Source organism: Candidatus Nanosynbacter sp. TM7-008 (genome assembly GCF_022828245.2).
GTDB lineage: Bacteria > Patescibacteriota > Saccharimonadia > Saccharimonadales > Saccharimonadaceae > Nanosynbacter.
Genome location: NZ_CP157587.1, coordinates 345,532 through 727,700 on the forward strand (window position 1 = coordinate 345,532; position 382,169 = coordinate 727,700).

General features: G+C 43.2%; 393 protein-coding genes, 27 tRNA genes and 6 pseudogenes (1 of these 426 running past the window's edge). 116 read left to right on the top strand and 310 right to left on the bottom strand.

From position 1 onward, the window contains the following. The 3 genes and pseudogenes from LRM48_RS01820 to LRM48_RS01830 all read right to left on the bottom strand — a co-directional run. Positions 1 to 232 carry the 5' portion of a WhiB family transcriptional regulator gene (locus LRM48_RS01820; protein ID WP_243812416.1) on the bottom strand. 95 nt of this gene lie to the left of the window's left edge, so only the first 232 of its 327 coding nucleotides appear in the window; its start codon is at positions 230 to 232; its stop codon lies beyond the left edge, outside the window. A gap of 173 nt (positions 233 to 405) precedes the next feature. Continuing rightward, the gene (locus tag LRM48_RS01825; RefSeq protein WP_243812415.1) at positions 406 to 576 is read right to left on the bottom strand and encodes an LPXTG cell wall anchor domain-containing protein; all 171 of its coding nucleotides are present in this window, start codon (positions 574 to 576) and stop codon (positions 406 to 408) included. A gap of 831 nt (positions 577 to 1,407) precedes the next feature. Further along, positions 1,408 to 1,644, bottom strand: a pseudogene (locus tag LRM48_RS01830) (Ig-like domain-containing protein); the annotation flags it as partial. Between the two features lie 100 nt (positions 1,645 to 1,744). On the opposite strand from LRM48_RS01830, the gene LRM48_RS01835 reads away from it, so the two are divergent. Then, positions 1,745 to 1,999 carry a hypothetical protein gene (locus tag LRM48_RS01835; RefSeq protein WP_243812414.1) on the top strand — a complete coding sequence of 85 codons (255 nt, stop codon included), beginning with the start codon at positions 1,745 to 1,747 and terminating at the stop codon, positions 1,997 to 1,999. A gap of 201 nt (positions 2,000 to 2,200) precedes the next feature. Here the strand turns inward: LRM48_RS01835 and rplA are convergent, their stop codons facing one another. Further along, complete coding sequence (rplA, locus tag LRM48_RS01840; protein WP_129634984.1) at positions 2,201 to 2,887, bottom strand: 50S ribosomal protein L1; 687 nt, start codon at positions 2,885 to 2,887, stop codon at positions 2,201 to 2,203. A gap of 470 nt (positions 2,888 to 3,357) precedes the next feature. Between rplA and LRM48_RS01845 the strand changes: the two genes are divergently transcribed. After that, positions 3,358 to 3,858, top strand: coding sequence for a hypothetical protein (locus LRM48_RS01845; protein WP_243812413.1), 501 nt, complete (start codon positions 3,358 to 3,360; stop codon positions 3,856 to 3,858). Between the two features lie 33 nt (positions 3,859 to 3,891). Then, entirely contained in the window at positions 3,892 to 5,172 is a 1,281-nt protein-coding gene (eno, locus tag LRM48_RS01850) for a phosphopyruvate hydratase (protein WP_129637412.1), read from the top strand. Between the two features lie 74 nt (positions 5,173 to 5,246). On the opposite strand, the gene LRM48_RS01855 is transcribed toward eno, so the two are convergent. The 8 genes from LRM48_RS01855 to LRM48_RS01890 all read right to left on the bottom strand — a co-directional run bounded on the left by LRM48_RS01855 (position 5,247) and on the right by LRM48_RS01890 (position 9,932). After that, the gene (locus LRM48_RS01855; protein ID WP_243812412.1) at positions 5,247 to 5,804 is read right to left on the bottom strand and encodes an L-threonylcarbamoyladenylate synthase; all 558 of its coding nucleotides are present in this window, start codon (positions 5,802 to 5,804) and stop codon (positions 5,247 to 5,249) included. A 59-nt stretch (positions 5,805 to 5,863) separates the two neighbouring features. Beyond that, positions 5,864 to 6,289, bottom strand: coding sequence for a 50S ribosomal protein L11 (rplK, locus tag LRM48_RS01860; protein WP_129632624.1), 426 nt, complete (start codon positions 6,287 to 6,289; stop codon positions 5,864 to 5,866). Positions 6,290 to 6,355: 66 nt separating this feature from the next. Then, positions 6,356 to 6,901 (bottom strand): transcription termination/antitermination protein NusG, encoded by a 546-nt coding sequence (gene nusG / locus LRM48_RS01865; RefSeq protein WP_129632621.1) that lies wholly within the window; start codon positions 6,899 to 6,901, stop codon positions 6,356 to 6,358. 10 nt (positions 6,902 to 6,911) lie between these two features. Continuing rightward, positions 6,912 to 7,241 (bottom strand): preprotein translocase subunit SecE, encoded by a 330-nt coding sequence (gene secE, locus LRM48_RS01870; protein WP_243812411.1) that lies wholly within the window; start codon positions 7,239 to 7,241, stop codon positions 6,912 to 6,914. A gap of 89 nt (positions 7,242 to 7,330) precedes the next feature. After that, positions 7,331 to 8,527: an ATP-binding protein gene (locus LRM48_RS01875; protein ID WP_243812410.1), complete on the bottom strand. Its 1,197-nt coding sequence runs from the start codon at positions 8,525 to 8,527 to the stop codon at positions 7,331 to 7,333. A 30-nt stretch (positions 8,528 to 8,557) separates the two neighbouring features. Next, positions 8,558 to 9,250 (bottom strand): YgjP-like metallopeptidase domain-containing protein, encoded by a 693-nt coding sequence (locus LRM48_RS01880; RefSeq protein ID WP_243812409.1) that lies wholly within the window; start codon positions 9,248 to 9,250, stop codon positions 8,558 to 8,560. Between the two features lie 2 nt (positions 9,251 to 9,252). Further along, positions 9,253 to 9,795: an AAA family ATPase gene (locus LRM48_RS01885; protein WP_129744334.1), complete on the bottom strand. Its 543-nt coding sequence runs from the start codon at positions 9,793 to 9,795 to the stop codon at positions 9,253 to 9,255. Positions 9,796 to 9,855: 60 nt separating this feature from the next. Beyond that, positions 9,856 to 9,932: transfer RNA gene (locus LRM48_RS01890), tRNA-Trp, on the bottom strand. Between the two features lie 126 nt (positions 9,933 to 10,058). Between LRM48_RS01890 and LRM48_RS01895 the strand changes: the two genes are divergently transcribed. Beyond that, positions 10,059 to 11,261, top strand: a complete 1,203-nt coding sequence (locus tag LRM48_RS01895; RefSeq protein ID WP_243812408.1) for a glycosyltransferase family 4 protein — start codon at positions 10,059 to 10,061, stop codon at positions 11,259 to 11,261. Continuing rightward, the gene (locus tag LRM48_RS01900; RefSeq protein WP_243812407.1) at positions 11,258 to 12,460 is read left to right on the top strand and encodes a glycoside hydrolase family 57 protein; all 1,203 of its coding nucleotides are present in this window, start codon (positions 11,258 to 11,260) and stop codon (positions 12,458 to 12,460) included. The genes LRM48_RS01895 and LRM48_RS01900 overlap by 4 nt, the downstream gene beginning before the upstream one ends. 66 nt (positions 12,461 to 12,526) lie before the next feature. Here the strand turns inward: LRM48_RS01900 and rpmG are convergent, their stop codons facing one another. After that, complete coding sequence (gene rpmG / locus LRM48_RS01905) at positions 12,527 to 12,745, bottom strand: 50S ribosomal protein L33 (RefSeq protein WP_129632843.1); 219 nt, start codon at positions 12,743 to 12,745, stop codon at positions 12,527 to 12,529. 454 nt (positions 12,746 to 13,199) lie between these two features. Between rpmG and dcm the strand changes: the two genes are divergently transcribed. Both dcm and LRM48_RS01915 read left to right on the top strand, forming a co-directional pair. Further along, entirely contained in the window at positions 13,200 to 14,186 is a 987-nt protein-coding gene (dcm, locus tag LRM48_RS01910) for a DNA (cytosine-5-)-methyltransferase (protein ID WP_243812406.1), read from the top strand. Positions 14,187 to 14,198: 12 nt separating this feature from the next. Beyond that, the gene (locus LRM48_RS01915; RefSeq protein WP_243812405.1) at positions 14,199 to 14,993 is read left to right on the top strand and encodes a hypothetical protein; all 795 of its coding nucleotides are present in this window, start codon (positions 14,199 to 14,201) and stop codon (positions 14,991 to 14,993) included. Positions 14,994 to 14,997: 4 nt separating this feature from the next. On the opposite strand, the gene LRM48_RS01920 is transcribed toward LRM48_RS01915, so the two are convergent. The 22 genes from LRM48_RS01920 to infA form a co-directional block, all read right to left on the bottom strand. Next, on the bottom strand, positions 14,998 to 15,288 hold the full coding sequence (locus LRM48_RS01920) for a hypothetical protein (RefSeq protein WP_243812404.1): 291 nt from the start codon (positions 15,286 to 15,288) through the stop codon (positions 14,998 to 15,000). Continuing rightward, entirely contained in the window at positions 15,243 to 16,286 is a 1,044-nt protein-coding gene (locus tag LRM48_RS01925) for a DNA cytosine methyltransferase (RefSeq protein ID WP_243812403.1), read from the bottom strand. Before LRM48_RS01925 ends, LRM48_RS01920 begins: the two co-directional genes overlap by 46 nt. A gap of 610 nt (positions 16,287 to 16,896) precedes the next feature. Then, positions 16,897 to 16,972 (bottom strand) — tRNA-Thr (locus tag LRM48_RS01930). A 47-nt stretch (positions 16,973 to 17,019) separates the two neighbouring features. Beyond that, the gene (locus LRM48_RS01935; RefSeq protein WP_243812402.1) at positions 17,020 to 17,307 is read right to left on the bottom strand and encodes a hypothetical protein; all 288 of its coding nucleotides are present in this window, start codon (positions 17,305 to 17,307) and stop codon (positions 17,020 to 17,022) included. A 91-nt stretch (positions 17,308 to 17,398) separates the two neighbouring features. Further along, positions 17,399 to 17,483 (bottom strand) — tRNA-Tyr (locus LRM48_RS01940). A 6-nt stretch (positions 17,484 to 17,489) separates the two neighbouring features. Next, positions 17,490 to 17,566, bottom strand: a tRNA-Thr gene (locus LRM48_RS01945). Between the two features lie 43 nt (positions 17,567 to 17,609). Next, the gene (locus LRM48_RS01950) at positions 17,610 to 18,293 is read right to left on the bottom strand and encodes a tetratricopeptide repeat protein (RefSeq protein ID WP_243812401.1); all 684 of its coding nucleotides are present in this window, start codon (positions 18,291 to 18,293) and stop codon (positions 17,610 to 17,612) included. A 10-nt stretch (positions 18,294 to 18,303) separates the two neighbouring features. Then, complete coding sequence (locus LRM48_RS01955; RefSeq protein ID WP_243812400.1) at positions 18,304 to 19,113, bottom strand: AAA family ATPase; 810 nt, start codon at positions 19,111 to 19,113, stop codon at positions 18,304 to 18,306. Next, positions 19,114 to 20,259, bottom strand: coding sequence for an RluA family pseudouridine synthase (locus LRM48_RS01960; protein WP_243812399.1), 1,146 nt, complete (start codon positions 20,257 to 20,259; stop codon positions 19,114 to 19,116). Positions 20,260 to 20,271: 12 nt separating this feature from the next. After that, a complete protein-coding gene (gene trpS / locus LRM48_RS01965; protein ID WP_243812398.1) occupies positions 20,272 to 21,411 on the bottom strand; it encodes a tryptophan--tRNA ligase in 1,140 nt (379 codons plus the stop codon). A gap of 67 nt (positions 21,412 to 21,478) precedes the next feature. Further along, positions 21,479 to 21,775: a hypothetical protein gene (locus LRM48_RS01970; RefSeq protein ID WP_243812397.1), complete on the bottom strand. Its 297-nt coding sequence runs from the start codon at positions 21,773 to 21,775 to the stop codon at positions 21,479 to 21,481. Positions 21,776 to 21,808: 33 nt separating this feature from the next. Then, positions 21,809 to 22,384, bottom strand: coding sequence for a class IV adenylate cyclase (gene cyaB / locus LRM48_RS01975; protein ID WP_243812396.1), 576 nt, complete (start codon positions 22,382 to 22,384; stop codon positions 21,809 to 21,811). Beyond that, positions 22,381 to 23,244 carry an alpha/beta fold hydrolase gene (locus tag LRM48_RS01980; RefSeq protein ID WP_243812395.1) on the bottom strand — a complete coding sequence of 288 codons (864 nt, stop codon included), beginning with the start codon at positions 23,242 to 23,244 and terminating at the stop codon, positions 22,381 to 22,383. The genes cyaB (LRM48_RS01975) and LRM48_RS01980 overlap by 4 nt, the downstream gene beginning before the upstream one ends. Before the next feature lie 70 nt (positions 23,245 to 23,314). Continuing rightward, positions 23,315 to 23,713 (bottom strand): 30S ribosomal protein S9, encoded by a 399-nt coding sequence (rpsI, locus tag LRM48_RS01985; RefSeq protein ID WP_129632884.1) that lies wholly within the window; start codon positions 23,711 to 23,713, stop codon positions 23,315 to 23,317. A gap of 1 nt (position 23,714) precedes the next feature. Then, positions 23,715 to 24,146: a 50S ribosomal protein L13 gene (gene rplM / locus LRM48_RS01990; RefSeq protein WP_129632888.1), complete on the bottom strand. Its 432-nt coding sequence runs from the start codon at positions 24,144 to 24,146 to the stop codon at positions 23,715 to 23,717. Between the two features lies 1 nt (position 24,147). Continuing rightward, complete coding sequence (gene rplQ / locus LRM48_RS01995; protein WP_129636875.1) at positions 24,148 to 24,534, bottom strand: 50S ribosomal protein L17; 387 nt, start codon at positions 24,532 to 24,534, stop codon at positions 24,148 to 24,150. 2 nt (positions 24,535 to 24,536) lie between these two features. After that, positions 24,537 to 25,460 carry a DNA-directed RNA polymerase subunit alpha gene (locus LRM48_RS02000; RefSeq protein ID WP_129632893.1) on the bottom strand — a complete coding sequence of 308 codons (924 nt, stop codon included), beginning with the start codon at positions 25,458 to 25,460 and terminating at the stop codon, positions 24,537 to 24,539. 21 nt (positions 25,461 to 25,481) lie between these two features. Next, positions 25,482 to 26,102, bottom strand: a complete 621-nt coding sequence (gene rpsD, locus LRM48_RS02005) for a 30S ribosomal protein S4 (protein ID WP_129632896.1) — start codon at positions 26,100 to 26,102, stop codon at positions 25,482 to 25,484. A 2-nt stretch (positions 26,103 to 26,104) separates the two neighbouring features. Further along, a complete protein-coding gene (gene rpsK, locus LRM48_RS02010; protein ID WP_129632899.1) occupies positions 26,105 to 26,494 on the bottom strand; it encodes a 30S ribosomal protein S11 in 390 nt (129 codons plus the stop codon). 15 nt (positions 26,495 to 26,509) lie between these two features. After that, positions 26,510 to 26,896 (bottom strand): 30S ribosomal protein S13, encoded by a 387-nt coding sequence (gene rpsM, locus LRM48_RS02015; protein ID WP_129632902.1) that lies wholly within the window; start codon positions 26,894 to 26,896, stop codon positions 26,510 to 26,512. 2 nt (positions 26,897 to 26,898) lie between these two features. Then, entirely contained in the window at positions 26,899 to 27,015 is a 117-nt protein-coding gene (rpmJ, locus tag LRM48_RS02020; RefSeq protein ID WP_129637195.1) for a 50S ribosomal protein L36, read from the bottom strand. Between the two features lie 54 nt (positions 27,016 to 27,069). Beyond that, positions 27,070 to 27,312, bottom strand: a complete 243-nt coding sequence (gene infA, locus LRM48_RS02025) for a translation initiation factor IF-1 (RefSeq protein WP_243812394.1) — start codon at positions 27,310 to 27,312, stop codon at positions 27,070 to 27,072. A 105-nt stretch (positions 27,313 to 27,417) separates the two neighbouring features. Between infA and LRM48_RS02030 the strand changes: the two genes are divergently transcribed. Further along, positions 27,418 to 27,993: a hypothetical protein gene (locus LRM48_RS02030; protein WP_243812393.1), complete on the top strand. Its 576-nt coding sequence runs from the start codon at positions 27,418 to 27,420 to the stop codon at positions 27,991 to 27,993. A 51-nt stretch (positions 27,994 to 28,044) separates the two neighbouring features. Here LRM48_RS02030 and secY read toward each other — a convergent pair whose 3' ends face one another. Beyond that, positions 28,045 to 29,520 (bottom strand): preprotein translocase subunit SecY, encoded by a 1,476-nt coding sequence (secY, locus tag LRM48_RS02035; RefSeq protein ID WP_243812392.1) that lies wholly within the window; start codon positions 29,518 to 29,520, stop codon positions 28,045 to 28,047. A gap of 136 nt (positions 29,521 to 29,656) precedes the next feature. On the opposite strand from secY, the gene LRM48_RS02040 reads away from it, so the two are divergent. After that, positions 29,657 to 30,370 carry an OmpA family protein gene (locus tag LRM48_RS02040; RefSeq protein ID WP_129744666.1) on the top strand — a complete coding sequence of 238 codons (714 nt, stop codon included), beginning with the start codon at positions 29,657 to 29,659 and terminating at the stop codon, positions 30,368 to 30,370. 66 nt (positions 30,371 to 30,436) lie between these two features. Here the strand turns inward: LRM48_RS02040 and rplO are convergent, their stop codons facing one another. The 6 genes and pseudogenes from rplO to LRM48_RS02070 form a co-directional block, all read right to left on the bottom strand. Beyond that, the gene (gene rplO, locus LRM48_RS02045; protein ID WP_243812391.1) at positions 30,437 to 30,910 is read right to left on the bottom strand and encodes a 50S ribosomal protein L15; all 474 of its coding nucleotides are present in this window, start codon (positions 30,908 to 30,910) and stop codon (positions 30,437 to 30,439) included. A 65-nt stretch (positions 30,911 to 30,975) separates the two neighbouring features. Then, positions 30,976 to 31,500: pseudogene (rpsE, locus tag LRM48_RS02050) on the bottom strand (30S ribosomal protein S5); the annotation flags it as partial. Between the two features lies 1 nt (position 31,501). Beyond that, positions 31,502 to 31,852, bottom strand: coding sequence for a 50S ribosomal protein L18 (gene rplR / locus LRM48_RS02055; protein WP_129745349.1), 351 nt, complete (start codon positions 31,850 to 31,852; stop codon positions 31,502 to 31,504). A gap of 2 nt (positions 31,853 to 31,854) precedes the next feature. Beyond that, a complete protein-coding gene (gene rplF, locus LRM48_RS02060; protein ID WP_129632941.1) occupies positions 31,855 to 32,388 on the bottom strand; it encodes a 50S ribosomal protein L6 in 534 nt (177 codons plus the stop codon). 91 nt (positions 32,389 to 32,479) lie between these two features. Further along, positions 32,480 to 32,941, bottom strand: coding sequence for a hypothetical protein (locus LRM48_RS02065; RefSeq protein WP_426303667.1), 462 nt, complete (start codon positions 32,939 to 32,941; stop codon positions 32,480 to 32,482). A gap of 132 nt (positions 32,942 to 33,073) precedes the next feature. Then, positions 33,074 to 33,628, bottom strand: a complete 555-nt coding sequence (locus LRM48_RS02070) for a hypothetical protein (protein WP_243812389.1) — start codon at positions 33,626 to 33,628, stop codon at positions 33,074 to 33,076. A 78-nt stretch (positions 33,629 to 33,706) separates the two neighbouring features. On the opposite strand from LRM48_RS02070, the gene LRM48_RS02075 reads away from it, so the two are divergent. After that, positions 33,707 to 34,354, top strand: coding sequence for a non-canonical purine NTP pyrophosphatase (locus LRM48_RS02075; protein ID WP_243812388.1), 648 nt, complete (start codon positions 33,707 to 33,709; stop codon positions 34,352 to 34,354). Here LRM48_RS02075 and LRM48_RS02080 read toward each other — a convergent pair. The 26 genes from LRM48_RS02080 to LRM48_RS02205 all read right to left on the bottom strand — a co-directional run bounded on the left by LRM48_RS02080 (position 34,317) and on the right by LRM48_RS02205 (position 51,462). Then, the gene (locus tag LRM48_RS02080) at positions 34,317 to 34,856 is read right to left on the bottom strand and encodes an NUDIX hydrolase (RefSeq protein ID WP_243812387.1); all 540 of its coding nucleotides are present in this window, start codon (positions 34,854 to 34,856) and stop codon (positions 34,317 to 34,319) included. The two genes, LRM48_RS02075 and LRM48_RS02080, sit on opposite strands and share 38 nt — an antisense overlap. A 164-nt stretch (positions 34,857 to 35,020) precedes the next feature. Continuing rightward, positions 35,021 to 35,356, bottom strand: coding sequence for an NUDIX hydrolase (locus LRM48_RS02085; protein ID WP_243812386.1), 336 nt, complete (start codon positions 35,354 to 35,356; stop codon positions 35,021 to 35,023). 154 nt (positions 35,357 to 35,510) lie between these two features. Continuing rightward, the gene (locus tag LRM48_RS02090) at positions 35,511 to 36,251 is read right to left on the bottom strand and encodes a uracil-DNA glycosylase family protein (protein WP_243812385.1); all 741 of its coding nucleotides are present in this window, start codon (positions 36,249 to 36,251) and stop codon (positions 35,511 to 35,513) included. A 230-nt stretch (positions 36,252 to 36,481) separates the two neighbouring features. Next, entirely contained in the window at positions 36,482 to 37,219 is a 738-nt protein-coding gene (locus LRM48_RS02095; RefSeq protein WP_243812384.1) for an alpha/beta hydrolase, read from the bottom strand. Between the two features lie 95 nt (positions 37,220 to 37,314). Then, a complete protein-coding gene (rpsH, locus tag LRM48_RS02100; protein WP_243812383.1) occupies positions 37,315 to 37,710 on the bottom strand; it encodes a 30S ribosomal protein S8 in 396 nt (131 codons plus the stop codon). A gap of 26 nt (positions 37,711 to 37,736) precedes the next feature. Next, on the bottom strand, positions 37,737 to 38,006 hold the full coding sequence (gene rpsN, locus LRM48_RS02105) for a 30S ribosomal protein S14 (protein ID WP_129630942.1): 270 nt from the start codon (positions 38,004 to 38,006) through the stop codon (positions 37,737 to 37,739). After that, positions 38,006 to 38,590, bottom strand: coding sequence for a 50S ribosomal protein L5 (rplE, locus tag LRM48_RS02110; protein WP_243809347.1), 585 nt, complete (start codon positions 38,588 to 38,590; stop codon positions 38,006 to 38,008). The genes rpsN and rplE overlap by 1 nt, the downstream gene beginning before the upstream one ends. Continuing rightward, a complete protein-coding gene (gene rplX, locus LRM48_RS02115) occupies positions 38,590 to 38,910 on the bottom strand; it encodes a 50S ribosomal protein L24 (RefSeq protein ID WP_243812382.1) in 321 nt (106 codons plus the stop codon). The genes rplE and rplX overlap by 1 nt, the downstream gene beginning before the upstream one ends. Continuing rightward, positions 38,910 to 39,278 carry a 50S ribosomal protein L14 gene (gene rplN / locus LRM48_RS02120; RefSeq protein WP_129630950.1) on the bottom strand — a complete coding sequence of 123 codons (369 nt, stop codon included), beginning with the start codon at positions 39,276 to 39,278 and terminating at the stop codon, positions 38,910 to 38,912. The genes rplX and rplN overlap by 1 nt, the downstream gene beginning before the upstream one ends. Beyond that, the gene (gene rpsQ / locus LRM48_RS02125; RefSeq protein ID WP_129630953.1) at positions 39,275 to 39,586 is read right to left on the bottom strand and encodes a 30S ribosomal protein S17; all 312 of its coding nucleotides are present in this window, start codon (positions 39,584 to 39,586) and stop codon (positions 39,275 to 39,277) included. Before rpsQ ends, rplN begins: the two co-directional genes overlap by 4 nt. Further along, complete coding sequence (gene rpmC, locus LRM48_RS02130; protein ID WP_129635100.1) at positions 39,586 to 39,795, bottom strand: 50S ribosomal protein L29; 210 nt, start codon at positions 39,793 to 39,795, stop codon at positions 39,586 to 39,588. The genes rpsQ and rpmC overlap by 1 nt, the downstream gene beginning before the upstream one ends. Then, positions 39,796 to 40,209, bottom strand: a complete 414-nt coding sequence (rplP, locus tag LRM48_RS02135; RefSeq protein ID WP_129635102.1) for a 50S ribosomal protein L16 — start codon at positions 40,207 to 40,209, stop codon at positions 39,796 to 39,798. Next, on the bottom strand, positions 40,210 to 40,845 hold the full coding sequence (gene rpsC, locus LRM48_RS02140) for a 30S ribosomal protein S3 (protein WP_129630962.1): 636 nt from the start codon (positions 40,843 to 40,845) through the stop codon (positions 40,210 to 40,212). Further along, positions 40,846 to 41,304 carry a 50S ribosomal protein L22 gene (gene rplV, locus LRM48_RS02145; protein WP_243812381.1) on the bottom strand — a complete coding sequence of 153 codons (459 nt, stop codon included), beginning with the start codon at positions 41,302 to 41,304 and terminating at the stop codon, positions 40,846 to 40,848. A gap of 2 nt (positions 41,305 to 41,306) precedes the next feature. Then, a complete protein-coding gene (rpsS, locus tag LRM48_RS02150) occupies positions 41,307 to 41,573 on the bottom strand; it encodes a 30S ribosomal protein S19 (protein WP_243812380.1) in 267 nt (88 codons plus the stop codon). A gap of 6 nt (positions 41,574 to 41,579) precedes the next feature. After that, complete coding sequence (gene rplB / locus LRM48_RS02155) at positions 41,580 to 42,419, bottom strand: 50S ribosomal protein L2 (RefSeq protein ID WP_129630971.1); 840 nt, start codon at positions 42,417 to 42,419, stop codon at positions 41,580 to 41,582. Further along, entirely contained in the window at positions 42,419 to 42,739 is a 321-nt protein-coding gene (locus LRM48_RS02160) for a 50S ribosomal protein L23 (RefSeq protein WP_129630974.1), read from the bottom strand. The genes rplB and LRM48_RS02160 overlap by 1 nt, the downstream gene beginning before the upstream one ends. A 1-nt stretch (position 42,740) precedes the next feature. Next, complete coding sequence (gene rplD, locus LRM48_RS02165; RefSeq protein WP_243812379.1) at positions 42,741 to 43,340, bottom strand: 50S ribosomal protein L4; 600 nt, start codon at positions 43,338 to 43,340, stop codon at positions 42,741 to 42,743. Beyond that, a complete protein-coding gene (rplC, locus tag LRM48_RS02170; protein WP_243812378.1) occupies positions 43,340 to 43,954 on the bottom strand; it encodes a 50S ribosomal protein L3 in 615 nt (204 codons plus the stop codon). Before rplC ends, rplD begins: the two co-directional genes overlap by 1 nt. Positions 43,955 to 44,146: 192 nt before the next feature. Beyond that, positions 44,147 to 45,235, bottom strand: a complete 1,089-nt coding sequence (locus LRM48_RS02175; RefSeq protein ID WP_243812377.1) for a hypothetical protein — start codon at positions 45,233 to 45,235, stop codon at positions 44,147 to 44,149. A gap of 98 nt (positions 45,236 to 45,333) precedes the next feature. Beyond that, positions 45,334 to 45,666, bottom strand: coding sequence for a hypothetical protein (locus LRM48_RS02180; protein WP_129630986.1), 333 nt, complete (start codon positions 45,664 to 45,666; stop codon positions 45,334 to 45,336). A gap of 69 nt (positions 45,667 to 45,735) precedes the next feature. Beyond that, positions 45,736 to 46,053 carry a 30S ribosomal protein S10 gene (rpsJ, locus tag LRM48_RS02185; RefSeq protein ID WP_129630989.1) on the bottom strand — a complete coding sequence of 106 codons (318 nt, stop codon included), beginning with the start codon at positions 46,051 to 46,053 and terminating at the stop codon, positions 45,736 to 45,738. A 96-nt stretch (positions 46,054 to 46,149) separates the two neighbouring features. Beyond that, positions 46,150 to 47,091, bottom strand: a complete 942-nt coding sequence (locus LRM48_RS02190) for an L-lactate dehydrogenase (protein ID WP_243812376.1) — start codon at positions 47,089 to 47,091, stop codon at positions 46,150 to 46,152. Between the two features lie 140 nt (positions 47,092 to 47,231). Beyond that, complete coding sequence (gene tuf / locus LRM48_RS02195; RefSeq protein ID WP_129637477.1) at positions 47,232 to 48,416, bottom strand: elongation factor Tu; 1,185 nt, start codon at positions 48,414 to 48,416, stop codon at positions 47,232 to 47,234. A gap of 114 nt (positions 48,417 to 48,530) precedes the next feature. After that, positions 48,531 to 49,742: a tRNA guanosine(34) transglycosylase Tgt gene (tgt, locus tag LRM48_RS02200; RefSeq protein ID WP_243812375.1), complete on the bottom strand. Its 1,212-nt coding sequence runs from the start codon at positions 49,740 to 49,742 to the stop codon at positions 48,531 to 48,533. Positions 49,743 to 49,758: 16 nt separating this feature from the next. Beyond that, positions 49,759 to 51,462, bottom strand: coding sequence for a hypothetical protein (locus tag LRM48_RS02205; protein ID WP_243812374.1), 1,704 nt, complete (start codon positions 51,460 to 51,462; stop codon positions 49,759 to 49,761). Positions 51,463 to 51,534: 72 nt separating this feature from the next. Between LRM48_RS02205 and LRM48_RS02210 the strand changes: the two genes are divergently transcribed. From LRM48_RS02210 to LRM48_RS02230, 5 genes and pseudogenes are all read left to right on the top strand, one after another. Continuing rightward, positions 51,535 to 53,502, top strand: coding sequence for an alpha-amylase family glycosyl hydrolase (locus LRM48_RS02210; RefSeq protein WP_426303668.1), 1,968 nt, complete (start codon positions 51,535 to 51,537; stop codon positions 53,500 to 53,502). A gap of 108 nt (positions 53,503 to 53,610) precedes the next feature. Then, positions 53,611 to 53,991, top strand: a complete 381-nt coding sequence (locus LRM48_RS02215; RefSeq protein WP_243812372.1) for a hypothetical protein — start codon at positions 53,611 to 53,613, stop codon at positions 53,989 to 53,991. Between the two features lie 260 nt (positions 53,992 to 54,251). Next, positions 54,252 to 54,893, top strand: a pseudogene (locus LRM48_RS02220) (threonine/serine ThrE exporter family protein); the annotation flags it as partial. A 42-nt stretch (positions 54,894 to 54,935) separates the two neighbouring features. Then, positions 54,936 to 55,481, top strand: coding sequence for a threonine/serine exporter family protein (locus tag LRM48_RS02225; protein ID WP_426303694.1), 546 nt, complete (start codon positions 54,936 to 54,938; stop codon positions 55,479 to 55,481). Continuing rightward, positions 55,478 to 55,954, top strand: coding sequence for a hypothetical protein (locus LRM48_RS02230; RefSeq protein ID WP_243812370.1), 477 nt, complete (start codon positions 55,478 to 55,480; stop codon positions 55,952 to 55,954). The genes LRM48_RS02225 and LRM48_RS02230 overlap by 4 nt, the downstream gene beginning before the upstream one ends. A 63-nt stretch (positions 55,955 to 56,017) precedes the next feature. Here LRM48_RS02230 and fusA read toward each other — a convergent pair whose 3' ends face one another. The 11 genes from fusA to LRM48_RS02285 all read right to left on the bottom strand — a co-directional run bounded on the left by fusA (position 56,018) and on the right by LRM48_RS02285 (position 72,674). Then, positions 56,018 to 58,108: an elongation factor G gene (gene fusA, locus LRM48_RS02235; protein WP_129631013.1), complete on the bottom strand. Its 2,091-nt coding sequence runs from the start codon at positions 58,106 to 58,108 to the stop codon at positions 56,018 to 56,020. A 104-nt stretch (positions 58,109 to 58,212) separates the two neighbouring features. Beyond that, positions 58,213 to 60,693 carry a S1 family peptidase gene (locus tag LRM48_RS02240; protein ID WP_243812369.1) on the bottom strand — a complete coding sequence of 827 codons (2,481 nt, stop codon included), beginning with the start codon at positions 60,691 to 60,693 and terminating at the stop codon, positions 58,213 to 58,215. A 12-nt stretch (positions 60,694 to 60,705) separates the two neighbouring features. After that, on the bottom strand, positions 60,706 to 61,200 hold the full coding sequence (locus tag LRM48_RS02245; RefSeq protein WP_129744320.1) for a YajQ family cyclic di-GMP-binding protein: 495 nt from the start codon (positions 61,198 to 61,200) through the stop codon (positions 60,706 to 60,708). A gap of 79 nt (positions 61,201 to 61,279) precedes the next feature. Then, on the bottom strand, positions 61,280 to 61,759 hold the full coding sequence (gene rpsG / locus LRM48_RS02250; RefSeq protein ID WP_243812368.1) for a 30S ribosomal protein S7: 480 nt from the start codon (positions 61,757 to 61,759) through the stop codon (positions 61,280 to 61,282). 2 nt (positions 61,760 to 61,761) lie between these two features. Further along, positions 61,762 to 62,175 carry a 30S ribosomal protein S12 gene (gene rpsL, locus LRM48_RS02255; protein WP_129631024.1) on the bottom strand — a complete coding sequence of 138 codons (414 nt, stop codon included), beginning with the start codon at positions 62,173 to 62,175 and terminating at the stop codon, positions 61,762 to 61,764. Between the two features lie 223 nt (positions 62,176 to 62,398). Beyond that, positions 62,399 to 63,373 (bottom strand): hypothetical protein, encoded by a 975-nt coding sequence (locus LRM48_RS02260; RefSeq protein ID WP_243812367.1) that lies wholly within the window; start codon positions 63,371 to 63,373, stop codon positions 62,399 to 62,401. Positions 63,374 to 63,515: 142 nt separating this feature from the next. After that, entirely contained in the window at positions 63,516 to 67,349 is a 3,834-nt protein-coding gene (rpoC, locus tag LRM48_RS02265) for a DNA-directed RNA polymerase subunit beta' (RefSeq protein ID WP_243812366.1), read from the bottom strand. A gap of 1 nt (position 67,350) precedes the next feature. Further along, the gene (locus LRM48_RS02270) at positions 67,351 to 70,695 is read right to left on the bottom strand and encodes a DNA-directed RNA polymerase subunit beta (protein WP_243812365.1); all 3,345 of its coding nucleotides are present in this window, start codon (positions 70,693 to 70,695) and stop codon (positions 67,351 to 67,353) included. Positions 70,696 to 70,864: 169 nt separating this feature from the next. Beyond that, a complete protein-coding gene (gene tmk / locus LRM48_RS02275) occupies positions 70,865 to 71,512 on the bottom strand; it encodes a dTMP kinase (protein WP_129744324.1) in 648 nt (215 codons plus the stop codon). Continuing rightward, positions 71,512 to 71,955, bottom strand: coding sequence for an HIT family protein (locus tag LRM48_RS02280; RefSeq protein WP_243812364.1), 444 nt, complete (start codon positions 71,953 to 71,955; stop codon positions 71,512 to 71,514). Before LRM48_RS02280 ends, tmk begins: the two co-directional genes overlap by 1 nt. Then, complete coding sequence (locus LRM48_RS02285) at positions 71,955 to 72,674, bottom strand: dCTP deaminase (protein ID WP_243812363.1); 720 nt, start codon at positions 72,672 to 72,674, stop codon at positions 71,955 to 71,957. The genes LRM48_RS02280 and LRM48_RS02285 overlap by 1 nt, the downstream gene beginning before the upstream one ends. A gap of 104 nt (positions 72,675 to 72,778) precedes the next feature. Here LRM48_RS02285 and LRM48_RS02290 point away from each other — a divergent pair, with 104 nt between their 5' ends. Further along, entirely contained in the window at positions 72,779 to 73,273 is a 495-nt protein-coding gene (locus LRM48_RS02290; RefSeq protein WP_243812362.1) for a dihydrofolate reductase, read from the top strand. Positions 73,274 to 73,319: 46 nt separating this feature from the next. After that, complete coding sequence (locus LRM48_RS02295) at positions 73,320 to 73,574, top strand: hypothetical protein (protein ID WP_243812361.1); 255 nt, start codon at positions 73,320 to 73,322, stop codon at positions 73,572 to 73,574. Positions 73,575 to 73,608: 34 nt separating this feature from the next. Here the strand turns inward: LRM48_RS02295 and LRM48_RS02300 are convergent, their stop codons facing one another. From LRM48_RS02300 to hisS, 4 genes are all read right to left on the bottom strand, one after another. Continuing rightward, positions 73,609 to 74,547, bottom strand: coding sequence for a thymidylate synthase (locus LRM48_RS02300; protein ID WP_243812360.1), 939 nt, complete (start codon positions 74,545 to 74,547; stop codon positions 73,609 to 73,611). A gap of 91 nt (positions 74,548 to 74,638) precedes the next feature. Next, a complete protein-coding gene (locus tag LRM48_RS02305; RefSeq protein WP_129635252.1) occupies positions 74,639 to 75,232 on the bottom strand; it encodes an ATP-dependent Clp protease proteolytic subunit in 594 nt (197 codons plus the stop codon). Between the two features lie 7 nt (positions 75,233 to 75,239). After that, positions 75,240 to 76,529: a trigger factor gene (gene tig / locus LRM48_RS02310; protein WP_243812359.1), complete on the bottom strand. Its 1,290-nt coding sequence runs from the start codon at positions 76,527 to 76,529 to the stop codon at positions 75,240 to 75,242. Positions 76,530 to 76,555: 26 nt separating this feature from the next. After that, on the bottom strand, positions 76,556 to 77,890 hold the full coding sequence (gene hisS, locus LRM48_RS02315; RefSeq protein ID WP_243812358.1) for a histidine--tRNA ligase: 1,335 nt from the start codon (positions 77,888 to 77,890) through the stop codon (positions 76,556 to 76,558). Positions 77,891 to 78,106: 216 nt separating this feature from the next. Here hisS and LRM48_RS02320 point away from each other — a divergent pair, with 216 nt between their 5' ends. Next, positions 78,107 to 78,538, top strand: coding sequence for a hypothetical protein (locus LRM48_RS02320; RefSeq protein ID WP_129744333.1), 432 nt, complete (start codon positions 78,107 to 78,109; stop codon positions 78,536 to 78,538). On the opposite strand, the gene LRM48_RS02325 is transcribed toward LRM48_RS02320, so the two are convergent. After that, positions 78,535 to 79,071, bottom strand: a complete 537-nt coding sequence (locus LRM48_RS02325) for a TrmH family RNA methyltransferase (protein WP_243812357.1) — start codon at positions 79,069 to 79,071, stop codon at positions 78,535 to 78,537. The genes LRM48_RS02320 and LRM48_RS02325 overlap by 4 nt on opposite strands. 268 nt (positions 79,072 to 79,339) lie before the next feature. Between LRM48_RS02325 and LRM48_RS02330 the strand changes: the two genes are divergently transcribed. Both LRM48_RS02330 and LRM48_RS02335 read left to right on the top strand, forming a co-directional pair. Then, on the top strand, positions 79,340 to 79,576 hold the full coding sequence (locus tag LRM48_RS02330) for a hypothetical protein (protein WP_243812356.1): 237 nt from the start codon (positions 79,340 to 79,342) through the stop codon (positions 79,574 to 79,576). Between the two features lie 335 nt (positions 79,577 to 79,911). Continuing rightward, positions 79,912 to 80,115 carry a hypothetical protein gene (locus LRM48_RS02335; protein ID WP_243812355.1) on the top strand — a complete coding sequence of 68 codons (204 nt, stop codon included), beginning with the start codon at positions 79,912 to 79,914 and terminating at the stop codon, positions 80,113 to 80,115. Positions 80,116 to 80,266: 151 nt separating this feature from the next. Here LRM48_RS02335 and LRM48_RS02340 read toward each other — a convergent pair. Beyond that, positions 80,267 to 80,353, bottom strand: a tRNA-Leu gene (locus LRM48_RS02340). A gap of 42 nt (positions 80,354 to 80,395) precedes the next feature. Beyond that, positions 80,396 to 82,006 carry an FAD-binding oxidoreductase gene (locus LRM48_RS02345; protein WP_243812354.1) on the bottom strand — a complete coding sequence of 537 codons (1,611 nt, stop codon included), beginning with the start codon at positions 82,004 to 82,006 and terminating at the stop codon, positions 80,396 to 80,398. An 84-nt stretch (positions 82,007 to 82,090) separates the two neighbouring features. Here LRM48_RS02345 and LRM48_RS02350 point away from each other — a divergent pair. The 4 genes from LRM48_RS02350 (at position 82,091) to typA (ending at position 85,559) form a co-directional block, all read left to right on the top strand. Then, positions 82,091 to 82,175 (top strand) — tRNA-Leu (locus tag LRM48_RS02350). Between the two features lie 845 nt (positions 82,176 to 83,020). Continuing rightward, positions 83,021 to 83,097 (top strand) — tRNA-Val (locus LRM48_RS02355). Between the two features lie 19 nt (positions 83,098 to 83,116). Then, positions 83,117 to 83,638 carry a hypothetical protein gene (locus tag LRM48_RS02360; RefSeq protein ID WP_243812353.1) on the top strand — a complete coding sequence of 174 codons (522 nt, stop codon included), beginning with the start codon at positions 83,117 to 83,119 and terminating at the stop codon, positions 83,636 to 83,638. A 97-nt stretch (positions 83,639 to 83,735) separates the two neighbouring features. Further along, on the top strand, positions 83,736 to 85,559 hold the full coding sequence (gene typA / locus LRM48_RS02365) for a translational GTPase TypA (protein ID WP_248286652.1): 1,824 nt from the start codon (positions 83,736 to 83,738) through the stop codon (positions 85,557 to 85,559). Between the two features lie 62 nt (positions 85,560 to 85,621). On the opposite strand, the gene LRM48_RS02370 is transcribed toward typA, so the two are convergent. Then, positions 85,622 to 86,191 (bottom strand): hypothetical protein, encoded by a 570-nt coding sequence (locus LRM48_RS02370; protein ID WP_243812351.1) that lies wholly within the window; start codon positions 86,189 to 86,191, stop codon positions 85,622 to 85,624. A 35-nt stretch (positions 86,192 to 86,226) separates the two neighbouring features. Beyond that, positions 86,227 to 87,399, bottom strand: coding sequence for a replication-associated recombination protein A (locus LRM48_RS02375; protein WP_243812350.1), 1,173 nt, complete (start codon positions 87,397 to 87,399; stop codon positions 86,227 to 86,229). Between the two features lie 100 nt (positions 87,400 to 87,499). Between LRM48_RS02375 and LRM48_RS02380 the strand changes: the two genes are divergently transcribed. After that, entirely contained in the window at positions 87,500 to 88,246 is a 747-nt protein-coding gene (locus LRM48_RS02380) for a slipin family protein (RefSeq protein WP_243812349.1), read from the top strand. Between the two features lie 55 nt (positions 88,247 to 88,301). Here the strand turns inward: LRM48_RS02380 and LRM48_RS02385 are convergent. After that, positions 88,302 to 88,376: transfer RNA gene (locus LRM48_RS02385), tRNA-Gly, on the bottom strand. A gap of 67 nt (positions 88,377 to 88,443) precedes the next feature. Between LRM48_RS02385 and LRM48_RS02390 the strand changes: the two genes are divergently transcribed. The 5 genes from LRM48_RS02390 to LRM48_RS02410 all read left to right on the top strand — a co-directional run bounded on the left by LRM48_RS02390 (position 88,444) and on the right by LRM48_RS02410 (position 91,142). Further along, positions 88,444 to 88,519, top strand: a tRNA-Phe gene (locus LRM48_RS02390). A 49-nt stretch (positions 88,520 to 88,568) separates the two neighbouring features. Further along, positions 88,569 to 88,644, top strand: a tRNA-Gly gene (locus LRM48_RS02395). Between the two features lie 102 nt (positions 88,645 to 88,746). Beyond that, positions 88,747 to 89,034, top strand: a complete 288-nt coding sequence (locus LRM48_RS02400; protein ID WP_243803686.1) for a metal-sensitive transcriptional regulator — start codon at positions 88,747 to 88,749, stop codon at positions 89,032 to 89,034. Then, the gene (locus LRM48_RS02405) at positions 89,034 to 89,510 is read left to right on the top strand and encodes a DUF4396 domain-containing protein (RefSeq protein ID WP_243812348.1); all 477 of its coding nucleotides are present in this window, start codon (positions 89,034 to 89,036) and stop codon (positions 89,508 to 89,510) included. Before LRM48_RS02400 ends, LRM48_RS02405 begins: the two co-directional genes overlap by 1 nt. A 45-nt stretch (positions 89,511 to 89,555) precedes the next feature. Then, positions 89,556 to 91,142 (top strand): alpha-amylase family glycosyl hydrolase, encoded by a 1,587-nt coding sequence (locus LRM48_RS02410; RefSeq protein WP_243812347.1) that lies wholly within the window; start codon positions 89,556 to 89,558, stop codon positions 91,140 to 91,142. Positions 91,143 to 91,155: 13 nt separating this feature from the next. On the opposite strand, the gene LRM48_RS02415 is transcribed toward LRM48_RS02410, so the two are convergent. Continuing rightward, entirely contained in the window at positions 91,156 to 91,470 is a 315-nt protein-coding gene (locus tag LRM48_RS02415; RefSeq protein ID WP_243812346.1) for a hypothetical protein, read from the bottom strand. A gap of 157 nt (positions 91,471 to 91,627) precedes the next feature. Between LRM48_RS02415 and LRM48_RS02420 the strand changes: the two genes are divergently transcribed. Next, positions 91,628 to 91,846, top strand: a complete 219-nt coding sequence (locus LRM48_RS02420; RefSeq protein ID WP_426303669.1) for a hypothetical protein — start codon at positions 91,628 to 91,630, stop codon at positions 91,844 to 91,846. Positions 91,847 to 91,929: 83 nt separating this feature from the next. Here the strand turns inward: LRM48_RS02420 and rsmD are convergent, their stop codons facing one another. From rsmD to tyrS, 5 genes are read right to left on the bottom strand one after another with little or no spacing between them, the layout of a single operon-like run. Then, the gene (gene rsmD / locus LRM48_RS02425; protein ID WP_248286631.1) at positions 91,930 to 92,487 is read right to left on the bottom strand and encodes a 16S rRNA (guanine(966)-N(2))-methyltransferase RsmD; all 558 of its coding nucleotides are present in this window, start codon (positions 92,485 to 92,487) and stop codon (positions 91,930 to 91,932) included. Then, a complete protein-coding gene (locus LRM48_RS02430; RefSeq protein WP_129744466.1) occupies positions 92,462 to 93,286 on the bottom strand; it encodes a hypothetical protein in 825 nt (274 codons plus the stop codon). Before LRM48_RS02430 ends, rsmD begins: the two co-directional genes overlap by 26 nt. 1 nt (position 93,287) lies before the next feature. Further along, on the bottom strand, positions 93,288 to 95,330 hold the full coding sequence (gene recG, locus LRM48_RS02435; RefSeq protein ID WP_129744467.1) for an ATP-dependent DNA helicase RecG: 2,043 nt from the start codon (positions 95,328 to 95,330) through the stop codon (positions 93,288 to 93,290). Then, positions 95,331 to 96,086, bottom strand: a complete 756-nt coding sequence (locus LRM48_RS02440) for an HAD-IIB family hydrolase (RefSeq protein ID WP_243812343.1) — start codon at positions 96,084 to 96,086, stop codon at positions 95,331 to 95,333. It lies immediately after the preceding gene. Continuing rightward, positions 96,086 to 97,306 carry a tyrosine--tRNA ligase gene (gene tyrS / locus LRM48_RS02445; RefSeq protein ID WP_129744469.1) on the bottom strand — a complete coding sequence of 407 codons (1,221 nt, stop codon included), beginning with the start codon at positions 97,304 to 97,306 and terminating at the stop codon, positions 96,086 to 96,088. The genes LRM48_RS02440 and tyrS overlap by 1 nt, the downstream gene beginning before the upstream one ends. Positions 97,307 to 97,379: 73 nt before the next feature. Between tyrS and LRM48_RS02450 the strand changes: the two genes are divergently transcribed. Beyond that, positions 97,380 to 100,040 carry a transglycosylase domain-containing protein gene (locus LRM48_RS02450; RefSeq protein WP_243812342.1) on the top strand — a complete coding sequence of 887 codons (2,661 nt, stop codon included), beginning with the start codon at positions 97,380 to 97,382 and terminating at the stop codon, positions 100,038 to 100,040. Between the two features lie 5 nt (positions 100,041 to 100,045). Here LRM48_RS02450 and LRM48_RS02455 read toward each other — a convergent pair whose 3' ends face one another. From LRM48_RS02455 to LRM48_RS02485, 7 genes are all read right to left on the bottom strand, one after another. Then, a complete protein-coding gene (locus LRM48_RS02455; protein ID WP_243812341.1) occupies positions 100,046 to 100,852 on the bottom strand; it encodes a PIN/TRAM domain-containing protein in 807 nt (268 codons plus the stop codon). 11 nt (positions 100,853 to 100,863) lie between these two features. Beyond that, a complete protein-coding gene (radA, locus tag LRM48_RS02460; protein WP_243812340.1) occupies positions 100,864 to 102,213 on the bottom strand; it encodes a DNA repair protein RadA in 1,350 nt (449 codons plus the stop codon). Next, the gene (locus LRM48_RS02465; protein ID WP_243812339.1) at positions 102,213 to 103,193 is read right to left on the bottom strand and encodes a hypothetical protein; all 981 of its coding nucleotides are present in this window, start codon (positions 103,191 to 103,193) and stop codon (positions 102,213 to 102,215) included. The genes radA and LRM48_RS02465 overlap by 1 nt, the downstream gene beginning before the upstream one ends. Beyond that, complete coding sequence (locus LRM48_RS02470; protein WP_243812338.1) at positions 103,177 to 105,633, bottom strand: ATP-dependent Clp protease ATP-binding subunit; 2,457 nt, start codon at positions 105,631 to 105,633, stop codon at positions 103,177 to 103,179. The genes LRM48_RS02465 and LRM48_RS02470 overlap by 17 nt, the downstream gene beginning before the upstream one ends. A gap of 40 nt (positions 105,634 to 105,673) precedes the next feature. Continuing rightward, positions 105,674 to 106,795: a transcription termination factor NusA gene (gene nusA, locus LRM48_RS02475; protein ID WP_243812337.1), complete on the bottom strand. Its 1,122-nt coding sequence runs from the start codon at positions 106,793 to 106,795 to the stop codon at positions 105,674 to 105,676. Between the two features lie 116 nt (positions 106,796 to 106,911). Further along, positions 106,912 to 107,370, bottom strand: coding sequence for a GNAT family N-acetyltransferase (locus LRM48_RS02480; RefSeq protein WP_243812336.1), 459 nt, complete (start codon positions 107,368 to 107,370; stop codon positions 106,912 to 106,914). Positions 107,371 to 107,406: 36 nt separating this feature from the next. After that, entirely contained in the window at positions 107,407 to 108,096 is a 690-nt protein-coding gene (locus LRM48_RS02485; protein WP_243812335.1) for an HNH endonuclease family protein, read from the bottom strand. A 20-nt stretch (positions 108,097 to 108,116) separates the two neighbouring features. Here LRM48_RS02485 and LRM48_RS02490 point away from each other — a divergent pair, with 20 nt between their 5' ends. Both LRM48_RS02490 and LRM48_RS02495 read left to right on the top strand, forming a co-directional pair. Continuing rightward, on the top strand, positions 108,117 to 110,618 hold the full coding sequence (locus LRM48_RS02490; protein ID WP_243812334.1) for a M1 family metallopeptidase: 2,502 nt from the start codon (positions 108,117 to 108,119) through the stop codon (positions 110,616 to 110,618). 264 nt (positions 110,619 to 110,882) lie between these two features. Next, positions 110,883 to 111,272: a hypothetical protein gene (locus LRM48_RS02495; protein ID WP_243812333.1), complete on the top strand. Its 390-nt coding sequence runs from the start codon at positions 110,883 to 110,885 to the stop codon at positions 111,270 to 111,272. Between the two features lie 119 nt (positions 111,273 to 111,391). Here the strand turns inward: LRM48_RS02495 and LRM48_RS02500 are convergent, their stop codons facing one another. From LRM48_RS02500 to rplS, 3 genes are all read right to left on the bottom strand, one after another. Further along, positions 111,392 to 112,381 (bottom strand): ribonuclease HII, encoded by a 990-nt coding sequence (locus LRM48_RS02500; RefSeq protein WP_243812332.1) that lies wholly within the window; start codon positions 112,379 to 112,381, stop codon positions 111,392 to 111,394. Beyond that, positions 112,365 to 112,862, bottom strand: a complete 498-nt coding sequence (locus LRM48_RS02505) for a hypothetical protein (protein WP_243812331.1) — start codon at positions 112,860 to 112,862, stop codon at positions 112,365 to 112,367. Before LRM48_RS02505 ends, LRM48_RS02500 begins: the two co-directional genes overlap by 17 nt. A 68-nt stretch (positions 112,863 to 112,930) precedes the next feature. Continuing rightward, complete coding sequence (gene rplS / locus LRM48_RS02510; RefSeq protein ID WP_426303670.1) at positions 112,931 to 113,452, bottom strand: 50S ribosomal protein L19; 522 nt, start codon at positions 113,450 to 113,452, stop codon at positions 112,931 to 112,933. A gap of 164 nt (positions 113,453 to 113,616) precedes the next feature. On the opposite strand from rplS, the gene LRM48_RS02515 reads away from it, so the two are divergent. Then, complete coding sequence (locus LRM48_RS02515) at positions 113,617 to 114,750, top strand: NAD(P)-dependent malic enzyme (protein WP_243812330.1); 1,134 nt, start codon at positions 113,617 to 113,619, stop codon at positions 114,748 to 114,750. Positions 114,751 to 114,752: 2 nt separating this feature from the next. Here LRM48_RS02515 and LRM48_RS02520 read toward each other — a convergent pair whose 3' ends face one another. Continuing rightward, complete coding sequence (locus LRM48_RS02520) at positions 114,753 to 116,324, bottom strand: hypothetical protein (protein ID WP_243812329.1); 1,572 nt, start codon at positions 116,322 to 116,324, stop codon at positions 114,753 to 114,755. 37 nt (positions 116,325 to 116,361) lie between these two features. Beyond that, positions 116,362 to 117,984 carry a GspE/PulE family protein gene (locus LRM48_RS02525; RefSeq protein ID WP_243803707.1) on the bottom strand — a complete coding sequence of 541 codons (1,623 nt, stop codon included), beginning with the start codon at positions 117,982 to 117,984 and terminating at the stop codon, positions 116,362 to 116,364. A 51-nt stretch (positions 117,985 to 118,035) separates the two neighbouring features. Between LRM48_RS02525 and LRM48_RS02530 the strand changes: the two genes are divergently transcribed. Continuing rightward, complete coding sequence (locus LRM48_RS02530; protein WP_243812328.1) at positions 118,036 to 118,596, top strand: TrmH family RNA methyltransferase; 561 nt, start codon at positions 118,036 to 118,038, stop codon at positions 118,594 to 118,596. Positions 118,597 to 119,082: 486 nt separating this feature from the next. Here the strand turns inward: LRM48_RS02530 and dnaE are convergent, their stop codons facing one another. The 11 genes from dnaE to LRM48_RS02585 all read right to left on the bottom strand — a co-directional run bounded on the left by dnaE (position 119,083) and on the right by LRM48_RS02585 (position 131,347). After that, entirely contained in the window at positions 119,083 to 122,823 is a 3,741-nt protein-coding gene (gene dnaE, locus LRM48_RS02535; RefSeq protein ID WP_243812327.1) for a DNA polymerase III subunit alpha, read from the bottom strand. Positions 122,824 to 122,842: 19 nt separating this feature from the next. After that, a complete protein-coding gene (locus LRM48_RS02540) occupies positions 122,843 to 123,139 on the bottom strand; it encodes a DUF5665 domain-containing protein (RefSeq protein ID WP_129631163.1) in 297 nt (98 codons plus the stop codon). Beyond that, positions 123,108 to 123,395 (bottom strand): hypothetical protein, encoded by a 288-nt coding sequence (locus tag LRM48_RS02545; RefSeq protein ID WP_243812326.1) that lies wholly within the window; start codon positions 123,393 to 123,395, stop codon positions 123,108 to 123,110. Before LRM48_RS02545 ends, LRM48_RS02540 begins: the two co-directional genes overlap by 32 nt. A 15-nt stretch (positions 123,396 to 123,410) precedes the next feature. Further along, a complete protein-coding gene (locus tag LRM48_RS02550; RefSeq protein WP_243812325.1) occupies positions 123,411 to 124,304 on the bottom strand; it encodes a UTP--glucose-1-phosphate uridylyltransferase in 894 nt (297 codons plus the stop codon). Between the two features lie 34 nt (positions 124,305 to 124,338). Continuing rightward, entirely contained in the window at positions 124,339 to 125,787 is a 1,449-nt protein-coding gene (gene gatB, locus LRM48_RS02555) for an Asp-tRNA(Asn)/Glu-tRNA(Gln) amidotransferase subunit GatB (protein ID WP_129744497.1), read from the bottom strand. Then, positions 125,787 to 126,206 carry a hypothetical protein gene (locus LRM48_RS02560; protein WP_129744498.1) on the bottom strand — a complete coding sequence of 140 codons (420 nt, stop codon included), beginning with the start codon at positions 126,204 to 126,206 and terminating at the stop codon, positions 125,787 to 125,789. Before LRM48_RS02560 ends, gatB begins: the two co-directional genes overlap by 1 nt. Then, entirely contained in the window at positions 126,206 to 127,576 is a 1,371-nt protein-coding gene (gene gatA, locus LRM48_RS02565; protein ID WP_243812324.1) for an Asp-tRNA(Asn)/Glu-tRNA(Gln) amidotransferase subunit GatA, read from the bottom strand. Before gatA ends, LRM48_RS02560 begins: the two co-directional genes overlap by 1 nt. Further along, positions 127,576 to 127,863: an Asp-tRNA(Asn)/Glu-tRNA(Gln) amidotransferase subunit GatC gene (gene gatC, locus LRM48_RS02570; protein WP_129631181.1), complete on the bottom strand. Its 288-nt coding sequence runs from the start codon at positions 127,861 to 127,863 to the stop codon at positions 127,576 to 127,578. Before gatC ends, gatA begins: the two co-directional genes overlap by 1 nt. Before the next feature lie 64 nt (positions 127,864 to 127,927). Continuing rightward, positions 127,928 to 128,719, bottom strand: coding sequence for a hypothetical protein (locus LRM48_RS02575; protein WP_129743638.1), 792 nt, complete (start codon positions 128,717 to 128,719; stop codon positions 127,928 to 127,930). A 30-nt stretch (positions 128,720 to 128,749) separates the two neighbouring features. Then, on the bottom strand, positions 128,750 to 130,720 hold the full coding sequence (gene uvrB, locus LRM48_RS02580; protein ID WP_243812323.1) for an excinuclease ABC subunit UvrB: 1,971 nt from the start codon (positions 130,718 to 130,720) through the stop codon (positions 128,750 to 128,752). A gap of 27 nt (positions 130,721 to 130,747) precedes the next feature. Continuing rightward, positions 130,748 to 131,347 (bottom strand): hypothetical protein, encoded by a 600-nt coding sequence (locus LRM48_RS02585; protein WP_243812322.1) that lies wholly within the window; start codon positions 131,345 to 131,347, stop codon positions 130,748 to 130,750. 123 nt (positions 131,348 to 131,470) lie between these two features. Here LRM48_RS02585 and LRM48_RS02590 point away from each other — a divergent pair, with 123 nt between their 5' ends. After that, the gene (locus LRM48_RS02590; RefSeq protein WP_243812321.1) at positions 131,471 to 132,139 is read left to right on the top strand and encodes a TIGR00730 family Rossman fold protein; all 669 of its coding nucleotides are present in this window, start codon (positions 131,471 to 131,473) and stop codon (positions 132,137 to 132,139) included. On the opposite strand, the gene LRM48_RS02595 is transcribed toward LRM48_RS02590, so the two are convergent. The 7 genes from LRM48_RS02595 to LRM48_RS02625 form a co-directional block, all read right to left on the bottom strand. After that, positions 132,140 to 132,619 (bottom strand): hypothetical protein, encoded by a 480-nt coding sequence (locus tag LRM48_RS02595; RefSeq protein WP_243812320.1) that lies wholly within the window; start codon positions 132,617 to 132,619, stop codon positions 132,140 to 132,142. Beyond that, positions 132,619 to 133,581: a carbohydrate kinase family protein gene (locus LRM48_RS02600; RefSeq protein WP_146424074.1), complete on the bottom strand. Its 963-nt coding sequence runs from the start codon at positions 133,579 to 133,581 to the stop codon at positions 132,619 to 132,621. Before LRM48_RS02600 ends, LRM48_RS02595 begins: the two co-directional genes overlap by 1 nt. Next, positions 133,581 to 134,492 carry a class II fructose-bisphosphate aldolase gene (locus LRM48_RS02605; RefSeq protein WP_243812319.1) on the bottom strand — a complete coding sequence of 304 codons (912 nt, stop codon included), beginning with the start codon at positions 134,490 to 134,492 and terminating at the stop codon, positions 133,581 to 133,583. The genes LRM48_RS02600 and LRM48_RS02605 overlap by 1 nt, the downstream gene beginning before the upstream one ends. Positions 134,493 to 134,965: 473 nt before the next feature. Next, a complete protein-coding gene (locus tag LRM48_RS02610; protein ID WP_243812318.1) occupies positions 134,966 to 135,928 on the bottom strand; it encodes a transketolase family protein in 963 nt (320 codons plus the stop codon). Continuing rightward, positions 135,925 to 136,761, bottom strand: a complete 837-nt coding sequence (locus LRM48_RS02615; protein WP_243812317.1) for a transketolase — start codon at positions 136,759 to 136,761, stop codon at positions 135,925 to 135,927. The genes LRM48_RS02610 and LRM48_RS02615 overlap by 4 nt, the downstream gene beginning before the upstream one ends. Continuing rightward, positions 136,761 to 137,411 (bottom strand): ribulose-phosphate 3-epimerase, encoded by a 651-nt coding sequence (locus LRM48_RS02620; RefSeq protein ID WP_243778069.1) that lies wholly within the window; start codon positions 137,409 to 137,411, stop codon positions 136,761 to 136,763. The genes LRM48_RS02615 and LRM48_RS02620 overlap by 1 nt, the downstream gene beginning before the upstream one ends. Next, on the bottom strand, positions 137,408 to 137,860 hold the full coding sequence (locus LRM48_RS02625; RefSeq protein ID WP_243812316.1) for an RpiB/LacA/LacB family sugar-phosphate isomerase: 453 nt from the start codon (positions 137,858 to 137,860) through the stop codon (positions 137,408 to 137,410). The genes LRM48_RS02620 and LRM48_RS02625 overlap by 4 nt, the downstream gene beginning before the upstream one ends. 222 nt (positions 137,861 to 138,082) lie before the next feature. On the opposite strand from LRM48_RS02625, the gene LRM48_RS02630 reads away from it, so the two are divergent. Next, positions 138,083 to 138,424: a hypothetical protein gene (locus tag LRM48_RS02630; RefSeq protein WP_243812315.1), complete on the top strand. Its 342-nt coding sequence runs from the start codon at positions 138,083 to 138,085 to the stop codon at positions 138,422 to 138,424. 112 nt (positions 138,425 to 138,536) lie between these two features. Here LRM48_RS02630 and gap read toward each other — a convergent pair whose 3' ends face one another. After that, positions 138,537 to 139,559 (bottom strand): type I glyceraldehyde-3-phosphate dehydrogenase, encoded by a 1,023-nt coding sequence (gene gap / locus LRM48_RS02635; RefSeq protein ID WP_243812314.1) that lies wholly within the window; start codon positions 139,557 to 139,559, stop codon positions 138,537 to 138,539. Between the two features lie 70 nt (positions 139,560 to 139,629). Between gap and LRM48_RS02640 the strand changes: the two genes are divergently transcribed. After that, positions 139,630 to 141,147: a RelA/SpoT family protein gene (locus LRM48_RS02640; protein WP_243778065.1), complete on the top strand. Its 1,518-nt coding sequence runs from the start codon at positions 139,630 to 139,632 to the stop codon at positions 141,145 to 141,147. 41 nt (positions 141,148 to 141,188) lie between these two features. Here the strand turns inward: LRM48_RS02640 and LRM48_RS02645 are convergent, their stop codons facing one another. The 4 genes from LRM48_RS02645 to pheT are packed head-to-tail and all read right to left on the bottom strand — an operon-like array spanning position 141,189 to position 145,897. Beyond that, positions 141,189 to 141,719, bottom strand: coding sequence for an inorganic diphosphatase (locus LRM48_RS02645; protein ID WP_243812313.1), 531 nt, complete (start codon positions 141,717 to 141,719; stop codon positions 141,189 to 141,191). 3 nt (positions 141,720 to 141,722) lie between these two features. After that, positions 141,723 to 142,655, bottom strand: a complete 933-nt coding sequence (locus tag LRM48_RS02650) for an NAD(P)/FAD-dependent oxidoreductase (protein ID WP_243812312.1) — start codon at positions 142,653 to 142,655, stop codon at positions 141,723 to 141,725. Beyond that, positions 142,648 to 143,325 carry an FKBP-type peptidyl-prolyl cis-trans isomerase gene (locus LRM48_RS02655; protein ID WP_243812311.1) on the bottom strand — a complete coding sequence of 226 codons (678 nt, stop codon included), beginning with the start codon at positions 143,323 to 143,325 and terminating at the stop codon, positions 142,648 to 142,650. The genes LRM48_RS02650 and LRM48_RS02655 overlap by 8 nt, the downstream gene beginning before the upstream one ends. A gap of 58 nt (positions 143,326 to 143,383) precedes the next feature. Then, entirely contained in the window at positions 143,384 to 145,897 is a 2,514-nt protein-coding gene (pheT, locus tag LRM48_RS02660; protein ID WP_243812310.1) for a phenylalanine--tRNA ligase subunit beta, read from the bottom strand. A gap of 216 nt (positions 145,898 to 146,113) precedes the next feature. Between pheT and LRM48_RS02665 the strand changes: the two genes are divergently transcribed. Both LRM48_RS02665 and LRM48_RS02670 read left to right on the top strand, forming a co-directional pair. Then, positions 146,114 to 146,533 carry an NUDIX domain-containing protein gene (locus LRM48_RS02665; protein WP_248286630.1) on the top strand — a complete coding sequence of 140 codons (420 nt, stop codon included), beginning with the start codon at positions 146,114 to 146,116 and terminating at the stop codon, positions 146,531 to 146,533. Positions 146,534 to 146,669: 136 nt separating this feature from the next. Beyond that, positions 146,670 to 146,882 (top strand): hypothetical protein, encoded by a 213-nt coding sequence (locus LRM48_RS02670; protein WP_243812308.1) that lies wholly within the window; start codon positions 146,670 to 146,672, stop codon positions 146,880 to 146,882. Here the strand turns inward: LRM48_RS02670 and LRM48_RS02675 are convergent. After that, positions 146,866 to 147,261: an ASCH domain-containing protein gene (locus LRM48_RS02675; RefSeq protein WP_426303671.1), complete on the bottom strand. Its 396-nt coding sequence runs from the start codon at positions 147,259 to 147,261 to the stop codon at positions 146,866 to 146,868. The genes LRM48_RS02670 and LRM48_RS02675 overlap by 17 nt on opposite strands. A 31-nt stretch (positions 147,262 to 147,292) precedes the next feature. On the opposite strand from LRM48_RS02675, the gene cyaB (LRM48_RS02680) reads away from it, so the two are divergent. Both cyaB (LRM48_RS02680) and LRM48_RS02685 read left to right on the top strand, forming a co-directional pair. After that, positions 147,293 to 147,859: a class IV adenylate cyclase gene (gene cyaB / locus LRM48_RS02680; RefSeq protein WP_243812306.1), complete on the top strand. Its 567-nt coding sequence runs from the start codon at positions 147,293 to 147,295 to the stop codon at positions 147,857 to 147,859. 55 nt (positions 147,860 to 147,914) lie between these two features. Further along, positions 147,915 to 148,910, top strand: coding sequence for a serine aminopeptidase domain-containing protein (locus LRM48_RS02685; protein WP_243812305.1), 996 nt, complete (start codon positions 147,915 to 147,917; stop codon positions 148,908 to 148,910). 5 nt (positions 148,911 to 148,915) lie between these two features. Here LRM48_RS02685 and LRM48_RS02690 read toward each other — a convergent pair whose 3' ends face one another. Genes LRM48_RS02690 through LRM48_RS02715 form a run of 6 tightly spaced genes read right to left on the bottom strand, consistent with a single transcriptional unit; the run spans position 148,916 to position 153,035 of the window. Further along, positions 148,916 to 149,377: an HIT family protein gene (locus tag LRM48_RS02690; RefSeq protein WP_243812304.1), complete on the bottom strand. Its 462-nt coding sequence runs from the start codon at positions 149,375 to 149,377 to the stop codon at positions 148,916 to 148,918. 10 nt (positions 149,378 to 149,387) lie between these two features. Continuing rightward, the gene (locus tag LRM48_RS02695) at positions 149,388 to 150,710 is read right to left on the bottom strand and encodes an FAD-dependent oxidoreductase (protein ID WP_243812303.1); all 1,323 of its coding nucleotides are present in this window, start codon (positions 150,708 to 150,710) and stop codon (positions 149,388 to 149,390) included. Between the two features lie 46 nt (positions 150,711 to 150,756). Then, entirely contained in the window at positions 150,757 to 151,086 is a 330-nt protein-coding gene (locus tag LRM48_RS02700; protein WP_243812302.1) for an HIT family protein, read from the bottom strand. A 30-nt stretch (positions 151,087 to 151,116) separates the two neighbouring features. Next, positions 151,117 to 151,815 carry a hypothetical protein gene (locus LRM48_RS02705; RefSeq protein WP_426303672.1) on the bottom strand — a complete coding sequence of 233 codons (699 nt, stop codon included), beginning with the start codon at positions 151,813 to 151,815 and terminating at the stop codon, positions 151,117 to 151,119. Then, positions 151,754 to 152,797 (bottom strand): phenylalanine--tRNA ligase subunit alpha, encoded by a 1,044-nt coding sequence (gene pheS / locus LRM48_RS02710; RefSeq protein ID WP_243812300.1) that lies wholly within the window; start codon positions 152,795 to 152,797, stop codon positions 151,754 to 151,756. The genes LRM48_RS02705 and pheS overlap by 62 nt, the downstream gene beginning before the upstream one ends. 1 nt (position 152,798) lies before the next feature. Next, a complete protein-coding gene (locus LRM48_RS02715) occupies positions 152,799 to 153,035 on the bottom strand; it encodes a hypothetical protein (protein WP_129631287.1) in 237 nt (78 codons plus the stop codon). A 57-nt stretch (positions 153,036 to 153,092) separates the two neighbouring features. Between LRM48_RS02715 and LRM48_RS02720 the strand changes: the two genes are divergently transcribed. Next, positions 153,093 to 154,028 (top strand): MIP/aquaporin family protein, encoded by a 936-nt coding sequence (locus LRM48_RS02720; RefSeq protein ID WP_243812299.1) that lies wholly within the window; start codon positions 153,093 to 153,095, stop codon positions 154,026 to 154,028. 52 nt (positions 154,029 to 154,080) lie between these two features. On the opposite strand, the gene LRM48_RS02725 is transcribed toward LRM48_RS02720, so the two are convergent. From LRM48_RS02725 to LRM48_RS02735, 3 genes are read right to left on the bottom strand one after another with little or no spacing between them, the layout of a single operon-like run. Continuing rightward, positions 154,081 to 155,151: a DNA recombination protein RmuC gene (locus tag LRM48_RS02725; protein ID WP_129635359.1), complete on the bottom strand. Its 1,071-nt coding sequence runs from the start codon at positions 155,149 to 155,151 to the stop codon at positions 154,081 to 154,083. An 18-nt stretch (positions 155,152 to 155,169) separates the two neighbouring features. Next, complete coding sequence (locus tag LRM48_RS02730; protein ID WP_243812298.1) at positions 155,170 to 155,664, bottom strand: hypothetical protein; 495 nt, start codon at positions 155,662 to 155,664, stop codon at positions 155,170 to 155,172. 45 nt (positions 155,665 to 155,709) lie between these two features. Beyond that, the gene (locus LRM48_RS02735; RefSeq protein ID WP_426303673.1) at positions 155,710 to 156,243 is read right to left on the bottom strand and encodes a phosphatase PAP2 family protein; all 534 of its coding nucleotides are present in this window, start codon (positions 156,241 to 156,243) and stop codon (positions 155,710 to 155,712) included. A 28-nt stretch (positions 156,244 to 156,271) separates the two neighbouring features. Between LRM48_RS02735 and LRM48_RS02740 the strand changes: the two genes are divergently transcribed. Next, positions 156,272 to 156,346 (top strand) — tRNA-Gln (locus LRM48_RS02740). A gap of 21 nt (positions 156,347 to 156,367) precedes the next feature. Here the strand turns inward: LRM48_RS02740 and LRM48_RS02745 are convergent. The 8 genes from LRM48_RS02745 to LRM48_RS02780 all read right to left on the bottom strand — a co-directional run bounded on the left by LRM48_RS02745 (position 156,368) and on the right by LRM48_RS02780 (position 160,868). After that, entirely contained in the window at positions 156,368 to 156,787 is a 420-nt protein-coding gene (locus LRM48_RS02745) for a hypothetical protein (protein WP_243812296.1), read from the bottom strand. A 178-nt stretch (positions 156,788 to 156,965) separates the two neighbouring features. Next, positions 156,966 to 157,634 carry a tRNA (guanosine(37)-N1)-methyltransferase TrmD gene (gene trmD, locus LRM48_RS02750; RefSeq protein WP_243812295.1) on the bottom strand — a complete coding sequence of 223 codons (669 nt, stop codon included), beginning with the start codon at positions 157,632 to 157,634 and terminating at the stop codon, positions 156,966 to 156,968. A gap of 85 nt (positions 157,635 to 157,719) precedes the next feature. Beyond that, positions 157,720 to 158,274, bottom strand: coding sequence for a hypothetical protein (locus tag LRM48_RS02755; protein WP_243812294.1), 555 nt, complete (start codon positions 158,272 to 158,274; stop codon positions 157,720 to 157,722). Positions 158,275 to 158,583: 309 nt separating this feature from the next. After that, a complete protein-coding gene (locus LRM48_RS02760; protein WP_243812293.1) occupies positions 158,584 to 158,973 on the bottom strand; it encodes a KH domain-containing protein in 390 nt (129 codons plus the stop codon). A 70-nt stretch (positions 158,974 to 159,043) separates the two neighbouring features. Then, the gene (gene rnc / locus LRM48_RS02765) at positions 159,044 to 159,760 is read right to left on the bottom strand and encodes a ribonuclease III (RefSeq protein WP_146422716.1); all 717 of its coding nucleotides are present in this window, start codon (positions 159,758 to 159,760) and stop codon (positions 159,044 to 159,046) included. Further along, positions 159,761 to 160,258, bottom strand: a complete 498-nt coding sequence (locus tag LRM48_RS02770) for an NUDIX hydrolase (RefSeq protein ID WP_164999994.1) — start codon at positions 160,256 to 160,258, stop codon at positions 159,761 to 159,763. It abuts the gene before it with no gap. Then, positions 160,239 to 160,697: a transcription antitermination factor NusB gene (gene nusB / locus LRM48_RS02775; protein ID WP_129631319.1), complete on the bottom strand. Its 459-nt coding sequence runs from the start codon at positions 160,695 to 160,697 to the stop codon at positions 160,239 to 160,241. Before nusB ends, LRM48_RS02770 begins: the two co-directional genes overlap by 20 nt. A gap of 24 nt (positions 160,698 to 160,721) precedes the next feature. Next, complete coding sequence (locus LRM48_RS02780; protein ID WP_164999843.1) at positions 160,722 to 160,868, bottom strand: hypothetical protein; 147 nt, start codon at positions 160,866 to 160,868, stop codon at positions 160,722 to 160,724. A gap of 135 nt (positions 160,869 to 161,003) precedes the next feature. Between LRM48_RS02780 and LRM48_RS02785 the strand changes: the two genes are divergently transcribed. Continuing rightward, entirely contained in the window at positions 161,004 to 161,534 is a 531-nt protein-coding gene (locus tag LRM48_RS02785; protein ID WP_243812292.1) for a hypothetical protein, read from the top strand. Positions 161,535 to 161,542: 8 nt separating this feature from the next. Here the strand turns inward: LRM48_RS02785 and leuS are convergent, their stop codons facing one another. The 12 genes from leuS to LRM48_RS02845 all read right to left on the bottom strand — a co-directional run bounded on the left by leuS (position 161,543) and on the right by LRM48_RS02845 (position 174,282). After that, positions 161,543 to 164,050 (bottom strand): leucine--tRNA ligase, encoded by a 2,508-nt coding sequence (gene leuS / locus LRM48_RS02790; protein WP_243812291.1) that lies wholly within the window; start codon positions 164,048 to 164,050, stop codon positions 161,543 to 161,545. A gap of 65 nt (positions 164,051 to 164,115) precedes the next feature. Continuing rightward, positions 164,116 to 165,201, bottom strand: coding sequence for a hypothetical protein (locus LRM48_RS02795; protein ID WP_243812290.1), 1,086 nt, complete (start codon positions 165,199 to 165,201; stop codon positions 164,116 to 164,118). A 39-nt stretch (positions 165,202 to 165,240) separates the two neighbouring features. Next, positions 165,241 to 166,530, bottom strand: a complete 1,290-nt coding sequence (locus LRM48_RS02800; protein ID WP_243812289.1) for a Mur ligase family protein — start codon at positions 166,528 to 166,530, stop codon at positions 165,241 to 165,243. Positions 166,531 to 166,705: 175 nt separating this feature from the next. Next, the gene (gene ligA / locus LRM48_RS02805) at positions 166,706 to 168,727 is read right to left on the bottom strand and encodes an NAD-dependent DNA ligase LigA (protein WP_243812288.1); all 2,022 of its coding nucleotides are present in this window, start codon (positions 168,725 to 168,727) and stop codon (positions 166,706 to 166,708) included. Next, complete coding sequence (locus LRM48_RS02810) at positions 168,702 to 169,799, bottom strand: hypothetical protein (protein ID WP_243812287.1); 1,098 nt, start codon at positions 169,797 to 169,799, stop codon at positions 168,702 to 168,704. The genes ligA and LRM48_RS02810 overlap by 26 nt, the downstream gene beginning before the upstream one ends. A gap of 2 nt (positions 169,800 to 169,801) precedes the next feature. Then, positions 169,802 to 170,677: a M48 family metalloprotease gene (locus tag LRM48_RS02815; protein ID WP_243812286.1), complete on the bottom strand. Its 876-nt coding sequence runs from the start codon at positions 170,675 to 170,677 to the stop codon at positions 169,802 to 169,804. A 63-nt stretch (positions 170,678 to 170,740) separates the two neighbouring features. Then, entirely contained in the window at positions 170,741 to 171,310 is a 570-nt protein-coding gene (locus tag LRM48_RS02820; RefSeq protein ID WP_243812285.1) for a LemA family protein, read from the bottom strand. Between the two features lie 47 nt (positions 171,311 to 171,357). Beyond that, positions 171,358 to 171,443: transfer RNA gene (locus tag LRM48_RS02825), tRNA-Leu, on the bottom strand. Positions 171,444 to 171,567: 124 nt separating this feature from the next. Beyond that, positions 171,568 to 171,641: transfer RNA gene (locus LRM48_RS02830), tRNA-Cys, on the bottom strand. Between the two features lie 253 nt (positions 171,642 to 171,894). Then, on the bottom strand, positions 171,895 to 173,601 hold the full coding sequence (locus LRM48_RS02835) for a hypothetical protein (protein ID WP_243812284.1): 1,707 nt from the start codon (positions 173,599 to 173,601) through the stop codon (positions 171,895 to 171,897). Between the two features lie 14 nt (positions 173,602 to 173,615). Beyond that, positions 173,616 to 173,795: a hypothetical protein gene (locus LRM48_RS02840; RefSeq protein ID WP_243812283.1), complete on the bottom strand. Its 180-nt coding sequence runs from the start codon at positions 173,793 to 173,795 to the stop codon at positions 173,616 to 173,618. Then, positions 173,788 to 174,282: a hypothetical protein gene (locus LRM48_RS02845; RefSeq protein WP_243812282.1), complete on the bottom strand. Its 495-nt coding sequence runs from the start codon at positions 174,280 to 174,282 to the stop codon at positions 173,788 to 173,790. The genes LRM48_RS02840 and LRM48_RS02845 overlap by 8 nt, the downstream gene beginning before the upstream one ends. 251 nt (positions 174,283 to 174,533) lie before the next feature. Here LRM48_RS02845 and LRM48_RS02850 point away from each other — a divergent pair, with 251 nt between their 5' ends. The 5 genes from LRM48_RS02850 to LRM48_RS02870 all read left to right on the top strand — a co-directional run bounded on the left by LRM48_RS02850 (position 174,534) and on the right by LRM48_RS02870 (position 179,287). Continuing rightward, on the top strand, positions 174,534 to 175,112 hold the full coding sequence (locus LRM48_RS02850) for a hypothetical protein (RefSeq protein ID WP_243812281.1): 579 nt from the start codon (positions 174,534 to 174,536) through the stop codon (positions 175,110 to 175,112). A 194-nt stretch (positions 175,113 to 175,306) separates the two neighbouring features. Then, positions 175,307 to 175,969: a hypothetical protein gene (locus LRM48_RS02855; protein ID WP_426303674.1), complete on the top strand. Its 663-nt coding sequence runs from the start codon at positions 175,307 to 175,309 to the stop codon at positions 175,967 to 175,969. Positions 175,970 to 176,032: 63 nt separating this feature from the next. Continuing rightward, on the top strand, positions 176,033 to 176,488 hold the full coding sequence (locus LRM48_RS02860; protein ID WP_243812279.1) for a hypothetical protein: 456 nt from the start codon (positions 176,033 to 176,035) through the stop codon (positions 176,486 to 176,488). A gap of 50 nt (positions 176,489 to 176,538) precedes the next feature. Next, entirely contained in the window at positions 176,539 to 177,435 is an 897-nt protein-coding gene (locus LRM48_RS02865; RefSeq protein ID WP_243812278.1) for a hypothetical protein, read from the top strand. Between the two features lie 250 nt (positions 177,436 to 177,685). Next, on the top strand, positions 177,686 to 179,287 hold the full coding sequence (locus tag LRM48_RS02870; protein WP_243812277.1) for a recombinase family protein: 1,602 nt from the start codon (positions 177,686 to 177,688) through the stop codon (positions 179,285 to 179,287). Here LRM48_RS02870 and LRM48_RS02875 read toward each other — a convergent pair. The 11 genes from LRM48_RS02875 to LRM48_RS02925 all read right to left on the bottom strand — a co-directional run bounded on the left by LRM48_RS02875 (position 179,266) and on the right by LRM48_RS02925 (position 186,023). Next, a tRNA-Leu gene (locus LRM48_RS02875) sits at positions 179,266 to 179,353 on the bottom strand. The genes LRM48_RS02870 and LRM48_RS02875 overlap by 22 nt on opposite strands. Positions 179,354 to 179,377: 24 nt before the next feature. Further along, positions 179,378 to 181,168, bottom strand: coding sequence for a peptide ABC transporter substrate-binding protein (locus tag LRM48_RS02880; protein ID WP_243812276.1), 1,791 nt, complete (start codon positions 181,166 to 181,168; stop codon positions 179,378 to 179,380). A 10-nt stretch (positions 181,169 to 181,178) separates the two neighbouring features. Continuing rightward, positions 181,179 to 181,415 carry a preprotein translocase subunit SecG gene (gene secG / locus LRM48_RS02885; RefSeq protein WP_129631344.1) on the bottom strand — a complete coding sequence of 79 codons (237 nt, stop codon included), beginning with the start codon at positions 181,413 to 181,415 and terminating at the stop codon, positions 181,179 to 181,181. 1 nt (position 181,416) lies between these two features. After that, positions 181,417 to 181,791, bottom strand: coding sequence for a phage holin family protein (locus LRM48_RS02890; protein WP_243812275.1), 375 nt, complete (start codon positions 181,789 to 181,791; stop codon positions 181,417 to 181,419). A gap of 50 nt (positions 181,792 to 181,841) precedes the next feature. Then, positions 181,842 to 183,419: a helix-hairpin-helix domain-containing protein gene (locus tag LRM48_RS02895; protein WP_243812274.1), complete on the bottom strand. Its 1,578-nt coding sequence runs from the start codon at positions 183,417 to 183,419 to the stop codon at positions 181,842 to 181,844. A 44-nt stretch (positions 183,420 to 183,463) separates the two neighbouring features. Next, positions 183,464 to 183,823: a DUF488 domain-containing protein gene (locus LRM48_RS02900; protein ID WP_243812273.1), complete on the bottom strand. Its 360-nt coding sequence runs from the start codon at positions 183,821 to 183,823 to the stop codon at positions 183,464 to 183,466. A 66-nt stretch (positions 183,824 to 183,889) separates the two neighbouring features. Next, positions 183,890 to 184,255: a hypothetical protein gene (locus tag LRM48_RS02905; RefSeq protein ID WP_243812272.1), complete on the bottom strand. Its 366-nt coding sequence runs from the start codon at positions 184,253 to 184,255 to the stop codon at positions 183,890 to 183,892. A gap of 3 nt (positions 184,256 to 184,258) precedes the next feature. Continuing rightward, positions 184,259 to 184,501, bottom strand: coding sequence for a hypothetical protein (locus LRM48_RS02910; protein WP_243812271.1), 243 nt, complete (start codon positions 184,499 to 184,501; stop codon positions 184,259 to 184,261). 205 nt (positions 184,502 to 184,706) lie between these two features. Then, positions 184,707 to 185,300 carry a uracil-DNA glycosylase family protein gene (locus LRM48_RS02915; protein WP_129744412.1) on the bottom strand — a complete coding sequence of 198 codons (594 nt, stop codon included), beginning with the start codon at positions 185,298 to 185,300 and terminating at the stop codon, positions 184,707 to 184,709. 1 nt (position 185,301) lies between these two features. Continuing rightward, positions 185,302 to 185,631, bottom strand: a complete 330-nt coding sequence (locus tag LRM48_RS02920) for a thioredoxin family protein (RefSeq protein ID WP_129744411.1) — start codon at positions 185,629 to 185,631, stop codon at positions 185,302 to 185,304. Next, positions 185,631 to 186,023 (bottom strand): Fur family transcriptional regulator, encoded by a 393-nt coding sequence (locus LRM48_RS02925; RefSeq protein WP_129744410.1) that lies wholly within the window; start codon positions 186,021 to 186,023, stop codon positions 185,631 to 185,633. The genes LRM48_RS02920 and LRM48_RS02925 overlap by 1 nt, the downstream gene beginning before the upstream one ends. A 294-nt stretch (positions 186,024 to 186,317) precedes the next feature. Between LRM48_RS02925 and LRM48_RS02930 the strand changes: the two genes are divergently transcribed. Both LRM48_RS02930 and LRM48_RS02935 read left to right on the top strand, forming a co-directional pair. Further along, positions 186,318 to 187,994 carry an ABC transporter ATP-binding protein gene (locus tag LRM48_RS02930; RefSeq protein WP_243812270.1) on the top strand — a complete coding sequence of 559 codons (1,677 nt, stop codon included), beginning with the start codon at positions 186,318 to 186,320 and terminating at the stop codon, positions 187,992 to 187,994. A gap of 37 nt (positions 187,995 to 188,031) precedes the next feature. Continuing rightward, positions 188,032 to 188,682 (top strand): DedA family protein, encoded by a 651-nt coding sequence (locus LRM48_RS02935; RefSeq protein ID WP_129744408.1) that lies wholly within the window; start codon positions 188,032 to 188,034, stop codon positions 188,680 to 188,682. A 2-nt stretch (positions 188,683 to 188,684) separates the two neighbouring features. Here LRM48_RS02935 and uvrA read toward each other — a convergent pair whose 3' ends face one another. Beyond that, a complete protein-coding gene (gene uvrA, locus LRM48_RS02940) occupies positions 188,685 to 191,498 on the bottom strand; it encodes an excinuclease ABC subunit UvrA (RefSeq protein WP_243812269.1) in 2,814 nt (937 codons plus the stop codon). A 121-nt stretch (positions 191,499 to 191,619) separates the two neighbouring features. On the opposite strand from uvrA, the gene LRM48_RS02945 reads away from it, so the two are divergent. Continuing rightward, positions 191,620 to 192,006 carry a hypothetical protein gene (locus tag LRM48_RS02945; RefSeq protein ID WP_243812268.1) on the top strand — a complete coding sequence of 129 codons (387 nt, stop codon included), beginning with the start codon at positions 191,620 to 191,622 and terminating at the stop codon, positions 192,004 to 192,006. Between the two features lie 2 nt (positions 192,007 to 192,008). On the opposite strand, the gene LRM48_RS02950 is transcribed toward LRM48_RS02945, so the two are convergent. The 17 genes from LRM48_RS02950 to metG form a co-directional block, all read right to left on the bottom strand. Further along, positions 192,009 to 193,271, bottom strand: a complete 1,263-nt coding sequence (locus LRM48_RS02950) for a WD40/YVTN/BNR-like repeat-containing protein (RefSeq protein ID WP_243812267.1) — start codon at positions 193,269 to 193,271, stop codon at positions 192,009 to 192,011. A 77-nt stretch (positions 193,272 to 193,348) separates the two neighbouring features. Then, the gene (gene sbcB / locus LRM48_RS02955; RefSeq protein ID WP_243812266.1) at positions 193,349 to 194,767 is read right to left on the bottom strand and encodes an exodeoxyribonuclease I; all 1,419 of its coding nucleotides are present in this window, start codon (positions 194,765 to 194,767) and stop codon (positions 193,349 to 193,351) included. Between the two features lie 47 nt (positions 194,768 to 194,814). After that, positions 194,815 to 196,137 (bottom strand): GTPase ObgE, encoded by a 1,323-nt coding sequence (gene obgE, locus LRM48_RS02960; RefSeq protein ID WP_243812265.1) that lies wholly within the window; start codon positions 196,135 to 196,137, stop codon positions 194,815 to 194,817. 60 nt (positions 196,138 to 196,197) lie between these two features. Then, the gene (locus tag LRM48_RS02965; protein WP_243812264.1) at positions 196,198 to 197,385 is read right to left on the bottom strand and encodes a CHAP domain-containing protein; all 1,188 of its coding nucleotides are present in this window, start codon (positions 197,383 to 197,385) and stop codon (positions 196,198 to 196,200) included. 189 nt (positions 197,386 to 197,574) lie between these two features. After that, complete coding sequence (gene mltG, locus LRM48_RS02970; RefSeq protein ID WP_243812263.1) at positions 197,575 to 198,651, bottom strand: endolytic transglycosylase MltG; 1,077 nt, start codon at positions 198,649 to 198,651, stop codon at positions 197,575 to 197,577. After that, positions 198,638 to 199,051 (bottom strand): Holliday junction resolvase RuvX, encoded by a 414-nt coding sequence (ruvX, locus tag LRM48_RS02975; protein WP_129631399.1) that lies wholly within the window; start codon positions 199,049 to 199,051, stop codon positions 198,638 to 198,640. The genes mltG and ruvX overlap by 14 nt, the downstream gene beginning before the upstream one ends. After that, entirely contained in the window at positions 199,041 to 200,672 is a 1,632-nt protein-coding gene (locus tag LRM48_RS02980; protein ID WP_243812262.1) for a baseplate J/gp47 family protein, read from the bottom strand. Before LRM48_RS02980 ends, ruvX begins: the two co-directional genes overlap by 11 nt. 1 nt (position 200,673) lies before the next feature. After that, entirely contained in the window at positions 200,674 to 201,936 is a 1,263-nt protein-coding gene (locus LRM48_RS02985; RefSeq protein WP_129744399.1) for a cell division FtsA domain-containing protein, read from the bottom strand. 49 nt (positions 201,937 to 201,985) lie between these two features. Then, complete coding sequence (locus LRM48_RS02990; protein ID WP_243812261.1) at positions 201,986 to 203,869, bottom strand: alanine--tRNA ligase; 1,884 nt, start codon at positions 203,867 to 203,869, stop codon at positions 201,986 to 201,988. Between the two features lie 73 nt (positions 203,870 to 203,942). Next, entirely contained in the window at positions 203,943 to 204,290 is a 348-nt protein-coding gene (rpsP, locus tag LRM48_RS02995) for a 30S ribosomal protein S16 (RefSeq protein ID WP_243812260.1), read from the bottom strand. 76 nt (positions 204,291 to 204,366) lie between these two features. After that, positions 204,367 to 205,419: a tRNA 2-thiouridine(34) synthase MnmA gene (mnmA, locus tag LRM48_RS03000; RefSeq protein WP_243812259.1), complete on the bottom strand. Its 1,053-nt coding sequence runs from the start codon at positions 205,417 to 205,419 to the stop codon at positions 204,367 to 204,369. After that, positions 205,416 to 206,012: a YdcF family protein gene (locus LRM48_RS03005; protein WP_243812258.1), complete on the bottom strand. Its 597-nt coding sequence runs from the start codon at positions 206,010 to 206,012 to the stop codon at positions 205,416 to 205,418. Before LRM48_RS03005 ends, mnmA begins: the two co-directional genes overlap by 4 nt. Continuing rightward, positions 206,009 to 207,166 carry a cysteine desulfurase family protein gene (locus LRM48_RS03010; protein ID WP_243812257.1) on the bottom strand — a complete coding sequence of 386 codons (1,158 nt, stop codon included), beginning with the start codon at positions 207,164 to 207,166 and terminating at the stop codon, positions 206,009 to 206,011. The genes LRM48_RS03005 and LRM48_RS03010 overlap by 4 nt, the downstream gene beginning before the upstream one ends. A gap of 12 nt (positions 207,167 to 207,178) precedes the next feature. After that, on the bottom strand, positions 207,179 to 207,604 hold the full coding sequence (locus LRM48_RS03015; RefSeq protein ID WP_129744394.1) for a hypothetical protein: 426 nt from the start codon (positions 207,602 to 207,604) through the stop codon (positions 207,179 to 207,181). Between the two features lie 8 nt (positions 207,605 to 207,612). Continuing rightward, positions 207,613 to 207,918, bottom strand: a complete 306-nt coding sequence (locus LRM48_RS03020; RefSeq protein WP_243812256.1) for a hypothetical protein — start codon at positions 207,916 to 207,918, stop codon at positions 207,613 to 207,615. Positions 207,919 to 207,929: 11 nt separating this feature from the next. Continuing rightward, positions 207,930 to 208,748 carry a TatD family hydrolase gene (locus tag LRM48_RS03025; RefSeq protein ID WP_243812255.1) on the bottom strand — a complete coding sequence of 273 codons (819 nt, stop codon included), beginning with the start codon at positions 208,746 to 208,748 and terminating at the stop codon, positions 207,930 to 207,932. Between the two features lie 3 nt (positions 208,749 to 208,751). Further along, entirely contained in the window at positions 208,752 to 210,263 is a 1,512-nt protein-coding gene (gene metG / locus LRM48_RS03030) for a methionine--tRNA ligase (protein WP_243812254.1), read from the bottom strand. A 101-nt stretch (positions 210,264 to 210,364) separates the two neighbouring features. Between metG and LRM48_RS03035 the strand changes: the two genes are divergently transcribed. Next, positions 210,365 to 211,822, top strand: coding sequence for an N-acetylmuramoyl-L-alanine amidase family protein (locus LRM48_RS03035; RefSeq protein WP_146424191.1), 1,458 nt, complete (start codon positions 210,365 to 210,367; stop codon positions 211,820 to 211,822). Between the two features lie 55 nt (positions 211,823 to 211,877). Here the strand turns inward: LRM48_RS03035 and rsmA are convergent, their stop codons facing one another. The 12 genes from rsmA to LRM48_RS03095 all read right to left on the bottom strand — a co-directional run bounded on the left by rsmA (position 211,878) and on the right by LRM48_RS03095 (position 223,986). Next, on the bottom strand, positions 211,878 to 212,663 hold the full coding sequence (gene rsmA, locus LRM48_RS03040; protein WP_243812253.1) for a 16S rRNA (adenine(1518)-N(6)/adenine(1519)-N(6))-dimethyltransferase RsmA: 786 nt from the start codon (positions 212,661 to 212,663) through the stop codon (positions 211,878 to 211,880). Beyond that, positions 212,664 to 213,701, bottom strand: coding sequence for a G5 domain-containing protein (locus LRM48_RS03045; protein ID WP_243812252.1), 1,038 nt, complete (start codon positions 213,699 to 213,701; stop codon positions 212,664 to 212,666). A gap of 38 nt (positions 213,702 to 213,739) precedes the next feature. Continuing rightward, positions 213,740 to 214,906, bottom strand: coding sequence for a resuscitation-promoting factor (locus LRM48_RS03050; protein ID WP_243812251.1), 1,167 nt, complete (start codon positions 214,904 to 214,906; stop codon positions 213,740 to 213,742). 35 nt (positions 214,907 to 214,941) lie between these two features. Further along, complete coding sequence (locus LRM48_RS03055; RefSeq protein ID WP_243812250.1) at positions 214,942 to 217,044, bottom strand: ATP-dependent helicase; 2,103 nt, start codon at positions 217,042 to 217,044, stop codon at positions 214,942 to 214,944. 4 nt (positions 217,045 to 217,048) lie between these two features. Then, on the bottom strand, positions 217,049 to 218,287 hold the full coding sequence (locus tag LRM48_RS03060) for a hypothetical protein (RefSeq protein WP_243812249.1): 1,239 nt from the start codon (positions 218,285 to 218,287) through the stop codon (positions 217,049 to 217,051). Between the two features lie 14 nt (positions 218,288 to 218,301). Next, on the bottom strand, positions 218,302 to 219,060 hold the full coding sequence (tpiA, locus tag LRM48_RS03065) for a triose-phosphate isomerase (protein ID WP_243812248.1): 759 nt from the start codon (positions 219,058 to 219,060) through the stop codon (positions 218,302 to 218,304). Between the two features lie 24 nt (positions 219,061 to 219,084). Beyond that, positions 219,085 to 220,323, bottom strand: coding sequence for a phosphoglycerate kinase (locus LRM48_RS03070; protein ID WP_243812247.1), 1,239 nt, complete (start codon positions 220,321 to 220,323; stop codon positions 219,085 to 219,087). Positions 220,324 to 220,334: 11 nt separating this feature from the next. After that, positions 220,335 to 221,756: a pyruvate kinase gene (gene pyk / locus LRM48_RS03075; protein WP_129744489.1), complete on the bottom strand. Its 1,422-nt coding sequence runs from the start codon at positions 221,754 to 221,756 to the stop codon at positions 220,335 to 220,337. 130 nt (positions 221,757 to 221,886) lie between these two features. Beyond that, positions 221,887 to 222,063 carry a hypothetical protein gene (locus LRM48_RS03080; protein WP_164999965.1) on the bottom strand — a complete coding sequence of 59 codons (177 nt, stop codon included), beginning with the start codon at positions 222,061 to 222,063 and terminating at the stop codon, positions 221,887 to 221,889. Position 222,064: 1 nt separating this feature from the next. Continuing rightward, the gene (locus LRM48_RS03085; protein ID WP_243812246.1) at positions 222,065 to 222,796 is read right to left on the bottom strand and encodes a hypothetical protein; all 732 of its coding nucleotides are present in this window, start codon (positions 222,794 to 222,796) and stop codon (positions 222,065 to 222,067) included. 189 nt (positions 222,797 to 222,985) lie between these two features. Beyond that, on the bottom strand, positions 222,986 to 223,798 hold the full coding sequence (locus LRM48_RS03090; RefSeq protein WP_129744487.1) for a hypothetical protein: 813 nt from the start codon (positions 223,796 to 223,798) through the stop codon (positions 222,986 to 222,988). A 113-nt stretch (positions 223,799 to 223,911) separates the two neighbouring features. Further along, positions 223,912 to 223,986, bottom strand: a tRNA-Glu gene (locus tag LRM48_RS03095). Between the two features lie 91 nt (positions 223,987 to 224,077). On the opposite strand from LRM48_RS03095, the gene LRM48_RS03100 reads away from it, so the two are divergent. Continuing rightward, a complete protein-coding gene (locus LRM48_RS03100; protein WP_129744486.1) occupies positions 224,078 to 224,293 on the top strand; it encodes a hypothetical protein in 216 nt (71 codons plus the stop codon). Here LRM48_RS03100 and LRM48_RS03105 read toward each other — a convergent pair. Then, the gene (locus LRM48_RS03105; protein ID WP_129744485.1) at positions 224,290 to 226,449 is read right to left on the bottom strand and encodes an ATP-binding protein; all 2,160 of its coding nucleotides are present in this window, start codon (positions 226,447 to 226,449) and stop codon (positions 224,290 to 224,292) included. The two genes, LRM48_RS03100 and LRM48_RS03105, sit on opposite strands and share 4 nt — an antisense overlap. 26 nt (positions 226,450 to 226,475) lie before the next feature. Beyond that, positions 226,476 to 227,825, bottom strand: a complete 1,350-nt coding sequence (locus tag LRM48_RS03110; protein WP_243812243.1) for a class I SAM-dependent methyltransferase — start codon at positions 227,823 to 227,825, stop codon at positions 226,476 to 226,478. Positions 227,826 to 227,865: 40 nt separating this feature from the next. Between LRM48_RS03110 and LRM48_RS03115 the strand changes: the two genes are divergently transcribed. Further along, complete coding sequence (locus LRM48_RS03115; RefSeq protein WP_129635371.1) at positions 227,866 to 228,237, top strand: response regulator; 372 nt, start codon at positions 227,866 to 227,868, stop codon at positions 228,235 to 228,237. Here LRM48_RS03115 and LRM48_RS03120 read toward each other — a convergent pair. After that, positions 228,234 to 229,046: a bifunctional 5,10-methylenetetrahydrofolate dehydrogenase/5,10-methenyltetrahydrofolate cyclohydrolase gene (locus tag LRM48_RS03120; protein ID WP_243812242.1), complete on the bottom strand. Its 813-nt coding sequence runs from the start codon at positions 229,044 to 229,046 to the stop codon at positions 228,234 to 228,236. The genes LRM48_RS03115 and LRM48_RS03120 overlap by 4 nt on opposite strands. Positions 229,047 to 229,122: 76 nt before the next feature. Here LRM48_RS03120 and LRM48_RS03125 point away from each other — a divergent pair. After that, a tRNA-His gene (locus LRM48_RS03125) sits at positions 229,123 to 229,200 on the top strand. A gap of 85 nt (positions 229,201 to 229,285) precedes the next feature. Beyond that, a tRNA-Lys gene (locus LRM48_RS03130) sits at positions 229,286 to 229,362 on the top strand. Between the two features lie 35 nt (positions 229,363 to 229,397). Here LRM48_RS03130 and LRM48_RS03135 read toward each other — a convergent pair. Both LRM48_RS03135 and LRM48_RS03140 read right to left on the bottom strand, forming a co-directional pair. After that, positions 229,398 to 229,811: a hypothetical protein gene (locus LRM48_RS03135; RefSeq protein WP_129744481.1), complete on the bottom strand. Its 414-nt coding sequence runs from the start codon at positions 229,809 to 229,811 to the stop codon at positions 229,398 to 229,400. Positions 229,812 to 229,835: 24 nt separating this feature from the next. After that, positions 229,836 to 229,912 (bottom strand) — tRNA-Arg (locus LRM48_RS03140). Between the two features lie 43 nt (positions 229,913 to 229,955). On the opposite strand from LRM48_RS03140, the gene LRM48_RS03145 reads away from it, so the two are divergent. Both LRM48_RS03145 and LRM48_RS03150 read left to right on the top strand, forming a co-directional pair. After that, positions 229,956 to 230,030, top strand: a tRNA-Gly gene (locus LRM48_RS03145). 32 nt (positions 230,031 to 230,062) lie between these two features. Continuing rightward, on the top strand, positions 230,063 to 231,868 hold the full coding sequence (locus LRM48_RS03150; RefSeq protein ID WP_243812241.1) for a glycogen/starch/alpha-glucan phosphorylase: 1,806 nt from the start codon (positions 230,063 to 230,065) through the stop codon (positions 231,866 to 231,868). Here LRM48_RS03150 and LRM48_RS03155 read toward each other — a convergent pair. Then, positions 231,858 to 233,378 (bottom strand): UDP-N-acetylglucosamine 1-carboxyvinyltransferase, encoded by a 1,521-nt coding sequence (locus LRM48_RS03155; RefSeq protein WP_129744494.1) that lies wholly within the window; start codon positions 233,376 to 233,378, stop codon positions 231,858 to 231,860. The genes LRM48_RS03150 and LRM48_RS03155 overlap by 11 nt on opposite strands. A 69-nt stretch (positions 233,379 to 233,447) precedes the next feature. Between LRM48_RS03155 and glyA the strand changes: the two genes are divergently transcribed. After that, on the top strand, positions 233,448 to 234,716 hold the full coding sequence (glyA, locus tag LRM48_RS03160; RefSeq protein ID WP_243812239.1) for a serine hydroxymethyltransferase: 1,269 nt from the start codon (positions 233,448 to 233,450) through the stop codon (positions 234,714 to 234,716). Between the two features lie 64 nt (positions 234,717 to 234,780). Here the strand turns inward: glyA and LRM48_RS03165 are convergent, their stop codons facing one another. The 6 genes from LRM48_RS03165 to murB all read right to left on the bottom strand — a co-directional run bounded on the left by LRM48_RS03165 (position 234,781) and on the right by murB (position 239,911). Then, the gene (locus tag LRM48_RS03165) at positions 234,781 to 235,242 is read right to left on the bottom strand and encodes a prepilin-type N-terminal cleavage/methylation domain-containing protein (protein WP_243812238.1); all 462 of its coding nucleotides are present in this window, start codon (positions 235,240 to 235,242) and stop codon (positions 234,781 to 234,783) included. Positions 235,243 to 235,320: 78 nt separating this feature from the next. Then, complete coding sequence (locus LRM48_RS03170; protein WP_243812237.1) at positions 235,321 to 237,078, bottom strand: RCC1 domain-containing protein; 1,758 nt, start codon at positions 237,076 to 237,078, stop codon at positions 235,321 to 235,323. Beyond that, entirely contained in the window at positions 237,075 to 237,920 is an 846-nt protein-coding gene (locus tag LRM48_RS03175; protein ID WP_243812236.1) for a type II secretion system protein, read from the bottom strand. Before LRM48_RS03175 ends, LRM48_RS03170 begins: the two co-directional genes overlap by 4 nt. Before the next feature lie 67 nt (positions 237,921 to 237,987). Beyond that, positions 237,988 to 238,371, bottom strand: coding sequence for a type IV pilus modification PilV family protein (locus LRM48_RS03180; protein ID WP_426303676.1), 384 nt, complete (start codon positions 238,369 to 238,371; stop codon positions 237,988 to 237,990). Beyond that, complete coding sequence (locus LRM48_RS03185) at positions 238,359 to 238,844, bottom strand: prepilin-type N-terminal cleavage/methylation domain-containing protein (protein ID WP_243812235.1); 486 nt, start codon at positions 238,842 to 238,844, stop codon at positions 238,359 to 238,361. The genes LRM48_RS03180 and LRM48_RS03185 overlap by 13 nt, the downstream gene beginning before the upstream one ends. A 44-nt stretch (positions 238,845 to 238,888) precedes the next feature. Continuing rightward, positions 238,889 to 239,911: a UDP-N-acetylmuramate dehydrogenase gene (gene murB, locus LRM48_RS03190; RefSeq protein WP_243812234.1), complete on the bottom strand. Its 1,023-nt coding sequence runs from the start codon at positions 239,909 to 239,911 to the stop codon at positions 238,889 to 238,891. Between the two features lie 54 nt (positions 239,912 to 239,965). Here murB and LRM48_RS03195 point away from each other — a divergent pair. Continuing rightward, positions 239,966 to 240,042, top strand: a tRNA-Arg gene (locus LRM48_RS03195). A gap of 67 nt (positions 240,043 to 240,109) precedes the next feature. Here LRM48_RS03195 and LRM48_RS03200 read toward each other — a convergent pair. Then, on the bottom strand, positions 240,110 to 242,560 hold the full coding sequence (locus tag LRM48_RS03200) for an AAA family ATPase (protein WP_243812233.1): 2,451 nt from the start codon (positions 242,558 to 242,560) through the stop codon (positions 240,110 to 240,112). Further along, complete coding sequence (locus LRM48_RS03205; RefSeq protein ID WP_243812232.1) at positions 242,551 to 242,931, bottom strand: hypothetical protein; 381 nt, start codon at positions 242,929 to 242,931, stop codon at positions 242,551 to 242,553. The genes LRM48_RS03200 and LRM48_RS03205 overlap by 10 nt, the downstream gene beginning before the upstream one ends. A 44-nt stretch (positions 242,932 to 242,975) precedes the next feature. Here LRM48_RS03205 and LRM48_RS03210 point away from each other — a divergent pair, with 44 nt between their 5' ends. Genes LRM48_RS03210 through LRM48_RS03220 form a run of 3 tightly spaced genes read left to right on the top strand, consistent with a single transcriptional unit; the run spans position 242,976 to position 246,475 of the window. Next, complete coding sequence (locus LRM48_RS03210; protein WP_243812231.1) at positions 242,976 to 244,238, top strand: Mur ligase family protein; 1,263 nt, start codon at positions 242,976 to 242,978, stop codon at positions 244,236 to 244,238. Then, complete coding sequence (locus LRM48_RS03215; RefSeq protein ID WP_129744557.1) at positions 244,238 to 244,960, top strand: type 1 glutamine amidotransferase; 723 nt, start codon at positions 244,238 to 244,240, stop codon at positions 244,958 to 244,960. The genes LRM48_RS03210 and LRM48_RS03215 overlap by 1 nt, the downstream gene beginning before the upstream one ends. Positions 244,961 to 244,963: 3 nt before the next feature. Next, positions 244,964 to 246,475 carry a glycosyltransferase family 39 protein gene (locus LRM48_RS03220; protein ID WP_243812230.1) on the top strand — a complete coding sequence of 504 codons (1,512 nt, stop codon included), beginning with the start codon at positions 244,964 to 244,966 and terminating at the stop codon, positions 246,473 to 246,475. A 43-nt stretch (positions 246,476 to 246,518) separates the two neighbouring features. Here LRM48_RS03220 and LRM48_RS03225 read toward each other — a convergent pair. After that, positions 246,519 to 246,595 (bottom strand) — tRNA-Pro (locus LRM48_RS03225). 143 nt (positions 246,596 to 246,738) lie between these two features. Here LRM48_RS03225 and LRM48_RS03230 point away from each other — a divergent pair. The 4 genes from LRM48_RS03230 (at position 246,739) to LRM48_RS03245 (ending at position 250,731) form a co-directional block, all read left to right on the top strand. After that, positions 246,739 to 247,413: an NUDIX hydrolase gene (locus tag LRM48_RS03230; protein WP_129631519.1), complete on the top strand. Its 675-nt coding sequence runs from the start codon at positions 246,739 to 246,741 to the stop codon at positions 247,411 to 247,413. A 122-nt stretch (positions 247,414 to 247,535) separates the two neighbouring features. After that, entirely contained in the window at positions 247,536 to 248,150 is a 615-nt protein-coding gene (locus tag LRM48_RS03235; protein WP_129744554.1) for an isochorismatase family protein, read from the top strand. Then, positions 248,151 to 249,392 carry a nicotinate phosphoribosyltransferase gene (gene pncB / locus LRM48_RS03240; protein ID WP_243812229.1) on the top strand — a complete coding sequence of 414 codons (1,242 nt, stop codon included), beginning with the start codon at positions 248,151 to 248,153 and terminating at the stop codon, positions 249,390 to 249,392. A gap of 7 nt (positions 249,393 to 249,399) precedes the next feature. Continuing rightward, a complete protein-coding gene (locus tag LRM48_RS03245; protein ID WP_243812228.1) occupies positions 249,400 to 250,731 on the top strand; it encodes an NUDIX domain-containing protein in 1,332 nt (443 codons plus the stop codon). On the opposite strand, the gene LRM48_RS03250 is transcribed toward LRM48_RS03245, so the two are convergent. The 5 genes from LRM48_RS03250 to tsaE all read right to left on the bottom strand — a co-directional run bounded on the left by LRM48_RS03250 (position 250,728) and on the right by tsaE (position 254,363). Beyond that, the gene (locus LRM48_RS03250; protein ID WP_243812227.1) at positions 250,728 to 251,363 is read right to left on the bottom strand and encodes a 2,3-bisphosphoglycerate-dependent phosphoglycerate mutase; all 636 of its coding nucleotides are present in this window, start codon (positions 251,361 to 251,363) and stop codon (positions 250,728 to 250,730) included. The genes LRM48_RS03245 and LRM48_RS03250 overlap by 4 nt on opposite strands. After that, positions 251,363 to 251,890 carry an NUDIX domain-containing protein gene (locus tag LRM48_RS03255; RefSeq protein ID WP_243812226.1) on the bottom strand — a complete coding sequence of 176 codons (528 nt, stop codon included), beginning with the start codon at positions 251,888 to 251,890 and terminating at the stop codon, positions 251,363 to 251,365. Before LRM48_RS03255 ends, LRM48_RS03250 begins: the two co-directional genes overlap by 1 nt. Beyond that, positions 251,890 to 253,380, bottom strand: coding sequence for a ribonuclease Y (gene rny / locus LRM48_RS03260; protein WP_129637419.1), 1,491 nt, complete (start codon positions 253,378 to 253,380; stop codon positions 251,890 to 251,892). The genes LRM48_RS03255 and rny overlap by 1 nt, the downstream gene beginning before the upstream one ends. Positions 253,381 to 253,533: 153 nt before the next feature. Next, positions 253,534 to 253,908: a tRNA threonylcarbamoyladenosine biosynthesis protein TsaB gene (locus LRM48_RS03265; RefSeq protein ID WP_243812225.1), complete on the bottom strand. Its 375-nt coding sequence runs from the start codon at positions 253,906 to 253,908 to the stop codon at positions 253,534 to 253,536. After that, the gene (gene tsaE / locus LRM48_RS03270; protein WP_243812224.1) at positions 253,905 to 254,363 is read right to left on the bottom strand and encodes a tRNA (adenosine(37)-N6)-threonylcarbamoyltransferase complex ATPase subunit type 1 TsaE; all 459 of its coding nucleotides are present in this window, start codon (positions 254,361 to 254,363) and stop codon (positions 253,905 to 253,907) included. The genes LRM48_RS03265 and tsaE overlap by 4 nt, the downstream gene beginning before the upstream one ends. 60 nt (positions 254,364 to 254,423) lie before the next feature. Between tsaE and LRM48_RS03275 the strand changes: the two genes are divergently transcribed. The 7 genes from LRM48_RS03275 to LRM48_RS03305 all read left to right on the top strand — a co-directional run bounded on the left by LRM48_RS03275 (position 254,424) and on the right by LRM48_RS03305 (position 260,594). Next, positions 254,424 to 256,202, top strand: coding sequence for a GspE/PulE family protein (locus tag LRM48_RS03275; protein WP_243812223.1), 1,779 nt, complete (start codon positions 254,424 to 254,426; stop codon positions 256,200 to 256,202). 4 nt (positions 256,203 to 256,206) lie between these two features. Next, positions 256,207 to 257,433 (top strand): type II secretion system F family protein, encoded by a 1,227-nt coding sequence (locus LRM48_RS03280; protein WP_243812222.1) that lies wholly within the window; start codon positions 256,207 to 256,209, stop codon positions 257,431 to 257,433. Between the two features lie 126 nt (positions 257,434 to 257,559). Next, entirely contained in the window at positions 257,560 to 258,543 is a 984-nt protein-coding gene (gene pilM, locus LRM48_RS03285) for a type IV pilus assembly protein PilM (protein WP_243812221.1), read from the top strand. After that, positions 258,536 to 259,111: a PilN domain-containing protein gene (locus LRM48_RS03290; protein WP_129744435.1), complete on the top strand. Its 576-nt coding sequence runs from the start codon at positions 258,536 to 258,538 to the stop codon at positions 259,109 to 259,111. Before pilM ends, LRM48_RS03290 begins: the two co-directional genes overlap by 8 nt. Beyond that, positions 259,108 to 259,701, top strand: a complete 594-nt coding sequence (locus LRM48_RS03295) for a hypothetical protein (protein WP_129744434.1) — start codon at positions 259,108 to 259,110, stop codon at positions 259,699 to 259,701. Before LRM48_RS03290 ends, LRM48_RS03295 begins: the two co-directional genes overlap by 4 nt. Beyond that, positions 259,698 to 259,982: a hypothetical protein gene (locus tag LRM48_RS03300; RefSeq protein WP_146428564.1), complete on the top strand. Its 285-nt coding sequence runs from the start codon at positions 259,698 to 259,700 to the stop codon at positions 259,980 to 259,982. The genes LRM48_RS03295 and LRM48_RS03300 overlap by 4 nt, the downstream gene beginning before the upstream one ends. Before the next feature lie 24 nt (positions 259,983 to 260,006). Then, positions 260,007 to 260,594: a hypothetical protein gene (locus LRM48_RS03305; RefSeq protein ID WP_129631563.1), complete on the top strand. Its 588-nt coding sequence runs from the start codon at positions 260,007 to 260,009 to the stop codon at positions 260,592 to 260,594. Here LRM48_RS03305 and LRM48_RS03310 read toward each other — a convergent pair. Next, positions 260,591 to 261,244, bottom strand: coding sequence for a regulatory protein RecX (locus tag LRM48_RS03310; RefSeq protein ID WP_243812220.1), 654 nt, complete (start codon positions 261,242 to 261,244; stop codon positions 260,591 to 260,593). The genes LRM48_RS03305 and LRM48_RS03310 overlap by 4 nt on opposite strands. A gap of 11 nt (positions 261,245 to 261,255) precedes the next feature. After that, on the bottom strand, positions 261,256 to 262,311 hold the full coding sequence (gene recA, locus LRM48_RS03315; protein WP_129636736.1) for a recombinase RecA: 1,056 nt from the start codon (positions 262,309 to 262,311) through the stop codon (positions 261,256 to 261,258). A gap of 67 nt (positions 262,312 to 262,378) precedes the next feature. Between recA and LRM48_RS03320 the strand changes: the two genes are divergently transcribed. Beyond that, positions 262,379 to 262,771 (top strand): type II secretion system protein, encoded by a 393-nt coding sequence (locus LRM48_RS03320; RefSeq protein ID WP_129744432.1) that lies wholly within the window; start codon positions 262,379 to 262,381, stop codon positions 262,769 to 262,771. Between the two features lie 4 nt (positions 262,772 to 262,775). On the opposite strand, the gene LRM48_RS03325 is transcribed toward LRM48_RS03320, so the two are convergent. From LRM48_RS03325 to tilS, 29 genes and pseudogenes are all read right to left on the bottom strand, one after another. Next, positions 262,776 to 263,612, bottom strand: coding sequence for a PH domain-containing protein (locus LRM48_RS03325; protein WP_243812219.1), 837 nt, complete (start codon positions 263,610 to 263,612; stop codon positions 262,776 to 262,778). Between the two features lie 112 nt (positions 263,613 to 263,724). Beyond that, positions 263,725 to 264,723 (bottom strand): Holliday junction branch migration DNA helicase RuvB, encoded by a 999-nt coding sequence (ruvB, locus tag LRM48_RS03330; RefSeq protein ID WP_243812218.1) that lies wholly within the window; start codon positions 264,721 to 264,723, stop codon positions 263,725 to 263,727. A gap of 70 nt (positions 264,724 to 264,793) precedes the next feature. Further along, a complete protein-coding gene (gene ruvA, locus LRM48_RS03335; protein WP_243812217.1) occupies positions 264,794 to 265,369 on the bottom strand; it encodes a Holliday junction branch migration protein RuvA in 576 nt (191 codons plus the stop codon). Positions 265,370 to 265,376: 7 nt separating this feature from the next. Then, on the bottom strand, positions 265,377 to 265,850 hold the full coding sequence (ruvC, locus tag LRM48_RS03340; protein ID WP_129631598.1) for a crossover junction endodeoxyribonuclease RuvC: 474 nt from the start codon (positions 265,848 to 265,850) through the stop codon (positions 265,377 to 265,379). Between the two features lie 16 nt (positions 265,851 to 265,866). Continuing rightward, positions 265,867 to 267,672 (bottom strand): lamin tail domain-containing protein, encoded by a 1,806-nt coding sequence (locus LRM48_RS03345; protein ID WP_243812216.1) that lies wholly within the window; start codon positions 267,670 to 267,672, stop codon positions 265,867 to 265,869. A 99-nt stretch (positions 267,673 to 267,771) separates the two neighbouring features. Beyond that, the gene (locus tag LRM48_RS03350; protein ID WP_129744428.1) at positions 267,772 to 268,488 is read right to left on the bottom strand and encodes a YebC/PmpR family DNA-binding transcriptional regulator; all 717 of its coding nucleotides are present in this window, start codon (positions 268,486 to 268,488) and stop codon (positions 267,772 to 267,774) included. A gap of 47 nt (positions 268,489 to 268,535) precedes the next feature. Further along, on the bottom strand, positions 268,536 to 269,987 hold the full coding sequence (locus LRM48_RS03355; RefSeq protein WP_243812215.1) for a ComEC/Rec2 family competence protein: 1,452 nt from the start codon (positions 269,985 to 269,987) through the stop codon (positions 268,536 to 268,538). A 64-nt stretch (positions 269,988 to 270,051) separates the two neighbouring features. Next, positions 270,052 to 270,128: transfer RNA gene (locus LRM48_RS03360), tRNA-Lys, on the bottom strand. Positions 270,129 to 270,175: 47 nt separating this feature from the next. Beyond that, positions 270,176 to 270,655, bottom strand: a complete 480-nt coding sequence (locus LRM48_RS03365; protein WP_243812214.1) for a hypothetical protein — start codon at positions 270,653 to 270,655, stop codon at positions 270,176 to 270,178. Continuing rightward, a complete protein-coding gene (locus tag LRM48_RS03370; protein WP_243812213.1) occupies positions 270,652 to 271,143 on the bottom strand; it encodes a DUF192 domain-containing protein in 492 nt (163 codons plus the stop codon). Before LRM48_RS03370 ends, LRM48_RS03365 begins: the two co-directional genes overlap by 4 nt. 24 nt (positions 271,144 to 271,167) lie before the next feature. Continuing rightward, complete coding sequence (locus LRM48_RS03375) at positions 271,168 to 272,085, bottom strand: RimK family alpha-L-glutamate ligase (protein WP_243812212.1); 918 nt, start codon at positions 272,083 to 272,085, stop codon at positions 271,168 to 271,170. Then, a complete protein-coding gene (locus LRM48_RS03380; RefSeq protein ID WP_243812211.1) occupies positions 272,085 to 272,591 on the bottom strand; it encodes an ATP-dependent zinc protease family protein in 507 nt (168 codons plus the stop codon). Before LRM48_RS03380 ends, LRM48_RS03375 begins: the two co-directional genes overlap by 1 nt. Positions 272,592 to 272,614: 23 nt before the next feature. Then, positions 272,615 to 275,815 (bottom strand): hypothetical protein, encoded by a 3,201-nt coding sequence (locus LRM48_RS03385; RefSeq protein WP_243812210.1) that lies wholly within the window; start codon positions 275,813 to 275,815, stop codon positions 272,615 to 272,617. A 60-nt stretch (positions 275,816 to 275,875) separates the two neighbouring features. After that, on the bottom strand, positions 275,876 to 276,985 hold the full coding sequence (gene dnaJ / locus LRM48_RS03390) for a molecular chaperone DnaJ (RefSeq protein WP_243812209.1): 1,110 nt from the start codon (positions 276,983 to 276,985) through the stop codon (positions 275,876 to 275,878). Positions 276,986 to 277,087: 102 nt separating this feature from the next. Then, on the bottom strand, positions 277,088 to 278,977 hold the full coding sequence (dnaK, locus tag LRM48_RS03395) for a molecular chaperone DnaK (RefSeq protein WP_243812208.1): 1,890 nt from the start codon (positions 278,975 to 278,977) through the stop codon (positions 277,088 to 277,090). 145 nt (positions 278,978 to 279,122) lie between these two features. Continuing rightward, the gene (locus tag LRM48_RS03400) at positions 279,123 to 279,587 is read right to left on the bottom strand and encodes a nucleotide exchange factor GrpE (RefSeq protein WP_129744680.1); all 465 of its coding nucleotides are present in this window, start codon (positions 279,585 to 279,587) and stop codon (positions 279,123 to 279,125) included. 18 nt (positions 279,588 to 279,605) lie between these two features. Beyond that, positions 279,606 to 280,316, bottom strand: coding sequence for a transcriptional regulator (locus LRM48_RS03405; RefSeq protein WP_129744681.1), 711 nt, complete (start codon positions 280,314 to 280,316; stop codon positions 279,606 to 279,608). 50 nt (positions 280,317 to 280,366) lie between these two features. Beyond that, positions 280,367 to 281,734 carry an LssY C-terminal domain-containing protein gene (locus tag LRM48_RS03410; RefSeq protein WP_129744682.1) on the bottom strand — a complete coding sequence of 456 codons (1,368 nt, stop codon included), beginning with the start codon at positions 281,732 to 281,734 and terminating at the stop codon, positions 280,367 to 280,369. Then, positions 281,731 to 282,441 carry a guanylate kinase gene (locus tag LRM48_RS03415; RefSeq protein ID WP_129637153.1) on the bottom strand — a complete coding sequence of 237 codons (711 nt, stop codon included), beginning with the start codon at positions 282,439 to 282,441 and terminating at the stop codon, positions 281,731 to 281,733. Before LRM48_RS03415 ends, LRM48_RS03410 begins: the two co-directional genes overlap by 4 nt. 9 nt (positions 282,442 to 282,450) lie before the next feature. Next, positions 282,451 to 282,909, bottom strand: a complete 459-nt coding sequence (locus LRM48_RS03420) for a 5' nucleotidase, NT5C type (protein WP_243812207.1) — start codon at positions 282,907 to 282,909, stop codon at positions 282,451 to 282,453. 2 nt (positions 282,910 to 282,911) lie between these two features. Then, positions 282,912 to 283,874, bottom strand: a complete 963-nt coding sequence (locus tag LRM48_RS03425; protein ID WP_243812206.1) for a hypothetical protein — start codon at positions 283,872 to 283,874, stop codon at positions 282,912 to 282,914. 110 nt (positions 283,875 to 283,984) lie between these two features. Next, positions 283,985 to 284,455 (bottom strand): hypothetical protein, encoded by a 471-nt coding sequence (locus LRM48_RS03430; RefSeq protein ID WP_243812205.1) that lies wholly within the window; start codon positions 284,453 to 284,455, stop codon positions 283,985 to 283,987. A gap of 75 nt (positions 284,456 to 284,530) precedes the next feature. Next, positions 284,531 to 284,845, bottom strand: a complete 315-nt coding sequence (locus tag LRM48_RS03435; RefSeq protein WP_129631678.1) for a dUTP diphosphatase — start codon at positions 284,843 to 284,845, stop codon at positions 284,531 to 284,533. A gap of 217 nt (positions 284,846 to 285,062) precedes the next feature. Beyond that, positions 285,063 to 285,326 (bottom strand): SemiSWEET family transporter, encoded by a 264-nt coding sequence (locus tag LRM48_RS03440; protein ID WP_061582780.1) that lies wholly within the window; start codon positions 285,324 to 285,326, stop codon positions 285,063 to 285,065. Between the two features lie 46 nt (positions 285,327 to 285,372). Then, positions 285,373 to 285,549 (bottom strand): annotated as a pseudogene (locus LRM48_RS03445) (transposase); the annotation flags it as partial. Positions 285,550 to 285,661: 112 nt separating this feature from the next. Beyond that, positions 285,662 to 286,474: pseudogene (locus LRM48_RS03450) on the bottom strand (GTP-binding protein); the annotation flags it as partial. Continuing rightward, positions 286,474 to 288,126 (bottom strand): murein biosynthesis integral membrane protein MurJ, encoded by a 1,653-nt coding sequence (murJ, locus tag LRM48_RS03455; RefSeq protein WP_243812203.1) that lies wholly within the window; start codon positions 288,124 to 288,126, stop codon positions 286,474 to 286,476. The pseudogene LRM48_RS03450 and the gene murJ, both read right to left, overlap by 1 nt. A gap of 6 nt (positions 288,127 to 288,132) precedes the next feature. Further along, the gene (gene ftsH, locus LRM48_RS03460; protein WP_243812202.1) at positions 288,133 to 290,001 is read right to left on the bottom strand and encodes an ATP-dependent zinc metalloprotease FtsH; all 1,869 of its coding nucleotides are present in this window, start codon (positions 289,999 to 290,001) and stop codon (positions 288,133 to 288,135) included. 28 nt (positions 290,002 to 290,029) lie between these two features. Beyond that, on the bottom strand, positions 290,030 to 290,866 hold the full coding sequence (gene tilS / locus LRM48_RS03465) for a tRNA lysidine(34) synthetase TilS (protein WP_129744601.1): 837 nt from the start codon (positions 290,864 to 290,866) through the stop codon (positions 290,030 to 290,032). A gap of 74 nt (positions 290,867 to 290,940) precedes the next feature. Between tilS and LRM48_RS03470 the strand changes: the two genes are divergently transcribed. Beyond that, positions 290,941 to 291,017, top strand: a tRNA-Met gene (locus LRM48_RS03470). Between the two features lie 51 nt (positions 291,018 to 291,068). On the opposite strand, the gene LRM48_RS03475 is transcribed toward LRM48_RS03470, so the two are convergent. Beyond that, entirely contained in the window at positions 291,069 to 291,233 is a 165-nt protein-coding gene (locus LRM48_RS03475; protein WP_164999847.1) for a hypothetical protein, read from the bottom strand. Positions 291,234 to 291,373: 140 nt separating this feature from the next. On the opposite strand from LRM48_RS03475, the gene LRM48_RS03480 reads away from it, so the two are divergent. The 6 genes from LRM48_RS03480 (at position 291,374) to LRM48_RS03505 (ending at position 294,505) form a co-directional block, all read left to right on the top strand. Next, positions 291,374 to 292,111 (top strand): hypothetical protein, encoded by a 738-nt coding sequence (locus LRM48_RS03480; protein ID WP_243812201.1) that lies wholly within the window; start codon positions 291,374 to 291,376, stop codon positions 292,109 to 292,111. After that, positions 292,105 to 292,392, top strand: a complete 288-nt coding sequence (locus tag LRM48_RS03485) for a hypothetical protein (RefSeq protein WP_243812200.1) — start codon at positions 292,105 to 292,107, stop codon at positions 292,390 to 292,392. The genes LRM48_RS03480 and LRM48_RS03485 overlap by 7 nt, the downstream gene beginning before the upstream one ends. A gap of 8 nt (positions 292,393 to 292,400) precedes the next feature. Next, positions 292,401 to 293,771 carry a dihydrolipoyl dehydrogenase family protein gene (locus tag LRM48_RS03490; RefSeq protein WP_243812199.1) on the top strand — a complete coding sequence of 457 codons (1,371 nt, stop codon included), beginning with the start codon at positions 292,401 to 292,403 and terminating at the stop codon, positions 293,769 to 293,771. A 30-nt stretch (positions 293,772 to 293,801) separates the two neighbouring features. Further along, positions 293,802 to 293,877, top strand: a tRNA-Ile gene (locus LRM48_RS03495). A gap of 82 nt (positions 293,878 to 293,959) precedes the next feature. Continuing rightward, complete coding sequence (locus tag LRM48_RS03500; RefSeq protein WP_243812198.1) at positions 293,960 to 294,385, top strand: hypothetical protein; 426 nt, start codon at positions 293,960 to 293,962, stop codon at positions 294,383 to 294,385. Between the two features lie 43 nt (positions 294,386 to 294,428). Further along, a tRNA-Met gene (locus LRM48_RS03505) sits at positions 294,429 to 294,505 on the top strand. Between the two features lie 368 nt (positions 294,506 to 294,873). Here LRM48_RS03505 and LRM48_RS03510 read toward each other — a convergent pair. The 5 genes from LRM48_RS03510 to LRM48_RS03530 form a co-directional block, all read right to left on the bottom strand. Beyond that, a complete protein-coding gene (locus LRM48_RS03510; RefSeq protein ID WP_243812197.1) occupies positions 294,874 to 295,290 on the bottom strand; it encodes a hypothetical protein in 417 nt (138 codons plus the stop codon). Positions 295,291 to 295,315: 25 nt separating this feature from the next. Further along, positions 295,316 to 296,278 (bottom strand): ADP-ribosylglycohydrolase family protein, encoded by a 963-nt coding sequence (locus LRM48_RS03515; RefSeq protein ID WP_243812196.1) that lies wholly within the window; start codon positions 296,276 to 296,278, stop codon positions 295,316 to 295,318. A gap of 325 nt (positions 296,279 to 296,603) precedes the next feature. Then, the gene (locus tag LRM48_RS03520; protein WP_243812195.1) at positions 296,604 to 297,095 is read right to left on the bottom strand and encodes a hypothetical protein; all 492 of its coding nucleotides are present in this window, start codon (positions 297,093 to 297,095) and stop codon (positions 296,604 to 296,606) included. Positions 297,096 to 297,232: 137 nt separating this feature from the next. Continuing rightward, positions 297,233 to 297,439: a hypothetical protein gene (locus tag LRM48_RS03525; RefSeq protein ID WP_082001355.1), complete on the bottom strand. Its 207-nt coding sequence runs from the start codon at positions 297,437 to 297,439 to the stop codon at positions 297,233 to 297,235. A gap of 67 nt (positions 297,440 to 297,506) precedes the next feature. Then, positions 297,507 to 298,172, bottom strand: a complete 666-nt coding sequence (locus tag LRM48_RS03530) for a hypothetical protein (RefSeq protein ID WP_243812194.1) — start codon at positions 298,170 to 298,172, stop codon at positions 297,507 to 297,509. An 84-nt stretch (positions 298,173 to 298,256) separates the two neighbouring features. Here LRM48_RS03530 and LRM48_RS03535 point away from each other — a divergent pair, with 84 nt between their 5' ends. Further along, a complete protein-coding gene (locus tag LRM48_RS03535) occupies positions 298,257 to 299,507 on the top strand; it encodes a UDP-N-acetylmuramate--L-alanine ligase (protein ID WP_243812193.1) in 1,251 nt (416 codons plus the stop codon). Here LRM48_RS03535 and LRM48_RS03540 read toward each other — a convergent pair. Together LRM48_RS03540 and trmB are read right to left on the bottom strand one after the other, a co-directional pair. Further along, the gene (locus tag LRM48_RS03540; RefSeq protein WP_129744607.1) at positions 299,504 to 299,851 is read right to left on the bottom strand and encodes a nucleoside triphosphate pyrophosphohydrolase family protein; all 348 of its coding nucleotides are present in this window, start codon (positions 299,849 to 299,851) and stop codon (positions 299,504 to 299,506) included. The genes LRM48_RS03535 and LRM48_RS03540 overlap by 4 nt on opposite strands. Positions 299,852 to 299,868: 17 nt before the next feature. Further along, complete coding sequence (gene trmB, locus LRM48_RS03545; RefSeq protein WP_129744608.1) at positions 299,869 to 300,510, bottom strand: tRNA (guanosine(46)-N7)-methyltransferase TrmB; 642 nt, start codon at positions 300,508 to 300,510, stop codon at positions 299,869 to 299,871. A 24-nt stretch (positions 300,511 to 300,534) separates the two neighbouring features. Between trmB and LRM48_RS03550 the strand changes: the two genes are divergently transcribed. Continuing rightward, complete coding sequence (locus LRM48_RS03550) at positions 300,535 to 301,437, top strand: mechanosensitive ion channel family protein (protein WP_129744609.1); 903 nt, start codon at positions 300,535 to 300,537, stop codon at positions 301,435 to 301,437. 5 nt (positions 301,438 to 301,442) lie between these two features. Here the strand turns inward: LRM48_RS03550 and LRM48_RS03555 are convergent, their stop codons facing one another. The 4 genes from LRM48_RS03555 to LRM48_RS03570 are packed head-to-tail and all read right to left on the bottom strand — an operon-like array spanning position 301,443 to position 302,873. After that, a complete protein-coding gene (locus LRM48_RS03555; protein ID WP_129744610.1) occupies positions 301,443 to 301,787 on the bottom strand; it encodes a hypothetical protein in 345 nt (114 codons plus the stop codon). After that, entirely contained in the window at positions 301,780 to 302,322 is a 543-nt protein-coding gene (locus tag LRM48_RS03560) for a hypothetical protein (protein WP_243812192.1), read from the bottom strand. Before LRM48_RS03560 ends, LRM48_RS03555 begins: the two co-directional genes overlap by 8 nt. A gap of 40 nt (positions 302,323 to 302,362) precedes the next feature. After that, entirely contained in the window at positions 302,363 to 302,632 is a 270-nt protein-coding gene (locus tag LRM48_RS03565; protein WP_129744612.1) for a YtxH domain-containing protein, read from the bottom strand. Positions 302,633 to 302,651: 19 nt separating this feature from the next. Further along, a complete protein-coding gene (locus LRM48_RS03570) occupies positions 302,652 to 302,873 on the bottom strand; it encodes a hypothetical protein (RefSeq protein WP_129636661.1) in 222 nt (73 codons plus the stop codon). Positions 302,874 to 303,029: 156 nt separating this feature from the next. Here LRM48_RS03570 and LRM48_RS03575 point away from each other — a divergent pair, with 156 nt between their 5' ends. After that, on the top strand, positions 303,030 to 303,569 hold the full coding sequence (locus tag LRM48_RS03575) for a VIT1/CCC1 transporter family protein (protein WP_129744613.1): 540 nt from the start codon (positions 303,030 to 303,032) through the stop codon (positions 303,567 to 303,569). Positions 303,570 to 303,708: 139 nt separating this feature from the next. On the opposite strand, the gene LRM48_RS03580 is transcribed toward LRM48_RS03575, so the two are convergent. From LRM48_RS03580 to LRM48_RS03590, 3 genes are read right to left on the bottom strand one after another with little or no spacing between them, the layout of a single operon-like run. Further along, a complete protein-coding gene (locus tag LRM48_RS03580) occupies positions 303,709 to 304,269 on the bottom strand; it encodes a CAP domain-containing protein (protein ID WP_129744231.1) in 561 nt (186 codons plus the stop codon). A 48-nt stretch (positions 304,270 to 304,317) separates the two neighbouring features. Next, positions 304,318 to 306,096 (bottom strand): aspartate--tRNA ligase, encoded by a 1,779-nt coding sequence (aspS, locus tag LRM48_RS03585; protein WP_129744230.1) that lies wholly within the window; start codon positions 306,094 to 306,096, stop codon positions 304,318 to 304,320. Positions 306,097 to 306,134: 38 nt separating this feature from the next. After that, the gene (locus tag LRM48_RS03590; RefSeq protein ID WP_164999942.1) at positions 306,135 to 307,157 is read right to left on the bottom strand and encodes a CBS domain-containing protein; all 1,023 of its coding nucleotides are present in this window, start codon (positions 307,155 to 307,157) and stop codon (positions 306,135 to 306,137) included. 53 nt (positions 307,158 to 307,210) lie between these two features. On the opposite strand from LRM48_RS03590, the gene LRM48_RS03595 reads away from it, so the two are divergent. Further along, positions 307,211 to 307,903 (top strand): DsbA family protein, encoded by a 693-nt coding sequence (locus tag LRM48_RS03595; RefSeq protein WP_243812190.1) that lies wholly within the window; start codon positions 307,211 to 307,213, stop codon positions 307,901 to 307,903. A gap of 352 nt (positions 307,904 to 308,255) precedes the next feature. Here LRM48_RS03595 and LRM48_RS03600 read toward each other — a convergent pair whose 3' ends face one another. The 7 genes from LRM48_RS03600 to LRM48_RS03630 form a co-directional block, all read right to left on the bottom strand. Beyond that, on the bottom strand, positions 308,256 to 309,176 hold the full coding sequence (locus LRM48_RS03600) for a CorA family divalent cation transporter (RefSeq protein ID WP_243812189.1): 921 nt from the start codon (positions 309,174 to 309,176) through the stop codon (positions 308,256 to 308,258). Positions 309,177 to 309,233: 57 nt separating this feature from the next. Further along, the gene (locus LRM48_RS03605) at positions 309,234 to 310,073 is read right to left on the bottom strand and encodes a magnesium transporter CorA family protein (protein WP_243812188.1); all 840 of its coding nucleotides are present in this window, start codon (positions 310,071 to 310,073) and stop codon (positions 309,234 to 309,236) included. 151 nt (positions 310,074 to 310,224) lie between these two features. After that, the gene (gene arcC, locus LRM48_RS03610; protein WP_146555132.1) at positions 310,225 to 311,175 is read right to left on the bottom strand and encodes a carbamate kinase; all 951 of its coding nucleotides are present in this window, start codon (positions 311,173 to 311,175) and stop codon (positions 310,225 to 310,227) included. A gap of 3 nt (positions 311,176 to 311,178) precedes the next feature. Next, positions 311,179 to 312,723: a YfcC family protein gene (locus LRM48_RS03615; protein WP_243812187.1), complete on the bottom strand. Its 1,545-nt coding sequence runs from the start codon at positions 312,721 to 312,723 to the stop codon at positions 311,179 to 311,181. Between the two features lie 39 nt (positions 312,724 to 312,762). After that, on the bottom strand, positions 312,763 to 313,752 hold the full coding sequence (argF, locus tag LRM48_RS03620) for an ornithine carbamoyltransferase (protein WP_129744224.1): 990 nt from the start codon (positions 313,750 to 313,752) through the stop codon (positions 312,763 to 312,765). After that, entirely contained in the window at positions 313,752 to 314,990 is a 1,239-nt protein-coding gene (arcA, locus tag LRM48_RS03625; protein ID WP_129744223.1) for an arginine deiminase, read from the bottom strand. Before arcA ends, argF begins: the two co-directional genes overlap by 1 nt. 47 nt (positions 314,991 to 315,037) lie before the next feature. Then, entirely contained in the window at positions 315,038 to 315,670 is a 633-nt protein-coding gene (locus LRM48_RS03630; protein ID WP_243812186.1) for a TylF/MycF/NovP-related O-methyltransferase, read from the bottom strand. A 98-nt stretch (positions 315,671 to 315,768) separates the two neighbouring features. Between LRM48_RS03630 and LRM48_RS03635 the strand changes: the two genes are divergently transcribed. After that, complete coding sequence (locus LRM48_RS03635; RefSeq protein WP_243812185.1) at positions 315,769 to 316,509, top strand: hypothetical protein; 741 nt, start codon at positions 315,769 to 315,771, stop codon at positions 316,507 to 316,509. Between the two features lie 7 nt (positions 316,510 to 316,516). On the opposite strand, the gene LRM48_RS03640 is transcribed toward LRM48_RS03635, so the two are convergent. Next, on the bottom strand, positions 316,517 to 318,511 hold the full coding sequence (locus LRM48_RS03640) for an ABC transporter ATP-binding protein (protein ID WP_243812184.1): 1,995 nt from the start codon (positions 318,509 to 318,511) through the stop codon (positions 316,517 to 316,519). Further along, positions 318,511 to 320,271: an ABC transporter ATP-binding protein gene (locus LRM48_RS03645; protein ID WP_243812183.1), complete on the bottom strand. Its 1,761-nt coding sequence runs from the start codon at positions 320,269 to 320,271 to the stop codon at positions 318,511 to 318,513. The genes LRM48_RS03640 and LRM48_RS03645 overlap by 1 nt, the downstream gene beginning before the upstream one ends. 119 nt (positions 320,272 to 320,390) lie before the next feature. On the opposite strand from LRM48_RS03645, the gene LRM48_RS03650 reads away from it, so the two are divergent. Together LRM48_RS03650 and LRM48_RS03655 are read left to right on the top strand one after the other, a co-directional pair. Further along, a tRNA-Pro gene (locus LRM48_RS03650) sits at positions 320,391 to 320,467 on the top strand. 65 nt (positions 320,468 to 320,532) lie between these two features. Next, on the top strand, positions 320,533 to 321,000 hold the full coding sequence (locus tag LRM48_RS03655; protein WP_243812182.1) for an NUDIX domain-containing protein: 468 nt from the start codon (positions 320,533 to 320,535) through the stop codon (positions 320,998 to 321,000). A gap of 14 nt (positions 321,001 to 321,014) precedes the next feature. Here LRM48_RS03655 and LRM48_RS03660 read toward each other — a convergent pair whose 3' ends face one another. Genes LRM48_RS03660 through LRM48_RS03670 form a run of 3 tightly spaced genes read right to left on the bottom strand, consistent with a single transcriptional unit; the run spans position 321,015 to position 323,216 of the window. Further along, on the bottom strand, positions 321,015 to 321,737 hold the full coding sequence (locus LRM48_RS03660) for an amino acid ABC transporter ATP-binding protein (RefSeq protein WP_275973512.1): 723 nt from the start codon (positions 321,735 to 321,737) through the stop codon (positions 321,015 to 321,017). Further along, on the bottom strand, positions 321,718 to 322,428 hold the full coding sequence (locus LRM48_RS03665; RefSeq protein WP_243812181.1) for an amino acid ABC transporter permease: 711 nt from the start codon (positions 322,426 to 322,428) through the stop codon (positions 321,718 to 321,720). Before LRM48_RS03665 ends, LRM48_RS03660 begins: the two co-directional genes overlap by 20 nt. Next, a complete protein-coding gene (locus LRM48_RS03670) occupies positions 322,425 to 323,216 on the bottom strand; it encodes a basic amino acid ABC transporter substrate-binding protein (protein WP_243812180.1) in 792 nt (263 codons plus the stop codon). The genes LRM48_RS03665 and LRM48_RS03670 overlap by 4 nt, the downstream gene beginning before the upstream one ends. 52 nt (positions 323,217 to 323,268) lie before the next feature. On the opposite strand from LRM48_RS03670, the gene LRM48_RS03675 reads away from it, so the two are divergent. Then, positions 323,269 to 324,834 (top strand): LTA synthase family protein, encoded by a 1,566-nt coding sequence (locus LRM48_RS03675; protein ID WP_243812179.1) that lies wholly within the window; start codon positions 323,269 to 323,271, stop codon positions 324,832 to 324,834. Here LRM48_RS03675 and galE read toward each other — a convergent pair. Further along, positions 324,831 to 325,844 (bottom strand): UDP-glucose 4-epimerase GalE, encoded by a 1,014-nt coding sequence (galE, locus tag LRM48_RS03680; protein WP_243812178.1) that lies wholly within the window; start codon positions 325,842 to 325,844, stop codon positions 324,831 to 324,833. The genes LRM48_RS03675 and galE overlap by 4 nt on opposite strands. A gap of 149 nt (positions 325,845 to 325,993) precedes the next feature. On the opposite strand from galE, the gene LRM48_RS03685 reads away from it, so the two are divergent. From LRM48_RS03685 to LRM48_RS03700, 4 genes are all read left to right on the top strand, one after another. Then, positions 325,994 to 328,141 carry an ATP-dependent Clp protease ATP-binding subunit gene (locus tag LRM48_RS03685; RefSeq protein ID WP_275973511.1) on the top strand — a complete coding sequence of 716 codons (2,148 nt, stop codon included), beginning with the start codon at positions 325,994 to 325,996 and terminating at the stop codon, positions 328,139 to 328,141. Positions 328,142 to 328,208: 67 nt separating this feature from the next. Next, positions 328,209 to 328,994, top strand: coding sequence for a class I SAM-dependent methyltransferase (locus LRM48_RS03690; RefSeq protein ID WP_243812177.1), 786 nt, complete (start codon positions 328,209 to 328,211; stop codon positions 328,992 to 328,994). Between the two features lie 36 nt (positions 328,995 to 329,030). Continuing rightward, entirely contained in the window at positions 329,031 to 329,633 is a 603-nt protein-coding gene (locus LRM48_RS03695) for a hypothetical protein (protein WP_129744212.1), read from the top strand. Then, positions 329,630 to 330,346, top strand: coding sequence for a DsbA family protein (locus LRM48_RS03700; RefSeq protein WP_129744211.1), 717 nt, complete (start codon positions 329,630 to 329,632; stop codon positions 330,344 to 330,346). The genes LRM48_RS03695 and LRM48_RS03700 overlap by 4 nt, the downstream gene beginning before the upstream one ends. Positions 330,347 to 330,453: 107 nt before the next feature. Here LRM48_RS03700 and LRM48_RS03705 read toward each other — a convergent pair whose 3' ends face one another. Both LRM48_RS03705 and LRM48_RS03710 read right to left on the bottom strand, forming a co-directional pair. Beyond that, positions 330,454 to 331,572 carry an ABC transporter permease gene (locus LRM48_RS03705; protein WP_129744210.1) on the bottom strand — a complete coding sequence of 373 codons (1,119 nt, stop codon included), beginning with the start codon at positions 331,570 to 331,572 and terminating at the stop codon, positions 330,454 to 330,456. A 1-nt stretch (position 331,573) separates the two neighbouring features. Next, the gene (locus tag LRM48_RS03710; protein ID WP_243812176.1) at positions 331,574 to 332,335 is read right to left on the bottom strand and encodes an ABC transporter ATP-binding protein; all 762 of its coding nucleotides are present in this window, start codon (positions 332,333 to 332,335) and stop codon (positions 331,574 to 331,576) included. Positions 332,336 to 332,429: 94 nt separating this feature from the next. Between LRM48_RS03710 and LRM48_RS03715 the strand changes: the two genes are divergently transcribed. Then, positions 332,430 to 333,875, top strand: a complete 1,446-nt coding sequence (locus LRM48_RS03715; protein ID WP_243812175.1) for a polysaccharide deacetylase family protein — start codon at positions 332,430 to 332,432, stop codon at positions 333,873 to 333,875. A gap of 2 nt (positions 333,876 to 333,877) precedes the next feature. Here the strand turns inward: LRM48_RS03715 and LRM48_RS03720 are convergent, their stop codons facing one another. The 9 genes from LRM48_RS03720 to LRM48_RS03760 form a co-directional block, all read right to left on the bottom strand. Further along, entirely contained in the window at positions 333,878 to 334,099 is a 222-nt protein-coding gene (locus LRM48_RS03720) for a DUF167 domain-containing protein (RefSeq protein WP_243812174.1), read from the bottom strand. A gap of 55 nt (positions 334,100 to 334,154) precedes the next feature. Continuing rightward, positions 334,155 to 335,723, bottom strand: a complete 1,569-nt coding sequence (locus LRM48_RS03725; RefSeq protein ID WP_243812173.1) for an RNA-directed DNA polymerase — start codon at positions 335,721 to 335,723, stop codon at positions 334,155 to 334,157. 64 nt (positions 335,724 to 335,787) lie between these two features. Next, positions 335,788 to 337,557 carry a hypothetical protein gene (locus tag LRM48_RS03730; protein ID WP_243812172.1) on the bottom strand — a complete coding sequence of 590 codons (1,770 nt, stop codon included), beginning with the start codon at positions 337,555 to 337,557 and terminating at the stop codon, positions 335,788 to 335,790. Continuing rightward, positions 337,554 to 338,216: a ferredoxin--NADP reductase gene (locus LRM48_RS03735; RefSeq protein ID WP_129744756.1), complete on the bottom strand. Its 663-nt coding sequence runs from the start codon at positions 338,214 to 338,216 to the stop codon at positions 337,554 to 337,556. The genes LRM48_RS03730 and LRM48_RS03735 overlap by 4 nt, the downstream gene beginning before the upstream one ends. Then, entirely contained in the window at positions 338,201 to 338,935 is a 735-nt protein-coding gene (locus LRM48_RS03740) for an anaerobic ribonucleoside-triphosphate reductase activating protein (protein ID WP_243812171.1), read from the bottom strand. Before LRM48_RS03740 ends, LRM48_RS03735 begins: the two co-directional genes overlap by 16 nt. Then, a complete protein-coding gene (locus LRM48_RS03745) occupies positions 338,892 to 341,018 on the bottom strand; it encodes a ribonucleoside triphosphate reductase (RefSeq protein WP_129634996.1) in 2,127 nt (708 codons plus the stop codon). Before LRM48_RS03745 ends, LRM48_RS03740 begins: the two co-directional genes overlap by 44 nt. A 200-nt stretch (positions 341,019 to 341,218) precedes the next feature. Then, entirely contained in the window at positions 341,219 to 342,211 is a 993-nt protein-coding gene (locus LRM48_RS03750; RefSeq protein WP_243812170.1) for a sensor histidine kinase, read from the bottom strand. Continuing rightward, entirely contained in the window at positions 342,208 to 342,882 is a 675-nt protein-coding gene (locus LRM48_RS03755; protein WP_243812169.1) for a response regulator transcription factor, read from the bottom strand. Before LRM48_RS03755 ends, LRM48_RS03750 begins: the two co-directional genes overlap by 4 nt. A gap of 38 nt (positions 342,883 to 342,920) precedes the next feature. After that, complete coding sequence (locus LRM48_RS03760; protein ID WP_243812168.1) at positions 342,921 to 343,196, bottom strand: MarR family winged helix-turn-helix transcriptional regulator; 276 nt, start codon at positions 343,194 to 343,196, stop codon at positions 342,921 to 342,923. A gap of 140 nt (positions 343,197 to 343,336) precedes the next feature. Between LRM48_RS03760 and LRM48_RS03765 the strand changes: the two genes are divergently transcribed. Both LRM48_RS03765 and LRM48_RS03770 read left to right on the top strand, forming a co-directional pair. After that, positions 343,337 to 344,584 (top strand): glycoside hydrolase family 16 protein, encoded by a 1,248-nt coding sequence (locus LRM48_RS03765; protein ID WP_129744633.1) that lies wholly within the window; start codon positions 343,337 to 343,339, stop codon positions 344,582 to 344,584. Between the two features lie 241 nt (positions 344,585 to 344,825). Beyond that, positions 344,826 to 346,505, top strand: coding sequence for a family 16 glycosylhydrolase (locus tag LRM48_RS03770; RefSeq protein WP_426303677.1), 1,680 nt, complete (start codon positions 344,826 to 344,828; stop codon positions 346,503 to 346,505). Between the two features lie 64 nt (positions 346,506 to 346,569). Here LRM48_RS03770 and LRM48_RS03775 read toward each other — a convergent pair whose 3' ends face one another. From LRM48_RS03775 to LRM48_RS03805, 7 genes are all read right to left on the bottom strand, one after another. Beyond that, positions 346,570 to 347,001: a hypothetical protein gene (locus LRM48_RS03775; RefSeq protein ID WP_243812166.1), complete on the bottom strand. Its 432-nt coding sequence runs from the start codon at positions 346,999 to 347,001 to the stop codon at positions 346,570 to 346,572. 29 nt (positions 347,002 to 347,030) lie between these two features. Then, positions 347,031 to 348,224 carry a hypothetical protein gene (locus LRM48_RS03780; protein ID WP_243812165.1) on the bottom strand — a complete coding sequence of 398 codons (1,194 nt, stop codon included), beginning with the start codon at positions 348,222 to 348,224 and terminating at the stop codon, positions 347,031 to 347,033. Positions 348,225 to 348,227: 3 nt separating this feature from the next. Then, positions 348,228 to 349,682, bottom strand: a complete 1,455-nt coding sequence (locus LRM48_RS03785; RefSeq protein WP_243812164.1) for a glycosyltransferase family 39 protein — start codon at positions 349,680 to 349,682, stop codon at positions 348,228 to 348,230. A gap of 48 nt (positions 349,683 to 349,730) precedes the next feature. Next, on the bottom strand, positions 349,731 to 351,332 hold the full coding sequence (mauJ, locus tag LRM48_RS03790; RefSeq protein ID WP_243812163.1) for a methylamine utilization protein MauJ: 1,602 nt from the start codon (positions 351,330 to 351,332) through the stop codon (positions 349,731 to 349,733). Positions 351,333 to 351,429: 97 nt separating this feature from the next. After that, the gene (locus tag LRM48_RS03795; protein WP_243812162.1) at positions 351,430 to 351,807 is read right to left on the bottom strand and encodes a hypothetical protein; all 378 of its coding nucleotides are present in this window, start codon (positions 351,805 to 351,807) and stop codon (positions 351,430 to 351,432) included. 99 nt (positions 351,808 to 351,906) lie between these two features. Beyond that, positions 351,907 to 351,981: transfer RNA gene (locus LRM48_RS03800), tRNA-Asn, on the bottom strand. Positions 351,982 to 352,022: 41 nt separating this feature from the next. Continuing rightward, positions 352,023 to 352,355 carry a LexA family protein gene (locus LRM48_RS03805; protein WP_243812161.1) on the bottom strand — a complete coding sequence of 111 codons (333 nt, stop codon included), beginning with the start codon at positions 352,353 to 352,355 and terminating at the stop codon, positions 352,023 to 352,025. 34 nt (positions 352,356 to 352,389) lie between these two features. Between LRM48_RS03805 and LRM48_RS03810 the strand changes: the two genes are divergently transcribed. Genes LRM48_RS03810 through LRM48_RS03825 form a run of 4 tightly spaced genes read left to right on the top strand, consistent with a single transcriptional unit; the run spans position 352,390 to position 357,412 of the window. After that, on the top strand, positions 352,390 to 353,784 hold the full coding sequence (locus tag LRM48_RS03810; protein ID WP_243812160.1) for an O-antigen ligase family protein: 1,395 nt from the start codon (positions 352,390 to 352,392) through the stop codon (positions 353,782 to 353,784). Further along, a complete protein-coding gene (locus LRM48_RS03815) occupies positions 353,768 to 355,189 on the top strand; it encodes a sugar transferase (protein ID WP_129744737.1) in 1,422 nt (473 codons plus the stop codon). Before LRM48_RS03810 ends, LRM48_RS03815 begins: the two co-directional genes overlap by 17 nt. Further along, positions 355,189 to 356,331 carry a glycosyltransferase gene (locus LRM48_RS03820; protein ID WP_243812159.1) on the top strand — a complete coding sequence of 381 codons (1,143 nt, stop codon included), beginning with the start codon at positions 355,189 to 355,191 and terminating at the stop codon, positions 356,329 to 356,331. The genes LRM48_RS03815 and LRM48_RS03820 overlap by 1 nt, the downstream gene beginning before the upstream one ends. Next, the gene (locus LRM48_RS03825) at positions 356,315 to 357,412 is read left to right on the top strand and encodes a glycosyltransferase (protein ID WP_129744735.1); all 1,098 of its coding nucleotides are present in this window, start codon (positions 356,315 to 356,317) and stop codon (positions 357,410 to 357,412) included. Before LRM48_RS03820 ends, LRM48_RS03825 begins: the two co-directional genes overlap by 17 nt. Before the next feature lie 2 nt (positions 357,413 to 357,414). On the opposite strand, the gene LRM48_RS03830 is transcribed toward LRM48_RS03825, so the two are convergent. After that, complete coding sequence (locus LRM48_RS03830) at positions 357,415 to 357,852, bottom strand: adenylyltransferase/cytidyltransferase family protein (RefSeq protein ID WP_129631885.1); 438 nt, start codon at positions 357,850 to 357,852, stop codon at positions 357,415 to 357,417. A gap of 47 nt (positions 357,853 to 357,899) precedes the next feature. Between LRM48_RS03830 and rfbB the strand changes: the two genes are divergently transcribed. From rfbB to LRM48_RS03855, 5 genes and pseudogenes are all read left to right on the top strand, one after another. Beyond that, complete coding sequence (rfbB, locus tag LRM48_RS03835; protein ID WP_129744734.1) at positions 357,900 to 358,913, top strand: dTDP-glucose 4,6-dehydratase; 1,014 nt, start codon at positions 357,900 to 357,902, stop codon at positions 358,911 to 358,913. Positions 358,914 to 358,915: 2 nt separating this feature from the next. Beyond that, a pseudogene (locus tag LRM48_RS03840) lies at positions 358,916 to 360,324 on the top strand (sugar nucleotide-binding protein). Positions 360,325 to 360,417: 93 nt separating this feature from the next. Then, complete coding sequence (gene rfbA, locus LRM48_RS03845) at positions 360,418 to 361,281, top strand: glucose-1-phosphate thymidylyltransferase RfbA (protein ID WP_243812156.1); 864 nt, start codon at positions 360,418 to 360,420, stop codon at positions 361,279 to 361,281. 1 nt (position 361,282) lies between these two features. Beyond that, positions 361,283 to 361,987 carry a glycosyltransferase family 2 protein gene (locus tag LRM48_RS03850; RefSeq protein ID WP_243812155.1) on the top strand — a complete coding sequence of 235 codons (705 nt, stop codon included), beginning with the start codon at positions 361,283 to 361,285 and terminating at the stop codon, positions 361,985 to 361,987. A 339-nt stretch (positions 361,988 to 362,326) separates the two neighbouring features. Continuing rightward, complete coding sequence (locus tag LRM48_RS03855) at positions 362,327 to 363,145, top strand: glycosyltransferase family 2 protein (RefSeq protein ID WP_243812154.1); 819 nt, start codon at positions 362,327 to 362,329, stop codon at positions 363,143 to 363,145. A 7-nt stretch (positions 363,146 to 363,152) separates the two neighbouring features. Here the strand turns inward: LRM48_RS03855 and LRM48_RS03860 are convergent, their stop codons facing one another. From LRM48_RS03860 to LRM48_RS03870, 3 genes are read right to left on the bottom strand one after another with little or no spacing between them, the layout of a single operon-like run. Beyond that, the gene (locus tag LRM48_RS03860) at positions 363,153 to 364,130 is read right to left on the bottom strand and encodes a glycosyltransferase family 8 protein (protein WP_243812153.1); all 978 of its coding nucleotides are present in this window, start codon (positions 364,128 to 364,130) and stop codon (positions 363,153 to 363,155) included. Between the two features lie 14 nt (positions 364,131 to 364,144). After that, a complete protein-coding gene (locus LRM48_RS03865) occupies positions 364,145 to 365,002 on the bottom strand; it encodes an SDR family oxidoreductase (protein ID WP_243812152.1) in 858 nt (285 codons plus the stop codon). After that, positions 364,995 to 366,242, bottom strand: a complete 1,248-nt coding sequence (locus LRM48_RS03870; RefSeq protein ID WP_243812151.1) for a lipopolysaccharide biosynthesis protein — start codon at positions 366,240 to 366,242, stop codon at positions 364,995 to 364,997. The genes LRM48_RS03865 and LRM48_RS03870 overlap by 8 nt, the downstream gene beginning before the upstream one ends. A 61-nt stretch (positions 366,243 to 366,303) precedes the next feature. Between LRM48_RS03870 and LRM48_RS03875 the strand changes: the two genes are divergently transcribed. Genes LRM48_RS03875 through LRM48_RS03890 form a run of 4 tightly spaced genes read left to right on the top strand, consistent with a single transcriptional unit; the run spans position 366,304 to position 372,002 of the window. Beyond that, entirely contained in the window at positions 366,304 to 367,692 is a 1,389-nt protein-coding gene (locus LRM48_RS03875; RefSeq protein ID WP_426303678.1) for a DUF2142 domain-containing protein, read from the top strand. Positions 367,693 to 367,726: 34 nt separating this feature from the next. Continuing rightward, positions 367,727 to 369,115 carry a DUF2142 domain-containing protein gene (locus LRM48_RS03880; protein ID WP_426303679.1) on the top strand — a complete coding sequence of 463 codons (1,389 nt, stop codon included), beginning with the start codon at positions 367,727 to 367,729 and terminating at the stop codon, positions 369,113 to 369,115. A 44-nt stretch (positions 369,116 to 369,159) separates the two neighbouring features. After that, the gene (locus LRM48_RS03885; RefSeq protein ID WP_243812148.1) at positions 369,160 to 369,726 is read left to right on the top strand and encodes a hypothetical protein; all 567 of its coding nucleotides are present in this window, start codon (positions 369,160 to 369,162) and stop codon (positions 369,724 to 369,726) included. Beyond that, a complete protein-coding gene (locus LRM48_RS03890) occupies positions 369,726 to 372,002 on the top strand; it encodes a hypothetical protein (protein WP_243812147.1) in 2,277 nt (758 codons plus the stop codon). The genes LRM48_RS03885 and LRM48_RS03890 overlap by 1 nt, the downstream gene beginning before the upstream one ends. Positions 372,003 to 372,009: 7 nt before the next feature. Here LRM48_RS03890 and LRM48_RS03895 read toward each other — a convergent pair whose 3' ends face one another. Genes LRM48_RS03895 through LRM48_RS03910 form a run of 4 tightly spaced genes read right to left on the bottom strand, consistent with a single transcriptional unit; the run spans position 372,010 to position 377,592 of the window. Further along, positions 372,010 to 374,208: a glycosyltransferase gene (locus LRM48_RS03895; RefSeq protein ID WP_243812146.1), complete on the bottom strand. Its 2,199-nt coding sequence runs from the start codon at positions 374,206 to 374,208 to the stop codon at positions 372,010 to 372,012. After that, on the bottom strand, positions 374,205 to 375,608 hold the full coding sequence (locus LRM48_RS03900) for a glycosyltransferase family 2 protein (RefSeq protein ID WP_426303680.1): 1,404 nt from the start codon (positions 375,606 to 375,608) through the stop codon (positions 374,205 to 374,207). Before LRM48_RS03900 ends, LRM48_RS03895 begins: the two co-directional genes overlap by 4 nt. Before the next feature lie 2 nt (positions 375,609 to 375,610). Next, positions 375,611 to 376,771: an ABC transporter ATP-binding protein gene (locus tag LRM48_RS03905; protein ID WP_243812144.1), complete on the bottom strand. Its 1,161-nt coding sequence runs from the start codon at positions 376,769 to 376,771 to the stop codon at positions 375,611 to 375,613. Positions 376,772 to 376,773: 2 nt separating this feature from the next. Next, positions 376,774 to 377,592 carry an ABC transporter permease gene (locus LRM48_RS03910; protein ID WP_232736572.1) on the bottom strand — a complete coding sequence of 273 codons (819 nt, stop codon included), beginning with the start codon at positions 377,590 to 377,592 and terminating at the stop codon, positions 376,774 to 376,776. Between the two features lie 31 nt (positions 377,593 to 377,623). Between LRM48_RS03910 and LRM48_RS03915 the strand changes: the two genes are divergently transcribed. Genes LRM48_RS03915 through LRM48_RS03925 form a run of 3 tightly spaced genes read left to right on the top strand, consistent with a single transcriptional unit; the run spans position 377,624 to position 380,003 of the window. Next, positions 377,624 to 378,637 (top strand): glycosyltransferase family 2 protein, encoded by a 1,014-nt coding sequence (locus LRM48_RS03915; protein WP_243812142.1) that lies wholly within the window; start codon positions 377,624 to 377,626, stop codon positions 378,635 to 378,637. Positions 378,638 to 378,649: 12 nt separating this feature from the next. After that, positions 378,650 to 379,600, top strand: coding sequence for a glycosyltransferase family 2 protein (locus LRM48_RS03920; RefSeq protein WP_243812141.1), 951 nt, complete (start codon positions 378,650 to 378,652; stop codon positions 379,598 to 379,600). Then, a complete protein-coding gene (locus LRM48_RS03925; protein WP_243812140.1) occupies positions 379,569 to 380,003 on the top strand; it encodes a GtrA family protein in 435 nt (144 codons plus the stop codon). Before LRM48_RS03920 ends, LRM48_RS03925 begins: the two co-directional genes overlap by 32 nt. Here LRM48_RS03925 and LRM48_RS03930 read toward each other — a convergent pair. The 4 genes from LRM48_RS03930 to rpmH all read right to left on the bottom strand — a co-directional run bounded on the left by LRM48_RS03930 (position 379,984) and on the right by rpmH (position 381,946). Beyond that, positions 379,984 to 380,445, bottom strand: coding sequence for a protein jag (locus LRM48_RS03930; RefSeq protein WP_129636891.1), 462 nt, complete (start codon positions 380,443 to 380,445; stop codon positions 379,984 to 379,986). The genes LRM48_RS03925 and LRM48_RS03930 overlap by 20 nt on opposite strands. Positions 380,446 to 380,454: 9 nt before the next feature. Further along, positions 380,455 to 381,375 (bottom strand): YidC/Oxa1 family membrane protein insertase, encoded by a 921-nt coding sequence (locus LRM48_RS03935; protein ID WP_243812139.1) that lies wholly within the window; start codon positions 381,373 to 381,375, stop codon positions 380,455 to 380,457. A 24-nt stretch (positions 381,376 to 381,399) separates the two neighbouring features. Next, positions 381,400 to 381,747 carry a ribonuclease P protein component gene (gene rnpA, locus LRM48_RS03940; protein WP_129631947.1) on the bottom strand — a complete coding sequence of 116 codons (348 nt, stop codon included), beginning with the start codon at positions 381,745 to 381,747 and terminating at the stop codon, positions 381,400 to 381,402. Between the two features lie 61 nt (positions 381,748 to 381,808). Further along, on the bottom strand, positions 381,809 to 381,946 hold the full coding sequence (rpmH, locus tag LRM48_RS03945) for a 50S ribosomal protein L34 (RefSeq protein WP_129631950.1): 138 nt from the start codon (positions 381,944 to 381,946) through the stop codon (positions 381,809 to 381,811). Positions 381,947 to 382,169 lie beyond the last annotated feature (223 nt).

Sequence of the window (382,169 nt, forward strand, 5' to 3'; positions counted from 1 at the left end):
CATATTCTGTATATTCTGGGTGGCGGAGCGCATATTCTAAGCATTGCTTTAATACTGGGCATTTTCGGCACATAGCTATGGCGGCTTCCGCGGCTTCTGTCTTTCTGACACCTCTTAAATCTTGGTCTGGAATATTTGGGTCTATTTGGAAAAACAAGCGATTAGCTTCTTCGGGGGCTAATTTCGCACATTCGGTGCCGTCTAATAGACTTTCGTTATTTAATTCTGACATATTTATTATTTTACAATAATAACGTAATAAAATCAATAGGTGTCTATGTCTAACCAAAGAGAAAACCCGCTCCGTGGTGGAGCGGGCGAACGAACCTCCTTTTCTCTCTGATATCTATCTGTCTTCGTCGAGGGGTGCTAGTCGATTAAACTAACACCCCTCGACGATAAGGGTTAGTCCTCTGGGTGTGCCGTCTGGCGACGACGCGCCCAAATAAGGAATAATCCTCCGAGAGCCACTAGCGCGACCGCGCTGGTGACTGCGTCTCCACTTGCACCAGTGATCGCCAGCTTCTTGTGCTGGCGTGCTGGTGCCGGTGTCGCCGACGGCGTGGGTGTCGGCACCGGTGTTGCCGACGGTGTCGTGCTCGGCGTGGGTGCCGTGGTTGGCGTCGGGCTCGGAGTCGGCGTGACCGACGGGCTTGGTGCCGACGGACTCGGACTCGGTGATGCCGACGGAGTCGGAGTGACCGACGGAGTCGGCTCCGGTGTGGGGCTCGTCGACGGGGTCGGCGCGGGTGCCGACGGGCTCGGACTCGGTGCCGGGGTCGGCGTGGGCGCCGGGCTCGGAGTAGGTTCCGGAGTCGGGGTCGGCGTGGGCGTGAACCCGGCGTTGCCGCCGGATTCGCGCCGCACCACTCGGGTGTTCACTTCCCAGGACTTATCCTGGGAAGTGATGGTAGCGGAATCGCTCCACGGACCGGGGTCCGCGGGGTCGACACCAACGTTCAGCTGGAGCCGGGCTTTTTCACCCTGATTCAGTGCAACTTTGATCGTCGCCTTGTCACTAGCACAACTAGTGACACCAGGCTCTATGAAGCGCTCGTACTGAGGCTGGCCCCAGGGGCCAGCCGAGTGGTACACGCCGACTCGCCCAACCAGTAGATCACTGCATACGAATTGCTGACCTGGGGAGGTCAGCGTGTCCGTCACGACGAACTCCTGTCCATCGTGATCGGCGGTCGGGAGAACCACCGTCACGTGCTGTGCGTTCCCGTCCACGGACCCCCACTTAGAGGGGTTATTTCCGATGACGGAGCAGCCGTCGCAGGCACCCACTTGGATAGACTGTCGACGGATGACTCCGTCGACATTCCAGCGAAGTTCCCTGGTTTCTCCAGGGACCAGGCTGGGTTCCATATGCACGGTCCACCACGCCGAAGCGTGGAAGTCCTGGCGCCCAGGAACCTCGACCTGTTCGGTCGACGTGACGGTCACTGTGCGGGCGGTACCGTTATACGTGGCGTATCCGATGACCACTCCGGAAGGAGTCGTCATCGGGACGGGGCTATCATCACCGTCTGTCCCGAGCTCACTCGGGACAGAGATGATGATAGAGTCTCCAGAGCAATGACCCTCTTCGAGGGTCAAAGTAATCGAAAATCTCACCGCCTCATAGGCGGTGAACTCCACAGACCCATCCTGAGTCTGGAGGAGTGTGTCAACTTCCCCAGGAGAAATGTCCCGGGAAATACACCCGTGCCCGCCGTTGGCGGGTTGAGCGTCTTTGTCGGTGGCTGTCGCAGTAGCGACAACGCCAGACGAAGACCGATCTTCGTTGTTGGTGGCTGCTGTCGTGGTGACAGCGCCCGATGCCTGCCCGGTAGTAGCACCAGACGACTGGGCGGTGGTGTTAACCGACTGGGCTTCTGCTGCTGACTGTGACGCCTCTTCGGCGGCACGTGTTGCGCCTCCGAAGAAGAGAAGCATTCCGATAATGCCGGCAAGAATTGCCAGCATTGAGACTCTCAGTGGAGTCTTGGCGTGACGGCTCATCACACCATCCTTTCTCTCGTGAAAACTTTAGATACAGATGTTAAGGTCCTTATCCAGCTAGGCTGGAAATCAGGAGACCTGAACATCAGCATCTAGTCGGACTTTACTATTTTATCATAAAAAATGAAAAATGCAATAGTAACACAAAAATCCCGCCAGAATCGACGGGATTTAATTGATCGAAACGTAAAGATTACAGAGAGTTCTCTACTTTAATGCCAGGGCCCATAGTTGTGGCAATTGCAACGCTCTTAACGTAAACGCCCTTTAAGCTGGATGGCTTCTGGGAGTTCAAACTGGTTAAGAATGCGCGTGCGTTTTCTGCCAATTTTTCAGCGCCGAATGACACCTTGCCGATTGATAAGTGAACGATGGCTTGCTTATCAACGCGATATTCAACTTTTCCGGCTTTCGCTTCAGAAACGGCTTTAGCGACGTCAGTAGCGACAGTGCCAGACTTTGGATTTGGCATCAAACCGCGTGGACCAAGCAAACGTGCGTATTTACCAAGCTTTGGCATGTACTGTGGAGTTGCGACCAAAATGTCGAAGTTCAACTCTTCCTTGTCCAATTGGCTTAGGAATTCTTCGTCACCGATGATGTCAGCGCCAGCTTTTTTAGCGGCAGCGTGTTCTGATTCTGGTGCAAAAACTGCTACACGAACATCCTTACCCGTACCGTGTGGCAATGCTACGGTTGAACGAATGTTTTGGTCGGCTTGGCGTGGGTCAACGCCTAGGCGGATGTGGATTTCAACGCTAGCGTCGAACTTGACTGGGCTGGTTTCAGTAGCCAACTTCAAAGCTTCGTCTAAGCTGTACAATTTGTTCTTTTCAACGTTTTTTGCAGCATCCTGATATTTTTTACCGCGGCGCTCCAAGCGTGGACGAGTAACTGGCTTTGGACCTTTCTTTACGTGAGCTTCGGCGTCGTCTGATTGTGGAGTAGTGTCGCCAGCTTCCTTGCGAGCTTCCTTCTCTGCTTTTTCAGCGGCTTCGTCAAGAGCTTTTTGGCTGCGTTTGCCAGATTTAGCGACAACAGCTTCGCGCTCAGCAACAACGTCTTTGTCTTTGTTGTCGTGAGATTTGCTTGCGTCTGTAGCTTCTGCAATTGCTGCTTCAATTTCAGCGATTGTATTTTTTTCGCTGACTTCTAATTTTAGTTCTGCTGCTTTTTCTAGCAACTCGGCTTTCTTTGCCATAAAAATCCTTTCTGTGGTACAAACGGCAATTTGTCGTCTTAACAAACCAGCCTCCCAGCATTGATTGATAATAGTGAAATTATACCATATTTTCAGAGATTGAGGCAAATGTTTGATTTTATGGAAAATAATTGTACAATATCTATACTATGAGTGAAGTTTTAAGTAGTCCAGATGATTTTGAGGAAATAGTAAGTGGAATTACTCCGTCTTGGGAGAAGGAAGATGCTATAATCGTTCCGCCACAATGTGAATCTTGCCCGAGAGTAATGGCGGCACTACTTGAATTGGATGAATATAAGAAAGCGGTAGGCGAACTCCTGGGAATGGCGTCGGCGAAAGAGGAGGAAATTGTAGTAGTTGACGTACTTACTGGCGAAAGAGTGTCTGAAGGAGTTATTGACTACGCTTGTAAAATAGCTGGCGGTAAATTGGGTGGATTAAGCGAGAAAATAGTAAAAACACAGAGATATATTTCTATTATAGCCAAAGAATGCGAAGGACCTTTAGCTCTTAGGGCGTCTGATGGTTATCGGTTTGTGAACGTCGCTATGTGTGATAGTCCGAAGGTATTTTATTCAGGATTGGGTGAAACTCAAATTGGTGAGCCGGTGATAATACAGCGCTACCAGGAGGAAAATAAAGATTAACATATAATTGCTGTTTTTGATAAAATAGTAATTATGGATATAACAATTACAAACATACAAGCAAGGCAAATTTTAGATTCGCGTGGAAATCCGACGGTTGAGGCGGACGTGACTTTGAGTGACGGTTCGTTCGGGCGTGCGGCTGTTCCGTCTGGCGCAAGCACTGGCTCTTTCGAGGCTGTTGAGCTTCGGGATGGTGAGTTGGCGTTTGGCGGTAAAGGTGTGCTTCGTGCGGTCGAAAATGTCAATGGTGAAATTGCGCAGGCTTTGAAGGGCTCTAATCCGTTTGATCAGGCTGCAATTGATGAAAAAATGAAGAGTCTGGACGGTACGCCGAATAAGGCGCGCTTGGGTGCGAATGCGATTTTAGCGGTGTCGCTGGCTGTGGCGAAAGCTGCTGCTAAGTCGCGTGGCGTGGAGTTGTATCAATATGTCAATAGCTTGGCTGGAAATCCTACAATGTGCTTGCCGATGCCGATGATCAACGTGATGAACGGCGGTCAGCATGCGCTCGGTGCGACTGATTTTCAGGAATATATGATTATTCCAACTAGCGCGGCAACTTTTGCGGACGCAGTTCGAATGAGTGCGGAAGTTTTTCACGCGTTGGCAAAAATCCTGAAAGACGAAGGCTATCCTACGACGGTTGGCGATGAGGGCGGCTATGCACCTCATGTCAGGAATGGTAATATGGAGCCTATTTTGTTGCTATCTCGCGCCATCGAGCAGGCTGGCTATAAATTAGGCGTGGACTTTGGTTTTGCGTTGGACGTTGCGGCTAGCGAGCTTTACAAGGACGGCAAATACAACTTGGCGACTGAGCACCGAATTCTGTCGGCTGATGAAATGATTCGCACGTATAAAGCCCTGTTGGAGCGCGTCCCTGTTCTCTCGATTGAGGATGGATTGAACGAAGAAGCTTGGGAAGATTGGGAGAAAATGACGGCTGATTTGGGCAATTTTGCGCAATTGGTTGGCGACGATCTTTTGGTGACGAATGTCGAGCGATTGAAGCGCGGAATTGAAGAAAAGGCTGGTAATGCGATCTTAATCAAGCCGAACCAAATTGGTACGTTGACCGAGACAATTCAGGCTGTTTTGATGGCGAAGAATGCTGGCTGGAATACAGTGATGAGTCACCGATCTGGCGAGACGGAGGACGTAACGATTTCTCACTTGGCGGTCGGTTTGGGTACGGGTCAAATTAAGACTGGCTCGATGTCGCGGTCAGAGCGAATTGCTAAGTATAACGAGCTGCTGAGAATTGCGGAAAAGCGCCCAGATTTGGAGATTGCACATCCGTTTGTGAAGTAACTCGCGCAAAAAGACTTCCCCGTAATTCAGAGGAAGTCTTTTTTATTTGGCGATTTTTGGCAATTTTCCGAGGATTATCTTCTTAAAAACTCAATCTCCCCGCCCTCGTTGATTCGGACAATTTGCGACGGTTGAGTGTTGGCGACTTCTCCAGAATCGACATAAATCGACACTAATTCGTGGAAGTAATTTATCGCTTCGGTGATGTTTTTTGCCGGTTCTTCTCCTGATGGATTTGCACTGGGCGCGACCAAAAGACCAACGGTTCGAATTAATTCTGCTAATGGAGATTCTGGCACGACTCTGAATGCCAATGTTCCACCATTCCTCGGAAGATGCGGCAGAAAATCAGGACTCACTTTGATGATGATTGTTGTTGGTCTATTTTTGGAGATTTCTTGATATTTGTGTTTGATCGACGGCGTGAGATTAGGAATGTCATCAATATCCGCAACCAAAATAATGACCGGATTATTCAAGGGGCGCCGCTTAACTTCGTATAATTTCTCGACGGCTTTTTTTGAATTGGCAGCGGCTAATATTCCGTAAATCGTGTCAGTTTTAGCAATTATCAATTGCTCGTTCTGGAGCGCGGAGATTACACTGTTGTCTAAAATATTCTTCACAATCATTTATTTTACCATAAAATAACCCCGAGAAGTTCGGGGCTATTTGCTAAAAGTTCTGTAGCTTAGTCTACGACTTCAACGCCCATTGAGCGCGCTGATCCGGCGATAACTTTCATTGCGCCTTCGATGTCGATTGCGTTCAATTGGTCTTTTTTCGCCTCAGCGATTTCTTGCAATTGTGCGCGAGTAATCTTACCAACCTTGTCTGAGTGTGGCTTGCCGCTGCCCTTTTGGATTCCAGCTTTCTCACGAATCATATCGTCAACTGGCTGACCAAGTGAGTTCCAAGTAAATGTTCGGTCTTCGTAAACTTGAATGTGAACAATTACGTCCTTACCCATCATGTCTTTTGTAGCGTCGTTGAATGGATTAATGAAGTCCATCATGTTTAGTCCCCACTGACCAAGCGTTGATCCCACTGGAGGACCTGCTGTTGCTCGACCGGCTGGAATGCGTAATTTCAAATTACCAATAATTTTCTTTGCCATAGTTCTTCCTTATAGTTTGTAGTGCGTAACTCGAATATTATATCGAAAAATGCTTAAAATTGCAAGCTAAACTTTTTTAACCTGCAAGGCGTCCAACTCGACTGGAGTGTCACGGCCAAACATACTGACCATAACCTTCAAAGTGCCCTTAGATGCGTCAATTTCGCTCACGGCGCCATCAAAGCCCTTGAACGGACCATCGATAATTGAAACAACTTCGCCCTCTGAGAAATCAATCTGATGCTTTGGCTCTTCAACGCCCATTCGCTTCTTAATTTTCGCAATTTCTTTTTCAGAAACTGGAGTTGGTGTAGTGTCGGCACCCACAAATCCTGTAACGCCTGGCGTGTTGCGGATGATATACCAAGTTTCGTCGGTCAATTTCATCTCAACCAAGACATAGCCTTGGAAAATTTTAGCTTCAACAATTTTACGCTTACCGTTGCGAATTTGAATTTGCTTTTCTTTTGGCACGATAACGTCAAAAATCTTATCAGCCATATCGACGCCGTTGATTCGTTGGCGGATTGATTCGGCAACTTTTTCTTCATAGCCAGAATAGGTGTGAATTGCATACCATTGCTTACTGTCGTCATATCGTTTTGAACTCATAATCTCTCCTCTATTTCAAAATTTGGTTAAAGCCCCAGTTAAATGCGGCGTCAAGTAATAAAATCAGAACGACAAACACAAAGGTGAAGATAAGCACCGCCGCTGTCATTGCCCAAGTGGCTGAGCGGGTTGGCCAGCGAACTAGCTTCAACTCTTCCCAAGCGCCCTTAAAATATCCAATCAATCCACCTTTTTCGCCAGACTTTTTAGGTGCTTTTGTGGTGACTTTTGTTGGTTTATTGATTTTTTTCGCTACAGCTTTTTCTTTTTTTGGCGCGTCGTCAGTAGCCTTGATTCGACGAACCGTAGTTTTGCTGCTTGCCTTGCCTTTCTGTGCCATATTTTCTCCCAATTTAAAAAGTCTGTTTTTCACAGACTGTCAATAGTCATTGTAATTCATCCGAGTCAAAAAAACAAGTTGACCGAATATTATTTGTCATTATTTTTGAACTCTTTAAGTTTGAATCCGAACGTCGATCCATGGTTTAATCGGCTCTCTACCTCAATTTTACAGCCCAACTTCTTCGCCAACTTAGCGGAAACGTATAGACCTAATCCCGTGCCTTTTGTCTCGCGGGTTCTATAATCTTCTGCGCGGTAAAACTTGTCGAAAATTTTTGCCATGTCGGCTTTACTAATGCCAATTCCCGTGTCAATAACCTTGAAGGTGATTTCGCCAGATTTATTTTTCTTGATAGATAAAGTTATGGAGCCTTTTTGTGTATATCGAATGGCGTTGGTGATGAAGTTTTGGAGAATTTCCTCCAGATATAGACGAGAAACCTTAACTACGCCAAGCCGTCCGCCGATATCCAAATTGAAAGCCAAACCTTTTTCGCCCGCCTGAGGTGAATATTCATAATTTATCTGAGCCGCCAACTCCGTCACGTCAATTATCTCTGTTTCATCAGCTACTCCTCGCTCGGCGCGCGACAGTGTGCTGAGATCGTTGATCATTCGCGCTAAGAATAAAATTTGCTTATGAGATTCGTCAATAGCTTCGGGAATTTTGCTAGTCATTTTACGCTCGATCAGCAATTTGGCGTTGCTCAGCGAGCCTTCAGCAATAGCAATTGGCGTGCGCAATTCGTGACTAACTACGCTAATAAACTCATCGCGCTCCTCCTCGAGACTCTTCGTCTTCGTAATGTCGCGCAAAATAAGCACATATCCGTCCGGCGTCATCTTGTCGCCGCCTTGAACTGGCGCAAGCGTAACTTCCAGGCGAATATAATCGTCATCTTCGATTTTCATCAGGACGTCGTCGCGCTGGCGAATTGCGGAAGATTTGGTGAGTTCCTTAAAAATGTCAATCGGCTTTTTATCTGTCGTTTCAAGGTTCAGCACTTGGCTGATATGTTCGCCGTTAATTCCGCTGTTAGTATCAATCAAATTAAGTGCCGCCGAATTGTACGTATTGATGATTCCGTGTTCGTCCGTACTGAGAATCGCGTCGGTAATATTATTGATAAGCGTGATCATTCTTTGATGTTCACTGAAGCTTTTTTTATGGTTTTTCTTACAATCAGATTTATCGCTAATTTCCGACAATATTTTATGTAAAACAATAGCTATAACACCTAAAACAACACTCAGAGTGATCAATAGAAAAATTAGCGCCCACATAGCTAAAGTATAACATAAGCATATGCGTTTCTATATGTATGGCGAATATTTTTTCAATTCATTTCGGTGGATTTTATAATGCGGGTCAAATTTGGCAACTTCGTCCCAGAATTTCGTCGAGTGATTCATATGTCTGGTGTGGCATAATTCGTGGATAATTACGTAATCAATCAGCTCAAACGGCAAGTTCATCATTCCGATATTCAAGCTAATCGTCCCAGATGAGGAGCAGCTTCCCCAGCGACTTGATGAGTGTGTGATTTTACTCCGAGCAAAAGAAAAGCCGTGTTCTTTCGCTAAAAATGACAATCGCCTTGGTAAATATGACTTGGCTTCTTTTCTGAGCGCGACCAGAATTTTACTGCGGATAAGTTGTTGGTTTGCGGCCGATTCGACGGATTCCGCCTCGTTGATTTCTGCCAATATCTGCGTTCCGACGATTTTTACACTCGAAGGTTTCGTGGTCGTTTGTATCAATAAATTATGACTTTTGCCGATTTGCTGATTTTTCGTGTAAGAAAGTTTTTCTCTGTATTGAGAAACTAATTCGCGGATTTGCTTCCGGGAAGTTTTGACCAATACCTTTGCAGCTAACAGCGGCGCATATGGCGGCATTGTAATTTGTATTCGTCCGTCTGGCGCAATTTTCAAGCTAATGCTCTTTGCTAAGCTGCGTTTTTTAACGACAATTTCTCCGAATTCTTCGTCGGTAATAATTGTCATGGTTAACCTATGTTAATACGATTTCCGGCAATTGGGCGGCGTGGAGCTTCTGGGCGACTGGCGCCAATTTGCTTGAGAACAGTGCGAGCTTGGCTGCTTAAGGTGTGGCGACCGCTAATCACGACGTAAGATTCGCTGCTGTGTGGCGCTGAAAACTGCTTCAATCGTCGCTCGAAAGATTCATCATTTCCGCCGTAAGTCTTTATCCAGCGATGCTTGGCGGTGGCGGGATCGGTTTGTACCCAAACAAATAGGACTTTATATCCGTATTCCCTGGCAAGGCGATTGATACGCATACGATTCGTGCGCTGATCTGTTGATCCGTCCAAAATGACAGTTTGCTTAGTCTTCAAAAATTCTTCCAAAAGCGACAATGTTGCGTCAGAAATGGTCTTTGTATTGTCCGTAAAAACTTCAAATTGTCGAGAACTTACCACTGGAGAATTGAAAATCTTCGCAAATTCTACAGCGAATTGTGTCTTCCCTGAACCTGGCGCACCAACCATGGCGATGATATGCGGAAGTGAAGGTGATAAAGGTTTCATATTGAAAAATTATAGCAGATTTTTGACCAATAAAAAAGATTCTCTTTCAAGCGAGAATCTTGGCAGGAGTGGAGGGACTCGAACCCCCGACACCTGGTTTTGGAGACCAGTGCTCTAGCCACCTGAGCTACACTCCTATAGCAACTATTTTATCACGAATTAGCTTTGTCGCAAATGTTAAAATTGTGAAAAATAAAAACTCGTGAAAAAGATCCCAAAATCCCTTGAAAAAACATAAGCGTAGTTCTACAATTAACTCAGAGATGAAAATTTTAATGCTTGGGTGGGAACTTCCTCCGCACAATAGTGGCGGACTTGGTGTTGCTTGCTATCAGATGTCGAAGGCGCTTGCTTCAGAGGGCGTTGATATTGATTTTATTATCCCCTACACCGCCGAGCATCCTGGAATTGACTATATGAATATCTATTCAGCCACTCCTTTGCCGCCGAATTATCACGATTTGGGTGCGTATAATAACGGTTCAGAGGAAGATCGTGAAAACGCTAAGGACGAGTGCGGTCTTTCACCAATGCGTGCCGTGCAGAGGCGTTACGGTAAATACGTTCGGAAGTTTGTAAAAAATCATCAGCCCGATGCGATTCACGCGCATGATTGGTTGACGATGGAAGCTGGAATAATTGCCAAAGAAATGACGGGCGCGCCACTAATTGTGCACGTTCACGCGACGGAATTTGACCGTTCTGGCGAGCAGTCAGGAAATCCTTTGGTTCACGAAATTGAGCAGCAAGGCTTGTTGATGGCTGATCGGATAATCGCCGTTAGTGAGATTACGAAGGAAATAATTGTTAAGAACTATCACATTCCGCCAGAGAAAATTGAGGTGGTTTATAACGCGATTGATTTGGCTGATTTGCCGCCACATGAGTATGACGCCAGCACTTACAGGTACTTGGAGGAGCTGAAAAAGGACGGCTATACGGTTGTCGGCGCGTTGACGCGACTTACGGTTCAGAAGGGTTTGACGTATTTTGTGCGAGCTGCAGCGAAGGCGCTTGAAAAATATGAGAAAATCGTTTTTGTTTTATCTGGAAATGGCGAGCAAAGAGATGAACTGATTGAGCTAGCGGCAGATTTAGGGATTAGCGATAAGATGATTTTTACGGGATTTGTGCGCGGAAAACAGTGGCGAGATATTTACTGTTTGATTGATGTTTTTGTGATGAGTTCGGTTTCTGAGCCGTTTGGTTTGACTGCTTTGGAGGCGGCGCACCATGACACGGCGTTACTTATTAGTCGTCAATCCGGCGTCGGCGAGGTTCTGAATAATATTATGCGGTTTGACTATTGGGATGTGAATAAATTGGCGAATGAAATTGTTAATATCGCTGAATCACCTGCCCTACAGAAATCTTTGAAGAAAAACGTTAAGAATGAATACGCGAGAATTTCCTGGCAAGACGCCGCTAGAAAATGTCTGAAACTGTATAAAGGAGCGCTGGCATGAATAAAAATAAAGGAATAGTTTTATATCTACACGTGCACCAACCGTGGCGAATACGCGAGTATAGTATATTTGACGTGGCTTGGAAGCATAATTATTTCTCTGGCGGTCAAAATCCAGACCAGGACAATCAAAAAATATTCCAAAAAGTTGCAAAAAAGTCGTATTTGCCGATGAATGCTTTGCTTGAAAAATTGCTGAAAAAGTATCCTGATTTTAAGATTTCGCTGAGTTTTAGCGGAACGTTTTTAGAGCAAGCCGAAAGGTTTAATCCTGAAGTTTTGGAGAGTTTCAAGCGCTTGGTAAAGACTGGTCAAGTAGAAATCTTATCAAGTCCGTATCATCACAGTCTGGCGTTTTTCTATTCGCGCAAGGAGTTCGAGCGTCAAGTTGAGCTTCATCGCTGGAAGATTCGCGAGATTTTTGGTGCAGAAACGCGAGTTTTAGCAAATACGGAATTGGCGTATAGTGATGACTTGGCGAAATGGGCTGAGCAGGATGGCTTTAAGGGTGTGTTGGCTGAAGGCTGGGATCCGATTCTGAATTGGCGCAGTCCGAATTATGTATATCGCCCGAGAGGCACGAAGAAGATTGGATTACTACTTAAGAATTATCGATTGAGCGATGATTTGGCGTTTAGGTTTGGTGATCGAAAATGGAATGAATGGCCGCTGACCGCGGATAAGTTTAATACATGGGTGGAAGATTCTGTTCGTTACGCGCCACTGCTTAACTTGTTTATGGACTATGAAACTTTCGGCGAACATCAATGGGCGGAATCTGGGATTTTCGGCTTCTTTGAGAAGTTTGTTAATAAATGGCTGAGCGCTGACGGCAATACTTTCTATACCGTTAGCGAAGCACTGGACGCGAATGCGCCTGCCGGTGAAATAAGTATGCCGTCGCCTGTAACGTGGGCGGACGCCGAGCGGGATTTGACGGCTTGGAACGGAAACAGCCTGCAGAAAGAAGCTTTGCGATATGTCTATGAGCTTGAGGATGAGGTCTTGAATAGTAAGGACGAAGGTTTAATTAGCGATTGGCGAAAATTGCAAACTTCAGACCACTTCTATTACATGGGGACGAAGAATTTTACCGACGGCGACGTCCACGCTTATTTTAGCCCGTATAATTCGCCATACGACGCCTTTCTCTACTATATGAACACCATTCGTGATATGAAATCTCGATTGAGAAAATAATCAAATGTTCTTGCTAAATAAAAACTCCCTCTTAATGCGAGGGAGTTTCTGTATAATCCTGTTAAATTAGCTTTTACGAGCTTTAACTTCGTTACGACCAAGGTTCTTCTTAGTCTCGGTGTAAGTAGCGTGTTGCTTTGCAATTGGGTCGTACTTACGTAGTGTCAATTTACCCTGACCTTTTGTGGTGCGGTTCTGGGTGTTAACAGTAGTATAGTAAGTTCGGTGGTTGCTCAAGTTACTCACCAAACCAATCAGCTTTCGTTTCGTATTCTTCTTTGCCATCTCTTTACTCGTTAGATTTTATAAAACGTCTTGACTAATTATAGCATGGGTGAAGTGAAAATGCTAGTACCATATCAGATTTTACTAATTTTCATGCTTACTTCGCCAATTGACAAGGAGCTTCAGACTCTAATCTTTCTTTTCCAAGTATAAATATTTATCCAGCCATTCATCTGTTGGCTCAAGGTGTCTGTCGTCAATCTTTTTAAGCGGCATATTTTTTGCCATATCATCCGCAAGTTCCAATATTACATCCTTATATAGTACTACATATAAAAGAAAAGATAGCCCCAGGGTCGTAGGATTTCTCGGGCTTTCGCCTTACTTCCATTTGGAAACCTAGAGCTATTCCTTCACAGGCTATCTACTTTCGTTATATCACAATTTAGCAGAATAAGCACAAACATAATCATCTTCTCTGTCAAGTGGCCGACAAATATATTATAATCATAGAGTGAATTCAGATACGAAAGCGACAGACACAATAAATACTTTCTTCGATTTTTGTTCTGGAATTGGTGCTGGTAGACTCGGTCTAGAACTTAATGGACTTAGGTGTGTTGGACGATCTGATACAAGTAGATTAGCCGATATCACCTATTGTCTTCTGCACGAATCAGGCGGAGAAAAGAACTACGGTAATCTTAAAAGAATTAAATGCGATCAAATTCCCGATTTTGATATGCTAATTGCTGGCTTTCCATGTCAGACGTTTTCAGTCATGGGAAGAAAGGCTGGCTTCGATGATTCTAGAGGGCAAATAATTTTTCATTTAGCCGAAATTATTAGTAGCAAGAAACCAAAATGTTTTTTGCTAGAAAATGTTCGAGGACTGACGACGCATGATAATGGAAAAACATTCCAGATAATTATTGATTTGCTGAAGAATAAAGGATACTCAATCTATCATAAGGTCTTGAATAGTATTGACTACGGAGTACCACAGATGCGGTGGCGTATTTATGTGGTTGGTTTCAGGAACGATCTCAAAGTAAAAGATTTTGAATTTCCCGATACAGTAGAAAAACCACATTTGTTTGACGGATTTTTAGTTGATGATTATCCAATTTCTAAAGAAAACTTGGAAATACTGCCATATTATCTTAATAACAAAACGAATCAGGGAAAATATGCAGTGAGAGATTTATTAAAAATGGAAGGTAAGGTATTGGATACGCGGATGTCTGACCTAAGGATTTATGACGATAAAGTTCCCACACTACGTGCTCAACGCGATGGGCTTTATTATGTGCATGGTGGAAAGATATACCAGATGAGTGGCTATGAGGCGCTGTTGCTCCAGGGATTCCCCTCATATATCGCGAAAAGAGCAAGAGGTAAAGTTACTGATAGGCATTTGCTGATGCAAGCAGGAAATGCCATGACCGTCAACGTAATTCAAAGTTTAGGACAATTAATAATAAATAAAATTAATAGTTAAGGAGAACTATAAATGCAAAGTTGGCAAGTTTTCGAAGATAAATGTACAGAATATTTAAAGAGCAAATTCTCAGCATACGCCAGTTTTGCTAGTCAGGGCGGCTCCGATTCTACGGTATCTGATATTCTAGTTGAGACTAAGATTGGTAGGGTGTTTTACATAGAAGCAAAAGAAGAGCGAGCACAGTGCGGACAATTTGTTTTGTTTCCGAACAAGGAAACAAGGAGATTCCAATATAGCGAATTTAATAAAACGACGTTAAATGAGTATTCTGAAGACATTATAAATTATCTTAATAAGCACTTTGATAAATTTGCAGACGTAGGAACTGCCGGAGTTGACATAGATATACCTAACGCACAGGAGATTTTTAGCAATTGGATAAAAACTACCTATAGTGAAAAGCGAACGCGTTTCTTTATATCAAAAAATTTCGCGATCGTGCCTCTCGATGATTTTGATAAAGCATTCAGTGTCACTGCAAAATATCGCGTAAAGAAAAGTGGCTCTTCACCTGTACCGGCAAAATATGTAGACAGGGTATCCGATTATATAAAGGCTCATTTTGCTAGTACGAGACTTGCGGTTTTAGAAAAGAAATTAGTTGCTGAGACTAAGCTCTCCGTAGATAAAGTAGAGATTGAGATAGATGGTAATAATTTTATGTTTTCTTATAAGGGCGGTAGCCGTTACGAAATAAGAAAATTATCGAATACATATAACGCTAACGTAATATTCTCAGTAAAATATGTCAACGATAGCTATAAATTATCCGACGAAAAGTTCATTGAAGAACTGAAAGCATAGAAGATTATTTTGTTTCATCTTTAAAATTTATATATTTCTTTAATGCTAATTTATATGTATTAATATAATACTTTCCTATGGGAAAATTAGCATTTGGATATTTTTTCATACGTTCGTTATTTCCAGTATTTTCAAAAATTGAAAGTAGGGGCAACAAGCCGCCACACTTGTATTCCCTATCTAAATCAACGTGAAGTTCGCGAGCCATTCTTCTTAATCTCGATATGTAATCGCCAGCAACTTTGTCTTTTATACCGCTACGTTTGAGCCAATTTTTGAATCCGAATTCGTCCATACGACCTTCCTTGAATGATTAGAGTTTAATAATGAAAGTCCTATTTCTTGTGCTACATATTGTAAAACATTAATGATGACCGAGTTTCCAAATTGTTTGTACGCTTGGTGGTTACTGTCGCTTATTTTGTAAGAATCAGGGAAGCCCATAAGTCTTGCACATTCGCGAGGATGAAGTTTACGAGGTTTTTTATCTATTAAATAGCCACCAGTTTTTGCAAAAACCCCCCCTCCATATGCAGAAAGGGTAATGGCAATGCCCTTAGTGCTATAGATACGTTCGCCTTGTCCGCCTTTATTGACAATGCCCAACCGAATTGTCTTGTTGCTATATTGATTATCTTCAACATCGTTGTAATAAATGTCTGGTCGATCAACATAAAGCCTTTCGGTTTCATCGCATTTATCTAGCAAAAAATCTTCGACGTGCTTCGTTAACTTCATAGGCTCAGGATATTCAAAATCTGAGATACCAAGATCATTTCTAAAACAAACCATATACACACGCTCGCGTTTTTGCGGTACATTATAATCGACAGCGTTAAGAACCTTATAATTAAAGGAATAGCCCAATTCTTCCATTGTAGCCTTGATGACCGAAATCGTTTTGCCGCCATCATGGGATGCAAAATTCTTCACATTCTCCATGAAAACAACCTTTGGACGCTTTTCTTTAACAATTCTTGCTACATCAAAGAATAGCGTTCCACGGCTGTCCTCAAAGCCACGTTGTTTACCGCTAATTGAGAAAGCCTGGCAAGGAAAACCTGCACATAAAATATCATGGTCTGGTATTGTTTTTTCGTTAACTTTTGTGATATCGCCTTCTGGAATAATGCCAAAATTCTTCTCATAAACCTTCTGTGCTGGAACATCCCATTCATTGGCATAGACGCACTTTGCACCAAGTGAATTAAGCGCTAAATGAAAACCACCTAGGCCAGCAAATAAGTCGATAAATGTGTAACCATCTAACAATTTATTTTCAATTTCAATCATAAACCTCCATTCATTGTTATTCTAATAAGATTATAGCGCAAAGCGCTAAAGATTGCAATTAGTTTATGTTAATTTTCGTCATTGATCCTCACATCACACCTCTATATCTATATAAATTGGCCGAAATAAAGAAAATTGATATCTAGAACCATAGTCGCTTCTCCTAAAAGATTTTTGTTTCGGATATAATAACACCCCTCCGAGGTAAATTCCTGCTTGATAATATAAACTGCTTCGAAGTGGTCTTCCTCTTTTAAGGTTCTCCTATATTTACGAGCATGGTCGCGAGTCTTGAACCATAACGAATACAGATGGTTGCGATCATTGTTTACGATAACCTTACAAATTGCTTGTGTGTCAGGCTATTCAGACGAATCGATCCCCTTCATGGCTTTATCGACCAAAAAGTTGCTTGATCGCCCGAATAGCCTAATACGAACTTTATCTCTTATGCCTATAGATTACCCCCCTACTTAAAGTTAATATTGAAAGTATTAGGCATCTTTGCTGCCTTTGTGGAGTAATCAATAAATCTTATGTATACCAAATTGACAACCCTAATTGAACCAACAAAAACTCAGAGACTTAACTCTGAGTTTTCAATTTCGAATGGAGCCACGATCGGGGCTTGAACCCGAGACCTCATCCTTACCATGGATGCGCTCTACCAACTGAGCTATCGCGGCGTAACAGGCTTAATTTTAGCATATTAAGCCATGTTTAATCAACTGGGCTATTTTTTACGAGTGGACTTTTTGGCTGGCGTGCTGGCTTCTTTTGGCAGTTTTGGCGTGACAAATGCCTCTATTATTCCCCACGCTACGCTATTGACTAAGAATGTAACGAACAGTATTCCTGACGCTGATGCCGCCAAGTGTGCTGATGAAGCGTTAAATAATGTCAATAATCCCGCTACAGCTAGCCCAATTATGGCTAACATAATATAAGCGTATTGTAATTTCAATCGTTGGTTTTTTTCGCTATTCCATAATGCCAGAATAGATTTTGTAAATTCAAACATACCTATATAATAGCACATATGCTTATAAAAGTCAATATTACTGCTCTACGCTATCAAAAAGTCGCCAGTTCAGGCGACGATGATTCAAACTTGGTGCTGGAAGTAGGACTCGAACCTACGAAGCCTTACGGCGGGAGATTTACAGTCTCCTGTGATTGCCACTACACGATTCCAGCGTGATGTGGAGCCGCTTCTCGGGCTCGAACCGAGGACCTACGGTTTACAAAACCGTTGCTCTAGCCAACTGAGCTAAAGCGGCAACTGAATTTATTTTATCAATTTTTTCTCTCTGTGACAAGAGTTTACATAACTATTTTTCGTGGTTGATGTATTTTGCGCTGCTGGCGTGGACGTGGCGTGTCGGCTTTCTTTGATGATGTCGTCGGAGTTAGCATTTTTGTAGCTTTCTTACGTAATTCTTCAGCTAGCTCGGTCTGTCCAGCATTGTCATATGCTTCCGCTAAAATTTTCAACGTCTGAGGAATCGGCTCTAATTCGACAGCTTTTTCCAGGGCGTTGATGACCTTCTTTGTATTCCCTATCTTTTCCTGAACCTTAGCGTAAGCGATGTAGCGCGCCGCCAAATCATCTTCCATTTCCAGCGCTTGCTCGAACGCTAGTGACGCCTTTTCGTAATTCTCTGTTTCGTAGTAAATTAAGCCGACGTTATGAAGGCTGGAGGCGCTTGGTTCCAAACTCTGGGCAATCTCAAAACACTCGATGGCGTCTTTATATGCGCGCTGCTTGGCGTATAAAATCCCCAAACGGTTGTACGCCGTGGCGTTTTTCTCGTCGACTCGCAAAATTGTCAATAATGCCTTTTCTGCTCGCAGATATTTATTTTCGCGAATTGATTCCTGAGCAATTCCCCATAACTGGTCAAGCTTTTCAGTAATCTTTGTTGGCAAATCGCCAGTTTCTTTGATTGACGGATGATAAAAAATCGCCCAAATCATTAAAATTAGAATGAGGAGTAATCCAAACATATCTATACTATTATATCACAAGTTGCGTCAGCGCCAGCCTGACGTTGGCGTTAGACTTTAACGCGCTCGCAACAGAAGTGGTTTTTTCAAGTTGCTCTTCAAGCGACGGATTCATTCCGTGGGATAAAGCCTGAAAACGAATCATATTCACTATAATATCCGTCAGCAATATTGCTTTTTGGCGGTCAGAAAAGTATTTGGCGAGATTCTTAAACGTGTTATATTCCCGATTCGTGGCTAAAATTTGCTTTGCGTCGGTGGCTAATTGTCGATATTCGGCGAATTTTTCTGGATTTTCCGCCAGCTCCTTTATTAACAACGGCCGTCCAGCCGCGAGAAAGAGGATCTGCTGGCTGGAAGCTGGGTCTAAATTGTACTTTTCAAGCAATTTTTTATCCTGAGCGGATGTCGTTTTATGAAGCGTCAATGTCTGACAACGAGATCTAACAGTATCAAGCATCAACTTCGGGTTTTTCGCGACAAGGATAAAATTGGTGTTTTTATTCGGTTCTTCTAGTGCTTTCAGGAATGCATTTTGCGATGGCTCGGTCATCGAATCAGCTTCGTCAATGATAATAACTCGACGATTTATGGCGTAAGTTCGGAGCGTAGAGATAAGCTCACGGATTTGGTCAACAGATATGGTTTGCTTTTCTGGAAGCGGTTTCAGATGAAAAGTATCGCTATTTTTTGCTAGCATTTTAGCTACGCCCAGCCCGTCAAGTCCGTAATCCGCAATCACCAAAAGTGCGTGCGGTAATTGCGATGAAATCTGGCTGATTTTTTGAGTATCTCGAGCGGATATAATCACTTCAGGCATCTATAAATCCTCTGGGAAGAATCTCTTGAATTCGTTAGGAATTGCGGCTTCAAAAACTTTTCTCTCACCAGACGGCAAAGTTATCTCTAATTTTTGAGCATGCAACATCATACGACAATCCGAAGACTTTCCGTAAACTCGATCGCCAAGAATCGGCGCATTCAAGTGAGCCAAATGGACACGCAATTGATGAGTTCGACCAGTGGTCGGCTTCAATTCCACAAGCGACTGAGTATCATTTTCCGCCAAAACATGGTAAGTCGTCTGAGCTGGTTTACCGTTCGGATCTATGCGAAACGTGCTCGGCGCCGAAGGATTGCGACCAATCGGCAAGTCAATTTTTGCGGCATTCAACTTTGGCTTGTCGTCGGTTATCGCTATGTAGGTTTTCTTGGCTGTTCGCTCGGCAAATTGCCTCTGTAAATGCGCAGCAGATTCTGGGTTTTTGGCTATGATCAGTAGTCCTGAGGTGTCGCGGTCAAGCCTGTGAACAATTCCTGGACGATCGGTGTCCGTTGCGAATGAGGTTTTGGGGCGAATTATTTCCGCAACCGTCGGCTCGTCAGAAAGTCCACCCTTTGCGTGTGTCAGCAGCCCGCTTGGCTTATTGACGACAATCACATCATCATCCTCGTATAAAATCGGCAAATCAACGTCCGCCTGCTCTTTTTCTGGCAAATTAAGCGCAATCTCATCAGTCTCATCAACCTCAAACTTCGGCGTCGTCACGACTTTATTATTAACCGAAACGTATCTAGCTTTTATATATTTTTGCCAAAGACTTCGGGAAATTGTCGTGTCGAATTTGGTCGATAAATAAATATCCAAGCGAACTTTGGTTGGCGAAATTTGGAACATTATGACATATTTTCCCTGGAACGGCGTTTCGATAAATTCTGGATCTAGTGGATTCGGCAAAATCTCGGCGTTATCTGGTTTTTCCGTCCACAGCTCGTCAATAGATTCTTCGTCAACAATCGAGCCGTAAAGCAATGCAAAATGTTGCTTATTCAAAATAAATTCCGCAAAAACGTGCGACTCGTCCGTTTGAATTTCCAATCGACGCAGTGCTTTGACGGGCGTATTGTCGTCTGCTAATTTGTACAATCTAGCTATTTTCAGCACTGTTCGAGGTAATATTTTCACGCGATTTGCTCCTTATTTTCGAAGCCCCACGGCTTTTTGAACGCGGTACAAAGTTTCATTGGCGACGACATTCATGTCTTTTTCACTGGAAGCCAACTTCTCTTCAATCGCTTGCTCATCAACTGCCGCAAGCCGATTCTGGAAATTCTCCAAAAATTCCGCAACTTCGTCAGCCACGATTCGCTTGAAATCGCCATAACGATCCATTCCAAAGTACTCGTTGGCGGTCTGCTCCAGAGTAACTTCTCTGCCAGCGTCTTGGCGAACCAAAGTCAAAATCTCTAGCAAATTAGAAATTCCCGGCTGATTTTCCTTGTCGTATTGAACTTTGCCAATTGAATCTGTTGTTGCGCTCATTATTTTCTTATGTGCCGATTTTGGATCGTCAGAAAGGAAGATAATTCCCCTGCCGCTCTCATCAGATTTACTCATTTTCTTCGCTGGATTCGCGAGATCTTTAATCCTCAATCCTTGATCTTTTCCGAAGAATTGATGTTGCTGAATTACAGGTTTCGGCACGATAAATAGATCGACAAAGTTACAATAATTCATTCGCTCGCCAAACTTACGATTCATTCGCTCGGCAATATCACGCGTGAACTCCAAATGCTGAGTCTGGTCGTCGCCAACTGGCACGTAAGTCGCGCCGTAAAGTAGAATGTCGGCAGCCATCAGGACGGGATAGTTAAATAGTCCAACAGAAATACCTGTATGAACTACGTCCCACGCTTTCTGTCTACTAGTTGGTAGGCTTATTTTACTGTCAATCTCATCAAGAAATTTGTGTGATTTATCTTTAAACTGCGTCATCCGACCCATTTCGCCAAATCCAGTGAAGCAGTCCAGAATCCACGCCAGTTCACTGTGCGCTGGAATGCGACTTTGGCGGTAAAGATGAATGGAAGGGTTGTCCAGTGGCAATCCGGCGGCGGTATAAACTCGCGCGTTGTTCAGAATGCTGTCGTATAATTTACTGTGGTCAATTGGCGTCGTAAAACTGTGAAGGTCTGGGATGAATAGATTGATATCATATTCGTCCGAGCGACGTTTCGCCATGTTGATGATTGGCAAAATAGCCCCAAAGTAATTACCTATGTGGATGTTGTTGTTGGCGCGCACGCCAGTGAGGATGATGGGTTTTGATGGTTTCATTAAGTATATTATAACATTATTCGATCGTTAAGTAATGGGATGATATTCTCTTTCTAGTTTAACTTAGCTATTGATCTGTAATTTTTAAAGACTTTTTGTATACGGACTCTATGTCTTTTTTTATCTTTCGTAGGGATGATACATCACTGTCCTGGGATGTTGCTATGCCATCAAAGTTACTTGCTAAATCATCCCAGTCAATTGCTGGATAGTCAACTTTATCACAGTTAGTTAATCGCGCCATTGCAAAACATAACGAGCTAAGAGACTCCGCCACCTCATATTTATCTAGCGAATTTCGGTAAAGGTCTATTATTTCACGAGCAATGACAGCCTGTTGAATGTAGTTGTTGTCAACTTTCATGTGTCTATTATGTTTAATATTGATAAGTATACGTTAACTAACGTTATTTTGCAGATTTCTAATGCTCGTGTCGTACGGAATTTTCCATAATTTGCCGTCAATGTTCAGGTTTTTCAGAAAATTGCACATTTGCTGCTGAATATTTTTTACGACGGCACTGTCTTCGGTCAAAACCTCCAGTTCAATAAATAACCCCAATCCAGCAACTTCGTCGATGCAGATCGTATAGTCCTCAGTCTTTGACTCAAGGCGGATTTTATCAACCGTAACGACTTTTTGCCAGCCTAATGCCGTGAGCATTTGGCGCGCCGCATTTCCGTCATCAACTACAAATTCATATTCATCAGACACTAGCTTTGTCTGTCCCTCGGCCTTCAGCGTCATCAAGCTCCGCTGCAGCTCACCAGTTTCCGGATTAAGAACATCGCGCACTCGCATAATTTTCGATCCAGGAACAATTGGCGCGTCAACTTGTTCGGGCAATAGAAAAACCGTATCAATTTGGCGTTTGCTTGAGATGGGCGCGATGAATTGGTCTTTAAGAATGGCGAGAAGATCGCTCTGCGTCATGTCACCCGATATCTTAAATTTGGACTCTACTTCAATCATAAGCTTCCTCGTTTGGATTTTGCTATAAGATGACTCGTTTTTGGTGAATATTCTCCCGCCAAATGCTCTTTCATAATTTCCGACAACTTCTTTGCATATTTATCAGTTATTTCATGCCGCTGAGTTGCCATTGACGTATGAGTGATGTTGTTATGGTCTTTTGCCAATTTCTTCAGGTTTCTCTCGACAATCAGCGGATCGAGTTTTCCAGACAAAATAGCAATCGGAAGAGTGAGCTTAGCAATGTCATTCATTGTCGTCTGATTGATAATCGCAGTATTCAGGGCGATTAAAAACGACTCGGAGGTAACTTCATCAGCCTTAAATCCAGCGTCAGGCCAAATATTGTGCCGATCAGCGAATTGCAAAAAACGTTTCGAGCTGCGCGGATGGCTATTGAAAAACTCATAAAGCGCACGCAAAATCTTCTCTGGATGATGATTTTTTTCGTCAACCCTCGGATAATATATCGGCGGACTACACAAAATCAGCGACTTGCTTAATTTCGGATATTGCTTGGCGAGCTCTACGGCAGCCAGCGAGCCCATAGAATGACCGATGATAATATCGACGTGATTTATGAATTCCCTGCGCAAAGTGGCGACGATGCTTGCGGCTTGGTCATGGGCGTTGTAGGATTTCCAATCAGGCTTGGGCGAATTGCCAAATCCCAGCATGTCAATTGCTATAACTCGCGTGTCCTTCGGCAAATATGGCTCCAGCGGCATCCATGTTCGCCACGAAGTTCCCAGTCCATGAATAAGTAAGATCGTCGCTTTCGGTTTTTCCGGACGAGAAAAATAATGCACGTTCAATGCATACGGAATCCGTAACCAGCGATGGATAATCTTGTCCAACATATTTTTAGTATACTATGAAAATACTCCGCCTGCATGTGAAACGGAGTATTTTGTGATAGCCTTTTCTGTACTAACGCTTAGAGAATTGTTCGCGCTTACGAGCAGAACGAAGACCGTACTTCTTGCGCTCTTTCTCGCGTGGGTCACGTTTCAATAGCTCAGCCTTCTTCAGAACTGGACGCAGGTCGGCGTGAGCTGCAGTCAAAGCCTTTGCAATGCCAAGCTTGATAGCGTCAACTTGACCAGCCAGACCGCCACCTTTAACTAGAATAGTAACGTCGAATTCTTTTTGCTTGCTGACAATTGCAAGTGGGTCGGTTACTTCTGCTAGTAAGGTTTTGTTGCCGTCCAGGTACTCAGCGGCAGGTTTGCCGTTGATAGTGATAGTACCTTTGCCAGGAAGTAGGCGAACGCTTGCTGAAGCACTCTTGCGTCGACCTAAGCCGTAGAAATAAGTATCAGCAGCCATATTACTTTACCTCAACTTTCTCTGGTGTTTGTGCTGTGTGAGCATGGTCGCTACCAGCAAAAATGCGTAGACGCTTTAGGCGCTCTGCTTGCAATTTGTTCTTTGGCAACATACCTTTAACAGCTTCTTCAATAATTCGCTCTGGGTGGCGTTCGCGCATTTCTTTGAATTGCGTTTCCTTAATTCCACCCGGGAAACCACTGTGGCGATAGTAATACTTATCAGTTTCCTTGTATCCAGTAACAACTGTTTGCGCAGCATTGATAACAACTACGTAGTCGCCACCGTCAATGTGAGGAGTGTAAGTTGGCTTGTATTTACCAGTCAAATGCTTGGCAATTTCTGTAGCCAAACGTCCAAGTGGCAATTCGCTAGCGTCAAACAATACCCAACGGCGAGAAACTTCAGATGGTTTTTGTGAATAAGTCTTCATCTTATTTTCCTTCCTTTGGCATTGGTTTAATATCGTCAACAAACTCGATGATCGCCATTTGAGCGCCGTCGCCGACTCGCAAACGTGTTCGTTCAACGCGAACGTGTCCGCTGGTTCGACCACTTAGCTGTGGTGCGATTTCATCAACTAGTTTGTAAGCAGCGGCGCGTGTGCTTAATGCTGCAATCACCTGACGTCGGCTTGCTAGGTCGCCCTTTTTAGCCTTGGTGATGATTTTTTCAATGTGACGCTTTAGTTCCTTAGCCTTTGGCAAGGTGGTCTCGATCTTTCCGTACTCAACCAAGCTGGTAGCCAGACCTTTGAGTAGGGCTCGTCGCTGATCACGCTCGCGGCCGAACTTGCGCCCTTGATATCCGTGTCTATGCATAGTTAAAACTCCAACTCCGCCATCTTGTCACGTACTTCGTCTAGTGCCTTTGAACCGAAACCTTTCAATTCTCGCAAATCTTGCTCAGTCAAAGTTACCAAATCGCGAATAGTGCGGATTTCATTGTTAATTAGCGCGTTCGTCGTGCGGGCGCTTAAGTTTAGCTCTTCGATTGGCATTGCTAGCTCTGACTCTTCGTCTTCCTTAGCTGCGCCAAGTGCTGGCGCGCCAGTTACCATCGTGTTGCCAGCCAAAGCTGTGTATTGGTTGACGAGAATCGCTGCTGCTTCTTCGAACGCCTCACGAGGTGTGATTGTACCGTTAGTTTCAACAGTGATTGCCAATTTATCCAAGTTCGTTTCCTGACCAACACGAGTTGAGTCGACTTTGTAGCGAACGCGCAGAACTGGCGAGTACATTGCGTCGATAGCAATCATGTCGCTGTGCAAACGCTTTTCGCTTGACTCTTCAATTGTCTGGTAACCGCAACCTGCCTCAACTACCAAATCCATAACCAAATGCTTGTTTGGGTCGTCGATTGTAGCAATTACTTGCTCTGGGTTAACAACTTCAACGTCAGCATTAGTTTTAATGTCAGCGGCAGTTACTTCGCCAGCGCCAGTTTTCTCAATGCGCAGTTCAACTGGATCGTCAGTAAATACGCGCAGGTGAACGTTTTTCAAGTTCAACATAATGTCGACAACATCTTCTTTGATGCCCTCAACAGTGGTAAACTCGTGAGTTGCGCCCTCAATCCTGAAAGCTACAACCGCGCCACCACGAACGCTTGACAATAGAACGCGTCGCAATGAGTTACCAAGAGTATTACCGTAGCCTGGGTGAAGTGGCTCGATTAGAAAAGTAGCACTGGTTTCTGAAATATCATCAACGCTCGCGAGTGCTGGATTGTAAATTGCTTTTGCCATAATTCTTCCCTAACCCTTCTTTTATCGTGAGTAATACTCAACAATTAATTGCTCGTTGATGTCAGCTTCTGCTTCCTCGCGCTTTGGCAAACCAGTTACTTCAATCTTCAGCTTCTTGCTATCAGCTTTTAGCCAACTTAGTGGGCCTTGGACTGAATTGTTGATTACATCGTCAATTCGCGTAAAGTACTCTGACTTGGTACTCTTTGGACGAACCGTGATGACATCGCCGGCTTTAACGCGAATCGATGGAATATCGACGCGTCGGCCGTTCAATTCAAAATGTCCGTGGCTAACTAGTTGACGAGCTGCGCGGCGTGATACGGCAAATCCAGAACGATAAACAACGTTATCCAAACGGCGCTCTAATAGCTTCAGCAAGTTTTCGCCCGCCAAACCTTCTTGGGCGCGTGTTGCTTCGTCCATCAAGCGAGCAAACTGCTTTTCAACTAGGCCGTACAAGCGACGAACCTTCTGCTTTTCACGAAGCTGCGTAGCATATAGACTTGGCTTATTCTGTCGACCATGTGCGTGTTGACCTGGAATGCCAGATTTCTTCGCCAAAATTTTATGTGCTTTTGGATGAAGCGCATAACCTTCGCGGCGGCTTTGCTTGACAATTGGTGAATTATCTCGTGCCATAATTATGCCCTCCGTGCCTTTCGTGGACGAACACCGCCGTGAGGCACGCCAGTTACGTCCTTAATGCTTTCTACTGAGATGTCGAAAGCGCTGACCGCACGGATAGCGGCGTCACGACCCAGGCCGACACCTTTCACGAAAACGTCAACAGATTTCAAGCCGTATTGAGTTTTCGCAGCTTCAGCAGCTTTTTCAGCAGCAACCTGTGAAGCATAGGCTGTACCTTTTTTGCTTCCACGGAAACCACATGCGCCAGCTGATGAAGCGGTTAGTACGTTACCCTTCTTGTCGGAAAAAGTAACGATAGTATTGTTAAATGTTGCCTGAATGTGCAGCTGACCAGCTGGGACTGATCGGCGCTGCTTCTTCTTGGTAGATTTTGCGTCTGCCATTTCTTAGTCCTTTCTTTAGGTCTTACTTGCTGCTTTTGGTTGTGTACCGCCCACGGCGATGGCGCGACCCTTGCGAGTTCGTGCATTCGTACGAGTCCGCTGTCCGCGTGTTGGCAGTCCTGCTTTGTGGCGAAGACCGCGATAGGCGTTGATATCCTTCAAGCGCTTAATATTATTTGCCACCAAGCGCTGGAGATCACCTTCAACGGTGTATTCGCTGTCAATAATTTCGCGAATCTTGTTTTCTTCAGCCTCGGTGAGATCTTTCACCCGAGTGGTCGGCTCAATTTTAGCCGCCGCAAGGATGCTCGAAGCGTGCTTTGGCCCAATACCGTAAATATAGGTGAGCGCAATTTGCACCTGCTTCTCTGTTGGGATAACTACCCCAGCAATTCGAGCCATGCTTAACCCTGCCTTTGCTTATTCTTAGGTTTTTTCTTGTTGATGATATATAGTCGGCCTTTGCGGCGAACGAACTTATCATCGGGACTGATTTTTTTCACACCTGCACGAACTTTCATAGAGTGTTTAAATCTCCCTTCCCGAGTAAACCCGAGATTACCGTTAATATTTAACTACCGACCTTGAGATCGATCGTCACGTAGGCGGAAGCTGATTCGTCCCTTTGTAAGATCGTAAGGGGTCATCTCAACCTCAACCTTATCACCAGGCACCAGACGAATATAATGCTTGCGCATTCGTCCTGAAATGTGCGCGATGATACTATGGCCATTCTCCAGTTCCACCTTAAATTGAGTATTAGGCAGTGCTTCCACTACCTTTCCTACCATTTTGATGACTTCCTTTTGACTCGCCATAAGTTACAGTTGTCAATTATACAGTACTAAACACAGTTTGACAAGGGTTTTCGCCGTAAATTTAAGTGCTATAATTGTACTATCAAATTTAACATAAGGATTTTTATGGCAAGCAAGAAAAAACCGGCAAACTTTAAGGTTACAAAATCGAAGAATGAGATAATGACCGCAGCGCTAATCGGTCTGGTGACGGCTTTGATAGTGATAGTTATTGGCGTAATTTTACTACACGCCAACCAAACTTCTGACAAGACATTTCAAACAGCGGAAAAGGTTGATAATGGATCTGTGAACTTGGGGTCTTTGGTCTTTCGAATTGAAGGAGACAAAGCGGTTGTTCGCAACGATTCAGCCACGCAAGAGATTCGCGATTTTCTGAAGGCAGAAGTGAAGAAGTCAGGTTGTAAGGACAATAACGGCGTAGCTGTGGTAATCGCCCATTCTCAAGATGAGAAACAATTGTTATTGGGCTATGGTTGCGGCAATTCTGCGGCACGAATGTTTGCAGTTAAGCAAGACGGCGGATGGAAAGCGATTTCCCCAACCAACCAATTTAATTCGTTCGACATTCCGAGCTGTAAGATGGTTGATGAAAATAACATTAGTAATGAAATTGCGCCAGTCTGCCAAAATGAGAAAAAAGTTGGCGACAATTTATCTTACGATTACAAAATACGATAATCCATTCACAAAAAGAATTCCCCGCTTTTCGGCGGGGATTTTTAATGTCAATTATTTTCTCTTAAACAAACGACGCTTCTTATTCTTCTTTTTATCGCTATCAAGCAGCTCGTCTGGGTCAAAGTCGTCATATGTAACCATCAGCGCACGAGAGTTGACTTGTCGCAGAGTTTCAAGGGCAACAGATACGATAATCAATATTCCAGTACCGCCGATTGACAAGCGCAAACCTTGCAATCCTGTCAAATTGTACGTGAGATATTCCGCAACGAATGGCAGAATAGCCACGATTCCTAGGACAATTGAGCCGAACAAAATCAAGCGATTGACAGTCCTCATAAGGTATTTTTCAGTCTGAGCGCCCGGACGTACGCCTTCAATAAATCCGCCTTGCTTCTGCAGATTTTCGGCAATTTCGTTAGCGTTAAAGACGATTCCAGTGTAGAAATATGTAAAGGCAATAACCAAGATGAAGTATAGCGTTGGATAAATAAATGCCTCAGCCGTGCTTCCTGTGAACGAGCCCGCGTTTGGAGCCTGGAACCAGGTGATCAATTTGTTGGCGGTCGGCAGAAGGTTGGCGTTACCAGACGCTTTCATAACTTGACCAACGAATTGCGGCAAGCTTAGGAATGCAACCGCGAAGATGACCGGAATAACTCCCGCAGCAATCAGCTTAACCGGCAAAATACTCTTTACATCGCCGTAATTACTATTTCCGTGAACGCGCTTTGCGTAGTTAATCGTGATAACTCGCTGAGCTTCGTTGATTTTAACTAGGAAATAAAGGACGATAAGTCCGGCGATTGACATGATTAATATCGTCCAGAACATAACTGGGTTTACAGGGAGAGTGAACCAGTTGAAGACGTTTAAGCTGCCAGATGAAGTATTGAACAGCGAGGAGATTAATGACGCGAGCATTTGCGGTAATTGGCTGATGATACCAGCGAAGATTACGATAGAAATACCGTTGCCGATTCCCTGCTCAGTGATCAACTCGCCGAGCCACATCAGAAGAACAGAGCCTGCCGTCATTGAAGTGATTGAAACGATCCATTCCATCATCGTAGGGTCGGCTAATGTCGTGCTGCCGCCTTGAAGAACTGTTTGCCTTAAGATGAAGATGAAAGCGATTGACTGGACAATAGCAAGCGGCACGGTAATAACACGCGTCCATTGCTGAATTTTTCGACGTCCAGATTCGCCGTCTTTGTGTAGCTCCTCAAGCCTTGGAATAGCTTTGGTCAGAAGCTGAATGATAATACTGGCGGTAATGAATGGGCTGAGTCCAACCAGCACCAGAGAGAAGCTCGACAACGCGCCACCAGATAGCAAGTTCAAAATTCCACCGAGGTCAGATTGCCCAAGCACTGACGAAATCGCGTTACGCAGTTGTGTTGGTTCCGCCAACGGCACTGGAATGTGTGCCAATAATCGATAAACAACGATTATTCCCACGACAATAAATAGTCGTTTTTGCATATCTTTATTTTTCAGTGAGCGAAAAATTATTCTCCAATTCATGTTTTAGCCCCTCATAGTCACTAACAATTCTTAACTCTGTTAATTATACATTACCTTAGCGGATATTTCCATACTAAAAACACAAAAGCGTATGCGTTATAATTGAGTCAATAACATAACGTAAACGAGGTATTATATGCAACAGCAACCTGAAATCCCATCAACTCCACCAATTACGCCACCACCAAACCCAGAATTTCCCCAAAATTATCCACCAAAGAAAAGTAAATTGTGGCTATGGGTTACACTGGCAATTGTGGGAGTGCTGGCGACAATCGGAATAGTGCTAGCAATTGTTCTTGTGTCAAATAAAACCGCTCCTTCAAAAGACACGAATATTTCGCGCAAAGAGGCGATCAAACCTAAGGACGAGAAGAAAAGCGAAGACAAAGAACAGAATTTAGCTAAATCAAATTCAAAATGTTTGACGTCTGCTGATTTTCGAAAAGCCGGCTATGGCCATATGAAAGACGGCTCTTTTACGCTTAGCGACGGTAAATATAATTTTAAAAATGTTTTCTTCAATGCAGATTCGACGCAATATACATATGAAGGAGTTACTGTTGACGAACTGGCTAAACTGGGGTCGCTATATAAATCAAATAGTCAAAAGGAATTTTCAATTGAGCTGGTCGGTCAGACGTATGAAAGTTCAAAGACAAGCGCTGGCACAAAATTAGCCATGGAGCGTGCCGATAAAGTCAAGCAAGGTTTAGTTTCGCAAGGTTTTCCTGAGAATAAGATTATTATCTCTGAGCCAAAAATCGCCAATCACGACAGTAGCGATGACACTGCCGACAGGAATGTGACTATTTATCTAGTCGTGCCGCAAGAATGTAGCGAAAAATAGTCCAAAAATCAGGGCAAAAGAAAATCCCCTTCTCTTCCGAAGGGGATTTATCGTTACCGAGAAAGATTATTTCTCCTCAGCTTCTTTCGCGCTTTGGCGTATAGGTGTAGCTACTTTCTCAAATGAGCCACCGGCTTTTTCGATAGCAGCAACAACTGAAGCTGAGGCGGCTTGTACTTTCAAGTCAATCTTAGCCTTCAATTCACCACGAGCAATCACCTTGACCGTGTGGAAAGGAGTTGCAATGTAGCCTTCAGTGAACAACAAAGCATTGTCAACAGTCTTGCCGTCAAATGCGTTCAAGTGATCCATGTACACAACTTGAGCTGGAGTTCGCAAACTCTTGAATCCGCGAGCCTTTGGCACAGCTTGAGCTAGTGGACGCTGACCACCCTGGAACATTACGCGAAGCTTCTTACCTGTTCGGGCGTTCTGACCTTTAGTACCGCGACCAGCAGTTTTACCTTGACCGGCAGCAATACCGCGACCAACGCGCTTTTTATTCTTGTTTGCTGAAACTTGGAGATCATTGTACTTCATTATTTAGCCTCCTTTTTAGCAACCTTTTTTACAGGCTGAGCGCTTAGCCATTGATCGCGTGGAACTAATGACTTTAGAGCTTCGATAGTCGCGTAAGCGATGTTAACCTTGTTGGTTGATCCGAGAGATTTGGTCAATAGGTTACGAACACCTGTTACGCCGATAATCTGACGAACTACACCACCAGCGATAATACCTGTACCAGGAGCGGCTGGCTTGATCAATACGCGTGCGCCAGAGAATTTAACTTCGCTGTCGTGCGGAATTGTCTCACCGTTTAATGGCAATGTAATCAAGTGCTTTTTAGCGACTGACGTAGCCTTAGCAACTGCAGCTTGAACGTCTGCACCCTTGGCAACACCAACACCAACTTTATCTTTGCGGTTACCAACAACCACCAAAGCCTTAAATCGGAAACGGCGACCACCTTTAACCACGCGAGAAACGCGGTCAATGTTGATTACCAACTCTTCAAACTCTTTTGGTGCGTCATCGCGCACATTTCGCCGGTCATCGCGGCGACCACCACGTGGATTTCGAGGTCGACGACCTTCTGCACGTGGGGTAGTATTTGCAGCTTGCTCTGCCATACTAGAACTCCAATCCTTCTTGGCGCGCAGCATCAGCCAAAGCCTTTAGGCGGCCAGCGTATTGACGACCATTGCGGTCAAACACTACTGCGCTAATCTTAATTTTCTTTGCTTTCTTAGCAATTTCAGTACCGATAGCAGCACTTTTTTCAGTCATCGTGCCAGTCGCTTTTGTGCCAACTGTAGTTGCTGCAGCCAATGTTTTACCAGCCACATCGTCAATCAATTGCGCGCTAACGTGCAAATTGCTAATAGTAACTGTCAAGCGTGGGCGCTCTGCCGTACCTGAAACCTTAGCGCGAACGCGGTTTTTGCGAAGAGCGCGGTTGAGTAGCTTCTTATTTTCAGCCATGATTACTTACCTGTCTTTCCTGCTTTACGCAAAATCTGCTCGTCGACGTACTTGATACCCTTGCCCTTGTATGGTTCAGGCTTCTTCAATGCGCGGATTTCCGCTGCAACTTGGCCGACTTGTTGTTTATTGATACCGCTAACAACGATAATCATTTTTTCGTTGGTAACAGTTACGCCTTCTGGGGCTTTGTATTTGACTGGATGTGAAAATCCAAGTGCCATTTCTAGCTCGTTGTTGCTTGAGCTAACACGGAAACCGACACCGTTAACCTCTAGGCGTTTTTCATAACCTTTGGTTACACCGATTACCATGTTGTTGATTAGCGCGCGCATCAGACCATGCTGACTACGGGCTACTTTGGACTCGTCCTTAGGATGTACCGTGACTTGTCCGTCTTCGACTTTCACCTCAACTGCTGGTGTGATGAATTGCTTCAATTCACCCTTTGGTCCTTTAACGACCACATCACCAGAGTCAACCGTGATTGTCACACCGGCCGGAATAATCACCGGCAGTTTTCCGATTCGACTCAGACTCATTACTCACCTTTCGTGTGATTTGATATTAACCCTGGTATTTTAGCATAGATTAGGGGTGAAATGCAAGGTTTTTTGAGCGTTATACCTAGTTGCCGTACGGGATAAGCAGAATGACTGCCAAAATAGCGAAAGTGACGTAAGTTGATAATGCTGCTTTGGTCAAATACGGCTCTTTCATATCGTAGATTTTACGCACTTCGTAATAATCCCATAGCCGCCAACCAGAGATCATTAAAAGAATGCCAGCGAAGATGCTTAAATAGCCGCTGACATCGATATGCCAAAGAAAGTTTGGTGCATCAATTAGAGAGATGAGCATAGCCACTCCCACCGTCGACCAAAAGCGTATCTGGGGTTTTCGCCCGACAGCAATAAAGCAGGCAGCGGCGACCATAATTAACTCAACGAGAGGGTTTCCCGTAAATAGCACCTGAACATAATAACTGGGGATTGATAACAAAAAAGGTAAAAAATCAACGGCTAAGACGTCTTTAGCAGTTATTTCTGCTTGGTTTGATGTTTTTGTCATATGGAGGAAGCTACGCATATGTTTACAGTATAGCAAAATATATTGACATCAAGATCTGTATTAGACGAAGCTAGTTAATCTGGGGCATAAAAAATAAACGCCCTGCACAAGAGGGCGTTTATTTTGTTTATTGCGATGTTTAATACACCTTCAACAACAACTCGCCGCCAGAGCTTGATCAACCGGCGTCTGTATATGACTTTCATCAATTGAATACTCCAGAACGCATTCACGAAAAAGATCGTCAGACTCTTTACTGTATTTTATATACGAAGTACGAAAAAGCGTATTAACAGAGCTCTCATCGTGAGCCTTACGATACGCCATATCAATTTGCTTACACCACGGAGAAATCTGAACTTCGCGTAGCTTTTTACTCAGTTCACTTCGGTCAACTTCTACTATACTTCGATTCATTTCTATTCCGCACTCGCTAGCAGCCCTCAAAATATCATCTTCTGGAATGACTAATTTATCAAACTCTCGCAGTGCCTTATCGTATGTCTTTTTCGCTTCTGGGCTATATAATTCAGCATCCATAAAACAAATGTCGCCATAAGTTTTTGCAGACAGTATGATATCGCTCAGAACAAAGAGCTCATTGTCTTGAAGACACTTCAAAACGTATTGAGCTAATAAATGTTCATAAATATGAGCGATTAGCCCGTCGTTATCGGCTGTTTTGTATATGGATGAAATTATCATTGCTTGGTTCGATGATATTATAATGTCGTCAAATTAGCAATTTTTCGATATTTATGATAATTGGTATAATCATACTCAATGATAGCAACTATACTTTTCGCCACCAAAAACCCAGGCAAATACGCAGAATTTGTCTCCGCGTTTCATAAATTCTCTCCGCAGATGCCAATTATTTCGTTGGCAGATTTAGATTATCAAATACCTGACTGCATAGAGACAGGCACAACATTTGAGCAAAACGCCCTACTGAAAGCACGACACGCAAGGAATCATTTGCATAGAAATGACAAAAACCTGATAATTATCGCCGATGATTCTGGAATGGAAATTGAGGCCTTAAATGGCGAGCCTGGCGTATTTACAAGACGCTGGGATGGTCACGAGATGAGCGATCAAGAAATCGTAGATTATTGCCTGAAGAAGCTTGAAGATAAAACAAACAGGCGAGCGCAATACACAACGTGTCTTGTAGCAAACTTCCCTGACGGTCGTGAGGAAGTGATTTTTGGGAAAAATTCTGGTGTTATCTTAACTGAGCCACGTGAGGAATCACGACTCAAAGGCATGCCGTTTCGGGAATTATTTTTCGTACCCGAGCTTAATATGATGTTTCACGAAGTGCGCGAACTGCCGAAATTAAAGCGTAATGGATATTCACTCGGGCATGAAGTTGCAGTCGAAAAATGCGCTAATGTGATACAGGAAAATTTATTTGACTCTGTATAGCAGCTTTCAACTCTGCGCTTTCGTTTGCCCATGGAATGTGTTGCGTGAGTTCATCAACTGTTACAAATTTAGCATACCGTATCTGCTCTTCCTGTATTTGCTCTTCGTCCTCGTTCTGTTGATGTAAGATATACTCATCAGCATTCTTATTAAGTTTCAGGCTAACCCGAAGTTGTAAGTACTCGTCATCATTTTTTAAGTTATCTGTCTCCAAGATATCGTAATAGCCAAAGAACTTATACTGACTAGACACGCTGTCTGTATTGATTCCCGTCTCTTCTTCTACTTCACGTACGATGGTTTGCAAGTAGGTCTCGTGTTTATTTGGTTTTCCACCGGGCAGCTGCCACTTTCGACCATCTTTAGAGACGATGACTATTTTATTATCGTAAGTAAAAAGCCAAGCATATACCTGTTTTACCGGAAGAGTCTGATCTTCTGGGCGAATTTCTTTACCGCCCTTCCAAGTGCGTGCCTTAATAGTTTTTCTTATGGCGTCCATGATATCTCCTAAATTTATTGCCCGAGCCAGTCTAATCTATTATACTTTATATCCCCAGGCGTCAGGAAGTGTCCTACGTTTTCTTTTATAGCACAGAGCAGCATGAGAGTGTCTTCAATGCTGTCTGCCGTATGGAAAGCATAGAAATATTTCTCTCGAGAGTACTATCGGTCAATTTGATATATCTTTGAAAGACTGCCAATCAGCGTAGAATCTAGCTTTTCTTGCTTGATTTCATGAATATCGAAATAGTTAAAGTTTGAAACTTCATCTGTTTTACGAGGTGTCGTTAATAGAGTTACTTTGTAGGCAATAATCAAAACGGGGTCGTCGAATTTTGTATTCCAAGTTGGAATAATCAAGGGATTTTCTGCAGCGACTTCGATATCTGTCTCTAGTTCTTCCAGAAACTCTCGCTTCAACGCTTCTGTAATATCCTCACCATGTTCCAGCCCACCGCCAGGAAGATCCCATGAGTCACTTCTCTCTTGAACGAACAACAGTCTGATAAAAGTTTATCATAAAAAATAAACGCCCTGCAATGAGGACGTTTATTTGACTTGCGTGAGGCTTAGTAAACCTTCAACAACAAAATAACATAATCAATCTTTTTGAACAACTCGTCATGTATTAATGTTTCATTAAAATTTTTTATTAACGATATGCTATCTCCTTTTCTTTGCCATGATTTTGCCTTAAAGCTGTCAAATACTTTTCAAAATATTCATATTTATGTTTAGAATTATACTGCATTATAAATCTCGGATGTTCCAAAGGTATGATTTCGTCAAAAAAATTATATTTTTTGTTTATTTTAGATAAAAATGTATAATTATCTCCACTTCCTATGCAATAACACACAGAAGTATCGATTCCAAAATCAATTTGCGCCTGTATTGAACTAACGATCAAAGAATACAATGTTTCTTGCAATTTTTTACTATCATAATAATTACAGTTAACCTCATTTCCCTTTGAATTGGTTCTAGCTATACCAACAGGACAGACAAAATTCATATAAAAATCCGAATAAAACTTTTTGCATCCACCATATTTTTCAATTACATCATATAAAAACCCTGAAGATGATTTGTTAATATAAAACTTATCAATCAAAATACCAGTTTCTTTTTGAAGATGTTCCGCATCCTCAAATGACACCCCTGTAACGGCTGTTCCTCGACGTGCTGGTGAACTTCCTAATATTATACGACGTTTATTACAATCATTGTAAAACCTTTTGTAGAACGTTGTTGAAATCTCATTTGCTATTTCTTTTTGACTTCCATTAAACGGATTTATAATTTTAAAACCATCCGGCAATTCCATTGATATTTTAGATAATTTTTTATTAAATTCTATTACTTTCTGGCCGAATGTTTTTTGTTCAATCATTTAGTACATCCTTTTAAAATTTAACATCATTAAATTCTGTTCCTGGAATTATATATTGATCCTCTGGGCGTAAAAAGCCATTTGCAATAGAGATAATTATACTACTACCATTCTTAACACTACAAACTTTTTAGAGTGAATATGATTTAAAGACATAAAAATAAGAACCTTTCAGATCTCATCATATTTACTCTTCAAACTGCTTGTGTTTACTAAAATTTTCCGAACAGTTATTTTATCAATTTCTTAACTTTTTCTGCATATTCATTTGGATGATTAATACTTAAGTCTCCATGATAATAACCACTTAATATTTCTAATTCACTATTAATTAATTCATCGTGTATTATTTTTGCAGATTTAATCATAATTGGTCTTTCTTTACTTCCTACTATCACTATTGATTTTGATTTGTTGGTTTTTATATTCTTAAGATGATAATTGGAATTAGCTTTTAAAAATGAAATCATATTATCTTTTGTTATATTAGAACTATCAATATAATACTTATCAAATAATTCTTCTTTTATTTTTAAACTTTTAAATTGAAGTTTAGAAAACCACTTTTTATTTATAAGTCCATAAGACATATTAATTGATGATTCTATAAGTTTATTTGTCATTTTCATTGGGCACACTAAAGCACTTTCAATTATTGTATATTCACATATATTGTCTCTTTTTGACAATATATCTAATAAAATTTGTGCTCCTAATGAAAGTCCTCCTATAAGTTTAACATTTCCGTTATAATTATTATCAATATATTCAATTATTTCATTTGCATTACTTTCAATAGAAGTAAAATCTCTATCACTTCCTGAATGACCATCTAATATTGGTAATATTACATGATAATTACTTTTTAATATTTCTGACACTTCTTCATAATTCCACCATGATAATCCACCACCATGTAATAACATAATAATATCTTTATTAGATTTTCCATATTCTTTAACTATCATAAAATCACCCCTTAGTTAAATTATACTATCTCTGTGTAGATAGATATAAAAATAAACGCCCTGCAATGAGGACGTTTATTTGATTTGCGCGAGGCTTAGTAAACCTTCAACAACAATTCACCACCAAGTTTAGCCTTGGCTGCTTCGGCACCAGTCATGACACCTTTTGATGTTGAGATAAGTACCAAACCGCGGCCGCTCTTTACCTTTGGAATCTCGCTAGCGCCGACGTAAACGCGACGACCAGGTTTTGAGATACGGGTAATTTCGTTGATAGTGCTGTTAGTTCCTTTTTCATTGATAGTAACTACCAACACGCCACGAGGTTTAGCATCTTCCAATTTGACATCTGCCAAGTAGCCGTTTTTGACTAATTGTTCAGCGATGACTTTCTTCATCTTGCTGGACGGAACACGAACTTCCGTTTTGCCAACCAATTTCGCATTACGGATGCGAGTCAGAAGGTCGGCGATTGGGTCTGTAGTTTGCATAGACATATTCTAATCTCCTTTCCTTCTTACCAACTACTCTTTGTTATGCCTGGGATTTCACCCTTGGCTGCTTTTTCGCGGAAATTGATACGACTCAAGCCGAATTGGCGCATGTAGCCGCGTGGGCGACCAGAGATGCTATCACGGTTCTTGTGCCTGGTTGGGCTAGAATTGCGAGGCAATTTTTGCAAACCATCGAGGTCGCCAAGTTCTTTCAACTCAGCACGCTTGGCTGCAAACTTGGCAATCATCTTCATACGCTTCTTATCACGAGCGACCATTGATTTCTTAGCCATTACTTGACGCCTCCTTTCTTCTCAAACGGCATGCCGAATTTTTCTAGCAATGCCTTAGAAGCTTCTTTGTTGCCGTTCTTGATAACAAATGTAATCTGCAAACCGTGCAAAACCTGAGTTTCCTCAAATGTCAATTCTGGGAAAATCGATTGCTCGGTGATGCCGAGATTATAATTGCCACCTTTATCAAACTTCAAGCCAACGCCGTGGAAGTCGCGAACACGAGGCAAAGCAACGTTAATCAAACGATCCATGAACTCGTACATACGAGCGCCGCGCAAAGTTACGCTAACACCAATTGGCGCGCCCATACCTTTACGAATACTAAATGTCGCGATTGATTTTTTGGCTCGTCGAGCCACTGGTGCTTGACCGGTAATTTTCTCGACAGTGTTTTTGACAATTTCAAAATGACGCTTGTCATCTTTCTTTTTGCCGGTACCAACGCTCACGACGATCTTTTCCAAAGCTGGCACTTCATGCACGTTCTTTAGATTCAATTCGGCTTGTAGTTCCTTAAGGTAAGTTCCTTGATACAAGGCTTTCAAGCGAGGAGCTGGCACGACAGTTTTCTTTTCTGCCATTATTTAATCTCCTTATTTTTTGCTTGACGAGCAACACGAGTTTTGCCGCCGTCAGCATTCTTTACTAAACCAACCCGACTGGTTTTGCCTGATTTCTCATCAACAACCAAAGCGACTTTGCTGATATCCATTGGTACGTGAATATCTTTTTTACCGCCTTTTGGATTGTACTGGCTTGGCTTAACGTGGCGATGTCCAGCACCAACACCTTCAACCAAAACAGTTTGGTCTTTTGTGTTAACTTTTAGAACTTTACCAGTTGTGCCTTTATTTTTACCAGCAATAATTTTTACGGTATCGTCTTTATGAATTCGAGCCATTAGAGTACCTCCGGAGCTAAGCTAACGATCTTCATGTAGCCCATATCGCGAAGTTCGCGTGGAACTGGACCGAAGACACGAGTAGCTTTTGGTTGCTTGTCATCGTTGATAATCACTACGGCGTTGTCGTCAAAACAGATTGTTGAGCCGTCTTTGCGATGAATTTGATCGCGAGTACGAACAACTACAGCTTTAACAACAGATTTTTTCTTAACGTTACCGGTTGGGCTAGCGTCTTTTACCGAGCAGACGATTACGTCGCCAACGCGAGCGTAACGGCGTCGTGTACCGCCAAGAACGCGGATACACAGAACTTCCCTAGCACCTGAGTTGTCGGCTACCTTAAGGCGAGATTCTTGTTGGATCATTTGTCGTCCTCCTTAGCCTCTTCCTTAGTTTCGCCAGAAACTTCGTCCTTTAGTTTGATAGAACCGCGAGACTTTTCAATCACCTTAACTAGAGTGAAACTCTTAGTCTTGGAAATTGGGCGAGTCTCTTCGATCTGCACCTTGTCGCCTTCACCTGCTTCGTTGGTTTCATCGTGAGCAGTGTATTTGCGAGTCACGGTGTACTGCTTGCCGTATAGCGGATGCGTTTCGCGGCTAGTGACCGTCACAGTGATGGTCTTGTCGCGCTTGGCACTCGTTACGACGCCAATCAATGTTCGTCGGGCCATTACTTGCTCTCCTTTGTATTATTAATTTGTGTCAGCAGGCGTGCAATTTCCTTTCGGAGTGAACGCAACGCTTTTGGATTAACTAATTCGCCAGCAGCGTGAGAACGTTTTGCTTGAAGTAAGTCGTTTCGCTTTTCAGCCAACTCCTTCTTCAAATCGTCAATCGTCTTAACAACTGCTGCTTTAACAGATTTCTTCGTTTCAGCCATTTATGCGTCCTCCCGCTTGATGAACTTACATTTGACTGGCAATTTGTGGCTAGCCAGACGCATTGCTTCGCGAGCAACTTCCTCTGAAACACCCTGCATCTCAAACAAAACAGTACCAGCCTTTACCTTAGCAACGAAGAACTCTGGGTTACCTTTACCGCCACCCATCTTCAAGCCAAGTGGCTTTCGGGTAACTGGAGTGTGAGGGAAGATTCGAATCCAAATCTTACCACCACGCTTGATGTAACGAGTCATCGCCTGACGAGCAGACTCGATTTGGCGGGAGTTGATGCGCTCATTTGATTGTGATTGCAATGCAAAGTCGCCGAACGCGATGTAATTGCCACGAGTTGCTTGACCGCGGTTTTTTCCAATACGCACTTTGCGGTGCTTAGTTTTCTTTGGTAACAGCATTTAGCGACTCCTTTCTCCCTTATAAATCCACACTTTCACGCCAATGATACCAGCTGGTGTCTGAGCGCGAGCACAGTGGAAGTCAATATCAGCGCGCAAGGTGTGTAGAGGCACTGAGCCTTCAATTACCTTTTCGCGACGTGCCATCTCAGCACCGTTCAAACGACCAGCCACCTCAATACGAATACCTTTAGCACCAGCATTCATGGTGTTTTGTGCGGTCATTTTAGTTGCACGGCGGAAGTTGATTCGGCGCTCCAATTGGCGAGCGATGTTCTCAGCTACCAATTTGGCTGCCAATTCTGGACGGCGAACTTCTTCAATGTTGATACGAACTGGCTGACCAGCAATCTTCTCAACTTGCTTCTTCAATTCGTTCACGCCAGCACCACCGCGACCGATAACAACACCAGCTTTTGCTGTGTGAATTGTAATCGTGATCAAGTTAGCGCTACGCTCAATCTCAATGCGATTGATAGTTGGGCGTGAGGCAAATTTCTTTTCAATCAACTCGCGGATCTCATGATCCTGACGAATCGCCTCTGCAAACTCTTTTTTATTGGCCGTAAACCAACGAGAGCTCCAGTTCTTATTGACCTGTAGGCGGAAGTTGATTGGATTCACTTTTTGACCCATTTACTTCTCCTCCTTTTTTGCTGCCGGTTTAGCGGCTTTTTTAGCTGCAGGCTTAGCAGTTTTTGCTTCTGCCTTAGCTTCGGCCTTTTTTGCAGGCGCTTTCTTTGGCTTCTCTGCTCCAGTTACTTCAACCAAAATATTTGAAGTCTTTTTCTGGAATGGCAAAGCGCGACCACGTGATGCAGGCTTAAAGCGGCGCAAGCGTGTGCCAACGGTAACGCTCAAAGTAGTAATTACCAAACTTTTTGCGTCCAAGCCGTGGTTATTGATGGCGTTTGCCTTAGCGCTTTCGATAGCCTTCTTAACTGGGCTAGCAGCGCGCTTTGGAACGTGCTCTAAGATAACTAGCGCATCAGCTACAGTACGACCTCGCACTAATGCTGCGACTAGACTAACCTTACGTGGTGCCTGATCAACACCTTTAGCGTAAGCACGGACAGTATAAGTTGTATCAGCCATGATTACTTCTTATCCTTTCCACCGTGTTTACGGAATTTACGAGTTGGGCTAAACTCACCGAGCTTATGACCAACCATGTTTTCGGTAATCAGCACTGGTACGTGCACTCTACCGTTGTGAACAGCAATCGTTCGACCAACCATCTCTGGTGTAATAGTCGAAGCGCGCGCCCACGTTTTGATAACGGTTCGATCGTCAAGGCTAAGAGCAGTAATTTTCTTTGCTAGCTTTACATCGACGAATGGACCTTTCTTTAATGAACGACTCATCGTGATTTACCTCTTCCTCTTCGCGTCGTGACGCGTGCGTACGATTAATTTATTCGAGCCTTTACGGCGACGAGTTCGATAACCTAATGTCAATTGACCCCAAGGAGTACGTGGTGCTTTACCAGTACCATGGCGACCACCGTCACCACCACCATGTGGGTGGTCTGCAGCGTTCATAACGACACCACGAACGGTTGGGCGAATACCCTTGCGACGTTTGCGACCAGCTGAACCGATCTTAACATTTTGATGCTGGACGTTACCGACTACACCGATAGCAGCAGTAGCTTCCAAGCGAACTTTACGAACTTCGCCAGATGGCAATTTGATAGTTGCATAGTTGCCTTCTTTTGCCATCAACTGAGCCTTAGCACCGGCGGCGCGCACCATTTGTGCACCTTTACCAGCGGTCAACTCAATAGCGTAAATCATCGTACCAACAGGAATAACTGACAGTGGCAAGCGGTTCGAAGCCTCAATTGGAGCTTCTTCGCCAGTTCGGATAGTTTTACCCTTAACCATTGAGGTGTCAGCTAGGATGTAGTGGTACAAATTGTACTGATCCTTAACTCGAGCAATACGAGCTGAGCGGTTTGGATCGTATTCGATTTCTTCAATCGTCAAGGTCAAGCCTGCTGGCAAATTGTGGTTCACCAAGCGGTAGTGACGACGAACGCCGCCTCCGCGATGACGAACAGTAATTCGACCTTGGTTGTTGCGACCGGCATTTTGCTTTTTAGCTTTAATCAGACTTTTAAGAGGTTTTCTTGTTGTAATGTCTGACAAATCCTGACTCGTCATGCCGCGACGAGCAGGAGTGGTTGGATTGTAAGCTTTCACTGGCATTACTTGGTCTCCTCCATCTGCTGCTCTACTGCGTCAAACACATCGAGCTTATCGCCTTCTTTCAGCGTCACGTAAGCCTTCTTCCAATCCTTGCGCGTTGTTGTGCCAGGATAACGATTTTTGCCTCGTGAGAAGCGTACAGCCTTGCCGTCTTGTACTAAGGTTTTAACCTTAACTACAGTAACGCCAAATTGCGCTTCTACGGCTGATTTGATTTCGTTCTTATTCAAGTTAAGTGGAACGCGTAGCACATATACACCATTGGCGCTCTGTGCGTAAGCCTTTTCACTAACGCGTGGGATAATAATCGTCTGTTTCATATTACGCTTCCTCCTTACTCAACCATGCAGTAATTACAGGTAGAGCTTTCGGTGTTATAACGATTGTATCCGCATTCAGAATGTGATAAACGCTTAGATAATTAGCGCGAACCACCAAAACGTTCTGAATATTGTTTGTAGCACACATAAGTTCTGGCGTCTTCTCATCTACAACGATCAGAACACGGCGCTCGAACTTATTGTCAGCTAGGAATGTTGCGACTTCCTTGGTCTTGCCAGTAGTCTTAACGTCTTTGATGACAATTTTCTTAGCTTCGTTAGCTACAGTCAAAGCTTGGCGAACTGCCACTTTCTTAGCAGTCTTTGACAATTTTTTAGTGTAGTTTTCGTTACCGCGTGGGCCAAATACTACACCACCGCCGCGCCAGATTGGGTTACGAGTTGAGCCGAAACGTGCTCGACCAGTTCCCTTTTGCTTCCATGGTTTTTTACCACCACCAGAAACTTCACCGCGCTGCTTGGTTGTAGCGCTAGCTAGGCGTGCGTTTGCCAAGTAGCTGTCATATGCCAATTTCAACAATTCGTGATTTGGCACTTCCACAGCAAAAATGTCTTTAGGAAGTTTGGTTGAATCTGCCATTACTTGTTACCTCCTAAAATAATCAGCCCCTTTCGTGGTCCAGGAACAGCGCCCTTAACCCCGATTAGATTGGTCTCTGGATCAACATATGCCACTTCCAAGTTCTTAACAGTAACACGCTCGTGACCCATATGGCCAGCCATCGTCTTACCCTTGAAGACTTTTTGTGGATACATCGAGCCAATTGAACCTGGCTTACGAGTATTACCTTTACCACCGTGCGTCTTGCGGTGACGCTTAAAGTTGTGGCGTTTAATGGTTCCAGCGAAACCTTTACCTTTGCTGGTTCCGGTCGCATCGACAGAATCGCCGACTTCAAACGCGGAAACATTAATTTCACTGCCGACTTTCAGATCCTCTGGAATCTGGTCGACACGGAATTCCCGAATATGTTTCGGGGTCACTTGGGCTGGCTTAACGTGTCCAGCCACGGCCTTGCTCAGGTTCTTACCCTCTCCAAAAGCTACCTGTACCGCATTGTAACCGTCGGTTTCGACAGTCTTCACCTGAGTAACGGTGACAGGGCCGGCTTGGATCAGCGTTACCGGAATGGCTTTGCCGTCTTCAGCCAAGAGCTGGGTCATACCAAGTTTGGTACCGAGAAGTGTTTTCACTTTTCCTCACTCCCACTTAAATACTCCTGATGACGTGCGGTTTCTGGATTCTGGGAGAACATTAAATGTAAACATCCGCTCATAACCAGACCTGCTCATTCACCAAGGAGAACAGTTGATATTACGCGTAATAGAAATTACCTCGTAATTATAGCACATGAAGCTATAGACTGTCAACGAGTCCGACTAGGGTCAGCCCTCTGAGGAGTCTGATTTTTTATAAATAGTTGCTAAGTTTGTACCAAGAGCGTATACTTTGCCCGTTCCCATAACTTGAGCGCCCACTAACACTGCCATTTTCGTGTCTGCAGAACATTTTTCTGCTAAATAATCAAGCGCGTTTAGTCCGCTTGGGTAACATAAATCCGGAAAGGCTTGGCGTAGCTCCCCTAGATTTCCTGTGATAAGTTCGGTCTCTTCTCTATTGTGTATAAGCTTTGCTGATAAGCATTCTAATGCATAGCCATCTTGTTGCAGTGATTCTACGTCTCTCTCGATCCGCCGAGTAGCCCCTTCCAAGTCATCCCCGAACATTTTCTTATAGGCGGCTTCCAGGGCAGCTTCTTGTTCGCGCTTTTTTCTGTCTGCTCGCCGTTGCTTGATTACACGTTCGGATTGTTTAAGAAGCTTTTCTAATTTCTCTTCACGCTCCTTATCAGTTAAGGCAAAAAACTCTTCACTTTTAGATTTCTTACTCTCGTAATCATCTATGCTCCCGCATGATATAGCTCCTCGGACGCTCGCTTTGCTAAAGCCAAGACACTCCAGTATAGCTAGCCTACCTAAGTTTGAAGCTCCAAGCTGAAGATATTCACAAAGAAGGCTGTCCTCATCTAGTTCGTCGTCGAGCACTTGACGGCGCAGAGTAAGGATCGTCCCTTCAGTTACTTTAGCGTGCCTATCTATCAAGCGATCTCTATTTTCTTTAGCAATCATCCCTGACTTTATACATTTATCTACCACCTGTGTTGTTTTTTGCCTACTGAGGCGTCTTGCCTCTGCCTCTACTAACATACGAGATGTAGTCGTTATGATTTTATAGCCGGGATCTTCCCGTAAATTGTCAGCATTGCCGAAGACAGCCAAGGCTTCTCTCTGTTGAGGATTCAACTCCTCTTCTGGTGGAATTATAGACCAAGTATCTGGACGTAGTTTGTCAAAATACTCTACAACCTCTGGATCTGATGGCAGATCCGGCCCATAATTAACCTTTATATCAGCAGCTTTAATACCGTCTAAAATAGTTGGGATCGACGAAGAGTTAGATCTAGTGTTTTCCATGTTTTTATTATACTAAAAAATAGCTAAAATGTCAATCATAGTATTTACATTAATAGCAGAGATTATTAATATATCCCTTAATATTTCGTAAGCATAAGCTAAATCATCACGCCAACCGGCGTAAACGAGGTCAGAATTGCCATGAAAATTATCGTGACGTACCAAATTTTCCGGTTGAATTGATATTTCTCAATCTTTAATACCAGCAGCAACGCAATAAATAGCCCGACAGGAATAGCCTGGACAACCAAACCGCCAACTTCAACTGGATTTTTTAGACGAAGCCACAGCGCACTTAATATCACAAAAACCACCAATTTCAAGAAAAATGAACCGTCATTGTCATAAATGCGTTCGCGCCCTTTGCGACTAAATAGCTCGCTAGACTTCGAGCGGTTGCGAGCATAAGTACGAGTTTTTTGTTTTGTCATAAGCTAAATGAAATTATAGCATAAAAAATCCGCCCCATTCAAGAGGCGGAAATTTTATATATCGTTAAATTACATACGAATTTCAGCATCAACGCCAGCTGGCAAATTCAAGTTCTGCAAGCTGTCAATCGTCTTTGGCGTAGCGTTTGTAATATCAATCAGACGCTTGTGAACGCGGCGCTCGTAAGACTCACCACCAGTTTTGTAAACGTGCGGACTCTTTACAACAGTGTAAGTGCTGCGTCGAGTTGGCAAAGGCACTGGACCAGCCACGTTAGCACCTGTGCGAATTGCGGTGTCGATAATTTGTTTTGCTGATTGGTCAATGACTTTGTGGTCATAAGCCTTCAGACGAATACGGATTTTAATTCCTGTATCTTGAGCCATAGCTCCTCCTCTTATGTGCGATCTCGTAACCTCTAATTGTCCTATTTATAGTCAATCGAGTTCTCGAGATAAATTATTATTAACTATGCGATTATATCAGCAATTTTCCGCTTTATCAAGATGAGAAATCATTTCCGCAATAATTCCAGCAGATTTATTCAGCGATTCTTTTTCTCGCTCGGTAAGCGGATAGCCCGCCAAAATCTCCACGCCGTCGCTACTGATTGTTGATGGCAATCCAAGTACAACATTATTCAAACCATATTCGCCTTCAGCCAAAGAGCAAACAGGATAAACCGTGTGCGTCGATTTTCGGAGCGCCGAAACAATCTTAGACACGACAAACCCAATCGCAAAATACGTCGATTTCTTTGTTTCAATCACCCGATAAGCTCGGTCGCGAACCTTCTGCTCAATTCCATCAATCATCTCCTCTGTAAAACCAGGATATTCCTTAATTGGCACTTCACCAATTTGCGCCGTTTCAATTGTCGAAAATGACGAATCGCCATGCTCACCCAAAATATAAGCGTCAACCGCTTTACTGTCGACATTGAATGCGTCCGCCAAATACGACTTCATTCGCGAAGTATCAAGCGTCGTGCCCGTCCCGAACACACGATTTTTCGGCAAACCAGATTCCTTAAGCGCCACGTAAGTCAAAGCATCAACGGGATTACTGACAATTACCAAATACGGCTTCGCGCCATTCGCTATAATATTCTTCACGATATCACGCATAATTTTTGCATTAACGTCAATCAATTCCAATCGAGTCTGACCAGGAAGTTGCGGTGCACCCGCAGTAATCACAACGATGTCATCGTCATTGATGTCAGAATAATTTCCTGTATGAACCACGACGTTTCTGTCAATTCCCATCGCGTCATTAATGTCGGCTGCTTGACCCCAAGCTAAATCCTCATTACGGTCAATCAACACAATCTCTTCGATAACACTACGCAACGCGCACGCATAAGCCGCCGTCGCACCGACCATTCCGCCTGCGCCAACAATTAGCAATTTCTGTTTATTCACCAAAATCTCCTTTTTCTGTTTTATATTAGATGTCTTTATTCTGCCATAAACATTACCGCTTTGTCAATTAACTCCTTCTTGCGGCAATCAAAAAATCCCCCGAATTTTCGGGGGATTTAATTAGGCTTGTGTTATCAAGATTATTTGTTAATCTTTGTAACAACACCAGCACCAACTGTACGGCCACCTTCGCGGATAGCAAAGTTCAAACCTTGCTCCATAGCGATTGGTGCAAGCAACTTAACCTTGAAGGTTACAGTGTCGCCTGGCATAACCATTTCTTTGTCAGCTGGCAATTCAACTTCACCAGTAACGTCAGTTGTGCGGAAGTAGAACTGTGGCTTGTAGCCCTTTGAGAATGGAGTGTGGCGACCGCCTTCTTCCTTCTTCAAGATGTAAACTTCAGCTTCAAACTCAGTATGTGGAGTAATTGTGCCTGGCTTTGCCAAAACTTGACCGCGCTCAATGTCGCTGCGCTCAATACCACGTAGCAAGACACCTGCGTTGTCACCTGCTTGACCTTGGTCAAGAGATTTCTTGAAGGCCTCAATACCAGTTACAACTGACTTCTGAGTTGGCTTCAAACCAACGATTTCAACTTCGTCGTTCAATTTAACAACACCCTGCTCGATACGACCAGTTGCTACTGTACCACGGCCCTTAATCGAGAAGACGTCCTCAATTGGCATAATGAATGGTTTGTCCATGTCACGTGCTGGCTCTGGAATGTAGCTGTCCATTGCGTCAACCAATTCCATAATAGCGTCTTCGTATTTCTCTTCACCTTCAAGAGCCTTAAGAGCAGAACCCTTGATGATTGGAGCGTCTTTGTCGAAGCCGTTCTTTTCAAGAAGTTCGCGAACTTCTTCTTCGATCAGCTCAACCATTTCTTCGTCAGCCATGTCCATCTTGTTCAAGAAGACAACGATCTTTGGCACACCAACCTGCTTTGCAAGCAAAACGTGCTCACGAGTCTGAGGCATTGGGCCGTCAGTTGCAGCGATAACCAATACCGCACCGTCAACCTGAGCAGCACCGGTGATCATGTTCTTGACGTAGTCAGCGTGTCCTGGCATGTCAACGTGTGCATAGTGACGATTCTTTGATTCATACTCTTGGTGTGAAGACGCGATAGTAATACCACGTTGCTTCTCTTCTGGTGCGTTGTCGATCTGGTCGTACGCAACAGGTTTGTTAACTGCGCTTGGTAGGCGCTTTGCCAACACTGCAGTAATCGCAGCAGTCAGCGTAGTCTTACCGTGGTCAACGTGGCCCATTGTACCAACGTTAACGTGCGGTTTGCTTCGGTCAAATGCATCTGCCATTTGTAGAAGTTCTCCTTAATTTAATTATTATTTTTCACGCGGGTACAGTCCATAAAAAAGACCTCACGGCGTATGAGTTTAATTATAACGATTTTCCAATCAGTTGTAAATAGCCTATTTCTTACGATAATACTTCGCCAGGAACGAATCGCGAAACTCGTAAAAAGTTCCATCCTCCAAGCTGGCTCGGATATCATCAACCAACTTAACGATAAATCGTTCATTGTGGATTGACAGCAATGTCCCCGCCAACGACTCGCGAGCGTGCAAAAGATGACAGAGATAAACCGCCGTGTAATTCTTGCAAGTATAGCAATCGCAATCGTCCATAATTGGAGCAAACATCTCGCGGTATTTTCGACCGCGCACATTGACCCGACCAAACGGCGTATACGCGGCGCCATTCCTGGCTACACGCGTTGGACTCACACAGTCAAAGGTATCAATTCCCTGCTCAATCGCCGCAAAAATATCATCAGGCTCGGAAATTCCCAGTAAATGACGCGGTTTATTTTCAGGCAAAATTTGATTGACCCACTGAATCGTCTGCGCCATAGTTTCCTTTTCCAGCGCGCCGCCGATTCCATAGCCGTCAAAATCCATTGCGCCCAAAAACTCGGCAGTTTGCTTCCGCAAATCCTCGTAATTCGCGCCTTGCAAAACGCCAAATAAAGCTTGATATGGCTTATCTGGACGAGCCGCCCGCAAACGCTTGACTTCCGCCAAACTTCGCTCCGCCCAAGCATGCGTCCTAGCCAGCGCCTCAACTTGATATTCGTACGGATCAATCAAAGAGGTCAATTCGTCAAACGCAAAAGTAATGTCAGCGCCAATTCCAGCCTGAATTTGCATGGACAATTCTGGCGTAAATTTATGATAAGAGCCGTCCAGATGCGACTTGAATATCACGCCGTTTTCGTCCACCCAAGCATGGCGCGACGATTTTTTGGCAATCGCAATTTCTTCATCAACATCAGTGCTCATAGCCAAAACCTTCTTAAAACCAGAGCCCAAACTCAAAACCTGAAACCCACCACTATCCGTAAAAGTTGGACCATCCCAGTGCATAAATTTGCCAAGGTATCCAGCCTTTTCAATCAATTCGTGTCCTGGCTGCAGATATAAATGATAAGCGTTCGCCAGCACCGCCTGTGTGCCAACATCTTTCACCATCTCAGGAATCATCGCCTTAACATTAGCCTTAGTTCCAACCACAATAAACGCCGGCGTTTTAATATCACCGTGTGGCGTGTGAATAATTCCCGTTCGTGCCAACGTGTCGTTAAATCGTGAAGTTATTTCAAAAGAAAAAGGTTTTTCCTGCATAATCTGTTTGATTATATCACGAAATGGTCGACGGATCGTTTCGCGACAAGCTAATCACATCGCTACATCGCACCAAGTAATATTTATTCTCTTCCGCATTATTAACTATTAGCATAGGCTCACCACGACTAAGCGGCAATTCCGACACGCTTAATATTCGACCGTCAATATCCGGCCTATCGTTAATTTCTGGATTCCAGATCGCCAAATTATCCGCCCGCAGCGCAAATTCTTCAACATATTCACGGCTATTCACTTCTTCTAGCGGAACATCATTCCACGAAACCGCATTCAGCAAATCGCCAGGTAAACACCGGTACGCCGAAACTACACATTCGCCCTTAAACTCCCGCACTCTGCTAATATCCTGGATTACATTACGAGCGGCGCATTCATACTGACTCAATACATCAAGCTGCTCATCAAGAGGCAATTTATAGAAGCACTCATCATTAACTGCTTCACTTGCAAAATTTGCAATTTTATGAAGTTCATTTACCGCCATTTTAAGCTCTTCAACTTCACCATCAAATCCTTCCAAACGAATAATCTTATCTCTGTCGGGTATCACATAAACCTTCTTCGAAAAGCCTCCAGATTCATCATCTACCGTCACTTCAAGCGCCGCGTAAAATTTATCATGATAGCTAACAAAACACATCCCATCAATACACGCCCCAGAAATATCCATAAATTCATACTGTAATTCATTATTTTTCGTAGCGTCAGGAACCAACGCAAAACCAATAAAACCAACGGTGCTAATGCCATAAAGTCTTGTCGCAGAAAACTCAGACAAATGATCATTTAATATTTGGGCATATTCTCTTGATACTTCATCAAACTCCGACTTGTCAACATAAGAAAGATCCGTCGCTAGCTGCCAAGCGGTCTCCTGAAAATCGTCATTAAAAACCGTTTCAAATAAATCAATAGAGGCCCCGACCTCCTCTTTGTCAATTGGCGTCATATCAAGCACATCTTTCATATCTACACAAAAAGTCGCAAATCGATTTTTAATATCAAACATTTCCAGCACAGGGCGATCATCACGCCACGTAAAACTCGGTAGCCATCCAGATAAAACCGCAGAATTAGCGTCTTCTACATTATTTTCCCTGCCGTCAATTTTAACCTTATACGCCTGGCATTTCACTTGAATTCCGCCATCATACGGAATCTCATTCAAAACGCCATTTATTTCATCTATCAAAAGCCGCCTCGACTCCGCATCTTGAATGTCGTCAACACCAGCAACTTCTTCAATTTTGTCAGCATAGTGGCGTAATTTACGCACACATCGAGGAATACCGCTATCATCTGGCAATAACTCTATTGATACAATCGCCTGCTTATCAAGTGGAAAATAATAGTCGTTCTGCGAAGTTCGCACACACAAAGCAGCCATTTCTTTGGTGTAAATCGCAAACGGCGCTGAAATCTCAGGATCAATTTCCATGGGAGATATCAAATCTGCCACACCCTCAACCGACTGCAAATAATACGAACCATCTTCTTCGGATTGACTATATCCAACAACTCTAACCTTCTCGCCCTCAATATCTCCAACGTGCGCAGCTTGTTCTATCTCAGCGATTGCAATCTCGTCGTTTTCCCCTTCCCCGTCGAGCAATAAATTCGCGCCAGCAATTCGCCTCCAGTCTTCGTCAGAGAATAGCTTAGGAGAATTAGACTCCATATCAGGCTTTGAGCGTTCCATATTGATATATATTATACAACTTTAATCGATATTTACAAGTATAGCCCCTTCCGTATGCTGTATACTAGAAACATGAGCAGTAAAACCCTCGTTGATTTGGACCAGTGGCTAGCCCCGCACAAATCCACAATTCAGGCGCGCGAGAAGTATATTTCTTCGAAGTTGAAAAAGGTTTTAAGCGGCAAAACGCCAGCCGAATTCGCGATGGGTTTTTTGCATTTCGGACTTCATAAAACAGATGTGGGCTGGACGTTTAGAGAATGGGCGCCGAATGCGACTCAGATATTTTTAGTTGGCGATTTTTCAGATTGGAAAGAGCGCGAAGAATTCGCCTTAAATCGCGATAAAAATGGCGAATGGAGCATAAATCTTCCTGAAAATTCGCTTCGTCACGGACAAAAATACAAATTGCGTGTCTATTGGTCTGGCGGCGACGACTGGCGACTGCCTTCATACGCAAATTACGTCGTTCAGGACGAAAATTCTGTCGATTTTTCCGCGGTCGTGTGGTCGCCAAAAACTCCCTACAATTGGCAATATAAAATCCCGCCCAAGCCAAAAGTTCCCCTGATTTACGAAGCGCACGTTGGCATGAGTAGCCAGGAAGAAAAAGTTGCCAGTTTCAACGAATTCACCGCGGATGTTTTGCCACGAATCAAAGAATCTGGCTATAACACCATTCAGCTTATGGCAATCGCCGAGCATCCATATTACGGCAGTTTCGGATATCACGCCAGCAACTTTTTTGCGGTTTCATCAAGATTTGGCACACTCGACGATTTTAAGAAATTGGTCGACACTGCGCACGGAATGGGACTGCGCGTCATCATTGACCTCGTTCACGCTCACGCCGCCAAAAACGAAATCGAAGGTCTGGGCAATTTTGCCGGCGATCCGACACAATATTTCAAGCCAACAAATCATCCAGAATGGGATTCGCGATTATTCGATTACGGCAAGCCAGAAGTTTTGCATTTTTTGGCAAGCAATTGCCGTTGGTGGCTGGACGAATATCACATTGACGGATTTAGATTTGATGGCGTAACTAGTATGATTTACCACGATCACGGACTCGGGAAAAGTTTCACTAGCTATGACGATTATTTCCAAGACAACGTCGACAAAGACGCGCTCGCTTATTTAAGATTGGCGAACGAAACCATTCACACCGTTCGCCCTGACGCCACGACAATTGCAGAGGAAATGAGCGGCTTTCCTGGACTGGGCGCATCAACAAAAGACGGCGGACTGGGCTTTGATTATCGCTTGCAAATGGGCGCGCCAGATTTATGGATAAAAACCCTGAAAGAGAAAAATGATGAAGATTGGGATTTGGGGCAATTGGCTTACACTTTAAGCTCGCACCGGCCAGAGGAAAAAGTCATCAATTACGCCGAAAGTCACGATCAAGCGCTCGTCGGTGATAAAACGCTGATTTTCCGACTGATTGATAAAAATATGTATTGGCACATGGATAAAATCGACCCAGATTTAACGGTTGAGCGTGGCGTGGCGCTACATAAACTGATTCGTCTGATGACCGCGGGGCTGCACGGCGGCGGCTATTTGAATTTTATGGGCAATGAATTCGGACATCCGGAATGGATTGATTTTCCGCGTGAAGGTAATAATTGGTCGTTTAAGCACGCTCGTCGACAATGGAATTTACGCGACAACGGCTTCTTAAAATATCAATGGTTGGGCGATTTTGACGCGGCGCTAATGAAGATTATTGGGCAAATTGACAATTCTGACATTCAGCACCTGACGGTTCGCCAATCTGATCACACGGTAAGTTTTATACACGGCGACTTTTTATTTGTTATCAATTTTTCACCCGACAGATCCCACTCAGATTACGCGGTACCCGCAGAAGCTGGCTCTTATAAATTGGCGTTAAGTAGCGACGACAAGAACTTCGGCGGACAGGAGCGAATAGACCATAATTCCCGTTTTTTCACTTCCCCAGCTGATAATAGCCACAACCTTAAAGTTTACTTGCCAGCCAGAACGGGCATTATTTTACAGAAAGTTGACTAATCTCCTCCTAGTGTTGACTTTTTTACGCAAGTGTAACATAAATTAATACAGCTTTCGTTGACAATCCCGTCAACGAAAGTAGTCCTTGATAGACTGAAGGAGTCAGCCATGCTGAAACTCAAAATCATTGTCTCAATGCTAGCCGTAGCCGGGATGGTTATGCTCCTTATGGGGGGCACATACCTCACCGCTTCCCTGGCTGTCATCTGTACAGCGGTGGCTCTGCCACTGGCGGGCTATCTCACATGGAAATATCTCATTCCGGACGACCACTCCTTGGTCCCTTTCGTTCTATGGGTACCGGTAGCTGAACTACCTGCCCTATACGCGTTTAGGGATCTAGGGGTCATGAACACCCCGCTTGGGGTTACCATCGAACCCGATAAGGTGATATCCCTGGGAGGATTCGTTGCGCTTACAAACGCTATAGCAATCCTCCTTGCGGTCGTCGTGCCGCGATCGCCCAAGCGCGATGATGACGAGGACTAACCACGCCCGCTAGAAATAGTTCGCTGAGGCTTAGACTTCAGTTAGAGCTCTCTTGGCAGGCTATTTCTATTGGCATAAAATTTGTTACACTAGATATTGTGAAGAAAAAAGTACCAAAATTCATTGAGCAATCATTAGCCCGAGTCGCTAATCTTTATAGCTTTGAGCCAGAGCATCATCTGGAGAAAATCGACGAAAGTTTGACGCCGAATATGCGAGCTTTGCGCCTGGCTATGAAAGTCGCCGAGCAACTTCTGAGCATGGGCGTGGTTGCCCGCGATGTGGTTCGTATGGCGCAAGGAATCACGCGGACATATTGCCGCAGACCTGTTCATGTAGACGTGAGTTACACTTTGGTGACAATTTCTCAAGACCGCGGAGTTAGCCATGAGCCTTTGACGATGGCGCGAGTTATCGTTCCTGACGATCCTAATTATCAATTGATTCAAGCATTGCAATTATTAGCCCTCGACATTCGTCGCAAGCAACTTTCCCTGGAAGAAGCCGAAGAACGATTGTAACAAATACTCAAAAAACCCACCGAACATTCCCGACTAGTCGTTTACGCGGCGGGCGGATTAGTGAGCGCGGGTTCCGTCATTCTGTACGGCGGCAGTTTACTCATGGCGTCAATCGCGTTTCTGCTCGGATTCCTAGCAACTGGATTACTTAGGTGGCTGGGACGTATTGGCGCACCGTTGTTTTATTCGCAAGCCCTCGTGGCGATTTTCGTAACATTGGTGGCGGCGGGCGCAGCTTGGTGCAGCAATTATCTAGGGCTGAGCGTCAACGCAACATTGTTGGTTATCAGCGGCATCGTTTTATTAGTCGCGGGACTGATGTTTGTCGGCGCATTCCAGGACGCAATCGACGAATATTACATGACTGCCAACGCCAGATTGTTAAAAGTCGTAATGGCGACGGGCGGCGTAATTGCTGGCGTGATGGTCGGATTATACATTGCGACAAAATTCGGTATTACTTTCCCGGCAACGCCAGATCGATTGACATTGGCAGACGGACACACGCAATATTTGGGCGCTGGAATTATCGCGGCGGCGTTCGTTCTGAGAAATCATTCTCGATTTTTGGGGATGATCATTTCTGGATTGATCGCAATTTTCGGCTGGTGGATTTCAAGATTAGCCATGAGTTTTGGCTTTGATATCGTAACAGCAAGCGGCATCGCGGCGGCGGTAATTGGGCTGGTCGCAGTCCTGACTTCCAGATTATGGAAATTCCCCTCCCTGGCGATCATTGCAGCGGGAATCGTGCCGCTAGTCCCAGGATTGTCGCTTTACAATGGATTAATGGGCGTCGTCCTATATCCACCGAACAGCGTTAACTTCTTGCCAGCCTTGGCTATCTTAGCGCGAGCAATCCTCATCGGCGTAGCAGTAGCAATTGGCGCGTCATTCGGCAACATCGTCGGTCGCCCAATTCGCCGACAATTCATCAATTTATTCCGTCGCAACACGCAAGCATCATGAAAAATAGCATAAAATTCATTGGTTTGTCAGACTCACGATTATTTCACATGCGCGGAGTGGCGTATAAATCTTACAATCTAGCTCGCGAAGTCTTCAACATGGAAGAAGACGTGGCGCGCGGCTTATTTTTAATGGGACTGACGCACGACTTTGCCTACGCTTTTGTTGAAAATCAGACAGATCACGAACATGAAGGCGGCAGGATATTAGAACTATCTGGCTTCAATTGGTCTGATTCTGTATTTAATCACGGAGATCCTGAGGTGGACGATTGGACGGACGAATTGCTTATCTTAAACTTGGCGGACATGACGACTAGCCCAGACGGCAAACCGATAACCATAGACCAACGACTGGAAGATATCGAAAACAGATATGGCATAGATAGCATTCAGGCGACAAAAGCGCGCAAATTGACCAAACGAATCAAAGAAGAACTCACCAAACGAAATCTAACAATCCCAAACTTATAAACCTGAAATTTAGCCAAACAAAAATCCTCGGATTCACTCCGAGGATTTTTTATGAGATAGAGATTATTTATTTCGCTTTTCGATAATCTCTTGCGCAACGTTTGGTGGAACTTCCTCATATTGAGCCAATTCCATCGTTGAAGCGGCGCGACCTTGAGACATCGAGCGAATGTCTGATGTGTAGCCGAACATATTTGCTAGTGGCACAAACGCCTTAATCAACTTAGCGCCACCCATCAAGTCTTCCATGGCGTCGATACGTCCGCGACGTGAGTTAAGGTCGCCGATGATGTCACCCATGAAATCTTCTGGTGTAGTAACTTCAACCTTCATGACTGGCTCAAGCAAGATTGGGTTAGCCTGTTTAATACCTTCACGAGCAGCTATCGAACCTGCCAATGAGAACGCCAATTCTGAAGAGTCGACATCGTGGTATGAACCATCGTAAAGTGTAGCCTTAACGTCAACAACTGGATAGCCAGCAATAACACCGCCTTCCAATGTTTCGCGAATACCCTTCATTACGGCTGGGCGATATTCCTGAGGAACCACGCCACCCTTAATTTCATCAACGAATTCAAAGCCTTTACCAGTCTCATTTGGCTCAAAGCGAACCCAAACGTCACCATATTGACCGCGACCACCAGACTGCTTGGCGTGCTTACCTTGAACTTCAGAACGACCCTTGATACTTTCACGGAAGGCAACCTGAGGCTCACCAATATTAGCTTCAACCTTAAATTCGCGCTTCATACGATCGATAAGAATATCTAGGTGCAATTCGCCCATTCCTGACATAATTGTCTGACCCGTTTCCTCGTCAGTGTGAATTCGGAAAGTTGGGTCTTCTTCAGCCAAGCGTTGCAACGCCAACGCCATTTTTTCCTGGTCAGCCTTTGACTTTGGCTCAACCGCAATCGATACTGGTGGTTCTGGGAATTCAATTGATTCAAGAGCAATTGGATGCGCCACGTCAGACAGCGTGTTACCAGTTGCGGTAGATTTCAGACCAACCACAGCGGCGATGTCACCAGCTTCAACCTTGCTAATTTCTTCACGCTTGTCAGCAAACATACGAACAATTCGTCCGATTCGCTCTTTCTCACCAGTCGTCGTATTAAGTACGTAGCTTCCTGAGTTCAAAACTCCAGAATAGACACGAACGAAGATCAATTTACCAACAAATGGGTCGGCAGCAATCTTAAACGCCAAAGCCGACAAAGGCTCCTTATCTGATGGCTTGCGGCTAACTTCGTCGCCAGTCTTTGGATTCTTGCCCCAAATTTCATCAACGTCTAGCGGACTTGGCAAAAAGTCAACCATCAAGTCAAGCAGCTTCTCAACGATCACACCGCGACCGTCACCACCAGTAACTAGGTAAAAGTCACCAGCCAAAACGCGCTTACGTAGAGCCATCTTCAGCTCGTCAACGGTAATAGCTTCTTCACCCTGCTCCAAGAACTTCATAGTAAGTTCGTCGTCAGCCTCAACGGCGTTTTCAACCAACAGAGAACGTGCGTTCTTAGCTTTTTCAAGCATATCAGCTGGAATTTCACCAACCTTAAGCTCGTGGTCTGTATAATCGTCGTAGGTGTAAGCCTTCATATCAATCAAGTCAACAACACCGTGGATAGTCTTTTCAAAACCAATTGGCAAGTGAACTGGGAAAGCCTGCTTACTCAAACGGTTGTGAATTGATTCTAGAGACTTGTAGAAGTCACCACCAGTCTGGTTGATCTTGTTAACGAAACAAATACGTGGCACGCCGTACTTATTGGCCTGGCGCCAAACGGTTTCAGACTGAGCTTCAACACCCATCTTACCGTCAAAGACCGTAACCGCACCGTCAAGCACACGCAAGCTACGCTCAACCTCAGCGGTAAAGTCGATGTGCCCTGGGGTGTCGATAATATTAATCTTGTGATCTTTCCAGAAACAAGTCACAGCAGCTGACGTAATAGTAATACCACGCTCTTTCTCCTGTGCCATCCAGTCGGTGGTAGCACCGTCACCTTCACCACGAACCACACCGATCTTATGTGTCAAGCCAGTGCGGTACAAAATACCCTCAGTTGTCGTCGTTTTACCGGCGTCAATATGGGCAATAATACCAATATTTCTAAAATTCTTTAGCGGAACATGCGTCTCTGCCATAAATTTTCCTTTATATTACGTTAATTTGCCGAGATTTTTGGTCAATTTTTTGGCACCAAAAAACTACTCTTGCGTTTTATTATATCAGTTATCTATGTTTTTGACTAGCTCTGAGCCGGAGGATTTTTAGACTCGTTGTCGTTCTGAGCTGGCGCCGCAGGCGGATAGTTAGATGGAGGCTGTTGCATAAGCGGCTGCGCGTATGTTGGCGGATATTGACCAGGCTGCTGCTGATGATAGTAGTTTTGTTGTGAATATTGTTGTTGCGGCAGAATTGGCTGCTGATATGGCTGCGGCGGATACTGAGACTGCTGTGGGAATTGTCCGGCGGTAGGATATGGATAGGCGTTCATCTTACGTCGATTACTGACAGAAACAGCAATTACAATAATTGACACTGTTAAGAATAATGCCCCCGTTGAGAGAATCACCACAACCACAATTATAACTGTAGTATTATTTTCTGATTCGCTCGTTCCAGCTTCTGCGCTAGATGCCTCACCTTCCGTAGAATCATCTGGAGTATTGGATGAAACTTCGATCATCTTTGCTACTAAATAATTGTCGGGATATTTTTTATCCAATTGCTCAAATTTAGCTTTTGCCTGAGAATATTTACCTTGAGAAAAACTCTCCAAGCCATCTTTCCAGAGCTTAGTCAATTCGCCATTCGCCGATAACGCAACATTATTTTTCTTCGCCATAGTTTTCAGATCGGCGATATCACGGAATATTCCCTCTCCAAAGCAAGAATTATTGTGCTCACTCCTATTCGCACAGGACGAGCCGCCGTAAGTATTCAGTCCAATCTGCTTGCCATCCTCATCAAACGCTGGACCGCCACTATTGCCCGCCGCAATTTGTGCGCTCATTGAAAACAGCTTATGACCACCCGCGTCACTAGCCGAACCAGAAACATCACCTTGAGTAACAGTTGGGACAGTCTTACTCTTCTTCGTATTTACGCCGTCGTCGACAATCGCTGGATAACCAATCGCCGTCACTCGATCACCTCTGGAAACCTTAGAGCTATCACCTAACTCTACCGCTGGAAATCGCCCTTCGACCTTCAGAATTGCTACGTCACTTTTGTCACTATTCAGGTCCATGCTATGACCCTTCAAATCAACTTCCGCGTCAATTTTCTTCGCCGGAATATTAGTCTTCGTCTTTTTCCACTTAAGATTGCCCGAACCGTCATCTTCGCGCGCAATAGGTTCGCTTGAGGTCTGAATGACATAATCGTATCGATCGTTTTGCGAGCGTATATTATCGGCAGGAACCTGATTGATAAGACCGAGAATTGCCGCCTGCGCGCTCTGATCGCCGCCATCAGCCTTATTTGCCAAATCCCGAAGCGTCTCTCGAGTTATATAGCCCGCATCTACCACAAACTGTATATATTTATTCATGTTCTCTTGCGTGTTGATACCCATGATCATGCTTTGATTCGAAACTTCAGTCACATGTCCGTTTGTAGCGATGTAGCCGTCGTCAGAAACAATCGATCCGCTACCAATTCCACCCGTACACAAACCATTCAGCCGCATACTCGCGCCATTCTGCGCCGTATAAATCATATCAGCACAACGATATGTTCCCACGCGGACAGTAGCAATTTGATTCCTTGCCACCACTTTGATGACGGAATCTTCGTCTAGTTCATCCAAAGTATTTGTAGTGTCTTTATCTTCTGAGAAATTTTCCGCCTTAGTTTCGGTCTTAGCTATCGTAGCTGAAGCCACTTGCGCCTCATTATTGCCATCAACCCTAACCAAGTAGCTACTGTCTGGATTCTGGAAAGTTACCTTAGCAACCAGCGCCTCCAGCTGGTCAATGTATGGCTGTGTGTACGAATTTTTACTCAATGCAAAAATCGTCATCCAGTACGGTCTACCGTTCTGAATTGTCAAGTAAGTTATTTTTTCACCAGTTTTCTGCCACTTGCCGTCAATAGTGCTTCCGTAATCAACGACCATTTTCTTAAACTTCCGTCCAGAAATCATCGCGTCGCTGGTGTGATATTTTAAGTTTGGGTTATCCTTTTTCTGCTTGTTAATATCGCCCTGAAGCATCAAATCCAAATCTGAATATTTCTTCGTGTCCTTGTATTCCTCGGGCATCGTTGATCGATCAAAATAAGCTTTTTTGCGCGAAGTTATGATTGAGAAGTCTGGCATAATCTTCCTAAACGAGAATTTCTCCTCTTCCTCCTTCGGCTTTTCTGAGCCTTTTCGGAAATTCAATCGCAAAATCGCATAAGCGCGGCTTTCTTTCAGTTCATCGTCGGCATACGTAGTGGCGCTATACTGCTTTTCATTAGAGTCTTTATTTAAGACGTGACCTTCGCCAGTAAAAATACTCTTGTCGTACCGAATTGAATAGCCATATTTGGAAACGACTTTTTGCAAATTCTTAGCATCTTCTTCGGCAAAAATCTTCTGGATCTTCTTTTTTGCGGTTTTACTAACTCCGGAAGAGCGGTTATTATTAACGACAATCAGCCCAACTATAACGGAGATCAAGAAAACTACGCCCAGAACGATGGCTGTAATTTTTAATTTCTTCATTGACTTCTGATTCATATTGCTCCAATCCTAACGATAATTTACAAATTGCAAAGGTGTGTCATAATCACTTTCTCGCAATAAACTAATAACTTTTTGCAGCTCGTCCTTCGATGCAGAAGTAACACGAACGAGGTCGCCCTGAATTTGCGGCTTAGCTTTCGGCGCATTAGCGCGAATATCAGCGGCAATTTGCTTCGCCGTCGGCTGGTCAAGACCTTGCTTGAACGGAATTTCCCAAGTCGTCTTTAAGTTTGAAACAACTTTCTCTTTTGATAAATCCAAAACTTTGCTTGATTGACCGCGCCCCGCCAATTTCTTACGAACAATATCTAGAACGGCGTCAACTTGCCAATCGCTGTCGCCCGTAATCTTCAAACCTTTCTTATCGTCCAGCCAATCAATTGCCGCGCTCGTCCCCTTAAAATCATAACGCCCTTGGATTTCTTTTTCAGCCTGCATGAAAACATTATTCATCTCAGTTTTGTCAATTTCTGACACAATATCAAACGAAAAACTCGCCATCTTCCCTCCTAATTTTTTCTATTATACCAAAAAATCGCCCCGTTTAGAGCGATTTTCTGATTTTGCTTTCAAGCAATAATTAGCCGCGAGCAAAGTGCGCAAAGGCGCGGTTAGCTTCAGCCATCTTATGGGTGTCCTCCTTCTTCTTGAAGGCAGCACCAGCTTCATTGTAAGCGTCAACGATTTCCAACGCCAAACGCTGTGAATATGGCATTCCACTACGAGCGCGGGCTGCTTGAACTAACCAGCTAAACGCATAGTGCAATTGTCGATGTCCCTGAACTGGGAATGGAATCTGATAGTTAGCACCACCAACGCGGCGAGATTTAACCTCGAAGCTTGGGCTAACGTTCTTCAATGCTTTTTCAAACACTGCCAATGGATCTTCAGAATCCAATTTCTTAGCAGCAGTTTCTAGGGCTGCGTAAACAGCGCGCTCAGCCGCCAATTTCTTACCGTCTAGCATTGACTTGTTGATCAAGCGCTGAACCAGCATGCTTTGATATCGGCGATCAGGCTTAAGTTCACGCTGCAATTTTTTGGTAACTTTACGAGGCATGATTATTTATCCCCTTTCTTTGTACCGTACTTAGAGCGACCCTTCTTACGGTTGTTGACACCTTGAAGGTCAAGCGCACCACGTACGATGTGATAACGCACACCCGGAAGGTCAGGCACACGACCACCGCGGATCAAGACCACAGCGTGCTCCTGCAAGTTGTGACCTTCACCACCGATGTACGCCCAAACTTCATAGCCGTTGTTCAATTTAACACGAGCAACTTTACGCAAAGCTGAGTTTGGTTTCTTTGGCGTCTTAGTCGTCACACGCACACAAACACCACGCTTAAGAGGTGCATTCTGGTCATAATAACGCGTTTTTAGGGCGTTATGAATACGACCTAGTGCTGGCGACTTGGACTTTTTCTTAGCCGTTTGGCGCGGTTTGCGCACCAATTGGTTGATTGTTGGCATCCAATTTCTCCTTGGTTGATTTACTAATTATGGCAATTCGCCTTACGGTTTGGATTCAGCAACTCCTCTCCGTGTCTATACCTTTTCCGCCGAGATTGCAGTCTGTACACATTCAAACCACCGCGCACTCCGAAAAGAGGAAACTCTGAGAGAAATTATAACACACTTGACGTCAAATATCTACCCAAAATATAAGGATTTTGTCTACAAAAATACAGAATAACTACGCAGCTTCAGACTCAGAATATCGCTCCGCCTCAGTCCACCATCCGATATTATCCTGTGATGCATGCACGCCACCTTCAGACATCAGCCTAACAACTCGAAGTCCGCTCTCCGCCAATCGCAACGCTAAACGATCGTTAAATACGCTTGGACTGACTTTACTTTCTGTGCCGTTTAAGATAGTTAAAGCAGTATCTCCGTCAATTGCTGGGTTTTTTCTATTCTTAGCCTCAATAATCGTATTTCCGATATCATGACGATTAATAGCCCACGGATAATAGAACAGTCCAGCCGTTCGACAAATTGCAAGCTTAGCCAGACTCTTCGTTCCATTAACGCCTCTTAAAGCAACCCATTCGGGATTATTTTTCAATATATCCGCGTACCCGTCACCGCCGTGCACCAAAAAATTAGCAACAAACCGTAAAAAATTATTCTTTTCATCAAGACCAGCCGTCTCCCATAATCCCAGCCGCTCCAGATGAACTTCTCCCGGTGCGGTATGCACAATAGCCGACGCAACGTGAGCTCCAAGCGACGCCCCCAGAACACGACTAACTGAATCAAAATCCAGACCGACATAGTCCAACCCTTGAGCAATAGCATCCCACTGTTTTATGGCGCCAGGCTTAAAATCCCCCGACAGAAGTGCTTGCTTTACATCTTCACTCATATTCGGAAGATCAATTTCGACACCTGGGTTATCTACATATAGCACCACACCGCCCTCTATAGTTGCGGTGGCTTTTGCTCGCTCCTGAGACAATGGATTATGTAGTGTGCCATCAGACCACTGAGGCAAGATTATCGTAGCTTTCCCGTTAGCATCTCCTTGACGAGCATCGGCTACATAAACACCCAGATTGTTATCCGTTATGATTCGCCCGTAAGTAACATCGTCCCAGCCATTTGGCTTTAACACCTGGCTCCAATCCTCTTCAGGCATAGTCTTGGCTATAAATAATTCGCTCATAATCGAATCTCCATTTCTTAACAATCAATCTGAACATTTCACCTTCATTTAGTGTATGCATATTATACAACCTTTATTGTAAATAATCAATAGAAAACCGCCCCGGAATTGAGGCGGTTTCTGTAGCTACGAAGCCTACTTATTAAGCAGCAACTTCTTCTTCGACGAATTCGTCTTCGCTCGGTGTTTCGAATTCTTCATCTTCTTCGATTGCGCCAGTTCCTACTGGAATCTTGCGGCCGATGATGACGTTTTCCTTCAAACCGTGCAAGTGGTCGGCTCGACCAGATACAGCAGCATTGATCAAGACGCGAGTAGTGTCTTGGAAGGATGCAGCCGATAGCCATGAGTCACTCCAGATTGACACCTTTGTGATACCAAGTAGCAATTGTGTGTAGCTAATCAAGTTCTTACCTTCAGCGGCCAATTGCTTATTTGCATTGACCACAGCGGCCTTAGAAACGATATCGCCAGTCACGAATTCGCTATCACCAGCATCTTCGATTTGCACGCGGCTAAACATTTGGCGAACAATAATCTCCAAGTGCTTGTCAGCCACGTCCTGACCCTGAGCAGCGTAGATTCGCAGAACTTCGTTGATGATGTAGCGCTGAGTTGCCTCAACACCCTTAAGTCGCATCAAATCGTGCAAGTTCAACGATCCAGCTGTCAATCGATCACCAGCTTCAACAACATCGTTTGCCTTAACGACCAACTGCATGTTGCCTGGAATTTCGTAGCGAGTTGGCGAAGCAGCCTCTGCCGCGATCACCAAAGTATCCTCAGCCGACTCAATCACACCGTCAAATGGCGCGATCAAAGGTCGAGTGTCGCTCTCGCCAGTTGCCAAGACATCGCCAGCCTTAACACTTGAGCCAGCCTTAACTACAACGGTTCGTCCTTCTAATGGCAATCGCTCAACCTTGCCAGATTCTGGTGTAATTTGAACGATATACTTCTTGCCATCTTCCCAAACGTCAACCAAACCAGCAACTTCCGTAACGAATGCTTGACCCTTTGGTGTGCGGGCTTCAAACAGCTCTTCAACGCGAGGAAGACCTTGGGTAATGTCACCACCAGCAACACCAGAGTTGTGGAAGGTACGAAGCGTCAACTGAGTGCCTGGCTCACCGACTGACTGAGCGGCGATAACACCAACTGGCTGATGATTGCCAACCAATTTACCAGTCGACATATCAATACCGTAACTTCGCTGCGGAATACCGTTAAGATTGTTTGTTGACAATACAGACTGAATCTTAACACTTTCAATACTTTCGTCGTCGTCAATTGAATCTGCGATTTCACGCGTGATCAACTCGTTCTTATTGACGTGACCTGGAATTGTTTCAGCAGCATAACGACCAGCCAAACGGTTTGAAAAGTCAATCATCGTCTCTTCAGTTTCTGATCGGTAAATTGCGTAACCTTCATCGTCGCCATCGGTATCTTCAACAGTAAAGACATCTTGTGCAACGTCAACCAAACGACGAGTCAAGTAACCTGAGTCGGCAGTCTTAAGAGCCGTGTCAATAAGACCCTTACGTGCACCACGGGTTGCGATAAAGGCCTCAAGGCTAGACAAACCGCCCGTGTAAGAGCTGCGGATTGGAAGCTCAATCTCATGGTTGGTTGCGTCCATCTGAACACCAATCATCGCGCTCGCCAACTTCACGTTGGAAATATCACCACGAGCACCAGAGTTGACCATCATAGAAATACTGGTGTCCATGTGTGCCAATTGGTCTTTCAAGAACGCCGTAATCTTATTGTCGACGTTTCGCCATGCGCTAACCGTCAAGTTGTATCGCTCTTCCTCTGTAATCAAACCTTGGTCGAATTGCTCAGAAATCAAAGCTGCCTTAGCATCACCTTCAGCCACAAACTGAGGAATTTCCTCAAAGTGGACGTAGTCGGTCATACCAGTCGACACAGCCGCAACCGTAGCAAAGCGGAAAGCTTGACCCTTCATACGGTCTGCAATCTTAGCGGTTTCTTCGGCGCCATACTTGTTAAAGATTTGCGCCAACACCTTCTTAAGCTGCTTCTTGGTCTGGACATTATTATCGTATGGGAAATCTTCAGGCAGAATCTCATTGAAGAAGACGCGACCCAAAGTTGTTTCACGCATTTTACCTTTCGCAAAGATACGAATTGGGGTTTGCAAGTGAATTACGCCATTGTCGTAAGCCATTTCTGCTTCGTAAACAGAGCTGTAGGTCTTAACCTTATCAGTCTGAGCTTGCGGTTTGTCGTAAGTCAAGTAATAGTTACCAAGCACGATGTCCTGCGAAATGTGCAGCACTGGCGCACCATCGGCAGGCTTCAACAAGTTGGCAGTTGCGCTCATCAACTCACGAGCTTCAGCCTGAGCCTCTTTTGATAGTGGCAAGTGAACAGCCATCTGGTCACCGTCGAAGTCGGCGTTAAATCCGGCACAAACTAGCGGGTGCAATTGAATAGCTTTTCCCTCAACCAAAACTGGCTGGAAGGCTTGAATTGACAAACGGTGCAAACTTGGTGCACGGTTAAGCAACACGTACTTGCCTTCAATTGCTGAATCTAGCGCGTCCCAAACTACCGCTTCACCAGCTTCGATTAGACGTGAAGCCGAGCGAATATTGTGCGCAAATTCATTCTTAATCAACCAGCTAATTACGAACGGTTTGAACAATTCCAGCGCCATTTGCTTTGGCAAACCACATTGGTTAATCTTCAATTTTGGACCAACCACGATAACCGAGCGACCAGAATAGTCAACACGCTTACCAAGAAGGTTCTGACGGAAGCGACCTTGCTTACCCTTTAGCATATCGCTCAAGCTCTTCAAGCTGCGGCGACCACCAGTCGAGCTAACTGCGCGACCACGTGATGCTGAATTGTCAATCAAAGCGTCAACAGCTTCCTGAAGCATGCGCTTTTCATTGCGCTGAATAACTTCTGGCGCGTTAAGCTCAATCAACTTCTTCAAGCGGTTGTTTCGGTTGATAATTCGGCGATACAAATCATTCAAGTCAGATGTCGCAAATCGGCCACCAGACAACGCCACCATTGGGCGAAGATCTGGAGGAATAACTGGCAGAACAGTCATACATAGGCTTGACGGCTTAATGCCAGCAGATTCCATACTCTCCAGCATCTTCAAGCGCTTTAGTAATTTCTTCTGCCGCTGACCTTTTGCGGTTTCAACTTCCTCTGTCAATTCAGCGATAAGCTTTGGCAACTCAATCTTGCCCAAAAGTTCCTTGACCGCGCTAGCACCCATACCAACTTCGATCAATTCGTCATATTCTTCTGGCAAGTTGCGATATTCGCTCTCTGAGATCAAAGCACCGAAATTCAAGCTCTCCAATTGAGATTTCTTGCCAACGTAAGCTTCCTCCAACTCCTCAACTTCACGGCTCTGCTCTTTAGCTAGTTGCTTAACGTCAGCGCCATCTTCTTCAGCCATTTTTTCGTAGCGGATTTTGATAGCCTTACGAGCCAAATCAGTTTCCGCTTCCAAATCTGCCAAATATTGATCACGAGTTGTTTCGTCAACGTTTAAGATGACGTAAGTTGCAAAGTAAACGATTTTCTCAATATTGCGAACCGTCATGCCGAGCAGCTGGCTCATTGCGCTTGGAGTGCCGCGCATAAACCAAATGTGCGCAACAGGCACTGCCAATTGAATGTGTCCCATTCGCTCACGACGAACGATTGACTTAGTGACCAATTCACCATTCTTATCGACAGCAGCTTCGCGTGAACGTACACCCTTAAGCTTTGAGTCGTGTGGATTGATATCCTTAACTGGACCAAAGATTCGCTCACAGAACAATCCATCGCGCTCTGGCTTTTGTGTGCGATAGTTAATTGTTTCTGGCTTCAAAACTTCGCCGTAGCTCCATTTCAGAATATCTTCTGGGCTAGCTACCGCCAAACGAACCGCGTCAAAATCGCTGATGCCCGTTGCGTTAAATGCAGAATTTGCCATCTTACGCGTCCTCCTTTATTTCTTCTACTTCATCAATATCTTGCACGCTCATGCCATCGTCAATTTCACCGATGTCATCTGATTCGTCCAAGTATTTTTCTTCCTTGTCATCATCGTCAGCGGCAACGGTTTTGTCTTCCGGACCACTTGAAGCAATAACGTGTTCGGCGTCAACCGTTGCTTCGTCGTCGACCAAGTCAACTCGAAGACCCAAACCTTGAAGCTCCTTAACCAACACGTTGAAGGACTCTGGAAGTTTTGGACCAACAATCGGCTCATCCTTAATGATTGACTCGTAAGCCTTTGCGCGACCGTAAACGTCGTCAGACTTAATTGTCAACATTTCCTGCAAGGTTGCAGCAGCGCCGTAAGCTTCCAATGCCCAAACCTCCATTTCACCGAAGCGCTGACCACCGTTTTGTGCCTTACCACCAAGCGGCTGCTGAGTAACCATCGTGTATGGACCAGTTGAACGGGCGTGAATCTTGTCAGAAACCATGTGGTGTAACTTGATCATGTGCATCACACCAACTGTTGTTCGCTCCTCAAATGGCTCACCGGTGCGACCGTCAAACAATTGACTCTTACCGTCACGCGCCAAACCAGCTTTTTCTAGCTCGTCGGAAATCTTCTCGCTTGGAACACCGTTAAATGACGGAGTTGCTACACGGTAACCCAATGCTCGCGCTGCCATACCAAGGTGAGTTTCAAAAATCTGACCAAGGTTCATACGGCTTGGCACACCAAGTGGGTTCAAAACTACATCAACTGGCGTACCGTCTTCTAGGAATGGCATATCTTCAACAGGAAGTACTTTCGCCACAACACCCTTGTTACCGAAGCGCCCAGCCATCTTATCACCAACGCCAATCTTTCGTAATTGCGCAACAAAGATCTGAATTTGCATCAAAACGCCAGCCTTCAATTCATGGCCATTCTCACGACTAAAGATCTTAACGCCAACGACTTTACCGCCGCCCGCGTTGTTCATTCGCTGTGATGTATCGCGAACGTCCTTAGCCTTTTCACCGAAGATGGCGCGAAGCAAGCGTTCCTCAGAGCTCAATTCCTGCTCGCCCTTTGGTGTAATCTTACCGACCAAAACATCGCCAGCCTTAACCTCAGAACCAATTTGAACAATTCCGTTCTCATCCAAGTGGCGCAAACTTTCCTCGGAAACGTTTGGAATATCACGCGTCACAATCTCTGGACCAAGCTTCGTTTCACGAACTTCAACGGTGTAATCTTTAATGTTAATGCTTGTCAATCGATCATCTTCGACCAGGCGACGGCTCATAATAATCGCGTCTTCCATGTTGTAGCCACCCCATGGCATAAAGGCAACCAGAAGGTTTTTACCTAGGGCAATTTCACCGCCAGCAATTGAGGCACCTTCAATCAGAATGTCACCCTTCTTCACCTTGTCGCCACGCTCAACGCGGACTTTTTGGTTGTAACAACGATCGTCATTATTCTTCACGAAATGCTTCAACGTGTAAATCTTTACGCCGTCAGCATATTTAACATGGACTTCGTCAGCATCAGCGCGAACGACTTCGCCGTCACCACTAGCTTGAATCAAGTGGCCACTATTCTCAGCCACAGCCTTCTCAATTCCAGTACCAACAGTTGCAGATTCTGGACACAATAGAGGAACCGCCTGGCGTTGCATGTTTGAACCAGTCAAAGCACGGTCGACACGAGTCTTTTCAATAAACGGAACCAACGCCGCAGTCGAACCTAAAATCTGACGGTGAGCTGCGTCCATGAATGTAACTTGGCTAGCCTCAACTTGTGATGGCTGCATGTTACTTCGAGCATTAACGCGCTCATCTCGGAAAGTTCCGTCTTCGTTAAGAGCCTCACCAGCATCAGCGATAACTTCACCAATTTCCTGTGAAGCATCCAAATAAACAAGCTCGTCAGTCACTTTACCATCTTTCACACGAAGATATGGAGTCTCGATAAATCCGTATTCATTAACACGCGCATAAGCCGCCAAGTTAAGCACCAAACCAATATTCGCACCTTCTGGCGTTTCCACTGAACAGATACGACCATAGTGAGTTGGGTGGGCGTCGCGGACCTCAAATCCAGCGCGCTCACGGGTCAAACCGCCAGGACCAGTCGAGCTCAAACGTCGCTTGTGGCTCAATTCTGACAATGGGTTAACTTCGTCAAGCAGCTGCGACAACTGACTTGAAGTAAAGAATTCACGAACTGCTGCAACAATTGGACGAGCGTTAATCAATTGACTTGGGCTAACGCTTTCCAAATCAGCCACACTCATGCGATCCATTGCATTGCGCTGCATTCGAAGCATACCAACGCGGAATTGTCGGGCAATCAATTCACCAACCAAGCGAACTCGGCGGTTACTCAATGCGTCAATGTCATCAGCTGGCTCCTGCGTATTGTTCAAGCGAATAACTTCACGCAAAATCGCCACCAAATCGCTCATCTGCAACGTACGATTTTCTGCTGTATTTGCAACATCTAGACCCAAGCGTTGGTTCAATTTATAACGACCAACCCGCGAATAATCAAACCGCTTGAAGTCAAAGAACATTCGCTCAATCATCTGACGAGCATTATCAACTGTCGCCAAATCACCTGGACGCAATCGACGATAAACCTCAATCAACGCCTCGTTCGCACCACGAGAAGTATCCTTGTCCAAAGTTTCGTCAATGTATTTTACGTCGCCAGTATCAATATCAGCGAACAATTCCTTAATTTCGCTAGTCTTTGGATAGCCCAAAGCGCGCAACAAAGTCGTTGCTGGCATCTTGCGGCGGCGGTCAATCTTTACGTAAATCGCGCCGTTAGAAGCCGTCTCAAATTCCATCCAAGCTCCACGTCCTGGAATGATTTTTGCGCCGTAGTAATTACGTCCCGCTACCGTTTCAGCAGTGAAGAAAACACCAGCAGAGCGAATCAACTGGCTAACAACCACACGCTCCGTACCATTGATAATAAACGTGCCGTGCTCGGTCATCCATGGATATTCACCGAGGTAAATTTCCTGCTCTTCAACTACGCCAGTTGTTTTATTTGTCAATTCAACTGTTGCGTGCAATGGAGCCTCAAATGTCAAGTTGTTTTCCTTGGCAAATTGGTCAGTGTTTTTTGGCTCGCCAAAATAGTATTTGCCGAACTTTAATGACAACTTCTGACCAGTGTAGTCGTCAATTGGGTTAATTTCTGAAAATATCTCACTCAAACCTTCTTCGACGAACCAGCGCCAAGAATCTTTTTGGTGAGCGATTAAGTTTGGTAGCGGCAGGGCATTATCACCAGAGGTGAAATAGACGCGCTCGCTACTTGTGGTTGGTTTTTTTGCCACAGGCGTAAACACTCCTCGCTTTAATTAGTGGTTAATAGACGGCCGTGAAGATCTCTAATTCATAGCCCAAAATCACGATTTGCCACTCGCAATTTTCACCCGCCATGAATACACTACTTCTATAACTACTCATTATGACGAAAAACGTCAATAAAATCAAGGGGTTTTACTAGTGTTTTTCAATGTTATCAATCAACATATTATGAACTTCGTCAATCGTCCCGTCCGCCGAGACTACCGGAATTCCGTACGCCTCGGCAATTTCCAAATATCCATCGTCGACTTTTTTCTGAAAATCTTGCCCGCGCGACTCAAAAGTGTCGGGGTTTTTCAACTCGCCACGCATAGAAATTCGCTCTTCCCGCTTTTCACGACTCAAGCTCAAAATAACCATAACGTCTGGCTTCAAGTATTTTTCATCGGTGAATAATTCTGTCAATCGCAGAATCTCCGACTCATCAAATCCTTCGCCTCGCCCCTGATAAACCAGCGTTGAAATATAATTCCTCGCGCTCAAAACAATTTCCCCACGCTCCAACGCTGGCTGAATTTTTTCCCGCCACAATTCACGCCGAGCTGCAGAAAATAGCGCCACATTCACCGCCGCAGAGCGAGCCAAATCGCCGTTTTTTATAACTTTTCGAAGTTGATTTGCTATCGGAGTTGATTTTTCCGGATCATCGCTTCCCGGCTCTTCAATCACGCAAACTGCTCGCCCGATTGATCGGAAATATTCCGCCAATTTCGCGACCTGCGTCGACTTGCCCGTCCCGTCATTGCCCTCGATAACTATATATTTTCCAGCGTCGCCCATCATCACCTCGTAATCACAGTATGCGGCTTATTCAGATAAATCATCATCTTTTTCGCCTTGCCGTCAACTTTTATAAAATGCGTATGTTGGTGTGCCATCGACCTGGTTTTACTTCCTTGCGCTCGGGCGTAAATCGAATAGCCGTTATTCTCAAACTTCGCAATCTGATTCATATAGTCAATTTTCTCCTCATCGCTCAAATTCGCCAATGAATCCACGTGCCGTTTCGGTATCACCATCAAATGATCGTCCACGCCGCAGCCATCCCAAAAATTATAGCCAAATCTATTCTTAATAATCAGGCAATGCACAGTTTCACCAACGACCTGATCTGTGTGATGCTTTACTAATTGACAAAAATCGCAGCCATCAGATTTATGCTTTTTTCTGTGATCAATATATTCTTTTTCCTTCGTTCGCGAGCGAAACATTGAACCTGCCATCATCACAAAATCCCCTCGCCAAGTCCCGCGATCTCCATCGGTTTATGCCGACGATCCTTAAACGCCCGCGGCAGCATCATTTCTGGACGCCAAGTTTTTATCAATTCATCCAAATCGTCAGTGTGTTGATATTTGCCGCTCATTCCGCCGCGTCCACTAGCATATCCGCCGTCAACCTGACCAGTGTGATGAAAAATCAATTGCCCAATTCTCTCACCGACAGGCAAAACTACACTCTCGTGCTTGTTCAAATTGTAAATCTCAAGCGTAATCCGATTGACATATCCCGGATCAACCCAGCCAGCATCAAAACACACCGCCACGCCGTTTCGCCCCCAAGAGCTACGGCTTTTCACCTCAGCCGCGCCGCCATGCGTCCGAATTCCAACAAATTCGTGCGTATGTGCCAAAATTCGCTCACCAGGCTTCAAAACGATAATCGGATGATCTGGCGGAATATTCTTAAATTCCCGAAAACCGTGCCGCTCACACCATTCGGCGTGCGGAATTGCCTTAAGCGGACCCTTGAAGTATCGATTGACATCAGACTCGTCAAACGGATTATAAACTCGCGAAATATCGTCATATTCCTGCTTATAAAAATTAAAGCCTAGCGTAAAATCTAAGCTGGCTTCCGATACGTTTTTTGGATTGAACGGCGTACAGACAATTGTCCCGTCTTCAATCGCCGCTAATATATCTTTATTTGAGTACACGCTCACTAAACACCTCCCGTTGCGTGATTTTTCTACCAAATCTTATTATGGCAAGTTTACGCATTCCTATCAAGCTTTCGGTAAATTTTACAGCATGTTAAACTGAAATTATGGAAAAAGCCATTATTGTAGCTTACGATAAAAACCGCGCCATCGGACAAAATGGCGATATGCCGTGGGGGCGAAGTTTGCCGGCCGACTTGGTGAATTTTAAGCGCTTGACGAAAAACAGTAATGTCATTATGGGCAGAAAAACGTTTGAGTCAATTGGCTCGCGACCACTTCCGGGCAGAGAAAATATTGTCATTTCATCCAAGCCAACTGGTGTCAAAAAAGTTCTTACGACTATGAATTTACGAAGCGCCCTGGCTTTATCGCGATATCCGACTTTTATTATTGGCGGCTCACGAGTTTATAAAGACGCGCTAGATATTCCAGAGATCGACACGATTTACGCCACAGAGATTAATGCCGAGTTTCCCGATGCTGACACTTTTTTCCCAGATATAGATATGGACGCGTGGGAGGAAGTAAGTCGCACACATCATTCGGCAGATAATGAAAATAATTACGATTTTGATTTTGTAACCTATAAAAGAAAATAGCCTTCTTAAATTGACAGTATTTGGTATTTGTTATATAATGCAACACGTGAATAACGAAGCATGTGTACAAATATTAAACCCTGAAGACAACTCAGAATACACTACGGACGCAATACTCAGAGGTGCACAATACCCTGACAAAGCTACCGGACTATTCAAAGAGGATGTCATGCTGTTCAATAAAGTGCCCGGCGATGATGGACGAGTGAAGTATATAGCAGGAAAGATTGCTACCTTATTGTATGACCCGGAAGTTGACAAGTATATACTTCCGCCGAAGAAAAATCTCCGCAAAAAATAGACCTTAGCCACTCAGTCCATAAGGGCAAATCACACTACACAGCAATCGGCGCTTTTATCGCTGGATGGCACTCATAATTCTCCAGACGGATATCATCAATCGTGAAATCGTCAATATTCTTGATGTCTGGATTGAGCCACAGTTTCGGTAGCGGCAACGGACGTCGCGATAATTGCTCGTCAACCTGCGCGCGGTGATTATTATAAATATGCGCACTATTCAAGGTGTGGACAAATTCACCGGGCTGTTTATCCGTCACTTGAGCGATCATCGACAGTAACAATGCATAGCTGGCAATATTAAACGGCACCCCAAGGAACATATCCGCCGAGCGCTGAGTCAGCGCCAGATCCAGTTTGTCCTTCTCGTCGTTTTTACCAGGTCTTACGTTAAACTGGAACATCGTATGGCACGGAGGCAGCCCGCCAGATTGGACGATATCATCAATTTCCGCCACATTCCACGCACTCACGATATTCCGACGCGACTCTGGATTTGTCTTTATCATGTCAATGGCGTTCTGAATCTGGTCAATAGTTCCACCCCTCCCGTCCGGCCATTTTCGCCATTGGACACCATAAACAGGACCCAAATTCCCCCATTCTTCAGCAAACGCGTGATCGCTCGCAATCTTATCAATAAATTCCTTCATGCCAGCGCGCCACTCGTCGCCGTTAATTTCCGGTATTTTCTGACCAGTTTTTTCTAAGTAATTTTTATATGGCCACTCATCCCAAATATGAACGCCGTTTTGTGCCAAATATTCAATATTGCCCGTACCCTTAAGAAACCATAAAAGCTCATGAGCGACACTTTTGAAATACAACTTCTTCGTGGTCATAGCCGGAAATCCATCCGCCAAATTATATCGCGTCTGAATACCAAAAACTTCCGTCGTTCCCGTTCCCGTACGATCGCCTTTTTGCACACCGTTATCACGAACGTATTTCAATGCGTCTAAATATTGCCTCATAAGCCCTCCTCGCTTACTTCAAATTATGACAATATCCCTCAAAAACCACAAGCAGAATTACTAGTAGTTTTAACAACAAACGCGCAAATTTTTACGATAATTTAGTCAAGACTTTATCAATCAGTCCGTATTTTACGGCTTCATCCGGCGTCATCCAATAATCACGCTCCATGTCGGATTTAACCTTAGCCAACTTCTGACCGGTGTTTTTCGCCATAATCTTCGCTAGCATTTCCTTAACTTCCAAAGTTTCCTTCATATCAATTTCCATGTCGGTCACTTTTCCGTGCGTTCCAGAAGACGGCTGATGAATCATCACCTTAGCGTGCGGCAAACAAAACCTCTTGCCCTTAGCGCCAGAGCTGAGCAAAAACGCCCCCATGCTTGCCTGTAAACCAATTCCATACGTCGCCACATCGGGCTTAATAAAATTCATCGTGTCGTAAATCGCCATTCCATCGTAAACGCTGCCACCTGGACTATTGATATATAGCGATATATCAGCTTGCGGATCAACATATGCCAAATGCAACAATTGCGCCACTACGCTGTTCGCGGTATGTTCGTTAACGTCTTCACCAAGGAAAATAATCCTCTCATTCAACAATCTCGAATAGATATCAAAAGCACGTTCGCCGTCAGCCGATTTTTCAACGACAGTTGGAATGAGATATGATTTTGGCATATTTACCTTATTTCTTCGTGTTTAATTCAACCAATTTAGCGACAGTTTTATCTGTAATTATTCGATTGGCAATGTCGCGGTGGACGTTTGGATTATCAAATTGCTCTAATATTTTCTTATCTTTGCCGTATTGTTGCTTAAAGAAGTTAATTTGCTCTTGAATCTCATCACGAGAAGCGTCAATCTTCAATTCCTTCGACAATTCCGCCAACACCAAGCCAGCCTTAACTCGCTTTTCAGCCGCTGGACGAGCCTCTTTCTTCGTCCATTCCTCTTTATCCTTGAAGCCCTGAGTCTTCAAATAACTCTCCAGACTTAGTCCGCTGTACATCAAATTCTGGGTCAAGTCACGCTCGATTGATCGCAATTGATCCTCAACCAAAAGTTCTGGCAGCGCCGCCTTACTCTTTTCCGTCAACTCACCAACCAGCGCGTCCTTAAATTTCTCGTCAGCTTCACGCTCTTTTTGTGCGGTAAGTTCGCGCTTAATGTCCGCTTTTACTTCTTTCATCTCTGTAAATGGACCACATTTTGCAGCAAATTCATCGTTTAGTTCTGGCAATTTCAATTCATTAACCTTGTGAAGTTTCACGGTAAACACAACGTCTTGACCCGCCAAATTCTCAGCGTGATAATCCTCTGGGAACTTCAACTTCAAATCGAACTCTTCACCAGCCTTATGACCAATCACGCCTTCTTCAAATCCAGGAATGAATTGACCTTCACCAAGCTTCAAGCCATATTCCTTAGCCGAACCGCCGTCAAACGCCACGCCGTCTTTCTTTCCCGTAAAGTCAATCACGGCTTCGTCACCGAGCTTAGCGGCACGCTTGACCTCTGATTTTTCAGAATAGTTTTTACGGATTCGCTCAATAACCTCGTCGACATCTTTATCCTCAACCTTGGCTGCTTCTTTTTTCGCTGTCAATTTTTTGTAATCGCCCAATTTTACTGGCGGAATAACTTCAACTTCAGCCGTAAATTCCAACTCAGAACCAGGAACAAACTTCTTCACTTCAACACTTGGTCGATCCAAAGCTTGCAATTTTTCCTGCAAAAACGCCTCAGCTACTGCCTTTGACAAAGCATTCTCCAAAATCTGCTCCTGAAGCGCATTCGGATCAACATGCTTAGCGGCTATGCTTGCGGGAACTTTTCCTTTGCGGAAACCTGGAACTTTGATGTCGCGCGCCAACTTTGTCAAGGAAACCTGCTCTGCGTCAGCTAATTCGCTAGCACCCAAAGAAATCGTCAATTGAACTTTAGTATCTGATAGTTTTTTTACAGTAGTCTTCATAAAGACTAATTATAACAGATATCAGACTATACCTCAAACAGAGCGTCTTCATCGCCATCATATCGGCGATCTTTGACAATTGTCACAATTCGTTCAGCGCCAACTTTCTGCTCGTCAGATTCCACCAAGTTTCGAACCGTGTATGCGCCGCTAGCAATTTCATCCTCGCCCACGAACACCGCAAACGGAATTTGCTTTTTTAGCGCCGCCTTTATCTGCTTGTCAATCTTTCTACCAGTGATATCCAACTCCGCTCGCACACCTTCGCTGCGCAATTTTCGCGCCAAATCGTCCGCGCCAGCCATAGATTCTTTTGACACCGGAATTATATATACATCTGTTTTAGACGCCAATTTTGGCAACAAGCCGTGCACTTCCAAAAATTGCTCCATCGTTGTCGCGCCCATACCAACACCAACCGTAGCAATCGGTTCAACGCCAAATAGCCCAACCAATCCATCATATCGTCCGCCGCCAAACAGCGCTCGGTTATTCTCTGGCGAATTGTCAAAAAGCTCAAAAACTATGCCCGTGTAATAGTCCAGTCCGCGCATCAAAGTGACATCAAACACCGCATTCGTAATGCCTTTTTGGCTAAGCAATTTCACCACTTCGCGAAGCTGCTTGACACTTTCATCTTCCATCAATTCGCTCGGTAAATCATCAACAGATTTCATGCTGATCATTTTTGCTAGCTTCGGCAAACCTTCAGACGCTTGATTGCCAAAAATCTCAATCGCCTGACGCTTAAATTCTTCGGCAGAAATCTTATTTTTCCTATCGAGCAACTTCATCATCATCGTCGAACCAACAATATCAAGCTTCAAAAATTGACTCATCAGACGATTTATCAATTGGCGATTATTAACCCTAACCGTAAACATTTCTTGCTTGGCGCCAAAGTTCATCACACTAGCGTGACTTAGCTCAATAATCTCCGCATCTGCCGCCGCGCCATCTACGCCAAATAAATCCGCATTCAATTGCCAAAACTCGCGTTCACGCCCCCGCTGCGGACGTTCATAGCGCATAAAATTAGCAATTGAATACAGCCGCGCAGGCATCGCTAATTCCTGACGCTTAGCCGCCACCATTCGAGAAATCGACGGCGTCATCTCAGGACGAATTGCCACCATTCGACCGCCACGATCTTCAAAAGCGTATGTTTGCTCGCCCGCCAATTCCTGACCTGACTTCGCCAAATAAATATCTAGCGGCTCCAGTAGTGGCGCGCCGTATTCTTCATAGCCAAAACTCTCAACCGTCTTGTGCCAAACATTAAAAATGTAATTCTGCAGACGCTTTTCCTCTGGAAAATAGTCTCGCGAACCTTTGTAACTTTGTGTAGATAAACTGCTCATGTTAGCTCCATTATGTCATTATTTCTTATTTATAGCAATCAAAAACGCCGAGGCAGAACTCGGCGCGTACAATCAAAAATCAGAGTCCTACCTCGGCAACACGTGTGAATGATGAAATTTAGGTAAAATCATACGTCTATTATAGTAAATTTCATGCTTTTTGTAAAGTAGGAACTGACGGAGTTATTGCGAGAAATAATGGTGTATCATTAATTTATGGACAACATCACGCATCGTATCGCCGAATCTATTCGCGCTAACGATTTTTCCGCCTACCAACGCGAGCGTTATCCCGCCATTCAAGAAGGCGAGTTTGCTCGCTTTACGGATGAGGATTTTGGTAGCGTTGATTTTGGCCAGTTTGTCATGGGATTTTTCGTGTTTGAAAACTGTAATCTGGACGACGCAAAGCATATTTATGGGCAACCGATTTATTTCACCAATTCGTCAGTTCGGAATGTAGATTTTCGCGGCGTAAAAGCTATTATTGAAGCAAAAGGCTGCGACTTCCGCGGCATAAAATATGACGAGGAAACGCAATTTGTCTATGGTAGTGGAAAATTGGCAACACGATCGCGTTTCATAAATTGTAAATTAGATGATGAAACTCGTGATTTTTTGAACCAACAAGGCGTAGAAATCAACTAATTGTTTTCCGCCAGCACATTCTGTTGCAGCCAACAATACATCGCCACGGTAGCTGCCGCGCCGACGTTGATGGAGCGAGTCGAGCCGAATTGCTCAATCGCCACAATCTGATCCGCAGCGCCAGCCAGCTCCGCAGAAATCCCCGGACCTTCTTGTCCAAATACCAAAACCGCATGCTTTGGTAACCTCGTCTGCGACATATTAACACTTCCTGGGATATTATCAATAGCAATAATTTCCATACCTTCAGTCCGCATTTTTTCAACAAACTCTTCCGTCGTCGCCAAATACGTAATGTGAAGATATTTATCCGTCATCATCGCACCGCGCTTATTCCATTGCCTACGCCCAATCACATAAATCTGCCGCACACCAAACGCGTTGGCGCTCCTGACAATTGTCCCCATATTAAAATCTCGCTCGGTATTTTCCAGCGCAATCACCAGACCGTGATCTTCAGAATCCAACTCATTTATAATCTCCGATTCGCTCCGACCCTTAAATTTATCAATGACATTTCTTTTATCTTCCATCTCTGTTATTTTATCAAAGTTCCTGAGTAAATAACAAAAGTCGAGAGCCCTCTATTGACTTAATTACCATAGAATGGTATAGGTAATATTAGTTTTCGTTGACGAGTTGAGCAAATCCTTGTCCGAAAACGCTCATTGACAAGCAGCCAAAACACAAGGCGAGTTTTTATTTCTCCTAAGAACTTTAAAGAGATAAAATCTCGTCTTGTGCATAAAGAATGCGCATATATCACAGTGAGGGCGAGAAAATACTAGAGAGGCGAGAGCCATGAGTGATGATGTCGTCGAATCGAATCTGAAAACGTACCTCGAGTACGCAATCGCGTCTGAGGAAGGAAAATTCCTCACAATCGACTATACGTTCAGAGACCTCCAGTTACTCAGCCTAGCCGCTGAGCCCGAAATCAGAAAGCAACTCGCCCAGTTGGGCGAGAACGCCACCAAGTTGGCGCAACTGATTGAAGATCTTCTGGACCACACGGAGGACTGCAACACGGAATACTAACGGCACGGGGTATATGATGAGCGTGATTAATTCTCTTTATGGCTGCTTGTCATATATCCCCTGAAATTATTTTGGAATAGTCTCATTTGAGGCTGTTTTTTTATGCATTCTATTGACTTTTTTACACAAGTGTGGTATAAATGAAGGTAGCTTTCGTTGATGAGTTGAGTAAATCCTTGTCCGAAAGTGAACTTTGACAGGCAATCGAACACAAGATGAGTTTTTATTTCTTTTTTAACCCACCACAAGAGAACTAAGATCTCATCTTGTGTTGTTAAAGGACAACGCACTGCGCTCACGCAGATGAGAGAACACCAGAAGAAAGGTGAAATATCGTGAAGGATTTGAAGGATCTCAAAGAACATTTGGATGACCTCGAGATCGAGCTCAGGTCTCTCTACCGCATTGCGGGAGAGGAGGCACGAATGACTCTAAACGGGGCTCGTCGCTGGGACAGACAGGTGGAACGCCTGGATGGCATCATGGACGCCCTTCGACAGGATGCCGAGATGCTCTCCGAGGACTCATCCGAGTCCTAGAGTTCGACACCTAGGAACACCAGCGATTCGACAAATCTACATGACAGGTGATTGTTCTTTTACGATTGCCTGTCATGTAGACTCTGAACTTAGGACATTAAAAATCACCCTGAGTATGGGTGATTTTCTTATGGTGAAAAAATTCAATTCTTGGTGCGGATGAAAGGACTTGAACCTTCACGTACTTGCGTACACTAGCACCTGAAGCTAGCGCGTCTACCAATTCCGCCACATCCGCATGTGGGCTACGCGTCAATTATAGCCCAATTTTCGCCCAGTATCAAGCTTGATTACGAAGCTTACACCATGCGTTTAATTCCGCCGCCAACTCCTTTGGCTGAGCTTCCGCTTTAATCCCTGGATTAAAAATTCCAGCTGGATCAAAGATTTTTTTCACCTTCGCGTATAATTGTCTTTCATCATCTGGCAGATTTTTATAGATAAAGTTAGCCTTCAATCTTCCGTCACCACCAAATCCTGCAAATGAACCTTCATACTTATTAACAATCTGAGAAATTTCCGCCAACAACTGAAGAATCTTCTGGCGTTCACTCACCTTTTTACTGTCAAACGTCGGATGCAGAGAAATATAATCGCTTGAAAAATCAACAAAAACTGGCAAATCCACGCCGTACTTAGCCTCCAGCGACTTCAACTCGCTAAGGAAACTATCAATCTTTTCTGGCGCCATTAAAATCCCAGAAAATACGCGTGGTGTAATCATATGCGGCTCGCTCGGAGTTTCCGCCAAAGCCAAAACAGAATGCAAGCTGAACAAATCCTGCTCTTCTAAATGTAGCGTTTTTATGTCAATCGCTTCTGATGATTCCAATTTTCGAGTCAATTTCTTCGCGGCTTTATTACGTGCCCTGTCAGAAAAGTCGTCAAAGATAGCCAAAACCACCGCACCCTTAAAGCATTCTTTCGGCGCCCACTCAACCATTTTACCGACGACCGCAGCCTGACGGAAGAATCGCCCGTCGATTATTTCCACCGCCGACGCCTTATTTTTCATCGCTAATTCCACGGCTGATTGCGCGTCTGACAACTTTTTATATGATGCGGCAACAACTGAATATTCAGGATGAATAAATTGCGCCTTCATAATAATTTCGCAAATCACACCCAGACTTCCCTGACTGCCAATAAACAGCGGCGTCAAGTCAAATGACCCGTCTTTTTGCTTCACCCGAGAAATCCCACTGTATCCAACCGTATCCGGCAAAGCTGGATCCATTTGCGAAATCAGCTCGGCGTTATCTGAGATTAAATTGTCAATCTCTCGATAAATCTCGCCCTCAAACGTCGATAAGCCTTTTTTCTTACTCAATTCGCGTCGAGATATGCGACCAGTCTGGATCACGTCGCCATTACTTAGGACAATTTCAAGTTGCTGAACGGCATCAGCAAAACGACCATGCGCGCCAGATAATATTCCAGACGGAGCTGTGTTAATTGCGCCACCAACCGTGCCTTCTTCCGCCACATACGAGGTTCGCGGCAAGCCCAAGCCTTTATGTGTAGACAAAGTTGCGTTGATCGCCGAAAGAGAAATTCCCGCTTGAGCATGAATCAGTTGCTGGCGAGGATCAATACCAACCACACGATTCATATACGTTTTTTCGTCAATTGCAATGCCTTTATTCGTCGCTGCGCCAGTTTCATCATTACCACAACCACGAACAAACACAGGTAAAACATGACCTTTCTCTGCCAATTGAGAGCAAAATCGCATCACTTTCCTGATGTCGTTCATATTAGCCGCACGAACAATCATTTCTGGTCGGCGCGCCAAAAGTCCATTATCAACTTCAACTTGGCTCAATGCAAAATCCTGCGACGCGACTTCGCCGCTAAGATGCTCATTCAAATATTTCGCAACTTTATTCATCAATCCTCCTTAGTATGCTACTTCAATTTTAACATAAGCGCGGACAGTTGATAAGTAGAATTTGTTTTGATATAATCGGGTTATGCGGATGTGGTGGAATTGGTAGACACGCATGCCTTAGGAGCATGTGCCTCACGGCGTGAAGGTTCAAGTCCTTTCATCCGCACCAATATTTGGCAATTTTTCACCATAAGAAAATCACCCTGAGATTGGGTGATTTTTATTAGCTTAAATTCAGAGTCTACATGACAGGCAATCGTAAAAGAACAATCACCTGCCATGCAGAGAGAGGCTACTGAGACTGCACAATAGAGGCTACCGAGATGTAGAAAAGACAGTCGTTGATAATAGCCCGAGACCGAGCCATTAGCTGTGCCTCTTCCTCGCTGCTTTCCGGGGGGGGCGCTCTTTGAGGCCCTCTTAATAACATTGAATTCCAATGCTATTGAGCCAGCCTCGATAGAGACTTCTTGCATAAGCCTCTTTTCGCCAGCTTCCCCTTTGTTGTGCTCCTCGAGGATGCGCACAAGGCGACTTGTGCCAGTCTCTACGGACTCGATCGCAGTTTCGAAACGGCGCCTCTTGTCGGGATCTTCAGAATAGAATTTGCCATCGATGAGGTCTTTAAGAACCTCCCAGGCTACCCTGACTGTCTTAGCACTCTCTGTAATCTCGTGCATGTAGTTTTTGGAGTTCATACCCTTCGCCTTCATGATGTTTTTCTCATCCGCAGGATTGCAGCGTGTCGTTCTTTAACAACACAAGATGAGATCTTAGTTCTCTTATGGTGGTTTTAAAAAAGAAATAAAAACTCATCTTGTGTTCGATTGCCTGTCAAAGTTCACTTTCGGACAAGGATTTACTCAACTTATCAACGAAAGATAACTTTATTTATATCACACTTGCGTAAAAAAGTCAATAGAATATGCTCGGCGTAACTTGTCAGGACTTAAAACCTGAACTATAATTAGCTCACATCACGAATTCGTTAGGTAAAACGACAGATGTAATTACGGGAAATTAGCTCAGTTGGCTAGAGCGCACGATTCACATTCGTGAGGTCACAGGTTCGAGCCCTGTATTTCCCACCATTTCACGTTAGGTATAAATATGGAATCTTTTTACGTTACGTCAACTCATCTTGACATAGCTATGGCGACTGAACCTCATCCGTCTGGATTAGTTATATTCTCGCGAGAATTATCTACAAACGGGGAGGCGACTGGACACATAATAATATCTCCCGAGAACCATCATACGGATATATACTGTGATTACCTTGAAAGAAATGAAGCTTTAGTAGCAGAGCGTAGACGCTGGGGGATAAATATTCGACAAGACAAGATCGTGAATTATTTCGTCCGAACAGAACCTGCTTATGGAATGTATATACCTCAGTTAGACGACATGCCGGACTATCCCGAACTGCTAATAGCTTGTACGAATAATAGAAAAGCGAAGAAATTAGCCCGCCAAGAATTAAAAATAAATCCGACACAAGTTAAATTAGCAACGCAAGCTCTCGGTATAGTAATGGCTGATTTAGATATTTTACATAGAGCCGACGGCGAAACTCGGCTGATAATTTTCCCAAAAGACCAACTTGACGAACAGCAAATTACAGTATGTTAAAGCATTAAACACAACTTTCACTCTTTTTATTTCCCTCTTATCGTGGTAAAATTTTATATTAAGAGGAAGGTCTGTGTTAATATCAGACCATATTTTTATGAAGGACGCTAGCAAGATTCGAAACATTGCCATTATTGCCCACGTCGACCACGGCAAAACGACCATGGTTGACGGACTATTAAAGCAGTCGCGAACATTCCGCGACAACCAAGCCGAGATGAGCCAGGAATTGATTATGGATTCCGGCGATCAAGAGCACGAGCGCGGTATCACCATCACCGCCAAACAAACGTCGATTTTTTACGGTGACTATAAGATAAACATCATCGACACGCCAGGACACGCCGATTTCTCTGGCGAAGTTGAACGAACCTTGAATATGGCTGACGGCGTTCTGCTGATCGTGGACGCGCAGGAAGGTCCGATGCCTCAGACCAAATTCGTATTAGCGAAGGCGCTTGAGCTGGGGTTGAAGCCTGTCGTGATTATCAACAAGATTGACAAGCCAGCCAGACGAATTGCCGAAGTTGAAGATGAGTTGAGCGATCTGTTTTTGGAGTTAGCAACCGACGATTCTCAATTGCAATATCCAATTTATTACGCAATCGGACGCGACGGAAAATCATGGAAAGAAATTCCTGCAAACACAGACGAAGATGCGGATTTGACGCCAATTTTTGACGCGATTATCAATGATATTCCAGCACCAAACGTGACAGAAGATGGTGCGTTTCAATTGCTTGTTACCAGCTTACAATACGACACGTTCCAGGGGAAATACGCGATTGGGCGAATTGCTCGCGGATCTGTTAAGCGTGGCCTACAAGTCAGTTTGATGAAAAACGGCGAAGTCGCAGGTTCTGCACGAATTGAGAAAGTTTTTGGCTATCGCGGCTTGAATCGCGAAGAACTTGACGAAGCTTTTGCTGGCGACATTGTGGCGCTGGTTGGAGTGGCTGATGCACATATTGGCGATACGATTGCCGACAAAGAGCAGCCTGAAGCGCTGCCAACAATTGACATCGAAGCTCCAACTTTGAGTATGTACCTCGGACCAAACACCAGCCCAATGAAAGGTCGCGAGGGCGAGTTTACGACATCCAGGCAAATTGGCGACCGATTGAAGCGAGAGCTTGAGACCAACGTGGCGCTACGAGTCGAGGAAAACGGAATTGGCTTTACGATTTCTGGACGCGGCGAATTGCACTTGAGTGTTCTAATTGAAACTATGCGACGCGAGGGATTTGAGTTTGAAGTTGGACGACCGCAAGTCGTTACAATTACCGAGGACGGCGTCAAAAAAGAACCGATTGAAGAATTGCAAATTGAGGTTGGGAGCGAATTTATCGGCGCAATTAGCCAGGAGCTTGGCGCGCGACACGCCGAAATGAAATCCCAGGAAACGACCACCGCTGGCGCTGTTCGCCTTACTTACATTTTGCCAACGAGGGCGCTGATTGGTCTGCGCAACATTTTATTGACCGCCACCAGAGGCACGGTGATTATGAATTCCCTGCCTCACGGATATCAACCGCTTGGCGGAAAACTGCCAAAAACCCGCAATGGAGTTTTGATTGCATTTGAAGCTGGCACGACAACACCTTACGCCCTGCAAGCAGCCGAAGCCCGTGGCGAATTATTGGTCGGACCGGGAACAGAAGTTTACGCCGGAATGATTGTCGGGATTTACAATCGCCAAGAAGACATCGAAATCAACGTTTGTAAAGCCAAGCATTTGACTAACATGCGTTCCAAATCGTCGGATGGAACTGTGCAATTGACGCCATTTACGCAGTTTAGCTTGGAGCAATGTATCGACTTTATCGAAGATGACGAGCTTTTGGAAGTTACGCCAAAATCACTACGACTTCGCAAGCGATATCTGGACGCAAACGAGCGAAAACGCGCCGCGAAACAATAATCGCATCAAGTACAAAAATAACCGCCCCGTGATGAGGCGGCTATTTTTCATGCGAGCATCAACTAATTGACAAGAGTCTCTTTGACCCGGCGAGAAGCAAAGAAGTACAAGATTACCAATCCTTCTACTATTAGCATTGTAACGATTCCGGTAATAAATGCCGGAGCCTCTACTCCCGACCTTCCGGATGCATATATAACTACCGCATTTGCAACATTGCCCAATCCAGCTGTGGCGATCGTAGCAACAGCTAACCACTTGCCAAGACGCTTCTGCATCGTTATAAACACGACTGCACAAATAGCTAAGACCACTAGTATAGGTGAAAATATCAAAGAAATGACGTTTTCAGGCTGGCTAAGATTCATTATAGCCTGGAAAAACACTGCTGTATTGACAAGGCTACCGATAACAAAACAAACAACAAAGAACATTAACCAACCCTTAACGCCCTTCAGGGATTCCGCCATCACGACATATTGCACTGGCGCTGCTTGAGGCTGTGCAAAATATTGCTGGCTGACTGGTTGCTGCTCATACGGCGTATTCTGCGGTTGTGGTGCGGGACCGTATTGTGCGTTTGGATCAGGCTGTGGCGCATATTGCGGCTGCTGAGATTCTTGTTTTGGCATATTAACTTCTCCTTTTAAGAATATTGATGTGCTAATTATATCACATCCTTTATTTCCTCTGGTAAAAATCCTTTGTCGTGCTTAAAGCCGGCTTGCCACTTGTAACCTTTATTATAGCCCAAATCTTTCATCAATTTGGTCGGAGCATTCCTGAGATGTAACGGTACGGGAGAACTCGGATGTTTACGCGCCAATTCAAAAGCACTGTGCATTAAATCGGTAATTTCACGCGACTTCTGACTACGAGCCAACGCAATAGCACAATGGAATAAATTATATTTGGCCTCCGGAAGACCAACGCGCTCGACAGCCTCAAACGTCGCAATTGCCAAGCTCAGCGCACCATTACCCGCTAGCCCGATATCTTCCGATGCAAAAATCACCATTCGCCGAGCAATAAACTTCGGATCCTCGCCCGCGTCAATCATTCGCGCCAAATAATACGTCGCAGCCGTCGCGTCGCTGCCTCTTAGCGACTTGATAAAAGCGGAAATCACATCGTAATGCGAATCGCCTTTTTTATCATAGCCCGGAAGTCGCTTCTGAGCCGCCGCCTTAACCACTTCCGGCGTTACTTTTTCATTAAAACTCAGCGCCAATTCCAAATTGCCCAGCGCCACCCTCGCGTCGCCATCCGATAATTCCGCCAAATAATCCAAAGCTTTGGGCGAAACTTGCTTGGACTTTTTCAGGACTTTCAGCGCTCTTTTTAATACCAATATAATTTCGTCTTTTGTCAATCGCTGGAGAACCAAAACCCGTGAACGCGACAGCAGTGGCGTGATGACTTCAAAACTCGGGTTCTCGGTCGTCGCACCGATTAGCGTAATTAGCCCGCTCTCAACGTGCGGCAAAAACGCGTCTTGCTGCGCCTTGTTGAAGCGATGAATTTCGTCAACGAATAGAATTGTTCTAAGTCCTAAATTCCAGTTTTGGCGGGCGTGCTCAATAACCTGCTCAACATCTTTTTTTCCGCTTGTAACTGCCGACAATTCAATAAACTCCGCCTTAACCTCGCGCGCAATAATCCGTGCCAATGTCGTCTTCCCAGTTCCCGGTGGACCCCATAATATCAAACTGACCGGCTCGCCATTCTTAACAATCCGCCTCAATAACTCGCCCTCGCCAAGCAAATGACTCTGCCCTATCACCTCGTCCAGCGTCTGCGGTCTCATCTGTTCAGCCAGTGGCTGCCTGCTATCACTCATACTTCCATTATATCGCGAAATCCATAAAGCCAAAAAGTCTCCACCGTTACACTTTTCTCGCACAAAATGCTACAATAGATCTATATAAATAGGAGGAAAAATGGGAGCATTTGTAGTAATAATCTTAGTATCTATCGGGCTTTATGTATTAAGCGGCATTAAAATTGTCAATCAATATCAGTGCGGCGTGGTTTTGACGCTCGGTAAATTTACTGGTGTTCGCGAACCAGGATTAAGAGTTGTTATTCCAGGATTGCAGACGATGATGCTGGTTGATATTCGTTCAACTCCAATTGACGTTCCAAAACAAGAAGTCATCACTAAAGACAACGTCACTGTCGGCGTTGATGCGGTGGTTTATTTCCGAGTTATCAACGCGCCAAAAGCCGTGCTAGAAACCACGAACTATATTTACGCGACTAGCCAATTTGCCCAAGCGGCACTACGCGACGTCACTGGAAATGTCGATATGGACGATTTGCTCGCCAAGCGCGAAGAGATTTCCCAGCAAATCAAGGAAATTGTTGATGCCGAAACCGACAAATGGGGTATCGATGTCGAGAACGTTAAGATTCAGAATATTGAACTTCCTAGTGATATGAAACGTGCCATGGCCAAACAAGCCGAAGCAGAGCGCGAGCGCCGCGCCAACATCATCAACGCTGACGGCGAAAAAGCTGCGGCTGAAACATTAGCCCAGGCTGCAGAAATCCTAGCAAAAACTCAAGGCGCTATCAATCTGCGAACATTGAACACTTTGGAGCGAATCTCCACGGAGCCAAGCCAAAAGACGATGATGTTATTCCCTATCGAACTCATCGACGCGATTCGTGGCGGTAAAAAATAAACCACTTATCAATAAAATAAGCACTCTGTAATTTTACGGAGTGCTTTATGATTTCTGGTGCGGATGGGGAGAGTCGAACTCCCATCTCAACCTTGGGAAGGTCACATAATAGCCGCTATACGACACCCGCGCTCGATAAAATTATAACACCCTTGCCAGATGGCGACAACTTTAGTACAATTAAATAGCAAGTTTGTGGCTCTTTAGCTCAGTTGGTAGAGCAGAGGCCTGAAGAGCCTTGTGTCCCCAGTTCAAGTCTGGGAGGAGCCACCAAATATTGCATTTCATTCACGACTTTGCTACAATAAATCGTGAACAACATGCGGGTATAGCTCAGTTGTTAGAGCGCTTCCTTGCCATGGAAGAGGCCAGGAGTTAGAGTCTCCTTACCCGCACCAATTCGATATTTAGCCATCCAAACGGGTGGTTTTTTCGTATGTTGATCCTTAGATAGCTAATTACATTTGACATAATACCCCCAGGGGGTATATGATTATTTTATGAATACAGCAGACATCAAACTGCGAGCCCTGCATCGCACAAAGATTATATTAGGACAAATGCGCGGACTCGAGAAACAAATCACCGACGACGCTTATTGCATGGACGTTTTGACCCAAAGTCTAGCAATACAAAAGTCATTAGCGTCGCTTAATAAACTTATTCTGGAGCGACATCTCCGCACACACATTGCCGATAAGATGGCGTCCGGTGACAAAGCTCAACAGAGTAAAGCGATAGAAGAATTACTCAATCTATATGAATTAAATAACATAAGGACAAAATAATGAATCACGAATCTCATAATCATTGCAATACAAAAAATTCAACCAAACGTATGGCGCTAGCGGCAAGTTTACACTGTCTGGCGGGATGTATGATTGGTGAGATGGTTGGCGTTACCATCGGCACACACGCTGGATTTGCGCCACATACCACGGTTATTTTAGCGTCAGTCTTAGCTTTCATCTCCGGCTACACCGCATCAATCATACCGTTAGTACGTGCCAAATTATCGCTCATAAAATCCTTAAAGTTAGTTTTCGCCGCTGACACACTATCCATACTGTCAATGACCGTCGTAGACAACATAATCATGCTAATCATTCCGGGCGCCATGGATAAGAACTTAGCTCATCCGATTTATTGGGTTAGTCGGCTAATTTGTATGCTCGCCGCGTTTGCCGTATCATATCCTGTCAATCTATATTTGTTACGCCGAGGCAAAGGTCACGCGTTGACTCATCATTATCATCACATGTAATTTATTTATTTTGATTTTCCCTCTCATCTCGCTTATACTTAAATCATGAAAACTTGGCAAGATGTCGCCTCTCTTTATCAAATTTATCCGCGCAGTTTTCTGGATACGAATGGCGATGGAATTGGCGATTTGAACGGCATTACCGAGAAGCTGAATTATTTATCATGGCTGGGCATCGATTCGATTTGGATTTCCCCATTCTTCGTATCACCGCTGACCGACTTTGGTTATGATATCGCAAATTATCGAGCTATTGATCCGACTTTCGGAAAAATGCACGATTTCCAAGCGCTTCTTAAAAAAGCCCACGATTTCGACATTAAAGTTATGATCGACCTCGTTCCCTGCCACACTTCAGACCAACATCCGTGGTTTCAAGAATCCAGATCTTCACGCGATAACCCCAAGCGTAATTATTATGTCTGGCGTGATGGAAAAGATAATAGCGAGCCTAACAATTGGCGAAGTTTGTCTGGCGGCAGTTCTTGGGAGTTTGACGAACTCACCGGGCAATTTTACCTGCATTCGTTCTTAAAAACGCAGCCAGATCTGAATTGGGACAATCCCGCAGTGCGTGCTGAAATGAAAAACATAGTGCGATTTTGGTTTGATATGGGCGTCGATGGAATGCGCGTCGATGCAATTTGGGGAATTTCCAAAGACCCCGACTTTAAAGATGATTCTCCAAATCCTGATTTTTATGGCAATCCAAACGATTACGGAGCGTTTATCCACGACCACTGTAAAATGGGACCGCATTTTCAGGAATATTTGCAAGAATTGGCGTCAGTCTGCGACAAATATGACGACAAGCAAATGGTGTTTGAATTTTATCCCGACGATGAGCTGGGCGATATTTATCATCAATACAGCCAGATCCTGACAGTCCACCCAAAAGCCTCGGCGTTTTTTATGGAATATCGCGACAACGAATGGCACGCTAAAAATATTGAGAAAAAAATCGATAATTACCTACAATCAGCGAACTCAACCACGCCATTTTTTTGCATCGGAAATCATGACCAGCCGCGAGTCGCCTCCAGATTGGGCGAAGAACGTGCCCGCGCTCTCAGCTTCTTAAATCTCCTCACTCCAGGAATTAGCGTAGTGTATTACGGCGACGAAATTGGCATGACAAACGGAGAATTGACCGCTGATGACATTCAAGATAATTTTAGTCCTGCCAATTCTGTTGTTGATAGCCGAGATTTGGAACGCACGCCGATGCAATGGAATGATTCGCAATTTGCGGGCTTTTCAAGTGCAAAACCTTGGCTTCCCGTTAATGAAAATCGCACGAAAATTAACGTTGATAGCGAAAAAATCACAAACGATTCTCTGCTTAATATGCACCGAAAGCTGCTAAAATTACGCCAAACCTTCCCAATTCTTAAAAATGGCAATTTGAGCATCGTGCAAAACATGGGCAACGGATTTATTCTCGGGTTAAAAAAAGAGATGGCTGGTCAACGTGCTTATATTTTCATCAATTTCGCAGACGAGAAACAAAGCTTTTCCACTCCAGAAAACGCCAAGATCATTGCCTCAACTCACTCTGTCGATTCAATTACCGCAGAAAATCTCCAAATGATAATTCCAGGATATTGCGGAGTTTTACTTATTGTCCAGTAATAAAAACACTCAACTAGAATAAGGTTCCATCTTCAGTATCGCACTCCTCTATGGGATAGAGACCCGCGCATTCAGTCGCCAACCTAGCCATATTCTCTTTAATTTCCTTGTCATTAGCAGCCTCGGTGAGAGCTTCTAAGTCTAGATAGCAATCATCACTGTTTTGGCTAGATTCTGTCGTATCACCCCCTAGCTCTTCGCTGCCGACACTTCTTTGCAAATCTTCATCATTTGCAATTTCTTCGTAATATTTATATTTATCCGATTCGTCAGAAGTATCTTCACTCAGAATATCTGCCCCACAATTAACATGACCATCGTACAGCATTTCTCTACACTCCTCCTCTTTTTACTTTGTCTATAAACCATTATACGACACCACCAGATGTAGCGGTAGAGTTAACTTCACAACACCATTAAACGAAACAGCCCCATCATCAGTTTGCCGCTTGCATTAATAGAATAATTATTATAAAATATAAACAATGGAAATCAACAGAAGAGAAGTCTGTGACGCAAAAGGAAAAGGAGCCTTACTGGAGGCCTTATTGATGGAAGAATTGCTAAAACTACATTCAGATATAGTCGAGCAATTACGAGCAAGAAAACTAAGCGTAGATGAGGCAACTTCCATACTTGAAGATATAAATAGTGAATTGCGACGACGTACGGAAAGCGCATCTAAATACACAGTGGCTCTATAGCCGTAAAAACCCAGAAATTTTGCTATACAACAAAAATCGTCCTGACAAACATCAGAACGAGATTATTAAGTCATACTGTATTTTTACAATCGTAGGAACTTGGTGAGGTGCGCCTCCCCATAACTACGACTGTCCACCACAACAGTTTTGTCTTGAACCGGCACCTCACCTATTCCTGGATGTGATAATATCATAGTTCCACCCGGTTTGAGTAGTCTCATTAACTTGGAAACTGTGGAAAACTGTGGATTATGGTATGGCGGATCGGCAAAAATAATATCAAACTCCCCTGTTGAGCTCGCGCTTTCCAACCAATTTGCTATCGTTGTTTTTATTACAATAGATTTTTCTTCGACACCCAAAATACTTATGTTTTCAGCAATTACTCGCTGAGCGACCCGATCTCGCTCCACGAAAACCGCCGACTCTGCGCCGCGACTTAATGCCTCTAGCCCAACAGCACCAGATCCCGCAAAAGCGTCCAAAACCCGCGCGCCGCGTATCGATTCACCTAGCGAATTGAACATAGCCGAGCGCACTCTCTCGCCCATAGGATGCGTCGTTGAGCCGGGCGGAGTTTTTATGAATCGTCCGCCAAATTCGCCAGAGATAATCCTAACTCTCACTTTTTTCTGCCTCAAGTTTCCAAACGGACGCCAGCCAACCCAACATCACCGACTTTATAATAATCGGCATCAGCTCGTGATTTGTCTGCCAAGCAAGGTCTGTTGTCCAGCCGCTCTTGCTAAAATTGTCATACATTTTCATCGATGCCACGGCGTGAACTTGGTCCAAATAATACTCACGATAGCCGTGATTTTTCACTTGCAATATCTCATCGTCGCTCGGAATTGAATCCTTAAAACGCGGATACGATACCACGCTAGCTACGCCAGCCTCAAACGCCACGTGCGTCGTCATCATACCTTTGGCGCCCCAGAATTTCCAGTTGTTCTTAATCAGTTCAATTCCATTATCGCCCTTCATGAGATTTTTCTTCAAAATTGAGGTTCGCGTCTCCAACCCTTCACCACCGCGAAGTTCCGCCATAGCTTGTTCCAGAGGAAAATGATGCGCTGGAGTCAAACCATCGGTAATCGCATGCGCCATCCAAGCCGCCTCAAACGCTGCTCGCTCGGAATTATTCGTTCGTAGTGCTCGGGCTAAATTGCCAATATGTCCGTCAATCATCTCCAAAAGCGCAGTGTCATTCGGATCGTCTGGATTTATAAAATGCCACGGTTCGTCCACAGCTGGACTTTTTCGCTTGACGCCATCAGGGCCATTCTTACCCTCAAAATGAAGAATGTTTTTAATATCAGGAAAATCACACCAATCCGGAAGAATTGGTTTTATATTTCTCCTTGCAACTCGATCTATTTTTTGGTGGACGCCAATAAATCGACCAGAGCTATCCCTAATTGTTGTTCCTGCGTACATATTAATTTAAAACAGTTAATCGCTGATAGCGACTGACGGCGTGCGCCAGATGGTTATATTGTAGCAAATCTTGCCCCTCTTTGACAAAGCGTTCAGCTTCGAATTGAGCGCGAGCAATTAGTGCCGTATCCGCCAGCGAAGCAATTTTCAAGTTCAAATCACCGTGTTGCATTTTGCCGTAAATCTCGCCAGGTCCACGTAATTTCAAATCAACCTCCGCTAAATAAAATCCATCCTGCGATTTCTCAATCTCCCGAAGTCGTTGGCTCGGCTTATCATGGCCGCTCATCATCAAATGACAAAAACTCTGATGTTTCCCGCGTCCAACTCGTCCGCGTAATTGATGCAATTGGCTCAATCCAAAATTATCCGCATTCTCAATCAACATCACTGTCGCATTCGGCACATTCACACCAACCTCAACCACAGTCGTACTAACTAGCATATCCAGCTCGCCGTCCGCAAATTTCTGCATCACTTCAGCTTTTTCTTCAGCAGGAAGCTTTCCGTGCAACAACCCAACTCGATGATGGCTGAAAATAGTCTTGGACAATTTATTATATTCCGCCTCCACCGATTTTTTATCATTATCTGGATTATCATCAATCAACGGACAAATAACGTAAGCTTGGCGACCTTTAGCTAACTCATTTTTAATCGATTCGTAAAGCTTCGGAGCTGATGCTGGCGACCAAATCTTAGTCTGAATCGGCTGGCGACCAGAGGGCAATTCATCCAAAATAGAAATATCCAACTCTCCATACAACGTCAGCGCCAGACTGCGCGGAATCGGCGTGGCCGTCATGCTTAAAAGATGTGGCATAAAATCAGACTTTTCCAACAAAGCTTGTCGTTGCTTCACGCCAAATCGGTGCTGTTCGTCAATCACCGCAAACCCCAATTTATGATACGCAACCTTTTCCTGAATTAACGCGTGTGTGCCGACCACAACGTCAATGTTACCGCTAGCCAAATTATCCAACAATTGACTGCGCGCCGCACCCTTCACGTGGCCCGTCAGAAGCGCAACAGACACACCAAATGGCGACAATAACTCGTCAAGCGTCTTCGCGTGTTGCTGCGCCAAAATCTCCGTCGGCGCCATAATTGCCGTCTGAAAACCAGCCTTCGCTACTTCCGCAGCCACCAATCCCGCAACGACAGTTTTTCCCGAGCCAACATCTCCCTGCAACAACCGATTCATCGGATGATCAGACTCCAAATCTTGCAGAATTTGCCACGCAGCTCGGCGCTGAGCGTTCGTCAAAGGAAACGGCAATTGATCGACAAAACTCTTCACGACCGCCTTATTAAACGGAATTTTCCAGCCTATTAATCTGGTCTGTTCCTGCTTGTTAAATTGTGCCGCCAATATCATCTCGAACAACTCTTCAAATGCCAGACGCTCACGACCGCGGGAAATTTCCTCGTGAGTTTTTGGCGCGTGAAGAAACTTAACCGCCTCAGAACGACTAACCAATTTTTGGCGCTGAATAATATTTTCCGGCAAAGTCTCGGGCAAAAAATCCATAATTGGACGAATATTTTTCATCAAATCTTGCACGGTTTTTGGGCGGAGATTTTTGATAGATTTATAAACTGGCTGAATTCCAGAATTATTTTCCGCAGCAGTTTTGGCAATTTCTTTTGCCAGCTCGACGGACGGATTATTGATTTGATAGCGATTATATTGCATACCAAATTGACCAGAAAAAATAAATTCTGCATCAGATTTTAATTGCGTTTCGCGGTAAGGCTGATTGAACCAAACCGCCTTAACTTTGCCCGATTTATCCGCCAAAACCGCGGTCGTGATTCTAAGTCCACGCCGAACAATACGTGTCGAAACCGACTCGCAGCGCGCCTTAACCGTAACTTTTCCCGGCTGAAGATCTGCGATATTAACCGCAGTTGAATAGTCATCATACGCTCGTGGCAAAAAACCCAAAGCGTCAGAAATCGTTTTAAGACCAGCCGCCGCTAGAGCCTGAGCAGTTTTCGGCCCGACGCCTTTAATTTGCTCGAGAGGAGTTGCTAATTTCATCTACGAAACAGCGTTGATGCCTTCCAGGGCGTAAGCCGTATCTTCCCAGCCTCTCACGCCGATTGAATCTACATCCATTTGCTTCACTGGAAAATCATTGCCGCCTTCTTCAATTTTGTCACCAAAGAACAGCGTTTCTTCTTTCGACCAGCCGTTCAATTCAAGCAACCTGCCAATTCCATAAGCCTTATCAATTCCCGGAAGCGTAATGTCAGTGCTGGTCGTGCCACCAATTCGCACCTCAAGCCCAGGCAACTTTTCCGCCACCTTGTCGCGATATATCGGACGGACATCCTTATATTTTTCAGCCCACGCATATTTATCTTCAGGTGTGGCTTGCTGACCCAAAGCCGACATAGTAATTTGGCTATGTCGATCTTCAATTATTTCACCCGCAGGATTCTCGCACCAAATGCCCATTTCCTTCGCAACTTCTTCCAACGCCGCAGTTATCTGAGTTTTTTGCTCGTCAGACAAATCATTCGCATACTGAATTTTCCATTCGTCATCAGCGGCGTCAAATCGATAATATCGAGTTCCGCAAGTCGGCATCGCGTGGAACTTCTGGAGCAACTCCGGAGTAACGTTTAATCTATCAATCACCTGCTTTTTTATCTGTTGAAACGTGCCGCCAGTAATCACGCAAACGTTATAATTCTCAAGTAATCGACTAAGAATCCCCGCCATACGATCGCTAATTGGCGATTTTGTAATTGCCAATGTGTCATCCAAATCAAAACCGATAATTTTCTTCATTATTCATCCCCTTCCATAATTAATACGAACGTGTTTTTACCCTTCTTTAATAACGACGTGTCATTGACGACTTTATTTTCGGCAAGCTTTTCGCCGTTTAGACTAATGGCTCCAGATTTTAACAATCGCTTTGCTTCGCCGTTAGAGCCAACCGCCCCAGATTCTACCAGCGCTTCAATCACATCAATTCCAGCATCAACGCAAGGAATTTCTTCAGCCAAAGCACCTAAATCATCGTCCGACAATTTCTTAAAATCGCCGCCGCCAAACAAAACTTCAGTTACGCGCTCAACAGATTCACGACGTGCGCTACCGTGAACAATGTCAGTAACTTCACGCGCCAAAACCTTCTGTGCCGAACGCGCACCCGGATTAACAGCGTGATTTTCGGCGATGGCCTCGATTGTATCGCGATCCAACATCGTAAATATCTTCATATATTCAATCGCACTCTCGTCATCAACATTCAGCCAGAATTGGTAGAATTTATAGACGCTGGTTTTATTTTCGTCAAGCCAAACCGCGCCACCTTCAGATTTACCGAATTTACGACCAGTCGACTTATTGATAAGCAAAGGTGCAGTCATTGCGTAGACTTCGGTGTTTTCTTTTTTACGAATCAGATCCACGCCGGATAATAAATTACCCCATTGATCCGATCCGCCAATTTGCAGATTCACTCCGTATTGATTAAATAGATGCCAAAAATCATAACCCTGAAGCAACGTGTAAGTGAATTCCGCAAAGCTCAAACCCTTGCCATTATTAATGCGCGCCTTGAAAAATTCGCGGCTCACCAAATCCGCCATATTGAAATTCTTACCGATATCGCGAAGAAACGGCAGCAATTCCAGATCAGCCAGCCAGTCAGCATTATCAACCAAAGTAAAATCTCGTCCAGCAAAAATCCTCGAAACTTGGGATTTTAAGGCCTGCTTGTTATGCTCAATTTCCTCGTACGAAAGCAGGTTTCGCTCTTCTGTATCGCGCATATCGCCAATCATTCCCGTGCCGCCACCAACGAGCAAAAACACTTTATGTCCGCGCTCCAAAAAATGCCGAACCATCATATAAACCGCCAAATGCCCAACGTGCAAACTGTCCGCCGAAGGATCCGTCCCCAGATAGAGCGTGAAATTCTCCGAATCGATAAGTTTGTCGTCAGTAAATGTGGTCTGATTCCAGAATCCACGCCATTGTAATTCTTCTGATAATTTCATATCACTCCTTTTCTACATATTAGTATAGCAATTTTACAATTGAAGCGAAACATATGCGTGATATAATAGAATTGTGAAGAAAAAGACTACGATAAGCACCGCCGGACACGGCTCGAGCGATAAGAAATCTCCGTCGAAACGGATGAACTTATATGCCAATTTGGCGCAGAAACATAAGACTAAAAAAGATAAGGACGCGCGCGAACGAGCGGAATATTTGGCGACTTTGCCGAAACATCCCGTAAAGCGATTCTTTTATCGATTACATCCGAAGCGACTAGCGAAATATTGGTTCTCCAAGCGCGGCGGACTGATGGCGCTGAAAATTCTTGGCGTCGGTATTTTGTTGATGTTGCTACTTATCGGCGGAATGTTCGCCTATTTCCGTAAAGACCTCGATAAAATTCGCCCTGGTGAGCTTGCTAAGCGCGTTCAAACGACCGTCACTAAATATTACGACCGCAATGACAATTTGCTTTGGGAAGATAAAGGTACGGGCAATTATCAATTGGTTGTCGAATCTGACCAGATTAGCGACTATTTGAAAAAAGCCACTGTCGCAATTGAGGACCGAAACTTCTATAATCACCACGGCATCAGTCTTAGCGGTATGTTGCGCGCAATGCTCTCGACTGCTTCACGCCGCCAAGTTCAGGGTGGATCGACTCTGACTCAGCAGCTCGTCAAGCAGGTTTTCTTCGCAGATGAGGCTGGCGACCGATCAATTAGCGGTATTCCTCGAAAGATCAAGGAAATCATCCTCGCAATTGAAGTCGAACGTATGTACAGCAAGGATCAAATCCTGTCATTATACCTGAATGAGTCTCCATACGGCGGTCGTCGTAACGGCGCAGAGTCTGCAGCTCAGACGTACTTCGGAAAGCACGCCAAAGATCTAACACTGGCGGAAGCGGCGCTAATTGCTGGTATTCCACAGAATCCGACTTACTACAATCCGTATAACACTGCCGGAAATAAGGCTTTGATTGCCCGACAACATACAGTTCTGGACTACATGGCCGAGCAAGGCGTTATTACCAAGGACGAGGCTGAAAAAGCTAAAAAGATTGACATTTTAAGCACGCTTAAGCCACAGACCGAGCACTTGGAGAATATTAAGGCTCCTCACTTCCTATTGATGGTTCGCAATCAGTTGAGTAAAGAACTCGGCGAGTCAGTCGTTGGACGCGGTGGATTGACGATTAAAACCACCCTCGACTGGCGAATTCAGGAGAAACTTGAAAATGAAATGAAATCGTTCTTTGCAACGGGTCGACCAGATTCTGTGCGAATTAGTAACGGCGCCGCAACAGTCGAGGACGTTCAAACTGGACAAATCGTAGCGCTTGTTGGTAGTCGCGACTTTAATTACACTGGCTTCGGTCAGGACAACGCCGCAGTTTCCTATATTCAGCCAGGCTCCACGATTAAGTCGCTTGTCTTTGCCCAATTATTCGACAAACACGACAGCAAGCAATCATACGGTAGCGGCACGGTCTTAGCTGATGAAAACATTGATAAACTGTACGGCGCAACCCTAAGAAACTGGGACAATAAGTTTATGGGCGCCATCAATATCCGAAGAGCGCTAGCCTTATCCCGAAACGTTCCAGCCATTAAAGCCGCTTACATCGTTGGCGACGGATCCGCTAAACCTGTCGTCGAGGGAATCCGCAGGATGGGCGACACCAACTATTGCCGCCAGGAAGAGAATGCCGGCGGTTACGGACTCGGTGCGGCAATCGGCGCATGTGGAACCAAACAAACAGAATTGGTGAACGCTTACTCAACATTGGCGCGAATGGGAGTCCAAAAAGACGTCTCAAGCGTGATTGAAGTAAAGAACAGCCAAGGTGAAACTCTGAAAAAATGGAAAGATGAAGGCAAGCAAGTTATCGACTCGCAATCAGCATACATCGTGAACGACATCTTGTCCGACCGAACCCCTGGACTTCACGGCTGGATGGGCGTCAATGGCGTTCGAACCTCTGCAAAGACTGGTACATCCGACAAGGGTTCGCAACCAAAAGACCTCTGGATTATCAACTACAGCCCAGCTCTGGTTATGGGAATGTGGCTCGGAAACTCCGACACCAGCGTGATTGGTACATCAGCCTCCAACTACGGTATGCCGGTGATTAGAAGCGTTATGGAATTTGCCCACACCCAAGTTTATGCCAAAGAAGGCAAATGGAAGTCAGGTCAATGGTATGAGCGACCAAGCGGAATCCAGAATGTCAACGGTGAACTCTACCCGTCATGGTGGAATAAGAGACAAAGTCAGTCTACAGAGAAAATTACCTTCGATAAAGTCTCTAAGAAAAAGGCAACAAACTGTACTCCGGATGGCGCAAAGGAAGAGATTGAAGTGACAAAGATTATCGATCCTTTGACTAAGAAAGAATCAATCACCGTTCCTTCAGGTTACGACGCAAACGCAGAAGATGACGTTCACAAGTGTGACGACACTAAACCGCAAATTGGAGCGATATCATACACCAACAGTGGTAAGAAATATACGATAAATGTCGACGTTACAGCAGGAACTTGGGGCTTATCGGCAATCGAAATTACCGTGGATGGAAAGAGTATTAAGAGTTCAGAAATTACTTCAAGCGGCAAGCAGACCGCCACAGTAGAGCTTGATACGACAGGAGCGCACACGATTTCTGTAACCGTAAGAGACTCTGCATATTACACCGCCACTTCAACTGGCAGCATCCAAGTTAACTAAATAAACTATTGTTTATTCACCAAATTAATCAGCTCAGCCTCGTGTTGAGCTGATGTTTTTGAGCGGCCATTTGTGCGTTTTTTAGGAACGCTGGTCTTCTGCTTTACAGGTTTTTTCTGTTCAACCACAAGCTTCGCAAACATCATTTTTCCAGCGTCGGTTTGCAAGCTTCGGATGATCTCAATTTTCTTCGTTTGCCCAATGTAGCGCTTGGCGTTCTCAACAACCACCATCGTTCCATCTTTCAAATAGCCAACTGCTTGATGAGAATCTTGTCCCTTCTGCGACAGCTCCAAATCCAGCTCGTCACCAGGCAAATAGCTCATCCTCAAACTTTTCGCCAGCTCATTGATATTCAAAACCTTAACGCCGTCAACTTGCGCCACCTTATTCAAGTTGTAATCAAGCGTCAATACTGCCGCGTCCATCTCCTTCGCCAATTTCAACAAGCGATAATCCACGCCTTCCGGCACGCGAATATTGTCATCGTAAAGCTCGAATGAAGACTTCAAAATATCCTTAAGCTCCTTCACGACATCCATACCAAATCGCGCCCTTTCACGCTTGTCATGATCTGCGCCGTCGGCTAATAATTGCAATTCTGTCAATACGCTCCTTGGCACAATAATTTTGCCCAGCAGAAATCCAGTCTTCGCTAGCTCAGTCACTCGCCCATCCATGAGTACTGACGTGTCGACCAAAATCGGCGCCGCGCCCACAGATGAATTTCGTCGCGGTTTCGCCAAGAAATAAACCTCAACCGCCAAGCCAAGCAACATTACAATTATTATCAATCCGTAAAAATCTTTCATTTTTTCCCTTTCTATTGTAAATAGTCAATCAGCGCCTGCCGCATATCGCTGACGCCTTTTATAAATTTATCTTTATGAACTTTTGGCGCAATCGCATAAGTGAAGCCCAGCTTCTTCGCCTCTTTAATTCGAGCTTGCCAATTCGTCGCCGAGCGAACCTCGCCGCCCAAACCAATCTCGCCAAACACCACAGTATCTTCATCCAGACTTCGCCCAGCGCTAGCACTGGCAATCGCCATCGCCACAGCCAAATCAGCAGCTGGATCATTCAGCTTTAATCCGCCAACCACATTGACATAAATATCTTTGTCCGCCAATTTTAACTTCGTTCGCTTCTCCAAAACCGCCACCAACAAATTCAATCGATTCAAATCAAAACCACTCGCCGTGCGCTTAGGATAGCCAAAATTCGTCGGATTAACTAGCGCCTGAATTTCTACCAAAAGCGGACGTGCACCTTCCATGGTCGCCAGCACAATTGACCCATCCAGATTCTGACGTTCCGCCAGAAGTTCCGCCGACGGATTCTTCACTATTCTTAGTCCCTGCTCGTCCATCTCAAAAATTGCCGCTTCGTTAGTCGATCCGTATCGATTCTTCTGCGCTCGAACAACTCGAAAACCGCCATATCGATCGCCCTCAAAATTCAGCACAACGTCCACCAAATGCTCCAATATCTTTGGCCCAGCAATCGAGCCTTCTTTGGTAACGTGACCAACCAAAATCACCGCCGTGCCCGAAGCTTTGGCGGCACGAATAATTACATTCGACGAATTGGTGATCTGACTAACCGACCCCGGAGCTGAGGAAATCTCGCTGAGAGAAATTGTCTGAACCGAATCGACAATCGCCAGATCATATCCGCCTTGCTGAATTGACGCCGCAATATCTTCCGCGCTATTACTGGAGGCGAGCTGCATTTTTTCCGAATCAGCCGCGCCCAAACGCTCCGCACGAAGCTTCACCTGAGAAACCGATTCCTCGCCGCTTACATATAACACCGATTTTGTCTTGGCAATATGTGCCGCAACTTGCGCTAAAAGCGTACTCTTTCCGATTCCAGGCTGACCCGCCACCAACACCACGCCGCCAACCAGAAAACCGCCGCCCAAAACAGCATCCAAATCGTCAATTCTAGTGCTTAGTCTCTCCAATCCAGACTCAGAAGCAGCTTCACGAATGCTAGACGTTTTTAAGACCTTGCCGCGCCCAGCAGATTTATCGACAACAGATGACCCGCCAGAAGAAACGACCTGCTCGACTAGCGAATTCCATTCCCCGCAATTTTCACACCTACCAGCCCACTTTGAAAAGCTAGCTCCGCACTGCTGACAAATAAATTGACTTCGAGCTTTCGCCATTATTTCGCTCCTTCCAAACTATCCAAACTTTTATTCAATTCATCAATCTGCACGCCTAATTCCCTGAGTCGCAAAACATCGGAATTGTAAGAATTGATCTCAGAATTCAAATTGGCACGCCTTTCGTTCAACTCCGAGAGCTCCGTTTTCAAGGCTTGGCGTTGACTATAAAAATCACTCTGTGACAAGAATCCGCCACTAACGCCCGCTCGTCGATTAAAGTCCGCCACGCGACTATTATAATCCGCCAAATCAGTTGAATATTGCGATAATTCTCTGTTCAATTTTTCCTTTCGAACCTTCAACGACTCACTCAACTTCTGAGCTTCATTTTCCCTGGATTCAAATTTTTCTTGATATTGTGCGTGCAATTTCACGACTTCAGACCGATCAGTAAAATATCGTTGATAATATTCTTCCAGCTCGTCGCCCAAATTGGCAAATTCCGTCCCCAGAATCGAATGCAGCTCGTTAGCTCTCGTTCCAGGTTGCGCACGATCATAATACTCCATCCGCTCGGACAATTTCTTATTTTTCACATTATTATAAGCCTGCTCCAAAAGCCCGCTCAAATGAGATTTCTCCGACGCGCTCAACCTTTCCCAAGCAGCGTGCAACATCTCATGCGCCGCCGTCACTTCCTTCACGCCGTCAAGCTCAAAATTGGTCACGTTATAAATATAAATATCCCTAGACGACGGATTGTAACAACCCAAAATCGCATTTCCCTTTTCCACACGCCGACAATCTTCGTTAAATTCATTCGCCGATTTGATTTGTGGATTAGAAACATAGAACATTTTCCTGCCAGTGTCTGACATTTTCACGCGGTAAGCGATAGCGACAATTTCCGCACTCGGCTTATATTGCCACAGCGTAATCTCATCAATAATTTGCTGACGATTCGCCATCACAAAAACCGCAGCAGAAAGTACAATTATCGGCGTGAGAACGCTGAATATTTTACGCACGATTGACATTAATCACCACCTTATCATTATCAATTTTAGCCTCCAGCGTGTCGCCAGGTTTTGCTTTATTGGATAATAAAACATCGCTCAGCGGATCCGCCAGCTCCGACTGAATTGTTCGCCTTAGAACTCGCACGCCGCGCTGCTCGTCAAATCCTCGATCGATCAACCAACGCTTCGCCGAAGAAGTAATATCAAGCTTCATTCCATGTTGAGCGACAGCCTTGACCAAATCAGACGTGAGATTGTCAAAAATCTTTCGCACGACCGAACGAGACAGCGGCTTAAACGTAATCACGTTATCAAATCGACCAATCAATTCTGGACGCAAAAATTCCTCAAGCTCACGCAGAGCGGCGCGTGAATTTTTCTCGTGACGAGTTTCGCTAGCCAACTTTTTCTGCCCAGACGCGCCAAATCCCAGCTCCGAATCTTGAATCATTTGCTCAGCGCCGACGTTGCTCGTCAAGATGATAATCGTCTGCCGAAAACTCACCGTTCGTCCGTGAGAATCGCTCAACTTGCCGTCCTCCAAAATCTGCAAAAGCAAATTCAGAACGTCAGGATGCGCCTTTTCAATTTCATCAAACAACACCACGCTATATGGTCGACGACGAACTTTATCCGTTAATTTCCCGCCATCCTCATAGCCAACATAACCAGCCGGCGCACCAACCAGCCGACTAGCCGTGTGACGCTCAGAAAATTCGCTCATGTCAATTTTAATCAAGCTATCCTCACCGCCAAAAACTTCCCGCGCTAGAACTCGCGCCAATTCCGTCTTACCAACTCCAGTCGGACCCAGAAAGATAAACGACCCAAGCGGCCCGCTCTGACGACTTAGCCCGGCTTTATTACGACGAATCGCGCGTGCCAGTTGCTCAATCGCTTCATTCTGACCAAGAATACTTTGACTCAGTCGCTTCTCCAGACGAATCAAATCCTTCATCTGATTTAACGATAATTTGTCAATCGGAATATTCGTCATTGCCGAAACCGCTCGCCGCAAGTATTCATCAGTCAACACAGGTTTATCGCTGGCTTCATCTTTCAGCGCTTCGGCTTGTAATTCCAATTGCCTCATTTGCATCTTAAACTCTGCGGCTTTTTCATAATCCTCAGCTTCGACCGCGGCGTCAATTTTTCCAGCCAATCGCTTAATTTGGCGAGCCAACTTATCCTTACGTGACAATTTTATTGGCGAACTAGACTTCAATAAACTCGCCGCCTCGTCAATCACGTCGATCGCTTTATCTGGCAAAAATCGCTCCGTTACGTAACGCTGGCTCAAATCCACCGCCTCAGTCAGCATTTCGTCAGGAATTTGAACTTGATGATGCTTAGCTAATTTTCCTCTCAATCCTCGCATCATTTCTACCGCCTCTTCTGGAGACGGCTCATTGACCGTCACAGATTGGAAGCGCCGTGACAACGCGGCATCTTTTTCGATATGTTTTCGATATTCATCAAACGTCGTCGCGCCAATTAGTCGCACCTCGCCTCGCGACAACGCTGGCTTCAATACATTCGCCGCATCCATCGAGCCTTCGGCCGAACCAGCGCCAACCAACAGATGCAACTCGTCAATAAACAAAATAACTTCTTGGTGTTTTTTGGCGACCGCCAGAACTTTTTGCAATCGCTCCTCAAATTGCCCGCGATATTTCGTCCCAGCAATCATCGCCGTCAAATCCAATTGAAAAAGTCGCTTGCCTTTCAAAAATTCAGGGACTTTATTATCAGCAATTCTTTGTGCCAATCCTTCAACGACCGCAGTTTTACCGACGCCAGGTTCGCCAATTAGTGCTGGATTATTCTTGCTCCGCCGACCTAAAATCGTGATCATTCGCTGAATTTCCGACGCTCGACCAATCACCGGATCCAAAAATTCTTCGCTGGCGCGCCGTGTCAAATCGACACCGAATTTCTCCAAAACTCGCAGATCGCCAGAATTTTTACTCGCCGTACTGCGCTCGCTCTGAAGAGATTCAAATTGCTGTTTATCAAACACATCTTCCAGACTTCCACGCAGATTATCAATGTCAACGTTCATATCTCGCAGCAATTTAGTAGCTCGCGCCTCGTGCTGTTGCAACATTCCATAAACGATATGTTCCGTGCCAATTTTTTCCTGCCCAAATTCGACTGCTAATTGCCAAGCAATCCTTATCAATTCAACAACTTCAGCACTCAAACCCTTACTTACAATCGTAATCACCAGCGGCTTTGCGGTCAGATTCAACGCCATTTCCGCACGATCCAAAGTTACGCCATTTTCCGCCAAAATCTTTGCGCCTAGCGACGAATTCTGCGCCAACACACCAAGCAAAATATGCTCCGTGCCAACATATTCACTACCCTCATTATGCGCCAGAAAACCAGCCCGCCCCAAACTGGCTCGAGCCGTTTCCGTCAGCCGAGGTTCTAATTCAGAAAAATCTTCTGACATATCGCCCTCCTTTCGTTTTCGGCGATTCGCAGAAGGCAGCTTATTCCGCCACCTCCTCAACTACGCTCATCAAGCTATCCTCAATATTCTTTCGAGGTTTTGGCTCCGCCTTAACAGGAGCTTTTGCTTCGATGTCTAGCTCATAGCCAGTCAATCGACTTGCCAAGCGAACGTTCTGTCCAGCGCGACCGATTGCTATTGATTGCTGATCTTCGCTAACATAAACCGTCGCACGCTTCTCATCTTCATTGACAGTCACGCTCAAAACCTCTGCTGGGCTCATTGCATTAGCAATAAATCCAGCTGCATCTTCCTCATATGGAATAATGTCAATTTTTTCCTGCTCGCCAATTTCATTCATCACAGCCTGAACGCGGGCGCCGTGACCACCAACAAACGTACCAACTGGATCAACGCCAGGTAGCGCTGAAGAAACCGCCAATTTGGTTCGGCGACCAGCTTCGCGAGCGATTGCCTTAATCTCAACCGCACCAGTTTCCATCTCTGGGACTTCTTGATTGAACAAGAATCGTACAAATTCTTCATTGCCGCGACTAAGAATCAATTGCGGACCGCGACCTTCGCGCTCAATGTCCTTAATATAAACCTTAATTCGACGACCAACACCGTAATATTCGCCAGGAATTTGCTCACTCTGAGGCATAATTCCAACAGCCTTGCCAAGTTCAATTCGCACGACACGTGGCTCAACTCGCTGAACCGTACCAATAACAACCGTACCGATTTTATCTTCAAATTCCGCCAAGACAACTTCACGCTCAGCTTCACGCAAACGCTGCAAAATCACTTGCTTAGCAGTCTGAGCCGCAACTCGACCAAAAGTCGTCACGTTATGAGTTTCCATCACAACTTCACCGCCAAGTTCAGCCGCAGGATCTATCTCCTTAGCTTCCTCTAGATCGATTTGATTGGCATCATTCTCAACTTCGTCAACAACAGTTTTAACAACCGACACGACAGCCGTACCATTATTGATATTCAAGCTAGCACGAACCAACTGATCTCGCGTGCCGTTATCACGACGCCAAGCCGCCGCAATCGCCTGCTCAATCACGCTCAAAACTGTTTCTTCTGGCAAGTTTTTTTCCTCAGCAATCGTACGCACTGCCAACGTCAACTGCTTAATGTTCAAATCTTCCATTACATTCTCCTTCTTATTAATTATATCTTTTTCCGTCTCAAACTTCCATAAACGAAAAACTCCGACCTGCCGGCCGGATTAGTACTCTCTTATTGTAGCGGAAAGATTTTATTCTGTCAATCCAATTCTTTTCGCCAAAGAGATAAACATTTATTATCAGCCGGCGATATCTGATCAAATCCAATTCTTTGGTAAAATCCTTCAGCAGATTTCAAGGAGTACAATTTGACGGCATGCGCATCTGGATATTCACTAGCTAAAGCTTTAATAGCCGCCCGACCAATTCCTCGCTTGCGCGCAGCTTCCCTAACAAAAAGATCTTCTATCGTAATTTCGCCGTCATCATTAGAGTATACAGTCATAAGCCCAAACGACAATTCTTCACCAGAAGCATCGATAGCAAATACATCGCTACCATAGTAATTATTCATATCTTCTATATATTCTATTAAATCCTTTTTCGCGCCATTCGTGAACTCGCAGCCTAAAACAGACTCCGAGTGAGCCAAAGCCGCCCGCTCCAAAGCCTCATCATCATTCACCGACAATTTAGTAAGGTATATTTCAGAATTCATTCTATCATTTTATCATAAAAACACATTTTGTCAATATTATACTTCTACACACTTTTCCAGAATTCCCGACATCGCGCTTTTCTCAGCTTCCGTCACCCACAAGCGATATTTTCGCTTCACGGCCACTTGTCGCGCAATATATTGGCACCTAAAAGATTTATTACTCGGCAGCCAAGTTGCCGCGTCGCCGTCACCTTTGGCTTGATTTGCTGGACCGTCAACCGCCAACAGATTTAACGGATCGTTCGCCAATTTCTCTCGCTCTTCTGGAGAAATTTGCTGCGCACCCTTCTGCCAAGCATCGCTCAAAGCCACGACATGATCAATCTGAACCTTAGAGCTAGTTTTTTCGCCGCGCTGAAATTGGATTGTTCGACCAGTGTATGGATCATTCAGCACACCCGACAAAACTCGACATTTTTCGTCAATTTTCTCATCCGTCAAATCTCGAGCCAGAATCACTTCCCGCACAGAGCAGCCGTTAATCTTACCCCAGCCGTTGCCGAATTGCTTTCTGGAATAGCCAGTCTTTGGCGCACGTCCTTTAACTTCTATCTTTTCCAATTCCGATTTGGCGTTCGAATTGCCAAATAATTCTCGTTGCGTTGAGGTTTGAATTGTCTGAGGTTCGGGTTGTGAAATTCGCGAAGCCCAAACCGCCACACCAGCCACCAAAATTACCAGCGCAATCACCACTTGCCGACGTCGTATTTTATTCACCCTCATGACTGTATTATAATTAAATTATGACTAAAGTTCCACGCCTACTTGACACATTCACACCAAATCATTACAACCTAACTCTCGATTTAACGCGCGCCGAGGAAAAAGAATTTTCTGGCACAGTTATCATTTCTGGCGAGTCCACCAGCGAATCAATTTCGCTACATTCCAAAGGCTTAACAATTCAATCAGCCACAATCGACAATCAGCCTGCCGACGTCTCATTTGGCGAGTTTGATGAATTGAGATTATCTCAGCCGAACCTTAAAAACAGAAAGCACACAATTCGCATCGATTTTTCCGGAAACATCACTGACGCAATGCACGGATTATATCCTTGCTACTTTACTCACGACGGCGTTAAAAAACAGCTTTTCGCAACTCAATTTGAATCACATCACACGCGTGAAGTTTTCCCTTGCGTTGATGAGCCAGCCGCTAAAGCTGAATATGATTTGACGCTAATAACTCGCCCAAAGATAACGGTTTTGGGAAATATGCCCGTAAAAAGCGAAGAAGAAAATGGCGATTCACTCACAACAACTTTCGAGAAAACCCCACGAATGAGCAGTTATCTTCTAGCTTTCGTCATCGGTGAATTGCACAAAAAATCTGCTCGCACCGAATCTGGTGTCGAGGTTAGCGTCTGGGCAACGCCAGCTCAGAATGAAAATACATTAGATTTTGCGTTAGACATCGCCACTCGTTCAATTGATTTTTATGATGAATATTTCGGCGTCAAATATCCATTGCCAAAATCCGATCACGTCGCCCTTCCCGACTTTTCTTCTGGCGCCATGGAAAACTGGGGATTAATTACTTACCGCGAAAGCTGTTTGCTTGCGGACCCAGAATTGACCCCAGAATCATCCAGGCGCTTCATTGCCACGGTTATCGCGCACGAGCTCAGCCATCAATGGTTTGGCAATTTGGTTACCATGCAGTGGTGGAATGACTTGTGGCTCAACGAAAGCTTTGCCAATATGATGGAATATGTAGCAATTGACGCACTTCAACCAGATTGGCATATGTGGGAAGATTTTGCCACGAACGAAGTAACGGCCGCGCTCAGACGCGACAGCTTGGACGGCGTTCAATCGGTTCAAGCCGACGTCAATCATCCAGACGAAATCAGCACTTTGTTCGACCCAGCAATCGTTTACGCCAAAGGCGGACGGTTGCTTGTTATGGTTAGAAAACTTATCGGCGAAGAGGCATTTCGCGCTGGACTTAAATCATATTTTGAAAAATTCGCATATAAAAACACCGTCGGAAATGATTTATGGCAAGAATTGGAATCAGCGAGCGGTCAGCCAATCGTCAATTTAATGAACGCCTGGATTTCCCAACCTGGCCTTCCTGTCGTATCAGTTTCAAGCAGTCACGACGCGGCGACTTTAAGTCAGGAACGATTCTTCATCGGCGAACACCAACCATCCGACGCGTTATGGCCGATTCCATTATTCGCAAACCAACCGCTTGACGTAAAAATCTTGGATCAAAAAGAAGTTACCGTTTCTATTGAAAAGCCATTGCAATTAAACTGCGGCTTAAGCGCCCACTTCGTCACCAAATATGACAAATCCACTCGCGAATATTTATTGAAGAACATTACGGAATTGCCAACCTTGGACAAGATTTGCATCTTACAAGACGCGACGATACTCGCCCGCGCTGGATTTGAAAACTCGGCATCACTACTTCCATTAGCATTGTCGCTAAAAACCGAAACCAACGAAAAAGTCTTCGGGATGGCGGCTGGTGCTTTGACGGAGCTGCGGAAGTTCGTCGATGATAATGACGCTGCCAGAGATTCATTAAAGCGAATTTCTGGAGAATTTGCGCGCGCCACATTTGAGGAATTGGGCTGGGATGAAAAAGCTGGAGAATCTGATGACGACCGCGAACGACGCACCACGGCTTTGAGTTTGATGATGTATAGCGAAGATGAAGAAGTTTTGAACGAGGCGAAAACGCGTTTTGACAATAATAAACTGGAAGACTTACCGACAGAAATTCGAGCTTTAATTATCAGTGCAAACGTAAGACATTTCGAGACGCCAGAGATGATTGAAAATCTCTTTGCCGCATATAAAAACACGCCGTCAAATGATCTGCAGAATGATATTGCAATTGGACTAACTTCCACCAAAAACCCTGAAACGGCAGAAAAAATTCTTGCCAACATTAAAGATTCCAATATTATCCGCCCACAAGACGCCAGCCGTTGGTTTGTGTATTTGATTCGCACCAGAGAAAGCCGTCAGATTGCGTGGAATTGGTTAAAGAAAAACTGGGCGTGGGTCGAAGATACGTTTGGCGAAGATAAAAGTTACGACGATTTCATTCGCTATGCAGCTACAGCCCTACTGACAACCAACGAACTTAACGATTTTCAACAATTCTTTGAACCGATGGAAAATATTCCAGCCCTCACCAGAACGATTAAGCTGGGAATTACCGAAATATCCGCACGCGCTGAGCTGATTAAACGAGACAAAGAGGCGGTTATTTCCGAGTTGTAAATAATTTGGTCGCATTATTTTACGGTTTTTGACAAAATCTATTGACATTTTGTTCTATTAGTGATATATATATTAGCTTTTGTTGACGGAACAAATGTTTTGTCCGAAAGCGCACCTTGACAAGTTGAGAGAGTTTATAAGCCGAAGGTGAGATTTTGTGATATTTTAAGAAGTATCCCGAAACCTCATCTTCGGTCGCGCCATCCGGGCGTTGATCAGTGCTTACAGCACGGGCGTTTGCCCAGATGAGGAGAAGGTACTGCAATGTCTACGTTCATCACCCCCGAAGTCAAGGCAAAGAGGGCTGCCAACCTCAAAAAGACAGAAGAGAGGATGGAGACACTCAGAAAAAATGAGGTCTCCCGTTTCTTCGAAGAGGGGATCCCTGAGTTCTGCAAGGAAGTCGAGGAGGCAACTATCGATGAATACCTTGCGAAAGGTGAACTTCCGGACACGATCTGTGTCTATGATTACAACCGCCTAATCACCCAGGCAGTCGCAGACAGCCACAGCTGTCGCGAGGCACTCCTTGAGAGGCTCAAGAGCCTCGAAGAGACGATTCATAGCGTTGAGTTCAACTACACAGAACCCAACCCGTGGGTAGCTACTCCCGATCCCTACATTGTTGTCTACTTCTCCGACAAACAGGAGTAGCAGGCAATAACCTCGCGAACATGGCGAGTCTGTAGAGACTCCCAACTCTCTCACTTGTCATGTTCGCTCCATAGATGCGTGTCTATGCTGATGAGTCGGAAACGACGAAAGCGAACAATTTATTCCAACACCATACACTCTTCAACTACGGGCGGATTTCCATCAACAGAAATTGCCAGCATTTGCATATCGCAGCCTTCATACTGCGCATTTTTGGCAATGAACATCTCTGCAGAAAAACGCATTTGCTGCTGTTTTTTATTTGTAATTGCCGCCAAGCCATCGCCGAAATTGTCATTTTTACGATATTTGACCTCTGTAAAATATAAAACATTATCTTTTTTACTAACAATATCAATTTCACAATATCGCGTCCGCCAATTCCGCTCTATAATCTCATGACCATCAGCCACCAACCAATCCGCCGCCGCTTGCTCACCCTTATCGCCAATTTGACGCGTCGTGTCTTTTTGCTGGTTTTTAGATTTTCTATCGTCAGACGCATTTTGCGAATTCGCCCCAGTATTAGCATATTTAGCCAACGGCGCAAAACTCAACCGATGTAGCGGAGTTACGCCCAGATTATCAATAGCCGCTCGATGCTTCGCCACTCCATAACCAACGTGCGAAGAAAAATCATATCCCGAATAAATATTATCCTGCTCCGCCATAAATTTATCACGAGCCACCTTAGCAATAATCGACGCCGCCGAAACACTCGGAATCAGACCGTCGGCTTTCGCTATAATTGTTACATACTTTTCTAGCGGTGTACCCGCCAAAAAATTGACCGTCCCATCGATAATAATATCATCAAACTTCGAGCCGCTTTTCTGACATTTCGCTTGAATTTCTTTGACTGCACGCCGCGTTGCCAATTTAAGCGCCTCGCTCATTCCTATTTCATCCAGCTCCTCAGCAGAAACCCAACCCAGCGCCCAAGCCGACGCTTGCTCGCGAATTTCCTCATCAAGTAATTCACGTCGTTTTTTGGTCAATTTTTTACTATCATCAAGCCCTTCAATTTCAGCGCCACCCAAAACCACCGCGCCAATCACCAACGGTCCAGCCCACGCGCCGCGCCCGACTTCATCAATCCCCAGAATCACCCGACAATCTTCCCTTTTTCGTCATAAAATCAGCAATAATCCAGCCAATCCAAATTGTTGCCGCGCCTAATGTATTCGCCAAAATATCCCAATTCGTGTCGTCCAATTTTATGCTCGCCAAACCTGCCTTGACCATAAATAATTCCGCCAACTCATTAATACAACCCAGCGCCGAAACTAAAGCGAAGACTGAAAACGCCATCACCAGCCAATGCGCTCGCCATTTCATCGACGAAACCAAATACGCCCAGAATAGTCCTGTAAATAGCCCACCGCCCACAAAGTGCGTCGTAAAACTAGTGTCCTGTCCGTCAATTAACGGCGATGGCAAATACCAAGATACGAAAAACAACAGGCACGCTGCGTAAAGTAGCCAGCGATATTTTTTCTCATTATCAAAGCCGTTTCTTCTCAAAGCGTAAGGCGTCGCCACAGCCAAAGTTGTCGGAACAAGGACAGATATATAATGAAATATTGCCATATTGAGATTATAACATGAGAAAACCGCCTCAGATTAAGAGACGGTTTTAACGATTAACCAATTGACAATTACGCGTCTTTATGGCGAGCTGCAACTTCAGCAGCCTTAGCGTCAAGTTCAGCCTGAGCGGCATCTTTTTCAGCTTGTTTTGCAGCAGCAGCCTGAGCAGCCTCTTCCTTCAAGCGTTCAGCTTCCGCTTCTGCCTTAACGTCATGAATATCATTAACAGCAACGCGATCGAAATTCTTAGCCGTCAATCGAGCTGACTTACCGCTACGCCGGCGAAGGAAGCTTAAGAACTTGCGACGAACCTTAGCACGACGAACAATCTCAATCTTCTCAATCAGTGGACTGTGCATCAAAAATGATTTTTCAACGCCAACGCCTGAAGCAATCTTTCGAACCGTAATGCGTGATGTGTGTGATTTTTTATTATCGGTGCGGATAACAACACCCTCGAACATCTGAATACGCTCTTTGTTGCCTTCCTTAATTTTCTGGTAAACGCGAACTGTGTCACCACTGCGAGCATCGACAACTGCTTGCTTTTTTTGTGCTTGGTTGATTTTGTTGATTAACTCAAAACTCATAATTTTTTCCTATCTTCCGAACTCGCTCCGACTGGCCACGCAGTTGTACCTCTGCGGCTCCACGTCAAACAAGGCTCGAATATTTAACTCTCGTACAATTACATAAGATAATAACACAAATCTAAAGAAATATCAATTAAATAAAATTGGAGTATAATATAGTTATGGATTACAATAAATTAGCACTCGAACTACACGAAAAATACAAAGGTAAAATTACGACTAGCCTCAGAGATAAAGAGGAGCTTAATCGCGACAAGCTTAGCGCTTATTACAGCCCTGGCGTCGGCGCAGTCAGCCAAGCAATTGCCGAAAATCCAGCCGATTTGCCAAAATACACTTGGACAAACAATTTAGTCGCCGTAATCTCAGACGGCTCAGCAATTTTGGGCTTAGGTAATTTGGGACCAAAAGCCGCCATGCCAGTTATGGAAGGAAAAGCTTTGCTATTTAAGCATTTCGCCGATGTCGACGCCGTGCCAATTGTGCTAGACGTTCACGAGCCAGAAGAAATTATTGCCACAGTTAAAGCCATCGCGCCAAGCTTCGGCGCCATCAACCTCGAAGACATTGCCGCACCAAAATGCTTTGAAATTGAAGAACGATTGAAGGCAGAATTAGATATTCCAGTCTTCCACGACGATCAACACGGCACGGCTGTCGTTGTGTTGGCGGGCTTAATTAACGCCGCAAAATTAACAGGACGAAACCTGGCGGATTGCAAATTCGTGGTCATCGGCGCAGGCGCAGCTGGCACAGCAATCATCAAATTGTTAAATCTTTACGGAGCAAAAAACATCGTAGCGGTGGATAGTCGAGGAATTGTCGGAAAATCACGCACAGATTTGAACGCTGAAAAAACCGCGCTATTGGAATACGTCGATGCATCACAATCTGGCTCAATTGAAGACGCCATCACCGACGCGGACGTATTCATCGGCGTATCACGCGCAGGACTTCTCACTCCAGAATTAGTCAAAAAAATGGCGAAAGATCCAATCGTATTCGCACTAGCAAATCCTGTTCCAGAGATTATGCCAGATGTCGCCAAAGAAGCCGGTGTCGCAATCATCGGCACGGGTCGTAGCGATTTTCCAAACCAAGTCAACAACTCCCTGGCATTCCCTGGAATTTTCCGCGGCGCATTAGATCACGGAGTTAAGAAAATCACCGACCAGCACAAATTGGCGGCCGCTGAAGCGCTAGCTAACTTGGTTGAAAATCCAACCGTCGATAAAGTCGTCCCAACTGCATTTGATGAGGGTGTTGTTGAAGCCGTTGCGAATGTCATTAGATAAGCCTAAACACCAGCACCGTATTTAGCTGCATCACGAGAGTCGCCATCTATAAACAGAGCTACTAACGACTCCTGGTTTTGCTTGTCACAAGCTCCTAAAAATAGCACTATTTCAGTCACCCCAACTTCCTGAAGAGATTTTTTAGCCTCACTTTCATTGGGCATATCTTCAATGCTGACTTTTGACATATAGACCCTCTTGGCGTTATGTGTTTGATCTTTCCAGGCGTAAATTATAAACGGATAAAGCTCTTTTAATCTGTTATTTAAGCCAATTGGCAAACCGACAGACTTATCTTCTGAAGTTGCTACACATTTAGCAGTCATAGTTAATTTGTCCTTAATAATAGGTAGAATGTCCCGCTTTTTCTCGTCGTTTTCGTATCCAGTCATTTTATGCTCGACCTTTTTAGCCTCTTCAGTGCGCGCGTCAACTACTGCGACCACAGTACCGTCACCACCACGCTCAATATGCAGTACGTTCACAATAGAATTTTCTTTAAGCCACGGAAACGTCTCGCCGTCAAGCGCCACAGTATCTCCCGCCTTCAATCCAATTTTCACCGGCTGAGAATCGCCATTTTCGATTGTTGGCTTCGGTTTATTTGACCTTTTCTTCTTAGTGGCTTTTCTCAAAGATTTACTCGCAATTTCAGGCGCCACTTTGTAAGTTGTGAATTTTTCAGAAAGAACCTTTAGCTCGCCTTCTAGAATTGACTTCATTTTTTCTTCCACCACAGATTTGGCAAAAGTCTGTACATTCGGACGATTTTCCTCAAATACAATTTCCGTATATTCACGAGCCAACAACTCCTCGTCCAGATCTCTCATCCCGTCTGCATAGTCGAGTATGGTTTTCGCCAACTCCAGGTCTCTTTCATAATTAAAGAAGGCTTCAATGCGCTCCATACGCGCACCACTTTCATTCCCAGACATCGCCTCAAGCTCATCAGCTTTAAGTATTGAAAAATTTGCCAATAGATCAACCAAGTGATGTGTCTTTTTGCAGACTGGATCGTATTCAGGTCGGCTTAATCCAAATTCTACAGACGAAGAAGTGCTGCCTTTTTTATAAATCCTATCAATCACAAACCGCTTAGTTTCTAATGTGAGTTGCATATATCCAGAGTCGGCATCATCTGGGCTGAGATTGTTATTCCTCTGAAATTTCTTTACTGTAGGAATTTTATATCCTTCAAGATTGCAGTATTTCGGAACATTAACTTCCGCTATTTTAGCGGGAAAAATTTTATCTAACGACGATATAAAAGCATCGAGCGAGGTTTTATATTCCTTATTAAATTCCTCTCTTAACCGAGAGCTCACTTCGTCAAAATCATAGCACACCTCCAAATACTCAGGAGACTGGCCGTACACATCCCTAGCCTGCTTAAGCATATCAATTACAGGCTTATATTTCTCAACCAAGTCCTTAAACATAGATGAGTCTTTAGGAACGTCTTCATATATACATTCAAGGAAATTGATAACAGTACCAAAAATTTCACAGACAGAGTCTTTCTCAGACTCTGAAAGTTCACCATCGTAATAAGAGTGCTCCGGAATTTCGCTCATAAACTAATATTTTATCAGTTTATGGCTATAAAGTCAATTATATTACCCTGTTAACTTCTTCTAATGTTGTTTCGCCACGAAGAGCCGCCAGCACGCCAGCCTGAAGTAGCGTCACCATACCGTCTTCTTTTGCAGCCTTTTCAATCGCTTCCGTGTGAACATCCTCAACGTCACCGCGCAAGAATTTCTGAATATTCTCGCTCACAACCAACTGCTCCATTACCGGAATTCGCCCCTTGTAACCGAACGGCACGTCGTCTGTCGGCACCGCACGCCAAAGCTTAAACGTATCCAAATCTGGGCAATCAACATTCTCTGGCAGATCCTTCAAGACTTCTTTCACCCACTTGCGAGTCGCCTCATCTGGCTCATATTCTTCCTTGCTATCATCCCACAATCTCCTCACCAGTCGCTGAGCAATCACCAGCCGAACCGCCGAGCTAAAAATCGGGTTTTGCCCAATCATATCGATCATGCGACTAAACGCCGCCGCAGTCGAATTGGCGTGAAAGCTAGACAACACCAAATGTCCCGTAATTGACGCCTGAATCGCAGTCTTCGCAGTTTCATTGTCGCGAATCTCACCAACCATCACCACGTCTGGATCAAGACGCAAAACACTACGCAAACCATCAGCAAACCTCTGTCCATTTGTCGTATCAATTGGAATCTGAGCAATCCCAGGAATCGTATTTTCTACAGGATCTTCCAGCGTGATAATCTTTCGATCTGGCGTATTAAGAGCATTAAGAATGCTATATAACGTCGTAGACTTTCCCGAACCAGTAGGACCAACCATCAACAACATCCCTCGCGGATGAGAAATAACTTCATCAATTTGCTCACGCTCTTTCTTTGAAATGCTCAATAGATCCAAGTTCAACATCGACTCATCGAAATTGAACAATCGAAGCACCAGATCCAAACCATACACCGTCATCACGGCTTCCACGCGCAAATTCAGCACATGCGATGCGCCGTCTCTATGAATTTCCTGTTGCATATGCCCAGATTGAGGCTCTCTGGAAGCGGTAGAGATATTTGCGCGCGACGCCAAAGTCGCCATAATCACTCGATATCTATCTCTGCTAAGTTCCGCCACCGTATGTAGAGCTCCGTCAACACGCATACGAATTCGAATCGATTCGCGCTGATTTTCGATGTGAATATCCGACGCACCCAACAAATCCGCTTGGTCAATCAAATAATTAAACACGTCATTTGTGCCCACGGAAGCCAAAGTCTGAGTAACCTGTGCTAGAGTATCGCTATCACCCTCCTTGGCAATTTCAATATTGTCGTAAATCACTTTTTTCGGCGGATCAAACCTGAGCATAATTGACCGAAACGCTGAACCAGAAATTAAGAAAAAGAAGATTCGCTTGCCGTTTTCAACATACTGATCTCGCATCCGCTTCATCAACGACTCAGAAGTTTGCGACGTAACGCCAAATCGATAAGATTGGTCTTCCTCGTTAAAGGCTAACGGGACCAGCCGACCCTTATACATTTCTTCTATCGTCAAAACACCCTTAAGCAAAGGTAAAGTTTCTTCAAATTCCCGCCCGTCAAGATATTGAAGTCCTAAAATTGACGCTCGACGACGAGTAGCTTCCTCATCTTGCTCACGGCGTCGCGCCTGAATTTTATCTTCGTCCATATGAAAATTATACCAAAAAGCTTACGGTTTGACGAGTGATATAATAGTGATATGAATCCAGAAATTACTCTGTTAGTCCACAATATTCGCTCAACGCATAATGTTGGGGCAATTTTCCGCACGGCCGAAGGATTTGGCGTAAAAAAGATTATTCTTAGTGGCTACACGCCGTATCCAGAATTGAGTTTATGTAGCAAGGCGCCTGCTTGTGCGCTTGTCGATGGAGAAATTCGATCTGAAGATCCTCGCCTGCCGCATATTCGCGAAAAAATCACCAGCCAAATTCATAAAACAGCCTTAGGCGCGGAGAGTTTGGTGCCATTTGAGTTTTATGAAGATATCAACGATTGGATTAAAGAAAATCAGCGAACAGAAAACTTGCCAATTATCGCGCTGGAGCAATCGAAAGATAGTGTGATGTTGCCAGAATTTCAGCCGCCTGAAAAATTTGCGCTGCTACTCGGAGAAGAAGTCCACGGAATCACGCCGGAGCTTTTGGATAACTGCGATTTCACCGTAGAAATCCCGATGTTCGGTCAAAAAGAATCATTCAACGTGTCGGTCGCAACAGGAATTGCGCTATTTGGACTGATTTTCCCGAGAACGAAATAATCTCAACAACACATAAATAAATTCCTCAAGTCTGCTTATTGACTTTATTAACTATATGTGTTATATTTGTATGAGCTTTCTTTGAAATCCCTCAGAGAAAGTAGTCCCTACAGAAAAGAGAAGGAGAAGAGATGTCATTTGACAACATCTTCTTAGTAGCAATACTGGCAACCATGTACATCGCGTGGTACGCCTATGCATCACCTTCGGGCGTTAGTCTAAAGGCACATACGCTAGCCATCGCCTCAGCGGCATGGCTGTTACTTTTCTTCGCCTACTACATGGTGAAGGAATCGCCTCATCGCCCAACACACCACACGGCAGTGATATACATATATTGCTGTGTGATGGCTCTCACATACACAATCCTTTATCACAAGGGCTGTATTGAAGAGCACAAAAAACTGCGGGACAAGTCCCGCTGACAGATAGTTAGCCCGCCAGAGCAACCGGCTCCGGCCGAGGCCTCTGTCAGCGGGCTAACTATCACTTTATAACTACACACTCTTCACCCAGAGTGTTTTTTAATTGGCTTAATAAATTGTCATTAGCATCCACCTTAAACGGCAGACGCATGGCTGATTTTTCTTTCTCGCCCAGCACCAAAACCACGTCAGTCGTGCCGGCATTCTCACCACAAACAGACTTCATTTTCACTAACCGCGAATGGTCATTCGGATCTTTAATATACACAAATAACTTTGAAGCGGGAATTTCTGGCGCAACATTAACAGGCGTCGAATGAGCTTTTGACTGCGGTTTGGTGGCGTCATTCTTTACGGCAGACTTCGGAGAAACTCCATTTTTCTGATTACGATAAGCTTCACGGCGCTCTTTTTTTACGGCAGCGCTAATTTTTGGCGCATCCATTTTACGGCCAGTCGACTCATAGCCATTGATATCGTTATCCGTAATCGCAATAATATCATCGGCAATTAGTTTACTTTCATTGCCCAAATTTCCGTCACGATCTCGCGCTGAATTTTTACCAGAAACTCGAATCACCGCGTCCTGAACCAGCTTAGCGCCAACTTTCTCATACAGATTTGGAAAAACAATTATCTCACCCTCGCCGAACTTATCCTCAATTCCCACAAACGCCATTTTTGAACCGCTTTTTGTGACAATTGTACGAACCGTGCTAATAATTCCCCCGACCGTCATCATTCGACTGTCGTATTCAGGAACTAGTTGCGTCAATGGTTGAGTTTGCTCGCTCAAATACGTTTCATACCTATCAAGCGGATGCGCCGAGATATACAACCCCAACAATTCTCGCTCCCACATCAAGCGCTCTTTGTCGTCGTGTTTCACGGGAGCCTTCTGGAGATGAAGAGTCGATTGGACACTCGCTGCGTCATCGCCGCCCAGCATTCCAAACAAATTGGTCTGCCCGCTGGCGGCTTCTTTTTGGAGCTTGGACGCAAATGACGTAATAGAATCCAGGTTGAACAGCAAATCAGATCGATCGCCCATATCATCAAATGCACCAGACTTAATAAGCGACTCCCAGGCTTTTCTATTGAACTTGCTGGTTGAAACACGCTTGGCAAAATCTTCCACCGACAAGAACACACCCTCCTCGCGCGCTCGCAGAACTTCCTCGACCGCACCAACACCAACGCCCTTCACCGCCGACATTCCGAAGCGAATTTTATTCTCATTCGGCACCACTGCAAACTCAACGAATGACTCGTTTACATCAGGGCTCAACACGCTAATTCCCATGTGCTTACATTCGGTGATTTCAATTGCCAGACGATCAGTGTCATCATGGTCGCTAGTCATAAGCGCCGCCATAAATGCGTCAGGATAATGCGCTTTCAAATAAGCCGTCCAATAAGCAATCAAACCATAACAAGCGGCGTGCGACTTATTGAAACAATAGTTAGCGAATTCTTCCAACTGAGTCCAGAAAGTTTCCGCAATTTCCTTAGTTGCACCACCAACTTTAACCGCACCCTCGACAAATTCAGGCTTGACCTTTTTCATCAAGTCAATTTTTTTCTTACCAACAGCCTTTCGCAATGTGTCGGCCTGACCGCCAGTAAATCCACACCATTCCTTAGAAATCTGCATAAACTGTTCCTGATAGACCAAAATTCCGTAAGTATTTTTCAGCGAGTTTTTCATTCCGGAATGCAAATAAGTTATTTCTTCCTCGCCGTGTTTACGCCTAATAAAGCTGTCAATAAACTGCATTGGGCCCGGACGATAAAGGGCCACCATAGCAATAATATCTTCGAATGTAGTCGGCTTCAGTCCGCGCAAATACCGTTTCATTCCCGCCGATTCCAACTGGAACACGCCAGTCGTGTCGCCGCGCTGAAACAGCTCATAGGTCTTTTTGTCATCAAGAGGCAGCTCCGAAAGATTAATTTCTTTCTTGTAAGCTTTTCGGATAATCCTCATGGCGTTATTAATAATCGTAAGGTTCGAAAGCCCCAAGAAGTCCATCTTCAATAGACCCAACTCTTCAACTTCACCCATCGGGAATTGAGTTGCCACCACACCCTTTTGCGCCATTTCAAGCGGAATATAGTTAGCCAATGTATCTGGCGCAATCACCACGCCACAAGCATGAACGCCGTGGCTACGGATCGTTCCTTCCAGCTGAATTGCATAATCCAAAACTTCCTTTGCAGTCGGATTATTTTCATACTCATTCCGAAGATCAGCATCCTCTTTAATACTCACAGATAGCGGAATATGACGCCCCTGGTTTGGCGGCGGGACTAACTTCGCCAAGCGGTCGCTCTCAGCGTACGGAACTTCCAAAACCCTGGCAACGTCACGCACTGCCATACGACCAAACATCTTGCCGAACGTTGCAATATTACTGACATGATCCTCGCCATATTTTTTCGCACAATATTCAATCACTTCGTCGCGGCGCGTATCCTGAATATCAACGTCGATGTCGGGCATAGAAATACGATCAGGATTCAGGAATCTCTCAAACAGTAGTCCATATTTCAGCGGATCAAGATCTGTAATGTTCAATGCGTACGCAACAATCGAACCAGCCGCACTACCGCGCCCTGGACCAAAAACAATTCCCTGCGACTTTCCCCAGTTGATAAAATCCTGGACGATCAAGAAATAACCTTCATAGCCCATATTACCCATCACGCCAAGCTCCATCTCAGCGCGCTCACGAACCTCATCAGACAGCTTCGGAATAATCTCGTCAGGGTCTAATTTTTCAGCCTCCTCCTTCGAAGCTCCATTATAACGTTGTAGCAAACCTTGATATGTCAATCTAAGCAGATACGAATGTTCATTCTCGCCGTCTGGTAATGGATATTTTGGAATAAGAATTCGCCCAAGCTCAATCTCAACGTCGCATCGATCAGCTATTTTTTTCGTGTTGCGAATAACTTCAGGAAATTCCTCGCCCCAGTGATCAATAATATCGCGCGGATCTGTCAAGTGTAGCTCAAAATCCTTCAAGCTCATTCTCTTTTCATCACTGAGATACGAACCCGTCCCAACACAAAGCAGAATCTCGTGCGCGTCTTGATATTCGTGTGTCAAATAGTGACCATCACAAGTCACCACCATTTCAATACCAAGCTCTTTTGAAAGCTTAATCAAGCCCTCGTTAATCTTCGCCTGCACGTCCCAGTGCGTGTTCGACTTCGGATGTCCGTGGTCCTGCAGCTCCAAATAATAACGATCGCCCAAAATTGACTTATACCATTTGGCAATCTCACGAGCGCGATCATAATCATCTTCTTTCAGCGCCACGCCAATTTCACCGCTCGCACAACCGCTCAGAACAATCAGCCCCTCATTCAACTCCTCCAACAAATCATGGTCAATTCGCGGCTTATAATACATTCCCTCCAGATTGGCGCGCGTCGACAACTTCATCAAATTATGGAAGCCCGTGTTGTTCATCGCTAGCACGGTCAAGTGAAAACGCTGCTTGTCCTTACCTGGATCGCGGTCAAATCGCGAACGAGTCGCCACGTAAGTTTCAATTCCGATAATCGGCTTAATTCCCGCTTTTTTGGCGGTCTTGTAATAGTCCAAAATACCACTCATCGTGCCGTGATCAGTTACGGCGGCAGCCTCCATTCCGAGCTCCTTAACCTTATCGACCAAGTCATGAATCTTAGTCAATCCGTCCAGCACCGAGTGAAAAGTGTGATTATGAAGATGCACGAAATCTGACGGCTTCAAAGCCGCCGACGATGATTGTTCGCTTGTCCCCTCAGTCATTAATAACAATTATAGCACGCTATTGACGGCGTTGCATTGTCTCAATTAAGTGGTTGATAAAATCAGCCAACGGCGGGAAGATGTCGGCAAATTGCCCCAAAATCCAAATCAATATCGCAATCAATAACGTCGCACCCAAAGCACTTCCAAGGCCAAAGAAAATTCCGCGAACAAAATTCACCCAGTAGACCTGGTGGCGAGATTTATGAAAATCAAAAAACAAATCCTCCAAAATCGCCCGACGAGCGTCGTTTTCATTATCACGAACAATTTTCTTTGCCAACTTATTTGGTTGTTCTTTGGCTGACTTTTTCACTCTTTTTTACCTTCTTCTTTGAGAAAAATTTCGAGAAAAATCCGCTCTTTGAAGCGAAGCTTTTGGCTAGTTCCACGCCAATTGAAACCATACTTACGATTCCATTTAAGTTAGCAATTCGCTGACTTATTACCTCCACGTTCTGCTGGGTTTGGCGAATTTGACGCGTTAATTTGATGATAGAAATTGTCATAGCGATCATCATGATGACAAAAATCACCATCAAAACCACTAGAATAATAAGCAATCCGTTCATGCTATTTATTATACATTATTTTAGGCGATCCGCCAGATGAGCACGTAATTTATCACCAAAATTAGGATCACGCAATCCAAAGTCAATCACCGTTTTTAGATATTCCAATTTGTCGCCAGTGTCATAATAAGTGCCGTTCGTAATTTCTACGCCATAGAAATCAAATCCGTCGTCAATCATTTGCTGCATAATTGGCTGAATCGTAAACTCGCCGTTGCCGTCAAACTCTTCCTTAGCCTTGTCTAAATAGCCGAAAATTTCGCCTGGAAGTAAATAGCTACTGACGCTAGCCAAATCAGAAGGCGCGTTCTCCTTGCCCGGCTTTTCAACGATATTCGTCATTTTTATAACGCCGTCTTTCACTCCTTGACCATTGATGACTCCATAGCGATCAAATTCCGCGTCATCGGTGATTTTCTTACACGACAGAACCGCTCCATCTAAGCTTTCTGACGCCTCGATCATCTGCCTAAAACGACTTGGACTAGCCGCGATAAAGTCGTCCGCAAACGTGTAAATCACAGGCTCGTCACGATGAATCAAATGCGAGGCACAAGCCAAAGGCGTTGCGTTGCCGTACGGGCCCTTCTGGCGAATATAAATAAAGTTCGCCATATCAGCTAAATTCTGCACCGCGTCAATGAACGGTTGTTTTTTAGGACCGCCAGCGCGCAAATTAGCCAAAAGCTCCTCATTCGGCTCGTCAAAATGATCCTCTATTGCTCGCTTATTCGCGCTACCGATAATGATGATATCTTTAATACCAGCCTCAACTAACTCCTCGACGACGTATTGAATAATCGGCTTATCAATCAGCGGCAACATTTCCTTTGGCATGGCTTTGGTTTGCGGCAAAAATCGCGTACCAAAACCGGCAGCGGCGATGATAGCTTTAGTTGGTTTTCTCATATTTCAGCTCCTATTCCCTATTATTTCAGCAATTCTAAAGTTTCTCGCGAATCAGTTTTTGCGCAAGGCTTGGATTGGCTTGCCCCTTAGACTTCTTCATGACTTGCCCAACCAAATAGCCAATAGCCTTATCTTTTCCAGCCTTGATATCTGCAATTGAAGCCGCCGAAGCTGGATCGTTCAGAACTTCGTCAACGATTGCAGCAATCGCCGATTCATCAGAAACCTGCAACAAATTCTTCTCTTCGGCAAGCTTACGCGGATTTTTTGCGCCAGCCAGAAGCTCATTGAATAACTCCTTCGCGTTCGTGCTGGAAACTTCAGACTTCTCTGTCATTTCAGCCAATTCTATCAAATCGTCAACCGCTACGCGCGTAGATTCATTATCCGTTTGCGAGTCATCCCCGTCAGAAGCCGTCAATGCACTCGCAAACCAATGCGCGACTCGCTTAGCGGAAGCCTCGCCAGACTTTTCCTGAACTTCCAATGTAATCTGGGCATAATCCTGATTAGACAAAAGCGAATTGATAACAGATTTATCCAAGTTTAGCGCGCTCCATTTTTCCCTATATTCACCCGGAAGCATCGGCACCTTGGATTGAATTTCATTAATCACCTCGTCAGTCAGCACAACTGGCGGAATATCTGGGTCTGGCATATAACGATAGTCCTGCGCGTCCTCCTTTGACCTCTGAGAAATAGTTATTTGCTTGTCATCATTCCAGCCTCTGGTTTCCTGAACAACTTCTTCGCCACGTTCCAAAATATCGACTTGGCGTTTGAACTCATACTCAGCGGCTCGCTCGACACTGCGGAAGGAATTGAGATTCTTAATTTCTGCGCGCTTTCCAAGCTCTGTCGCACCCTTCTTTGCCACTGAAATATTAACATCAAATCGCATATTTCCGTGGTACAAATTGCCATAAGTTACACCCGCGTAAACCATCAATTTATGAAGTTCCGAAACGTAAGCTTTAGCCTCCTCAGCCGAATGCATGTCTGGCTCAGAAACAATCTCAATCAGCGGCGTGCCAGCGCGGTTAAGATCGACCAACGAATAGCCGTCGTGATGTGTCAATTTACCAGCATCTTCCTCCATGTGAGCATGGTCAATTCGCACACGTTTCAAAGAACCATCTTCTAGTGGTGCATCAACATATCCAGCCAAAATAATCGGATTATACATCTGTGAAGTCTGATAGCCCTTTGGCAAATCTGGATAAAAATAATGCTTTCGATCAAATCGGCTAACGTGCGCAATCGGCGAATTCAAGGCTTTTCCAGCGCGAACCGCCAACTCAACGGCGTGCTTGTTCAAAACTGGCAACATCCCCGGCAAACCAAAGTCAATCTGATGCGTCTTGCTATTCGGCTCAGCGTCACGAGCGTCATTATCGGCCGGGCTAAATAGCTTGGTTTTCGTCGCCAGCTGAACGTGGCATTCGATACCAATTGTCATTTCATAATCATCATATACACTCATTATAATGCTCCCAAATCTTTTAATGCCTGTTCAAAACTCGCCATAGCTCGACGAAAACTCTGCGCCGTTACCGTTACGTTGGTTTCGTGGGCAATTTGATTACGCAATTTATGTGCCGCCCAAAGCCCATTTTCATCGCTCCAATATCCCTTGCGAGATTTCATACGCTCGCCCATCGTTTCGCCAGCTACGCCGCAGTCGCGCATAGCTTTGTCCAGCAACTTGTCCGCCTTCATTATCGCCATCTGCATACTTTCCGATTTTCTGGTTTCGACATTGCGCAAAATTTGCCGCCAAACCCTCTGATACATTTCCCTGTCAATTTGACCGCGACCACGAGAAGTCAATTGAATAAAAATCATCAGCAAGGCGCCGATAATCAACGCCGCAACAACTATCGCGACTATTAATCCGTCCATCAAATCTTCTCCACTTCCGAAACTAGCTTCAGCAAGTTCTTATCCGACTTGTAATCGCCAATAAGCTGCACACCAATTGGCAATCCTTCATCGCTATTTCCAGCCGGCGCAGCAACTGCAGGAAGTCCAGCCAAACTTGCCGGCACAGTCATAATGTCCGCCAAATACATTTTTATCGGATCGCTAGCGTTCTCTCCAATCTTAAATGCAGGAGTCGGCGCAACCGGCATCAATAGCGCGTCATATTCGGTAAATAACTTCTTAAATTCGTCAATCAACAGCGTCCTGGCTTTTTGAGCCCGCATATAGTAAGCGTCAAAGAATCCGCTTGACAATACAAAACTTCCTATCATGATTCGTCGCTTATTCTCGGTCATAAATCCTTCATTTCGACTACGACCATAAAGCTCCGCCAAAGTCTTTACTTCCGCCGCTCGATGACCATATCGCACGCCGTCATATCGCGCCAAATTCGAGGATAATTCCGCCGGTACAATTATGTAGTACATCGCCAGGGAATGTTTCATCATGCTCAAATCCACTTCTTCAATTTCGTAGCCAAGCTGCTCCAGTTTCTCCGCATAATCAAGCGTTTTTTGACGAATTTCCGCATCCACGTCATCGGTCATACACTGCTTGACCAGACCTATTTTTTTCTTTGCAAATTCCGGCTGACTATTCCAAAAATCAGGCAAAGTCGTCATATCTTTATCATCGCGACCAGCCATAATTTCCATCACCAAGTCCGTATCTTCAGCATTCGTAGCAAAACAGCCAATTGTGTCCGTGCTTGACGCCATAGCAACCACGCCATAACGACTAACTGCCCCATAAGTCGGCTTAATTCCAACCACTCCGTTAAAGCTGGCTGGCTGACGAATCGAACCGCCAGTATCTGTACCAAGCGCAAACGGAACCACGTCAAGCGCCGTAACCACCGCTGATCCACCAGATGATCCACCAGCAACTCGCGTTTCATCCGCAGCGTTCTTCGTTGGGCCAAATGCCGAGTTTTCCGTCGAACCACCGTGCGCAAAAGCATCCAAGTTGGCCTTACCGATGCAAATCGCACCTTCCGCTTCCAATTTTTCAACAGCCGTCGCCTGTAATGGCGCATTAAAGTTTTCTAACATTTTTGAAGCGGCAGTCGTTGGCGCACCAAACGCCAAAAAATTGTCCTTCACAACAAATGGCACGCCCGCCAATCGCCCAGAAATCTCGCCAGCATCAACTTTTTCTGCTCGCTCCAGTGCACGCTCTTCCGTCAAGCTAAGCAGCGCATTATATTCCTCAATTTCACGCGCTCGTCGCAACGCTTTTTTTACGTTCTCGACCGCGCTCTTGCCGATAAAATCACTAATCTTACTCATTACAATACCTGCGGAACTTTCACTTGGTTATTCTGTTTTTCTGGCGCCAAATCGAGCAATTTCTCAACAGGAATCCCCGCCTGAACTTCATCCTCGCGCCAAACATTGCTCAATCCTGTAACTTGATAAGTCGGCTCAACACCCGACACATCAAGCTCGCCCAACTGCTCAATATAGCCAATTATATTTTCCAAATCTTGGCGCAGTCCGTCGGTTTCGTCATCAGTCAATGCCAGACTACTCAAACTCGCCAAGTGCTGAATATCGCTGGTAGAAATAGTTATCATATCAATATTATACCACTAAAAAAGCCGCCCACTAAAGTGAGCGACTTTATTTTTCCAAGTTTTATTACATTGAGTAATCTTGGTAGTTCTTGTAGCGACTGTAGTCTGATGGAATAGTTTTTGCTGAGCTGCCCGTGTCGTGCGCTTTAACGGCAATTGTGATAGCGCCAGTCAATAGTACGACAGAAGAAGCCACAATCAACATCAAAGACAAAGCCTTTGACATGTTGCGTCCCTTGACAATTTGGCAAATGAAGTAAGCGCTAGTAGCAACAATTGCAAGAGCTAATGCGTATGGCAAGAATTCACCCAAGTACAAACTCTTATAGAATTCGCCGCCGTCACCAACGCCGATAAATAGTAATGAGTTGATCAAAATACTTACCAATCGAGCAACCAAGTCGACAGCTGGAATGATCAAAACAGCCAAACCGCCGTAAGTTACCAATTTGTAAGCTGTTCGCTTTGTGTAGCCTTCACGCTCCGGAACGGCTTTTGATACGCGTGAAAATAGGACTAGCGACAATACAGCCAAAAGTACAGCAAATACTGACGCTGCAACAATTCCCGTTCCCTGAGTTACCATTGATGGGGCAAAAAATCCGCCAACGCTTCTCAATAACATTGATGTTGAATTCGTCCACAAACCAAACACCTTAGTTATGATGTCAATCAGCAACATGATTGAAATAATCGCTGAGCCCATTGCCAAAGCGTATTCCAAAGTTAACATCTTTGCCTTGCCCTTATTTGGATCTTCATATGCGTATTGTGGATATGCTTGGTAAGCATTTGGTTGCATCGGCATTTCTGGTTGCGCGACGTTTGTTGGCTGTGGTTGTTCTTTTGTTGCCATAATCCCTCCTAATCTAATAATATTTTTATTCTACATCGTATGGCGAATTTCTGCAATTAAATCACGCAGTTCTGCCGCTTTTTCAAATTCCAAATTAGCGCTATGCAATTCCATTTGCGCCGTCAGATCTTTAATCAAAGCCGGATATTCGTCTTTTGGAATTTTCTTCAGGTTAAGCTTTGGCTTTTTATCAGATTCTTTTTGCGGAATAATCGAGCGCAAACCATCGTCAATTTTCTTCTGAATAGTTTGTGGCGTAATATTATGCTCTTCGTTATATTTCTGCTGAATTGCCCGACGTCGATTTGTTTCATCAATTGCTCGACGCATACTATCCGTAACATTGTCGCCGTACATGATAACTCGCCCATCAACGTGCCGCGCCGCTCGCCCAATCGTCTGAATCAAAGCCTGCTCACTACGCAAGAAACCTTCCTTGTCGGCGTCCATAATTGCCACCAAACTGACTTCTGGAAGATCCAGACCTTCGCGCAATAGATTAATTCCAACCAGTACATCATACGTTCCAAGCCGCAAATCTTTCAGAATATCACCACGCTCCAGCGTATCAATTTCGCTATGCAAATACGCCGTCTTCACGCCGTTTTCCGTCAAATAAGCGCTCAAGTCCTCCGCCATTCGCTTAGTTAGTGTCGTCACCAACACGCGATGACCTTTCGCAATCGTCTGGCGAATTTCCTCCATCAAATCATCAACCTGCCCATCAGTTGGTCGAACTTCAATCGGCGGATCAAGCAGTCCAGTCGGTCTAATCAGCTGCTCAGCTGGCTTTGGCGAATGAGAAAGCTCATAATCTCCCGGCGTGGCGGAAACATAAATTGCCTGATGAATGTGCTGATTGAACTCATCAAATCGAAGCGGGCGATTGTCCAATGCGCTCGGAAGACGAAAACCATGCTCAACCAAAACTTCCTTACGGGCGCGATCACCGTTGTACATTCCCCGAACTTGCGGCAATGTCATGTGCGATTCGTCAACCAAAAGCAGCCAATCGTCCGGAAAATAATCAATCAAAGTTGCCGGCTGCTCGCCAGGTTCTCGGTCGGTCAAATAGCGCGAATAATTCTCGATCCCCTTCACAAAACCAGTTTCCTTCAGCATTTCCAAATCATATTTGGTGCGCTGACTTAGCCTTTGCGCCTCTAAAAACTTGCCGTTATCCTCAAACCATTTCAGTCGTTGATTAAACTCATTTTCAATCCCAACAATCGCTTTTTCAATTCGCTCACGCGGTGTCGAATAGTGGCTGGATGGGAAAATTGTCAATTGATCTGGCCGATCCAAAATCTCGCCAGTCAAAGGATCAATCTTCGTCAGCCGCTCAATTTCATCGCCAAAGAATTCCACGCGAACCGCAGTGTCTTGACCTGCCGGAAAAATATCCACAACATCGCCGCGCACCCGAAAAGTTCCGCGCGCAAAATCGACGTCATTGCGCTTATACTGAATGTCGGTTAACAATCGGATAAATTTATCCTGAACTCGGCGCTCGCCAACGGTCAATTTAATAGCCATATCAGCGTAAGTTTCTGGCGAACCAATGCCATAAATACAGCTCACACTCGCTACGATAATCACGTCGCGACGCGTCAATAACGCAGAAGTTGCCGCGTGCCTAAGTCGATCAATCTCATCATTGATTTTCGAATCTTTTTCAATGTAGGTGTCGCTTGAAGCGATATACGCTTCTGGCTGGTAGTAATCAAAATAGCTAACAAAATAGTGGACTTCATTGTCCGGAAAAAATTCCTTAAACTCAGAAAAAAGTTGCGCCGCCAAAGTCTTATTGTGAGCCAAAACCAGCGTCGGCACATTGCGCTTAGCGATAATATTCGCCATCGTAAACGTCTTACCTGAACCAGTCACACCCAGTAAAGTTTGCTCGCGCTGACCTTTTTCCAAACCATCGACCAACTGAGCAATTGCTCGCGGCTGATCGCCCGTGGGCTGATATAAAGAAGAGAGGCGAAATTTATTCACCTCTCTATTTTACTATATTTGTGAAAACTAGTCTTGGTTATAAGTTTGAGATGAGCCAGAAACTTCACATTTGCCGTCAACCAAGCGACTCGGAACCGACGCCGACTTCAAGTCTGAGCATGACATGCCGCCTTGCTGCGTGCCTGCAACAATTGCAATTTCACCAGTGCCGTTCTTTGGTCCGATAATAGTATAAGCGTTCGTCAAGCCATATACTGCCGCATATTTTCCGTATGCACGGTCGATGATTGGCTCATACACAGAACCTTCACGCTCTGGAATTGGCTGACCGACCTTAGACTTTAAGAACTTCTTCAAAGAACTGTCAATATCCAATTTATCAACATCACTTGCTGAAGTTAAACGAATACCCGTACCGTCGCCTTTGGTTCGGAAATCTTTATATTCTTTCTTTGCCTCATTTGACGGCTCCTCGCCTTCACCGCGAGTTTTTTCCAGTGAATCAGATGAGTCCTTCTTTGTCTGGCTGGTTTTTACTGAAGCGCTAGAATCCTTATCTTTATGCATAGCACCAGCAATTATCCATGTCGCCATAGCGACAATGATTATACCCATAACAATCACCGCCGCGATCAGCCATTTATTAGCCGTTGATTTATTTTCCATAAAACCTCCATTTAGATTGTGTTTTGATTGTATATGATGGATTATTTGCCGTCAACGTATTGTAACCATAGGCATTTTATGATATAGTAATAAAGTTAAAATCATAAAATAAAAAGGATAACGATGACACCGAAAAATGTTTGTATTCCGCGCGAATTGCAACTTCAGGCTGCGATGTTCAGATTAGGAAAAGTCGATGACGAAATTCATGCCGGCTATGAAATTCTCCAAAAATATCATAAAACTGTGACTTTTTTTGGATCAGCCAGGATAACTGAAGATAACGAATATTATCAAAAAGCCAAAGATTTAGCGTTTCAATTAGCTAAAGAAGGCTACACAATTATCACCGGCGGCGGTGGCGGAATCATGGAAGCGGCAAACCGCGGCGCTATGGAAGCTGGCGGAAAATCAGTCGGATTCAATATTCGCTTGCCACACGAGCAATCCTTAAACAACTACACGACAGATTCGTTCGCATTCACTCACTTCGCGCCACGAAAAATCGTTATGACGCTTCTGGCTGACGCGTACGTTTGTTTCCCTGGCGGATTCGGTACAATGGATGAAATTTGTGAGATTATCACATTGACACAAACTAAGAAAATGGCGCCCGTGCCGATTGTTCTGTTTGATAAAAAATTCTGGGGCAAATGGGATGATTTTGTGCGCGAAAATATGCTTCCAAATAAGCTGATTTCTGACGGCGATGAAAAAATCTACACAATCACCGAAGATATTCCAGAGGTGGTTAATTTAATTAAAAATCAGCGAACTTGTTGCGACCGATAATTATTTCTTAGTTTTCGGCTCAATCCAACAAATTCCACCCTGACAAACCACTCGCTCCACAGCTGGATTATATGTACGCGGGTGGTTTTTATATCGGCGCGTAATCTCAAATCCCAGACCTCGCTTGCCATACGTTGTTTGCTGCTTTCCCAGAGGCAACTGGCAGTGATAATTATTTATAATGTCAATCGGATTAAACGAAATCACTTGTCCATCAACATCCAAAAGCACCCACTCAGAAGCCTTAAACGGCGCCCACTTGTCCACTTTCGGCGCGATAGCCATTAGTGATTGATAAATTTCTTCTGCCGTAGCGTTTGACGGATCCAAACCTAGAGAGCGAATAATCGAATGCGCTCTAGCCAATATTTCCGCAATCAATCGCACATCACTATCGTCCCTAGTCATCTGCCTGAGCTCGGTTAATGCTCGACGCTTTTTCACGTCACCGCCCAACAATTTCCCCAAATTTTGCGCCATTATAATTCCCTTTCTTGAATTGGCATAGCATGAAGCACTGTGCCAGCATATAAAATTCCAGCCTTTGCTCCGATTTTCATAACCACCGAACTAGCATTCGCGCTGCCCATAATTACAGAGTTTTTCAAGTTGCCACTTCGCGCCCATTCGCTCAAAAATCCCGACGCAAACGCATCTCCAGCGCCAGTTCTGTCAATTGACGGTCTATCGTCGTACATCAGCGCTCGCACGATAGTTTTTCCGTCGCTTGCGATTGAGCCGTTTACGCCGTCCGTCACCAAGACGACCGGAACTAATCTCAAACCTCTTCTAACCAGGGCTTCCAAATCCTCGCCAGATACCAATTGCTGCATTTCTTCTTTATTCAAAGTTAAAACATCGACATCGGACAATAATCCCAGCAATTTATCCTTTTGCGCCAATTCTTTCTTCCCGGGATTAAAACAGATTTTCATATCGCGACGTTTGGCTTGCTGGAATAATTTATGAAGCATCGGCATATTTCCCGCCAAAGTTGAAACGTATAGCCAATCCGCGTCCTCTTCGGACAAATCAAAATCCGCCTCATGATAATGCGTCGAAGCACCGCGGTATGTTAAAATTGTTCGCTCGCCATTTGAAGCCAATAATAACACCGAATATCCCGTACTGTATTTTGGCGAATATCGCACCAAATGCGTGTCAATATTCTCCTTGTCCAAATCCGCAATTACCGCTTGCCCTGCTGGATCATGACCAATTGCGCCCATAAAACTAGCATAATGCCCTTGCCTGGAAAACGTTACCGCGGCGTTTGTGGCGCCACCGCCAGTCGAGAAATGAATCTGGTTTACGTCAGCCTTTGCCCCCAAATCCAACCGCGCAAAACAGTGTTCTGGACTTTCACAAACTGGCGTCAGTGCGTCTGATTGGCTTAAAAATACGTCTTGAATCGCCGCGCCAACCGTAATGATTTTCGCCATTAAACCACTGCCTTTCGCGCGGAATTAAACGCCTTAATCTTTGATTCCACCACTTCCTGTACAGCGGCATAAACTGGCGGCATTAATTTAACAATAGCGTACTCATTTGGATTTTCTCGCAAGGTTTTCTCCAGGGTTGTTCGGAAGGCGTAACGCATATCAGAATTGATATTGATTTTAGAAACGCCAATTTTCGCAGCATCCTCAAAATAATGCAGTGGCGTGCCAGACCCACCGTGCAACGAAATCTGACAATGAATCGCCTCGCGAATGTCAGCCAACAAATCCAAATCCAACACTTTCGGAACTGGATATTTGCCATGCAAATTGCCAATCGCCGCCGCAAAAGTATCAATTCCAGTCGCCTCAACAAACGCACGCGCACCTTCTGGCGTAGAGAAGGTCTTTTTTATCTCCTCATAATTTATATCTTCCGTATGAACATTTGAACTTCCGCCAAAATAATGCGGCTCAGACTCCACTAGCGCACCAGTAAACTTGGCATATTCAACAACTTCACGAGTTTTCGCAATAATTTCCTCATCAGAAGCGTCATGATTTGCCTGAGAAATGTCTATATGGATAAACTCATATCCAGCGTCAATCGCTCGCTTACAACCCTCAACCGTCGGTCCGTGGTCCAAATTCAAGTACATTTCAATTCCGTACTCAGCCTTATAATTGTCCACCAAATCGCGAACGTTCTCTAGACCCATAGCCTTCACTTCGGCGTCAGAAACCTCAACCAACACTGGTGATTGAAGCTTTTGTGCCGCCCGCGCCACCGCAATCAGCGTCTCTTGATTGTCAATATTAAACGCCCCAACCGCAAAGCGTTGCGCTCGTGTTCGCTGCATTAAATGACGCGCCCGCGTCGTGTTTTTCCGAATCTCTGAAATCGATAATCCCATACTGCCCCCTAAAATACTTATGGTAATTATATCAATTACCGCCCGCTATGCCAAGAGAATTGACATCATGTTGTTTTGGTGGTAATATAAAATGGCTTTTGCTCAAGGCTTACCCCTAAGGGCAAAAGAGCCCTTTAGCTTTGAGCACCTTCACAGAGAGGAAAAAGGAATGAACCATGTAGTCAAAACGGTAGTCTTCATGGGTAAGACTGTTTTGTTCATTGTCGCACTGCTCTGTGCAGTATGGTGGATGATAACCATCTACCTCCTCATGGCCTATGGGCCACTCGAGTCCTTAACATTCGGGGTGGGGAGTATTTTGCTCTCCATACTCGTATGTAAGAGGAACCATAGTCGCCACAAATACGATCGTAATAAGTGCGATTGCGACCGTAGGTGACACATACCCGTCAGGAGGACTACTTGCTTTGAGGTCTTTAATCAGATCTTGGCAGTAGCTCCTGGCGGGCTTTTTACTGGAGAAAATTGACAACACTACGAACAATTGAATCGACATCCAAACCGTGCTTTTTCCATAATTCAGACATTTTACCAGACTCGCCGAATACATCATTAACGCCGATTCGCTTCATCTTTACAGGCAAATTCTCGCTAAGAACTTCTGTCACGCTTGAGCCAAATCCACCAGCAATCTGCCCTTCTTCCGCCGTAATGACAGACTGGCATTTTTGAGCTGCGTTAAGTACGGCCTCTTCGTCCAGCGGCTTAATCGTCGGAAAATGAATCACTTCTGCCTGGATGTCATATTCATTCGCAAGCTTTTCCGCTGCCAACAATAATTGATAAGTCATCACGCCAGTTCCAAACAAGGCAACATCTTTACCGCGCCTCAACGTATAACTTTTTCCAATCTCAAAAGTAGATTGATTCAGGAATAGCGGTGTTTTTTCTCTTGGCAATCTTACGTAATTCGGGCGTTTATCTCCAGCCATTGCCGCCGCGATCAGCTTGGCCTCATTAGCGTCGCCGGGCGCCAAAACCACCATATTAGGCAAACTTCGCATCAGCACAATATCTTCCAGCATTTGATGTGTCGCACCATCTGGACCGACATTTAACCCCGCATGAGAACCCACCAGCTTGACTGGCTGATTGTTCAGGCAAATAGTCGTTCGAATCTGCTCCCAATTGCGACCCGGACTAAACGCCGCATAACTGGCCGCAAACGGAATATTTCCCATAGCCGCCAGTCCAGACGCCACGGTAACCAAATTCTGCTCCGCCACGCCAACTTCAATTGCCCGCGGCTTCCCGATTTCCTCATAAAACTTACCAAAGCCAACACTCTCCATTAAATCCGCGCTCAGCGCCACCACCAAATTATTTTTCTTCGCAATATCCACCAAGCCTTCGCCAAAACCCATCCGAATTGCCGCAAGTTCCAAATTCTGCCAATTTTCCATTAAGAAACTCATTCGCCGCCTCCTTCACTCAATTGAGCAAGCGCCCGCTCCGCTTCCTCGGCATTAGGAGATTTTCCATGCCAATGGTAATCATATTCCATAAAATCAACGCCACGACCAGGAACTGTATAGGCAATTATCACACTCGGCTGCCGAGAATTCTTTGCCTTATCAATCGCCTGAATTATCGCCAAATGATCATGCCCGTCAATTTCTTGCGCATCCCAGCCAAAACTTCGCCATTTGTCCGCCAAATCACCTAACGGCATCACCTTTTCCGTATCGCCACCAATCTGAATATTATTTCTATCAACAATCGCAATCAAATTCGACAGATTATATTTTTTCGCAAACATCACCGCTTCCCAAATATTCCCTTCGTCAAGCTCGCCATCACCCAAACTGCAGTAAACGAATCGCTCAGAATTGCCACCCAAATATTGCAATGAATACGCCATGCCGGCCGCTTGGCTCAAACCACAACCCAGAGGACCGCTAGTCGTTTCAATTCCCGCCAGACTGCCGCGTTCTGGATGGCCTTGCAGCTTGGAGCCAAATTTTCGCAGATTAGCCAACTCTTTTTTATCGAAAAATCCCCGCTCCGCCAGCGTCGCATATAAAAGTGGCGCATAATGACCATTACTCATTACGAAAATATCCCGATCTTTCCAATTAGGATTCTCAGGATCTAGTCGCATGGCGTGAAAATACAAAACCGCCATAACATCAGCAAAACCCAAACACCCAGCAGAATGACCCGAGCCAGCCGCCAATAATTCGCGAATAACAGACCTTCGCAATTGTTGCGATATTTTCTTCAATTTCGCTATCTGGCCGACATCCATTAAAGCACGCTCGTTTTATTAATCTCCTGCTGCAATCTGGAGAAAATAGTGCGCGGATCTGACGATTTCTGAATAACGCCGCCAACGTTCAAAACGTTAACGCCACCCTGAACTAGACTATACGCATTATCTACCGCCACTCCGCCGTCCCATCCGATCTCCACATTGGGATTAATAGCTTTGATGAGTCGTATTTTTTCCAGCTGCATCAAACTAGCAGTTCCACCAAATCGCCCCAACTCACCGCTAAAAATCATCACATGATCTGCTATTTTTATCAATTCCTCAACGGTTCGCGGAACCGTCGGCTTTAGTAGCGCTAATCCCGCCATAATTCCAGCTTGGCGAATCTGCATGAGCGCGGTTTTTACGTCACCAGTAGCCTCCGCGTGAATAATAATCATATGTGGCCTTAAGGCAATCAACTTCGGAACATACTCAGCGACATCATTAACCATCGCATGGATATCAATCATCCAACCCTCTGGCGCCCATAATTCTGGAATTCCAACTGTCAATGTCGGAGCAAATTCACCATCAGAAATGTCAATATGCACACGCTCAACAAGCCCGGTTATTTTATTAACTTGCTCTTTGTATTGTTCGGCATTTTCTGCCAAAATTGCTGGTGCGATTACAGAATTACTCATGACAATTCATCCAATTGCGCATTACGCCTATTAAATCGCGGAGCATTCGCATAAGGAGTGTTTAGCCACGTTTCCACAATTCCCTTCCACGCCGATTCGTTATCTTCCAAAACTCGCGCTGGCAAACATAGAACATTTGAGTCGTTATCTTGGCGCGTCATCTTTGCCTCAAACGCATCCCAAATCACACTGGCACGGATTCCCTTGAATCGGTTCGCCGCCATACACATTCCTTGACCGCCGCCGCAAATTAATATCGCACGCGGATCTTTGCTATCATCACCAATAACCTTCAACGCCGCCGCCTGCGCGAATTGCGGAAAATCGTCATTAGGATTTAATTCTACACCGCCTACGTCTTGAACGTCATAGCCATTCTTAACCAAATAGGCAAAAACTTTTTCTTTCAACATAAAGCCGCGATGATCAGATCCGAGGTAGATTTTCATAATTTTAGTATAAGCGTTTTCGGTGATTTTTGCAAGGAAAAGTTAGGTATTTTATCAGAGGTAGGGTATAGCTATTTGACAAAAAGTATTGACATTTCGCGGCTGGTATGATATATATATCAGCTTTTCAAACCGTGAAAAGCAACTAACCGGGGAGTTCACCCCGGTTGAGGTCGCGGTTCTGAAAGGCCGCACCTCAAAATTTCTCTGAAAGGAGAAATCGTGTCTACTGCTCGTAGTACACTCATTATTCTGCTGCTTGCCGTGTTCGGGTTGACCGGGTTGACCGGATGTGCAGACGTCAGCGACGTCTGGACTCAGGACCTTGTCAAGGCGGGGTTCACCGACCCCGTCCCCATCAATGACTCGGGGGAAGCCGCAGGGGTAATCATGGCCTCGGCCGGCAGTTGTAGGATTCGGTTTGTCATTGACAGGCAAACCGACACAATATACGCGGAGGTCCCGGGCAGTGATATCTCTGACGAACCTTCGTTCGTCAGAAGCCCATCACTTGAAATCTTGAAGCAGGACGAGAGATTCTCGTCCTGCTTCGGAGAAGATTGAGGCGCCGCGCCAGCAGAAGGCGCGCTAAGATAAATATTCTGTAAAACCGCCGAAAATCCCGGCGTCCCCGCACCACCACGGTGCGGGGTTATTTCCTTTTTGGAAGATGGCCTTATTCACTCTTTTTCAGATAATACGCCACATCTGCTACCAACTCGACCAAACGGTTAGAATAGCCCCATTCATTGTCATACCAGACCATAACCTTGATCAAATTACCACCAACTACCTTCGTTAACGGAAGATCGACAATCCCCGAATATGAATTGCCGATAAAATCACGGCTCACCAAAGGTTCCTCAGAAACACCCAAAATGCCTTGATAGAAATTACTCTGGGCGGCTTTTTTGAACGCGTCATTTACCTGCTCGACAGTCACATCACGTCGCAGAAGCGCCGTCACGTCGCTAAGCGACACCACTGGAGTCGGTACGCGCACACTAAGTCCGTCAAATTTTCCAGTTAGCTGCGGCAAGGTTTTAGTTACAGCAATTGCGGCGCCAGTTGTAGTCGGAACAATGTTTTCGGCAGCGTTGCGACCTTCTCTAAGATCCTTGGATGGGGCATCCTGAAGCTTTTGGCTAGCCGTATAGCTATGCACCGTCGTCAACATTGACTTTTCAACGCCAAATTCCGCGTCCAAAATCTCCATAACCGCACCCAAAGAATTGGTCGTACAGCTAGCATTAGATACGATTGGTGTCGCATTTTTCACCTTGTCGTCGTTAGTTCCCAAAACAATCGTATCGACTCCCTCAGACTTCGTTGGACCGCTGATAACCACACGCTTTGCGCCAGCCGTTAAGTGCTTGCCCGCGCCGTCTTTATCGGTGAAAAATCCCGTCGATTCAATCACCACATCAATTCCCAAATCTCGCCACGGCAGATTTTCTGGATCTTTCTCAGCCAGCACCTTAACCGACTTGCCCTCAATAATCAGCTCGTTTTCCGTAAAATTAACTTGACGTCCATACTCGCCGTAATTGCTATCATGCTTCAACAAATACGCCAAAGTTTTCGTGTCAGTCAAATCATTGATCGCGACAATCTCTAAGTCGCTTCGCTCGTTCGCAATCTTAAACGCATTGCGTCCGATTCGCCCGAAGCCGTTAATTGCTATTCTTGTTACAGCCATATCGCCCTCCCTGTTAGATATTTTCGCTTTAGCTTTTCTTAATTATACTACAAAGTTGTATAATATAAACATGACGCGCGAAGAGTTATTGTCAATCGCTGAGCAAAAATACGACGAAGTACCAGTATTGGTTTTAGCAAGCGCAATCGATTACGCCACGGAAAAGCACGCTGGACAAAAGCGCAAAAGTGGCGAACCCTACATCAATCACCCATTGGCGGTGGCGGGAATTCTAATTGAATGGGGCATGGACATCGATACGGTTGTGGCGGGAGTTCTGCACGACACCGTTGAAGATACCGACGCGACTTTGGACGATTTGGAGAGTTTGTTTGGGCGCGATGTGGCGTTTCTGGTGGATGGCGTAACTAAAGTTTCACAAGCTCGCGCTGGAATGCGAAACCTAGATAGTTATTTGCCACACACGAAGGACAATTTGACCAAGTTAATGATTGCCGTGGGCGAAGATGTGCGCGTGATAATTATCAAGCTAGCCGACCGCCTACATAATATGCGAACCTTGCAATTTATGACGCCAGAAAAGCAGAAAAAAATTGCCAGAGAGACAATTGAGGTTTTTGCGCCGCTGGCCGACCGCTTAAATATGGGACGAGTTCGCGTTCAATTGGAAGAGCTGAGCTTTAGATATTTGATGCCGAAAGCTTTTCAGGAAACCAAAAATTTGATGGACAGTCGACTGAAAAAATCGCAACGAAAATTGGATCACGTTCGCCGTGAAGTTGAAGCGCGACTGAAGGCAGAAAAGCTGGTTTTCCAGATGGATGGGCGTGTTAAGAGCGTTTATAGCTTGTTTAAGAAATTGGACAAAGTTGGCGATATTGATAAGATTTATGATTTGATTGCCTTAAGAATAATTGTCGATGATTTATCGACTGGATATTTGGTTCTGGGGATTTTACACGATATGTATCAGCCGATGTATGAGAGGATTAAAGATTACGTCGCCAATCCAAAGCCAAATGGCTATCAAAGCCTACACACAACCGTGCAAACTCCGAGCGGACAAATCGTCGAGTTTCAGATCCGAACCAAAGAAATGCACGAATATGCTGAGCGTGGTTTGGCCGCCAGCTTCCATTATAATGAGCAAAAATTGACCGACGCCTATAAAAAAGGAAAAATCGGAACTATGCCAGCCGATTTGTCATGGATTCGCGAACTTCAAGAAGCCGCCGCTTTAATTAGCGAAGGAAAGCGATTCGACTCCAACAAATTCCGAATGAAGCTGTTTTCTGACAGGATTTTCGTGTACTCACCAAAGGGCGACATTTATGATTTGCCTCGCGGAGCATTTCCCTTGGATTATGCCTATCGAATTCACTCCGACATCGCAGCCCGCGCAAGCGGATTTAAGATCAACGGTGTGATGAAGCCGTTCAATTACAAATTACAGCACGGCGACACAATTGAAGTCTTAACAAGCAAATCCGCTCGTCCAAAACCAGATTGGCGGGACGTCATAATTACGCCACACGCCAAAGATAAATTGCGCTTACAATTATCCCACTCAAACGGCATCTTACAACAATTAACTGGCGGCGTTTCCTCGTTCTTCCGACACAAGTAACGCTCGCCAGTCTCTCGGTTTTAATCAATAATCAAACGTGATTATTTTTCGTTCCAACGAGTAATTGATTCGCGGATAATTTGCTTTGCTCTTTCTACGTCGCCAAATCCCTTGACCACTGTTGAACCAGGCTTCTTCAAATCCTTGTAGTGATTGAAATGGTGCTCAATTTGCTTCAACAATTGTGGAGGTAGGTCTTCTAGTGAGTTGATTGCGTTGCCAGTGTTTCGGTCGTCGGCTGGCACAACGATAACCTTGTCGTCAACTTCATTATCGTCAACAAATTCCAACACGCCGATAACTTTTGCTTCCATAAAAATACCAGTCGTCAATGGTTCGTCAGCGATAATTAGCGCGTCCAATTCGTCGCCATCTTCATCCAAAGTCTGTGGAATGAAACCGTAGTTTGTTGGCTTTGCAAAAATAGCTGGCTCAACACGGTCCAACTGCATCACTGCAAGCTCGCGGTTCCACTCGATTTTATGACTTGATCCCTGTGGAATCTCAACAACTACATTTACGATGCCATTTTCGACATCACCAGGTGTTAAAATTTGATTAAAATCTGCCATTTTTTACTCCTCTCTGGCTTTTTCTTGTAAATATTCACGAATCTGCAGCGCTGCCACCGCACCTTCACCAACCGCCGAAGCGATTTGCATAGTTGCCCCCGAGCGTACATCGCCAGAAGCAAAAACGCCAGGAATATTAGTGTGCAAATGTTCGTCAGTAATGATGTGTCCGCCCAAATCCAACTCAACGTCCGAGTTTATCAGGAATTGCGTGTTCGGAATTAGCCCGATAAATACGAATAACCCATCGGCAGTAAACTCTTTCTGCTCGCCGTTTTGGGTCGATTTAACGCCGTAAAACTTATCATCTTTGACAATAATTTCATCAGTCGTTGCGCCGATGTGAACGGTAATTTTTCCATCATCGACATACTTCTGCAAATCTTTTTGCAAAATATCACTGGCGCGCAATTTACTGCGAACTAGCAGATCAATATGACTAGCGTATCGCGTCAAAAATATTGCCTCTTGCACTGCTGAGTTTCCGCCGCCGACAACGATTAGATTCTTATCACGATAAAACGCACCGTCGCAAGTCGCACAGTAATGCACGCCTCGACCATATAATTCGTCTTCGCCCGGAACGCCTAATTTGCGGTGATTTGAGCCAGTCGCTAGCAAAACTGACTTCGCGCGAACAGATTGACCGTCAATTGTCAGCTCCAACTCGCCATCAACTTGCTTCAATTCCGTCACATCGCCATACTCAATCTTCGCACCAAATCGCTCCGCCTGTTGCTGCAATTCAGATGCCAATTTCATTCCCGTAACGCCCTCGGCAAATCCAGGATAATTGTCAATTTGATCAGTAATCGCCGCCATTCCGCCGACCACGCCACGCTCATATAGCGTCGTATCGACATCTTCGCGCGACAAGTAAATTGCCGCCGTTAACGCGCTTGGACCAGCGCCAACAATAACAACATCTTTAGACATTGAAACCTCGCGATCGATAATATTGCTTCATCACTTCTGGCATTTCTGGCTCTGGAATATCGGCTGGCTTTTCAATAGCCATCACCACGAACTTAAGTGGAGAATTTGCAGGAATTTTATCACCCTGAGCTTTGTTGCCGTAAGCCTTGTCGGCTGGAATTGTTAATTCGCGCACGCCGCCAATTTTCATACCAATCAAGCCCTCTTTCCAACCCTGAATGACCGCAGTATTCACCGGACCGTCCATATTGAGCGGAGCTTTCAATTTGCCGTCAGCGATTGATTGATCGAAAATCTCACCCTTAGCGTTCCAGCCAATGTAATAAACAGCCAATTTGGTGTCGTCCTTAACCTCGGCGCCTTCGCCCTCAACCAAATCTTCCTTAACAAGCTCTTTCACGTCACCAGCTTCAAACGCGCCAACTCGCGAGCTAAACTCAGAAAACTTGCCGTAATATTTTTGGCTCAATTCATTAGCCTGAGCCTCTACTTTCTTTTTCCGTTCGTCAGTAGCCTTGGTGTATTCATCCTGAGCTTTCTTAAGCGCGGCTTGGTCCTTGGCCTCATTTCCAGGAGCTACCATCATAGCGACAAATCCGCCAACGGTCCCCAAAAACATCATGCCGGCAATAACCCAAATACCTATTCTCTGGCCTTTTGTAGTTGCCATATTCCTCCTTTATTTACCTTTCAATTATAGCAATTTTTATCAAGCGCAACAAATCATGTTAAACCTGAGCGGCGTCGAATTCTTCCGCAGCCATCGCGGCGATCTCCTCAATAATCGGCGCAATGTCTTTATCTTCCAACGTTCGCTCGGCGCTCGTAAACTTTACATTCAAAGTTACAGTTTTTGTCGAATCGTCATTTTTTGGCTGATATATCGCAATCGGCGTTATGCTAATTTGCAACTCACCGTGTTTTTTCGCAACTTCTTCAGCGCAAGCATACACCTTCGTATAATCAACATTCGAATCCATTTTCAATGAAATATCTCTGGTAGTCGATGGAAAACGACTTAACGGCTGGTAATTATAGCCCTGATTTTTACTCAGATTTTCCTGCAATTTTTCAATGTCAATAGAAAACGCCGCGGTGTAATCTGGTAATTTGAAGTTGCGTCGGGCAGACTGGACAAGCTCGCCAACAATCCCCAAATTGTCGCCGTTCTTCGACACAATCCAAGCACTGCGTTTCGCATCAAACGGCGCTGGAACATCGCTGTCAGATTCCGCAATCTTCACAAAATTAACCTCAACGCTCAAATCCTTCATCAGCCTTTCAGTAATTTTCCTCACCTTGTAAAACGGCGCGCCAACTTGAGGTTTTTTATTCGCATAAACTCCGTCAATGAAAGTCTTTTCAATCGGCAAATTCTCATCGTTAAATCCTAATTTCTTATCGTGAATTTTGCCAATTTCAAACAGCATAAATTCGTCATGTCCAGATTTTATATTGGCGTGAACTTTATCCAGCAAACTCGGCAAAATGCTAATTCGGCAATATTGCAAGTCTGGACTAAGCGCATTGCTCAGGCGATACGCACGGCTCGGATCTTGCTCGGAATTTTTCAAAACGCGCTCATGAACAAAGCTATACGTCAAAACTTCATTCGCTCCAGCTCGCAACAAACTTTGACGAATTCTCTGTTTCAATTCACGACGCTCATTCTTCAGCGCAGGCTTGATGCTTCGCTCTGGCAAATGACGCGGCAATCTATCAAAGCCGTATAATCGCCCAACTTCCTCAACAATATCCTCAGGAAGCTCAATATCTGTTCGCCAAAATGGACTATAAACCATCACGCCAGCTTCGCCATATTTATTACCATCGTCAACGATAAATTCAACATTCTTTAGTAGTGCCTCAATCTCATTCTCGGCAAAGTCAACACCCAGACGTTCTTCGACAAACCTTTTAGGAATCAACAATCCACCGTGCCAGTGCTTGCCATCGGCCAACACTTGTCGCAATGAAGAATGATTCTTAAATAGCATAGGACTAGCTTGCTCACCACCAACCATACCAATTAACCATTTTAAGACAGGGTCAATTTGTGCTGGCGACTGCCCCTTGTTAAACCTGGTCAGGGCGTCGGTGAAAATTCCGTGACGCATAGCCGTGCGACGTAGCGCGTACATATCAAAATTGGCGCACTCCAAAACGATATTCTTAGTGTCCGCTGAAACCTCAGTGTCAACGCCGCCCATAATTCCAGCTAGCCCAATCACGCCTTCGCCGTCAGCGATCACAATATCGTCAGCCGTCAATTCATATTCCTTGCCGTTAAGCAAACCAACTTTCTCACCACCGCGCGCCATTCGCACGCCAAGTTTATGCCCACGCAACTTGTCATAATCATAAGCGTGAGTCGGCTGTGCCGTCATAAACATCACGTAGTTTGTCGCGTCGACAATATTGTTAATCGGCTTTCCGCCCATTGCGACTAATTGACATTGCAACCACAACGGGCTTGGATGAATATCTACATTTTTTATAGCAATCACAGAAAATGCGGGCACAAGCTCGTTGGCTTCATTAAACACTTCAAGCTCTAAGCCATCGCTATCTGCGAATTCTTGAATAGCATTATACCAATCAGGGCTAGTAAATCGTTGGTGAAAAATACCAGCAATTTCGCGCGCCACGCCAAGTTGCCCAAAACAATCTGGCCTATGAGTAAACATCTTATTCTCAATTTCCAGCACGTAATCGTCCAACCCAAACACTTCCGCAAAGCTCGCACCAGCCTGAAGCGTAACGCCCGCTGGAATATCACGCTCATTGATCTCGATAATTCCCTCGTGATCCGTACCAATCGCCAGCTCATCAGCCGCCGCCAGCATGCCCTGGCTTAAGATTCCACGCAGCGGTCGCGCATCCAGCACGAACGGCTCAGCGTCATCAAAACTTGCTGGGACGGTACTTTTTGGCGGCAACCAAATTGTCCACATATCAGCATGAACATTCGGCGCACCGCAAACCACTTGCACGTAACCATTATCATCCCTTGGAACGTCCGCTACGCCACCATCGTCAATTTTAGTCACGCTCAAACGATCCGCATTCGGATGCTTTTCGCACTCAACAACCCGCACAATGCGCGCGCCACCATATTTGGCTTTCAGGTCAATCACTTCCTCGACACCACCAAGCTGCTGATTGACACGCGACACCAACTCATCAACTGGCGGCAACTCAAAATTAATCAATTGTTTTATAAGATTTAAGCTAACTTTCATACTAATATAATTATATCATCTTACCAGCAAGTAATCGACCTTAGAAAACTACAAATAACCAAGACAAAAATCATAATCTCATTCGCCAAACTCATACCTACATCACGCACCAAGTACCTTGCATAAATTCTTCAAATATAGATTTTAATTCATCACTTTTCACTATTCACAGTACATCACATTGATCAAATATTGCCTCTCCATTACAATTGAAATATGGTTAAAATAGTGTCAAAAGCGCTTATTAAGAATAGAAATGGTAAATATCTACTGCTTTATAGGGGAGACACGCACCCTAATTTCCCTGGACATCTTGACCTTCCTGGAGGAGAAGTAGAATCGGAAGAAACTTCTGAGACGGCGACCGCGCGAGAAGTACAAGAAGAAACTGGCATATGTATATATCCAAATGACTTAAAAAAGCTATTTGTTAAGCAGTATAAAAACACAAAACATGTACTTTTTGAGATAGTCATAGATAAGACTGAGGCTGACATTCCTATTAAATTGAGCTGGGAGCATAAAAAATACCGCTGGATGACGTTATCGGAATTATTAGATGCTAATATTCCAGAGAACGCAGATCCTTATTATATAGATGTTATTGATTATTTAAAGCATTTATCCGAGACTTGATCTGTCCGACATATTTCCCCATATTATACGCAGACTTCGCACGCTCTTTTTTTACTAAGATAAAGCTTCTCTTCGTGCGAACACACCACCCAGCTTATAAGATATAGTCTAACTTCCATACTGATATAATAAACTCATGATTCACAACTTGCATTCAGCATATTCTTTACCAGCGAATCACGACACTAGCGAAAACTATAAACGTCGCAAACATGAATGCAATCCTAAAACAAGTAAAGACGACGATAATCCTGGATTATTAATCCTAACTAATTTTCTAGCAGAAAGAAAAGATTCTGAAGAGGAAATATTAACGCCGCCAATATGCAAGCTTACTGACAAACCTTAAACTCAATACCAATCACTCCATAAATCTTTTGGTCTTCGATAGAATAAAATTCAGAAATTTGATTTTCTAACCATTCGACATTATCACCGCCGAACTTTCGCGGATTATTGTGAGAAAATAAGTCACGAAATGTCGCGTATCTCAGCAAACCAACAACCTCAGCGGTAACAGTTTGCTCAGAATTATCTCTATTTGTAAAAATAATCCGATCCCCGATCTGGATTTTCTGTCGTTTGGCGTCATATAGTCGCGACTCGATAGTCTTATCGCCAGAAATAATAGCGTTAAACGGCTCAGTCGCCAATTTTAATTGGTGTGTGGTCATAAAATCATTTACCTTTCTTGCTATAATTAAACCATCATATAAATAAGTATTCAAATATCTACGCTTCCATAAGAAAGGCTATCAAATGACCAAAAAGCTACTAGAAATCGAACGCAAACGCCAGCTAACGGGCAATATTGAAGAGCTAATCGGGCGGCTGCAAAACATCGGTTTTGAGCTAAAGAGTAATCTTCGCGAAATTGATACGTATTATTCTCGTCCTGATATCGACTTTATGCAGACGGTTGAATGCTTGCGGATTCGCCAGCGTGATAGTTTTGCTGAGATAACATATAAGCCAGCAACGACCACTGCGACGCATACGGAAAATAATGTAATCATCAAGCCCGAGACAAACCTGCCAATTCAGCCCGAAGACACGGCAACCGCCAAGCAGCTACTGGCAAACCTCGGCATGGTGCAGCTGGTCGAGGTCAACAAATACCGTCGCTCGTTTCAATCCTCTGATTTTCCGCAGGCAACGGTAGCCATTGATGAAATTAAAGATGCTGGGACTTTCGTGGAGGTTGAGGTTTTATCGGATGATGAAACCAGTGCGCTGATGATGATTAGTGAAATTGAAACCAAACTCGGTCTGGATTCAATGGAAATTGTGACGCGACCTTATCGAGACATTTGTATGGGCTATTAAGAACGCTGACGCCACAAAACTTCACAACTCCACTCACAACCAATATAATATACCCATGAATACTTCACGGAAAAATCGCATCATAAAAATTACTATTTGGGTAGTCTGCTCAATTGTCGTCATAACTACTTTATTGGACGCCGCAGCTTTCTTTTGGCCAGCAATATCCAAGCAATTGCAATCTTCAAGCTCTGAGAAATTGAACTATAACGACGCCATCGCCGCTGCAAATCGCACTGTTAGCGAAGACACTTCAAATACCGACGTTAGACCAGAATGTAGATCGATTATTAAAACCCACGGCAAAAAAACCGCCAAAGCCGTCATGATGATTCACGGCGTAAGCGCATGCCCACAGCAATTCGCAGACCTAGGCGACACCTTTTTCAATGCCGGCTATAACGTCTATATTCCCCGCGTCCCCAGCCACGGCCTGACAGATAACAAACGGCACGGAGAAATCACCATTCCAGCAATGGCGCAATTTATGAACTCCAGCACCAGCATAATTAGTGGTTTAGGCGACGAAACGGGAGTTGTCGGACTTTCTGGCGGCGCAAATATGGCGACTTGGATTACGCAATACAACAGCCAAACCATATCACGAGCACTACTTCTATCACCTTTTTATCAGCCTTCAAAGTCGGAAACTCCTTCCTGGAAAATTCCGCTTTTACGAAATCTTTACGGACGTAACATTCTTCCAGATTCGTTCACAGGTAGCAATTTGTCATATCGTGCTCTTGGAAAATATATAATAATCGCCAAGAACTATAAATCCGACCTAAAAGCTCCAGGGTTAAAATATGTCGGGGTCGTAACAAGCGAAAACGACACCGCAATTGATAAAAATCTCGCGGTCAATATACCTAAGCAAATGGCTGCAGCTTCTGGCGCCAAATTCCAATATTATTCAATTCCGGCCTCATTTGGCATCGGTCATGACATTGTAGCCTTAAACCAAGACGAGGTTAAAAAGCACGCTGACAAATTATATCCGTTCTATCTGAACATGTATGAAGGAAAAGACGTAAAATTAGAGGCGAACTAGCTATCCTATTTACCTTGCACGGCCAAAATTCGCGCCTGAATTTCATCCAATTGAGCGTCGTCCATTTTCGGACCGTCAGCCGTGGTTAGCCAGCCAGGATATTTCTCATAAAATGCCTGCTCGTGTGACACTGGCGAACCAATTCCCCTTGCCAAATCGCCATGAAGCGGCATCAATTTGGCGTGCACATGCGCCACACCTGTGCCTTCAAAAATCAGCGCTACTCGTGGAGTGTCAAACGCTTTTTCCAAAATACCAGCAACCTTTTTCACTGCCAGCATCATTTCGGAATATAAATTGTCGTCCAAAGAAAATACATAATCGCCCGGATTATACTTCGGAATCACCACAGTAAAACCTGGCGTATTCGGAAACGGTGTTAAAAATGCTAGGAATTTCTCATCTTCCCAAATCTTCCAAGATTTCATTTTTCCAGATATGATGTCGTCAAAAATTGTGTGATTCATAATTACTCCTTTATGCAAATAAATCGTTTAATGCCTCACTCACCGTTGGATGAGTGAATATTTGGTCACGCAGCACGGTATATGGCAGGCCATTATCCATTACAGTTTTGATAATATTAATGACTTCTGGTGAGTTACGACACAATAAACTAGCACCCAAAATTTGTTCAGTGTTTGCATCAATCACCGCACGCAGCAATCCTGTTGTAGCATTATCAACATGCAGGCGTGGAATCGCCATAGCAGGCAGCTCTTTTACGATAATTTCACACCCCGTCGCACGCGCCTCAGCCTCTGTCATACCCACCCGACCTAGCGGCGTTTGCATAAAGACCGCGTACGGCAAGGTTTTTTGTTTGGCGCGAGTGTACAGACCGTCACCCAGCAACTGGCTTCTCACAATCCGAAAATCGTCCAGCGACGCATAGGTAAATTGTGGCCCGCCCGTTACATCGCCCATTGCCCAAATATGCGACCGACTAGTGCGAAGTGTCTCATCAACCACAATTGCCCCGCGCTCATCCGTCGCTACACCAGCAGCTGGTAAATTCAAGCTCATCGTTGCCGGGCGACGGCCCGTAGCCATCAAAACCGCATCATAACCAGCGTAATCATCATGATTTACTGTGCGAATCGTCGCAGTAGACTCACCCTCAATCGCTGTCACATCCACACTAAACACAATCTCAATACCCTGTGCCTGCAATGCTTCAGTAGCAGCCCGAGCAATTGCTGGATCTTCACGTGCAAGCAGAGCATCGCCCCTCTCAAATACTGTTACTTTTGTACCAAGTTTGGCATAAGTTGAGGCAAGTTCTAACCCAATATAACCGCCACCAATGATAGCTAGCTGTTTTGGCTGCGTCATTCTATCCAGCAATTCAGTACTGGTATACACAAACGGCTTATCAACACCTGGAATATCTGGGATGATTGATTCCGCACCGGTGTTAATAAAAATCTGCGGTGCACTAACTACTAGCTCGTCGCTACCCGCCACAACCTTCACAGTACGATCATCTACGAACGATGCCTCACCCTCAATAACGCTCACTGTTTCACGATCCGCAAGCATATGATAGTTCTTCTCATTCAACCGCGCTACCACTGTTGTCTTATGTGCCATCGCCTCATCAAAACTTTGATGATGTTCGGCTGCATTGACTAGCACCTTAGTAGGAATACAAGCAATATTAATACAGGTGCCACCATACATCTTTGGCGACCGCTCCACTAGCGCTACCTTTTTTTTCGCATTTGCCAGCGCTACCGCCAATGTTTTGCCAGCTTTGCCAAAACCAATGATGAGTGCGTCAAATTGTTGTGTATCCATTTTACCTCCTCCTATCTTTTTTAGTGATCTCTCTCGCTGCAACAAATTATCTATCGGCACACAGAACTGCCTCTTTTATTACAGGTTTTTGAGCTACTACTATTATCGTGTGTAATAGCTCCTTAAAACTGCTCCAAAAAGTCCAACTTACCGCTTTCAAAATACCAGCAACCTTTTTCACTGCCAGCATCATTTCGGAATATAAATTATCGTCCAAAGAAAATACATAATCGCCCGGATTATACTTCGGAATCACCACAGTAAAACCTGGCGTATTCGGAAACGGTGTTAAAAATGCTAGGAATTTCTCATCTTCCCAAATCTTCCAAGATTTCATTTTTCCAGATATGATGTCGTCAAAAATTGTGTGATTCATAATTACTCCTTTTGAAAAAATTATAGCATTTTACAAAGCTTTCAGGTCGGACAATTTAAGTTCCATTCGACGGCAAACCAGAACTAGCCATATCGTCGCAAAAATCCCCAATAAAACTTCTACTATCACAAACCAAAACTTGCCCATTACATAACCTTGCGCCGCTATAATTGCCGCAAAAATCGGAAAACTGAAAGATGAGATTCGCTCGCGATGAGTTAAATAGCTCAAACTTGACGGCAAAAGAAACATCAAAAGCACCATCAATATCACGATGCCGCGCGAGAAAACAAAATGCGCCGCGTGCATCGTATCGTTCGGGCAAAGCGCCACTCCTATCATACAAATCGCAAACAACGAAAGTATCCAGCCAGATATTCGAGCAGAGCGAATTTGGCCAAGCTTAAGATAACCACGATTCATAAAAAACCCAATCGTCGCCATAATCAAACCAGATAAAAACACTCCCGAATTGAACGAAAATGCAGACAAACGATTCGAGGTGGTTTCGCCCAATCTACTCAAACTCCAGTTCGTCCACCGAGTATCATCAGAAAGCAGCATCGCCACAACCAAGCCCACGGCCAAAACGACACCATTAAGAATACAGAGCGCCTGAAGGCGATTCTTGTATAAAAAATCCTTAACCTGTCGAAGTTTCATATTGCTAAAATTGTTCCAAAAAGTCCAACTTGCCACTTTCAAAATGACGGACGTCTTCGATTCCATACTTCATCATAACCAAGCGGTCGATTCCGCAACCAAAAGCAAATCCCGTATATTCATTCGGGTCAATTTGCGCTGCGCGAAGAACATTCGGATGAATCATTCCGCATCCCAATAGCTCAATCCAACCTTCACCAGAGCAAACTTTACAATCAGGATTTTTTCCTTCACAAAACGGACAACTTAACGCAAACTCGAAGCTCGGCTCGGTGAACGGAAAGTAAAATGGATTAACGCGAACATCCAGCTTCTTGCCGTAATATTCCTGCAAAAATTCTTGCAACGTAGCAATCAAATTGCCAACATTAACTCGGCGTGAAACGTACACGCCCTCGACTTGATAAAATGTATGCTCGTGGCGTGCATCCAAATCTTCGTTGCGGAAAACACGATCAGGAACGATAGCGGCAATAGCCTCGCCTTTTTCCAAATTGTCGCGATATTTCATCAACACGCGATTTTGCATAGTCGACGTATGCGCTGGAGCAATCAAACGATCGCCATTAGAATCAGTTTCCTCGGTCATAAACGTATCGTAATCGTCGCGCGCTGGATGACCTTTTGGAAAATTCAGGCTCTCGAACATATGGAATTGATCGTCAATCTCTCTGGACTCTTCCGTGACAAACCCCATGCGATTAAAAATCTCAGAAATACGCTCAATTTCAGCGTTCAGCGGATGAATCGTGCCTTGTTCGCTCGGCAAAAGTTCAGGCTTGGGCGAATTCACATCCATCGGCGCCGTAACGTCAATCGGTTTCAAGTCAACTTTTTCCAGCTCTTCCAGTCGTACAGCAATAGCCTGTTCAATCGCCTGCTTTAGCTCGTTAATTCGCTTGCCGAACGAACCACGCTCAACTGGCGGTAATGACTTGATTTGATCATACAATTCCCTAAGTCGTCGATCACGTAAAAACTCACGCGGAGACTTGGATTGCGAAACCGCCAAAACTATTTCTCTTCTCAATTCGTCTAAATCAACCATTTTATCGTCCTTGCATTAAAAACATTACAATCACCGCACCAGCCATAATAGCAATTAAAATCCACGCCCACGCCAAAGTCGTCGTCTGTTTCGTGCCTTCCAAATATCTTATGTCGTCGACGCCGTCCATAGTTGCCTTTTCTTGCAAACTCGAAGCCTTTGCTTTCTCTCTTAATTCCGCCGCAATTCGCTCTTGCAATTCACTGCGCTGATCCTGTTGATTTACAAATAATCCCATAACTACAGTATAGCAAATTATGTTATAATAGTCGTGATATTACTTTAAGGAGGGAATATGGCTACGAAGAAAACTTCAAAGAAAGCCCCAGTTAAAGCCGCAGAAAAGAAAACCGCTGCCGCTAAAACTGAAAACAAAACGACCGTCAAGTACGTCGTTGCTGAATCTACCGCTAAAAGCAAGCGTGTCGAACTAGATTCTAAATTACCAAACAACCTAATTAACATCGTTATTGCGGAAGTCATCGGCACGTTCATTTTGACACTTGCTGCATTATTCGCATCAGATATTTTGTCATCAATGTACGTCGGTTTTGCGTTGATGTTCATCGTTGCAATTATCGGCAACATTTCTGGCGCACACGTAAACCCAGCTGTCACGTTTGGTCTATGGACAATGCGTAAGCTAAAGACCGTACTTGTACCATTTTACTGGGGCGCACAATTCCTCGGCGCAATGGCGGCTATCGTACTTGTTGGCTCATTAACAAACGGCGGATTTGCCCTAAGCTTCGACCAATTCACTGCGTTCTCTTGGAACATCTTCGCAATGGAATTAGTCGGTACCGCTGTATTTGTATTTGGCATCGCCGCAGTGTTACAGCGCAAAGAAATCAAAGCAGTTGGTCAAGCTTTTGGAATTGGCTTGGCATTGATGATTGGTCTTGTCGTATCTGGCTCAATCTCTTCGTACATTAAAAGTACCGCTATTGCAAAAATCCAAAAAGAGCAAAGCACTGCTCAAACTGAGAAAAACGGCCGCACTTACCCACGCGAAATCTACATCTCAGGCGCAACTTTGAACCCAGCAGTTTCTTTGGCTGTTACAGAGAAAACCGACTCTCAACTACGCAGCAACGGAGTATTGCCAGCTGAAGGCGAAAAAAGCTATTCACGCTTTAGCCTGGAAGTAATTGCCGCTACCCTAATCGGCGCAGCATTAGGTGGTAACCTATTTCTACTCGTCAATTACCGAAACAAAGACGAAGAATAGATTATAACTTCACAATAAAATATCCCGCTTAATCGGCGGGGTATTTTTTATGTCAATCTTCCTGAGTCGGCCGATCAATCAGCTCTGGCTGCGCTTGGTTATCGCCACCAGAAATTCGCACGACGTCCTTATCGATCTTCCCTAGCTCCTTGTACGTATTGTTGTAATGACCAACGGTCGTGCTTAAACTCTTGCCCATTTTTGTCATCAACTCGTCAAACTTTTTAATGTGAACGCCCAATTGCCCAACTCGAACTTGAATATCTTTGGCCTGCTCTTCAATCTGCAGACTACGAAGCCCCTGAAGAACGGTCTGCAGGTACGCCAAAAAACTAGTCGGACTCACAATAATCACTCGTTTATCTCGGAATGCATATTCAATCAGATCGCGACTCGAACCGCCCTGACCGACATTGTTAATCAGAAGATCGTAATACAAAGATTCGCTAGGGATAAACATAAAAGCAAAGTCCATAGTGTTTTCACGCGGACGAATGTATTTACTAGTTTCGTCGATTCGCCCCTTAAGGTCAGCCTTCACCTTATTCAGCCACATTTCGCGCTCAGATTTTGTCTCGGCGTTAATCATGCGATTGTAATTCTCCAAAGAAAACTTACTGTCCACCGGCAGTATTTGACCCTTGTCCAGAAAAATAACCGCGTCAACAATTTCACCGTCCTTGAAGCGATATTGCATTTGATATTGCTTGGCTGGCAAAACATTATCCAACACACTCTCCAGATAAAACTCCCCAAAAACGCCACGCTGCTTTGGATTTTGCAACACGTTTTGCAAGGTTTTCAGATCGGTCGCCACATCAACCACACGCTTATTGGTCTCATCCAATTTTGCCAATCGCTGCGTCACGTCAGCCACCAACTTCGCGCTTTCTGATAATTGCTTCTGCACAGAAGTCTGAACTTGCGCATTGCTTCGCTCTAACTTATCGCTAACGGATTCATTCAGTTTCGCAATAGTTCGCCCCAATTCTACGACATCAGTTTTAATTAGCTCGACGGATGATTGATTTTTTAGCTCGCTGATTTTTGATTGCAAGACAAATAAAGTCGCACCCAAACCAATAGTAATAACAATTAAGAGAATAATGATAATGATTTCCATACACTTAGTGTACAGTGATTACAATGCTAAGACAACTCGTGCTAAAATCGCAAATAAAGTCATAAATAAAATTGCTGCGCCGTTGCCGCGAATTCTATTCAACCAGATTAACGACAAATATACCAAAACTGTCGCCAAAACCACCCATAGTAATGACAAAATCCAAGATCCGCCAGCCCATAATGTAGCACCCCACAATGACACAGTTGCCGCGATTACTACTAGCAAAGGTCGCTTAATACCAAATACCGCCAACACTGGAACTAACATAATTCCCACCAAAACTAACGCAACGTAAGATGCGATGCTCGTGCTGTTTGCGCAAATAGAAATATGCTCAGCGTTTGCGCAAAATACGGGTGCAATCATAAATTTGTCAAACGCAAGCGCCAGCAACCAGATAGCCACGCCGCTAGCGACTAAAATCGCCAAAATCCTCAAGAAAACTCGCCTTGAAAATGGATATGTGTAATCTGATATTTCTTCACGGAAAATAGCTGACAATAATTTCATACGTAAATTGTAACGTAAACTTGTCAATATTGCAAATGTATATGCTTAAATATTGTGCTTTTTCAAGAGATTCATCGGTTTGTACCAAATAATCCCTACGCAAGCAATCAATAATCCGCCAACAACGTCAAGTGGTGTATGCACCAGAGCAATAACTCGACCGACACATATTAAGATTGTCATAACCAGGCAAACAACAGCCAGCCGCCAACTCTTTGCTCCGAAGAATACCGCCAAAGTAATTGCCATTGTAAATAGCGCGTGATCGGACGGAAAACCCGGATTATTAAGGAATGACGCGCCGGCAGATACGCCCAGAATCTCGAACGGGCGCATCTGATCTGGTTGATAAATTGACCCGATAATTTTTGCCGCCACATAAGCAGTCAAGCCAGCCATCAACACCTGGCTATAAACTTGATACTTCTCTTTATTTGGAACCAATTTTATCAGCGCGTACGCACCAATTAGCACGACCGGCACCACTAGTCCGTCAGCAATTAATTTCACAATCCATTGCAAATTCATACTACCAGTATATCGCGTCAATGACCACCAGTAAACGCTTGCGGAAATCATTTTTCTATAGTACAATTATGTTTGCCGTTGGGATGTCGCCAAGTGGTAAGGCAGCGGGTTCTGGTCCCGCCATTCGGGGGTTCGAATCCCTCCATCCCAGCCAAGTTTGAAATTTAGCAGCCAATTATCTGGCTGTTTTTTTCGTCGATAAATTTGCACAAATCAGTAAAGCCCACATCATGAATACCAGAAAAATCGCAGTCACGTTATTCACATTCTTTATCGTTGCACCAAATATCACCGCCCAATACCCATTCACAAACGCCAAAAAACTAATTACCGTCATAATCCCCAAACTCAAAAAACCAGACACCCTACTAACCAAAATGGCTTTTTTAGATATATCCATATCAATTAAAAACGGTAACGATGTTAGCTCAACAACTACCAATATTATTGCAATCGGAAGGCTTAAATATGGCATAATCCCCGCAGAAGTAATGACCGCAGAAAACTTCTCAAACGTAAATAATTGACATAATAATGGCACAATTATTAATAGTCCTGTAATCAATTTAACAATTTTATTCACTTTTCTAGACATAATTTCAGTATAGCTTGCGCGTCAAAAAAGCTCAAGCTTGTTGTATTTTTTACGAAAGCACTTGCACTTTTTATAAAAACGTCATAAAGTTAAATCAGCGAACGTTACAAAAATAAACACCATAAAACAGTATCTTTCGCTCTACGACAAATCCACCACAACTTAAAATACCCCGTCTCTATGGGGTATTTTTATTGGTCAATATCCGCGATTGTTCAGCGCGCCACTCGGCAATTTTTCCGTGGTGTCCGCTCAATAAAACATCCGGCACACGTAAACCTTTAAACTCCTCAGGTCGTGTATATTGTGGAAATTCCAACGTTTCTCCATCTGAAAAACTTTCAATTTCCGCAGACTTTTCGCCGCCCAAAACTCCAGGAATCAACCTAACAATAGAATCAATCATCATCATTGCCGCCAACTCGCCGCCGGTCAGCACAAAATCGCCAATACTCCATTGCTCGTCAACCAACTCCAAGATTCGCTCATCTACACCCTCGTATCGCCCGCAAATAAATATCACGCCCCTATCATCATCTGCTTCTTTCTGGGCTTTAGCCTGCTTCCAGCGCTGTCCACGCGGACTCATTAATACCACCTTCGCCGTTTCATCCTGAGATTTCGCAAACTCCACCGCTTTCCATAACGGCTCAATCATAAGAAGCATCCCGTCGCCACCGCCATAAGGAGTATCGTCAACCTGACGACGAGGACCCAAGCCAAACTCCCGCAAATTCACCGTCGTAAGCTCCACAATACCGTCTTTCTGAGCCTTCCACATCATGGAATTATTAAAAACTCCCGTCATCATTTCTGGGAAAAGTGTAATTACTTGAAACTTTCTCATCTGTTACAGTGTAGCAAGTGTTGACGTGATTGTCCAGGTATGATATACATATATTAACTTTTACTCAACCGAGTAGGAGTAGCCCTTACATAGAAAGGACAGAGATATGTCCGGAGAACTCTCGCTCGAAGGTGTCGAGTACGCAATCAATACTGCAGGGCTCAGCCCTAGGTCGCATGCGTATGTCGACCCATGTGGTGACATCATCATCAAGATCCAAGTCCCCTTGACTCTTGATGATGGAACGCAGGTTCCTTGTGGAGCTGGCAGTGATATCCAGCGAAACCTGTCTCATCTCATCAATGAGATCTCGTGGAAGGGAAGTTCCGCCGAAGACTGGCGGCTGAACTTCTTCGGAGACAGACTCACTATCACAGTCGGTGCTGACGTCGTCCTTCCCGAAGGGCACAACATCAACAGCGACGAGCATTATCCCCTGATTCATCAGGGGAATGACGAGGGTCGTGCGGAGAGCGTATACTCTGCATGCATCTCCGGGCTTGGCTTCGACTTCTGTTCGATGGCTGCATTGTTCTCCTATACGAACAGTGCAGCCATCGCCGAGCTCCTTCGGTGGGGTCCGGGACATGAAATCATTCATGTCAACGACCAGGAGACCTGCGTAGATCTCCTTCCGCATCTGAGCAAGGCATTCCCCTGGAAGACCAGGGATCACCTCCCCTTCCCTTTGAGGAATGTTGACGGTTGGGTCGCGCGCCCCATCCAGCAAGAGGGCTAACGCCCGCCAATGAGAATAGCTCGCCTTGAGGCTTAAGCCTCGGCTGAAGCTCTTGGCGGGCTATTTTCATGTCTTTTTACAGAAATTATTCCCTACCAAAAAACCGCCCCAATAAGGACGGTTTTTTAGCACAAATAAGGCTCTCAATGGTTACTCATTGTCTCGCATAGAGCTGTTCTCGCATAATGTCTGTGCTTGAACTGGTTTTAATTATATATCAAGATCGTCGAGTTCTGCAAGCTCTTTTCTGGTGTTTTCTGCGTAAGATGATTCATTTTCCACAGCTTCATCTGTTGAGTTATCCACAGAAGCATTACCGTTATAATCATTTTCTTCGCGTGCGCCAGAAAAACCGTCATTGTTAACAATCTTCAAGTTGTATCGAGCGTCATTCTTTGCACCCAAAGCTCGCAGAAGCGTGCGCAAGCTCTGTGCCGTACTGCCGCGCTTACCAATAACTCGACCCAAATCTGCCGGATTAACTGTCAATGTTAGTAAAACGCCTTTTTCATCAATTGTTCGGTCTACTACGACGTCTTCTGGACGTCCAACCAACGCCTTTACAGTATATTCTACAAACTGCTGATCTATTGTTGACATTCTGCCCCTCCTCCTGGAATTAAACTGTATTTTCATTATACACGAGCAGTTTACGCCGTGCAAACTTTAATTATTTCTCGCCAGATTCTTTATATTTAGCAATTGCAGCACGAGCAGCTTGCTGTTGGGCAACTTGCTTTGACGGACCAATGCCTCGCCCCATCATATTATCGCCAACAAAAACCCCAAGAGTAAAGACTTTATCGTGATCTGGACCTTCTTCGCTCAGGACTTTATATACTGGCGTTTGATTGTCAACTCGCTGAGAAATCTCCTGCAAATATGACTTCGGATCACGCCAACTGCCCGACTCTAAAATTCCATCCAACTTAACAATTATATGCTTGTGAATAAAATCGCGAGCATCGTCAAAGCCACGCTCCAAATAAATCGCGCCGATTACCGCCTCAAATGCATTGGCTAAAATCTGTAAATGTGCTCGCTCTGAGCCGTTCTTCTCACCCTTTGACATACGAATCAGCGGACCATAACCCAACTTATCGCCAGCGTCACCAATACTTTCCGTTCGCACCAAAGCTGCCCGCCAAGCAGTCAAAATTCCCTCTGGCTCAGAAAAATGCGTAAACAAATATTCTGTTACCGCCAATTCCAAAACCGCATCACCTAAGAATTCCAAGCGCTCGTTGTGGTGATGGACGGATTTTCGGTGCTCATTCACATAACTACGGTGAGTCAAAGCTGTAATTAGCAAATCCAAATTCGTAAATTCAAAACCTAATTTTTCGCGCGCAAAATCTTGATATGGCGCAGTGTTCATTCCGTTCATTTATAAGTTCTCCTGTCTAATTCGTTTCATTGCCAAAAGAATCAGCTTGCCAATATCTTCATATTCAACTTCATCCAGTGCCTCATGAAAACTAAACCATTTAAGACCATTCATCCACTCTTCCTTTTGGAGTTTCTCATTAGGATCCAGTGCCTTAACTAGATAAACTTGCGTCGTCATCAATACCAATTTATCGATTCGACGATAACGAAAATTCACCTTGCCCAGCCAGCCGTGAAGTTCAATTTTCTTCAGCCCAGTTTCCTCACCGATTTCCCTACGAGCCGTCACCTGAGCTGTTTCACCTGGCTCAATATGCCCTTTCGGAATTGTCCAGCGGTCGCGAGCGTCCTGATAAAGCAAAAACTCTGCCTCGCCCTTTTTATTACGACGAAAAATCACGCCACCGGCAGTTGGCTCGCGTACAATTTCCTGAATCAATGGCTTCTTGCTGCCACCAAAATATTTTTTTATCTTATCAAAGTTGCTTGTTCTCACTGTCGGACTCCTCCACGAGAGTACGGAGTGCCGTGCCAAGCACGCCATTCACAAACTTACCCGAGTTATCCGAACCGAACGCTTTTGCTAATTCTACCGCCTCATTAATCACCACTTTTGGCGGAACGGTATCTGCACAATATAGCAATTCATATAAACCAATTCTAAGTACCGCCCGATCAATTCGCGGCAACTGACTAATAGGCCATTCTGGCGCCAATGGCTGCAATTTCTCGTCCAATTGACTCTGCGTCGAAAGTACGCCGCTGATCAAATTATCAATAAATTCAATATCATCAACTGATGATTTATATTCAGCCAAATTACGCTTTAAAATAGTCTTATAATCAACATCGCTATCACCAACCTCTTTGCGAAATTCATGTTCATAAAGTGTTTGCAGTGCGACAATTCGTCCCAAATGACGGTTTGATGCCATTATTAAGCGTCCTGTTCGTAATTATTATTTTGTTGTTTTACCGGTTTCACGCTTGGTTGTCTTCACCTTAACTGGTGAAGTTGCGTTAACGCGACGTGCCAATTTTAATACCAAGTGGCTGCGACGAAGACCAGTTTTACGTGGGCTACTCTGTTTCTTAGGTTGTGCCATAATTTATTCTCCTCTTTTAGGTTGTCATAAAACTTACGTACCATTATACCTTTTTTATTGGACAATCTCAAGAGCTTGCCTGCAAATTAGATAATAATATTGACTTTTTATGTCGTTTATGGTAATATATAAGACATGAATACGGAACGATTTACATCACAAAACAATAATGAAGACGACAGACCTGTAATAGAAATACCAAAATCTGTAGTTAAAATCGGTGCAGTAGCATTAGCCACGCTAGGCGTAGCTGGAGTTGCAAACGCCCTAGGCTTATTCTATAGCCCTAAATCACCAGAAAAAGGACCAAGCCCTGCCCACCAAGTAGCTCAAGTTGTAGAGGATTATAGCAATGGAGTCATCACGGAGCTACCGGAAGATACAGAAATTCACACTGTCACGCTCAAAGAAGGAGAAAATCCGACTTCGGTGGCTGAAACAGCCATGGAAGAATACAACGAGAAAAATCCTGAAAATAAGATAGACCCTAATGAGGCAAGAAGCTCCGTATATGAAACTGCTATCTACATGGAAGATCTCTACAAACATGAGACAGGCAATACAGGGATCCGACCAAGAGCTACCGTCGACGTTGCCATAGGTGACATAAACGGTGACGGACAGCCAAGCATAGCTGTAACGAAAATAGAAGACAAATCTAAATAGACCGTTTTCTAAACCACAATATTCACCAGCTTACCCAGAACATAAACCATCTTTTTAGGTGGTTTATTGTTTGTGAATTTCTGGACATTTTCATCAGCTAGGGCTGCCGCTTCAACATCCTGCTTGTCCATATCACTCGGCAGTTCAAGTTTCGCACGAAGCTTGCCGTTCACTTGAACTATAATAGTCATCGTATCGCTCTTTAGATATTTTTCGTCCCACTTCGGCCAGTGACCAACGTGAACCGTATCGTCATGACCCATTTCACGCCACAATTCCTCTGTGATATGCGGAGCAAAAGGCGCCAAAATCTGAATCAGGCTTTCTAATGCAAATCGCCATTCATCTGACATGTCAATTCCGTGCGACTCTTTTATCTTATACAGACCATTGACCATTTCCATCATCGAAGCCACAGCCGTGTTAAACTTCTCATCTTCAATGTCACGAGTAACTTTTTTAATTGTCGAGTGAGTTAGTCGCAATAATTCTTGGGTTGTTTTTTCATCCATCTCAGGAGAATTGCTTGGGTCATTATTCTTATCAACGAACTCCTGAACCAAGTTCCATGCTCGATTTAAGAACCTGTAAGTTCCCGGAACACCACGAGGATCCCATGGCGCGTCCATGTCATAAGGCGCGATGAACATTTCGTAAACTCGCAGCGCATCAGCGCCGTATCCGCTGTCCATAATCTCCATTGGATCAATGACATTACCCTTAGACTTAGACATTTTCTGACCATCCGGAGCCATAATGTAAGCATTGTACATCATTCGCTTGAAAGGTTCGGGAGTCGGAACGAGACCGAGCTTATAGAAAAATCGCATCCAGAAACGACTGTATAGCAAGTGAGCCACGGCGTGGTCGGCACCATTGTAATAATCAACCGGCATCCAATGGTTAATTCTCTCAGGATTCCATGCTTCATTATCATTGTGCGGATCAAGATATCGCAAGAAATACCAACTAGAGCAAGCATAGCCATCCAAAGTGTCAGTCTCGCGTCGACCTTCTACCCAATTGTCCCCGTCAGGCTTGTTTTCCGTAATCGGCACAGTTTTTCCAGTTTCAACATCCACCCAGACTCGTACCCAATCATCAACTTGAGCCAAAACAGAAGTATTCCCGCCCGTTGGTTTAAAGTTCTCCACCTCTGGCAAAATCACCGGCAAGCACTCATCAGCTACAGCAATTGGCGCACGGCCATCAACATGAACAATTGGAATCGGAGCACCCCAATAGCGCTGACGAGAAATCAACCAATCGCGCATTTTATACGTGGTTTTGCTTCGCCCAGAATTCTGCTGCTCCAGCCACGCAACAATTTGCTCACGGGCATCCTCGCTCCTGGTCCCGTTAAACTGTCCGGAATTTATCAACTCACCTTCACCAGAATAACAACCAGCATCGGCTGAATGCTCAGGCTTATCAATGACCTGGATAATCGGCAAGTCAAACTTCTCAGCAAACGCAAAATCGCGCTCGTCGTGCGCTGGCACCGCCATGACTGCGCCGGTTCCATAGCCACCCAAAACATAATCCGCCACCCAAATCGGCAATTTTTGACCATTGACCGGATTTATGACATAACTGCCAGTAAATACGCCCGTTTTCTCTTTATTCTCTTGGCGTTCAACATCAGATTTCTGTTGCGAAGCTTGGATATACGCCTCAACCTTTTCGCGCGTGTCGGAATTGACCAACTGAGAAATCAGAGGATGCTCCGGCGCCAAAGCTACATACGTCGCGCCAAATAACGTGTCAGGACGAGTTGTGAAAACTGTAATCTTGGAATCTTGACCGCTAACCGCAAACTCAACTTCCGCGCCAACTGATCGACCAATCCAATTCTTCTGCATGGTTTTAACCATTTCCGTCCAATCAAGCGCATCGGTTGCCTCTAAAATTTCATCTGCATACGCCGTAATTCGGAAGAACCACTGCTTAAGGTTGCGCTTGGTCACAGGATTACCACAGCGCCAACATTTGCCACCTTCAACCTGTTCGTTAGCAAGCACCGTGTTATCAGTTTCACACCACCATTGTGGCTGCTCTTTTTGATACGCCAAATCGTGCTTATATAATTGCGTAAAAATCCACTGAGTCCATTTGTAATATTCTGGATCAGCTGTAGAAATTTCTTTTGTCCAATCATAGCTAAACCCAAGTCGCTTCAATTGCTCCTTAAAATGGACCTTCGCCTCATCGTGCGCTACACGTGGCGTTTTTCCGACTTTAATAGCGTAATTTTCAACCGGCAAACCAAAGCTGTCCCAGCCGATTGGATGATAGACATTATAACCCTGCTGACGCTTGAATCGTGCCTTAATGTCAGCAAATTGAAAAGTACGACCGTGACCAATGTGAATTCCCGCCCCTGTAATCCCCGGAAGCATGCTCAAACTGTAATATTTCGGCCGAGTCGTGTCATTAAAATCAACCGCGTAGGTGCCGTCAGCCTCCCATTTGTTTTGCCATTTTTGTTCAATTTCTGTCGGATTATAGCGTCTCATATCTGTAATTATAGCAAATAATCCCGCTCATTACGAACGGGATTATTATTAGGCAATTAAGCTATTTACCTAGTCGAGGTTGATGACAATCCACTCGAATATCCGCTCATAAAACCTTCTACAAACTCTTTCAAGCTTTCAGCGCTCGAAGGAACCTTGATTTCTTCAGATTTATTCACATCGATGTCAAATGAAATTTCTACAGAAGCCTTCTTGCTATCACCTTTCAACTCTAAGGCTTTCAACTCATGAGATGATCTATCAACCCACACTTTCAATGAAGATTCGTCAATAGATGATGATTCACTACTCCTGTAGCCATTCGATTTTCCACACTTACTGAGCGCCTTACCGACTGATGAATTCTTAAACTCATCATTAAATTTCGACAATTTACTGTTATCACCCTGCAGTTCAAAACCACGTCCACCATTACGATCGCTAATCTTTGAGTCTTTTATGGTGAAGAAGCTATTCTTTTGATAAAGTTGAACTACTTCCTTGCGGACACTTTCGTCACTTTGAATTTTCTTCAGAGCGTTAATTCCACACTTGTATTCGCTACCGATTTCATCTGGAGAAATCTTCATCCACGTGTCGCTCATTTTATCTATCTCAGAACCCATCTTCTCCAAAGTCTGATCACGGTAAGTTTCTATTTGAGATCTTGATAGATTTCCGCCAGACGAAGACTCCATAACTATTTCAAGCAAAGTGCCATACAAATCCTTAAAGTTATTTATCTTCACGTATATCGTCCCATCATCACCAAGAACCATATCGCCGTCTAGTGGAATACTCTTTTCAACCCCTTTGATATTAAGCTTAGCGTCAATATTTGCCTTTGATTTTCCCGACTCAGTAGCAGCCTTTACGTTTAGTTCTATTTTTCCTTGGTCGCGCATATCAACAACTACCTTACCGTCGGAAGTCATCTTCTTTGCCATAATAGCATTAGACACAGCGTCTGTAACCATCTTTTCTGGATTCTGCCACCACAAGAAATAAACTAGCACAGCAGAAATAATAGCAATAAGAGCTATAACTCCCAGCACTATGCCAATTATCAATCCCGTTTTCTTCTTTTTTGGTTGCATCGGCACGCCGTTATATTGCGGCTGTAGTGCAGGTTGATTACCTTGATCCATCATTCCCCCTTGTTTTATATACCTTGAATTTAATATATCACATTAATCTTTAAATTGTGAGAAAAATTGGTTTTTCCTAGCAATCCACTCCGGCGTTTGCCTGACCAAGTATTTATCGTCCTCGGTGCTATGAAGGTTGATTTTTATAGACTCCTCTAGCCATACGCCGCCGCTTGAACCCTTAAACAGAGCAACACCTTCAGATTTCAATTTGTCGCGCACGAAAGACCCAGCCTCGATGGCATTCTTACATTCCTTCACCTGACAACCTCTTTGGCGTGCGGCCGGCGCCAAATATTGATTAGCTTTCTCACCAACCGTCACAACCCAATCCAACAAATCAGGACTACAGTGCGAACCAAGTTCAGCGTGAGCTTGCTCGAAAATTCCCTTTAAGCCATTCATATTGCCAAGTACAGCAATTCGCTGCGGAGTATCAATTCGATACAAAGACTGTAAAGCCGCCAAAGCAGTCAACGGCGTCGAACTATAACTATCATCAATCAACCAAGTATTATCCGCACCCTTCAGTAAATTCATCCTACCAGGCAGTGGGCGCAAATTTTCTATGCCCTTTTTTATATTCTCCTCAGTTTCACCAAACGCATAACCAATAGCTGCTGCCACGATCGCTGGACGAATATTATGCTCACCAATTAGCTTAACGTTGACTTCTAGTCCATTAGGATTTTCTGGCGACATAATAAAGCCGTGATGTCCGTCTTTCAGAGAAAAATTACGATCGTCAAAATTATACTCCGCCACTGGATCACTTCCGTAAGTAGTGATATTAGGATTTGTCAAAAAGCTAGCAAAACGCCCGTCAATGTCATCACGATTTATCATCGCCATTCGCGAGAAATTCGCCAGTGAAATCATCTCATTCGCCACTTCTTCCAAGGAATATTCAACCTGCATTCGACCATTTGTCACAGAAGTTACAACCGTAATATCCGGCACAACATAAGCCTTAAACCAATCGTTATAGCCAAGTTCCTTTGGATTAAATTCCTGAACAATCACTTGGACTTCCGGTTTTTCGGCCTTAATTCTCTTCTTTACAGCGCGCATTACTTTCCACCATTTGAACAAGCCTTTTTCAGGCATTTTCACGCCCATCATCTGGAGGAAAACATCAGCTTTTGTCTTCGGCTCTTCATTGCGAAGCTGAATATCAAATTGTTGCGCCAAAACCGTACCGATAGCTATTTTCGCGCTAGCCTTTCCAGCGCTACCAGTTATCGCCACAAGCTTCACGTCTGGATGAACAGCAAAAAATTCTCGTACTAATTTTGCTAATTTTTCTTCCCTTTTTTTTGAAACAGTAACCATAGCTATATCATACCATAAGCATTATAGAAGAGCTGCTACGCGCCCACCCGGGGCATATTTGAATGTGTGTTTGTCTTTCAATTGGCAAGCATAGGAGAATGCCCCTATGCGTACCAGCTCATGTTTAATTATGCATTATCACCCAAAAAAACACAAGCTTTATGTCTCACTGCGACTATTGATCTGTATCGCTTATCATTTTCAATAGTTCTTGCTCGTCAATGATTTTCGTGCCGTATTGCTCAGCCTTTTTCAATTTGCTAGCACCAACCTTACCACCAGCCACCAAATATGTCGTGTCTTTAGAAACTGCGGTTTGAAAAACTCCACCGAGATTACGAATTTTATCCGCAGCAGCGTCGCGTCCCATAGATTTCAGAGTACCCGTGACGACAAAACTTTTTCCGCTCAAGTTACCAGACTTTTTATTAAACTGAGGAAGAACTCCCAATTCTGTGAATTTATTGAGCAATTTTACATTATCCTCATCAGCAAACCACGCCACCACAGATTCGGCAACAATTTCACCCACGCCATCAACTTGTCGCAAATCATCAATCGTCGCTTTCGCCAAATTTTCCATACTTTCAAAATGATTCGTCAAATCAATCGCCGTTTGCGCGCCAATATGACGGATTCCCAGACCGTACAAAAATCGCTCTAATTCTGGGCTTTTTTTATCAGCAATTGCCGAGATTAACTTTTGCGCAGAAATATCAGCAAACCGATCCAACTTCAACAAATCGTCTTTAGTAAGCGTAAAAATATCCGCCAAATCGCCAACCAAACCATTGTCAATCAAAACTTCCACGTTCTTTTCACCAAGCGTATCAATGTCAAGCGCGCCCTTAGACGCGAAGTGTGCCAAAGCTCGCTTCAAAATCAGCGGACCACTAGAGCCCTTAACTCGGTAAACGGCTTCACCTTCCGGTCGCACAAATTCCAACTCCGGATATTGCCGTTTTAGCTCTGCTTTATAATCAATTGGCTCAGAATCTGCGGGTCGCAACTCCTTCAAAACATTCTCAACTTGCGGAATAATATCGCCCGCTTTAAAAATCACTACAGTGTCGCCTCGTCGAATATCCAAACGCTCAATTTCATCGGCGTTATGCAAACTGGCGTGCTGCACCGTAGTTCCCGCCACCACTACTGGATCAAACACAGCCACTGGAGTTGCCGCGCCAGTTCGCCCGATAGAAATGACTATATCCCGAACAATTGTTGTAGCTTCTTCGGCCGCGTACTTATAAGCCACCGCCCCACGCGGATTTTTACCCACCATCCCGAGATTGTCATATATCTCTCGATCGTTAATCTTAATAACCAGCCCGTCCGTATTGAACGGCAAATCATGACGCTTATCGCTCCATTCATCAACAAATTTCATCACGTCGGACAAATTATCAAAAACACTGGCTTGCTGATTGCGAGAAATCCCCAGCGCCGTCAAAGCCTCGTAAGCAAAACTATTCGTCGGAACTTCCGAACTATCATCGCGAATCACATCATATCCGCGAAAATGCAACGGGCGCGCCGCCACCAGTGCAGGATCTAATTGACGAATTGTCCCCGCAGCCAAATTGCGCGGATTGGCAAATGTAGGCAGCCCTAGAGATTTCTGCTTTTCATTAAGCTCCTCAAAATCCCGTTTCAGCATGACAATTTCGCCACGAATCTCTGTCCGACCGTGTAAAAAATTCTCAAAACCCGCCGCTTCACGCAGACGAAGCGGTACGTTTTTAATAGTCCGAACATTATTCGTTACATCTTCACCCACAAAACTGTCGCCACGTGTCACAGCTTGCGACAATACGCCGTCGACATAAATCAACGCGCACGCCAAGCCGTCCATTTTTATATCCGTAAAAAATTCATGTCGCTGACCCGGTATCAATTTATCAGTTCGCTCAATCCACGCCTCAATTTCACCCTTATCGAAAACGTCATTCAAACTAACCATTCGGCGCGCGTGCTCTACCTTTTGAAAACCGTCGAGCAACTTATTTCCAACTCGCTGCGTAGGACTATCAATAGTAATCAGTTCCGGATGATCCGATTCAATTTTCTTCAGCTCATCCATCAGACTGTCATAAACCGCATCGCTCACACTTGGCTTATCTAAGGTGTAGTATTCATAGCTATAACGATTTAACAGGTCTTTAATTTCGTCAATTCTTGGTTTTTTTGGTGTCACTTTCAACCACCTTTCTGTAGAACAAATAGACATACACAGAAACCATAATTATCGTTACGTAAAGTAAAATCAAGCCAGTTGTCGGGACAATTGGTAGCCAGTCGATACCGCTAATCCATCCCTTCAGCGCGCCGTCAAGCAGAATTACCGGAATCAAAACGACCGCCCACAAAAGTACGGACAGAACAACAGCCCACGCAAATCTCAGCAGAATCCTTAGTCTTCGACCCGTCACAATATCACCCGACAGACGCAGCGCGTGAAACGGATACATCCCCGGCAACGTTACAATGATCATCGCAAAAACCGTAGAAGTCGCCCAATAGACGGACATCGCCACTATCAGAATCGCCGCACCGCCAGCCGCCATCAGAATCGGCGTTTGATTTAACACTCCCGAAGCATTAAGCGCGCTATAAATAATCACCGCCACTGCCGCCGGCACCATTTGAATTAGGAAAACTCCGATGACAATTATCAGCGCAATTATGGGCGACCCAGAACTGTACAAACCGTCGCGCATTTTCGGTTTTTTACCAATTAAAATAGCTCGCGTTAGCCAAACAGACGACAGCCAAGTTAATAGCCCCAGAAAAATTCCCGCCGCTTGCTGAATATTTCCACCAGCCGTTCCACTGCCAGAAATATAGCTAACCGCAACGCCAGAGAACAGGCTAATTGTTGTATAAATTCCGCCGAATCCATTTGACTCAGCCTGATTCATCACATCCTTAAGTTGCTGGTATGTATCTTGCGACATGACGCTAGCTAAAGCAAACGTCAATATTGACATAACGACGATTAACGCCAAAAAAGTCTTCTTATTTCGCCACACTAGACGGCAAGCTTCGCTAGTCAGCGACCAATATCCTGGAATTTTAAGATCTCGTTGGTAATCTCGTCGCTTCGTTAACCGAAAACTACGATGAGGTCGGCGCTGCAGAAAATTACGTCGCTGCTGATTTAATTTACTAAAGTCACGCTTAATACCAGACCATACGCCTTTTTTATGATCAGCATTTGACCTCTTAGGATTTTTGACTACTCGTTTTTTGGAGGTTTTCGTTGCCATAATTACATCTTTGTTGCGTTATTTCTCAACCTTGCAATTCTGTCTTCTAGCGGTGGATGAGTACTAAATAGTTTTGAGAAAAATCCGGGTTTCAAAGGATTATTCATGAACAAATTGGCGGTGGAAGAACTTTGTTTTTGCATTGGTCTGCCGTATTGACGTAACTTTTCCAGCGCGCTTGCTAATCCTTCAGTGTCTCGTGTCAATAGCACTCCCGAAGCATCCGCCAGATATTCACGCTGTCTACTGACTGCCAGCTGGGTTATCGTTGCCAAAAGCGGCGCCAATATACCCACAATCAACCCGAAAGCGTAGATGATAGGATTAACGTCTCTGTCACGGTCATCGCTATAAAACATCATTCTAAGTGCCAAATCTGCAAATAGGCCAATCGCACTAACCAGGCCAAAAGCGATCATACTCACGCGGATGTCGTAATTTCGCACGTGACTCATTTCATGCGCCATAACCGCCTCCAGCTCTCGCTTGTCCATAACATCCAAAAGCCCAGTGGTCGCACCAACAATGGCATGATTTGGGTCGCGACCAGTCGCAAAAGCATTTGGGGCTGGATCGTCGATAATATAGACTTTCGGCATCGGCATACCAGAGGCGATAGACAAATTTTCCACCACTCGCCAAAGCTCAGGAGCGTCATTTTTACTAATTTCCTGAGCGCCAGTCATCATCATAGCCAACTTACCAGCTATAAAATACTGCAACCAAGCATACAATATCGCACATATAAAAATGATAAGTGCCAGTGAATAGCTATCAGTCGCCGCTCCAATAAACAAACCGATGACTCCAATAATTATCACAAACACAGACATAATTAATATTGTGTTGCGTTTGTTTTGAGAAACTGCATTGTACATATGTTAATTATACCAAAAATCGCCCGCTAAAAATAGACGAGCGATTTTCATTTCAGAGTTCAATTAGAACTTTACTTCAACCGGATTTTCGACACTTGCGCGATCCTTAACGTCGAAGAATTCCTTAGCTTGGAAGCCAAACATTCCCGCGATGATGTTTGTTGGGAAAGTCTGGATCTTCGTGTTCAGGTCGCGAACGCCACCGTTGTAGAATCGGCGAGCTGCTTGGATTTTATCCTCAGTGTCAACCAATTCCTGCTGCAATTGCAAGAAGTTCTGGTTTGCTTTCAATTCTGGGTAAGCCTCAGATACGGCGAACAAGCTCTTCAAAGCGCCTTCCAAAGCATTTTCAGCCTTGGCGGTTTCAGCCACGCTGCCGGCATTCATAATTGCCGAACGAGCTTCTGCAACCTTCTCAAACACTTCTTTTTCGTGTGTAGCATAGCCTTTTACTGAGTTTACCAAATTTGGAATTAGATCAGTTCGGCGCTTTAACTGGACAGTAATATCACTCCACGCTTCTTCTACGCGGTTACGCAATACAACCAAACCGTTGTATGCACCAATTACAACTCCTACGAGCACTAATAAAACTACTACTGTAACAATAAGTACAATTACCAATGGACTCATTTCTTACCTTGTCCCTTTCCTATTCAATATTACTTTCTTTACAACTTTGGTGCGCAAGGCGGGAATCGAACCCGCACGACTTTTGGTCAAGGGATTTTAAGTCCCTCGCGTCTACCAATTCCGCCACTCGCGCTTATTTATATACAATCCAGACGCCCGCGCGCCAGACTACTTATATTATACTATATTTGCTAAGTAAATTGTACAATTTCGCAAAATAAAAAATAGCCCAATATTCGGGACTATTTATCAAAAATTGGAGGCACGTACGAGAATCGAACTCGTCTAAAAGGTTTTGCAGACCTCTGCGTAACCGCTCCGCCAACGCGCCACCGCTTTTATTATATCAGATTTTACAAAACATATCACAAACAATTCATCTAATAATTGCAATATGTTTGGTGCAACAAAAGCGACAACCTTTGAACACATCTGTAGTATAGCAGAGTGGCTATTCAATTGCTACAACTCAGACGCTATTAAGATGTCAGACATTCCCTTTTCTCAGAAGCAATTACAGTTGTCGACACAAGATTATAAATACTAGTATTTCTATAATCAAGCATATTTGAACAGGGCTCTATCTATTTTAAGTCTAAATTGAAGTTAGTACCCAGTATTGGACCAACAGTTTTTAGATACTCATTGGTCTTTTCCATATTATCACCGCCTGACCTGACATATATCTCAAAACCCTCATGCGATAGGTTCACGCCAAGCGAATGCCCCCTTAGCACTTCTAGTACATAATCCTGCGTTGAGCCCAAGGCAGTTTTCTTTACATTATTGACATACGCCGCAGCCCCTAGGCTAAGTACGGCGCTAAGGGCATCCTTTTTAAGTTCATCTCCATGTTTACTAGATTCAAATATCTCAATAAAGCACCTTAAGCCTCTCACAGACAACCAAGCTCCATCATTATTATTCGCAAGGCACGCCGCCTCGCCATAACTAAGGTGTTCATACATTAAGCTGAATAATGTGTTGGATATATCAGACGCATATGAATCAGAATCATTGGAAGGCTTATAGTAATCGATTAGTCTTTTACCAATAACATATAGCATATCAAAATATATGAGTGGATATGAAGTTTCGGCGTTATTATTGGAGTACACCCAGCCAAATGACAAGGCAGTATTTACTAATGAACCAAACTCCGTACCATGGGGGTCTTGCATTATTGTTTTACGCTCCGGAGCATGAGACTCTAAGTATCTCTCACCAAGCCTCCCCAAACTCCTAAAAATATCCTCTACGGGCGGGTACGCCTCTCTCCTGGTGGACTTGTCCATCTTTAATATCAACTCACCACACTCTCTATATGACTCCATAATCCGTTTGAACACTAGTGGATATTCTCCCATTGAGTCCTGTGCGGTATTCTCCCAATATGCTTGAATGCTAGTCGTTAGGGCGGGATCTATTTCTATAAGAGTTAGAGCAACTCTATGAGACGATTCAACCGCCTCAAATATAAAGCTCAAACCACCATTAATCGTCGCACTTTCCGACATACGCTCTAGCGCTTTGCAATAGTAAGCTATAACTTGACCGAGATACCTACAGTTGTTATCAGCCGTAAGATCGGTAATTATAGACTCAAAAGTTTTTAATGTAGCAACGAATGAGAATAGGTCTCCCTTCTTGATATGGGCGGTTAAATATGATTCTAGTGGAATTAATGGGTTTTCTAAATGTACACCCTCCGTTTGCAGCCTCTCATAGTTTGCTAATTCTTTTTCGTATTTCTTTAACTCTTCCTCTTCTGCTTTTTTCCTATCTTCATCAGACGTTTCACCCTTATCTTTATAAGTAAATACGACTAAATACTTACTCGTTGGCGGAAACGGTCTTGTAGAGCCTTTGTATGTGAAATACTTGCTGACCTGCTCCATATCAAGATTGTCTTTAAAATGCTTCAGCGCATTTTGAGGTATAAGCAATGAGCTTTGTTGATAGATAACTTTGATTGTCATTACCACAGAGGAGAAAATCAAAATTATCAATACTACAAGAAACCACATACTACCAAGCACCTCATTAAACCCTATGTCATGAGGATATGTCAACCCAACAATAGCCACAGTGCATAAGCCCGCACTCAAAATCATTGACAAGCCCGTGAAAATAACTGTACGACTTTTGAGCAGCCCCCATGCCTGTGCATGAGAAATAACTGGTTGCAACACCTGAGTAAGTGCAATAATTGTGGCTACAGATATACCAAATACGCTAACTATGGTTCCGAATATCGACGTATATACGCCAACCACCAACTCAATTGACATCACTCTCCCGGCAACTACAAGCTTTTCTTTTCATGGTCCACGGAAGGGGCGGGCGGTCCCTGCGGGTCTTCACTGAGCTTAATTGTTTCAATAGAAGCGGCTGGCTGATTTGCATCATTCTTAATCGCCTCAGTCGACGGCTGGGGCAATTGGATTGTTCGTGGCTCAACATACGATTCATCTGTGTCAGACATACATACTCACTCCCTTTATTACAATTATAATCACAAACGAAACAACCAGCAAAGTTGCGGCGACAACCTGTTGGTGATATTTAAGATTGTAGACACTATTAAAATCTTTATTAGCTTGAGCATAGCTTTTAGCCAGCCAGTTTGAAAATTCCTCCCGTCCCATATTAGGCCTCTCTGTCAACTCTAAAATTATCTTGTCTGGATTCAATGGCGTAGGCGAACTCCCTATGTGCATAGAGACCATTGAAATGATAATAGACGCAAAAGCTAAAATTATAGCCAAAATATAGGCAGCAATGCCTAGTGAGTTGTCGATTTTTGGTAGTGAGGTAATTATCTGCAGAAGAACTATCGACGCAGCAATTAAAAATCCTGCCTTAGTCTGTAAAAATGCCACCTCGGATGTTCTTTTATTCACCTTATCCTTAAAGTGGTCCGCAAGGTCCGACCAGTTCCTCTCTCTGTCAACTCTGGTATCTTTTTTCATATAAATACATTATACAATATCCCAGCCGTTAACCTAATATATCCACTATCCACGTATCGATAAAGTGTTGTATAATTATAAATGTCTAAGCTGATCACGTCTAAGCCCTAGGGGCGATTTTTCGCACAGTAAAGTCTGAAAATGAGACGCTGTGCGAAACAAATAGGCTTTACGGCTTAAATGTGGATAAAGGCTTAGACACCTGCATGGCGTCTCTTTTTGTTTTAGGCGCTAAAAAAGAAAGGTGTCAAATGAAATCAGCAGTTGCATTCGGAATATTCATATTCATAGTCGGCTACCTTATCGCTCGATCGGAAAACAAAGAAAAGGCAAAAGAATTACAGGTAATGAGTGATGAGTTAAGCAAAGCCAGAGAGGGCGTTAAGATGGCAATAAATATACAGGCTGTTAAGTGTGGTGCTAATTTTACAGATCAACAATTAGATTGGGTTTGCTCAGAGGTTGAATCTGGACATGGCAAAGAGGGATTAATTATAGTCAAGGAGAGGCTTGAGTTGGCTAGCGAAAACGAGGCAAGGAAGCTCTTAGGAATGATTGAAACTGGCTATGTCGAACACCAAGAGGAGCTGGAAATTACACGCTTGAAAAACGAAGCGGACCGTAAATGGCAAGCGGTCCTTGATAATTTTAAGATGATGAACTCCGCCCAGAGAAAAAAACACTTGGCCTATATTAAAAAGAATGCAAATGAACTAAGCGAGGAGCAGCTTCATATTCTAGAGCTTATCAGTCTTAGCGATGATAAGAATCCATCAGAAGCTGATGTGCTTATTGGCAATACAAAATTATTCACTATAAGAAAGAGGTAGTTATGAAAATTAAGAAAAACCGCAAACTATCATTACCTACTCGCCCTAAACGCTCTCTGAGTGACAATAGTAACGATTTCTCGTCTATTTTATATGAATCACCATGGGAGCGGTTCATGGACAGGATAAAGCCTATTTTTAAAGTTTTGACTGTGTTCATTATCCTAGGGGGTCTAATTTACAGCGGAACGCTATTGTTCGAAAGCAATGGATCTGATAAATACGCAGCGGAGACCGGTAGACCAGATGATAGCGGATTAAAACTTAGTGAATGTATCAATAATGTCATTAGTAGCAGTCCATCGCCAGAGACAGATGACCCTGAATTCTATCCAAAACTTATAGCCGGATATGACAAAAAGTTGGAATGCTACGATAAACATCCAGGAATTGATTTGGCTGGAAAATCTAATACCGAGAACCTGCGTAAGAGTGCAATAGACTCATCTGGTAAATATAAAGATATATACCTGGCGAGTGGTGGCGCATATAAGCACGGCTCATCAACTAATCATATAAACACCGTGACAGGATGTAGCTATAGGCTAAGTGAAAGTGAATATATAAAGTGCACTGATGATTATAACGCAAAGCATCGCACAAGTACCAGCAGCACGCTCCCTGCTGAGCCAAGCGACAAGAACCCACCCTATACAAATTCAGGACCATCATCCAATATTCCACCCACACCCAGTACCCCACCGTCAGGCAGCGGTCCATCGAGCAGTGAATATAGTCGGTCCGACTGGCAAAGAATTTGCGAGCAACAAGTCCGACAAAGCTCTGGAGGCACTGGGCTAACACAGCCCCAGAGAGACAAGGTCGTAGCTCGCTGTATGCGAGAGCATGGATATTAGATGCGATATAATCACTCAGTAAATTTCTATCCTCAGGCTCTATAATGAAGGTAGAGGTATATCATGGATGAAATTAGCTACGAAATATCCAACTCCGCCGCTACAAACCAAGCGGTAATTAATCGTGATAAGCGGGGTAGATTTGCCAATGGCAATATTCCGAGTACTGGCTTTCACACAAATCCTGAACGACGATGTGACGGCAGGTGGAATAAGAATAATTCTATACCCTATTGGTATAATAAACTTCTGGGTATGACCGACGAGGAATTTGATGAGTTCACACCTTCAACTCAGGCTCAAAACATAGCAAAAATGCGCATAGAGCGTGCAATGAGAGACGATCCGAGCTCGCTGGCGGAAACAAAAGAGATCACCGACCGCACCGAGGGCAAAGCCAAGTATGATATCAGCACCGAAGAAGAAGTCAAAACTAATCCCATTATTCGGGGATTTGTTATACCTACTATGCCTGAGGGATATATCGATAACGAGATAGCCAAAGCTAGGCTCAAATAAATAACCAAATACCCGTTGAGAATAATTATACAAGGATGTATAATTTTATTATGACGACAAAGGTACTAGACACCCTGCTTATGCCAAAATTGACACTAGAGTCAAAAACATTTTTTGGAATGTCTAGCATACTAAGGATGGAGCTAACTTATACAGATAGTGCGACAAGAAAAAAATTGAGCTCATTTCTAAATGAACCAATTTTTACATTGGCTAATCTTGACAAAAAATATCGCTCTGTCAATTATCTAGAAAAGATGAGGCTAATTGAAGACACCAGAGATCAAAAAGGCAAAGGCTGGCGCAAGTTAGGTCTTTCAGAATATATCTATGTATCCATTCTATTAGAATTGCGTAAATATGGACTAAAGTCTAACAGTCTGAAGAGCTTTAAAACTATATTCGATAAGCACTCTGCACATTCAATCTATGCCGTACTATCTGGACATGAAGTGACCATGATATTCAAACCCGATGGCTTTTGTGCCCTGCTCGATCCTACCTTTTTAGGCATATACGAAACTGAAGATCCTTATTTCTCAGAGGTAACCCCTAGGCGCAACGCTGGCGAGATTCAACTAAAGCTTTCTTACTTCGTAGCAAAAGCTCTATCGCTAATAGGAAAGCCCACGCCCACCATTCACTATTCTTTCGCAAAAAATGCTGATCTCTCTCAAGAAATGCAACGCCTTAAAGAATACGAGAAGAGGCTGCTGGGACAGATAAATCAACTTGACCCAGAAAACGATGAACGACTCCTTATTAGGCGCTTAAAAGATGGTGAATTTCTGTTAAGCCACAGCAAGGCAATGCCAAATACTGATCTACCGTTATCTAATCTAAGTGCTCTGGTCGATGAGGACTTTTGTAATCTTAATGTTGTCAAAAGAGACGGAAAGGTGGTTCGCCTAGAGAAGACTCACACCGAAAAACTTAGTACAGCCTAACCTACTCTGAGCTAGAAACGGCAGGTGTAGATTAGTCAATAATAAAATCTATGTAGTTATATCAAGAGGTACTTGGGTAATTACGCAATACGAAAGCGTAATTTTCCATGCAAGAATATGATATCTTGATAGAATTAGTAGAGATACTAAGTAGTATAGATACAAGCCTGGAGGGCATCAAGTGGAACTCTACACACATGAGGGATAGCGAAGGCAATATCATTGAGTACTAGGCCCAACGTAATACATAATGGGTAGAAAGTTACAAAGACCAAAAATTTACACATTAAAGTCAGATAAACCTCTTAGGTATGTTTTGTATGCCCGTAAGTCGTCCGAGGGCGAAGATGCTCAATCGCAATCATTACCCGATCAAATAAAATACTGTCGAGAGTATGCGTCAAGAGAAGGGCTGCTGATTGTAGGTAGACCAATCGAGGAGAGCGCCTCGGCATGGACATCAAATAACAGACCCAAGTTTAATCAAATCCTAGCCGACATCGCAAATGGCGAATACGACGGTATCCTGAGTTGGCATCCCGACCGACTTAGTCGCAACATGCTAGAAAGCGGTATGCTGATGGATATGCTAGATAGCGGAACTATTAAAGATCTGAAGTTTCCTACGGTACAGTTTACTAATAACGCCGCCGGCAAGCTGCTGCTCAATATCCTGTTTGCCATGTCAAAGAACTATACAGATAGCCAGAGTGAAAACGTGTCTCGTGGCGTAACGAGTAATTTTGAGCAAGGCAAGTCATCTGCATACAAGTGGGGATACAAAAGAGATGAGATATCTGGGTATTATATACCTGACGAAAATAACTTTGATCTAATAAAGCAAGGTTGGCACCTGCGGCTAGGTGGCAGCACTCAGCAGGAAGTGGTTGACTTCTGGAAGGATAAAGGCGTTTGTCGCATAACTAAAATAACGAGGCGCAACAAGCATATTCGAAAAATTGTAGTCTCTAAGCAGATTGCATCTAATATCTTTGCGGACCCTTTCTACTACGGACTTTTGATTCAAAACAATCAGGAGGTGGACCTAAGGAGAATTACCAATTTTGAACCAATGATTAGTGAAGAGACCTATAATGCCGTTCAGGCAATTGGTAGAGCAAAGGCTAGAGTGCCGATATATAGCAAGAAGAAAACATTCTACCCATTTCGTGGAATAGTACTGTGTGGAGTTTGTAATGGACCAATACCCATGCGTGTAGGCAAGAATAGATCAGCGAATGGAACGTATAGCCTCACCTATCGCTGTGACAACAAAGGATGTAATAGGAAGCCAAAAAGCGTAAGGGCAAAATATATCCTAAATCACTTATACGATACATTAGATTCTTTAAGGCTCACCGATAAGGAGTATACCAGGTATAGTAACATTATTGATAAATATACAGACGAAAGGATTGTTGAGATTCGGACCAAAAAGCGCAGTCTTGAAGGAAAACGTAACCATATTCAGTCCGAAATAGAAAAGAAATCAAGAGCACTGTCTGAACTTACATCAGATATACCTAAATCAGTACGATCAACTCTCATAAACGACCTGGAGCACCTCGAGTCAGCAAGGATCGACGTACAAGAGGGTATCGATAAGTTAGCCAAGAAGATAGCAGACCCTACACAAATAAAGCTATCAAAGGAAGAGTTTTTGAACTTAGTTAATTCAGTTGGCGACAAGATGAGAGCTGGGACTTCAGTAGAAAAAGACATTTTAGCGAGAAAACTTCTTTTGAACATAACCCTTGATAGCGAAAAGACCCCCTCCTACCTCCGGAGAGAGCCTTTCGCTACAATGCTTAAAAGCAGAAAAATCAATTCTGGTGCGAGCGAGAAGACTTGAACTTCCACGAGCGCAATGCTCACTAGCCCCTCAAGCTAGCGCGTCTACCAATTCCGCCACGCCCGCATAACTACTTACCATTATACCCGATTACGGGGTTTTGTAAACGGACTTTTTCTCTGTCGCCCAATATTGAACATCAACATAGCGATCGACGGGATTGACAACTTCGGTACTTGCGTCGAGAGCCTTAACGTTCCGAATATGGATATAGTCGAACTTCGGCTGATACAAGGCAATCGCTGGGGCGTCCGCTTGCCAAACAGCAGTGAACTTCGCGTAACGATCAGCGCGTTGCTTCGCTGAGATTTTAGATCGACCACTTTCCAAAGCATCGTCCGCTATCGCATTATTGTAATTGGAGAAATTCAAACCATTGTTGGTTGCCTGTGAAGAATGCCAATAGGCGTAAACATCAGGGTCGCCGCCCAAGGAGAGCTCATAAACCAACACATCAAAATTGCGCGGCTGCAAAACTGTCTGAAGGATATTTTGAGTGGCGTCGTTCGGATCGACAACTTTAATATCCGATTCTATGTTTAGTTCGTCATACCAAACTTGAGCCAAGTACCTGGCGACCTTTTCGTAATTACTATTCTTCAAAACAACCACGTTGAGCTTTAATTTATCATTTCCCTTCTGGCGAACATTATTTACACTCTTCCAGCCCTCAGCGTCGAGTAGAGATTTCGCTTTCTTGACGTCATAACTAGACGAATTTGAATTCTTTCCCAGGAATTTGTTAAGCGTTGGGCCAGATAATTCTTCCGTAGACAATGACAAAGATTGGCGTAACTTGGACGTATCAACACTGAGCGACAAAGCTTGACGAACAGCTTTTGATCGCAAGAACTGACTATTGTTATTAAACAGCGCGTAAACTCCATTATTCAAAGAATGTGCTTCTGCGGCGTACATAGATTTCACCTCGGCGGATTGATCGTTATAGATCAATTCTGGAGTTCCTGTAATTTCTCGCGTACGCAAACTTTTCGCAATATCATCCTGCGTCGGATACGCATACAACTGGAATCGCTCCAACTTAGGCGTGCCGCCATAATAATTGCTATTCGACTGCAAATATAGCACTTTTTTACTACCATCACTAGTTACATTCTGTAGCAATCTAAAGGCAAATGGACCGCTGGATATAGGCGACTTATTAAAATCATGTTCACGTAAATTCGACGGTTTAACATCTTTTAATATATGTTTAGGAATAATCGGGAATGTCAAAGCGTGGACAAACGGCGAATATGACGACGGCAAGATAAACTTCACCGAATCGTCAGACACTTTCTCGAATTTTATAGACTTCCAGCCAGATATCTCAGCTCCAACTTCTGGATTCGCCAATAACTTCAACGTAAAAATTACATCGTCCACAGTTAAATCTTGCCCGTCTGACCACTTCAAGCCCTTCTTCAACTTAACCGTATATTCAGTTTCTTTATCGTTCACGCTGACGCTATCCGCCACGTCAGCCTTTATATTGCCCGTTGAGTCATATCGATACAAACTTGAAAATAGTAATTTCGCGGCGGATTTTTCAGCATTGGTTTTTGCGAAAATCGGATTTAAGTTTTCCAAAGGACCCAGCACACCCTCAGAATACGATCCGCCAGAAGTGTATGCCATTGTCGTGAAAGAATTGCGAGAAATATGCCACTGCACCGCGCTGGCGCCAATCATCACCAATACTAAGATAATCCAGACAGAAACCCGACGTCGCACATTAGACAAACGATCCAACCTGGATGTCACGAATTTATGCGCATGACGCAAACTTCCTTTTTCAATCTTACGCAGACGCTTATTGACATCTTTACTGGAAACTTTTAGCCGCGCAAAACGATTCCATGACGAATTATCCGAGCTCAAATCTATTCTCCTATTTTTGTAATCCCGGCAAAATCATACTTGCCAAAATCGATAGCACAAAAATCACCGCAAAAACAATAGTTACATCAAACAAGTTTTTATCAAATCCGCGACGAGTAGTGAATAATTCCCCAGACGAACCGAATCCTGCACCCAAGCTTGCGCCTCGTTGCTGCAACAAAATTGCGATAATCATCAGTACGGCAGATCCAAGCGTCACGTACGGTAAAATTGTATCAATTGACATATTACTCCTTTTCTTCCCGCTGCAAAACCAGCGCGCTACTTATAATATAGTTTACCAAACTCAGTATAATCCCGGCAACAATTGAATGCGCAAAAGTCATAGAAATTCCTGGCGCCAAAGCGAGCGAGATATAAACCATAAGGCCGTTCACAATTAAGGTAAACAGTCCTAAGGTCAATAGAATTGCCGGTAGGGCTAGAATTGTAACAATTGGTTTCAATACGCTATTCACTACCGAAAATATCAACCCCGCCACCATAAACGTCCACGCAGAAGTTGCGCCCGGAGTTTCATTTCCAAGCAGCCGCACTGCAACCCAAATACCTACCGAGTTAAGAATCAGCCGAATCAAAAACGTTGCAAATTGTCTTTTCATTAGTCTTATTATATATAATTTATGCTTTATTGTCGATTGGTCGCCCAAACTTAAGATAAGCGCTTAATCAAATTCGCCTTTTTCGTGCCAACTTCCGCCTGCAATTCCGCATAATCCGCCTCAATAATTTTTTTCACACTGCCAAACCTCCTCAGCAATTTCGCACGCGTCTTTGGACCAATTCCCGGAATTTCCTCAAGTTGGTTTTTCGTCTGATTTTGACGCTTCAGCGCTGTATGATAACTCACAGCAAATCGATGCGATTCGTCACGAATCCGCTGAAAAAGTTTGACAATGTCTGTCGTCGCAATAGAACTTTTTGTAAAACTGTCCCGGCTGGAATCGACATCGGTAGCAGAACCTCGTAAATTCTTTGAGTGCGAGCCTGCGTTGCGCTGAGTAGGATGTAAATTTACCACATACGCATCATTATCTTCGTGAATAGCGATGTCCTGATGAATAGATTTTTGCAACTCTTCAATGCGCGTTACGTCAATTTGTGAGCCAGTTTTATGAATAATAATTTCTTCCTCGCGCTTAGCGATGCTAATAATTGGCAATTTTATTCCGCGCTCATCCCTTGCTTTAATCGCCGCCGAAAGTTGACCTTTTCCGCCGTCAATCAATAACAGATCTGGACAGCCCCAGCTTTTGATATTTCGCTCGCCAAGTCGCCTAAAAATCACCTCATACATATTTCCAGTATCGTCGTTTTTTTCGCTCACCTTAAATTTGCGGTATTCCGCACGATCGCTCGCACCATTCGTAAAGACCACCATACTCGCCACAACTTGACGTCCGCTCATATGCGAAATATCATAGCCCTCAATTCGCACTGGAATATTTTTTAAGCCAAGTAGTTTTGCTAAATCAGCCAGCGCCTTGTCTTTTGAAATATCCAAAAATTCCTTATCGCCAAACATAACGCGTCGCTGAAGCTCTTGCATGGCACGCAACTTATTTCTCAAACTTGCCGCCCGCTCAAAATCGTGAAGTCCTGCAGCCGTTTTCATGTCACGCTCCAACTCCACAACAATAGCCCTGCGATTTCCCTTAATATAACTTATCAATTTACGCAAACTAGTTTTATACGCGTCCGAACCATCACTTATTTTTGGACTTAAGCCCAAATCCTCATCCAACTTTGATTGTCCGGGGCGTCTTTGGTGAGTGAGATACGGAAAAATTCGCCTCAAATAACGCAACGCTTTTTTCAGCGCAAAACTATTGTAAAATGGACCAAAATAATCTGCACCGTCATCGGCAGGATTCCGCGTAAAACTAACCGTCGGCCAATCGCTTTTCATATCAATCCGAACATACATCTGAGACTTGTCGTCGCGCAACAGAACGTTATATCGCGGCATATACCGCTTGATCATCTCGCTTTCCAAAAACAGCGCATCAACCTCACTCTCAGTTTCAATCCAATCAGTATCAAAAATCTCCGCCACCAGCGCCATAGTTTTATTATCTCGCCCGCGCGAATCTTGAAAATACTGACGTACGCGATTTTTAAGAACCGCCGCCTTGCCAACATAAATTACCTTGCCGCTCGCCGACTTGTGAAAATAAACGCCGGGCGTTCGCGGCAAAGTTTTTAGCTTGGCTTGCAATGCTTGATTCATTAAATATATTACAATCTAAATACGCCAATTATGCAAGCGTTCTTCTAACGATTGACATAATCTTCCAACCACTTTTTGAGAACTATCGCCTGATTATGTTCCGTATCCTTAGCGCCATATAACAACGTAACTGCAGATTGTTTACTCCAATTATTCTTCGCCTCGGCTGCCGCGGGATTATTATCCAGTTCCTTCATATAACGGCGAGAAAATTCCGGGAATTTTTCTGGATCATGATTAAACCATTTGCGTAATTCATCGGTCGGAGCAATTTCTTTATTCCACTCGTCCAATGCAGCTCGCTCTTTGCTAATTCCTCGCGGCCACAATCGATCAACCAGCACACGATAACTATCGTCCGGCGCGGTCGACTTATAAATCCGTTCAATTCTATACTTTGTCATAATTTCATATAACTACAAAGCGCTGATCAGGTCAATAAAAAGCGAAAGCAGACCATTCTTCAATATTTAATCAACACTACGTAAATATTCCTCCAAAAAATCACTCCAGTCAGACGCATTCTTCTCGCGGAAGTAGGCGCGAAGAAAATCAACCATAATTTGATGACGATTTCCTGCTTCTGCTCGCCCCGGCTCAGTCAACATCAAACCTTTCAATTTCAGCAGCTTCTCAAAGAAGTGATTGATAAATCCGTCAGTGTCATGCGTATTGCCATCAGTGTTATATTCGTGCGCCGCCAGATTGACATTCGGCCAGGCTTTAGGATCAAAAATCCGCCCGCCGTGATGACAAGCATAAACCAACGCCCGCTCAATGCCGACCGCGCCAATAGCATCACACATATCAGCGTCAGACGCCAATTTCCCCGCCAACCACTACGACTGCTTGCCGTTCAGCCGTTTGTTATAACCAATCGCCGCAATATTCTCTAACACAGCCTGACTTAAATCATCATTCGCCTCTGCCTGCGCCATAATATCTACTGCGTTCGTCAATTTTTCCGCCTGCGTTTTACCGACTAACTTATAATCATCGACATCATGTAGCCAAGCCGTCAATAGCACTTCTTGCAGGTTCACCGATTCGCTACATTCATTAGCGAAACACTCTGCCAGCAACGCCACTCACTCAACATGATCATCAGCATGCCCCGAGGTGTCGCCGCCCAGCAACTGACGAACTTTAGCCTTTACTATTTCAAGCTGGGAAATTTGTTGATCGTTCATACTCATATTATACATAAAAGCAGAGTCGCCTACTGACGCTTATTAGCATACAAAGCGTAATATTCTTCGGGAAGATAGTCCATATTAAATTAATGTATTACAACAACGATTCCCTAACTATAGACTGCAAAACCGGCACAACATCTATTTCAAACCACGGATTACGCTTACGCCAACCAATGTTAAGTGGCGATGGATGAACCAACGGAAAATAATCTGGTAAATATGCGTCAAAATTAGATACTGTTGCCGTTAAGTTACGTTCAACGCGATGGTTCAAATAGTATTTCTGAGCATAAGACCCAACCAATATAATCAATCGCACATTCGGCATTTGCGCCAACAAACGCGGATGCCATTTTCTAGCAAAGTCCAGGCGTGGCGGCAAATCACCATGCGTACCCTTGCCTGGATAATAAAAATCCATCGGCATCAGCGCAAAAAGATTGGGGTCATAAAATTGCTCGTCTGTTACGTCCAACCACTGACGGAGTAAACGTCCACTTGCATCGTTCCAAGGCTTCAATGTTTGTTGAGCAATCCGCCCCGGAGCTTGTCCAACTAACACAATTTTTGAATTTGGTGAAGCGGAATATACAGGCAACCATCCTTTTTCTGTAAAATCAGCGTTAGCTGGATCGGATACTATCTGATCATACAAAAGTGGATTGCCGGTTTTACAAATAGTCATTCTATTTCGCAGCTTTTTCCAAAGCGTCAATCAACGTCTGCTTTGGCTTCATGCCGATCATTTCAGCAACTTCCTCGCCGCCAACAAAAATCTTCATGTTTGGAATTCCCTGCACGCGATATTCCATAGCCAATTGCGCATTTTCCTGACTCGCTTCAGTGTCAACCTTAACAATATCAAACTCTGTTTCTTCAGCAATTTGATGCAAGAGCGGAGCCATTGCTCGACATGGCGGACACCACGGCGCCCAAAAATCAACTAGTACAGGACCGTCGCTTTTTAGCACCTTATCTTCGAATTCTTGCTTTGTTGTAGTTTCATATAAAGCCATTATTTCCTCCTTTTCTGGCATTTTTTACAAACTCCCGTCACAACCAACGGGCCGTCAATATAACAATCGCTAATTTCATGCGCAATTTGCTTTCTCATCTCATCGGCAATTTTAATATCCATCAAACCATCGCAGTCACTACACACAAAATGATCGTGATCGTCCTTACGAATATCATATCGCAAGCAACCTTTTTTGGTCGGCGGCGCCAAACCAATTATCCCGTCGCCGCACAGGCGCTGAGTTATTCGATGCACCGTCGTGTCGCTGACTTCAGGATGAATGTTCCGCAATTCCTGAGCAATTTCCGCATTCGTCGCGTGATGCTTGCTCTTTAAAATCGCCATCACATCATTTGTGTGTTTTGTTGATCGCCTAACAATTTGCGTCATGTTACTATTGTAAAGTATTTACAATAAATAAACAAGGGCTTTACTCCATAAATTGACTTATATCTATATATTACATATAATAGTCAAAGTCTATGAACTCCCGACGGCGAGTTCCTCTAATATACACTTTGAATAATTAAGAACGCTCAGTTTTCTGTGCAGTTTATAAATATTAATTTATCATCGAAAGGAATTGATTTGAAGAACAAACCGAACAGCAAAGAAATATTTCGTCTATTTTGGAAAACGTCAGTACCATACAAACACCGCCGAAACTTGGCAATATTTTTTGCAATGCTGACTCTTGTGGTTACTATTTTTGTCGGTCCACTTATAATTGCTCAACTTCTTAGTATTATCCAACATAATCAGCTGCACGACTCAAAAAACCTATGGACGCTAATCGCTTTATACGGCGCCAGTGAATTATGGTCAAGCGTCATCGGCTGGCGATTAGTTTTATATCTCGCCTGGACATTCGAAACCGCCATGCAACGAGATTTGTACGCTCAATGTTTCAGCAAATTAACCAACCAAACATTATTCTTTCATTCAAATAAATTCGGCGGGTCGCTCGTTAGTCAAACAAATAAATTAGTCGGCGCGGTAGAAAGTTTTTGGGACACGATAATTTGGTCAGTTTTGCCACTAGTTGTTTCGCTAGTCGGTTCAATAATTGTCCTATCAACTCTCCTCTGGCAATACGCGTTATTCTTGCTCATCTTCTCAATCGTTTTCAGCCTCGTCGTTTATTACGGATCCAAGCCAATGGCGAAATTGACAAAAAAAGAAGCCAAAGCCAGCAATAAATTAAACGGCCAATTAGCCGACGTAATTTCAAACGTCCTAGCAGTCAAGTCATCCGGCGCCGAAGCTACGGAACAGAAATTTTTCGCAAAAACCGTCAGTTCTTGGCGAAATTCAAGTCTCGACGTAATGCGCGGATTCTTAAAAGTCAGCACTATATATTCGTCAATCAACATGGTTATTAAAATTGGAGCAATCGCCTTCGCAGTGTACGCAGCCCAGAATAATTTGGTATCAGTGGCGTCTGTTTATCTCATCATCACTTACACTGGTAGCGTCGCGCATGAATTATGGAACATGAATGGAATTATGCGCAATTACAACCGAATTATCGGTAACGCAAATGACATGGTAGAAATCTTACAAACGCCAACGACATTGATTGATAAAAGCGATTCAAAGCTAAAAGTTACAAACGGCGAAATCTCTATGGATAAAATAACTTTCACGCACGACGAGGGTCAAGGCGACACTCTATTCCACGACTTTTCTCTGGATATTAAACCGGGCGAAAAAATAGGTTTGGTTGGAGCGAGCGGTTCTGGAAAAACTACGCTCACCAAATTGCTATTACGCTTCGCTGATATTGACTCAGGAAAAATTACCATCGACGGACAAGATATTTCCGAAGTCACCCAAGCAAGTTTGCGCGCCAAAATCGCTTACGTGCCGCAAGAGCCATTACTATTCCACCGCTCCGTACGCGAAAACATCGCTTACGGTCGACCTGATGCAACTGACGCAGAAATTGAAGAAGCCGCCAAAAAAGCTGGCGCTTACGATTTTATCGTCGGACTTAAAGACGGTTTTGACACAATGGTTGGCGAGCGCGGAACTAAATTATCTGGCGGACAGCGACAACGAGTTGCAATTGCTAGGGCAATCCTAAAAGATGCGCCAATTCTAGTCCTCGACGAGGCGACTTCAGCACTAGATTCTGAGTCGGAAGCGTTGATCCAAAAATCTCTGGAAACGTTGATGGAGAATCGAACCTCAATTGTCATTGCCCATCGCTTATCTACAATTGCCAAGTTGGACCGTATAATTGTTTTGAAGGATGGAAAAATTGTCGAGGACGGATCGCATGATGAGCTCATCAATAAAAAACGCGGCGTTTACGCAAAATTATGGGCGCGGCAATCTGGCGGATTTATTGAAGAATAGCTGATTCTACACATGCCAATCATGCTATAATTGAGGCATGGAATCTTTTATTCACTTGATAACTAGCTTCGGCGTATTGGCAATTTTATTAGTAATTTTCGCAGAATCCGGTCTACTAATCGGCTTCGTCTTACCCGGCGACAGCCTGCTTTTCACCGCTGGATATATGGTTCAGCAAAACATTCTACACATTGACATCCACATTTTTGCACTTTTGGTTTTTGCAGCAGCAGTGCTGGGCGACAATGTTGGTTATAGTTTTGGTCACAAAGTTGGACGCAAGCTGTTTGAAAAAGAAAATTCCCGATTCTTCAAGAAAAAATATTTGGAGCAAACAGAAAAGTTTTACGACAAGCACGGCTCAGCGACAATCGTCCTGGCTCGATTCGTACCAATTGTAAGAACCTTCGCCCCAATCGTTGCCGGCGCTAGTAAAATGCACTATAAAACGTTCTTAACTTTCAATCTTATCGGTGGATTTCTTTGGTCGTCAGCATTCGTTTATTTAGGCTTCTACGCTGGCGAGTTTTTGACCAAAGCAGGCGTAAATATTGAAGTTGCAGCAATCCTCATCATCTTCCTGTCTGTCTCACCAATGATTATTCATGCTTTGAAACAACCAAATACTCGCGCTTTATTAAGAAAACAATTGTCGGTTCTTCTCTCAAAAACCAAGCGTAAAAAGTAGTGTTAAAGCATCTTTTTCAGATATTTGCCAGTGAACGAATTTGGCACTTTGGCGATATCTTCAGGCGTACCACAAGCCACAACGGTACCACCACCAATTCCGCCTTCTGGACCCATATCAATTATCCAGTCAGCCGACTTTATGACATCCAAATTATGCTCAATGATAATCATACTATTGCCACCTTCAACCAATTGCTGTAAAATCCCCAACAATCGTTTTACGTCAGCAGAATGAAGCCCAGTGGTCGGCTCATCCAGAATGTACATAGTTTTTCCAGTGGAACGCTTGGAAAGCTCCGTTGCCAATTTAATTCGCTGTGCCTCACCGCCTGAAAAGGTAGTTGCTGGCTGACCAAGTTTAATATAGCCAAGCCCAACCTCAACCAACGTCTGAAGTTTACGCGCAATATTCGGCACGCTGTCAAAAAATTCCGCCGCTTGATCGATTGTCATATCCAGAACATCAGCAATCGTCTTGTCCTTATACTTAATTTCCAGCGCCTCGCGATTATAACGCTTGCCATGACACTCGTCACATTGAACGTAAACGTCCGGCAAAAAGTGCATTTCAATCTTTATCACACCATCGCCCTGACAATTTTCACAGCGACCACCTTTAACGTTAAAACTAAATCGTCCAGATTTATAGCCTCGAACGTTAGCCTCGGGAGTGCTGGCAAAAAGTTCGCGAATCGGCGTAAAAATCCCAGTATATGTTGCTGGATTAGAGCGCGGAGTTCGACCAATCGGCGACTGATCTATGACAATCGTCTTATCAAGCAAATTCACACCTTCTATAACGTCGTGCAACCCTGGCGCTGTCGTTGCGCGATTAAGTTCTGCTGCTAGTTCCCGCGCCACAATATCATTCACAAGCGTCGACTTTCCGCTACCAGAAACACCAGACACTACAGTCATCAAACCCAAAGGAAACTCCACATCAATGTTCTTAAGATTATTTTCGCGAGCACCACGAACAATCAACTTTTTATCTTTCACAACTTTGCGACGCTTTTTCGGAACGGCAATTTTTTCCGCCCCAGATAAATAGCGACCCGTTATACTATTCTCATTTTTCGCAACAATTTCAGGCGTCCCCATTGCCACTACTTGACCGCCATTCACACCAGCTCCTGGTCCCATATCAACCAGAAAATCACTCTGACGAATCGTGTCCTCGTCATGCTCAACTACCAGCACAGAATTTCCCAAATCACGAAGGCGCTTCAGCATATCAATCAACTTGTCGTTGTCGCGTTGATGAAGTCCAATTGACGGCTCATCCAGGACATAAAGCACGCCCTGAAGTCCAGCGCCAATTTGCGTCGCCAAGCGAATTCGCTGCGCCTCGCCACCGCTCAATGTGTTAGCCGCTCGACTTAGCTCCAAATAGTTCAGCCCAACATTACTCATAAACGCCAAACGAGATTTAATCTCCTTCACAATCAAGCGAGCAATCGTCATTTCTTGCTCAGTCAATTGAAGCTTATTGTCAAACAAATCCAATGCGTCATCAACACTCAAATCGCACACGTCAACAATATTCAACCCATGAACCGTCACCGCCAAAACCACAGGTTTCAGGCGCGCACCTTTACAAGCATAACAATCCCTCTCGCGCATAAATCGCTCAATATCTCGTCGCATAAAATCGCTATCAGTTTCTTTCCAGCGTCGCTCTAGATTAGGGATAACACCCTCATAAGTCGTATCGTAATGTCGACCGCCGCCCAAATCAACGCGATATTTTTGGTCGCCAGTTCCGTATAATATTTTATGCTTAACATCATCAGAAAGTTTGCCTACGGGAATTTTCAAACTGAATCCGTGAGCTTCAGCAACAGACGCCAATCGCTTCATATTCCAAGCGTCAGAATTCATTCTATTGTACGGTCGAATTGCGCCTTCGGAAATTGTCAAATTGTTATTAAAGACCAATTCTGGATCAACCTCCAGCCTCGACCCCAAACCCGTACACACAGGACAAGCTCCCTGCGGCGCGTTAAAACTAAACAGTCGCGGCTCCAGCTCTGGAATATCGACATCGGGATGATCAACACAAGCGTATCTCTGCGAAAACGTCTTCACTTCGTCGCTATCCGCGTCCAAAACCTCGATAACTCCCTGGCCTAAGTCCAGTGCTTGCTCAACGCTCTGACTTAGTCGAGATCGCATTTCCGCCGTCAACACCAACCTATCAACAACCAGCTCGATGTTATGCTTGTAACTTTTTTGCAGCTCCGGAAATTCATCCAGTGCATACACCACGCCGTCCACGCGAACCCTGGCATAACCAAGTCGCTGATATTGCTCCGGAATGTGCGCAAACTCACCTTTTTTATTCTTAACAATTGGCGCCAATAACAAAATTCGCTTATCAACAAATTGCCGCAGAATCTCATCAATAATCACTTCGGTCGTGCGACGCGTCACTTCATTGCCACAAATCGGACAATGCGGCACGCCAATTCGCGCAAACAAAAGCCTCAGATAATCATAAATTTCCGTCACCGTAGCCACAGTAGAACGCGGATTGCGGCTGGTCGACTTCTGGTCAATTGAAATCGCTGGACTAAGCCCTTCAATCGAATCGACATCAGGCTTATCCATCGTCCCCAAAAACTGACGCGCATAAGAATTCAAGCTCTCCATATAGCGACGCTGACCTTCGGCGTAAATCGTGTCAAATGCCAGGCTGGATTTCCCAGATCCACTAAGCCCAGTAATCACCACCAGCTGATCTCGCGGAATCTCAATATCTACATTTTTCAAATTGTGCTCACGAGCACCTTTAACACGAATTACCTCTGCCATAACCGCTATATTATACAGGTTTTTGACAATTTTTTCCAGTCCAACCGTCGGCATAAATCAGAGTTAAAACACATTACGCTTATGATTGCAAGTCAATATCTTATTTGTTACAGTTAAATCTATGAGAAAGCTGGGCATTTACTTAGTTATAACACTCGGAGCGATACTACTCGCACCTTTTGTAATTGACCAACTTTTTTTCTTCTTTTTCCTAGGAAAAATCCCCTTCACAAACATCAGTCTGCCCGCAATTTTAATGGTTATTTTCTGGGCAATTATCGTACCGTTGGCAATTATCCTCAGAAAATCACTTTCTGCCCTGTTCTGGGAGCTCATTGGCATTGCCGGCGAAATCGCACAACGACGAATCAACAGAAAAATCCGTTACTTTACACCAAATCAAAAAAGCGAACTTATTTTATTATCAATTTATCTACTTTCCAGTATGAAAAAGAGCGAGTCTCATGATGAGATTGAATCTCAAAAGCTCGCTCCGTCTATGAGTTAATTTTACGGTCGTTTTCTTAGCGCTAATCCGCCAGCTACAATGGCGATAACAGCTAACCCACTAACTAGCCAAATAGAGTTTCCTGTTTCCGCAAGAATTCTTGAGGGTTTTTCTGGTTTTTTACTGGAAGTGGATGATGGTGTTGCGGCGGTTGAAGCGCCCGAGGACGCAGAGCTTGTAGATGAAGCGACAGTTCCGCCTGTACCCGAGCCTGCATCGCCAGGAGTTACAGGTGGAGGTGTTGATAGAATTGCTAGGCGATATACGGGCTTAAAATCCGGATATGTAACTTGCGATATTGCGAATATCTTAGACCCATCAGCAGACATAGAGACAGATGAGGAAGAAATGTTCTCATCCCCCCATTTTTGCCAAGTTTTACCTCCATTTGAAGATACAAAAACCGGCAAAAGCGGATCATCTATAGAGTCATCCCTAAACGTAATAAACAGTTTTTTACCATCATTACTAATACCGCCAAGTTCGGCAGTGCGTATAGTGTCTATAGGATACTCGGGCAACTGAACCCAGTTGGCGCCGCCGTCTATAGACGTGCGAAAACCGTCAAACACGCTTTTACCGTCAGAACTGAAGCTAACACGACCAGCAGAGCCCCCAATCGTAGACCAAGTCATGCCATAGTCGGTAGATTGTCGTAACGTACCGTCATTACTCCGGCGAGCCATCTTTCCGCCATTAAAGACATAGTCGGGATATTCATCTCCCTTTGGAATCCAAGTATTGCCGTCATCAGTAGATACTGCCATAGGATCATTATAGAGACTATGTTCCCAGTATGTGACCAGCGTGGAGCCGTCTGGGCTCATCAATACACGCGCAGTATGAGGAACAAACGAATTACGCTTAACCCAAGTTCGACCACCATCAGTAGAAACATAGATGGCATTTTCACCATACTTCCCCTTTACGACCAACTTAGAACCATCGGAGCTAACTAGTAGTCCATTCGCGCCCTCTGGTGCAGCGAAAGTGCTCCAGCTTGCACCATCATTCGCAGAAACAAGAAGATTAACACTGCCGCTAGCTAAATCTCTACGCAAGACAAAAAGTTTTGATCCGTCCAGACTAACCCGTGACTCCGAAATATCACCATGCCCAGGTATAGTTATGTCCTTCCAAGTATACAGCGGTGCATCTTCCGCCCTGACTAACGGCGCTAATATTGCAGACAAAGAAAGTGTAAACACGGAAATAAACGCCATCACACTTACATATAATTTACGACCCCTACTCTTAAATGACATCAGAGCCACCCTCCTTAAATTGCCTAATTAATATTCCACTTTTTATCTAATTGCTTCAATTTTAGCATAACCGCATTTCAGGCGTCAACAGAAGGCAAGACCGATTCCAGCCATAACTGCAATTCTTGCAAAATAAACTGCTGTTCGTCAGTCGCACTAGGCGCCAATCGCTGCAGAGATTTCATAAATTGCGGCATTTGCGCCTGTAAACGCCCAGTTCGCCATTCTTCCCATTGTCGCAATTCATCTTCACTAAGCAAATTAGGAAAACTTCGCGCTTTATAATGCAGCAATAGTGGTGACAATCGCTCATCCTGAAAATCTGGATGAAAATCAGCCAACTCGCGCTCGCCAGCATTACGCACGGCTTCAACACGAACTCGATCGCTATTATCTAAAAACCCATCATATAATTGCGCTTCTGGATCGGTCATTTTCTTAAACTCTGGCTTATTCTCAAATATACTACGCAACCTTTCAGCAAAGTCTGGATGAGAAAGTAAAATATCTTGGTGCTTCTGCACAGTTTCCGCATCCAGAGAAATTTTCTTCCAGCCATCGCCCTGAGTCAACACGCCAAGTGGCGAAACTGCCGGGCAACGATTATATTGCAATTCCTTAACTGGCAATTTAACGAAATCCTCAGCTTGCCTTTCTTCCCACGTTGCAAATATCTTCGCCGACAATTCCTCAACGCCCAGATCAACAAACGGCGTCGGATCATATCGCAAATCATAAACAATCACGCCACCATTTCGGCTCGTAGTTAGCGGAAAAGCCACGGTTGTTTTAGCGAATTCTTTATCATAACGACCACTCGCGTAAACAAAAGGTTTTTTATCATCGACATTCACCAGTTTCTGCACCAATTTCTTATCGCGCATTTTCAGCAAATAGTCGTACATTTGCGGCTGATTCTGCTTAATCAATTTAGCCACAGCAATCAACGCGGTCACGTCCGCCAGCGCGTCATGTGCATTTTCATGCTCTATTCCGTTAGCTTTCGTGATGAGTTCCAAACGGTTACTCGGCTCACCTTTGTCATCAATTGGCCATTCAATTCCCTCGGGTCGAAGCGCCCTGGTCAAGCGCACCACATCCAATAAATCCCACCTGGATCGACCGTCTTTCCAAGTCCACTCGTATGGATCGTAAAAATTCCGCCAAAACAAATGACGAATAAACTCGTCGTCAAAACGAATATTATTAAAACCAACAGCAATCGTATCAGGCGTAAATATTTCCTCGCTTAATATACGCGCAAATTGAGCCTCGGTATAACCTTCTTCGACAGTTTTTTGCGGCGTTATGCCCGTCACCATCAACGCATCAGGACTCGGCAGCGTATCGTCATTTAGCGTCACGAGAATATTGTACGGTTCACCAATCGGTTGCAAATCCATATCGGTTCGCTGACCGGCAAATTGCATAATTCGATCTTGTCGAGGATTAAGACCGCTAGTTTCAAGGTCGTAGAAGAAAAATGTTTGCGCCATATTCATATTATATCATCAAGCTCACGCTAATTTACGCAATTAAAAATCTATTGCTCGACCAATGTAAACGGCATAGATTCGCCAATCTGAATCAGACTTTCACCAGTCGCTCCTTGGCGCAACAATTCGTGAGTAATTCCCATTTTTCGCATAATATCTCGCAAGCGATTAACAGATTCAAACTGATCAAAGTTAGTCCGACGAGCAAATTTTTCAATCTTAGCGCCCGTAACAATAAACTCAATCTTCTCATCTTCATCGTCAGTCTCATTAGGCTCAGTATCAGAAACTCGCCTTACAGACCAAGCATCAGAAATAACCTGATAGTCCAACGAAATTGTCGGCAAATCTTCCTCTTTTTCATCGACAATCTCAGCTTCACGCTCTCGATATTTAGCAACCTCATCACGCAACATTCGTAGAAGCTCAGTTACTCCGTCGTGCGTTTGAGAAGAAATCGCCACGACCGGCGCGCCATTAGCTACTTTTTGAAGGACAGTCGACTGCATAGCAATAATCTCATCACCCAAACCTTCGCATTTGGTCAGTGCTATTACTTCTGGACGCTCCGCCAATGATTCAGAATATTTTTCCAGCTCGCGACGAATTGCCTGATATTTCTCTGCCGGGTCATCGCTATATACGTCAATCATATGAAGCAGCACGGCCGTTCGCTCGACATGACGCAAAAATTGATCACCCAAACCTTTACCTTCTGATGCGCCTTCAATCAACCCCGGAATATCAGCGATCAAAACCGATCCATCGTCAACATCGGCAACCCCCAAATTCGGCGTCAAAGTCGTAAACTCATAATTGGCAATCTCTGGGCGCGCATTAGAAACCACACTCAGGAACGTCGACTTACCAGCGTTCGGAAAGCCAACCAAACCAACATCAGCCAATAATTTCAATTCCAACTCTGCCTCGAATTCCTCGCCAGCCTCACCAAGTTCAGCAATTTTAGGCGTTTGACGCGTACTAGACGTAAAGTGTGCATTTCCAAATCCACCATCTCCACCGCGAGCCACCACCGCTTGTTGTTGGTCTTCAGTCAAATCTGCGATCACCATACCGTCGCGCTTCACTAGGGTGCCCATTGGCACTTTAACAATTAGCGGCGCACCGCTTTTTCCTCGTTTATTACGTTTTCCGCCATCGCCGCCTTTTTCAGCCTTAAGTTCCGGTTTATATCTAAAATTCAAAAGCGTATTAAGATCCTTCGTCGCCAAAAAAACAATATCACCACCACGACCGCCATCACCGCCATCAGGACCACCCTTATCGACGTATTTCTCATGACGAAAACTTACTACGCCATTACCGCCTCTACCGGCGCGCACTAAAACTTTTGCAATATCTACAAACATATCTTTAGTATACCAAAAAGCACCCCCGATAGATAGCGGAGGTGCTAATATTAACTAGTTCTAGTGGATATATAGATAACCGCCTGCACCGTTGAGTGTACGGTGAGTAATGATTCCATAACCTGCGTAGTTCATGTCACTAACGTAAACCACACCGTTTTCAACTCGCTCAACAATACCGACGTGACCATAATATCCGGCAGTAGTCTGGAATATCGCACCAGGTGCTGGCGTATTATTAACTACGAATCCAGCGGCACGAGCACTTGTAGCCCAAGTATTAGCATTGCCCCAGAAACTACCAATCGGACGACCAAGCTGCAAACGACGCTCGTATGCATACCATGTACAGTTACCTGCTGCATAGCGGTTACCGACAGAAGCGGTCAACCAGCTTCGACTCGCGCTCGTAGTAGTAGATGATGCCGAAGAGTATCGATTTCCGTACGACCTGCTTCGCGGAGCAACATAACCAGGTCGCTCATTTTCTGGAAGTTCACCTCCAGGCAACACAATTCTAGAGCCAGTAGACAGCTTGGCGCCGTCATCGATGTCATTGTATAGAACAACACGCTCAGCGCTCGTCTTATACTTTTCTGCCAGAGATTGGGCAGTATCGCCGTCTTTAACGGTATAAACAACACCGTCAACGAGAGGCACAACTAGAGTCTTATTCGGCTCTACAGCGTCCGAAGTTGTATTATTAGCCCAACGAAGTGTCTGAGACGAAATCTTAAATTTCTTAGCAATAGACTCCATCGTATCACCCTCTTTAGTTACGTAAGATGAAATACCACGCGCCGCCGAAGTGTCTGGCTTAATAATGTCAGGTTTTGTTATGACTTCTGCATCATTCTGAGAAAGATTCTTCTTAATTGTTAGTGAAGTTTCAGACTCGCGTAAATCACCGGCCGAAGGCAATTCCGCCGTTTCCGCCAAGTTAGTTACAGCATTAGCTGCTGCTAATTCATCTACTGAAGCTGTTTTAGACTTAGCAGACTTAGATGCCGACGAAACACCAGTAGTTTCAGATGATGCCAAAGTTTTTGATCTTTCAGCGGATACATTACTACCGCTATTACCGTAGATCAAAAATGATATAGTCAATAAAAATATTCCACCGTAGATTGCAAATGATTGCAGTTTACGTTTTTTACTCCGAAGAGATGTAAAATGGTTACGAATAATCGTTCTCCTTGCGCCAATGTTACCACTAGCACCTCTACCAAATTGTCTTTCTTCTCGCAACAGAACAGGATATGTTGTCGACCTAATTGATTATTATTATTCTACATTAGTTTTGCTATATCCGTAGCGACAATTTTGGCAGGTCATTTATCGTAATTCACCCCTGTTGATAAATTAGACAAATGATCTAACATCTATTTTACACAACATTGACAATAAAGTCAATAAATTTTATAAAATGCGTTTTTGTCAAGAAATCTGGCACTTCTTTTGACAATGAGCCTTGACGTTAGTCTCGTGCTCTTCGTTGGTTTTCGCGAAATACGTAATATCATCGTCGCCACTCAGGAAATATAGATAATCAGAGTTTATTGGGTCGGCAGCGGCGTTTAACGCGCTCAAACTAGGCGAAGCGATTGGTCCAGGAGTTAAGCCTTTTTGAACGCGTGTATTATACGGCGATTTAAGGTTTGGCGAACGCTCTACCCCTGTTTTGTCAGCAATATATTGATACGTTACATCAGAACCCAACGGCATATTGGCTTTCAGGCGATTGTAAAATACACTAGCAATCTTACGCTGATCTTCGCAAGTTTCCACGCCAGACCCACAGCCAATCGATTCGCGCTGAATAATCGACGCTACTGTTATCCCTTGATATAAGGTCAGCCCACGAGCTTTAAATTTCTCCTCCAGATTATACTTCTTAACAATTTTCTCCAGATGATCAATTGACCGCTGTAAAACCTGTTCTGCGGTTTCATCCGGGGAAATATAGAATGTTTCACCGTAAATATACCCCTCAAGCCCAGCATTTTCCGGTCTACCCGCAAAAACTAGACTGTCATACTTAGCAGCAAATGCCTTTTTTATCTGATCGTCCGAGAATCCCGCCTTAAGCAGCACAGATTCAACCTCTCTGCCATCAGAATTCTTTATTTTTTTATTCAAAGTCGATCCAGGATAAAATGTTATAGCAATCTCATCAGTTTTACCACTGGTCAAATGATTAATTATTTCATCGACAGATTGTGAAGCTTTTACAGAATAAACACCAGCCTTGAATTTGCTTGCCGAATTATGAAGCCTTATGTAAATAGAAAACGCTAAAGAGTTTTTGATAATTTTATTATCCTCTAAAGTTTTGGCGATATCGCTAGACCCCATACCTTCTTTAATATTAATTCTGAAGGTTTGCTGACTATTTACGTCGACAGGAGAAAGCATCTGCTTGTACCACACTGTTGCCCCAAGGGCGCCGATTCCAGCGATAGCCACAACTATTGACAGCACCAATAGCCAAATACGTCGTTTACGAATTTTCATAATTTTCCTCCAAAAAATCCTGCAAAATTATGCTAGCAGCCTCCGCATCAATCTCGCCCTTATCTTTAATTTTATTCCCCAATCTCTGCTCAGCCTGCACACTTGTTAAAGATTCGTCTTGAAAAACAATCTCCGTATCAAGCTCAATGTCTTCAAATTGCTTAACAAATTCTTCTACAAATTCCGTCTGCTTCGTTGGTTCACCGGATTGATTTCGTGGATAGCCCACTACGATCGTATCGATATCATGCCTCAATACCAGCTCTGTTATTTCCTGGACAATATTTTCATTATTCTCCAACCAACCAAACGGCACGGCGATCTTCACTTGCGAATCTGCCATAGCCAAACCAATTCGCCGCGATCCAACATCCAGCGCTAAAAAGTTTTTACTTGACATCTTTTATCTTAAACTCGACATTAATCTTATTGATATCTTTTGGAACAGATTTAACCCAGAATGGCGAGAATTTAACATCAACATCTTCAACACCTTCGATAGATTCAATAGCAGACTGAACCTCTCCGTAACTCTTGCCTTTGGCTTGATCCTTTACGTTCGCTTCTTTAATATCTGGACCAACCTTGCCATTCGTAGTTAAGCGCACAGTCTGCGTATTATGCGCCTTAGAAAATTGCGAGAACGTAACCTTGTTTACTCCATTGTCATAAATTCTCTGTGACTTCTTACCAGAAATCTCCTCTTTAAGTTTTGCTTCCACAAAGTTCTTTAGTTCATTCTTGTCAATAGCCAACGCACTGGCGGTAATTGTCGATTTTAGAGTTACAGCTCCAGTCGCTTCGCCGTCTACCGCTATACTTGAATTAGGATCTGATCGATTTTCAACGTAGCTTTCTGTTATAACCGTTGCCGAATCGCCGAATGATGACAACAACTGCTCTTTTAATCCATCAATCTTCTTTTCACTCAGCTTGCTTTTTGCCGATTCTATATCACTAGCCGTCACAACCGTCGCAGTTTTATCCGTGCCGCCACTAGTAGCAGACCGTAGCGACGCAGAAATGTCATCAACCGAAATACTCATACTGCCAGTGGCTGCATTATACTGAGCTCCGCCCTCACTGGCGGTAATTACGCCAGAAGCAGAACCCGGGCAAATATATCCTGGACAATTACGCTGATAAGAACCGCCTGGAACAGTCACAGAAGAATTTAAAGTGTAAGATAACCCACTATTCTTTAAAATTGTACCAGCTGCAATAGTAACACTATCTGGGGAAACATTCTTAAAAACCACCACTCCGGTCGCCTTTTCTCCGACATTCTTTTTGCCTGTAGCAGAAAATTCAACACTAACTTCCTTTGCTAATTCTTTCTTTACAGATTTAATGACATTAGATTTCGCGCTTGTAGTGGCTGTTTCATTCAAGCTGACGGTATCACTGACTGTCACACTGGTCGTCTTTGCTGAAATAATAACCGTAGCGTGTGGCGCAAACCAAATTGCCCAAACCAAAAATACAACGAAAAGTAATACACTACCGCCTATCAGTAAGAACTTTTTACGAAATGTATTAAAATCAGGGACCTTCGGTTTTTTAACTATCTTTTTCAGAGAGTCCAACCCCTTAGACTCCTTCTTATTTGCGTCAGCTATAACATTATCTACGGCAGAATCTTCATCAGATTTCTTTGATCTTTTCGCGGAATCCGCCATATCTCCAACCGCCAGCTTGCCGCCATCAATCACATCATTGTCGTCATCAACTTTCAGAACTGGAATCTCCGCAATTTCTGGCTTGCTCTGAAGCGTTTTTGCAATAGGAATTTTCGCCGTTGCCGCCAATCCAGCCAAAACCGAATCATTCGTGATTAACACAATTCTCTTATCCGCCGAAGTTGCCGCCCGAGCTAGTAATCGAATATTGACCGCACTCTGTAAAACGCCAATTCTTCGAGGCGGCACTAACGCAATAATTCGCTCTTTCGACGCCTTAATCTTACTAATTATCGTCGTAATGTCGTCTTCTACATCGATATAAATAACGTCTTTATTCATTTTAAATCTTTAACAACCTATTTACTTTTTCAACTAAACTATTACCGTCTTGGCTACCGATAATTGTATCATATCCAACTCGCAACAAGCCCATTGCGGTTACAAATGTATGATCGCTAATATCTCCAGTTTCATCAATTATCCCTGTAATATCACTTGGATTGATATATTGAACTACTGGCTTCTTAGTAAAAGGCAGGTCTTCTGGCCAGCGTCGAGTTTTCAGAGCTTCAGTAATTTTCTTTAGGCTCGATCCACCACCACACAGTAAAATCCTATTCGGCAAATAATCGACATTATCAAAATCGCTCAGCGCCAGTTCAACGCCTGATAGCCAAACTTCCAAAGTCTTATCGATCGCCGCATCAACTTTTTTCTTTACACTAGGCTTCAAATTCTCATTATCAATATTCAGCTTCAACTTTTCTGCATCTTTGAAGCTTAAATCCAGGTCAGCCGCAATAGTTCTAGTGAAACTTCGTCCGCCAATACCAAACATCTTTGTACCTTCGACTCCGCCGTCATTAACAACTGCAATATCCGTCGTGCCGCCACCAATATCTGCTAGAATCGCCGTGAAATTGCTATCCGTATCCGATCCCAAAACGCTCCTACTCACCGCAAATGGCTCGGCAGCCACAGCCACCAAATCCAGCGCAAGCTCGTCCGCAACCTTCTCCAACGCGCCAATGTGAACCATCGGAGCAAACGCCGTGTAAATCTGTACCGCCACATCTCGCCCCTGAAAACTAATCGGGTTCGAAACTTTATAGCCATCAATATGAATACTCACCAGCGCCGAGTTGACCAATTTCACCTCAACATCTTCATTACCAGTTTCCAGTGCAATTTGAGCCTGAGCCTTTCCTTGAGCTCGCTCCTGAACTTTCTCAATGATAAACTCCATCTCAGCAATGTCTAGTGGCTTATTCGGCTGCGGCCTGCGATAGCGAATAGTGTTCGTCACACCTTTGACTAGTTCACCCGCAATGCCAATAACGACCCGCTTACCCTGAACACCAGCTTGATCTTCAGCCTCAGACAGAGCCTCCTCGCAATTCGCCACAACCCCAGCAATATCAGCAATCGCACCACTGTGCATATCGCCCATTTCCTGCTGCTTTCGACCAACGCCAATAATCTTCAGCTCGTCGTCTTTAACTTCAGCAATCAACGCCTTAACCACTTCCGTACCAATATCTAAGCTAACCAATAGCTCGCGACTATCTTTGTCAGGCTTCTTCAACATGTCTTTCAATGCCATATAAGAAATATTATATAACGCTTGTGATTTTAGAGCAACAGTTAATTATCTATCTTAAAACAGCCTTGATTCGACGAATTCCAGCCGAACTAGATTCTTCTTTGGTGATTTTGAATCGCTTGCCATCTTCAGCCAAAACTCCAGTACGCTCGACGTGCGGACCGCCGCAAACTTCGAAGCTGACGACATTATCATCCTTGCCAATAGAATACACCTTAACTTCGTCGCCGTAACGCTCACCAAACGCGCCAATTGCACCCATATTTAGCGCCTCGCTCGTTGGATAAACAGCAAAACCAACTGGCAAATCTTCATCAATCCAAGCGTTAACTTGATCTTCGACCGCCTGTTTTTCTTCTGGCGTCAATTTATCGTGATTAAAATCAAAGCGCAATCGATCGGCGGTAATATTACTTCCGTGTTGCTGTAAATCTGGCGCATTCAAAACCTTGCGTAACGCCGCACCCAACAGATGCGTCGCCGTGTGATATTTCAGATGAATAGAGTCATGACCTTCCAAGCCACCGCTAAATTGCCCCTTGCGAGCCGTCTTAGAGCGCTGTCGCTGCTCATTCATTTTCGCGGTAAATTCCTCGCGCCAATTGTCCGAAAGCTTAATTCCTTGTTTATATGCCTCTTCCGTGCTGAGTTCAACTGGGAAACCGAAAGTGTCGTACAAAGTAAACAATTCTTCACCGGTCAAGCCATCGTCAATGTAGCGCTGCATTTGTCGCAAACCTTTTCTCAAAGTCTGTCGAAAAGCTTTCTCTTCCTTAACAAGGACGGCAATTATATTATCGCGATTATTCTTTACCTCTGGAAAATCGGCTTCATACAAATCAGCAATCGTCGGCACAACTTCTTGTAGGAAATTCTGCTCGATTCCCAAATCAAAACTATAGCGAATTGCCCGACGGAGCAGACGACGCATCACATAGCCCTGTTCTTTATTGCTTGGCACGCACCCATCAACCGCCATAAACGTCGCAGCCCTCAAATGATCAGCAATCACTCGCATACTTTCGGTATGTGAAGCATAATCTTTGCCACTCAGATCTTGCAGTTTTTCAATAATCGGCCAAAGCAAACTAATCTTAAAGACGTCAGGATCATTATTTGCTGCAGCCGCGATTCGCTCAAGTCCAGATCCATGATCAATATTTGGCTTATCGAGTGGTTCAAATTGCCCCTCAGCAACTTTTTTGTACGCCATAAATACGTTATTACCAATCTCCATAAATCGACCACAATCACAGTTCGGATGACAATTTTCACCAAATTTTGGGTCGTGCTCAATGAAATCAAACTCATAAAACATCTCGCTATCCGGACCACACGGATCGCCAACCGGAGTAGTTTCTGGACCGCCATTGCGACTCCACCAGTTTTTACTGCCGTCATAAAAGAAAATTCTTTCACCTGGATTTACACCACGCGCCGCTCCCTGCTCTTCACTGCCGATATCCGCCATTTTTGCATCGATGCCCTTTTCTGCAAACTTTTTCTGCCACAATTTAGCCGCTTCAACATCTTTCTCAATATTATATTCCGGCGCACCAATAAAACACGTTACATACAATCTCTGCGGATCAAGACCAATTTCCTCGGTCAAAAACGTCCACATCCAGCCAATTTGCTCTTCCTTAAAATAGTCGCCCAAACTCCAGTTTCCAAGCATCTCAAAAAACGTTGTATGACGATTGTCGCCAATGTCGTCGATGTCCTGCGCTCGCAAACACGTTTGAGAATCGGCAATTCTCTTACCTTCGGGGTGTGTCTCACCAAGCAAGTACGGAATCATCGGCTGCATTCCGGCGCCTGTAAATAAAGTCGTCGGGTCATTAGTTAAAATCAACGGCGCACGCTCAACGACGGCGTGACCTTGTTTTTTATAAAATTCAAGATATTTACTACGTATTTTTTGGGCATTCATGAGTGTTATTATACCATAAAATAACCCCACCTTACAGATGGGGTTTATGGGTCAAATCGCCAATCTTAACAGATTATTCAGCTACTTCTTCAGCTGGCTCTTCTTTTGGTTGATTCTTGCGAAGCTTTTCTGGATTGCGGATGGCTTTGTGCTTGTCAGCTGAGACTTCCTTAACCCACTTTGGCAATTTAACGCCAGCTTCTTTCAATAATTTAACTACGCGTGGTGTTGGCTGTGCGCCATTGTCCAAATATTTCTGAGCCAACTCAACTTGGATATTTGATTCTTTAATGTGTGGATTGTAGCTACCTACATAAGCGACTACACGACCGCTTGATGGATGACGATGTGCTTCTTGTACCGCCAAGCGATATACTGGATAACCTTTGCGACCCAAACGTTGCAAACGAATTGCTAGCATAAAATTAATTCTTCCTTTAACTCTACGTTTTATTATTCCTTACTTTAGAACAGTTTACACTATTTTTCCTATAACGTCAATCTGTTTTCACGATTCCGCCACCCAAACATTCATCGCCGTCATATATTACCGCAGATTGACCCGCGGCTACGGCACGCTCCGAAGCAGAAAGACGCACAATATCTCCGTCAATTTTCGCATCAAATAAAGCGCCTCGATGACGCAACCGAACTTGCACATCCTTATCTTTATGCGGCGCTTGATTAATCCAATGAATATCCGCCAGCCTAAGTTCTTTTCGCCACAAACTTTCATTATCAATTGAGCGCGACACGTAAACCTCATTTTTCTCCATATCCTTGCCCACAACATAATAAGGTAATCCGCCACCAACATTCAGCCCGTGACGCTGACCAAGCGTATAAAAAATTGCGCCGTCATGCTTACCAACGACAGATCCCGTCTGCTGATCAATGATATTTCCTGGCGCAGTTTTAACATATTCCGACAAAAACTCGCGAATTCCAACTTGCCCAACAAAACAAATTCCCATCGATTCCTTTTTACTAGCCGTCCACAAACCGCGCTCTTTCGCCATTTCGCGAACTTCCGCCTTAGTAAAATCACCCAACGGAAATATGGTTTTTGACAAAGCTTCCGAAGTCACTCGATATAAGAAGTAGGTTTGGTCTTTATTATCATCACGGGCGCGTAACAATTTGGCTGACGAAGACGATTCATGAGCAACACGCGCATAATGCCCTGTCGCGATATAATCCGCTCCAGCCGCCAACGAAACCTCCAAAAATATCTTAAACTTCACTTCTTGATTACACATAATATCTGGGTTTGGCGTGCGACCCGCTTGATATTCACGAATCATATAATCGACAACGTTTTGCTTATATTCTTTCTGGAAATCAAAAACTCGAAAATCAATACCCAAACCAACCGCCACACGCTTAGCGTCAGCAACATCTTCCGCCCACGGACAATGCATTCCAGGAAGATCTTCAGACCAGTTTTTCATATAAACACCCGTTACATCGTAACCCTGCTCAACTAAAAGTGCCGCGGCCACAGAGGAATCTACACCGCCCGACATTCCAACAAAAACTTTCTTGCTCATCTGGACAACCCCAGGGCGAATAGCCCAATTCTCATTAATTCACCCATTGCCAACCACCAGCCCCACGGCGTTAACCACCACCACGAACTCCAGTTTTTATCAGAAGCGACAGGATGACTTCGAATCTTCACGTCGTTAAATTGTGCTGAAAATTCGAGTTGCGCCCGACGCATATGGTATCCACTTGTCACCAAAATCACATCTTCAATTTTTCGCGAATCGACAATTTTCTTCACCTCGGTGGCGTTTTGTCTGGTTGTCTCGGAAGATTCGTCCATAACAATAGCTTTCTCAGGAACGCCGCTATTAATCGCTCGCTGGTACATAGCCTTAGCGTTAGATGGACCAGTTTTATCAGCCGCCGCACCCGACACAACGATCAACGGTGCCCAACCTTCTTTATACAGTTTAATAGCCTCGTCGGTTCGCGCATTCGTATCGCCACCGCTGACAACAACTATTGCATCGGCCTTACGGCAATCGCCCTCACCCACACTTTGGCATTTTCCCAAATCATTCGGCGACAAATATGCGCTAAGCCCAAAAATCACCAAAGCAGCAAAAATCATCAAGCCAACTAGTTTATGAATCATCGACGAGTCCTCTTCATTTCCGCTTGCACAGTCTCAATGATAAATTCGCCAGCTCGCTTTATATTCTCATCATTATTCAACTTACCTAAGGTAAGCCTTAGACTTCCGTCAATTTCTACTTCACTCAGACCAACACTCGCCAGTACATGAGAACGCGTCCCGGAATTAGCCGCGCAAGCACTCCCCGTAGCCACTAAAACCCCGCGAGATTCTAATAAAAACACCAATCTTTCAGCATCAATTCCAGAAAATGATATATTCAAAAAACTCACCAAACTTTTTTTCATATCTGATGATATCAACATATCAGGAAAAACTTGCTTCAAATCTTTTACCAAATTTTCTCGTAGTTTTCGCAGTCGCTTCACTTCGGCAGAACGTCGTTTTTGTGCCAATTCCAAAGCAGTCGCAAAGCCAACCACCCCAGCAACGTTTTCAGTTCCACTGCGCAACCCTAATTCTTGACCGCCACCAAAAATATTAGCTTTCAGCGTAACGCCGGGCCGCATCCACAGTAAACCAACCTGCTTTGGACCGTAAACTTTCGCCGCAGATAATGTCAATAAATCAACGCCCAGCCTTTTAATCTTCACGTCAATTAAAGCCGCCGCCTGCGAAGCATCTGTATGGAAAATCAACGGTAAAGATTCGCCATTTTCTTGGCGCCTAAGTCGCTCGGCTTTTACAATTTCCGCAATTTCTTCAATTGGCTGAATGTAGCCCAGCTCATGATTCACCAGCGCAACACTAACAAATCCAACATCTGGCGTTAACATTTTTTTAACCGTGTTCGGTTCTATTCGTCCATTTTTCATTGGCAGGATTAGCTTCACTTCCGAACGCGCTTTCGCGGAATTAATCACCGAGTCATGCTCAATTGCCGAAATTAAACTTACGCCATTTGCTGCATTGAAAGCCAAATTGACAGACTCAGTTGCTCCAGCTGTCATTATCAATTCATCAGCCATCACACCCAAACAGCGCGCCAGCCGAGCCTTCGCGTCTTGATATTCACGCTTTGTGAATATTGCCGGAGCGTACGGACTAGACGGATTGAAAAACTTTTCAGAAAAATATGGTAACATCGCCTCAATCACCAACGGATCCATTGGCGTAGCAGCAGCATGATCAAGATAGATATAGTCTTTATTCACTTTTTTATTATATCAAAGCGGCCGACCGGTTTGCGGATCTTTCTTATATAATTGCCGAGAAACTCGTTCGTAATATTCCTTAGTTGCCAAGACAAAATTCTGAAGTTCGTCGCCCTCCAAGTAACTATAGCGATAATTCGGCTGAATCTTCAAAATTCCCTTTGGTTGCACTTCATAACGTGTCGTCAATTCTTGCCGGCCACCCTTACCATCAGCAACTTCTTCGTACCAAATCCAGGTATCTTTATCTAAATTAAAAAATTCTCGTCGCGCAACATACGCCGGCTTCTCGCCAAAAATTGTTGCGCCAATTTCACTCTCCAATTGGATTAGCTCGCGCTCGGTAAATTTCTTTAATGGACGATCTTTTTTACGGAATTTCAATAAAGACACCGCGTCGCTATCATCAGCAAAAACCAAACTTCGTACTTTTTTCAAAAACTTAGTCACCTACAACTCCCCTCTGTTTTGTATTCACGTAAGCGTTGAAGTGAAATACCAATTGTCTGCACGGTTTTAAGCGGATTGTTTTTAATATAATCAAGTCTTTTTTCATAACCGCCAAGTGCTTGATTACAAAAATCAACCGCCTCGTTATTAGGGATATTCGCTACGTCAAACGCAGTCTTCCCCAATTCAGGGTTCACCTTAGAATTATCGCGTTGCTCGGCATCAGAAAGAATCGCGGCAAGTTCTTCGCGGGTGGCCTCTAATTCAAGTGTTTCTGTAACACATTTCGGCGTACTATTCATTTTCTCCACTTTCAAATGCCAAAAAGTTCTTTTGTGTTGTGAAGAGTAGCTTGGCTTAAAACATCAAAATCAATATTTCGCTGCTTCGCCCAATATTCAGCCACCAATCTCACATATTCTGGCTTGTTTATATTACCACGAAACGGCGCTGGTGTCAAGAACGGCGCATCAGTTTCTAGTAATAATCGCTCCAGCGGGATTGAAGCGAACAATTCTTTCTGCAATTGATCCTTTGTGAATGTACTAATTCCATTAAGTCCAACGTACAAATTTCGCGAAAAACCCTTTTCCAAATTATCACGCGTATCCGTAAAGCTATGTAGTACGCCGCGAAGCCCGTGAAAATTGTCAAAAATTGGCCAAAAATCATCCCAAACCGACGGTTGACCTGCGGCGCCATCGCGAACATGAAAACTTACTGGCAAATTGTAATCAATCGCCATTTGAAGTTGTGCCTCCAAGCCCTCAATTTGCGTTTCCCGCGGACTGTTATTGTAATAATAATCAAGCCCAATCTCACCAATTGCCACAATCGGAGAGTTTTCCGTCTTATTCTCTAGCAAAGTTTTTACATCTCTCCAGCCATCTTTCGTATCGTGCGGATGAACACCAATTGCCACCCAAGTAAACTCATGATTCGCGGCGAATTCCACAGCCTGGCGACTGCTTCGTTGGTCAGTACCGACACAAACCATGCCAATATTCGCCTCGACCGTTTCTTTATAAAATTGCTCGCGATTGTCCGTAAAAAATTCCGTATCGTGCAAATGACAATGCGAATCTATCAGACGTAAACCCTCAGTCGCACTTTTCTTATCTGCTTCGACCATAAACTATTTAACCTGAGATTCTGTTTTCGGAGCGCGTGGATCTGGCGTGTGAATATATTTGCGCGGGAACAAAGGCGTCAATTCTGACGGCACGACACCACTAGCAAACATATCATGAATTTTCTCGGCAGTTTGCGGCATAAATGGACGAAGCATGTCAGACACTTGCAATAATGTGCCACAAGCGTGCGCCAAGATCTCACTCAAATGCGACTCTGCTTCTGGATCTTTATCACGATTTTTAGCAACTTGCCAAGGCTGAACTCGCTCAATATATTGATTCAAAGAGCGAACAATTAGCCAAATTTCGTCCATTGCTTGATCGAACATATAACTTTCCATTGCCTGACGATACGGCCCCATGTCGTGCTCTGATTGTGGAGCGTCACCAATAACGCCCGCTTGATAATTCTGCACCATTTTAGCAACTCGCTGAACCAAATTGCCCAAATCATTACCGAGCTCACCATTATACGCAGCCTCAAACTTTTCCCAAGTAAAGTCGCCGTCATCTTGCGTTGGTACGTGGCGCAAGAAATAATATCGAAACGCCTCGGCGCCGTAATCTGGAATAATGTCAGTCGGACCAACACCATTTCCAAGGCTCTTTGACATTTTCATCCCGCCAGAATTAATAAATCCATGAACAAGTAAAACCTTCGGAAGCGGTAAATCTAGCGCCATGAGCATTGCCGGCCAAATACCAGCGTGGAAGCGGAGAATGTCCTTGCCGATAACTTGCACGTCAGCCGGCCAGAATGATTGCCACTCTTCTGGACGATCAGGATAACCGATAACCGTAATGTAATTACTCAGAGCATCTAGCCAAACGTACATGACTTGATTATCATCGCCAGGAACCGGCACGCCCCAGCTAAGATTTTTACGCGGACGAGAAACCGACACATCTTTCAAGCCATCTTTCATCAATTCCAAAAACTCTTTTTTACGGAATTCAGGCACGATTCTCATTTTATTTGACTCAATTGCCTGACGAATATTGTCTGAAAAAGCACTGGTCTTAAAATAGTAATTTTCCTCACTCAAACGCTGATACGGCGTCTGGTGATCTGGACAAACCCCATTATTATCGGCAGCTTCTTTATCCGTAACGAAAGCTTCGCACCCCTGACAATACCAGCCTTCATACGAACCTTTGTAAATATAGCCAGCCTCAACGAGTTTTTGCCAAATATATTGCACCGCAGCAACATGATGCGCGTCAGTTGTTCGAATAAAATCCGTCACTGAAATATTCAGATCAGCGATCATCTTCTTAAAATTGACGTGCGTTTGATCGACATATTCTTGAGGTGTTTGATTTTGGCTGGCAGCTTTGGCGGCAATTTTATTACCATGCTCATCTACACCAGCTTGAAAACGAACTTCACGCCCGTTCTGCCTGGAATAACGCGCCCACACGTCTGCCAACATATAATCCATAGCATGCCCAATGTGCGGCAAGCCGTTTACGTAAGGAATAGCGGTAGTGATGTAAGCGTGTTTCTTAGTCATAAAGAAATTATAACAGATTCAGCAGAGTGCCGCCACTGGCGTAAATGTCAATCATAGTATGTTATAATAAAAATTGAAACAATACTTAACAGGAGGAGATTGTGAAGAAAATTTTAAAAAGCTTAGTGGCAGCAATGATCGTAAGTACCACCATAGTCACAGCAAGCACACCTACAATAACCCATGCAGCAGGCGGAGATTGGCGCAAAGACTCAATCGGATGGTGGTATAGAAATTCGGACGGTAGCTACCCAAAGAGCAAATGGGAGAGGATTGGCGACAAGTGGTACTACTTTGATGGGCGTGGATATATCATTCACAGTAAATGGGAATATATAAACGGACATTGGTATTACTTTAATACCAGCGGTCACATGACCGAAAACACCTGGAAGATGATCGGAGACAAGTGGTACTACTTCGACACTAAAGGTCACATGTTGCACGACCAGTGGGTCGGCGACTACTACGTCGGTCAAAATGGCGATATGTTAAAGAATGCCGTCACACCAGATAACTATGTAGTTGGAGGCGATGGAAAATGGGATAAGAGGTTTTCAAGAGAATTAGCAGAGAAAGCCAAAAACCGATTCAACAGCAAAACACTAAACCTATATAGGTCCGATATTTCCAAATATAGCGAAGCCTATAGTATCACCTTTGGAAAAAGAGATGAATACAATACAGCGCTTCAGCTAATCGAGACAATTTACCCAGAATACAACGCTGTAGATAACGCGAAAAGAGCAATTAAAAAAATCGTAGACGACCAGAACAACTCTAATAATTCCATGACATTTCGATACTCGAAATATTCAATGATACGCAGCCTCACTCTCCGTAACGTTAGCGAAAATAGCCACAGTACTTACATGTTCTCAGAAGAAGAGGTTAATAAGGCTTTTGCGGCACTGAGCAGCGAAATTGACTTTTCTAAATTCTTTAAAGATCAAGCTATAAAGAACCTACAGAATATAGAACACACGTATACCATCTCATCAAAAATCAACTACGAAAAACACCTCACAGCTAAAGGATTCACAAAAGAAGAGATCGACAATGCCTTTAATACAGTAAAAATTGACTTTACATATAACGCTCAACGACAAGCAGAAAGACTACTGAAAGACTATCTGTCTGGATCTTCAAAATCGCGCATCATAAAATGGCTGCAGAATGAGGACCATTTCACTAAAGAAGAGGCAGAAACAGGAGTTAATCGACTAAATTACGACTTCAAGATAAATATACGCGATTGGATAAATAGACACTACATAGATAGCGGCGACTGGGAGTGGATTAAACTATATTCAAAGAATAGCATAATACGTCATCTGACAGATATTAATGAATTCGTAGAATCAGAAGTTCGGGAAGTGCTAGCAGAATACAATATCAATTACACCGAACGAGCACGACTACGAGCTATAGATATTCTGAACAATGGAAAATATAGTAGAAGTAACTTGATAAAAACTCTTATCAGCTATTATAAGTTCACCGAAGAAGAAGCCACCAACGCCGTTAAGGATTTAAAGCACGAGAATTTGATAGATTAATTCAGTCTTTTAGCGTAAAGAACGACTCAGTTTAAAACCGCTGAGTCGTTCTTATTTAATTCCGCCACTCTTTCAGTAGCCTCTTCCAATCTTCAATCGCCAAATCTTCAGCGCGAGCATCTGGTGAAATTCCTGCATTTTTCAGCAATTCTTCCACGGCACTTTTATCAATCCCCAGCCCACCGCTTAAGCTGGAGCGCAACTTCTTACGCTTTGCAGAAAATCCAGCCTTAACAATGCGGAAAAAATCTCTCTGATCTTCTGGAGTAATTAACGGATTATTACGAGTTCTCAAAATCACAACCTGCGAGTCAACTTTTGGCGGTGGCGTGAAGAATTGCCGCGGCACTTCAATATCTATCTCCGCCTCAGCAAAAATCTGAACGCTCACAGACAGAACACTCATATTCCCAGCCTCTGCCGCAATTCGCTCGGCAACTTCTTTTTGCACCAACAGCACCGCAATGCTCGGCTTATTTTCCGCGGTCATCAATTTTTCAACAATTTTGCTGGTGATGTAATATGGGACGTTAGCTACGACTTTGTAATTTTTTGGCAATTGGTTCAGGTCAAATTGCAATATATCTTGATTTACGACAGTTAATTTTTTCCCAGGAAATTGCCCTGGTAATTTTCGCGCCAAATCCGCGTCAAATTCCACGGCGGTCACCGAATTAGCCCGAGCCAACAAGCGACTAGTCAAAGTACCTAGCCCTGGTCCAATCTCCAGTACAACATCATCACCCGTCAATTCGGCCGCTTCAGCAATATCCGCCAAAATCTCCGGATCCTTCAGCCAGTGCTGTCCGAGCGATTTTTTTGGTCCATGAGAAGAAGCCATTTAGCGACCATCTCCATTCGTCCAGTCAGTCGCCAAGTCGAATCCGTGCGGATGTTTGGCTGCGAATCCACCGGTATCGTAAACCTTTCCCGGACCCATGCTGGTCTCAACCACCGAACATCGTGGATAATTGCCATAATTGGCCGCCACCAAAATATAACCATCTTTATCAACCTTCGCACCATCCGCCCGCACTGTATAAGTACCGCCACTGCCGCAGGATTTTATCACAATGTTCATCGGCAAATCATAATACGTTTCACGATGCGCCACGCCCTTAGAATCGGTAAATATCTGCGCGCCCTTACTTTTCGTCAATGGATTTTTAGGCTTCGTGCCAATTATTTCAATCTGCTTCTTTGACTGCTTTGTGATTTCGCTAGCAAATTCCTTACGACTAATCTCGCGCTCGTTCTCTACCTCAACCTGATAAGTCACCTTCCGCACACCCTTTTCTCCAAGTTGTTTTACACTCTTAAATCCAATCGGCTGAGAATCGTCCTTAATCTGCTCAATATCAAAATTAATATCAACTTCTTCGGTTATTGTTCGCTGTTTTGATCGTTCAATCTTCATCACCAAACCAACGCCGTTCACCAAAAGATCGTCAGAATTCGTAAAATGCGTCTTGTCCTCGCGATACAAAGTCAGCCCAGCGGCCTTCGCAATCAAAGCTGGCGTTTGTTCGGCAGTGGTTATTTTCAGGCGTTTATTTCCATCAACGATTGTTATTGGACGAGCGCGGAAAATATTGACCTGGTATTTCGCGCCCGTCAGTTCCATATCAATATTTGGCTCAACCGCGTCAATCTTTTCGTCAATCGTAATCTTAGCTGCACGCAAAGCCTGTCGGACGGTCAATGCACTTGTGATAATGGTCTTTTCCTCGCCGCGATCATAAATACGAACCAAATGCTCATCAGAAGTCTTTCCGTCAGCAAACGAAATCATTGGAGTTGCAATCGCAACCAGCATAGCCAATCCAATAATTTTTCCAAAAAATAAACCTTTTGCGCGCATAATAATTTGACAATTCACACAATGTATTAGAAAAATTATATCATATTTTGGAACTATTATCTATAGATGTCCTGAAGTCCCATTTTAACCTTACAGGTCGGCCACGGTTGCCATCCACGAGCCTTATAAGTTTGCCATGCCTTTTCGTCTTGCACAGCAGCTGGAGCGTCAGAAGCCAGTTCGTATCCGCCATAATTTCCCCAAGTTCGTTTGTCAAACTGGTATGCGCCGTAATATCCATTTCCAGTATTCGATGTATAGCTACCCTCGCAGCTTCTTAGTCTAGCAAGTGCTTCAGAAAAACTACCAGAAAATGACGTAGAGCTTTTCGTCCCCACAATTTCAATCTGCTTCTTTGGTTCTTTCGTTATAACGCTAGCGATTTCCTTACGACTCACCTCCACACCGTTCTTCATCTCGATTTCATAAGTGACATTTTTCTTACCGTTCTCGCCCGCTTGTTTTACTTCGCGATATCCCGAATCTCGATTCGCGTCTTGAACTTTTTCAACCTCAAATTTCACATCTTCTTCTGCGGTTATAGTTTGCTTGCCATTACGCCAGAGTTCAATTTTCATTCCAGGAATAATTTTTGCCGAACGATCCACAGATAGCGTATCATCTTTCTTTGGGTCTATATTCTTCTCTTTCAATAGCTCGCCAACCGTCTTAGCATGTGTGCGAATGACAGACTCTTTGCCGTAAAGCACAAAATTAACCATCGACGCTCTGTCAATTTTCATCACCATGTTTGCGCCATCAACCGCCATATTATCGGAATTGGATAAAGTAGTTTTATCCTCTTCAAAAACTTCAATTCCAGCGGCCTTCGCAATCAAAGCCGGCGTCTGCTCGGCAGTAGTTACCTTTAGACGCTTATTTCCATCGACGATTGTTATTGGACGAGCGCGGAAAATGTTAATGCTGTACTTCTCCGCCACCATCTCCGAATCAAGACTCGGCTCGACTACATCTTGGCGTTCATCAATAGAAAACTTAGCCAATTTCAAAGCCTCGCGAATCGTCCTCGCTTTTGTAACAATCGTCTTTTCTGCGCCCCTGTCGTAAATCGTCACCAACTTCTCACCAGCCTTGGCTGCTGGCTTAGTGGCGTCGGCCAATGCTTGATTGACAAAAAATAAACCGCCAACCAGCATCAATATCGCGCCAGAAACGAACGTAATTTTCTTAGAATAGTGTTTTGTCTGTAATCTTATACCCATAAGTTCACACCCACAACGCAGGTATTCTTATTATATCAAATTTTCTCCAAGCGCGCGAACTCGACGTTCAATTTCTTAATATTTCCATTGTCAAACTGAACCGTAACACTCAGCCCTTCGCTGTCAATAATTTCCCCCGAACCAAAACTCGGGCTGCGAACTCGATCACCAACTTCCAAGCCAATATCTTCCGAATAAAAATCAGGTTCTATAATCGGCTGAGCTGGCCTATCAACACCACCAGCCATCAAGCCCATCTCGTCCAAAAACCTCGATGGCATATTATAGCCGATCTGACCAAATTGCGTCCGAGAGCTAGCACAACTAACGAACAATTCTTCCCTCGCCCGAGTTACGCCAACGTAGCACAATCGGCGTTCTTCTTCGACGTCATCAGCATTGCCGCTATCAAACACTCTCGCGTGCGGCAAAATCCCCTCTTCCAGTCCCGCCAGAAAAACCACCGGAAACTCCAAACCTTTAGCCGCATGAAGCGTCATGAGCGTTACTTGTTGATCGGCAGTCGTATCCGTCGAAGACATCAAAGCCATCTCTTCCAAAAACGTCGCCACGTCAACGTAAGCCTTCGCCTCTGACAAAAGCACGCCGATATTTTCCATTCGCTCCTCAGCTTGCGGCGTTCCGTCGTTTATAAAATCTTCATAGCCAGTACTTTTCATAATTTTTTCAATCAGTTCGGCTGGAGATCCGTCAATTTCCTGCTGCAAATCGTGCAGTTTTTGACCAAACTCTAGCAACGGACGTTTTGCACGCGCCGTCAAAGTATCCGCCTCCTCAACCATCAGCAAACCACTGATTATATCTCGCCCTGACGCGTCATTCCAGTCCAAAAACTTAGAAATACTCACCGCGCCAACGCCACGTTTTGGCGTATTCACAATTCGCAAAAAACTAACTCGATCACTCGGCTGATATAACAATCGAAGATATGCCAATAAATCCTTAACGACCGCTCGATCTAAGAATCGCAGACCGCCGACAATTTTATACGGAATATAGCTCTGACGCAGGGCTCGCTCAATTGCGTAACTTTGCGCATTCGTTCGGTACAACACCGCCACGTCACCATATTGACGGCCGTTCGCAATTTGCGCCTGAATCTCATTCGCAATCGCCAAAGCCTCCTCAGACTCATTGTATAACTGCCATAATTTCGGCTCAACGCCGTCACCATTCGCCGTCCATAAGTTTTTATCAGTTCTATGAATATTATGACTAATCAGCGCATTCGCCATATTCAAAATCGCGCCAGTCGAACGATAATTTTGCTCCAACTTAACCACCGTCGTACCTGGAAAATCACGCTCAAAATTGAGAATATTAGTGTAATCAGCCCCGCGAAAACTATAAATCGACTGAGCGTCATCACCAACCACGCATAAATTACGACGCGAATTAACCAACAGCTTAATTAGCGCATATTGCACCGCATTCGTGTCCTGATACTCGTCAATCAAAATATGCTCGAATTGCTGCTGCCATTTATGACGGATATCCGGCTTATTTCTCAATAATTCCACAGTTTTTATCAATAAATCGTCAAAATCCAACGCCGAAGCGTCTTTCAAAGCTTTTTCGTAAGCAAAAAACAGCTCAGCTATTTTCTGTTCTCTTGGGCCACGAGTCGAAGCCGAAAAATCCTCAGCACTTCTCATCTCATTTTTAGCGTTTGAAATAGCCGAAAGTACAGCTCGAGGTTTAATATCTTTATCCGTCAAGCCGCGAGCCTTCATAATCTGCTTCATCAAGCTTATTTGATCGTCGGTATCGTAAATTAAGAATCGCTTGTTCAGGCCAATATTTTCACCATCCATCCGCAACATTCGCACGCAAATACTGTGAAAAGTTCCCATCCACGGCATAAATTGCCGATTTTCAGAATCTTCACCCAATATTTGCGCCAATCGCTGACGCATTTCCTTCGCGGCCTTATTAGTAAATGTAACCGCCAATATTCGACTAGGAAATATCTTCAACTCGCCAATCAAATAGGCAATTCTATGGGTCAGGGTTTTAGTCTTTCCAGATCCGGCTCCAGCCAAAATCAACAGTGGCCCATCAGCGTGCGTTACCGCTCGAGCCTGCTCGCTATTTAATCCGTCAGTAAAATTAGACATATATCTATTTTATCAGCAAAAAGTACGAAACAGCGCCGCCAGCCATACCAATTGCCAAAAATAGAACAATAAGCAATGCTATTAATAATCCGGACTTTTTCTTTTCTTTGTCGGCTGAAGGTTTGACCTCTGTAGATACGGCGGCAAACATCGGTGCTGGCTCAGAATCCATAGTTTCTTTTTCGGATAATTCAGAAGATTCAATCAAAGAGCTGTCAATGTCAGTGGACATTTTATCGTCTGAATCTTCAGGAACGCCAGCCTCCTCAATTGCTATAATTTCTGGACTCAAATCCATTGGCGAGTCGGGCGCATCACCCAAAGAATTTTCGCTCATGCTGTAATTAGATAAATTGGTATTATATTGATGTTCCAATTTTATATCCTCAGAATCAGCAGGCATAGACGCATCTTCATCGCTATTCATCTCGGAGCTAGTCATAGTTTGGTTAACAGAACCAAGCGGTCGCTTCTCCACTTCAACATTAGCGATAAACGGAGACTCCAACGGCGTAGTCATCGGTGTAGCAGGAGCTTCGCTGTTACTTACGGCTAATGATTGCGCTATCTTATCAGTCAATGACAACTCCTCAGCAGGCATATCTTCAATTTCCGCAAAAGTAGATTCATTATGTACATCTTTAAGATCAGGGGTATCACTAAGATTATCTGATTGAGAAACTATATCAGACATTTCTTTCCCTACCGCAGAATGCCTATTATTTGCGCTAATCACGTCCACCAAATCAGGTGAGGGCTGAATCGTCGTGCCAGTTCGGGATGGAGCGGGAACAGCAGGTTTTTGGATAGTGCTGACAGATGAAGGTCTAACAACATCCATGAAACGACCAGTCGAGCGTCTCGCGATTACTGGCGCAGCTTTGACTTCGCTAGCAGCCACGCCAGGAGTCCTGCTAGCTATTAAATCATTAGTAACTTTCTCATTCGTAGGACTATCAATCTCTTTAGGAATCGTATTGTCACTAGAAGGCTCTTTTTTTGCTTCAGGCTGAGAGGTCGATGATAAAGGAGTAGAAGCAACAGACGAAGGCGTAAATGGAGTTACTGGAGGTGCAAAACTAGTACCAATAGAGTTCTCTGGCACAGGTTTTTCCTCTACGGGCGCAGACATAGAAACCTCGCTATTATTTTCATTAGCCACCGCTGGAGCTTCCTTTTCTCGCTGCTTATCCATAAGAGAGCTTACCGCTCTATCCAACTCATCAAAATCAATATCTGTCATATGCCCCCTATTTTTTAACCTTTATGTGCTTTCGAGATTATCTCCTTAAATTGATATGCATCCAAACTGGCTGCCCCAACCAATAAACCATCAAGTTCATCAATTGCTAAATAATCTGCGGCGTTTATTGACGTAATACTTCCACCATAGACAACTCGAACTGATTCCGCCGCTTTTTTACCATACAAATGAGAAATATGTCGTCGAATCATCTGTGTAGCTTTTTTTACATCAGACGCTTTAGCGCTGTCGCCAGTACCGATCGCCCAAACTGGCTCATATGCGACGACTACTTCATCCAACTCGTCCGCCGTCACATTAGCCAGACCGCTAGTCAATTGATCAGCCAGAACATCCTTCGTTTCGCCAAGAGTCTTCTCTTGAATCGTTTCACCGACACACAGAATCGGATGAATACGATTTCGAATTGCCGCCTGAACTTTCAGTCGAATATCTTTTTCGCTTTCAATGAAAATATAGCGACGCTCCGAATGTCCAATTATCACATAATCAGCAATTCCACGAAGATGCGCCGCTGGAATTTCTCCCGTGTACGCCCCCGAATCTCGCCAATAGCAATTCTGAGCCGCCAACTTAGCGATTCGACGATTAATTTGCAAGCTCAAACTCTGCAGCGTCAAAATAGTAGGCGCCAGCACCACTTCAACATCTCTATGCGACGGCAGCGTGTTCATCAGCTTATGCAAATATAAGCTAGCCTCCTGCATATTGAAGTTCATTTTCCAGTTACCAATGATTAACTTTTTTCTCATGAGATAATCCTTATGCTTAGTTTATCATCTCAAGCCGTATGCGTCTAGTAAACTTTCAATTCCTGGCAATTTTTTACCAGCCATCAAGGCCATACTAGCTCCGCCGCCAGTGGAAACATGAGTAAAATTGGCGCCGTCATGCCCGTCCCATTTCAATATAAAATCAGCTGTGTCTCCGCCACCAACTATTGAAACGACCCCTTTATTCTGGGCAATAGCTAGTGCCACTCGCGCTGAACCGATTGCAAAATTATCAATTTCAGCATAGCCCAGCGGACCGTTCCAAATAACCATCTTCGCGCCGGCCAGTATTTTCGTGAATTTCTCAATTGTCTGACTTCCAATATCCAGCGCCATATCTGAGTTTCTTATTTTATCAATATTAACTTCTTGACGAGGAAAATCCTTAGAAATCTCTGGCGCAACTGCCACGTCAATCGGCAATACCAAAAAATTGTCAACATTCTCTGCGCCGACCTTAGCCGCCGCCAAATCATAAATTTCCGCGACAACCTTTTCCATTCCCGACTCAAACACACTCTTGCCGACATTAAATCCACGACAATGCAAAAACGTGTTTGACATAGCGCCGCCAATTAAAATCCGGTCCGCCTTTTTAATCAGACGCTTAATCAGCAATATTTTATCGCTAACTTTCGCACCACCAATAACCGCAATCAATGGACGTTTTGGCTTATTCATCGCCTCGGTGATAGTTACATATTCTTTTTCCAATAGTAATCCCGCTAATCCTGGAACACACAACGTAATCGCATGAGTGCTGGCGTGCGCCCTGTGTGCGACCGCAAATCCGTCCTGCACAAAATAATCCGCTCGGACAGCGCGCTGAATTGACTTGGCAAATGTTAAATCATCAGCCTCCTCCTCGTTATAAAAGCGTAAATTCTCCAACATAAGAATACTACCTCGTGGCGCGCGGCGAACAGCTTGATGAACGGCTTCACCCACGCAATCATTCAGCAATTCTACCGGACGGTTCAACAACTTAGACAGATGATCTGCGACAACTTTCAGACTAAACTTAAGATCCTTACCTTTTGGTCGACCCAGATGAGACATGATAACAATCTTGCAATTCTGCTCCAACAAATATCGGAGTGTGGGCAGCGAAGCGCGAATTCTTAGATCATCAGAAATCTGACCACGCTTTGTTAGCGGCACATTATAATCCGCTCGCAGAAGAATAGTTTTTCCACGTAGATCAACATCGCGAATTGTTTGCTTCGGAAATTTTCTGCCCACCCAAATTCTCCTTACGACAACGTCTTGACTTGGATATTGTCAGTCTTGCCTGGCTCTGGATTATGGCCACTAACAAGTACAACCGTAACTGGGTCTGCGCCGAAATAGCCTTCTTGCTTCAACTCATCAGCTAGCTTAGTTGCTGCATTTGAATCGTTTGGTCGAACATATGGACGAGAAGCGTACCTTAGCGCCAACTTTTGCGCGGTCTTCACATTTTCGGTCACACAAACAATTGGCAGGTTCGGACGATATGCGGCAACGTTAATTGCAGTAGCGCCAGTGTGCGTTTCCGCAATAATAGCTCGAGCCTTAATTCTCCTTGCCAATTGAGCTGCCGTGTAGCTTAAAATCGCGTCAGTTTTTTCACGCATTTCAGCCTTTTCTACCAACATTACTTCACTGTGCTCTTGAGTGTAGATAATAGTCTTGCGCATCGCGCGAACGGTTTCAACAGGATATTTACCATTGGCAGTCTCATCAGACAACATGACTACGTCAGCGCCTTGAATTACAGCATTAGCAACGTCGCTTACTTCAGCGCGACTTGGTTCTGGATTATCAACCATACTGCCCATCATTTGTGTTGCAACGATTACTAGCTTGCAATATTTACGACACAAGGCAATAATTCGACGCTGTACAACTGGGACAATTTCCGCACCAGCTTCCACCGCCAAGTCGCCGCGAGCGACCATAATACCGTCACTAGTCTTAACGATTTCCTCCAAATTCTCTGGATCAACGGCAGACTTAGTTTCAATCTTGGCAATAATATTGGCTGTCGAACCCAGGTCTGTCAATCGACGACGCAAATCAATAATGTCATCAGCTTTTTGAATAAAACTCAATGCAACGTAATCAAAATCTTGGCTTGCGCCCCACTCCAAATCGTTAATATCTTTCTGAGTAAGAATGTCGCCACCAAAATCTGTGTCTGGCAAATTCAAACCCTTGCGGCTCATCAAAAAACCGTCATTCTGAACTTCTACGCGAATTGCAGTTGGGCTAACAATTTCTCGTACAACCGTCCTGATCTTGCCGTCAAACATGTAAAGTGGCTCGCCGACTTTCATCTTCTCCGCCAAATTGTACTGCACCGGCAAATTGAAGCTGCCGTCATGCTCAGTAATTTCTGAGTCCAAGACCAGCATATCGCCAACCTTAACATTCAGCATGTTATCTTTCAAAACACCCAAGCGAATCTTCGGACCTTGCAAATCTTGTAGAATTGCGACAGGCTTGCCCAACTGTTTACTAGCTGTGCGCACCCAATCGATCTGCTCAATTCTCTCCTCATTAGCGCCGTGGCTAAAGTTCATACGGATGCCGTTAACGCCGGCCTCCAACAATTGGTAAACCTTTTCTTGGCTGAACGTTGCTGGCCCAATTGTTGCTAATATTTTTGTTCGTTTAAATATATTATCACTCATTTTTAAAATTATACCACGAAATAACAGTGATGAAAAACGCTTGATACAATATCATATGACAATAATCATTAACAGGAAATAAGCTTGCAAAACCCTCAAGACAAAATTTTAATTGGTGAAGCCTATTATTTTAATATGGTAGATTAGAAGGATCTTGGAGAGCGGAGAATTCAGGGCTATTAATATCTTTTTCTGAAATGACTTTATCTCCTATGAGCTGGGCTATGTTTTTCCCTATTGCTAATTTATCAAAATCTAAATATGCTACAGCACTTAAGCTCAGATACTCTAGGGTGTTTAATGCCATATTATTCCCCTATCTTATTAATACAATCATTCAAGTCTTTTTCGGACCCCAAATCTTTTTTATCTAGAAAAATTGTACATCTGCCAGTTGAACGGCTTTTGCTATTGGTGTTTATTTTTACACTATACACACCCTCTTCTCGCAGCTTCTCTACAATTTTAAATATGTAAGAGGTCTTTTGGCTGTCGTTTGGGGCGTCTATTATTAATCTATAAAGGAAGCCTTCGTCTTTAGTTTTATTGTCTTCATATTTAGACTGTTTATTTACTGAATTTACCAGCTTTCCAGATAGGATAATTTCTGCCCGTGCACTATCTGCTTTATAGCCATTGCTGCTACTGGCATTAACTTCTTTTACTATAGATTCTAGCCCCTTGCTGGCTTGGACCGACCAGATGGCGGCGATATATTGGTCGCTACAGTCAGAGGGATTCAAATAGCTGCAATCGATGTCAAATTTTAGTTTTGGGTTTGACACTAGGTATGCTTGCGACATCCATATACCGTTGACCCCAAAACCTCCGTGTTTATGCTCGGGTCTTTCGACCTTAAAGTCTTCTTTATATTTATTTTTCAGATACTCAGACATCCCATTCTGGGCATTAGATATTTTATTCTCATTTTTGATATACAAGACAATCGCTATAGCAATAATCAATATAACCAGACTACAGAGGACCATCAATAATTTGTCCATCTTACATCTCTTCGTCTTGCTGACCTTTTTTACCATCACCCCCTCCGGTTATTTGCTAGATGATACTATTTTAGCTTAAGCATAACTTATACTACAAGAAGACCTTATTATATAACGCTTAACCTTCTAATGGAAAAGAGAGTTTGAAGATATTTTGATAAATGCACGTCCAAAATACCTCTGGCATAGCCATAAAACACAGCATTTAATATCAGATATTGCTCATTAGTTATATTCAACCAACCTCCTCTTTATATATTTATCTACGTCACTCGAAGATTTCATATTGCTAATGTCCTGATCCTCCAGCCATAGCTCATGTAGTGAATCATGATAGTCTATAGCCAGCATTACGCCCATTTGCTTTCTTATTTCAGAAGTCACTCTATATATACGCTCTGACAAATCATCAAAATTAACGTCATTCTCTAAAGATATCGTCATATATATTTTTCTGCCAAATTTATTAAATGCATCTTTATAGGAGGGTATGTTTTTCGTAATAGCTCTGCCAACCTCTATATTGCTGTTTATTCTTATTGATTTGAGTCTAACTCTACCGCCAAACTGCTTGCTAACTAGGTTAGCTATATCATTCCTAGACTCTCTTTCCCAAATACGATCTGGATAGGTATCAGAGTAAGCACTCTCGCCTTTTCTATAGTCAGCTCTATTCCACACTTCAAACCTAAGACTACTATCATCAACCGGATAAGCATCCACATACGGATCGCCTTCAACTCCAATACCGCCACCCTCAATGCGATAATTTTCTACTATAAACTCTTTCCCATACTTTTCCTTAAGGTATTGCGCCATTTTATGTTGCTCTACCAAGGCACCGCCATTGATGAGCAGGTAGATAGCGGCTATTAATATAGTAACTCCAGCTATAGTCCAGAATTTTGATATACACTTTCGGACGGATTTTAGTTTGGGATGTACTTTTTTCACAGGAGTGTTTTTAGGCGATCTTTTATCGTCCTGGACCTTTCTAACGTTTGCGTGTTTTGTTTTTATCGCGCCACTCTTTATCATTAGATCCCTACCCTGCTATTACCACTATCTTAGCATCATTTTACAGTGAGCATAAGTTTCTTGCAAGATTAAAAACAAATAAAAAAGACCAGTGAGGCCTTTTGTCTGTTACATGGTGACCTTACCGGGAATCGAACCCGGATTGCCAGGATGAAAACCTGGTGTCCTAACCGTTAGACGATAAGGCCACGACTTCAGATATCATAACAAATTATCGTCGAATTGTCTATAGCAAATCAGCCACTTCTCCGCCGTTATCTATTAATGTATAATATTTCCATGACAAAGCAGAAGAAAAAGCGCAATAAAAAATATTCTGGGATGGACGCGACATCTCAGCAACCAAAGGTAACAAGGATTACAGCAACGAATCGCTCCAAATTATCTCAATGGTTTTTTGATCGGAAAAAGCTCATTCGCACCATTGGCATGGCGGGACTCGTTGTAGTCGTCTTAATTATCGTTATTTCTGGAATACTGAGTTTATTTCGTTAACGAACTGGCAACTTAAACCCAAAAGTACTGCCTTTTCCTTCTTCTGATTCAAAGATCATTTCGCCATCATGCGACAAGATAACTTTCCTCGCCAAAAATAAGCCAACACCAGTGCCGTCTGGTCGCTTTTTTCTGGCATTTGTGCCGCGGAAGAATTTACCAAACAGATTTGCTTGCTCTGATTTTGGTACACCAATTCCCGAATCTTTCACAGTAAATTCAATCGCACCATTATTATTTTTCAGAGAAATTATTACCTTTTTATGTGGATTTGAATAGTAAATGGCGTTGTCGATCATATTCAACATAACTTGACGAATCTTCTCAGAGTCGGCCGTAATCAATGGAACTTTTTTATCAATCTTTAGGTCCATTTCAACAGACCTCTGATCCGCCACAACCTTAAGCAAAGCAACTTCATCCCGAAGAATTTGAGCAATGTCTATCTTCTGCTTATCGATATTAAATTTGCCAGTCTGAAGCCTAGAAACATTAAGAAAATCGTTTATCAGTCTCACCATACGCTCACTCGAAGAAAACGCTTCTCTAAGAACCGCACGCTGCGTCGGCGTAATCTTCCCCAAATCTCCCTCCAGCATCATATCCAGATAACCTTTAATACTAGTCAACGGCGTTCTTAACTGATGTGAAGCCATAGAAATAAACTCATTCTTCGCCTCGTCCAGTCGCTGAAGCTGTCGATTACTGAACCTCAATTCTTTCGTCGCCTCGTCAATTTTACGCTGCAAGCTCTTGTTCAACTCATTTATCTCCTCCAGAGACAAAGAGTTTCGAATCGACACTGCCAGTTCCCCAGCAATCGATTCCAGCATTTCAATATCGCGAGAACTATATCCCAAACTCTTATGCTCGCCCAGAAATAGAATTCCCGTTTCTTGATTTTGATGCAGCAGCGGCATAACAATTTTCGTTCGATGAATATCCAAAAGCTTCTTCAGTTCTGGATCTTTTACTTGATTTGCCAAAATAACTTCCGGAAAACTACAATTCTTATAATAGTAATCCATAATCCTGTGAACATCTTCCTCGACAACAGATATTCGTCGCCGACCGGCCCGACCGTATATTCCTTTTTCTGGAATACAAAACGCCACTTTTTCCGCCTTAAGAGAAGTCGCTATATAATTGCCAACACGTCGAGTTAGCAATTGCAGATCCGCCGTATAGGTTAATATTTTACTAATCTCACGCGTAAACGTATCGGCGTCATATTCTCCGTAATAAAAAACTCTATCAGTAAATTTATCAAATATTTTCTTCACCGGCTGATACATAACCGCCAAAATCATAGCCAAAATCATATTCATGAGATTTACGTGACTATCAATCGTCAGGCTGCGTTGGAAAACCAAAATTGAAATAACATATGCAGAAATCACGTAAACGACAGCTAGTGCGATCAATAGCAACATATACGAAACACTTCGAGCCACCGCCATTTTTACGTCCATCAATCGGTATCTGACAATGCTATACATAATTGCAAACAAGAAAATAATCGTAGCAATTGGACCAATCCATATATATCGATAATCACCAAGCGCCGGAAGGAACAAATCTACTATAAAGCCAGGAATGCTACATATCAACAGGCCAATCATATAAATCGCGACTTGCTTGCGTCGAACAAGATCTGACTTGCGCCACGCTATATGACCAAAACACATAGAAATTAAGAAGAATACTGAGAAAAAAGTTGCAAAAATAACATAGTTGACTGCATGAATCGGAATTCGAGAAAAATCTACTGGCGTAACAACTTCTGACGTATTGACAATAAATTCAGGAACCAAAATAATATATAGCGAAAAAATCGTTATCAATATACTAGATGCGCAAATAAAACTCTTCGTTGATTTTGTCGATGGAAGGAATGACTTTGTAGTAAAAATAGCCAACGCAGGACAAAAAACAGCCGAAGCGATATAAAACCACCTGGATGCGGTGTCCAATGCTATTTCGTTGTCCGCCAGAGAAAACACTTCAAGTCCAGCCGACCACACAGCCAAACATAAACAAACCAAGAAAAACCAATACTTTGCATCATGACGATGCTTCGACTTCTTAAGTACGAGCACGCCCAAAATTAGCGCCATCAACGCAACCAATCCTAGTACTAATGCTCGTATCATCATACTAATGCTTATTATAGCATTTTATTCTACGTTTCAATCGCAAAAACTGTGTAAACGCCGCTCGCAGTAACTGTAGCTTCAATAGATTCTTTTGATATGCCAGATTTTTGGAGCAATTTAAAACCTTCTTTAATTGAACGCACCCTAACCTTTGGAACCCACCCCATTAGTCCATGCAAAAATTCTTTTTGTGGGCGATTTACGTTCATATTGCCAGTGATCATTAGTCCACCGGTTCGTAAAAATTTCAATGATTCTCGTGTCAATTGCTTATAAACGCCATCTGGCAGATACTCTCGCAAGCCAGAATCTTCCGCAATATCCAGCTTACGATCACCCAAAACTCCCTCCAAACTCAGAGGTTTACCAAGCTTACTGAATAATCGCTCGCAATGAATTTCAATCTTATCTTCCAAATTCCATTTCTTAGCCAAGCTTTGCGCTGCCGCTAGAGACAACGGATCCTGATCTAGCAAGATAACCGTTGGCGCCTCACCCGTTTCATCCTTAAGTTTTTTCAGCATCTTCAAAGTCGCCAGTCCCGTTCCACAACCAAAACTCATCACCAGCATATCGTCAATTGAACGATTCTCTTTTTCTGCCGCTTTCTTCAAGTGATCAATCGATAGACCATTCACTGTTTCCACTCGCTCACGAATACCAAGCGAATCCGCACAATGCCGAATGACGTTAGAAAACTTCTCCGTCACCGGCGCCTGGATAAACTCTCGGACATCACTAATCCTCTTCTCTACTTCTTCAACAGCCGTCGCTTTATCCACGCCGTTGTTGATTTTATCTTGAATCATAACTTCTGCCAGCGGCAAGCCATTAATCTTCTCATCAAATACCGACTCATCCAGTGGACCGCTCATAGTTGGATATTTACCCTCTGACAATATTTCGCCACTTTCATCAAAAACACTCAAATCCTCAGCTTCAGAAATTGTCAAAAATGTCAGTGCGGAACCTCGTTGATTGTGCCACGGCTTCGAATTAGTCTGATTTTTACCGTATAGAAATTTATCACGAAAAATCTCCAGATAAGCATCTACAATATTACCCCATTTATTTTCTCTTACAAAAGGAATCTTTTCTAGGACACTCGCAAGTGCTACCGCCGCCAAATTTATATGGATAATATCTTTACGAACATCCTTTAATTCCGATCCGCCTCGTTCCAGATAATTGTATATGTCCTGAATTTTATCCGGATTATTATATGCAGGGTCGGTCTTTTCTCCAATTTTAACCCTGCATCCTTCACTCCTAAGATCCGCAATTTCCTCGTTTAATTTTTCATTAGCTTCATGATCAACTCCATTAAGAAAATCACCTGCTTCTGCAATATACTGTTCGCCTCTAAAGTTTTCCATGCCAAAAATTATAGCATAGTTTATATGATATACTTAGAGCATGATAAAAATCGCTATCATTGAAGACGACCCTACCATCAGCCAGATGTACCGAATGAAGTTCGAATCGGACGGATTTGACGTTCGCTTGGCTGCCAACGGACAAATTGGCATAGAAGTAGTCGAGAAGTTTCAGCCAGATATTATTTTGCTAGATTTACAAATGCCGGAAATGGACGGCGCAGAGGCTTTGAAGCGAATTAGGTCTAAAGATTGGGGAAAAACTATTCCCGTTATCGTCCTCACCAACCTCGGCGAAGAAGAAGCTCCGCACGATTTGAAGAAACTAGGAATTCATAGCTACATCGTAAAAGCAAACTTAACGCCACGCCAAGTTGTCGAGCAGGTCAAAACCGCCATAAAAGCCGCTTAGTTTTTTGATTGATTCGCAATTTTTAGACAAGCCGTAATTACATTATCAAACAGCGCAGAAACCGTTAATGGACCAACTCCGCCTTTTTTTGGTGTAATAATTACATCATTACGCTGACGTACTTCTTCAGATACGTCGCCAACAATTTTTCCATTTTCCGAAGCAGTTCCTGCGTCAACAACGACCGTCTTAGTCTTAATCGTCTGGCTTTTAATCAGCCCTGGAACTCCAGTTGCCGACACGATAATATCGTAATTTATCAATTGATATAAATCGTCACCTTTTTCAAAAACTGTCACATCGACGCCAGACTTTAGCCACATCTTCTCAAGAGGGGCGCCAACTAAACGACCTCGCCCGACAATCGCAACTTTCTTACCCTTCAAATCAACGCTATATCCAGCCAGCAGCCAATTGATAGCCGTTGGTGTGGCCGCCTGAAAAATCGCCTTTTTACGCAAACCGTCAACATCTTTATCTTCTCGAATACTCTCGAGTAATTCCTCGGTCTGCTCAGGATTGCTAATCGGCAATTGCAGAATTATTCCTTGAACGTCGTCTCGATTATTCAATTCTTGAATCACCTCCAAAGCACCGCCCGCAGAGACTCGGTGGATCTCCACGTCAATCAAAATATCAGCGCCATATCTCTGTTTCAAACGCATGTACGTTTCAATAACTGGATTTTCGACATCAGTAACAATCGCCAAACGAGGATTAATATGCCAAGCTTGCCTTAAAGCTCGCACCTGTTTCGCCTGGCGCTCCTTGATAAATCCAGCTAATTCTGAGCCATTTAGTTCTCTCATTGTCATTAAGTATAGCAATTTTACCATCTTGAGTACAGATATAGTTTGTGCTATAATTTGAGAAGCTTGGTTTATGGCGGATGTAGCTCAGTTTGGTTAGAGCGCTGGATTGTGGCTCCGGAGGCCGTGGGTTCGAACCCCATCATTCGCCCCAAGTTTTACGACAATTTATTCACACCGATAAATTATTTTCAATAAAACGGTAGACATTTTTATTGATTGTTGTATAATGAAATCGTGGGCCAGTAGCTCAGCTGGTTAGAGCACCTGCCTCTTAAGCAGGGTGTCGAGGGTTCGAGCCCCTCCTGGCCCTCCAAAAAATAACCTCACATTGAAGTGAGGATTTTTTATTTATCCAAATGGATTATATCCGCGAGAAGGCGGCTCACGAAAAGTAGTTCGATTAGCATTAAACGATTGACGAGAATTGTTCACGTCTGACGGAACGTTGTTATTTTGTAGACCATTGACTCGTCGATTCCCGCCAGATAAACCAGCACCATCAGGATTATCGTTAGCGACTCTCGACCGAGGCGCTATGCCTATTTCCGTACCAAATCGTCTTCGATTGTCAGAATTATTGGCAGATATCGAAGATCCATATCCCTTAATATATCGGCGCTCCGAATTCACGCTACGATTAGCGGTCAGCATTCTGCCCGTATCCCCATACGCTCTAGAGCTGTTGTCGCTCAACGTATTCATACGACCATATAGCCTTTCCATCATTTCCCGCGTCATTTGCGGTTTTTTATTCGCATCCATATATCCCCCATTAGTTATATGAAATGGCGCCCCGAGTAGGATTCGAACCTACGACCTTGAGCTTAGAAGTCTCCTGCTCTATCCAACTGAGCTATCAGGGCGTATTCACATTATAGCATCTTTCTGCTACAATAGTAAAAGCTTGCGGGTGTAGTACAGCGGTTAGTATGCAAGTTTTCCAAACTTGAGATGGGAGTTCGATTCTCCCCACCCGCACCAAGTTAGACAATTTCAATCCATAAAGGGCATCGATGGATCCATATATTTATACAGAAAAGCCAAAATACCAACCGCATGACATCGAAGATGCGTCCGAATTTTATGACGTAATTGAACGAAGTAGTTTAACACATCAATTGTCTGAAAACCGACCATATGTCTATTGGACAATGGAAATTTATGATAAGTCCAATGGCATTAAAGGTGGCGGAGGACTTGGAGTTTTGGCAGCGGACACGCGGCGTGTGGCCGAAAAATTGGAAGTCCCGTTTGTAGTAGTAACGCCGTTTTATCGTAGCGAATCACACCAGAAAATCACCGACCTCGCACAAGAAGAGTTTTCGGAATCCGTTTCACCTCAAGATTACGGATTTGAATACATTGACGAAGTTTTCGTAAGTTCAAACGGATTCCCAGATACAAGCTTAAGTATTTTTAAGAAGACACTCGGTTCAACACAATTTGTTACAATTTCAGAACCGAACTTTGGACAATTGTACGAAGGCGACGGATCTGGTGACCATAGATTATACCAAGAAGTAGCACTGGGATTTGGTGGCTATAAAGCATTAAAACTCCTCAGTATTAAGCCGGCTGTTATTCAACTTAATGAGACCGCAACGATTTTTGCCGCATTAGCACGACTGGACGAGCTGTGCGCCAACGGAATGAACTTATACGAAGCCATCGTTTACGTTCGCAAGCACACACTTTACACGAACCACACACTTCTTCAAGCGGCCGAACCGGAATTTCATCGTTCGCAATTTGAAAAATTAGTTCTGCCAAATATAAAAAGCAATGCCGTGCGTTGCTGGCTAATGGAGCAATTCCGTAATGACAGACTGAGGCCAAATCTTTTGGCAATTGAACTTACTGAAGCGAAGAATGGCGTGAGTAAGTTACACGCCCGCGTAGCAAATTTCCGCGACCGCAACAACGACAAAGTTAAATTTCAAGCCATTACCAATGGAATAGATCTTGAAACGTGGGTGCTGCCTGAAACGCTGCAAACATATCGCGATCACGGTGTTATCGATAAATTTGGGCTGCCCACAAATGATTTTTCTGAAAAATTAAACTCGCTGAGTAGCGCGGATTTGAGGTATTTGAAAAAACTCGGTCGAAAGGAATTGAATAGAGTCCTATTGAATCGCAAAGATCAGTACGGAAAATCCATACAAATCCCAGAAAATGCAATATTATTCGATTTCAAGCGAAGATTTGCCAATTACAAACGACCTTATATGCCGTTTGAAAACCCGGATTCATTGCGCCAAATTCTCATCAGCCACAACGCGCATTATATTCTGACAGGAAAAGTTCACCAAGGTGACGTGACAATGTATCAGAAATTGCTCGAGGTATTAAAATTGATTGACAACGATCCAGTCCTCAAGGAGCGTGTTCATTACATACAAGATTACGACGAAGAGCTGGGACGAGCGTTAGCAATCGGCTCGGATGCCTCGATAAATATTCCTATTGTCGGATTAGAGGCGTGCGGCACTTCATGGGAAAAAGACGTCGCCAACTTAAAACTCCTCATCTCCACTAGCGACGGCGGAGTTGCCGATATCCAGCCAATCGCCTGCCTCGAGGTTACCGGTAGAAACTACGAAGCCGAAGTTTCATCTCTGTACGTCAACATGCATAAAGCTGCCGCTATTTTGAAAAATGACCAATTACTAGAAAAGCATATCCGCCACCAATTAAGCAACTATTTGCCAATTATTTCTGGCGCCCGAATGATGAAAGATTATCTCAAATTTATTTTTCCAAAACCGCAAATTCAGCCTAAAAAAGAACCGCAGATTAAGCGAATTCCTATTCAATAATCACTTCAATCTCAGCACCTAGCGAATTTAAGCGTGCCGCCAATTCCTCATATCCGCGATTAATCGAATATACATCGCGTAGAATTGACACGCCTGGAGCGGCAAGCATTGCCAAAAGTATCACAACAGATGGACGAAGCGCCGGTGGAGCGACAACATCGGCCGGCTTCCATCTTGTCGGACCGGTGATATAAACACGGTGTGGATCAACCAGTTCGATTTGCGCATTCAGCTTGCTCAGCTCTGTAAAGTAAATTGCTCGGTTCTCGTAACTCCAGTCGTGAACCAACGTGCGCCCCTCGGCCACCGTCGCGATAAGCCCCAAGAATGGCAAGTTGTCCATATTAATTCCAGGAAATGGCAAGGCATGAAGTTTATCCTTGGCAGCCTGAAGCTTGGAACGCTGCAATTTAATATCAACCAAACGAGTTTGCCCGTTATTGGCAAAAAACTCCTTGCTAAGTTCAAACTTAAGACCCATTTCTGCCAATGTCGCTAATTCAATCTCCAAGAATTCAATCGGCGCACGACGAACGGTAATTTCCGAGTCTGTCACCACAGCCGCCGCAATAAAACTCATCGCTTCAATCGGATCTTCGCTCGGATAATAGTCCAGATTTTTACTAATGCGTTTACGACCCGTAATTTTTAAGGTCGTCGTACCAATTCCCTCAATTTTCACACCTAACTTTTTCAAGAAGAAGCAAACGTCTTGGACCATGTAGTTCGGGCTAGCATTGCGGATGATTGTAGTGTTTGGCGACAACGCAGCAGCCATAATGATATTTTCCGTCACCGTATCGCCGCGCTCCGTCAACAAAATTGTTCGATCACCAGAATTGACATCAGTTTTTGCGTGATAATAATCAGTTTCCGCCGTGACATTCATTCCAAAATGTCTCAAACCACTAAGATGCGGCTCAACCGTGCGCTTGCCTAAATTACAGCCGCCGGCAAACGGTAATTTGAAATCATCATATTGATGTAATAGCGGACCAAGGAACATAATTACCGTCCTAGTTCTCTTCGCCGCAGCAATATCCATATCTTCAAGCTTCAAGCGTGCTGGCGGCACGATCTCAAGATCACTGCCGTCCAACCAGCGAGTTTTAACACCAATCGAGTTCAGAACCTCGATAATTCGGTTAACCTCCTCAATTCGCGCTACTTTCCTAAGCGTCGTCCTCCCCTTATTCAACAAACTTGCACAGAGAAGGCCTACTGCGGCATTTTTACTAGTCTTAACTTGTATCTCACCAGACAATTTTTTGCCGCCAGTTACCTTAAAATTCATTTTTCCGGAATGATTTACGGTCACAATATTGTTATTAAGTACTTCACTAATTCGAGCAATCATTTCAATACTAATATTCTGACCCCCGTTTTCAATGCGATTAATAGCACTTTGCGACGTACCAATCGCCTCAGCTAATTGCGTCTGCGTCAGACCTTGTTTTTGACGATTTTCAGCGATTAAATTGCCGATTTTTTGAAGATACTTGTCTTTTATCATGCGTAAATTATATCACTAATGATATATATAAGCAATGATATAATAAGTATTAATGGAGGTTTAGTCATGAAAGACAAGCAAATTGAAGAACTTATAAAAGCAGAAAAAAAGCGTCAAACGGACGGCCTGGAACTGATTCCTAGCGAGAATTACGTTTCATCAGATGTGCTTCAGGCGCTCGGTAGCGTTTTCACTAATAAATATTCAGAAGGCTACCCTGGTCGACGCTATTACGGCGGACAAGAAAACACTGATCAAGTCGAACAGTTGGCAATTGACCGCGCTAAGAAACTTTTTAAAGCCGATCACGCTAACGTCCAGCCACATTCTGGAGCGCAGGCTAATGAGGCAGTCTATTACGCTTGGTGCGAGCCTGGCGACACTATTCTGGCTATGGATTTGGCTCACGGCGGACATCTTACGCACGGCGCCCCGGTCACCCGCAGTGCCAGAGAGTATAACTTCATTCGCTATGGTATAAAAAATATCGACACTGGCGAAATTGACTATGAAGAAATTCGTCAATTAGCCTTAAAACACAAACCAAAGATCATTTTGGCGGGATTTTCGGCATATCCACGAGAGTTAGATTATGAAAAATTTGCCGAAATTGGCAATGAAGTTGGCGCTATGCTAATGGCGGATATGAGCCACATTGCGGGGCTAATCGTTAGTGGTGCTGCCAAAAACCCGTTCGATTACGGTTTTCACGTAATTACCACAACAACTCATAAAACTCTGCGTGGACCACGAGGCGGACTGATTCTTAGTCGAGGAATAGTTGGTAATCCATTGAAAAAACCAGAGAAAACTCTCGAAAATTTACCTACGTTGATTGATCGAGCGGTATTCCCTGGCACACAAGGCGGACCGCACATGCACACCATCGCCGCAAAAGCCGTAGCGTTTGGCGAAGCTTTACAGCCAGAATTCAAAGATTACGCCGAGCAAATCGTTAAAAATGCAAAAAGACTGGCGGAAGAATTGCAAAAGCGTGGCTTTAAGTTAGTAACTGGCGGCACCAGTAACCATTTGATTCTGGCGGATATTCACAGCAGTTTCGGTATTGATGGCAAGGAAGCGGAAATCGCCATGGATAAAATTGGTCTGACGCTGAATGCTAATGCGATTCCAGATGACCCTCTGCCAAGATTTAGGCCAAGCGGCATTCGCTTAGGCACGCCAGCCGTCACGACGCGAGGCGCCAAAGAAGACGACATGGAAAAAATCGCGGAATGGATGAGGCGGTCAATAGACAATCGCGATAATGACGATGAGTTGACTGAACTCCGTAAAGAAGTCGTAGAATTCTGCCATACTCTACGCGATATTTAATGTAAACCCGCACATAAAAAAACTCTGGCTTAATGCCAGAGTTTCTTATTTATATGATTCTTAACTAACTAGCACAAGAACCGATTGTTCGCTCTTCTACCTTGCTTGTCGAGAAATTGTAGTACTTAACGTGCGCACCCGTAGCATCACCCGTATCCGGACATTGCTTATACTCAATAGTATTAGCTTCTGCTGGGGCGTGACCATCAGTAAGAGCTGAGTCAGGAGTTTTAACTGTCTTTTCGTCCAAGTAATATGGCTCGCCAGTCTGTGAATCAGAAGAAGCGCCAACAGTCTTACTTGTTAAGACTCCCAAGTTAGCTGGATATTTACTCTTTGCTGTATTGTATAGCTCAGCTTTCTTAGCAACAGCGTCAGCAGCAGATTTAGCAGCAGATGTCTTTGCTTGGTTTTGCAAACCGTTGTATGCAACCAAAGAAACGACTGTCAAAATTGCGATGATCACGATAACGATCAAAAGCTCAACTAGTGTAAAACCTTGATTTTTGATATTCTTTGTAGTCACGATAATGTGCCCCCTAAATTGTTAGTTTGATTTGTAACTTGATAATACTACAACGTTTTTAAAAGCGCAAGCGTTTTTTTAATATATATATCGATTCTGTGTTGGACGCAAGAATAAAGACTCTGTTGGACTAATCCTATCTATATTGGTTCCGTCACCGATTTGCCCCTCATTATTTAACCCCCAGCAGTACGAGCGTTTATTTGTCATAATGACACAGCCGCGGTTAGCTCCGGCTGACATACTAACAATCCTCTCTCCTGCGGGCAGTCCACCCTTAATTATCATAGGTTTATATGTCCATTTAGTTCCGTGGGGTGGATCGTTGTATTCCTCGTTTGCCCCCAATTGCCCCATCTCATTATTTCCCCAACAATACACTTCCTTTTTCCCGCCATTATTCATTAAAGCGCAAGAATGAGAAATACCAACCTCAACCTGCAAAGCCACCCCAGGCAAACCATGGACCAACCTCGGCTCAATATGCTTTTTAGGAGTACCACTCCCCAGAGATCCAGCCTGTCCACGTCCAGCGCCACCCCAACAGTATACCCTGCCCGCATTGGCGATAGCGCAGGTGTGAGTTACATAATCAGGATCTTTTGTCCACCAGTATCCATCCTGAGATATATCATCCACATCTTCCAATCCCTTAACTCGAGTAGCTCGACTATAATTATCGCCAGCTACTGGACCAACACCCAGTTGCCCAAACTTAGCCTGCCCCCAACAGTAAGCCCTTTTTTCGGTAGTTATAACACACATAGTCTGCGAGCGAGATCCGCCAGTCGACAACTTAGTGGCAGAATAATTATTAGGAATGCCGTTAGATCCGCCCGAATTAATCATCACTGGCGCTGCGCTATAGCCAGGACTACCTGGACTACCGTAACCCAATTGCCCGAACCTATTACTACCCCAACAATACACCTTACCTGATGCGATAGCACACGAAGTATCACCCGTCCCTCCAATTGCGCTGATTTTATTTCCAGAAAAATCCGAGGTTGCAGCCAAGCCAACGACTTTAATTTCAATTGGTACGGCAGAATAGCTACCACCAAAATCACTATTGCCCAGTTGCCCAGACCTATTATCACCCCAACAATATATTCTCCTGCCAGTACTTGATTTAGTTAACACGCAACTATGATGCTGCGCTGTAAAAATATCAATGATCTCACCATTCCTCATATCGCCAATAGAACGAACTTTCACTGGAATATTAGAGTCGCTAGTAGTTTCATCACCCAATTGCCCCATATTATTTTTACCCCAACACCATACATTATTCGACAGAATCGCACACGTACGGTTGGTGCCACTTACTGTACGCGTTGCATCAATATCGGCTGGCCAAGTAACTGATTTTTTTACAACAGCAGTATAAGTCTTAAGAACCACACCACTGCCATTTGTTATTTCAACACGACCGATGGATGAGATTTGGGCGGTAGCAGCCGACAGAGCCGTGCTTCTAGTCGAAGCCTCCAAATCACCGACCTCAAAAGTCGTCCTAAATTTATTACCTTCATCAAATACGTATTTCTCATAACTCGGATTTACAACCCCCTTGCAATTGGTTTCTGGACGAAGCGGACCAATTCCACCAGGAACCGACCCCCATGATTGCTCAGCCCCATTAGAGTCCAAGCAGGCGTTAGCATACGCCGTACCCGCCTCGCCAGCCTCTTGGGCTAACTTGTAATAATACTCTTCCTGAGAGTAGACATATGACTGAGTTACAACTTTCATAGCCCCAGCCAAAAGAGCCAATATGAAAGTACTCATAAGTACAATTAACACCAAAGAATAGCCATTTTTTTGTCGAATCATAAGTTATTTATCTTTCGTATCATTAATGTTTGAGAATCGGAAACTTGTTTACTTGGCGATTGTATTGTTAAAGTAACCTCTACATTATCCGCACCGTCAAGAGCTTTATTATCGCTATCTGGAGCGTCACTATTTTTGCTTATCAGCGTTTTTCCATCATAGTAATTAATCTTAAATTCTGAAACTCCAGTCGCTAAAATCGAATCTTCACGAAGCTTCATGGCTCGATCTTTAAACTTATCAGCATCCGGACCATTCATACAAAAGTAACCCGCGGCAGATCCTGAGTATGGCGTTGGAGGATAACTGGAGAAATCAACTAAATCATTATAGATAGTCCGTCGATGCAATTCTCCATTCTTCAAAAAATATATGACTATCTTTTTATACTTCGGCTGCTGAGTCTTATTTGCACTACAGTCAAACTTTGGAGTTCTTAGATATACAATCTCCCTAGAATCGGCGCCTCGCCCCATATTTGTAGCATATTGGAGCAGTATAAGTGAGTTTTTTTCAGGATCAGTAATGGCACTACTTGAATATGGATTACTTCTATATCCCCACTCTCTAGGCGCCGCACTAGGGAAATTTTTATCAGTAGCAAACGTATCCTCCCCGTCATAACTACTCATCTTAAAGCGCGAAGCTTGACGTACGTCAGTTTCAATTGCGTCCATGGAATTGTGCATATTTCGGCTAATCTCAACCTTCGCCTTGCTGATAGACGCACTTTGGTTTGCTGAAATTAACATCTGGCTAAACACGCCGACGACCATTGCAATGATGACCATCACCATCGCTAATTCGACTACAGTAAAACCGCCCTCATTAGAACGCCACATACGTCGCATGTACCACCTTCTTTCCGCTACCTACGCCAGAGCTTGGCAATCCATATTCTACGATAGATTACACTTTAATCGGCATTCCCAGACTAACTGTTCCGCTCTTACATCCGTATGGCGCTGATGCATATACTTGCTGTCTAACCACTCCGGGCAATCCATCGACATTACCCGTACTACTCATAACCGAATATCTGGAGCCCGGGGTTCTAGTGCTCGGAGGAGGATCTACACACTTAAACCACGACGGAGCGGAGTCATTCGCGTAACGACGCATATTATTATACGCCAGAAGACTTGCTTTATTATGCTGAGCGCTTAAAACCGATATTTGGCTAACTTGCGCTTGCATACTTAATATAACGACCATGAAAATACCAATAACAACCAGAGTAACCGCAACCTCGACAATAGTAAACCCATTGCTTTTTCCTGTTAATCGCGCCATATGCTATTCACCTTTTTTTCCGACCCCGTCGAAAATTCCTTATATATAATGTTATATTTCACACAAGTTACCGCCGCCACGTCAGCTATGGGACCAGAAGTCGGCTTCGTACAATCTCCATCGTCTATGTTTGCCGCCTCGTACAACAATTCGCCGTTACTACCGCCAGCCCAATCACCACGACTGCATTTAATCATTTCTTTTTTTAATGAATCACTCCCTACGATTGACGAAAAACTCTTAATAAGATCAGCACAAGAAGGATATTCGTGCCCGATAGAGCTTACATTTTTATATTTGTAATATCGTTCCAATCTCAAAGACAGCTCAGATACATCAGCTTTTTGCTCCTGATCTCTAGTCAAATTCAAAAATCTTCCGCCACCAACAAACGCGATACTAGCCAAAATCGACACAACCACAATAACTACTGCCACTTCAACTATCGTATAGCCACCCGTCCCACGATTCATATCAATATTGTAGCGCAAATCTACAAAAAAGCATATGCTTATTATCAGGAAAGTTCTAACGGCTCTTGCTCAATTTTTATACCGAACTTGTCAAAGACAATTTGTACAATTTCCTCACGAATCGCCGCCAAATCATCATATCCTGTTGCCGAATCATTCACAAGCACCAACGCGTTCTTTTCGTAAACTCGCATGCCGTGACTGCGATAACCTCTTAAGCCAGCCTTATCTATCAACCAACCTGTCGGGATTTTATATCTTCCGTCAGACATTGCATAATTTGGAATATCGCTATATTTTCTTTGCAGTTCTTCCAGTTTCCATTTTTCAACCAGCGCATTTTTGAAGAAAGAGCCCGCACTTGGCAATTCCGCTGGGTCTGGCAATTTTTCCGAACGAATGTTAAGAACTGCCACGCGAATCACCGACAAATTGACCTCACGAATATCATTCTCGTCAATATATCTCTGTAAAGAGGCATAATACGGCGGTTTCGGCTCTGCTTTATTTAGGCGCAAAGTAATATTCAGAATGCAATATCGTCCTTTTTCCTTGTCGCGAAAAATGCTATTTCGATAAGAAAAGTCACATTCATCAGCAGAAATAGTTACAATTGTGTCGGTTTTTGAATCGTAAGCCTCCAGACTAATCAACGTGTCAGCAATTTCTTGACCGTACGCCCCAACGTTCTGAACCGGCGCAGCTCCAGCCGTTCCAGGAATTCCCGACATAGCCTCAATTCCCTGAAGTCCAAGCCCAATAGCCTTCTCAACAACCTCATCCCAGACTTCGCCCGCACCAATTTTCACATCAGTTGTTTCGTCAGTTTCAGAAATAACCTCAAAACCTTTGATCTTATTCAATAGTACGATTCCTTCAAAAACCTCGTCATGAGTAATCACATTACTGCCACCACCCAACACAAAAATCGGCAAATTTTCCTTTCGGGCATTACGATATAGCGACACAACATCACCAGCAGAATCTGCCGTCGCCATATAGCGAGTCTCACCTCCCAATTTCATAGTTGTGTATTGTTTCAGTGATATATTAGTCATAACGTCCATACGTATAGTATATCATTTTACTCGGCCGTCATCTATGATATAATAACTTCATACGCACCCGTAGCTCAGCGGATTAGAGTACTTGGCTTCGAACCAAGGGGTCGCAAGTTCGAATCTTGCCGGGTGTACCAAAATAGCTCGTCATTATGACGGGTTTTTATTTATGATGATCATAAAAACACTAGTCGAGTAGCTGGGCTAGCTATTCAATGGCGGATTCTGAATCTCTGGCGACATTTGCGCAGATTGCGAACCTAAAATTTGGCGAATTTGATCAGCAGTGATAATTGTAGTCGAGCCGGGCGCGACAGTTCCCGCTAACATTTGCTTGGCGACGGTATTTTCGACAGCTCGCTGAACAACACGGCGCATCGGACGAGCTCCCAATCTTGGATCATAGCCAGCCTCGACTAGCAATTTCTTACCTTCTTCCTCGACCGCAACTTGAATTTTTTGCGGCGCCAAAGTCTTATTAACTCCCGCCAAAATCAAATCAACAACCTGCAACAATTCCTCTTTTCCTAGCGGACGGAACAAAACGATTTCATCAAAACGGTTCAAAAACTCTGGGCGGAATAAATTGGCATTAATCAACTCGTTAATAAACGTCTGTTCGAACTGCTCCAATTGATAACCCCGCTCAATATATTCACGAATTCTATCCGCGCCAGCATTTGACGTCGCAATTACAATCGTATCGCGAAAACTAATTTCTCGGTTATTTTCATCACGCAATATTCCCTCATCCAAAAGCTGCAAAAGTGTCGTCAAAACCTGCGGATGAGCCTTTTCGATTTCATCCAAAAGCACGACAGAGAACGGGCGTTTCTGAACTTGAGCAGTCAAACTCCCTGGATCTCGCGCGCCATCCGCAATTAACCTAGCCACGTCATCCGGCCTGACAAATTCGTTCAAATCCAAGCGAATCATATTGCCTTCACCGCCAAAATAAACATCCGCCAAAGCTTTAGAAAGCTCCGTTTTACCAACACCAGTCGGACCAAGAAACAGAAACGCGCCAATCGGTCGATTCTGATTTCTAACACCTGTGCGCGCGCGGCGAATAGCGTCAGAAACAACCGTCACGGCTCGCGTTTGATTGATCATTCGCTGATGAATTAATGACTCCAAGTTTAACAATTTTTCCTTTTCGTCACTTAAAGATGCTACCGAAATTTTTATACCAAGAGTCTTTTCAATCGCGTCATCCACAGATTGCGCGGTCACCAGCCCGCCACTGGCGTAACTTGCTGCTGCTTCCAAAATTTTCAACGCCTTACCTGGCATTACCAAATCCTGAACATAACGATCACCAACACGATACGCCTCCGCCAGTGCCTGATACATATATGTCACTTTGTGCTGCGCCTCAAATAAAACCAATTGATCACGCATAATTTTCATAGTTTCGGGTTCATTTGACGGCTGAATTGCAATTGTGTTCAAAGCGTGGGCGAGTTGCGGCTTAGTCTGGGAAATTTGCAAAAATCGCTGATCGTCCATCGTTAAAATCGTCCTAAGTCTGCCTGCCTCCAGAATTGGTAATAATACATTACTCAGGTCAACCGAACCGACGCCTTCTTCGAAGAATAATTGCGCATTGTCCAGACATAAAATCACGTTCTTCGACAAGAAAGCTTCGTTCAAAATCATCGTGACTAGATTTTCCAATTCCCCACGACCCGACGCCACGCTAATCAACGACGACGCGTCCAGCATAAAAACTTGCTGATACATAAGCGAACCAGGAACGCCTCGATGTCCGTCAATCAGCATTTCAGCGAACGCCGACACGACAGTACTTTTTCCCGCGCCGTCAGCACCAACTAGCGTAATATTCTGCCGCCCGCCAGAACTAAACGTTTTAAGCATCTGCCCCAACGCCTCCTCATGCGCAGCCAACTTAGTTGTAAACGCACCGCCAGATACGCTGACGCTAATATTCTGAGCAAATCGACTCAGCAGCGGCGTATAACCAAAAGACCAATCCCTAGCAATTCCGCCCGTATTTAGCGGCTTCTCTTTATATTGATCAATCAGCGCCTTTATTCGCTCGTACCATCGAATAGCCTCCTCGATATCACGAAAATCGATCTTCATATTCGCCAGCAAAGAATCGTGTTGTGGTAATTGCTTCACTATCGCCGCCGCCAAAACCGCGCTAGTAATCTTCGGACTTTCCGTGCTATGCCAAATTTCAATCGCTGCCTTCCAAATCTGCTCCGTTCGATCCGGATCGTCGACGGAAATATTACGCAAGAAATTCGGCGTCAAACCCAGCCGCACTGCCAAAAATTGCCCGGCTCGCGTACCTGTAATCGCCTCAGCAATATCAATCGGCGTCGGTCTGCGCGGCAATTTGCCCAAAACGTCCGCCGCCATCACATCATCAATTGTCTTAGGATTTTTACTAATTTCTGCCGTCTTAAGATCTTTTTCCCACCAAATCGACACCATAATCATCGGACCACTCAGACCAAATAATAGCCAGCCAGTTGCCCCGTGTTCAATCAACGACCACAAACCAAGCAGCACCATCATAATACCGACAGCTATCGCCACGATATGCCAAGCATTACCAAACCTTACAGAAAATCGCGCCTTCTGAGCTCGTAAACTGTCGTAATTAAATCTCGGCTCTATTTCCATACAGAAACTCCCATTTGCCATAAAATAATTCCGATAAACGGCATCAGTGGCAGCGCCAGCCACATAATAACCCCTACAATCATCCACAAAAATCGTAGCAATATCATCAATATCCCAATAATTATCACCATCGAGCGCACCACCGCACCAATTGCTCGCGAGAACATTTTGTCAAAAAACGCAGATAGCTGCACGGACAAGTCGCCGCCAACCGGAGCAGCTGAAATTTGACGAAACGGATTGAATAAGGTTTTCAAAAGTAGCCCGACTGAGAAAAAATCTGCGGTTCGTAAAACTCCCAGAAAACTTTGGCGAATATATTGCAACAAGCCATTGCCATACCACCACTGAAAGATACCCACCAAAAACATATTGATATTGTAGCACATCGGCCCGGCAGAGTATAATAGACAATATGGCAAGACAGATGATTAGTACTATTATTGGCAAAAGCGTCAAGAAAGTCGCTAAATTACGCGGCGGCGGTTCAGCCTTGCCGGGTTTGGTGATTGAAAAAATTGACCCAAAATTTATTCAGAGAACGTTGGCAGATTTGCCGCAAGGCGTAGTGATTATCAGCGGAACGAATGGAAAAACGACGACGACAAAAATTGTCGTAGAACTATTGGAATCGGTCGGATTGAAAGTCTTCACAAATCGCACTGGTAGTAATTTTTCCCGAGGCGTGGCAGCAGCACTACTTGATGAGGTCAATATCCGCGGCAAGCTGGACGCTGACATCGCAGTTCTGGAACTGGACGAGGCTTGGGCGGTTAAATTCGTGCAGATTGTTCGTCCGCGCTTTTCCCTGCTTCTGAATGTTATGCGCGATCAATTGGACAGATTTGGAGAAATTGACAATACAGCCGCATTGCTTCAAAAAATAGCTGAAGCCACCAGCGACACTGTCGTTCTCAACCGCGACGATCCACGGATTTTTAAGATTAGCGAACATATTCAGGCTAAAAAAGCTTTCTTCGGTACAACCAGCAAATTACTTCAATTGATGCCAACGGACGACACTCTAAAATACGGAACCGCCGTCGCAAATCAAAGCGTGGCGGCTGATGTTTTATTGAAAAAAATTAACGCTCAACAGGCGACTTTTCAAATTAACAATAAAGAAATTGACGTAGATCTGCAACTCACTGGAGTCTATAATCTCCTCAATGCGGGGGCAGCGGTTGCTCTGGCTCGACAAATCGCGGGACCGGAAATTACCGATACAATTTTATCTGCGCTGGAGAGCATAAAGCCGGCGTTTGGTCGTGGCGAAACGATTTACCTGAACGGCACGCCAATTGAGCTTATTTTGGTGAAAAATCCGAGCGGCTTTCGGTTGGCACTTCTGTCATTCGCCAAAAACAATAACACTACGATGATCGCTGTTAATGACAATTACGCCGACGGACGAGATGTAAGTTGGTTCTGGGACGTCGATTTTTCGCTATTAAAAAACGTAGCAATGATCAGCGGCGCGCGCGCTTACGATATGGCTTTGCGACTTCAATATGACGACATTTCAATTGGGAAAATCGACACCAATATTTCGAAAGCCCTGGAAGATTTCATCAATACTAATCCCGATGAGCCAAAACAGATTTTTTGTAGCTACACGGCCATGACAGCGATTCGTCGCTTGCTGAGCGAAAAAACCGACGTGGAGGAAATATCATAATGAAAATAACAATTGCGCAACTTTATCCGCGAGATATGAATCTTTATGGCGACTGGGGCAACACGCTAGTCCTAAAAAAACGTCTAGAGCGACGCGGCTTCGATGTTGAGATTATCGATCACAATCCAGGCGATTCAACGGATTTTTCTAAAATTGATATTTTTGTTGGCGGCGGCGGACAAGATTCTGGACAGACGATTATCCAAAACGACCTTCTGGCGCGAGCTGATGAACTACGACAATTAGCAAAAGACGGCGTGCCGATGTTGATGATTTGCGGAATGTATCAATTATTTGGTCGATTTTTCCGAACACTCAAGGGCGAGGAAATTGTTGGCGCTAACATTTTGCCAATTGAAACGATTGCTGGCGACGAGCGGATGATCGGTAACATTGTCATCAAAAGCCAGGAATTTGGCGATATCGTTGGCTATGAAAATCACAGCGGACAAACTTTCTTAGATAAGACAGCCAAACCTCTTGGGCAAGTTATTAAAGGCGCCGGCAATAATATGATCGACGCAAACGAAGGTGTTCGCTATAACAACGTCATTGCCACTTACCTTCATGGCCCGATTCTACCTAAAAACCCACAGATTGCAGACTTTCTTATTGGCGAAGCACTAGAGCGACGCGGCGTAAGCGCGGATTCGGGGCTGGGAAAAATTGACGATACTTTAGCGAATAAAGCGAGAGAGATAGCGTTAAAATTATCCAGATAATTCATGAAAAAAATCCGTATATATCTTAAAAAGCTATATGCATTTATTTATAAAATGCCCGATTGGATTTGGCTAATTCCAATCTTAATCTTAGCCATCAACGTTCGACTTACCTATTTAACAAAAGCCGATATTTGGCACGATGAAGGGTATACGGTAGCCATCATTCAGCAGCCAATCAGAGAAATTATTACCATCACAACCACAGATGTTCACCCGCCGCTTTATTACGTTATTATGCACGTTTGGCAATCGATTTTCGGCAATTCCGTAGCTTCGCTCAGAGGATTTAGCGTTACGTGCGGAGTTCTGACGATTGCCCTATTGTTTCTATTACTCCAAAAACTTTTCTCTAAAAGAATCGCCGTATTTGGAAGTTTTTTAGCAGCGCTAGGACCATTCTTAATCCGCTATAGCAATGAAGCTCGAATGTATGCACTGGCGGCATTTTTGGCCGTAGCAATGACATACGCATTCGTCGTGGCGGTCGAGCGCAAAAATAAGAAGTTCTGGTGGACACTATACGGAATTTTAGTGACACTCGGCCTTTATACGCAATATTTCCTAGCATTAATACTGCCCGCACATTTCGTATACATTTGGCTAAAACTTGGCGGAAATCGCACTGCCATAAAAAATATATTTAAGGACAAAAACGTTTGGCTTGCCGCAGGAACATGCTTTTTGCTATTCCTCCCCTGGCTACCAGTTATGACCTCCCAAACCAGCCGAGTAAGTGGCGGCTTCTGGATCCCCGAAGTCACTAAATTTACCATCCCAACAACACTATCAATGTTCTTAACTTACGACGACAGGATTGTCCGCTATTTTGGATTGCTACTGCCGCCAATTATAGTCGTAATTTCATTCATTCTAGCCAAAAAACGCCCAAAATATCAAGCAGCAATTTGGATTTTAACAATTTGGTTACTGCTACCGATGATCATCGTTTACACACTCAGCCAGGGTCGACCAGTTTACTTAGACCGCTACTTCACTTATTCAGCGCCAGCGTTTTACGGCTTGATTGCAATATTCATCGGGCTTATTTTTTCTAATAAAAAATGGTGGCCTATTGGAATATCTATTGTCCTGACATTATTTATCGGTCATTATATGTGGCATATCGGCGGTAAAAACATTGCAGAATCATCCTGGAACAACACCAATACGGCCATGAATCACATAAACGAAAATATCCAGAGCAGTGATGCTATTATTTCTGGCGAGATCTACACTTATTTTCACACCTCCTATCACAACCGCACAAATAAAGAGATTATTCTCCTGAAGCCAAAAGAAGAGCTAGGCTGGGTTGGCGAATGGGGATTAATTAAAAAATTGAATACTCCAGAAATTAGTTCTTTAGAGTCAGTAAAATCTCCAAGAATCTGGCTTATTCTTCGCGAAAAAACATATGACGAATATAAAAAACAAGTTCCGCTCTATTGGCAATTAAAGCAAGAATTCCATGATGGCGACTTGATTATTGGACTATACGAAAATAAAAAATAACTGGTTAAATGCCAGTTATTTTAATACATTGAACGATCTCAATTGGTCGGGGTGAAAGGACTCGAACCTTCGACCTCACGGTCCCAAACCGCGCGCGCTAGCCAACTGCGCCACACCCCGAAGATATCTCTATCATTCGCTCTGATCTATCTTAACATATATCGCTGAATAAGTACAGAATAAATTTGCAAACAAACTTTTATACTTCGTGAAGCAATAAAAATAACTTGGCAAGTAGCTTACTTCAGGATAAGATATATTGTATGAATTACACAAAACCGTATACACCTCCAACGCTAACCGTGGATGCAGTAATTTTTCAAGTAAACAACAATACCCTGGAAGTGCTATTATTAAAACGACCGAATGAACCTTTTAAAGGAGAATGGGCCCTCCCTGGAGGGTATAACGCCAAGGGCGAGACAACTACAGACGCGCTCGAACGTGTAGTTTTCCAAAAGACAGGCGTAAAAATTAAAGACGACCTACGATATATTGAACAGCTTTACACTTTCGATACGATCAATCGTGATCCACGAGGACATGCAGTGTCTGTAACCTACATGGGTTGTGGACGCAATATTACATACAATGAAGATTTAGAAGTGGCATTTTTTGATGTAAATAAAATACCAAAGCTGGCATACGATCACACCAACATCATTAAATACGCCAAAGAACGCCTAATTGCAAAAATGACATACACCAATTCGGCATTTGCTTTTCTGGATCGAAGATTTACCTTAACACAACTGCAAACAGTTTACGAGATAGTTTTTGGTCGTGAATTTGACAAGCGTAATTTTCGAAAAAAATTCCTCAGCTTAAACTTAATTCATGAAACTAACAAGTTGTGGCGAGACGGCGCGCATCGTCCGGCAAAATTATATGAATTTAATTCAAGTAAGCTCGAGAATTTAGATCGTAGCTTAGACTAACCTCCCTGTAAAAATCTAGAAAATTTATATTTTTTATAAATTAGTGTTGACAATACAATAACTTGCTATTAGACTAGATAGTAAGTGTAAGCTATACATTAAGTAAGGAGGATCTTAACATTATGGAAAAGTCTAACTATATATTTGTCGGGGTTGACCCACAAAATGATTTTATCGATGGGAGTCTTGCCGTTGCCGAAGCAGAGCAAATCATCAAACCTATCAACTCCATTGCCGACGAGATACGAAAACACGACGGCACGGTTGTATTCACCCGAGACTGGCACCCCGAAAAAACACCGCATTTTGACAAATGGCCAGTTCACTGCGTAGCCAACACCAGAGGAGCTGATTTTCACGAAGACCTAAATATTCAGCCTAGTGATATTATCATCAATAAAGGCGTCGGTCAGACAGACGGATATTCTGGATGGGAGGGTAAAAGCGAAACAAACGAAACGTTAGAATCTATCATAACGCCAAAAACACCCCATGAAAAAGTTAAAATATTTCTCGGCGGGTTAGCAACAGATTTTTGTGTAAAATCTACCGCCCTAGATATCGCCGAACATTTCAAAGATGACAGGCGTGTTACTACATACCTACTTATAGACGCCATCCGTGCTGTAGGATTAACCCCAACAGCCGAAGAAGAAGCATTATCCGCAATGAAGGAGGCTGGAATATTAGCAATATCAACCGAAGAAGCAAAGAAGATAATTCAGGAGGCAATTTAAATGGAGAAGAGTTCAAAAATATCACAAGGATTAGATTACTACAAAGCAACTATGGGGATGAACGAGTTCTTTAAACATCCTGAAGCGGAAGTTACTTTCACACTGAAAAATCGCTCCCCTAATTTACTGTCAGAGTTTGTAACTCCAGATGAATTGCAAAACAGCCTAAACAATCTAGCTGAAGGATGGCAGCCCAGTGAGATTGCCTACTTAGCCGGACTACAAAGCCAAGACGGCAAAGCGACATTTTCTCAAGAATACCTTGATTTCCTAATAAGTAACCCCTTGCCTCCGGTCAATATCGAATATGATAAATGCGGCGATCTAGCGGTTGAGGCTACGGGAAAATGGCCCCTAGTTACATTCTGGGAAACCGTTATCATGAGCGAGATAAATGAAATATATTTTCGTAACAAACTCGCACGTGAAGGTTACTCTTTGGAAGAAGTGTATGCCGAAGGAGATCGCCGGTTAGACGAAAAGATCAAATTATTAAAAAGCCGCCCAGACATTAAGTTTTCCGATTTCGGCACAAGACGACGCTTTAGCTTTAATTGGCATAGGCACGTAATTGAACGAGTTGCAAATGAACTCCCTGATAATTTTGTCGGAACTTCAAATATATACCTGGCGCATAAACTAGGATTAAAACCAATTGGAACTTTTGCGCACGAAATGCCAATGGTCTACGCTGCACTTGCAGATAAAGCCGGAGACAACCCACTAAGTGGCCACAGTCAGGCACTAAAAGATTGGCAAGACACATACGGCGACGAGCTATCAATTGCCCTAACAGATACATTTACAACCGACTTCTTCTTTGCCGACTTTACGCCCGAACAAATGACTTCATGGAAAGGACTACGACACGATTCCGGCGACCCAATAGAATTTGGAAATAAGGCTATTGAAATTTACAAAAAGAACAGAATTGATCCTTTAGAGAAAACTATCGTCTTTAGTGACGGACTTGATGTAGATGAAATCATTCGGATAGCTGATTACTTTAAGGACAAAATAAATGCAACATTCGGTTGGGGTACAACTTTGACTAACGACCTTGGAATTACACCCAATAACTTTGTTATGAAAGCCACAGAAGTCGATGGAGTACCTACGGTCAAATTGAGCGACACCCCCGGCAAACATACAGGTCCAGGTGATAAAATTAGAGAGTATAGTGAACATGTAAAAGCAGCTTTGGCTGAAAATGCACTGAATAACACTCTAGTTGCTGTATGAAAAAACAATGCCAATATCTATAAATCGTAAATTATGGTATGACGGTCCAAATTACACTGCAGACAGTGTAATAATCAACCCAATCGCACAAAAAATTCTTTTGATAAAACGATCCAGCGGTGAATGGGCGTTACCTGGAGGATTCATCAACTCCGAAGAAGATTCCTTTACCGCAGCAACTCGCGAAACAAAAGAAGAAACTGGAACAATAATTAGTGACAGTCCAATATTAATATACAAAGGGCTGGTTAATGATCCACGCAGCAGCCAGACGTCATGGGTTGAAACTAGTGCGTATTTGTTCATAGTCAACGAACTATCAGAGGTGTCAGGACAAGACGATGCCATTGACGCAGCCTGGCTGCCACTCAATAATTTGCCTAAATTATACGCATCGCATGATGAAATAGTAGCCAGAGCTATTGATTATTTGTCTTGTCGGTCGCTAATTAATATAGCAGAGTTTTCCGAAAATTATCGCAATATTAACGGCGGCCATATGCAATACGACAAGATTATCGCCACAAAAAATGATCATTCGGTATTTATTAAACAAACATCGACCAGATACGATGATATTAAACGAAATAGACTGCGCCAATATCTAAGAAAAGAAGCGTTCACGATGTCTTATCTGCGATGCCATGGATATAGTGGAATTCCACACAGATCAATATTGCGAGACGATGACACTTTTATCATGGAGACAATGACGTCCAACGAAGGTTGGCTATGGCGAGCAAAGAACGAAACGCTAGACGCTTATGTCAAATCAGCGAAGGAAAAATTTGACGAATTGGAAAATATACCATTGCCGCCTGATACTTTTGATATCGAATCATCACGCGATAGTTTTATTAAAGAAGGGTGGGCTTCGTTAGACGAGCAGAAAATAGCTAAATTGAGAGAGTTGTCATTAGGATTCTTGGACAGATTAACGCCCCATAGTCAAAATATAGCTAAGAAATTATTGGTAGACTTACCCGCCTTACTAAATGCCGGATGTCGACATAGCGATATAAAAAAATTAGTTTTTTGTCATCACGACATTCGACAATCAAATATGGCTTGGCATCCCAAACACGGCACTAAGTTAATCGACTGGAGTTGGTCTGGACCTGGAGAATCCGGCAGCGATATCACTAGCTTACTAATCGACCTGCATAAAAGCGGTCATAATATTTCAAACTATTACAAAGAAATAAATTTAGATCACTGCCTAACCTTAATGGGTTTCTGGCTAAACCATGCAACGTGGCCATATCATGGCGACGACACTCTTAGATTTCAACAATTTTTATCAGCGTTAAGTGCATACGAAATATATACAACTATTTAAGCATTCACAGCTTCAATCTCAACCGACAATACTTCTTTTTTGATTGGCAAAGATTGACCGGGCTCGAACGTATAAACCAGTAATTGACCAAATGGCATCTCTACATTCACCATCTCGGCTTCTGGAACTTGGTCAAGATGTTTAATTAAAGCCCGAATAGAATTGCCGTGAGCCACCAATAGAATATTCTCACCATTCTGCAATTTCGGCAAAATCTCTTGCTCAAAATATGGAACAACCCGTGCATAAACATCTTTCAAAGTTTCGCCGCCCGGCACTGGATAATCCCAACCGCGTCGAATACCATTAAAAGCCTCTTCGCCAATCTCCGCTTTAACTTCCCATTTATTTTTTCCAGTCAAATCACCATAATCACGCTCGTTTAACTCAGTTGCATGCGTTGTTGGTAGATTTTCGACTCCGCGCCCTTCGAGTAGCGCAGCCAAAGTTTGTTGTGTGCGTTTTAATGACGAAGTGTAAGCTTCATTAAATACCATGCCTTTCAGTAAAGCACCCAATCGCACGGTGTCATTATGACCCTTTTCCGTCAAATTAACATCCGTCCAGCCAGTCCACTTACCGAGCAGATTCCACTCGCTCTCACCGTGCCGACTAATAACTAATATTCCCATTATTTCCCTCCAATCATCGGCGCAAAAAATTCTACAACTTCTTTTTTCACGCCGTCATTATCAATAATTTTCGTATTTACGTAACCGAATTTATCAATTGCCCAAAATCTGATTGCCCAGAGCAGTGACATGTCTTCAAAATCGACATCATTTTTGGCAATAAATTTACTAGCCACAATTTCCGATTCCTGCAATTTTATCTCAGAAAAAGCATCGTTTTCTAACTTCGTAAAAAACACAAATTGATGCGTCAAAAACTCATCAGAATGGCGCGAAGCGACCATCGCAAGCTTCAAATCCTTAGGGTCAACTTGAATATCAACTTCTTCTTTTACCTCGCGCACCGCCGCTTCCAACGGAGATTCTCCAGCGTCAACAATGCCGCCGGGCAGCGACCAATGGTCTTTATAGCCAGCCTTGACGATCAATAGTTCGCCTTGCTCATTTTCAATCAGTACCGCCGCACTAGAAAAACGTCTGTCCAAACTTGCCAACCAAGCCCGTCGCTCTTCATCTGTAAATTTCATTATTTAGCAAACTCAATTGCTCGCGTTTCGCGAATCACGTTAACCTTAATCGTGCCGGGATATTGCATTGTCGACTCAATTTTCGTCGCAATATCTCGCGCCAATTTAATCGCCGACAAATCATCAATCGTCTGAGGTCTAACGATCACACGAACCTCACGACCGGCAGAAATCGCGTAAGCCTTATCAATTCCCTCAAAGCTCGTAGCGACGTTTTCCAAATCGCGCATTCGCTCTGCAAAATTCTCAGCAGAAACGTTACGCGCACCTGGACGCGCAGCCGAAGCCGCGTCACAAACTCGAACAATAATTGCCTCTGGAGTTGTCGCTTCGATATCATCGTGGTGCGCTTCGATTGCGTGAACAATTCTCTCATCCATGCCATATTTACGAGCCAATTCCGCCCCAATGTGATGATGTTTGCCCTCAATTTTATGCGACACAGCCTTACCAACGTCATGAAGAAGTGTAGCAATCTTCGTAATTCGCACATCCGCGCCGATTTCTTCAGCAATCATTCCAGCAATTTGCGCCATCTCAGTCGAATGCTTCAGAACGTTCTGACCGAAGCTGGTACGAAACTTCAATTCACCAAGCAACAACAGCATTTCCTTCGGAATCCCAACTACGCCAGTTTCGCGCATAGCATCTTCACCAGCTTGTCGAACCTCTTTTTCAATCTGTTTTTTGGCTTTAGCAACGACCTCTTCAATACGCGCAGGATGAATACGACCATCCTTCATCAGCATCTCAAGACTCAAGCGAGCCACTTGTCGACGAACAGGATCAAAACTCGACAAAATAATCATGCCCGGTGTATCGTCAACTAAAATATCGACACCAGTTTCGCGCTGCAGCGCCTGAATATTACGCCCTTCCTTACCAATAATTCGACCCTTCATCTCGTCATCAGTCAACTTGACCGCAGTCACTGTGCGCTCAGCAGTCACTTCGCTACTCATTCGTTCCATTGCGGTCACGAGGATCATTTGCGCTCGTTCTTCGGCGTCATCCATTGCGTCGTGTTGTAGTTTCGACACCAAACCAACCAAGTCTTGCTTAATGTCGCGCTCAGTCATTTGCATCAACTTGTCGGCAGCGTCTTTTTTCTTCAATCCAGCGATTTTCTCCAATTTCTCCTGCTGTCTGGAGCGGATATCGCGAATTTCATTTTTAAGATTATCAACTTCATCCTCATGCGCGCGCAATTTTTCCGCTCGTCGATCAAGCTCTTCCAGCTTATTATCCAAAGTCTTCTCACGATCCGCCAAACGATTTTCAGTCTTTTGCCACTCCTTGCGACGTTCATTTTCAATCTTAAGCGCCTCATCCTTAGCCTTTAGGACAATATCGCTCGCCTTAGTTTTTGCATCCGCCAGATCTCGCTCAATCTGATTTTTACCGTTAATTTGGCGAGTTCTCTGATATCCAACAAGACCAGCAGCACCCGCGCCAGCTCCAATAGCCGCGGCAATAATTACTTCTATCATTATCATTCCTTTCCGATCGGCCACCCCTGAGTGTTCGTCTCAAGGAAAAATATCAACAGCCAATCAACTTCAAACTATCTAATTCGGCGAATCAAAAATCGCAAACCGCCGTAATTTAATTATACACGGTTTTGATGGTTTGGGCGATAAAAATTATTTTCGCGGCGCAGTGATATTCGCAGCGGTACCATACTCTGGCATAACAATTTTTTCATTCTCGCCAGAACGCAATTTACCCAAAGCCAAATCACGCCAATTGTCACCCCTTGCACCAACAATAGGAATCTTCAAGCTGTCCGCCAAAGTATTCACAACCGTCAAACCAATTCTCAGTCCCGTAAAACTTCCTGGTCCTTTCATTACGCCAATGCCGCTTATCAGATGCAAATCGCCAGTCTTTTCTTCCAAAAATTTCAACAAATTCCGTGCCAACGTCCGCCCAGCTTCCCACTCAAAATCCTGACGATTTTCTCCATTGACTATTGTTAAAAAACATGTTGATGTTGAAGTGTCCAATAAAATTATCACGCCATATTCTCCTTTATTTTTCCCAAAAGTTCATCAGATTTTTTGCCGCCAGGATAAAATTCTACAAGCCGCCCTTCTTCGCTAGTCGCGGTAATTTTTATCACCAATCGATCACTCGGCAATGCATCATCGACAGCGCCAGCCCATTCAACTACAACAACCGAATTAGAATCCACCACTTCGCGAATCTCCTCGCTCATAATTCCAGCATTTCCCAATCTATAAAAATCGTAATGTGCCAAACTCAGACCGCGAGGTGAATCGTACACGCGCGAAATCGTGAAAGTTGGACTCTGAACTGGCTCGTCAATCTCTAAAGCCTGCGCAATTCCCTTCGTCAATGTGGTTTTCCCCGCGCCAATATCACCGACCAATTCCAGCACTTCCCCGCCAGAAACAGCCCGACCAATTGCCGTGCCCAATTCTCGTATTTTCTCTTCACTAGAAATATTCACTCTTATATTATACTATGCTAGCTTTTTTTTGGCGATGATAGTACAATAACCATAAGAGTTATGCGTGTTTCAGACCAGACAATCGAGAGCATTCTGAAACAAGGTGGGGTTGTTGATGAGCCGCAGCTTGCTGATTTGAAATTGATCGCTGAACGGTCGAAGCAAACATTGCAAGAAACAGCTATTGAACAAAAAGTCATTTCTGAGGAAGATTTGACAAAGTTGATCGGCGATTACATCGGCGTGCCTTTCGTGCGAATTGAGCCAAAGGATATTCCCGAAGATGTGTTGAAACGAATTCCTGAACATATCGCGCGCCAGTATAATGTTGTGCTTTTTGAGAAAAATGAGGACGACAGCTTGTCGCTTGCGATGGAAGACCCAGACGACGTGCAGGCGTTGAACTTTATTCAGAAAGAAATTGGCTACAACACTAAGGTTTTCCTAGCGACAAAAAGCAACATTTTGGACTGTTTGGAAAATTATCGCGGTAATATCAATGCCGAGCTTGACGAAGTTATTGCGGTACAAAAAGACGCTTCTGCCGAAGACCAAAACGTTAGCCAAGATGATTTTGCGGAAAATTCACCAATTGCCCAAACTGTTAATTTGTTGCTGGAATATGCCATAAAATCCAACGCTTCCGACATTCACATTGAGCCGCGCGAGGATTACGTTCAGGTTCGTTACCGAATTGACGGTGTTTTGAAGGAAGTTAACAAATTGCCACGAAACGTTCACGGCGCTTTGGTGAGCCGCATTAAAATCCTCTCCAATCTGAAAATTGACGAACGCCGCGTGCCGCAGGACGGTCGATTTAAGATAAAAGTTTCAGGAAAACAATACGCGCTTCGCGTTTCGACATTGCCAATCGCTGACGGCGAAAAAGTGGTCATGCGTATCTTGGACGAATCGAACCAGGCTGTTAAACTGGATCAGCTTGGCTATTGGGGTCTGTCGCTCGCAACGGTAAAGGATGCAATGGCCCAGCCGAACGGAATGATCCTGGTGACTGGACCAACTGGATCGGGAAAATCGACCAGCTTGTTCAGCGTCTTGTCGGAACTCAATACTCCAGATGTCAATATTTCCACAATTGAAGACCCGGTAGAATATAAAATCCCAGGAGTCAATCAAACCCAGACCAACGCCAAAGCCGGGATGACTTTCGCTTCAGGACTAAGGGCGTTACTTCGCCAAGACCCAAACATCATCATGGTCGGAGAAATCCGCGACGGCGAAACCGCAAACCTTGGCGTTCAAGCAGCACTGACCGGACACTTAGTGTTCTCTACTCTGCACACAAATAATGCTGCAACATGTTTGCCGCGTTTGCTAGATATGGGAATTGAGCCATTTTTGATCGCTTCAACCGTGAAGGCGGTGATTGGACAGCGGCTAGTTAGGCGCCTGTGCATGAACTGCCGCCAAGAATATACTCCAAACGAAGAAGAAATAAAGTATATCACCGAAATGTTTAAGATAAATACAGAGTCGATTAAAAAAATTCACAATCTCGAAGAGCAAGCTTTTGAGGATAAAATTGGTGGCGACACGCCCATGGGGTCAACAGATTTAGGAATTGAACACTTATGGAAGCCAAACCCAGAAGGTTGCGACGAGTGCGGACATAACGGATTCAAGGGTCGCGTTGGCATTTACGAGGTTCTTGGCATTTCCATCCCTATCCAAAAAATGATTACCGCCAACGCCACCAGCAACGATATTCAAGATCAAGCGATTTCCGAAGGCATGGTGACAATGCAGATGGACGGACTTATTAAATCACTGCGCGGGATCACCACCGTGGACGAAGTTTTGAGGGCAACAAGGGAGTAACATTATGCCAATTTTTGAATATTTGCTTGTCAATAAAAAGAAAGAGACCGTCTCTTCAACGATTGAAGCAGCCGACAAACTGTCTGCCATTAACAATTTGAGGTCACGCGGACAATTGATAAAAATTGAAGAAAAAGGCGCAAAAAAAGAGCTTAGTTTTTCTTTCGGCAAGAAAAAGAAAGGTGCTAAGACTGAAGAATTGGTGATGTTTACTCGCCAATTAAGTGCCATGGTTTCAGCTGGCGTTCCTATTCTTCGTTCCCTTAACTCTATGGCAAAACACGCCGAAAGCGCCAATTTTCGAGACACGATCAACGCCGTGATTAAAGATATTGAAGGCGGTATGTCTTTCGCGGATGCCCTGAGCAAACACCCAGAAACCTTCAATGATATTTACGTGAACATGGTTGCTGCGGGTGAAACTGGAGGTATTTTGGACGATATTTTAAAGCGTCTAGCCCTACAACAAGAAAAAAACTCATCCATGAAGAAAAAAATTAAAGGCGCCATGACATACCCGATCGTACTTTTAATTATTACGATTATTGCATTCTTTATCCTAATGATCTTCATTATTCCGGTTATCGGCAAAACCATTAAAGATATGGGCGGACCTGACGCTAAACTACCAATGCTTACTGAGATTATGCTCGGAATTAGCGATTTTGTAGTGTCATTTTGGTATATAATCATTCCAATATTTGCCGGAAGTATTTGGCTATTAATTCGCTATATTAAAACTCCAAAAGGTCGCGTAAAATTTCACAATATCATCATCAAAGTTCCAGCTGTCGGTCCAATTGTTAAAAAGGTGGCAATCGCCCGCTTTACCCGAACCTTCTCCGCTCTCATCGGCGCGGGCGTGGCTGTGCTTGAAGCGCTGGACGTAACTTCGCGTGCCGTCGGAAATGTCGCATACGAAAAATCCCTAAAAGAAGCCACCAGGCGAGTCCAAAACGGTGAAGTTTTATCAAAAATTATCGCAGAGCAGGACGATTTATATCCGCCAATCGTAGCACAGATGTTGTCTGTCGGTGAAGAAACTGGACAAACAGACAAAGTTCTGGTTAAAGTCGCTGACTTTTACGAGGAAGAAGTTGATACCGCGATTGACGGCGTTAGCTCTATTATCGAGCCAGTAATGATCGTTGCTATGGGTATTGTTATTGCCCTGGTGGCGGTTAGTGTTATGGGTCCAATTACAAGCATGGCGGGTCAAGTTAAGGAATAATAGTTTTTCAAAAAAGCTTATGTTATAATACCGATATATAGGTGGGAAAATAATAACGTGTCGAGCATATTTTATAGAAAAAAACCAATCATCGGCCTAGATATCAGCCGAACAAGCATAAAAGTAATGTCGATTGATAGAAATCGGATGCTAGTTCATGGGTATGGATCGATTAACCTCGATTCTCAAAAAAGCGACGGAAATTCTGCAGACAACACTGAATATTTGGCGCAGAATATCAAAACGTTATTGAAGAAAAACGTCGTAGGACAGATCAATAGCAATCGCGTAGCGCTGGGCATACCAACCAACCGAACATTTTCGCGGACATTTAGCCTGCCCGTGAAAGAGGAGAGCAATATTCGCAGTGCGGTAAATTTGGAAGCCGAACAATACATTCCAGCACCCCTAGATTCTCTTTATTTGGACTATCGAATTATCAATCGTACGAAAGATGAACTTAGTGTTCTGATGTGTGCCACACCGAAGAAAATGATCGACAGCATGTTAGATGCCACAAAACAATGCGGCCTGGAAGTTGCAATAATTGAGCCGAACATCAGCGCAATCGCTAGACTTCTGAAGCGCACAGAAGAAGGAATGCTTCCTACTGTTATCGTCGATATAGGCACATCAACTACAGATATCGCGATTCTAGATTCTGACATACGAGTGACTGGCGGCCTAAATGTTGGCGGCTATTCGCTCACCTTAAATTTAGCTAAAAAAATGAATGTACCAATTGAGACAGCTCATCAATTTAAGGTATTAAACGGATTAAATCCCGGCCCAAGGCAAGCCAGAATAGCAGGAGCTTTACACCCAAGCTTAGAAAAAATGACCAACGAAGTTAAGCGCGTTATGCGATACTACACCGACCGCTTTCCTAATGAGAAAAAAATCGAGCAAGTTCTCATAGTTGGTGGCGGCGGTAATCTTCCAGGAATCGGTGATTTTTTCACAAACGAACTATTAATGCCAGCGCGCGTGGCAAGTCCGTGGCAAATGCTCAATTTCGATGGGCTAGAGCAACCAGCAAAACAGCTTCGCTCCCAGCTATCACCAGTTGCGGGACTAGCCTTAATCAAGCAGGAGGATATTTATGATTAACCTTCTCCCTCCTCAAGAAAAAAAGCAAATCAGCGCCGGACGAGTAAATGTCATCTTAAGACGATACTGCATCATATCATTGATATTTGCAGGTTTGTTATTCTTAACTATTGGCGGATTTTATCTATTCTTAGAAAATAGCCGCACCTCAGCTCAAGCTAACATTGACGAAGGAAACGCCAAACTTGCTCAATACCAATCGACGCAAAAAGAAGTTAGCGAGTTTAAGAAAGACCTTGATTCAGCTAAAGTAATCATTAACAGCGAAGCTCATTACTCTACAATTATCCCAAAAATTGCACAATATATACCATCAGGTATGGTTTTAGACTCTCTGACGCTAGACACTTCAGCATTAGATAAACCATTGTCATTAACAGCTCTCGGAAAGAACAAGGATGACGCTATCCGAATAAAAACTAGCTTAGAAAAATCAGAGATATTTAGTGACGTTCACTTAGAGACCGTCGTTTATAGCGATGGAAACCAATCATCAGACAAGCCTGCGGATTATCCAATTACTATAACAATTAGCGTTACACCAAAGCCAGAGGTCTTAAAACAATGAAAAAAGTTCTAAATGCCAGTATCGCGCGAATTGTCCTGTCGTTATTATTGCTCATAATATTGTCAGCAATGGTAGGACTAGTTATTTTCGCCTATTCATTCCTAAGTAAAACATCAGAAGAAGTCGGAAAAATGCAGACCGAAGCAACTGCAGTTGATGCAAAAATACAAAGTTTGCTAGCGTCAAAATCTCAGCTCGACCGCAATTCCGACACAGTTAAAAAAGCAAAGAATATCGTCTCAGAATCGAAACTTTATCAATATCAGAATCAGATTATTAAGGATTTAAATACCTACGCTGACCGCGCTGGCATTCCGATTAAAGCTTTCTCTTTCCAAAACGAACCAACAACTTCCGCTAAGACAACGAAACCTAGCAAGCAAACATCCGCCAGCCCCGCTGGGGTGAAAAGTACTTTCGTATCAATTCAATTGGGAGATCCTATAGATTACACGAAATTCCTGCATTTCCTTAGTCTTATTGAAAAAAATGTCACTCGAATGCAGCTTTCAGGCGTGTCAATTTCCAGAGGCGCAAATAATCATGAAATATCAATCCAATCACTTGAAGTAAAGGTTTATACACGATGAGTCCATCAATATCAGAACAGCTCGAGCCAATCGTAAAATCACTGTCCAAATTCCTGTGGCGATTTCATGTGATAATATATAGCGTTGTCGTAATCGGAGGCGTAGCAATCGCGATATTTCTTTTGAGCGGACTTTTAGCAGTTCCTACCGAAGAGCCACAAACTGCATCAATAAGTTTTGATAAAAAAACTATGCAAATTATTAAAGACTTCCGACCGTCAACTTCAGCAAACGACTCATTTAGTCTGCCGGCTGGTCGCTCCAATCCATTTGCCGAATAGAACGTAACCGTTTATAATATAGTTATGCTTATATCCGCAGATCGCTTCCTTGATATTCCCGTCATGAGTCTTCAGACGGGCTCCGAACTGGCGCGAACATCGCGGGAAATCATCAATCCGAAGAATCTATCTATAATAGCATATGAACTTGAAGGGCGACTTTTGGACCAGCACCCTAGCCTGCTTCGCATCGATGACGTCAGAGAAATCGGACCACTCGGTATGATTATCGATTCAACCGACGAGATTATTGGCATTGATGATGTGATTACTATAAAAGAAATTTATGACATCAATTTTACACTAAAAGACAAGTTGGTTATTGATGAAAAAAATAAGAAAATCGGAAAAGTTATCGGCTACACTTTGGCAGCTGGGAATTTTATTATACAGCAGCTTCGAATTCGGCGACCGTTCTTGAAAAGCTTTGGTGATACAGAGCTACTTATTCATCGTTCTCAGATTATAAAAGTAACCGATGATAAAATCGTTGTAAAATCAGCAACCATCTCGCACATAGCCGAAAAAACACCTATTCCGCAGATAAATTCATACGAAAATCCATTCCGCAAGCAGCCTCGTCCACAACCAGAATCTACAAAAGTTGATTAATCTTTTGGGTTTTCAAGAGCCTTCTTAATGTCGTCGTAAGAAAAACCCTGCCTAGCCAAATATTGCATTAACTTCTGCTGATCGCTATATCGATAACGTTTTTTAGCGATAATCTTCCGCAACTCCTCGTCATCAGAGCGAATATTCTCTTTAACTAACGACTCAATCGTTGCATTATCAATCCCCTTTTGCGCCAGCTCCAACTTCAAACGACGAATACTAGCACCTTTTTTCATGAACCGCTGCTCAAACCAAAATCGAGCAAATTTTTCATCGTCCAAATATTTTTTCTCAATAAGACGATCCAAGACGCGCTCAGCAATCTCCGGCTTCACTCCGGGATGCTCAATAATTTTTCCAGTTTTCGCCGAACGTCGACGAGTGGCTAGCGTTTTCCGACACAAATAATCGCGCACTTCTTTGATGGCTCGCGGACGTATTAAGCAGTATTCTATAGACCTAGCATACAACTTACCAAACTGGCTATCGTCTTCTAGTTTCGAAATTTCCTCTTCCGTATATTCGCGACCGATCTTAATGCCTAGCTCGCCGACCTGAAATACGTCCAAGCTAAAACGATATTTCCCGTCAACACTTACATTGACACGATTTTTATCACGAGCCTGAAGAGAAATATCGGTGATTTTCATCTATATATGAATTAACTTTCCGCTTCCTTAACTTTATCACGTACTTTCTGATCAATTTCCGCCAGAACCTCAGGATTTTCCTTCAAGTAAGTCTTCGTTTTATCGCGCCCCTGACCAATCGTTTCGCCGTTATATTTATAAAACGCACCCGACTTTTCAACTATACCGTGCGTTGCCGCCAAGTCCAGAATGTCGCCAGTTTTACTAATTCCCTCGTTATACATAATGTCAAATTCAGCCACGCGGAACGGCGGTGCAATCTTATTCTTCACGACCTTAATTTTCGTGCGGTTACCAATAATATCATCGCCAACTTTGATCTGACCAATTCGACGAATGTCAATTCGCTGCGACGCGTAAAATTTCAACGCATTACCGCCAGTTGTCGTTTCAGGATTACCAAACATCACGCCAATTTTCATACGAATCTGATTGATAAAGATCACCGTGGCTTTTGACTTATTGATAATTCCCGTCAATTTACGTAGAGCCTGGCTCATTAATCGAGCCTGAAGACCCATGTGAGAATCACCCATATCGCCATCAATTTCAGCCTGTGGTGTCAAGGCAGCCACCGAGTCGACTATCACCAAATCCACCGCGTTCGAACGAACTAGCGTCTCCGTAATCTCTAATGCTTGCTCACCGTTATCTGGCTGAGAAACCAACAAATTTTCCGTGTCCACGCCCAGACGCTTAGCGTATGCTGGATCAAGCGCGTGCTCGGCATCAATAAACGCCGCCGTTCCGCCCTGCTTCTGAATTTCTGCAATAGCGTGAAGCGTTAATGTTGTCTTACCTGAGCTTTCCGGACCATAGATTTCTATGATACGACCCTTTGGATATCCGCCACCGAGTGCCAAATCCAAGCTCAAAGCACCAGAAGGAATTACTTCAACATCAACTTTATGAGCCTCGCCCAATTTCATAATCGATCCGTCGCCAAACTGCTTGGTGATTTGATCCATCGCTAAACCAAGCGCCTTAAGTTTGCCTTCATCAACTTTTTTATCCGATGCCTGACTTGACTTTTCTGGATTTACTGTTTTACTGTCTGATTTTGCCATAGCATTCCCTCCTTAGTTACTTCCTTTATTATACCGATTTGTTGCAAGATTTGCTATAATTACATTCATGAATAAGCGAAACGGTTTCACTATTATTGAACTTTTGGTTGTAGCGACTTTCTTGATTATCATCGCAATCTTAGGTTTCTCACAATATACAAAATTGACCAACGAATCAAACAATGCCAAAAAACGCACCGCGATTAACGCCATGCATTATAGCCTGGAAGAAGGTTTTTACGTTAAAAATGGCTATTACCCAGAGAAGTTAGAAGAAGGCACGCTTCCGACTATGGATCCCGCGTTGCTGAAAGACCCGCAAGGTAAGAAAATTGGCGAAAAAGACAGCAGTTACCGCTATGAATCTTCAAATTGTAATGACGGAAAATGTAAGTCATACAAACTTGTTGCGACGCTTGTCAATGAAGATGACTACGTAAAAGAAAGTCGCCATAAATAATTAGCTAATCATCACAAACAGGACGGCCATTCTTAAAGTCTTCAATGGCATTATTGATTATCGCAATTTGCTTGCGTGGATTTGCCACAAAATGAAATATATATGTTGTTTCCTCGCCTTCGGTACTGAGACGAATCGTGCCATAATTGAAAAGAGTCTGAATAATTCCAGATTGGAGGAAGCTTGCATCTTCAATACTGCCTAAGCTCACCGTTTGCTCGTGCCTATAAAATAAGCTACCCTGGATTTCCTGAATTACACTTTCGTTGGTCATGTAAAAATGATTTTGCAAATATATCCACAAGGACATCGCACCGCCAAGCGCCACCAACCCAATAAGCAACATCGCCACGCCAAACACATCGGTCAGCGAAGGCATCGGCGAAATAATTGCGTCACGAGCAATTGACGGATAAAACATCACAAACACCATGATCATCACCACCAAGAAAACCGAAATTCCTGTCGGGATTAGCATGCCAATCGGATGGCGTTTAATATCCAAAATAATATATTCACCTTCACTCAAATTGAGATTCGGGTATTGCTGAACTGATTTTTCGTGTTTTTGTTTCAGGTCGTCACTAATAGTAAACGGCTTCGGGTCAATATCTCGCGCAACATGTACGACTTGCGGTTCATTAGCATACTGACTACGCAATCGCGGATCAAAATTCTCCCCATCAATAATTTTCGGTCTTGCCGTCACATAAGAATTCGTCTGCGCCACAACCGGAGCTGGACGACCAGTCTGTGGCGGATGATGATATAGTGGTCGACCATCAGCATCATACGCAACAGGCTGCGTTAAATCTTCTGACGAGGATGTTTGTGGATTCATGCCTATATTATAACACGACAGAACTTAAGATAGCCTTGTTTTTTGCCCATGACTGCTCCTAGTTAAGTTTGTCTGGTTTTGTTAAAACACAAAAAGCCGAAGAATACGATAACTATTTTCCCAAATGTCGCTTTGCCTTAATTGTTACTCGACGACCACGCGGCGTGCGCTCAATAAAACCAATTTGTAGCAAATATGGTTCATAAAAATCCTCAATTGTTGTCGCCTCGTCACCAGTCAACGCCGCAATTGTTGTTAATCCAACAGGATTATCGCCATAATTTTCCAGAATCGATTGCAATAAATTACGATCAGCCGGATCCAATCCCAGTTCATCTACTTCCAGCATCTCCAAAGCGTTGGTTGTAGTTTTTACATCAATTATTCCGTCGCCATTAACATCGGCGTAATCACGAACTCGCTTAAGAAGCCTATTGGCAATACGTGGCGTCAAGCGCGCCCGCGTCGACAATAAATCCGCCGCCTCACTTCGAATTGACGACTCTAAAATCTTCGCACTACGCGTCACAATTTTCGCAATATCCTCTGGCGTGTAAAATTCCAAACGATAAATATGCCCGAACCTATCACGCAAAGGTGCCGCCAAACTTCCGGTTCGTGTCGTTGCGCCAATCACCGTAAACCGCGGTAAATCTAATCGAATTGATCGCGCTGCCGGACCTTTTCCAATCACAATATCCAGCTTAAAATCTTCCATTGCGGAGTACAAAATTTCCTCCACTGATCTCCCCAACCGATGAATCTCATCGATAAACAGAATATCACCGTCCGACAAATTAGTCAGAATTGACGCCAAATCGCCCGCTTTTTCAATAGCCGGACCACTGGTAATTCGCAAATTCGTGCCCATTTCATTAGCAATCACCGTCGCCATAGTTGTTTTACCAAGCCCCGGCGGACCATATAATAATACGTGATCCAACGGCTCGCCGCGCTTTTTGGTTGCATCAATCGCCAAGCGTAAATTACGTTTTAATCTTTCCTGACCAACATACTCAGCAAAACTCTGCGGACGCAGACTCACCTCAATTCGCTGCTCTTCAGAATCATCATCATGCGAACTTGTATCAACTATTCTTTCAATTGCCATAAACTAATTATAACATTTACAAGCAATAACTTAATTTAGGGTCAATAATTAAATATTAGAATGCAAAGATCTATTTCTTCAGCGCCTCAGTTACTCGCTGAGATGTCGGCAAATTGACATCGACATTTTCAAGTGCCTTAGTGGCATCTGCCAGCGTATAGCCCAAAGCCATCAACGCCTCCAAAGCTTCATCAGAAGTGTTTAATTCAGTCTGCAACGGAGTTTCCGTTCGGCCGTAATGAGTCGGTAAACCAACTTTATCGCTCAGATCAACCACCACTCGCTCGGCGGTTTTTTTGCCGACGCCAGTAGCCTTTTGTACAAAGCCGCTATCAGCATTAGCAATAGCATTGCGCACTTGCTCGGCATCACCCAAGCTTAAAATAGCCAGCGCAGCCTTCGGGCCAACCCCTTGAACCGTGATTAGCATTTCAAATAACTTTTTCGCCGCCAAGCTAGAAAACCCAAACAATTCCTCCGACTGTTCGCGCACGTGATGATAAGTGTAAAATTTTACTTCTTGATCTAATGTCACTGCGTCAAAATCATTAGTCGCCACACTAACTTCATATCCAACACCATGGACATCAATGACTAACGAGCCATTAAACTTCTCAGCAACTTTTCCAAAAACATGTGCAATCATATTTCAATTATACCCGATTCATCGCTGCGTGTGTAATTGCTGCAGCCAAAGCGTCCGCGCAGTCATCCGGCTTCGGAACATCTTTCAGACCTAAATTAAGTCGCACCATTTCTTGAACCTGCTTTTTATCGGCCTTGCCATAGCCGGTCAAAGTTTGTTTTATTTGCAGTGGCGTATATTCAGCAATCGGCATTCCGGCTTTTCGTCCAGTCAACATCGCCACGCCGCGCGCTTCCGCCACAGAAATTGCCGTCGTAACATTGCGCGCAAAAAATAGCTTTTCAATCGACATAACATCAGGATTTGTTTCGGCAATAATTTCTGTCAGGCTATCGAAAATATCTTCAAGCCTTTCGTCAATTGGCGTATGTGCCGGCGTCGTCACAACTCCCGCCGTAACCATTTTAAACTTGCCACGAGAAAAATCAATCACACCAAACCCCAAAATCCCCGTTCCCGGGTCAATCCCGATAATTCTCATATCTTTATTATAGCAATTATTTACCGTTAGCGGATTTAATGCTTTCGCGGATTTTTCGTACAAATTGCGAAATTTCCCATCGCCATTGCCATACGCCATAACCGACGGCCAGTAAACTCACGCCGCCAAATACCCACCAGCCCCAAGTAGCACCAGCGACTTGCTTAACTTCAGCGGCCGCCGAACCAACAGTTGGCATATTTGCAGATTTTATCTTTCGACATCGCTTAGTTTGCGGGTTGCGCTCAAATCCTTCTGGGCATTCTTTTGCTATGTCGTCAGTGGAGGCAATTTTCTTACATCGACCCGTAGCTGAATTGCGGAATTGACCTTCTGGGCAAGGCTTCAAAGTTTTTGCCGCAGCCGATGCGATAGATCGACATCTGCCAGTTTCTTCACTACGATAATAGCCATCTTTACAAGGCGTAATAGTTTTTGTTGCTTCAATTTTTCGACAACGGTGAGTTTCTGGATGACGATATTGACCGACAGGACAAAGGCTTTCAACGGGCGGGGTGGCAATTTTCACACATCTACCTAACACATTCCTCTCATAACCACTCTGACAGTCTGGATATTCCTTAAAGATATTCTCAGAATTTTCAGTTATCATAAACGTTTGCATCCACTCATCATCAATCAAACTCCACGAAGAGCTTTTCGCTAACTTCTCATATTCAGCGGAATCAATTTTCGAGCCAGCCTCGTCTAATAAATAAACTTTTCCTTTTGTTTTTGGCAATTTCAGATTCGTACTTTTTATTTTGATCACTAAAAATTCGCCAGGATTTAATTCGATATCACCAATATTTTCACGAACGCCAGAATCGCCAATCGTCAATTTACAGCCTGTCGTAATGACGGTTTTTTCGCCAGAATTGACAATTTCAATGAATTGTTCATCAATATTCGACGCGATTTCACTTAGCTTCAGACCTTCACATTTATTCAACTCCTTTGGAGATTCAGGTTTGTGCTCTGAACTCTTACAATTCGGACGTGAATAAGGCACAATTTCCTGATTATCAGAACCTTTACTCGATAAAAAATCAGTGGAATTATTTTTCGAATCAATAATATTTTCACCAATAAAACAGCGCCAAACAATTTTCACACTGCCTTTAATTGGCGAGCCTGCAGACTTTGAATTACTCCCCCAGCCAACAGTATCTGAAACCGACCCGTCCGAGCGCGACAGCACGACCGATCCATCATTTTGAGCCAAACCTAAATTATTATCAAACTTTATGGCGCCCGCCAACATCTTATCGTTCGACAAAACCAAAAATCCGTTCGCCGATATTACTTCATCCTTGAAAATTTTTCCAACGGTTTCAACTCCAGATCCAGTGTGATACTCTATTTTCCAACCAGCCAAATTAACATTCTGATTCGTCGGATTATAAATCTCAACGTATTTTTTGCCCTGACTAATCTTTGAAATTAATATCGGCGCATGTTCTTCTGTGCTTTCATCTGAATTATCTATTTTTGGCGGCTCAGATTCGGGGTTTGGCTCGGACTTTGAAGACTCATTGGTGGCAGGATTTTCACTCGGACTATCTATAGACGAATTCTCCGTTGAAGCCTCGGGATTTTCACTTGATTGGGAAGATGAATTGCTATTACTATTGATCTGCTCCTTGTCAACAACTGGATCTTTCACTTCCTCAGCCGATTTAAGGCTATTATCAACAGTCTGAACGTCATCAACTTTCGACTCTTGAGTAGTACTTGAAACGCCTTCCGCCAAAACCAACGGCGACGGCATTATTAGTGCCACGGCTAGTATCATAAGTAGTGTGTTGCGCAAATACTTCATGCTCGCTCCTTGCTTATGGTTAATCATCTTTAGTTTAGCGTACTTTTTGTCAAATTAAAAATCGCCCCAAAAAAGGAGCGATTACTTAAAGCGATGATTTTATTCCGCTGTGATATCCGCGTTCGTATGAACATTCACAACATCATCCAAATCGTCCAGCGCATCAATCATTTTCATCAATTTCTGCGCAGTTTCCATATCGGCAATTTCTATCGGTGCATTGGCAATGTATCGCAGTTCCGCATCTTTAACCTTCAAGCCTTGTTCAACCAATTTATTTCGCACGATCGCCAAATCTTTCAACTCTGTATACACGATAATCTCGCCATCTTCCTCGACAGCATCTTCGGCGCCAGCGTCCAAAACTGCCAGCAACAAATCTTCCCCGCTGCCTTCGATAGTAATGACGCCTTTGCGCGTAAATTGGAACATCACACTACCAGCATCAGCAATTCGCCCGCCATTTTTAACCAACGCAGTTTTTACCTCTGGCAATGTTCGATTGCGATTATCTGTCGCCGTTTCAATAATAACGCCTACGCCGCCAGGACCATAACCTTCGTAAGCAATTTCCTCCAAAGCCGCCGCGCTCTTATCCGCCACTCGGTCAATTGCTCGCTGGATGTTTGCACTAGGCATATTCGCAGCCTTAGCTTTTTCAATTGCCATCGCCAAACTTGAGTTCAGCGCTGGATCTGTACCGCCACGTGCCGCAATAGCAATTTGATTACCCAATTTCGTAAAAATTGCGCCGCGCTTAGCGTCAACAATCGCTTTTTGTCGGTGAGTTGTAGCCCATTTACTGTGTCCTGACATAATTTCTCCTAAAGTTATTTGCTATTTCAATCTGTTACTATTATACACTACTCCACAATATTTATCTTAGCGAGGTCCAATTTAGTTTGCTTTTTCATCCAAATCATTGCCAAAATTAGCACCACATATAAAACCACACATTGCCACAAATTAATGCTAACTTCCATTTGAGCCCATTCAAATCCAGCTGTCCAATTGGTGACTTGGATCATATAACCAAGTAGCCACGTCGTCGGAATTGCAATCAACGCGCCAATCATCGGCACAAAAACCAGCACGCCCGACATAAATGTCAGCAGCATCGCTAGCGGCACAAACGGCAAAATCAACATATTCGCGATTAACGCCACATTACTAATAACACCAAAACTCATCATAAGTAGCGGCAACGTCATAATTTGCGCCGACAAAGTTTCAATTAAAATTTGTCGAAACGCGCCCGGCTCTTTATTGCCAAAAAAGTAAGAATGTAGAAGCGGCGCCAACATAATTACGCCCGCAAACGAAGCAAAGCTTAATTGCCAGCCCAAATCGCCCCAACCAAATTGCGGATTTATCAATAGCGTAATTGCCGCCGACACAGGAAGTAGGACCAGCGGATGAATTGTCCGGCCGTAATACCACGCCGCCAAACTCAGCCCCGCCACCAAACCAGCTCTCGACATGCTAGGACTTAATCCAGTCACCGCCATAAAACCAATTATCATAACAGCCGTGCTGAGCATCGCTAAATATTTTGATCGCTTGGCGAATAATCGTCGCGCTAAACGAACTAAAATTGTTAAATTATAGCCGCTCGCCACCACGATATGCGTTAGTCCAGCAATTTTCAAATTGTCACTTAATTCAGTTGGCATAGCACGCCTTAAACCCAATAAAAATCCCAATCCCAACGCGGACTCTGATTCCGGAACATACTCACGGACCCGCCCCGCAAACCAATCACGAACTCCCACCGCCACATCACCCGGAACTGGTCTTTCGGCGCTAATAATTTTCGCCCGATATACGCTTGCTGAAAAAGCCCCAAATCCCGCCGTCATTTTACCCTTAACCTTCACGATATCACTACGCTTAATTGAGTTTTTATCTGGCGTCGTCACCCAAATTTGTCCCGGCAATTTTTCATTATTCATCTGCAGATTGCCCAATCTAAGAACTGTTTGGCTATTTTTATCGAGATCAGGATCCTCCAAAACTTGACCCTGGATAATTGCGACTTTTCCGATTAACGAATCATAAACCTCCACGCCTTTTCTGCCGATTTCACCGCGCCAAAGACCAACCAAAACTCCAGAAATAATTGCTAAAATCACGAAAAATCGCCAGCGCCAAATTGCCACAATTACAAAAATAGTCAGCCCGACCAATAAAAATAATGAGTTCGCCACAAACGACCGCGGTATGTAATGGATGGAAATTACGCCAATTGTCAGACCGAGACACCACGCCGCCACCAACCAAGAAATATGCAACTTCTTAAATAGCCAACTATTCATACTTAAAGTATATCTGGATCTGAAGCCATAAAAAAGACTCCGCCAAGGGAGTCGATTTCAAATTTGGAGGGTCCACCGGGGCTTGAACCCGGGACACCCTGCTTAAAAGGCAGGTGCTCTAACCAGCTGAGCTATGGACCCATTCGGAATATCCGCTTTCTTCATCCTAGCACAAACCAACACAAAGGTCAATGCTTAGCGAGTTTATGTCCACCAGTATGTAGTGAAAAAATGTCAATTAGACCGCACACCAGACCAAACGTAGCCATATATCGCCAATTATTCGCGAAAATCTTATACAACTCCAACGCCTGTCCGTCTGGTGATATATATTTTCCCAGAGGAACCACCAATAGCGCTGCTATCAAAAACGCAATTCCCACCGCCGAGACAATTCTCTCATGTTTTTTCTGATATCTAGGTCCGCTTAGAAGAAGCATAATTAGCGGAACCAACGTTAAGACTAATCCCGAAATTACACCATTTGGCAATAAACCAGTTTCCAACTTCAAGCCGTCCAGCACCCCCGTCAGCCAGCTACCCCACCATTCTGACAGTAAAAATCCCGTCGCCAACGCCAACGCCAATGGACCGAATCTTCGAGATGAAACAAATGCAACCACAAAAACCGTTACTAAAATTACTCCAAATAGAATTATCACGCTCATTTATCCTCCTCCAAATCAAATTTTACCTGTGACCCAACCGTAACGCTCGCCCGCTTAGCAACACCCGCCTTCACCTCCAATACGTACTTCGCGGGAACTGGTGGCGCATATTTTTCATGCGGCTCAGCATCCGGCTTGACGTTATGTTTTACATAGACAACACGCTTTTTATCATTGATCCAAATCATATCGACCGAAAACTTCATATCTTTCATCCACATTTTATGACGATCGTTATGGTCAAACACGAACAGCATGGCATAATTCTCATCAATTCCCAGCCTTCCAGACAAGCCTTTCCGCTGCGATTCTTCATCATTAGCAATTTCCGCCCGAAGCATCGTCTTATTAAGGTAAATCATTTCCGTTTTTGGCGAAACCGTTCGAAAAGCATAAAAAATTGCCCCACCAATAACCATCAGCATTCCGCAGATAAATATCCATTTGATGACAGTCTGAGTTACTGTCGAGTGACGAGGCTCGTCCATAAACCTATTATAACAAGTTTATGCTTAAGCGCCGATTTTATCTTTTTTATTGCCACGCTTGGCATTTCGATCGATGTATTCGATTATCTTTCCAGCCACATTTCGGCGAGTAATTTTCTCAATTCCAAATCCTGGACTAGCATTAACTTCCAGCACCAAAGCTCCACGGCTTGATCTCATGAAGTCAACTCCAGCAACCGTTAGCCCCATTGCCTTAGCGGCTTTCACACACATTTTACGCTCAGAATCTGTCAATTTTATACTGGTTCCTTCGCCGCCCTTGTGTAAATTGCTACGAAAATCATCGTCCAAACTCTGACGCTTCATACTAGCCACCACTTGACTACCAACCACAAACGCACGAATATCGACACCAGCCGACTCTCTAATAAACTCCTGGAGCAGCACGTTCGTGCCATCCGAGTTGGTCAAATAGAACGCCTGAAGAACCGACTTGGCGGCCTTTTTGGTTTCCGCCAGAACCACGCCATTTCCGTGCGTACCACGCGCCAACTTAATAATTGCCGGCATACCACCGATCTCTTCAATGAGCGAATCAATGTCAGTCGCGTTTCGAGAAAAGACCGTCTTCGGAATCGATACTCCCGCTTTAACTAATAGCTGCGTTGAGCGCAATTTATCCCGCGCCCTAGTAATTGCAATTGAACGATTCATAAAAAACGCCTTCGGATACATCATCTCCAATTGACGCAAAACCGCTGTTCCATACTTTGTCATATGGCTCGCAATTCGCGGAATCACCACATCAAATTCATCCATCTCTTTACCCTTATAAATAACCGTCGGATGCTTTTCGTCAATTGAAACGTAGCAGTTTTTATACTTAATAACCTTAACTTGATGACCGCGCTTTTCAGCCTCTTCTTTCAGGCGAAGCGTCGAATAATTAATGTTGCCGTTGGATAAGATTGCAATTCGCATTATTTTTCTTCACCTTTCTGATGATATTTTTTATAAAATTCGTATGGATTCAATTTTACTTCTTCATTAAGGCTAGCAGTTACGGACGGTTTTTTCCTGCGAACATTTTTTCTTGATACGTCCACTAGGAATTTTCCAGAAATCGACCGTCTCCCAATTAACACCGGAAATTCATTCTTTGACCGGTCAGACAAATTCATCAGCATTTTAATTTTTCGCCCACCAATCTTCACCCAAAAGTGCGTTCGATAGCGAATCTGATTTTGACCCATTGCGGAGCGCACGCTAGCCACAGAATAATCAGTTCTCTTAAATACCTTACCATTATAATACGACGAACCCTTGCCAAATAGAGAAAATTTCAACACTCCATCTTTATCAACGCGAATATTGCTCGCCCAAACCGCACTGGAATCGGCGCCCGTATCAATTTTAGCTGGGACTTTTTGCGCTCGCTTACCAAAATCTACAAACTCAGTTGAGCCAATAACGGTTTTTTCTTTCATACGTCCATATTATGGCATAAAAACTATCTTTTTACAATATCTTGCCTTTTGCTTCTTTGAGCTCTCGCTACCACAATTATCACCGCTACGATGATAGATATACCAGCCAAAATAGCTAATACATAAGTGTATCCCGACAATAGATATATCAAAGCTAATGTCACATATACAGCACCCCAGGTCGTAATCAGTCGTTTGTTAAGCACCAACCCCACGACAACCATCAATGAATGCTCTATTAGGAATAATATTTCCATAACGCTGTCTCCTGCGAACGCCAAGACGAGAGTCGGCAGACTAAACACAGAGAGAGCCAGTACTAGATGCACTGTCGTAGACTTATGAATATACCCCAACCAACGCCACGACATCACCGCTCCCGAAAGAATTGCCGCTGACCACAAATATGGTATTGTGATAGCGTGAACGGGTAGGGCTAGGTTTTTAATAGTAAATAAAACGCCGCACAAAATCAGGATTACACCTGAATCAAAATATAAAATATTCTTTTTAGGAACACCTTCGAACATCAAGGCTATACCGTTAATTATCCACACCAGCGCTGCCAGAATCACTGACGCCACAGTAGCGCTAACTGATGTAGCAATAGACAATAAGACTACCGACCAGCCGATGGCGCTATAGAACGAAGAGTAATACCAAAGACTCGACATCTTTCTGGTTCGCGCAGCAATAGCCAAGCCGTAAAACACCGCAAAAACAACCAGGGCAACGACTGACATAAATTCGAGTGGAATAGCAAACCATTGAGCTATAAGGCAAAGCAACAACACCAGACTCGGATGTGCAGCTATTGCCATTATTCGCCAATCTCGTTTAGCAAGTACCGCCATATAAAGAGCCGCTACGGCTGCTAGCCATCCCAATACCTTGAACGACAAATCATATGTTGCCAGTAGATTAATCATTGGAAGCGCTATCGCTGGAACTGTAGCAGCGCACAGCGTCATATCACCAATAATTGACGATTGCCTATTCATTCGCAGCATCCAGTACAAAGACCCAAAACCAACTAGACTCACCCATGAAGCAATTGCAAGATTATCATTAAACGGTATATTCAACCAATGCAGGGATAATAAAACAAAGATGATTGTCATAATATATGCCCCACCCAAATAAACCTCTCTACGACATCGGTAAAATGCATAGTATAGTAACGCCACTAGCGGCAACCAAACTATCGGATGAATTGACGACAATATAATAAGCACAGCCACACCAATAATAGAATATAGAAGCAGCTCACGACTTTTGATGGCCGTGTTGCCATGACGACGATAAAGCCATTCTACTATTAATAGCGACGACACATTTATCCACGCCATTAAAATAGAGACGTTTTCACTAGACACCGAAAAACCTAAAGCTAGCAAAAATACCGACAACATTAAAGAGGTATGAACTCCAACTACAAACTCATAAACTTTTTCGCGCCATACAATCACACTCATAATGCCAGCGCCGATAGCTATCGCGCCCGATAGACACATCAGGGATTCCTCTGTCGCATAAGTGGCTATCATCGCTGAAGTAAACATTGCCATTAATAGCCAAGTTGACGCAGCGCCATATACTAAAGCAGCTTGACTTTTACTAATATTCGGACGCTTCAAAATTAGCAATCGGCAAATAACTGGTAGTGGCGTCATGAATAGAAAAATTAGATACTGTACGCGTGGTGCTATGGCTATATCGATATTGAATAGTGTTATACCAATCGGCACCAATAGAATCCCAGATATCACAACCATAATACCGAAGCGGGCACGGCGTAACAAAAAAAGGATTGCAAGACTAATCGCTGAAATAACACCAATAAAGGTAAAAGCAACCATCATTCGTAGCGAATCTCCAGAACCGATCACGCCAAACAAAGCGCTTAATGACACAGCAAAACTAGCCCACAATACTATTTCATGATGTCTATCATACTGTTTCTGAATGCACATTGATACAGCGGACCAGATTATATTTCCAAGCGCTACTAGCCCCAAAATCACACTTACGACCAACTGATTATCGTCAGACAAATACATTGTAAAACTAGTAGCCATTACCATTAACAATAAGCGAGCTGTTGTCAATTCATAAGTACGCATCTTTTTAGACTTCTCAACAAGAGCAACCGTAAAGTAATATGCAACGCTAGCAAATAACAGTACGCTAATATCTAATGTGCCCATATATGCCGACGAGCTAAGCGCGACAAACATCGTCATCGGCACGATAAACGGATTTACAACGTTTAACGGTTCGACGAACTGACGAGGAAGACGACTAGAAAAATATGCAGCCACAGTCATCAAACATCCAAATAGCAGCATTACAACGTAATACCAGACCAGCTGCGCATGCACGACAGCCGGCAAACTAGTCGTCATCGTAAACATCGATAGTAGCGATACATAAGCAAGAGGTCTACTATTCAATCTCACTGTAGCATCAACACACAAAATAGCACCAATTACAGAGGTAATAAGCCAGCACCATGCAGGGTCGATGCCTAAAAGCAAGTTCATAGTCCAGCCACCAATTGGTACAGCTGCCAAAGCCGTACCAATAAGTGCCGTCGACGCAGATTTCAATATTGGCAAGCGAGCATACAATATCTGACCAATAATATAATAAATAAAAATAAACAGCCACACCAATCCAAACCTAAGTTGGATAGATAGATTAATTGCCTGGGCTAGAAGCAATATTCCCGCAGTCAGAAGTAGCGATGCCGTATATAGCGCTATATTAATTGTAGTCTTACGGCCCCTCTCCTTTTCCTTGTCATCAATATGTGGTGCTTGTTCAATTGGTAAAGTCAGCATAAACACCGCAAACAACTTTTCTTCGTCATTAATATGTGATGTTCGTTCAATATTATTCTCAACAGGCACAGCAACCGTATTTACTCTCTCTTCAGCTGTGGAAATACTAGTAGGAATTATATTATCGAGATTCTCATTTTTACTGATATTCAACGGCATATTCGCAAGCCGCGAAGCGGCGCTTTGATTCTCGGTGATAAGCCTCACTTGACCGTTGTCATTCTCAATTTTTGCGCATCCATTTTGTGCATCACGCACACCATCCCAATATCCCTGCCGATAATCTTCGGAATAATTAGACGGCTGACTATTACCTCTCTGTAATAATTTTATTAGCTTAATTACTACAATAATAACTATTATCAGAAAAATTAATCCCATGCCTTCAATCCCTCTTATGTTAGCTTCAGTATAACACAGGATTTTTTCTCGACAAATATACTAGGAAAACAGTCCTCGTTTTTTCGCACCCTTAAATTGCTCCAAAAGCTCCTTCTGCTTTTTGGTCAATTTGGTTGGCGTATCAACAATAACACCCACAATATGCGGACCACGAGATTCACTATGTAAGTGCGGCACGCCATGACCCGACAACTTAAAGTCAGTGCCGCTCTGAGTGCCCGCCGGGATTTTCATCGTTATCACACCGTCCACAGTTTCCACATCAATTTCCGTTCCTAGCGCCGCATCAACCATAGAAATATGCTCTTCGCTAAGAATAATATTGCCTTCACGAGTGAATTTTTTATGCGCCTTAACGCGAATGTGGACATACAAATCACCTCTACTGCCACCAGCAACTGCTTCGCCACGATCGCGTAGACGAATTGTCGCGCCATCATCAATCCCTGCCGGAATTTTAATAGTGATATCCTGATTCTGTCGGTTCGTGCCTTTTCCTCGACAAACTGAACATTCTTTTTCAGGAACTTTCCCCTTACCATGACAAGTTTCACAAACAACCGCCTGCTGAATTTGTCCAAATAGCGAATTCATCGTTCGAGTTTGCTGACCCGCGCCCTTACAAGTTGGGCACGTTTTCATTCCAAATCCAGGCTCGGCGCCATCGCCATGACAATGTTCACATTCAACATCCAGCATTAAACTAATTTTCTTTTCTACACCAAATACCGCGTCCTCAAAACTTAGTGTTACGCTAGTTTCAACATCACGCCCACGCGAACGACCATTCCCAGCGCCGCCAGAAGCACCACCGAAGAATTGGCTAAAAATATCACCTAGTCCACCATCACCAAAATCAAAGTGAACATTTTGACCGCCAAATCCACCAAATCCCTCAAACGGATTACCGGAAAAACCGCCGCCAGAAGCACCACCCACGCCAGCATGACCAAATTGATCATAACGCTGTCGCTTCTGCTTGTCTTTCAAAACTTCATAGGCCTCATTAATTTCCTTAAACTTAGCCTCATCGCCGCCCTGCTTATCAGGGTGATATTTAATTGCTAATTTACGAAAAGCCTTTTTTATCTCATCTTCAGAAGCGGTCTTTGGAACGCCCAATATTTCATAATAATCACGCTTACTCATACCTTATATATTATACGCGTTTAGCACTCTCAGTGCAAGAGTGCTAAGTTCAAAAAAGGCCACTCTTTTTATCGAGCAGCCTTCTTTGTAAATACGTTAGGTTTATTTTTCGTCGACAATTTCGCCTTCGACCGGCTCGTCTTTATCAGACTTTTTGTCGCCAGCTTCGTCAGCTTTTTTATCGTCGGCTGATTGTTGATACATCTTAGCCCCAATTGGCATAATCGCGTCATTCAAGGCTTTAATTGCAGCGTCCAATTCATCCTTATCTTCAGAATCTTTGTGCTTTTCAGCCTCTTCGACAGCTTTTTCAATCGCTTGCTTATCATCGTCAGAAATCTTATCTTTGAATTCGTCTGGCATTTTCTTTGCCTGATAAATAGCGTTTTCAAGCTGATTCTTCGTATCGACAGTTTCGCGTTTTTTCTTGTCTTCGTCCGCGTGAAGTTCGGCTTCTTTTTGCGCCTTCTCAATATCTTCCTTGCTCATATTGCCAGAGTTTTGGATAGTGATTGATTGCTCTTTACCTGTTCCCTTGTCTTTGGCCGTAACGTTAAGAATACCGTTGGCATCAATGTTAAAGGTCACTTCAATTTGAGGCACACCGCGTGGTGCTGGCGCAATACCATCAAGCACAAAACGACCCAAACTCTTATTGTCATTAGCAAACTCGCGCTCACCCTGAAGAACGTGAATTTCCACCTGAGGCTGATTGTCCGCAGCTGTCGAGAAAACCTCACTCTTGCTTGTTGGAATCGTCGTATTTCGGTCAATCAACTTCGTCGACACACCGCCCATCGTCTCAATTCCAAGAGAAAGCGGAGTCACATCCAGAAGCAGCACATCCTTAACATCACCAGCCAAGACACCGCCTTGGATTGCGGCACCAACAGCCACAACCTCATCTGGGTTCACGCCTTGCATTGGATCTTTTCCAAAGAAATTCTTTACGCGCTCAACTACAGCTGGCATACGAGTCATTCCACCAACCATAACTACATTGTTAATGTCGGACTTAGAAAGCTTGGCATCCTTCAAAGCCTTTTCTACTGGACCATCCAAGCGATCCAATAGACCCTTAACCAAGTCTTCCAACTTAGCACGACTCAAGCTCATCTCAAAGTGCTTTGGACCATCAGCATCAGCAGTGATAAATGGAATGTTGACTTCATATTCAGTAACCGTCGACAATTCTTTCTTCGCTTTTTCAGCCTCATCCTTCAAGCGCTGCATCGCTGCATTATCTTTACGAAGATCAATTCCCTCCTTTGATTTGAAGTCGTCCAAGAAGTAGTTAACAATAGTGTTGTCGAAATCCTCACCACCAAGGTGTGTATCACCATTAGTTGCCTTAACTTCAAATACGCCGTCACCCAGTTCCAACACCGACACGTCAAACGTACCACCACCAAGGTCGAACACTACGATAGTTTCGTCGTTTTTACCCTTTTCTAGACCATAAGCCAAAGCCGCAGCTGTTGGTTCGTTAATAATACGCTTAACTTCCAATCCAGCAATTTTACCAGCATCCTTAGTCGCTTGGCGCTGTGAATCGTCAAAGTACGCCGGCACCGTAATCACTGCTTCCGTCACTTTTTCACCCAAGAAAGCTTCGGCGTCAGCCTTGATTTTACTAAGAATCATTGCTGAAACTTCTTCTGGTGTATATTCCTTATCACCCATCTCGACCGCCACACCAGTACCTTTTTTAACAATCTTGTACGGCATGATATCTAAGTCTTTTTGCACTTCCTTATCATCAAACTTACGACCAATCAAACGCTTAACACCGTAAATCGTGTTTTTTGGATTTGTTACGCGCTGACGCTGAGCAACTTGACCAACAAGTCGTTCACCCTTTTTATTAACCGCAACCACAGATGGCGTAGTACGATTACCTTCGGCGTTAGAAATTACCTCTGGTTTTCCAGCTAACATATACGCAAATGCGCTGTTGGTTGTACCAAGGTCAATACCAATAATTTTACCCATATGATTCCCCTTTCTGTTATGATCACATCTGGCCTATATCTTATATTCATTCTAGCACTCTTTCGTGGCGAGTGCCAACTATCTCAGTATAAATAATTAGCACTCTAATGTCAAGAGTGCTAATAGCTGTTTTTTCGCAATCATATTACTGACGAGTGACTTTTACCATTGCGTCGCGAATAACTGAGCCGTTCAAAGTATAGCCAGCGCGAAGCTCCTCGGCAATAACTTCCTTATCGCCATCCGTCGATTCGTCAAATTGAACAGCCTGATGGAATTCAGGATTAAACAAAGTTCCGGATTTGGCGTCAATTTTTTCCAAACCAATCTCCTTCAACTGCTTGTCAAGCTGCTTGCTCAGACCAGCCACACCCTTAACCCACGCATTATCTTGAATCTCCTCTGGGACGTTAGCAACAGCTCGCTCAATTGTATCAATAACTGGCAATAATTTCATCACCGACTTAGTCTGACCCATTTGATGCGCTGACTGTTTTTCTGCCTCCACGCGCTTACGATAATTCTCAAAATCCGCTCGAGTCCGCTGCAGATCCGACGTCAGCTCAGCAATTTCTTTCTCTAAATCTTCAGCTTTTTTATTCTTCGTCATTTTTCCTCCTTTTAGCCACTATAAGACTTCTTCCAGCATCGCGCCCGTACGACGCACCAGCTCCATCGTTCGACGATAATTCTGTCGCGTCGGACCAATCACACCGATGTAATTATCGCCACCAGACGATGACTTAAATTTACTTATAATCAACGTAGCACCACTGCTTTTGCCAATTGGATTTTCGCTACCAATAAACACATTTAGCGGTTCGTCCGGTGCCGCTTCGCGCAGCCACGGCTCGATATTGTCAATCAATTTAGCAACCGCCTGAATGTGATCGCCATCGCCAAACTCTGGTTGACTGAATAACTGAGTCATTCCGTTCATATACAAACTCGAACCAAATGACGCAAAACCAAAATTGCCAGTCATTTCCACCAAACCATCAACCGCTCGGCGAATCGCTTTGTCTGAAGTATCAACATTTGAATTGACGTGCGCTTCAATTGCCTTCGTGCTGCTATCAATACCGCTCGGCAATTCCGTCATTTGCGCTGCCGTGATTCCATTGACATAAAAACGATATCCCTTGTCTGTCGGAATTCGACCTGCGCTCGTGTGGGGCGCCTCAATAAATCCCATCTCCTCAAGCTTTGCCATTTCACTGCGAATCGTGGCACTGCTCACGCCAAACAGTTTGGCTAGCGTTACACTACCAACTGGCGCCGCAATTTCAGCGTATTGCTCAATAATAGCGACAAGGATTGCTTGTTGACGTTCGGTCATAGTCCAATTATATCGCAAATCTAGCACTCATACAAGCAGAGTGCCAAGCCTTATCGTCTTTCCGTAAAGTAGCGCGCTGCATCCGAAGAGAACAACATCATGATCATAATATGCACGCCAATTGAGATCAAAAGCAGCATAATCGACGCATTAATTCGCCCAATTGTCACGGATAAAGATTCGGTGACAATAGCTAGTGTCGCCACAGAAAGCAGTGAGATTCGCGCTCGGCTACTTCCTCGAAGTAGTAGCCCAACCAGCACGATTTCCGCCACAACCAACAACACATTAAAACCAGCCATCATTGACAACATGGTATTCGCGGCATTTATATCAATTCCGTCAATATTCGCAACTTGCACCAAAGTCGTCGGCCAGCTAGAAAAGTCCACCAGCATTTGCCCGATTGTGAATAACGACGCCAGAATCATTAGTCCGCCGCCAATTAAAATCTGCGGCGGTCGGCGGCCCCAAAGCTCTTCCAATAGGGTTTCGTGATTTCGCGGATGACGATCATAAATTGTGCCGTCCATAATCACCCCGAGCCGCGTTGAAGCCGTGACATTATCGTCAGTCTTTATCCGACCGACTTCCAAAATCGGCAAATCACCATCAGTGCGAATGGAATCCCCGAAACCGTTGCGCGAATGATAGCCCGTTGAGAAATCCTTTAATATCGTCACTCTAACATTTTTATTGTTACTTTTAACCGACTCAATGATATAATCTCGTTCAATATCAATATTCTCGTCAATTTTATGTGTGAACTGAAAAGTAAATAAAGAAAAGCCGATACTCTTATCGTACGTACCAGCCGCCAACCAATCAACTCGATGACCACCAGGAAGAAGCCAGCCATTTGGGCATCGCCAAAACCTAACATGATGACGACGCCTTGGGTTGCCGTCAACCTCTTGTTGATAAGCAAAGTCCTGCCGTCTACCAAACAAAAATGCTGGCGACACTGGCGCATTTGGATAACTACGACCACTCAGTACCGTAAGCACCATTTTCCAAGCTGACCTTGGAGTTATGTCATCCGCTAGAACCCAGCCAGCCTCAGTCATTGCTTTATGGAGCTTTTCTTCCGAGCCGCGCACACTCAAATTGACAGGGTCGCTTAATACTCCGTCCGCTGTTCGCGTCCTGCCAATAAAATAGTTCGGCACGTACATATTGCTCAAAATTCGATGGAGCCTAGGCAACGCCAAATACGCCACAATTATCCACACAACAAAGAACAAGCCAACCAGCCACCAGCCGCCCGTCGCCCAACCTTCTCTAAGTACCAACCACGCCAACCAAAACGACGCCAAACCTGCAAAGATAAAGAAGGACTGGTCTAACAATGTAGTCAAGGTCTTCGAAGAACGATCTTGTCTGGCTGCTATTTTTTTTGGAATTTTTACTGAACTCATAGATTAATTATATCATTGAGGAGATTTCGAGCCACCAAACGCGCCTCGTCATCTTGACGCTTAAACACGTCGCCGCGCAAAATAATTTCCTCGGTCACTCGAATTGCTCGCTCCAAATCGTCATTAATAATCACGTGATAATACGGAACTTCAAGCGCGTAAGCCAACTCTTTTATCGCCGAGGCATGACGCTTTGGCCACTCCGCTTGAAAATCTTCTTCAGTCGCGTAACGCTTTTTTAATCGCTCAATCCAAGTTTGACTATTTGGCGGCACAATGAAAATCGCAATGCTATCTGGCGCCAGTCGCTCATATTCCTCCACGCCCTGAACGTCAATGTCGGTAATTGCCACGCGGTTCTGATCATGCGCTAATTTCAGCTCAGCCACCGATGTCCCATAAACTGTACCGTGAACAAACTTCGCCTCGATAAATTCATTATTTTGTAACATATTTTCGGCAGTTTGCGAATCAATAAAATGATAGTCAATTCCATCTTGCTCGGCACATCCATTATTTGTGCGTGGCGCGCGCGTAGTGTGAGAAACAATATCGCGAAACTCCGGCGACTTCAGTAATTGTTTTTTTATCGTGTCTTTGCCCGCACCAGAAATTCCCGCAAGCAGCGCAATTTTCGTACTTTTAACCAACTCAATTGTCGATTCAGTTGGCTGATAATTTGTAATAAGATCTTCGATACTTGGCATAATATTTACCTATAATAACTCATCAAGTACAGATTGCCAATTGGGAAATTCAGAACTTCCAAAACGAATAAGCAGACCAGGAAATTCGCCTGCGCCATTCGCCGTCCGATCGTCAATCAAAATGTCGCCTCGACTCAAATTCTTTGCTGACGAAAAAATAACCTTACGGAAGAAAACATTATCCGAACCTTCGCCGCCAAAATACTTTTTCACCCACGCCAACTTATCACCCAAAGCCGTCGGATTTTCCCACGGAGAAGAAGATAAAATATATAAATCGTATTTGTCTTTCAGGGCGTAAACCGCATCGATAGCTCCAGGCACTGGATCCATTAAAGAAAAAATTCCTGGAATATTATCGTGCTGACCGGCAAACTCATCAATCAACTCAGGCGATATCTTCGTTAAAGCAGATTTGAAATCCGCCAAAACGCCATCCATATCAATATAAACAATAGGTTTTTTCACAACTAATCCCTTTTTAGCATTACCATAAATGCTTCGCTCGGTATGTCGACTTTACCGAAGCGCTTCATTCGTTTTTTACCGCGTGCTTGCTTGGCGAGAAGCTTCTTTTTACGACTGACATCGCCGCCGTAAAGATAGCCCGTAACATCTTTTCGATAAGCGCCAATATTTTCCCTGGCAATAAACTTACCGCCAATTGCCGCTTGCAATGAAACCTCAAAACTCTGACGCGGCACGACTTCCTTCAATTTCTTAACAATCTCACGCCCCAAATGCTGCGATTCCGACCGATGACACATCACGCTCAGCGAGTCAACCATCTCACCCGCTACATAAAAATCGACGCGCACCAAATCTTCCACCTGATAATCCGCCAACTCGTAATTAAACGAACCGTAGCCGCTGGTAATAGATTTCAATTGGTCATAAAAATCCGTCAACAAATTCGCGAGTGGCGCCGCAAATGAAATCAGCGCTCGCTCGTCAATGTAGCTCAGGTTTTTCTGGCGACCACGCTTACTCACGATCAACTGAATCACCGCACCAATATAATCCTGCGGCACGACAATTTCACCATCAATCCACGGCTCGCGAATCTCTTTTATTTGCGCTGGGTCGGGCAATTCACTAGCAGACTTGATATCCAGCTCCTCGCCATTCGTCAGACTAACTTGATAATCAGTACTCGGATTGGTCACAATTAAATCCAAATTATACTCACGTTCCAATCGCTCGCGAATAATATCCATATGTAGCAATCCCAAAAATCCAATTCGCACACCGTAGCCCAAAACCGGCGAATTCTCCGGCTCGAACTGTAACGCCGAATCGCTCAGACTCAACTTTTCAATTGCCTCTTTCAGGTCGTTATAGTCTTCGTTGGACACTGGGAAAAACCCCGCATAGACAAACGGCTTAACTTCTTTATAGCCTGGAAGTGGTTGGACGGTAATTTTTTTGGTCATAACTATTTGTTATTATATCAGCTCAATGTTTTTATATAAACGCACAGTAAATCGCTCCTTGCATGCCTACTTATTCTCAGCAAATTATTCCGTACACACTGAGGTCTAACCTATAACTGCTCAAAGATCTTATGAGCTTGATTCTTGCCAATAACCTGAACCAGTTCAACGTAACTCATCCACCGACCGCGTTTAGATTTGTCGCGACGATAGTCCTTCTCGTCAGTAATATCGCCCTTAACTATTGCATCAACATTACACCAAGCGACCCAAGGCATGTCATCGCTCAAAAAGCTATAGTCTAGATGAACATAATTTTCGTTGATCAGTTTATAGTCTGACGATGAAAATCCGCGCGCATACAACTCGCGGAGAATAGAGTCTGCTAGCTCGGCAAAACTGTCAACCGTAACACACAAAAAGTCATCGTATTCCTCACCGATTTCGTATGATCGTCCATTCATAAAAATACTATACGAATCATCGTCGACAATTTTCTCATCTAACCACACACGACGGTCACGTGTTACTGGAATCACCCGACATCTAATTTTCTCTGCAAAGTTTTTGAAATTACTCATAATTGCCAACGATAGACATATCAATATCCATTTCGTACATTTTATTACATCTGCGCTTTTCAATACTAGTATATACTATTTCCACTGTCGCGTCTGGTTGATCTTGTGCTTCTCAAAATACACTTCCGCCAAATTGACGTCAAACCGATTTGCCAATTCCATCAAATAGTTCAGCACGTCCGCAAACTCCTCGCGCAGATTGTCATGATTGTCAGGTTTTTTCTCATCCTTAAATCCTGTCTCTTTGCGAACTGCTTTTGCCAGCTCGCCAACTTCCTCAGTAAACAATAAGAATACTTCAGTGACAGAATTTTTATCCCATCCCTTTTCTTTACATGTTTGATCGAGGTGTTTTTGTAATTCAGTTAAGCTGATTGTTTGTGGATTCATGATTTTTCCTTCTTTAATCTTAATTAACTTACACTTGATGGAATATAAACATAGCAGGAAGCAAGAATCTGCTCGCTATCCAATCCTATTTTTAATTACTATTATACTCTGATTTATCAAACAATATATCACTTTGGTTAAATATTTTTTCCTGTGATAGTCCAAAATCTCTACCAGCAACTTTTTTATGAAGTTGCTGGTTTTGTTTATATAACTTTTATAAAGAAGTAATAAAAGTTAAACCGCCTAATATCACTCCCGCTGCATTGGGAATGATGAGGATCCAGTCTTTTTTAGGTTCTTTTGTCCAACCATAGATTACCCAAATTAAACAAGAAACTGCTGCGAATAGTGGTTGGAATGGTTGAGCTTTTTCTCCTTGTAGGTTAGCGATAATTTGTGGAATATATGCAATAAAGACAAGGATCCCAATAAAAGCTCCAATAGATCCGACAAAGCGATTAATTTTTTGTTTAGACATATAATACCTCATGAGGTTTTATTATATTATAAAGGAAAAGATGCTGTCAATAATTTTGTGTAAACACTCTAGTAGAGTCTTCAAACAAAGTAACTAAGTAACGTTCCAGAGCCTCCTCGTTAGGAAAAAGAACCTTCTATTTCGTTTGACGTTTGATTTCTTTATTAAGAGACTTAATGAGTTTTGTCGAATAAATGCTATGCCAAATCTGGTAAGGAAACTGATTTCAGCAATCATACGCGTCAATACTACGAACCAACGCCAAAAAAATTCAGTTAAGCTTATTGTTTGTAGATTCGTGGTTTCCCTTTTTAATCTTAATTAAAATATCTCCCCAGTGTTACCGTATCGCCAACCCGCGCCTCGCGTGTCGTCTTCAGGTTTGTCACAATATAGCCAATTTCGCCAGTTTCAAGCGAAGGGTCGGGCTGCATGGCTGGGTTAAGATGACCAACTTCCAGAGCTAGTCCATTTGCGCCAGTCGCCATCATTCGGATAGACTCACCCTTTTTAATTCGCCCATCAACCACCCGCACGTATAAAATCACGCCACGATAATCGTCATAATAACTATCAAAAATCAGCGCCCTAGTTGGACCATCAACCTCGCCAACTGGCGCCGGGATTCGCTCAACAACCGCATCCGAAACCTTATCTACGTTTTGACCAGTTTTAGCAGAAATATGAATAATCTCGCTCTCGTCACAGCCCAACAAATTAATAACTTGTCTGGATACGCGCGGTATGTCGGCGGCTGGCAAATCAACCTTATTTAACACCGGAATAATTGTCAAATCCTGCTCCATCGCCAAGTAAACATTCGACAATGTTTGCGCCTGAATTCCCTGACTAGCATCTACCACCAATATCGCGCCCTCACAAGCCTGCAAACTACGCGAGACTTCATAACTAAAATCGACATGCCCTGGAGTGTCAATCAAATTCAGATCGACATTTTTATATCGCATTCGCACCGGCGCCAACTTAATAGTAATGCCTTTTTCCCGCTCCAAATCCATCGAATCCAGCAACTGCGACTTCATCTCGCGCTTCTCTACCGTCCCAGTCATCTCCATCATTCGATCAGCCAGCGTAGACTTGCCATGATCAATGTGAGCAATAATACAAAAATTCCGAATATTTTCCATTAGCCCTTAAACTCCAATCGTCCAAATAACACTTTTTTCAATCGTGCAAGAATCGGGTCAATTTCTGGCAATTTTAACCACTTTGAAGCCGCGGCATACGCACCAAAACTGACCAATGAAATGATAACGAATTTCGGAAAAGCGCTAAAGAAACTGTCGTCATGATAACGAAACGGCATAATTAGCACGGCAATATAACAAACCACGCCTGTAACAGTTCCAGCAATTATCATCTTAAAAATCGCTCGCACAAACGTCATGTCGAATAATTTTGGCATTTGACGATTCATAACCGCCAAAAGGACAACCACCTCCAAAACCGCCACTGTTGATTGAGCCCAAGCCAATCCATACGCGCCCATTTTCAAGACCATCGATAGAACAATTGCTAAAATAATATTCAAAGTAATCGAGAAAATTGAAATATACAGCGGAGTTTTCGTGTCTTGTCGGGCGTAAAATGCTCGTGCGGCCATGTGGTAAATGGTTCGGAATAAAATCGCCACGACCAAACAGCCCAAAATTCCCGCGATCAGTTGATTGCCACCATTGCGAATAAAATGCACGACGTATCCCCTGGTAAAGAAAATCACCACCGACACCGGAAGAGCCATCCAAAAAATAATTCTCAGCAGGGAACGCAGGTCTTTTTGAAATAGGTCATTTCGACCTTCACCCAAATGCTCAGTCAATTGAGGAAAAGCGGCATTTGAAATCGCCACGCCAATAAGATTGATCGGCATCATATGGAGGGTCAAAGCCTGCTGGTACGCCCTAACCGTTCCGTCAGCCAAGCGCGAAGCCAAATTGACCTCGACCAAGCTAACCACATAATCCATTCCTTGATCAACAGAACGCGCCGGCAGTAAAGATAAAACTTTCCTAAATCCCTTATTCCGCCAATAAATTTTGAAATTGTAATCAAACCCAAGCCCAGCCAAGCCAACCGCGCTGACGATCAATTGCAGGAACGAGCCCAAAACCACACCCAACGCCACACCCATAATGCCGCCGTCAAAAATCTGCCAGCCGAATAAATTGACACCGCCAGTGAACCACACCGTACCGATAATAATACCGATGTTATATAGCATTGGCGCCAGCGCACAGAACATAAATCGCCCGACCGCTTGCTGGATACTAGCAATCACCGCCGCAACCGCAAAAATAAACGGATTAACCGCGATCACCTGCATCATACTGACCGCCAAAGCATGACCAGATTCACTCAGACCAGGCGCGATTAAATACTTCATCAACGGATCGGCAAAGATAATAATCAGCACCGACGCCGCCATGGTGATTAGCGCCATGAAATTAATCATACTCGAGCTAATTTGCCAAGCAGACTGCTTATTACCCTTGACCCAACGCTCATTAAAAACTGGAATGAACGTCACACTAAGCGCACCAGAAACCAGCACTGCAAACATAAAATCTGGCACCATGAAAGCCGCCGTATAGGCGTCTAGTCCAACCGGGTATCCCGCCAGCGCTCCATTTTCGCTTGGCATATAGGCAGAGTTCAGCAGACGATCACGGAAAAACCCCAGCAAGCTCGACAACAACGTCGAGCCCGCCAGAATCGTAGCAGCCAATTTCACATTAAGCCGCTGATTTATTTTCGTGACCGTACTACGAACGCGCCCCATAGTATTTTACGAATGCAGTTTAGCTTCTTTTGGTAATTTAGTGCCCTTAAGAATCTCGTCAACCTCAGATTCTTCCAGAGTTTCTTCCTTCAGTAAGGCCTCAGCCAACTTATCAAGGAACGCACGGTTCTCTTTCAATACCAACATTGCACGATGTTTAGCTTCGGTAATCAATTGCGCAACTTCCTCATCAATCATCTTCGCAGTTTCATCAGAATACGGACGCTCTCTGGTCATTTTATCGAACATCAAACCGCCGTTATCTTCATGGAATACTTGATCGCGCAAACCCTTGCCCATTCCTTGCTCAATCACCATATCACGGGCAATTTCAGTCGCTTTTCGCAAATCCGAACCAGCTCCAGTAGTGATTCCGTCATCGCCGTAAATCAATTGCTCAGCGATTCGTCCGCCCATTGCCCGAGCCAAAATATCTTTAAACTCGTAAACATTTGTGTAGCTCTTATCTTCTGGCGGCAAGAACCATGTTACTCCACCAGTACCGCCGCGCGGAATAATTGTAACCTTATGAACCGGGTCAGAATCAGGCAAGACGTGACCAACAATTGCGTGGCCAGCTTCGTGATAAGCAGTCAACTCTTTCTCGTGATCGTTCATTATCTTAGTCTTGCGCTCTGGACCAATTGCCACACGCTCAAACGCCTCAGTTAATTCGTCATTTGAGATCTTCTTCTTATTGCGACGCGCGGCAATGATCGCGGCTTCATTAGCCATATTTGCCAAGTCCGCACCAGATGAGCCAGCGGTTTTTGCCGCCAATTTATCAAGATCAACAGTTTCGTCAGTTGGCTTTTTCTTAAAGTGAACTTTTAGAATTGCCTCACGATCTTTACGTTCTGGCAATGTAATATTCACACGTCGGTCAAATCGTCCAGGTCGAAGCAAAGCTGGGTCCAAAACGTCCGCGCGGTTGGTTGCCGCCAAAACAATAACATTCGTTTCGCCATCAAAACCATCCATCTCTACCAAAATCTGGTTCAAGGTTTGCTCACGCTCGTCATGACCACCACCCATACCAGAGCCACGCTTACGACCCACAGCGTCAATCTCATCAATGAAGATGATGCATGGAGCATTTTTCTTAGCCTTTGAAAACAGATCTCTCACTCGGCTAGCACCAACACCAACAAACATTTCCACGAATTCAGAACCGGAAATTGAGAAGAATGGCACACCAGCCTCGCCAGCAACAGCTCGGGCTAGCATCGTCTTACCCGTACCAGGATTACCGACTAATAATACGCCTTTTGGAATCTTTGCGCCCAAATCTTTATATTTCTTCGGATGTTTGAGAAAATCAACAACTTCCTGTAAATCTTGCTTGGCGTTATCATTTCCAGCGATATCTGTAAACAGAACCTTTTCTTTGTCCTGTCCATACAGGCGAGCCTTACTCTTACCGAATCCCATGGCTTGATTATTTTGACCCTGAGCTTGGCGCATCATAAACATGAAGAACACCACGATAATCAGCACAGGCACAACCATAACCGCCAGGTTCCACATAGTTTCGCCGGTTGTTGATGGCGGGATAACTTTCACCTCAACCTTAGCATCCTTGTTCAAGCCCTGCTCATAAATACTACTAGATTCCTTGACTGAATGCTCGGTAGGTTTTGATTGATCTTTCGGAGTAATCTTAATATCGTTTCCTTGAATCTCCAATTGAGCAATTTTACCGTCATTTGCTCGACGCACCACATCAGATAATGCAACATCTTTAAGATTTGACGCAGGGAAGAGTGTTGCGTAAAAAATTAACGCTACAAAAATTATAATTGCCCAAAACAATCCAAATCGTAAAATTTGACTTATTCTATTCTTTCCATTTCTTTGAGGCATCTTAACAGCCATTCTCAACTAATCCTTTCGCCTATACTAATCAAACTCTCTTTATTATAACACTTCTTAGCGTCAATTTCATCACAATGCCGCCACCAACTTGCCAGCAAGAGCCAGCTTTCCCAGTTTTTATAGCAATTAGCATACGCTCCAATTGAGAACCCAGTAACGACACATCATAATGTCGTAAAACGTAATAATATAGCAATTCTTGTGCGACATTATCATCTATCATCGTCAAAAAATACCGACTAAGTACTTCTCCATCAAACTTCTCTATTTCCTGCTCAATTTTCCCTCTTAATTCTCTCTGTTTTCGCCACGCCTCATACACTCCAAGTTTCTGATATTCATCAAGTTCACGATTTATCTTACGCCTAAATTTATTTCTCTGATACAAGTCGCTTTGATTTGTCTCATCTTCACACCATTCCAATTTCTGGCGAATCGCATATTCATAAATTCTCTGCTTAGTCCAGCTATTCATCGGCCTAACTATTTGACTATCGCTCATCCCCGCCAAACCTCGCCATCTGGAGCCACGCTTAAGATTCATCGCTACAGTTTCAATAATGTCATCTCGATGATGTGCTGTCACTATCACGCCATCAAAATCCGTCGCCACGCCACGCAAAAATTCATACCGTCTTTGGCGCGCCAATTCTTCACTGGCATCAGCCCCCAGTTTTTCGCGCCGACAAACAAATTGTATCTTATATCTATCAGCTAAAGCCTCGACAAATCTAGCATCGCTCGCCGAATCCTCACGAATTCCATGGTCAAAATGAGCGACCACCAAATCTTTTTCCGTTCGCGACATCAAATCCAGCAAAACTACCGAATCAATCCCACCACTGACTGCGATAATATATCTCACATATCCATTATCTCACAATTTACCTAAAACGTATTTGGCAAATTTTATACTATCTGTTACAATCAATGCAGTGTGGCACCGTAGCTCAGCTGGTTAGAGCGCAGGACTCATAAGCCTGAGGTCGGTGGTTCGGGTCCACCCGGTGCTACCAGAAATTATCTTTCCTCGTCAATACGGCGGGGAATTTTTTATAGATACTGAATTAAATTAGCTCAAGCTCTTCAGATTGGACACCATCCAAAGCCGCCAATCGCCGCGACACAAAACTATCCAATTCCCATGAATTACGCTGACGCTCCCACGTTGCTAAATCCTTTTTTCGGGTTACTTCTAAAAATTCAGCTAATTCACTGGTGTTGATTTCCATATTTTTTCCTTTTTTGTATTAATTATTTAACTGTTTTTATACTATCATAAATTTGACAAAAAAGCAATACCTTTTTCGGTCATTATTTACCTTTTCATTCCGCTTGTGGTACACTGGTAGAGAAGGATTTATACACAAAAATGACCCCCGTAACAATCTCATCACTGGCCACCATAATTTTTGCAGCGATTATTCACGCTAGTTTTCAGCTTAGCGTCAGTGTTTTAACGTTACTTAGCGGGCATTCAATTGGCAAAAAAACCGCCCAGAGAAAAATTTTTCGTATGAGCAACAGTTTTGTATTTGGTGTTTCAACAATCACTCTACTGCTCATTAGCTCCATTTCCTATTTCTTATCACTATTTATCCACCACGCCACCAGCGCAGAACAACTCGTTGCCGCCGTCTCTTCAGGGATGATGTTTGGCTTAGGAATTGCAATTTGGGCATTCTACTTTCGACGACAACCAGGAACTTCATTATGGCTTCCACGCAATTTTGCAGAATATTTAAACAAGTGCACCAAAAAAACCAAAAACTCCGTAGAAAGCTTTGCTCTGGGAATAATTAGCGTTATTGCAGAAATTGTATTCATCATCGCGCCAATTATCGCCGCCAGCCTGGCCATTATTACCCTACCAAACCCCTTTTTGCAAATCATCAGCGTAGCGATTTACGTCATCGTGTCCGCACTGCCGTTGTTTGTCGTTATCGTCTTGATCGGCAGCGGACGCAGCATCTCTAATTTACAACGTTGGCGAGAAGATCATAAGAGATTTTTGCAATTCGCCAGCGGTGGCAGCCTACTAATTTTGGCGGCATTCCTATTCGTCGACCGCGTTATTGGTGTCATTAGCTACGGAGGCAATTTATGGTAAAGCCAGATCAAATTGACGTCATCAAACAAGGAAAGCGACCGCCAGAGGAGTTTAGTCCAGACAAGCTCCACAATTCCATAATTGCCACCTGCCTAAGCGTTCGTACGCCAGAAGGTCAAGCTCAAGACATCGCAAAAACCGTCACTTTGGGCGTTATGAATTGGTGCGAAACTCACCCAGAAATAACCTCTGCCGATATCCGCCGCCAAGCACAACGCATTATGAAAACTCTGCATCCCGACGCGGCTTATTTATATAAAAATTACAAAACCATAATTTAGGAGATTTGATGTCGCAAAAACCAACTTTTGACTATGACTATATCGTAATTGGTAGTGGCGCTGGTGGATCACCCGCAGCCAGCATATTAGCAAGTGCCGGAAAAAAAGTTGCTGTTGTAGAAAAATCAACATTCGGCGGGGAATCACCAAACTGGGGAGATGTACCAACTGGATTCTTAACTCACGCTCTTAACGTTTATCAAACAGCCAAAGATGCTGCTAAGTTTGGATTGCGCACTAACTCTGTTGGATATAACTACCCTTCTCTGCTCTCCTGGAAAGACAAAGTCGTAAAGAGGACTGGAGCTGGTGGTAATCGCTATTATTATGAGAAGCAAGGCATTAGTGTTTTTGCTGGCAATGCGCATTTCTTGAGTCCGAACGAAATAGCCGTCAATCGCAGACATTTGTCCGCTCGCAAATTTCTCATTGCAGCTGGATCTAATTGGCAAATTCCAGAAATACCTGGGTTAAGCGCCGTTTCTTACCACACTCCAAAAACTATTTTTAGCTTGAAGCGTCCACCAAAAATCATGTTCATTGTTGGCGCGGGAGCTACAGCACTAGAATTGGCGCACATCTTCTCCACCCTGGGAACAAAAGTTTACGTAGCAGAGAAATCGTCCAGAATATTATCAACATTTGACTCAGAAGTCAGTGCTTTAGTTACGAATGACGCAAAAAATCGCAACATTTCAATCTTAGCTCGCACTAAAATTATCGCCATACAAAAATCGTCTATACAAAAACGTGTCACCTTTCTACAAGGGCGAATAGAAAAATCTGTACGCGTTGATGAGGTTCTAATTGCCGACCAACAATTGCCTGCGACAGATTTAGGCTTAGAAAACGCTGGCGTAAAATATACCGAAAATGGCATTTTGGTTAATTCTTCCCTACAAACTTCCGCTCGACATATTTTTGCCGCAGGAAATGTAACTGACGCCAATATCCAAACCCACACAGCCTTAGCGCAGAGTCGTATTGCGGCTCATAATTTGTTACATAATAATAAGATTAAATTCAATGATTCCCCACGCCTACAAGTTGCATTTACTCAGCCAGAAATAGCTCAAATTGGAATGAATGAATACGACTGTAAAGCGAAAGGAATAAGCGCAAAAATAGCAATTGTTCCGCTCACGACTACCGTACGCAGCAATATTACCGACCAGCGAATAGGTTTTGTGAAATTGATCGTTGATAAGAAGCGAGTTATTATCGGTGGGACAATTGTCGGGCCACACGCTAGCGATATGGCAGCCGAGCTAGCCTTGGCTGTTCGGTATAAAATTACCAGCGAAGAACTGGCGTCCACGCCGCATTGTTTTACTTCTTGGTCAGAAGCTGTGCGAATTGCCGCCGGAAAACTTCTATAATTACCTCTGATGCGCTATAATAAGTCTCACGGGGGCGTAGCTCAGGGGTTAGAGCAGTCGGCTCATAACCGATTGGTCGCTGGTTCGATCCCAGCCGCCCCCACCACGGTTTGAATTTGATAATCATAAGATGAATATTTTTACCATTCCTGCTACAATATTATGTGGTAGATATTAAATTTGCAAAAATGAACAAATTAAAACTCAAACGATTAATTTACAGAATACAGCACGACTATTTAACCCTAAATAATGTCGTTATTGCTGCTGCGATTTTAATTGCTATGAGTTGGGCTTGGGGCTCCATTGAATCAATGCAAAAAAACTACGAACTGCAACGCTCTATCGACAACAAACGCCAGCAAGTGGAAATAGAAAAATTACAAGTCGCCTTGCTGGAATACGAATCGAAATATTATCAAAGCGAGGAATATCAAGAATTGACCATTAGACAGCGCACAGGAAAAGGTCTACCTGGCGAAAAACAGCTCATCACCCAATCTTTCGAAAGCGCCACGCCTGCCCAAAAACTTGCGTCGGGCGCCAAGCGAACGGATAGCAACTTCCAGCAATGGATGAACTTTCTATTTGGCGGCAATAGTCATAAACACTAAGGTATTGCAATTATCACGTTAAGCTGATATCATAATTATGTATCGCGGGGTAGAGCAGCCTGGTAGCTCGTTTGGCTCATAACCAAAAGGTCGTAGGTTCAAATCCTACCCCCGCCACCAAGAAAGGTTTTTCAGGCTCTGGAGAGCCTTTTTTGGTTGGTAGTATTCTGTAAAATACACTGATTTCAAACCTATGGTTTTTATAGTCATATATCAACCCCCTGTGTGAATAATATGCTTTGGGACTTTGTCTTAGCGCCCGGCGAAGCCAGTATCCATTGTCTATCTACATCTCGCAAATCTCAAGAGCAACATCAATATCAGTCTCTCGTATTGCTTGCTGACGCTCTAGTCGCTGTAGCTAGTCGGCTATCATTACCTTATCGTCATCATACGCATTTATTAGATCTGTTTTTCATACAACAATCCAAACACAAAAAGTAGCGGTACCTAGCATGACCTATCTTGACAAAAGATGACTCTAGGATTTATCTCTTAAGGAGAGATACTTCTGTCTCAAGCTTACGAGATTCTTCGTCAAGGCGAGCCCGAGCAGAGTCTTTATCGTCATAGAATTCTGATTTTGTTTCAGCATAATTCCCCAAACCGAAGGGTTTATAATAGATAATTTGATATCGCTTATCGTCTAACTCCCACAGCTCAAGCGAGGTGTATAGGTCATGCTTTATTGCTCCACTCAGCCCTAACTTATGCCGTAAATACCACTCACTAATCAGCGTTCCTTTGGGGATATTTGAGTGGTGGTTAGTTCCTTCTTTGGCGACTTTACCATTCTCAATAAGCGCCGCTAGGAATATTCCTCTTTCGCTTGGGTTAATATCCTTGTAGCTAAACTCTTTTGTGGCTAGTAGTTGCTGAGCGGTTTCTAATGTTATTTTGTTCATATAGTCATTCTCCTCATGATTTGTATTAAGCTACATCTTCCTCAAACCGTGTATGCAGGACAGGGCAATCGTCCATTGCGGCTAGTTTATCTGCTAGTTCAATAATATCATTCCCTTGATAAACATCACGCCGCCATTCGTTCGGTATCGCATCAAGTCCATAGTATGCACCAGCTAATTGCCCGTACACCGCCATGGTCGTATCAACGTCGCCACCTAGGCACATAACTGCCAATATTCCATCCTCAAATGTGTCATAGTTCATAAAGCCCCATAAAGCTATCTGGAGTGTGTATACGACATAACCTGGCTTATTCTTGAGCTTATCCGTCTCGACTCTCTCTTTTAGCTTGTTCAGCAGCTGGTCATAGTGTGCGCCAGTACTATACTTACTAACGTCTATAATATCTGCTTTGTTTTTTAGATGGATAGCGTTATGTAGTATAGCAGCAAATACTTCAGCAGCAGCTTCAGCCTCATAGGAGTAATGCGTTTCTCTAGCAGAGACTTGAGCAAGCCGTATCACGTCACGGATATCTCGTTTGCCGTAGGCAGCTATCACGACTGGTGCGAGGCGCATTACGACACCGTTGCCGGCACCATCGCTCCGATTCATCGTTTTGTGAACAATAGCGTAACCGCTAGCGTACATATCCAGCATGATGAGCGTTTGCATGCCGATACCCTCGCCATAGTCAAAATACGAGCGGTAGCCCTCTGATTGCCATTTGCAATACTTATCCATAACGTTCCACGAATCATAGCCGCCACATTCCAGCAAGCTATCTGCTAAACATAATGCCATAGAAGTGTCGTCTGTCCAGACGCCACGAGGAAAGTGTGCTTCATCGTGCATATGACGCAATTCTTCTTTACGAGCGACAATCTCATCACTTGTGTAGCCGTGTTCGATAGGCGCACCGAGGGCGTCGCCTATAGCTAAGCCGAGTAACATACCCTGGAGCTGTGCTTGAGAGTTTTTCTTCATTATTTTGATTATATCGTCAATCTCCTAAATAAGCGACCTCAATTAGCTCTTTGTGGCAATCTTAGTCTAACCCAACCGCGACATTTAGTGCTGATTTATAAATTTATCAGGCTGGATAACGTAAAAAGTAGTCAAGAGGATAATTTATTGATATTAACACATTCTGTTACGATATACTTTAGCGGTGGTTGGGTATCTTTATTGAAGGGGTGGTCGCCTCTATTAAGCGTCTCCAGCTCAGAATCTCGCTACAGATATGGTTCCAATGTAGATGCACTTGGGCCACCAAGAAAAATCCCTCTTCATTCAGAAGGGGGCTTTTTCTTTACACATCATTATCTATGCAACCCTTATCCCAACCCGGACGTTCCTTGCCTGCTTTAGTCAGAGATGTGGCTGTGCGAACTTTTTTATAATCCAAAACACCACTTAGAACAGCCTCCCCTAATTTACCATACAGTTCACAATCAAGCTTAAGTGGACATGCTTCACAAGCATTTATAGCAAGTCTGCCGACTTCAGAAATATCACTACCCCTGTTTCTTTCTATGCGACGAGCTCGATCATAGTTGCCACGACCTCTATGATATTCGGCAAAGCCAGCACGACGACGAATCCTGCCGAAAAGATCACACATCTCAACTATAATTCTATTTCTCTTCGTAAAATCTTCATCACTATAGCTATTCGCATCAGGAACAAAATCTTCGCCTAAATAATCCAACGGCACAACATTACCATCCGAATCAACAACATCAATAACGCCCGCTCTGTTCGGTCTAGCAAGCGCCAACACTTCAACCGTCTTTGACTTCATATAGCGTTTATTATATCATAATATCCATAAATAATCAACCCTACAAAAAAACTCCCCTGCTTTTTACAGAGGAGTTGTGGCACCTGTTTGTTTGGTTCTACTATATCACCAAACACGCTTATGGTGCAAGCAAAGGACTATTTTTTCTTAGAAATTGTCAAAAAGCCGTTGCGTGGGTTTTCTTTCACAATACGATCTTCTGGTAGATCACATGGTGTACCCTTTTCATTCTTCTCAACCTTAGCAAAGAAGTAAATAGTTTGAGTCTTGCCGCCGCGCAAAGTTACGTCAGTCTTGTGCAAGTAATATGTGATGCCCTTTGAGTTGGTATGTTTATAAGCCATTTGGTTATATACCTCCTATTAATGATATACCTATATAGATTACTATCTCTATATCACCCCTGTCAAGCTAAAAAAGCTTATTTCGTCGCCTAAGCATCAACTTTAGCATCCCCAGAACAACCAACCTCATTATGATAATCATGGCAATGAATATCGTCACCAGCAAAGACCACCCCGCGTAATCAGCTGACCATATCGGCGAGACGAAAGTGTGATAATACGGCTCAGTTGAAGGCGCTTCAAACTGCAAGTTGGTGGCTTTCGCGGCAGGATATTTCGCCCACTCCTCGTTAATACAATTGATATACCTCGGATCCGCCTGTGTCGTAAATCGGCCGTAACCGCCTTGCTGCGCTCTAGCATCACAGACAACCCTAACTTTCGACACAGTATCATTGTTAGACTGATTTTTTATCTCCTCCTCGAACTCTTTCAGCTTCCGGTCATACATTTGTTTATACGTATGATCCAGCGCAATCTTCCCCGGATCAGCGTTCATGTGCGTAGATACATAACGCTGCAAATCGTATAGTCGCTGCTGAAGATTGACTATATCTCCAGCCTTATCTGCATTTTCTACAGATTCTCGTCGCTCGACCATACCAACATTATTCAATCTCAAAAAAGTTGCCGAAATAAAACCAGACATAATCAATAAAATCACCAACTGCCAAGTCTTAATCTGACTGAGCCGCTTAATTCTGAACTTGGTTTTCTTCTTATCTATAGCCATCCCACCACTTTCTCTATGGTTTTAGTATAGCAAATTATCCCAATGACGTGAATATTACTACCGCTGCGGTGGTATAATATTTGTATGCGAATTTATTTTTCAGGAATTGGCGGCGTTGCCATCGGACCGCTGAGCAGAATTGCCTTAGGGGTCGGGTATGGTGTTTGCGGCTCCGACAAATCACCAAGTCTTATCACAAACGAATTAGAGTCAGCCGGAATTCCTATTTCTTTTGACCAATCTGGCGCGTTCTTGCAATCAGAGCACGATAAATCACCATTTGATTGGTTTATTTACACCGCTGCTTTACCAGAAAATCACCCAGAATTAGTCTTGGCGCGAAAACTAGGCATAAAAACCAGCAAGCGCGACGAGTTATTAGCGCAAATAATCGCCGATAAAAACCTGAAACTTATCGCGGTCGCTGGCACCCACGGGAAAACCACAACAACGAGCCTGCTAGTCTGGACAATGGAGCAATTGCAAATTCCTGTTAGTTATTCTGTGGGTTCGACTTTAAGCTTCGGACCAAGTGGAACGTTTGATAAAAATAGCCAATTTTTCGTATACGAGTGTGATGAATTTGACCGCAACTTTTTGCATTTTTCTCCAGAAATTAGCCTTATCACATCTGTTGATTACGACCATCCAGACACATATCCAACAAAAGAATCCTACTTAGACGCCTTCCGTGAATTCGGCGAAAAATCTAAAAAAGTTATCGCGTGGCAAGAAAATTCCGCCATATTTGATGAGAAAAATCTAACAATCTTGCACGATTCCAATAAAAATATCACTCTACCCGGCGAGCATAACCGAAAAAATGCTACTTTGGTGATCGAAGCTTTGAAATATATGGGAGCGGACACAGAGGAGTCAGAAATATACCAAGCAATAAACTCCTTCCCCGGATCAGGACGACGTTTTGAAAAGCTCGCCGAAAATCTATATTCTGACTATGGACATCACCCAGTTGAAATTCAAGCGACACTACAGATGGCTAAGGAGCTGTCTAATGATGTAGTCCTGGTTTATCAGCCACACCAAAACGTTCGCCAGCACGAGATAATTGGTCAATACACTAATGATATTTTCCGTGACGCCAATGAAATTTACTGGCTGCCAACTTACTTAACGAGGGAGAATCCAGATTTGCCAACCTTGACGCCACAACAACTTGCCAAAAATATCGACAAAGAAAAAGTTCGTTTCGCCGAATTAGATGACAGTTTATGGCAAGAAATAACCGCGGCAAGGAACTCTGGAAAGCTCGTCCTGTGCATGGGCGCTGGCACAATCGACGGATGGATTCGCGAGCAATTAGCTAAAAATTAGCGATCATCGCCGCTGCCGTGAATCTTCCCTCGACTCTGGCGGCTAAGCAGTTTATCATTATTTCTGCGAGCCACTTCCTCTAAACTACAACCAAGCAAATGCGCTATAGAATTGACATACCAAAGCACGTCACCGAGCTCTTTTATTATTGCGCCGCGATCATTCTCTGAAATCTCGCCATTTTTATCACGTAGGATTTTCTTAAATTTCTCCATGACTTCGCCAGATTCGCCACTTAATCCCAATATCTGCGCCATCAACCTCGCGTCAACATCACCATATTTATGAGAATCTTTATCTGTTAAAGTAGAAATTGCTTTAGTCGAATAATCGTTAAATTGCATAATATTCCTTTCATTTATTAGCGCGTAACTCTTACGAAATTAATAGTTTTTCCTTCGCCAATCCACCTTTGTTCGTAAGTCGTCATTATTTTATATTCGTCACTTAGCGCGGATTCATGAAGATCAAAACTCAACTCTTTAATTTGCCACTTTTCTGCCACCAATTGCTCCAAGCTCCAACAGAAAAAATTGTGATCGTCGTGTTTGATTAATAAAGATCCGTCCGGTGCCAGCAATGAAGAATACTTCTTCAAAAAATTAGGATGAGTCAAGCGGCGCCCAGCGCTATGTTTCCTCGGAAACGGATCAGGAAATGTTACCCAAATTTGCTCCAAAGAATTCTGCTCCACTAATTGGTCTATTTGGTCAGCCCGCACTCGAACAAAAAACACATTCTCCAGCCCTTTTTCCTCAGCAATTTTCGCGCCCTTCTGCAACCGATCGCCTTTCACGTCAATTGCTAAAAAGGTCTTTTCGGGATGGCGCAATGCAAGCTCCACACTGAATAGTCCAGTTCCAGCACCGATTTCCAAACAATCGACTTCCCGTTCTATCCACTCGTCAAACTCAAAACATAGAGGTGAATTGTGGAATAAAGCGAATTTATACTTCTTACGTTTTCTGGTGATAATAAATTGATTCGGATCGACAAAACTCATATTTTCTATTATACTAAATCAATAATGGATAAGCTTATAAAACAGTTTTTAGATTCTTCTACGTTAGGTCAATGGCTGCATAGCAACAACCTTGGCTGGCTAATTAGTGAGCGCATTATCGACACAGTCAGCATTATTATCGGCTCTGTTTTTGTTTATTTTCTGGGAAAATATTTATTGTCTTGGACTATCCATTATTCTATACGCTCCACCGCTAAACATCGTTCCTGGCACCGTAAAGACATAGAAAAGCGCGAAAAAACTCTCATCCAATTAACTCGCAGTTTCTGGCAAATTATTATAATTTTCTATGTCGCCGCAATTGTCGCCAATAAGCTATTCCTATTTGATTTATCGCCGCTATTCGCTAGTGCTGGCATAATCGGTGTGGCATTAGGATTTGGCGCTCAATCACTCGTTAAGGACTTCTTGTCTGGTATTTTCATCATCGCCGAAAATCAATATCGTGTTGGCGATGTTGTTGACGTAATGGGAGCCGCTGGAACCGTCGAGAGAGTTGGTACTCGCACTACTGTTATACGAGATTCTGAGGGCAATGTTCATTATGTTCCGAATGGCACGATTCAGCACGTTATCAATAAAACTATGGGCTATAGCATGTCGCGATTCAGCATTTATATCGACCCAAGTTCTGACATTTCTGCAGTTACAGACATCATTAATGCCACCGGCCAAGAATTGGCTAAAGAAAAGGCTTGGCAAAAGAAAATTATCGATCCGCCTAAATTCGTTTCCGTTGGTGACATTACTGGACGAGGAACAGAATTGATCATTGCCGGAAAAACCCAACCATCCGATCAGTGGTCTGTTACCTCTGAAATGCGACATCGATTGTTACAAAACTTTGATCGCGAAGGAGTTCTTCTGGCGACTCTGCCGACCCCAACCTCAATAACCAGAAGATAAAAAAATTAATTATTAGACAAACCCAATTCTTTATCGCTTAACACATCATTAGAAAACGCTTTGATCTTATTCACACTCTCTACTTCTTTGTCATAAATTCCCAAAAATTCCTTCAACGTATCCTTGTTTACTGAGCCTTGCGCGTCAAATTCGTGACTTTTCTCATTCGCATCCTTGCTAATTTGCTTGCGGCGAGAAGCGTATTCTGGGCGACTCAAATCCAATCGATAAGCGTCAGTCTTGTAATACATAAACATCGCAATCGATACTAATAAAATCGAAACTGCAATAGTCAGCCCAATAAACGTAGCGAATTTATAACTACGGAATAATTCCTTAGCTCTATTCATTAGACCCTCCAGACAGCGAATTTTTAATAGCTTGCACTTCTTCTTTATATCTCACTAACAATCCATCCAAGATTTTCACATCCTCAGAAAGTTTATTACGAGCCTCGCGAGCGACGGTCAATTTTTGATAATAGTCCGCCACATTATTAGAGCAATTTGCGCGCTGAAGATCGGTCATCGCAGTATCGTAATCGTTGTAATTGCTATTAAACTTAAGTCTCGTCGACTCGAACTCATTAGTAATATTCACCAACTTTGAGCTGTCCAGCTTATTGATTGCCAACCGACCGTTCAGCCTGGCCATAAGTTTGGTAGAAATAGAATTATATCTCTGTCCAACATTAACTCTAGTTAGAGCGTCATTGGTGTGGATGTTTTTAATAGCAACTCTTACGGAACTACAATTTCGTTCAAGCGTTTTTATAATCTCAGAATCAGCCGTAGCATCAACCGACTGAGCCTCAACTGCTCGTGGCGTCACTAACAAACTAGAAGCAATCAAAAAAGACGCGAGATAGAAAGTAACTTTTTTCATCACTTATATTATCTCACGTCTTCTTGAATAGAGTCAAATATTACTTGAAACGTTTTTCGACGTTGCCCTTAACATCTTTTGCGGTTTCTACTACAGCGTCTCCAACTTTCTGAGAGCCAGCTTTCAATGAGTCTACACTGTCTTTAGCTGCAGCGGTCGCTTTGCAAGCCACCTTTTCAGTGTCGGCTTTCAATTTTACAGCCTTATCCTTCAAGTCTTTCCTTGTTTCCTTGCCGCTCTTTGGTGCAGTTAAAATTCCAGCTGTAAAACCTGCTGCTACTGCTCCGATAATTGCTAAAACTTTTTTCATATATTTACTCCTTTTTTAATTATTTTTTACGAAATAAACCTGATATTTCACTAAAAACTTTTGTTGGTGACAACCACTCAGTTGCACTAGCTACGTTAGTTGTAATTTTACTAACGCTTTTCATGACTGTATTAAGTCTTACCAACAAGGCGATGACCACTGCCAGTAGCGTTACGATAATAACCGACAACAATCCTACGATGATTGATAATAAAACGATGGCTGTTTGGATATCTTCCACGCTTTACCTTTCTGCAAAAGTTTATATTTGTTATGTTTATTTTAGCATGCTTGTTAAATTGTTTGTATTAGATAATCTAACTATTTCACTATAGCATAAGCTTATTAAATTGTCAATAGGGATGTCTACTAATCGTTAATAATATGATAAACTGGTATGGTTATGCGAGATTTCTTCAAACGATATATACCGGAATTTGTTTATGGCGCGGTCGACGGCACAGTAACAACATTTGCAGTTGTGGCGGCTTCTGCTGGAGCTGGAATATCCAGTTCAGTCATTCTTATATTAGGAATTGCTAATTTAATAGCCGACGGATTCTCAATGGGCTCTAGCGCATATTTAGCAGCCAGCGCTGAACACGAAGAGTCTGTTCGCGACACCCAAAAACGCTCATCCCCAAAGATCATAGGCGCAGTAACATTCTTAGCTTTCGTGGTAGTCGGTAGCGTACCAGTATTACCATATTTGATTGACGTAATTGCAAACTTAAAAGCACCAAACGCGGCATTATTCTATGTTAGTTCGGCGCTAACTGCGGCAACGTTCTTAGCAATTGGCTTCATCAAAGGTAAAGTCAGCAAACAATCACCTTGGCAATCTGCAGGTATAACACTGCTCCTCGGGGCAACTGCGGCAGGACTAGCCTACTTTGCGGGCGACATTTTGGCAGCGTGGCTGGGTATTAGGATTTAGTTATATTATTCTTGTGTTTTGGTTTGGGTGGTTATTTGCATGGTACTGCAAGTACTGACGGTATGACGCGTTGTCATTCATAAGAAAAATCTCCTTTCGAGACAAAAGGAGATTTGGGGTTTGTGCTATATACTAACTGTTATCTTGAAATACAAAAATGCTGAACTGCGTATGTTTTGCTATTGTCACTACTGCGGCTGACGCCAAGTCCAATTTTCGTATAATCTGGGTTTTGTATCGCTTTGCGGTGTGGTTCTGAGTTCATCCACCAGTTAAAAGCATCTCTGCTTGTTGACTCGAAATCAGCCCAGTAAAAATTTTCACTAACCGTATGACAACCAGCTTTACTCATTAGGTTTGCCATCTCTAATGAATACCAATTATCTGTACCTGGTATATTGTGCTGTTTGTATCCCTTAGCTAACATATCGTCAGATTTTAGCTGCGCACTCATGTGTATATTTTCGTCGCTCGTTAATGGCGCCACCCCGATCCGTGCGCGTTCGGTATTGACCAGTTCCAGAATTTCGCCAGCGTCTACAGGACCAACATCATACTTACTCTTTGGTTGCTCCTGCTTTTGCTCCTGAGCTACTTCAGCAACTGCTTGAGCGTTTAGACGAGTCTTTAGCCATAAGCTACCACCTACACTCACTATGAGAGCTACAATTATAGTAGTGGTAACTATAGCCTTTTTCATACCCTCACACTAACACAACCAAAACGGTAGATCAATATTGCAAATATTCTACAAACCTAATTCGCGCAGCTGAGCAGGGTCGACAACCGATGGTGAATTCATCATCATATCCACGCCAGAGCCATTCTTTGGAAACGCCAAAGTCTCGCGGACGTTTTGCTCATCGGTCAGTTCCATCAAAATACGATCAACGCCAAAAGCGCATCCTGCGTGAGGCGGAGCGCCGTATTTGAAAGCACCCAACATAGCACCAAACTTTTCTTCAACATAAGATTCACTGAAGCCCAGCAAACCAAACACTTTATATAACACCGCTGGATTATGGTTGCGAACGCCGCCAGAGCAAATCTCATAGCCATTCATCACCATATCAAACTGATCAGCGACAATGGATAATTTTTCGGCGTCAGTTTCAGCAGACTCCAGAGCCTGCAAACCGCCCTTTGGCATACTGAACGGATTATGTCCAAAGTCAAGATTCTTACTACGCTCATCCCATTCATAAAACGGAAAATCAATAATCCAAGCAAACGCCACGACCGATGGGTCCTTAAGATTAAAGTGCAAGGCAAATTCATTGCGCAAGCGCCCCAACACCGCGTTAACAACCGAGCGAGAATCAGCGCCAAAGAACACTGCATCGCCATCAACCGCACCAGTTTTCTGCTGAATGTCAGCCAATTCCCTCTCGCTCAAGAATTTCGCAATTGGAGATTTTGCTTCGCCGTCTTGATATGTGATGTATGCCAAACCGCCAGCACCCTCACTCTTAGCGATGTTGGTGAAATTGTCAATTTGCTTGCGACTCAAACTTGCGCCATTTTTTACGCAAATAGCCTTAATGCATTCAGCATTTTTAAATACGCCAAACTCAGTCTCAGAGAACACATCCGTCAATTCTATCAATTCCATACCAAATCGCAAATCCGGCTTGTCAGAACCGTAAGTTTCCATGGCGTCGCGATACGAAATTCGCGGAATTGGACTGCCATCACCAACCGCCAAATCGCTCAAATCCAACAATTTTTTACCAGCAAAATCAGTCGCCAATTGCTTCATCAAAGGCTCAACTTCAGTGCGAACTTCTTCACCATTTTCAGCAAAACTCATCTCCAAATCAAGCTGATAAAACTCGCCGTACAAGCGATCTGCTCGCGGATCTTCGTCACGGAAACAAGCCGCCAACTGATAATAACGCGGCACACCACCAACCATCAGCAGCTGCTTAAACTGCTGTGGAGCTTGTGGCAAGGCGTAAAATTTCCCTTCCTGCAAACGGCTCGGAATTAGAAAATCACGCGCACCCTCAGGACTTGAATTAGCCAAAATTGGCGTTTGAATTTCAATAAAATCTCGATTGTCCATATATTCATGGATTCGACGATACATTTCGGCGCGTTTTTTAAGCATGTTTTGCATTTTTGGACGACGCAAATCAAGATAACGATACTTGAATCTTAGCTCTTCGCCGGCTTGATTGTCCTCGGCAAATGGCTGAATTGGTAAAGTTTCAGCTCGGTTCAAAATCTCCAAATTGTCCACAACAATTTCCACATCACCACTGGCAATATTCGGATTTTTCAGACCTTCGCCACGCTCCGCAACCACGCCACAAGCACGAACCACGAACTCATCTCGTAAGCTTTCCGCCAAAGAAAAAGCATCTTTTTTATCAGGGTTAATAACCAACTGAACCAAACCCGTATGGTCGCGCAAATCAATAAAAATCAACCCGCCATGATCACGCCTGGAATGAACCCAGCCCGCAACTGTAATATTCTCACTAACTTTTTTAGAAGTTTCTGCCGCCAAAATTCTATTTTTCATATCTGTTATTATAGCATAATCTGGGCAAATTCCCAGAATTAAACATCTCGTCGAGTTTTTGTGGGCAGATTATTTTTCTGCGGATTAGCCGTAGCGGCTTTACGGAGATCTCCATAAACATCATATTCGTCAATGATTTTCTGACCTAATAGCGCTTCAATTACGTCTTCTAGGCTCAGTAGACCAACTGTTTCTCGAAACTCATTTACAACAATAAACAAGTGGTGCTGCGTTTTCAAAAATGCAGCCAAGGCGTGCTGTAGAGTTTGATTTTCACGAATATAATAGACGTCTTTACTCATGGCTGTTTCCGCACGATGAGATTTTGCTTTACGATCAATTGTCAGCAAATCCTGAATTCTCAGCATACCAACAACATGATCAATATCGCCATCAATGACAGGAAATCTGCTATACCCTTTTTTATGAAGATCATCAAGCACTAGCGGCCCGAGAAGTTCATTCATGGGCACCGATTCAATCATGCTTCGCGGCGTCATAATTTCCTCGACTTTCATATCGTTGAACTTCAGTCCGTTAGCAATAAGCTTTTTCTCAGAAGACGAAATCACTCCGCTGGATTGAGCCACCATTTCCAGCAATTCTTCTTTCGATTCAATCACCCGACTATCACCAACCACCGGCGACACCGAACGGATTAACGACAAAATTACTTGATGTCGCTCAATTGTCGTTAAAATTAGCGGTTCGTATTTTTCATAAAGTTGCTGTGAATATTTCTGCCACAAGCCAATTCGCGCGATAGCTCCGATTTCCAGGGCTATTATAATTGACAAAACGAGTCCAGCCGCCCAATTGAACAAATAAACGCTAATAACACTTAAAATTACCAAACATAAAGAAGCCACGGCGCGCTGCAACGAAATAATATCCCGTAAAAACTCCCTTTGTTGTAAAAGAATTTTAGCCTTTTCATCGCCTAGTCCACTTCTCCGCCGCAGCTCAAATTGGCTATGCGAAGACGTTTTCGGCTGAACTCCCAGCACTATCAGCAAAACCGCCAAAGTAACCAAATATCCAAAAATTAGCACAATCGTCATAGTTTTATTGTACCGCATTCCGTGCTATACTTACTAGAGTAAATGGAGGTAAAATGAATAAGAAAAGCTGGATAATTTTCGAAATTATTGTAGTGGCAATTGTTGGTGGAATGGTTTATATTTCGACACAAAATCGACTAAACATTAGCGATATCAATAGCGATCAGCTGAACACAGCTATCAGCGCAGAATCAAGAAATGGCAATATTGCGGATCATGAAATTGGTAGCAAAGACGCCAAAGTAACAATTATCGAATACGCCGACTATCAATGCCCTGGCTGTGGCACCGCTGCACCAAAAGCCGAAGCACTAGCTAAAAAATATAAAGATCACGTTCGATTAATTTTCCGTAATTTCCCAATTGCCAGCTCACACCCTAACGCGCGAGCTGCCGCTGCCGTAGCTGAAGCCGCTGGCCTGCAGGGTAAATTCTGGGAAATGAATGAGCTTCTATATGCAAATCAGGACGCTTGGAAAAACGCCAACACTACAGAGCGCGACAACATTTTCAAATCTTATGCTGAACAATTGAAACTTAATATCGATCAATATAAAACCGATATTGCCAGCAACAAGGTTAAAAATAAAATCGACTTCGATATGGCTCTCGGTCGCAAACACGGCGTTGCCGCAACACCAACTTTCTACATAAATGGAAAAAACACTGAGATGGACAGCTCTGGCTCAATTGAATCATCAGTCAAGGAAGCCTTGAAAAAAGCTGGCGTTGAAGTAAAAGATTAACGCATTTTCACACAAACCAAAATCCCGCTCCGGTGCCTTGGAGCGGGATTTGTTTATAGTCGTCCCTATTCTATTGTTGGAGCCGACTGCACTCACTTTTTATTGTGCTATGTATGTTTGCCATTCGGCAGGCACCACATCCACCGCGATCTTTTTGCGCCTTGATGGCACAAATTTGATTGCTATTGGCATGTGTTTTGCACTCCTCATTATTATGTGCAGCCCCACGCGCTTCGACCTTTATCACTTAATATCAGCAATTTAATGCTTCGGCGCGAGACATGCTAACAATGTTACCAAACGTTTATTGGCACGTCAAGCAAAAACATTTTGAAAATGCTTATTATATATATTAGAATAAGCGGAGTCGCTTAGCAACAAACATAACAAGTAAAATCAACAACACCGTAAAACTGGTGATAACTGGGTACGCCCAAGGCTCACCCTGAAATGGCAACGCGATGTTCATTCCATACATTCCGTAAAAAACGTTTGGAATAGCCAGGAGAATTGTTATGGCGGTCAACGCCTTCATGCGTTGGTTTAGCGTATTATTAGCAACCGTCGAATAAGCGTTTTGGATACTGGAAATTGTGTGCGTGCTGGAACTGATCGCCACTAAAACTTGCCTGATATGTAGGTCAACATCCTCCAAAGCCTCCAGGTCCCTAGTCTTAAATAAATGGCGACGGTTTTCCATTAGTTGCGTAATAACGCGGGACATACCTTCCAAACTGCTTCGATATTCATTGAGCGTGTCTTCAATTGCGACAAATTTAATAAAATCCGAATTCTCAACTTCATGACGACTTAGTCGCCGGCGAGCATCGCTAATTTGCTCCGTTAACAAGTGTACGCGCTGTTCATATTGAGAAATAATATACGCCAAATTCGCAGCAAAAACTCCCGCCGGACGCTCGGTTGTACTAAATAAATAATCGCTAACCTCCAGAGGTGAAAATTTAACATGAGGCGATATTGTAATATAATGACCGCCGCTAATTGCAATCAAAAACGGTGCCGTTTTGCCAGAATCAGTTTGACCAAATGGTATGCGTGTAAAAATATATTCAACGCCATCGGAAAACTCCGCTCGAGGCAATTCGTGGATGTCCAGTACGTCACGGACAATATTAGCAGACAACGACAAAGCCTTTGAAACTCGAGTAACATCAAGACTTCCAGTCAAATTAATCCAACCGTTTTTATGCATTCGTTGAGCTTGCGTCAACTTTTCAGTCAACGATCTGCGTTCAAAATAGCCCACCATCATGAGAAAATTATAATATACATAAGCGATATTAGCAATCTGTCGAATTGCAATTAAACTTTAGCGGCGGCGCAGGAAATAATAGCCCACAACAAATGCCAGCACTACACTGATCGCGGTAATTCCCCAAAACATCAATGGATTATCGGCACCTGGAACCGGCACATTCATACCATACAAACCAGCGATCATCGTCGGAATAGTCAAAGCCACGGTAATTACGGTTAGCAGGCGAATTGTTTCATTAAGGCGCGTATCCATCACCGCCCTATAGCTGTCGCGCACATTAGTAATCGTCCTCAACAAACTTTTACAACGCGCAATCACCTGCTCCAAATCAATCGAAATATCCTCAACATCTTCCTTGTCATCGGCTTTCAGTCGCAACTTCTGAGTCGCCAAAAGTCTCTCAATTGCCCAGTTCATCGGAATTAACGCGTCAAGATAATCATTCAATTTGCGCTCATACTCCGCCAGGGTGGCAATGTCATTAACTCTCAGCGTATGAATACTGTCCGTAGCCGCTCGCATCTGGCGATTAATTGTTGCCACGCGCCGCTGATATTGCGTTGAAATTGCCTCAACCATCGCCACCAAAAGCTCAACTTGTCGATCCGTCCTAATTCGCACTTTATCAATAAACGGCTGCCACAATCGCCCCAAACTATCTCTGGACAACGTCACAATATGATCTTTATTGATGCAGAATAAAATCGGCGTGGTAAAATCGTTAAAATCGTCGTCAGTGTCTGGCAGTCGCGCAATCAAATAAGTCCACTCATCGTCAAACTCAATACGCGGCACCTCGTGCGGGTCAAGCGCGTCACTTATCAAATCCTCATCCAAGCCCAGCGTCAACAATTGCGAAACCTCTTCGTCGCTCGGCCTTTCGCAACGCACCCACGAACCAGACCGCAAATTTTCTTGCGGGCTAATTATTGAATCGCTATTTGTCGAACGAAGATATTACAACATAATTTCATATTATAAAATAAAACATACATAAACACAAGAAGCTCCTGCGCCATTCACAGGAACTTCTTGATTTTTATTACGATTTGACTATCGTGCCTGCCGAGCCGCTAATGGCTTCAGCAGTTTTATCTAGCGAAGTAATAATCGCTGTACGCCCCGACTTCCCGCCCAGGAACGACAAGGCAGCCTGAGTTTTTGGCAACATCGAACCTGCCGCAAATTGCCCATCGTCAATATGCTTTTGGAGTTCTTCTATTGAAACTTCCCCGAGAGATTGTTCATCTGGTTTGCCAAAATTAATTTTAGCAGCATCAACCGAAGTCAAAATTAGCAAAGTGTCAGCGTCCAAAAGATCTGCCAATTTTGCCGCGCCGAAGTCCTTATCAATGACCGCAGCGACGCCTTTTAATTGACCAGTTTCGTCTTGCAAAACAGGAATGCCGCCGCCGCCAGTTGAAACGACCGTCACGCCAGCATGAACCAGCGCCTTAATCACATCAGCCTCAACAATTGTCTGAGGTTTTGGCGACGGAACGACACGTCGCCAGCCGCGACCAGCGTCTTCTTTTACCGTGTAGCCGCGTTCGCTAGCGACGGTTTTTGCCTCGTCTTCCGAATAGAACGGACCAATTGGCTTGGTTGGATTTTGGAATGCTGGATCGCTTAAGCTAACAATCGTTTGGGTTATAACGCTAACAGCGCGATTGTTCATCTGATTAACCATAAAGGCGTCATGAAAAGCCTGTTGCAACCAAAAGCCAATCAATCCCTGGCTCATAGCGCCAGAATCTTCCAGCGGCAAACTTGGCACATCTGGCGTGTTAATCGCCTCTTCATGCAACACAATATTGCCAACCTGAGGACCATTGCCATGAACAATTGCTACGTTATGACCAGCCTGGATTAACGGTAAAAGTTGTCGAACGGTTTCATCGGCTACTCGTTGTTGTTGCTCAGACGCGGCTTCGCCCTGCCGTTGCAGGGCGTTACCACCGAGCGCTACTACAATAGTACGCTTCTTATCCATAGGCTACAGTGCTCCGAAAATTGCAATAACTGTGATGCTGATAATAGCAAATACCGCCATAATTGGAGCTGAGCGTTTTAGCCAGTCGCGATATGAAACACCAGCCAAAGCCAATCCACCCATCAATGACGCGATAGTTGGAGCCATCATGTTGATCAAGCCAGACGCTGTCGCAAATGCGGCAACCATAACTTCTTTACTTGAGCCAACCAAGTCAGCAATTGGCGCAATAACCGGCATAGTTGCTGCTGCCAAACCTGATGATGACGGAACGATAAATGACATTGGCAAGTAGAATAGATATGCCAACACACCGACAACACCGCCACCAGCATCTTTCAGGAGAGATTCACCCCAGCTGATGATTGTGTCCTGGATTTCGCCATTAGACATCACCACAGAAACGCCCGTTGCCACTGCGATAATCAAAGCAACCGGCAAGATGTCTTTCACACCGTCGATAAATGTATCAACTGGGAAAACACCCTCTTTCTTAAATTCTTTGTAGTAAATTGCAGTTATGACAATTGTTGAAATTAGGAATAGTGCAGTGATTTCATTGAAATACCAATCACCAAATGCCGCACTGTGGACTACACCAAGTACCGCGCCAATGACTGGCAAACCTGCAGCCCATTCAAACATATCAGCGAAGAATGTGATATTCCAACTTCCCCATGGAATCAAGGAAAGAATCATTAGCACAAACGTAATAGCAAACACGGACATAACGACTTTTCGTGGACCAGTGAATTTTGGTACGTTTGTCGTGTCGAGAGCAGCCGTAGCTGGCTTGTAGCGAACATCTTCTTTGTACTTGCCTGCCTTAACTTTTGCGGCATAACGCATAGTAAAGATAATCGCAGCAATCAAACAGAGCACTAAGATTATAGACATTATTGGAATAACGCTACCCAATTTCACATCTGCGGTTTTTGCCGCAACACCAGTAGAGAATGGGTTGATTGTCGAGCCGAGCACACCGGTACCAGCACCCAACACGATAACCATCACACCAGTCATTGCATTGTAGCCAGCAGCTATCATCATCGGTATGACGAGCGCATAGAACGCCACAGTTTCTTCTTGCATACCGTAAGTTGTACCACCGATAGCGAATAAAATCATCAGAATCGGGATGAGCCACTTTTCCTTGCCCTTCATTTTTCGGAGCAGTGCGCCAAGAGAAGCGTCAAGCGCACCAGTTTTCATAGTGACGCCTAAGAATCCGCCGAGCACCATCACGAAGACGATAACATCAAGCTTGTCTGACATACCTTTAATAGGTGCAGTAAAGACGTCCCACAAACCTTGCTGGTCGTGTTTTTTGACCTCTTCCTTTTTACCGTCTTTTTCTTCCGTGACGGTTCGATCTTTGTCGACTACGTGATACGAATTAGCTATACGATCGCCATCTTCGTTTGTCTTATATAGTCCAGAAGGAACAACCCACGTCAATGCCGCCATAACGATGATCACGACAAACAAAATAGTAAACGCCGACGGTGATCGAAGCTTCTGCTTTGCCTTTTTAATTTTTTCTACCATTGCCTCGGAGCCTCCTTAACCTCCTTATTACGACAACAACTACAATGTCAAAGCCATCACAGCCTTGATTGTATGCATACGATTTTCCGCTTGATCAAAAACTATCGAATGCGGCGAGCGGAACACCTCATCCGTCACTTCCATTGAATCTAAACCGAAATCTTCCTGAATCTTCTTTCCAGTAATCGTCAATGCGTCATGGAATGCTGGCAAACAGTGCATAAACTTGACCTCAGGATTTCCCGTCAGATTAATCATCTGGCGATTAACTTGGAAATGTCGCAATTGGTTAATGCGCTCAGCAAACTTATCTTCTTCACCCATTGAAACCCAGACATCCGTGTAAATTACATCAGCACCGCGCAAAGCTTCTTCGAAGTTGTCAGTGATGGTGATACGTGCGTGGCTTGACCTGGCAAAATGATTTGCCTTATCAACCAAAGCCTGATCTGGATGCAATTCACGAGGTGCTAAAATACGGAAATCAAGCCCCATAATAGCCGAGCCGATCATCAGCGAGTTCGCCATATTGTTACGACCATCACCAACAAATACCAACTTAGTTCCCTTCAGTTTTCCAACATGTTCTTCAATTGTCATGAAGTCTGCCAAAATCTGTGTTGGATGAAACTTATCGGTCAATCCATTCCATACCGGAACGCCAGCGTGACGCGCCAATTCCTCAACAGTCGCGTGATCAAAGCCACGGAACTCAATTCCATCAAACATTCGACCCAAGACCTTAGCGGTATCTTCAACCGTTTCTTTCTTACCCAATTGAATATCATCTTTACCAAGGTATTCTGGCGCAACTCCAAGATCGTTAGCCGCCACCGTAAATGCGCAACGTGTTCGCGTTGAAGTCTTTTCGAACAACAAAGCCACATTTTTACCCTCATGAATTCGGTGCGGAATGCCGGCATATTTCAATCGACGATATTCACGAGCCGTGTCCAATAGCAAGCGAATCTCTTCAGCGGTATAATCGCCTAAAGTCAGCAGCGATCGTCCTTTCAAACTCTGAGCCATTAGAATACATCCTCTCGTACTAGAGGCATACTCATACAGCGTGGACCGCCACGACCGCGTCCAAGCTCAGCGCCACTAATTTCAATAACTTCGATACCGTTTTCGCGCAATTTCTGGTTAGTTACGTAGTTGCGATCATAAGTCACCACAACACCCGGCGCAATCGCCAAAGTGTTTGAACCATCATTCCATTGCTCACGAGCAGCAGCAATTGGATCGCCACCGCCACACTCAATCAACGTAACACTTGGCAAGCCCAGCGCAACTCTCAAGACGTGTTCCAAATCTGTTTCGTGTGTAATTCGTGGGAATGGCTGACCTTCAACCTTCTCCAAAATGAAACAATTCATCCTGCCGCCATGGTCGCGAATTTCTGGGTGAATCGTAAACTTATCACGATCAATCATCGTAAACACGGTATCTAGGTGCATAAAGGCGTGAGATTTTGGAATCTCCATAGCAATGACTTTCTCGAATTTCGAGCCAGCAAACAGCTTGGTTGCCATCTTTTCAATTGCCTCAGCGGTTGTTCGCTCTGAGACGCCAATTGCCATAACCTTATCGCTTAATACTAATTCGTCGCCGCCTTCCATTGAGAATTTCTCTGTGCGGTTATACCAAACTGGCGCACGATTAGCAAAGCGTGGATGATGGTCGATGATGTAGCGCATAAATAGCGACTCACGACGACGAGCCGTCCAGTGCATCTTATTGATTGTCAAACCATTACCGATTGCGGCAGCTGGGTCGCGTGTAAAGTATAGGTTTGGCATTGGATCGAGATAGAACGGATAACGATTTTTCTCGATCATATTATGAAGTTGCTGATGCTGATCTGGAGGCAAAGTAATTTCATCCTTGCGAACACCAGCCATAATCTTGCGGATCATAGCGTGAGTTGGCAAATCCAACAAGAATTGACGCAATGTTTGAGTAACACGGCGTGAATCCTGCTTAGAAGCAGCCAACATTTCATCGACAAATTGTTCGCGCAATTGATCTGTGTTGATTGCCTCGGCGACCAATTGATCCAGATACAGAACTTCGATTCCACGACTTCTCAATACTTCCGCAAAAGCATCGTGTTCAGCCTGCGCTACTTTCAGATATGGAATATCGTCAAATAAAAGATCGGTCAGATAATCTGGCGTCAAATTCTCCAGCTCTTCACCTGGCCGATGCAATAGAACGGTCTTAAGTTTTCCTATTTCAGACGTGATGTGAATTGGTTCGTCCATCACAACCCTCCCCTGTTTATATTAGTGATATTTTAATTGTAACACGTTTATGTTTTTGGGCAAGAGGAGATAATTGCCAGACTAGCTTCAGTCCTGGCCACGAATTGTCGATTAACTTTCAGCCATTCATCAGTAGCTTTTGCGGCACCCGGCAGAGCTTCATTTGCGTAATCATCGACAATAATTATCACGTCTTTATTAAACTTACTTTCACAAACCCGGAAAGAATCGACAATTGACTCATAAAAATCGCCATCAAAAAACGCAAACATAATATTTTCCGGCACGTCATCAGAAGTAAAATCAGAGAACCAGCCTTTGTGAATAATCGGCGACTTCAACACCGCTTTCTTAAAATTCTGGACAAATGTCTTACGCGGCGCTAATAACTCGCCAGCCTTAAATTGATCACCCGCGGCGCTATTATCCTTCTGGGTTTTTTCTGGCAATCCCGCAAACGAATCGTAAACGTGAAACTCGCCCGTAAAATTATAAGCGTCCAATAATCGGCGAATAAACAAACTAGTTGTGCCAACATAACAGCCAAACTCCACAATATTTCCAGTGGCGCCACGGCGTAAAGTTTTTTCCAACTCTCTTAAAAGCGCACCAAGTTCTTTTATATCGACTTGGTCAGAAATGATCGGATATTTAGTGAGGAGTTGGTCTGCGATATTCATGACTTAATTATAAATAGTTCGCCAAATATCGACAAATTTATCAACGACACAACCCTATATATTTACTGTCTTATGAAGTAAACTATCAATTAGCACCTATGAATAATCACGACATTATCAAAACATTTTTACCTAAACAACTGGACATAAGACAGCTAAATTCGCTTCAGTCCACCTTGCGAAAATCAAACATAATCGTATACGGCGAAATTCACGGCATAAAAGAAAATGCCAATATCGTCTATACCTTGGTTAAAAAACTTGACATACAACGATTAGCTATTGAAGCCAGCCCCGCCGCGTCCAACTTCATCAATTCAGTAAAGACCGGCTCTTGCGATTTTTCCTTAGTTGATGAAGACCTTTTTGACTTAAGCGTTCTATCTCTTGAGATGATAAAAACGATAGCAATTCTTCTGCGGCAAAATCAACTTAAAGAGCTCGTTTTTATTGATACATTTTTTGACAATTTAGATGAGGATGCCATCATACCACCAAGCCCGCAAGAACGAGAAGAGCAGCTAGCTAAAAATATCCTCGGAATTGACGGCTCTCTACCAACATTATGTATTATGGGACAATGGCACACGCAACCTAAAGTCATTAAAAATGGCGAAACACGGCATGAATCAGCGTTATATCGCTTGAGAAAAATAAAACCAAATGTACCGTTTATTCACAATGTCTACAGACAAGGACAATTATTTAATGATGGAAAAATAATTGAACTTCCAAAAAACTTATCAGCTCCGCCTTATTATGAAATTGTCCGGAAAACTGATATTGATTTTGAGCTACACATACCAAAAGCTACAAAAATATCACTATATAAAAATTAGCAGTCAATCACTCAGAAAACTGACTATTGTAAAGCTCAGCGTAAAATCCATTTTGCTTCAACAGAGTTTCGTGATTGTCCTGCTCGATGATATTCCCGTCCTTAACCACCAAAATCAAATCGGCGTCGCGAATGGTACTCAAGCGATGCGCGATAACAAAACTAGTTTTTCCCTGCATCAACTTCTCCATTGCTTTTTGAATAAGGACTTCGGTGCGCGTATCAACCGAGCTTGTTGCTTCGTCCAAAATCAACATCGGCGCTTTTTCTAGCATCGCCCTGGCAATTGTCAGCAGCTGCTTTTCTCCCTGAGAAATATTGGCAGCCTCCTCGCCCAAGACCATATCATAGCCACCCGGCAGCGACCGCACAAAATGATCAACGTGCGCTTCTTCGGCGGTTTTTATCATTTCTTCCTCGGTAGCTTTTGGATTGCCATACATCAAATTCTGACGAATCGTGCCATTAAACAGCCACGTATCCTGCAGCACCATGCCAAACATTTGACGCACATCGCTACGTTTCATTTTACGAATATCCACGCCGTCAATTTTAATCGAACCACTATTGATCTCATAAAATCGCATTAGCAAGTTAACCAGCGTCGTTTTTCCAGCGCCAGTCGGACCAACAATCGCTACGCGCTGACCTGGCTTAATGTGCGCCGACAAACCTTTGATGATAGTCTGATCTGGCTTATATCCAAAGACGACATTGTCGAATTCAACTTCGCCTTTTATGTCGGACAATTTTACCAAGTTATTCGATTCAACCGCTTCTTCTGGCTCGTCCAAAAACTCGAATACTCTCTCGGCGGCAGCAGCTGTCGATTGCAAAATATTAGCGATATTAGCAACCTGAACTAACGGCTGATTGAACTGGTCGACGTATTGAATAAACGCCTGAATGTCTCCGATTTTTAGCCGACCATTAATTGCCAGCCAACCACCCAAAATTGTCATAGCAACGTAGCCAATGTTGCTGATAAAATTCATAATCGGATGAATCAAGCCGGAAAAGAATTGAGCCTTCCAAGCACTATCCTGAAGCCGATTATTGATCTTAGAAAACTTAGCAATCGATTTTTTCTGGCCATTAAAGACGCGCATCACTTGATGTCCGCCATACATTTCTTCAATGTGTCCATTAAGTTCGCCAAGTTGCGTTTGTTGGCGTAAAAATTGTTTTTGCGAACTCTTTGCAATTAGCGTAATCACACCACCCGCCAGCGGAAGCACCAGCAGCGCAACTAGCGACATTTGCCAGCTAATCGAAAACATCATCACCAAAATTCCCAGCACCGTAACCGTTGAAGTTACAATTTGCGACAAACTCTGATTTAGCGTTTGGCTGATCGTATCGACGTCATTAGTTATGCGACTAAGAACTTCGCCGTAAGTTTGCTTATCGAAATAACTCAGCGGCAAACGATTTATTTTTTCGGACAATTGTTGTCGCATTCTGAAAGTTACGGTTTGTGTCACCTGAGTCATTATCCACGTTTGAATATAGCGAAAAATTGCGCTCAACACATACATTCCGACTAACAAAATAATTATTCGCCAAATAGCGTCAAAATGAAATTCTGGACGGTGACTAAGATCTAACTTTTTGATCGATTCGAGTTGACTGGATGGAATCTGTTTTTCAATCTCCGACTTATTTGGTAATAGGCTCAAAACGTCCGCGCCAATAGTTCCCGCCGGCAAAGAAACACCTTTTGGCAATTTGCTAGTAATCGCCTCGTAGGCTTTCATATTGGCATAATCATCAACAATTTGATTCGTCGCGCCGCCTAAAATCTTCGGGCTGGCAATCGCAAAAATTGTGCTCCCAATTGCAAAAACCAACACCATCAACATTTGCCATCGAAAATCCGACAAATATTTGATCAGCTTCTTGACCGTTCCCTTGAAATCTTTAGCCTTTTCGCCAGTGCCCATTCCGCCCATCGGGCCGCCCATTCGCACTTGCTGACGTTTTTTCGTGGTTTGTCTAGACATTACAACACTCCTTTCGCAGCAATAGACATTTTCTGTAAATCGTCTTCCGAGAGTTGCGAAGCGGCAATTTCTTGATAAACTTCACAATCTTTCATCAATTCCTGATGCGTTCCCTGACCAACAATTTTTCCCTCATTAAGCACAATAATTTTATCGGCATTCATAATCGTATTAATTCGCTGACCGACAATTAACACAGTTTTATTCTTAGTTTCCTTTGCAAGCGCAGCCCGCAACTTCGCGTCCGTCTTAAAATCAAGCGCCGAAAACGAATCGTCAAAAATGTAAACATTCGGCTCAACCGCAATAGCCCTCGCGATCGACAAACGCTGGCGCTGACCGCCAGAAACATTGCTACCGCCCTGAGCGATTTCACTTTTATAGCCATTTTTTAATTCGCTAATAAATTCTTCCGCTTGGGCAATTTTGGCCGCTTTTTCAACCAACTTATCACTAGCCTCAGTATTGCCGTATTTGATATTACTAGCAACCGTACCACTAAACAGCACGCCTTTTTGTGGCACGTAACCAATTTGGCCAGACAAATCTTCCAATTTTAGATTTCTAATATCCACGCCATCAAGCAAAATCTGCCCCGCCGAAACATCATAGAAACGAGGAATCAAATTTATCAGCGTCGATTTTCCCGAGCCAGTACTACCAATAAACGCCGTTGTCTGACCAGGTTCAGCTACAAAATTAATATCCGAAAGCACCGGCAAATCTGCGTCAGGATAAGTAAACGTAACGTTCTTAAACTCAATTTTTCCCTTGGCATCTTTTGGTAATTTTTTCGGCGACTTCGGGTCAGTAATCGACGGCAAAGTGTCTAAAACCTCCCCAACTCGACGTACCGATACGGCAGCTCGCGGGACCATAATAAACACCATTGACAGCAGCAAAAACGAGATTATAACCTGCATCGCGTATTCCAAAAACGCCATCATATTACCAATTTGCAAATTGCCACCACTTATCAAATGCGCGCCAAACCACACAATTGCCACACTCGAAAAGTTCATCACTAAAGTCATAATCGGATCAAGCAACATCATCAAACGGTTCACAAATAAATTCATCTTATTCAATTCCGTGTTAGCTTCTTGGAATTTTTTCTGCTCAATCTTTTCGTTATGAAACGCACGAATAACTTTTAGCCCGACCAAATTTTCCCGCGCCACCAAATTAAGTTTATCCACCAGCGCCTGTAATTTCTTAAACCTAGGTACGGCAATCGTAAATAATGTAGCGATAACTACGAGTAAAATAAACACCGCCAAAGCGATGATCCAGCTTAAATCGGGCGCATTATTCATGGCTTTTTGCAGACCGCCAATTGCCATAATCGGTGCCATTAACGCCAGTCTCAGCAGCATTATCGACGTTGTTTGAATCTGCTGAATATCATTCGTTGAGCGCGTAATCAGCGACGCCGTAGAAAACTTGTTAAAATCCGCCAAAGAAAAACTTTCTATTCGTTCAAACAATTTCAATCGCAATTTTTGCGCCATTCCCGTAGCAATTCGCGCCGCCAAAAAACCCACGACAATTGAACAAAACCCACCAGCCGCCGTCACCAAAATCATCATCAAGCCATTATTCCAAATCGCCGACATATCTTGTTTAATAATGCCGTTATTGACAATTTCCGACATTTTATCCGGCAGCCACAAATTCGCCATCACAACGCCATACGTGAATCCAATCAAGATGATAAACAGCAACCAATAGCCTCTAAAAATTCGCAAAATATGTTTCATTTATAGTCCTTTATGTTCTAAGTCCATCTTATATTATATCATTTTAGAACTAGTCGATTCCATTTTAATAATTACAATTGGACAAAAATATCTGTTAGTTTTATACTGTTTTTTAGCGTCGGGGTGTGGCGCAGCTCGGTAGCGCGCACCGTTCGGGACGGTGAGGTCGCTGGTTCAAATCCAGTCACCCCGACCATGAAATTATTGAGCGTACGTTCGGGCTAATTGAACCTCTGGCTATTAGTAATCAAAGGAGGTTTTATGCGACGAAGAGTAAACGTACGCGGAATTATTATCAATGAAAACGGCGAAATTTTCTGCCAAAAATTAACCGCAAACACCGGCAAAGGTCGTGATTTTTGGTGTACGCCGGGCGGCGGTTTGGAAATGGGCGAAAGCTTGCTGGACGGCTTGCGTCGAGAAATGATCGAAGAAACGGGTGTTGAGCCAGAAATCAGCAAGTTGTTATTTATCCAGCAATTCGCCGAATCAGGCGAACAATCAGCACATGGCCCGAATGAGCAATTGGAATTTTTCTTCCTCATCACCAACTGGCAAGATTATCAAAACATTGACTTAGAGAAAACTTCTCACGGCGTCAAGGAAGTGGCGGAATGCGGCTTCGTCGATCCGAAAACGACGCGAATTTTACCGAGTTATCTGACAGAGGTTGACCCGGACCAGCTAGTTAACAAATTGACAGAAGTTCCAGTTCTAAGCGAACTATAACTGGGCCGCTTAGACTATTTGGCGAAGAATTTTTTGGCACGTTCAGTTTTCGGGTGATCCATTACCTGGGCTGGCGTGCCATTTTCGATAATTTCTCCCTTATCCAGAAAAATCATCCTAGTCCCGACTTCGCGAGCAAATTTCATTTCATGCGTAACAATTACCATCGTCATTCCCTTTTTGGCAACTTTTCTAATCACATCCAAAACTTCGCCAATCATCTCTGGATCTAGCGCTGAAGTCGGTTCGTCAAAAAGCATGATTTTCGGCTCCATCGCTAACGCCCGCGCAATTGCTACTCGCTGTTTTTGACCGCCAGACAAACTATTCGGCGAAGCGTCCGCTTTATCCAATAATCCAACATCGTCCAACAAACTTCGCGCCAATTTTGTCGCTTTTTGATCTGAAAATTTACGTAGCTTTTTCGGAGCTAATTTAATATTTTCAATCACACTCAAATTCGGGAACAGATTAAATTGCTGAAAAACCATGCCAATATTCTGACGCAAAGCGTTTAGATTTACGTGTGGATCGGTAATTTTCACTCCATCAACAATAATCTCGCCCGAAGTCGGTTCCTCCAGCAAGTTCAGACAACGCAAGAGTGTCGATTTGCCAGAACCAGACGAGCCAACCACCACGACAATCTCGCCCTCTTCAATTTCCACGTCAATATCGCGAAGAACTCGATTCGTGCCGAACGTTTTTTTCAAGTTTTTAACGCTGATCATCGTCATGCTTCAATTTCCTTTCTACTCGCCCCATTACTCGCGTAAAAATCGCCGTCAAAATTAAGTACATCGCCGCAGCGGCAAATAGCGATTGAAAAGCTGTCGCCGTTTGAAAACGAATATTATCCGCGCCTCGCATAATATCATTCAGACCAATCCAACCAACAACCGAAGTTTCCTTTAACAGCGCGATAAATTCACTAATCAACGCCGGCAACGAATTTCTCATTGCTTGCGGCAAAATAACCAGCCGCATTGCCTGCCAATTACTCAGACCCAAAGACCTAGCCGCTTCCATTTGCCCCTTATCAATACTCTGAATTCCGCCACGAATAATCTCAGCAATGTACGCGCCGCTATTTATCCCAAACGCCACCGCCGCCACAAAAATCTTCGGCATAAATTGATATGACCCAAAAACGACGTAATACATAATCAGCAGCTGGACCAAAAGTGGCGTGCCGCGAATAATATCGACATAAATTTTTCCCAAACTAGCCAGCGGATTAAAGTTCGCGAGTCTACTTGTTTTCATCCTGCCAAATGGTCGTAAATTCGACGTGCGCATCAGGGCGACAAGTACGCCAATTGCCGATCCTAAAATAAGCGACAACACGGTCAAAACCAGCGTCACCTCTAATCCATGCCATAAAAATAGCCATCGACCGCCGCCAAAAATCACTTCCCAAAAATTCACGATTTAGCCTCCTCACCAAAATATTTGCGGATCAGCTTTTCATAGCGACCATCTTTTTTCATATTGGCAATTTCTTTATTAACCTTTTCCAAGAGATCTTTATTGTCCTTTTTAATAGCAATCGCATAACTTTCATCACTGAGCGCGCCCGGTAAGATTTCTAGGTCAGAAAATCCAGCCGAATACTGCTTTGCGGGAGCGTCGTCCAGAATAACTGCTTCAATTTTTCCCGAACTTAATTCCTGCAAAACACTCGGCGCGGTTTGGAATTGTGTGACTGATGCGCCAGTAATCTTAGACGCCAAAGTGTCACCCGTGGTACCCAGCTGTACGCCAATTTTTCGCCCTGGCAATTGATATTTATTACGAATCGGACTGCCCTTTTTAACAATTATTCTCTGTGAAGCCGAATAATACGGATCTGAAAACAACGCATTTTTCTCCCGCTCAGGCGTCACTGTCATTCCAGCTGCCACCATATCAATCTGCCCACTATCCAACGCCGGAAGTAGTCCGTCAAATGACATATCTTCGACCTTCAAATCTTTGCCCAAGCTTTTAGCAATTTCCCTCGCCAAATCAACATCAAACCCAACCACTTGATTATTATCAATATATTCAAACGGCTTAAATCCAGCATTCGTGCCCATCACCAAAACATCAGTTTTTGAGCCAATTACACCATCTCGATGTAAAATATCGCCCAACATCAAACAAATCATCCCCGCAAATAAAACCAGCCCAATCCACCAACTAATTCCGAATGTGCGCGTCTTATTCTTGCTCATGCTTTTATTATACCCCTTCATCCGCAAAAAACGTAAGTGATATAATAGAATGGTGAGAAAAATTAAATTTACCAAACGTTTCTGGATTAAATCAATATCAATCATTTTGCTTTTTTTGGCGGCATTTTGTTTGATTGCGGCACGCTATAAATATATCGTCTTTAAAAATTCGCAAATCGACGAGATAATTTTTTATTTTGTTAACGGATTAGCTGGTGGCAAATCTGACAATTTATGGTCGGCCGTCCTGCAAAATCTTCCACTGGTTTTCCTATTATTCGGCGCCTTATTAATCCCAATGTTCGACAAATCGATCTCTTTTATCAATCGCATGATCGCCTTTTGCTTGAAAAAAATCAAATCATCACGAAAACTCACTTTGCCGTTTTTGAGATTACGAAATCAAGCAATTTACTCGCTGAGTATGTTTTTAATTGCGATCGTCCTTCTGATTCAAAATTTCGGCATCCCTAACTATATTTATGCCCTGACCCAATCGACCAAATTATACGAAGAAAATTATGTCAATCCAAAAACTGCCAAGTTAACATTTCCAGAGAAAAAGCGTAATTTGATATACATTTATATGGAGTCAATGGAAAACACTTTGGCGTCAAAGGCTAATGGCGGCAGCTCCGAAACCTCCATCATTCCAGAGCTGGAAGAATTGGCGTTAAAAAATACCTCATTCTCAAACAAAGCATCCGGTGTCGGCGGCGCCTTGCCTGCAACAAACACTGGCTGGACTGTAGCGGGAATGGCTGCGCAATCTGCCGGCGTACCACTGAAAGAAAACTTGGTTGGTGGGCGCGACCATAACGCCCTGGGCGAGTTTAAAAAGTTCTTGCCAGGCGCTTATAGTCTTGGTGAGATTTTAGAAAAACAAGGTTATAATCAAACGTTCATTATGGGCTCTGAAGCAAGTTTTGGCGGACGTGATAAATTATTAACTCAGCACGGCAACTTCAATATCGAAGATTACAATTACGCCAAAAAACACGGAAAAATATCCGAAGATTACAAAGTTTGGTGGGGTTATGAAGATAAAAAATTATTCCAATTTGCCCGCGAAGAAGCCTCGCGCTTGGCGGCGTCAGACAAGCCGTTTAACTTGCAACTATTGACCGCCGACACGCATTTTACCGATGGATATTTGGATGAAACTTGCGCCAAAACATTCAGTAATCAATACGACAATGTTCACGCTTGCTCCTCAAAACAAGTTGCCGCATTCGTCAATTGGGTTAAGTCTCAGCCATTTTATGAAAACACCACTATTGTCATTTCTGGAGACCATTTAGGAATGCAGACTTCATACTACGACGAAAAAATTGGCGGAACTAATTATCAGCGAACCATTTATAACACGTTCATAAATCCAGCCATTTCGACTAGTCACTCAAAGAATCGTCAATTCACGACATTCGATATGTATCCGTCAACTTTGGCGGCGCTGGGAGTTAAAATTGACGGCGACCGATTAGGTCTGGGCACAAATTTATTTTCTGGAAAGAAAACCCTAGTCGAGCAATACGGCGGAATTGAAAACTTAAATTCAGAACTTTCCAAACGTTCCGCTTATTACGAGAATAAGATTTTCACCAAATCTGGCAATTAGCCATTGTAACCATTTGGATTATTGCTCTGCCAATTCCAAGCGTCACGGCAAGCATCTTCAATTGTCAGTTCTGCTCGCCAACCTAATTCTTTTTCCGCCAATCCTGGGTCAGCATAGCACGTCGCAATGTCACCTGCTCGGCGTGGCGTAACTTGATATGGAATATCGCGACCAGACGCTTTCTCAAACGCCTTCACTAATTCCAAAACCGAAGTACCACGACCAGTGCCGATATTATAGACTTTATATTCGTTCGGTCGACCTAAATTCTCCAGAGCTGCCACGTGAGCCTTTGCCAAATCAACCACGTGAATATAATCGCGCACACCAGTTCCATCTGGAGTGTCATAATCGTCACCAAAAACGCTCAAATGGTCTCGCTTGCCGACAGCAACTTGCGACACAAACGGCAGAAGATTATTTGGAATTCCGGAAGGATCTTCCCCGATGCGGCCACTCGGATGCGCGCCAACTGGATTAAAATAGCGAAGAGACGTAAATTGCCAATCTTGATTCGTTGCAGAAATATCGCGGAGCATTTGCTCAATCATCAACTTTGTTTGGCCATATGGATTTGTGGCAGACAACGGCATATCTTCGATAATTGGTAATCGAGCTGGGTCGCCGTAAACTGTTGCCGAGCTAGAAAACACCAATTTCTTCACGTCAAATTCTTGCATCACATCAAGCAAAACCAACGTGCTTTCGAGGTTGTTTTTATAGTAAAGAAGTGCCTTTTCAACCGATTCACCAACAGCCTTCAACCCAGCAAAATGAATTACAGCATCAATTTTCTCAGACTTAAACAATTCTGATAGTCGCCGATGATCGCATAGATCAAATTCATGAAGCGGTATTGATTGACCAGTGATTTCTTCAACTCGCCTCAGACTCTCGACGGATGAATTTGATAAGTTATCGACCACCACTACGTTATGATTTGACGATAATAGTTCGATGATAGTGTGGCTGCCGATATATCCAGCGCCACCAGTGACAAGAATATTCATACACTTAACATATCACAAAATGACTATTTATTTTATTAGCACTCTTGCACTGAGAGTGCTAATTTGTTATGATAACTACATCAAGTTTTACCATTCTGTCTTTTGTCGGGGCGCAACAAATTAGGACTAAAAACCAAAAGGAGGATTTTATGCCACCAAACATGAATCAAGAAGAAACAACTAAACCACTCGAAAAATTCGGTACAGACATAACGGCGCTAGCACGCGAGGGTAAACTCGATCCAGTGATCGGTCGAGATGAAGAAATTCGACGCACTATGCAGATTTTGAGTCGCCGCACTAAAAATAATCCCGTTCTCATTGGTGAGCCAGGAGTCGGTAAAACCGCAATTGTTGAGGCGTTGGCGCAGCGAATTGTCAAAGGCAACGTTCCCGCTTCACTGAAGGATAAGCGACTAATTTCCCTGGAAATTTCCAGTCTTCTGGCGGGCGCTAGTTTCCGTGGACAATTTGAAGATCGATTGAAAGCCGTTCTGAAAGAAGTAGAAGACGCAGCTGGTGAGATTATTCTTTTTGTCGATGAAATTCACACCATGGTTGGCGCTGGAAAAAGCGAAGGCAGCATGGACGCGGGCAATATGTTAAAGCCAGCGCTGGCTCGCGGAAAATTGCATATGATTGGCGCGACGACGCTCGCTGAATATCGTCAATATGTCGAAAAAGATGCCGCCTTAGAACGAAGATTCCAGCCAGTTTACGTTGGCGAACCAAGCTTTGACGACACTGTTGCCATTTTGCGCGGATTGAAGGAAAAATACGAAATTCATCACGGAGTAAAAATCGCTGATGACGCGATCGTGGCAGCCGCCAGATTATCTACCAGGTATTTGCCTGACAGATTCTTGCCAGACAAAGCAGTCGACCTGCTTGACGAAGCGACTAGCTCGCTCAAAATGCAATTAGAAAGCGTGCCAATTGCACTGGATCGTTTGAACAATAGACGCTTGCAATTGGAAATCGAGGAAGCGGCGCTGAAAAAGGACAAATCCGATCACGCCAATATTCGCAAAGATGAAATCAAGGAGCAAATTGCCGAAATTAAAGCCAAAGCTGAAGCGATTGATAAAAAATGGCAACACGAAAAAGACATTTTACAAACCGTCAATACGGCCAATGAGAAAATGGACAATCTACGTTCGCAATTGGAGATTGCTGAACGCGACGCAGACTTAGCCACCGCCAGCCGCATTAAGTATGGCGACTTACCGGAGCTGGAGAAAAAATTAGCAAGCGCCCGCGAAGAATTGGCGGCAATTCCAACTCACGACCGATTGCTCCGCGAAGAAGTTACGCCCGATGATATCGCTGGCGTGGTGGCGCGCTGGACCGGAATTCCGGTGGAGCGATTGATGGAAAGCGAATCTAGTAAATTGACCAAATTGGAAGAATCGATCAGTCGCCAAGTCATCGGACAAGATCGCGCCGTGGCAGCCGTAGCAAGCGCCATTCGTAGGTCACGCGCTGGACTCGGCGACGTTAATCGACCGATTGGCTCATTCCTATTCCTCGGACCTACTGGCGTGGGAAAAACAGAAGTCGCACGCAGTTTATGTCGTGAATTATTCGACGACGAGCACGCCATGATTCGAATTGACATGAGCGAATATATGGAACGCCACGCCGTAGCCAGATTGATCGGTTCGCCTCCAGGATATGTCGGTTACGATCAAGGCGGTCAATTGACAGAAGCCGTTAGACGACGTCCGTATAGCGTGGTTTTGTTTGACGAAATCGAAAAAGCACACCCCGATGTGTTTAACGTACTATTGCAAGTTTTGGATGACGGTCGATTGACAGATGGACAAGGACGAACGATTGACTTTAGCAACACCATCATCATCATGACCAGCAACGTCGGATCGCAAATGATTATGGATTACACGGGCGACAACATTAGCTCTCTCGACAATCAAATTTTAGAAACGCTTCGTGGTCATTTCCGTCCAGAATTCTTAAACCGAATCGACGACATTGTGATTTTTGATCGCATTCATCCCGAATCGATGCGTGCGATTGTTGACGTGCAATTAGAAAAAGTTGTTCGCCAAGTTAAAGATAGTCGCGACATAACGCTGAATTTTGACAATAGCGTTCGTGATATGTTGGCGCGAGACGGCTACGACCCGAGTTTCGGCGCTCGACCACTTAAACGTTTGATTCAAAAACGCGTACTTGATCCTTTGGCACTCGAACTGATCGACGGGCGAATTCACGACGGAGATACAGTAAAAGTTGCTACCGTGGATGATCGAATTACCTTTACGAATATCGTATAATAGATGCATGGACCAAATTTGCAGCGAGCACTTGGAAAATCATACCAACAAAACCTATCAAGAGCGGATGAACCAGACAGCGCCATCCAAATTCGGAGCTATCGCAAAACATCTTGGTGAAAACGTTAAACTGCTCGATTTCGGTTCTGGTTTCTCGCCAGAATTCATCAAACAAGTGGCGCAAACAGGAACTCACTACGTAGCCTATGATGTTTCACAAATTGTTCAATCTCAACTTCAAGAAAATAACATTAATTTTGTTACTAAAGAACAACTTGAAAACATCGAAGACGAATTCGACATTATCTACATGTCGAGTGTATTTCACGAGTTGATGAGCTATCTATCCCGACCCGAGCGCACTAAAACGTTCGCAATGCTAGATAGAGCACTCAAGCCCGACGGCACCATTATCATCCGTGATTGGGGTCCCGGTGAGACGCCAAACCTAGTCACGTCTATCGAAGTAGCATCTGAGGATGTTAGCGATGAAGTTTGCACATGGATCGAAGCGCTTGTTAAAAATTCAGTGATTAGCATGCTTACTATAGTTTGCGATGACAATGATAATCCTATCACTCCGTACACCTACAAGGCAAATAACCAAACTATTTACGAAATCATGTTTCACGCGGTTTGGGGGCTAGATTCACTTGAACGCGAATCAAAAGAATCGTACGTTATCGTAGATCACCTTATTCACAAATGGATTTGCGCGCCACACGGTTACAAAATAACACAGTCGCAGAATGAATTCGATGAAACCTATTTGCCACATTTACAAAAATACTTCAAAATCGATAGTATTCCATGGCCAACAAAGGTCATTTACGAGCTAAAAAAGAGATCGTAATAACACACCGGCAAACTTTATAGCACAACTACCATAATGAGTTACAACGATAAGCACCACAAACTAACCATCAAATCAGCGCTTCTAGGAATCGGCAGAATGCTTGGTTTGCCGAAATATTTTCTAATAACAATTGTCGCGACCGTCGCCTTTGCTATGGTGATTTATTTCGCAATCAACGCCAATTTTTATGGGCCACTGATGATGTCGCGTCTGTCGATCCTCGATAAAATCGCGATGCTCGGCTCAATGATTATAGACGTTTTCAAACAAAGTTTCACTTCACCAAATGGCGCGCTGCTTATGATGGTGTCGATTCTTCAAGGTGTATCAATCGCCGCTGTAATTTTTACATCAAAGAATAATCGCGACAATGAAAAAACTGTATCTCGACAAGTCGGATTAAGCGGAATTGCATCAATTGCCGCAACAATTGGGCTCGGCTGCGTTCCCTGCGGAACGTCACTAATCTTGCCAATTGTAACCCTATTTTTCTCGGGAGCTGCCGCCGCTACCGCCGCAAATATCGCCAGCACAATAGTCCTTTTGTTAGCTTTACTGCTCAGTTTATTCTCGCTATATAAATCAGGTCAAATTATTTTTATGTACACAGAATTATCTAAACAGGAGAAAATATGAATCGACAAAAATCATCAGGCATAGCACTTATTTGGGTTCTTTCGGGAATTGTAATCGTGGGAATTGTAGCTTTGTTTATTTACGGAATTGTCAATCGCCCGCCGAATCGTCACATTGGTGATAATAAACCATGGAATGAAAAAATGTCACAAGGATCCGCTGACGCGAAAAACGTATTCATTGATTATACTGACTATTTTTGTTCATTTTGCGCCGAAGTTGAAGCCGCAACCAACGCCGATTTTTTCAAAAATGAGTACGTTAAATCAGGTAAGGTTCGCTATGAGCATCGCGTGGTAACACTATTAAAAGAGATGACCAACAATACCGAAACCGGCGCTCATGCTGCGTTTTGTGCTGCTGATCAAGATAAATATTGGCAGTACACCCACGATATCGTCCCGCGCATTAAAAGCGATTACTTTGATAAAGGAATCGGCGTAAAAAACGTTGCTGTGCCGAAAAAAATCCCTGCTCTTCCACTGGAATATTTCCTGACTTCCGCCAAAAATGTCGGCATGAATGAATCGCAATTTTCCGATTGTATGACTAAAAAACCACACCAAAAAGAAATTGATGACAATACCCAAAAAGCTCTTTCTCTTGGCGTGAATGGATTGCCATATATGGTTATTAACGACTATCAAACCAGCGGATTCGTCGGCGGCGAAAACGGATTAAGAAGCATTCTTAAAGCCGGCGGCGTCGAATAATTATTTGATTTGTCGCGCGGAATTAAGCAACTCCCGTGATAAAAATATCAAGCACCCGCTTACGATAAGCGTAATGTTTTTCTATTTGTTTCACTATCCTTGAATAGTTATTCCCACCTAAATAATTTAATAGCCACGAGGTAAATTGCAAAAGTCCAAGCTGCGATAATTCCAAATTGCGGCAAGACTTCCATAAAACTTGCGTGCTCGGTCATAATTAGCCGAAAACCATCCGTAACTGGCGTTATAGGGACAAATTGAGCAACGCTTCGTAGCCATTCCGGGAATAAATAAAGCGGGATAAACGTGCCGGATAAAAACATCATTGGGAAAGAAATTAGATTACTTAATGCGGAAGATTGGTCTTCATTTTTCGACCAGCCAGCAATCAATAGCCCTATTCCCACCATCATGAATGCCGATAATACAGATATAACCACAAATAACGCCCAATCGCCTCGCATATTAAAGTGAAATATCAAGGCGCCAGCGACAACCATCATGATCAAGCTAAGCAGGGAAATAATCGTATAGTGAATTGCTGTAGAGATAATCAACTGACCAGAAGTAAACGGCGCTGCACGTAAGCGACGATACGAGCCACGCTTCTTTTCAGCCGGCATTTGATTAGCTAAGCCAAAAATACCCATACTTATTAAGCTGAAAGTTAATAGTCCTGTAAATATGTAATCAAACGATTTCAATTGCTCATCACCAACCGCCTTACCAACAGCTTTAAGCGGAGCTTCAGGTTGACCCATCTGACTATTGATGTTATTGGTAATTTGGTTCATCACCGCCACTAGCGTATTACCTGCCTGCTCAGAACCTTTGGCGTAAAGAACATTCATAGTGCCTGTTGGAATAGGATGATTGTCGTTATTTTTTATCGCGCCAAAATCACTCGGAAGCTCAATAATACCGTTAAGCTCCGACCGCTTCATTTTTTCGCGCGCGTCATTCATATCTTTAACATCTTTAATTTTGAGAATCGAATCCTTCGAATTTTCTTTGGCATTTTTAACGAAACTTTTAGCAAATTCCGTCTGCGAATTGTTGACAATTGCAATATTAAAACTGGTCGAATCATTACTAAAAACCGACCCGAACACTAATAGAAAAATCAGCGGAAAAAGGAAGGTGAAAAATAGCGCCATTTTATCTCGAACGAAACGCTTTTGCTGAGCGCGAACTTGCCCGAATATTCCAATCCAATATTTTTTCATGTTAATCCCGAATTGCCTTTCCTGTTAAATCAATAAACACGTCCTCTAAGTTGGCCTGCTCGACAACTTGTTCCTTCTTAAAACCGCGCGCCAATAATTGCTGGATGAGATTATGCGGCGTATCAATTGTGATAATCTTACCGCTATCCATAATTGCCAGACGGTCACACAATAATTCCGCTTCGTCCATATAATGCGTCGTCAAAAGAATCGTAATTCCCTCGTCGCGAATTTCCTTAATCAAATCCCACAAATTTCTACGCGCCTGCGGATCAAGCCCCGTGGTCGGCTCGTCCAGAAACAACACTTTCGGATTATTCACCAATGTTGAAGCAATCGCAAAACGCTGTTTTTGACCGCCAGAAAGTTGCTCGACGTAATTCTTAGCCTTTTCCGTCAATTGAACCTTAGCAAGCAGTGCCTCAGTATCAACCGTCCGACCATATAAACTACCAAACATTTTCAATTGTTCACGCAAAGTCAGTTTGTCATAAAAAGCCGTCGACTGAAGCTGAATGCCAATTATATTCTTAATGTCCTTAGGCTTCTTAGCGACATCTATGCCGTCAATTGTAGCCGTACCGCCGTCAATTGGCCTGAGCGCTTCCAACATTTCCAACGTTGTTGTTTTACCCGCGCCGTTAGGACCAAGAATCCCAAATATCTCGCCCTTTTTAACCTCAAACGACACGTCGTCGACCACGTTATTTCCATCATAAGTTTTAACGAGTTTATCGACTTTTATAATTGGCTCAAGTTCCACTCCGTAAATTCCTCTCTGTTGTAATTATAGTAAAACCGGTCTTCACTTATCATCAATAATAACAAAACCAAAATACTAGTGCTATACTTATAGTATGCGCATTCAGAGAAAAAAAGCAAAACCAAAATCGAAAAAACTATTTATTATCATACCGTTTTTGATATTGCTATTTTCAGCAGGGCTATTTGGGATATATTTTCTCAATCAGTCACACTCGCGACAAACGACTGCGCCATCTGACGAAAAGTATTATTTTGCCGATTCGAAATATTCTGGCATTCGCTCAAAGTTCGTCACCAGAGATAACAAACGGGAAAAAGTTTCAATTGAATATCCGATCACGGAAAATGAAAAAATTAATCGCTTAATTAGCGAGTCGATTGATAAAATTGATCGCGATTTTCAAAATACGGTTTTACTGGCAACAGTTTTTGATAAGCCAATGACCGAAACAATTGGCTATCAAGTCACGCACAACACTTCAGAGGCGCTGTCAATTGTCGTCAATATTAAGCAGGATATGAACGGCGCACATCCAGCATCAATGACGCAATTTTGGACTTTTGACAAAAAATCTGGCGAAGTTGTCGGCTTGGCTGATTTTACAGAACAGTCTGATGAAGCTGCCGAAGCAATCATATCCGCTGCCAAAAATAGCATTTCTCAGACCATCAAACAACGCCAGCAGCCAGAAATTGACCTGAACGAAATCATAAATAAAGAAGCTTTGTCTAATTTCATCATCACCAATAATGGCAATGCGTTGGCTTGGCCACTCGGTCAGGCGTCGCTACTGCCATCATCTTACGGCGAATTGACAATTACCGTGCCAATTTCCTCCGTCTCTAAATATCTGCAAAACCCAACGGCTCGGAAACTAGCCAATATTCCCGAGCCACCCGAGCCAAAGCCAGAACCAGCACCAGCACCCGCTGCGCCAACACCCACCGTCGCAAATAAAACAATTGCCTTAACTTTTGACGATGGACCTGGACCATACACTGAAAAATTATTAGATATATTAGATAAGTACGACGCCAAGGCGACATTTTTCCTAATCGGCAGCAAAGTTTCAGCACGCGCCAACACATTACGCCGTATGCAGTCGCGCGGACATCAATTAGGCAATCACTCTTGGTCGCACCCAGAGTTGAATAAGGTCTCGGCGGAGCAGCTCGCTAATGAAATTGACCAGACAAATAACGCCATAAACCAAGCCGTCGGCACCAAACCCAATATCATACGTCCACCGTACGGCGCGTTTAATCGGGCAGTTTTGGAGCAGTTCCGTCAGCGCGGAATGTCGGCAATTGTTTGGTCTGTCGATACGCGCGACTGGGCTGATCGTAATAGCGAAATTGTCTGTTCAAGGGCTGTCGCTGGCGCTCGCAACGGAGCTGTGATTTTAATGCACGATATTCATCCGACATCCGTGAATGCTGTTCCTTGCATTCTTGACTCACTCAAACAACAAGGCTATTCATTCGTAACGGTACAAAATTTAATCGGCGATATGACACCGGGCGCCGTTTATCCATAAACTTAATCAATCTCAAATATCTTATACTTTGAAGTTGCACCACGTATTAATTTAACTTTGGACGGCGCAACCTTAAAATGTTTTGCCAATAATTTAATAGCCGCCGCGTTGGCTCGACCTTCAATTGCTGGAGATTTGACATAAACCGTCAATGTGTCATTGTCATTTTTCACAACTTCCTCACGATGGCGAGAGTTTGGTTTAATGTGTACGGAGATTTTCATAAAATCTTAAAAATTTATCACTTCCAATTCCCACGGCAAGATTTCTCGCGCAACTTTACTCATCATATTTGTCCATTATATATATTTCTGTCTCATCAAGTGACATAATGTCGTCCAGATCGGTAATAACCGTCTCGTCTATAAAACCAACTTTAGACAGCTCTCTGAATGACGATAGTTGCAACCATGAAGAATTCCAAACACCAAACACCATTCCATCTGCAATTACAGGACATCCGTATAATATAGAAATAATTGAGTTGCGTAGCACAAGTCTACACAAAGGTTCGTTAAATTTTCTATTTCTGTCTAATTTAATACTAATACGTTGTAGCCATATATCTAAGTACCCCACATTTGGAACATCGGAAAACTTACGTATAATTTTTTGGTGTATATCCCCTCGTTCCTTTTCCGCCTCAAACGATATCAACTTTGATATCACAGAAGCGCCAGTTGCATATGTCCGAGGATTATTAAGCATTATATCCACTACGGTAGCAATCATCGCATCGCTCTGAAAGGGCTTATTCTTAAGAGCTTCTATACGCTTTCGAAAATCCCCAAGCAACCTATTTACGCTTCCCGAATTTTTATGTATTTTTGAGAAGTTCCTTATATAAAGTAACTGGTGCTGTAGTCCAAGATTATTATCTCCATAATTAGATAAAATCAGGCTAATCTTATCAGCCTTAACCGAAGTGTCAATAACATTATCCGCGACCACCGTCTTGTTTGGATTCAATTTGAAATTTAATTCCGCTAATATACCACTCAACTCTAAAAGAATTTTTTCAGCATCTTGACGACTATTTGTGAAAATTCTATAGTCGTCCCGATATCTAAGTATCTTATATTCTTTAATCTTCGCTTTTCTCAGCTGCTCGCTTAACAACATATCTGCGAAGCCAAGGACCATTTCCGCAATTAAATCAGACACCATGTTGCCTTGAGGTATGCCGTTTGTCTGTCTGTTATGCATATCTTGCAAACAATTGTCGATACTATTTCCTAGCAGCCCGCCTTTTCTATCTAGCCCTCTGTGGTTACCTTTCGCTATTTTTTTATCATGAAGCGCCCATGCAACTGAATGTGTATACAGAGACCCGTAACAATCTGTGATGTCTGTAGTAGTAAGATACTTGAATTCTAGCGATAATTTGATTGACGCCTGTTCCATCTCGCTCCACCAACGATTTATATTCTCTTCTTTTTCTGTATTTCCTTTACTCTCGTCAGGTTTTTGTGGAATGTTTATCGCAATAATCTTATTATTGCTTCGCATCCTTTCGAAGCACTTCTTAATAAAAGTCCAATTCTCTTTCTCTGTAAGTAAATTCACTAGCTCAACATAAAGAATCGGGTGAACAAGTTCGTATGGTCTCCATGTGTATGCACCATCATTGTTAGCGAGTAACGTATAATTCACACCCTCAAAAGCACCTGGACCTTTTGCATTCTTACTACTATTCCTATAGTTTCCTTTTTGCACTATGTTATCAGCACAGTCTAATAGATTTTGCATATTAAAATAAGTAGGCAAACCAAAATTGCAATATGAATTAGGTCGTAATAATAAATCTCTAGCTTCAGAATGCTCTAATTCTAAGATAAGCTTACCCATTATTTCGCAATCTTCCAAATAGTATCACCTGTTGTCATATTAAACATTATACTATGTCCCATTCTTATCTTATGATTATTTCCTGTTTTATCGAAGAGATCTTAATAGCCAAAAAACCTAGCAATTCCGCTAAAGGTAAAAACATATTGACGCCATAGCTATTCGAAGTCGTATCATCTTCCGGATTCAACGGACTGTCATCAGCCCAAATCCCCGAATAAACGCCGGATATATTTGTATTATTCGCATCATCTTCGCCACAATTATAATTAACTTTTTCCTCCGATGAATTATCTGACGAAACAGGAATTTCTTGAAGAACTGGAATATTTAATTCCCTGTTCAAAATATTATCGGTATCATCACAATAATCGCTCGATTCTTCAATTTTTACAGAGCATTTTGCCTCATCGCATTCATCCGTAGTAACCAATCCCCTACATTCTTCAGCCAATTCAGCTTTTTTCGCGAGTTTTTTCACAACCTTATCGACGATATTATTCCGATCAATTACATCATCGACTAATTTCAAATCGGGAGTAAATTGTCCCATTATTTCAGGTCTATTAGTCGGCAATTCTTCCGATTCACGCGTAACTTCTTCGCCCAACTCTGCGCAATCACCCAAATCATCCGCCATATTATCTGTTTCATTCACGACCGTACAATTGTCAAAATCTTCATCCACAGCAATATTCTCTGAATCTTCGAAACATACTTTATGCTTTCCAAAATCACATTGCGGTAAAATTGGCAAATCCTTCTTATTTTCTGTCAATTCAACAGATTCAATTCTTTTACGCACAGCTTCATCGTTAAACTCTGTCTCAGCTGGCGCATTATTATTGTCATCTTTCATCACCACATCAATTTCATTATTGACTTGAACAAAATCACGCACAGGCGAGGAGTTTGTCTCATTATGAATAACTTTCTCAGCCAAACCTTCCTTTGAAGTAGAATCTTCCAAAAACAGTGCAGTGTTTATGTCATTTTCATCTCCTACATGGCCATCTTTCTTTATAGATAATTCTCTCGGCAATTCATCCTCTTTATCAACAGCCGGAGCTTGATTTTCAAAAGACATATCTTCTTTATGAATGTCTACTTTTTTATCAACATCTTCCGAGTCCATCGAGTTAATTTGACTAGCCGCCTCAGTCTCGTCCGGCTCTTCGTTAATTTTCGGCGGGATATTTTCTTTGATTATTTTCGCGCTTGGAATATTTTCCGACGACGTACTCTCACTATTCAAACATTCATCATCCGTCGGTTTGTTCGCCTCATTACTTTCCGCCGACACGCACATCGACGCATCATTATCGCTCGCTTCCGACTTAACCGCAGGTTTTTCTGACACAGATTCAGTTTTTTCATTTTCTGATAGACTATCTTTTTTAATCGACTCGGGCGGCTTCTCTTCGTTATCAGCACTGACATATCCAGCAACAACAACATCACAACCATCGTCCATTAAGGCAGACAAATAACTCTTCGGCTCTTCTGCTGCCGACTGTAAATTCTCTTCAGCAAAATTTCGCATTCTTAATATCGGACAAGTTCCCGCCGCAGCGCAACTGGCACACGCCGCGCTGGCTACGTTTTGGCAAATTTCCGATCGCCTTTCAGCGTCCAAACATTCCTCTGCTGTTTCCGCTTTATTTTCCTCAGTAAATGACGTATCAATTTTCTCACCGCTAGCAACCGCTTCTACCAAATTTAATTCAGCCGTATCATCATCAATTCCTGAAGATAGATCCTGAAAATTAACATCGCCATTCAACGCCGAGAAAACATTAAAATCGCCCACTCCATCCGCCAAACCTTCGTTCATTGCTCAAAAAAAGTCTCCGTTGAAATTTTCAATTCATTCACACCGGCGGCGGATAATTTTTGCCAAACATCTCTAACAAACGACAAACTTCCACAGACCAAAAAATGCGCATCTTCTGGCGTTTCATGAACAATTTTTTCCACATTAAATCGACCATTAAACCAACCGTCTTTTTCTTCAATTTGCTGGCGAGTACTGAATTTCTTCACTCTAATATTTGACGCCGCTAGCTCATTTTCAAAGACCATATATTCTGGCGATTTTTGGCTAAAATATAAAAACGTCGGCTGACTAGAACTTGCCATAACGCTCCAAATTGGACTAAGTCCGCAGCCCGCAGCAATTCCGACCAAAGAACTTTCTGTTTGCGGATTAAAATCACCATAAGCGTGGCTAATTTGTAATTTATCGCCAACATTCCGTGAACATAAATAGCTAGAAAATTCACCGCCAACATTCTTCACTGTAATTGACATTAGCTCATCGTCAGGAGTAGAAGAAATGCTATAAGCCTTCCCTTCACGCACACTACTACCATCAATAAAAACCGTAATATATTGTCCGGCGGTAAAGTCGAACGGTCGCGCAAAATATAACGTCTTCACTTCAGGATTTTCCTGACGGACGCGTACAATTTCAACCTCTAATGAATCACGCATTCTCCAACGTACCTTTCCATTATTTTCTGAGCTTCTCTAAATTCTTCGTCAGTAAAAGTGTGGTAATTCGCAAACTTTGGACTAATTGTTGTGCCAGTGCGAAAATGTTGTAAGGCAAATCTCTTCGCGCCCTTAACCAACTCGCCAATCTTCTCAAAATCGCTAACTTCTAGTTGCTCGCGGACAATCGTCGTACGGAATTCGTGATCAATTCCCGAATCAATCATCAACCGAACATTCTCCTTAATCGCTTCCAAATCAATTGGTCGCGCCGCAATTTCAACATATTTTTCCAGCGGACCTTTCACGTCCATCGCAATAAAGTCGATCAACCCTTCTTCAACCATTCCGCGAACTATATCTGGATGCGTGCCGTTGGTATCCAATTTAATATCAAAACCAAGTTTCTTAATCATCCGACATAACTCCGGCAAATCTTCATTAACCGTTGGTTCGCCGCCAGAAATCACCACGCCATCCAGCCGACCAACTCGCGATTTTAGAAATATCATCACTTCATCAACTGGAAGGCTCGGCGCCAACCGTTCAGGCAATACCAATTCAGGATTATGGCAATAACCGCAGCGCATATTGCAACCAGAGAGAAACAGAGCTGCCGCCACGTGCCCTGGATAATCCACGAGCGACAGCTTCTGAATTCCGCCAATTGACACTTTAAGCTGCCGCGACGGCGCTAAGTCGCTGGTGTTCGGCGGCATTGTCATAATGTTCCCTCATTTCAAATTCCGCTTGCTTGCCCTTATTCCATTGAGAAACTGGACGCAAGAAACCAACCACGCGTGAATAAACTTCTGTCGATTCACCACAATTTGGACATTCTGGATGCTCACCAACAATATAGCCGTGATTCTTACAAATTGAGAAGCTTGGGCTGAACGTAAAGTATGGCAATTTGTAATTTTCGCAAATCGTTTTCACCAATTTTTTCAAAGTTTGCGGATCATCCATGCGCTCACCTAAGAAGAAGTGAATCACCGTGCCGCCCGTGTACTTGGTTTGCAAATTGTCCTGAAGATCCATCAATTCAAACAAATCGTCCGTGTAATTAACTGGTAAGTGGCTAGAGTTGGTATAAAACGGACATTTAACTTCGGCGCCAATTCCGTTAGCAAAATGCGCTCGATCTGGGAAGCTGGCTTTATCAAGTTGTGCCAATCGATAAGTTGTGCCTTCAGCTGGCGTTGCCTCAAGGTTGTAATTATTGCCAGTTTCCTTCTGATATTCCACCAAACGATCGCGCATAAAATCAAGTGTTTTCTCAGCAAAAGCCTTACCTTTTTCTGTGCCAATATCAACGCCCAGCAAATTAAGCGCCGCCTCGTTCGTGCCGATCAAACCGATGGTTGAAAAATGATTCTTCCAATATTGATTGAAACGCTGTTTAATGTTTCGCAAATAAAACTTGGTGTACGGATACAAATTAGCGTCCGTCAATCGCTCCAAAACTTTACGCTTGGTTTCCAGGCTGTCCTTCGCCATATCCATAAGTTCAGCCAACCCCTTAAAGAACTCTTTTTCGTTCTTGGATTTTAGCGCCAGTCGTGGTAAGTTTATTGTCACGACACCGACCGAACCAGTCATTGGATTTGAGCCGAACAAGCCGCCGCCACGATATTCCAATTGACGATTATCAATACGCAATCGACAGCACATCGAGCGCGCATCTTCTGGATCCATGTCAGAATTGATGAAGTTTGAGAAGTACGGAATGCCGTATTTAGCGCTGGCTTCCCACAAACTTTCAATCACTGGATTGTCCCAATTGAAATCCTTGGTAATATTAACCGTCGGGATTGGGAACGTAAAGACTCGACCATTAGCGTCGCCTTCAGAAAGAACCTCCAGCAGCGCCTTGTTTAGCATATTCATTTCTTCTTGATATTCGCCATAAGTCGTGTCCTGCATTTCGCCACCAATAATCACTGGATTATCTGCCATGTGTTTTGGACATTCAAGGTCAAGTGTAATGTTGGTAAACGGTGTCTGGAAACCAACACGAGTCGGCACATTAACATTAAAGACGAATTCTTGAATAGCCTGTTTTACTTCTTTATAGCTCAATTTGTCGGCACGAATAAACGGTGCTAATAATGTGTCAAAATCAGAGAAAGCCTGCGCACCAGCCGCTTCGCCCTGCAACGTATAAAAGAAGTTTACGACTTGACCAAGCGCTGATCGGAAATGCTTAGCTGGCTTAGAGGCAACCTTACCAGCCACGCCAGTAAATCCTTCTTGTAGCAAGTCAGTTAGGTCCCAACCAACACAATAAACACTTAGCAAGTTAAGGTCGTGAATGTGCAAGTCGCCTTCTTTGTGAGCCTGCCCAATCTTAGATGTATAAATTTTATCCAGCCAGTAAGTCTTTGTAATCTCCGCTGAAACATAGTTATTCAAACCTTGAAGACTGTAGCCCATATTAGAGTTTTCATTAACTTTCCAGTCCAAATTTTCCAGATATTTATCAATCAAATCAACGTGCGCATTAGAGGTAATTTCGCGCAATTTTTTATGCTGATCGCGGTAAATAATATACGCCTTTGCAGTCTTCTTAAACTTAGAGTCAATCAACGCATCCTCAACAATATCCTGAATATCTTCAACGCTTGGTAGACGCTTTTGGTTACGAGTTTCCAAAACACCCAAAACCTTATCGGTCAATTCAACTGCTTGAGCGGCGTCAAATTCACCAGTTTCCAACCCCGCCTTTTCAATTGCCTTTTCAATTTTTTTCCGATCAAATTTAGCAGTTCGACCATCGCGTTTTTTAATTGATTTATACATTTCCCCTCCTTATTTATAAAAATAGCAAACCAGCCCAACCTCTCCAGTGGGTACATGTTGCAAAAAACGGGTATTTATTTTCTAAAACACCATATGTAGTGCTTAATATTGAATATACACGCGATATGTAGCGTCTGTCAATGAAAGTACATTGTATTATTTACATTTATGATTTCTTTATACAATCCGCAAGAAACTCATTAATCTCGAGGAACAGTCAACGTAAATTCCGCGCCAGCTAACGGTTTGCTTTTGATGCGAATAGTATAACCACAGTGATCCGCCAGAGTCTTAGCAATTGCCAACCCCAAACCATAGCCCGACGCGTCGGTCCGAGTCCGTGCTGCGTCTGCACGATAAAATCTCTCGAAAATGTGCTTCTGATCATTTGACGAAATGCCTGGTCCATTATCTTTAACTATAAATTCCACAAAATTTTTATTCATACTAACTCGAATCTTTACTTCACCGACCTTTTGCGGCGCGTATTTAATAGCATTGTCTACCAAAATTGATAAAATCTGACGAACCGCATTTACTTGCAAAGTTACTTTTTGACCATCTGGAGCGTTCTGTAAAATTTTAATCTGCTTCGCTTTTGCAACCTGAGAATACTGCCCTATAACCTCTTTAATAATTTCAGAAATATCAATTAGCGCTGGATCATTCAAAGCATTTTCCGACTTCGCCAAATCCAGCAGTGAATTACTAAGATTAGCCAGTTTTTTAATTTCCTCAACGTTTTGGCTCAAAACCTGACGAGCTTTTTCGTCGGTCAGCACACGCTTACGCATCGCTATTTCATTACTCAAAAGCAACGCCGCCAACGGAGTTCTTAGTTCGTGGCTGGCATTAGACACAAATTGGGCTTGCTGCTCAATTGACCGTTCAATTGGCGCCAGCGTTCTTCGCGCCAACACTAGACTCAACCAATAACCAAACACCAACATCGCGCCATTTAACACAATTAAAGATATCACCACCATTTCGCGCGTTTCATTGTCGCGTCGCTCCAACCGATGGTGAAATTGATCTTCGATATCCGCAGATTGCTTAATATGATCATCAGGCGGCAATTCTCGGTTAAGTTGGGTCGAGGTAACAGCATAAATAATCACGCTAAACACCATTGATAACGTCATAATCACAGCCAAATAACTCAGCGCTAGTCGTTTGACGCGTTGCTGTTTCATGATTTTTCCTCCAATTTATAGCCAAAACCCGAAACCGTGTGAATTAATTTCGACTTAAATGGCTTATCGATTTTTCGACGCAAAAACATAATAAATAACTCAACATTATTCGGCAATACGTCCGCGTCAAAATCCCAAACGTGCGATATAATCTGCTCTTTCGATAAAATCTTACCTTTATTTCGCATCAAATATTCCAGAACACCATATTCCTTAGCGGTCAAGTTAATCTCCTGCGAAGCTCGCGTTACTTTTTTTGAGCTTGGATCAAGTTTCAAATCGCCCACCTGAAGAACTTCTTCCAATTTCTCATTCGGCCTACGAAGCAACGCCCTTATACGAGCCAATAGCACGTCAAAGCTAAACGGCTTAGCCAAATAATCATCAGCGCCAGTGTCCAATCCTTCAACAATATCACGCTCCGCATCGCGCGCGGTCAACATTAAAATCGGCGTTTTATTACCATCATTTCTCAGGGCTCGACAAACTTCATAGCCATTCATTTCTGGCAACATTATGTCCAAAATAATAACATCATAATCATCGGCGACAGCAGTCCGATAGCCTTCACTGCCATCATTCGCCACATCAACTGCATACGACTCGTCTTCCAACCCTTCTTTTAATAGTCGAGCAATCGTAACGTCATCTTCAATCAGTAAAACTCTCACAGATATATTATACCTTTATATCTCAACAATTTCACACACTAATACGTCGTTATCATTTGTGCTTCTGGCCAAATTTTCTGAACTAACCGTTTGCCACGTGTCGTTAATCGCACCCACGCGTCACCGTATATCTGATCAATTGCCATCAAACCCTTACGACGCAAATCCGCCAAAATATTCATTACTGTTCGACGCGACAAACCAACTTGCCCAGCTAAGACTACGACGTCATCGCCGCCGTCTTCATAGATTTGTTGTAAAATTAACGCCTCGTTCGTTGTTAAATTAACTTCTTTTGATTGAGCTTTATTCATAATATTCCTTTCTCTGGTTAATGATAGTTATTATGATAAACGAGCATTCTTTAATTTTGCTGTAAAATTGACTATTCTACTTTTATTTTTATTATGCTTGTTGTTATAATTGGCTTCTAACATAAATTTAAGGGGAGTGTATGTTAATAAGAAAACGCTTTTTAAATACAAAAGTTAAAATATTAACTGGAGTGATAACCGCTGGACTAATCATTGGCGGGTCGCTACTTACCTTGCCGACTGGACAAGCTAAGGGTGTCGTCAGCGATGATTATCCATTAAATGATAGCACCCACTGGAACACAGAACCTGTTTGGCGTGACGAGTTTAATGGCACATCGTTAGATAAAGAGTCTTGGAATGTACGTAGCGGCGGATGGGGTGCAAACCACGTTCAAAGTTGCTATAGGGACAGGGAGGAAAACGTCAACGTTAAAAATGGTAGTTTAAATCTAGTTGGACTATACAAGCCAGGAGAAAGGTGTAGCGGCAATGAAAAAAGCGGCAACTTCACCTCTGGATTTGTAGAGACAAAGGGTAAAAAAGCTTGGACTTACGGCTATATTGAGGCGCGCATAAAAATGCCAAATAATAAGAGTACTTGGCCTGGTTTTTGGATGAGCCCTAATGGATCTACATACGGCAGTTGGCCTCGCAGTGGTGAAATTGACATCGTAGAGACTAAAGGCTCTAACTTAAATTACGCCGCCGCAGACGCTCACTGGGGACTTTCAACAGGCAATAAAAAACATGCTCAAGGTAGAGATTTGCCAGCTGGATTTAAAGATACTACTCAATGGCACACTTACGGCGTAAAATGGACTGAAGGAAAATTGGAATATTACATTGACGGCGTAAAGTTCCACACCGTCAACGGATTCGGTCAGCCAAACGCAGCAAACACGCCTTACGGTCCATTCGACAAGCCATTCTTCTTGCGTCTTAACTTAGCAATCGGTGGTGACTACATTGACGGCCAAGGTAGTAAATGGTCAAACGCTTACAATGCCCTAGCTAAATACCCAAAGTCATTCCCAGCAACTATGTCAATCGATTACGTCCGTGTATACGAAAGACGAACAGCTAAGGAAGTCAACGTGCCAGATAACAATTTGCGCACCCAACTTAATAAAAAATTGTCGACAGTACTTAGCACTAATCGTAAAGATGATCAAAAAATCACTGACGTAGAATTGGAAAAATTGACAGATCTTAACTTGGATGCAGCCGACAACGCGTCAGAGACAGATAAGATTCACGATCTAACAGGATTAGAGGCAGCTAAAAACCTTAAGACTTTATCTCTTAAGAATAACTCCGTCTTCGACCTAAGAGCAGTTTCTAACATCAAGTCTCTAAAGTCAATAAACCTAACGATTAACCGCTAATTAACTTAAGCGTTTACAGAAAAATTGTCATCTCATTATGGGGTGGCAATTTTTTTATTACAGCCGAAACTTCAGCATTCGACACCTCTATAATTCTGTTGTTAAAATAACTATATACTAAACTTTACTTTTATTCCGCTTATTGTTATAGTGGTGTTAAATATCAAAATATTGGGAGATATAAAAAATGTTAATAAAAAAACGTTTTTTAAATACAAAAGTTAAAATAGTAACTGCAGTGATGGCTGTCAGCATTATTGTTGGTGGGGCATTATTTACCCTGCCAATGGACAATGCCAAAGGTGTAGGAAGTCCATATCCGCCAACAGATAGTGAAAACTGGAATCCAGAACCTGTTTGGCGTGATGAGTTTGACGGAAATTCACTAGATGAGACCAAATGGGGTTACTATACTGGTGGATGGAAAGACGAAAACCAACAAGTTCGAAACTGCTACAGAAACAGACCGGAAAACGTCAATGTTAACGGCGGTAGCCTAAATCTGGTTGGACTATATAAACCAGGCGAAACATGTACTGGTAATACTAAAACTGGTAACTTCACTTCCGGATTCGTACAGACGAAAAATAAGGCATATTTTAAATATGGCTACATTGAAGCTCGCATAAAAATGCCAAAGAATAAGAGTACTTGGCCTGGTTTTTGGATGAGTCCTAATAACTCTCCGTACGGTCCTGGTTGGCCTGATTGGGGCGAGATCGACATCGTAGAGGCAAAAGGCTCTAATCGCCAATTCGCTGCATCCGACGCACACTGGCGAGACAAGAATACACCGACCGGTCAAGCTGGAAGTCACAGAAATCGCCAAGGCGTTATTCCACCAAGTAAGTTCGGCACTAATAATGACACTACGGAGTGGCATACATACGGCGTAAAATGGACTGAAGGCAAACTTGAATACTTCATTGACGGAGAATGGCATCACACAATTACTGAATTTAAGAATTCAAACTCCACAGGGAGTCCTAATGGACCCTTTGATCAGGATTTCTTCTTACGACTAAACCTAGCCATTGGCGGTAACTACATTGACGCTCCATGGGATGATCCTATCAACTCAGTAGGAGCTACAAATGGAGAAGGCTTCCCGGCAACTATGTCAATCGATTACGTCCGTGTATACGAGATGCGAAAACCCAAAGAAGTTGAAGTCAAAGACACGGAACTACGCAAGCTACTCAATGAAAAACTAGGAGAAAAACTTGGTACAACTCGTACAGAAAATCAAAAAATTACTGACGTAGAGTTGGAAAAATTGACAGATCTTAACCTGGACAACTCAAATATTACCAACCTAACTGGAATAGAAGCCGCCAAGAATCTTAAGAATTTGTCGTTAAATCACAACTCAATCTCAAATCTAAGCCCACTATCTGGATTGACTTCCCTAAAGACTCTATCCCTAAAAGAAAACAAGATTACAGATATAAGCCCACTGACTAGACTAACTTCCCTAACTTCATTAAATCTTGAAGATCAACAGCCTAGTATTAAACCTAACGACAAATCATTCACTTCACCATTGAAAGATTTAACAGGAAGCGTAGTTTCCATAACCAACTCAGCAGACGTTATTAACAGCACGGCAACTCCTGGAAATATTCAGGTACTATCACTACCAGCCAGCGGAGCATCTCCTATCCTGAATGCTCTTTGGACAAGAAGCGTAACAATCGGAGCAATTTCAGCTACGTTCAGTGGTACTCTGGCTGTTGACACATCAGCAATCCCTAGGACAGCACAGCCACAGCCTGCTAGTCCATCAGCTGCCGCCCACAATCCAACTAATAAGCCTCAGAGTACTGTAAGCAGCCTACTTGCAAACACAGGATTTAATGTCTTCTTAGGTGTTGTCGCCACTCTAGCATTAGTTGCTGCAGGACTATTCATTCTGCGCTAACCTGCAACTACATAAAATTACCACCCCGTGATGAGGTGGTAATTTTTTATTGAGAACTAGGTTTTTATTGTCGAGAGGATTGAGAAGTTGGTTGCGGTGCTACGCCAGACTGTGAAGAGTCTGATGGCGGTGTGTTAGTTGTGTTATTTTGAGTTGACGGAGTTTGTCCAGCCGAAGATGAGCCCGATTGTCCCGATTGATCAGATTGAGCTTGAGGCGTGCTGCTATTTCCGCCAGATTGTTGCCTAGATCCGCCAGGACCGCCTTGAGATTGGCTCATTCCTGGAGGACCGCCAGCTTGCCCGCCCATTTGGCTTCCGCTCGAGCGGCCAACTTGCATACCCGTAACAAATCCCAGTCCGCACAAAACCACACCACTAATTACTATTCCTATTGCCGCGCCGACGCTAATTGAGCGTTTTTCGTTCGAGGCGTATTCTGGATTGTTAAAGATATTTTCTGGTGTTGTTTGAGATTCTTGGTCTAATCTTTTCATAATATTTCTCCTTTGATTAAATTTATTTCCTATACAGATAGTTCGTACAACGTTACATCACTACCTCCATAATTAACGACTTTACCGTTTTTCTTAATCCAATTTGTGATTTCGCTATTTCCACCGTTTGGACCGCCACCATGACCGTGCGAGCTAGCGGCGTAATATTTCAATTTGCCGTCCGCCACCAATTGCTTAAATTGTTCAAGCGTGAGTGGCGTGTCGCTGCCGTTAAATCCGCCAATTGCCATGACTAGCTGACCGCTAGTTAGCTGAATTGCCGCCGATTCATTCGCGCTATCCACTGCCACCAACCAAGTCGCACCATTTTGGTTTTGTAAAAGATATTGAACCAACGCGCTGTCTGCCTGAGATTTTTCATTATTGCTTCCCTGCATCGCTGTTGAATTTGGACCCGCCGTCGGAATGCTGCCCGTATGCGTGACGTTGATAGTCGACAGCGTGTAAACAACCGGAGCAATCATACACGCAGCCACAGAGGTGATAATTGCCAAGTTCTGAAACCAACGTTTCGGCGTATATAGATTGACCAATAACCCAATCATACCGATAGCTCCCAGAACGCCAACCGTCCACATCAGCCAAGTCATCGTACTAGCGTAGCTAAGGATAATTATCGCAATCACCGCCGTTACGCCGACCAACATCGACAAAATCCAAGCATACGACTTTCGTCTGACGTACGAACCCCACAGAAATGGCACACCAATCCCAACCAGAGCCGCCACAGCCGGTGCCATAACCACCACGTAGTACGGATGAATCACGCCGCTAGTCATACTGAATATTACGATATGAACGATCAGCCAAAGCATCCAGAATATCACCGCCGCTCGTCCACGATTAGTTCGCGGAGTTTTACGTAAAATCCATAAGAGTAGTCCGCCGCTCGCTAATGCCAAGATTAGCAACCATGCGATGTTCGGTCCGAAATCATTATTGAATATCCTAAACAATCCCGTTTGCCCACCAAATCCAGTACCTCCAGGACCATGACCGCCACTGGGAGCGCCGCCGCCCATTCCGCCAGGACTTGCCATTGCCATACCAGTACTATTCGGAGGAATTCCGCCACCTCCGCCGTCGCGGTTTCCTAATAGCCGACCAAATCCGTTATAACCAAAAATCAAACTCCAAATACTATTGTCGTTCGTACTACCAACCCACGGTCGATTGCCAGACGGCGTCAGCCAAACAAGCACGCTCTAACATAAAGTCGACACCGTTGTAATTACGCCCGCAAACATCAAATGTAGAAATCGCGTAACAATTGGCGGCTTGGCGAACGCTAGATAGACAATTACCATCGCAGGCAAAACCATCAAGCCCTGGAACATTTTCGTGTTAAACGCTAGTCCCGTAAATAGTCCCGCCAGACCGAGCCATAAAAGCGGTCGCCTGCCCTCTAATGACCTGAGAAATGCGTAACCGCTAGCGGTGAGCATAAATGTCAAAATGGCATCTGGATTATTAAATCCGAACATCAACGCCGCAACAGGAGTTAGCATAAGTGTAACCGCGGAAATCGTCACGCTAGTAAAGCCGAATTGTCGTTTCACCGCCGAATATAACAACCAGACCGAACCGACGCCCGCTAATACACTCGGTAGTAACATTGAAAAGCTGGAGAATCCAAACAGTCGAGCGCTAAGCCCCATTATCATCGTCGCCAGTGGAGGCTTGTCGATTGAAACATAATTCGCCGCGTCCAAACTGCCAAACAGCCACGCCGTCCAATTTTGGCTTGCTGCCTGCACTGCCGCTGCGTAATAACTATTCGCCATACCATTATGCATCGCACCAAACAAATACAACGCGCCCGTCGCAATCAGTAACATCGGAAGCGCCATTTTCTCAAGCCACGAACGATTGTCCAATTCCTTATTAACCCGATGCAACCCTTTTAGATCATCAACCGCAGTTTTCACAATCTTCACGCGACTATCAGTATCTTCAATCCAAGTAACGGGTTGCTCGTGAATCGGCACGCCCGCGTGCTCCGTTTTAATCAAAAGCTCTGTGTCAAAGAACCACTCATTGTCCTTAATTTTTGGCAAAAATCTCTTCGCCACGTCGCGACGAATTGCCTTAAATCCACATTGCGCATCGCTAAATTTGGTCCGTGACGTCAATTTGATAATCTTGTTATAACACCGTGAAATAAACTCCCGCTTAAAACCGCGGCTGGTCTTTGATTTTTTCATCAATCGAGAACCGATCCCCACGCCAGCTTCGCCTGCCACAAGCGGCTGAATCATCGGTAGAAAATCGTCCAAGCTGGTGGACAAATCGACATCCATATACGTCAGAATATCCGCCTGACTGCTTTGCCAAACTTGCTTTAATGCTCGCCCGCGACCGCGTTCAACCAGCCTTACAACACGAACTGATTGATGATTTTGCGCCAAACTTTTTGCGATTTTTAAGGTGTTATCTTGGCTGCCATTATCCGCAATCGTTATCTGATAGCGATATGGCAAATTTTCCATCATGTATTCGTCAAGCGTTTCAATGCTGCTTTGAAGAATTTTCTCCTCGTTCAGCACCGGCACGACTATGTCGACAAATGGATTAGCTATCGCCCGAAACGGCGATGGACTAGAATCGGACGTAACAAGTCGCGACCTAGCTAATGGCTGGGGTGTGGTTATTACTCTCATGCAAACCACTATAAATAAGCATTCTGTAAAAATGCTTTAAATAGCACCTTATATAATTTTACCTAGTATATCTCTCGCAAGAGCACGCATAACAACTATGTCTTCTCGGGTGCGTCTCCAATCTGTGGAATCATCAGGGTTGTGTGTATTTTTAGTTTCCCTGTAATTATACTCTGCATGAGCAATGGCAGTACGTTCAGTCTTAGACAAATAAAAACCTGGATTTGTCGTCTCTCCATCTATCACCATTTTCTGATACCACTCGAGATTTTTTTCATTACACACCCTTTCGACATTATCATTAATCCACTGCTTAACTTTGGACGTGTCATTTGCCGGATTAGCTAGTTCAACAACTTTAAAGTAGTTTAAAAAAGCATAATAAATACTATTTGAACCTGCAGCCTCTCTCATAAAAGCAAGCGCCTGCCATTTCTTATCAGAATAGTCTTTATAATTAGGAGGTAGTATATAATCTCTATTAAATCCCTGAAATCCGCCCATCCTTATTGGTCGTAGCCAAGGTTGAAACCTAGGCTTATTCTTACTGATAAGTCTTTCAGAGAGCCCAACATCTCTCTTTAGATTCATCACACTGAGGAATTTGCGAGCAAGTTCAATTCCATCATCACCATTATCGTCATTTGCAGGCACTATCAACATTGATTGCATGAAAGCATTGCCATTTATCCACCGAAGTTTTCTATCAAAGAAATTAAAATATTCCTCTAATTCATCCCCAATAAGTACGTTTTGAGTTATTGGAATTTCGATTTGCCATCTATATCCGCAAAAAGCCTCTTTCCAATTTTCAAGACTTCTATTTGTTGGATTGACAGCAATAACATCATTATCAACATTTGCATTTAGGGGTGGCAGATTTAGCACTAAATCACTCCCTAGCCATTCTGGATTGCTATATGGACTGCGTGGATACCACTGAACTGGAGTAAAATCAAACGGCGTAGGCATTTGCCACTGCCAATCCAAATAATTAGTCCTATCATCATTGTCGAACAATACGCAAGAGATTTTATCTGGAAAATCATTTGATCTATGTATATATTCATATGCAATATCAAATAAAGCAACATATCTTAAGATTCTATGCAGTTTACCGTATTTCCATTGAGTCTCATTAATATAGTAAGCAAGCGCCTCTTCGGGAGCTGTTTTAATACCATAAACTTCAACTCTACCCATTTCATCATCGTAATAATATCTTCCGTTCTCATCTCTCACGATTTCCTGATCACCTGACAGACATCCCCCGTTTGACATAGGAGCAAAATATCCTATATTGCCGATAATATAGTTTCTTACAGAATCCCAGTCAAAATGAGAGTTATCGCCACCTTTTGTTAATAGTTCAAGGAGACCGATTATTGCCTGATTAGTATCTCTATTAATTCGGCTTTCTCTGTAATGTTCGTACTGTGAATAAAGTTCAAGTGTAGCAGCACACCAGGTTGATACATCTCCAACACTGCGTGGTGATTCAATTGCATATTTAATATGGCTACGGAGAAAAGAAACAGGATTGTCATTTTCCTTTAGTAGAGGTATTAATTCTGCAACCTTATTTTTTATATTTGGCTCAATTATTATGCCATTGCCATCTCTATATCTGAGAAAAATCCCTGTTTGCATATCTACTTATTAGGATACTACATTCATAAAAATATTTAATATATTCGGTCATATTTATTCAAACTATATGACAATTTCAACAAGCATTTAATACCGTTTACATACCATCAAAGATTAATAAAACTACATCGCCATCTGCGCCATTAACACCCAGCTCTATAAACCTCATCAAATCATCTATCTGCTTAACAATGTCAACCCCTCGCCTCTCTTCCGCTAACTTTCGTATCTCTGGCAATTCATTTTCTACCAGCCGAACATACGAGTAGCCGTCTACAGCGGTATGTCCATAAAGATCAATATGTGCAATCACTGGAAATCGCCGCTCAAAATCTTCAGCGCTCTCCACTAAACTGCTAGCAAAGTTAAAAATATCCTTTAAGTCACTACTCTTTGGGCCGCTCTTAAAATCATCCCGTAAACATTGGCTAGAAAGAAATCTAGCCCACACGCCATCGCAATAAGTATTATTCATAGTCATTATTATCTCACCTATTCCGCGTTATTATAAATATAAACTGCAAAAACAATAAAAAGACCTCAACTATACTTGTTGAAGTCTTAAAATTCGATTTGGCTCCGGGGGCGGGGTTCGAACCCGCGGCCTATTGGTTAACAGCCAACCGCTCTACCGCTGAGCTACCCCGGAATATGTGTTGTATTATAGCGAGTTTTTGAATAGTTGTAAAGTTACTGACGGACAATTTCCAATGCTTTTTTTAAAATCTCCACTTCCGAGCGTGATTTTTCGTCATCTTCGGCTTCTCTCTTCTTAATTTCTTTCGCTAAATTCTGCCACCAAACTTCTTTTTTCTCACTACTCAACGTCAAAGACCTAACTTCACCGTCCTGCTTCTCCAAAAAACCCGCAGTCACCAAATTATCAACGTGTTTTGCTACTGTCGACACCGATTTATACCCCAAGGCGCGCATAATTTCCCGAAGCGTCGGACTATAACCATTGCCCTTTATAAATCCATCGATAAAATCCAGCATTATTTTTTGCTTTTTCGTCAGTTTCATATCTAAAGTATACACCATACGCTATACTTAAAATATGGCAAAAAAATACATTAACGACGTTCGATTCTGGCTATTGGCTATTATTTTTGGAGGCGGCTTCGCCCTGCATCCCAGCGTCGGCTTATCAATTCTGGACTTCCCGTCGCTGCGGGTAGGATTATATCAAATCGTTGCCGTAAGCCTACTGTTATTTTCCTTGCCATTACTACTTAAAAAACGCCAAGAATTGTTAAAAAACCGATGGCTAATTGGCGGATTTTTGGCAATTTTTATCGCCATCATCGTCGGCATATTCTTCGCAGAAGCACGCCTACGCACCGCGTTATATTCATTGTCGCTATTATTCTTACTCGTCGTCGGATTATCCACTGGCTTAATTTACGGCGAATTGTCAAAATCAGAAAAACGCAGACTTATCAGCGTCGGATTATGGAGCGGGCTAGTTTTTGGGATTTTAGCAATCATTCAGCTCATCGTCGCCACTTTTGAGCCTACGGGATTTGGCACGCTTTGCGCTGGCTGCAAAGCCGACGTTTTTGGATTTCCGCGAATTAATTTATTCGCCGCCGAACCGCAATTCTTCGCCAATTCTCTACTTCCAGCATTCTTCCTTGCACTCTTTCAATCAAAATCTCGCCTAGCCAAATTTAGCCTATTTTTCACAACTCTCGCCATATCTTTAACATTTTCCCGTGGCGGATTTTTAGCAATTTTTATCGCCATAATAGCCTTATTTATAATCGCTTTTGTAAAACGAATTGACGTATCTTTTATTCGTAAAAAACTTCCAATCATCTTCGCTGGATTACTATTCGGATTCATCTTATTATTCTCATCAGCCAACATTAGATACGCCAATACACCTTTCATTGCGCACAATACCTTCGTCAGTATGGTCGATCAATTATCTCTCGGGAAAATTAAGATTCCGCAAAAATCCGTCACCAAAAATCCGTCACCAAAACCCGCCGAAAACATTCCGCCAAGCAACAATTCTTTCCAGCCTGCCGGTTTCGTTGAAGCTTCCGCCAACGACAGACTTAGCGCCAGTGACTTAGCCATAAAATCTTGGCTGTCATCGCCGCGAACGTTCTTCTTCGGCGTCGGACTCGGCAATCTCGGTAATTTCATCCAAAAACACCTTCACGTAAACGTCCCAGCGGACCAAACAGTCTACGTTTTTTACATATTATTACTCAGCGGCTTAGGAATCATCGGGCTATTCGCCCTTCTAATTGCCCCGTTGATAATCATATTTTTCGCCATAAAAAATATTCGTAAAATTAAAGCTCAATTTATCTTATCTCTAACTATCGCGATGTTTGTGCATTTCTGGTTTTTTGGCAGTTTTATAAATACGATTCATTGTTTTGCTATAATCGGCATATTTTTGTATAATTACCCCAGAGATTATGCGGAAAAAGTCTGATTTTTACTTCAAAATTGTTCTAGTCGTTCTTGATATCTTAGCTTTATTGAGCGCATTTACTATTGCCTATATTTTGCGAATTTCCCTGGATCCTAGACCATTTCATATCAGCATCAACGCTATAGATTTTATCACTTCCATCTTTATGACGTTGCCATTGTGGATTGTGATGTTCTATTTCTTTGGTCTATACGACCGAGAGATTTACACGCACCCATTGCGAAACTTTGGACGAATACTTTTGGCATCAATAACTGGAATTATGATAATGATTTCCGTGACGTTCTTTACCAACACTCCGTTATTCCCAGCCAAGCTTGTCGCTGGTTATGCCACTGGAATTGGCTTTGTTCTACTAATGATTTTCCGCAGCGCCGCCAATATTGTTCGTCTGAAGTTATTAAAGCGCGGCTTAGGAGCTCGCCGTGTTATATTAATTGGCAATTGTGATTTAACTCACGTTCTGGCTGATTTTATAGAAACTAATCCGTTAACTGGCTTTAAGATTAGCGGAATTGTTGCACAAACCCAGTTCATTCCTATTGAACTAAAAAAGCTTCGACGCTCGTCATTAGAATCGGCGCTCACCAGAGATAAAATTGACGTCATCATCCAAACCGACTCAAAAAACGTTAGTGAACATTATCAAATTGCCCAGAAACATTATCTGGATTTTTATCAAGCGCCGGAATTCGACGGAATTATGACCACCAAGCACACTATTGATATCATCGACTCCGTGCCGCTAATTCACACTCATCCGACGCCGTTAATGGGCTATGGGCGAATTGTTAAGCGGATTATGGATATTATCGGTGGAACAGCTGGGATTATTATCGCCTCGCCAATTATGCTTTTGGTGGCAATTGCCGTAAAAATCAGCGACCCAGCGGGACCGATTTTAATGCACGGCAAACAGCAAAAACGTCTCACTCGCTACAATCGACCGTTTAAGGTCTATAAGTTCCGCTCGCATTATGCAAAGTTTGATGGCAAAACTGACGAAGAAGTCTTTCGAATGGTTGGTAAGCCTGAGCTAATTGAAGAATACCGTAAAAACGGCGACAAGCTTGATCATGATTTTCGTGTGACGCCAGTTGGTCGATTTATTCGTCGCTTTAGCCTTGATGAATTACCGCAGTTATTCAACGTCGTTAAAGGAGATATCAGCCTAGTCGGACCGCGAGCGCTGGTACCGCACGAATTAAGCGCATACGATAAAAAACACGTTTTATTAGCGGTCAAATCTGGGTTAACTGGACTTGCTGTAGTGTCTGGCCGACGCAGCATCAGCTTTGAAGAACGGCGACGAATTGACTTATACTATGTCCAGAACTGGAGTATCTGGATGGACATCACGATTTTATTAAAAACCTGCTTGGTTATTTTCCAGAAAGATAATTAATGAGTAAGCCAAAAATTGCCATAGTTCACGACTGGATTTACGGCGGCGGAGCCGAAAAAGTTGTTTTGGAAATTCACAAATTGTACCCAGATGCGCCAATTTACACTTCTTTTTGTAGTGACGAATGGCGAGAAAGATTAGATAATAAAGTCGTTACCGGCTATTTACAGCGATGGCCGTTTTCAAAAATCCGACGATTATTGCCACTTCTTAGACAATGGTGGTTTGCTAAGCTTGATCTTAGCGAATTTGACATTATCATCTCCAGTTCGGGAAATGGCGAGGCAAAATTCGTCCGTAAATCCAGACCAGATCAATTTCATATTTGCTATTGCCACACACCGACGCATTTTTATTGGCGACATTATGACGAATATATCAAACGGCCAAGTTTTCGCCCACAATGGCTGGCGCGCCTAGGCTTAAAAACCTTAGTCCGACCACTGAAAAAACGAGATTTTAACGCCGCTCAGCAAGTCGATGTTTTTATCGCCAACTCTACGGGAATTCAGGCTGATATTGAAGAGTTTTACCAGCGAAAAAGTACGGTTATTTTTCCGCCGATCGATGTGTCGAGCTTTTCACCACTTGTTAAAAATCGCGAGCAAACGTCCATCCCCAAAAAACCTCGCTGTCTGATTTGGGGGCGAATTGTGCCAATGAAACGGCTTGATATCGCTATTAAGGCTTGTCAGAAACTTGGCTGGCAATTAGATATTATTGGAAAAGGTCCAGACGTTGACAACCTGAAGAATATCGCCGATAAACATACTAATTTCTTAGGATTTGTCGATAATGCCACGCGAGAAAAATATATTAAAAAAGCAGATTTGTTTATTTTTTGTTCGCACGAAGATTTTGGAATTGCGCCGGTTGAAGCGTTGGCATCTGGTATTCCAGTGGTTGCGTATGAAGCTGGCGGCGCACTTGATTATATAAAACCTGAAAAAAACGGCTGGTTCTTTTCTGAGCAAACAGATTCTTCATTGATAAAAACCTTAGATAAACTTCCTGGTAAAAAAGTTTCACCAACAAAAATCTCAGCCACGGCAAACGAATTTTCAGCTGCAATTTTCCATAAAGCGATAAAAAATATAGTTGATAAATCATGGAAGGAACATTATCGTGAAAATCGTAATTGACGCCCGAACATTAAGGACTAGCACTGGTCGCTACATCGAACGGCTGATTCATTATTTGCAGAAAATTGATAATAAAAACGATTATGTTATTCTGCTCAAGCCAAAAGACTTCGATGGTTGGCAGCCAAGCAATCCAAGATTTCAGAAAGTTATTTGCCCATATAAAGAATACACTTTTGCTGAGCAAATCGGCTTTAAAAAACAACTTGAAAGTCTCCATCCAGACCTAGTTCATTTTGCGATGGTTCAGCAGCCTGTTTGGTACAATTCCAGCCCAGTCGTCACTACGATGCAAGATTTGACTACTGTCAGGTTTAGAAATCCAGATAAAAATCCTGTCGTTTTCTGGATTAAGCAGCAAATTTATAAATGGGTCAATAAAAAAGTTGCCAGAAAATCTTCACACATCATCACAATTTCTAACTTCGTAAAAAATGATTTGATTAAATTCACCGGCGTAAACCCAGAGAAAATTACTGTAACTTTGGAATCTGCAGACGAACTGCCAAAAGGCAACAAACCTGTTGACGAGTTGATTGGTAAAAAATTCATTATGTATATCGGTAGACCGACGCCACATAAAAACCTTCGACGGCTAATTGACGCTTTTGCCTTGTTGCGGAAAAAATATCCAGATTTAACACTGGCTTTGGCAGGTAAAAAAGATAGCAATTACGCTCGCCACGAGACATATGTAAATGAGCATGGAATTAAAAACGTCGTGTTTACCGGCTTTATATCAGACGAGCAATTGCGCTGGATGTACGAAAATACAGCAGTTTATTGCTTCCCTTCGCTCAGTGAAGGATTTGGTTTGCCAGGGCTAGAAGCAATGCTACACGGCGCACCGGTCGCTTCGAGCACAGCCACTTGTCTGCCAGAAACCCACGGCGATGCCGCTCACTATTTTGATCCTTTCAGCGTCGAGGATATAGCAAAATCAATTGACGACATCTTATCCAACGACAAGTTGCGCAATGAACTCGTTAAAAAAGGCAAGAAACACGTTAAGACATTTTCATGGCAGCGCATGGCCGAGCAAACTTTGGCTATATATGAAAAATATGGTCGGAAAAGTTGAAGTTAGCTTTCCTGTCCAGTAGCTTGATTAATTCGAGTAGACGAGTCTGCTTTATTTGAACCACCAACCCCATAGACCATTTCAATGTTATACTTTTCGCAAACATCACGCTCTGGAACAACTTCCGGTGCCGACCTATCACCACCATTTGCAAACACTAATTGACATCCCGGATACTGCCGAGCAATCATCTCTAAGGTTTCTGTAACCGGAGGATTCTCATCAATAGAAAGCATCACCTGATCCACGCCTTTTAATGCTCGCATTAAGCGTAGTCGATTTTCTTCATTAAGGATAATTTTTCCTTTTTTTAGCAATTGCTGTTTGTCATTATTCACCACTACAATCAAATAATCACCCATTTTTGCAGCTGCCTCAATCATATCTAAATGTCCACCGTGTAATGGATTAAAATAGCCGCTAACAATTACAACTTTCATAACATCCTCCTCTATAACTTCTCTATTATACCTGATATACTATACTTATGACAAAGATGCTAGTCACGGGAGGCGCGGGATTCATTGGCTCGAATTTTGTGCATTATACCGTAAAACACAAGCCAGAATATGAAGTCACTGTTATCGACAAATTAACCTACGCCGGAAATCGTGCTAATTTGGAAACTGTAGCTGACCAAATTACATTCGTAGAGGGCGATATTTGTGACGCCGAATTAGTAGACAAATTAGTCGCTGAAAATGACATAGTTGTACACTTCGCAGCCGAAAGTCACAATGACAATTCTTTACGTAATCCATGGCCATTTGTTGAAACAAATATAATTGGTACGTATACCATTCTAGAGGCTATTCGAAAACATAATAAGAGACTACATCACATCTCAACTGATGAGGTTTTTGGTGATCTAGAGCTTGATGATCCAAATCGCTTCACAGAGGACACTCCATACAAACCTTCCAGTCCCTACTCTAGTACTAAAGCTTCCAGCGACATGCTAGTTCGCGCCTGGATTCGTAGTTTTGGTATTAAAGCAACTATCTCAAACTGCTCTAACAATTACGGGCCATACCAACATATTGAAAAATTTATTCCGCGTCAGATTACCAATATTTTAAGTGATATCAAGCCAAAACTTTATGGTACCGGTGAACAAGTACGCGACTGGATCCATGTTGATGACCATAACTCAGCGGTTCATTTAATCTTAGAAAAAGGCGTTCTAGGAGAAACCTACATCATTGGCGCGGATAATGATCACGTTAATAATAAGATGGTGATTGAATTGATTTGTGATCTAATGGGTAAAGGTAAAGATTGGTATGAACATGTCAACGATCGTCCAGGTCATGATATGCGCTACGCAATGGATTCCAGCAAGTTACGCCGCGAGTTAGGATGGCAACCGCAATACACAGATAATAAAACCGGCATGCACGATGGATTAATGCAAACTATTAACTGGTATCGCGAACACGAAGACTGGTGGCGCACCCAAAAAGACGCTGTTGAAGCAGCTTATGCAAAACAAGGACAATAATTATGTTTGACCCAACCGACTACAATGAACTTACAGTCACCGAATCGTCAATTCCAGGGTTGTTTGTTATTAAATTACCCGTATATGGCGACAATCGCGGCTGGTTCAAAGAGAACTATCAAAAAGAAAAAATGGAAGCCTTAGGCTTACCGTCGTTCGATATCGTACAAAACAATATCAGCTTCAATGACAAAACTGGTGCCACACGCGGTCTTCATGCTGAGCCTTGGAACAAATTCATTTCAACAGCCAATGGGCGTGTTTTTGGGGCTTGGTGTGACCTTCGTAAAGGTGAGAGTTTCGGGCGAGTATTTACCCACGAGATTAATCCGGGTACAGCAATTTTCGTTCCTAAAGGCGTAGCTAACGGTTATCAAACACTTGATGATAATGTCGCCTACACATATCTAGTTGACGCTCATTGGTTCCCGGACGCTAAATATACTTTTGTTAATTTATTTGATCCAGAATTAAAAATCAACTGGCCAATTGATAAGGATCAAGCAATTATTTCCGAAAAAGATGCCGCACATCCACTATTAAGTAATGTAATTCCTATGGAGATTTAATGGATAATAAAGCGGTATTTATTACTGGAGCTAATGGTCAACTAGGGCGAGCACTACAACGTGTTTTTCCCAATGCGACGGCATTATCGCGTCAAGATTTAGACATTACCAATAAAACCGCTGTCGACTCTTTCGATTGGCAACATGGATCGGTCATTATAAATGCCGCAGCCTGGACTAACGTTGATGCAGCCGAGAAACCTGAAAACTTTCATCAAGTAGATCTTGTCAATCACCAAGCTGTACGCTTTTTGGCAGAAGCAGCGACGAAACACAATCTAACTCTAGTACACGTTTCGTCTGAGTATGTTTTTGATGGATCGCGAATAATTCATTACGAAGACGAACCCTTCTCTCCACTCAATATTTATGGAAAAACCAAAGCCGACGGAGATTTAGCCGCATCTACAACAGCTAAGCATTATATAGTCCGAACCTCTTGGGTTGTCGGCGAGGGTAAAAACTTCATAAATACTATGAAAGATTTAGCGGCACGCAACATAAAGCCGTCTGTAGTAAGCGATCAAATCGGCAGGTTAACTTTTACTGATATCCTAGCCTGTGGCATTAAGCATCTTTTAGACGCAAATCTACCATATGGAACTTATAATATAACCAACGAAGGTCCGTTTGTTAGTTGGGCTGAAATTGCTAAAATAGTATTTGAAAAATCAGGCAAGCCAGCTTCAGATGTACGATCAATTTCTACAGACGAATACTTCTCGAACAAACCAGGTTCAGCCAAACGTCCTTTGAATAGTACTTTGAATTTAACGAAAATTGAAAAAACTGGATTTACGCCAGAAGATTGGCGAGATAAACTAAGTAAATTATTTAATTAGTTTCCATATGTGCCAATATTTCGTACGATAAATCTTATCTTTGTCAATTAACACACCTATTTGCTATACTTATATCAGAAAAGTAGGAGGTTTATGAAAGGAATAATTTTAGCGGGTGGATCGGGTACGCGATTATGGCCAATTACTCAGGCTATAAGCAAGCAATTAATGCCTATTTACGATAAGCCAATGATTTATTATCCGCTTACCACATTAATGCAAGCGGGAATTCGTGACATTCTCGTAATTACCACTCCAGACGACCAAGACGGTTTCAAGAGGCTTCTTGGTAACGGATCACAATGGGGTATAAATCTAGAATACGCTGTTCAACCCACTCCAGATGGTCTGGCGCAAGCTTTTATTATTGGTGAAGATTTTATTGGTGACGATAAAGTAGCTCTAGTGCTGGGAGATAATATATTTTATGGAGAGCGTTTAGATGAGTCTCTGCGGGAATGCACAAATCCCGACGGAGGCACAGTTTTTGCCTACAAAGTATCTGACCCAGAAAGGTATGGTGTCGTTGAATTTGATGACCAAAATCAGGCAATATCAATTGAAGAAAAACCAACTTCCCCAAAATCCCACTTCGCAGTTGTCGGCTTATATTTTTATGATAATGACGTAGTAGAGATTGCTAAAAACGTAAAGCCATCAGCTCGAGGAGAATTAGAAATTACATCCATTAATGCAGAATACTTACGTCGCGGTAAATTGCAAGTTCAAACCTTAGACAATGGAGATGTTTGGCTAGACACAGGGACGATCGACAGCTTAACTGATGCATCAGACTTTGTTAGAGTTATCCAAAAACGAACCGGCAGGATTATTGGCAGTCCTGAAAAAATCGCCTTTTATAACGGTTGGATTTCTAAAGGTCAGCTAAAAAATCTATCCGAACCACTTGCTAAATCTGGATATGGTAGTTATTTTACAAGGTTAATTAATAAATAATATGAAAAAAGTTTGTATTATCATTCCTGCTTACAATGAAGCTCCTGTTATAAAAAATGTTATTAAAAAATCTAAGAAAATATTTTCAGAGGCTAAAAAAGAATATTCTATTGATGTCGTGCTAATTAATGACGGATCCAAAGACGACACTCTTGAGCAAGCTAAAAAAGGCGGCGCAATAGTTATTGATCATATATTGAATTCCGGAGCTGGAGGCGCCACATTAACCGGCCTCGCATACGCTCGACAAAATAATTATGACATTGCCGCCACTATGGATGCCGACGGTCAACATGACCCAGAAGATGTTCTAGCTGGAATTAAAAAAATATCCACCTCTAATACAGATCTATTGATTGGTAGTCGACTAATTAACAGTAATGGCATGTCAAAAACAAAAATTTTAGGAAATAAAGGATTAAGCTTCATTACTTATGTTTTATTCGGAACTAATGTTACAGACTCGCAATCTGGTCTACGAATCTACTCGCGAAAAGCAATCGATAATCTTGACTGGAAATCTACTGGATATGAATTTTGCTCTGAAATGATCTGGCGTGCCAAACAGTCTGGAATGAATATTGCCGAGTACCCAATTAAAGCTATTTATACCGACTATTCCCGCTCCAAAGGACAAAACAACTGGAATGCCATTAATATTGTCAAGCGATTATTTAAACAACGTTTAACGGAGTTATTTGAATGAGATATATCACTCTTGTATTACTTAACGTGCCGATTATCTTAGCGGCTCTCATTAATATAATCACCCAATTTAAGCTCCGTAGAGTCAGCGCAACACGCTTCAAACATCAACTGATTATCTGGCTAATTATTATGGTTGTGTTAGTAGGATCATTCCCGCTTTATAATATTTCAATAAATCACCCACCACTCGACTCATCAGAATTAAGTGTATTTGATATATTACAAACCACAGCAATAATTTTACTATTTTATATAATCAATAATCAGCGTCAACGTATTGATCAAAACGAACGAAGATTAAGAGATTTACATCAAGAATTATCCATAAGGTTATCAAATGAAAAATAGAATAGATATAATAATTCCATATTGGGGAGAATTTTCTTTATTAAAACAGGCGGTTGACTCAGTATTAGAGCAAACTAGTGACGCATGGCATCTAACTATTCTTGATGATCATTATCCAGATGAGACTGCCAAAAACTATTACAGTAAGATTAACGATAAACGCATCACATATATTAGACACCGTAAAAATATAGGTATTACTAACAATTTTAATTATGCAATCAAACATGCAAGTGCTCCTTTTTGTGTAATTATGGGATGCGACGATAAACTACTACCCAATTACGTCGAAACCGCATTAAAGAATATTAACGAAGCTGATTTTTACCAGCCTGGCGTTCAGGTAATAGATGCCAAAAGTAATATATACCTACCTTTGGTTGATAAGATTAAACGATTATTACATCCTAAAAAAACTTGCGTATTAGCAGGAGAAAAACTCGCTACGTCACTTTGTCATGGCAATTGGCTCTATTTTCCGTCTATTGTCTGGAGAACTAGCACACTTAAAAAATATTCATTCGATCCAAGATATAAAATTCTTCAAGATGTCATTATCGAACTAACTATGATAATTGACGGAGCTTCTCTATGTTTCGAGTTAACAGAAACGTTTCAATATCGTAGATTTGCAGACTCATTGTCTAGTAAAGAAAAGAGTAAAAACGGAATCCGATTTAACGAAGAAAAAGAAGTATACAACGATTTCGCCAATAAATTTAAGAGTATCAACTGGAATAAAGCTTCATTCGCCGCAAAAACTCGCATTACGTCACGAGCTCACAGCCTATTGTCAAAATTTTGGTAGAAATATTTTATTTGGCAAACTTACGTTTGACTGCCCAAGCATATAATTTTACAACTACTGCTTGTGGCAATAATTTATAAAGTCGCCAGTTTATATCTTTTTTCGCTTCTGGCATTTTAGCGTTCTTCCATGGAGTCATCTCCAAATACTTGCGCCATAATAAGCCGACTGGATTATCATTTCCTACCTGCCATGGTCGACCCGTTATGCCAAATTGAGAATGAATAATTTTTGGAGTATAGTAAGCCTCCATAATCTCATTATAACTATAGAAGCTTTCTGGCATAAAACCATTAGCTTTAATGTATTTTTTGATGTCATAACCATAAAATACAGTAGAAAAATTATATTCAACGCCAACTAGTTTAATTTTATCCTTAAAAAAGACATTACATAGATCTTGGTCAGCCACCTCATAATGATTATGTCGTAAATGCTCGCGCATCTTAGAATCAATTTTATCTTTTATCCATTTTTTATGATTAACAAGCATAATTCCGCAGTTAAAATATCCGTCTGTAGATTTTAAACCGATTGCATTTTTATGAGCATTAACCATAGTTGCGTCATACGATAACGCCAAAATATTATCCTCAAAGTCAAGTTCCAAAAGACCGTCAAGAGCGCCACTAATTACCGTATGCGGATTTATATATAAGATTCGATCCGTCTTGACATCAAGCTTAGCAAATGCCAGCATTTTATACCAAGTTATATATAGCCCTTTCCAAGCCTTAACGCCTATTTCCTTTAGTTCATCAGGATAGCCAGAAACGTCGACAAAGGTAATTGTAGCGTTTTTATAACCACCAATCATTTCGTTAAACTTATTAATACTGCCTTTTTTAAGCTTGTGTCCAAGATAAAAAATATTAATCTGCTTTAAGTGTTTATTATTTTCCAGTAAAGATGCGATAGAGATTGCACTTACTGCCGCATAATTATCATCACTCTGATATAAAACGTTTAAAATGTCTTTATTCATAATTATCGAATCTCTTATTCATCTAGTGGGAGCTGTCTAACATATTCTTTCAACATGTCAGTGTAATCAGCCGGAGCAAATCCTGTTTGACGTAATTTTACTAAATCCATATCACTATTAAGTGGGCGTGGGGCAAAGCCTGGCTTATCTGCCGCATATTCTTCTGTGGAAACTGGATGCACACGATTACGATCATATCCAGCATATTCGAATACATCAGCAGCAATCTCGTACCATGATTTTACTGGACCATCATTAGTCACATTATATGATCCATACGCCACTTTATTGTCTAAGAAATATTTAGTAGCCCTAGCAATTTCTGAAGCGAAAGTTAACCGTCCAAATTGATCATCAACAACCTTTGGATTAATACGCATGTCTGCCAGTTTTTTCATGGTTTTTGGTATATTGTGGCCATCACCGACTACCCAAGATACTCGCATAATATAATGCTTTGGCACTAAACTGACTACTAAATCACCAGCAGCTTTACTCTGTCCGTAAACCAATAGCGGCGCAACAACTTCATCATCTTTGTGATTCTTTTTTCGCCCATCCCAAACATAGTCAGAAGAATAATGAACGATAGTTTTATTCTTCTCAATTGCAATTTTAGCTAAATTGCGTGGACCATAGGCATTAGCTGACCAAGTTTTAGCTCTTAATTCTAGAGTTTCTGAACCGTCAGAATTAACCAATGCCGCCGCATTTAAAATAACATCATACTTAGACCAATCAAACGCATTTACTTGCGCTTCATCAGATATATCCAACTCTTTATGAGTTAGAGCCTTAGCGTCTGGGAACATTGCACATAAAGCCTTACCTAATTGCCCGCCCGCTCCTAAAATTATATATTTTTTACTCATACCTCACCTTATCCTCACTAAGCATTATAACATTTTTTAGAGACCTCTTGTATATAAACAAAAGAATGATTGCTTGTAAAAAACTAATTATCATAAAAACTAGCACACTACCTAACATAGCCAGTCTATCAATTAAATAGACAGATAGTACCACTGCCAAAATATTCGTGACGAGTAGAGTATAAAATTGGCCCTTAAATCGACGTAGAATTATCAATAGATTAACATAAATTGACACAAAAGCATTTGCTACGGCGCCAATAACCATAATAGTTAAATCTATACGAAAGTTATTTATATCAATACCAAAAACAGTATTAAGAGCCCAAACTCCGATTAAATAACTCGAAACAACAAATAAAATTCCCAATGTAAACGTTATAAAATCTATCTTACTAACAATCTTAGTAAACTCCTTTATCTTTTTCTCTTTCAATAATTCAGATAAATTTACAACATTAGGCTGAAGAACGAATGATATAAATAGAGTTAATAAAGTGATCGGCATCGCCATTATTCCAAAATACCCAATTTGGTCATAATGATATTTATCCAAAAAATAACGAGGTATATTCAAAGAAAACATCGTTAAAAAAACTACAACAAACACCTCTGCGGTTTTTTTCATAATTTTTCCAGCTTGCATAATATTTTTCTTAGTTAAGCCAACACTTTCTACATGTTTCATCCATGGAATATCGTAAAAAATAACCACTGCTATATTTACTATAAATATAGATAAAGCGCCATAAATAATATTTTTAGTCAAAATATCAACCAGAGTAAAGAGCATGAAGCCGAAAACAGATTTCATGGTTAGAGAAATTCCCACTATATACAATCTATTATGAATCTGTAATACCCCATACATCGAGTCAGCAATTGATTCCAAAATCTTAAATGACACTAAGACCATTATTAATTCTGTTTTTATAAGATCATATCCGCTTAATATGCAAAAACTTATAGAAAAAACCGCTACAATTAATGATGATATAAAGCGTACTACAATATAATCACCACTAGAAAAATCTTTTTTAACATCGGATACTTGATATGTTCGACCACCCCATAAAGATATAGCCCAAAATACCACCGAAAGAGACATTGCAAAAGAAAATAACCCAGAATCCCCAACTCCATTAAGACGCGTAATAACAATCAGAAGAATTGGAGAAATTGCACTCTGTAAAAATGACCCTATCGAGTTCCATATATAATCCTTCTTTTGAGCCTGCATATATTTAATAGTATAACAAGTTTGATCAATATATTATTCTAATTTATAATCTGCTTAGCATATGAAAAAATATTGGTCCTATTTCTTATCATTTATTAAAAAGCCTGAGAATGTTTTTATATCGTTGTCTTTATTCTTTGGAGTATTATCTGCAATTACAGTACCTTTATTATCGGTTGCAGATGAGGGTCATCACTACATGCGCTCCTACACATTATCTCAAGGAAGAATCGAGTCAGGGAAATCCTGCTCTCTACCTAAAGATATTTTATTAAAAGTGAAGGAAGCAGAGGCTAACAATTTTATAACTAGCTATAAAAAACTTATCAATAAAAACGATACAGAAATCCATAAATGCAGCAGCGCTACTGGTTATCCGCCAATTATGCATTTACCTCAAGCTATCGGCATCGGTATAGCAAATACTATACACGGATCATTGGGAATAACGATTTTATTCGGAAGATTATTTAATTTAATATTTTATTCTATCGCCCTGTATTTCATTATCAAATGGGTACGTGTTGGTAAATGGGCATTCGTGGCAACTGGATTATTTCCACTAATGATACACTTGTCAGCTTCTCTTTCGGGAGATTGTATGGCAAACATAGCAATTTTCACCACTGTAGCTGCTCTATTAAATCTATTCAGCCAGAAACGTCCAATAACACGCCGCCAACAATTGCTTGTTGTTTTCATATTCTGCTTCTCAATACTAACTAAGTCAGTTTCTATACTTTTGCTCTTCCCTTTAATATTCCTACCAAAGCACCTGTTCTCTCCTAATAAAAATAAGAAAATTCCTTTTAATGTTCAAAAGTGGCGTCTAATTATATTCGCCTCAATATTAGCAGGACTATGTTTAATGCTATGGTTCCAAATATACACTCAACCTCTGCTTACTACTGGTGCAGCACACAACCCTCTGCATAGTAATCCTCTTAAGCTTATTGCTATATTGTTTAATACGTATATTAATCCGCGACTACCAGTATCTGACGATATTATCAGAGGAATAATCGGTGCATTTTCTGCTTTTAAATATGGGCTTCCTCTTTTCGTCTTAATACCCTCATTTTCTCTCCTCTTCCTCTCTCTCCTTCACTACAATAAAAAAGACCAGGAGTTATTAGGAGAGCAGACTGGTAAGTTGGCAGTGTATAATTTGGTAACAATTGGAATGTTTGTTTGTGCGGTGTCATATGCTATGTATACAGCGTGGGCATTGCTTCCATTTAGATTTGGTGAAGGTGCTTATTATGCGGACGGTGTGCAAGGTAGATATTTCACAGCAACAGCAGTTATGTTAGTACCGGTAGGGCTGTGGCTACAAAAGTATATTAATGTGAGAACTAAGAATGAAAAAGTATTTAATTTAATTATGTTCTTTGGATTAGCCTTAATACTTAGTTTCTATATTTTTGAGACAGTGTGGCGTTTTAAATAATATCCAGTAACAATGTGTTAGAATAAAAACAGTTATGAAAAAATATTGGTCCTATTTCTTATCATTTATTAAAAAGCCTGAGAATGTTTTTATATCGTTGTCTTTATTCTTTGGAGTATTATCTGCAATATTAGTTCCGCAATTGTCAGTCAGCGATGAAAATATGCATTATCTACGTGCTTATGGAATATCTCAAGGTCGTGTAGAGTCTGGATCACGATGTACGCTTCCTAAAGATGTAGCAAAAAGAGCTGGTTCAGTTTATGAAGGGAATTTTTCATCAGACTACTCAAAACCTATAGATCGTAGCTCTCTTAATATTGATAAATGCAGTAGCGCATCTGGTTATCCGCCAATTATGCACTTACCTCAAGCTATCGGCATCGGTATAGCAAGTTTATTTAATGGGTCTACAGGTCTAACTATCTTATTCGGTCGAATTGCCAATGCGCTATTCTACTCAATAGCTATCTACTTCATTATCAAATGGGTGCGTGTTGGTAAATGGGCATTTGTGACAATCGGATTAATACCTTTAATGGTCCATATGGCATCTTCACTATCTAGTGATTGTGTAACAAATGTAGCCGTTTTTACAATTACCGCCTTAATAATAAACCTATTTACTCAGAAAGATAAAATATCAAATAAACAAATAGCGACTCTTCTATTTATAGGAATGGTTCTTACTTTAACAAAGTCTATAAATGCGCTTTTGCTCTTCCCTTTAATATTCCTACCAAAACACCTATTTTCTCCTAATAAAAATAAGAAGATTCCTTTTAATATTCAGAAGTGGATTATACTTACGTCTATTGGCGCTATTGCGATTATCAGTATACTAATTTGGCAAAAAATATATGGTCAGCCTCTGATCACTACCGGAGCAGCGCACAACCCTCTACATAGTAATCCATTAAAGTTTATTGCTATATTGTTTAATACATACATCAGCCCAACTATTGGATATACAGATGTCGTGCTACGCGGTAGTGTTGGCGACTTTTCATCGTTCAAATACCACTTACCGCTGTTTATACTTATTCCTCTGTTTTCTCTCCTCTTCCTCTCTCTCCTTCACTACAATAAAAAAGACCAGGAGTTATTAGGAGAGCAGACTGGTAAGTTGGCAGTGTATAATTTGGTAACAATTGGAATGTTTGTTTGTGCGGTGTCATATGCTATGTATACAGCGTGGGCATTGCTTCCATTTAGATTTGGTGAAGGTGCTTATTATGCGGACGGTGTGCAAGGTAGATATTTCACAGCAACAGCAGTTATGTTAGTACCGGTAGGGCTGTGGCTACAAAAGTATATTAATGTGAGAACTAAGAATGAAAAAGTATTTAATTTAATTATGTTCTTTGGATTAGCCTTAATACTTAGTTTCTATATTTTTGAGACAGTGTGGACATACAAATAAATTTATTTGTCGGTTATGCTTATTTGTGTTAAAATAGCATAAATATGAAAATTACAAAGAAAAGACTCTCAAAAAAACAAATATTAGCAACGATCATAATAATCATCGCTGTGGTTTGCCTGATTATTTTTGCTCTTGATAAGTTTGGCATTATTTCAATCTTTCCACAAAATACTGCACCTAACATAGGCAAAGAACCTACTGTTGAAGAAAAGAAATCTGAAAAGGATACTAATCAAAACAATAAAGAAACCTTCTTAAATACGCCAAAAGATGATAGTGATAATTCTGTAGAAAAAAGTAAACCAGCTCCAGTTCCAACAGACAACTCATCAATAGAACTTTCAACTAATAAAGACGGTGACAACGCAGTTATCATTATAAAATTAAAGGAGCATGGCTATTCTCAAGGTAAATGTTCCCTAACGGTAGCTTCTAACGGCAAGAAAAATACTCAAGAAGCCCCTATTATCTATCAGCCAGAATATTCTACTTGTGCTGGATTTTCGGTTCCTATATCATCCGTAGGAAATGGTCAATGGAATATATCTATATCAGTAACACCATTAAACGGTAAACCTATAACTAAAACTATGGTGAGGGAATTTTAATGACAAAGAATAAATTTTTTGCGTCTATAGCTATTGTCACCATAATTAGTCTTTGCGGCCTGCTATTTTTCACCAATAGGTCAGAAGCAGTAACCGCCAATGATTGGCGCGCAGGAAATATTGTTGACGATTTTGTTTTTACTAACTCTAACGACATGACTGTCGCTGATATACAAACGTTTCTTAATAATATAAACCCAAATTGCGATACATATGGAACCGGTCGCGCTACGGAAAGAGGAAGAGGAGATATTACTCGTGCTCAGTATGCAGCCTCTCGCGGATGGGCTGGACCGCCTTACGTTTGCCTCAAGGATTATTATGAAGTTCCTAAATACACTCCAGGAGATTACATTCCTGCTAATAATTTTAGTGGCTCAATTCCCTCAGGAGCCGTCAGCGCTGCACAAATAATTTATGATGCTGCAAAACGCAACAATTTAAGCCCAAAAGTGATATTAGTTAAAATTGCAACTGAATCAGCCGGACCGCTAACAACCGATAATTGGCCACTACAAAGTCAATATACATATGCCATGGGGTCTCACTGTCCAGATAGCGGCCCCGGTGGTAGCGCTAGCTGTGACCGTAATTATGCAGGATTCTCTATGCAGGTTGAATCCGGAGCTCAGCTCATGCGTTGGTATATTGACAATATGGAAAAACCGTGGTGGACATACAAAAAACCTTTTGCTACCAACTCCATATTATGGAATGTAGTCCAAAAAGGATGCGGTGCTGGTAATGTGTATATATCCAGTAAAGCAACCGCTGCTTTATATACATATACACCGTATCAACCAAATCAAGCCGCATTAAACAATATGTATGGCTTAGGTGATGGGTGTAGTTCTTACGGCAACCGAAACTTTTGGAGAGTATGGAGCGACTGGTTCGGATCAACACAATATAGCACTCCGTTAATTAGTTTTAAATCACACATCAGCTATTACGGATGGACAGGACTAGTGCACAACAAAGGCATAACAGGCTTTACTGGTCAAAGTAAATCCATGCAAGCTTTCAGCATAGATGGCGACGTTGCATATTCTTCATACAGCGAGGAGCGTGGATGGCAACCAACTGTTTATGGCGGCATGCAGTCAGGAACGACAGAACTTAATCGCCCTATTCAGGCAATCAAAATACAGCCAACAGGATCATTAGTTTCTAAATATGACATCTATTACCGAGTTCATGTGAGCTACGTTGGTTGGATGGGTTGGGCTAAAAATGGCATGCCAGCTGGTGTAACTGGTGGCCAAGGAAATAATATAGAGGCTATAGAAATCAGACTCGTTAATAAAGGCTCAAACGGTCCAGAAGAATCAGGACAACCATTCAGAGATATTAGTTCGAAAGAAGATCCCGCACCACTATCTGTCTCTATCAGTTCTCATGTAGGCATGGTTGGATGGCAGCCAGCCGTCACTGATGAAATGATTAGCGGCACAGTGGGTCAGAATCATCCAATTGAAGCAGTTAAGGCTTCTGTAACAAATAAAACTGGAGTAGCCGGAAGTTTACAGTATTCCTCTCACGTTTCTTGGATTGGGTGGCAAGGATGGAAAAACGCCAATGAAATATCAGGCACAACGGGTCAATTTAAATCAATCGAAGCAATTCGCTTCATGTTGACCGGAGAATTGGCAAAAAAATATGACATTTGGTATAGAGTATACTCACAGCATGCAGGTTGGATGGGTTGGGCTAAAAATGGCATGCCAGCTGGATCTACAGGCGCATCTAGATATATAGAAGCTATACAGATTCGTGTATCTCCGAAGAATTCTCTAGTCTTACCTGGCGGAGCATTTTACAACCCAGGAAACACCCCAATTCCAGATATTTACGAACTTAACTATGCTACTCATGTAAGCTACGTTGGTTGGACCAAAGACGTTGGTCAAAATTCAATCTCTGGCACCACAGGAAGATCACTTTCAGTAGAAGCGATACGTATATCTAAGTCTATCTACCAGTCAGATGGAGGTACTATCAAATTATATTGCTCATCAAAATCATCAAATGATCCTTGGTCTACGACAACGCCAATGACATCCGACAAACAAATCTGCGGAACGACAGGTCAAACCAAACCTCTGAACGGCATAAAATTATCTCTGGATGAAAATGACTCTAGTGTATATGATGTATATTACCAAGTTCACTTATCCTGGATTGGATGGCAAGAATGGAAAAAGAATGGCGAGATAGCGGGAGATAAACCTGAGTCACATATAGAAGCTATCAGAATAAAACTTGTCGAAAAATAATATATATTTAACTATATATATCTATTATTTGCTGCTCGAGGTTACTCCATTGATAATCTCGAGCTGTTTTAAGCCCATTTTTTATAAGCTTATCGCGCAATTCTTTATCATCTATTATCTTTTTAACTGCAGCAACCCCCTCTTCAATATCACCCTGTTTATAGAATAGGCAATTATATCCATCCTTTAGATATTCAACATTTCCTCCATTTGGAACCACTACAGATACGCCACCCGTAGCCATCATTTCAAGAGGTGGATATGAAAAACTCTCAAGAATACTTGTTTTTATTAAGATGTCGCAGCTAGCATATACTTCTCCAACTTTTTCTGGAGATATTCTATTATAAAACCTATCGACTCTATACCAGTCTTTTGGCTCTTTACGATATGATAAATAAGATATTTCAAACTTTTCAGGATCAAGTTTATTAATAATACGAAAAGCCTCATCTGTATTTTTGTATTCGCTTTTGCTATCGCCCTCAACTAATATTTTTATTTTTCCGGTAAAATCGCGCTCACGATATGGGTATAAACTTATATCGATGCCGTTAGAAACATATCTGGATTCCTTATGAAAAATATCTTTTAGCCACCGCTGACACCATAAAGACATGGTTATATATTGTACTCCAGATTGATCGCAATAAGAGGCATTTGCTAAAAATCGCGGCTCTCCAGTTCCTGGCTCATAAAAATCTGTTTCAAAATTCTGTACAAAATACAGTCGATTACGAACGTTTGCTTGTTTTTTGATTACGTCAACGGTCGACCATAAAGTAGCTACTTGTGTATCAAAAAATGCTTTAATTTTTGTCTTATGAGCAATAATAATATTAAAACCTGGTAGCTCATATCTATATTTATAACTCTTCTTGGCTATTTTCAAATTATGTTTACTGACAGCATCAATCAAAGTTACATCCCATCCATGAGAGCGTAATACATCCGCATGCTTCAAGGCTACAATTACTCCTCCTGATATATCTGTTGATGGTAAAACGAAACCTATATTTCTAGACAGCCGTTCTCGGATAAATGATGCTATATTATATCCAGTATATACCGTAGAACAATTACGAGTCACCTCATTATAAGCCCTATTGGAAATAGAATCACGTAGGCTTTTGTCTGACACAAGCAAATCCATAGCCTTAAACCATTCTTTGTCAGTATTTTTTACCAATATTCCCGTAGAACCATCTTGGACTTTTTCTGAAAAAGCACCAATTTCGCTAGCTATAATAGGAACTTTTACAAGCGCGGCTTCAATCCATTTATTCTCTGATTTAGCTCGATTAAATATCGTATCAACAAGAGGAGCTAAAGCTATACTGCATTCAGCCATGACCATTGGTAGTTCACGCCAATCAACAAATCCTGATGTAATAATCCTATCCTTATATGACTCAAGTGTATCAGGTACATCAAGAATGCCAGCTATCTTGAGATATACGTGTGGATATTTATCAAATATTTTTATGAGACTCGGTATTACAAGATCAAAATCTTCATTATGAGTAATACTGCCACTAAAATACCCAATAATCACCTTGTCTTCATTTTTATTTACCGCCTTAATAGCCGCATTAGACCTACTAATCATTTCATCAGAAGCCACGTTACGATTTATTAACACTTGACCCTTAATATATTTTTGTAGCTCTTCTTGTAGTTGAGTTGTTGTTGTGATTGCATGACTGCATAAAGTTAGAGTCTCACGCATCCTATTGACACCGTCATTATATAGCCGTTTATCTTCATCGCTCATTTTCTGAACATACTCAATTGAGTCGGTATATTTTTGGTCAATTACCAAATCATCTATATCAAAAAAGCATGTTTTATTAAAATAATTAGCTTGTTTAATAAAATTACGTACCGTATCAGTTATTGGACACCTAAAAAATACAAATCCACGATAATATTTTAATTGATCTAATGATAACCTGTCGTAAAAAACGCTATCAGCAGTTAATCCTTGAGATATTAACTGCTCAATTTGATGAGCGACACGATATCTTTCTGGATGAGGTAGCGTGCAACCATTAATAAATAATATATCTTTGTATTCTTTATTTTTTCTATCAGGAAACTTCTTATAATACGCATATTTTGTTGCACGTTTAGCAAAGCGCAGAGCACCATCATCTTTAATTATAAGAGTACTCTTCTTTATAAGATTATTAATTCTTCGAATCATCTTTTTTCTCCTATTATTATATATGGATTATATAACGTTCTCATCTCTTTGCTGCAAAGCGCTGCTGTTATAGACTCACTATCCATTCTTGTTGATCTGTCAATTAGATTAAGCTTTTTTCTCTCTACAAATATAATAGGAGCGTACGCTTCACCAAGATTATATTTAGATGTTAAATAAATATGCCTAGTAAACGATCGTCTATTTAACATATGTATACATTCTACTATTCTTTTATCTAAAATAGATATGAGGTTATTTATTACTTGCTCTTCGTCCATTATCTTTGGAATGACAGCACCAATATCTCGCCTTAAAACATCGCCCATTGCATCTCTAAAATTTATGCAATTTATTGGTTTTTCCGAAAATATTACTATATCAGAAAGTTCTTTATCTAAAATATCGCCAATATTTTTTGTGTTATCAAATAGTACATTACTTAGACTAATGCCTTTATGTGTACAATACTGTAAATACCACTGCGCACCATACATTGGATCTCGAATTACTCTAGCCTTCACCTTGCGCAGCCTAACGTCATCTTCTAGAGCTTTCTTTTGAGCTTCAACAACATATGGTTTGGCGTCCAAGTCCATTGCTGTAGAATTTTTATGAACACGCCAATAATATAATATTTTCGGAATATGCACAATATGATTTGGTTGCAAATTTCTCGTTATTCTTAAAAATAATTCCCAATCCTGAGTTCCATTATAATTACCATCCTCACACTTTAATTTTATTAAGAACTCTCTTTGTATTACTGCAAAATGTGTAATATAATTTATGGAACGTAAAAAATCACTATTCCAATCAGGCTTAAAAAATGGTTGATACTGTCTTCCGTTTTCGTCGAGCTTGATCTCATCTGTATATAAGAATTTTACGCCTGATACTTCGTTTATTTTCTCTACGACAGACAACAAAGCGTCTTTATGCAACATATCATCATGGTCTAGCAGTCCTACATATTCACCCTTGGCTTTCTCAATACCATAATTTGTTGCCCCAGCAATATGCCGATTTTTTTTAAGAAAAAAACTCTTTATTTTTATATTATCTTTCGATATATTACTTATTTCATCCCTTACATCACTATTAGGAGATGCGTCGTCTACGATAATCAGTTCCCAATTCGTATATGATTGATTCTCTACTGACTGTATCATATCTCTTAAATATTCTATCGGCGTATTATACGTAGGAACGATAATAGATATGAGCGGGTTATTTCGCATTTTCTCATTATTAACAATATTTTCATTTTTACGATTCCATGCTTCGTATATTTTTCTCTGCCTTAAATCGAGATATTTCCTATACGGATACAGTAATGTCAATAAGAACGTATAAATAGACTTTTTGCCTTTTATCTTATTTTTAAGGTTCTGTAGCATATTTACTTCCATTTATGATCTAGCTTGGTTACACCACCCCAACGACCACCATCGTAATCTCGCTGAACTGAAAAATGAGGCCCCTCTTCTATAAAAGATATTGTATCTATGTCTCTTGCTCCAGTTAATCCAGCTTTTATAAAATAATCACCCTCGTTAAGATTTAGTTTGACTATATATTCTGCTCTATTCTCATTCTTAATACTATATTTATCTTGATATGTATTAGGACCAAATACATATTCTCCATTTTCTCTGAATATAGCAACTCCAACGTTTTTAACTCCCTTTTGTTTCCAGGATAGCTTTATGGTAATAGATTCATTATATTCAAAAGAACTACTTTCGATACCTTTGCTATTATATATGCTTACATCAAAAGGCGCAGACGTACGGTCAAATTTATGGGTCTTAGCATGCTCTAGCTCATTGCTAATACTATACGCAGCAGCAACCATATGAGGTTTACCTTGCATCTTTATTTTACCATCCTCAAGTAATACCGCCTTATTACAAAAACGTTCCACGGCGCCCATATCATGAGTCACAAGTATTACGGTCTTTTTTTCGCGTTTTAATTTATCAAAATATGCATAACATTTTTTCTGAAAAGCTTCATCTCCAACCGCCAAAACTTCATCAAGCATTAAAATATCGCCTTTAGCTTTTATGGCAATCGAAAATGCTAGACGTACTTGCATACCGCTCGAATAATTCTTCAACTTTTCCTCCATGAAATCACGCATCTCAGCAAATTCGACAATTTCATCATACATAGAGTCAACTTCTTTTCGACTGAATCCCAACAAAGCACCATTTAGATACACATTATCCCTACCGGACAGCTCAGGATTAAAACCAACACCAAGCTCTATAAACGGAACAAGTTTTCCCTTCGTGCGAATGCTACCTTCATTGGGTGTATAAATACCCGCTATTAATTTTAATAGAGTACTTTTACCAGATCCATTTTTTCCAACTATCCCAAAGAAATCACCTTCCTTTATATTAAAAGATATTTCTTTTAACGGTGTAAAATCTCTATATCCTTTTTTTCTTAGTAAAAATCCTACTACTTTCTGTTTTAGCATTGTTACTGCTTCAATTGGAATTTTAAATGTCTTGGTTACGTTAACAATTTCAACCGCATTATTTTTTGCCATTATTAAATATCCTCCGCAAAATATCGTGATCTCTTAGAAAAACAATAAACTCCCAGTATTACCGTAACAATGATCACTATCCATGGAAAAATAATACGCCAGTCATGTATTAAATCGGTAGATCTAATAATTGACCCGTCTTGATTTATCAAGGCATACCTTGCATCTTGGATTATCTGTGTAACTGGGTTCATAAATAACAATTCTGCAGCTACACGACTACGCTCCAAGGCCATCTGTATTGGATAAATAATTGGAGCTGCATAAAAAGCTGCTTGTAAAAATATTTCCCATATATAACTAGTATCACGATACTTTACATTAAATACAGACAGCAATAAAGCTATACCTAATGAAAATATGTATAATTCAATAATAAGCGGCACTATTAATAGTGCAGTCCAAGAAAGACTTACGCCATTCAGTAGAATAAATATTAAAACTACACCAAGATTAATAAATAAATTAATCAATGACGAAACCGTTCCTGAAATTACAATTATATATTTTGGAAAATTTAATTTTCTGATTAAGTCTCCTCTATTTACTATAGACCCCAGACCATTGCTTGTTGCCTCTGTAAAAAACGACCATAAAACAATACCTAATAACATAGTCACAGGAAAATGCGGTATTCCTCTATCTAAGCGTAGTATGTGAACAAAAACTACATATAAAATAGCAAACAAGAATAACGGTTTTAATACGCTCCATACGTAACCTAAAACCGAACCCTGATATCTAAGTTTAAAATCAGTTACAATAAGTTCTCTCAATAGTATAATATTTCGACGATCTAAGAGATTTAAAGACTTCCACATCACTATACTAGTATATAATAGTTAATGTATTATGAATAGACTTGCAATTATAGTTCTTAATTGGAACGGATCCGACGACGCCATAGAGTGTGTTGATTCATTAATAAAACAAACCTTAAAACCTACTATTATTATAGTAGATAATAATAGTAGCGACAATTCTGTTACTGTATTTGAAGAATATATATCATCACATAAAAAAGAAAAGATTATTTTGCTCAAAAACTCAGACAATCTAGGATTCGCGGGAGGAATTAATACAGGATTAATCTACGCCCTAAAAAACGACTTTGAATATATTGGAGTACTTAATCCGGATGCGATCGCTGATAAAAACTGGTGCGAATCTCTCATTTATCAATTATCAAAATACCCAGAATGCGGAATTGCTACTGGAATTCTACAAAGACGCAATAGCAAGACTCTTGACACAACTGGAGATTTTTACACAACGTGGGGACTTCCTGGACCAAGAAACCGTGATGAGCCCATAAAAAACGCACCAACTAAGCCTGGAGAAATATTTGGTGCAACTGGCGGCGGAGCTATTTATCGTGCAAAAATCTTTGATGATATAGATATGTTTGATGAAGATTTCTTCATGTATTATGAAGATGTCGACTTAAGCTTCCGAGCGCAATTAGCCGGCTGGAAAATTCGCTTCACACCCAAGGCTATCGCTTATCATAAAGTTGGCGCTAGTAGTAAAAAAGTCCCCGGATTAGCTGTTTATAATACTTTCAAAAACTTACCATTAGTCTTCATTAAAAATGTTCCGGGTAAATTATTTTGGTATATTGGTGTACGATTTTTGCTGACATATTGGTTGATTTTTGCCAGCGCAATTCGTCACGGCAACGGTTGGTCTGCATTCAAGGGTGCTTTAGCATCAATTATTCACAAACCAGCAGCTTATAAAAAACGTCTTCATATCCAAAAAAATCGTAAGGTTTCCGTCGACTATATTCGTAATATTATCCACGATGGACCGCTACCAAATCAAACTGGTTTATTAAAATTTAAGCATTTTTTCAGAATAAAATAATATATTAATACTATGAAAACCATCACTCTCCTCGTCCCCGTCTACAACGAAGAATCCGTTTTACCACAATTATTTAAGCGCTTGGACGAATTTACAAAAAACACGCCCAATTATCAATTTGAATTTCTCTTTATAAACGACGGCAGCACCGACAAATCTTTTTCAATCATAGCCGAGCAATCAAAAAAAGATTCTCGAATTAGCTATATAAATCTATCGCGAAACTTCGGTAAGGAAATTGCGATGATAGCTGGAATTGACCACGTAAAAAGTGATGCTCTGGTGATTATTGATGCAGATTTACAAGACCCGCCAGAGCTCATCCAGGAAATGATTTCGTATTGGGAAGATGGTTACGATGACGTTTATGCTCGCCGCAACAACCGACAAGGCGAAACCTGGCTGAAGAAAAAAACCAGCCAATGGTATTACAGAATATTGCAGAAATCGACCAACATCCCCATTCAGGTCGACACTGGAGATTTTCGCTTACTGGACCGCCGATGCATTGAGGCTTTGCAAAAATTCCGTGAATCTCAGCGCAATACAAAGGCAATTTTCAGCTGGATTGGCTATAAGAAAAAAGAGATATTTTATAATCGCGACCCCAGGTTAGCTGGTCAAACCAAATGGAATTACCGGAAACTGCTTAACTTAGCAATCGACGGAATTACCAGCTTTACTACCGCACCGCTACGCATGGCAACTATTTTTGGATTCATTGTTTCGTTTATTGCTTTTGTCTGGATTATATATCTTTTAGTTCGCCCTTTGTTCGGAGTTTCCACCGGAGCTGGCTATTCTTCCTTAATGGCAGTCATCCTATTCCTCGGAGGAGTTCAGTTACTGTCTCTGGGCATAATTGGCGAATATGTAGGACGGATATTTATTGAGACAAAAAACAGACCATTATATTTAATAGAGGAGTATCATGCAGGAAATATTAAAAAAACACGCCGATAAATTAAGATTTCTTATCGTTGGCAGTACTAATACGGTACTAGATTTTGGCATACTTTTTAGTCTAACAATCTTTTTAAATATCCCAAAAGAGTTTGCTAATTTTATATCAACATTCGTTGCCTTTTTGTTCTCATTTTTTGCAAATAAAAAATATACTTTCAAGTCAACATCCCAAAACTTGAAAAAACAATTTCTTTTATTCGCCGCAGTTACATTGTTTGGTTTATGGGTAATTCAGACAATTATTATCGCTATTATTACACCGATATTTATAAACTTCGGACTAAATAAATCACTCGCTCTATTAATCAGCAAGCTAGCCGCCACGGTAGTCAGCCTCGTTTGGAATTACGTTCTATACTCCAGGATAGTCTTTAAAGACACTAAGAACTCTTCTGACTAATAATCAGCCGTCGTTCGCGACCTTCACCTTCAGAATGCGTATCAATATCGCTATATTCACCAGCCAAGTGATGCACTGTCCAGCGATCAGCAGCATTCAAATCCACCACCTTTGATTCACCGGTTCGTCGAACTTCCTCAATCCAGCCGCGCGCCTTTTCGGCAATTTTTTCAGCGTGCTGCTTTTTATAGTCCGCAATATCCAAATTCACCCGAACGGTTGACGCTTCTTTATGATGAAGAGCTGTCGACAAAAGATTCTGAATACTACGCAATGTTTCCGCATTTCTGCCGATTAAAATACTACTTCGCTCGCTATGCGGAATTGAAGCCACAACAATTCCATCTTCGATTTTTACTGAAACTTCCAGATTCAAGTCAAAGAACGTTAGCAAATCCTCTAAATATTTTTTTACAAATTCAACCGTTTCAATTTGGTCCATAAATCCTCCTTAATCCTTAGCCTTGATCCGAGTTATCCTTGCCTCTGTAGCCTTTTTAACACGTTTGTCGATTTTTGTCGATGCTTTAGATTTTTGAGATGATTTTTTATCTGCAATTTCTTGCATTTCTTTAGAGTCTTGCTTGAAGATGATATAGTTCTGGAGATATCCCACGGCGCTAGCTGTCGTCAAATAAAGCGCCAAAGCCGCCGGCAAATATACAATCACGAAGAACATCATTACTGGCATAAATTTCATCATTTTTCGTGTCATAATGGCATTTACTTCTGCCTGATCTGCCTCTTTTCCATCGCCAGCCTCAGCTAAAATGTCACGCAATTTACGATTACTGTCGGATTGGGGCGACAATTGTTTTGAAGTTAAATATTGCAAATATGCCGCAACTGCCGCCAAAATAACCAAGCCAACAACAATTCCATTCTTTGATATTGCGTACTGCGTTAAATCTATAATTCCCAGGAAATTCTGATTAAATTGATCCGGATTATTCACTAAATTATTAGCAACCGGCAGATTTTTCATGAAATCATAAACATATTTTCCTAAGTCGGCGCGACTAGAAACGAAAATCTGCACCACTCGATACATCGCAATCAAAATTGGCAACTGAATAATCATAACGCCAATTGAACCAAAGGCACTGACGTTGTGTTTTTTATAAAGCTCCACCATCGCTAGGTTACGCATTTGTGGATTTTTTGCGTACTGTTTTTTGATCTTCACCAGCTCTGGCTGCATTTTACGCATTGCCTTTGCTTGATGAAGCTGCTTCTTAATTAGCGGCCAAAGTAAAAGTCTTACAATAATCGTAAAGATAATGACGCTAACACCAAAATTCGGAATCAGACTATAAATAGCCATTAGCAAATTTAAAATCGGTCGAACAATAAACTCATCAAAAAAACTCATGTCTTAATTATAGCAAAAAAGCGTCTATTTATACAGTTGAGCTTGAGAGAAAAGATTCTTTATCGTCTGCTTCAAGTCTTTATGCGGCATCGATAAAACTTCCGCCGAAAATATAATAACAGCCACGTCTTGATCATTTTTCATATTAGGCAGCTCCAGGCGAATAATTTCATAAACACGTCGACGTATACGATTCCGACGCACTGCTGATTTTAGAACTTTTTTACTAACAACGACCGCAAACCTACTGTGATTTCGATACGGATTTTTCACATATTTTATCGTGGCTATAGACGAACGAACCGCCTGTCCATTTTTATAGACAAACTTAAGACTGCCATGGCCGTGAAACCGATTACACTGTTGTAACATATTTTACAATTATATCAAAAAATCCCGCCTTCATCGACGGGATAATTTTTAGCTATTAAAATTAAATAGCAATTTTAGCGCGACCCTTTAGGCGGCGGCGCTTCAAAACCAGCCTACCAGCCTTGGTAGAAACTCGTGCCCTAAAACCATGCGTCTTTGCACGGTGTCGGGTGTGTGGTTGAAATGTTCGCTTTGGCATATCAACAAATAGTATATATTTTTTCAGTACTTTTTGCAAGTCGACAATGACTTTTCCACTATCGACGTATATTTTTCCACAGTTTTAACAGATGAGAATTTTAATTGTGGAAAACTCCACCCCTGTTTTGAATAGTAACCTTTCTACTCCGTTTATACTTGTGGAAAACTCCCCTTATTTGCTATAGTAAAGATAGTTAACAGGATTTGAGGGAGTAATTTTC

Bases quoted from the DNA above. Each gene is read 5' to 3' on its own strand.
- LRM48_RS01845 (WP_243812413.1), top strand. From the start codon at position 3,358: ATGAGTGAAGTTTTAAGTAGTCCAGATGATTTTGAGGAAATAGTAAGT.
- eno (WP_129637412.1), top strand. From the start codon at position 3,892: ATGGATATAACAATTACAAACATACAAGCAAGGCAAATTTTAGATTCG.
- LRM48_RS01855 (WP_243812412.1), bottom strand. From the start codon at position 5,804: ATGATTGTGAAGAATATTTTAGACAACAGTGTAATCTCCGCGCTCCAG.
- rplK (WP_129632624.1), bottom strand. From the start codon at position 6,289: ATGGCAAAGAAAATTATTGGTAATTTGAAATTACGCATTCCAGCCGGT.
- nusG (WP_129632621.1), bottom strand. From the start codon at position 6,901: ATGAGTTCAAAACGATATGACGACAGTAAGCAATGGTATGCAATTCAC.
- secE (WP_243812411.1), bottom strand. From the start codon at position 7,241: ATGGCACAGAAAGGCAAGGCAAGCAGCAAAACTACGGTTCGTCGAATC.
- LRM48_RS01875 (WP_243812410.1), bottom strand. From the start codon at position 8,527: ATGTGGGCGCTAATTTTTCTATTGATCACTCTGAGTGTTGTTTTAGGT.
- LRM48_RS01880 (WP_243812409.1), bottom strand. From the start codon at position 9,250: ATGACAATTATTACCGACGAAGAATTCGGAGAAATTGTCGTTAAAAAA.
- LRM48_RS01885 (WP_129744334.1), bottom strand. From the start codon at position 9,795: ATGAAACCTTTATCACCTTCACTTCCGCATATCATCGCCATGGTTGGT.
- LRM48_RS01895 (WP_243812408.1), top strand. From the start codon at position 10,059: ATGAAAATTTTAATGCTTGGGTGGGAACTTCCTCCGCACAATAGTGGC.
- LRM48_RS01900 (WP_243812407.1), top strand. From the start codon at position 11,258: ATGAATAAAAATAAAGGAATAGTTTTATATCTACACGTGCACCAACCG.
- rpmG (WP_129632843.1), bottom strand. From the start codon at position 12,745: ATGGCAAAGAAGAATACGAAACGAAAGCTGATTGGTTTGGTGAGTAAC.
- LRM48_RS01915 (WP_243812405.1), top strand. From the start codon at position 14,199: ATGCAAAGTTGGCAAGTTTTCGAAGATAAATGTACAGAATATTTAAAG.
- LRM48_RS01920 (WP_243812404.1), bottom strand. From the start codon at position 15,288: ATGGACGAATTCGGATTCAAAAATTGGCTCAAACGTAGCGGTATAAAA.
- LRM48_RS01925 (WP_243812403.1), bottom strand. From the start codon at position 16,286: ATGATTGAAATTGAAAATAAATTGTTAGATGGTTACACATTTATCGAC.
- LRM48_RS01935 (WP_243812402.1), bottom strand. From the start codon at position 17,307: ATGTTTGAATTTACAAAATCTATTCTGGCATTATGGAATAGCGAAAAA.
- LRM48_RS01950 (WP_243812401.1), bottom strand. From the start codon at position 18,293: ATGTTTGGATTACTCCTCATTCTAATTTTAATGATTTGGGCGATTTTT.
- LRM48_RS01955 (WP_243812400.1), bottom strand. From the start codon at position 19,113: ATGCCTGAAGTGATTATATCCGCTCGAGATACTCAAAAAATCAGCCAG.
- trpS (WP_243812398.1), bottom strand. From the start codon at position 21,411: ATGAAACCATCAAAACCCATCATCCTCACTGGCGTGCGCGCCAACAAC.
- LRM48_RS01970 (WP_243812397.1), bottom strand. From the start codon at position 21,775: ATGAAAGTTGACAACAACTACATTCAACAGGCTGTCATTGCTCGTGAA.
- cyaB (WP_243812396.1), bottom strand. From the start codon at position 22,384: ATGATTGAAGTAGAGTCCAAATTTAAGATATCGGGTGACATGACGCAG.
- LRM48_RS01980 (WP_243812395.1), bottom strand. From the start codon at position 23,244: ATGTTGGACAAGATTATCCATCGCTGGTTACGGATTCCGTATGCATTG.
- rpsI (WP_129632884.1), bottom strand. From the start codon at position 23,713: ATGGCTGCTGATACTTATTTCTACGGCTTAGGTCGACGCAAGAGTGCT.
- rplM (WP_129632888.1), bottom strand. From the start codon at position 24,146: ATGAAGACTTATTCACAAAAACCATCTGAAGTTTCTCGCCGTTGGGTA.
- rplQ (WP_129636875.1), bottom strand. From the start codon at position 24,534: ATGCATAGACACGGATATCAAGGGCGCAAGTTCGGCCGCGAGCGTGAT.
- LRM48_RS02000 (WP_129632893.1), bottom strand. From the start codon at position 25,460: ATGGCAAAAGCAATTTACAATCCAGCACTCGCGAGCGTTGATGATATT.
- rpsD (WP_129632896.1), bottom strand. From the start codon at position 26,102: ATGGCACGAGATAATTCACCAATTGTCAAGCAAAGCCGCCGCGAAGGT.
- rpsK (WP_129632899.1), bottom strand. From the start codon at position 26,494: ATGGCAGACGCAAAATCTACCAAGAAGAAGCAGCGCCGATCAGTCCCA.
- rpsM (WP_129632902.1), bottom strand. From the start codon at position 26,896: ATGGCTCGAATTGCTGGGGTAGTTATCCCAACAGAGAAGCAGGTGCAA.
- rpmJ (WP_129637195.1), bottom strand. From the start codon at position 27,015: ATGAAAGTTCGTGCAGGTGTGAAAAAAATCAGTCCCGATGATAAGTTC.
- infA (WP_243812394.1), bottom strand. From the start codon at position 27,312: ATGGCGAGTCAAAAGGAAGTCATCAAAATGGTAGGAAAGGTAGTGGAA.
- LRM48_RS02030 (WP_243812393.1), top strand. From the start codon at position 27,418: ATGGCAAGCAAGAAAAAACCGGCAAACTTTAAGGTTACAAAATCGAAG.
- secY (WP_243812392.1), bottom strand. From the start codon at position 29,520: ATGAATTGGAGAATAATTTTTCGCTCACTGAAAAATAAAGATATGCAA.
- LRM48_RS02040 (WP_129744666.1), top strand. From the start codon at position 29,657: ATGCAACAGCAACCTGAAATCCCATCAACTCCACCAATTACGCCACCA.
- rplO (WP_243812391.1), bottom strand. From the start codon at position 30,910: ATGAAGTACAATGATCTCCAAGTTTCAGCAAACAAGAATAAAAAGCGC.
- rplR (WP_129745349.1), bottom strand. From the start codon at position 31,852: ATGGCTGAAAATAAGAAGCTACTCAACCGCGCTCTTCGCAAAAACCGC.
- LRM48_RS02065 (WP_426303667.1), bottom strand. From the start codon at position 32,941: ATGCGTAGCTTCCTCCATATGACAAAAACATCAAACCAAGCAGAAATA.
- LRM48_RS02070 (WP_243812389.1), bottom strand. From the start codon at position 33,628: ATGATAATTTCATCCATATACAAAACAGCCGATAACGACGGGCTAATC.
- LRM48_RS02075 (WP_243812388.1), top strand. From the start codon at position 33,707: ATGATAGCAACTATACTTTTCGCCACCAAAAACCCAGGCAAATACGCA.
- LRM48_RS02080 (WP_243812387.1), bottom strand. From the start codon at position 34,856: ATGGACGCCATAAGAAAAACTATTAAGGCACGCACTTGGAAGGGCGGT.
- LRM48_RS02090 (WP_243812385.1), bottom strand. From the start codon at position 36,251: ATGATTGAACAAAAAACATTCGGCCAGAAAGTAATAGAATTTAATAAA.
- LRM48_RS02095 (WP_243812384.1), bottom strand. From the start codon at position 37,219: ATGATAGTTAAAGAATATGGAAAATCTAATAAAGATATTATTATGTTA.
- rpsH (WP_243812383.1), bottom strand. From the start codon at position 37,710: ATGCAAACTACAGACCCAATCGCCGACCTTCTGACTCGCATCCGTAAT.
- rpsN (WP_129630942.1), bottom strand. From the start codon at position 38,006: ATGGCTAAGAAATCAATGGTCGCTCGTGATAAGAAGCGTATGAAGATG.
- rplE (WP_243809347.1), bottom strand. From the start codon at position 38,590: ATGGCAGAAAAGAAAACTGTCGTGCCAGCTCCTCGCTTGAAAGCCTTG.
- rplX (WP_243812382.1), bottom strand. From the start codon at position 38,910: ATGGCTCGAATTCATAAAGACGATACCGTAAAAATTATTGCTGGTAAA.
- rplN (WP_129630950.1), bottom strand. From the start codon at position 39,278: ATGATCCAACAAGAATCTCGCCTTAAGGTAGCCGACAACTCAGGTGCT.
- rpsQ (WP_129630953.1), bottom strand. From the start codon at position 39,586: ATGGCCCGACGAACATTGATTGGCGTCGTAACGAGTGCCAAGCGCGAC.
- rpmC (WP_129635100.1), bottom strand. From the start codon at position 39,795: ATGGCTGAAACGAAGAAATCTGTTAAAGCAGCAGTTGTTAAGACGATT.
- rplP (WP_129635102.1), bottom strand. From the start codon at position 40,209: ATGCTGTTACCAAAGAAAACTAAGCACCGCAAAGTGCGTATTGGAAAA.
- rpsC (WP_129630962.1), bottom strand. From the start codon at position 40,845: ATGGGTCAAAAAGTGAATCCAATCAACTTCCGCCTACAGGTCAATAAG.
- rplV (WP_243812381.1), bottom strand. From the start codon at position 41,304: ATGGCTGATACAACTTATACTGTCCGTGCTTACGCTAAAGGTGTTGAT.
- rpsS (WP_243812380.1), bottom strand. From the start codon at position 41,573: ATGAGTCGTTCATTAAAGAAAGGTCCATTCGTCGATGTAAAGCTAGCA.
- rplB (WP_129630971.1), bottom strand. From the start codon at position 42,419: ATGCCAGTGAAAGCTTACAATCCAACCACTCCTGCTCGTCGCGGCATG.
- LRM48_RS02160 (WP_129630974.1), bottom strand. From the start codon at position 42,739: ATGAAACAGACGATTATTATCCCACGCGTTAGTGAAAAGGCTTACGCA.
- rplD (WP_243812379.1), bottom strand. From the start codon at position 43,340: ATGGCAGATTCAACCAAACTTCCTAAAGACATTTTTGCTGTGGAAGTG.
- LRM48_RS02175 (WP_243812377.1), bottom strand. From the start codon at position 45,235: ATGGAAAACACTAGATCTAACTCTTCGTCGATCCCAACTATTTTAGAC.
- LRM48_RS02180 (WP_129630986.1), bottom strand. From the start codon at position 45,666: ATGACAAAACAAAAAACTCGTACTTATGCTCGCAACCGCTCGAAGTCT.
- rpsJ (WP_129630989.1), bottom strand. From the start codon at position 46,053: ATGGCTCAAGATACAGGAATTAAAATCCGTATTCGTCTGAAGGCTTAT.
- tuf (WP_129637477.1), bottom strand. From the start codon at position 48,416: ATGGCAGATGCATTTGACCGAAGCAAACCGCACGTTAACGTTGGTACA.
- tgt (WP_243812375.1), bottom strand. From the start codon at position 49,742: ATGCAGGAAAAACCTTTTTCTTTTGAAATAACTTCACGATTTAACGAC.
- LRM48_RS02205 (WP_243812374.1), bottom strand. From the start codon at position 51,462: ATGGAACGCTCAAAGCCTGATATGGAGTCTAATTCTCCTAAGCTATTC.
- LRM48_RS02210 (WP_426303668.1), top strand. From the start codon at position 51,535: ATGAGCAGTAAAACCCTCGTTGATTTGGACCAGTGGCTAGCCCCGCAC.
- LRM48_RS02215 (WP_243812372.1), top strand. From the start codon at position 53,611: ATGCTGAAACTCAAAATCATTGTCTCAATGCTAGCCGTAGCCGGGATG.
- LRM48_RS02225 (WP_426303694.1), top strand. From the start codon at position 54,936: ATGGTCGGATTATACATTGCGACAAAATTCGGTATTACTTTCCCGGCA.
- LRM48_RS02230 (WP_243812370.1), top strand. From the start codon at position 55,478: ATGAAAAATAGCATAAAATTCATTGGTTTGTCAGACTCACGATTATTT.
- fusA (WP_129631013.1), bottom strand. From the start codon at position 58,108: ATGGCAGAGACGCATGTTCCGCTAAAGAATTTTAGAAATATTGGTATT.
- LRM48_RS02240 (WP_243812369.1), bottom strand. From the start codon at position 60,693: ATGAATCAGAAGTCAATGAAGAAATTAAAAATTACAGCCATCGTTCTG.
- LRM48_RS02245 (WP_129744320.1), bottom strand. From the start codon at position 61,200: ATGGCGAGTTTTTCGTTTGATATTGTGTCAGAAATTGACAAAACTGAG.
- rpsG (WP_243812368.1), bottom strand. From the start codon at position 61,759: ATGCCTCGTAAAGTTACCAAAAAATTGCAGCGTGAACTTAAGCCTGAT.
- rpsL (WP_129631024.1), bottom strand. From the start codon at position 62,175: ATGCCAACAATCAACCAATTGGTGCGCAAACCGCGCCAAACGGCTAAG.
- LRM48_RS02260 (WP_243812367.1), bottom strand. From the start codon at position 63,373: ATGAGCGAATTATTTATAGCCAAGACTATGCCTGAAGAGGATTGGAGC.
- rpoC (WP_243812366.1), bottom strand. From the start codon at position 67,349: ATGGCAAATTCTGCATTTAACGCAACGGGCATCAGCGATTTTGACGCG.
- tmk (WP_129744324.1), bottom strand. From the start codon at position 71,512: ATGATGGGCGACGCTGGAAAATATATAGTTATCGAGGGCAATGACGGG.
- LRM48_RS02280 (WP_243812364.1), bottom strand. From the start codon at position 71,955: ATGATGGCAGGTTCAATGTTTCGCTCGCGAACGAAGGAAAAAGAATAT.
- LRM48_RS02290 (WP_243812362.1), top strand. From the start codon at position 72,779: ATGGAAAAAGCCATTATTGTAGCTTACGATAAAAACCGCGCCATCGGA.
- LRM48_RS02300 (WP_243812360.1), bottom strand. From the start codon at position 74,547: ATGAGGCAATATTTAGACGCATTGAAATACGTTCGTGATAACGGTGTG.
- LRM48_RS02305 (WP_129635252.1), bottom strand. From the start codon at position 75,232: ATGCCAAAATCATATCTCATTCCAACTGTCGTTGAAAAATCGGCTGAC.
- tig (WP_243812359.1), bottom strand. From the start codon at position 76,529: ATGAAGACTACTGTAAAAAAACTATCAGATACTAAAGTTCAATTGACG.
- hisS (WP_243812358.1), bottom strand. From the start codon at position 77,890: ATGAGCAGTTTATCTACACAAAGTTACAAAGGTTCGCGAGACTATTTT.
- LRM48_RS02320 (WP_129744333.1), top strand. From the start codon at position 78,107: ATGGACAACATCACGCATCGTATCGCCGAATCTATTCGCGCTAACGAT.
- LRM48_RS02325 (WP_243812357.1), bottom strand. From the start codon at position 79,071: ATGGAAGATAAAAGAAATGTCATTGATAAATTTAAGGGTCGGAGCGAA.
- LRM48_RS02330 (WP_243812356.1), top strand. From the start codon at position 79,340: ATGAGTGATGATGTCGTCGAATCGAATCTGAAAACGTACCTCGAGTAC.
- LRM48_RS02345 (WP_243812354.1), bottom strand. From the start codon at position 82,006: ATGAATAAAGTTGCGAAATATTTGAATGAGCATCTTAGCGGCGAAGTC.
- LRM48_RS02360 (WP_243812353.1), top strand. From the start codon at position 83,117: ATGGAATCTTTTTACGTTACGTCAACTCATCTTGACATAGCTATGGCG.
- typA (WP_248286652.1), top strand. From the start codon at position 83,736: ATGAAGGACGCTAGCAAGATTCGAAACATTGCCATTATTGCCCACGTC.
- LRM48_RS02370 (WP_243812351.1), bottom strand. From the start codon at position 86,191: ATGCCAAAACAAGAATCTCAGCAGCCGCAATATGCGCCACAGCCTGAT.
- LRM48_RS02375 (WP_243812350.1), bottom strand. From the start codon at position 87,399: ATGAGTGATAGCAGGCAGCCACTGGCTGAACAGATGAGACCGCAGACG.
- LRM48_RS02380 (WP_243812349.1), top strand. From the start codon at position 87,500: ATGGGAGCATTTGTAGTAATAATCTTAGTATCTATCGGGCTTTATGTA.
- LRM48_RS02400 (WP_243803686.1), top strand. From the start codon at position 88,747: ATGAATACAGCAGACATCAAACTGCGAGCCCTGCATCGCACAAAGATT.
- LRM48_RS02405 (WP_243812348.1), top strand. From the start codon at position 89,034: ATGAATCACGAATCTCATAATCATTGCAATACAAAAAATTCAACCAAA.
- LRM48_RS02410 (WP_243812347.1), top strand. From the start codon at position 89,556: ATGAAAACTTGGCAAGATGTCGCCTCTCTTTATCAAATTTATCCGCGC.
- LRM48_RS02415 (WP_243812346.1), bottom strand. From the start codon at position 91,470: ATGCTGTACGATGGTCATGTTAATTGTGGGGCAGATATTCTGAGTGAA.
- LRM48_RS02420 (WP_426303669.1), top strand. From the start codon at position 91,628: ATGGAAATCAACAGAAGAGAAGTCTGTGACGCAAAAGGAAAAGGAGCC.
- LRM48_RS02430 (WP_129744466.1), bottom strand. From the start codon at position 93,286: ATGTACGCAGGAACAACAATTAGGGATAGCTCTGGTCGATTTATTGGC.
- recG (WP_129744467.1), bottom strand. From the start codon at position 95,330: ATGAAATTAGCAACTCCTCTCGAGCAAATTAAAGGCGTCGGGCCGAAA.
- LRM48_RS02440 (WP_243812343.1), bottom strand. From the start codon at position 96,086: ATGAAGAAAATTATCGGTTTTGATTTGGATGACACATTGGCAATTACA.
- tyrS (WP_129744469.1), bottom strand. From the start codon at position 97,306: ATGAAATTATCAGAAGAATTACAATGGCGTGGATTCTGGAATCAGACC.
- LRM48_RS02455 (WP_243812341.1), bottom strand. From the start codon at position 100,852: ATGAAAGATTTTTACGGATTGATAATAATTGTAATGTTGCTTGGCTTG.
- radA (WP_243812340.1), bottom strand. From the start codon at position 102,213: ATGGCGAAAGCTCGAAGTCAATTTATTTGTCAGCAGTGCGGAGCTAGC.
- LRM48_RS02465 (WP_243812339.1), bottom strand. From the start codon at position 103,193: ATGTCAATCGTGCGTAAAATATTCAGCGTTCTCACGCCGATAATTGTA.
- LRM48_RS02470 (WP_243812338.1), bottom strand. From the start codon at position 105,633: ATGTCAGAAGATTTTTCTGAATTAGAACCTCGGCTGACGGAAACGGCT.
- nusA (WP_243812337.1), bottom strand. From the start codon at position 106,795: ATGGAAGATTTGAACATTAAGCAGTTGACGTTGGCAGTGCGTACGATT.
- LRM48_RS02480 (WP_243812336.1), bottom strand. From the start codon at position 107,370: ATGAATTCTGAAATATACCTTACTAAATTGTCGGTGAATGATGATGAG.
- LRM48_RS02485 (WP_243812335.1), bottom strand. From the start codon at position 108,096: ATGAGGGTGAATAAAATACGACGTCGGCAAGTGGTGATTGCGCTGGTA.
- LRM48_RS02490 (WP_243812334.1), top strand. From the start codon at position 108,117: ATGACTAAAGTTCCACGCCTACTTGACACATTCACACCAAATCATTAC.
- LRM48_RS02495 (WP_243812333.1), top strand. From the start codon at position 110,883: ATGTCTACGTTCATCACCCCCGAAGTCAAGGCAAAGAGGGCTGCCAAC.
- LRM48_RS02505 (WP_243812331.1), bottom strand. From the start codon at position 112,862: ATGGCAATATTTCATTATATATCTGTCCTTGTTCCGACAACTTTGGCT.
- rplS (WP_426303670.1), bottom strand. From the start codon at position 113,452: ATGAGTTTTGAGTTAATCAACAAAATCAACCAAGCACAAAAAAAGCAA.
- LRM48_RS02515 (WP_243812330.1), top strand. From the start codon at position 113,617: ATGGATTACAATAAATTAGCACTCGAACTACACGAAAAATACAAAGGT.
- LRM48_RS02520 (WP_243812329.1), bottom strand. From the start codon at position 116,324: ATGAGCGAAATTCCGGAGCACTCTTATTACGATGGTGAACTTTCAGAG.
- LRM48_RS02525 (WP_243803707.1), bottom strand. From the start codon at position 117,984: ATGGACGAAGATAAAATTCAGGCGCGACGCCGTGAGCAAGATGAGGAA.
- LRM48_RS02530 (WP_243812328.1), top strand. From the start codon at position 118,036: ATGAATCCAGAAATTACTCTGTTAGTCCACAATATTCGCTCAACGCAT.
- dnaE (WP_243812327.1), bottom strand. From the start codon at position 122,823: ATGACTGAGGGGACAAGCGAACAATCATCGTCGGCGGCTTTGAAGCCG.
- LRM48_RS02545 (WP_243812326.1), bottom strand. From the start codon at position 123,395: ATGAACGGATTGCTTATTATTCTAGTGGTTTTGATGGTGATTTTTGTC.
- LRM48_RS02550 (WP_243812325.1), bottom strand. From the start codon at position 124,304: ATGAGAAAACCAACTAAAGCTATCATCGCCGCTGCCGGTTTTGGTACG.
- gatB (WP_129744497.1), bottom strand. From the start codon at position 125,787: ATGAGTGTATATGATGATTATGAAATGACAATTGGTATCGAATGCCAC.
- LRM48_RS02560 (WP_129744498.1), bottom strand. From the start codon at position 126,206: ATGGACGGATTAATAGTCGCGATAGTTGTTGCGGCGTTGATTATCGGC.
- gatA (WP_243812324.1), bottom strand. From the start codon at position 127,576: ATGAGTAAGATTAGTGATTTTATCGGCAAGAGCGCGGTCGAGAACGTA.
- gatC (WP_129631181.1), bottom strand. From the start codon at position 127,863: ATGATAACTATTTCTACCAGCGATATTCAGCACTTGGCGAGTTTGAGT.
- LRM48_RS02575 (WP_129743638.1), bottom strand. From the start codon at position 128,719: ATGGCAACAAAAGAACAACCACAGCCAACAAACGTCGCGCAACCAGAA.
- LRM48_RS02585 (WP_243812322.1), bottom strand. From the start codon at position 131,347: ATGGAAAATAAATCAACGGCTAATAAATGGCTGATCGCGGCGGTGATT.
- LRM48_RS02590 (WP_243812321.1), top strand. From the start codon at position 131,471: ATGACACCGAAAAATGTTTGTATTCCGCGCGAATTGCAACTTCAGGCT.
- LRM48_RS02595 (WP_243812320.1), bottom strand. From the start codon at position 132,619: ATGGCGCAAAATTTGGGGAAATTGTTGGGCGGTGACGTGAAAAAGCGT.
- LRM48_RS02600 (WP_146424074.1), bottom strand. From the start codon at position 133,581: ATGGCGAAAATCATTACGGTTGGCGCGGCGATTCAAGACGTATTTTTA.
- LRM48_RS02605 (WP_243812319.1), bottom strand. From the start codon at position 134,492: ATGGGATTATCGATTTCAGAGATTCGGAAAAACACGACGCGGGCGCGT.
- LRM48_RS02610 (WP_243812318.1), bottom strand. From the start codon at position 135,928: ATGAGTTTCTTAATGGAAAATTGGCAGAATTTGGAACTTGCGGCAATT.
- LRM48_RS02615 (WP_243812317.1), bottom strand. From the start codon at position 136,761: ATGGATGTCGGCCAGATAGCGAAATTGAAGAAAATATCGCAACAATTG.
- LRM48_RS02620 (WP_243778069.1), bottom strand. From the start codon at position 137,411: ATGAGTAATTCTGTAATCGCACCAGCAATTTTGGCAGAAAATGCCGAA.
- LRM48_RS02625 (WP_243812316.1), bottom strand. From the start codon at position 137,860: ATGAAAATCTACCTCGGATCTGATCATCGCGGCTTTATGTTGAAAGAA.
- gap (WP_243812314.1), bottom strand. From the start codon at position 139,559: ATGGCTGTAACAAGAATAGCAATTAACGGCTTCGGGCGAATCGGACGC.
- LRM48_RS02640 (WP_243778065.1), top strand. From the start codon at position 139,630: ATGACGCGCGAAGAGTTATTGTCAATCGCTGAGCAAAAATACGACGAA.
- LRM48_RS02645 (WP_243812313.1), bottom strand. From the start codon at position 141,719: ATGGCAGATTTTAATCAAATTTTAACACCTGGTGATGTCGAAAATGGC.
- LRM48_RS02650 (WP_243812312.1), bottom strand. From the start codon at position 142,655: ATGTCTAAAGATGTTGTTATTGTTGGCGCTGGTCCAAGCGCGTTAACG.
- LRM48_RS02655 (WP_243812311.1), bottom strand. From the start codon at position 143,325: ATGGCAACTACAAAAGGCCAGAGAATAGGTATTTGGGTTATTGCCGGC.
- pheT (WP_243812310.1), bottom strand. From the start codon at position 145,897: ATGAAAGTTAGCTTAAATCTTATAAAACAATTGATTAATTTTGAGTTG.
- LRM48_RS02665 (WP_248286630.1), top strand. From the start codon at position 146,114: ATGGTTAAAATAGTGTCAAAAGCGCTTATTAAGAATAGAAATGGTAAA.
- LRM48_RS02670 (WP_243812308.1), top strand. From the start codon at position 146,670: ATGATTCACAACTTGCATTCAGCATATTCTTTACCAGCGAATCACGAC.
- cyaB (WP_243812306.1), top strand. From the start codon at position 147,293: ATGACCAAAAAGCTACTAGAAATCGAACGCAAACGCCAGCTAACGGGC.
- LRM48_RS02685 (WP_243812305.1), top strand. From the start codon at position 147,915: ATGAATACTTCACGGAAAAATCGCATCATAAAAATTACTATTTGGGTA.
- LRM48_RS02690 (WP_243812304.1), bottom strand. From the start codon at position 149,377: ATGAATCACACAATTTTTGACGACATCATATCTGGAAAAATGAAATCT.
- LRM48_RS02695 (WP_243812303.1), bottom strand. From the start codon at position 150,710: ATGGATACACAACAATTTGACGCACTCATCATTGGTTTTGGCAAAGCT.
- LRM48_RS02700 (WP_243812302.1), bottom strand. From the start codon at position 151,086: ATGAATCACACAATTTTTGACGACATCATATCTGGAAAAATGAAATCT.
- LRM48_RS02705 (WP_426303672.1), bottom strand. From the start codon at position 151,815: ATGGAATCGAAGACGTCCGTCATTTTGAAAGTGGCAAGTTGGACTTTT.
- pheS (WP_243812300.1), bottom strand. From the start codon at position 152,797: ATGGTTGATTTAGACGAATTGAGAAGAGAAATAGTTTTGGCGGTTTCG.
- LRM48_RS02715 (WP_129631287.1), bottom strand. From the start codon at position 153,035: ATGGGATTATTTGTAAATCAACAGGATCAGCGCAGTGAATTGCAAGAG.
- LRM48_RS02720 (WP_243812299.1), top strand. From the start codon at position 153,093: ATGGCTACGAAGAAAACTTCAAAGAAAGCCCCAGTTAAAGCCGCAGAA.
- LRM48_RS02725 (WP_129635359.1), bottom strand. From the start codon at position 155,151: ATGGAAATCATTATCATTATTCTCTTAATTGTTATTACTATTGGTTTG.
- LRM48_RS02730 (WP_243812298.1), bottom strand. From the start codon at position 155,664: ATGAAATTATTGTCAGCTATTTTCCGTGAAGAAATATCAGATTACACA.
- LRM48_RS02735 (WP_426303673.1), bottom strand. From the start codon at position 156,243: ATGATTTCCGCAAGCGTTTACTGGTGGTCATTGACGCGATATACTGGT.
- LRM48_RS02745 (WP_243812296.1), bottom strand. From the start codon at position 156,787: ATGTCTAGAAAAGTGAATAAAATTGTTAAATTGATTACAGGACTATTA.
- trmD (WP_243812295.1), bottom strand. From the start codon at position 157,634: ATGAGAAAGTTTCAAGTAATTACACTTTTCCCAGAAATGATGACGGGA.
- LRM48_RS02755 (WP_243812294.1), bottom strand. From the start codon at position 158,274: ATGCGGAAGGAGATCTACGCAGGTCTCCTGGTCGTTGACATGAATGAT.
- LRM48_RS02760 (WP_243812293.1), bottom strand. From the start codon at position 158,973: ATGTCAACAATAGATCAGCAGTTTGTAGAATATACTGTAAAGGCGTTG.
- rnc (WP_146422716.1), bottom strand. From the start codon at position 159,760: ATGAACGGAATGAACACTGCGCCATATCAAGATTTTGCGCGCGAAAAA.
- nusB (WP_129631319.1), bottom strand. From the start codon at position 160,697: ATGGCATCAAACCGTCATTTGGGACGAATTGTCGCACTGCAAACACTT.
- LRM48_RS02780 (WP_164999843.1), bottom strand. From the start codon at position 160,868: ATGGCACAACCTAAGAAACAGAGTAGCCCACGTAAAACTGGTCTTCGT.
- LRM48_RS02785 (WP_243812292.1), top strand. From the start codon at position 161,004: ATGAATACGGAACGATTTACATCACAAAACAATAATGAAGACGACAGA.
- leuS (WP_243812291.1), bottom strand. From the start codon at position 164,050: ATGAGACGCTATAATCCGACAGAAATTGAACAAAAATGGCAAAACAAA.
- LRM48_RS02795 (WP_243812290.1), bottom strand. From the start codon at position 165,201: ATGATGGATCAAGGTAATCAACCTGCACTACAGCCGCAATATAACGGC.
- LRM48_RS02800 (WP_243812289.1), bottom strand. From the start codon at position 166,530: ATGGTTACTGTTTCAAAAAAAAGGGAAGAAAAATTAGCAAAATTAGTA.
- LRM48_RS02810 (WP_243812287.1), bottom strand. From the start codon at position 169,799: ATGGCAACGAAAACCTCCAAAAAACGAGTAGTCAAAAATCCTAAGAGG.
- LRM48_RS02815 (WP_243812286.1), bottom strand. From the start codon at position 170,677: ATGTACAATGCAGTTTCTCAAAACAAACGCAACACAATATTAATTATG.
- LRM48_RS02820 (WP_243812285.1), bottom strand. From the start codon at position 171,310: ATGAGTCCATTGGTAATTGTACTTATTGTTACAGTAGTAGTTTTATTA.
- LRM48_RS02835 (WP_243812284.1), bottom strand. From the start codon at position 173,601: ATGTCAATTGAGTTGGTGGTTGGCGTATATACGTCGATATTCGGAACC.
- LRM48_RS02840 (WP_243812283.1), bottom strand. From the start codon at position 173,795: ATGTCTGACACAGATGAATCGTATGTTGAGCCACGAACAATCCAATTG.
- LRM48_RS02845 (WP_243812282.1), bottom strand. From the start codon at position 174,282: ATGAAAAAAGATACCAGAGTTGACAGAGAGAGGAACTGGTCGGACCTT.
- LRM48_RS02850 (WP_243812281.1), top strand. From the start codon at position 174,534: ATGAAATCAGCAGTTGCATTCGGAATATTCATATTCATAGTCGGCTAC.
- LRM48_RS02860 (WP_243812279.1), top strand. From the start codon at position 176,033: ATGGATGAAATTAGCTACGAAATATCCAACTCCGCCGCTACAAACCAA.
- LRM48_RS02865 (WP_243812278.1), top strand. From the start codon at position 176,539: ATGACGACAAAGGTACTAGACACCCTGCTTATGCCAAAATTGACACTA.
- LRM48_RS02870 (WP_243812277.1), top strand. From the start codon at position 177,686: ATGGGTAGAAAGTTACAAAGACCAAAAATTTACACATTAAAGTCAGAT.
- secG (WP_129631344.1), bottom strand. From the start codon at position 181,415: ATGTCAATTGATACAATTTTACCGTACGTGACGCTTGGATCTGCCGTA.
- LRM48_RS02890 (WP_243812275.1), bottom strand. From the start codon at position 181,791: ATGAAAAGACAATTTGCAACGTTTTTGATTCGGCTGATTCTTAACTCG.
- LRM48_RS02895 (WP_243812274.1), bottom strand. From the start codon at position 183,419: ATGAATCAAGCATTGCAAGCCAAGCTAAAAACTTTGCCGCGAACGCCC.
- LRM48_RS02900 (WP_243812273.1), bottom strand. From the start codon at position 183,823: ATGACAAAGTATAGAATTGAACGGATTTATAAGTCGACCGCGCCGGAC.
- LRM48_RS02915 (WP_129744412.1), bottom strand. From the start codon at position 185,300: ATGACTATTTGTAAAACCGGCAATCCACTTTTGTATGATCAGATAGTA.
- LRM48_RS02920 (WP_129744411.1), bottom strand. From the start codon at position 185,631: ATGGCTTTATATGAAACTACAACAAAGCAAGAATTCGAAGATAAGGTG.
- LRM48_RS02925 (WP_129744410.1), bottom strand. From the start codon at position 186,023: ATGACGCAAATTGTTAGGCGATCAACAAAACACACAAATGATGTGATG.
- LRM48_RS02930 (WP_243812270.1), top strand. From the start codon at position 186,318: ATGCTGACTCTTGTGGTTACTATTTTTGTCGGTCCACTTATAATTGCT.
- LRM48_RS02935 (WP_129744408.1), top strand. From the start codon at position 188,032: ATGGAATCTTTTATTCACTTGATAACTAGCTTCGGCGTATTGGCAATT.
- uvrA (WP_243812269.1), bottom strand. From the start codon at position 191,498: ATGGCAGAGGTAATTCGTGTTAAAGGTGCTCGTGAGCACAATTTGAAA.
- LRM48_RS02945 (WP_243812268.1), top strand. From the start codon at position 191,620: ATGAGAAAGCTGGGCATTTACTTAGTTATAACACTCGGAGCGATACTA.
- LRM48_RS02950 (WP_243812267.1), bottom strand. From the start codon at position 193,271: ATGTCATTTAAGAGTAGGGGTCGTAAATTATATGTAAGTGTGATGGCG.
- sbcB (WP_243812266.1), bottom strand. From the start codon at position 194,767: ATGGCGCAAACATTTTTCTTCTACGACCTTGAAACTAGCGGTCTTAAT.
- obgE (WP_243812265.1), bottom strand. From the start codon at position 196,137: ATGTTTGTAGATATTGCAAAAGTTTTAGTGCGCGCCGGTAGAGGCGGT.
- mltG (WP_243812263.1), bottom strand. From the start codon at position 198,651: ATGAAAATTCGTAAACGACGTATTTGGCTATTGGTGCTGTCAATAGTT.
- ruvX (WP_129631399.1), bottom strand. From the start codon at position 199,051: ATGTCAAGTAAAAACTTTTTAGCGCTGGATGTTGGATCGCGGCGAATT.
- LRM48_RS02980 (WP_243812262.1), bottom strand. From the start codon at position 200,672: ATGAATAAAGACGTTATTTATATCGATGTAGAAGACGACATTACGACG.
- LRM48_RS02985 (WP_129744399.1), bottom strand. From the start codon at position 201,936: ATGGCATTGAAAGACATGTTGAAGAAGCCTGACAAAGATAGTCGCGAG.
- LRM48_RS02990 (WP_243812261.1), bottom strand. From the start codon at position 203,869: ATGAATGCCCAAAAAATACGTAGTAAATATCTTGAATTTTATAAAAAA.
- rpsP (WP_243812260.1), bottom strand. From the start codon at position 204,290: ATGCTAGCAATTCGTTTGCAACGTTTGGGTCGCAAAGGTTATCCAGTA.
- mnmA (WP_243812259.1), bottom strand. From the start codon at position 205,419: ATGAGCAAGAAAGTTTTTGTTGGAATGTCGGGCGGTGTAGATTCCTCT.
- LRM48_RS03005 (WP_243812258.1), bottom strand. From the start codon at position 206,012: ATGATTCATAAACTAGTTGGCTTGATGATTTTTGCTGCTTTGGTGATT.
- LRM48_RS03020 (WP_243812256.1), bottom strand. From the start codon at position 207,918: ATGAATAGTACGCCGAAATGTGTTACAGAAACACTTGAATTAGAGGCC.
- LRM48_RS03025 (WP_243812255.1), bottom strand. From the start codon at position 208,748: ATGGTCGAAGCAGATAAGAAAAGTGCGACTGAGGGTTTACGTCTGATA.
- metG (WP_243812254.1), bottom strand. From the start codon at position 210,263: ATGACTAAGAAACACGCTTACATCACTACCGCTATTCCTTACGTAAAC.
- rsmA (WP_243812253.1), bottom strand. From the start codon at position 212,663: ATGGCTTCTTCTCATGGACCAAAAAAATCGCTCGGACAGCACTGGCTG.
- LRM48_RS03050 (WP_243812251.1), bottom strand. From the start codon at position 214,906: ATGGGTATAAGATTACAGACAAAACACTATTCTAAGAAAATTACGTTC.
- LRM48_RS03055 (WP_243812250.1), bottom strand. From the start codon at position 217,044: ATGTCTAATTTTACTGACGGATTAAATAGCGAGCAGGCTCGAGCGGTA.
- LRM48_RS03060 (WP_243812249.1), bottom strand. From the start codon at position 218,287: ATGACAGATATTGATTTTGATGAGTTGGATAGAGCGGTAAGCTCTCTT.
- tpiA (WP_243812248.1), bottom strand. From the start codon at position 219,060: ATGAGAAAAAAGTTAATCATTGGTAACTGGAAAATGAACTTCAATATG.
- pyk (WP_129744489.1), bottom strand. From the start codon at position 221,756: ATGAGTGATAATATATTTAAACGAACAAAAATATTAGCAACAATTGGG.
- LRM48_RS03080 (WP_164999965.1), bottom strand. From the start codon at position 222,063: ATGGCATTAAACACCCTAGAGTATCTGAGCTTAAGTGCTGTAGCATAT.
- LRM48_RS03085 (WP_243812246.1), bottom strand. From the start codon at position 222,796: ATGGTAAAAAAGGTCAGCAAGACGAAGAGATGTAAGATGGACAAATTA.
- LRM48_RS03090 (WP_129744487.1), bottom strand. From the start codon at position 223,798: ATGATAAAGAGTGGCGCGATAAAAACAAAACACGCAAACGTTAGAAAG.
- LRM48_RS03100 (WP_129744486.1), top strand. From the start codon at position 224,078: ATGACAAAGCAGAAGAAAAAGCGCAATAAAAAATATTCTGGGATGGAC.
- LRM48_RS03105 (WP_129744485.1), bottom strand. From the start codon at position 226,449: ATGATGATACGAGCATTAGTACTAGGATTGGTTGCGTTGATGGCGCTA.
- LRM48_RS03110 (WP_243812243.1), bottom strand. From the start codon at position 227,825: ATGGAAAACTTTAGAGGCGAACAGTATATTGCAGAAGCAGGTGATTTT.
- LRM48_RS03115 (WP_129635371.1), top strand. From the start codon at position 227,866: ATGATAAAAATCGCTATCATTGAAGACGACCCTACCATCAGCCAGATG.
- LRM48_RS03120 (WP_243812242.1), bottom strand. From the start codon at position 229,046: ATGAGAGAACTAAATGGCTCAGAATTAGCTGGATTTATCAAGGAGCGC.
- LRM48_RS03135 (WP_129744481.1), bottom strand. From the start codon at position 229,811: ATGGATGCGAATAAAAAACCGCAAATGACGCGGGAAATGATGGAAAGG.
- LRM48_RS03150 (WP_243812241.1), top strand. From the start codon at position 230,063: ATGGATCCATATATTTATACAGAAAAGCCAAAATACCAACCGCATGAC.
- glyA (WP_243812239.1), top strand. From the start codon at position 233,448: ATGAAAGACAAGCAAATTGAAGAACTTATAAAAGCAGAAAAAAAGCGT.
- LRM48_RS03170 (WP_243812237.1), bottom strand. From the start codon at position 237,078: ATGATTCGACAAAAAAATGGCTATTCTTTGGTGTTAATTGTACTTATG.
- LRM48_RS03175 (WP_243812236.1), bottom strand. From the start codon at position 237,920: ATGTGGCGTTCTAATGAGGGCGGTTTTACTGTAGTCGAATTAGCGATG.
- LRM48_RS03180 (WP_426303676.1), bottom strand. From the start codon at position 238,371: ATGGCGCGATTAACAGGAAAAAGCAATGGGTTTACTATTGTCGAGGTT.
- LRM48_RS03185 (WP_243812235.1), bottom strand. From the start codon at position 238,844: ATGAATCGTGGGACGGGTGGCTATACGATAGTTGAAGTGGCAGTAGTT.
- murB (WP_243812234.1), bottom strand. From the start codon at position 239,911: ATGGACGTTATGACTAATATATCACTGAAACAATACACAACTATGAAA.
- LRM48_RS03200 (WP_243812233.1), bottom strand. From the start codon at position 242,560: ATGGAAATAGAGCCGAGATTTAATTACGACAGTTTACGAGCTCAGAAG.
- LRM48_RS03205 (WP_243812232.1), bottom strand. From the start codon at position 242,931: ATGTTTTTGGTGGGTATCTTTCAGTGGTGGTATGGCAATGGCTTGTTG.
- LRM48_RS03210 (WP_243812231.1), top strand. From the start codon at position 242,976: ATGGCAAGACAGATGATTAGTACTATTATTGGCAAAAGCGTCAAGAAA.
- LRM48_RS03215 (WP_129744557.1), top strand. From the start codon at position 244,238: ATGAAAATAACAATTGCGCAACTTTATCCGCGAGATATGAATCTTTAT.
- LRM48_RS03220 (WP_243812230.1), top strand. From the start codon at position 244,964: ATGAAAAAAATCCGTATATATCTTAAAAAGCTATATGCATTTATTTAT.
- LRM48_RS03230 (WP_129631519.1), top strand. From the start codon at position 246,739: ATGAATTACACAAAACCGTATACACCTCCAACGCTAACCGTGGATGCA.
- LRM48_RS03235 (WP_129744554.1), top strand. From the start codon at position 247,536: ATGGAAAAGTCTAACTATATATTTGTCGGGGTTGACCCACAAAATGAT.
- pncB (WP_243812229.1), top strand. From the start codon at position 248,151: ATGGAGAAGAGTTCAAAAATATCACAAGGATTAGATTACTACAAAGCA.
- LRM48_RS03245 (WP_243812228.1), top strand. From the start codon at position 249,400: ATGCCAATATCTATAAATCGTAAATTATGGTATGACGGTCCAAATTAC.
- LRM48_RS03250 (WP_243812227.1), bottom strand. From the start codon at position 251,363: ATGGGAATATTAGTTATTAGTCGGCACGGTGAGAGCGAGTGGAATCTG.
- LRM48_RS03255 (WP_243812226.1), bottom strand. From the start codon at position 251,890: ATGAAATTTACAGATGAAGAGCGACGGGCTTGGTTGGCAAGTTTGGAC.
- rny (WP_129637419.1), bottom strand. From the start codon at position 253,380: ATGATAGAAGTAATTATTGCCGCGGCTATTGGAGCTGGCGCGGGTGCT.
- LRM48_RS03275 (WP_243812223.1), top strand. From the start codon at position 254,424: ATGCGTGTTTCAGACCAGACAATCGAGAGCATTCTGAAACAAGGTGGG.
- LRM48_RS03280 (WP_243812222.1), top strand. From the start codon at position 256,207: ATGCCAATTTTTGAATATTTGCTTGTCAATAAAAAGAAAGAGACCGTC.
- pilM (WP_243812221.1), top strand. From the start codon at position 257,560: ATGTCGATTGATAGAAATCGGATGCTAGTTCATGGGTATGGATCGATT.
- LRM48_RS03290 (WP_129744435.1), top strand. From the start codon at position 258,536: ATGATTAACCTTCTCCCTCCTCAAGAAAAAAAGCAAATCAGCGCCGGA.
- LRM48_RS03295 (WP_129744434.1), top strand. From the start codon at position 259,108: ATGAAAAAAGTTCTAAATGCCAGTATCGCGCGAATTGTCCTGTCGTTA.
- LRM48_RS03300 (WP_146428564.1), top strand. From the start codon at position 259,698: ATGAGTCCATCAATATCAGAACAGCTCGAGCCAATCGTAAAATCACTG.
- LRM48_RS03305 (WP_129631563.1), top strand. From the start codon at position 260,007: ATGCTTATATCCGCAGATCGCTTCCTTGATATTCCCGTCATGAGTCTT.
- LRM48_RS03310 (WP_243812220.1), bottom strand. From the start codon at position 261,244: ATGAAAATCACCGATATTTCTCTTCAGGCTCGTGATAAAAATCGTGTC.
- recA (WP_129636736.1), bottom strand. From the start codon at position 262,311: ATGGCAAAATCAGACAGTAAAACAGTAAATCCAGAAAAGTCAAGTCAG.
- LRM48_RS03320 (WP_129744432.1), top strand. From the start codon at position 262,379: ATGAATAAGCGAAACGGTTTCACTATTATTGAACTTTTGGTTGTAGCG.
- LRM48_RS03325 (WP_243812219.1), bottom strand. From the start codon at position 263,612: ATGAATCCACAAACATCCTCGTCAGAAGATTTAACGCAGCCTGTTGCG.
- ruvB (WP_243812218.1), bottom strand. From the start codon at position 264,723: ATGGCAATTGAAAGAATAGTTGATACAAGTTCGCATGATGATGATTCT.
- ruvA (WP_243812217.1), bottom strand. From the start codon at position 265,369: ATGATTGCACATGTTTTTGGAAAAGTTGCTGAGAAGTTTAATGGCTCG.
- ruvC (WP_129631598.1), bottom strand. From the start codon at position 265,850: ATGAGAATTATCGGGATTGACCCGGGAACGGGGATTTTGGGGTTTGGT.
- LRM48_RS03345 (WP_243812216.1), bottom strand. From the start codon at position 267,672: ATGAAGTATTTGCGCAACACACTACTTATGATACTAGCCGTGGCACTA.
- LRM48_RS03350 (WP_129744428.1), bottom strand. From the start codon at position 268,488: ATGTCAGGACACAGTAAATGGGCTACAACTCACCGACAAAAAGCGATT.
- LRM48_RS03355 (WP_243812215.1), bottom strand. From the start codon at position 269,987: ATGAATAGTTGGCTATTTAAGAAGTTGCATATTTCTTGGTTGGTGGCG.
- LRM48_RS03365 (WP_243812214.1), bottom strand. From the start codon at position 270,655: ATGAGCGTGATAATTCTATTTGGAGTAATTTTAGTAACGGTTTTTGTG.
- LRM48_RS03370 (WP_243812213.1), bottom strand. From the start codon at position 271,143: ATGGACGAGCCTCGTCACTCGACAGTAACTCAGACTGTCATCAAATGG.
- LRM48_RS03375 (WP_243812212.1), bottom strand. From the start codon at position 272,085: ATGCGAATTGCAATCTTATCCAACGGCAACATTAATTATTCGACGCTT.
- LRM48_RS03380 (WP_243812211.1), bottom strand. From the start codon at position 272,591: ATGAAAGAAAAAACCGTTATTGGCTCAACTGAGTTTGTAGATTTTGGT.
- LRM48_RS03385 (WP_243812210.1), bottom strand. From the start codon at position 275,815: ATGGGATTAATTTTTCTGATAATAGTTATTATTGTAGTAATTAAGCTA.
- dnaJ (WP_243812209.1), bottom strand. From the start codon at position 276,985: ATGAGTAAGCGTGATTATTATGAAATATTGGGCGTTCCAAAGACCGCT.
- dnaK (WP_243812208.1), bottom strand. From the start codon at position 278,977: ATGGGTAAAATTATTGGTATTGACCTTGGTACAACCAACAGCGCATTT.
- LRM48_RS03400 (WP_129744680.1), bottom strand. From the start codon at position 279,587: ATGACGAAGAATAAAAAAGCTGAAGATTTAGAGAAAGAAATTGCTGAG.
- LRM48_RS03405 (WP_129744681.1), bottom strand. From the start codon at position 280,316: ATGACCGAACGTCAACAAGCAATCCTTGTCGCTATTATTGAGCAATAC.
- LRM48_RS03410 (WP_129744682.1), bottom strand. From the start codon at position 281,734: ATGAGTTCAGTAAAAATTCCAAAAAAAATAGCAGCCAGACAAGATCGT.
- LRM48_RS03415 (WP_129637153.1), bottom strand. From the start codon at position 282,441: ATGCCAAGTATCGAAGATCTTATTACAAATTATCAGCCAACTGAATCG.
- LRM48_RS03425 (WP_243812206.1), bottom strand. From the start codon at position 283,874: ATGACCAAAAAAATTACCGTCCAACCACTTCCAGGCTATAAAGAAGTT.
- LRM48_RS03430 (WP_243812205.1), bottom strand. From the start codon at position 284,455: ATGAGTAATTTCAAAAACTTTGCAGAGAAAATTAGATGTCGGGTGATT.
- LRM48_RS03435 (WP_129631678.1), bottom strand. From the start codon at position 284,845: ATGAATCCACAAACAATCAGCTTAACTGAATTACAAAAACACCTCGAT.
- LRM48_RS03440 (WP_061582780.1), bottom strand. From the start codon at position 285,326: ATGTCTAAACAAAAAATTAATCGCTTTGTCGGATCTATTGGAGCTTTT.
- murJ (WP_243812203.1), bottom strand. From the start codon at position 288,126: ATGGGGCGCGTTCGTAGTACGGTCACGAAAATAAATCAGCGGCTTAAT.
- ftsH (WP_243812202.1), bottom strand. From the start codon at position 290,001: ATGGCTGTTAAGATGCCTCAAAGAAATGGAAAGAATAGAATAAGTCAA.
- LRM48_RS03475 (WP_164999847.1), bottom strand. From the start codon at position 291,233: ATGGAAATCAACACCAGTGAATTAGCTGAATTTTTAGAAGTAACCCGA.
- LRM48_RS03480 (WP_243812201.1), top strand. From the start codon at position 291,374: ATGACCCCCGTAACAATCTCATCACTGGCCACCATAATTTTTGCAGCG.
- LRM48_RS03485 (WP_243812200.1), top strand. From the start codon at position 292,105: ATGGTAAAGCCAGATCAAATTGACGTCATCAAACAAGGAAAGCGACCG.
- LRM48_RS03490 (WP_243812199.1), top strand. From the start codon at position 292,401: ATGTCGCAAAAACCAACTTTTGACTATGACTATATCGTAATTGGTAGT.
- LRM48_RS03500 (WP_243812198.1), top strand. From the start codon at position 293,960: ATGAACAAATTAAAACTCAAACGATTAATTTACAGAATACAGCACGAC.
- LRM48_RS03510 (WP_243812197.1), bottom strand. From the start codon at position 295,290: ATGAACAAAATAACATTAGAAACCGCTCAGCAACTACTAGCCACAAAA.
- LRM48_RS03515 (WP_243812196.1), bottom strand. From the start codon at position 296,278: ATGAAGAAAAACTCTCAAGCACAGCTCCAGGGTATGTTACTCGGCTTA.
- LRM48_RS03520 (WP_243812195.1), bottom strand. From the start codon at position 297,095: ATGAAGTCAAAGACGGTTGAAGTGTTGGCGCTTGCTAGACCGAACAGA.
- LRM48_RS03525 (WP_082001355.1), bottom strand. From the start codon at position 297,439: ATGGCTTATAAACATACCAACTCAAAGGGCATCACATATTACTTGCAC.
- LRM48_RS03530 (WP_243812194.1), bottom strand. From the start codon at position 298,172: ATGGCTATAGATAAGAAGAAAACCAAGTTCAGAATTAAGCGGCTCAGT.
- LRM48_RS03535 (WP_243812193.1), top strand. From the start codon at position 298,257: ATGCGAATTTATTTTTCAGGAATTGGCGGCGTTGCCATCGGACCGCTG.
- LRM48_RS03540 (WP_129744607.1), bottom strand. From the start codon at position 299,851: ATGCAATTTAACGATTATTCGACTAAAGCAATTTCTACTTTAACAGAT.
- trmB (WP_129744608.1), bottom strand. From the start codon at position 300,510: ATGAGTTTTGTCGATCCGAATCAATTTATTATCACCAGAAAACGTAAG.
- LRM48_RS03550 (WP_129744609.1), top strand. From the start codon at position 300,535: ATGGATAAGCTTATAAAACAGTTTTTAGATTCTTCTACGTTAGGTCAA.
- LRM48_RS03555 (WP_129744610.1), bottom strand. From the start codon at position 301,787: ATGAATAGAGCTAAGGAATTATTCCGTAGTTATAAATTCGCTACGTTT.
- LRM48_RS03560 (WP_243812192.1), bottom strand. From the start codon at position 302,322: ATGAAAAAAGTTACTTTCTATCTCGCGTCTTTTTTGATTGCTTCTAGT.
- LRM48_RS03565 (WP_129744612.1), bottom strand. From the start codon at position 302,632: ATGAAAAAAGTTTTAGCAATTATCGGAGCAGTAGCAGCAGGTTTTACA.
- LRM48_RS03575 (WP_129744613.1), top strand. From the start codon at position 303,030: ATGGTTATGCGAGATTTCTTCAAACGATATATACCGGAATTTGTTTAT.
- LRM48_RS03580 (WP_129744231.1), bottom strand. From the start codon at position 304,269: ATGAAAAAGGCTATAGTTACCACTACTATAATTGTAGCTCTCATAGTG.
- aspS (WP_129744230.1), bottom strand. From the start codon at position 306,096: ATGAAAAATAGAATTTTGGCGGCAGAAACTTCTAAAAAAGTTAGTGAG.
- LRM48_RS03590 (WP_164999942.1), bottom strand. From the start codon at position 307,157: ATGACGATTGTGCTAATTTTTGGATATTTGGTTACTTTGGCGGTTTTG.
- LRM48_RS03595 (WP_243812190.1), top strand. From the start codon at position 307,211: ATGAATAAGAAAAGCTGGATAATTTTCGAAATTATTGTAGTGGCAATT.
- LRM48_RS03600 (WP_243812189.1), bottom strand. From the start codon at position 309,176: ATGATGGTGGGCTATTTTGAACGCAGATCGTTGACTGAAAAGTTGACG.
- arcC (WP_146555132.1), bottom strand. From the start codon at position 311,175: ATGGATAAGAAGCGTACTATTGTAGTAGCGCTCGGTGGTAACGCCCTG.
- LRM48_RS03615 (WP_243812187.1), bottom strand. From the start codon at position 312,723: ATGGTAGAAAAAATTAAAAAGGCAAAGCAGAAGCTTCGATCACCGTCG.
- argF (WP_129744224.1), bottom strand. From the start codon at position 313,752: ATGGCTCAGAGTTTGAAAGGACGATCGCTGCTGACTTTAGGCGATTAT.
- arcA (WP_129744223.1), bottom strand. From the start codon at position 314,990: ATGGACGAACCAATTCACATCACGTCTGAAATAGGAAAACTTAAGACC.
- LRM48_RS03630 (WP_243812186.1), bottom strand. From the start codon at position 315,670: ATGAATATCGCAGACCAACTCCTCACTAAATATCCGATCATTTCTGAC.
- LRM48_RS03635 (WP_243812185.1), top strand. From the start codon at position 315,769: ATGAATAATCACGACATTATCAAAACATTTTTACCTAAACAACTGGAC.
- LRM48_RS03640 (WP_243812184.1), bottom strand. From the start codon at position 318,511: ATGTCTAGACAAACCACGAAAAAACGTCAGCAAGTGCGAATGGGCGGC.
- LRM48_RS03645 (WP_243812183.1), bottom strand. From the start codon at position 320,271: ATGAAACATATTTTGCGAATTTTTAGAGGCTATTGGTTGCTGTTTATC.
- LRM48_RS03655 (WP_243812182.1), top strand. From the start codon at position 320,533: ATGCGACGAAGAGTAAACGTACGCGGAATTATTATCAATGAAAACGGC.
- LRM48_RS03660 (WP_275973512.1), bottom strand. From the start codon at position 321,737: ATGACGATGATCAGCGTTAAAAACTTGAAAAAAACGTTCGGCACGAAT.
- LRM48_RS03670 (WP_243812180.1), bottom strand. From the start codon at position 323,216: ATGAGCAAGAATAAGACGCGCACATTCGGAATTAGTTGGTGGATTGGG.
- galE (WP_243812178.1), bottom strand. From the start codon at position 325,844: ATGAATATTCTTGTCACTGGTGGCGCTGGATATATCGGCAGCCACACT.
- LRM48_RS03685 (WP_275973511.1), top strand. From the start codon at position 325,994: ATGCCACCAAACATGAATCAAGAAGAAACAACTAAACCACTCGAAAAA.
- LRM48_RS03690 (WP_243812177.1), top strand. From the start codon at position 328,209: ATGAACCAGACAGCGCCATCCAAATTCGGAGCTATCGCAAAACATCTT.
- LRM48_RS03695 (WP_129744212.1), top strand. From the start codon at position 329,031: ATGAGTTACAACGATAAGCACCACAAACTAACCATCAAATCAGCGCTT.
- LRM48_RS03700 (WP_129744211.1), top strand. From the start codon at position 329,630: ATGAATCGACAAAAATCATCAGGCATAGCACTTATTTGGGTTCTTTCG.
- LRM48_RS03705 (WP_129744210.1), bottom strand. From the start codon at position 331,572: ATGAAAAAATATTGGATTGGAATATTCGGGCAAGTTCGCGCTCAGCAA.
- LRM48_RS03715 (WP_243812175.1), top strand. From the start codon at position 332,430: ATGCGCATTCAGAGAAAAAAAGCAAAACCAAAATCGAAAAAACTATTT.
- LRM48_RS03720 (WP_243812174.1), bottom strand. From the start codon at position 334,099: ATGAAAATCTCCGTACACATTAAACCAAACTCTCGCCATCGTGAGGAA.
- LRM48_RS03725 (WP_243812173.1), bottom strand. From the start codon at position 335,723: ATGGGTAAGCTTATCTTAGAATTAGAGCATTCTGAAGCTAGAGATTTA.
- LRM48_RS03730 (WP_243812172.1), bottom strand. From the start codon at position 337,557: ATGAACGAAGGTTTGGCGGATGGAGTGGGCGATTTTAATGTTTTCTCG.
- LRM48_RS03735 (WP_129744756.1), bottom strand. From the start codon at position 338,216: ATGCGTGATTCATTAGAGGTTGAAATTGTACGCGTCCGTCAGGAAAAT.
- LRM48_RS03740 (WP_243812171.1), bottom strand. From the start codon at position 338,935: ATGCCGCCGAACACCAGCGACTTAGCGCCGTCGCGGCAGCTTAAAGTG.
- LRM48_RS03745 (WP_129634996.1), bottom strand. From the start codon at position 341,018: ATGTATAAATCAATTAAAAAACGCGATGGTCGAACTGCTAAATTTGAT.
- LRM48_RS03750 (WP_243812170.1), bottom strand. From the start codon at position 342,211: ATGAAACAGCAACGCGTCAAACGACTAGCGCTGAGTTATTTGGCTGTG.
- LRM48_RS03760 (WP_243812168.1), bottom strand. From the start codon at position 343,196: ATGAATAAAGCTCAATCAAAAGAAGTTAATTTAACAACGAACGAGGCG.
- LRM48_RS03765 (WP_129744633.1), top strand. From the start codon at position 343,337: ATGTTAATAAGAAAACGCTTTTTAAATACAAAAGTTAAAATATTAACT.
- LRM48_RS03770 (WP_426303677.1), top strand. From the start codon at position 344,826: ATGGCTGTCAGCATTATTGTTGGTGGGGCATTATTTACCCTGCCAATG.
- LRM48_RS03775 (WP_243812166.1), bottom strand. From the start codon at position 347,001: ATGAAAAGATTAGACCAAGAATCTCAAACAACACCAGAAAATATCTTT.
- LRM48_RS03785 (WP_243812164.1), bottom strand. From the start codon at position 349,682: ATGAGAGTAATAACCACACCCCAGCCATTAGCTAGGTCGCGACTTGTT.
- mauJ (WP_243812163.1), bottom strand. From the start codon at position 351,332: ATGCAAACAGGGATTTTTCTCAGATATAGAGATGGCAATGGCATAATA.
- LRM48_RS03795 (WP_243812162.1), bottom strand. From the start codon at position 351,807: ATGAATAATACTTATTGCGATGGCGTGTGGGCTAGATTTCTTTCTAGC.
- LRM48_RS03805 (WP_243812161.1), bottom strand. From the start codon at position 352,355: ATGAAACTGACGAAAAAGCAAAAAATAATGCTGGATTTTATCGATGGA.
- LRM48_RS03810 (WP_243812160.1), top strand. From the start codon at position 352,390: ATGGCAAAAAAATACATTAACGACGTTCGATTCTGGCTATTGGCTATT.
- LRM48_RS03815 (WP_129744737.1), top strand. From the start codon at position 353,768: ATGCGGAAAAAGTCTGATTTTTACTTCAAAATTGTTCTAGTCGTTCTT.
- LRM48_RS03820 (WP_243812159.1), top strand. From the start codon at position 355,189: ATGAGTAAGCCAAAAATTGCCATAGTTCACGACTGGATTTACGGCGGC.
- LRM48_RS03830 (WP_129631885.1), bottom strand. From the start codon at position 357,852: ATGAAAGTTGTAATTGTTAGCGGCTATTTTAATCCATTACACGGTGGA.
- rfbB (WP_129744734.1), top strand. From the start codon at position 357,900: ATGACAAAGATGCTAGTCACGGGAGGCGCGGGATTCATTGGCTCGAAT.
- rfbA (WP_243812156.1), top strand. From the start codon at position 360,418: ATGAAAGGAATAATTTTAGCGGGTGGATCGGGTACGCGATTATGGCCA.
- LRM48_RS03850 (WP_243812155.1), top strand. From the start codon at position 361,283: ATGAAAAAAGTTTGTATTATCATTCCTGCTTACAATGAAGCTCCTGTT.
- LRM48_RS03855 (WP_243812154.1), top strand. From the start codon at position 362,327: ATGAAAAATAGAATAGATATAATAATTCCATATTGGGGAGAATTTTCT.
- LRM48_RS03860 (WP_243812153.1), bottom strand. From the start codon at position 364,130: ATGAATAAAGACATTTTAAACGTTTTATATCAGAGTGATGATAATTAT.
- LRM48_RS03865 (WP_243812152.1), bottom strand. From the start codon at position 365,002: ATGAGTAAAAAATATATAATTTTAGGAGCGGGCGGGCAATTAGGTAAG.
- LRM48_RS03870 (WP_243812151.1), bottom strand. From the start codon at position 366,242: ATGCAGGCTCAAAAGAAGGATTATATATGGAACTCGATAGGGTCATTT.
- LRM48_RS03875 (WP_426303678.1), top strand. From the start codon at position 366,304: ATGAAAAAATATTGGTCCTATTTCTTATCATTTATTAAAAAGCCTGAG.
- LRM48_RS03880 (WP_426303679.1), top strand. From the start codon at position 367,727: ATGAAAAAATATTGGTCCTATTTCTTATCATTTATTAAAAAGCCTGAG.
- LRM48_RS03885 (WP_243812148.1), top strand. From the start codon at position 369,160: ATGAAAATTACAAAGAAAAGACTCTCAAAAAAACAAATATTAGCAACG.
- LRM48_RS03890 (WP_243812147.1), top strand. From the start codon at position 369,726: ATGACAAAGAATAAATTTTTTGCGTCTATAGCTATTGTCACCATAATT.
- LRM48_RS03895 (WP_243812146.1), bottom strand. From the start codon at position 374,208: ATGATTCGAAGAATTAATAATCTTATAAAGAAGAGTACTCTTATAATT.
- LRM48_RS03900 (WP_426303680.1), bottom strand. From the start codon at position 375,608: ATGCTACAGAACCTTAAAAATAAGATAAAAGGCAAAAAGTCTATTTAT.
- LRM48_RS03905 (WP_243812144.1), bottom strand. From the start codon at position 376,771: ATGGCAAAAAATAATGCGGTTGAAATTGTTAACGTAACCAAGACATTT.
- LRM48_RS03910 (WP_232736572.1), bottom strand. From the start codon at position 377,592: ATGTGGAAGTCTTTAAATCTCTTAGATCGTCGAAATATTATACTATTG.
- LRM48_RS03915 (WP_243812142.1), top strand. From the start codon at position 377,624: ATGAATAGACTTGCAATTATAGTTCTTAATTGGAACGGATCCGACGAC.
- LRM48_RS03920 (WP_243812141.1), top strand. From the start codon at position 378,650: ATGAAAACCATCACTCTCCTCGTCCCCGTCTACAACGAAGAATCCGTT.
- LRM48_RS03925 (WP_243812140.1), top strand. From the start codon at position 379,569: ATGCAGGAAATATTAAAAAAACACGCCGATAAATTAAGATTTCTTATC.
- LRM48_RS03930 (WP_129636891.1), bottom strand. From the start codon at position 380,445: ATGGACCAAATTGAAACGGTTGAATTTGTAAAAAAATATTTAGAGGAT.
- LRM48_RS03935 (WP_243812139.1), bottom strand. From the start codon at position 381,375: ATGAGTTTTTTTGATGAGTTTATTGTTCGACCGATTTTAAATTTGCTA.
- rnpA (WP_129631947.1), bottom strand. From the start codon at position 381,747: ATGTTACAACAGTGTAATCGGTTTCACGGCCATGGCAGTCTTAAGTTT.
- rpmH (WP_129631950.1), bottom strand. From the start codon at position 381,946: ATGCCAAAGCGAACATTTCAACCACACACCCGACACCGTGCAAAGACG.